General features: G+C 69.5%; 420 protein-coding genes, 3 tRNA genes and 6 pseudogenes (2 of these 429 cut by a window edge). 219 read left to right on the top strand and 210 right to left on the bottom strand.

What is annotated here, in order from left to right; all coding sequences use genetic code 11:
• Positions 1–188, bottom strand: partial view of an RNA polymerase sigma-70 factor gene (locus QMG86_RS02655; RefSeq protein ID WP_281877467.1) — the 5' end (the start) only. It extends 709 nt beyond the left edge of the window; only the first 188 of its 897 coding nucleotides appear in the window; its start codon is at positions 186–188; its stop codon lies beyond the left edge, outside the window.
• Between the two features lie 164 nt (positions 189–352).
• A complete protein-coding gene (locus QMG86_RS02660; protein ID WP_281877469.1) occupies positions 353–1,540 on the bottom strand; it encodes an NAD(P)/FAD-dependent oxidoreductase in 1,188 nt (395 codons plus the stop codon).
• 173 nt (positions 1,541–1,713) lie between these two features.
• Here QMG86_RS02660 and QMG86_RS02665 point away from each other — a divergent pair, with 173 nt between their 5' ends.
• Positions 1,714–2,262, top strand: coding sequence for a potassium channel family protein (locus QMG86_RS02665; protein WP_281877471.1), 549 nt, complete (start codon positions 1,714–1,716; stop codon positions 2,260–2,262).
• A 21-nt stretch (positions 2,263–2,283) separates the two neighbouring features.
• On the opposite strand, the gene pgi is transcribed toward QMG86_RS02665, so the two are convergent.
• Positions 2,284–3,921 (bottom strand): glucose-6-phosphate isomerase, encoded by a 1,638-nt coding sequence (gene pgi, locus QMG86_RS02670; RefSeq protein ID WP_281877472.1) that lies wholly within the window; start codon positions 3,919–3,921, stop codon positions 2,284–2,286.
• Between the two features lie 207 nt (positions 3,922–4,128).
• On the opposite strand from pgi, the gene QMG86_RS02675 reads away from it, so the two are divergent.
• On the top strand, positions 4,129–5,586 hold the full coding sequence (locus QMG86_RS02675; RefSeq protein ID WP_281877473.1) for an NAD-dependent succinate-semialdehyde dehydrogenase: 1,458 nt from the start codon (positions 4,129–4,131) through the stop codon (positions 5,584–5,586).
• A gap of 111 nt (positions 5,587–5,697) precedes the next feature.
• Here QMG86_RS02675 and QMG86_RS02680 read toward each other — a convergent pair whose 3' ends face one another.
• Positions 5,698–5,991, bottom strand: coding sequence for a chorismate mutase (locus QMG86_RS02680; RefSeq protein ID WP_159843126.1), 294 nt, complete (start codon positions 5,989–5,991; stop codon positions 5,698–5,700).
• A gap of 383 nt (positions 5,992–6,374) precedes the next feature.
• On the opposite strand from QMG86_RS02680, the gene pcrA reads away from it, so the two are divergent.
• The 4 genes from pcrA (at position 6,375) to QMG86_RS02700 (ending at position 11,704) form a co-directional block, all read left to right on the top strand.
• Positions 6,375–8,960, top strand: a complete 2,586-nt coding sequence (gene pcrA, locus QMG86_RS02685; protein ID WP_281877474.1) for a DNA helicase PcrA — start codon at positions 6,375–6,377, stop codon at positions 8,958–8,960.
• Between the two features lie 57 nt (positions 8,961–9,017).
• Positions 9,018–9,443: a hypothetical protein gene (locus QMG86_RS02690; protein WP_281877475.1), complete on the top strand. Its 426-nt coding sequence runs from the start codon at positions 9,018–9,020 to the stop codon at positions 9,441–9,443.
• A 48-nt stretch (positions 9,444–9,491) separates the two neighbouring features.
• The gene (locus tag QMG86_RS02695) at positions 9,492–9,890 is read left to right on the top strand and encodes a GlcG/HbpS family heme-binding protein (RefSeq protein WP_281877476.1); all 399 of its coding nucleotides are present in this window, start codon (positions 9,492–9,494) and stop codon (positions 9,888–9,890) included.
• A gap of 569 nt (positions 9,891–10,459) precedes the next feature.
• On the top strand, positions 10,460–11,704 hold the full coding sequence (locus QMG86_RS02700; protein WP_281877477.1) for a helix-turn-helix domain-containing protein: 1,245 nt from the start codon (positions 10,460–10,462) through the stop codon (positions 11,702–11,704).
• A gap of 184 nt (positions 11,705–11,888) precedes the next feature.
• Here QMG86_RS02700 and QMG86_RS02705 read toward each other — a convergent pair whose 3' ends face one another.
• From QMG86_RS02705 to QMG86_RS02715, 3 genes are all read right to left on the bottom strand, one after another.
• Positions 11,889–12,335: a hypothetical protein gene (locus tag QMG86_RS02705; protein WP_281877478.1), complete on the bottom strand. Its 447-nt coding sequence runs from the start codon at positions 12,333–12,335 to the stop codon at positions 11,889–11,891.
• 49 nt (positions 12,336–12,384) lie between these two features.
• Entirely contained in the window at positions 12,385–13,767 is a 1,383-nt protein-coding gene (locus QMG86_RS02710; protein ID WP_281877479.1) for a DUF1731 domain-containing protein, read from the bottom strand.
• A 168-nt stretch (positions 13,768–13,935) separates the two neighbouring features.
• Entirely contained in the window at positions 13,936–15,189 is a 1,254-nt protein-coding gene (locus QMG86_RS02715) for a M23 family metallopeptidase (RefSeq protein WP_434086149.1), read from the bottom strand.
• A gap of 538 nt (positions 15,190–15,727) precedes the next feature.
• On the opposite strand from QMG86_RS02715, the gene sucC reads away from it, so the two are divergent.
• The 6 genes from sucC to purH all read left to right on the top strand — a co-directional run bounded on the left by sucC (position 15,728) and on the right by purH (position 23,237).
• Complete coding sequence (sucC, locus tag QMG86_RS02720) at positions 15,728–16,894, top strand: ADP-forming succinate--CoA ligase subunit beta (RefSeq protein WP_281877481.1); 1,167 nt, start codon at positions 15,728–15,730, stop codon at positions 16,892–16,894.
• A gap of 25 nt (positions 16,895–16,919) precedes the next feature.
• Entirely contained in the window at positions 16,920–17,834 is a 915-nt protein-coding gene (gene sucD, locus QMG86_RS02725) for a succinate--CoA ligase subunit alpha (RefSeq protein WP_063021449.1), read from the top strand.
• A 438-nt stretch (positions 17,835–18,272) separates the two neighbouring features.
• Entirely contained in the window at positions 18,273–19,355 is a 1,083-nt protein-coding gene (locus QMG86_RS02730; RefSeq protein ID WP_281877483.1) for a DUF5336 domain-containing protein, read from the top strand.
• Positions 19,356–19,446: 91 nt separating this feature from the next.
• Positions 19,447–20,955 (top strand): cell division protein PerM, encoded by a 1,509-nt coding sequence (locus tag QMG86_RS02735; protein WP_281877485.1) that lies wholly within the window; start codon positions 19,447–19,449, stop codon positions 20,953–20,955.
• 57 nt (positions 20,956–21,012) lie between these two features.
• Positions 21,013–21,669, top strand: a complete 657-nt coding sequence (gene purN / locus QMG86_RS02740; protein ID WP_281880735.1) for a phosphoribosylglycinamide formyltransferase — start codon at positions 21,013–21,015, stop codon at positions 21,667–21,669.
• A complete protein-coding gene (purH, locus tag QMG86_RS02745; protein ID WP_281877487.1) occupies positions 21,666–23,237 on the top strand; it encodes a bifunctional phosphoribosylaminoimidazolecarboxamide formyltransferase/IMP cyclohydrolase in 1,572 nt (523 codons plus the stop codon). The genes purN and purH overlap by 4 nt, the downstream gene beginning before the upstream one ends.
• A gap of 203 nt (positions 23,238–23,440) precedes the next feature.
• Here the strand turns inward: purH and QMG86_RS02750 are convergent, their stop codons facing one another.
• Entirely contained in the window at positions 23,441–23,902 is a 462-nt protein-coding gene (locus QMG86_RS02750) for a hypothetical protein (protein ID WP_281877489.1), read from the bottom strand.
• A gap of 212 nt (positions 23,903–24,114) precedes the next feature.
• Between QMG86_RS02750 and QMG86_RS02755 the strand changes: the two genes are divergently transcribed.
• Entirely contained in the window at positions 24,115–24,699 is a 585-nt protein-coding gene (locus QMG86_RS02755; RefSeq protein WP_281877493.1) for a LysM peptidoglycan-binding domain-containing protein, read from the top strand.
• A gap of 80 nt (positions 24,700–24,779) precedes the next feature.
• On the opposite strand, the gene rpsR is transcribed toward QMG86_RS02755, so the two are convergent.
• The 4 genes from rpsR to rpmB are packed head-to-tail and all read right to left on the bottom strand — an operon-like array spanning position 24,780 to position 25,793.
• A complete protein-coding gene (rpsR, locus tag QMG86_RS02760; RefSeq protein WP_011211513.1) occupies positions 24,780–25,034 on the bottom strand; it encodes a 30S ribosomal protein S18 in 255 nt (84 codons plus the stop codon).
• Positions 25,035–25,068: 34 nt separating this feature from the next.
• The gene (gene rpsN / locus QMG86_RS02765; RefSeq protein ID WP_281877495.1) at positions 25,069–25,374 is read right to left on the bottom strand and encodes a 30S ribosomal protein S14; all 306 of its coding nucleotides are present in this window, start codon (positions 25,372–25,374) and stop codon (positions 25,069–25,071) included.
• Between the two features lies 1 nt (position 25,375).
• Positions 25,376–25,546, bottom strand: coding sequence for a 50S ribosomal protein L33 (gene rpmG, locus QMG86_RS02770; protein WP_019049259.1), 171 nt, complete (start codon positions 25,544–25,546; stop codon positions 25,376–25,378).
• 10 nt (positions 25,547–25,556) lie between these two features.
• Entirely contained in the window at positions 25,557–25,793 is a 237-nt protein-coding gene (gene rpmB / locus QMG86_RS02775; RefSeq protein WP_043697994.1) for a 50S ribosomal protein L28, read from the bottom strand.
• Positions 25,794–25,895: 102 nt separating this feature from the next.
• Here rpmB and mrf point away from each other — a divergent pair, with 102 nt between their 5' ends.
• The 3 genes from mrf to rpmF are packed head-to-tail and all read left to right on the top strand — an operon-like array spanning position 25,896 to position 27,680.
• Positions 25,896–27,248 carry a ribosome hibernation factor-recruiting GTPase MRF gene (gene mrf / locus QMG86_RS02780; protein ID WP_281877498.1) on the top strand — a complete coding sequence of 451 codons (1,353 nt, stop codon included), beginning with the start codon at positions 25,896–25,898 and terminating at the stop codon, positions 27,246–27,248.
• Positions 27,245–27,505: a type B 50S ribosomal protein L31 gene (locus tag QMG86_RS02785; protein WP_281877499.1), complete on the top strand. Its 261-nt coding sequence runs from the start codon at positions 27,245–27,247 to the stop codon at positions 27,503–27,505. Before mrf ends, QMG86_RS02785 begins: the two co-directional genes overlap by 4 nt.
• A 1-nt stretch (position 27,506) precedes the next feature.
• A complete protein-coding gene (rpmF, locus tag QMG86_RS02790) occupies positions 27,507–27,680 on the top strand; it encodes a 50S ribosomal protein L32 (RefSeq protein WP_281877501.1) in 174 nt (57 codons plus the stop codon).
• Between the two features lie 453 nt (positions 27,681–28,133).
• Here rpmF and QMG86_RS02795 read toward each other — a convergent pair whose 3' ends face one another.
• The 6 genes from QMG86_RS02795 to QMG86_RS02820 form a co-directional block, all read right to left on the bottom strand.
• Positions 28,134–29,183 (bottom strand): DUF1906 domain-containing protein, encoded by a 1,050-nt coding sequence (locus tag QMG86_RS02795; protein ID WP_281877502.1) that lies wholly within the window; start codon positions 29,181–29,183, stop codon positions 28,134–28,136.
• Positions 29,184–29,335: 152 nt separating this feature from the next.
• Positions 29,336–30,136: an MHYT domain-containing protein gene (locus tag QMG86_RS02800; RefSeq protein WP_281877503.1), complete on the bottom strand. Its 801-nt coding sequence runs from the start codon at positions 30,134–30,136 to the stop codon at positions 29,336–29,338.
• On the bottom strand, positions 30,129–30,686 hold the full coding sequence (locus QMG86_RS02805) for a GTP-binding protein (RefSeq protein WP_039801302.1): 558 nt from the start codon (positions 30,684–30,686) through the stop codon (positions 30,129–30,131). The genes QMG86_RS02800 and QMG86_RS02805 overlap by 8 nt, the downstream gene beginning before the upstream one ends.
• A 100-nt stretch (positions 30,687–30,786) precedes the next feature.
• A complete protein-coding gene (locus QMG86_RS02810; protein WP_040782732.1) occupies positions 30,787–31,158 on the bottom strand; it encodes a DUF742 domain-containing protein in 372 nt (123 codons plus the stop codon).
• Between the two features lie 7 nt (positions 31,159–31,165).
• A complete protein-coding gene (locus tag QMG86_RS02815) occupies positions 31,166–31,576 on the bottom strand; it encodes a roadblock/LC7 domain-containing protein (protein WP_039801134.1) in 411 nt (136 codons plus the stop codon).
• Positions 31,573–34,338: a sensor histidine kinase gene (locus QMG86_RS02820; protein ID WP_281877505.1), complete on the bottom strand. Its 2,766-nt coding sequence runs from the start codon at positions 34,336–34,338 to the stop codon at positions 31,573–31,575. The genes QMG86_RS02815 and QMG86_RS02820 overlap by 4 nt, the downstream gene beginning before the upstream one ends.
• Positions 34,339–34,695: 357 nt before the next feature.
• On the opposite strand from QMG86_RS02820, the gene QMG86_RS02825 reads away from it, so the two are divergent.
• The 8 genes from QMG86_RS02825 (at position 34,696) to QMG86_RS02860 (ending at position 42,903) form a co-directional block, all read left to right on the top strand.
• Positions 34,696–35,382, top strand: coding sequence for a response regulator transcription factor (locus QMG86_RS02825; protein WP_281877506.1), 687 nt, complete (start codon positions 34,696–34,698; stop codon positions 35,380–35,382).
• A 10-nt stretch (positions 35,383–35,392) separates the two neighbouring features.
• Entirely contained in the window at positions 35,393–36,847 is a 1,455-nt protein-coding gene (locus QMG86_RS02830) for a sensor histidine kinase (protein ID WP_434085525.1), read from the top strand.
• A 244-nt stretch (positions 36,848–37,091) separates the two neighbouring features.
• Positions 37,092–38,465 (top strand): S1C family serine protease, encoded by a 1,374-nt coding sequence (locus tag QMG86_RS02835; RefSeq protein ID WP_281877508.1) that lies wholly within the window; start codon positions 37,092–37,094, stop codon positions 38,463–38,465.
• A gap of 101 nt (positions 38,466–38,566) precedes the next feature.
• On the top strand, positions 38,567–39,061 hold the full coding sequence (locus QMG86_RS02840; protein ID WP_195044576.1) for a MogA/MoaB family molybdenum cofactor biosynthesis protein: 495 nt from the start codon (positions 38,567–38,569) through the stop codon (positions 39,059–39,061).
• A 693-nt stretch (positions 39,062–39,754) separates the two neighbouring features.
• Entirely contained in the window at positions 39,755–40,429 is a 675-nt protein-coding gene (locus tag QMG86_RS02845; RefSeq protein WP_281880738.1) for an MspA family porin, read from the top strand.
• A 65-nt stretch (positions 40,430–40,494) separates the two neighbouring features.
• Complete coding sequence (locus QMG86_RS02850) at positions 40,495–41,166, top strand: MspA family porin (protein ID WP_281877509.1); 672 nt, start codon at positions 40,495–40,497, stop codon at positions 41,164–41,166.
• 325 nt (positions 41,167–41,491) lie between these two features.
• Positions 41,492–42,166 carry an MspA family porin gene (locus QMG86_RS02855; protein WP_281877511.1) on the top strand — a complete coding sequence of 225 codons (675 nt, stop codon included), beginning with the start codon at positions 41,492–41,494 and terminating at the stop codon, positions 42,164–42,166.
• Between the two features lie 65 nt (positions 42,167–42,231).
• Positions 42,232–42,903, top strand: a complete 672-nt coding sequence (locus QMG86_RS02860) for an MspA family porin (RefSeq protein ID WP_281877512.1) — start codon at positions 42,232–42,234, stop codon at positions 42,901–42,903.
• Between the two features lie 82 nt (positions 42,904–42,985).
• Here the strand turns inward: QMG86_RS02860 and QMG86_RS02865 are convergent, their stop codons facing one another.
• The 3 genes from QMG86_RS02865 to QMG86_RS02875 all read right to left on the bottom strand — a co-directional run bounded on the left by QMG86_RS02865 (position 42,986) and on the right by QMG86_RS02875 (position 44,722).
• The gene (locus tag QMG86_RS02865; RefSeq protein WP_281877513.1) at positions 42,986–43,651 is read right to left on the bottom strand and encodes an SAF domain-containing protein; all 666 of its coding nucleotides are present in this window, start codon (positions 43,649–43,651) and stop codon (positions 42,986–42,988) included.
• An 87-nt stretch (positions 43,652–43,738) separates the two neighbouring features.
• Positions 43,739–44,044: an FmdB family zinc ribbon protein gene (locus QMG86_RS02870; RefSeq protein ID WP_281877514.1), complete on the bottom strand. Its 306-nt coding sequence runs from the start codon at positions 44,042–44,044 to the stop codon at positions 43,739–43,741.
• Between the two features lie 69 nt (positions 44,045–44,113).
• The gene (locus QMG86_RS02875; RefSeq protein WP_281877515.1) at positions 44,114–44,722 is read right to left on the bottom strand and encodes a 5-formyltetrahydrofolate cyclo-ligase; all 609 of its coding nucleotides are present in this window, start codon (positions 44,720–44,722) and stop codon (positions 44,114–44,116) included.
• Between the two features lie 69 nt (positions 44,723–44,791).
• Here QMG86_RS02875 and QMG86_RS02880 point away from each other — a divergent pair, with 69 nt between their 5' ends.
• The 5 genes from QMG86_RS02880 (at position 44,792) to QMG86_RS02900 (ending at position 49,326) form a co-directional block, all read left to right on the top strand.
• Positions 44,792–45,748 (top strand): UTP--glucose-1-phosphate uridylyltransferase, encoded by a 957-nt coding sequence (locus tag QMG86_RS02880; protein WP_281877517.1) that lies wholly within the window; start codon positions 44,792–44,794, stop codon positions 45,746–45,748.
• 152 nt (positions 45,749–45,900) lie between these two features.
• Complete coding sequence (glp, locus tag QMG86_RS02885) at positions 45,901–47,157, top strand: molybdotransferase-like divisome protein Glp (RefSeq protein WP_281877519.1); 1,257 nt, start codon at positions 45,901–45,903, stop codon at positions 47,155–47,157.
• Positions 47,158–47,169: 12 nt separating this feature from the next.
• The gene (locus QMG86_RS02890; RefSeq protein ID WP_281877520.1) at positions 47,170–47,820 is read left to right on the top strand and encodes a GNAT family N-acetyltransferase; all 651 of its coding nucleotides are present in this window, start codon (positions 47,170–47,172) and stop codon (positions 47,818–47,820) included.
• A 262-nt stretch (positions 47,821–48,082) separates the two neighbouring features.
• The gene (gene sepX / locus QMG86_RS02895; protein WP_281877521.1) at positions 48,083–49,162 is read left to right on the top strand and encodes a divisome protein SepX/GlpR; all 1,080 of its coding nucleotides are present in this window, start codon (positions 48,083–48,085) and stop codon (positions 49,160–49,162) included.
• A gap of 91 nt (positions 49,163–49,253) precedes the next feature.
• Positions 49,254–49,326: transfer RNA gene (locus tag QMG86_RS02900), tRNA-Ala, on the top strand.
• Between the two features lie 66 nt (positions 49,327–49,392).
• On the opposite strand, the pseudogene QMG86_RS02905 reads toward QMG86_RS02900, so the two are convergent.
• A pseudogene (locus QMG86_RS02905) lies at positions 49,393–49,572 on the bottom strand (site-specific integrase); the annotation flags it as partial.
• A gap of 483 nt (positions 49,573–50,055) precedes the next feature.
• Positions 50,056–50,649: a hypothetical protein gene (locus QMG86_RS02910; protein ID WP_281877522.1), complete on the bottom strand. Its 594-nt coding sequence runs from the start codon at positions 50,647–50,649 to the stop codon at positions 50,056–50,058.
• A gap of 264 nt (positions 50,650–50,913) precedes the next feature.
• Between QMG86_RS02910 and QMG86_RS02915 the strand changes: the two genes are divergently transcribed.
• The gene (locus QMG86_RS02915) at positions 50,914–51,321 is read left to right on the top strand and encodes a hypothetical protein (protein WP_281877523.1); all 408 of its coding nucleotides are present in this window, start codon (positions 50,914–50,916) and stop codon (positions 51,319–51,321) included.
• On the opposite strand, the gene QMG86_RS02920 is transcribed toward QMG86_RS02915, so the two are convergent.
• The 4 genes from QMG86_RS02920 to QMG86_RS02935 all read right to left on the bottom strand — a co-directional run bounded on the left by QMG86_RS02920 (position 51,310) and on the right by QMG86_RS02935 (position 55,771).
• The gene (locus tag QMG86_RS02920) at positions 51,310–52,128 is read right to left on the bottom strand and encodes an alpha/beta hydrolase (RefSeq protein WP_281877524.1); all 819 of its coding nucleotides are present in this window, start codon (positions 52,126–52,128) and stop codon (positions 51,310–51,312) included. The two genes, QMG86_RS02915 and QMG86_RS02920, sit on opposite strands and share 12 nt — an antisense overlap.
• Before the next feature lie 647 nt (positions 52,129–52,775).
• On the bottom strand, positions 52,776–53,420 hold the full coding sequence (locus tag QMG86_RS02925) for an HAD family hydrolase (protein ID WP_281877526.1): 645 nt from the start codon (positions 53,418–53,420) through the stop codon (positions 52,776–52,778).
• 1,089 nt (positions 53,421–54,509) lie between these two features.
• Positions 54,510–55,046 carry a hypothetical protein gene (locus QMG86_RS02930; RefSeq protein WP_281877527.1) on the bottom strand — a complete coding sequence of 179 codons (537 nt, stop codon included), beginning with the start codon at positions 55,044–55,046 and terminating at the stop codon, positions 54,510–54,512.
• Positions 55,047–55,321: 275 nt separating this feature from the next.
• Complete coding sequence (locus QMG86_RS02935) at positions 55,322–55,771, bottom strand: hypothetical protein (protein ID WP_281877528.1); 450 nt, start codon at positions 55,769–55,771, stop codon at positions 55,322–55,324.
• A 143-nt stretch (positions 55,772–55,914) separates the two neighbouring features.
• On the opposite strand from QMG86_RS02935, the gene QMG86_RS02940 reads away from it, so the two are divergent.
• Positions 55,915–56,541 (top strand): TetR/AcrR family transcriptional regulator, encoded by a 627-nt coding sequence (locus QMG86_RS02940; protein ID WP_281877529.1) that lies wholly within the window; start codon positions 55,915–55,917, stop codon positions 56,539–56,541.
• Here QMG86_RS02940 and QMG86_RS02945 read toward each other — a convergent pair.
• Complete coding sequence (locus QMG86_RS02945) at positions 56,525–57,190, bottom strand: TetR/AcrR family transcriptional regulator (protein WP_159842942.1); 666 nt, start codon at positions 57,188–57,190, stop codon at positions 56,525–56,527. The genes QMG86_RS02940 and QMG86_RS02945 overlap by 17 nt on opposite strands.
• Positions 57,191–57,291: 101 nt before the next feature.
• Here QMG86_RS02945 and QMG86_RS02950 point away from each other — a divergent pair, with 101 nt between their 5' ends.
• From QMG86_RS02950 to QMG86_RS02960, 3 genes are all read left to right on the top strand, one after another.
• Positions 57,292–58,761, top strand: coding sequence for a cytochrome P450 (locus tag QMG86_RS02950; protein WP_281877531.1), 1,470 nt, complete (start codon positions 57,292–57,294; stop codon positions 58,759–58,761).
• Positions 58,758–58,943, top strand: a complete 186-nt coding sequence (locus tag QMG86_RS02955) for a ferredoxin (protein WP_281877532.1) — start codon at positions 58,758–58,760, stop codon at positions 58,941–58,943. Before QMG86_RS02950 ends, QMG86_RS02955 begins: the two co-directional genes overlap by 4 nt.
• Positions 58,944–59,032: 89 nt before the next feature.
• Complete coding sequence (locus QMG86_RS02960; RefSeq protein ID WP_159842948.1) at positions 59,033–59,266, top strand: hypothetical protein; 234 nt, start codon at positions 59,033–59,035, stop codon at positions 59,264–59,266.
• A gap of 30 nt (positions 59,267–59,296) precedes the next feature.
• On the opposite strand, the gene QMG86_RS02965 is transcribed toward QMG86_RS02960, so the two are convergent.
• Positions 59,297–60,034 (bottom strand): uracil-DNA glycosylase, encoded by a 738-nt coding sequence (locus QMG86_RS02965; protein WP_281877533.1) that lies wholly within the window; start codon positions 60,032–60,034, stop codon positions 59,297–59,299.
• 354 nt (positions 60,035–60,388) lie between these two features.
• On the opposite strand from QMG86_RS02965, the gene QMG86_RS02970 reads away from it, so the two are divergent.
• From QMG86_RS02970 to QMG86_RS03000, 7 genes and pseudogenes are all read left to right on the top strand, one after another.
• Entirely contained in the window at positions 60,389–60,832 is a 444-nt protein-coding gene (locus tag QMG86_RS02970; RefSeq protein ID WP_039801088.1) for a GyrI-like domain-containing protein, read from the top strand.
• The gene (locus tag QMG86_RS02975) at positions 60,829–61,263 is read left to right on the top strand and encodes an effector binding domain-containing protein (RefSeq protein WP_281877535.1); all 435 of its coding nucleotides are present in this window, start codon (positions 60,829–60,831) and stop codon (positions 61,261–61,263) included. Before QMG86_RS02970 ends, QMG86_RS02975 begins: the two co-directional genes overlap by 4 nt.
• Before the next feature lie 247 nt (positions 61,264–61,510).
• Positions 61,511–62,284, top strand: a complete 774-nt coding sequence (locus tag QMG86_RS02980; RefSeq protein WP_281877536.1) for a hypothetical protein — start codon at positions 61,511–61,513, stop codon at positions 62,282–62,284.
• Positions 62,274–64,412 (top strand): Rv1355c family protein, encoded by a 2,139-nt coding sequence (locus tag QMG86_RS02985; protein WP_281877537.1) that lies wholly within the window; start codon positions 62,274–62,276, stop codon positions 64,410–64,412. The genes QMG86_RS02980 and QMG86_RS02985 overlap by 11 nt, the downstream gene beginning before the upstream one ends.
• Before the next feature lie 43 nt (positions 64,413–64,455).
• Complete coding sequence (locus QMG86_RS02990) at positions 64,456–66,297, top strand: putative bifunctional diguanylate cyclase/phosphodiesterase (RefSeq protein ID WP_281880739.1); 1,842 nt, start codon at positions 64,456–64,458, stop codon at positions 66,295–66,297.
• Between the two features lie 93 nt (positions 66,298–66,390).
• Positions 66,391–67,519: pseudogene (locus tag QMG86_RS02995) on the top strand (glycosyltransferase).
• 106 nt (positions 67,520–67,625) lie between these two features.
• Positions 67,626–68,465: an SDR family oxidoreductase gene (locus QMG86_RS03000; protein ID WP_281877538.1), complete on the top strand. Its 840-nt coding sequence runs from the start codon at positions 67,626–67,628 to the stop codon at positions 68,463–68,465.
• On the opposite strand, the gene soxR is transcribed toward QMG86_RS03000, so the two are convergent.
• Complete coding sequence (soxR, locus tag QMG86_RS03005) at positions 68,434–68,922, bottom strand: redox-sensitive transcriptional activator SoxR (RefSeq protein WP_281877539.1); 489 nt, start codon at positions 68,920–68,922, stop codon at positions 68,434–68,436. The genes QMG86_RS03000 and soxR overlap by 32 nt on opposite strands.
• Positions 68,923–69,057: 135 nt before the next feature.
• On the opposite strand from soxR, the gene arcA reads away from it, so the two are divergent.
• Positions 69,058–70,314 carry an arginine deiminase gene (gene arcA, locus QMG86_RS03010; RefSeq protein WP_281877541.1) on the top strand — a complete coding sequence of 419 codons (1,257 nt, stop codon included), beginning with the start codon at positions 69,058–69,060 and terminating at the stop codon, positions 70,312–70,314.
• An 8-nt stretch (positions 70,315–70,322) separates the two neighbouring features.
• Positions 70,323–70,682, top strand: a complete 360-nt coding sequence (locus tag QMG86_RS03015) for a GntR family transcriptional regulator (RefSeq protein WP_159842965.1) — start codon at positions 70,323–70,325, stop codon at positions 70,680–70,682.
• Positions 70,683–70,686: 4 nt separating this feature from the next.
• Here QMG86_RS03015 and QMG86_RS03020 read toward each other — a convergent pair whose 3' ends face one another.
• Positions 70,687–72,312: a dolichyl-phosphate-mannose--protein mannosyltransferase gene (locus QMG86_RS03020; RefSeq protein ID WP_434086150.1), complete on the bottom strand. Its 1,626-nt coding sequence runs from the start codon at positions 72,310–72,312 to the stop codon at positions 70,687–70,689.
• 311 nt (positions 72,313–72,623) lie between these two features.
• Here QMG86_RS03020 and rsmI point away from each other — a divergent pair, with 311 nt between their 5' ends.
• Positions 72,624–73,427, top strand: coding sequence for a 16S rRNA (cytidine(1402)-2'-O)-methyltransferase (gene rsmI / locus QMG86_RS03025; RefSeq protein WP_281880742.1), 804 nt, complete (start codon positions 72,624–72,626; stop codon positions 73,425–73,427).
• Positions 73,428–73,494: 67 nt separating this feature from the next.
• Entirely contained in the window at positions 73,495–74,247 is a 753-nt protein-coding gene (locus QMG86_RS03030; RefSeq protein WP_281877542.1) for an isocitrate lyase/PEP mutase family protein, read from the top strand.
• 96 nt (positions 74,248–74,343) lie between these two features.
• Here the strand turns inward: QMG86_RS03030 and QMG86_RS03035 are convergent, their stop codons facing one another.
• Positions 74,344–75,012 (bottom strand): TetR/AcrR family transcriptional regulator, encoded by a 669-nt coding sequence (locus QMG86_RS03035; RefSeq protein WP_281877544.1) that lies wholly within the window; start codon positions 75,010–75,012, stop codon positions 74,344–74,346.
• A gap of 225 nt (positions 75,013–75,237) precedes the next feature.
• Positions 75,238–76,824 (bottom strand): methionine--tRNA ligase, encoded by a 1,587-nt coding sequence (gene metG / locus QMG86_RS03040; RefSeq protein WP_281877546.1) that lies wholly within the window; start codon positions 76,822–76,824, stop codon positions 75,238–75,240.
• Positions 76,825–76,883: 59 nt separating this feature from the next.
• Here metG and QMG86_RS03045 point away from each other — a divergent pair, with 59 nt between their 5' ends.
• From QMG86_RS03045 to rsmA, 3 genes are all read left to right on the top strand, one after another.
• Entirely contained in the window at positions 76,884–77,711 is an 828-nt protein-coding gene (locus QMG86_RS03045; RefSeq protein WP_281877547.1) for a TatD family hydrolase, read from the top strand.
• Positions 77,712–77,908: 197 nt separating this feature from the next.
• Positions 77,909–79,036 (top strand): resuscitation-promoting factor, encoded by a 1,128-nt coding sequence (locus QMG86_RS03050; RefSeq protein ID WP_281877549.1) that lies wholly within the window; start codon positions 77,909–77,911, stop codon positions 79,034–79,036.
• A 46-nt stretch (positions 79,037–79,082) separates the two neighbouring features.
• Positions 79,083–79,964 carry a 16S rRNA (adenine(1518)-N(6)/adenine(1519)-N(6))-dimethyltransferase RsmA gene (rsmA, locus tag QMG86_RS03055; protein ID WP_281877550.1) on the top strand — a complete coding sequence of 294 codons (882 nt, stop codon included), beginning with the start codon at positions 79,083–79,085 and terminating at the stop codon, positions 79,962–79,964.
• Positions 79,965–80,024: 60 nt separating this feature from the next.
• Here rsmA and QMG86_RS03060 read toward each other — a convergent pair whose 3' ends face one another.
• Positions 80,025–80,231 carry a copper ion binding protein gene (locus QMG86_RS03060; RefSeq protein WP_281877552.1) on the bottom strand — a complete coding sequence of 69 codons (207 nt, stop codon included), beginning with the start codon at positions 80,229–80,231 and terminating at the stop codon, positions 80,025–80,027.
• A 219-nt stretch (positions 80,232–80,450) separates the two neighbouring features.
• A complete protein-coding gene (locus QMG86_RS03065) occupies positions 80,451–82,253 on the bottom strand; it encodes an ABC-F family ATP-binding cassette domain-containing protein (protein WP_281877554.1) in 1,803 nt (600 codons plus the stop codon).
• 268 nt (positions 82,254–82,521) lie between these two features.
• On the opposite strand from QMG86_RS03065, the gene QMG86_RS03070 reads away from it, so the two are divergent.
• The gene (locus tag QMG86_RS03070) at positions 82,522–83,370 is read left to right on the top strand and encodes an LLM class flavin-dependent oxidoreductase (RefSeq protein ID WP_281877555.1); all 849 of its coding nucleotides are present in this window, start codon (positions 82,522–82,524) and stop codon (positions 83,368–83,370) included.
• A 691-nt stretch (positions 83,371–84,061) separates the two neighbouring features.
• Here QMG86_RS03070 and QMG86_RS03075 read toward each other — a convergent pair.
• Together QMG86_RS03075 and QMG86_RS03080 are read right to left on the bottom strand one after the other, a co-directional pair.
• Complete coding sequence (locus QMG86_RS03075; RefSeq protein ID WP_281877556.1) at positions 84,062–84,997, bottom strand: 4-(cytidine 5'-diphospho)-2-C-methyl-D-erythritol kinase; 936 nt, start codon at positions 84,995–84,997, stop codon at positions 84,062–84,064.
• Positions 84,998–85,085: 88 nt separating this feature from the next.
• Positions 85,086–85,838: an SDR family oxidoreductase gene (locus QMG86_RS03080; protein WP_281877557.1), complete on the bottom strand. Its 753-nt coding sequence runs from the start codon at positions 85,836–85,838 to the stop codon at positions 85,086–85,088.
• 78 nt (positions 85,839–85,916) lie between these two features.
• Between QMG86_RS03080 and QMG86_RS03085 the strand changes: the two genes are divergently transcribed.
• Positions 85,917–86,510, top strand: a complete 594-nt coding sequence (locus tag QMG86_RS03085; RefSeq protein WP_281877559.1) for a TetR/AcrR family transcriptional regulator — start codon at positions 85,917–85,919, stop codon at positions 86,508–86,510.
• Here the strand turns inward: QMG86_RS03085 and QMG86_RS03090 are convergent.
• Positions 86,507–87,400, bottom strand: coding sequence for an Abi-alpha family protein (locus QMG86_RS03090; RefSeq protein ID WP_281877560.1), 894 nt, complete (start codon positions 87,398–87,400; stop codon positions 86,507–86,509). The two genes, QMG86_RS03085 and QMG86_RS03090, sit on opposite strands and share 4 nt — an antisense overlap.
• Positions 87,391–88,665 carry a DUF445 domain-containing protein gene (locus QMG86_RS03095; RefSeq protein WP_281877561.1) on the bottom strand — a complete coding sequence of 425 codons (1,275 nt, stop codon included), beginning with the start codon at positions 88,663–88,665 and terminating at the stop codon, positions 87,391–87,393. The genes QMG86_RS03090 and QMG86_RS03095 overlap by 10 nt, the downstream gene beginning before the upstream one ends.
• 240 nt (positions 88,666–88,905) lie before the next feature.
• Here QMG86_RS03095 and QMG86_RS03100 point away from each other — a divergent pair, with 240 nt between their 5' ends.
• Positions 88,906–89,787: an Abi-alpha family protein gene (locus tag QMG86_RS03100; protein ID WP_281877563.1), complete on the top strand. Its 882-nt coding sequence runs from the start codon at positions 88,906–88,908 to the stop codon at positions 89,785–89,787.
• A gap of 454 nt (positions 89,788–90,241) precedes the next feature.
• The gene (locus QMG86_RS03105) at positions 90,242–90,769 is read left to right on the top strand and encodes a nuclear transport factor 2 family protein (protein WP_281880744.1); all 528 of its coding nucleotides are present in this window, start codon (positions 90,242–90,244) and stop codon (positions 90,767–90,769) included.
• A 1-nt stretch (position 90,770) separates the two neighbouring features.
• Here the strand turns inward: QMG86_RS03105 and QMG86_RS03110 are convergent, their stop codons facing one another.
• Complete coding sequence (locus QMG86_RS03110; protein WP_281877565.1) at positions 90,771–92,414, bottom strand: peptide chain release factor 3; 1,644 nt, start codon at positions 92,412–92,414, stop codon at positions 90,771–90,773.
• 304 nt (positions 92,415–92,718) lie between these two features.
• Here QMG86_RS03110 and QMG86_RS03115 point away from each other — a divergent pair, with 304 nt between their 5' ends.
• Both QMG86_RS03115 and pth read left to right on the top strand, forming a co-directional pair.
• Positions 92,719–93,321 (top strand): 50S ribosomal protein L25/general stress protein Ctc, encoded by a 603-nt coding sequence (locus tag QMG86_RS03115; RefSeq protein ID WP_195086043.1) that lies wholly within the window; start codon positions 92,719–92,721, stop codon positions 93,319–93,321.
• A gap of 28 nt (positions 93,322–93,349) precedes the next feature.
• Positions 93,350–93,901, top strand: coding sequence for an aminoacyl-tRNA hydrolase (gene pth / locus QMG86_RS03120; protein WP_281877566.1), 552 nt, complete (start codon positions 93,350–93,352; stop codon positions 93,899–93,901).
• A gap of 36 nt (positions 93,902–93,937) precedes the next feature.
• Here pth and QMG86_RS03125 read toward each other — a convergent pair whose 3' ends face one another.
• Positions 93,938–95,590, bottom strand: coding sequence for a fatty acyl-AMP ligase (locus tag QMG86_RS03125; protein ID WP_281877568.1), 1,653 nt, complete (start codon positions 95,588–95,590; stop codon positions 93,938–93,940).
• Between the two features lie 98 nt (positions 95,591–95,688).
• Positions 95,689–96,360, bottom strand: coding sequence for a lysophospholipid acyltransferase family protein (locus QMG86_RS03130; protein ID WP_281877570.1), 672 nt, complete (start codon positions 96,358–96,360; stop codon positions 95,689–95,691).
• A 105-nt stretch (positions 96,361–96,465) separates the two neighbouring features.
• On the opposite strand from QMG86_RS03130, the gene QMG86_RS03135 reads away from it, so the two are divergent.
• Complete coding sequence (locus tag QMG86_RS03135; RefSeq protein WP_281877571.1) at positions 96,466–97,026, top strand: TetR/AcrR family transcriptional regulator; 561 nt, start codon at positions 96,466–96,468, stop codon at positions 97,024–97,026.
• Between the two features lie 25 nt (positions 97,027–97,051).
• Here QMG86_RS03135 and QMG86_RS03140 read toward each other — a convergent pair whose 3' ends face one another.
• On the bottom strand, positions 97,052–98,242 hold the full coding sequence (locus tag QMG86_RS03140; RefSeq protein WP_281877572.1) for an aminotransferase class V-fold PLP-dependent enzyme: 1,191 nt from the start codon (positions 98,240–98,242) through the stop codon (positions 97,052–97,054).
• A gap of 176 nt (positions 98,243–98,418) precedes the next feature.
• On the opposite strand from QMG86_RS03140, the gene egtA reads away from it, so the two are divergent.
• The 4 genes from egtA to egtD all read left to right on the top strand — a co-directional run bounded on the left by egtA (position 98,419) and on the right by egtD (position 103,088).
• Positions 98,419–99,759 carry an ergothioneine biosynthesis glutamate--cysteine ligase EgtA gene (gene egtA, locus QMG86_RS03145; protein WP_281877573.1) on the top strand — a complete coding sequence of 447 codons (1,341 nt, stop codon included), beginning with the start codon at positions 98,419–98,421 and terminating at the stop codon, positions 99,757–99,759.
• Between the two features lie 118 nt (positions 99,760–99,877).
• Complete coding sequence (gene egtB, locus QMG86_RS03150; protein ID WP_281877574.1) at positions 99,878–101,224, top strand: ergothioneine biosynthesis protein EgtB; 1,347 nt, start codon at positions 99,878–99,880, stop codon at positions 101,222–101,224.
• Between the two features lie 66 nt (positions 101,225–101,290).
• Positions 101,291–102,100, top strand: coding sequence for an ergothioneine biosynthesis protein EgtC (gene egtC, locus QMG86_RS03155; RefSeq protein WP_281877575.1), 810 nt, complete (start codon positions 101,291–101,293; stop codon positions 102,098–102,100).
• A 16-nt stretch (positions 102,101–102,116) separates the two neighbouring features.
• The gene (egtD, locus tag QMG86_RS03160; protein ID WP_281877576.1) at positions 102,117–103,088 is read left to right on the top strand and encodes an L-histidine N(alpha)-methyltransferase; all 972 of its coding nucleotides are present in this window, start codon (positions 102,117–102,119) and stop codon (positions 103,086–103,088) included.
• An 18-nt stretch (positions 103,089–103,106) separates the two neighbouring features.
• Here the strand turns inward: egtD and QMG86_RS03165 are convergent, their stop codons facing one another.
• The 6 genes from QMG86_RS03165 to QMG86_RS03190 form a co-directional block, all read right to left on the bottom strand.
• Positions 103,107–103,754 (bottom strand): DUF2461 domain-containing protein, encoded by a 648-nt coding sequence (locus QMG86_RS03165; protein ID WP_281877577.1) that lies wholly within the window; start codon positions 103,752–103,754, stop codon positions 103,107–103,109.
• 50 nt (positions 103,755–103,804) lie between these two features.
• Positions 103,805–104,650, bottom strand: coding sequence for a hypothetical protein (locus tag QMG86_RS03170; RefSeq protein WP_281877579.1), 846 nt, complete (start codon positions 104,648–104,650; stop codon positions 103,805–103,807).
• 95 nt (positions 104,651–104,745) lie between these two features.
• Positions 104,746–105,006, bottom strand: coding sequence for a hypothetical protein (locus tag QMG86_RS03175; protein WP_281877581.1), 261 nt, complete (start codon positions 105,004–105,006; stop codon positions 104,746–104,748).
• 95 nt (positions 105,007–105,101) lie between these two features.
• The gene (locus QMG86_RS03180; RefSeq protein ID WP_281877582.1) at positions 105,102–106,082 is read right to left on the bottom strand and encodes a ribose-phosphate diphosphokinase; all 981 of its coding nucleotides are present in this window, start codon (positions 106,080–106,082) and stop codon (positions 105,102–105,104) included.
• Positions 106,079–107,569 carry a bifunctional UDP-N-acetylglucosamine diphosphorylase/glucosamine-1-phosphate N-acetyltransferase GlmU gene (glmU, locus tag QMG86_RS03185; RefSeq protein WP_281877584.1) on the bottom strand — a complete coding sequence of 497 codons (1,491 nt, stop codon included), beginning with the start codon at positions 107,567–107,569 and terminating at the stop codon, positions 106,079–106,081. Before glmU ends, QMG86_RS03180 begins: the two co-directional genes overlap by 4 nt.
• A 91-nt stretch (positions 107,570–107,660) precedes the next feature.
• Positions 107,661–107,731: transfer RNA gene (locus tag QMG86_RS03190), tRNA-Gln, on the bottom strand.
• Positions 107,732–108,271: 540 nt separating this feature from the next.
• Between QMG86_RS03190 and QMG86_RS03195 the strand changes: the two genes are divergently transcribed.
• From QMG86_RS03195 to QMG86_RS03215, 5 genes are all read left to right on the top strand, one after another.
• Positions 108,272–108,886 carry a TetR/AcrR family transcriptional regulator gene (locus QMG86_RS03195; protein ID WP_281880745.1) on the top strand — a complete coding sequence of 205 codons (615 nt, stop codon included), beginning with the start codon at positions 108,272–108,274 and terminating at the stop codon, positions 108,884–108,886.
• Between the two features lie 182 nt (positions 108,887–109,068).
• Positions 109,069–109,716 carry a TetR/AcrR family transcriptional regulator gene (locus tag QMG86_RS03200; RefSeq protein ID WP_063021525.1) on the top strand — a complete coding sequence of 216 codons (648 nt, stop codon included), beginning with the start codon at positions 109,069–109,071 and terminating at the stop codon, positions 109,714–109,716.
• Between the two features lie 794 nt (positions 109,717–110,510).
• Positions 110,511–114,122, top strand: coding sequence for a transcription-repair coupling factor (mfd, locus tag QMG86_RS03205; RefSeq protein ID WP_281877585.1), 3,612 nt, complete (start codon positions 110,511–110,513; stop codon positions 114,120–114,122).
• A gap of 143 nt (positions 114,123–114,265) precedes the next feature.
• Positions 114,266–114,904 carry a nucleoside triphosphate pyrophosphohydrolase gene (locus QMG86_RS03210; RefSeq protein WP_281880746.1) on the top strand — a complete coding sequence of 213 codons (639 nt, stop codon included), beginning with the start codon at positions 114,266–114,268 and terminating at the stop codon, positions 114,902–114,904.
• Between the two features lie 57 nt (positions 114,905–114,961).
• The gene (locus QMG86_RS03215) at positions 114,962–115,285 is read left to right on the top strand and encodes a hypothetical protein (RefSeq protein WP_281877586.1); all 324 of its coding nucleotides are present in this window, start codon (positions 114,962–114,964) and stop codon (positions 115,283–115,285) included.
• An 85-nt stretch (positions 115,286–115,370) separates the two neighbouring features.
• Here the strand turns inward: QMG86_RS03215 and QMG86_RS03220 are convergent, their stop codons facing one another.
• From QMG86_RS03220 to QMG86_RS03230, 3 genes are all read right to left on the bottom strand, one after another.
• On the bottom strand, positions 115,371–115,946 hold the full coding sequence (locus tag QMG86_RS03220; RefSeq protein ID WP_281877587.1) for a TerD family protein: 576 nt from the start codon (positions 115,944–115,946) through the stop codon (positions 115,371–115,373).
• 66 nt (positions 115,947–116,012) lie between these two features.
• Entirely contained in the window at positions 116,013–116,498 is a 486-nt protein-coding gene (locus QMG86_RS03225; protein WP_281880748.1) for a hypothetical protein, read from the bottom strand.
• 140 nt (positions 116,499–116,638) lie between these two features.
• Entirely contained in the window at positions 116,639–117,094 is a 456-nt protein-coding gene (locus QMG86_RS03230) for a flavodoxin domain-containing protein (protein WP_281877589.1), read from the bottom strand.
• A gap of 503 nt (positions 117,095–117,597) precedes the next feature.
• On the opposite strand from QMG86_RS03230, the gene QMG86_RS03235 reads away from it, so the two are divergent.
• The gene (locus QMG86_RS03235; RefSeq protein WP_434085527.1) at positions 117,598–119,061 is read left to right on the top strand and encodes a stealth family protein; all 1,464 of its coding nucleotides are present in this window, start codon (positions 117,598–117,600) and stop codon (positions 119,059–119,061) included.
• Here the strand turns inward: QMG86_RS03235 and QMG86_RS03240 are convergent.
• From QMG86_RS03240 to QMG86_RS03270, 7 genes are all read right to left on the bottom strand, one after another.
• Positions 119,009–119,962 carry a phosphodiesterase gene (locus tag QMG86_RS03240; RefSeq protein WP_281877591.1) on the bottom strand — a complete coding sequence of 318 codons (954 nt, stop codon included), beginning with the start codon at positions 119,960–119,962 and terminating at the stop codon, positions 119,009–119,011. The genes QMG86_RS03235 and QMG86_RS03240 overlap by 53 nt on opposite strands.
• Positions 119,963–120,125: 163 nt before the next feature.
• On the bottom strand, positions 120,126–121,214 hold the full coding sequence (locus tag QMG86_RS03245; RefSeq protein WP_281877592.1) for a glycerol dehydrogenase: 1,089 nt from the start codon (positions 121,212–121,214) through the stop codon (positions 120,126–120,128).
• 504 nt (positions 121,215–121,718) lie between these two features.
• Positions 121,719–123,122: an MATE family efflux transporter gene (locus QMG86_RS03250; RefSeq protein WP_281877593.1), complete on the bottom strand. Its 1,404-nt coding sequence runs from the start codon at positions 123,120–123,122 to the stop codon at positions 121,719–121,721.
• A 52-nt stretch (positions 123,123–123,174) separates the two neighbouring features.
• Complete coding sequence (locus QMG86_RS03255) at positions 123,175–124,206, bottom strand: PLP-dependent cysteine synthase family protein (RefSeq protein ID WP_281877594.1); 1,032 nt, start codon at positions 124,204–124,206, stop codon at positions 123,175–123,177.
• Positions 124,207–124,239: 33 nt separating this feature from the next.
• On the bottom strand, positions 124,240–125,544 hold the full coding sequence (locus QMG86_RS03260) for an alanine racemase (protein ID WP_281880750.1): 1,305 nt from the start codon (positions 125,542–125,544) through the stop codon (positions 124,240–124,242).
• Between the two features lie 88 nt (positions 125,545–125,632).
• A complete protein-coding gene (locus tag QMG86_RS03265) occupies positions 125,633–126,643 on the bottom strand; it encodes an ornithine cyclodeaminase family protein (RefSeq protein ID WP_281880751.1) in 1,011 nt (336 codons plus the stop codon).
• A complete protein-coding gene (locus QMG86_RS03270) occupies positions 126,615–127,772 on the bottom strand; it encodes a TauD/TfdA family dioxygenase (protein WP_281877595.1) in 1,158 nt (385 codons plus the stop codon). Before QMG86_RS03270 ends, QMG86_RS03265 begins: the two co-directional genes overlap by 29 nt.
• A gap of 322 nt (positions 127,773–128,094) precedes the next feature.
• On the opposite strand from QMG86_RS03270, the gene QMG86_RS03275 reads away from it, so the two are divergent.
• The 9 genes from QMG86_RS03275 to QMG86_RS03315 all read left to right on the top strand — a co-directional run bounded on the left by QMG86_RS03275 (position 128,095) and on the right by QMG86_RS03315 (position 137,710).
• Positions 128,095–129,612: an ABC transporter substrate-binding protein gene (locus QMG86_RS03275; protein ID WP_281877596.1), complete on the top strand. Its 1,518-nt coding sequence runs from the start codon at positions 128,095–128,097 to the stop codon at positions 129,610–129,612.
• Positions 129,609–130,538 carry an ABC transporter permease gene (locus QMG86_RS03280; RefSeq protein WP_281877597.1) on the top strand — a complete coding sequence of 310 codons (930 nt, stop codon included), beginning with the start codon at positions 129,609–129,611 and terminating at the stop codon, positions 130,536–130,538. The genes QMG86_RS03275 and QMG86_RS03280 overlap by 4 nt, the downstream gene beginning before the upstream one ends.
• The gene (locus tag QMG86_RS03285) at positions 130,535–131,353 is read left to right on the top strand and encodes an ABC transporter permease (protein ID WP_281877598.1); all 819 of its coding nucleotides are present in this window, start codon (positions 130,535–130,537) and stop codon (positions 131,351–131,353) included. Before QMG86_RS03280 ends, QMG86_RS03285 begins: the two co-directional genes overlap by 4 nt.
• Positions 131,350–133,344, top strand: a complete 1,995-nt coding sequence (locus QMG86_RS03290; protein WP_281877599.1) for an ATP-binding cassette domain-containing protein — start codon at positions 131,350–131,352, stop codon at positions 133,342–133,344. Before QMG86_RS03285 ends, QMG86_RS03290 begins: the two co-directional genes overlap by 4 nt.
• An 85-nt stretch (positions 133,345–133,429) precedes the next feature.
• On the top strand, positions 133,430–134,158 hold the full coding sequence (locus QMG86_RS03295) for a lytic transglycosylase domain-containing protein (RefSeq protein WP_281880752.1): 729 nt from the start codon (positions 133,430–133,432) through the stop codon (positions 134,156–134,158).
• A 114-nt stretch (positions 134,159–134,272) separates the two neighbouring features.
• Positions 134,273–135,559 (top strand): phosphopyruvate hydratase, encoded by a 1,287-nt coding sequence (gene eno / locus QMG86_RS03300; protein ID WP_281877600.1) that lies wholly within the window; start codon positions 134,273–134,275, stop codon positions 135,557–135,559.
• 72 nt (positions 135,560–135,631) lie between these two features.
• Positions 135,632–136,237 (top strand): FtsB family cell division protein, encoded by a 606-nt coding sequence (locus QMG86_RS03305; protein ID WP_281877601.1) that lies wholly within the window; start codon positions 135,632–135,634, stop codon positions 136,235–136,237.
• Positions 136,234–136,770 (top strand): DUF501 domain-containing protein, encoded by a 537-nt coding sequence (locus tag QMG86_RS03310; RefSeq protein WP_159843062.1) that lies wholly within the window; start codon positions 136,234–136,236, stop codon positions 136,768–136,770. The genes QMG86_RS03305 and QMG86_RS03310 overlap by 4 nt, the downstream gene beginning before the upstream one ends.
• Positions 136,763–137,710 (top strand): Ppx/GppA phosphatase family protein, encoded by a 948-nt coding sequence (locus QMG86_RS03315; protein ID WP_281877602.1) that lies wholly within the window; start codon positions 136,763–136,765, stop codon positions 137,708–137,710. Before QMG86_RS03310 ends, QMG86_RS03315 begins: the two co-directional genes overlap by 8 nt.
• 23 nt (positions 137,711–137,733) lie before the next feature.
• Here QMG86_RS03315 and QMG86_RS03320 read toward each other — a convergent pair whose 3' ends face one another.
• Entirely contained in the window at positions 137,734–138,258 is a 525-nt protein-coding gene (locus QMG86_RS03320; RefSeq protein ID WP_281877603.1) for an SRPBCC family protein, read from the bottom strand.
• Positions 138,259–138,678: 420 nt separating this feature from the next.
• Between QMG86_RS03320 and QMG86_RS03325 the strand changes: the two genes are divergently transcribed.
• From QMG86_RS03325 to QMG86_RS03335, 3 genes are all read left to right on the top strand, one after another.
• Positions 138,679–140,187, top strand: a complete 1,509-nt coding sequence (locus QMG86_RS03325) for an amino acid permease (RefSeq protein WP_281877604.1) — start codon at positions 138,679–138,681, stop codon at positions 140,185–140,187.
• Between the two features lie 46 nt (positions 140,188–140,233).
• Positions 140,234–141,151: a ribonuclease Z gene (locus QMG86_RS03330; RefSeq protein ID WP_281877605.1), complete on the top strand. Its 918-nt coding sequence runs from the start codon at positions 140,234–140,236 to the stop codon at positions 141,149–141,151.
• Between the two features lie 230 nt (positions 141,152–141,381).
• A tRNA-Leu gene (locus tag QMG86_RS03335) sits at positions 141,382–141,455 on the top strand.
• A 313-nt stretch (positions 141,456–141,768) separates the two neighbouring features.
• Here QMG86_RS03335 and QMG86_RS03340 read toward each other — a convergent pair.
• Positions 141,769–142,572 carry an SDR family oxidoreductase gene (locus QMG86_RS03340; RefSeq protein WP_281877606.1) on the bottom strand — a complete coding sequence of 268 codons (804 nt, stop codon included), beginning with the start codon at positions 142,570–142,572 and terminating at the stop codon, positions 141,769–141,771.
• A gap of 448 nt (positions 142,573–143,020) precedes the next feature.
• Here QMG86_RS03340 and QMG86_RS03345 point away from each other — a divergent pair, with 448 nt between their 5' ends.
• Positions 143,021–144,424 carry a three-helix bundle dimerization domain-containing protein gene (locus tag QMG86_RS03345; RefSeq protein ID WP_281877607.1) on the top strand — a complete coding sequence of 468 codons (1,404 nt, stop codon included), beginning with the start codon at positions 143,021–143,023 and terminating at the stop codon, positions 144,422–144,424.
• Positions 144,425–144,540: 116 nt separating this feature from the next.
• Positions 144,541–144,867, top strand: coding sequence for a hypothetical protein (locus QMG86_RS03350; RefSeq protein WP_281877608.1), 327 nt, complete (start codon positions 144,541–144,543; stop codon positions 144,865–144,867).
• Between the two features lie 6 nt (positions 144,868–144,873).
• On the opposite strand, the gene QMG86_RS03355 is transcribed toward QMG86_RS03350, so the two are convergent.
• From QMG86_RS03355 to QMG86_RS03375, 5 genes are all read right to left on the bottom strand, one after another.
• Positions 144,874–151,041, bottom strand: a complete 6,168-nt coding sequence (locus QMG86_RS03355) for a non-ribosomal peptide synthetase (RefSeq protein ID WP_281877609.1) — start codon at positions 151,039–151,041, stop codon at positions 144,874–144,876.
• 172 nt (positions 151,042–151,213) lie between these two features.
• Positions 151,214–151,765 (bottom strand): Rv2240c family protein, encoded by a 552-nt coding sequence (locus QMG86_RS03360; RefSeq protein ID WP_281877610.1) that lies wholly within the window; start codon positions 151,763–151,765, stop codon positions 151,214–151,216.
• A gap of 139 nt (positions 151,766–151,904) precedes the next feature.
• On the bottom strand, positions 151,905–152,507 hold the full coding sequence (locus QMG86_RS03365; RefSeq protein WP_281877611.1) for a DUF305 domain-containing protein: 603 nt from the start codon (positions 152,505–152,507) through the stop codon (positions 151,905–151,907).
• Between the two features lie 86 nt (positions 152,508–152,593).
• The gene (locus QMG86_RS03370; RefSeq protein ID WP_281877612.1) at positions 152,594–153,325 is read right to left on the bottom strand and encodes a hypothetical protein; all 732 of its coding nucleotides are present in this window, start codon (positions 153,323–153,325) and stop codon (positions 152,594–152,596) included.
• 47 nt (positions 153,326–153,372) lie between these two features.
• Positions 153,373–153,948: an AMIN-like domain-containing (lipo)protein gene (locus QMG86_RS03375; protein WP_281877613.1), complete on the bottom strand. Its 576-nt coding sequence runs from the start codon at positions 153,946–153,948 to the stop codon at positions 153,373–153,375.
• A 646-nt stretch (positions 153,949–154,594) separates the two neighbouring features.
• Between QMG86_RS03375 and QMG86_RS03380 the strand changes: the two genes are divergently transcribed.
• Complete coding sequence (locus tag QMG86_RS03380) at positions 154,595–155,746, top strand: class I SAM-dependent methyltransferase (RefSeq protein ID WP_281877614.1); 1,152 nt, start codon at positions 154,595–154,597, stop codon at positions 155,744–155,746.
• Between the two features lie 132 nt (positions 155,747–155,878).
• Complete coding sequence (locus QMG86_RS03385) at positions 155,879–156,742, top strand: Bax inhibitor-1/YccA family protein (RefSeq protein WP_281877616.1); 864 nt, start codon at positions 155,879–155,881, stop codon at positions 156,740–156,742.
• Positions 156,743–156,799: 57 nt separating this feature from the next.
• Here QMG86_RS03385 and QMG86_RS03390 read toward each other — a convergent pair whose 3' ends face one another.
• From QMG86_RS03390 to QMG86_RS03400, 3 genes are all read right to left on the bottom strand, one after another.
• A complete protein-coding gene (locus QMG86_RS03390) occupies positions 156,800–158,020 on the bottom strand; it encodes an acetyl-CoA C-acetyltransferase (protein WP_281877617.1) in 1,221 nt (406 codons plus the stop codon).
• Positions 158,021–158,060: 40 nt separating this feature from the next.
• Positions 158,061–158,894 (bottom strand): SGNH/GDSL hydrolase family protein, encoded by an 834-nt coding sequence (locus tag QMG86_RS03395; protein WP_281880753.1) that lies wholly within the window; start codon positions 158,892–158,894, stop codon positions 158,061–158,063.
• Between the two features lie 304 nt (positions 158,895–159,198).
• Positions 159,199–159,660 (bottom strand): hypothetical protein, encoded by a 462-nt coding sequence (locus tag QMG86_RS03400; protein WP_281877618.1) that lies wholly within the window; start codon positions 159,658–159,660, stop codon positions 159,199–159,201.
• Positions 159,661–159,763: 103 nt separating this feature from the next.
• Between QMG86_RS03400 and QMG86_RS03405 the strand changes: the two genes are divergently transcribed.
• Positions 159,764–161,152, top strand: a complete 1,389-nt coding sequence (locus QMG86_RS03405) for a cystathionine beta-synthase (protein ID WP_063021560.1) — start codon at positions 159,764–159,766, stop codon at positions 161,150–161,152.
• A 63-nt stretch (positions 161,153–161,215) separates the two neighbouring features.
• Here the strand turns inward: QMG86_RS03405 and QMG86_RS03410 are convergent, their stop codons facing one another.
• From QMG86_RS03410 to QMG86_RS03420, 3 genes are all read right to left on the bottom strand, one after another.
• Complete coding sequence (locus QMG86_RS03410) at positions 161,216–161,695, bottom strand: DUF4254 domain-containing protein (RefSeq protein WP_281877620.1); 480 nt, start codon at positions 161,693–161,695, stop codon at positions 161,216–161,218.
• A 290-nt stretch (positions 161,696–161,985) separates the two neighbouring features.
• Positions 161,986–163,593 carry an HD domain-containing phosphohydrolase gene (locus tag QMG86_RS03415; RefSeq protein ID WP_281877621.1) on the bottom strand — a complete coding sequence of 536 codons (1,608 nt, stop codon included), beginning with the start codon at positions 163,591–163,593 and terminating at the stop codon, positions 161,986–161,988.
• A 509-nt stretch (positions 163,594–164,102) separates the two neighbouring features.
• A complete protein-coding gene (locus QMG86_RS03420) occupies positions 164,103–165,278 on the bottom strand; it encodes an acyl-CoA dehydrogenase family protein (protein WP_281877622.1) in 1,176 nt (391 codons plus the stop codon).
• A gap of 229 nt (positions 165,279–165,507) precedes the next feature.
• On the opposite strand from QMG86_RS03420, the gene QMG86_RS03425 reads away from it, so the two are divergent.
• Positions 165,508–166,650: a cystathionine gamma-synthase gene (locus QMG86_RS03425; protein ID WP_281877623.1), complete on the top strand. Its 1,143-nt coding sequence runs from the start codon at positions 165,508–165,510 to the stop codon at positions 166,648–166,650.
• 97 nt (positions 166,651–166,747) lie between these two features.
• Here the strand turns inward: QMG86_RS03425 and greA are convergent, their stop codons facing one another.
• Together greA and QMG86_RS03435 are read right to left on the bottom strand one after the other, a co-directional pair.
• The gene (greA, locus tag QMG86_RS03430; RefSeq protein WP_043731660.1) at positions 166,748–167,242 is read right to left on the bottom strand and encodes a transcription elongation factor GreA; all 495 of its coding nucleotides are present in this window, start codon (positions 167,240–167,242) and stop codon (positions 166,748–166,750) included.
• A 297-nt stretch (positions 167,243–167,539) separates the two neighbouring features.
• Entirely contained in the window at positions 167,540–168,010 is a 471-nt protein-coding gene (locus tag QMG86_RS03435) for a DUF4307 domain-containing protein (RefSeq protein ID WP_281877626.1), read from the bottom strand.
• A 102-nt stretch (positions 168,011–168,112) separates the two neighbouring features.
• Between QMG86_RS03435 and mca the strand changes: the two genes are divergently transcribed.
• The 3 genes from mca to QMG86_RS03450 all read left to right on the top strand — a co-directional run bounded on the left by mca (position 168,113) and on the right by QMG86_RS03450 (position 170,741).
• Complete coding sequence (gene mca / locus QMG86_RS03440) at positions 168,113–168,997, top strand: mycothiol conjugate amidase Mca (protein WP_236566950.1); 885 nt, start codon at positions 168,113–168,115, stop codon at positions 168,995–168,997.
• Positions 168,994–169,272: a hypothetical protein gene (locus tag QMG86_RS03445; RefSeq protein ID WP_195085991.1), complete on the top strand. Its 279-nt coding sequence runs from the start codon at positions 168,994–168,996 to the stop codon at positions 169,270–169,272. The genes mca and QMG86_RS03445 overlap by 4 nt, the downstream gene beginning before the upstream one ends.
• Before the next feature lie 158 nt (positions 169,273–169,430).
• Positions 169,431–170,741 carry an FAD-binding oxidoreductase gene (locus tag QMG86_RS03450; protein ID WP_281877627.1) on the top strand — a complete coding sequence of 437 codons (1,311 nt, stop codon included), beginning with the start codon at positions 169,431–169,433 and terminating at the stop codon, positions 170,739–170,741.
• A 48-nt stretch (positions 170,742–170,789) separates the two neighbouring features.
• Here QMG86_RS03450 and QMG86_RS03455 read toward each other — a convergent pair whose 3' ends face one another.
• Positions 170,790–172,394, bottom strand: coding sequence for a TROVE domain-containing protein (locus tag QMG86_RS03455; protein WP_281877629.1), 1,605 nt, complete (start codon positions 172,392–172,394; stop codon positions 170,790–170,792).
• Between the two features lie 884 nt (positions 172,395–173,278).
• Between QMG86_RS03455 and QMG86_RS03460 the strand changes: the two genes are divergently transcribed.
• Positions 173,279–173,857, top strand: a complete 579-nt coding sequence (locus QMG86_RS03460; protein ID WP_281877631.1) for a TIGR03086 family metal-binding protein — start codon at positions 173,279–173,281, stop codon at positions 173,855–173,857.
• A 634-nt stretch (positions 173,858–174,491) separates the two neighbouring features.
• On the opposite strand, the gene QMG86_RS03470 is transcribed toward QMG86_RS03460, so the two are convergent.
• Entirely contained in the window at positions 174,492–175,334 is an 843-nt protein-coding gene (locus tag QMG86_RS03470) for an NAD(P)H-binding protein (RefSeq protein WP_281877632.1), read from the bottom strand.
• A gap of 94 nt (positions 175,335–175,428) precedes the next feature.
• Here QMG86_RS03470 and QMG86_RS03475 point away from each other — a divergent pair, with 94 nt between their 5' ends.
• Together QMG86_RS03475 and QMG86_RS03480 are read left to right on the top strand one after the other, a co-directional pair.
• Positions 175,429–175,914, top strand: a complete 486-nt coding sequence (locus QMG86_RS03475) for a MarR family winged helix-turn-helix transcriptional regulator (RefSeq protein WP_281877635.1) — start codon at positions 175,429–175,431, stop codon at positions 175,912–175,914.
• A gap of 101 nt (positions 175,915–176,015) precedes the next feature.
• Entirely contained in the window at positions 176,016–178,070 is a 2,055-nt protein-coding gene (locus QMG86_RS03480) for a thioredoxin domain-containing protein (RefSeq protein ID WP_281877636.1), read from the top strand.
• A gap of 105 nt (positions 178,071–178,175) precedes the next feature.
• Here the strand turns inward: QMG86_RS03480 and QMG86_RS03485 are convergent, their stop codons facing one another.
• Together QMG86_RS03485 and trhA are read right to left on the bottom strand one after the other, a co-directional pair.
• On the bottom strand, positions 178,176–179,798 hold the full coding sequence (locus tag QMG86_RS03485) for an adenylate/guanylate cyclase domain-containing protein (RefSeq protein WP_281877637.1): 1,623 nt from the start codon (positions 179,796–179,798) through the stop codon (positions 178,176–178,178).
• A 672-nt stretch (positions 179,799–180,470) separates the two neighbouring features.
• Positions 180,471–181,094: a PAQR family membrane homeostasis protein TrhA gene (trhA, locus tag QMG86_RS03490; protein ID WP_281880754.1), complete on the bottom strand. Its 624-nt coding sequence runs from the start codon at positions 181,092–181,094 to the stop codon at positions 180,471–180,473.
• Between the two features lie 274 nt (positions 181,095–181,368).
• Between trhA and QMG86_RS03495 the strand changes: the two genes are divergently transcribed.
• Positions 181,369–182,148 (top strand): isoprenyl transferase, encoded by a 780-nt coding sequence (locus tag QMG86_RS03495; RefSeq protein ID WP_159843174.1) that lies wholly within the window; start codon positions 181,369–181,371, stop codon positions 182,146–182,148.
• Between the two features lie 229 nt (positions 182,149–182,377).
• Here the strand turns inward: QMG86_RS03495 and coaA are convergent, their stop codons facing one another.
• On the bottom strand, positions 182,378–183,310 hold the full coding sequence (gene coaA, locus QMG86_RS03500) for a type I pantothenate kinase (protein ID WP_039800785.1): 933 nt from the start codon (positions 183,308–183,310) through the stop codon (positions 182,378–182,380).
• A 181-nt stretch (positions 183,311–183,491) separates the two neighbouring features.
• On the opposite strand from coaA, the gene QMG86_RS03505 reads away from it, so the two are divergent.
• Positions 183,492–184,691 (top strand): DUF885 domain-containing protein, encoded by a 1,200-nt coding sequence (locus tag QMG86_RS03505; RefSeq protein WP_281877640.1) that lies wholly within the window; start codon positions 183,492–183,494, stop codon positions 184,689–184,691.
• Between the two features lie 300 nt (positions 184,692–184,991).
• Here the strand turns inward: QMG86_RS03505 and QMG86_RS03510 are convergent, their stop codons facing one another.
• Positions 184,992–185,441, bottom strand: a complete 450-nt coding sequence (locus QMG86_RS03510) for a nitroreductase family deazaflavin-dependent oxidoreductase (RefSeq protein ID WP_281877642.1) — start codon at positions 185,439–185,441, stop codon at positions 184,992–184,994.
• An 11-nt stretch (positions 185,442–185,452) separates the two neighbouring features.
• Complete coding sequence (locus tag QMG86_RS03515; protein WP_281877643.1) at positions 185,453–185,917, bottom strand: PaaI family thioesterase; 465 nt, start codon at positions 185,915–185,917, stop codon at positions 185,453–185,455.
• 93 nt (positions 185,918–186,010) lie between these two features.
• Between QMG86_RS03515 and QMG86_RS03520 the strand changes: the two genes are divergently transcribed.
• Together QMG86_RS03520 and glyA are read left to right on the top strand one after the other, a co-directional pair.
• Positions 186,011–186,589: a TetR/AcrR family transcriptional regulator gene (locus QMG86_RS03520; RefSeq protein ID WP_281877644.1), complete on the top strand. Its 579-nt coding sequence runs from the start codon at positions 186,011–186,013 to the stop codon at positions 186,587–186,589.
• Between the two features lie 134 nt (positions 186,590–186,723).
• Positions 186,724–188,019: a serine hydroxymethyltransferase gene (gene glyA / locus QMG86_RS03525; RefSeq protein WP_281877645.1), complete on the top strand. Its 1,296-nt coding sequence runs from the start codon at positions 186,724–186,726 to the stop codon at positions 188,017–188,019.
• Positions 188,020–188,040: 21 nt separating this feature from the next.
• Here glyA and QMG86_RS03530 read toward each other — a convergent pair whose 3' ends face one another.
• From QMG86_RS03530 to QMG86_RS03550, 5 genes are all read right to left on the bottom strand, one after another.
• Positions 188,041–188,781, bottom strand: a complete 741-nt coding sequence (locus tag QMG86_RS03530) for an ESX secretion-associated protein EspG (protein ID WP_281877646.1) — start codon at positions 188,779–188,781, stop codon at positions 188,041–188,043.
• Positions 188,778–189,968: a hypothetical protein gene (locus tag QMG86_RS03535; RefSeq protein ID WP_281877647.1), complete on the bottom strand. Its 1,191-nt coding sequence runs from the start codon at positions 189,966–189,968 to the stop codon at positions 188,778–188,780. Before QMG86_RS03535 ends, QMG86_RS03530 begins: the two co-directional genes overlap by 4 nt.
• Positions 189,969–189,988: 20 nt before the next feature.
• Positions 189,989–190,543 (bottom strand): DUF3558 domain-containing protein, encoded by a 555-nt coding sequence (locus QMG86_RS03540; RefSeq protein WP_281877649.1) that lies wholly within the window; start codon positions 190,541–190,543, stop codon positions 189,989–189,991.
• A gap of 41 nt (positions 190,544–190,584) precedes the next feature.
• A complete protein-coding gene (locus tag QMG86_RS03545; protein ID WP_281877651.1) occupies positions 190,585–190,971 on the bottom strand; it encodes a hypothetical protein in 387 nt (128 codons plus the stop codon).
• Positions 190,972–191,160: 189 nt separating this feature from the next.
• The gene (locus QMG86_RS03550; RefSeq protein WP_281877652.1) at positions 191,161–192,357 is read right to left on the bottom strand and encodes an FAD-dependent monooxygenase; all 1,197 of its coding nucleotides are present in this window, start codon (positions 192,355–192,357) and stop codon (positions 191,161–191,163) included.
• Between the two features lie 112 nt (positions 192,358–192,469).
• Here QMG86_RS03550 and QMG86_RS03555 point away from each other — a divergent pair, with 112 nt between their 5' ends.
• Both QMG86_RS03555 and QMG86_RS03560 read left to right on the top strand, forming a co-directional pair.
• On the top strand, positions 192,470–193,186 hold the full coding sequence (locus QMG86_RS03555) for a TetR/AcrR family transcriptional regulator (protein ID WP_281877653.1): 717 nt from the start codon (positions 192,470–192,472) through the stop codon (positions 193,184–193,186).
• A 23-nt stretch (positions 193,187–193,209) separates the two neighbouring features.
• Positions 193,210–193,632: a limonene-1,2-epoxide hydrolase family protein gene (locus QMG86_RS03560; RefSeq protein WP_281877654.1), complete on the top strand. Its 423-nt coding sequence runs from the start codon at positions 193,210–193,212 to the stop codon at positions 193,630–193,632.
• 3 nt (positions 193,633–193,635) lie between these two features.
• On the opposite strand, the gene QMG86_RS03565 is transcribed toward QMG86_RS03560, so the two are convergent.
• Positions 193,636–193,908, bottom strand: coding sequence for a hypothetical protein (locus tag QMG86_RS03565; RefSeq protein WP_159843202.1), 273 nt, complete (start codon positions 193,906–193,908; stop codon positions 193,636–193,638).
• Between the two features lie 86 nt (positions 193,909–193,994).
• Between QMG86_RS03565 and QMG86_RS03570 the strand changes: the two genes are divergently transcribed.
• The 4 genes from QMG86_RS03570 to QMG86_RS03585 all read left to right on the top strand — a co-directional run bounded on the left by QMG86_RS03570 (position 193,995) and on the right by QMG86_RS03585 (position 197,766).
• On the top strand, positions 193,995–194,363 hold the full coding sequence (locus tag QMG86_RS03570) for a DUF488 domain-containing protein (RefSeq protein ID WP_281877655.1): 369 nt from the start codon (positions 193,995–193,997) through the stop codon (positions 194,361–194,363).
• A gap of 266 nt (positions 194,364–194,629) precedes the next feature.
• Positions 194,630–196,015: an RNA 5'-3' helicase PhoH2 gene (phoH2, locus tag QMG86_RS03575; RefSeq protein WP_281877656.1), complete on the top strand. Its 1,386-nt coding sequence runs from the start codon at positions 194,630–194,632 to the stop codon at positions 196,013–196,015.
• A 189-nt stretch (positions 196,016–196,204) separates the two neighbouring features.
• Positions 196,205–196,807, top strand: a complete 603-nt coding sequence (locus QMG86_RS03580) for an LGFP repeat-containing protein (protein ID WP_281877657.1) — start codon at positions 196,205–196,207, stop codon at positions 196,805–196,807.
• A 101-nt stretch (positions 196,808–196,908) separates the two neighbouring features.
• The gene (locus QMG86_RS03585; protein WP_281877658.1) at positions 196,909–197,766 is read left to right on the top strand and encodes an acyl-ACP desaturase; all 858 of its coding nucleotides are present in this window, start codon (positions 196,909–196,911) and stop codon (positions 197,764–197,766) included.
• 155 nt (positions 197,767–197,921) lie between these two features.
• Here QMG86_RS03585 and QMG86_RS03590 read toward each other — a convergent pair whose 3' ends face one another.
• Both QMG86_RS03590 and glpX read right to left on the bottom strand, forming a co-directional pair.
• Positions 197,922–199,325: a class II fumarate hydratase gene (locus QMG86_RS03590; protein WP_281877659.1), complete on the bottom strand. Its 1,404-nt coding sequence runs from the start codon at positions 199,323–199,325 to the stop codon at positions 197,922–197,924.
• 912 nt (positions 199,326–200,237) lie between these two features.
• On the bottom strand, positions 200,238–201,281 hold the full coding sequence (glpX, locus tag QMG86_RS03595; RefSeq protein ID WP_043731608.1) for a class II fructose-bisphosphatase: 1,044 nt from the start codon (positions 201,279–201,281) through the stop codon (positions 200,238–200,240).
• A 129-nt stretch (positions 201,282–201,410) separates the two neighbouring features.
• On the opposite strand from glpX, the gene QMG86_RS03600 reads away from it, so the two are divergent.
• On the top strand, positions 201,411–201,977 hold the full coding sequence (locus QMG86_RS03600; RefSeq protein ID WP_281877660.1) for a DUF4245 domain-containing protein: 567 nt from the start codon (positions 201,411–201,413) through the stop codon (positions 201,975–201,977).
• A 200-nt stretch (positions 201,978–202,177) separates the two neighbouring features.
• Positions 202,178–202,669: a GNAT family N-acetyltransferase gene (locus QMG86_RS03605; protein WP_281877661.1), complete on the top strand. Its 492-nt coding sequence runs from the start codon at positions 202,178–202,180 to the stop codon at positions 202,667–202,669.
• Between the two features lie 21 nt (positions 202,670–202,690).
• Here QMG86_RS03605 and QMG86_RS03610 read toward each other — a convergent pair whose 3' ends face one another.
• The 4 genes from QMG86_RS03610 to QMG86_RS03625 are packed head-to-tail and all read right to left on the bottom strand — an operon-like array spanning position 202,691 to position 205,291.
• Positions 202,691–203,035, bottom strand: coding sequence for a VOC family protein (locus tag QMG86_RS03610; RefSeq protein WP_281877663.1), 345 nt, complete (start codon positions 203,033–203,035; stop codon positions 202,691–202,693).
• Positions 203,032–203,307 (bottom strand): exodeoxyribonuclease VII small subunit, encoded by a 276-nt coding sequence (locus tag QMG86_RS03615; RefSeq protein ID WP_434086151.1) that lies wholly within the window; start codon positions 203,305–203,307, stop codon positions 203,032–203,034. The genes QMG86_RS03610 and QMG86_RS03615 overlap by 4 nt, the downstream gene beginning before the upstream one ends.
• 2 nt (positions 203,308–203,309) lie before the next feature.
• The gene (xseA, locus tag QMG86_RS03620) at positions 203,310–204,626 is read right to left on the bottom strand and encodes an exodeoxyribonuclease VII large subunit (protein WP_281877664.1); all 1,317 of its coding nucleotides are present in this window, start codon (positions 204,624–204,626) and stop codon (positions 203,310–203,312) included.
• Positions 204,623–205,291 carry a lipid droplet-associated protein gene (locus tag QMG86_RS03625; protein WP_281877665.1) on the bottom strand — a complete coding sequence of 223 codons (669 nt, stop codon included), beginning with the start codon at positions 205,289–205,291 and terminating at the stop codon, positions 204,623–204,625. Before QMG86_RS03625 ends, xseA begins: the two co-directional genes overlap by 4 nt.
• Positions 205,292–205,587: 296 nt before the next feature.
• On the opposite strand from QMG86_RS03625, the gene QMG86_RS03630 reads away from it, so the two are divergent.
• Positions 205,588–206,598, top strand: a complete 1,011-nt coding sequence (locus tag QMG86_RS03630; protein WP_281877666.1) for a 4-hydroxy-3-methylbut-2-enyl diphosphate reductase — start codon at positions 205,588–205,590, stop codon at positions 206,596–206,598.
• 469 nt (positions 206,599–207,067) lie between these two features.
• Here the strand turns inward: QMG86_RS03630 and QMG86_RS03635 are convergent, their stop codons facing one another.
• Together QMG86_RS03635 and QMG86_RS03640 are read right to left on the bottom strand one after the other, a co-directional pair.
• Complete coding sequence (locus QMG86_RS03635) at positions 207,068–207,934, bottom strand: DUF6542 domain-containing protein (RefSeq protein ID WP_281877667.1); 867 nt, start codon at positions 207,932–207,934, stop codon at positions 207,068–207,070.
• Positions 207,935–207,992: 58 nt separating this feature from the next.
• Positions 207,993–209,138: a DNA recombination protein RmuC gene (locus QMG86_RS03640; RefSeq protein ID WP_281877668.1), complete on the bottom strand. Its 1,146-nt coding sequence runs from the start codon at positions 209,136–209,138 to the stop codon at positions 207,993–207,995.
• 307 nt (positions 209,139–209,445) lie between these two features.
• Between QMG86_RS03640 and QMG86_RS03645 the strand changes: the two genes are divergently transcribed.
• Positions 209,446–210,621, top strand: a complete 1,176-nt coding sequence (locus QMG86_RS03645) for an exonuclease SbcCD subunit D (protein WP_281877669.1) — start codon at positions 209,446–209,448, stop codon at positions 210,619–210,621.
• A 34-nt stretch (positions 210,622–210,655) separates the two neighbouring features.
• Entirely contained in the window at positions 210,656–213,856 is a 3,201-nt protein-coding gene (locus tag QMG86_RS03650; RefSeq protein WP_281877670.1) for an AAA family ATPase, read from the top strand.
• A gap of 26 nt (positions 213,857–213,882) precedes the next feature.
• On the opposite strand, the gene QMG86_RS03655 is transcribed toward QMG86_RS03650, so the two are convergent.
• The 4 genes from QMG86_RS03655 to QMG86_RS03670 form a co-directional block, all read right to left on the bottom strand.
• Positions 213,883–214,425 (bottom strand): methylated-DNA--[protein]-cysteine S-methyltransferase, encoded by a 543-nt coding sequence (locus QMG86_RS03655; protein ID WP_281877671.1) that lies wholly within the window; start codon positions 214,423–214,425, stop codon positions 213,883–213,885.
• Positions 214,422–216,041, bottom strand: coding sequence for a DNA-3-methyladenine glycosylase 2 family protein (locus QMG86_RS03660; RefSeq protein WP_434086152.1), 1,620 nt, complete (start codon positions 216,039–216,041; stop codon positions 214,422–214,424). Before QMG86_RS03660 ends, QMG86_RS03655 begins: the two co-directional genes overlap by 4 nt.
• Before the next feature lie 167 nt (positions 216,042–216,208).
• Entirely contained in the window at positions 216,209–216,394 is a 186-nt protein-coding gene (locus tag QMG86_RS03665) for a YbdD/YjiX family protein (protein ID WP_281880756.1), read from the bottom strand.
• Positions 216,395–216,465: 71 nt separating this feature from the next.
• A complete protein-coding gene (locus QMG86_RS03670; RefSeq protein WP_281877673.1) occupies positions 216,466–218,724 on the bottom strand; it encodes a carbon starvation CstA family protein in 2,259 nt (752 codons plus the stop codon).
• Between the two features lie 203 nt (positions 218,725–218,927).
• Here QMG86_RS03670 and QMG86_RS03675 point away from each other — a divergent pair, with 203 nt between their 5' ends.
• From QMG86_RS03675 to QMG86_RS03685, 3 genes are all read left to right on the top strand, one after another.
• Positions 218,928–220,241, top strand: coding sequence for an ABC transporter substrate-binding protein (locus tag QMG86_RS03675; protein ID WP_281877674.1), 1,314 nt, complete (start codon positions 218,928–218,930; stop codon positions 220,239–220,241).
• 56 nt (positions 220,242–220,297) lie between these two features.
• On the top strand, positions 220,298–221,173 hold the full coding sequence (locus QMG86_RS03680; RefSeq protein ID WP_281880757.1) for a carbohydrate ABC transporter permease: 876 nt from the start codon (positions 220,298–220,300) through the stop codon (positions 221,171–221,173).
• 80 nt (positions 221,174–221,253) lie between these two features.
• Positions 221,254–222,078: a carbohydrate ABC transporter permease gene (locus QMG86_RS03685; protein WP_434086190.1), complete on the top strand. Its 825-nt coding sequence runs from the start codon at positions 221,254–221,256 to the stop codon at positions 222,076–222,078.
• A gap of 681 nt (positions 222,079–222,759) precedes the next feature.
• Here the strand turns inward: QMG86_RS03685 and QMG86_RS03690 are convergent.
• Together QMG86_RS03690 and QMG86_RS03695 are read right to left on the bottom strand one after the other, a co-directional pair.
• Positions 222,760–223,176 (bottom strand): VOC family protein, encoded by a 417-nt coding sequence (locus tag QMG86_RS03690; protein WP_281877675.1) that lies wholly within the window; start codon positions 223,174–223,176, stop codon positions 222,760–222,762.
• 10 nt (positions 223,177–223,186) lie between these two features.
• Complete coding sequence (locus QMG86_RS03695; protein ID WP_281877676.1) at positions 223,187–224,023, bottom strand: helix-turn-helix domain-containing protein; 837 nt, start codon at positions 224,021–224,023, stop codon at positions 223,187–223,189.
• A gap of 408 nt (positions 224,024–224,431) precedes the next feature.
• Here QMG86_RS03695 and QMG86_RS03700 point away from each other — a divergent pair, with 408 nt between their 5' ends.
• From QMG86_RS03700 to QMG86_RS03720, 5 genes are all read left to right on the top strand, one after another.
• Positions 224,432–225,355 (top strand): quinone oxidoreductase family protein, encoded by a 924-nt coding sequence (locus tag QMG86_RS03700; RefSeq protein WP_281877678.1) that lies wholly within the window; start codon positions 224,432–224,434, stop codon positions 225,353–225,355.
• Positions 225,356–225,445: 90 nt separating this feature from the next.
• The gene (gene ychF / locus QMG86_RS03705) at positions 225,446–226,540 is read left to right on the top strand and encodes a redox-regulated ATPase YchF (RefSeq protein WP_281877679.1); all 1,095 of its coding nucleotides are present in this window, start codon (positions 225,446–225,448) and stop codon (positions 226,538–226,540) included.
• 337 nt (positions 226,541–226,877) lie between these two features.
• Positions 226,878–228,389, top strand: a complete 1,512-nt coding sequence (locus tag QMG86_RS03710) for a RelA/SpoT-related domain-containing protein (protein ID WP_281877680.1) — start codon at positions 226,878–226,880, stop codon at positions 228,387–228,389.
• A gap of 330 nt (positions 228,390–228,719) precedes the next feature.
• Positions 228,720–229,520, top strand: coding sequence for a hypothetical protein (locus QMG86_RS03715; RefSeq protein WP_281877681.1), 801 nt, complete (start codon positions 228,720–228,722; stop codon positions 229,518–229,520).
• Positions 229,517–230,065: an HD domain-containing protein gene (locus QMG86_RS03720; protein ID WP_281877682.1), complete on the top strand. Its 549-nt coding sequence runs from the start codon at positions 229,517–229,519 to the stop codon at positions 230,063–230,065. The genes QMG86_RS03715 and QMG86_RS03720 overlap by 4 nt, the downstream gene beginning before the upstream one ends.
• Here QMG86_RS03720 and QMG86_RS03725 read toward each other — a convergent pair.
• Positions 230,058–230,528: an NUDIX hydrolase gene (locus QMG86_RS03725; protein ID WP_281877683.1), complete on the bottom strand. Its 471-nt coding sequence runs from the start codon at positions 230,526–230,528 to the stop codon at positions 230,058–230,060. The genes QMG86_RS03720 and QMG86_RS03725 overlap by 8 nt on opposite strands.
• A complete protein-coding gene (locus tag QMG86_RS03730) occupies positions 230,525–231,280 on the bottom strand; it encodes an XRE family transcriptional regulator (RefSeq protein ID WP_281877684.1) in 756 nt (251 codons plus the stop codon). Before QMG86_RS03730 ends, QMG86_RS03725 begins: the two co-directional genes overlap by 4 nt.
• 231 nt (positions 231,281–231,511) lie before the next feature.
• On the opposite strand from QMG86_RS03730, the gene QMG86_RS03735 reads away from it, so the two are divergent.
• From QMG86_RS03735 to QMG86_RS03745, 3 genes are all read left to right on the top strand, one after another.
• Positions 231,512–231,763, top strand: a complete 252-nt coding sequence (locus QMG86_RS03735) for a hypothetical protein (protein ID WP_281877685.1) — start codon at positions 231,512–231,514, stop codon at positions 231,761–231,763.
• A gap of 89 nt (positions 231,764–231,852) precedes the next feature.
• Positions 231,853–232,098, top strand: a complete 246-nt coding sequence (locus QMG86_RS03740) for a hypothetical protein (protein ID WP_281877686.1) — start codon at positions 231,853–231,855, stop codon at positions 232,096–232,098.
• Positions 232,099–232,279: 181 nt separating this feature from the next.
• Positions 232,280–233,482: a glycoside hydrolase family 76 protein gene (locus QMG86_RS03745; RefSeq protein WP_281877687.1), complete on the top strand. Its 1,203-nt coding sequence runs from the start codon at positions 232,280–232,282 to the stop codon at positions 233,480–233,482.
• A 26-nt stretch (positions 233,483–233,508) separates the two neighbouring features.
• On the opposite strand, the gene QMG86_RS03750 is transcribed toward QMG86_RS03745, so the two are convergent.
• Positions 233,509–234,726 (bottom strand): erythromycin esterase family protein, encoded by a 1,218-nt coding sequence (locus QMG86_RS03750; protein ID WP_281877688.1) that lies wholly within the window; start codon positions 234,724–234,726, stop codon positions 233,509–233,511.
• Between the two features lie 113 nt (positions 234,727–234,839).
• Between QMG86_RS03750 and QMG86_RS03755 the strand changes: the two genes are divergently transcribed.
• From QMG86_RS03755 to QMG86_RS03810, 12 genes are all read left to right on the top strand, one after another.
• Positions 234,840–235,538, top strand: coding sequence for a MerR family transcriptional regulator (locus tag QMG86_RS03755; RefSeq protein WP_281880759.1), 699 nt, complete (start codon positions 234,840–234,842; stop codon positions 235,536–235,538).
• Positions 235,539–235,923: 385 nt separating this feature from the next.
• Positions 235,924–236,967 (top strand): transglycosylase SLT domain-containing protein, encoded by a 1,044-nt coding sequence (locus QMG86_RS03760; protein WP_281877689.1) that lies wholly within the window; start codon positions 235,924–235,926, stop codon positions 236,965–236,967.
• A gap of 243 nt (positions 236,968–237,210) precedes the next feature.
• Positions 237,211–238,833 (top strand): hypothetical protein, encoded by a 1,623-nt coding sequence (locus QMG86_RS03765; protein ID WP_281877690.1) that lies wholly within the window; start codon positions 237,211–237,213, stop codon positions 238,831–238,833.
• Positions 238,834–238,965: 132 nt separating this feature from the next.
• Positions 238,966–240,360 carry a sigma 54-interacting transcriptional regulator gene (locus QMG86_RS03770; protein WP_281877691.1) on the top strand — a complete coding sequence of 465 codons (1,395 nt, stop codon included), beginning with the start codon at positions 238,966–238,968 and terminating at the stop codon, positions 240,358–240,360.
• Between the two features lie 25 nt (positions 240,361–240,385).
• Positions 240,386–242,335 carry a vWA domain-containing protein gene (locus QMG86_RS03775; protein ID WP_281877692.1) on the top strand — a complete coding sequence of 650 codons (1,950 nt, stop codon included), beginning with the start codon at positions 240,386–240,388 and terminating at the stop codon, positions 242,333–242,335.
• A gap of 176 nt (positions 242,336–242,511) precedes the next feature.
• Positions 242,512–242,733, top strand: coding sequence for a hypothetical protein (locus QMG86_RS03780; RefSeq protein ID WP_281877693.1), 222 nt, complete (start codon positions 242,512–242,514; stop codon positions 242,731–242,733).
• 491 nt (positions 242,734–243,224) lie between these two features.
• Positions 243,225–243,560, top strand: coding sequence for a hypothetical protein (locus QMG86_RS03785; RefSeq protein ID WP_281877695.1), 336 nt, complete (start codon positions 243,225–243,227; stop codon positions 243,558–243,560).
• Positions 243,550–244,380: a hypothetical protein gene (locus QMG86_RS03790; RefSeq protein ID WP_281877697.1), complete on the top strand. Its 831-nt coding sequence runs from the start codon at positions 243,550–243,552 to the stop codon at positions 244,378–244,380. Before QMG86_RS03785 ends, QMG86_RS03790 begins: the two co-directional genes overlap by 11 nt.
• A complete protein-coding gene (locus QMG86_RS03795) occupies positions 244,377–244,853 on the top strand; it encodes a roadblock/LC7 domain-containing protein (RefSeq protein ID WP_281877698.1) in 477 nt (158 codons plus the stop codon). Before QMG86_RS03790 ends, QMG86_RS03795 begins: the two co-directional genes overlap by 4 nt.
• 11 nt (positions 244,854–244,864) lie before the next feature.
• Entirely contained in the window at positions 244,865–245,236 is a 372-nt protein-coding gene (locus tag QMG86_RS03800) for a hypothetical protein (protein ID WP_281877699.1), read from the top strand.
• A gap of 81 nt (positions 245,237–245,317) precedes the next feature.
• The gene (locus QMG86_RS03805) at positions 245,318–245,902 is read left to right on the top strand and encodes an NADPH-dependent FMN reductase (protein ID WP_281877701.1); all 585 of its coding nucleotides are present in this window, start codon (positions 245,318–245,320) and stop codon (positions 245,900–245,902) included.
• A gap of 176 nt (positions 245,903–246,078) precedes the next feature.
• Positions 246,079–246,297 carry a hypothetical protein gene (locus tag QMG86_RS03810; protein ID WP_281877703.1) on the top strand — a complete coding sequence of 73 codons (219 nt, stop codon included), beginning with the start codon at positions 246,079–246,081 and terminating at the stop codon, positions 246,295–246,297.
• A 3-nt stretch (positions 246,298–246,300) separates the two neighbouring features.
• Here the strand turns inward: QMG86_RS03810 and QMG86_RS03815 are convergent, their stop codons facing one another.
• Complete coding sequence (locus QMG86_RS03815; RefSeq protein ID WP_281877705.1) at positions 246,301–246,606, bottom strand: hypothetical protein; 306 nt, start codon at positions 246,604–246,606, stop codon at positions 246,301–246,303.
• Between the two features lie 9 nt (positions 246,607–246,615).
• On the bottom strand, positions 246,616–247,542 hold the full coding sequence (locus tag QMG86_RS03820) for a DMT family transporter (protein ID WP_281877706.1): 927 nt from the start codon (positions 247,540–247,542) through the stop codon (positions 246,616–246,618).
• Positions 247,543–247,607: 65 nt separating this feature from the next.
• Here QMG86_RS03820 and QMG86_RS03825 point away from each other — a divergent pair, with 65 nt between their 5' ends.
• Positions 247,608–248,423, top strand: a complete 816-nt coding sequence (locus QMG86_RS03825) for an AraC family transcriptional regulator (RefSeq protein ID WP_281877707.1) — start codon at positions 247,608–247,610, stop codon at positions 248,421–248,423.
• 7 nt (positions 248,424–248,430) lie between these two features.
• Here QMG86_RS03825 and QMG86_RS03830 read toward each other — a convergent pair whose 3' ends face one another.
• Positions 248,431–248,916 carry a MarR family winged helix-turn-helix transcriptional regulator gene (locus QMG86_RS03830; RefSeq protein ID WP_281877708.1) on the bottom strand — a complete coding sequence of 162 codons (486 nt, stop codon included), beginning with the start codon at positions 248,914–248,916 and terminating at the stop codon, positions 248,431–248,433.
• Positions 248,917–248,987: 71 nt separating this feature from the next.
• Here QMG86_RS03830 and QMG86_RS03835 point away from each other — a divergent pair, with 71 nt between their 5' ends.
• Complete coding sequence (locus QMG86_RS03835) at positions 248,988–250,445, top strand: MFS transporter (RefSeq protein ID WP_281877710.1); 1,458 nt, start codon at positions 248,988–248,990, stop codon at positions 250,443–250,445.
• 123 nt (positions 250,446–250,568) lie between these two features.
• On the opposite strand, the gene QMG86_RS03840 is transcribed toward QMG86_RS03835, so the two are convergent.
• Positions 250,569–251,540 carry a helix-turn-helix transcriptional regulator gene (locus QMG86_RS03840; RefSeq protein WP_281877712.1) on the bottom strand — a complete coding sequence of 324 codons (972 nt, stop codon included), beginning with the start codon at positions 251,538–251,540 and terminating at the stop codon, positions 250,569–250,571.
• Positions 251,541–251,629: 89 nt separating this feature from the next.
• On the opposite strand from QMG86_RS03840, the gene QMG86_RS03845 reads away from it, so the two are divergent.
• Positions 251,630–252,271, top strand: coding sequence for a TIGR03086 family metal-binding protein (locus tag QMG86_RS03845; RefSeq protein WP_281877714.1), 642 nt, complete (start codon positions 251,630–251,632; stop codon positions 252,269–252,271).
• 126 nt (positions 252,272–252,397) lie between these two features.
• On the opposite strand, the gene QMG86_RS03850 is transcribed toward QMG86_RS03845, so the two are convergent.
• Genes QMG86_RS03850 through QMG86_RS03865 form a run of 4 tightly spaced genes read right to left on the bottom strand, consistent with a single transcriptional unit; the run spans position 252,398 to position 255,969 of the window.
• Positions 252,398–253,372 carry a glycine betaine ABC transporter substrate-binding protein gene (locus QMG86_RS03850; RefSeq protein ID WP_281877716.1) on the bottom strand — a complete coding sequence of 325 codons (975 nt, stop codon included), beginning with the start codon at positions 253,370–253,372 and terminating at the stop codon, positions 252,398–252,400.
• A complete protein-coding gene (locus tag QMG86_RS03855) occupies positions 253,369–254,133 on the bottom strand; it encodes an ABC transporter permease (protein ID WP_281877718.1) in 765 nt (254 codons plus the stop codon). Before QMG86_RS03855 ends, QMG86_RS03850 begins: the two co-directional genes overlap by 4 nt.
• Entirely contained in the window at positions 254,130–255,326 is a 1,197-nt protein-coding gene (locus QMG86_RS03860) for an ABC transporter ATP-binding protein (RefSeq protein ID WP_281877720.1), read from the bottom strand. Before QMG86_RS03860 ends, QMG86_RS03855 begins: the two co-directional genes overlap by 4 nt.
• The gene (locus tag QMG86_RS03865) at positions 255,319–255,969 is read right to left on the bottom strand and encodes an ABC transporter permease (RefSeq protein ID WP_195086094.1); all 651 of its coding nucleotides are present in this window, start codon (positions 255,967–255,969) and stop codon (positions 255,319–255,321) included. Before QMG86_RS03865 ends, QMG86_RS03860 begins: the two co-directional genes overlap by 8 nt.
• Before the next feature lie 199 nt (positions 255,970–256,168).
• Here QMG86_RS03865 and QMG86_RS03870 point away from each other — a divergent pair, with 199 nt between their 5' ends.
• The 3 genes from QMG86_RS03870 (at position 256,169) to QMG86_RS03880 (ending at position 259,028) form a co-directional block, all read left to right on the top strand.
• Entirely contained in the window at positions 256,169–256,771 is a 603-nt protein-coding gene (locus QMG86_RS03870; RefSeq protein ID WP_281877721.1) for a CHAP domain-containing protein, read from the top strand.
• Between the two features lie 234 nt (positions 256,772–257,005).
• A complete protein-coding gene (locus QMG86_RS03875) occupies positions 257,006–258,133 on the top strand; it encodes a hypothetical protein (RefSeq protein WP_281877723.1) in 1,128 nt (375 codons plus the stop codon).
• Between the two features lie 181 nt (positions 258,134–258,314).
• Positions 258,315–259,028: a DUF1906 domain-containing protein gene (locus QMG86_RS03880; RefSeq protein WP_281877725.1), complete on the top strand. Its 714-nt coding sequence runs from the start codon at positions 258,315–258,317 to the stop codon at positions 259,026–259,028.
• Between the two features lie 274 nt (positions 259,029–259,302).
• Here the strand turns inward: QMG86_RS03880 and QMG86_RS03885 are convergent, their stop codons facing one another.
• Positions 259,303–259,662, bottom strand: a complete 360-nt coding sequence (locus QMG86_RS03885) for a hypothetical protein (RefSeq protein ID WP_281877727.1) — start codon at positions 259,660–259,662, stop codon at positions 259,303–259,305.
• 128 nt (positions 259,663–259,790) lie between these two features.
• Complete coding sequence (locus tag QMG86_RS03890) at positions 259,791–260,591, bottom strand: Rv1157c family protein (protein WP_159848285.1); 801 nt, start codon at positions 260,589–260,591, stop codon at positions 259,791–259,793.
• A gap of 321 nt (positions 260,592–260,912) precedes the next feature.
• On the opposite strand from QMG86_RS03890, the gene QMG86_RS03895 reads away from it, so the two are divergent.
• Positions 260,913–262,142 carry a mannosyltransferase gene (locus QMG86_RS03895; RefSeq protein WP_281877730.1) on the top strand — a complete coding sequence of 410 codons (1,230 nt, stop codon included), beginning with the start codon at positions 260,913–260,915 and terminating at the stop codon, positions 262,140–262,142.
• Positions 262,143–262,597: 455 nt separating this feature from the next.
• Here the strand turns inward: QMG86_RS03895 and QMG86_RS03900 are convergent, their stop codons facing one another.
• Together QMG86_RS03900 and QMG86_RS03905 are read right to left on the bottom strand one after the other, a co-directional pair.
• Positions 262,598–262,885: a 4a-hydroxytetrahydrobiopterin dehydratase gene (locus QMG86_RS03900; RefSeq protein ID WP_281877731.1), complete on the bottom strand. Its 288-nt coding sequence runs from the start codon at positions 262,883–262,885 to the stop codon at positions 262,598–262,600.
• Between the two features lie 52 nt (positions 262,886–262,937).
• On the bottom strand, positions 262,938–263,114 hold the full coding sequence (locus QMG86_RS03905) for a hypothetical protein (protein WP_085994939.1): 177 nt from the start codon (positions 263,112–263,114) through the stop codon (positions 262,938–262,940).
• 230 nt (positions 263,115–263,344) lie between these two features.
• Here QMG86_RS03905 and typA point away from each other — a divergent pair, with 230 nt between their 5' ends.
• The 6 genes and pseudogenes from typA (at position 263,345) to QMG86_RS03935 (ending at position 269,698) form a co-directional block, all read left to right on the top strand.
• Positions 263,345–265,243: a translational GTPase TypA gene (typA, locus tag QMG86_RS03910; protein ID WP_281877733.1), complete on the top strand. Its 1,899-nt coding sequence runs from the start codon at positions 263,345–263,347 to the stop codon at positions 265,241–265,243.
• A gap of 800 nt (positions 265,244–266,043) precedes the next feature.
• Entirely contained in the window at positions 266,044–267,822 is a 1,779-nt protein-coding gene (locus QMG86_RS03915) for an ABC transporter family substrate-binding protein (protein ID WP_434085532.1), read from the top strand.
• A complete protein-coding gene (gene mshB, locus QMG86_RS03920) occupies positions 267,819–268,703 on the top strand; it encodes an N-acetyl-1-D-myo-inositol-2-amino-2-deoxy-alpha-D-glucopyranoside deacetylase (protein WP_281877735.1) in 885 nt (294 codons plus the stop codon). Before QMG86_RS03915 ends, mshB begins: the two co-directional genes overlap by 4 nt.
• A 5-nt stretch (positions 268,704–268,708) precedes the next feature.
• Positions 268,709–268,966 (top strand): annotated as a pseudogene (locus QMG86_RS03925) (amino acid permease); the annotation flags it as partial.
• Positions 268,967–269,105: 139 nt separating this feature from the next.
• Positions 269,106–269,264, top strand: a complete 159-nt coding sequence (locus QMG86_RS03930; RefSeq protein ID WP_195085919.1) for a hypothetical protein — start codon at positions 269,106–269,108, stop codon at positions 269,262–269,264.
• Positions 269,261–269,698, top strand: coding sequence for a hypothetical protein (locus QMG86_RS03935; RefSeq protein ID WP_281877736.1), 438 nt, complete (start codon positions 269,261–269,263; stop codon positions 269,696–269,698). Before QMG86_RS03930 ends, QMG86_RS03935 begins: the two co-directional genes overlap by 4 nt.
• 9 nt (positions 269,699–269,707) lie before the next feature.
• Here QMG86_RS03935 and QMG86_RS03945 read toward each other — a convergent pair.
• From QMG86_RS03945 to QMG86_RS03955, 3 genes and pseudogenes are all read right to left on the bottom strand, one after another.
• Positions 269,708–271,551: pseudogene (locus tag QMG86_RS03945) on the bottom strand (APC family permease).
• A 44-nt stretch (positions 271,552–271,595) separates the two neighbouring features.
• Positions 271,596–273,194, bottom strand: coding sequence for a PH domain-containing protein (locus tag QMG86_RS03950; RefSeq protein ID WP_281877740.1), 1,599 nt, complete (start codon positions 273,192–273,194; stop codon positions 271,596–271,598).
• The gene (locus QMG86_RS03955; protein WP_281877742.1) at positions 273,191–273,688 is read right to left on the bottom strand and encodes a PH domain-containing protein; all 498 of its coding nucleotides are present in this window, start codon (positions 273,686–273,688) and stop codon (positions 273,191–273,193) included. The genes QMG86_RS03950 and QMG86_RS03955 overlap by 4 nt, the downstream gene beginning before the upstream one ends.
• Before the next feature lie 270 nt (positions 273,689–273,958).
• Here QMG86_RS03955 and QMG86_RS03960 point away from each other — a divergent pair, with 270 nt between their 5' ends.
• The 4 genes from QMG86_RS03960 to pruA all read left to right on the top strand — a co-directional run bounded on the left by QMG86_RS03960 (position 273,959) and on the right by pruA (position 280,061).
• Entirely contained in the window at positions 273,959–276,574 is a 2,616-nt protein-coding gene (locus QMG86_RS03960; RefSeq protein WP_281877743.1) for a bifunctional FO biosynthesis protein CofGH, read from the top strand.
• A gap of 313 nt (positions 276,575–276,887) precedes the next feature.
• Positions 276,888–277,211, top strand: coding sequence for a ferredoxin (gene fdxA / locus QMG86_RS03965; RefSeq protein ID WP_014987978.1), 324 nt, complete (start codon positions 276,888–276,890; stop codon positions 277,209–277,211).
• Between the two features lie 26 nt (positions 277,212–277,237).
• Positions 277,238–278,326, top strand: a complete 1,089-nt coding sequence (dapC, locus tag QMG86_RS03970) for a succinyldiaminopimelate transaminase (protein ID WP_434085533.1) — start codon at positions 277,238–277,240, stop codon at positions 278,324–278,326.
• Between the two features lie 103 nt (positions 278,327–278,429).
• Positions 278,430–280,061, top strand: a complete 1,632-nt coding sequence (pruA, locus tag QMG86_RS03975) for an L-glutamate gamma-semialdehyde dehydrogenase (protein WP_281877746.1) — start codon at positions 278,430–278,432, stop codon at positions 280,059–280,061.
• On the opposite strand, the gene QMG86_RS03980 is transcribed toward pruA, so the two are convergent.
• The gene (locus QMG86_RS03980) at positions 280,062–280,925 is read right to left on the bottom strand and encodes an oxygenase MpaB family protein (RefSeq protein WP_281877747.1); all 864 of its coding nucleotides are present in this window, start codon (positions 280,923–280,925) and stop codon (positions 280,062–280,064) included. It abuts the gene before it with no gap.
• Between the two features lie 167 nt (positions 280,926–281,092).
• Between QMG86_RS03980 and QMG86_RS03985 the strand changes: the two genes are divergently transcribed.
• Positions 281,093–281,725 (top strand): TetR/AcrR family transcriptional regulator, encoded by a 633-nt coding sequence (locus QMG86_RS03985; protein ID WP_281877748.1) that lies wholly within the window; start codon positions 281,093–281,095, stop codon positions 281,723–281,725.
• A gap of 9 nt (positions 281,726–281,734) precedes the next feature.
• Here the strand turns inward: QMG86_RS03985 and QMG86_RS03990 are convergent, their stop codons facing one another.
• Positions 281,735–282,442, bottom strand: coding sequence for a hypothetical protein (locus QMG86_RS03990; protein ID WP_281877749.1), 708 nt, complete (start codon positions 282,440–282,442; stop codon positions 281,735–281,737).
• A gap of 111 nt (positions 282,443–282,553) precedes the next feature.
• On the bottom strand, positions 282,554–283,405 hold the full coding sequence (locus QMG86_RS03995; RefSeq protein WP_281877750.1) for an oxygenase MpaB family protein: 852 nt from the start codon (positions 283,403–283,405) through the stop codon (positions 282,554–282,556).
• A 136-nt stretch (positions 283,406–283,541) separates the two neighbouring features.
• Here QMG86_RS03995 and QMG86_RS04000 point away from each other — a divergent pair, with 136 nt between their 5' ends.
• On the top strand, positions 283,542–284,960 hold the full coding sequence (locus QMG86_RS04000) for an acyl-CoA synthetase (RefSeq protein WP_281877751.1): 1,419 nt from the start codon (positions 283,542–283,544) through the stop codon (positions 284,958–284,960).
• Positions 284,961–285,005: 45 nt separating this feature from the next.
• Complete coding sequence (locus QMG86_RS04005; protein WP_281877753.1) at positions 285,006–285,389, top strand: PPOX class F420-dependent oxidoreductase; 384 nt, start codon at positions 285,006–285,008, stop codon at positions 285,387–285,389.
• Between the two features lie 81 nt (positions 285,390–285,470).
• Here the strand turns inward: QMG86_RS04005 and dapD are convergent, their stop codons facing one another.
• The gene (gene dapD, locus QMG86_RS04010) at positions 285,471–286,418 is read right to left on the bottom strand and encodes a 2,3,4,5-tetrahydropyridine-2,6-dicarboxylate N-succinyltransferase (protein WP_281877754.1); all 948 of its coding nucleotides are present in this window, start codon (positions 286,416–286,418) and stop codon (positions 285,471–285,473) included.
• Between the two features lie 184 nt (positions 286,419–286,602).
• Between dapD and dapE the strand changes: the two genes are divergently transcribed.
• The 6 genes from dapE to QMG86_RS04040 all read left to right on the top strand — a co-directional run bounded on the left by dapE (position 286,603) and on the right by QMG86_RS04040 (position 293,031).
• Positions 286,603–287,706, top strand: a complete 1,104-nt coding sequence (dapE, locus tag QMG86_RS04015) for a succinyl-diaminopimelate desuccinylase (protein ID WP_281877755.1) — start codon at positions 286,603–286,605, stop codon at positions 287,704–287,706.
• A 202-nt stretch (positions 287,707–287,908) separates the two neighbouring features.
• Positions 287,909–288,718 (top strand): LOG family protein, encoded by an 810-nt coding sequence (locus tag QMG86_RS04020; protein WP_281877756.1) that lies wholly within the window; start codon positions 287,909–287,911, stop codon positions 288,716–288,718.
• Positions 288,712–289,272, top strand: a complete 561-nt coding sequence (locus QMG86_RS04025) for an LOG family protein (protein ID WP_063024025.1) — start codon at positions 288,712–288,714, stop codon at positions 289,270–289,272. Before QMG86_RS04020 ends, QMG86_RS04025 begins: the two co-directional genes overlap by 7 nt.
• A 14-nt stretch (positions 289,273–289,286) precedes the next feature.
• Complete coding sequence (locus QMG86_RS04030; protein ID WP_281877758.1) at positions 289,287–291,056, top strand: long-chain-acyl-CoA synthetase; 1,770 nt, start codon at positions 289,287–289,289, stop codon at positions 291,054–291,056.
• A 155-nt stretch (positions 291,057–291,211) separates the two neighbouring features.
• Positions 291,212–292,096, top strand: coding sequence for a dihydropteroate synthase (gene folP / locus QMG86_RS04035; RefSeq protein ID WP_281877759.1), 885 nt, complete (start codon positions 291,212–291,214; stop codon positions 292,094–292,096).
• Positions 292,093–293,031, top strand: a complete 939-nt coding sequence (locus QMG86_RS04040) for a glucosyl-3-phosphoglycerate synthase (RefSeq protein ID WP_281877761.1) — start codon at positions 292,093–292,095, stop codon at positions 293,029–293,031. The genes folP and QMG86_RS04040 overlap by 4 nt, the downstream gene beginning before the upstream one ends.
• 21 nt (positions 293,032–293,052) lie before the next feature.
• On the opposite strand, the gene QMG86_RS04045 is transcribed toward QMG86_RS04040, so the two are convergent.
• The 9 genes from QMG86_RS04045 to sigE all read right to left on the bottom strand — a co-directional run bounded on the left by QMG86_RS04045 (position 293,053) and on the right by sigE (position 300,190).
• A complete protein-coding gene (locus tag QMG86_RS04045) occupies positions 293,053–293,388 on the bottom strand; it encodes a hypothetical protein (RefSeq protein WP_281877763.1) in 336 nt (111 codons plus the stop codon).
• A gap of 224 nt (positions 293,389–293,612) precedes the next feature.
• Positions 293,613–294,689: an XdhC family protein gene (locus QMG86_RS04050; protein WP_281877765.1), complete on the bottom strand. Its 1,077-nt coding sequence runs from the start codon at positions 294,687–294,689 to the stop codon at positions 293,613–293,615.
• Between the two features lie 84 nt (positions 294,690–294,773).
• A complete protein-coding gene (locus QMG86_RS04055; protein WP_281877766.1) occupies positions 294,774–295,109 on the bottom strand; it encodes a hypothetical protein in 336 nt (111 codons plus the stop codon).
• 22 nt (positions 295,110–295,131) lie between these two features.
• Positions 295,132–295,659, bottom strand: coding sequence for a hypothetical protein (locus tag QMG86_RS04060; protein ID WP_281877767.1), 528 nt, complete (start codon positions 295,657–295,659; stop codon positions 295,132–295,134).
• A 502-nt stretch (positions 295,660–296,161) separates the two neighbouring features.
• Positions 296,162–297,019, bottom strand: coding sequence for a hypothetical protein (locus QMG86_RS04065; protein ID WP_281877768.1), 858 nt, complete (start codon positions 297,017–297,019; stop codon positions 296,162–296,164).
• Between the two features lie 52 nt (positions 297,020–297,071).
• On the bottom strand, positions 297,072–297,488 hold the full coding sequence (gene tatB / locus QMG86_RS04070; RefSeq protein WP_159848381.1) for a Sec-independent protein translocase protein TatB: 417 nt from the start codon (positions 297,486–297,488) through the stop codon (positions 297,072–297,074).
• 33 nt (positions 297,489–297,521) lie between these two features.
• A complete protein-coding gene (locus QMG86_RS04075; protein WP_281877769.1) occupies positions 297,522–299,060 on the bottom strand; it encodes a trypsin-like peptidase domain-containing protein in 1,539 nt (512 codons plus the stop codon).
• 10 nt (positions 299,061–299,070) lie between these two features.
• A complete protein-coding gene (locus QMG86_RS04080; protein WP_281877771.1) occupies positions 299,071–299,469 on the bottom strand; it encodes a hypothetical protein in 399 nt (132 codons plus the stop codon).
• Between the two features lie 61 nt (positions 299,470–299,530).
• Positions 299,531–300,190, bottom strand: a complete 660-nt coding sequence (sigE, locus tag QMG86_RS04085) for an RNA polymerase sigma factor SigE (protein ID WP_281877772.1) — start codon at positions 300,188–300,190, stop codon at positions 299,531–299,533.
• A gap of 284 nt (positions 300,191–300,474) precedes the next feature.
• Here sigE and QMG86_RS04090 point away from each other — a divergent pair, with 284 nt between their 5' ends.
• The 3 genes from QMG86_RS04090 to QMG86_RS04100 all read left to right on the top strand — a co-directional run bounded on the left by QMG86_RS04090 (position 300,475) and on the right by QMG86_RS04100 (position 301,882).
• On the top strand, positions 300,475–301,107 hold the full coding sequence (locus QMG86_RS04090) for an O-methyltransferase (protein WP_434085535.1): 633 nt from the start codon (positions 300,475–300,477) through the stop codon (positions 301,105–301,107).
• Between the two features lie 77 nt (positions 301,108–301,184).
• Positions 301,185–301,418 carry a hypothetical protein gene (locus tag QMG86_RS04095; RefSeq protein ID WP_159848390.1) on the top strand — a complete coding sequence of 78 codons (234 nt, stop codon included), beginning with the start codon at positions 301,185–301,187 and terminating at the stop codon, positions 301,416–301,418.
• Between the two features lie 233 nt (positions 301,419–301,651).
• Positions 301,652–301,882: a hypothetical protein gene (locus tag QMG86_RS04100; RefSeq protein WP_281877773.1), complete on the top strand. Its 231-nt coding sequence runs from the start codon at positions 301,652–301,654 to the stop codon at positions 301,880–301,882.
• Between the two features lie 11 nt (positions 301,883–301,893).
• On the opposite strand, the gene glgC is transcribed toward QMG86_RS04100, so the two are convergent.
• Entirely contained in the window at positions 301,894–303,108 is a 1,215-nt protein-coding gene (glgC, locus tag QMG86_RS04105) for a glucose-1-phosphate adenylyltransferase (RefSeq protein WP_281877774.1), read from the bottom strand.
• Positions 303,109–303,245: 137 nt separating this feature from the next.
• Between glgC and glgA the strand changes: the two genes are divergently transcribed.
• On the top strand, positions 303,246–304,400 hold the full coding sequence (gene glgA / locus QMG86_RS04110) for a glycogen synthase (RefSeq protein ID WP_281880764.1): 1,155 nt from the start codon (positions 303,246–303,248) through the stop codon (positions 304,398–304,400).
• A gap of 9 nt (positions 304,401–304,409) precedes the next feature.
• Here the strand turns inward: glgA and QMG86_RS04115 are convergent, their stop codons facing one another.
• From QMG86_RS04115 to QMG86_RS04155, 9 genes are all read right to left on the bottom strand, one after another.
• Positions 304,410–305,243, bottom strand: a complete 834-nt coding sequence (locus tag QMG86_RS04115) for a putative RNA methyltransferase (RefSeq protein WP_434085666.1) — start codon at positions 305,241–305,243, stop codon at positions 304,410–304,412.
• A gap of 42 nt (positions 305,244–305,285) precedes the next feature.
• Positions 305,286–305,453 (bottom strand): DUF3117 domain-containing protein, encoded by a 168-nt coding sequence (locus QMG86_RS04120; RefSeq protein WP_011211259.1) that lies wholly within the window; start codon positions 305,451–305,453, stop codon positions 305,286–305,288.
• Between the two features lie 141 nt (positions 305,454–305,594).
• Positions 305,595–306,188: a DNA-3-methyladenine glycosylase I gene (locus tag QMG86_RS04125; protein WP_281877776.1), complete on the bottom strand. Its 594-nt coding sequence runs from the start codon at positions 306,186–306,188 to the stop codon at positions 305,595–305,597.
• The gene (locus QMG86_RS04130) at positions 306,185–306,505 is read right to left on the bottom strand and encodes a DivIVA domain-containing protein (RefSeq protein ID WP_063024054.1); all 321 of its coding nucleotides are present in this window, start codon (positions 306,503–306,505) and stop codon (positions 306,185–306,187) included. Before QMG86_RS04130 ends, QMG86_RS04125 begins: the two co-directional genes overlap by 4 nt.
• Before the next feature lie 19 nt (positions 306,506–306,524).
• Positions 306,525–307,661, bottom strand: coding sequence for an Mrp/NBP35 family ATP-binding protein (locus QMG86_RS04135; RefSeq protein ID WP_281877777.1), 1,137 nt, complete (start codon positions 307,659–307,661; stop codon positions 306,525–306,527).
• A 19-nt stretch (positions 307,662–307,680) separates the two neighbouring features.
• Entirely contained in the window at positions 307,681–308,544 is an 864-nt protein-coding gene (locus tag QMG86_RS04140) for a lytic transglycosylase domain-containing protein (protein WP_159848399.1), read from the bottom strand.
• A 113-nt stretch (positions 308,545–308,657) separates the two neighbouring features.
• Positions 308,658–310,088 (bottom strand): lytic transglycosylase domain-containing protein, encoded by a 1,431-nt coding sequence (locus QMG86_RS04145; RefSeq protein WP_434086153.1) that lies wholly within the window; start codon positions 310,086–310,088, stop codon positions 308,658–308,660.
• 84 nt (positions 310,089–310,172) lie between these two features.
• Positions 310,173–310,823 carry a DUF1003 domain-containing protein gene (locus QMG86_RS04150; protein WP_434085536.1) on the bottom strand — a complete coding sequence of 217 codons (651 nt, stop codon included), beginning with the start codon at positions 310,821–310,823 and terminating at the stop codon, positions 310,173–310,175.
• 37 nt (positions 310,824–310,860) lie between these two features.
• Entirely contained in the window at positions 310,861–312,141 is a 1,281-nt protein-coding gene (locus tag QMG86_RS04155; protein ID WP_281877781.1) for a magnesium transporter MgtE N-terminal domain-containing protein, read from the bottom strand.
• 62 nt (positions 312,142–312,203) lie between these two features.
• Here QMG86_RS04155 and QMG86_RS04160 point away from each other — a divergent pair, with 62 nt between their 5' ends.
• From QMG86_RS04160 to QMG86_RS04170, 3 genes are read left to right on the top strand one after another with little or no spacing between them, the layout of a single operon-like run.
• Complete coding sequence (locus tag QMG86_RS04160) at positions 312,204–313,160, top strand: HpcH/HpaI aldolase/citrate lyase family protein (protein ID WP_281877782.1); 957 nt, start codon at positions 312,204–312,206, stop codon at positions 313,158–313,160.
• Positions 313,161–313,172: 12 nt separating this feature from the next.
• Positions 313,173–313,664, top strand: a complete 492-nt coding sequence (locus tag QMG86_RS04165) for a YflT domain-containing protein (protein WP_159847049.1) — start codon at positions 313,173–313,175, stop codon at positions 313,662–313,664.
• A gap of 3 nt (positions 313,665–313,667) precedes the next feature.
• Positions 313,668–314,249 carry a suppressor of fused domain protein gene (locus QMG86_RS04170; RefSeq protein WP_281877784.1) on the top strand — a complete coding sequence of 194 codons (582 nt, stop codon included), beginning with the start codon at positions 313,668–313,670 and terminating at the stop codon, positions 314,247–314,249.
• Between the two features lie 12 nt (positions 314,250–314,261).
• Here the strand turns inward: QMG86_RS04170 and QMG86_RS04175 are convergent, their stop codons facing one another.
• A complete protein-coding gene (locus QMG86_RS04175; RefSeq protein ID WP_434086191.1) occupies positions 314,262–315,353 on the bottom strand; it encodes a magnesium and cobalt transport protein CorA in 1,092 nt (363 codons plus the stop codon).
• A 75-nt stretch (positions 315,354–315,428) separates the two neighbouring features.
• Here QMG86_RS04175 and QMG86_RS04180 point away from each other — a divergent pair, with 75 nt between their 5' ends.
• From QMG86_RS04180 to QMG86_RS04195, 4 genes are all read left to right on the top strand, one after another.
• On the top strand, positions 315,429–316,283 hold the full coding sequence (locus QMG86_RS04180) for a PHP domain-containing protein (protein WP_281877788.1): 855 nt from the start codon (positions 315,429–315,431) through the stop codon (positions 316,281–316,283).
• On the top strand, positions 316,280–316,546 hold the full coding sequence (locus QMG86_RS04185; RefSeq protein WP_281877790.1) for a hypothetical protein: 267 nt from the start codon (positions 316,280–316,282) through the stop codon (positions 316,544–316,546). Before QMG86_RS04180 ends, QMG86_RS04185 begins: the two co-directional genes overlap by 4 nt.
• A 50-nt stretch (positions 316,547–316,596) precedes the next feature.
• Positions 316,597–318,138: an FAD-binding protein gene (locus QMG86_RS04190; protein ID WP_281877791.1), complete on the top strand. Its 1,542-nt coding sequence runs from the start codon at positions 316,597–316,599 to the stop codon at positions 318,136–318,138.
• A 519-nt stretch (positions 318,139–318,657) separates the two neighbouring features.
• On the top strand, positions 318,658–319,854 hold the full coding sequence (locus QMG86_RS04195) for an NAD(P)-dependent malic enzyme (protein ID WP_434085538.1): 1,197 nt from the start codon (positions 318,658–318,660) through the stop codon (positions 319,852–319,854).
• A gap of 70 nt (positions 319,855–319,924) precedes the next feature.
• Here QMG86_RS04195 and QMG86_RS04200 read toward each other — a convergent pair whose 3' ends face one another.
• The 4 genes from QMG86_RS04200 to QMG86_RS04215 are packed head-to-tail and all read right to left on the bottom strand — an operon-like array spanning position 319,925 to position 323,355.
• Positions 319,925–320,641, bottom strand: coding sequence for an ABC transporter permease (locus tag QMG86_RS04200; protein ID WP_281877795.1), 717 nt, complete (start codon positions 320,639–320,641; stop codon positions 319,925–319,927).
• Positions 320,638–321,303: an ABC transporter permease gene (locus tag QMG86_RS04205; protein ID WP_281877796.1), complete on the bottom strand. Its 666-nt coding sequence runs from the start codon at positions 321,301–321,303 to the stop codon at positions 320,638–320,640. The genes QMG86_RS04200 and QMG86_RS04205 overlap by 4 nt, the downstream gene beginning before the upstream one ends.
• A 6-nt stretch (positions 321,304–321,309) precedes the next feature.
• Complete coding sequence (locus QMG86_RS04210) at positions 321,310–322,458, bottom strand: ABC transporter ATP-binding protein (RefSeq protein ID WP_281877797.1); 1,149 nt, start codon at positions 322,456–322,458, stop codon at positions 321,310–321,312.
• Positions 322,459–322,470: 12 nt separating this feature from the next.
• Positions 322,471–323,355 carry an ABC transporter substrate-binding protein gene (locus QMG86_RS04215; RefSeq protein WP_281880766.1) on the bottom strand — a complete coding sequence of 295 codons (885 nt, stop codon included), beginning with the start codon at positions 323,353–323,355 and terminating at the stop codon, positions 322,471–322,473.
• A 239-nt stretch (positions 323,356–323,594) separates the two neighbouring features.
• On the opposite strand from QMG86_RS04215, the gene QMG86_RS04220 reads away from it, so the two are divergent.
• The 3 genes from QMG86_RS04220 (at position 323,595) to QMG86_RS04230 (ending at position 327,156) form a co-directional block, all read left to right on the top strand.
• Entirely contained in the window at positions 323,595–324,485 is an 891-nt protein-coding gene (locus QMG86_RS04220; protein ID WP_281877798.1) for a glycine betaine ABC transporter substrate-binding protein, read from the top strand.
• Positions 324,486–324,964: 479 nt separating this feature from the next.
• The gene (locus QMG86_RS04225; protein ID WP_281877799.1) at positions 324,965–325,663 is read left to right on the top strand and encodes a PadR family transcriptional regulator; all 699 of its coding nucleotides are present in this window, start codon (positions 324,965–324,967) and stop codon (positions 325,661–325,663) included.
• An 11-nt stretch (positions 325,664–325,674) separates the two neighbouring features.
• On the top strand, positions 325,675–327,156 hold the full coding sequence (locus QMG86_RS04230; RefSeq protein ID WP_281877800.1) for a DHA2 family efflux MFS transporter permease subunit: 1,482 nt from the start codon (positions 325,675–325,677) through the stop codon (positions 327,154–327,156).
• A gap of 107 nt (positions 327,157–327,263) precedes the next feature.
• Here QMG86_RS04230 and QMG86_RS04235 read toward each other — a convergent pair whose 3' ends face one another.
• The 5 genes from QMG86_RS04235 to QMG86_RS04255 form a co-directional block, all read right to left on the bottom strand.
• Positions 327,264–329,069, bottom strand: a complete 1,806-nt coding sequence (locus tag QMG86_RS04235; protein ID WP_281877801.1) for a molybdopterin-dependent oxidoreductase — start codon at positions 329,067–329,069, stop codon at positions 327,264–327,266.
• Between the two features lie 129 nt (positions 329,070–329,198).
• Entirely contained in the window at positions 329,199–330,992 is a 1,794-nt protein-coding gene (locus QMG86_RS04240; protein WP_281877802.1) for an AMP-dependent synthetase/ligase, read from the bottom strand.
• A 119-nt stretch (positions 330,993–331,111) separates the two neighbouring features.
• Positions 331,112–332,029, bottom strand: coding sequence for an alpha/beta hydrolase (locus QMG86_RS04245; protein ID WP_281877803.1), 918 nt, complete (start codon positions 332,027–332,029; stop codon positions 331,112–331,114).
• A gap of 15 nt (positions 332,030–332,044) precedes the next feature.
• Positions 332,045–332,875 carry an SDR family NAD(P)-dependent oxidoreductase gene (locus QMG86_RS04250; protein ID WP_281877804.1) on the bottom strand — a complete coding sequence of 277 codons (831 nt, stop codon included), beginning with the start codon at positions 332,873–332,875 and terminating at the stop codon, positions 332,045–332,047.
• Positions 332,872–334,401 carry a flavin-containing monooxygenase gene (locus QMG86_RS04255; protein ID WP_281877805.1) on the bottom strand — a complete coding sequence of 510 codons (1,530 nt, stop codon included), beginning with the start codon at positions 334,399–334,401 and terminating at the stop codon, positions 332,872–332,874. The genes QMG86_RS04250 and QMG86_RS04255 overlap by 4 nt, the downstream gene beginning before the upstream one ends.
• 70 nt (positions 334,402–334,471) lie before the next feature.
• Here QMG86_RS04255 and QMG86_RS04260 point away from each other — a divergent pair, with 70 nt between their 5' ends.
• Positions 334,472–335,104 carry a TetR/AcrR family transcriptional regulator gene (locus QMG86_RS04260; RefSeq protein ID WP_281877806.1) on the top strand — a complete coding sequence of 211 codons (633 nt, stop codon included), beginning with the start codon at positions 334,472–334,474 and terminating at the stop codon, positions 335,102–335,104.
• A 40-nt stretch (positions 335,105–335,144) separates the two neighbouring features.
• Positions 335,145–337,493 carry a nuclease-related domain-containing protein gene (locus QMG86_RS04265; RefSeq protein ID WP_281877807.1) on the top strand — a complete coding sequence of 783 codons (2,349 nt, stop codon included), beginning with the start codon at positions 335,145–335,147 and terminating at the stop codon, positions 337,491–337,493.
• A 201-nt stretch (positions 337,494–337,694) separates the two neighbouring features.
• On the opposite strand, the gene QMG86_RS04270 is transcribed toward QMG86_RS04265, so the two are convergent.
• From QMG86_RS04270 to QMG86_RS04285, 5 genes and pseudogenes are all read right to left on the bottom strand, one after another.
• A complete protein-coding gene (locus QMG86_RS04270) occupies positions 337,695–338,036 on the bottom strand; it encodes a 3'-5' exonuclease family protein (protein ID WP_281877808.1) in 342 nt (113 codons plus the stop codon).
• Positions 338,015–338,269: an ADP-ribosylglycohydrolase family protein gene (locus QMG86_RS33520; protein ID WP_350356365.1), complete on the bottom strand. Its 255-nt coding sequence runs from the start codon at positions 338,267–338,269 to the stop codon at positions 338,015–338,017. The genes QMG86_RS04270 and QMG86_RS33520 overlap by 22 nt, the downstream gene beginning before the upstream one ends.
• Positions 338,270–338,284: 15 nt before the next feature.
• Positions 338,285–338,515: a hypothetical protein gene (locus tag QMG86_RS04275; protein ID WP_281877809.1), complete on the bottom strand. Its 231-nt coding sequence runs from the start codon at positions 338,513–338,515 to the stop codon at positions 338,285–338,287.
• A pseudogene (locus tag QMG86_RS04280) lies at positions 338,506–338,943 on the bottom strand (ADP-ribosylglycohydrolase family protein). Before QMG86_RS04280 ends, QMG86_RS04275 begins: the two are co-directional and overlap by 10 nt.
• 164 nt (positions 338,944–339,107) lie before the next feature.
• Complete coding sequence (locus QMG86_RS04285; protein WP_281877810.1) at positions 339,108–339,566, bottom strand: MarR family winged helix-turn-helix transcriptional regulator; 459 nt, start codon at positions 339,564–339,566, stop codon at positions 339,108–339,110.
• Positions 339,567–339,629: 63 nt separating this feature from the next.
• Here QMG86_RS04285 and QMG86_RS04290 point away from each other — a divergent pair, with 63 nt between their 5' ends.
• The 3 genes from QMG86_RS04290 (at position 339,630) to QMG86_RS04300 (ending at position 341,310) form a co-directional block, all read left to right on the top strand.
• Complete coding sequence (locus QMG86_RS04290; protein WP_281877811.1) at positions 339,630–339,998, top strand: VOC family protein; 369 nt, start codon at positions 339,630–339,632, stop codon at positions 339,996–339,998.
• 662 nt (positions 339,999–340,660) lie between these two features.
• A complete protein-coding gene (locus QMG86_RS04295) occupies positions 340,661–340,918 on the top strand; it encodes a hypothetical protein (RefSeq protein ID WP_174185008.1) in 258 nt (85 codons plus the stop codon).
• Positions 340,918–341,310 (top strand): type II toxin-antitoxin system VapC family toxin, encoded by a 393-nt coding sequence (locus tag QMG86_RS04300; RefSeq protein ID WP_281877812.1) that lies wholly within the window; start codon positions 340,918–340,920, stop codon positions 341,308–341,310. Before QMG86_RS04295 ends, QMG86_RS04300 begins: the two co-directional genes overlap by 1 nt.
• 156 nt (positions 341,311–341,466) lie before the next feature.
• Here the strand turns inward: QMG86_RS04300 and QMG86_RS04305 are convergent, their stop codons facing one another.
• The 6 genes from QMG86_RS04305 to QMG86_RS04330 all read right to left on the bottom strand — a co-directional run bounded on the left by QMG86_RS04305 (position 341,467) and on the right by QMG86_RS04330 (position 352,902).
• Positions 341,467–345,192, bottom strand: a complete 3,726-nt coding sequence (locus QMG86_RS04305; protein WP_434085668.1) for a multifunctional oxoglutarate decarboxylase/oxoglutarate dehydrogenase thiamine pyrophosphate-binding subunit/dihydrolipoyllysine-residue succinyltransferase subunit — start codon at positions 345,190–345,192, stop codon at positions 341,467–341,469.
• A gap of 175 nt (positions 345,193–345,367) precedes the next feature.
• Positions 345,368–349,198, bottom strand: a complete 3,831-nt coding sequence (locus QMG86_RS04310) for an ABC transporter ATP-binding protein (RefSeq protein WP_281877814.1) — start codon at positions 349,196–349,198, stop codon at positions 345,368–345,370.
• 50 nt (positions 349,199–349,248) lie between these two features.
• Complete coding sequence (locus tag QMG86_RS04315; RefSeq protein ID WP_281877815.1) at positions 349,249–350,031, bottom strand: ABC transporter permease; 783 nt, start codon at positions 350,029–350,031, stop codon at positions 349,249–349,251.
• Positions 350,028–351,017, bottom strand: a complete 990-nt coding sequence (locus QMG86_RS04320) for an ABC transporter ATP-binding protein (RefSeq protein ID WP_281877816.1) — start codon at positions 351,015–351,017, stop codon at positions 350,028–350,030. Before QMG86_RS04320 ends, QMG86_RS04315 begins: the two co-directional genes overlap by 4 nt.
• Positions 351,014–351,739 carry a hypothetical protein gene (locus QMG86_RS04325; RefSeq protein WP_281877817.1) on the bottom strand — a complete coding sequence of 242 codons (726 nt, stop codon included), beginning with the start codon at positions 351,737–351,739 and terminating at the stop codon, positions 351,014–351,016. The genes QMG86_RS04320 and QMG86_RS04325 overlap by 4 nt, the downstream gene beginning before the upstream one ends.
• 137 nt (positions 351,740–351,876) lie before the next feature.
• Positions 351,877–352,902 carry a glutathione S-transferase family protein gene (locus tag QMG86_RS04330; RefSeq protein WP_281877818.1) on the bottom strand — a complete coding sequence of 342 codons (1,026 nt, stop codon included), beginning with the start codon at positions 352,900–352,902 and terminating at the stop codon, positions 351,877–351,879.
• Positions 352,903–352,940: 38 nt separating this feature from the next.
• Between QMG86_RS04330 and QMG86_RS04335 the strand changes: the two genes are divergently transcribed.
• Positions 352,941–353,735: an enoyl-CoA hydratase/isomerase family protein gene (locus QMG86_RS04335; RefSeq protein WP_281877819.1), complete on the top strand. Its 795-nt coding sequence runs from the start codon at positions 352,941–352,943 to the stop codon at positions 353,733–353,735.
• A gap of 92 nt (positions 353,736–353,827) precedes the next feature.
• Positions 353,828–355,081 (top strand): class I adenylate-forming enzyme family protein, encoded by a 1,254-nt coding sequence (locus QMG86_RS04340; protein ID WP_281877820.1) that lies wholly within the window; start codon positions 353,828–353,830, stop codon positions 355,079–355,081.
• A gap of 7 nt (positions 355,082–355,088) precedes the next feature.
• On the opposite strand, the gene QMG86_RS04345 is transcribed toward QMG86_RS04340, so the two are convergent.
• On the bottom strand, positions 355,089–355,835 hold the full coding sequence (locus QMG86_RS04345; protein ID WP_281877821.1) for a tyrosine-protein phosphatase: 747 nt from the start codon (positions 355,833–355,835) through the stop codon (positions 355,089–355,091).
• 414 nt (positions 355,836–356,249) lie between these two features.
• Here QMG86_RS04345 and QMG86_RS04350 point away from each other — a divergent pair, with 414 nt between their 5' ends.
• Together QMG86_RS04350 and QMG86_RS04355 are read left to right on the top strand one after the other, a co-directional pair.
• Entirely contained in the window at positions 356,250–356,732 is a 483-nt protein-coding gene (locus tag QMG86_RS04350; RefSeq protein ID WP_281877822.1) for a TetR family transcriptional regulator, read from the top strand.
• 43 nt (positions 356,733–356,775) lie between these two features.
• Positions 356,776–357,954: an alanine racemase gene (locus tag QMG86_RS04355; RefSeq protein WP_281877823.1), complete on the top strand. Its 1,179-nt coding sequence runs from the start codon at positions 356,776–356,778 to the stop codon at positions 357,952–357,954.
• Here QMG86_RS04355 and QMG86_RS04360 read toward each other — a convergent pair.
• Together QMG86_RS04360 and QMG86_RS04365 are read right to left on the bottom strand one after the other, a co-directional pair.
• Positions 357,924–361,301 carry an AAA domain-containing protein gene (locus QMG86_RS04360; RefSeq protein WP_281880767.1) on the bottom strand — a complete coding sequence of 1,126 codons (3,378 nt, stop codon included), beginning with the start codon at positions 361,299–361,301 and terminating at the stop codon, positions 357,924–357,926. The genes QMG86_RS04355 and QMG86_RS04360 overlap by 31 nt on opposite strands.
• Positions 361,302–361,417: 116 nt before the next feature.
• Complete coding sequence (locus QMG86_RS04365) at positions 361,418–363,205, bottom strand: DEAD/DEAH box helicase (protein ID WP_281877824.1); 1,788 nt, start codon at positions 363,203–363,205, stop codon at positions 361,418–361,420.
• A gap of 62 nt (positions 363,206–363,267) precedes the next feature.
• Between QMG86_RS04365 and QMG86_RS04370 the strand changes: the two genes are divergently transcribed.
• Positions 363,268–364,122, top strand: a complete 855-nt coding sequence (locus QMG86_RS04370; RefSeq protein ID WP_281877825.1) for a carbon-nitrogen hydrolase family protein — start codon at positions 363,268–363,270, stop codon at positions 364,120–364,122.
• A 12-nt stretch (positions 364,123–364,134) separates the two neighbouring features.
• Positions 364,135–364,758: a phosphoribosyltransferase gene (locus tag QMG86_RS04375; protein ID WP_281877826.1), complete on the top strand. Its 624-nt coding sequence runs from the start codon at positions 364,135–364,137 to the stop codon at positions 364,756–364,758.
• 6 nt (positions 364,759–364,764) lie between these two features.
• Here the strand turns inward: QMG86_RS04375 and QMG86_RS04380 are convergent, their stop codons facing one another.
• The 5 genes from QMG86_RS04380 to QMG86_RS04400 form a co-directional block, all read right to left on the bottom strand.
• A complete protein-coding gene (locus QMG86_RS04380) occupies positions 364,765–365,289 on the bottom strand; it encodes a gamma carbonic anhydrase family protein (protein ID WP_043731092.1) in 525 nt (174 codons plus the stop codon).
• Between the two features lie 400 nt (positions 365,290–365,689).
• The gene (locus tag QMG86_RS04385) at positions 365,690–366,490 is read right to left on the bottom strand and encodes an ESX secretion-associated protein EspG (RefSeq protein WP_281877827.1); all 801 of its coding nucleotides are present in this window, start codon (positions 366,488–366,490) and stop codon (positions 365,690–365,692) included.
• Positions 366,487–367,800: a WXG100 family type VII secretion target gene (locus tag QMG86_RS04390; protein ID WP_281877829.1), complete on the bottom strand. Its 1,314-nt coding sequence runs from the start codon at positions 367,798–367,800 to the stop codon at positions 366,487–366,489. The genes QMG86_RS04385 and QMG86_RS04390 overlap by 4 nt, the downstream gene beginning before the upstream one ends.
• Entirely contained in the window at positions 367,793–368,227 is a 435-nt protein-coding gene (locus tag QMG86_RS04395) for a hypothetical protein (protein WP_281877830.1), read from the bottom strand. The genes QMG86_RS04390 and QMG86_RS04395 overlap by 8 nt, the downstream gene beginning before the upstream one ends.
• A 34-nt stretch (positions 368,228–368,261) precedes the next feature.
• Positions 368,262–368,978: an alpha/beta hydrolase gene (locus QMG86_RS04400; protein WP_281877831.1), complete on the bottom strand. Its 717-nt coding sequence runs from the start codon at positions 368,976–368,978 to the stop codon at positions 368,262–368,264.
• 108 nt (positions 368,979–369,086) lie between these two features.
• Between QMG86_RS04400 and QMG86_RS04405 the strand changes: the two genes are divergently transcribed.
• The gene (locus tag QMG86_RS04405) at positions 369,087–369,998 is read left to right on the top strand and encodes an NHL repeat-containing protein (protein ID WP_281877832.1); all 912 of its coding nucleotides are present in this window, start codon (positions 369,087–369,089) and stop codon (positions 369,996–369,998) included.
• 280 nt (positions 369,999–370,278) lie between these two features.
• Here QMG86_RS04405 and QMG86_RS04410 read toward each other — a convergent pair whose 3' ends face one another.
• Positions 370,279–371,253 (bottom strand): helix-turn-helix transcriptional regulator, encoded by a 975-nt coding sequence (locus QMG86_RS04410; RefSeq protein WP_281877833.1) that lies wholly within the window; start codon positions 371,251–371,253, stop codon positions 370,279–370,281.
• A gap of 97 nt (positions 371,254–371,350) precedes the next feature.
• Between QMG86_RS04410 and QMG86_RS04415 the strand changes: the two genes are divergently transcribed.
• Positions 371,351–372,487 carry an epoxide hydrolase family protein gene (locus QMG86_RS04415; protein ID WP_281877834.1) on the top strand — a complete coding sequence of 379 codons (1,137 nt, stop codon included), beginning with the start codon at positions 371,351–371,353 and terminating at the stop codon, positions 372,485–372,487.
• Between the two features lie 166 nt (positions 372,488–372,653).
• On the opposite strand, the gene QMG86_RS04420 is transcribed toward QMG86_RS04415, so the two are convergent.
• On the bottom strand, positions 372,654–373,358 hold the full coding sequence (locus tag QMG86_RS04420) for a hypothetical protein (protein ID WP_281877835.1): 705 nt from the start codon (positions 373,356–373,358) through the stop codon (positions 372,654–372,656).
• A 205-nt stretch (positions 373,359–373,563) separates the two neighbouring features.
• Here QMG86_RS04420 and QMG86_RS04425 point away from each other — a divergent pair, with 205 nt between their 5' ends.
• Both QMG86_RS04425 and QMG86_RS04430 read left to right on the top strand, forming a co-directional pair.
• Positions 373,564–374,736, top strand: a complete 1,173-nt coding sequence (locus QMG86_RS04425) for an acyl-CoA dehydrogenase family protein (RefSeq protein ID WP_281877836.1) — start codon at positions 373,564–373,566, stop codon at positions 374,734–374,736.
• Positions 374,737–374,745: 9 nt separating this feature from the next.
• The gene (locus tag QMG86_RS04430) at positions 374,746–375,870 is read left to right on the top strand and encodes an acyl-CoA dehydrogenase family protein (RefSeq protein ID WP_281877837.1); all 1,125 of its coding nucleotides are present in this window, start codon (positions 374,746–374,748) and stop codon (positions 375,868–375,870) included.
• A 39-nt stretch (positions 375,871–375,909) separates the two neighbouring features.
• Here the strand turns inward: QMG86_RS04430 and QMG86_RS04435 are convergent, their stop codons facing one another.
• Entirely contained in the window at positions 375,910–376,341 is a 432-nt protein-coding gene (locus QMG86_RS04435) for a hypothetical protein (RefSeq protein WP_281877838.1), read from the bottom strand.
• Between the two features lie 348 nt (positions 376,342–376,689).
• Between QMG86_RS04435 and QMG86_RS04440 the strand changes: the two genes are divergently transcribed.
• A complete protein-coding gene (locus QMG86_RS04440; RefSeq protein ID WP_281877839.1) occupies positions 376,690–376,908 on the top strand; it encodes a hypothetical protein in 219 nt (72 codons plus the stop codon).
• Positions 376,909–376,997: 89 nt separating this feature from the next.
• Entirely contained in the window at positions 376,998–377,828 is an 831-nt protein-coding gene (locus QMG86_RS04445) for a GNAT family N-acetyltransferase (protein ID WP_281877840.1), read from the top strand.
• Positions 377,829–378,053: 225 nt separating this feature from the next.
• On the opposite strand, the gene QMG86_RS04450 is transcribed toward QMG86_RS04445, so the two are convergent.
• The 3 genes from QMG86_RS04450 to QMG86_RS04460 form a co-directional block, all read right to left on the bottom strand.
• Entirely contained in the window at positions 378,054–379,670 is a 1,617-nt protein-coding gene (locus tag QMG86_RS04450; RefSeq protein ID WP_281877841.1) for a serine/threonine-protein kinase, read from the bottom strand.
• A gap of 3 nt (positions 379,671–379,673) precedes the next feature.
• Complete coding sequence (locus tag QMG86_RS04455; protein ID WP_281877842.1) at positions 379,674–381,491, bottom strand: serine/threonine-protein kinase; 1,818 nt, start codon at positions 381,489–381,491, stop codon at positions 379,674–379,676.
• 126 nt (positions 381,492–381,617) lie between these two features.
• A complete protein-coding gene (locus tag QMG86_RS04460; protein WP_281877843.1) occupies positions 381,618–381,863 on the bottom strand; it encodes a hypothetical protein in 246 nt (81 codons plus the stop codon).
• A gap of 123 nt (positions 381,864–381,986) precedes the next feature.
• On the opposite strand from QMG86_RS04460, the gene QMG86_RS04465 reads away from it, so the two are divergent.
• Positions 381,987–382,757 (top strand): deoxyribonuclease IV, encoded by a 771-nt coding sequence (locus QMG86_RS04465; protein ID WP_159847215.1) that lies wholly within the window; start codon positions 381,987–381,989, stop codon positions 382,755–382,757.
• Positions 382,758–383,054: 297 nt separating this feature from the next.
• Here QMG86_RS04465 and QMG86_RS04470 read toward each other — a convergent pair whose 3' ends face one another.
• Positions 383,055–383,984 (bottom strand): TauD/TfdA dioxygenase family protein, encoded by a 930-nt coding sequence (locus QMG86_RS04470; protein ID WP_281877844.1) that lies wholly within the window; start codon positions 383,982–383,984, stop codon positions 383,055–383,057.
• A 336-nt stretch (positions 383,985–384,320) separates the two neighbouring features.
• On the opposite strand from QMG86_RS04470, the gene QMG86_RS04475 reads away from it, so the two are divergent.
• From QMG86_RS04475 to QMG86_RS04500, 6 genes are all read left to right on the top strand, one after another.
• Complete coding sequence (locus QMG86_RS04475; RefSeq protein ID WP_281877845.1) at positions 384,321–385,541, top strand: CaiB/BaiF CoA transferase family protein; 1,221 nt, start codon at positions 384,321–384,323, stop codon at positions 385,539–385,541.
• Entirely contained in the window at positions 385,538–385,705 is a 168-nt protein-coding gene (locus tag QMG86_RS04480; protein ID WP_195085818.1) for a hypothetical protein, read from the top strand. The genes QMG86_RS04475 and QMG86_RS04480 overlap by 4 nt, the downstream gene beginning before the upstream one ends.
• Positions 385,702–386,628 (top strand): hydroxymethylglutaryl-CoA lyase-like TIM-barrel protein, encoded by a 927-nt coding sequence (locus QMG86_RS04485; RefSeq protein WP_281877847.1) that lies wholly within the window; start codon positions 385,702–385,704, stop codon positions 386,626–386,628. The genes QMG86_RS04480 and QMG86_RS04485 overlap by 4 nt, the downstream gene beginning before the upstream one ends.
• A 239-nt stretch (positions 386,629–386,867) precedes the next feature.
• Complete coding sequence (locus tag QMG86_RS04490) at positions 386,868–387,644, top strand: ABC transporter ATP-binding protein (RefSeq protein WP_159847230.1); 777 nt, start codon at positions 386,868–386,870, stop codon at positions 387,642–387,644.
• Positions 387,645–387,678: 34 nt separating this feature from the next.
• Positions 387,679–390,207 (top strand): ABC transporter permease, encoded by a 2,529-nt coding sequence (locus QMG86_RS04495; RefSeq protein ID WP_281877849.1) that lies wholly within the window; start codon positions 387,679–387,681, stop codon positions 390,205–390,207.
• A gap of 557 nt (positions 390,208–390,764) precedes the next feature.
• A complete protein-coding gene (locus QMG86_RS04500) occupies positions 390,765–391,583 on the top strand; it encodes a phosphatase PAP2 family protein (RefSeq protein ID WP_281877851.1) in 819 nt (272 codons plus the stop codon).
• 389 nt (positions 391,584–391,972) lie between these two features.
• Here the strand turns inward: QMG86_RS04500 and QMG86_RS04505 are convergent, their stop codons facing one another.
• The 4 genes from QMG86_RS04505 to QMG86_RS04520 all read right to left on the bottom strand — a co-directional run bounded on the left by QMG86_RS04505 (position 391,973) and on the right by QMG86_RS04520 (position 400,040).
• The gene (locus QMG86_RS04505) at positions 391,973–393,130 is read right to left on the bottom strand and encodes a VWA domain-containing protein (RefSeq protein WP_281877854.1); all 1,158 of its coding nucleotides are present in this window, start codon (positions 393,128–393,130) and stop codon (positions 391,973–391,975) included.
• Between the two features lie 342 nt (positions 393,131–393,472).
• Positions 393,473–396,103, bottom strand: a complete 2,631-nt coding sequence (locus tag QMG86_RS04510; protein WP_434086154.1) for a DUF5682 family protein — start codon at positions 396,101–396,103, stop codon at positions 393,473–393,475.
• The gene (locus tag QMG86_RS04515; protein WP_281877857.1) at positions 396,082–397,182 is read right to left on the bottom strand and encodes an ATP-binding protein; all 1,101 of its coding nucleotides are present in this window, start codon (positions 397,180–397,182) and stop codon (positions 396,082–396,084) included. The genes QMG86_RS04510 and QMG86_RS04515 overlap by 22 nt, the downstream gene beginning before the upstream one ends.
• On the bottom strand, positions 397,179–400,040 hold the full coding sequence (locus tag QMG86_RS04520) for an SWIM zinc finger family protein (RefSeq protein ID WP_281877858.1): 2,862 nt from the start codon (positions 400,038–400,040) through the stop codon (positions 397,179–397,181). The genes QMG86_RS04515 and QMG86_RS04520 overlap by 4 nt, the downstream gene beginning before the upstream one ends.
• 434 nt (positions 400,041–400,474) lie before the next feature.
• Here QMG86_RS04520 and QMG86_RS04525 point away from each other — a divergent pair, with 434 nt between their 5' ends.
• The 4 genes from QMG86_RS04525 to QMG86_RS04540 all read left to right on the top strand — a co-directional run bounded on the left by QMG86_RS04525 (position 400,475) and on the right by QMG86_RS04540 (position 404,235).
• Positions 400,475–402,919 carry an AAA family ATPase gene (locus QMG86_RS04525; protein WP_281877859.1) on the top strand — a complete coding sequence of 815 codons (2,445 nt, stop codon included), beginning with the start codon at positions 400,475–400,477 and terminating at the stop codon, positions 402,917–402,919.
• 7 nt (positions 402,920–402,926) lie between these two features.
• Positions 402,927–403,415, top strand: a complete 489-nt coding sequence (locus QMG86_RS04530; protein WP_281877860.1) for a hypothetical protein — start codon at positions 402,927–402,929, stop codon at positions 403,413–403,415.
• Positions 403,416–403,551: 136 nt separating this feature from the next.
• Complete coding sequence (locus QMG86_RS04535; RefSeq protein WP_281877861.1) at positions 403,552–403,941, top strand: YchJ family protein; 390 nt, start codon at positions 403,552–403,554, stop codon at positions 403,939–403,941.
• An 18-nt stretch (positions 403,942–403,959) separates the two neighbouring features.
• A complete protein-coding gene (locus tag QMG86_RS04540; RefSeq protein WP_159847259.1) occupies positions 403,960–404,235 on the top strand; it encodes an Rdx family protein in 276 nt (91 codons plus the stop codon).
• A 9-nt stretch (positions 404,236–404,244) separates the two neighbouring features.
• On the opposite strand, the gene QMG86_RS04545 is transcribed toward QMG86_RS04540, so the two are convergent.
• Entirely contained in the window at positions 404,245–404,472 is a 228-nt protein-coding gene (locus QMG86_RS04545; protein ID WP_281877862.1) for an FmdB family zinc ribbon protein, read from the bottom strand.
• A gap of 200 nt (positions 404,473–404,672) precedes the next feature.
• On the opposite strand from QMG86_RS04545, the gene QMG86_RS04550 reads away from it, so the two are divergent.
• Positions 404,673–406,268 carry a carboxylesterase/lipase family protein gene (locus QMG86_RS04550; RefSeq protein WP_281877863.1) on the top strand — a complete coding sequence of 532 codons (1,596 nt, stop codon included), beginning with the start codon at positions 404,673–404,675 and terminating at the stop codon, positions 406,266–406,268.
• Between the two features lie 117 nt (positions 406,269–406,385).
• On the opposite strand, the gene manB is transcribed toward QMG86_RS04550, so the two are convergent.
• The 3 genes from manB to rfbD form a co-directional block, all read right to left on the bottom strand.
• Positions 406,386–407,465, bottom strand: a complete 1,080-nt coding sequence (manB, locus tag QMG86_RS04555) for a mannose-1-phosphate guanylyltransferase (RefSeq protein ID WP_281877864.1) — start codon at positions 407,463–407,465, stop codon at positions 406,386–406,388.
• 44 nt (positions 407,466–407,509) lie between these two features.
• Positions 407,510–408,406 carry a glycosyltransferase family 2 protein gene (locus QMG86_RS04560; protein ID WP_281877865.1) on the bottom strand — a complete coding sequence of 299 codons (897 nt, stop codon included), beginning with the start codon at positions 408,404–408,406 and terminating at the stop codon, positions 407,510–407,512.
• 80 nt (positions 408,407–408,486) lie between these two features.
• Positions 408,487–409,356 carry a dTDP-4-dehydrorhamnose reductase gene (gene rfbD, locus QMG86_RS04565; RefSeq protein ID WP_281877866.1) on the bottom strand — a complete coding sequence of 290 codons (870 nt, stop codon included), beginning with the start codon at positions 409,354–409,356 and terminating at the stop codon, positions 408,487–408,489.
• A 272-nt stretch (positions 409,357–409,628) separates the two neighbouring features.
• On the opposite strand from rfbD, the gene QMG86_RS04570 reads away from it, so the two are divergent.
• The 3 genes from QMG86_RS04570 (at position 409,629) to QMG86_RS04580 (ending at position 413,189) form a co-directional block, all read left to right on the top strand.
• On the top strand, positions 409,629–411,038 hold the full coding sequence (locus tag QMG86_RS04570; RefSeq protein WP_281880768.1) for an LCP family protein: 1,410 nt from the start codon (positions 409,629–409,631) through the stop codon (positions 411,036–411,038).
• A 3-nt stretch (positions 411,039–411,041) separates the two neighbouring features.
• Entirely contained in the window at positions 411,042–411,764 is a 723-nt protein-coding gene (locus tag QMG86_RS04575; protein WP_281877867.1) for a TIGR03089 family protein, read from the top strand.
• A gap of 123 nt (positions 411,765–411,887) precedes the next feature.
• Positions 411,888–413,189 carry a cytochrome P450 gene (locus tag QMG86_RS04580; protein ID WP_281880770.1) on the top strand — a complete coding sequence of 434 codons (1,302 nt, stop codon included), beginning with the start codon at positions 411,888–411,890 and terminating at the stop codon, positions 413,187–413,189.
• Here QMG86_RS04580 and QMG86_RS04585 read toward each other — a convergent pair whose 3' ends face one another.
• Complete coding sequence (locus tag QMG86_RS04585) at positions 413,190–413,891, bottom strand: response regulator (RefSeq protein WP_281877868.1); 702 nt, start codon at positions 413,889–413,891, stop codon at positions 413,190–413,192.
• Positions 413,888–415,390, bottom strand: coding sequence for a sensor histidine kinase (locus QMG86_RS04590; protein ID WP_281880772.1), 1,503 nt, complete (start codon positions 415,388–415,390; stop codon positions 413,888–413,890). Before QMG86_RS04590 ends, QMG86_RS04585 begins: the two co-directional genes overlap by 4 nt.
• A 188-nt stretch (positions 415,391–415,578) precedes the next feature.
• Here QMG86_RS04590 and QMG86_RS04595 point away from each other — a divergent pair, with 188 nt between their 5' ends.
• Complete coding sequence (locus QMG86_RS04595; protein WP_281877869.1) at positions 415,579–416,937, top strand: cation:dicarboxylate symporter family transporter; 1,359 nt, start codon at positions 415,579–415,581, stop codon at positions 416,935–416,937.
• Between the two features lie 54 nt (positions 416,938–416,991).
• Here QMG86_RS04595 and QMG86_RS04600 read toward each other — a convergent pair whose 3' ends face one another.
• Positions 416,992–417,207, bottom strand: a complete 216-nt coding sequence (locus QMG86_RS04600) for a DUF4287 domain-containing protein (RefSeq protein WP_281877870.1) — start codon at positions 417,205–417,207, stop codon at positions 416,992–416,994.
• Between the two features lie 452 nt (positions 417,208–417,659).
• Between QMG86_RS04600 and QMG86_RS04605 the strand changes: the two genes are divergently transcribed.
• On the top strand, positions 417,660–419,129 hold the full coding sequence (locus tag QMG86_RS04605; RefSeq protein ID WP_281877871.1) for a phytoene desaturase family protein: 1,470 nt from the start codon (positions 417,660–417,662) through the stop codon (positions 419,127–419,129).
• A gap of 34 nt (positions 419,130–419,163) precedes the next feature.
• Here QMG86_RS04605 and QMG86_RS04610 read toward each other — a convergent pair whose 3' ends face one another.
• From QMG86_RS04610 to QMG86_RS04640, 7 genes are all read right to left on the bottom strand, one after another.
• Positions 419,164–420,090: a cation diffusion facilitator family transporter gene (locus QMG86_RS04610; RefSeq protein WP_281877872.1), complete on the bottom strand. Its 927-nt coding sequence runs from the start codon at positions 420,088–420,090 to the stop codon at positions 419,164–419,166.
• A gap of 73 nt (positions 420,091–420,163) precedes the next feature.
• Positions 420,164–421,384 (bottom strand): mannose-6-phosphate isomerase, class I, encoded by a 1,221-nt coding sequence (manA, locus tag QMG86_RS04615; RefSeq protein ID WP_281877873.1) that lies wholly within the window; start codon positions 421,382–421,384, stop codon positions 420,164–420,166.
• Positions 421,384–422,586, bottom strand: coding sequence for a serine/threonine-protein kinase (locus tag QMG86_RS04620; RefSeq protein ID WP_281877875.1), 1,203 nt, complete (start codon positions 422,584–422,586; stop codon positions 421,384–421,386). The genes manA and QMG86_RS04620 overlap by 1 nt, the downstream gene beginning before the upstream one ends.
• Positions 422,587–422,704: 118 nt before the next feature.
• Positions 422,705–424,081, bottom strand: a complete 1,377-nt coding sequence (locus QMG86_RS04625) for a phosphomannomutase/phosphoglucomutase (protein WP_281877876.1) — start codon at positions 424,079–424,081, stop codon at positions 422,705–422,707.
• 52 nt (positions 424,082–424,133) lie between these two features.
• Positions 424,134–424,514, bottom strand: coding sequence for a DUF3499 domain-containing protein (locus QMG86_RS04630; protein WP_039800382.1), 381 nt, complete (start codon positions 424,512–424,514; stop codon positions 424,134–424,136).
• Between the two features lie 296 nt (positions 424,515–424,810).
• Entirely contained in the window at positions 424,811–425,290 is a 480-nt protein-coding gene (locus tag QMG86_RS04635) for a metallopeptidase family protein (RefSeq protein ID WP_168434228.1), read from the bottom strand.
• A 123-nt stretch (positions 425,291–425,413) separates the two neighbouring features.
• Positions 425,414–425,647 carry a WhiB family transcriptional regulator gene (locus QMG86_RS04640; RefSeq protein WP_029901515.1) on the bottom strand — a complete coding sequence of 78 codons (234 nt, stop codon included), beginning with the start codon at positions 425,645–425,647 and terminating at the stop codon, positions 425,414–425,416.
• Between the two features lie 536 nt (positions 425,648–426,183).
• On the opposite strand from QMG86_RS04640, the gene cofD reads away from it, so the two are divergent.
• The 15 genes and pseudogenes from cofD to hpf all read left to right on the top strand — a co-directional run bounded on the left by cofD (position 426,184) and on the right by hpf (position 441,661).
• Positions 426,184–427,137 (top strand): 2-phospho-L-lactate transferase, encoded by a 954-nt coding sequence (cofD, locus tag QMG86_RS04645; protein ID WP_281880774.1) that lies wholly within the window; start codon positions 426,184–426,186, stop codon positions 427,135–427,137.
• On the top strand, positions 427,134–428,480 hold the full coding sequence (locus QMG86_RS04650) for a coenzyme F420-0:L-glutamate ligase (RefSeq protein ID WP_281877878.1): 1,347 nt from the start codon (positions 427,134–427,136) through the stop codon (positions 428,478–428,480). Before cofD ends, QMG86_RS04650 begins: the two co-directional genes overlap by 4 nt.
• 34 nt (positions 428,481–428,514) lie before the next feature.
• Entirely contained in the window at positions 428,515–429,033 is a 519-nt protein-coding gene (locus QMG86_RS04655; RefSeq protein ID WP_281877879.1) for an NUDIX hydrolase, read from the top strand.
• A gap of 185 nt (positions 429,034–429,218) precedes the next feature.
• Positions 429,219–430,475, top strand: a complete 1,257-nt coding sequence (locus QMG86_RS04660) for an alkane 1-monooxygenase (protein WP_281877880.1) — start codon at positions 429,219–429,221, stop codon at positions 430,473–430,475.
• On the top strand, positions 430,472–430,639 hold the full coding sequence (locus QMG86_RS04665; RefSeq protein ID WP_281877881.1) for a rubredoxin: 168 nt from the start codon (positions 430,472–430,474) through the stop codon (positions 430,637–430,639). The genes QMG86_RS04660 and QMG86_RS04665 overlap by 4 nt, the downstream gene beginning before the upstream one ends.
• Positions 430,640–430,648: 9 nt before the next feature.
• Positions 430,649–430,831, top strand: a complete 183-nt coding sequence (locus QMG86_RS04670; RefSeq protein ID WP_043730863.1) for a rubredoxin — start codon at positions 430,649–430,651, stop codon at positions 430,829–430,831.
• A gap of 40 nt (positions 430,832–430,871) precedes the next feature.
• Positions 430,872–431,492 (top strand): TetR/AcrR family transcriptional regulator, encoded by a 621-nt coding sequence (locus QMG86_RS04675; protein ID WP_281877882.1) that lies wholly within the window; start codon positions 430,872–430,874, stop codon positions 431,490–431,492.
• Positions 431,493–431,681: 189 nt separating this feature from the next.
• Complete coding sequence (locus tag QMG86_RS04680; RefSeq protein ID WP_281877883.1) at positions 431,682–432,818, top strand: alkane 1-monooxygenase; 1,137 nt, start codon at positions 431,682–431,684, stop codon at positions 432,816–432,818.
• Positions 432,819–432,933: 115 nt separating this feature from the next.
• On the top strand, positions 432,934–434,418 hold the full coding sequence (gene ahcY, locus QMG86_RS04685) for an adenosylhomocysteinase (RefSeq protein ID WP_281877884.1): 1,485 nt from the start codon (positions 432,934–432,936) through the stop codon (positions 434,416–434,418).
• 130 nt (positions 434,419–434,548) lie between these two features.
• Entirely contained in the window at positions 434,549–435,196 is a 648-nt protein-coding gene (locus QMG86_RS04690) for a dTMP kinase (RefSeq protein WP_281877885.1), read from the top strand.
• Positions 435,197–435,274: 78 nt separating this feature from the next.
• Positions 435,275–435,952 (top strand): MtrAB system response regulator MtrA, encoded by a 678-nt coding sequence (gene mtrA, locus QMG86_RS04695; RefSeq protein ID WP_039800350.1) that lies wholly within the window; start codon positions 435,275–435,277, stop codon positions 435,950–435,952.
• A pseudogene (gene mtrB / locus QMG86_RS04700) lies at positions 435,952–437,634 on the top strand (MtrAB system histidine kinase MtrB); the annotation flags it as partial. The gene mtrA and the pseudogene mtrB, both read left to right, overlap by 1 nt.
• Before the next feature lie 395 nt (positions 437,635–438,029).
• A complete protein-coding gene (lpqB, locus tag QMG86_RS04705) occupies positions 438,030–439,853 on the top strand; it encodes an MtrAB system accessory lipoprotein LpqB (RefSeq protein WP_281877886.1) in 1,824 nt (607 codons plus the stop codon).
• Between the two features lie 248 nt (positions 439,854–440,101).
• On the top strand, positions 440,102–440,746 hold the full coding sequence (locus tag QMG86_RS04710; protein WP_281877887.1) for a ComF family protein: 645 nt from the start codon (positions 440,102–440,104) through the stop codon (positions 440,744–440,746).
• Positions 440,747–441,046: 300 nt separating this feature from the next.
• Entirely contained in the window at positions 441,047–441,661 is a 615-nt protein-coding gene (gene hpf / locus QMG86_RS04715; protein WP_434085669.1) for a ribosome hibernation-promoting factor, HPF/YfiA family, read from the top strand.
• Here hpf and QMG86_RS04720 read toward each other — a convergent pair.
• From QMG86_RS04720 to QMG86_RS04735, 4 genes are read right to left on the bottom strand one after another with little or no spacing between them, the layout of a single operon-like run.
• The gene (locus QMG86_RS04720) at positions 441,637–442,797 is read right to left on the bottom strand and encodes an MAB_1171c family putative transporter (RefSeq protein ID WP_281877888.1); all 1,161 of its coding nucleotides are present in this window, start codon (positions 442,795–442,797) and stop codon (positions 441,637–441,639) included. The genes hpf and QMG86_RS04720 overlap by 25 nt on opposite strands.
• Complete coding sequence (locus QMG86_RS04725; RefSeq protein ID WP_281877890.1) at positions 442,794–443,318, bottom strand: hypothetical protein; 525 nt, start codon at positions 443,316–443,318, stop codon at positions 442,794–442,796. The genes QMG86_RS04720 and QMG86_RS04725 overlap by 4 nt, the downstream gene beginning before the upstream one ends.
• Positions 443,319–443,365: 47 nt before the next feature.
• Entirely contained in the window at positions 443,366–443,803 is a 438-nt protein-coding gene (locus QMG86_RS04730) for a hypothetical protein (protein WP_281877891.1), read from the bottom strand.
• 10 nt (positions 443,804–443,813) lie between these two features.
• The gene (locus QMG86_RS04735; RefSeq protein ID WP_281877893.1) at positions 443,814–444,515 is read right to left on the bottom strand and encodes a helix-turn-helix domain-containing protein; all 702 of its coding nucleotides are present in this window, start codon (positions 444,513–444,515) and stop codon (positions 443,814–443,816) included.
• A gap of 311 nt (positions 444,516–444,826) precedes the next feature.
• Between QMG86_RS04735 and QMG86_RS04740 the strand changes: the two genes are divergently transcribed.
• On the top strand, positions 444,827–446,119 hold the full coding sequence (locus QMG86_RS04740) for an acetyl-CoA C-acyltransferase (protein ID WP_281877895.1): 1,293 nt from the start codon (positions 444,827–444,829) through the stop codon (positions 446,117–446,119).
• An 81-nt stretch (positions 446,120–446,200) separates the two neighbouring features.
• On the opposite strand, the gene QMG86_RS04745 is transcribed toward QMG86_RS04740, so the two are convergent.
• From QMG86_RS04745 to QMG86_RS04775, 7 genes are all read right to left on the bottom strand, one after another.
• Positions 446,201–446,371, bottom strand: coding sequence for a hypothetical protein (locus QMG86_RS04745; protein WP_159847352.1), 171 nt, complete (start codon positions 446,369–446,371; stop codon positions 446,201–446,203).
• 140 nt (positions 446,372–446,511) lie between these two features.
• On the bottom strand, positions 446,512–447,132 hold the full coding sequence (bluB, locus tag QMG86_RS04750; RefSeq protein ID WP_281880776.1) for a 5,6-dimethylbenzimidazole synthase: 621 nt from the start codon (positions 447,130–447,132) through the stop codon (positions 446,512–446,514).
• A 103-nt stretch (positions 447,133–447,235) separates the two neighbouring features.
• Positions 447,236–448,492, bottom strand: coding sequence for a fatty acid desaturase family protein (locus QMG86_RS04755; RefSeq protein ID WP_281877898.1), 1,257 nt, complete (start codon positions 448,490–448,492; stop codon positions 447,236–447,238).
• Between the two features lie 100 nt (positions 448,493–448,592).
• Positions 448,593–450,029, bottom strand: coding sequence for a fatty acid desaturase family protein (locus QMG86_RS04760; RefSeq protein ID WP_281877899.1), 1,437 nt, complete (start codon positions 450,027–450,029; stop codon positions 448,593–448,595).
• A gap of 45 nt (positions 450,030–450,074) precedes the next feature.
• Entirely contained in the window at positions 450,075–451,232 is a 1,158-nt protein-coding gene (locus QMG86_RS04765; protein ID WP_281877900.1) for a ferredoxin reductase, read from the bottom strand.
• 123 nt (positions 451,233–451,355) lie between these two features.
• Complete coding sequence (locus QMG86_RS04770) at positions 451,356–451,904, bottom strand: DUF6912 family protein (RefSeq protein WP_281880778.1); 549 nt, start codon at positions 451,902–451,904, stop codon at positions 451,356–451,358.
• A gap of 10 nt (positions 451,905–451,914) precedes the next feature.
• Positions 451,915–453,336, bottom strand: coding sequence for a WS/DGAT/MGAT family O-acyltransferase (locus tag QMG86_RS04775; protein WP_281877901.1), 1,422 nt, complete (start codon positions 453,334–453,336; stop codon positions 451,915–451,917).
• Between the two features lie 331 nt (positions 453,337–453,667).
• Between QMG86_RS04775 and secA the strand changes: the two genes are divergently transcribed.
• Positions 453,668–456,526, top strand: a complete 2,859-nt coding sequence (gene secA, locus QMG86_RS04780) for a preprotein translocase subunit SecA (RefSeq protein ID WP_281877902.1) — start codon at positions 453,668–453,670, stop codon at positions 456,524–456,526.
• A 162-nt stretch (positions 456,527–456,688) separates the two neighbouring features.
• Positions 456,689–457,066 carry a YybH family protein gene (locus QMG86_RS04785; protein ID WP_281877903.1) on the top strand — a complete coding sequence of 126 codons (378 nt, stop codon included), beginning with the start codon at positions 456,689–456,691 and terminating at the stop codon, positions 457,064–457,066.
• Positions 457,067–457,072: 6 nt separating this feature from the next.
• On the opposite strand, the gene rsgA is transcribed toward QMG86_RS04785, so the two are convergent.
• The 3 genes from rsgA to QMG86_RS04800 all read right to left on the bottom strand — a co-directional run.
• On the bottom strand, positions 457,073–458,074 hold the full coding sequence (gene rsgA / locus QMG86_RS04790) for a ribosome small subunit-dependent GTPase A (RefSeq protein WP_281880780.1): 1,002 nt from the start codon (positions 458,072–458,074) through the stop codon (positions 457,073–457,075).
• Complete coding sequence (aroA, locus tag QMG86_RS04795) at positions 458,071–459,363, bottom strand: 3-phosphoshikimate 1-carboxyvinyltransferase (protein WP_281877905.1); 1,293 nt, start codon at positions 459,361–459,363, stop codon at positions 458,071–458,073. The genes rsgA and aroA overlap by 4 nt, the downstream gene beginning before the upstream one ends.
• Positions 459,364–459,957: 594 nt before the next feature.
• Positions 459,958–461,373 carry the 3' portion of an aldehyde dehydrogenase family protein gene (locus tag QMG86_RS04800; RefSeq protein ID WP_281877906.1) on the bottom strand. Its footprint extends 93 nt past the window's final position, so 1,416 of the gene's 1,509 nt are visible here — the last part of the coding sequence; its start codon lies off the right edge, out of view; it ends in the stop codon at positions 459,958–459,960.

Here is a 461,373-nt window from a genome sequence, read left to right on the forward strand (position 1 = left end):
ATCCGGACCAGATACGCGCGCTCGTCGCGCACCTGGTCGGAGTCGACCTCGACCCACCGCAGCCAGGTCTCCTGCAGGACGTCCTCGGCGTCGGCCGCGGACCCCAGCATCTCGTAGGCGACGGTGAACAGCAGGTTTCGGTGCGCGACGAAAGCCTCGGTCGCCGGGTCGGTGGCATGGCCGCTCATCGTCCGGCCCTCTCCGGGCCGGCCGGGCACGGTTGCCGTCCGCCTGCACGCGTCGCATCCACCGGCAAGGTCCCTTTCGTTGCGAGTCATTCCATCCGATCCACCGGATCGGCGCGGTCGAGCGTAGGACACCGCCCGGCGCAGGACGGTGGTGCATGACCCGTTCAGGTGGAGGCCAGCGCGTCGCCGCGCTCGGCTTCCAGCAGCCGCCCGCGCTTGTCGTTCTCGAATCCCCAAGTGAAAGAACCCGGTTCACGCGCCTCGTCCGCCAATTCCTTGACAACGTTCCGGCAGGCGAACTCCTTGATCTTCGCCGCGAGCCTGCCGCCGAGGTAGAACCGGTTCGCGATGTCGTCCCGGGAGGCGAACTGTACGGTGGCGGCGCGCCGGCCCAGGCCGATGCACTGGCCGAAGTAACCCACGTCGATGGCCCCGGGCCGGGCTCCCGCGATCCGGGCCAGCACCGTGTCGGCAGCGTGCGCGCCGAGCGGGCGCGCGGTCTGGCAGCTCATCCGCAACGGCAGGTCCGACGGCGCCGCCGAATCCCCGGCGGCGACGATGCGCTCGTCGTCCACGCTCGTCAACGTCTCGTCGGTGCGCAGGCGGCCCGTGACGTCGGTGCTCAGTCCACTGCGCGCGGCAAGATCCGGCACGCCGAATCCGGCGGTCCAGATGGTCACCGCGCTCGACAGTGTGTGGCCGCCGCTGAGCCGCACGGTCTCGCGGGTCACCGACGTCACCCTCGACTCGGGACCTTCGAGCACGGTCACACCGAGTTTCGCCAGCCGCTTGGCCACCGAGCGCCGACCCCTGGGATGCAGATACGGGCCGAGCGCGCCGCCGCACAGCAACGTCACCCGGCGGCCTTGCTCCGCCAGCTCGGCGGCCGTCTCCATGCCCGTGGCACCGGCTCCCACGACCGTCAGCGAGGCGGTCGCGGGCGTGGCGTCGAGCACCGGCCGCAGCCGCTGGGCCTCCTCCAGGGTGGTGATCGGGTAGGCGAACTCGGCCGCTCCGGGCACACTCGGGTCGGCGCTGCCACTGCCCACCGCGTAGATCAGGAAGTCGTAGCCGACCGGGCCGCCGGACGCCAACCACACGCGACGCTCGGCCGCGTCGATCCGGATCGCGGTGTCGACCACCAGCCGGACGCGTTCGGCCAAGACCTCCCCGTAGTCGACCATCGCCTCGTGCGACCCGCCCACCAGTTGGTGCAGGCGAATCCGCTCGACGAAACGCGGCCGCGGGTTGACCAGGGTGACTGTCACGTCGTCCCGCCGCGTCAGGCGATTGGCTGCCATGACGCCGGCGTATCCGCCGCCGACCACGACCACCTCGGTGTTGCCAGTCATGGTGTCTCCTTCGCTTCGAGGGTTCGAGCACAAGACACCGGGTGCGCGATCGGCGTGACGTCATGTGATAGGGATCACTTGGCGGGCGTTGGATCCACGACATTCGAAGGCGACCTCGCGTCCTCCGGCGCGTGCCCCGGCTCAGGTGCTCTACCTGGGCCGATGATGAGGGGATGACGGAGAATCGCGCAGTCGGCAGATTTTCGCGGGCCCTGCACAATTTGCTGGCCGTGGTGTGCGCTCTGCTCTTCTATTACTTCTTGCCGCTGGAGGCGGTGTCTTTCGATCGACTGTCCGGCGTGCCGGCGTTGCTCGCGTTCGTCGTCGGCGTCGCCGGGCTGATCTGGCTGGCCCGGTGGCGCATCCGGCGGTACGTCAGGGATCCCCGCGCGACCGTCGGACGGATCAACGACGTGCTGCTGGTGGTCTGCGTCGTCGTGACGTTCTTCGCCCTCTACTACTACGTGCTGGAACTGCGCGCCCCCGGTCAGTTCGAGGGCCTGCACACGCGGACCGACGCGCTCTACTACACGATGGTCACGCTGGGCACGATCGGCTACGGCGACGTGCACGCGGTCGGTACCGCCGCGAAAGTGGCCACCATGGTGCAGGTCGCTTTCGACCTCGGCGTCATCGGCATCCTGATCGCGATCTCGACCTCGCACATCATTCAGCAGTTGGACGAAGCTCAACGCAACCGCCCGGCCGGCGGCGCCGACTGACGCCGCGGACGCGGGCCGGGCTCAGCGGTGCGCGCGGTACCAGCGAATCAGTGAGTCGGTCGACGAATCGTCCTGCGCCTGCGGGTCTTCCGGCGCCGTGAGCAGCGGGGCCAGGGCGAGCGCCTGCTGCTTGCCGAGTTCGACACCCCACTGGTCGAAGCTGTCGATGCCCCAGATGGTGCCCTCCACGAAGACTTGGTGCTCGTAGAGCGCGATGAGCTGGCCTACGACGGACGGGGTGAGCCGCGGCGCGAGGATGGTTGTAGAGGGACGGTTGCCCGGCATCACCTTGTGCGGCACGATCGCCGGATCGGTGCCCTCCGCGGCGATCTCCTCGGCGGTCTTGCCGAACGCGAGCACCTTGGTCTGCGCGAACAGGTTGCTCATCAGGATGTCGTGCATGCTGCCGGTGCCGTCGCTGGTCGCCAGATCGTCGGTGGGCTGCGCGAATCCGATGAAGTCCGCCGGGACGAGCCGGGTGCCCTGGTGCAGCAACTGGTAGAAGGCGTGCTGACCGTTGGTGCCCGGTTCGCCCCAGAAGATCTCGCCGGTGGCGGTGGTGACCGGGGTGCCGTCGGCCCGGACCGACTTCCCGTTGGACTCCATGGTCAACTGCTGCAGGTAGGCGGGGAAACGGGCGAGATCGTTCGAATACGGCAGCACGGCGTGCGATTCCGCGCCGAAGAAATTCGAATACCAGACGCCGAGCAGCCCGAGCAGCACCGGGGCGTTCGCCTCCAGCGGCGCCTCGGCGAAATGCCGGTCCACCGCGTGCATGCCGGCGAGGAACTCGGCGAAGCGCTCCTTGCCGATGGTCGCCATCACCGACAGGCCGATCGCCGAGGCCACCGAGTACCGGCCGCCGACCCAATCCCAGAACCCGAACATGTTGTCGGTGTCGATCCCGAACTTCGCGACCCGTTCGGCATTGGTGGACACCGCGACGAAGTGCTTGGCCACGGCGTCCTCGCCGAGCGCGGCGACCAGCCAGCGCCGGGCCGCGGTCGCGTTGGTGAGCGTCTCCAGGGTGGAGAAGGTCTTGGACGCGACGATGAACAGCGTGGTGGCCGGATCCAGCCCGTCCAGCTTCGCGACCAGGTCGGCGGGATCGACGTTGGAGACGAACCGCGCGCCGATGCCCGCGTCCTCGTAGTGCCGCAGCGCCTGGTGCACCATGACCGGACCCAGGTCCGACCCGCCGATGCCGATGTTGACCACCGTCGTGATGCGCTCGCCGGTCGCCCCGCGCCACGCCCCGGAGCGCAGCGCGTCGGTGAACTCGCCCATCCGCCGCAGCACCCGGTGCACCTCGGCGCCCGCGTCGACGCCGTCGATGATCATGGTCGAGCCTTCGGGCAGTCGCAGCGCGACGTGGCCGACCGCGCGGTCCTCGGAGGTGTTGATGTGCTCGCCCCGGAACATCGCGTCGCGCCGCTCGACCACGCCCGCCTCGCGGGCCAATTCGACCAGCAGGTGCAGGGTTTCCCGGTTCACGCGGTGCTTGCTGTAGTCGATGTGCAGGTCCGCCACCTGGACGGTCAGCTCGCCGCCTCGGGCCGGATCGTCGGCGAAGAACTCCCTGAGGTGTCGTCCCGCGACGGTGCCGTGGTGATCGTGCAGTTTCCGCCATGCCGCCGTCGCGGTGATGTCGCTGCTCACGTTCGCCGAGAGTACAAGCAGGCATCGCCGCGCGCACGGGCGCGTATGCGGAGAGTCGCCCGGACCTGCGCCGATGCCGAGGTGAAAATCCTCTGTGCCACACCGGACTCGCCGGGTGGCGGCCGCCCGCGACACGCCGTGTCTGCCCCGGGTCGCGGTGGTGCGCGTTCCCGCTGCGCTGGCGCCGGGGAGGCATAGGCTGGCGTCATGGTGTCCGAACGTGAACTTCTCGAATCCGTGCCGACGCAGTTGTGGATCGGTGGACGGCCGGTCGACGCCACCGGGGCGGGTACTTTCCCGGTGCACAATCCCGCGACCGGTGAAGTGCTGACGAATGTCGCGGACGCGACGCCGGAAGACGCGCTGCGCGCGCTCGACGCCGCCGTCGCGGCGCAGGATTCGTGGGCGGCCACGCCCGCCAGGGAGCGCGGGGAGATCCTGCGCGCGGTGTTCGAGCGGATCACCGCCCGCGCGGAGGAGTTCGCCCTGCTGATGACCCTGGAGATGGGCAAAGCGCTGCCGGAGAGCCGCAACGAGGTGCGCTACGGCGCGGAATTCTTCCGCTGGTTCAGTGAGGAGGCCGCCCGGGTGCACGGGCGCTACCTGCACGCGCCTTCCGGCACCGGCCGGATCATGGTGCACAAGCAGCCGGTCGGCCCCTGCCTGGCCATCACGCCGTGGAACTTCCCGCTCGCCATGGGCACGCGCAAGATCGGCCCGGCTCTGGCCGCGGGCTGCACGATGATCGTCAAGCCCGCCTCGGCGACGCCGCTGACCATGCTGCTGCTGGCGCAGCTGTGCAGCGAGGCGGGATTGCCCGACGGCGTGCTGTCGGTGCTCACCTCCAGCCGCTCCGGCGCGGTGACCCAACCGCTGCTCGACGATTCCCGGCTGCGCAAGCTCACCTTCACCGGCTCCACCGAGGTGGGCAAGAAACTGGTGGAGAAATCCGCGAACCGGTTGCTGCGCACCTCGATGGAACTCGGCGGCAACGCGCCGTTCGTCGTGTTCGGCGACGCCGACGTCGACGCCGCCGTGCAGGGCGCGATGCTGGCCAAACTGCGCAACGGCGGGGAGGCGTGCACCGCCGCCAACCGTTTCCACGTGCACAACAGCGTGCTCGAGGAGTTCACCACCAAGCTGGTCGAGGCGATGGAGAGCAGCGTGCGGCTCGGGCCGGGCGCCGATCCGGACACCACGCTGGGCCCGCTGATCAACGAGGAGCAACTGCGCACGGTCGGCGAGCTGGTGGACGACGCCGTGGCGAAGGGCGCGCGGGTGCTGATCGGCGGCAAGGCGCCCGACGGCCCCGGCTGGTTCTACCCGGCGACGGTTCTGAGCGACGTCCCGCCGCAGGCCAGGATCCTGCGCGAGGAGGTCTTCGGCCCGGTCGCCCCGATCGTCGGCTTCGACACCGAGGAGCAGGGGCTCGCCGCCGCCAACGACACGGAATTCGGACTGGTCAGCTACGTCTACACTCGCGACCTCGACCGCGCCCTGCGGATCGCCGAGGGCCTGGAATCCGGCATGGTGGGCGTCAACCGCGGCGTCATCTCCGACCCCGCCGCCCCCTTCGGCGGCGTCAAGGAGTCCGGCTTCGGCCGGGAGGGCGGCACGGAGGGGATCGAGGAGTACCTGTCCACCAAGTACATCGCGCTCACGTGAGCGAAGGCGGCCGCATCCGGCCGTGGACATGAAACGACCGCCCCGGGGCCTTCACACCCGGGGCGGCCTGTTCGGAAGCGACGGTCTCGCGAGCGCCGCGTGGCTCTCAGTTCAGTGGCCGAGCCGGCCGCGGCCGAGGCGAAGCAGCAGCATGGCGAGCGTGTGGCCTTCCTGGCCGAGCTCGCTGAAACGCTCCAGCACCTTCATCTCGCGGCTGTGCACCAGGCGCGGCCCGCCCGACGCCATGCGCGTCCGGCCGATGATCCGGGAGACTTCCGTCCGGCGCTTGATCGCGGCCAGGATCTCCGCGTCGAGACGGTCGATCTCCTTGCGGAGTTTGTCGATCTCGGCCTCGGTCTGCGGCAGCGCGGATTCGGATCCGGTCGTCGTGGCAGGGGTGCTCATCATTCATCTCCTCGTGTCAGAACATCGATCGGCGCGTGCTCGCGGCTCGTTACCGACCAGTTCTTTCACCGTGAAACAGACCTGGTGGGGCCTTGATTGTCCCCCCAGAAGGTGCGCTCAGGTACAGGCTCCGCGAACCCGGCGTCCGGCTGGCAGCCGAATCGGATGTCTTGCGAAAACGCTGAGCATGTCGCCAGTGTGCCACGGGCTGGGGGGTATGCAAAACGTATACGTTTGGGAATCGCGCGAGAAACGCAGGTCGTTTCGCCGGTGCTTCCCACCAGGGGGAGTTCATCCGCCGTTCAGTCCTCCGGCGCCGAACCGATACCGATGTCACCCGGGGCTTCATCTCTGTCGGTGGCCGCCGGTAGCGTGGATGGGCGATGGACATCACGGTGGCTCCCAAGACGCAGGCCGGTCGGGTCGTGCACCCGGATCCGACATCGAAACCGCAGTTCGCCGGCGGTAACGCAGCGGAGGGGTCGCAGCCTGCCGCCATTCCGGAGGCGCCGCCGACGGACGCCGAGCGCGAGCGGCAGCGCGTCGAGCGCGAGCAGCGTCGCGCCGAGGAGGCCGAACGCCTGCTCGACGGCCTGAATCCGCAGCAGCGCGCGGCGGTCGTGCACACCGGGTCGCCGCTGCTCATCGTGGCGGGCGCGGGCTCGGGCAAGACGGCCGTGCTCACCCGCCGCATCGCCTATCTGCTGGCCGCCCGCGGCGTCACCCCGGGCCAGGTGCTCGCGATCACGTTCACCAACAAAGCCGCCGCCGAGATGCGAGAGCGGGTGACCGGGCTGGTCGGTCCGCGCGCGAACAGCATGTGGGTGTCGACCTTCCACTCCAGTTGCGTGCGCATCCTGCGCACCCAGGCCGCGCTGCTGCCCGGGCTGAACTCCAACTTCTCGATCTACGACGCGGACGATTCGCGGCGCCTGCTCACCATGATCAGCCGCGACCTGGACATCGACACCAAGAAGTACTCGGCACGCCTGCTCGCGACCGCGATTTCGAATCTGAAGAACGAACTCATCGATCCCGCCCGTGCCACCGCGGACGCGGAATCGGACGACACGGAGCTGCCCGGCCTGGTGGCCAAGGTCTACACCGAGTATCAGCGCAGGCTGCGCTCGGCGAACGCGCTGGACTTCGACGACCTCATCGGCGAGACGGTGGCGCTGCTGCAGAACCACCCGCAGGTCGCCGAGTACTACCGCCGCCGGTTCCGGCACGTGCTCGTGGACGAGTACCAGGACACCAACCACGCGCAGTACGTCCTGGTCCGCGAACTGGTCGGCCACCACGTGGACGACGGGGCCGAGGACCGGGTGCCGCCGAGTGAACTGTGCGTGGTTGGCGACGCCGACCAGTCCATCTACGCCTTCCGCGGCGCGACCATCCGCAATATCGAGGAGTTCGAGCGCGACTTCCCCGACGCCGAAACCATCCTGCTGGAGCAGAACTACCGCTCCACCCAGCACATCCTCTCCGCCGCCAACGCGGTGATCTCGCGCAACGAGAACCGGCGGGACAAGAAGCTGTGGACCGATTCCGGCGAGGGCGATCTGATCACCGGTTACGTCGCCGACAACGAGCACGACGAGGCGTCGTTCGTCGCCCGCGAGATCGACCGGCTGGTCGACCAGGGCGAGGCCAACTACGGCGACGTCGCGGTGTTCTATCGCACCAACAACAACTCCCGCGCGCTGGAAGAGATATTCATCCGGATGGGCCTGCCCTACAAGGTGGTCGGCGGCGTCCGCTTCTACGAGCGCAAAGAGGTGCGCGACATCGTCGCCTACTTGCGGGTGCTGGAGAACCCGGAGGACGCGGTGAGCATGCGCCGCATCCTGAACACGCCGCGCCGCGGCATCGGCGACCGGGCCGAAGCCTGTGTGGCGGTCCATGCCGAGCAGCGCGGGATCGGTTTCGCCGCCGCGCTGCGCGACGCCGCCGAAGGCAAAGTGGCGCTGCTGAACACGCGCGCGCAGCGGGCCATCGCCGGCTTCCTCGATCTGCTCGACGATATCCGGGCGGCGGGCGAGCGAGACGACTCCGACTTCCCCGACGTGGGCAACGTCGTGGAGGCGGTGCTCGAGCGCACCGGTTATCGCGCCGAACTGGAAGCGTCCGACGACCCGCAGGACGGCGCCCGGCTGGACAACCTCAACGAGTTGGTCAGTGTCGCGCGGGAGTTCAGCTCCGAGGCGCACAACAACGCGGAGGCGGCCCGCCAGGAGGGGCTGCTGCCCGAGGTGGGCGAAGGGGAGCCGGATCCCGGTTCGCTCGCCGCGTTCCTCGAGCGGGTCTCCCTGGTGGCGGATACCGATCAGATTCCGGACGAGGGCTCCGGCGTGGTCACGATGATGACGCTGCACACCGCCAAGGGCCTGGAATTCCCCGTGGTGTTCGTGACGGGCTGGGAGGACGGGCAGTTCCCGCACATGCGGGCGCTCGGCGATCCGACCGAGCTGGCCGAGGAACGCCGCCTCGCCTACGTCGGCATCACCAGGGCCCGGCGGCGCCTGTATCTGACGCGTGCGGTGGTGCGGTCCGGCTGGGGGCAGCCGGTGTCGAACCCGGAATCGCGATTCTTGCAGGAAATTCCGGGTCATCTCATCGATTGGCGGCGGCTGGAGCCCGCCGGCTCGCCCGGGACGCGCGGCATCCGGCGGCGTGGCGGGGACGACGACGGGTTGGAGCGGGACTGGACGCGCGGCGACGGATGGTCGGAGCCGCGGCCCGGCCTGCGGGATCGCGGGCCGCGCAGGCCCGCTCCCGGCGGCGCGACCCGCAACAACACGAACCTGGTGCTCGCGGTGGGCGATCGGGTCAGCGACGACAAGTACGGTCTCGGCCGTGTGATCGCCGCGGAGGGCTTCGGGCCGCTGGCCACGGTGACCATCGATTTCGGCACCGCGGGCAAGATCCGGTTGATTCCGCAGTACAGCCGGACCTTGGTCAAGCTTTGACCCGCGCGGGCCTTCGGCCCCTGCCCGCGTCCGGCTCGCGCCGGTAGGGTCCGCGACGTGGATACGATCGCGCAGCACATCCTGTGGTTCCTGCCCATGCTCTGGCTCGGCATGGTGCTGGCCATCTCGTTCCTGGAAGCGCCGCTGAAGTTCCGGGCCCCCGGCGTCACGCTGGCGCTGGGGCTCGGCATCGGCCGCTTGGTGTTCCGCGCGCTGAACATCGCCGAGGCCGTGCTCGCCGCGCTACTGGTGCTCGCGGCACTGATCGTCGGCCCCGGTGCAGCGACGTGGGTGTGGTTGGGCGTGGCCGCGGTCGTGCTGGCCGTTCAGATCGTGGTGGTTCGCCCGCCGCTGACCCGCCGGTCCGATCGCGTACTCGCGGGCGAGGAACTGCCGCGCTCGCACGCGCACTACTGGTACATCGGCCTGGAGGTCGCCAAGGTCGTCGCGTTGGTCGGCCTCGCGATCGCCGCGGCGCCGTAGGCGCGGTCGCCGCGGCCGGTTCCGTCGGTGGTACGTCATTCTGGATCCATGACGATCTCGCTCGACCGAGCCGAATCCCTGGTCGCCGCCGCCCGCCGAGCCGCGACCGACCGGGGGGAAACGGTCACGATCGCGGTGGTCGACGCCGACGGCAATCTGATGGCCTTCGCACGCATGCCCGGCGCGTCGCTGCCCACCATCGACGCCGCCCAGCACAAAGCTGCCGCCGCGATCGCACTCGGCTTCGACACCCTTCAGATGGCCCCCCTCAACGACCCGGGGCACCTGCTGCCCGGGGCGGTGTCCTCGGGGGAACCGTTCGTGCCGCACGGCGGCGGTGTCCTGATCAAAACGGGCGGAGTCCTGATCGGTGCGCTCGGAGTGTCCGGCGCGACAAACCCGATCGTCGATCACAAGATCGCGTCGGCGGCCGCCCGGTCGGGCTGAGTACTCATCCGGTCACCTGCCGATACCGCTCCCAGCTGTTCAGCGTGGCTCACGCGAAGTGTCCGGCCTCATCCGCCCCGCTTCGATGAGCGTCTGCCGGGCCGCCGCCTTGCGTGGGCATTGATCGGTTCGGCATGCCCTGTGTCGTTGCATGGCCAGGTGCGCTTCGGTAACGCTCAATGGAGTGTCGGGCGCTTCGTGCGGCCACCCGGTAGGCCACATTCCGGCGTCGGGTTGCTCGGCGCGAAGCCGTTGGCGTTCCCGTGCGGCACGCCACTCGGCCGCCACCCGATCGATGATCGCTTGCGCCGACATGTCGTCTTGCTCGCCGTCTCGCCACCAGTCGAACCCCATCGCGTTTCACCCCTGCTGTGCTCGCTTGTCGTTTGGCGCACGCCACCCGGCGGGGTGATGGTCACCGCAGGCCGCTCACGGCTTGCGATGCGTCCGTTCCGGGCGGGAGGGACGCGCCCGCCGGGTGGGTGCGGCTGCAAGCGTCGCTCGGAAATCTCCGCTCTGGACTGGGAAAACGGCTACAACGCGTCTACTGATCCGCCTACGATGCACGCATGGGGACGGACGGGGGGTTTCCTCCTGACATCGGGGAACGTCTGCGAGCCGCCAGACAGGCAGCGGGGCTCTCACTCGCCGAGCTAGCGGCGCGGATCCCGTTTTCGCGCAGCTACTTGGGCCATGTCGAGACGGGGACACGCGCCGCCTCGCCCGACGTGGTCGCGGCCTATGCCCGCGCATGCGGCGAAGTGACCTGCGATCCTGTCACACTGGTCAGTATGTTGGGCCGAGCCGATGTCGATCGCCGCTCGTTCCTGCGCACGTCCGTCTACAGCGCGGCGCTTTCCGCGACAGCGCTGGTGTCGCAGTCGGATATGGCCCGGTTGGCGCGAGTCGATGAATCGGCGCGTGTCGGCATGCCGGAAGTGCGTGCTGTGCAGAGGATCACGGACGCGTTCCTCGGCCTGGACGAGGTCAAGGGTGGCGGTATCGGCCGGACCGCTGTCGCCGAGTTCCTGAGCACGGATGTCGCCTCATTGCTGCGATCGCGCTTCGCCGATTCGACGGTCCGTTCCGCCGCGTTCAGCTCTGCGGCCGAACTGGCCTACCTGGCGGGTTTCAAAGCGCACGATGCCGGTGAGGACGGCATTGCGCAGCGGTATTTCCTCTCGGCATTGCGGCTGGCGGAGGAAAGCCAGTTGCCCGGCCAAGACGCTTGGGTGCTGCGCATTCTCGCGATGCAGGGAGCAGACATCGGCCAACCGAAATTCAGTCCTGCCCTCGCTGAAGCAGCCGTGGCGCGCGGCCGAGGCCAACTCGGACCGGATACAACGGCGTTGCTAATTGTCGTCGTGGCTCGCTGTCGTGCCGAAACCGGCGACCACGCAGGGGCACTGGCGGCCCTGCGAACCGCCGAACCACACCTGACTCCGGATCTGCACGCCGAACAACCCCGCTGGGTGTCGATGTGGTGCCCGAACAAGGGCACGGTCGTGGACCAGGCGGCGAAGACCTTCCTTGCTCTGGGTGACCTCGCCAATACCGAACGCTATTACGAACTGGGCACGAGTATCTGGAATCCCCAGACCCATGCCCGTGTGTGGGCCCTCAGCGCTGCCGAAACCGGCCTATTGCGCTGGAGACTCGGCAAGCACACTGACGCCCTCAACATGTGGCGGGCTGCCTTACCTGTGCTGCGCTCCGTCAACTCTGCGCGTACCACCGCTGCGCTGGGCAAGATTCGCCGCGCCGCCCCGGAACTTTTCGAGGACACTGCCGCCACCGACATCCCCGCCTTGTGAAGTCGTGTCCGCCCAGTGGGTCACGTCAGATACACGATGGTGCAAAACGTCGCGCCAGATTTATTCGTCGGCAGAATGGCATACCTGCCGCTGTGTAAATCGGATTCAGTTTGAATCAGCGTCGGGCAACCCTCAACGGGTTCGATGGCATGAGGTCGGCAGATCTCAGCGACGAGTATGGCCGCTAGCGAGTATCCAGCACCATCGCGATGGGAACGCGGATCTCCCCACCCGGGTCGAAACGCAGGACAACCATGTCCGGGGTCCAGTCGATCCGTGGTTCGGTACTCCAGCCGAGCGGAATCGTGATGACGTGACCGCGTGACACCCCGCTTTCGAACAGCGGTCCGAGCCATACCTCGTACGCGTCGATGTCCATCCGGCTGTGTGTCCGCTTTACGGCGGCGGCATACGTGTCGTTCAGTGCCGGATATATGCGGACCGTGTCGGTGCGATGCATGAATAGGCCGACTGCCGTCACGACTGTCACGAGCGTGCCCACACTGATACCGAGCGCGAGTCCCCACGCGAACGGCCAACTGAGTATGCGTCTTCGGGGCCTGGCTCGCGGCGGGCGCCGCAACTGCTCTACGGGCCGCATCGGTTCCAGAGGGGGCTGCGAAACTGTCATGGCCCCATCATGCTCGGCGGGGCAGGCCCTTCTACGCACCTGGAATTGGTCAGTGGGGCAGCAGGTCCCCCAACGCCTTGTCGAGGGTGGGATAGCGGAAGGTGAAGCCCGCCTTCGGCAATACCTCCGAGGTGGCGTGGCGGCCGGTGAGGCCGAGGGCCGGATCGGAGCGGAGGAGGATCGCGCCGAGGGTCAGTAGGGGTGCGGGCGTGGGTGGGGCGGGTGGCCGGTGCAGGTGTTTGCGCAGGAGGCGCATCAGCTCGCGGTTGCGGACCGGTGCGTCGGTGGCGGCCACCAGAACTCCGCTGGGCAGTTCGATCGCAGGATCGAGGCCGAGTGCGGCGCGGACGATCGCGAGCCAGTCGTCGATGTGGATCCAGCTGAACCACTGGTTGCCGGAGCCGACTCGACCGCCGAGGCCCGCCCGGGTGAGCTGGGTGAGGCGTCGCAAGGCGGGCGCTTGCGGGTCGAGCACGATCGAGGTGCGCAGAATGGTCCAGTGTGCGGCGTGGGCGGGGTCGAAGGACCGCTCCCACGGTTCGGCGACGCCGGTCATCTGCGGTAGCCCGACGGGTAGGGGAGTGCTTTCGGTGCAGCGGGTTTCGTCCGCGTCCGACCATATGGCGGTAGTGCTCGCCTGCACCCAATAGTCGATCGGCGCGTCGCGTGTCGCGGCGGCGGCGACCAGGGCGCGGGTGGAATCGACTCGGCTGTCGCGTAATTCGGCGATGTTCCGCGCCGTCGGACGGCAGTCCACCAGTTTCCCGGCGAGGTTGACGATTGCCGTGCGACCCGGATTACGCAGCGTCGCAACCCATGCACCGACCGATCTGCCGTCCCACTCCGCTTGGTCGAAAGGCAGCTCGGGATCGCGACGACGAGTGAGGATGACAGCGCGATGGCCGCGACAGGTCAGGTCTGCGGCGACGTGCCTGCCGAGTCCGCCGGTGCCGCCGGGGATGACCACCGTGAGCGCGTCGGCACCGGGCTGGAGGCCGGCCGCGAAGGCCAAGCGGGCGAATCCCACCCGCACATCGGATTCGAGCAAGCCGGTGGCGAGCAGCCGAGCCATACCGGCTGACAGGCCTAGAAAGGTCAATCGCTGGGTGATTTCGGTGCCGCCGTCGCGCGGCGTCAGCGTCCAGCTCAGCCGCATCCGCCCGAGCGGTTCGGACTGTTCGATGCGCAGCTCCCGCTCCGGGCGCACGGCGGCGACGACGAACGGCAGCGCGGTGCGCACGTGCAGACCGCGATGCGCCCGCCCTCGTGGCACGTAGGTTCCCGTACTGCCTACCGCGACCGGTCCGTCCAGCCGCGCAGCGGCGACGCCCGGGTTCCACTCCGGCCATCGCGTCGGATCGCCGAGCACACTCCAAATCCGTTCGGCAGGCATCGCGATGAATTGCGTGTACGTCGTTGTACGTCGTGCCATGAGCCCGACGCTAATCCGTCGGCGGGCGCGGGGGAATCGTGCGCATCGTCATGTACCGAATCCGCGGTGCGGGGACGAGAATGCCCGGCCGACGCGAACCCGATGGCCGTAAGGCACCCGAACTCCGTGCGCCGGAGCCACCGCTAGCGCGTGGCCACGGCGCGCCGTTCAGTCGCGCTGCGGGCCGAGGCTGATGCCGCGGGTCGCCAGCCAGGGCAGCGGGTCGACCTTGTCGGTGCCGTTCAGCCAGACCTCGAAGTGGCAGTGCGGACCGGTGGAGAATCCGCGGTTGCCGATCGTGGCGATCTGGTCGCCGGCGAGCACGCGCTGGCCCTGGGACACCGTGGCGGTGTCGATGTGGCCGTAGATGGTGACGGTGCCGTCGTCGTGCAGCAGGCGGACCCACATGCCGAAGCCAGAGGCGGGCCCGGCTTCGATCACGGTGCCGTCGGCGACGGCGTAGATCGGGGTACCGATCGGGCCCGCGATGTCGATGCCCAGATGCTGTACGCCCCAGCGCATGCCGAAGCCGGAGGTGAAGGTGCCCGCGGCGAACTTGCTGAAGAGCGGGCGAAGCTTCGCGGCCTCCTGGGCAGCGAGGTCTTCCGCGTACTTCTGGCCCTTCTGCAGGATGTCGTTGAACTGATCGAGGTGCGCGGGCGAGGAGACGTTCAGCACCTGCGGGGAGTCCGGCGCCGCCGTCGGATCGGCCACGTTCATCGACTGCGCGGCGATCTCATGGATCTGGCCGGCGGCTTCGTAGTCCACCGCCTGCGACGGCTGCTCGGGCGAGGCGAACGCGGCCTGTCCGGCCGCGACGACCGCACCCGCGGCGACGGCGGCGACCGCGGCGCGTCCCTTCAGAGCGGCGGGCGGCGCCGCCACCCGATGCGCGCCGCCGCGCTTGTTCGCGGCACGGCGCCCGGGGATGACGGTCGGGAGGGCGGGTGTGCGCGGCTCCTCGGGAGCCTCGGGCTCGGCGGTCTCGGTGGCCCAGGACTCCTCGGGCGCCCAGCAGCCGGTGTCGGACACCCAGGATCGCTCGTCGGGCGCCCACGCCTCCTGTTCGGCCCACGCGTCGCCGGAGTTCCATGCGCCGCCGTCGGACCAGGTCTCCTGCCGCGCCCAATTCTGTTGCGCCCACGCGTTGTTCGTGGCCCAGGAGTCGTCGGAGGCCGCGTTCTGATAGGCCGGCTGCTCGTAGCCCGCGTCGTGGACGGGCTGTTCGGCGTCGTAGCCGTAGCCGGCGCCGGTGGCCTGGAAGTAGTCGTACTGCGCCTGCGGCGCGGCTTCGTACCCGGCGTGGTGCTGGTCGAACGAGGGTTCGGCGTGTGCGCTCGGGGCGAAGGGCTCGTCGTCGGGGCGGTAACGATGTCCCGTCCGCGAGCGATCAGTGAGAGCGAAGGTGGAGCTGTGGTTCATCGGCGGTGCCACATCGTGAAGCTGGTGGAACTCGGAAGCCGCCTGACCAGCGGCGTCGATCGGTCGAATACGGAGCGGCTCTCCATCTGCGGAGCGCTGTGCTGCGTCAAAGCTTGCCGTCCTCCTAGTCGTGACCGTGTTGTGACATCGACCGCATTGACGGTAACGAAATGATTGAGCGGCGACAAGCGGTGCGGCTGGTCCGTAACAAACATGTGAGATTGATCACGCTTAGCCCGTGGAATAACTCACTGCTGTATGGGCACCCCGGAGAGGTTGTTCAACGACAATTCGTAGTAGATCCGGCTCCGCCCATGGGTTCGCCCGCTCTACCTGGCGCGGTGCCAGCAACCTACTCGCCAGTAGCGTTGGCCAGGGGTTTTGCCGGTCCGGGCGACGCCGGGTGACCTGCGCCACTTAGGATGAACGTGGCCGATTGGCCCTCCATGTGACTGGTTAGAGTCCGACCCGACCCGCTTCCGACGTCGGGCCGCCAACAAAGACGTTGTCATCGCAACGCAGACGAGACGGTGAGTACATGGATCTCTTCGAATATCAGGCGAAGGAGCTCTTCGTTAAGCACGGAGTGCCTTCGTCCGAGGGCCGCGTCACGGACACGGCCGAGGACGCCCGCGCCATCGCGGCGGAAATCGGCAAGCCGGTGATGATCAAGGCCCAGGTGAAGGCCGGTGGCCGTGGTAAGGCCGGTGGCGTCAAGTACGCCGCGACCCCGGAGGACGCGCTCACGCACGCGCAGAACATCATCGGCCTGGACATCAAGGGCCACATCACCAAGAAGATCCTTGTCGCCGAGGCCAAGGACATCGCGGAGGAGTACTACATCTCCTTCCTGCTGGACCGGGCCAACCGGACCTACCTGGCCATGTGCTCCGTCGAGGGCGGCATGGAGATCGAAGAGGTCGCCGCGACCAAGCCGGAGCGGCTGGCGAAGGTCCCGGTCGACGCGGTCAAGGGCGTCGATCTGGCGTTCGCGCGCTCGATCGCCGAGCAGGGCCACCTGCCCGCCGACGTGCTGGACGCCGCCGCCGTGACCATTCAGAAGCTGTGGGAGGTGTTCGTCGCGGAGGACGCCACCCTGGTGGAGGTCAACCCGCTGGTGCGCACCCCGCAGGACGAGATCCTCGCGCTGGACGGCAAGGTCACCCTCGATGAGAACGCCGGATTCCGCCACCCGGAGCACGAGGCGTTCGCGGACAAGGACGCGACCGACCCGCTGGAGCTCAAGGCCAAGGAGAACGACCTCAACTACGTCAAGCTCGACGGCGAGGTCGGCATCATCGGCAACGGCGCCGGTCTGGTTATGTCCACCTTGGACGTCGTCGCCTACGCGGGCGAGGGCCACGGCGGCGTGAAGCCGGCCAACTTCCTGGACATCGGTGGCGGCGCCTCGGCCGAGGTGATGGCCGCCGGTCTGGACGTCATCCTGAACGACAGCCAGGTCAAGAGCGTGTTCGTGAACGTGTTCGGCGGCATCACCGCGTGTGACGCGGTCGCCAACGGCATCGTGAAGGCGCTGGAGATCCTCGGCGACGAGGCCAACAAGCCGCTGGTCGTCCGCCTGGACGGCAACCGCGTCGACGAGGGTCGCAAGATTCTGGCCGACGCCGCGCACCCGCTGGTGACGCTGGCGCAGACAATGGACGAAGGCGCCGACAAGGCCGCCGAACTGGCAGCCGCCCGATAACGACGGCCGAGTAAGGACGAAAAGAATGTCTATCTTCCTGAACAAGGACTCCAAGGTCATCGTCCAGGGCATCACCGGCGGCGAGGGCACCAAGCACACCGCGCTGATGCTGAAGGCGGGCACCCAGATCGTGGGCGGTGTGAACGCGCGCAAGGCGGGCACCACCGTCGCGCACACCGACAAGGACGGCAACGCGGTCGAACTGCCGGTGTTCGGCACCGTCGCCGAGGCCATCAAGGAGACCGGCGCCGACGTGTCCATCGCGTTCGTGCCGCCGAAGTTCGCCAAGGACGCCATCATCGAGGCCATCGACGCGGAGATCCCGCTGCTGGTGGTCATCACCGAGGGCATCCCGGTGCAGGACACCGCCTACGCGTGGGCCTACAACGTGGAGAAGGGCAGCAAGACCCGGATCATCGGCCCGAACTGCCCCGGCATCATCACCCCGGGCGAGTCGCTGGTCGGCATCACCCCGGCCAACATCACCGGCAAGGGCCCGATCGGCCTGGTCTCCAAGTCCGGCACGCTGACCTACCAGATGATGTACGAGCTGCGCGACTTCGGCTTCTCGACCTCCATCGGCATCGGCGGCGACCCGGTCATCGGCACCACCCACATCGACGCCATCGAGGCGTTCGAGAAGGACCCGGAGACCAAACTGATCGTGATGATCGGCGAGATCGGCGGCGACGCCGAGGAGCGGGCCGCGGCCTACATCAAGGCCAACGTCACCAAGCCGGTCGTCGGCTACGTGGCGGGCTTCACCGCCCCCGAGGGCAAGACCATGGGCCACGCGGGCGCCATCGTGTCCGGTTCGTCGGGCACCGCCCAGGCGAAGAAGGACGCGCTGGAGGCCGCGGGCGTGAAGGTCGGCAAGACGCCGTCCGAGACCGCCGCGCTGGCTCGCGAGATCCTCGAGAAGGCCAGCATCAGCGCCTGATCTCTCCTCCGCGCACGAAGGCCGCCTCCGAATTCGGGGGGCGGCCTTCGTCATGTGTGGCGGTGGGCTCAGGCTTGGGCAGCAGCCGAGCGTCCTGACCAGCCACGTGCGGAACTGGGCGCGCTGCCGGGGATCCGTGATCCCCTTCGCTTGTTGATACGAGGCAACGCGGCGGATGGTTCATCGACTTTCGCCGGGAATTCCCCGCTATTGAGAATCCGTGGGTGTGAAAATCGCCATCGCGGGAAACAGTTCTGAGGAGCGGTAGGTGGTCTCGCTGAAGACTCCGCGCCGGACACCTGCCGCGACCTGCCGGGATACGGGCGGATCCGCTCATCCCGGCCGTCGCGGCGGGGTGACCTGGGCGAGGGAGTGCAGTAGCGTCAGAAGTAATCCAGCCGTGAAGACCATGTACGACTCGATTTAGGAGACGACGACATGTCCTACCCGACCGGGGGCTCCGGGTACAACACACCCTCGCCCTCAGCGCCATCCAGCCAGAGCCCGGCCACGGGTGGTGCCACTTCAGGTTCGAGCGCTACCGGTTCCGATGCCAAAGGTCTGCCGTTCTTCCTGGTGGTCGGCGTAGCGGCGCTCGGCGTGATCAACTTCCTGCTCGGCTTCCTGCCGTTCCTCGGCAGCAAGCCGGTCGATATCGGCGGCCGCCGGGTCAGCGCGCCCGAGACGGCCAACCTCTTCGAGGTGGCCTCCGGTACTCCGCTGCTCGGCCTGCTGCTGCTCGGCGGTCTGCTCGCCGGGCTGTCGCTGCTGCCGAAGCAGAACTGGATCGGCGCGGCCGCCGCGGCTTCGACCGCTGGTTTCATCGCGCTGCTGTTCCAGTCGTTCAACTTCGGCGAGGGCAGTGAGCTGAAAGCGGGAGCGTTCGTCCTGCTCGTGCTGGCCTTCGTGCAGGCGGCCGTGGCGATCGCCGCGACGCTGTTCGAGACGGGCATCCTCAAGGCGCCCGCACCGCGCCCGGCCACCGCGCCGAGCGGTTTCGGCCAGGGCGGCTACGGCCAGCAGCAACCGTCGTACGGACCGGGCCAGCAGCAGTCCTACGGCCAGGGGCAGCCCGGTTACGGCGCGAGCCCGTACGGCCAGTCCGGGTACGGCGCGCAGGCCGCGCCGCCGCAGTTCCCGTCCCAGGCGGGGCAGCCGTCGCCCTACGGGCAGAGCCAGCCCGGATACGGTCAAGCGCAGCAGGGCCAGTCCTACGGCCAGCAGCAGTCCCCTTACGGCCAGAGCCAGCCGACCACGGCTTACGGTGCGTCCCAGCAGCCGGGTTCGCCCTACGGCGCGCAGCCGCGCCCGGACGAGAGCGTGACCCAGCACTTCGGCGGCCAGCAGCAGTCCGGCCAGCAGCAGTCCGGCCAGCAGTCGCCCTACGGTTCCCCGGGCTACGGCCAGCAGCAGGCCCAGCCGAGCCAGCAGAACAAGCCGTTCGGCGGCGAACAGAGCGGTGACCCCTCTTCGGACGCCACCCAGGCTTTCCGTCCCTCGAACGACGACAACAACAAGTAGGAATTCAGCGGCATCCTCCCCGCGGCGGCGGTCGCGTGCCTGCGGCGCGCCTGACCCGTTCGTGCCGGGGAGGATGCCACGCTGAAATGCCATGAGCTCCTCCAGAAACTCCTCGACCCGCCGGATCGGCGGGTCGCGCGCGTCGCAGCCGGACCCCGACGCGGAGGAAGCCGGGTTTCTGTCGCTCACCCCGGAGCGGTCCAGGGTGCTCATCGCCGTCGCGGGCCGCCCGTCGGCCTTCGGGCTGACCACCCTCGTCGTGCTCGTGCTCGGCACGCTGCTGGCGGCGGGCAGCGATCTGGATGGCGCGTCCGGCGCGGTCGCCGCGTCCTGGCTGGCCGTGCATCAGGTGCCGCTGGTGATCGGCAAGACCTCGCTCGGGCTGCTTCCGCTGTTGCCGACCGCCCTGCTGGTCTGGCTGGCCGCGCGGGAATCCGCGCGCGCCGTCGAACCGCAGTGCACCCGGGCGGATCTCGGGTGGATCGTCGGCGCCGCGGTAGGCGGTCCGCTGCTGGTCACTTCCGTCTGCCTCGCGGTCACCGAAGACGCCTCCGGGGTCATCGCGCTGCAACCGCCGAACACCCTCGCCGCGTTCGCGTGGGTCGCGGCGCTGTATCTGCTGGCCGCCGCCATCGGTATCGCGGTCCGCCTGCGGCAGCAACTGTTCGCGCTGCTGCGAATGCCCGATTGGGTGGTCTCCGGCCTCTACGGCGCAGGCCGCTCCACGCTGCGCCTGCTGGTCTGCGCGACGGCGGTGGCGGTGATCTCGTTCCTCGCGCACATTCCGCGCCTCGGCGAGATGTACCGATCGGCGGGCGATTTCGGTGGCGTCGTCGGGCTGACCGTGCTCTCGCTGGCCTACCTGCCGAACTTGGTGATCCAGACCGTCGGCGTGCTGGTCGGTTCGAGCGCGCAGATCGGCGTCGCGTCCTTCGGGGTGTTCTCGGTGGTCGGCGGCCCCATCCCGGCGTTTCCGTTGCTCGCCGCGGTGCCGACCGGGCCCGCGGCGGGATGGTGGCCGGTATTGCTGCTGATCCCCGCGGCAGTCGGCGTGCTCGGGGGGCTCGACCTCGCGCGCACCTCCACCGACCGGATCACCGCGCCGTGGGCCACGCTCACCTCCGCCGCGCTCGCCGCGCTCGCGCTGACGGTGGCCGGGATGGTCGCGGGCGGCGACCTCGGCGAGGTCGGACGGGTCGGCCTGGACCTGCCGATCTTCACCCTCGTCGCGTTCGCCTGGCTGGCGATTCCCGGCTACGCGGGGCTGGCTTTCGCGCGCTGGTTCCTGGTGCCGGTCGGCGTCCCGCCGGGCGGCTACGCCGATCCCTACGACGACTACTCCGACGAGGACGACGCGGACTACGACGACTACTACGACTACTACGAGGACGACGACTACCACGACGACGACGGCTACGACGACGACCACTACGACTACGACCAGCCGGAGCTGGAGGGCCCGCTGGATGCCGAACTCGTCGACGAGCCGCCCGCGATCGAGACCCGCGTCCGCTACCACGACCACGCCGGGGCCGACATCGTCGACGCCGAGGTGGTCGAGGCGGACCTGCCGGACAGTGACCGGGTGGACGGTCGTTAGGCTCTAACCCGGCGGTGCCGCATCCATCCGCCATCCGAACGATCAGGGAGTAGAGCGCTGACGTCCTCGCACGCCTCGTGGAAGCCCGCAGCTACGCCGGCCACCGTCGTCGTGCTGGCATCGGGCACCGGCTCGCTGCTGCGCGCCCTGCTGGACGCTACGGCCGCCCCCGGTTACCCGGCGAAAGTCGTCGCGGTCGGTGTCGACCGGCTCTGCGCGGCCACCACACACGCCGACGCCGCGGGCGTGCCGCATTTCCGGGTGGCGGTGAAGGACTTCCCGGATCGCGCCGCCTGGGACGCCGAGCTCACCGAAGCGGTCGCCGCGCACAACCCGGATCTGGTGGTGTCGGCGGGCTTCATGCGATTGCTCGGCCCAGCCTTCCTGGACCGTTTCGGCGGCCGCATCATCAACACCCATCCCGCCCTGCTCCCCGCCTTCCCCGGCGCGCACGGTGTGCGTGACGCGCTCGCCTACGGCGCGCGGGTCACCGGCTGCACCGTGCACCTGGTCGACGAGGGCGTGGACACCGGACCGATCCTCGCGCAGGAGGCGGTGCCGGTGCTGCCGGGTGACGACGAGTCCGCCCTGCACGAACGCATCAAAGTTGTCGAGCGACGGTTGCTGGCGGAGGTCGTCGCCGCCGTCGCGACGCGAGGCATTGTCTCCGACGGACGAAAGGCAGTTATCCCAGATGAGCGAGTTCTCCGGTGAGTGAACGCAAGCCGATCAGCAGGGCGCTGGTGAGCGTCTACGACAAGACGGGTCTCGTGGAGCTCGCGACCGGTCTGCACGCCGCCGGCATCGAGCTGGTCTCGACCGGGTCCACCGCGGGCCGGATCGCGGACGCGGGCATCCCGGTGACCAAGGTCGAGGACCTGACCGGGTTCCCGGAGACCCTCGACGGCCGGGTCAAGACGCTGCATCCCCGGGTGCACGCGGGCATCCTGGCGGACTCGCGCAAGCAAGAGCACGTCGACCAGCTGGCCGAGCTCGGCGTCGAAGCGTTCCAGCTGGTGGTGGTCAACCTCTACCCGTTCACACAGACCGTGGCGAGCGGCGCGACCCCCGACGAGTGCGTGGAGCAGATCGATATCGGCGGGCCGTCCATGGTGCGCGCCGCGGCGAAGAACCACCCGTCGGTGGCGGTGGTCGTGGACAGCGGCGATTACGACGACGTGCTGGCCGCGGTGCAGTCCGGCGGCTTCACGCTGGCCGAGCGTACGGCGTTGGCGGCCAAGGCGTTCCAGCACACCGCGAGTTACGACGTGGCTGTCGCGAGCTGGATGACCAACGTGTTGAGCGCCGGTGACGCGGCGGAGGACACGGAGACCCGCTTCCCCGGATGGCTCGGCGGCACCTGGGAGCGGTCGGCGGTGCTGCGCTACGGCGAGAATCCGCATCAGTCCGCCGCCCTGTACGCCAACGCCGACGGCAACCCCGGTCTGGCGCAGGCGCGGCAGTTGCACGGCAAGGAGATGTCGTACAACAACTACGTCGACGCCGACGCGGCCTGGCGCGCCGCCTACGACCACGAGGCCCCGGCCGTCGCGATCATCAAGCACGCCAACCCGTGCGGCATCGCGCTCGGCGGCGACATCGCCGAGGCGCACCGCAAGGCGCACGCCTGCGACCCGGTGAGCGCGTACGGCGGGGTGATCGCGGCGAACCGCGAGGTCACCGTGGAGCTGGCCGAGCAGGTCGCCGAGATCTTCACCGAGGTGATCGTCGCGCCGTCCTACGCCGACGGCGCCGTGGAAGTGTTGCAGCGCAAGAAGAACGTGCGCATCCTCGTCGCCGAGGCACCGGTGCGCGCGGGCGCCGAACTGCGCCCGATCAGCGGCGGGGCGCTGCTGCAACAGCGTGACGTGCTGGACGCGCCGGGCGACGACCCGGCGCACTGGACGCTGGCCGCGGGCGAGCCCGCCGACGCGGAGACGCTCGCCGATCTGGCCTTCGCCTGGCGCGCTTGCCGGGCCGTGAAGTCCAACGCCATTCTGCTCGCGCACGACGGCGCTTCGGTCGGGGTCGGCATGGGGCAGGTCAACCGCGTGGACGCGGTCGGCCTGGCGGTCCAGCGGGCGGGAGACCGCGCCAAAGGTTCGGTGGCGGCCTCCGACGCCTACTTCCCGTTCCCGGACGGTCCGCAGACCTTGATCCAGGCCGGTGTCCGCGCCATCGTCCAGCCCGGCGGCTCGGTGCGCGACCGGGAGACGATCGACGTCGCTCGTGAGGCGGGCGTCACCCTCTATCTCACCGGGGCCCGTCACTTCGCCCACTGAGATCGGTAGTACTGGAACGCCGCGTCGGATCGAAGGTCCGACGCGGCGTTTCGTTCCGGCGGCGATGACGCGGCCGCGGATTGCTCACCGGAAGGCGCTTCGGCTGAACATCGGCGCAAGCCGGTAGCTACCTGGCCTCCCGGATGGGGAAGGCGGAGGCGAATCCGTGCGGCGCGGAGGCCCCGGCCATGCGGTACGGCGTCCTAGACGGCGCTGAGCACGGTGCGGTTGCCGAGCGGTTCTTTCAGCGGCACCGCCAAGGTGCCGAACACCGCGATCATGGTGCACATCCGGCCGACCGCCTCGGCGCGGCTGCCCGAGCGCAGTTCGACGGTGACCGTCGACGCGGTCTCGGTGACCGTGGCGTCCACGCCGTAGCACTCCGGCGATCCGGTCTCGAAGTTCACCGCTATCTTGTTGTCGCCCAATCGAGTCCACGATTGGAACGGGATCGGATGCGCCCCCACGATGGTCGGATCGGCGGTGAACTCGTTGCCTTGGTTCCCGCGTGGGTCCTCGCTCGGCGTGCGCGGCGCGGCGCTCGGGGTCGCGCTCGTGCTCGGCGGTTTCGCCTCGTCGTCCGAGCCGCCGCAGCCCGCGGCGGCGAGACAGGCGAGCACTACGGCGACAGCTGTGGCGGCGCGTCCGGCCTGGATCCGATCCATACCGACACCCTAGTCCGGGCGCTCGTTCGCGTATCGCCACGGCGGGGGCGTGGTGCACTGGGACGAACCCCACAGTGAACTTTCCGCGAACCGTGCGCGTAATGGCTCCGAAAAACGTTCGAGGGCAGTAAGTTCTGCGGGGATGCGCGCCAGAGCTGTTGCGGCGCAAATCATGTCGGATGCTCTACCAGCTTTTCCGGAAAGGAAGTATCGTGGCCGACACGCTGCGCGTAGGGGAAGAACTCGGGCGGGGTCAATCCCTCCAGGGCGGGGCTTACACCCTCACCCTGCAGGACGACGGCAATCTAGTGCTGTCCGAGCCGGGCGGAAATGTAGTGTGGGCCACCCAGACGCATGACCAGGGTGTGGAGCGGGCCGTGCTGCAGGACGACGGCAACTTCGTGCTCTACAAGAGTGACGGCGCTGCCTGGGCGACCGAGACCAACGGCCGGGCGGCCGAGCGGCTGGTCGTACAGGCCGATCGCAATGTCGTGCTGTACGGCGCGGACGGCGGCGCGCTGTGGGCTTCGGGCACCAACACCGACACTCCGCTGCCCGCCCCGGAGCCGGCGGCGGAACCGGTGCACGAGCAGGTCGCGGCCCCGGCCGCGGAGGAGGTGCCGCCTCCGCCGCCCGCCCCCGAACCGCGCACCTACACCGTCGAGCCGGGCGACACCCTGTGGGCGATCGCCGAGCGCTTCTACGGCGACGGCAACCGCTACCAGGAGATCGCCGACGCCAGCGGCATTCCCGACCCGGACGCGATCAACCCGGGACAGGTGCTGACCATCCCGTGATCCGGATTCGGTAGCGACGACGAAGACCCCCGGCGCAGGCGCATCGGGGGTCTTTCGGCTCGCTCGTGGGCGGAGTACGCCTACCGGCTGGTGAACGGCAGCAGCGCCATCTCACGGGCGTTCTTCACCGCGACAGCGACCTGGCGCTGCTGCTGCGGGGTGAGCCCGGTGACCCGGCGGCTGCGGATCTTGCCGCGATCGGAGATGAACGTACGCAGCAGGTTCACGTCTTTGTAGTCGACCGTCTCGATGCCGGCGGCGATGAGCGGGTTCTTCTTCGGACGGCGGGCCTGCTCGGCGCGAACCTTCTTCGACGGTGCTCGCTTGACTGCCATATGACGAGTTCCTTCTCACGAGATCAGTGGTTGTCTACCAGCTCGATTTGTGCACACCGGGCAACTCGCCCCGGTGGGCCATCTCGCGCACACGCACACGGGAGAGTCCGAACTTCCGGAGATGACCGCGCGGTCGTCCGTCGGCGGCGTCCCGATTGCGCAATCGTACCGGACTGGCGTCGCGCGGCTGCCGCCGCAGTTCGGCCTCGGCGGCCGCGCGTTCGGCCTCGGGGGTGCCCGGCTTCCGGATGAGCTCCTTCAGCTCCGCGCGACGTTCGGCGTAGCGCGCCACGATCGCCCGGCGCTGCTGATCGCGGGCGATCTTCGACTTCTTGGCCATCTCAGCGCTCCTCGCGGAAGTCGACGTGCTTGCGCACCACCGGATCGTATTTGCGCAGCACGAGCCGGTCCGGATCGTTGCGGCGATTCTTGCGGGTCACGTAGGTGTACCCGGTGCCTGCCGTGGACTTCAGCTTCACGATCGGGCGGATGTCGGTGGATTTCGACGCCATGGGTCGCTCCTCAGATCTTGTCGCCGCGTGCCCGGATCCGGGCCACCACGGCCTCGATTCCGTCCCGGTCGATGGTCTTGATGCCCTTGGCGGAGACGGTCAGCGTGACGCGCCGGCCTTCGCTGGGCAGGTAGTAGGTCTTGCGCTGGACGTTCGGGTTCCAGCGGCGGCTGGTCCGCTTGTGCGAGTGCGACACGGACTTGCCGAATCCGGGCTTGCGCCCGGTGACCTGGCAATGGGCCGACATCCGGACTCCCTCCAGTAGATGACAATCGTTTTCGACAATGCTTGCCCGGCAATGTACCGTGACGTGACAGCAAATGAAAATCGTTACCGAAAGGGGTTGCCGGTGGCTGCGGCAGATTCCACCCTGGGACCACCCGAGTCCGACCGCAGAACGCCCGTGGTGGTGCTCACCGGTTTCGCCGGACTCGCCGCGGCGGGCGTGGATCGCGCGGCCGCGGTGCTGGGCATGGCGCCGGGTACCGTCGTGGTCCGCCACGACCTGACGCAACTGCGGGAAGGCATCGTGCACCGCACGGTGCGCACCGCCACCCGGGAGACTTCGGCCGTGCTGGAACTCGCACACGGCTGCGTCTCCTGCACCCTGCGGACGGATCTGCTTCCGCTGCTGTGCACCCTCGCCCGGCGCGACTCGGTGGAGCGCATCGTGCTCGCGCTGGACCCGGCGTTCGAGGCAGAAGCGGTGTGTCAAGCCGTCGAGCACGTCGTGGTCGCCGGTGTGCACGGCCGTGTCGACGGCCCCGCTGGGCGCGACGTGCGGGTGGAGGCAGTTCTGACCTGCCTGGACGCCGGCGCCTGGCTCGCCGACGCGACCGGCGACGAGACGCTCGCCGAACGCGGTCTCGCCGCCGCCGACGACGACCGCACGGTGGCGCAGGTCGCGGTCGGGCAGGTCGATTTCGCCGACGCCGTGATCGCCCTCGGCGCCGTCACCGCGCACACCGCGCTGCTCGGCGAGGCCGCGGCCGAGCGTGGCAAGCTCGCGGCCGTACTGGCCAGGCTGATCCCCGGCGCGCCCGTCGCCTGGCTGGGGGAACCGAGCTCGATCACACCCGCCCTGGTGGAAACGCTGATCACGCGCGTGCCCGCCGATTCGCGACGCGGCCGCGTGTTCGACGCGCACGCACCGCTGCTGCGCGGCCGTCCGCCCTTGACCAGTGATTACGGCGTGGAACTCGTGGAGTTCGCCGCGGCGCGGCCGTTCCATCCCGCGCGCCTGCACGAGGCGCTCGACGTGTTGCTGGACGGCGTCGTGACCGCGCGCGGGCGGGTATGGCTGGCCACCCAGCCCGATGAGGTGGTGTGGCTCGAATCCGCCGGTGGTGGCCTGCGGGTGGGCGGCGCGGGGCGCTGGCTGGCCGCGATGCCGGAAGCGGAACTGTCCACGGTGGACCCGGAGCGGCGCGCGATGGCCGCCCTGCGCTGGGACGAGCGGTTCGGGGATCGGGACATCTCGCTGTCGATCCTGGTGCACGACGCCGATCCGGCGGAGATCCGCGAGGCGCTGCACTGGGCGTTGGTGGAGGACGACGAGTTGCGCCTGGTCGAACGCGCCCCCGAGCGGGTCGCCCTATGGGAGGACCCGTTCGGCGAATGGCACGCCGATCCGTGCGCGGCCGACGAGGAGGCGGGGCAACCCGCGCAGGAAGCGAAAAGCCCGAGAGGAGAGACGAAGTGAAGAAGGGTATCCATCCGGACTACCACCCGGTGGTCTTCGAGGACGTGAGCACCGGCAAGCGATTCCTCACCCGGTCCACGGCCACCAGCGCCCGCACGGTGGAGTGGACCGACGGCAACACCTACCCGTTGCTGACGGTGGACGTCACCGCGGACTCGCACCCGTTCTGGACCGGCGCGCACCGCGTGCTGGACACCCAGGGCCGTGTGGAGAAGTTCGAACGCAAATACGGCAAGCGCGCGCGAAAGGAATCCTGAGATGGCGGTACCGAAGCGGAGGATGTCGCGGTCGAACACCCGCAGCCGCCGGTCGAATTGGAAGGCGGCGCCGGTGGACTTGGTGCCGGTGACCGTCGGGGGCGTTGTGCGTCAGGTGCCGCGCCGGTTGGTGGCGGCCGTGCGGCGCGGCCTGATCGACATCGAGAAACTCTGAGCGCCGAGGTCACGAGCAGGGGCGCGCCGACTGCGTGATTGCTCGGGTGGTGCTGCCGAGTCTCCGGACGATGTGGATGCTGGTCAATCGTCCGGAAAAGGGCACTTCGGCGACCTCTGGCGAAAATTTTCAGGTGACCACAGAGCGTGTCAGCTATTTATCAGCTACCGATGTGTCCTGCATCACGTCGCACTATTGCGTGCTGGACGATTGCGATCGAGTAGCCAGGTGGTGAAATCCGGATGGGCGGTAGGTTTTTGGCCGACGAAAAGTTCGCCGAAAATGATGCGCTCGCGGCCGGATACCGGTACCCTCGTCGTCGAGGGCGGGTTCTCTTGGTTTCCAAGAGAACCCGTCCATCGCCAATTTCGGGCCCTGTCTCGCCGGGTTCCACTCTCCCCGAGGCGCTTCCGCCGCCGACCGCGCGGATGCGGCCGTGGCGCGGTGTGTGACTCAGTTCTTCGAGGTCAGCGCCGCCGGCCCGTCCTCGCCGCCCGGTGTCCGGCGCGCGTCACCATCGTGTCCCGGCAGTCCCGGAAGGTCCGGCAGCAACGCCTCCAACCGCGCCAGTTGTTCGCCGACCAGCGCGGCGGGGCCCTCGATCAGCGACAGCGGCCACGGCCAGTGCCGCCCGTTCCAGCGCTGCACCTGCTCGGTCAACTCGGCCGTCGTCGCCTCCAGTTCGCTGATCTCGGTACGCAATTCGCCAACTTGCGTTCGCAACTCGGCGGATTCGCGCTCCAGAGCAGCGATTCGGGCCAGCGCAGCGGCCAGTCCGTCCACCAGCGTCCGATTCCGGCCGTCGGCATCGGCGCCCAGCTGCGGCCAGCCCGACAAGTCGGGTCCGCGCAATTGGATCTGGATGTCGCGCAGCACTGCCTCTTGTTCCGGCGTCACGTCCGGATCCTCCCGTTCGACGAAATCCCACTGGCCGAAATCGATCGTCTCGGCCTCGTTGACGTCACAGCGCACGCCGCCGACGGTCACCTGGCGTCGCGTCTGATGAATGGCCCTTCTGCTCTCCACATTCGTGCCGGACCAGGCGTCGGTCTGCCAAGCCCACGTCGCGTATCCGGCGTCCAGGGCGCGACTGACCGTCCAGTACCCGCCGTAGATACCGACATCGGCGCGGCCGAGCACGGTCGCCGCACCGTCCAGATAGGCGTTGATGCGCAACTGATCCTGCTCGGTGGCATCGAAATCCGCGGAGAAATAGATGGGCCGGTCCACCCGGCCGCCGCAGCGCAGCACCTGGGCCAGGGCCGCGCGCGCGTCCACGATGCCTGCGCCGTACCCGTCGAGCATCCGCGCGGCCGTGGTCTCCCAATTGGAGACGATCGAGACACCGTGCGTCCGCAGATCGTTCGCCTCGGCCGGGGTGAGCAGCTTGCCGGGCAGGCTAGGGCCGCCGTCGGACAGATACCGCACCACGAAGTCGTACCCCGCCGCCCGAATCGCCGCGCCCCCCGGACGTCCCGCGGCGTAGTCGAGACCGAAACGCATGGCTTCCACTGTAAGTGGGCCCGGTGGGTGAATCCGCGGCATCACCGAATCCGGGCCGTCCACCGGGGGCGGATCAGCGACAAACGGCCGAGCAGCCCGGTAGCGCGCCGCGAATCAGGACCGGAAGTCGCGAAGGAGTCCGCGCGTCCGGATCAGCGAGCGGGCTCCAGCTTCGGCCGTCGCGGCTTCGGCGGGGCGGCCAGCTCGCGGCGATCCGGCGCGATCAGCACCGCGGAGATCGGCACGGTCAGGGCCAGCAGGCCGATGACGAACATCGGGAACACGAAGTCGAACAACTCCATGCCGCCGGGCACCTTCGCCGTCCGGTCGACGTCGAAATGCAACGCGGCCAGCGCCAAGTAGTAGGTGGCGGACACGCCGACGCCGAACAGCAGCACGGTCGCCGCGCGGGCCAGCGGGAAGCGCATGGTCTGGAACAGCCACAGCGTCGCGGACGCGGTGATCACCCCGATCACGGCGGAGACGACGGTCAGCCAGGCCGTCACGCCGACCGATCCCTGGATCTCGAGCGAGCCGATGCCGAGATAATGCGTGACGCCGATGCCGAGGCCAAGCACCGCGCCGCCGGGCAACAGCAGCGCGAGCCGCGGTGTGCGCCCGATGATCAGCAGCGCCGCGAAGACGGCCACGATGGACACCACCAGGGCCGCGACCAGCCGGCCCGGGTCGTAGCGCATCGCGCTACCCGGCACCTTCAGGCCGAGCATGGCCACCGACGTGGCCAGCCACACCCCCACACCGCCCAGCGAGATCGCCGCCGAGACCAGCCACACGAGCCGGAACTGGACCGAGCGCGCGCCGTGCACGATGCAGGCGAGGCCGACCACCGCGCCGAGCACCGAGATGCCCAGCGACAGCGCGACCAGCCAGTAGCCGAGGGCGAACTGGTCGACGGACGCACCGCCTGCGGCCAGCACCGCGACCTCACGCATGGCGGGCGGTTCCTTCCAGTTCACTGGCCTTCAGCTGCGCGATCGCGTACTCGGTGACCGCGGCCAGCGCCTGGCGCACCTCGATCGCGTTGCGCGCGTCGATGTCCACGATCGGCACGCCCTCGCGCACCGAGAGCGCTTCGCGCAGTTCCGCGATGGGGAAGCGCGGCGCGTCCGGGAAGCGGTTGACCGCGATCAGGAACGGTAGCTTGCGCGCCTCGAAGAAGTCGACCGCGGCGAAGCTGTCCTCCAGCCGCCGGGTGTCGATCAGCACCACCGCGCCGATCGCGCCGCGGATCAGGTCGTCCCACATGAACCAGAACCGGCGCTGACCGGGCGTGCCGAACAGATAGAGCACCAGGTTGCCCGGCAGGATGATCCGGCCGAAGTCCATGGCGACCGTGGTGGTCTCCTTCTCCGGCGTCTCGGCGAGATCGTCTATGCCGTCGGAGTAGCGGGTCACCATCGCCTCGGTGCGCAGCGGAACGATCTCCGACACCGCGCCGACGAACGTGGTCTTGCCCGCGCCGAAACCGCCCGCGACGACGATCTTCGTCGAAGCAACCCGATTCTCGAAGCCGTCCGGCCCGGGGGCACTTCCCGGTCCGAGATTCCCACTTGGCCCGGGATGTCCACTGGGCCCCGAATTCCTATAGGGCGCGGAGTCCACGCAATGTCCTCTCCATCAACGAACGTCGCTCGTCATAGCTCGCCTCTTCGGTCAAAGTCGAATGCACGCGCATGGTGCCGTCGACGACCAGGTCGCCGATCACCACTCGGACCATGCCGAGCGGCCGGTCCAGATGTGCCGCGATCTCCGCGACCGACAGCCGATGCGTGCCGAGTCGCAATATCTCGGTGCGGATGTCGCCGGTCGGCCAGTCGAGATGTGCAGTGTACGACAAGGTTTCGATGACCGCCTCCAAAGGCAGGTCGATCGCGGGTTCGGTGCGCCCCGAGGTCAGGGCGTAGGGCCGGACGCGCGTTGTCGGCCGTGGTCCGGGGCCGTATGGATTGGACATCGCACACTCAGACAGCGGTGCGCGCGGTCGCGGTGACCACCGAACCCACCCGATCGACCAGCAGTGCCATCTCGTAACCGATGCGGCCGATATCGTGCGACTTGTTCGCCAGCACGGCCAGATGCGAGCCGTTGCCGACGCTCATCACCAGCAGGTAGCCGCGCTGCATCTCCACGATCGATTGCATCACCTTGCCGCCGTCGAACAGCGAGGCCGCGCCCATGGACAGACTGGCGAGTCCGGCGGTGACGGCGGAGAGCTGTTCGGCGCGGTCGCTGGGCAGATGCGGACTGGTGGCCTGCAACAAGCCGTCCGCCGATACCAGCACCGCATGGGACACGCCGGGCACATCTCGGGTGAAGCGGGCGACCAGCCAGTTCAGATTCTCGTCCGTGGTGCTGTTGTTCGCGTTGGTCATGCAAGCCCTCCGTCGTTGTACTGCGCATTGGCCCGCCCGCTGCGGACCCCACTGAGATGCCTGGTCAGGTTGTTGCGAATTTCTTCCGGATCGCGCGTGCCCGCGTCCTCCGCCGGTGCCAGGCCGCCGGGCACCAGCTGGGCGCCCGGCCTGCGGATCGGCAGCCCGCCGACGGTGCGCGCGGTGGTGGTCGGATGGCTGGCGTCTTCGGCGGCCAGCCAGCCCGCGTCACCAGGCGAGGACCACGAGCTTTCCGGCGATGGCGAGGTCGAGGGCTCGACCAGCCATTCCGAGACCATGCGCTGATAGATGGGGGTGGGGGAGGAACCGGCGACCGGCTGCAGCCGGGAGGAGGTCACCGTCGCGGGATCCGGCGCCGCCTCCTGCGGTGGTTCGGCGGGGGCGACCGGCTTCCGGATCGGAAGACCGGATCGCGCGGTGGTCTGCGGCGCGGGCGCCTGGCTCGGCACGGCAGGCGTGGGACCGGTGGTCGGCTCGTCGTCCTTGACCTCGGTCCACAGATCGGTGCGCGCGGGCTGCTGCTCCCGCTCGACGGCCTGCTCGCCGGTGGCGGGCGTCACCGGGGCGAACGGGCCGGTCGGGGTGCGGTCGTCCGAGCGCGGGGTGAGCACCGGCCACGGCTGGGTGGCAGGCTGGTCCGCCGGGCTGACCGACCGGCCGACCGGCGTGGAGACCGAGGGCTGGTCCGGGGCGTCGGCGACGCGGATGGCGGGACGGCGCTGCGGCAGGCCGGAACTCGTCACGCCGAAACGCGCGGTGTCGCGCTGCGGCAGGCTCGGGACGGGGACCAGGTTGCGCGGCTGCGCCCCGGTGGGCGGGGTGGCGAGCGAGGGCAGCTGGTGCTCGGCGGTGAGGTCGAGCGGCTTGCCCGCCGGGTCGGTGGCGTCCATCGGCGGCGCGACCAGCGCACCGGGCAGGTGCACGCTGGCGGTGATGCCCGGCTGCTGCGCCATCGTCGACGTGCGGCGCAGGCTCACCGTGATGGTGTGGCGCTTGGCCAGGCGGCCGACGACGAACAGGCCCATGCGGCGCGCGGTCTCGACGGTGACCTCACCACCGGAGGCCAGCCGGTCGTTGGTGGTCTGCAGGTCTTCCAGGGACATGCCGAGGCCGCGGTCGGTGATCTCGATCAGGTAGCCGCCGTCGACGGCGCGCGACACCATCACGGTGACCGGCGTGGTCGGCGGCGAATAACGCAGCGCGTTGTCGATCAGCTCGGCGAGCAGGTGCTCGATGTCGACGGCGGGCTCGCCCGCGACGATGCCGTCGGGCACCGCGCCGATCTCGACGCGCTGGTAGTCCTCGACCTGGGAGACCGCGCTCCACAGCATGTCCGACAGCGGCACCGGGTGCAGCTGTCCGCGGCGCAGCGCGGTACCGGCGAGCACCAGCAGGTTGTCGCCGTTGCGGCGCATGCGGGTGGCCAGGTGGTCGAGGCGGAACAGGCTCTGCAGCCGGTCGGTGTCGTCCTCGTCGTGTTCGAGGTCCTCGATCAGCGCCAACTGCTGTTCGACCAGCGATTGGCTGCGGCGCGACAGCGTCTCGAACATGTTGCCGATCTGCAGGCGCAGGCGGGCCTGGTCGGCGGCGAGGTTGAGCGCCTGCTCGTGGATCTCGTCCACGGCGCGGGCCAGCTGGCCGATCTCGTCGGTGGTGTGCACGGCGACCGGGGTGATCTCCGGGGTGGTGCCGCCCGCGCGCACCACGGCGAGTTCGTCGGGCAGCTTGATGTGCGCCACCTCGAGCGCGTCCCGCCGCAGGCGGCGGACCGGGACGACCAGGGTGCGCGCCACCGACAGGGCCAAGGCCAGGCCCGCGAGCAGCATGCCGATGACGATCGTCGTCTCCCGCAGCGCACCGGCCTGAGCTTCGGTGGTGCGGGCGGCGAGCGCGCCGTCGATGGTGTCGATCAGCTGCGCGGTGGTCTTCTCGTAGGTGTCCGAGCTGACCAGCAGCGAGTCGATGACGGCCGGATTCGATGCCGGGTCGGCCACGTTCTGGCTGAAGGTGCCCAGACGGGTCTGCACCGCGTCCAGCAGCGGGCGCATGTTGCCCGCGTAGTCCGGCAGGATCTGCGCGTACTGGTAGATCATGGTGATCTCGGCGCCCGCGGCGACCAGCACGCGGGGCCGCACGCTCGGGTTGCGGCCCGCGTCCGGCGAACCGATCAGCATGCGCTGCTGGGTGAGCACGCGCCGGGCGGTCTGCACCGACGCCAGCTGCAGGAAGTACCGCTGGATGACCAGGTCGTCCACCGACGGCGACAGCGCGAGCGCGTTGCCGATGCGGACCATGATCTCGTCGGACTGCTCGCCGACCATGGCGGGCGAGCCGTTGCGCAAGCTGTTGCGCATCGTGGTGCCGGTGGCGATGGCCGAGGCGAGTTCGGAGGTGACCCGGCCGCTGACCTTGGTGGTCTGCAGGGCGGCTTCCAATTCGGCCAGCGCCTGGTCGAACTTCGTCAGCGCGGCGTCGGTCTGCGGGTCCGCGGTGTTGCCCCAGGTGGCGGTCGCGGTGACGCCCAGTTGCTCGGTGGCCGAACCGAACTTGACGATCGGCCGGATGATGATGGCTTGTTCGGTCGCCGCGTCCAACTGCGCCATGGTGCGCAGTTCGTTGTTGATGCGGAGCACGGCGAAGACGGTGGCCAGCAGCACCGGAAGCACCAGCACCACGCCAACCTTGCGGGTGACCGACCAGTTCGACAGGCTGAATTGCCAGGACCGCGGTGCAGCTTCCATCCGCTTCCGTCGCCTCCGCTTCACCAGTGACCTCGGGCGCGCGTGGCTGTTCGGTATTGATTCAACCCGCAAAGAACCAACTAGAGGTCTTCTTTTTACCGCACGGAACATACCGTGCAGAGGGGGCATCGGCAATCCGGGGGAGCCGCTCCGCAATTTACCGAATATGGCTATAGAGAACGTGTTTCGCGGTGGAAATGCGTAAGGGACGCGTCAACTTCTCGGCAGGGCCGTGGAAGGCCCTGGTCACCCGGGGTTGACGAGTGCGACGCGCCGAGGGTTGCCGCGGGTCCGCGCCTCGGCGTGTCGAGAGCGCCCTCTCAGTTACCTCTCAGTCGGTGCGGTCAAACTGGTGGCATGCGCATTCTGGTGGTCGACGACGACCGGGCGGTCCGGGAATCGCTGCGCCGGTCGCTCACCTTCAACGGCTACTCCGTCGACCTCGCGGTGGACGGTGTGGACGCGCTGGAGAAGGCAACCGTCCAGCGACCCGACGCGCTCGTGTTGGACGTCATGATGCCCCGGCTCGACGGGCTCGAGGTCTGCCGTCGGCTCCGCAGCACCGGCGATGATTTGCCGATTCTGGTTCTCACCGCGCGAGATTCGGTATCGGAGCGGGTCGCGGGCCTCGACGCCGGGGCGGACGACTATTTGCCGAAGCCTTTCGCACTGGAGGAACTGCTGGCCAGGTTGCGCGCGCTGCTGCGCCGCACGTCCGCGGCTCCGGGTGACGCCTCCGAGGCAATGAAGTTCGCCGACTTGTCGCTGGACCCGGTGACTCGCGAGGTGTCCCGCGGCGCGCGGCAGATCAGTCTCACCCGCACCGAGTTCTCATTGCTGGAAATGCTGATGGCGAACCCGCGCCGGGTGCTCACCCGCAGCCGCATTCTCGAGGAAGTCTGGGGCTACGATTTCCCGACCTCGGGAAACGCGCTCGAGGTCTACATCGGTTATCTGCGTCGCAAAACCGAGGCCGAGGGCGAGCCGCGGCTGATCCACACAGTGCGCGGCGTCGGCTATGTGCTGCGTGAAACGCCGCCGTAGGTCCGCGGTCATGGCACGAACCCCGCCCAGGCGCCCCGTCGTCGCCGCCCTCGGACAGCGCCCGCCCGAGCCCTCGGATATGCGCCCGCCCATGCCGCTGACGCGGACGGTCTCGCTGCGGTGGCGGGTGACCCTGCTGGCCGCGTCCGTCGTGGCGATCGCGGTGGCGGTCACCTCGATCGCGGCCTACGCGCTGGTGGCGCGCGCGTTGTACGACGACGTGGACGCCCAGTTGCGCAGCCGGTCCACGGCGGTGATCGCCAGCAACCCGTACGGCTTCAACAACCTGAACCTGATGGTCGCCGCCGCGTTCTACGACGACACCGGCATCGCGCTGATCTACCCCGACCTCCGGCGCTGGCTGCCGCCGCAATCCACCGATCCGCCGGTCGGCCCGCAGGAGTTGGCCGTCGCGCGCGGCGAGCGCAGTTCGTCGCTGCGCACCGACGGCAATCAGCGCGTGCTGGCGGTGTACACCAACACGGGTGCCACGCTGGTGATCTCGCAGCGGCTGGACCGCACCCGGGAGGTGCTCGACCGGCTCGCCTGGCTGTTGTTCGTCGTCGGCGGTTGCGGCGTCGTGCTGGCCGCCGCGGCGGGCACGGCGGTCGGCCGGACCGGGCTGCGGCCCATCGCGCGGCTGACGGCGGCCACCGAGCGGATCGCCCGCACCGACGACCTGACTCCGATCCCGGTCACCGGTGACGACGAACTGGCAAGGCTCACAGAGAGTTTCAACACGATGCTGCGCGCGCTCACCGAGTCGCGCGATCGCCAGCGCAGGCTGGTCGCCGACGCCGGGCACGAACTGCGCACGCCGCTGACCTCGCTGCGGACCAATATGGAGTTGCTCATCGCGTCCAGCCGGCCCGGCGCTCCGCGCATACCGGACGAGGACATGGCCGGACTGCGCGCCGACGTGATGGCCCAGATCGAGGAGTTGTCGACGCTGGTGGGCGATCTTGTCGATCTCGCCAGGGAGGACGCGCCGGAAACCGTCTACGAGCGGGTGGATCTGGGAGAGGTCGTGGAGCGCGCCCTCGAGCGCGCCCGCCGCCGCCGGGCCGGCATCGAATTCGTCGCCGATCTGCGCCCGTGGTTCGTCTACGGGCACGAGGCGGGCTTGGCTCGGGCGGTGCTGAACGTGCTGGACAACGCGGCCAAGTGGAGCCCGGCGGGCGCGCAGGTGCGCATCCTCATGCGGGAGAGCGGTCCGGGCCTGCTCGAGTTGTCCATCGATGACGCCGGTCCCGGTATCCCGCCGGCGGAGCGGGAGTTGGTGTTCGAGCGCTTCTACCGGGTGATGTCGTCGCGGTCGATGCCGGGCTCGGGTCTCGGGCTGGCGATCGTCAAGCAGGTGGTGACCAAACACGGCGGCACCATCGCCATCGATACCTCGCAGCGCGGCGGTACCGTGGTGCGCATCGTGTTGCCGGGCGAGCCGGGCGCGCCGGCGTCGGATTGAGCCAATACCGGGCGACGGAACTTCATTTCCGACACAATGTCGAGTTCTGTGCGGAATATTCATCGCCGGTGGGGTATTTCGGACAATGCTCCGAGTGGTTTGCCGCAGGATTTGAGACATCAAGTTGTCGGTGGTTCTTTTGCGCCCCGGCTGCGCAGCTCTCGGAAAACTGAAAGCACGGTCTCAGTCCGCTCTCAGTCGCCGTGGCCACCCTGGTCGAGACGTGAGCAGAAACGAGGAGTCCATGACCGAGGATTCGAAGGATCGCCGGGAGCCGGGTTCGCCGGACGCGGGCGCGTTCGGGCCAGGAGAGGCGCACGCTCCCGGTTACGGTCCGCGGGAAGCACAGCATCCCACCGCCCAGTTCCCGCCGCAGCACCATCCGGCCGCGCCCTTCCCGGGATATCCGCCGTCCTTCGCTCCCCCGAACGACGCCACGCAACCGCACGGCCTGGCCTTCGGCGCCGCGCCCGCACCGGCCCGGCGTCCGTTCCGCGCCGGCCTGGCCGCGGGCGCCGTCGTGCTCGCACTGGTCAGCGGTGGTGTCGGCGGTGCGGTCGGCGCGCTGGTCACGCATGGTGACGACGGTCGAGCCCCGGTGACCAACGCCCTGGACGCGCCGAAGCCGAACGTGAGCAACGCCGTGAACGCTCCGGCCGGTTCCACCCAGGCGGTCGCGCAGAAGGTGCTGCCCAGCGTGGTGATGATCAAAGTGGCCAGCAGCAAGGTCGAGGGGGAGGGCTCCGGCGTGGTGCTGTCCTCCGACGGCCTGATCCTGACGAACAATCACGTGGCCGCGGGCGGCGGGCCGAACGCCAGGATGGAGGTCGTGTTCTCCGACGGCAGCAGCGCGCCCGCGACGCTGGTCGGCGCCGATCCGGTCTCCGACCTGGCCGTCATCAAGGTCTCCGGAAAGAGCGGCCTGACCCCCATCGAGCTGGGCACCTCGGCGAACCTGCAGGTCGGCCAGCCGGTCGTGGCGATCGGCTCGCCGCTGGGACTGGCGGGCACGGTCACCACGGGCATCGTGTCGGCACTGAACCGTCCCGTCGTGACCAGCGGCGACGGAAACGAGTCCGGCGCCGCGGTCAGCCCGGTGATCGACGCTGTCCAGACCGATGCCGCGATCAACCCGGGGAACTCGGGTGGCGCGCTGGTGGACGGCAGCGGCAAGCTCATCGGCATCAACACCGCCATCGCGACGCTCGGGCCCACCGAGACGACGGGTGGCCAGACCGGGTCGATCGGGCTCGGGTTCGCGATCCCCGTCGACCAGGCGCGCCGGGTGGCCGACGAACTGATCAAGACCGGCAAGGCCACCTACGCGCAAGTCGGGATCACGGTGTCGCGTCAGCAGGACCCGGCCCAGCAGGTTTCCGGCGCGAAAGTCCGCGACGTCACGCCGGACGGTCCCGCCGCGCGCGCGGGCGTGCCGCCGGGGGCGGTCGTGACGAAGCTCGACGACCGCCCGATCGACTCCGGCAACGCGCTCGTCGCCGCGGTCCGCTCCCATCAACCAGGAGACAAGGTGAAGATCACCTACACCGACGATCAAGGCAACAACCCCAAGACCGTCGAGGTGACCCTCTCCGGCGCGCCCGCGGACGGCGGCCGATGATGCGCGCGGTGCCCGGCGGACGGGTCCCGGTGATCGATGTCGACGCCGACGTTCTCGGCGCGGCCGCCGAGTTGCTGGACGCAGGCGCTACGGTGAGCAGCATGGAAATCGATGCTCCTGTGGCGGGGCGTGCTCTGGTGGTGGTCGTCGACGATCGAACGGCGCATGGAGGTGTTGACTCGCTCGGTCCGCTGGTCACCGAGCTGCTCACCGAGGCGGGTTTCCTCGTGGACGCGTCGGTGTCGGTCCAGGCCGACGAGGTGGAGATCCGCAACGCGCTCAACACGGCAGTGATCGGCGGCGTCGATCTGGTGATCTCCGTCGGCGGCACCGGCATGTCCCCGCGCGACGTGACGCCGGAGGCCACCTCGCAGGTGCTCGACCGCGAGTTGCCCGGAATCAGCGAAGCCCTTCGTTCCTCCGGCCGGGTGGCCGGCTCGCTGGACGCGGGACTGTCCCGCGGTGTGGCAGGCGTGTCCGGCAGCACCCTGGTGGTCAACCTGCCCGGCACCCGTTCCGCCATCCGGGACGGCATGGCGACGCTCGGCCCGCTCGCCAGCCGGGTGATCGGTGAGCTCTCCGGATTGGTCGAATAATCCCCGCGCCCACACCTGCTGAGGACCCTCGCCCGGCTGCGCGCCGGGCGAGGGATGCCGCGCGCTTGGCGAAGATCTTCGGCGACACGTTGCCCGACACCACCGCCGACGAGCGCGACGAGCGCGACGACGTCCGGTCGCCGGACGATTGGCTGCGCGCCCAGATACCCCCGCATCACGGCTAGCCCGTTATCTACGTAGTAGCTACGTAATCATGCTCACGGCCTCCGTAATCCACCCGTGATCATTTCCGCTCGGAACCAACCGGGGCGATTCCGCTACGGCCCTGTCCCGTATCCGGCCACTGGCGCTCCTGTGCCGTCATCTCGGCTCATTGTTTCCATCGGCTGTAGCGATCCCGCATTTATGCACGTCAAGCCATATTCAAATGTGCGCAACTGTGATGTAGCTCACCTTGAACTTTACGAAACGTCACGTTGCGGGCGTCGTTATCGAACGTTTAATCTCCCCATCGAGCCACTCGCAATCGGGCCCGCAATCGTGGGAACCCGGCCCGCACCAAACCCGGACGGCGGAACTCGGCTCGGTTCCGTCGCCAGCTGGTTCGTTGCGCCGAAATAACGGCCGGTTACACGTCGGCAACAAAGAGGCGACACACTGAGCTGGGCCTGAGAGGACCACTGTCCAGCCTCGATGGTCGAGGTTGACTGTTTGAACCTGATGAGGGGAAGTATGAGCGAGAACCGCACCAATGGTCTGCGCCGCGGTGCCCGCGTCGCGGGCGTCGGCGCTGCCGCGGCTGTTGCCTTGGGCCTGCTTTCGACCGGTGCCGCCAATGCCGACACCTTCGTGCCGTTGCCGGACGGCCAGAAGGTGGGACCCGGCGTGACGATCACCCGGAACGGAGAGCGGGCCCTGATCTCGCCGTCGCTGGCTGCCAACGGCGCCGGTCGCGTGGTCTGGGTATCGGGCAACGCGGTCGCCGACGTCACCGTGACGCCGGAAGGCGAGATCGGCCCCAACAACGGTCCGACCGGAAACCCCGGAACCAACAATTCCTCGACGCACGGTGCGTCGCAGTTGAGCACCGGTTACATCGTCGGCTGCCAGATCAGCATCGCCGACGACGCGATCTCCGCGGGTGTGTCGGGCAGCGTGAACCTCAGCGGCGCGAGCGCGGGCGGTTCGATCGGTGTCAACCTCGGCCCCGGCGAAGTGAAGTTCGTTCAGATCGATTACAAGGACATCCTCAAGCCGGGTGTGTACTCCGTCGAGTACCAGGATGCCGAGATTCAGATCCAGGGCTGCGCGGGTTACGCGCAGGCGCGTTCGTACACGGTCGTCGAGATCATCGGCGATCACTACTCGAAGACCACCCTCTACGGGATGCCGTTCAGCATCGGCTGACGTCTGTCGAAACCAACGAACCATCTTCCCGCTGAAGCGGACTCAACCCTCGAGGGATATCAACCATGATCAACCGTAAGAACCTGGCGCGGATGGCCGGCGTCGGCGCCGCTGCCACCATCGCCATGGGCCTGTTCTCCACCGGTGCGGCGAACGCCGACACGTTCGTGCCGCTGCCGGGTGGCGAGCTCACCAAGACGTTGTCGGACGGCACCGTCGTGACCATCCGTCTGGTCGGGGAGTCGGCCAACATCAGCCCGTCCATGGGTTCGACGCCTTTGCACCGCAACGCCTGGGTCTCCGGAAGCGCGCAGGTCGAACTCTCCGGCGCGGCCGGCGGCAAGATCTTCCCGGGTTACACCGTCGGCTGCCAGGTGAACATTGCCGGTGGCGGTGCGACCGGTGGTGTGGACGGCAATGTGGACTGGAGCGACGGCCAGAACGTCACCGGTGGTGTGGGTGCCAACTCGGGCGGCAATCTCTCGCTGGGCCCGGGCCAGGCGAAGTCGTTCTATGTGCTGGATTTGGAGCAGGCCGATGACTTCGGCAACGAGACGCACAAGACTCGTAATGCGTTCAGGGGCACGAGCGGTTCGGTGACGTGGGCCGATGAGACCATCGGTCTGAACGGTTGCGCGGGCTACGCCCAGGCGCGCGCCTTTGTCAGTGTCGAGGTCGAGACCGACAATGTCATCACCTGGGTGACGTTGTGGGGACAGCCTTTCAGCCTCGGCTGAGTGAACTGCGGGTGAAAAACCCGTAGCTGCCGATGAAATGGACCCCTCGCATTGCGGCGGGTCCATTTCGTCATGAATTCCATTGGTCCTCAACGGCTATGGGATCCTAGTCGGATCCCTTACTTCGCGAGACGAATTGCCCGAATTTCCGGAAAAGTCTGGTTGATACCGAATAGCATTGTTTCGTCCGAGATCGCTCGATGACGCGATGGTCGGCGGATCGCTTGATGGACAGCACATTCCATCACGCGCCCCGTCGGCTTTGGAGGGACACGTCCCGCCTCGACACCCTGGGGCGGGCGGATGCAACCTGATGAGGAAAAACATGAGCAAGTACCGCATCAACGGTCTGTCTCGAGGCGTCCGCGTCGCGGGCGCCGCCGCCGCGGCGGCCGTAGCCACCGGTCTGTTGTCGACCGGTGCAGCCAATGCCGATGTCTTCGTACCGTTGCCGGACGGTCACAAGGCAGGCCCCGGCGTGAACATCGCTCGTACCGGTGAGCGCGCCCTGATCTCCCCATCCCTTGCCGCGAACGGTGCCGGCCGTGTCGTGTGGGTTTCGGGGAACGCCATCGCCGATGTGGCCGTCACGCCGGAAGGCGAGATCGGCCCCAACAACGGTCCGACCGGAAACCCCGGAACCAACAATTCGTCCACCCACGGTGCTTCGCAGTTGAGCACCGGTTACATCGTCGGCTGCCAGGTCAGCATCGCCGACGACGCCATTTCCGCGGGTGTGTCGGGCAGTGTCAACCTCAGTGGCGCGAGCGCCGGTGGTTCGATCGGCATCAACCTCGGTCCCGGTGAGGTCAAGTTCGTTCAGATCGATTACAAGGACATTCTGAAGCCGGGTGTGTACTCGGTGGAATATCAGGATGCCGAGATTCAGATCCAAGGGTGTGCGGGTTACGCGCAGGCGCGTTCGTACACGGTCGTCGAGATCATCGGCGATCACTACTCGAAGACCACCCTTTACGGGATGCCGTTCAGCATCGGCTGACGCGGGTCGGATCTATCAAATCTCTTTTCGCCGAGGCGAACTCGATTCTTTAGGGGAATACCATCATGTTCGATCGTAAAAAACTGGCGCGCGCGGCCGGGCTGTGCGCGTCCGCGGCCATCGCGGTAGGTCTGCTCTCGACCGGTGCGGCGAACGCCGACACGTTCGTGCCGCTGCCGGGCGGGGAACTCACCAAGACGTTGTCGGATGGCACTGTCGTGACCATCCGTCTGGTCGGGGAGTCGGCCAACATCAGTCCGTCCATGGGTTCGACGCCTTTGCATCGCAACGCCTGGGTCTCCGGAAGCGCGCAAGTGGAGCTTTCGGGTACGGCCGGGGGCAAGATCTTCCCCGGCTATACCGTGGGTTGCCAGGTGAACATTGCCGGCGGCGGTGCGACCGGTGGTGTGGACGGCAATGTGGACTGGAGCGACGGCCAGAACGTCACCGGTGGTGTTGGCGCGAACTCCGGCGGCAATCTCTCGCTGGGCCCGGGCCAGGCGAAGTCGTTCTATGTGCTGGATTTGGAGCAGGCCGATGACTTCGGCAACGAGACCCACAAGACTCGTAATGCGTTCAGGGGCACGAGCGGCTCGGTGACGTGGGCCGATGAGACCATCGGTCTGAACGGTTGCGCGGGCTACGCCCAGGCGCGCGCCTTTGTCAGTGTCGAGGTCGAGACCGACAATGTCATCACCTGGGTGACGTTGTGGGGAGCGCCTTTCAGCCTCGGCTGAGCCGGATCACCACTCGCACAACGCGAACGGGCCCGTCCGATGACGGGCCCGTTTCGCTTGCGGCACGGGCGGGTTCGGCGGGTCAGTGAAAGACGACCGTTAGAGCGGTGCGCAGAGACGCCCCGGCCACGACGGTGGCATGCTCGGCGTCCATCGCGACCAAGACCACGCGTTCGGCGGCTTGGCGTCCGTCACCGGCACGGGAGACCAGGATGACGGCGGCGTCGGTGGCCAGGGTGCGGGCAGGCCGGGTACCGCCTCCGTTCGCGTCCTCCGCACCGATCACGTCGACGCGATCGCCCGCGCGCAGGATGTCGGCGACCGCCGTGTCGGCGAGGCGGATGGGCACGATGCGCGCCTCGCGCGCACCGGTCGCCGCCGCGGCCAGGCGTGGACCGACCACGCGCAGATCGGTGAAGACCTCGCCCCGCCGCATGGCGCCGGTCAGCGTCGCGCCGACGAGTTCGGCGGGATCGGCGACCGCGCCCGCGGGCAGCGTGCCCGCTTCGCGCGGCGCGGAGCGCAGGTCACCTGCTTCGAGCAGGCGTCCGGGCGCGAGATCCCGCTCGGCCACGACGACCGTCGTGCGTTCGGTGTCCGGGTCGCCACGGAGGAAGAGGAGCGCCGCGACTGCGGCGAGCGCGGCGGCCAGCAGTCGTCGAGCGAGAACGGCGTCGGCCCAGCGCGGTCGTTGCCAGCCCGAGGGGTTCCAGCCGCCGCGGCCGAGGTCGACGAGTGCACGAGTCATGGCCGGATCCTATGGCCGGGCGTGCACCCCTCCGGCCCGGATCACGGCGGGCTGTGGACAGATGATCGGTTGGGGAAAACCGTCGGATCAGCCGGCGACGGCCGTGCTGGCGGCGGCTGTGGAGCCGCTCGACGAGCCGGAATCCGAGGACGAACTCGAGCTGCTGTCGGACTTGCCGCTGTCGGACTTGGCGGGCTCGCTCGCGGTGGTGGAGCCGCCGCGGCTGTCGGTGCGGTAGAAGCCGCTGCCCTTGAAGACGATGCCGACCGAGTTGAACAGCTTGCGCAGCTTCCCAGAGCACTCCGAGCACACGGTCAGCGCCTCGTCCGTGAAGGACTGAACGATGTCGAAGCGGTTGTCACACTGGGTGCACGCATACGAGTAAGTAGGCACAGGATCCTCCGCGGTGTTCGTCGATCTGGCACTCTACAGCCGACAGTGCCAACACCGCCAATCGGTGTTTCATTCCCCAGGGTAATCGTCGCCGAGCCGGCGCAGTCCGCCGCGCGGCGTGAGCGCCCAACCCATGCGCAGGTCGTGCGGTTCCTCGGGGAGCCGGTCGAGCAGCTCGTCGTCCCGGACCACCGCGACCAGCCGGGCGTCCGGCCGCGCGGCGGACAGCGTGCGGTCGTAGTAGCCGGCGCCGCGGCCGAGCCGCACGCCGCGCAGGTCCACCGCGAGAGCGGGAACCAGGATCAGGTCGGCCCGGCCGACGGCGCTTGGCGGCAGGACGGCGCCGGAGGGTTCCAGCAACCCGTAGCGGGCTCGGCGCAGACCGTTCGAACCGGTGTACTCGGCCCAGCTCAGCGGCCCCGGCGGCCCGGTGACCGGCAACAGCACCCGCGCGCCACCGGCCCGCAGCGCGTCCAGCATCGCCGGTGATCCCGGTTCCCCGGCCACCGGCACATACGCGCAGACCCACCCATGGGCACCCATCGCGCCGACCGCTGTGGCCAGGGCGAACGCCTCTTTTTCCCGCTCCGTGGCAGGCATCACAGCCCTTCGGGCGAGCAGTTCGATGCGCCATGCATGTTTATCGCGCTCGCCGGGCATCTTCACAGTGATCACCATAGGCTCACCCCGGGACCGGGACGGCGCGACGCCGATCCCGGCGGCGTGATGGATGGATAGGGTATGCGTATGACAGCAAAGGCCGGACAGCCCGGTGCCGCGGCGGCGGAATCGTGCTTCCGCACGGCCGTGGTCCCCGCGGCCGGGCTCGGGACACGGTTCCTGCCCGCGACCAAGACGGTGCCCAAGGAACTTCTTCCGGTGGTGGACACCCCCGGCATCGAGCTGGTCGCCGCCGAGGCGGCCGGATCCGGCGCCGAGCGGCTGGTGATCGTCACGTCCCCGGGTAAGGACGGCGTGGTCGCGCACTTCGTCGAGGACTTGGTGCTGGAGAGCACGCTGGCCGAGCGCGGCAAGTTCAAGCTGCTCGAGAAGGTGCGCAAGGCGCCGGGGCTGCTGGATGTCACGTCGGTGGTGCAAGAGGAGCCGCTCGGGCTCGGGCACGCGGTCGCCCAGGCCGAGCGGGCGCTCGATGACGACGAGGACGTCATCGCCGTCCTCCTGCCCGACGACCTGGTGCTGCCCCGCGGCGTGCTCGACGTGATGTGCCGGGTGCGCCGCAAGCGCGGCGGAACGGTGCTGTGCGCCATCGACGTCCCCAAGGACGAGGTCAGCGCCTACGGCGTGTTCGACGTCGCGCCGGTGCCGGACGCGGTGAACCCGAATGTGCTGCGCGTCAAGGGGATGGTGGAGAAGCCCGCGCTCGCCGACGCGCCGTCGACGTTCGCGGCCGCGGGCCGGTACCTGCTGGACCGCGCAATCTTCGACGCGCTGCGCCGCATCGAGCCCGGCGCGGGCGGCGAACTGCAACTCACCGACGCGGTCGCACTGCTGATCGCCGAGGGACATCCGGTTCATGTCGTGGTGCACCGTGGGTCGCGCCACGACTTGGGCAACCCGGGCGGTTATCTTCGTGCTGCGGTCGATTTCGCACTGGAACGAGAGGAATACGGCCCCGCCCTGCGGGAGTGGCTGCAGCACCGCCTCGGTCCGGACTGGGATCCGCAGCTGACGACCGACGACTGACGGACCCGGCCGGGGGTTTCGCCGAGCGTGGAGCGTCGGGTACGAATGATGGTTCACCGCGGTGCGTGCGCGAATGCGCCTGCGCCGCGGCGGGATCGCACGCCCGTGCAGGCGAGATCGGATGGAGTGCGGAGAGGATCAGGAAGGGCTGGATGCGCTCGGTTGAGGATCAGCAGATCAAGGTGACCGCCGCGGCGGTCGCGCCCCGGCCGGTTCGGGTCGCGATCTCCGAGGCCCAGGGCCTGCTGTGTGCCGAGGACGTCGTCACCGAGCGTCCGTTGCCCGGCTTCGACCAGGCCGCCATCGATGGCTACGCCGTGCGCAGCGTCGACGTGGCCTCGGCCGGGGCCGACATTCGCGACGAAGAGGGCAATCTCGTCGACCTGACCCTCCCGGTGGTCGGCGAGGTGGTCGCCGGTTCGCGTCAGCCGATCCGCTTGCAGCCCCGCCAGACCGTCCGGGTGGACACCGGCGCGCCGATGCCGACCCTCGCCGACGCGGTGCTCCCGCTGGATTTCACCGACGGCGGGCGGGCCAGGATCAAGGTGTACGAGCCGGTGCGCTCCGGCGACTACGTGCGGCGGATCGGGGACGACGTCCAGCCGGGAGATGTCGCGGTGCGCGCGGGAACCATCATCGGCGCGGCGCAAGTAGGTCTGCTCGCCGCTGTCGGTCAGGACAAGGTGCTGGTGCACCCGCGCCCGCGACTATCGGTGCTCTCGGTGGGCGGCGAGCTGATCGACATCGACCGCACACCCGGCCCCGGCCAGGTCTACGACGTGAACTCCTACGCGCTGGCCGCGGCCGCGCGGGATGCCGGCGCGGACGTCAACCGCGTCGGCATCGTCAGTTCCGATCCGCGCCGCTTGCGCGACGCGGTGGAGGGACAGCTGGTGCGCGCCGAGGTGGTCGTCATCGCGGGCGCGGTCGGCGGCTGGGCTTCCGAACAGGTTCAGGAGGCGCTGGAAGGGCTCGGCGAGCTCGAAATCACCCGGGTGGCCATGCATCCCGGCTCCGTGCAGGGCTTCGGCCGGCTCGGCCGCGACGAAGTGCCGACGTTCCTGCTTCCCTCCAACCCGGTGAGCGCGCTGGTGGTGTTCGAGGTGATGGTGCGGCCCTTGATCCGAATCGCGTTGGGCCGCAGGCATCCCATGCGCCGGATCATCAGCGCCCGGACCATCACGCCGATCAGCTCCATGGACGGTCGCAGGGGTTACCTGCGCGCGCAGCTCATGCGGGACGAAGCGACCGGCGAATACCTTGTGCAGCCCCTCGGCAACGGAAACTCCTCTTCCCACCTGCTCGCCACGCTGGCCGAGGCGAACAGCTTGATCGTGATCGACCCGGACGACACCGAGATCCGCACCGGTGACGAAGTCCAGGTCGCCTTTCTCGCGCAGCGCGGCTGAGACGTGGACGCCATGAATGTCTTCCGGGCCACCCAGCATCCGGGGTGGCCCGCGCGACTGGGCCCGGTGCGGGTGGCCGCCGGTCAAGTGACTCTGCGTCCGGTGCGGCTGCGCGACGCGGCGGCCTGGAGCCGGATCCGGTTGCGCGACAGAGCGCATCTCGAGCCGTGGGAGCCGACCGGCCGCGGATCGTGGGAGGCGCGCAACCACGCCTCCAACTGGCCCTCGCTGTGGTCGAGCCTGAAGGCGGAGGCCAGGCGCGGCGCGATGATCCCGCTGGTGATCGAGGTCGACGGTGCGTTCAGCGGGCAGTTGACCGTCGGCAATATCGTGCGGGGCGCACTGCGTTCGGCCTGGATCGGTTATTGGGTGGCCAAGGATCTCAGCGGGCAAGGCGTCGCGACGGCGGCGTTGGCGCTCGGGCTGGACCACTGCTTCGGGCCGGTCGGTCTGCATCGAGTCGAGGCGACCGTGCGACCGGAGAATCTGGCCAGTCAGGCGGTACTGCGCAATGTCGGTTTCCGGGAGGAGGGGCTGCTGCGGCGCTACCTCGACGTGGACGGCGCCTGGCGGGATCACCTGCTGGTCGGCATCACCGTCGAGGAACTGGCCGGAACGGTCCTGGACCGGCTGGTGCGAGAGGGGCGCGTCACCCTCCAGTAGATCCGGCCACCGAGCCGCGGTGACATTGGTAGAAATGTGACAGGTGTGGCGGATGTGCACGGCGCGCCTGCCGGAACTTGGTGCTACCCGGAATTAGCCTACGGACGTCGATGGTGCGTCTTGCGTCATCGGCACAGAGCCTGCGAGGGGACCGGCGTCCGCGCCGCTGCGTCGGACGGGGGCCGGCCGAGCGCGGGGCGTGTCACGCACCGCTCGCGGGCCGAGCCGGACAAAATCCAGGCGGGACGGAGGTGCTGACGCGATGCCGAATTCGATCCTGTGGATCGGGCTGGTCGTGCTCTGGGTCTTCGTCCTTTTCCCGATCCTCGCCGATCGCCACCCGAGAATCCGCCGGACCACCGACGCCGCGCTGGCGACCAGGGTCCTGCACCGCGGCGGCGGCAAACGACGTCTCAGGAAAGGCCCGGCCGCCGGGCACGAAACCGATCCGAACTGGCGGCCCCGCCGCGTACCGAGAAAGTATCCCCACAGCGATGATGCGGAGGACCGGATGACGACACCGGCCGACGAGCCCGTCACCGAGACCGACGAGGAGAACCTGCCCGCGGCCGACGACGCGGCGGCATCCGACATCGCTGAGGCCGAACCGGACGACGCCGTGGGAGACGACTACGAGCCCCCAGCACCCGACGCGGACGAGACGGACGACGAAGCCGGCGAAGTCGCTGCGAAGATCGACGCGGAGACCGATGATGACGGCGTGGGCGCACACCACCCCGAGCCGGTCGCGGCCAGAATCCCGCCTGCGCGCTCTACCGTGCCCGCCCGCGTCGACTACGACGACTACGACGACTACGACGACTACGACGAGACGGACTCGGCCGAACCGGATTTCGTCCCCAACCGCCGTGGCCGCGGCGGCTTCGACCCCGAGGCCGACGCCATCGCCCGCGCGGCCCGCTACACCTTCCGGCAGCGGGCCGTGCTCGGCTTGCTGCTCACCGCCATCCTGTCCGGCGCCCTCGCGCTCGTGGTCACCCCCTTGCTGTGGTGGGCCTGCGGGCTCGCCGTCACCGTGCTGGTGACCTACCTGGCCTACCTGCGCAAGCAGGTGCGGATGGAGGAGGAGATCCGCCGCAGGCGCGCCGCCCGCCTCAACCGCGGCCACCAGGGCGAAGCCGATCCACGGAGCCGCCGCACCCGCGCCCCGCGCGGCGCCATGGACCGCGACACCGCCCGCGCCCTACGCCGCCGCTCCACCCTGATCGAGCCGGACGACGAAGACCCCGCGTTCGCCCACCTCGACCCCTTCGACCCGGCCACGGCCCGCGCCCTGCGCACCCGCACCGGCGGCGACATGCGCCGCGCGGCGGGCGCGTAGACCTGGCTTATCTCCGCAGGTCAGGGTGCCGATTCGGAGTCTGGGGGGCTGGCCTGATACAGTGTCACAGCGCGGTTCCCCGGAACCGCACGGGGCTATAGCGCAGTTGGTAGCGCGTCTCGTTCGCATCGAGAAGGTCAGGGGTTCGATTCCCCTTAGCTCCACAGCTGCGAGAACACCGCTCGACCCGGGAAAGGTCGGGCGGTGTTTTCGTTAGAGCGAAAGCGCGGCTAGCTTGCTGCCCACTTTTTGCCCACACTTGCGCGCGCTGCCCTGTCCAGAGCGTCCGAGACGGCTTCGAGATCATCCGGGAAGAGATCGGCGTAGGTGTCGAGCGTCATCGCGGCCGACTTGTGGCCGAGCATGGTCTGAACTGCCTTCACATTCGCCCCGGCACTGATCGAGAGCGACAGCACTGCCCAACCGGCGGCAAGGAGCCGCCGGCGGGATTGTTCCGCCTCGAACCCGGCTCACGCGGCGATGGCGTCCTAGGGGCCGTCATCCGTGCCCCGAAAGCCGGTGACCGCCCACCAGCCGATTTCTCCATCAACAGGTACCGATCCCGACCGAATCGCCGCCGACACAACCGAACTCAATCGGCTCGACCCACCACCAAAGTCCAGACGTGAAGTGCAAGACCGGCTCGGGTGGGGCAGTAACCGTGCGACGAGGGCGCTGCGCAACTGGCGCGCACAACGTGAGGACTCATGACGCCGCGCATCATCCGCCCCAAGGGGGTTGAAATCTCTGCGTTGTGCGCAGCGGACCACGTCGCGGTGTCGAAAGTTCTGCACGCGCAACTCGAAACACACGGGGTATCCCACAATGACTGTGGCACAGAACCTGCAACAAGCAAAGAAGCGACGGGAGTCGAGACTATCCGAGGCCAGCGCTCATTCGTCAGCGCGGAGGGCACGACGGAAACGTGCTCGAATGGGGTTGATGCGTTGGCCTGGGTTGGACTGGCCAAGTCGGTGCATCTCGGTGTTCGCCACCTGCGCAAATTGCTCGGGTAGTTTCGCCATCGTGTCCAAATAGCCATCGAGCTCACCCCACAGCTCGCCTCGGCTGCTATTTTTTGCCAGGTTTTGGGCCGTGTAGTACATATCGATCACGATGGACTGCATCTCTTTGCATTGCTCAGCTGTTTTACGGGCATTGAGCATATTGAGCACTGCTATGTTGGCGCCGAGTTTGCGTATGCACTCATCAGTCGCTGCTACGAGTTCACCGGCTGCCGCGCTGACCTCGTCACGCCCAGCTTTGATATCGAGCAGGTACAAGTTGTGGTACTCGTCATGTGCAAGTAGAGCAGTCTCGGTCGCCTCAGCGCACTGACGGAGCACCGTCTCCCGCTGCCACTTCCGGTACTCACGCTCGTCGGCAGCGGCAATTGCAGCTCGGTTCGTGCGATTGTTGATCCGGACGCCGACGAGCGTCACGGAGGCGATGACGAGCGAGCTGATTAGCGGGAGCCACGGAGTCACCCGCACAGCATCGCACCGGGAGCCGACACTCCCGCAAGAAGATCCGGACCCCTACAGCCGGACTCGTCGGCGGCAGTCAAGAAGCATTTTGTACGGCCTCGAAAAGCTGGGCGTGCCTGCAGCGATGAGCTCGGCAGCTATGCCCGAAGTGCTCCAGCCAGGGGAGAGGGAAGTTCCTTGACTGCCGCCCCGAGACAGGGTCGGGGTGCACTTTTCCGGCTAAGAAGAGGTCACCAACGCCGACCGAATACGACGCATAGCCGCTTGCGCTTCGCTGGTCAGCTCGCGCATGCCGGACTTGACGGTCGCGCGGATGACTCGCTGGATCTGGTGCGGCAGGCGGTGGTGCTCAGCACGCTGCTCGTACGCTCGGCCTGTTGCTATACCGAAGCGGGCAAGCCGCACCAGGCGGTGCAACTTTTCGGTGATGTGCTGGCGGGCGGCACCCTCTCCAAGCGCTACAGCGGCCTGTTCGGAGCTCGGCAGGCCAAGGCGCTCGCGCTTGGCGGTGAACCCTATGAAGCGGCGACCGTTGCCGCCACAGCGGTCACTGTAGCCAGGAAAACCAGATCCGAGCGCACCATGAACGTTGTGGTCGAAGTTGTTCGGGCGCTTGACCCGTGGCGCAACCGGCCGAGTGTCCGAATGCTAATCGACATCCTAATGCCGTAGCCACTGCGCCACGATGCCGATGACTTCGGCCTGGTACTCCTGGCTCTTGGGGTTGCGATACTGCGGATCATCGTGGACGGCGAAGCCGTGCTGCGAGCCGTCGATCTCCACCAGTTCGACAGGTGGGGTGAACTGAGCGACCGCGGCGCGCGAGCCGTCGATCGGCACCAGTGTGTCGGCATTGCCATGGACGATGAGGGTCGGCGTCTTGATCTCGCCGAGCACCTCGTTCGGCTTTAGCCAGAACACTTCGTTCAGGAGTGGGCGGCCATGCTTGAGCGTCGGTGTGAACTGAATGGCGCTGGTCTCGTTCAGTTCGCGGGCAGCCTCGTCGTTGATGACGTCGTCCGTCCAGTACGGCCGGGTGTCGATGGTTCGCTTCTTGTAGTCGAACTGCGGATTGAGCAGGACCAGCCGCGCCAGTTCGTCCGGACGCTTGGCGGCGTAGTAACCGCAGATGCCACCGCCGAAACTCGCACCGAGGAGGCTCAGCTCGTCCGCGCCGGTGGCGTCTCGGAGGTGCGCCAGACCGACGCGGATGTCGTTCAGGATGGTGGAAAGCGTCAGCTCCTCCTGTCGGCCCTCGCTCTCGCCATGACCACGAAGATCGAAGCGAAGCGAGGCGATGCCGACACCGGACAAGCCCGCGGCCAGGCGAGTGAAGAAGCCACCCTCCTCGCGGGTGACGCCCCCGCCATGCACCAGCAGAACGGCACGCGACGCTGGCTGCTCGGGAGTAACGAGGGTAGCTGCGAGATGGAGACCGTCGAGTGTGCGGATTCGGGTAGTGGCGCTGGCTGAGGGCACCGAATCAGTGAAGCAGAGGTGCGCACCCGCGACCAGGCGGCGCTCAGGATGTAGGACGAGAGCGCAGATCCGCACCACGGCGCGGATTTCGCCCTGTCCGGCCCGACCGGCCACGTGTTGGGGCTTGGCGGCAATTCGGGCGCTTGTCAGCCCGTCAGCCCCCGTTCCGGGCGCAGACGGCGGGCGATGTGGTGCGTTCTACAACAGGAAACCTGGTGCCATGGCCGGTGCCATCTACAGGGTGCAGCCAGCGTTCGGGTACATCGTTTCGGTCATCGCCGCGCCCGACGCGCCGCCCGTCGGACGATTGAGCGCGACACATGGGAACGTAAACACAGGAGACGAGCTGGGACTCTCCCGCTCCGTCCCCGGGTCAGTTAGCCCAACGGCGCTGCTCGTGCCCAATGCCGACATCGGTCGGAGCCACCCGCGAACATCGCTGCGAGTACGGAGTGGAGTAGGAGGCGCCGGATTGCGCAGTAGCTCGGCGGTTGGCTTCTCTCGGCGAGTCCGGTCATGGTGGCTCGAGCGGGCGCCACGTGAACACTCGGCTGGGCTATCCCAGCCGAGCGTCTGATCAGGCTCGTGTCCAGCATTGGTGGCGGTGTTGCCGACGATCCGGAGATCGTGTGACGACGCGCAGTGACCTACGCGGCGACGGTGGTGGGCGGGAGGTATACCTCGATATCGGCGGGTGAGCCGGTGTAGTGGAGGGTGCGTAGGCCGAGGCGGGCGGCGGCTTGGCAGTTGTCGGCACGGTCGTCGACGAACAGGACGCGGCCGGGATCGCGGACTCCGGTTGCGGCGAGCGCGTTTCGGTAGGTGTCGGGGTGGGGTTTGTTCATGCCGAGCCGGGCCGAGTAGAGCGCGTCGGTCAGCACCGTGCGCCAGTCGGAGGCGTCGAGGGCGTCGCTGACCGGGTGGGGTGCGTTGGAGAGCAGCACCATCGGGAGATCTGCGCGCCGGGCGTGGTGGAGGAGAGCGACGACGCGGTCGTCGGTCCGGGTCCACAGCTCGGTGTCGACGGCACGCAACCGGGTGAGCAGTTCCGGGTCCGGGCGACGGCCGAGCACGGCGGTCCAGAAGGCCGCGTCGTCGAATTCACCGGAATCGTAGGGTTCGCGGGCGCTCCAGAAAGCGTTCTGGAAGAGAGCGAGCTGGTCCGCGTGCCATCCAGCGAGTTCGGCGAGCTCGCTCCACATGGGAACGGTGGGTTGCAGGCCGATGACGCCGTTGTAGTCGAAGATGACCGCGTCGAGTTCCGCGGGCTGGTGAGGTAGGGCAGTTACCACCGGTTCTCCAGGGCTCGATGATATAGAACAGCCACGCCCGCAGCGATCGGGGGCGTGCAGCGCGCAACCGCCGATTCGGCCGTCGAGAACGGCGAAAGCGGCTGTGTGGGTATGACGATTCCCGCCTCGTTCCAGACGAAAGAGGCGCACGAACTGTGGATCGAAGGGGATGTTCCGCGAGTCAAAGGCTGATGGTGATGCGCGACGCTGCGCGAACAAGCCGAAACCTACCAAGGGGTACGGCGAGCTACCACTCGGAACGTGGTCTTGGTGATCCGCTCCACAAACTGTCGTTCGAAGGTCTCACCGGCGCCGCAGCCGAGTCCGCTTGCCCAGCGGCCGGACGCGTGCCGCTCGCCAACGCAGCGCATCAGGAAACCTGTTCCGGAAGTGCAGGTTTCAGGTCCAGCCGCGTCAAGGGGAGGAGTCCGGCGGTGAGATCGGTGCCACCATGACGACATCGATGTAGTCGGGTGTAGCGAGTGGTGCCCAGCATGTCGAATCTTGCTGCAATTATCGCCATTTGGCCGAGTCTCGAACGGCTGTCGCGTGAATGTCGCTCCGAATCCAGAACTCTGCACGCTGAAGCATTCGTTCTTCTTCAGCCGACCCGTAGCCGATAGGTAAGGCGTCGGCTGAATAGTGGATATCGGAAATTCTGTGGATCGGGAGATTCGTGGCCGGATGGCTTTGAGGTGGACGAGGCGCTGATCAGGGCTGGAAGGACTCGGGATGGCAGAGGCTCATTCGTCACGGCTCCGGTGGAGCGGCGCGCGGTCCTCCTGTTCGTCATCGAGGCATTCGTCGTTTTGGCGGTGGCTCTGCGCGGCGCGAAGGGAAAACCGCCGCGGCGCCGGGAATCGTCCGGCCTGCCGGTCGACGGCCGAGAGTGAGCAGTGCCGAGGATCGCTTGCTCGCCCGACGACAAGTTACCGACGGCGCCCGGCCTTTTCGGAAGTTGGTCAGCGCCGATCCGGAGCAGGTGTCCACCGCCTCGCGCGAGCGAACTTCATCACTCGTCGGCCGCCGAGGCTCCCATTGCGCCGAGTTGGCGCGGAGGCGCCGATAGGTGGGGCGAAGCCCATTCGGTCAGGCAGTCGCGGTCCGTAGCGCGAACCAGCCCGTTTCCGGATCGGCGAAGCCGTGGTACATGAGGCGGACTCGCTGGTCGACTTCGAAGAGGCGGTAGACCGCTAGCATCGCGCGGGCGGTCGCTTCCTGCTGGAAGTCGTCTATGCGGCGGTAGCCGATGGGGTGTTCTGGGAGTAGGGCCAGGCGGGTGAGTTCGGCGGGGTCGCTGACGTCCAGGCCGATGGGGGCGGCGTCGGTGATGTGATGGTCGTGCAGGATGTCGTGGAGCTGATGCGGGTCGGGGCGTCCGGGCCGGAACTCCTGTAGCTCGGGCCGTAGTTGCGGGCCTGCGGCGGCCGGGCTGCCCTCGACCATGTCGATCACTTCGGCGTCGGGGGTCGGCGTGCCGGTGTCGGCGGTGAGGGGATCCTGTTCGACCACGTGCAGCATGTTGCCGCCGGGGATCAGCGGTTCTGGGGCGAGGAAGAGGGTGACCGTGGGGCAGAGGCAACCTCGGCCGACCAGGCAGACTCGCAGATGGAACGGGTCGGGCATGCGGCCCTCCTGCACGGGAACGGGCCGCCACCGAGCGGCCCTTGCTGGATCGGGACTTCTGGTTTTGCCGACCGCGGACGCGCCGCGGCGCTTCGACGGTCGACCGTGCCGCAATTCCCCAGTCTAGGAGCCGGGCACGGCCCGCGCATTGCCATCACCCGCCGATATCCGCGATCTGCCGAGTGCTCCTCCCTGATTCGCCGTAGCGGTGTGGAAGATGCCGGGCGGCTCGGCGGCCGAAGAACGCGATGATCCGAGGCCGGACCCGCAGACGTTCAGCTGATCCGTATCTCGACCGGCGGGGCCGCCACGTGCGGATAGTCGGTGGTCACGTCGACTTGCACGCGTCCGGAACCGGTGGGCAAGGCGGCGAAGACGGTTGCGGACGGCTGGTTCGAAGCCGTCTTGTCGGTGACGAGGACAGGCACCGTGCCCGTGGCGCCGCTGTCGAGGTTGCGCCAGTTGGCGAACGCGGTGAAGGTGCACGGCGCGTCCGTGGGGGTCTGGTTGACGAAGCTGATGCCGAAGCGGGCCGCGCCGGGAGTCCCGGTGGGCGAGGAGACGCCCGCATGCCCTTCGCCGTAGCAGGTGTCACCGAAGGTGTGGATCACCCCGATGTTCACGAACGCGGGTTCGCCCGCCGTCGCCGGGGCCGTCGCCGTGAACGCGCCGGCGCACAGTGCCGCGACCAGGGCGCTTCGTCTCGCCGGCTGCCTGCCGTCCACTGTCGATCACGCTCCTTCTTTCGAATCGAGCACTCTCGGACGGCCATTGTGCCCCGTTTCGCACCCTTCGCGGTCCGATTCGCGCCCAGAGTCGCCGCCGTATTCGCGGACGGGCGACGGGCGGGTGAACTTAGCATCGGAACGTGGAGCGAGGATCGTTGCTGAAGGCGCGGGCGGGCGGCAAACTGCACGGCGGCAATCACGGCATCGCGCCGGAAGAGGTGGTGGCCGCGCAGCGGGCCCGCATGCTGGTGGCGATGATCGAGGCGGCCGCGGACCGGGGGTACGCGGCGGCGACGGTGGCGGACGTACTGAAGCGGGCCGAGGTGTCGCGAATGACGTTCTACCAGCACTTCGCGAACAAGGAGGCGTGTTTCCTCGCCGCCTACGACATGGCCGTGGAGATCGTGATGACCCGCATCGCGGGAGCGCTCGCGGCCGACGGCACGCCGCTCGAGCGGATAGACCGCGCACTGGAGGCGTACTTCTCCACCCTGGCGCAGGAACCGCAGGTCGCGAAGGTCTTCCTGGTAGAGGCGTACGCGGCGGGGAGGCCGGTGCTGGAGCGGCGGCTGGCGACCCAGGCCGCGTTGGTCGACGGATTCGCCGCGACCCTCGGCGCGACCCATCCGCATCAGCGGCTGGCGGGGGAGGCGGTGATCGGCGCGGTCGTCTCGCTGGCGACCAACCGGGTCGTCGCGGGCGACTTCGCCGCCCTGCCCGCGTTGCGCGAGCCGCTGATGTCGTCGCTGATCAGGAATCTGGTGTGAGGCCGGACAGTCGCCCGGCGACCGCAGGCAGCCGGTCGAGCATGGCCACGGTGAAATCGGCGAGCAGGGCGATGAGCCCGTCCCGGTCGACGTCGAGGCCGCCGTCCAGCCAGACCAGGACCAGCTCGGCGGCGCCGCCGGTGATCAGCTGGGAGGTCGCGGCGATCGCGGTGTCCTGTCCTTCGGGCAGTTCCAGCACCAGACGCGTCTGCTCGATGATGACGTCGGCGACCTGGCGCATCCCGGCGAAGCGGCTGCGCATGAGCGCTTCGTCGCCGTAGGTCTGGGCGAACGCCACCTTCGCGCGCCGCGGGTCGTCGGTGAGTTCGACGATGAGGGCCGCGACCCCGGCGCGGATTCGGTCGGCGGGCTTGCCCGTGGTCTCGGCGATCGCGGCCTTCGCCCGGTCGAGCGCCGCCTGCTGGATCTCGGCCAGCACGCCGGAGGCGAGCGCGTCGCGGTCGGGGAACGCTTCGTAGAAGAAGCGTGGGCCGACCTTGGCCTGCTCGCACACCCCGCGCACGGTCAATGCCGACAATCCCTGAGTGCCCATGATGTCGAGGGCGGCGTCGAGCAACCGCCTGCGCCGGTCCTCGCGGCGCTCGGCCGTGGAGGCTCCGCGGTAGGTGCCGCTGACGGTACGGGTCACCACGTCAGCTTGGCACAGCCAAAATTGGGAAACAAATGTTTACGGAAACGATGGTTTCCTCTATCGTCGGACTATCGCAGTGTCGCGAAGGGAAGACGGTCATGAGTCTGCTTGTGCCCCAGTCGTTCGACGAGGTCTCCGGCACGATCCGCCAGGCGCGGACCACCTGGGCGTGGCACGCGCAGCGCGCGGCCGCGCGGGCGGTCGCGCGTTACCCGGCGCACGTGCGTCCGCTGGCCGATCCACCGCCGGGTAGCGGGCTGAAGCCGGTGCTCGGCGACTTCGGGCTGCCCGGGATCGGGTACAGCGTGCACGCGCTGGCCGACCCGATCGGCTTCGCGCGAGAGCGATTCGATCGCTTCGGCCCCGTGCAGTGGTTCGGCATGCTCGGCCGCAGGATGGTCACCTTCGGCAGCCCCGAGGGGTACGAGGCGGTGATGCTGGATCGGAACAAGGCGCTGTCGGCGCAGCGCGGCTGGGAGTGGCTGATCGGTCCGTTCTTCCGCGGTGGATTGTTGCTGCGCGATTTCGACGACCACCTGTTCCACCGGCGCGTCATGCAGCAGGCATTCACGCGGCCGCGATTGATCGGCTACCTCGATATGACCACGCCGCGCATCACCCGTGGCCTCGCCAACTGGGAGCCCGCCGACGACTTCCGCGTCTACCGCGCGATCAAGAAACTGCTGCTCCAGCAGGCCACCGAAGTCTTCGCGGGCGCCGAACCCAGCGCGGACGCGGCACGGCTGGAGCGCGCCTTCGAGGACGCGGTGCGCGGCGGGGCCGCGCTGATCCGGGCGAACGTGCCGGGCGGGGTGTGGGCCCGGGGCGTGCGCGGCCGCCGAGTGCTCGAGGAACACTTCCGCCGCGAGCTGCCCGCGAAGCGCGCGGGCGGCGGCAACGATTTGTTCAGCGTGCTGTGCCGGGCGAGCACCGCCGACGGCGAGACCTTCACCGACGCGGAAGTGGTCGAGCACATGATCTTCGTGATGATGGCCGCCCACGACACCAGCACCATCGCCGCGTCCATGCTCGTCTACGAACTCGGCAGGCATCCGGAATGGCAGGAACGGCTGCGGGCGGAATCCGTCGCGCTGGGCAAGCCCGCGCTGGACTACGACGATCTCGACCGCCTGCCCTCGCTCGACCTCGCGTTCAAGGAGGCGCTGCGGGTCTACTCGCCGGTGGCGCAACAGGTTCGCGAAACCATCGCCGACACCGACATCCTCGGGTACTACCTGCCGAAGGGAACGTTCATCCTGTGCGGCACGTACGGGCTCATGCGCAACGCGGAGTACTGGCACGACCCCGACACCTTCGACCCGGAGCGCTTCGCCGAGCATCGCCGCGAGGACCGATCGCACCGCTTCGCGTGGGCGCCCTTCGGCGGCGGGGCGCACAAGTGCATCGGCCTCTACTTCGGCGGTATGACGGTGAAAGCCGTTGTCCATCAGATGCTGTTGCGGTACCGCTGGAGCGTGCCGGACGGCTACCAGGTGCCGCTGGTCGCCGGGACCGGGCCGGTGCCCGCCGACGGCCTGCCCATCCGGCTGGAGCGGATCGACCGATGAGAATCGTCGCCGACCGCACCGTGTGCGCGGGGCACGGCATGTGCGAAGCACTGGCTCCCGATCTGTTCCGGGTCGGCGCGGACGGGATCGTCGCGCCGGTCGACACGGTCACCTCGCCCGAGCGGGACCTGCTCCAGCTCGTCGTGGACAGTTGCCCGGTCCAGGCGCTGCGCCTGGCCTGAGGTCCGCCGGTCCGTTTTGCGTGACCGGGGCTGGGTACCGCGAACTGCGACGCTCTAGTCCATCGACGCGAGAGGACCGGTGACACCCCATGGCCACCTGCGACACCTGCGGAAACGAGTACGACAAGACGTTCACCATCACCCGCGACGGTACGTCCGCCACCTTCGACAGTTTCGAATGCGCGATCAACGCCATGGCCCCGACGTGCACGCACTGTTCCTGCCGGATCCTCGGGCACGGCGTCGAGGCGCGCGGGGACTACTTCTGCTGCGCGCACTGCGCCCACGAAGCAGGTCACCCGGCGCTGGTCGATCACGTCTGAACCGGCTACCGAGCGGCGATGGGCGAACGGTCACCCGCGCGGCGCGTGACTTCGCCGCACCTGGAGCCCGGCGGTTTCCGCCGCGTCGGCCAGCACCTCCTCCAGCATGGCCGGAGTGAGTCGTCCGGTGAAGGTGTTCTGCTGGCTGACGTGATAGCAGCCGAACAGATGCAGCGGGTTCCGGCCGGCATCGGCGGCGGCCAGTTCCACGTGCGCGCCGTGGCCGAACCGCGGTCGCGGGCGCGGCACCACCCAGCCCGCACCCGCGAGCACCGGGAGCAAGGCCTGCCAGCCGAACGCGCCGAGGACCACCACCGAGCGCACGGTGGGTGTCAGCAGACGCAGTTCGGTGTCCAGCCAGTGGCCGCAACGGTCCCGTTCCTCGGGCGTCGGCTTGTTGTCCGGCGGCGCACAGTGCACCGGGGCGGTGATCCGCACGCCGTCGAGCCGCAGGCCGTCGTCGCGGTCGACCGCGGTCGGCTGGTTGGCGAGGCCGACCGCGTACAGCGCCGCGTAGAGCACGTCCCCGCTGCGGTCGCCGGTGAACATGCGGCCGGTGCGGTTGCCGCCGTGCGCGGCGGGCGCGAGTCCCACGATCAGCATCCGGGCGTCCGCCGGGCCGAATCCGGGCACCGGACGGCCCCAATAGGTCTGGTCGCGGAAGGCGGCGCGTTTCTGCCGCGCGACGAGTTCGCGCCAGGCGACCAGGCGCGGGCAGGCGAAGCAGTCGGCGACCGCCGCGTCGAGCTCGGCGATGGACCGGCACACGTCAGTTCCCGGTGCCGGGGTCGGCGGCGTGGTCACCGCGTGCGGCCGGGGCGGGCGCGCGGTGGCGGTCGGCGGGCGGTGTCTCGTTCATCAGGACTCCGTTCGGTGGTGCCGCGGAAGGGGCGAACCGGACGATCATGTCCACTATGCCTCAGCGCGACCGGCCGCCGCCGACCGCCGACGGGTCCCCGCCGGACGGCACCGCTTCGGACATCTGTCCAGTTCAGCGTGGTGATCGCGCGGCCGCCGACCGCGCTATGTGATCGGTACCACCCGGTCCGGGTTGGTAGCATGGCGATTCCGACCGACCGGACGCGGTGGTTCACCTCCGGCTTCCTTCGAAAGAGTCTTTCCATGCAGTTTGAGATCGTCGAGCGGGACGAGACGTGGGTTGCCGGGCTGCCGGTACGCAGCCCCAAACGTGCGCTCGGGGAACTGCGTGACCGCGATCTGGAGGCCGCCTGGGCGGCGGTGTTGCACCAGGAGCTCGGCGGCCCGCTGGCCAGCGCCTACACCGATTACACCGGTGAGCTGGGCACGTACAACACCCAGATCGTCGGCTATCAGTGCGCGTCCTTCGACGACGTCACCCGTGGTCACCTGGTCGCGCGCCTGCCGCGCGGCGCCTACGCCCGTTTCTCCTCGGTCGGCAACTTCCCGCAGGTGATGACCGACCTGTGGACGCAGATCGCCTACGCCGAGGAACACAACCAGATCAAACGGACCTATACCGGCGATTTCGAGTGCTATCCGCACGCCTACAAGATCGATCTGTACCTGGCGGTCGACGCGCGATGAGCTATGCGATCGTGGTGCGTGCCGAGGCGGTCTACGGCGGGCTGGTCGTCCCGCGCGTGCGCCCGAGCTTCAAGGTCAGCAACAGCGACCTGATCGAGTTCCTCAAGGACCGGCTGCGCGACCGTCAGGGTGGTGAGGGGCCGATGTACACGGTGTACGTGCCGGATCCGGCCGGGAACTACAACGCCGTGGTCTGCTTCGAGTACCCGTCCCCGGATGCGGTGCCGGTGGGTGACGTCTTGGTGCGGGTGCCGAAAGGCGTCTACGCCCGTTTCGCGCCGAACGGCGACTATCACGATCCGGTAGAGGACGTCTGGGCGCAGGTCGACGACGCGACAGCGTCGGCCGAGGTCACCCGGGCCTACCGTGAAGAAATCGAGATCTGGCACGGCCCGGAGTCGGTCGAGTTGTTCATTTCGATCCTGGTTTAGCTTGCTGAATAGTAACTACGCCAGAACCGACTGGTCTCCATCTTATTTCCGATATCGATTCCGCCGGGGTTGACCTGCGAAAATATCGCATGTACCGCAGAGTTTTCGGGAGATTAGCCGGACGGCTGGTCAATTCCTGTCCGATGACGGATACTGCCCTGGGCAACTTCGTCTCGGCTCGGGCCGTGGGGGGCTGCATCGGGCTGGACTATCGCGCAGGGCAGCGCGGCGATGGAGTAGGAACAACATGACTGTGGATCTGATTGCAGTCGTGCCGAGGAACTCCCGTGGGCGGGGAGTGCGGCGGTATTACGACGCGCAATCCGAGTGTGCGTTCTTTGTCTCCGAACCGGCTGCGCAGCCGGAACTCTGGCGCCGGTATCTGCACGGAGCGCGCGAGGTCTATCGGCGCTTCGGGGTGGAACACGCACTGGAATACGACGCGGTCGCCGACGGCGGTTCGACGGCGCTGTTCTTCGCCGCGCTCGACGCCGACGGCGACGTGGTCGCCGGGGCGCGGATGCAAGGGCCGTACAGCTCGGCGCGGCAGGCGCACGCGCTGGTCGAATGGGCCGGTCACCCCGGCGCGGACGACTTGCGGCGGATGCTCGCCGATCGGATACCGCAAGGCGTGATCGAGGCCAAAGGCGCATGGGTCGCGCGCGATGCGGCCAACCGGGCCGAACTCGGCGCGGCGATCTCGCGCACCGTGCTGCACGGCGCGCGCCTGCTCGGCGCGCGTTACGGCTTCGCGACGGTGGCCTCCTTCACCGTGCCCCGGCACGAGGCGTGCGGTGCCGTTCCAGCCGAGGGCATCCCCGCGGTGCCGTATCCGGACGAGCGCTACCGAACCGTGCCGTTGTGGTGGGACACCCGGAGCTACGCCGCGTTCGCCGAGGAATCGCAACGCACCCTGACGCACGGTGAGCAAGACGCACTGGGGCTGCCCGCCGTGCGTCCGTCCGATACGCGGTGCGGAATCGGCCGCCCGACAGAGGGCCGGCGCGGCCATGGGCGATGACCGGCCGCGTGCGGCCGACCACCGGCCGCTGATCCTCGACCCCGCCGATCCGGAGGACGCGCGGATGCTCGCCGCGCTGCGCGACGACCCGCGCCTCGAATTCCGCGATCTGCGTGCGGCGTTACGCGCCGAACTCGGCAAAATGGTTGCTCCACCGGATATTCCGGAGGGCCCGGAAGCGGACCGCTGGATCTACTACCCGTGGCGGGCGGCGGTGATCGGATTGCCGGGTCCGCGTACTTTCCGGCTGATCCGGCTGGATCGCAATCGGAACAAATTGACCAGAGCCGAACAGGACCGGCTGGCCGAACGCGCGATAGGGGTCGTCGGGCAAAGCGCCGGGAACGCGATCGCGCATCTGCTCGCCATGGAGGGCGTTTGCGGGGAACTGCGCCTGGCCGATCTGGACGAAATCGAATTTTCGAATCTCAACCGCGTCGCGGGAACTCTGTTCGACGTCGGCGTCAACAAATCGGTGGTAACCGCACGCCGTATCGCCGAATTGGATCCTTATCTGCCGGTGCGGATCTTCGAAGCCGGAATCGACGAGAATTCGGTGGACGAGTTCTTGGACGGCCTCGCGATCGTCGTCGAGGAATGCGATTCGCTCGATATGAAGCTGGTGATCCGTGAGGCGGCGGCCCGCCATCGTATTCCGGTGCTGATGGAAACCAGTGACCGCGGTTTGCTGGACGTCGAGCGTTTCGATCTCGAACCGCAGCGCCCGGCGTTCCACGGGTTGCTCGGTGCGGTTCGCGCGGCGGATCTGCGCGGACTGACGTCGAGGGAGAAGGCGCCGTTCGTGGTGCGGCTGCTCGGTGCCGCCGGGTTGTCGCCGCGGCTGGGCGCGAGCCTGGTCGAAGTCGGCGAGACGGTGACCAGCTGGCCGCAGCTGGCCGGTGACGTCGCGCTGGGCGCCGCGAGCGTGGTGGCCGCCGTACGGCGCATCGGCCTGGGGATGAAGCTGGCCTCCGGTCGGGTCCGGATCGACGTGGAACGGCATCTGGACGAACTCGCCGACCCGCCGCCGAACGACGAGCCGGCGTGGGCCGAGGCGCCGCCGGAGTCCGTCGCCGGACCCGTGGAAAGCGTCCTGGCCTGCGCACAGCGAGCGCCGTCCGGGGGAAACATGCAGCCGTGGTCGTTGCGCGCCGAGGCGGAGGACATCGTCGTCGAACTGGCGCCGCAGCACAGCACTGCGATGGACATCGGCTACCGCGGCAGCGCCCTCGCGCTCGGCGCCGCCCTGTACAACGCGCGGGTCGCCGCGGCCGCGCACGGGGTGCTCGGGCCGCACGAGTTCATCGAGGGCGCGCCGGGATCCGGTCGTCTCGTCGCGCGCCTGCGGCTGGGGAACGAGCGGAGCGATGAGCTCGCCGCCGACTATCCCGCCGTTCTGCGCCGCGGAACCAACCGCAGGGTCGGCACCGGGACCAGGCTGGCCGACGGCGTTCTCGACACGCTCACGGCGGTCGCCGAATCGGCCGGAGCCCATGTGCGCGCGGTTGTGGATCGGCAGGGGATCGAAGAAGCCGCACGTTTGCTGGGTGATTCCGACCGCATCCGGTATCTCACGCCCCGGTTATACGAGGAAATGCTCGCCGAAGTCCGCTGGGCGGAGGACGACGATCCGGATACCGGAATCGACGCGCGCAGCCTGGAACTGACCGACGACGAGTGGGCGGCATTTCAGATCACCACTCGCGCCGACGTCATGGCGCAGTTGCGGTCCTGGTCGGGCGGCGCGGCGCTGGGGAAATACACCGGTGACCGGGTGCGCTCCAGCTCCGCCATTCTGGCGGTGACATTCGACGCGACCGACCCTCGATTGACCGGCTACGCGGAGGCGGGCGCCGCGGTCGCGCGGGTTTGGGTGCGCGCCGAACGCCTCGGATTGTCTGTCCAACCGATTTCCCCCGTATACCTCTACGCCCGACGCCGTGGCGAACTTGCTGCGATTTCCCCCGACTTCGCGGATACACTAGCGTCACTTCAGGGCCGTTTCCTGGACCTGCTGGAAGTGCCTGAGCATGAGACCATGGCGTTGGTGCTTCGCCTGAGCTATGCCTCCGCCGCCACCGTACGCAGCAGGCGGCGTCCGGTGCTCGGTGTGGACACCAGTAGTTAGCGCGATCGGAGACAATGTGCCACGGCGGACACTCGACTCGTTGGTGACCCAGGTCGCCTCTGAGCTCATGGGTGTGGACGCCACGACCATGGTCGCCGCTACCGAGCGGGTGCTCGCGCAGTTGGTCGAGTACTTCGACGTGGATTTCAGCTACGTGCGGCACACCGACCGCGAACGGCGGGCAACCGTGCTCATCGCGGAGTGGCCGCACCGGCAGAACATTCCGGATCCCGACCCGCTCGGCGTGATCTACTTCGACGGCGCCGACCCCGTGTTCCGTGCCCTGGAGAACGCGACCGAACCGATGGTCGCGCGCCCGACCCCGGAGTTCGCCGACTATCAGGAAACCGTCCGCCGCGGGTCCGGCATCGTGGGGGTGACCTCGGCTGCCGTGCCGCTGCTGTCGCGGGGCGAGCCGACCGGCGTGCTCGGATTCGTCAAGTCGGGCGATCGCGAGTGGAGCAATCGCGAACTCAACGTGCTCAAAGCCATCGCCGCGCTGTTCGCGCAACTGCAAGCCAGGGTGGTCGCGGAGGAACGTCTCCGATATATCGCGCTGCACGACGACCTGACCGGGCTCGCGAATCGGCGGGCGCTGCTCGAGCACATGGAAGAGCGATTACGCGCGGGCAGTCCCGGCCCGGTGGCGGCCTTCTTCCTCGACTTGGATCGTTTGAAAGCACTCAACGATTTTCTCGGCCACACGGCCGGGGACAACTTCATCCGCACCTTGTCGACGCGGCTGCGGGAGAACCTGGACCCGAACGACATGATCGCCCGCCTCGGCGGCGACGAATTCGTCATCGTGCCCGCCAAGCCGATGGACGCGGTGGCCGCCGAATACGAGGCCAACCGGATCCAGCAGCTGATCGCCCGGCGCGTCACCGTCGGCGGCGAGTCGGTCAGCCGGGGCGCCAGCGTCGGCGTGGCGCTCGGCTTCCCGGGCGAGACCACCGTCGCCGACGTGCTGCGCCGGGCGGATCATGCGCTGCTGTCGGCGAAATCCGGCGGTGGCAACGGCGTCGCGGTGTTCACCGACACCATGCGCGCGCAATTCGAGCTCCAGGACGACGTGGAGCTCAACCTGCGCGGCGCGGTCTCCGACGGCTCGCTGCTGCTGCACTACCAGCCCGAGGTCGACCTGCGCACGGGCCGCATCGTCGCGTTGGAGGCGCTGGTCCGCTGGCTGCATCCGACCAGGGGGCTGTTGCCGCCCGCCGCGTTCGTCACCGTGGCCGAGGCCACCAACCTGGCCGGTGAGCTGGGGCGCTGGGTGATCCGGTCGGCGTGCGCGCAGTTCGCCGAATGGCGCAGGCGCGGCCTGGCGGGCAACGTGGTGATGCGGATCAATGTGTCGCCGGTGCAGCTGGTCAGCCTCGATTTCGTTGAGCGCATCGAAGACATCCTGCGCCTGTTCGGCATCGACGGCAGCTCGGTGTGCCTGGAGATCACCGAGCACGTCGTCGTGCAGGACCTGGCCCGCACCCAGGTGACGCTGCGCGGGCTGAAGCGGATGGGCGTGCAGATCGCCATCGACGACTTCGGCACCGGCTACAGCTCGCTGTCGCATCTGAAGGCGCTGCCGGTGGACGCGGTGAAGATCGACCGGGGATTCGTACAACGGCTCGGGGCCAGCACCGACGATCTGGCCATCGTGAAGTCCATCATCGGCCTGGCAGGCTCGTTCGGGCTCGGCGTGGTCGGCGAGGGCGTCGAGACGGCGGTCGCCGCGCGGACGCTGGTCGGCCTCGGGTGTTACCGCGCGCAGGGCTTCCTGATCGCGAAGCCGATGCCCGCCGAGCAGGTCGAGGCGCACCTCACCACGGGCCGGATTCCGCTCGACCTCGATCTGCCCCGGGCCGGGCGCGGGCTGCCCGCGCACTGAGCGCACTTCCACAGCCGCCGGTTATCCGGTTCTTTCACGGCCGTTCACGCGTCGTTGGGCGCGGGTAACCCCGTCCGCTGCACGATCGGCCACGTGCGCATAGTTCAGCTGGCGAACTTCTACGGCCCGCGTTCGGGTGGGCTGCGCACCGCGCTGCACCATCTGGGCGAGGGGTATGTCGCCGCCGGGCACGAGGTGGTGCTGATCGTGCCGGGTCCGCGCCGCTCGGAGGAGATCCTGCCCACCGGTGTCGCGCGCATCACGCTGCCGGCCTTGGCCATCCCGTGGACCGGGGGTTACCGCGCCGCGGATCCCCGCCGGGTGGCCGACGTCCTGAACGGATTGCGGCCGGACGTGCTCGAAGGTGTCCGACCGGCTGACGCTGCGTGGTTTCGGGCGCTGGGCGCGGCGGCGCGAGGTGACCGGCGTGATGATCTCGCACGAGCGGCTCGACCGCCTGTTGGGCCAGGTGCTGCCCGGCCCGCTGGCGCGGCGCTGCGCCGACGTGGCCAACCGGCACACCGCCACGGACTACGACATGGTCGTGTGCACCACCCGGTTCGCTCGCGAGGAATTCCTGCGCATCGGCGCGCGGAACGTGGAACTGGTCCCGCTCGGGGTGGACCTCGAACTGTTCAACCCGCACCGGCGCGATCGCAGGCTGCGCGCCGATCTCGGCGTGCCTGGTCATCCGCTGCTGGTGCACTGCGGCCGGTTGTCGGTCGAGAAGCGGGTGGATCGCAGCATCGAGGCGGTCGGGGCGTTGCGCGAAGCCGGTATCGAGGCGCGGCTGGTCGTCGCCGGGGACGGTCCGCGCCGGGACGCGCTGCAGCGGCGGGCCCGTGCGCTGGCCCCGCTGCCCGGCGGCGTGCCCGCCGTGCACTTCACCGGATTCATCTCCGAACGCGCGATGGTGGCCAGGTTGCTCGCCACCGCGGACGTCTCGCTGGCGCCGGGGCCGCACGAGACCTTCGGCCTCGCGGCGCTGGAAGCGCTCGCGGCCGGCACGCCGGTGGTGGCCAGCCGCTCCTCGGCGCTGGCGGACATCGTGACCGCCGACTGCGGCGCGGTGGCCGCCGACCATCCCTCCGCGTTCGCGCGGGCGGTCCGCGACGTGCTGGCGATGCCGCAGGCCGGTCGCCGCAGGGCCGCGCGCAGCCGCGCCGAACAGTTCACCTGGCCGCGCGCTGTAGCGGGCATGCTTGCGGTCCTCGGTCGTTAGCGGCCCGCGGCCGTCGGCTGGATTACCCTGCGGGGAACCGATTCGGCGATTCGAGATGGGATGCGCAGTGCTGGGTAGAGGTCGCGGGCGAGCGGGTCGCACGACGATGCGCGAGGCGAAGGTTCTGATCACGGGTGCGGCGAGCGGCATCGGGCGGGCCACCGCGCTGGCCTCCGCCGCCGACGGCGCCGAACTGGTGCTCACCGACATCAATGCCGAGGGCCTGGACGCCACGGTGACCGACATCCGCGCCGCGGGTGGCCGCGTCGCTTTGGCGGAAGCGCTGGACGTCACCGACTACGACGCGGTGCGCGCCTTCGCCGACCGCGTGCACGCCGAACTCGGCAGTCTGGACGTCGTCATGAACATCGCGGGCACCTCGGTGTGGGGGACCGTGGAGAACCTGGAGCACAAGCACTGGCGGCGCATGGTCGAGGTCAACCTGATGGGGCCGATCCACGTCATCGAGACCTTCGTGCCGCCCATGGTGCGCGCGGGCAAGGGCGGTGCGCTGGTGAACGTGTCGTCGGCGGCGGGCCTGCTCGCGCTGCCCTGGCACGCGGCCTACAGCGCGGCCAAGTACGGCATTCGCGGCGTGTCGGAGGTACTGCGCTTCGACCTGGCGCAACACGGGATCACCGTGCATCTGGTCGCGCCCGGCGCGGTGAACACGCCGCTGGTGCAGAGCGTCGAACTGGCCGGGGTGAACAAAGAGCATCCCAAGATCAAGCGGCTCACCGCCGCCTTCGCCGAGCACGCGGTGCCGCCGGAACGGGTTGCCACGGCGATCCTGCGCGGCATCGAGCGCAACCGGTTCCTGGTCTACAACTCGTTCGACATCCGCTTCGGTTACTGGTGGAAGCGCAAGTTCGCCTTTCCGTACGAGTTCGTGATGCGGCGCACCAGCGCGCGGTTCAGCAGGCTGCTGGCTTCGACGGGCAATTGAGCTGCACGTCGAGCACGCGGGCGCCGGGACCGTCGGCGCCGAGCCGGTCGTGCTCGTTGACCAGACGACAGGTGCCCAGCGACAGGCAGCCGCAGCCGATGCAGCCGGTGAGGCTGTCGCGCAACCGGATCAGCTGGGTGATCCGGTCGTCGAGGTCGGCGCGCCACGTGGTGGACAGGCTCTCCCAGTCGCGCCGGGTGGGGGTGCGCCCTTCGGGCAATTGATCGAGGGCGTTGCGGATCTCGCTCAGTGGTATGCCGACGCGCTGGGAGATGCGGATGAACGCCACGCGGCGCAAGGTCTCGCGGGCGTATCTGCGCTGGTTCCCGCTGGTGCGTCTGCTCGTGATGAGCCCTTCGCGTTCGTAGAAGTGCAACGCGGAGACCGCGACTCCACTACGCTCGGAGAGCTGCCCCGGGGTCAGCTCCTTCGCCCGCCAATCGGCTGCTGTCGACATGCACGCTCCTCCCAATCACCTCAACAATACTTGAGGTTAGGGTGTGCCGGGACCGGATTCGGTGATCGCGCGCCGGTCGGCATCCGAAGCCGGGATTTCCGTGCTCTCCGGGCCGCGGCGCACTACGGTTCGATCATGGGAGCAGATGCAGTGTCCGCGCGGGAGGGTGCGCGTTTGGCCGTGACGTCCGAGGTGGGCGCGCTACGTACGGTGCTGCTGCACCGGCCGGGCAACGAGCTGCGCAGGCTGACCCCGCGCAACAACGATCAGCTGTTGTTCGACGGCATCCCGTGGGTCGAGCGCGCGCAGCAGGAGCACGACACGTTCGCCGAAGTGCTGCGCAGCCGCGGCACCGAGGTGCTGTTGTTGTCGGATCTGCTCGCGGAGACCATCGCGGTCAGCGGCGCCGCCCGCATCCAGGGCATCTCCGCCGCGGTGGACGCGCGCAGGCTCGGGCACACGCTGGCCGACGAATTGGCCGGCTTCCTGCGCGGCGTGCCGGCCGAGGAGCTGGCCGAGATCCTGATGGCCGGGATGACCTTCGACGAATTGCCCTTCGGGCCCGACCACACCTCGCTGGTGCGCCGCATGCACCACGGCGGCGACTTCGTCATCGACCCGCTGCCGAATCTGCTGTTCACCAGGGACTCCTCGTTCTGGGTCGGTCCGCGCGTCGCGATCACCTCCCTCGCGCTGCCCGCACGCGGCAGGGAGACCTCGCTGACCGATCTCATCTACGCCTTCCATCCCCGATTCCTCGGGGTGCGCCGCGCCTACGAATCGCACACCGCTCCTATCGAGGGGGGTGACGTCCTGCTGCTGTCGGAAGGCGTGGTCGCGGTGGGCGTCGGCGAGCGCACCTCGCCCGCGGGCGCGGAAGCCCTGGCGCGCAGCCTGTTCGACGACGACCTCGCACACACTGTGCTCGTGGTGCCGATCGCGCAGACTCGCGCGACCATGCACCTGGACACGGTGTGCACCATGGTCGACGCGGACGCCGTCGTGATGTATCCGGCGGTGCGCGAATCACTGTGCGCCTTCACGATCCGCAAGGAGGACGACTACGGCGGACGGCTCGGCAGCGGACGGGTCGGCATCAGCGGCCCCGACCCGTTCCTGCCCGCGGCGGCCGAGGCCATGGGCATCGGCAAGCTGCGAGTGATCGACACCGGACTGGACGGGGTCACCGCCGAACGCGAGCAGTGGGACGACGGCAACAACACTCTCGCCCTCTCGCCCGGCGTTGTCGTCGCCTACGAGCGCAACGAGATGACCAACGCCAGGCTGGAGGACGCGGGTATCGAGGTGCTGCGCATCCCCGGCTCCGAATTGGGCTCCGGCCGCGGCGGACCACGGTGCCTGTCGTGTCCGCTGTCCCGCGACGACCTGTGAGCGCGGGCATGTTCACCGTCACGGTCTCGCACGAATCCGCTGTGCCGCCCTACGAGCAGCTGCGCCTCGGCATCATCGCCCAAGTTCGTTCCGGCGAGCTCACGGCGGGAACCAAGATCCCGACCGTCCGCGCTTTGGCCGCGCAACTCGGTCTGGCCCCCAACACGGTGGCACGCGCCTACCGCGAGCTGGAGGCCGACGGCGTGGTCGAAACCCGCGGCAGGCAAGGGTCGTTCATCGCGTCGTCCGGCGACCCGACCCGCGACGTAGCAGGCCGCGCGGCCACCGCTTACGTCGCGACGGTCCGCAGGTTGGGCCTGGACGACGCCACCGCCCTGCGTTACGTGCAGGCGGCGCTGGAAGGTTGAGCTGCTACCTCCAGCTGGGCAGCCAGAGATGGTCGTGCCAGTTGCCCGGCGTGATCGGCAGGGCGGTGAGGATCGGCCACAGCCAGATGAAATTGGCGATCACCAGGCCGAGGTAGAGGCATACCGCGAGCAGTCCGAGGCTGCGCCGCTCGTTCGGCGGGGCGGGCAGGTAGGTCCCGGCGGGGCTGCGCGGAATGGTGCTCGGGCGCGCCGGGCCCAGCACGTCGCCCAGCACCAGCGCCACGCCCATCGCCAGGAACGGGGCCATCGGGACGGCGTAGAAGTAGTACATCTGCCGATCGAGCGTGGCGAACCAGGGCAGCAGGGCGGCGCCGTAGCCGACCAGCACCACGCCGTAGCGCCAGTCGCGACGGACCACCGCGCGCCACAGCATCCAGGCCAGGACCGGAAACGCGACCCACCAGATGGCGGGCGTCCCGATCAGCATCACGGCCTTCACGCACTGGGCCTGGCCGCACCCGGAGACGCCGCTGTCGGCGTAGTAGTACAGCATCGGCCGCAGGCCCATGGGCCAAGTCCACGGCTTGGACTCCCACGGGTGATGATTACCCGCCGAATTGGTCAGCTCCGTGTGGAATTCCAGCGATCTGGCGTTGAAGTACCACAGCGAGCGCAGCGCACCCGGCACCACACGCGACCAGAATCCGCCGGTACCGATCGGGTCGGTCGGCGCCGAAGGATTGCCCGGCATATACCGGTACACACCGGTCTCGCTCGCGAACCAGGCCCAGTAGCTCGCCAGGTAGACGCCGAGGGGCACCAGCACCAGCGCGTAGAGCGCGGGCCCGATATCGCGCAGCGCGACGCCGAGCCAAGGGCGGCGCACCCCGTACATCCGCCGCGCCGAAAGGTCGAAATAGACGCTCATCAGGCCGAAGGCGGCGATGAAATAGATCCCGGACCATTTGGTTCCGCACGCCAGGCCGAGCAGCACGCCCGCGCCGAAACGCCACCAGCGCACCCCGAGACGCGGTCCGAGATCCGTCACGCCGATCCGGCCCTGCGCGTCCGCGCGCGCGAACCGGGCGCGGATCTCGTCACGGTCGACGATCAGGCAGCCGAAGGCGGCGGTGACGAACAGCGCCATGAAGATGTCGAGCATGCCGATGCGCGAGGAGACGAAGGTGAGGCCGTCGGCGATCAGCAGGATGCCCGCGATCGCGCCGATCAAGGTGGAGCGCGCCAGCCGGCGCACGATCCGGATCACCAGCAGCACCAGCACGGTCCCGGCGAGCGCGGCGGTGAAACGCCAGCCCCAGCCGTTGTAGCCGAACATCGCCTCGCCGATCGCGATGAACTGCTTGCCGACGGGGGGATGCACCACCAGTCCGTAGCCGGGATTGTCCTCCACCCAGCCGCCGGTGAGCATCTGCCAGGCCTGCGGGGCGTAGTGTTTCTCGTCGAACACGGGGGTGCCCGCGTCGGTCGGGTAGTTGAGCATCGTGAAGCGCGTCACCGCGGCGATCGCGGTGAGGAAGGCCGTCACCAGCCAGCCGCGCAGGCGGTCGGTCGGCCCGAAGTCGAGTGGCGGCCGCAGCGGTCCCGGGCTCGACCAGGAGGGCACGGTCCCGAACCGTGCGGTCGCGCGCTGGTCGGTCACCTGGGTCACGCCCCGATCGTATGCTGTGCCGCCTCTCCGGGTATTCAGGCCATACGCGTTGGGTGGTTGTACGAGTTGCGTCCAGGTCCTGCGTCGGGTGCCGCTCGAGGTTCGGGCGTACCCGGGGAGTTACCCATGTACATGCGAGATCAGCTGTCGCGTCGGGTGTAGTTCTCGAGATGAACCCGGCCCAGGACCGGAGACCCGCCCGTGGTCGTCGCCGACAGCGGAATACGCTACGAACGTTGTATGGCCGGAATACCCGGAGAGGCGGGACAGCGACAGTGACGACGGGCAGGCTGGTGCTCGCGGCGACACCGATGGGCGACATCGGGGATGCCTCGCAGCGCCTGCGCGAGGGACTGGCGACCGCCGACGTGGTGGCCGCCGAGGACACGCGCCGTACCAGAGCGCTGGCCAAGGCGCTCGGCGTCGAGATCTCCGGCCGGGTGGTCAGCTTCTACGATCACGTCGAGACCGCACGGATTCCGGCGCTGCTCGACGACATCGCCGACGGCCGCACGGTGCTGCTGGTGACCGACGCGGGCATGCCGTCGGTGAGCGATCCCGGCTACCGCATGGTGGCGGCGTGCGTGGAGCGTGATCTGCCGGTGACCTGCCTGCCCGGCCCGTCGGCGGTGACCACGGCGCTCGCGCTGTCGGCCCTGCCGGTGGAACGGTTCTGCTTCGACGGTTTCGCGCCGCGTAAGTCCGGCCAGCGCCGGGAATGGTTGCGCACGCTGGCGGCGGAATCGCGTGCCTGCGTTTTCTTCGAGGCGCCGCACCGGCTCGCCGACTGCCTGGCCGACGCGGTGGAGATCCTCGGCCCGGACCGCCGCGCCGCCGTCTGCCGGGAGCTGACCAAGACCTACGAGGAAGTGGTCCGCGGCACCCTGGCCGAACTGGCCGAGTGGGCCGTCGAGGGCGCGCGCGGCGAGATCACCGTGGTGCTCGCGGGCGCCCAGCCCACCTCCGCCGACCCCGCGGACCTGGTCGGCGCCGTGGAAACCCTGACCGCAACCGGCGTCCGCCTCAAGGACGCCTGCGGCGAGGTCGCCGCCGCCCACGCCGTCTCCCGTCGCGAGCTCTACGACGCGGTGCTCACCGCGCGCCGCGGCTCCTAGCCCGCTGTGAGCTTTCGCTCCGCGCGGGTGGTCGACCCGGGGTGCGGCGGCGGGCATGATCATCGGTATGACTTCTCTGGAGAGCAAGGCCACGACGTTTCTCGGGTTGCACGTGCCGGGGGATCCGGGGGTCTTCCCGACGGTGTGGGATGCCTGGTCCGCGAAAGTCGCTGTGGCGGCGGGCTTTCCCGCGCTGACGGTGGGCAGCCATCCGCTGGCCGACTCGATCGGACGCGCGGACGGCGAGGGGATGACGTTCGACGAGTCGCTGACCCGGGTCCGGCAGATCACGGCGGCGGTGGACGTTCCGGTGTCGGTGGACATCGAGTCGGGCTACGGGCAGGATCCCGCGCGGCTGGTCGAGGGCCTGCTCGAGGCGGGGGCGATCGGACTGAACATCGAGGACACCGTGCACAGCGAAGGCAAGCGCCTGCGGACGGCGCAGGAGCACGCCGATCTCGTGCACGGCCTCCGCAAGGCCGCAGACGCGACGGGCGTGCACCTGGTGATCAACGCGCGCACCGACCTTCTCCTGCGCCAGGACGGCGACGAGGCCGACCGGCTGGACCGCGCCATCGAGCGGTTGAAGCTGGCCGCCGAGGCGGGCGCGGACGTGCTGTTCCCGGTGGGCCGCCACGCCGACGCCGACATGCGCCGCCTCACCGGTGAACTGCCGCTGCCGATCAGCGCGACCGTCCTCCCGGATCAGGCCGACAAGGCCGCCCTCGCCGATCAGGGCGTCGCGCGGATCACCTTCGGTCCGTTCCTGCAGGCCGCGCTGACCAAGGAGATCGACGCGCTGCTCGGCCGCTGGAAGTGAGAACGCGGTTCGGCGTGCGCGGCATTCGGGCGCCGCGCCGACCGGGCCCCACCGGTGGGCGGCGGCAGCGCACCGGCGAACACGTCGCCCGATGCTTCAGGAGGGAACGGGTAGTCCCAGGGCGCTCATGACGAACTGGACGAACAGTGGCGCCAGCTCCGGCACGCGAGCGGGTCCGTCGGAGACGATGACCCGCCGCGTGCGCTCGCCGATCGCGTCCGGAATCAGGGCGATGAGCCCGTCGGAGAGTTCGGGCAGCGTCGGGTCCGCCGCGCGAGCCTGGTCGTAGAACACCCGGTACAGCTGCGCGAAGCGGTCCACGGCCAGGTCGCGGTAGCCGACGGCCTCCTGGTTCACCTTGAACGACTCCACGAGCACCAGCCGGGCGAAATCCGGCTCGGTGGCGACGGTCCGGCAGAAGGTGACCACGATGGACTCGATCTTCGCGTAGGCGTCGGCGTCCGGCGGCAATTGGGCGAGTTCGTCCGCGATGCGGGTCGCCATGATGTCGACGCCGGTGTGCACCGCCTCGGCGAAGCATTCCTCTTTGTTGGCGAAATGGTCGTAGAAGGTGGTGCGCGAGACCCTGGCCCTGGCGACGATGTCGGTGAGCGTGGTGGCCGGATAGCCCTTGCTGTCCACCGACTCCACCATCGCCTCGACCAGCCTGCCGCGTTGCGACGTGAGCACGGCTTCGCGTGCCGCCCGATGCCGCTCGGCGAAACCGGACCGGTGAACGGATGCCGTCGCATGCTGCTGGCCCATGGGTGCCCTCTCTGTGCCGGAACCGATTCCGAACGGAACGTTGTCGTACCGATCGCACACGGTCCGGGGGCGTCACCAGGCCGCGAACCGGTGTTTCATTATCCGACAACGCATTCCACACCGGGAAGGCAGGTGGATCCACCGGTGGGCAGACCACCGTGGAATGCGGCGAAAGTGTTGTGCGCCTTGCTGTTCCGGCCCGCCGCGGGACGGGCCGGAACCGGGTCAGTCCTTCGGCTCGACGTACTTGGGGAACACCGGTTCCGGTGCGGGCAGCGCCGCCCCGGGTTCGATCGGCGTCGCGATGTCGGCGAACGTCCGGTTCTGCTGGCCCAGCTGGTCGAGGATGCGGCTCGCCGATCCCGGCAGCACCGGCTGCACCAGGATCGCGACGATGCGCAGCACTTCCAGCGTCACGTACAGCACGGTGGCCTCGCGGGCCAGATCCTCCGGCGTGCCGGACTTCGCCAGCGCCCACGGCGCCTGCGCGGAGAAGTACCGGTTCGTCTCGCCGAGGGTCAGCCAGATCGCCTCCAGCGCCAGATGCATCTGCTGCGCGTCGAATTCGGCGCGGCAGCGCTCCAGCAGGCCGCCCGCCAGATCCAGCAAGGCGCGGTCGTCGGCGGTGAACTCGCCGGGCGTCGGCACCACGCCGCCGCAGTCCCTGGCCACCAGCTTGGTGCTGCGCTGCACCAGATTGCCGAACTCGTTGGCCAGGTCGCTGTTGATCCGGCTCACGATGGCGTCGTGGCTGTAGCTGCCGTCCTGACCGTAGGAGATCTCGCGCAGCAGGAAGAAGCGCACCGCGTCCAAGCCGTAGCTCTCGACCAGCTCCAGCGGGTCGACCACGTTGCCGACCGACTTGGACATCTTCTCGCCCTTGTTGTACAGGAAGCCGTGCACGAACACGCGTTTCGGCAGCTCCACGCCGGCCGACATGAGGAACGCGGGCCAGTACACGGTGTGGAACCGCGTGATGTCCTTGCCGATGATGTGCACGTCGGCGGGCCAGAACTTGCCGAACGCGGCCGACTCGGTGTCCGGGAAGCCGACGCCGGTGATGTAGTTGGTGAGTGCGTCCACCCACACGTACATGACGTGGTCGGGATGACCGGGCACCGGCACGCCCCAGTCGAAGGTGGTGCGCGAGATGGACAGGTCCTTCAGACCCGCCTTGACGTAGCTGACGATCTCGTTGCGCCGGGTGGCGGGCGCGATGAATTCCGGGTGCTCTTCGTAGAGCGCGAGCAGCTTGTCCTGGTAGGCCGACAGCCGGAAGAAGTAGTTCGATTCCTCGGTCCAGGTGACCGGCGTCTTGGACTCGGTGGAGATGCGGGTGCCGTCCTCCAGCACCGTGGTCTCCTCGTCGGTGTAGAACGCCTCGTCCCGCACCGAGTACCAGCCCGAGTAGTTGCCCAGGTAGATGTCTCCGTTGGCCAGCATCCGCTCCCAGATGGCGGCGCAGGCCGCCCGGTGGTCCTCGTCGGTGGTGCGGATGAACCGGTCGAAGGAGATGTCGAGCGTCTTGTCCAGCGCCTCGAACACGTCGGAGTTGCGCGCGGCGAGTTCTTTCACCGGGATGCCCTCGGCGACCGCGGCCTGCTGCATCTTCTGCCCGTGCTCGTCGGTGCCGGTCATGAAGAACACGTCGTAGCCGTCGAGGCGCTTGAAGCGGGCGATGGCGTCGGCCGAGATGTACTCGTAGGCGTGCCCGATGTGCGGCGCGCCGTTCGGATAGGCGATGGCCGTGGTGATGTAGAAGGCGGGGCGGTCAGCTTCGCTCATGGTGTGTCTACTGTAATGCGCGTGCATTCTTTCGCTCGCGTGAATATGCCCCTGGTCGATGCGTTCGCGTCGGGCCGGGGACGCCGATGAGCGCCGCTCGGCCCGCGCCGGAGCTGCCCGAGCCGCTGTCGCCGATCGTGGACGCGCACACCCATCTGGACGCCTGCGGCGCGACCGACGCGGTGTCCACCGCGGCGATCCTGGACCGCGCCGCTTCGGTCGGCGTCGGCCGGGTGGTCACCGTCGCCGACGACCTGGCCGCCGCGCGGTGGGCGGTGCGGGCCGCGCACTGGGACGATCGCGTGTTCGCCGCCGTCGCGCTGCACCCGACCAGGGCGAACGCGCTCGACGACGAGGCGAAGGCGGAGCTGGAGCGCCTGGCCGACGACCCGCGGGTGGTCGCCGTGGGGGAGACCGGTCTCGACTACTACTGGCCGGGCAAGCTGGACGGCTGCGCCGACATCGAGACGCAGATCGAGGGTTTCCGCTGGCACATCGACCTGGCCAAACGGGTCCGCAAGCCGCTGATGATCCACAATCGCGAGGCCGATCACGACCTGCTGACCGTGCTGCTGGACGAGGGCGCGCCGGACCGCGTGATCTTCCACTGCTTCTCCTCCGACACCAACATGGCGCTGTCCTGCGTGGCCGAGGGCTACATCCTGAGTTTCTCCGGGACGGTGAGCTTCAAGAACGCGCACGAGTTGCGGGAGGCGGCCAAGGTGGTGCCCGACGACCAGATCCTGGTCGAGACGGACGCGCCGTATCTGACGCCGCACCCGTTCCGGGGAGCGCCGAACGAGCCGTACTGCCTGCCGTACACCGTGCGAGCGCTCGCCGAGCTGCGCGAGCAGGATCCGGTGGAACTGGCGAAGATCACCACCGACAACGCACGCCGCGTCTACCGGATCTGAGCGGCGCGCCCGCGCACCCGAGGGGCGTCACGGATGCCCGGAATGCATCGGTGTATGCGAAATGTGTCCTATGTCACTTTCGGCGTTCCGTTTCGTGATTTACCTGCGGGGTCGATATTCGATCGTGATATTGAAAAGGCGCTGTTCCGGAGCTTGCTGTTGTCGGCGCCCGACCCCCTCGTTATCGTGCTGTGACCATGTCCCCCTTCACGCGGATCAACCAGTCGCGTTCGCCGCTGCTGCACCTCGCGGTCGGCGCGCTGCTGCTGACGCTGATCGTCGGCGCCGGCCTCGCGATCGTGAATCGCAAGACGGTGACCGTGGTCGTGGACGGCGAGAAGCTCTTCCAGACCACCATGTCGCGGGACGTGCGCGGCGTGCTGAAGGCGGCGGGCTTCATCGTGACCGACCGGGACAAGGTGGCTCCCGCGCTGGCCGCGCACATCGGCGACGGCGCGACCATCACCCTCAACCGCGCTCGCGAGGTCGATCTGTCCGTCGACGGCATGACGCAGAAGGTCTGGACCACCGGGGTCACCGCGGGTGAAGCGCTCGAGCAGCTGAGGATCCCGAAAGAGGTGTACGTCTCGCCCGCCCGCGACGAGCGGCTCCCGCTACAGGGCGCCACGCTCATGATCGCGACTCCGCGCATGGTGTCGCTGGTGGACGGCATCGGCAATCCGGTGGACGTGCGCGCCGCCGCGCCCACCGTCGGCAAGTTCCTCGAGGTCGCCGGGATCCCGCTGATCGAGCAGGACTCCGTCGAGCCCGCCGCGTCCACCCCGCTGACGAACGGCCTGCGCGTCACCGTGACGCGCAAGCGAGTCGAACAGCAGACCGAGACGTTGCCGCTGGATCCGCCGGAGAACGTCATCGAAGACCCGACCATGAACATGAGCCGCACGGTGGTGGAGTCCCCCGGCGCTCCCGGGGTGCAGAACGTCACGTTCGCGGTCACCATGGTCAACGGCCAGGAAGTCGACCGTAAGCCGGTCGCTTCGACCGTCACCGTGGCTGCGCAGCCCAAGACCGTCCGCAAGGGTGCCAAGCCGGGCACCGAGGTGCCCCCGGTGCGCGACGGCGCGATCTGGGACGCGCTGGCTCGCTGCGAGTCCACCGGCAACTGGTCGATCAACACCGGCAACGGTTACTACGGCGGCGTGCAGTTCGACCAGGACACCTGGGAGCGGCAGGGCGGGCTGCGGTACGCCCCGCGCGCCGATCTGGCCACCAGGGAAGAACAGATCGCCATCGCCGAGATCACCCGGCAGCGGCAGGGCTGGGGCGCCTGGCCCGCGTGCACCGGCCGGCTCGGCATCAGCTGACCTGCACCGGACCCGGGGGTCGCGGCGCGGTTGATAGATTCTCGAGGTGTCCGAACCTGAAATTTCCGCTCGTGGGAGTGCGGCGCTCCTCGGGCCCGCCGAGGTGCGGGTGCTCGCCGAACGGTTCGGGGTGCGGCCGACCAAGCAACTCGGGCAGAACTTCGTGCACGACGCGAACACGGTGCGGCGGATCGTCGCGGCCGCGGGAGTGGGGCGCGGGGACGTGGTGCTCGAGGTCGGCCCCGGTCTCGGTTCGCTGACCCTCGCGCTGCTGGACGTGGTGGACTCGGTGGTCGCGGTCGAGATCGATCCCGTGCTGGCGCGTCATCTTCCCAAGACTGTCGCCGACCGGGCGCCGGAACTGGCGGCCCGCCTGTCGGTGGTCGAGGCGGACGCGCTGCGCGTCACCGCCGCGGACCTGCCCGCCGCGCCGACGGCGCTGGTGGCCAACCTCCCGTACAACGTGGCGGTGCCGGTGCTGCTGCATCTGCTGGCCGAATTGCCCACCCTCGCGGTCGCTTTGGTGATGGTGCAGGCCGAAGTGGCCGATCGGCTGGCCGCCGAGCCCGGCAACCGCACCTACGGCGTGCCCAGCGTGAAGGCGGGTTTCTTCGGGACGGTCCGGCGTGCCGGAGCGGTGGGCACCCAGGTGTTCTGGCCGGTGCCGCGAGTCGAGTCGGGTCTGGTGCGGATCGATCGCTTCGCCGAGCCGCCGTGGCCGATGGACGCCGAGCATCGCCGCCGCGTCTTCGAAGTCGTCGACGCCGCTTTCGCGCAGCGCCGCAAGACCCTGCGCGCCGCGCTGGCCGCCTGGGCTGGTTCGCCCGCTGAAGCGGAGCGTCGTCTGGTCGCCGCGGGCATCGCCCCTACGGCTCGCGGTGAAACCCTCGACACCGCGGCCTTCGTCCGGTTGGCCGCTCAGGCGTAGCGCGTCGCGAAACAATGGCTCCCCGCGCCGGACTGCCGGTGCGAGGAGCCACGCGGCGGGTCAGACGGCGACTTCGTAGCCCGCTTCGTCCACGGCGGCGACGACGTCGGCGTCGGCGATCGGCGCGGTGCTGTCGACGCGCACCGCGCCGCTGGCGAGGTCCACATCCACGCTGGTCACGCCGTCGATCTTGCCGATCTCGGTCTTGACGGAGCTGACGCAGTGCCCGCAGGTCATCCCCGTGACGGTGTAGGTGGTGGTGGGCATGTCCGACTCCTTCGCATCCAAATTCTCATACGGGCGGGGGGTACCCCGACTCCTGAAACATACCCCCAGCGGGTATGGTCATGCAAGGGTGGCGTCGCACTGAGTGTCCCCCGCGGAGTGCGAAATCGACGCGGTCGGCATTCTCGCGGGCGAACACCGCGGACAGCACCCTCGGCTGATCGGCTCGACCGAGTCGGCCGGGCGCGGTCCGGCCGGGGACTACACACCCTCGGCAAGTTCCAGCCAGCGCTCTTCGGCCGTCTCCTTCTCCGCCAGCACTTGCTTGAGTTCCGCGCCCAGGGTGACCAGTTTGTCCGGCTCGGTGGCCGCGTCGGTCAGCGCGGAGTGCAGACGCTGTTCGCGTTCGGACAGTTTGTCGATGGCGCGTTCCAGCCGGGTCAGCTCCTTGCGGGCCGCGCGGTAGGCGGCCGAGTCGGTGGCGGGCGCGTCGGCGGGTTTGGTCTCCGGCGTGGCGGCGCGGGTCCGGCTCGCCGCGAGGGCCGCGCGCTTGGCGAGGTACTCCTCGATGCCCCCGGGCAAGTTCGTCAGCTTGCCGTCGCCGAACAGCGCCCAGGTGGAGTCGCAGATCCGCTCGATGAGGTACCGGTCGTGGCTGATCACCACCAGGGTGCCCGCCCAGTTGTCGAGCAGGTCCTCCAACTGTTGCAGGGTGTCGATGTCCAGGTCGTTGGTCGGCTCGTCGAGCAGCAGCACGTTCGGTTCGGACATCAGGATGCGGGTCAGTTGCAGGCGCCGCCGCTCGCCGCCGGACAGGTCGCCGACCGGCGTGCGCTGGCGGGCGGGGCTGAACCCGAGCCGCTCGGCCAGCTGGCCCGCCGAGATCTCCTTGTCGCCCAGCATGATTCGCTGTGCGATCTGCTGCACCGCCTCCAGCACGCGCAGGTCGGTCGGCAGGTCGTCGAGTTCCTGGCGCAGCCAGCCGATCTGCACGGTCTGGCCTTGGACGCGCTTGCCCGCGGCCAAGGTCGTGTCGCTGTCGCCTGCCAGGGCGCGCAGCAGCGTCGTCTTGCCCGAGCCGTTGACGCCGACCAGGCCGACACGCTCGCCCGGCGCCAGCCGCCAGGTCAGGTCCCGCACCAGCTCCCGGCCATCCGGCGTGGTGAGCGTGGCGTCCTCCAACTCCACGACGACGCGACCGAGGCGCTTGCGCGCGAAGGCCGCCAGCGAGACGCTGTCGCGCGGCGGCGGCACGTCGGCGATCAGGGCTTCGGCGGCCTCGACCCGATAGCGCGGCTTCGAGGTGCGCGCCTGCGGGCCGCGCCGCAACCAGGCCAGTTCCTTGCGGGCCAGGTTGCGCCGCCGGGCCTCGGAGGCGTCCGCCTGGCGGGCGCGCTCGGCGCGGGCGAAGATCCAGTCGCCGTAGCCGCCCTCGTAGCTCTCGACCTTGCCGCCGACCACTTCCCAGGTGCTGGTGGCCACGGTGTCGAGGAACCAGCGGTCGTGGGTCACCACGACCAATGCGCTGCGTCGGCCGAGCAGATGCGCGGCCAGCCATTGCACGCCCTCCACGTCCAAGTGGTTGGTCGGCTCGTCGAGCACCAGCAGGTCCAGTTCGCGCACCAGCGCGGCGGCGAGCGCGACCCGGCGCCGCTCACCGCCGGACAGATTGTCCACCCGGGTGTCCATGCCGAGATCGGCGATGCCGATGCCTTCCATCACCGAGCGGATGCGCGGGTCGGCGGCCCATTCGTGTTCGGCGACCTCGTCGGTCATGGCGTCGTCGGCCAGCCCGGCCAGCACCACCGAACCGACCGTCGCGCCCGCGGGCAGTAGGCCGCGCTGGGTGACCACGGCCATGCGCAGGCCACCGAGCCGGCTGACCCGGCCGCTGTCGGGTTCCTCGATGCCGGTGAGCACCTCGAGCAGGGTGGTCTTGCCGCCGCCGTTGAGGCCTACGACTCCGATCCGTTCGCCCGCGTGCACGCCGAGCGAGACGTTGTCCAGCAGCGGCTTGATCCCGAAGCTCTTGTGGACCTGTTCGAGGTTGATCAGGTTGGACATGGATCCTTCCGTGTCTTGCGCGGGCGGGCCGATGATCGCCCCGGGCCAGCGTACCGACCTGCGCCGGTCGCCCGTCGGCCCGGCGAAGGGCGGCGCGCTTGCGTGACGAACGATGTTCGTTTAGATTGAGCGCGAACGAACAGTGTTCGTTCAGTGCAACCGAATCGGCGCTCCCCAGAAGTACAGCCGCAGAGTGGGACGCCCGCCTCGGATCGAGGCGTCGGCGGGCGGCACCCATTCCCTTTCGCTCTACCTCTGGAGGATTGCCATGCATGTCGGCCTCGGCCTGCCCATTTCCGATCCCGCCGCGTTGCTCGACTGGGCCCGGCGCGCCGACGCGGGCCCGTTCCGCACCCTCGGCCTGCTCGACCGGCTGGTCTACGACAACCCTGAACCGTTGATCGCGCTGGCCACGCTCGCCGGCGCGACCAGCCGTGTCCAGGTGCAGACCGAAGTGCTGCTCGCGCCGCTGCGCGACCCGGTGCTGCTCGCCAAGCAGGTTGCCACCCTGGACCGGATGTCCGGCGGGCGCCTGGTGCTCGGTCTCGGCGTCGGCGGTCGCGCCGACGACCACCGAGCGTCGGGCACCGAGCTGCGCACGCGCGGCCGCCGCATGGACGAGCAGCTCGCGCTCATGCGCCGCCTGTGGGCGGGCGGGCCGTACGACGCGGAGTGCGGACCCATCGGCCCCGCGCCGCTGCGCCCGGAAGGGCCCGAGATCCTGTTCGGCGGCTTCCAGCCCGCCGCGCTCGACCGTATCGGGCGGTGGGGCGGCGGATTCCTCGCCGCCGTTCCGCCCTCCTGGGCGGGCAAACTCTTCGATACCGCGCGCCGTTCCTGGACCGACCACGGCCGAGCGGGTGAACCGAGGATCGTCGCCCAGGTCAACGTCGCCCTCGGTCCCAATCACGTGATCGAGGACGCCCGCGCGTCGATGGGCGCCTACTACGGGTTCAGCGACTACACCGAGGGCATCCTCGCGGGCCTGCTCACCACGCCCGCGCAGATCCGCACCACCATCGCCGAATTCGGCGACCTCGGCGCGGACGAAGTGATGTTCTATTGCTACGGGCGCGATGCCGACCAGGTCGATCGCCTCGCCGACGCGCTGCCCTGAGCGGCGCGGTGCACGAGTCCCGGAGAACCGGGCGGTCAGCGGAATCCGGTCGCTCCCGGGACCGGTCGCGTATTCCGGTGGTAGCGGCAACGTGCGCATTCGCGCGTTCGTCCCGGTGCCACGCGAACCGGACGCACCTGCCGCTGTGCAGCGTTCGCCCCGTCGCCGTTCGGCGGGATCACCGCGCGGTAGCCACAATCGTGGTCGACTGGGGTGTTTCGACCTTCCCGGCCGCGCCGCACGCCTCGCCCCCGACCGCGGTGTCGGCGACCGCCCGTTTTTGTGTGGGTCGAGCGGTGATCGTCGCTTCTCTGATGAGTCGACGCTGGGCATACGCGGGCACGGGATCGTCGGCTGTTCATGTCCGGCGGCGGGCGCGAGTTCGCCCGCCGCCGTGCCCGGCGTCGGCCTTGTGCGACGGTCGGTGCTAGCCCGACGGTCGGGCTGAGGATGCGCATGCGGCGGGGGTTCGCCAGCCGTCCGCTCGCTGCGGTGGATGGCTGCGCTCGGTGGATGGGGTGTCTGCGACTTGGCCCGGGCTACCGGGGATATGGGGCCGGTCAGTGCTCGCCCGACGGTCGGGCTGAGGATGCGTCTGCGCCGGGGTTCGCCAGCCATCCGCACGCGGCGGTGGACGCCCGAGCCTGGCGGATGCGGTGGCTCGTTCCGGGTCTCGGCGGTATGCGGCCGGTTAGTGCTTGCTCGACGGGTCGGCGCTGAGGATGCGCGCACCCGGCACGGGTCCGCTGGCCGTCCGCACGCTGCGGCAGACGCCGGCGCCGGCGAGTTCGGCGGCCACCGAGATCGCCGATTCCTCGCTCTCGCACAGGAACGCGCAGGTGGGACCGGAGCCGGACACCAGCCCGGCCAGCGCGCCCGCGGTCACGCCCGCGCGCAACGTGCGGCGCAGCTCCGGTTTCAGCGACACCGCGGCCGCCTGGAGATCGTTGCCGAGCAGGGGCGCGAGCTGCCGCGGGTCGCCCGAGGCCAGAGCTTGCATCAGCTCTTGCGGCTCGCCGAGCCGGGGCGGTTCGCCGTGCTCGCGCAACCGGTCCAGCTCGGCGAACACCGCGGGGGTGGACAGGCCGCCCTTGGCGAAGGCGAGCACCCAGTGAAAGGTGTTGCGCGACAGCACCGGCAGCAGGCGCTCGCCGCGGCCGGTGCCCAGCGCGGTGCCGCCGTGCAGGGCGAACGGCACGTCGCTGCCGAGTTCGGCCGCCACCGCCCCCAGTTCATCCCTGGACAACCCCAGGTCCCACAGCTCGTTCAGGCCGACCAGCGCGGCGGCGGCGTCGGCGCTGCCGCCCGCCATGCCCCCGGCCACGGGAATGCCTTTGGCGATGGCGATTTCCACCAGGGGAGCGCGGCCGCCGAGGTGCGCGAGCCGTACGGCCGCCTTCCAGACCAGGTTCGTCCGGTCGGTCGGCACTTCCGCGGCGCCCTCTCCGGTGACCCGGACGGTCAGCGAACCCGACGGCGAGATCTCCAGATCGTCGCTCAGGGACAGTGCTTGGAACACCGTGGTCAGGTCGTGGTAGCCGTCGGCACGCAGGTCGCCCACTCCGAGATGGAGGTTCACCTTCGACGGCGCCCGCACGGTGACGGGACTAGGCACAACTGACAGCACGGTGCTCAAGCCTAATGGGAGCGGCCGGGCGACGCCGGTCCGTAGCTCGCACCGAGGCGGGCAGCCGAAGGCCCGGCTTCCCGGCGCGTCAGAGCAGTGCGCCGCCGGTGGCATCGATCCACTGGCCGGTCACCCACCGCGCCTCGTCGGAGGCGAGGAACCCGACTACATCGGCCACGTCGGCGGGCTGGCCCACGCGATGCAGCGGGGACATCGCCGCCACCGCCGCCTGGGTCTCGGCGTCGCGCAGCCAGTGGGCGTTCATGTCGGTGTCGATGATGCCGGGCGCCACCGCGTTCACGGTGATGCCGCGTGCGCCGACCTCCTTGGCGAGCACGCTGGTGAAGCTGTCGATCGCGGCCTTGGTCATGGTGTAGGCGATCAGTTGGGGCATGTGCGCGCCGTGCGTGAGGCCGGTGGAGATGTTGACGATCCGGCCGCCCGTACGCAACCGGTCCAGCCCGAGGCGGGTGATGAAGAAGGGCGCCTTGGCGTTGATCGCGAAGACCCGGTCGAACGCCGCCTCGTCGGTCCCGGCGATGGGCTCCCGGATGACGTCGGCGCCCGCGTTGTTCACCAGGATGTCCAATCCGTCGGCGTGCGCGTCGAACGCCGCCCACAGCGCCTGCGCGTCACCCGGCACGCCCAGTTCGGCCCGGATGGCGAACGCCGCGCCGCCCGCCGCCTCGATCGCGGCCACGGTCGCCTTCGCCGCCTGCTCGTCGGCGTTGTAGTGGACCGCCACGCGTGCGCCGTCGCGCCCGAGTCGTTCGGCGATCGCCCGGCCGATGCCCCTGCTGCTCCCGGTCACCAGTGCCGTCTTGCCCGTCAGTGCGCCCATCGCGAAATCCTTTTCTCTAGCGGTCGCTACAGAAAGCACGGTAGCACATTGTCTAGTGATCGCTATAGAATTCTCCGCATGAGTACGCCGACGCGGGGACGGCCGCGCTCCTTCGACCGGGACGCGGCGCTGGAACAGGCCATGCGGCTGTTCTGGACGCGCGGGTACGAGGCGACATCGATCGGCGACCTGACCGCGGCCATGGGGATCGGCGCGCCGAGCCTGTACGCGGCGTTCGGCGACAAGAAGACGCTGTTCGCCGAAGTCGTCGCCACCTTCGGCGCGCGCTACGGCGGATTCGTCGCGCGGGCACTCGCCGAGGAGGACACCGCACGGGCGGCGGTCCGGCGCATCCTGCGCGAGGCGGCCAGGGAGTACACCCGGCCGGGCTGCCCGCACGGGTGCCTGGTGATCAGCGCGGGCGTCAACACCACCAGCGCCGAGGTCGCCGAACTCCTGCGCGACATGCGCAACCGGAACATCGACACGTTCGCCGCGCGCATCCAGGCCGACATCGACGCGGGCCTCCTGCCCGACCACCTGGACGCGCGCACGCTGGCCCGCTACGTCGGCACGGTGATGCAAGGCATGTCCCAGGCAGCGCGCGACGGCGCGAGCCGGGCCGAACTCGATGGGGTGGCCGAACTCGCGCTGCGCGGCTGGGGAGCCTAGTGGCCGGAGGCCCGGCCGTCCTGCACCACCACCGGCAGGCAGATGCGCACGAAGTCCGCGCCGAAATCGGTGAGCACCACACTGCGGTAGATCACCTTGGTGCCGAAGCCGGAGCGCTTCAGCATCTCCCGCACCGGTGACTGCGCCTCCAGCAGCTGGTATCGGTTCGGGTTGCCGACCGGCTCACGCGCGTGCTCGATCAAACCCAGTCTGCGCAGGTTGGTCAGGTACTGCTGGATCCGGTTCGGAAAGCGCAATCCGGCGTGCTCGCCGATCAGCGTGAGCATCGAGCCGAGGCGCTCGGAGCCGAGCGCGCGCGGGCGGCCGGTGCGGATGTCGATCGAGGGCTGCGGCCCATCCAGGTGCAGGAAACGCAGGATGCGCGCCTCGTCCGGGGTGAGTTCGGCGAGCATGCCAGCGAAGGCCGGGTGGTTGTCGTCCTCGCCGTGCGGGCTGGCCGACAACCGCAGCAGCGCGGCGCCCTGCTCACGCAGCGTGGGCACGGCTTCCTGCGCGGGCGGCTGTGCGGCGGCGGGCAGGCCGAGCGCTTTGCGCATCGCGTCGCGGACCTCGGATTCCGCCTCGGCCAGGACTTCTCGCGGCGGCGCTCCCTCGATGCTGCGGCGCACCACGGTGGAGGTGACGCCGACCGCGGTGCCGACGCCCCACGACGTCACCCCGGTGACGGCGGTCCACGCGACCCGTGCGACGCCCGTCGCGGCACGCACGGTGGCCACGGGAACCGTTACCCGTCTGGATAACTCGTCGGGATGAGTGAGCTCCGATGCCGGCCGCCGGGCGATCTCCTGCGATGGCGCGGCGTTCGCCGCCGTCGCGTCGAGGTGCTCGACGGCCTCGATATCGCCGTCGTCCGGACCCGCTACAGCCATGATGTCGCCACTCCCGTTCCGAAGATCAGGATATGAGCGTATCCGGCGAACAGCCCCAGCACGCCGCCATGGACGAAAAGAAGCCATTCATCTTGCTTGATGGCCGCGCGGAGCATGTCGACGAAGTCCGGCGGCGACAACATCGCCATCTGCCTGGCGATGTACTCGTTGATCTGCCTGCCCTGGCGGACGTTGAACTCCGGGTCGGCGAACGCGATCGGCGCGATGGCCATGGCTTCGCTGGTGAACGTCGATTGCAGCGAGTCGTATTCGCGGCTGCCGAGCATGAACTTGACCGCGGGACGCGCGGGGCCGAGGGCGCGGTCGGCGGCCGGGCGCAGCGTGTCCTCCAGCATCTGCATGGTGCGATCCGAGCGGGGGCCGTTGAGCAACTCGTCACCGATATTCGCCACCGTGATCACCTGGCTGGAAACCAATTCCGCGTATCCGTCGGTGATTTCGGACTTGCGTTTGATCAGCAGGCCCTGCCGCCACGGAACCCACCACTTCGGATATGCGGGCGCGAAGATCATATTGATGCCGATCCAGTTGACCACCCATCCGATGATCACGCCGCCGATCGGCAGCACCACCAGGCTGGACCAGCCGGTCAGATGCAGGACGACGACCAGCAGCACGCCCATCGGCGCGCCGAAGTAGAAACCGAAGTTCTGCATGAATCGCAGTTCCTTCGCGCCGAGCACCTGGAACAGGGTGTTGAGCAGATGCGGCCGGGCCTGGAAGTAGCGGATCACCATCTGCTTCACATCGAGCAGCTGATCGATATTCGCGCCCAATTCCTCGGTCAGCTCGCGCAGGATCTCCGGCAGCTGCTGGCGCACCCGCGCGTGCACCATGTCGCGCACCTGGGCGGGCAGGTTGTACCAGAGCTGCGGATGCTCGCGGCGCAGGATGTCCTCGACGATGTCCTTGATCTGCGCGTCGGCGATGCTCGCGAGGTGCTCGGCCAGCTTGTCCGGCTCGAGTTCCCGGTAGAAGTCGGCCACGCTGCCGAGTTTGGCCAGGCCCTTGTCGACCGCGATGCTGGCCATCTTGTCCGCACGCGAGGGAACGATGCCCTGCCAGCCGAACCGGCCGTCGTAACTGAGCAACGGGAGGACTTGAATTCGCTTGGGAAGGAAGGGATACAGCGCGCGCAGGCCGGGAACTCGGACGCCGTGGAAGGCGACCGGCTTGAACAGCATGAGCACGCCGGTCCAGTTGGTGATGTAGCCGATCACCCCGGTGAAAAGCGGTATCGTCACGAGCTCGAGGAGGATCGTGGGGTGGATTCCGAATACGCTCTCTAACACGACACCCTCCTGCCGATACACCGGTGATCGCCGCCTCACCGGCACCCAAAACTAGCACCCCCTCGGCGCAGAAACCCTATTGCGCGCCGCGTGCCGGTCGCACTGTCCGAGTCAGGCGGTGCGAATGACCCGCGACACAAGGGGAAGTAATCTGTGGAGCGGATTCGTTCCCCCGGCGATATCGGAGAAAACGTGGCAGACGACAGGACCGGACAGGACGTGGCCCGGCCAGGTTCTCGCGCCGTCGAGCGCAGTTCGGATGTCGAACAGCGGCAGATCAGCAACGAGGCACGGCTGATCCGCGGCGTGTTCCGGGCGGCAGGCGTGGCCGCGGGCACCGTCATGCGCGGAAGCCAATGGGCGGTCGGCACGACCTACGAGGTCACCAGGGAGATCACCCAGGCGGCGCTGGACGGGGAGTCCTCGGCCGAGATCGCCGAGCGGACCGGAAACGCGTTGCGCTCCATCGCCCGCAGCGCGCTCGGTGTCACCGAGGGCTCGGTCCGGGAAATCGTCAGCTACGTCCCGACGTCCAACGGCCCCGCTTCGTCGCAGCAGGCGCTGACCGTCGGCCCCTACCTGCGCTCGGCGAGCACCGAGGAGCTGCGCCGCCGCGGCGACGCGCTGCTGGCCAGGTCCGCCGACGTCTACTTCACCGAGGACGTGCACCCCGCCTACGACCGCATCCTCGACGAGCTCGCGCCCGACGAGGCGCGCATCCTGCGCTTCATGGCGCTCAACGGGCCGCAGCCGTCGGTCGACGTGCGCACCAACCGTCCGCTGGGGATCGGCTCGGAACTGGTGCAGGGCGATCTCACCTCGGTGCCGGAGCAGGCCGGCGTGCGCTACCCGGATCGCGCCCGGTCCTACCTGATCAACCTCAACCGCCTCGGGCTCACGCTGACCTCGGACGATCCGGTGGTGCTGAGCCGGTACATGGTGCTGGAGGTGCAGCCGGTGGTGGAGGCGGCGCTGAAGAAGGCGGGCCGGGCGCCGAAGATCGTCCGCAAGAGTCTCCGGCTGACCGAGTTCGGCGAGGATTTCTGCCGCACCTGCTTCACGATCGGCAGCTGACGCCGCGGAGTTGATCTTCGTCGGAAGATTCTCCTCGCCGTGATAGCAATCTGATACAACTCTCCCAATCCGGCACTCGGGATGGGATTGTGGAGGTATGGATCAGCGAAACGGCGGGCAGGGGCGCGGCGACCCCGGTGTGGGCATCGCTGGGCAAGCGCGTAACGAGTGGGACACGGACTCCGGTGGGCAGGGGCGCGACGATCCGGGATTTCCCCCGGACGAGCGCGGCGGCGTCGACCTCGATCCGGGCGGATCGGAGCAGGACGAGCGGGAGCGTGACATCGACCCGGTCGGCCCCGACCGGCGCGGCGGGCAGCGGGCGACGAGCACGGGTGAGCGGGATCCCGACGACCGGCGCGCCGATGAGCGCCTGCGCTTCGACGCGGGACCGATCGACTTCGGGCAGGTGCGCGACGATCCGCGGCCGCGCGGCCGCGACGCGGAACCCGAACTGGACGACGTCGCGGCGATCGCCCGGCTGAAGTACCGGTACCTGCGCACCCTCGACACCAAATCATGGGATGAATTCGCCGACACCATGATCCCCGAGGCCACCGCGACCTACAGCGAATACCTGCAGTTCGAATCGCGCGAGGCGTTCATCGCGTTCATGCGCAACACGCTCGGGCCGCACGTGATCACCGAGCATCGCTGTGACCACCCGGAGATCGATGTCGACGGCGACAGCGCCACCGGCACCTGGTATCTCGCCGACACGGTCCTCATCCCCGCCCACAACATGCTGCTGCGTGGCGCGGCCTTCTACACCGACCGCTACGTCCGCTGCGACGACCGGCGCTGGCGGATTTCGCACACCGGCTACGAACGCACCTACGAGGTGGTGCTGTCCCTCAGCGACCTGCCCAGCCTGCGCCTGACCTCCAGCCGCTGGGGCCTGATCGCGCGAGAAGACGGGATCGCCTCGATCCAACGCGACCCGGGCACCGCGCCGCTGCGGCCGGAGTCCGAGGCCGGCTGACTCAGTCGGCGGTGGCCACCAGGGGCTCCAAGGTGAGCGCCGGGTGCTCCTTCTCGATGTATTGCAGCCGCCACTTGTCGCTGAACAGCGCGAGCAGCGCACCGTCTGAGCGGGTGAAGACCTCCACCCCGCGCTGCCGCCCGAGTTCCTCCGCCGACGCGGCGTCGGTGCGCCGGGCCAGCGTGTAACCGAGGTGCTCCATCGTGGTCTCCACGTTGAACTCCGTGAGCATGCGCGCGGTCACCACTTCGAACTGCATCGGGCCGACGGCCGCCAGGACCGGCGAGGCGTCGCCGCGGATGTCGTTGCGCAGCACCTGCACGACGCCCTCGGAGTCGAGCTGATCCACGGCCTTGCGGAACTGCTTGTATTTGCCCGCGGTGCGGGCCCGCAGCACGGCGAAATGTTCCGGCGCGAACGACGGGATCGGCGGGAACTCGACCTTCTTGTCCACGAACAGCGTGTGTCCCGGAGCCAGCGCCGTCGCGTTCACCAGGCCCACCACGTCGCCCGGGTATGCGGTGTCGACGGTGGCGCGCTCGCGGCCGAACACGGTCAGGGCGTACTTCGTGGCGAACGGCCGCCCGGTCTGCGCGTGGGTGACCACCATGCCGCGTTCGAACTCGCCGGACACGATCCGCATGAACGCGAGGCGGTCGCGGTGGGCGGCGTCCATGCCCGCCTGCACCTTGAACACCACCGCGCTGAACGGGTCGCCGGTCTCGCGCGGCTTGCCCTCGATGTCGGGCCGCGGCCCCGGGGCGGGCGCGAGCGCCACCAGGGTCTCCAGCAGCTGCCGTACGCCGAAGTTCAGCATCGCGGAGGCGTAGATGACCGGTGAGGTCTGCCCGGCGAGGAACAACTCCTGGTCGTGGTCCTGGCCGGTGGCCGAGAGCAACTCGCTCTCCTCCGCGGCCGTGGTCCACGGCTCGCCTTCGCGCGCCTCGGCGGCCTCGGGGGTGAGCGACTCCTCCGGCGCGATGGTCGCTCCGCCCGCGGTGCGGGTGAAGTGGATGTATTCCAGCGGCGCGCCGTCCGGGCCGCGGCGCAGCAGACCACGGAAGTCTCCCGCGATGCCGACCGGGAGGAACAGCGGAGTGGGGGTGAGGCCGATCCGCTCGTTGATCTCATCGAGCAGTTCCAGGGGCGCCCGGCCCGGCCGGTCCCACTTGTTGATCACGGTGATCACCGGGATGCCCCGGTGGCGGCAGACCTGGAACAACTTCAGAGTCTGCGGCTCCAAGCCCTTGGCCGCGTCGATCAGCATCACCGCCGCGTCGACGGCGGTGAGTACCCGGTAGGTGTCCTCGGAGAAGTCGGAGTGCCCGGGGGTGTCGACCAGGTTGATGACGCTGTCCACGTCCGAGCCCGCGGCGCGGTAGTTGAACTGCAGCGCGGTCGAGCTGACCGAGATGCCGCGCGCCTTCTCCATCTCCATCCAGTCCGAGACCGTGGACTTGCGCCCGGCCTTGCCGTGGATCGCGCCCGCCTCGGAGATCATCCGCGCGTGCAGGGCCAGCGCCTCGGTGAGCGTGGACTTGCCCGCGTCGGGATGGGAGATCACCGCGAACGTGCGCCGGCGGGCTACCTCGGCGGGCAACCCGCGGGATGCGGGCGCGACAACACCCTCAGGGGAGGCGCTCAACGCAAGACAACCTTTCGCAGACGACCGATCGGGCAACCACGCCAGCGTACGCGACGCGCGCGAGCGCGAGCCGAACCGCCGGTGACCACCCGATTCCAAGACGGCCCCGGCGCTGGGGTATGGTGTTCGGGTTGTCTCGGCGAGGGTGTCCGCAGACCAGTTTTGCGACACCGTGATCGACGCGGCGCGGCTTCCGGCCGTCCTCGTTCGGTCTTCGCCCCGACGAATAGACCCTCCCGTCAGGTGTGCGGAACCCCTGACGTGTAACTGACAGCCCGGAAGAGCCGTAGGAGTAGATCCAGTCATGTCCGACGTCAACCTTCTCGAAGCATCCGTACGCACCGAGTTCGGCAAGGGCGCTGCCCGCCGCACCCGTCGTGCGGGCAACGTCCCGGCCGTGCTGTACGGCCACCAGGCCGACCCGCAGCATCTCTCGGTGAACGCCCAGGCCTTCGCCGCCATCCTGCGCGAGCACGGCACCAACGCGGTGCTGAACCTGGTCATCGACGGCAAGAAGCAGCTCGCCCTGACCAAGTCCGTCGTGGTGCACCCGATCCGCCGCTACATCGAGCACGCCGACCTGCTGATCATCAAGCGCGGCGAGAAGGTCACCGCCGACGTGAACGTCACCGTCACCGGCGACGCCGCCCCCGGCACCCTGGTCACCCAGGAGGCCACCACCGTCTCCGTCGAGGCCGACGCGCTGAAGCTGCCGGAGGCCATCGAGGTCTCCGTCGAAGGTGTCGAGGCGGGCACCCAGATCACCGCGGGCGCGCTGCAGCTGCCCGAGGGCGTCGACCTGGCCGCCGACGCGGAGACCCTGATCGTCAACGTGATCGCCGCCCCGGCCGCCGAGCCCGTCGAGGGTGAGGGTGCTGCCGAGGCCGAGGGCGAGAGCGCTGAGTAGTACCGAATCGTCTGCCGGGCCCGCGCTGGTGGTGGGACTGGGCAACCCCGGTCCCGAATACGAGCGCACCCGGCACAATGTCGGTTTCCTGGTCGCCGACGTGCTCGCGGAGCGCGTCGGCGGCCGTTTCGGTGTGCACAAGAAATCCGGCGCCGACCTGCTGCAGGCGCGGCTGGACGGGCGCCAGGTGCTGATCGCCAAGCCGCGATCGTTCATGAACCTGTCCGGGCGGCCGGTGGCCGCGCTGGCGAAGTTCTTCTCCGTGCCGCCGGCCGAGGTGATCGTCGTGCACGACGAGCTCGACCTGCCGTTCGGCGCGATCCGGCTCAAGCGCGGCGGCGGCGAGGGCGGGCACAACGGTCTTCGCTCCGTGTCCTCCGCCCTGACCACCAAGGACTACCTGCGCACCCGGATCGGCATCGGTCGCCCGCCGGGCCGCCAGGATCCGGCCGACTACGTGCTGAAGCCGTTCTCCGCGCCGGAGCGCAAAGAGGTCCCGGTGATCGTCGAGCAGGCCGCCGACGCGGTGGAACTGCTGCTGCGCGTGGGTCTGGAGACCGCGCAGAACCAATTGCACTGAGCGGCAAACTCATTCAGGACGCGAGGCGCCGGGCGGTCAGCCGCGGGGCAGATGCATCGCGGTCGCGGCCCTGCGCAGTTTCCCGGAGGAGGTCTTCGGCAGTGCGCCGGGGCCGAGGACGGTGACGGTGCGCGGGCGGGCGCCGACCTCCGCGAACACCGAGTGCACGATCTCGCGCTCGATCCGCTTGACCTCGTTGGGGTCCTGGTGGCTGCCGCTCTCCACCACCACGGCGAAACTCTCCCGCTGATGACCCGCGTCGAGGCGCACCGCCACCGCGTTGCCGGGCCGGACGCCGCGCACCCGCGTCGCCGCGCGCTCGATGTCGGTGGGGTAGATGTTGCGGCCACCCATGATGATCACGTCTTTGATCCGGCCGCACACCACGATCAGCCCCTCGTCGGTGAAGTAGCCGATGTCGCCGGTGTCCAGCCAGCCATCGGCGTCCTGGGCCGATTGGAATCCGTCCACCGTCACGTAGCCGGACGTGACCGCCGGGCCGCGCAGTTCGATCACGCCCACCGAGCGGGCGGGCAGCGGTTGACGCTCGCTGTCGACGATCCGGCCCTCCAGGTGGTCGACCAGATAGCCGAGCGTGGGCAACCTGCGGATGTTGGCGGGCTGGCCGTGCTCCTCCGGCACGGGCACCGCCTTGCCGATCGCCTCCAGCAGGTCGGCGTCGATCACGTCGACCACCTGTCCGTGCCCGGGGTCGGGAATCGACACGGCCAGCGTGGTCTCGGCCATGCCGTAGACCGGGGTGAGGGCCATCGGGTTGAGCCCGAAGCGTTTGCCCGCCTCGGCCAAGGCGTCCATGGTGTCCGGATCCACCGGTTCGGCGCCGTTCCACATGTAGCGCACGCTGCTGAGGTCGAACGCGCCGTCGTCGGCCTGGCGCAGCCGCCGGGCCAGCAGTGAATAGGCGAAATTCGGCGCGGCGGTGACGGTTCCACGGTACTTGCTGATCAGCTCGGCCCACAGCAGCGGCCTGGTGAGGAAGTCCAGCGGCGTCACGCACACCACTTCCGCGCCGAATTGCATGGGGACGCTGAGGAACCCGACCATGCCCATGTCGTGGAACAGGGGCAGCCAGCTGACCATCACGTCGTCGTCGAGCTGGAATTTCACCCGGTCGAACATGGCGTAGGCGTTGACGTAGAAGTTCTCGTGCGTGATCCGCACCGCCTTGGGCGATCCGGTCGAACCGGAGGTCAACTGCTGCAACGCGATATCGCCCTCGACGGTGGGCACGGGGTCGACGTCGGGGCCGTCGGGCAGCTGGTCGATGCGCACCACGGTGATGCCGCGTTCGCGCAGCAGCGGTTCGGCCGCCTCGAACGGCGCGCCCAGCACGACCGCGCGCGCTTCGATCATCGTCAGCACGGTCTCGGTGTCCCGCGCCCACACCACCAGATCGGTGCGCGGAGTGGGCTGGTGCAGCATGGTGATCGACGCGCCGCGCATCCAGACGGCCTGGCAGGCCGGGGCGATGTCGGCGGGCATGCCCGCGAGCACGCCCACCGCGTCGCCGTGCCCGATGCCCGCTTCGGCCAGCCCGCCCGCCATGCGCCGGGCGAGCCGGTGGATTTCGGCCCAGGTGCGGCGCAGCGGGGCGCCCGGCTCGCCGGTCACCAGTCCGCGTTCGGAGGTCTGTGCGGTTGCGTACATCTCGTCGGTGAACCTGCTCAAAGTCCCAACTCCTCTTCACCAACCGTTGCCGGGATCCGGCCTCCCCCAACTATCACGCCATAGTGGCCCAGCGTTAACCCCATTTCCAGGGGCGCAGGTCAGAGGCGTGAAATGACGGCCGGAAAGGTCGCGGCGTAGCGATCGACGTAGCACCGGCCCGATCGTGCGGCGAGTTCGCGCATCAGCTCGTCGGTCGCGGCGCGCACCAGGTGACGTTGCTCGGCGGGTGGGTAGCGGCGAGGGGCGGCGAACTCGATGCGCACTTTGGCGAAACGCAGCAGGCGGCTGCCGCGCGGGTTCACTCGGTCGGTGCCGGAGAGCGTCACCGGAACCACAGGCGCGCCGGTGGCCATGGCGACCCGCACGGCGCCGGTGCGGCCGCGATAGATCCGCCCGTCCGGTGAACGGGTGCCTTCGGGGTGGATCGCCCAGACCCCGCCGTCCGCCAGGATGCGGGTGGCCGCGGCCAACGCCGCGGCGGCCGCGTCCCCGCCGGTCCGATCGACGGGCACCTGTCCGGACACCGAGTAGAACCAGCGGTTGAATCGTCCGCGCACGCCTTCTCCGGTGAAGTACTCCTGTTTCGCGAGGAACGTGACGTGCCGGGGCACCACCAGCGCCAGGTACAGCGAGTCGATCACGGCGAGGTGGTTGGCCGCGATGATCACCGGCCCGGTTCGCGGAATGTGCTCCAGCCCAACGACCTCGGGTCTGCCGAGCAGCCGCAGCAGTGGGCCGAGCAAGACGTACTTGAACAGTGCGTACCACATGAAGACCTCCGGGAGCCGAGTGTGTAGACATTGTCTACCCGATCTTGTAGACAGTGTCTACGCCCGGGTGTGCCCGCGGCCCGGCCAGGCGTAGACAATGTCCACATGACTGGGAGCGAGTCGTTGCGGGATCGACTGGTCGACGTGGGCGTCGACCTGCTCGAAGAGGTGGGGGCCGCGCATCTTGGTCTGCGCGCGATCACCCGGGCGGCCGGCGTCTCCCACGGCGCGCCGCGGCGATACTTCCCGACGCACCGCGCACTGCTCGCCGCCATCGCCGCGCGCGGGTTCGCCGACCTGGAAGACCGGTTCGCGGCGGTGGAGGCCAAGTCGGCACGTGACCGTCTGACGCGGATGAGCGCCGAATACCTCGAGTTCGCCGTGCGGCGTCCGGAGATGTTCACCCTGATGTTCCGGCACGACCTGCTCGAAGGTTCCGGTGAGAATCTGCGGTCGGTCAGCCTGCCGCTGTTCGCGCGGTTCGCCGAGCTGGTCGGCGCGGCGGCGGCCTCGGACACGATCGATCCGCGCGACCGCGCTGTCGCCCTGTGGACCAACCTGCACGGCATCGCCACGGCGCAGGCCAATCGCAGCCTGCGCCTGGTCGGTCCGGGCGCCGACGCGGACGCGCTGGTGGCCAGGGCGCTCGCGGTGCACTTGGCCTGACTGTTCCGGGGCGGTCCCCGGCGGTTCAGGCTCGCAGGGCCGCCACCGCGGCGACGAAACGATCGAGTTCGTCGAAACCGACGAAGCAGTGCGGCGAGGCGCGCACGACCGAGGCGAGGCCGCGGCCGGTCATGTCCAGCAGGGTCGAACCGGCGTGACTGACCGTGACCGTGATGTCCTGCGCCAGCAGCCGGTCGCGCACCGCGACGGAGTCGACGCCGTCGACGGTGAACGACACGATGCCGCTGTGCCGGATGCCGAGGTCGCGCACGGTCACGCCGGGGATCTCCGGCAGCGCCTTGCGCAGGTGCTCGGCGCGGGCCGCGATCGCGGCGTAGACGTCCTCCGGGCCCAGTTCCAGCAGGTATCGCACGGCCGCGCCCAAGCCGAGCCGGGCCGCGACGTCGCACTCCCAGAACTCGAAGCGGCTCGCGCCGGGCGCGAGCCGGTAGTCCTGCGGTCCGGTCCATTCCGCGCTGTGCAGATCGAGCCGTGCGGGTTCCATCGAGCGCGCCAATTCCGGCCGCAGGTAGAGAAAGCCGGTGCCGCGCGGGCCACGCAACCACTTGCGACCGGTAGCCGACAAAGCGTCGACGCCGAGATCGGCCACGTCCAGGGGCAACTGTCCGGCGGACTGGCAGGCGTCCAGCAGCACCAGCGCGCCGACCGAGTGCGCGATCCGGGTGGCCTCGGCGGCCGGGTTCACCAACCCACCGTTGGTCGGCGCGTGCAGCACCGAGACCAGCTTGACCCGTTCGTCCACCAGCGCCGCCAGCGCGTCGAGGTCGATCTGCCCGCTGCCGTCGCTGGGGATCTTCTCCACCGTGGCGCCGGTGGCGCGGGCGCGCTGCAGGGCGGCGATGGCATTGCTGGCGTAGTCCGCCTCGGAGACCAGGATGCGGTCGCCCGCGGCGAGCGGGACCGAATAGAAGAAGTCCGCCCACGAACGCGTGGCGCTGTCGCTGAGCGCGATGCTCTCGGGTTCGGCGTTGATCAGCGCGCCGATCGCGGTCTTGACGTCGGCGAGATCGTCGAGCCGCTCGTTCGCGGCGCGATAGCCGCCGATCTCCGCCTCCCGCCGCAGATGCTCGATCACGGTCTCGGTGACGACCCGCGGCGGCAGCGAGGATCCGGCGCTGTCGAGGAAGACGGGGCCGGGGCCGGGCCCGTCCACGCATCCGGGAGTGTCGGCTCGTACGCGATCGTCGTCCAGCATGGAGCCGACCTTATCGGGTGGATTGTTCGGCTGCGTGTCGATTTCTTGTCGGTCCGCGTGGCTACGCTGGATGGGTCGCCATACGCGAATTCCGGCGGGGGAGTGGAATACCACCGCGCAGAATGGCGATAACCGAAGAGCAGCGGACTACGTCCCGGAGCCCACTGGAGGTTGGCATGGCGGTCACGCTCGAGAGTCCTGAGTCGGCCGGTTGTGCCACCGAGCAGGGAGAACTGTCCTCCCGCGCGGCGGCGGAGGCATACATCGGCGGGGTGTGCTTCAAACTCGGACCACCAACGCTGATCGGCGCCGAACTCGAATGGCTCACGGTGCAGGGTGAGTGTTCGGCGGCCGGTCCTTCCGCGGCTCCGCGCCCCCAGCTGTCCGCCTTCGCGGACGCCCTCGGACCGTACGCACCACGGTCCATCGCCCCCGATTCGCCGGCACTCGCACTGCCGGGGGGCAGCCGGGTCACTCTCGAACCCGGCGGTCAGATCGAACTCTCCAGCGCTCCCTACGGCGCTGCCGCGCAGTTGTGTGATCGCCTGCGCGACGATGCCCGCCTGTTGCGGGAACTTCTCGAATCCCGGTCCATCCGCATGGTTTCCGTCGCCGCGGACGCGGACCGTCGTCCCAAACGCTTGCTCCAGCTCCCGCGCTACCGCGCGATGGAACGCTCCTTCGGCGGCATCGGTCCGTTCGGCAAGCTGATGATGTGCAACACCGCGGCCACCCAGGTCAGCGTCGACGCGGGCGCCGACCGCGCGGAGGTCACCGCGCGCTGGACCGCCCTGTACGCCGTCGGCCCGGCGCTGCTGGCCGCCTTCGCCTGTTCACCCGTCCTGCGTGGCGCGCCGCCCGGCGGCTGGGCGTCCCAGCGGATGCGGGCCTGGCTGCGGCTGGACAACGCGCGCACCCGCCCGCCGGTGCTGGATTGGTCCGACCCGATCGCCGCGTACGGCAGATGGGCGCTGGACGTGCCGCTGCTGTGCGTGCGCCGACCCGACGGGGCCGCCGAACGCGGCGACGGCGAGGGATGGTCCGCGCCGCCCGGTGCGACCTTCGCCGACTGGCTGTCCGGCGCGTTGGACGACGAGGTCGGCCGCCGCCCGGGCATCGGCGACCTCGACTATCACTTGACCACGCTGTTCCCGCCGGTGCGCGCCTCGGGCCACCTGGAGATCCGCTACCTCGACGCCCAGCCGGGTGACGGGTGGACCGTCCCGGTGCACGTGATCGACGCGCTCATGTCCAGCCCGTCGGTGGTCGCGGAGGCGACTTCGATCGCCGCGCCCCTGGCCGCCCGCTGGGTCGATGCCGCCCGCTACGGATTGGCCGATCCGGACATCCGAGCCGCCGCGGTAGCCCTGCTGCGCCTGGCGGCCGAGCACACCGCGACCGACGACGCGGCACGTGCCGTGGAATCCGCCGCCGAACGATGTCGCCACGGCCGCATCCCGACCGACGGCGACACCGAGCACGGCCCCGACCCGGCGCCGCCGGAGGCTGCCCCGTGACCAGCAACCAGCCGCACTTTCCCTACAGCGCCCAGCCCGACCGGACCTGCGCGCGCCGAAGCGCAGGCAGCCGCGGCCGCACCGACGCCGATCAGCACGAATCTCGGAGACGTTTCCCGTGACCACTTCCCATCCCGCATCCACCGACCACTCCGGCACCGAGCAGCTGCGCGACCGGATCGCCGAGGTGCTCACGCGCGCCCGGCAGCGCACCCGCACCCTCACCGACTGCGTCGACGAGGCAGAACTGGTGGCCCAGCATTCGCGACTGATGAGCCCGCTGGTCTGGGACCTCGCGCACATCGGCAACCAGGAGGAACTCTGGCTCGTACGCGACGTCGGCGGACGCGACCCGGTGCGCTCCGACATCGATGAGCTCTACGACGCCTTCAAACACGCCCGCGCCAACCGGCCCGGCCTGCCGCTGCTCGATCCCGGCCAGGCTCGCGCGTACGTCGGCACCGTGCGCGACAAGGTCTGGGATGTGCTGGAGCGCAGCGAGCTACGGGGTCGTCCCCTGGTCGACGACGGGTTCGCCTTCGGCATGATCGCCCAGCACGAGCAGCAGCACGACGAGACGATGCTGGCCACCCACCAGTTGCGCGCCGGCGCCGCCGTGCTCTCCGCGGCGGCCGCACCGGCCGCGCCGGCGACGGTCACCGGGGAAGTCGTCATCCCCGCGGGCGAGTTCACCATGGGCACCTCCACCGAGGCGTGGGCGCTGGACAACGAGCGCCCTGCCCACCGCGTCCGGGTGCCGGGTTTCGCGATCGACGCGGCGCTGGTGACCAACGAGCAGTATCTGGCCTTCGTCGACGACGGCGGCTACGAGCGGCCCGAGCTCTGGTCCGAACGCGGCTGGGCGCATCGCGTCGAGGCGGGTCTGGTCGCGCCGCAGTTCTGGGAGCGCGACCCGTCCGGGCGCTGGTGGCGACGGGTGTTCGGGGTGATGACGCCGCTGCGGCCGCATCAGCCGGTCGTGCACGTGTGCTGGTTCGAGGCCGAGGCCTACGCCAACTGGGCGGGTAAGCGCCTGCCTACCGAAGCGGAATGGGAGAAGGCGGCGAGGTTCGATCCCGCTACCGGTGTCTCGCGCCGTTTCCCCTGGGGCGACGCCGATCCCGACGCCTCCACCGCGAACCTCGGGCAGCGCCATCTAGAACCCGCCGAAGTCGGCGCGTATCCGGCCGGCGCGTCTCCCGCGGGCGTGCACCAGCTGATCGGCGACGTATGGGAATGGACCGCTTCGGGTTTCGAGCCGTATCCGGGATTCCGCGCGTTCCCGTATCGGGAGTATTCCGAGGTGTTCTTCGGCGGTGACTACCGCGTGCTGCGCGGCGGCTCCTTCGGCACCGATCCGGTGGCCTGCCGCAGCACTTTCCGCAACTGGGACCACCCCATCCGCCGTCAGATCTTCGCCGGGTTCCGCTTGGCGCGGGATCTGCGCCCGGGAGAAGGGGAGTGAGCCACGCCCGTCCGGCCGGGCGGAAGTGTGGTCGCGGTCCGGCGACGGCGGCCCCGGCGGGTGCGGATGTGTAGACACCTGGGTTACGTCGGCCCTCCGGTGCGGGTAGGCGACATGTTGACCCTCGGCTCTCATTCGCTGCGTACCCAGGCGTGGGCGCCGCGCGATATGCGCCACGGCGGCACCATCAACGCCGACGGTTTCGGCGTCGCCTGGTGGCACGTCGGAGTGGACGACACGGTGACCGTCAGCCGTTACCGCAACGCGGCGCCGATCTGGACCGACCCGGCCGTGGAGGAGGTGCTCCCGCAGTTGGAGTCGGTCGCGGTGCTCGGGGCGGTGCGGTCGGCGACGGTGGGCATGCCCGTCGAGCGGTCCGCGTGCGCGCCGTTCACCCGCGACCGCTGGGCGTTCAGCCACAACGGCGTGGTGCCCGACTGGCGGCGCACCCTGACCGGCGTGGCCGCCGAGTTCGCCTTGATCGCGGCCGAACTCGGCGCCGAAGACCTGTTCACCCCGGCGCGGCTGCTGGAGGCCGAGTCGGCCACCGACGCGGCCACGTTGTGGGTGCTGCTGTGCGATCTGCTGGCGACCAGCTCACCGGACGGCGAATGGTCGGCGGCTCCGGCGGCGCTGCGGCTGCTCGTCTCCGCGATCCTCGACCGGGCCCCGGAAGCACGCCTGAATCTCCTGCTCTCCGATGGCGCGCAGTTGTGGGCGACCACCTGCCACCACTCGCTGTCGGTGCTGGTCACCGACGATTTCGCGCTCGTGTCCTCCGAACCCTTCGACGACGACCCCCGCTGGCGGCCGATCCCGGACCGCAGCCTGGTGAGCGCCAGGCCCGGCGCGCTGTCCGTCGACGCCCTCCTGTGACCCGAAAGGCCGTGCCATGACCGCAGCCACGCTGGACATCCACCTCACCGACGACGACCTCGACGCGGCGCTCCGCTCGGACGCCCGCCTCGGCCTGACCGCGGACCCGAAGTGGTTGCCGCCCAAATGGTTCTACGACGCCAGGGGCAGCGAGCTCTTCGAGCGGATCACCGAGCTGCCCGAGTACTACCCGACGCGCACCGAGCGCGCGCTGCTCGAGCAGGTGGTCGGCGAGATCGCCGACGCCGCCCAGACCGAGGTGCTGGTCGAACTGGGCGCGGGGTCGGCAGCCAAGACCCGCCTGCTGCTCACCGCGCTCGGCGCGCGCGGACCGCTGAAGAAGTATGTGCCGCAGGATGTCTCGTCCACGGCGCTGCGGGCGGCGGCCGACGAGGTCGCGGCCGAATTCCCTGGTCTCGCCGTGCACGGCGTGGTCAGCGACTTCACCGACACCCTGGACAACCTCCCGCGCGGCGGCCGCCGGATGATCGCTTTCCTCGGCGGCACCATCGGCAACCTCGTCCCCGACGAACGCGCCGAATTCCTCGCCCGGATCCACGACGTGCTCGAGCCCGGTGAGCAACTGCTGCTCGGGGCGGGACTGGTCACCGACCCGGCGGTGCTCGTCCCCGCATACGATGACGCGGCGGGCGTCACCGCCGAGTTCAACCGCAACGTTCTGCACGTGCTGAACGCTCGTCTGCGCGCCGACTTCGCGCCGGACGAGTTCCGGCACATCGCGATCTGGGACGCGGAGCGCGAGTGGATCGAGATGCGGCTGGAGGCCCGCGAGGACATGACCGTCACGGTCGCCGACCTCGGCCTCACCGTGCGCCTCGGCCGCGGCGAACAGATACGCACCGAGATCTCCGCGAAGTTCCGGGTCGCGGGCCTGGACGCCGAACTCGCGGCCGCAGGCTTCGCCACCGGACACGTGTGGACCGATCCGGACGACCGCTTCGCGCTGGTCCTCGCCGGACGGCGCTGACCACGCGGCGGTCGGCGGTCACCACGACGGTGCGCCGCCGACCACCGCCGCGAGCCACTCGACCAGCGGCCGCATCGTCTCCCACGCGGCGCGGACCTCTTTCGCCGTCCGAGGCGTGTCCAGCCAGGCGGGCGCGCCGAATTCGCGGCCGCAGGTGATGGATTTGTGTCGCAGCAGGTCGATGCGCGGGTGGTCGGCGTCGTAGCCCTTGGGTTTGGTCTTCAGTTTCTCGCCGCCGATGGTGAAACCCGCGTCGGCGAGTTTCGCGAGGATCGCCGCCAGCTCGGGGCCGCGCACCTCGTCGTCGATGGTGGCGCGCAGCTGTGCGAGCTGGTCGGGCGAGCCCTGGTAGAAGCCGCCGCCGACGTACAGGCCCGCGGCGTTGATCTGCACATACCAGCCGACACCCGCACCGGCGCGCACCACCGCGCCCTGCGCGGTCTTGTACGGCGACTTGTCCTTGGCGAACCGCACGTCCCGGTAGGGCCGGAAGATCTTGGCCGTCCCGAAGTCCGGCTCCAACTCGGCCACCAGCGACTTCATCGGCGCGAGCACCGACTCGTCGTAGATCTTCTTGTGCGCGGTCCAGAACGCCTTGGAGTTGTCGGCCTCCAGGTCTTCGTAGAAGTCCAGCCCGGCCAGCGGGAAGCCCGCGAATCCGGTCATGCTCGCGCACCCGCCACGCTGGTGCCACCGAAAAGACGCATACCGAAAATCTACGTGGTGAAGTCTCCGCCGAACACGGCGAATCCCACGATGAAGCCGATCACCATGCCGACGGCCGCGGCGATCGCTGCCCATTTGCCAAGCGATTCGCCCTTGTTGTGTCCGATTATGCCGAGGATTATCCCGGCCGGGCCGAACAGGATCGGGCAGAACAGTACGGCGGTGACCGCGCAGACGAACCCGATGATCGAGTACACCTGACTGCCCGGCTGTCGCGGCGGGGTGGCGTACGGCTCGTACCCTTGCTGCGGATAGGACGGGTAGCCGTACTGTGGCTGCTGCTGTCCGGACGCCGGATAGTCGTACATCCCGCCCGCCGGGTGCTGCGGTTGCCCGCTCGGCGGATACGGCGGCTGAGCGTCGGCGGGTTGCCCCGGCGGGTATGGCGGCTGCCCGCCCGCCCCGTATTGCGTGTGCTCGTCAGGGGTGAACCGCTGCGTCGATTCGTCGCTGGGAGGCTGGGGCGCGGAACCCGACAGCGGTATCCCCGGCGCGGCGGGTTCGGCGCCCCAGGACTGCTGATCACCTCCGCCGTTGGCGCCCCAAGGGCGGGGTTCGGCGGGCTCCCCGCTGGGCTCGGCGCCCCATTGGCCGCCCAGCGGTTCCGCGGGCGGCGCGCCGCTCGACTGCCACCATTGGTCCGCGGGTCCCGGCTCGGCCTCCGGCGGCCGCGCGGCGGCGGGATCGTGCTCGGTGGGTTGTCCGCCGGGTGTCTGGGCCGGAGCGGCGCCGGTCAGCGGCGGGGCGGGCTCGTCGCCGGAGGTCTCCCCGGTCTGCTGCGACGGCGACTCCGCCGGTCGCCGCTCGTCGTGGTCCGGCTCCTTCGGCGTGCTCATCGCAGCCTCCTCGTGTCGTCCCGGGTCACGCAACCATGCCTACCACGACGGACGCTTCGTGATAGTCGATTGCTACTAAGCGGCGCGTCGGGGTGTCAGAGGTCCTCGTCGTCGACGATCTCGATAGCGGCCACTTCGGCGGACCGGGTGTCGTCCTCCTCGTCCTCGAGGCGGCGGTCGCTCGAAGTCCACTCCTGATCCAGCTCGTCGCCGATGCCGAGCCTGCCGTCGTCCTCGTCCTCGTGGTAGCGGATGCGCAGGTCCTCGGGCGGATCCTCGATGTTGCGCTGATACTCGCGGATCTCGTCCTCCTGGTCGTCGTCCCCCATCTCGGTCTCCAACGGGTCACGGTCCATACCCCCAGTATCCCCACCGATCGCCGCGGCTAACGCGAACGCGAAAACGGCGGCCCGGACCGGAGTCCGAACCGCCGTTTCAGGCAGTGCGCAGGCTAGGCGTTGCCGTTGAAAAGACCCGTGACCGAGCCGTTTTCGAAGACCTCGCGGATGGTGCGCGCCAGCAGCGGCGCGATGGACAGCACGGTCAGCTGCGGGAACTTCTTCTCCTCGGTCAGCGGCAGCGTGTTGGTCACCACGACCTCCTTGGCTCCGCAGTTCGCGAGGCGCTCGGCCGCGGGGGAGCTCAGCACGCCGTGGGTCGCGGCGATGACCACGTCACCCGCTCCGGCGTCCTTCAGCACCTTGACCGCGCCCGCGATGGTGCCGCCGGTATCGATCATGTCGTCGATCAGGATGCAGGTGCGGCCCTCGACCTCGCCGACCACGCGGTTGGACTTCACCTGGTTGGGCACCAGCGGGTCGCGGGTCTTGTGGATGAAGGCCAGCGGTGAGCCACCCAGCGAGTCGGCCCACTTCTCGGCGACGCGCACGCGGCCGGAGTCGGGGGAGACGACGGTGATGTGCTCGAGGCTGTAGTTGGTGCGGATGTACTCCGCCAGCTGCACCTGCGCGTGCATGTGGTCGACCGGGCCGTCGAAGAAGCCCTGGATCTGGTCGGTGTGCAGGTCGACGGTGATGATCCGGTTGGCGCCCGCGGTCTTCAGCAGATCGGCGACCAGGCGAGCCGAGATGGGCTCGCGACCGCGGTGCTTCTTGTCCTGGCGGGCGTACGGGTAGAAGGGCAGCACCGCGGTGATCCGCTTGGCCGAGCCGCGCTTGAGCGCGTCGATCATGATGAGCTGCTCCATCAGCCACTGGTTCAGCGGCGCGGGGAAGCTCTGCAGCACGAAGGCGTCGGAACCGCGGACCGACTCCTCGAACCGGACGAAGATCTCGCCGTTGGCGAAGTCCCGCGCGACCTGCGGCGTGACGTGGACGTCGAGTTCCTTGGCGACCTGCTCGGCCAGCTCAGGATGGGCGCGTCCCGAGAAGAGCATCAGGTTCTTCTGGTTATCGATCCATGACGCGGTCACTGCTGATTGCCATCCTTTTGCTCTATTGCCTGACCCGACATCTCCTTGGCCGCGATGGCTTCCGCCGCCGCGCGGGCCGCGTCCGTCCCTGGACGGTGTCGCTGCACCCAGCCCTCGATGTTCTTCTGCGGTCCACCGGACACCGCGAGAGCTCCGGGCGGAACGTTTCTGCGCAGTACAGTACCCGCCGCCGTATAGGCTCCGTCACCCACCGTCACCGGCGCGACGAACATGGTGTCGCTGCCGGTGCGCACGTGCGACCCGACGACGGTGTGGTGCTTGGTCACGCCGTCGTAGTTGACGAAGACGCTGGACGCACCGATGTTGCTGTGCTCGCCGATGGTGGCGTCGCCGACGTAGGTGAGGTGCGGAACCTTCGAATGCGCGCCGATCGAGGCGTTCTTGGTCTCGACGAACGCGCCGAGCTTGCCCGCGTCGCCGACGATGGTGCCGGGACGCAGGTAGGCGAACGGGCCGATGGTGGCCTTCGGGCCGATGGTGGCGCCCTCGCCGTGGGCGCGAATCACCTTCGCTCCGTCGCCGACGACCACGTCGGTGAGCGTGCTGTCCGGGCCCACCTCGGCGTCCTCGCCGACGACCGTGTTGCCGAGCAACTGCACACCGGGGCGCAGCAGCGCGTCCCTTCCGATGCGCACGCTGGCGTCCACCCAGGTGGAGGCCGGATCCAAGATCGTGACGCCCGCCCGCATGTGGCGTTCCAGGATGTAGCGGTTGAGCGTGCGCGCCGCCGAGGCCAGTTGCACCCGGTCGTTGACGCCGGTGACCTTGGCCGCGTCGACCAGCCGGGCGCCGTGCACCGGGTGACCGGCTTCGCGAGCCAGGCGCAGCACGTCGGTCAGGTACAGCTCGTGCTGGGCGTTGGCGGTGGACAGCCGGCTGATCATGGTGCGCAGGATCGCGGCGTCGAACGCGTAGACACCGGAGTTCACCTCGGTGATCGCGGCCTGCTCCGGCGTGGCGTCGGCGTGCTCGACGATCTCGGCCAGCTGGCCCTCCGCGTCGCGCACGATGCGGCCGTAGCCGTTCGGGTCCTCCGGGACGAAGGTCAGCACCGTGACCGCGGGGCGTTCGGCGTAGCTGCGGTGCTCGTCGAGCAGCGCGGACAAGGTGTGCCCGTCCAGCAGGGGCACATCGGCGGAGGTGACCAGCACGTCACCGGTGAATCCGACCGGCAGGGCAGCCAGCGCGCACTGGACCGCGTGCCCGGTGCCGAGCTGCTGTTCCTGGATCGCCGGGGTGATCTCCCGGCCGAGGTCGTCGGCGACCGCGGTCACCGCCGCGCCGACCTGTTCGCGATCGTGCCCCACCACGGTGATGAGGTACGCGGGGTCGATCTCGTTCGCCGCATGCAGCGCGTGCGCGAGCATGCTCCGACCGGCCAGCGAATGCAGTACCTTGGGGGTCTTCGACCGCATTCGTGTCCCGGCACCGGCTGCGAGAACGACGACGGCGGTCTGCTGTGGCATGGATCTCCCTCGGCTGCCTGTCCTCGTGCTGGGCTGTCGTCGTGCTTGGTCAGCGATGTGCGGGCCAACGATAAGTCATCGTGCTCTCGAGCTCCGCCGCCAGGACTCGAACCTGAACTCTCTGAACCAAAATCAGATGTGCTGCCATTACACCACGGCGGATTGCCACACCGGCGGTTGGCGAAACCCCCGCCGCTGTGCCACGGCACGGGATGAATCCTCGCATACTCGCCCGCCTCCCCGCGAATTGTTCTGTCGGTCGCTTCTGGTATTCGTGCCGGACCAGGGGAGGAGCGTGCGATACGCGTCCATCCGCGCAGGCCAGGCCCGCGGTCGCGCGGTGTGCCGCTCCCAGGTGGACGCGAGGTCGGCCGGCGCGTCGACGGCAATGCGACCGTGTGTTCGAGCCGGGTCCCGGACCGTGTTGATTTTTCGCGTGGGGAACACCGGGGCGGTCGGGCGGACCGCCGACCGGTCTGGGACAGTGGTATCCGAATGTCGGTGTCGCGCGCCGGAGCTTCGGTGCGACGGCTGACTCGGCACGCACGCGGGCAACTCGCCGGGCTCGCCCGCGACGCGCCGATGGCATGCGATCGTCGGCTCGGAGGGAACCGTCGAGGCACGCACGACCGGCCACAACGCGGAGAGGGCGGAGGAGCAGGGGTGTCTTCGGGTGAGTCGCATCGAGTGTCCCGGCCACGAATGACCGGCACCCAGCGGCGTCAGCAACTGATCGAGATCGGGCGCGCGCTGTTCGCCGAACGCGGTTACGACGCGACGTCCATCGAGGAGATCGCGCAACGCGCCCAGGTCTCCAAACCCGTGGTGTACGAACACTTCGGCGGCAAGGAGGGGCTGTACGCGGTGGTCGTCGACCGGGAGATGTCGATGCTGCTGGACATGATCACCTCCTCGCTCACCCGCAACCGGTCGCGGATCCGGCTCGAACAGGTCGCGCTGGCGCTGCTGACCTACATCGAAGAACGAACCGACGGGTTTCGAATTCTGGTGCGCGATCAGCCCGCCGCCGCCGCGGAGGGCCGGTACTCCAGTTTGCTCAACGAGGCGACCAATCAGGTGGCGCACATCCTGGCCGGAGATTTCGCGCGCCGCGGGTTCGACACCAGCCTGACCACCCTCTATGCGCAGGCGCTCGTCGGCCAGGTCGCCACCGCCGCCACCTGGTGGCTGGACGAGCGCAAACCGTCGAAAGAGGTTGTGGCGGCCCACTTGGTGAACCTGTGCTGGAACGGGCTCAGCCATCTGGAGGCCGATCCGCAGTTGAGTTCGGAATGGCGCGCGGGCGCCGGTGAGTGACCCGGATTGTTAACCAGCAAATTGCGCGACAGGTCTTGCCGAATGCTCGAATTGGCTGCTGGGCGCGCGCCTGGTGGTACGGTTCACCCATCCTTTGGGTGCTGTTCGGGCGGTAAGTCGGTCAACTTCGGGATGTCGGTCTACTTCAGGATGGCTGGTTTTTAGGATGACAGGCGGATCTGATGGCTAGGCAAGCGCGCGCGGAGATCACCCGCGACTCCGTCCTGGCAGGCGCTGCCGATGTCTTTCTGCGCTTGGGATATGCGAATGCGAGCCTGAGCGAGATCATCGCGCAGTCCAATGTCACCAAGGGCGCCTTGTATTTTCACTTCGGCTCGAAGGAAGAGCTGGCGCGCGCCGTGGTCGACCAGGGCAACGAGCGACTGACCAGCTCGTGTCAGGGCTTCTTCGATCCCCGGGTGCCCGCGTTGGAAGCGTGCATCGGCATCACCTACGTCGTCGCCGATCTATCCATGAACGATCCGATGGTCGGCGCCATGCTGAAGCTGACCCACCAGATCGGCGACTACCGCGGCGCCCAAGGCGACAACATCGCCAAGAACTGGGGCGACACCTACCGGCTGCTCGCCGAGCGCGCCATCGCCCAGGGCGACCTGATCGCCGACCTGGACGCGGAGGTCATCGGCCTGCTGTGGCAGGAGATGGCCGCGGGCGTGCACATCATCGCCGTCGGCACCGAGTCCATCGACCAGATGGCGGTCCGGATGGAGCGCGCCTGGTACTTCCTGCTCCCGGCCATCGTGCCACCCGAAAAGCTTTCGTACTTCAGGGAGTTCGCGGCCAGGAGACTGCGGCGCTACGTGCCGTGATATTCGGCCGCGACTTCGTCGCGGCGTGTTCGCGGCCCCTTGGTGGCTCGCGTTCGAGCGACCGCCGCTTGCTCCTTCGTCGCGTACGCGTCGGCCGCTCGAACGCGAGCCGGGCCGCGAACGCGCATGCTCGGTCTCGCTTCGCTCGGAAGACGTGGTTGCGGTGCGCCGGGCGCGTTGGTATCGCGGCTCGCTAAAGGTGTGCGCGGGTTGTGGTGGCTCGCTGTCGGTCGGAGTCTGCCGCCGGTTGCTTCTTCGTCGCGTACGCGTCGGCCGTTCGAACGCGAGCCGGGCCGCGAACGCACGTGCTCGGTCTCGCTCGGAAGACGTGGTTGCGGTGCGCCGGGCGCGTCGGCGTTCGCACTCGCGCTATGACGCTCTCGGCCCGGAACGGCTGAGCGGGCTCGGGCTCGCCGCGTGCGTGGTTGCCCGGGGACTCGCCTGGTGTGCTGGTCCCTGCGGGTCTGCGGCTTGTGGTGGCTCGGACATGAGCTGTAGTCGGGCCGTGAACCGGTGCAGGCGCTGTCTCGGATCCTCGGGACCCGGTGTCGGGTCGGCGTGGGCGTGGGTCGCCGACGGCTTCCCCGGCTGGGTGCTTCTCGGTGCGGCTCGATCCTGGTTCCGCCGCTATCAGCTGGAACATGCGGCGGGGTGACGGTCGTGAAGTGTGCGGATGGGTGCTCGGGCGCTGGACCGCCGCCGCGTCGCGGTGCGGGCGCTGCGAAAACGAGATGCTCGCTTCACTAGACTCGGTGGGCCGCTCGAAACGTGTCGCCTGCGCTCAGGAGTTGTCGATGTCCACCCACCGTCCGCCGCTGGCGGGACTGGCCGCCGCGGCTGGTGCCGATACCTCGCTACGGACCGTTACGGAGCTGATCGGCACCTCGTCGGTCGAGTTGGTCGCGCCGTCGGCGGTGCGGCCGTTCGTCGCGGCGCGGTTGGCGGGCGAGCGGCCGCTGGTGGTGGTCACGGCCACCGGGCGGGAGGCCGACGATCTGACCGTCGAACTGACGGAGATGCTCGGCCCGGCGGTCGCGCAGTTCCCGTCCTGGGAGACGCTGCCGCACGAGCGGCTCTCACCCGGTGCGGACACGGTGGGGCGCAGGCTGGAGGTGCTGCGCCGGATCGCCCATCCCGACGACCCGCACTTCCCCGCGCCGCTGCGCGTCGTGGTGACCACGGTGCGGTCGCTGATGCAGCCGATGGCGGGCGGGCTCGGCGACATCGAGCCGATCGTGCTGCGCGTCGGTGCCGAGCTGGACTTCGACGAACTGCTCGTGCGGCTGGTCGAGTTCGCCTACACCCGGGTCGACATGGTGGGCAAGCGGGGCGAGTTCGCGGTGCGCGGCGGCATCCTGGACGTCTTCCCGCCCACGGCCGACCACCCGGTGCGTGTGGAGTTCTGGGGCGACGAGGTCACCGAACTGCGGCCGTTCGCCGTCGCCGACCAACGCTCGCTGCCGGACGTCGCGGTGGACGTGGTGGTCGCGCAGCCGTGCCGGGAGCTGTTGCTCACCCCCGAGGTGCGCGAGCGCGCCGCCGAGGTCGCCGTCGCCAACGCGGCGGATGCGGCGCTGGTGGAGATGCTGGAGAAACTGGCGCAGGGCATCCCGGTCGAGGGCATGGAAGCGCTGTTGCCCGTGCTGCGACCGGGACGATTGTGCCTGCTCACCGAGGTGCTGCCGGAGGGAACGCACGTGCTGCTGTGCGATCCGGAGAAGATTCGCACCCGCGCGGCCGACCTGGTGCGCACCGGCGAGGAATTCCTCGAGGCCTCCTGGACGGCCGCCTCGTTCGGCGGCGCCGCGCCGCTCGGCGGCCACGGCCTCGACCTGGCCGCCTCGGCCTACCGCCCGCTGACCGAGATCCACGCCAGCGCCGACCGGCAAGGCCTGCCGTGGTGGACGCTGAGCCCGCTGGCCTCGGGGAATTCGTCCGAGGTGGTGCTGCGGGTGCTGCCCGGCCCCGCCGCGCGCGGGTCCGACGAACTGGTGGCGACCCTGTTCGCCTCGTTGCGCGCCCACGTCACGACCGGCGGCAGAGCCGTGGTGGTGGTCGCCGGTCACGGCACGGCACAGCGCATCCTGGAACGGCTCGCGGATGCCGACGTGCCCGCCGCCGCGCTGGCGACGGGCGGCGAGCCGAACGAGGGCGTGGTGGGCGTGCTGTGCGGCTCGCTGCACGACGGGCTGGTGTTCGAGGACGCCGGACTGGTGGTCGTCGCCGAGTCCGACCTCACCGGCAACCGGGTCACCGCGCCGGCCGAAGGCAAGCGGATGCCGGCCAAGCGCCGCAACCAGGTCGACCCGCTCGCGTTGAGCGCGGGCGACATGGTGGTGCACGACCAGCACGGCATCGGCAAGTTCGTCGAGATGATCGAGCGCACCGTCGGCGGCGCCCGCCGCGAGTACCTGGTGATCGAGTACGCGCCGAGCAAGCGCGGCCAGCCCGGCGACCGGCTGTTCGTCCCGATGGAGTCGCTCGATCAGCTCTCCCGCTACGTCGGCGGCGAGATGCCCGGACTGTCCAAGCTCGGCGGCTCGGATTGGGCCAACACCAAACGCAAGGCGCGCAAGGCCGTGCGCGAGATCGCGGGTGAGCTCGTGCAGTTGTACGCGGCCCGTCAGGCGGCGCCCGGCCACGCCTTCGGCCCGGACACGCCGTGGCAGAAGGAGATGGAGGACGCGTTCGCGTTCACCGAGACCGTCGACCAGATGACCGCCATCGCCGAGGTGAAGTCGGACATGGAGAAGCCGGTCCCGATGGACCGCGTGGTCTGCGGCGACGTCGGCTACGGCAAGACCGAGATCGCGGTGCGCGCGGCGTTCAAGGCGGTGCAGGACGGCAAGCAGGTCGTCGTGCTGGTGCCGACCACGCTGCTGGCGCAGCAGCATCTGCAGACGTTCACCGAGCGCGTCGCGGGCTTCCCGATCACCGTGAAGGGCCTGTCGCGCTTCACCGATCCGGCCGAGGCCCGCGCCGTGCTGGAGGGAATGGCCGACGGCAGCGTCGACATCGTGGTGGGCACCCATCGGCTCCTGCAGACCGGCGTGCGCTGGAAGGACCTCGGTCTGGTCGTGGTCGACGAGGAGCAGCGGTTCGGCGTCGAGCACAAGGAGCACATCAAGGCGCTGCGCACACACGTCGACGTGCTCACCATGTCGGCCACCCCGATCCCGCGCACCCTGGAGATGAGCCTGGCCGGGATCCGCGAGATGTCGACCATCCTGACCCCGCCGGAGGAACGCCACCCGGTGCTCACCTACGTGGGCGCCTACAACGACAAGCAGGTCACCGCCGCCATCCGCCGCGAGCTGCTGCGCGACGGCCAGGTCTTCTACGTGCACAACCGGGTGTCGTCGATCGACAAAGCGGCCAAGCGGATTCGCGATCTGGTGCCGGAGGCGCGGGTGGTGGTCGCGCACGGTCAGATGAACGAGGACGCGCTCGAGTCCACCGTGCAGGGTTTCTGGCAGCGCGAATACGACGTGCTGGTGTGCACCACGATCATCGAGACCGGCCTGGACATCTCCAACGCCAACACGTTGATCGTGGAACGCGCCGATGCGCTGGGCCTCTCGCAGTTGCACCAGTTGCGCGGACGGGTCGGGCGCAGTCGCGAACGCGGTTACGCCTACTTCCTGTACCCGCCGGAGAAGCCGCTCACCGAGACGGCCTACGACCGTCTGGCCACCATCTCGCAGAACTCCGACCTCGGCGCGGGTATGGCGGTCGCGATGAAGGACCTGGAGATCCGCGGCGCGGGCAACGTGCTCGGCGCCGAGCAGTCCGGCCACGTCGCCGGTGTCGGCTTCGATCTCTACGTGCGGCTGGTCGGCGAGGCCGTCGAAGCGTATCGCGCTGCCGCGGACGGCAAGCCGATCACCACCGAGGAGGTCAAGGAGGTCCGCATCGACCTGCCCGTCGACGCGCACATCCCGCCCGACTACATCGCCAGCGACCGGTTGCGCCTGGAGGCGTACCGCAAACTCGCTGCGGCGCAGGATGATTCAGCGCTGGCGCAAGTCGTGGAGGAACTCGTCGACCGCTACGGCCCGCTGCCCGTCGAGGTCGGGCGCCTGGTCTCGGTGGCCAAGCTGCGGTTGCTCGCCCGCGAGTACGAGGTGACCGAGATCGCCGTCACCGGGACCACCTTGAAGATCTCGCCGCTGCACCTGCCCGATTCCAAGCAGTTGCGCCTCGAGCGGCTCTACCCGAGCGCCGGATACCGTGCCGCGTCCGGGGTGGTGCAGCTTCCGTTGCCGCGCGTCGAAGACAGTGTCGGGGCCGAGCGGGTCCGGGATGTGGTGCTGCTGCAGTTCGTCGCCGACCTGCTGCTGGCGTTGGACGGGAAGGCGCAGGGCGCGGTCGACCTCACCGTGGCCGCCGAGATGGCGCCGCGATGAGCTCGACTCGCGACGAGTCCGTCCTGCGGGCCGCCCGGCACCGCGCTTCCGAGACTGTGGATCGTGCCGCGCCGGACGGTGCCGCGGTCGCGCGCACCGACACCGCGGTGGTCGCGGCGGGACTGGCCGGAGCCGTCGAGGTCATGGACCGCCTCTGGCATTTCGGCGGCTGGGAAGTCACCCAGACCCACGACTCGCTGCGACCCTATCTGCTCGAGGAAACCTACGAGCTGCTCGACGCCATCCAGCACGACGATGCCGAGACGATCAAGGAAGAACTCGGCGACCTGCTGCTGCAAGTGCTGTTCCATTCCAGGATCGCCGAGGCGGCAGGCGAATTCACCGTCGACGACGTCGCCGCAGCGCTGGTCGCCAAGCTGGTCAACCGCAGCCCGCACCTCGTGGACTCCGCGATCGATCCCGACGCCTCGGTGGCCGAGAAGATCGCCGCCCAGGAGCGCGCCTGGGAAGAGCGCAAATCCGCCGAGAAGTCCCGTCGTTCCTGCCTGGACGGCATCGCCATGGCTCAGCCCGCCCTGGCCCTCGCCGAGAAGGTCGTCTCCCGTAGCACCAAGGCGGGCCTGCCGCCCGACCTCGTCCCCGAAGCGCTCCTGATCGTGCACCTGGGCGGCCCGGACAGTGCCGAAGAACGTCTCCGCAAGGCGACTCTCACCTTCGCCGCCGCCATCCGCACGGCGGAGGACGCGGCGGAAAAGGAGCGCGGCGAACGTCTTCCGCTCACCGCGGCGGATTGGCGCGCCTTCTGGCCGGACAACGAGTAGGGGCCGCGCCCCGAAGACGCACGGTCTGCCACAGCCCGGATCAGGGACACTGAGAGAATGCCGTACCCCGAACTGAATGCACGCCCGCGATGGCAATCGACCGGAAACGGCAAATTCCCCGTCGCCGCCCATGTCGAGGGCCGGTGGTGGGTCCTCCGAGTGAACGGTTTCCCCGACCACCCGCTGTGGACTTTGTTCATCGACGGCGCACCGCGTTTCGACATCGATGACACACCGCCCGGATGGGATCGACCGAGTGCCCGCTCCGCACCGCCCTTGGATGCCTCCAGCGTCGAGCAGGTCTTGGCTCCGGTGCGGCATTTCGTGGCCTATGGCAGTGAGGTCGGCGACCCGTGCGACGACCCGGTTTGCTGCGGTTGACGTCGGGCAAACGCACAGCCTGCGTACGGGTCTTCCGGGATACCTCTGCGCGTGGAAGACCCGCGCGGCGATGAACCGGAGAATCTCAGACGTTGACGCCGTAATCCCGCGCGATGCCCGCGAGACCGGAGGCGTAGCCCTGGCCGATGGCGCGGAACTTCCACTCGTTGTTGTGGCGGTACAGCTCGCCGAAGATCATGGCCGTTTCGGTGGACGCGTCCTCGGTGAGGTCGTAGCGAGCCAGCTCGACGCCGGTGGTGGCGTCGACGACGCGGATGAAGGCGTTGCGGATCTGGCCGAACGACTGGCCGCGCGCGTCGGCGTCGTGGATGGACACCGGGAAGAAGATGTTGGTGATGGTCGGCGGCGTCGCGGTGAGGTCGACGTTGATCACCTCGTCGTCGCCTTCGCCCGCGCCGGTGAGGTTGTCGCCGGTGTGCTCGATGGAGCCGTCGGGCGAACGCAGGTTGTTGTAGAAGATGAAGTGCTGGTCGGACAGCACTTTCAGGTTCGGTCCGCAGGCGAGCGCGCTGGCGTCGAGGTCGTAGTCGGCGCCGGTGGTGGTGCGCACGTCCCAGCCGAGCCCCACCGACACCTTGGTGAGATTCGCGGCCTGCTTCGACAGCGAGACGTTGCCGCCTTTGGCCAGAGTGACGCTCATGATCCCCTTCCGCGCGGCACGGCCGGTGCCGCCTCTTTCTTGCGCCCGGAAAACGTCGGGCGGATTTCAGTTCTGGTGATCGGCCCAGGATTGCAGGGTGCTGACCCGGCCCTGCAGCGCGCGCAGTTCGCTCTGGTCGTCGAGCACCGTGCGCTGGATGCCTTGCACGACCGCGAAGGCCGACTGGCGATGATCATCGATCACGTCGACGTCGATGCGGACGGCGACGTAATCGTCGGCGCCGGGCATCTGCTCGGCGACCACATGCGCGGTCCCCCGGGCGCACATCGCCACATTGCCGCCGCCGAGGATCAGCAGCGCCACCTCGGGATGGTCGCGCAGCCGGGCCAGCGAACCGCGGTCGTGCTTCAGGCTGAGCAGGATGCGCCGGTCACCGGCCCGCACCGGCCAGGACACCGGAATCGCGTGCGGCGCAGGATCGGTCGTCACCAGCACGCCGATCGTCTCCAGCGGCCACTCGGGGAGCACGTCCAGCTCGGGATGATCTGTCGAGTTGTGCTGACGTTGGGCGGGGCTCGCTCCGGCTGCCATCTTCGTCACCTCATGGATCGTCGAGCGCGGCGGGCTGTCCGCGCTTGATAGCAGTCTAAGGTGCTGTGCGCCTTACGCGCTGGCGCTGTGCGCTTTGTCCGGACCGCACTCCGGGAGCATCGGCCCGCGGCCGCTGCCGGTCAGGCCGAGACCAGCGCGGGGATGTCGAGCGCGGCGGCCCACTGCCGCGCCATGTCCTTGACGCGGACCTCGGTCGACGCGTCATGCCGCGCGTGCTCGCCGACCTGGACGGCGCCGCGGTCGGCGAGCCTCTCGGCGATGATCTCGCCGCCGCGATTGAACGTGTCGCCGTACACCGTGTCACCGAGCCCGAAGACGGCGAACCGCAGTCCGCTCAGGTCCGGCGCGGCGCGGTCGAGCGCGTCGGCGAAGGGCTCGGCGCCGGTCGGCAGGTCGCCGTCGCCATAGGTCGAGCACACGACGATGTGGAAGTCGCGGACGTCCAGTTCCTCGACGCCGAAGTCCGTCATGTCGTGCACCGAGACGTCGTGCGCGCCGCGCAGCTCCTCGGCGATGCTGTCCGCCGCGGACTCCGCGGTGCCCATCTCGGTTCCGAACAGAATGACGACACGCACCGGTACGACCCTTTCTCGCATCAATATGGTGAGCCTACCCTAACTATAGCGAAGGATGTGCTGCGACGTCATCGGATGATCGGTCTCGGCGGGGGAGAGCGGAGCGCAGGCGTTTCAACTGCGCCGATTGACGGAATCTCCGGCGCGTTGCATCATTCCTAGAGGTGCCCGGTGTTTTCCGGGCCGACCTTCCCGCCGGCCGATGACTGTCCGGCTCCGCGGCTGCCGCCCGTGCGGTCGAGTTCCCGCCACGAGTGCAGCGCTTCCATTCATGACGCTTCGCGCGTCCGGCCGTGAGTGAGGTGAAAACGAAATGGTCTACCAGTCGTCTGCATGCCAGGTGGTCAATTCGTACGCCCGCTTCGGCTCCCTTCCCCACGTCTGAATGTCACCGCGCTGGGCGCGGTCGTCTCTCGCCGATGTCTCGCATCGGCGGACTCGCGGCTCGGCGCGGTGCCCCGGACCAGTCGTAAACCGGTGAACAGACGGATGTGGAGGCAGTCATGACGGACAGGGGAGCAGTGGATTCGGGGGCGGTGGAGATGGTGACGCGGGCCATGGCGAGCAACTTCGCCGTGTCCGCGGCGATGATCGAGGATCTCGGCTACCTGCGCGCGGAGCTGGCGGCCGCGGAGGTGCCGTTCCTGCTCGTGCGCGACAGCGGGCACCGGCTGGTGCTGGCGGCCGACGCGGCGCATCGGCCGATGGTGCGCCGGGTGACCGCCGCGGCGATGTCGGCCGGATTCTCCTGTGTGGAATTGCGGCACAACATCTTCCGGCTCGGACGCGACCACGATCCGGCGCATCACGTCGAACTGGAGCTGTGGGAGTACCACGGTGACACGGTGACCTGTCCGCGCCCGAACGCGCTGACCCGGACGGTCTTCGACCTCGCCGACGTCCAGCGCACGCAAGTGCGGCTGTTCGATCGGACCTGGCCCACCCTGGTCGACATGTTCGCGCCGCAGACCGGTGACGTCGGCTTCGACATCGACCTGGTGTTCTCCTGGGTGGACGGCTCCGATCCGGAATTCCGCGCCCGCCGCGCCGGGATGCTCGCCCAGGTCGTGGTCGGTGAGGGCGACGACGCGGAGGCCAGGATCCGGCAGATCGACGAGCTGAAGTACGCGCTGCGGTCGGTGCACAAGAACGCGCCGTGGATCCGCAGGATCTTCATCGCGACCGACTCCACGCCGCCGGACTGGCTGACCGCGCATCCGAAGGTGACCGTGGTGCGGGCGGTGGACCATTTCCGGGACCTCAGCGGTCTGCCGGTGTTCAACTCGCACGCGGTGGAATGCCAGTTGCAGCACATCGACGGGCTCAGCGAACACTTCCTGTACTCCAACGACGACATGTTCTTCGCGCGGCCGGTACGTCCGTCGATGTTCTTCACCCCGGGCGGCGTGAGCCGGTTCATCGAAGCGGATACCAGGATCGGTCCGGGCGGCAACAACGAGCGGCGCAGCGGTTTCGAGAACGCGGCGCGGGTCAACCGGGCCTTGCTGGCCGATCGTTTCGGTTATGTCATCACCCGGCACCTGGAGCACACGCCGGTGCCGCTGCGGCGCAGCGTGCTGCTGGAGATGGAGGAGGAGTTCGCCGCCGACTTCGCGCGCACGAGTGCGAGCCGGTTCCGGGCGGCCACCGACATCTCGGTCACCAACTCGCTGTATCACTACTACGCCCTGCTGACCGGGCGGGCGGTGCCGCAGGAATCGGCGAAGGTGCGGTACGTCGACACCACCAGCTACAGCGGCCTGTCCCTGCTGGACGGTCTGGCGCGCCATCGCGACGTCGACTTCTTCTGCCTCAACGACGGCAGTTTCCCGGAGGTCGCCGAGTCGGAACGGGTGCGGATCGTGTCGGAGTTCCTGGCGGGGTACTACCCCGAGGCGGCGCCGTGGGAGCGGCTCAGCACACCGCCTCGTCATCCGCTTCCGGAGTCGACGCAGGGCGCCGCATGACGTGCGGGATGCGCGCGGCGGGCGGGATCACGATGCCCTCCTGGGTCAACCGCCGCTGCGCCTCCTCCGGCGTGGCGGGCGCGCCGACCGTGCTGCCGCGCTCGATGGGCACCACCGAGTGCACCACGGTGTCCGGGTAGATGTGCACGTAGTTGAAGGCCTGCGCGCCGTCACGACCGCGCAGGCCGCCCTGCGCAACGCCGAGATCCTGGCTGTAGCAGGTGGCCGAGGCCACCGAGACCGGGATGCCCGCGAAGGTCGCGCTGGTGGAGAAGTGCAGGTGCCCGGCGAGGATCGCGCGCACGTCGCTGCCGTCCAGTACGTCGGCCAACCGGCGCTGATCCCGCAGTTCCACGGTGACGGCGAGATCCACCACGCACGGCACCGGCGGGTGGTGCATGGCCAGGATGGTGCCGAACGGGGCGGGTTCGGCCAGCACCGAGCGCAGCCACGCCAACTGGTCGTCGGAGATCTCGCCGTAGTGGTGGCCGGGGACGGAGGTATCCAGGGCGACGATGCGCAGGCCGTCGATCAGATGCACCCGGTCCAGCGGGGAAGTGGTGGGGTACTCGCCGAGCAGGCGGGCGCGCAGAGCGGCGCGGTCATCATGGTTGCCGGTGACCCACACGATCGGAGCCTGCAAACTTCTGGCGAATGGCTCGACGATCGACTTCAGCTTGGCGTACGCGGCGGGCTCGCCCCGATCGGTGAGGTCGCCGGTGAACACTATCGCGGTCGGCCGGATCCGGCTCGCCGCGGCCTGTTCGAGCAGTTGCCGTAACCGCAGGTCGGCGTCGACATCGCCGTACAGGGGGTCGTCGCCCGCGATGAGATGCGTGTCGCTGAAATGGAACAACACGTGATCCGGACGCGGATACTCCGCGACTCTGGTGATGGCCACCGGACCGAATCCCTCCTGGCGGTTTGCCCGCCATTGGCTTGGCTCCGTCGCCACGATAGCGTCGGTTACGGACAGGTTTCCCGACGGTTGGTGAAGACACGCTTGCGGGAAGGTGAGGTTTCGGTGTCGGACGCTGGGAAAACGGCAGCCGGTGTGGGATTCGTCACTGACCGAGGGCATCGGCGGCGCGTAGGGCGTCGACGACCATCGCGGCGTCCACCTCGAAGGGCTCGTTGTGGATGGTCTCGCCCGGCGCGGTCGCCCGGGTCGCGATGGCCGTCAGCGTCTCCTCATCGGCATCGGCCAGCCCGAGCGCGGCGAGCGTGGTCGGCAAGCCCACCGCGGCACAGAAATCGAGCACCGTAGCGATCTCCGCGGCGGGCGCGCCCTCGAGCACCAGTTGGGTGACGGTGCCGAAGGCGACCTTCTCCCCATGCAGGAAGGGACGCGTCCGCGCGGCGGCGGTGAGACCGTTGTGCACGGCGTGCGCCGCGGCCAGCCCCGACGATTCGAAGCCGAGCCCGGACAGCAGGGTGTTGGCCTCCACGACGCGCTCCAGCGCCGGTGTGACGCTGTGCGTGCGGACGGCGCTCAGCGCCTGCGCACCGTCGGCCAGCAGCGTGCGGTAACAGAGTTCGGCCAGCGCGGTGGCGCTGCGCGTGGAGGCCCCGCCGCGCATGTTGCGCACCTGCGCGGCGCTGCACGTGCGTGCCTCGAACCAGGTGGCGAGGGCGTCGCCCATTCCCGCGGCGAGCAGCCGGGCGGGCGCCTGCGCGACCACCGAGGTGTCCACCAGCACCAGCGCCGGATTCCGCCGGACCAGCTGATACGCCTCGAACTCGCCGGCATCGGTGTAGATCACCGACAGCGCGCTGCACGGCGCGTCGCTGGAGGCGGTGCTCGGACAGCTGATCATCGGCAGGTCGAGATCGTCGGCGACCGCGCGCGCCGCGTCGAGCACCTTGCCGCCGCCCGCGCCGAGCACGACCGTGCTGCCGGTCTCCTCGGCGGCGTGGGCGATCCGCGCGATCTCCGCCCGGCTGCATTCGCCGCCGGACAGATGGATCGAATAGGCGATCTTCGCGTCGGTCAGTGAGCGCTCCCAGGTGTCGGCGAGCAGCCGGAAGGCGCTGGATCCGGCCACGATGAGCACCGGACCCCCGATGCCGAGCCGCGTCATCTCCGCGCCGAGCGCGGCGGTGGCGTCCCGGCCCTGCACGTAATGCCCCGGCGAGGAGAACACGCTGAGCATCCGGCACCTCCCGATCCCGGGCCGCGCGCACGCATTCGGCCCGACCGACGACCCTTCAACGCTACGTGACGCCCCGTTTTCCACGGCGGTGATCGACGAACTCGCCGCGCACCCCGTGCGTGCGCGTCGCGTCGTTCGGCAGTGCTGGAGCGGACTCCGACCGAGTTCCGGCGTCCGGGACCGCCGGTGCCGGAACGTGCGATCGCGAACTCCCGCACAACGTCGCCGCCGCGGACCGACCAGGGTCTCGAGCCTCCCATCGGATGGTGCGACGCGCTCGCGGCCGCCCGCCCTCTCGCGGCGGTGTCCGGGGCAGTCTCGGAGACGGGAAAGCGCCCGTCGCGCACGGAGGGGATTCGACCTACCGCCGGTTGCCCGGGGCAGTCTCGAGACGGGAAAGCGCCGTCGCGCACCGAAAGGGATTCGACCTACCGCCGATTGCCCGGGGCCGGGGCGATTGGGAGTGCCCCGGCCCGAGGCGCCGCACCGCGCGATCGGGACCGATCAGCTCTGGGTGGTGAGGGTCTCCGGGAGCAGGCGGGGCCGGTCGCGTTCCCGCTCACCGAGCAACACGAAGTAGCGGCGCAGCATGAGGATCGCGGTGGTGGACAAGCCCGCGGTCAGGCCCCACCAGACGCCGGCCGCGCCGAGCCCGGCCGGGTAGGCCAGCAGCAGGGCGACGGGCAGGCCGACGCCCCAATAGCCGATCAGCGAGAGCCGGAAGCCCGCGTTGGTCGCCTTCAGCCCGCGCAGCAGGCCGGTGCCGATGTTCTGCGCGGCGTCGAAGAACTGCAGCACGATGCCGATCAGCAGCAGGGTGTGCGCGACGCGGATGGTGTCGGCATCCGAGGAATCCAGGAAAGGTCGCAGCACCAGATCGGGCGCGAGCACGTAGACCGTGCCCGTCACCGCCGCGATCACCGCGGCGTGCCGCAGCGCCAGCCAGGCCAGCGCGCGGGCGTGCGCGTGCTCGTCCCGCGCGACCGCGTGGCTGACCAGGATCGACGCACCGTGCGAGAGGCCGATCGCCACTTGGAAGACGATGTAGATGATCTGGTAGACGACGTTGTGCGCCGCCAGCGCCGCCGGGCCGATGCTGCCCATGACCAGCGCGAGCACCGAGAACATGCCGGCCTCGGAGCCGTAGGTGAGCGCGATCGGCGTGCCCAGTCGAAGCTCGGCGCGCACGGTGCTGAGCCGCACCGGCAGCGGTGTCCTGGGCAGGGTGCGGCCGAGTTCGTCGTCGTGCCACACCATCGCCCAGAACACGCCGAAGGTGATCAGGAAGACCAGCGAGGTCGCGACCCCGATGCCGGTCAGCCCGAGCGCGGGCAACCCGCCCTTGCCGTGGATGAGGCCGAAGGCCAGCACCAGGTTGAGCACCACCGAGCCGAGCGTGACCAGCAGCAGCGCCTGCGGGCGCTGCATTCCGACCGTGTACTGGCGCAGGACCTGGAACCATAGGCAGGGCAGCAGGCCCGGAGCGAGCGCCACCAGCAGCGGACGGGCGTCGGCGAGCACGCCCGGGTCCTGCCCGAGCCAGGGCAGCACCCAACCGAGCCCGATCAGCACCGCGCCGCCGAGCAGACCGGCGACCGTGGCGATCGCGAAACTCGAGCGCAGCAGGTCACGGATCTCCGGATCCGGCGAATCACCGCGCTTGCCCGCCGCGCTCACCGCGGTGGCGATCTGGTTGCCGCTGGCGGTGATCAGTCCGACGCACATGGTGCGGATCTGGTTGAACAGCACGATCGCCAGCCCGCCCGCGGCCACCTGGCGCACGCCGAGCGTGCCCATCAGCGCGATGTTGGTGGTCGACACCGCGATCTGGGCCAGCTGGGTCAGCGCGATGGGCGTCGCGAGCGCGGTGAGCCGCCCGCCGTCGCCGCGGAAACTCGTCACGATCACCGGTTCTCCTTCGCAGAGGGCGAGAGCGTCGTCTTGCGCGGGCGACCGGACTTCACCGCGCCTGCACCAGTGCGTTGCGGGCGGCGGGCGCGTAGCGCCGCAGCAGCACGGCGACCTCGCGTTCGGTGCCGGGGTCGAGCAGGCCGCGCTCGGTCATCCAGTCGTCGTCGAACACCGTGTCCAGGTATTTCTCCCCCCCGTCGCACACGATGGTGACCACGGTGGAGCCCGGCGGGAACTCCTCGAGCCGGGTGAGCGCGGCGTGTACCGACCCGCCCGCCGACCCGCCGATCATCAGGCCCAGTTCGGCGGCCACCGCGCGGGCGGTCGCGAAGGCCGCCACATCGGTGACCTTCACGCCCTCGTCCAGCAGCGAGTAGTCGACGGCGGTGCCGATGGTGGCGCCCGGCGGGGTGCCGGTGCCCGACTGCCAGTACGGGCCGCCCGGCCCGCCGAAGGCGATCGAGCCGACCGGCTCCACGCCGATCACGTGGGGAGTGCAACCCAGCTGTCGCAGCCGGGTCGCGGTGCCGAACAGCGAGCCTCCGGTGCCCACAGCGGACAGCAGGATGTCGACCCGCTCGACGTCCTCCAGCAACTCTTCCGCCACCGGGTAGTAGCCCACCGCGTTGGCGTCGTTGTTGTGCTGCTCGGTGAAGTACGCGTCGTCCCGCTCGGCCGCCATCGCCTCGGCCAGGTCCTCCCGTGCCGAGGTGGCGAGGTTGTCGTCGCCCTCGTCGGCGACGTACACCAGTTCCGCACCCATTGCCCGCATCGCGCGCAGTTTGTCCTTACATGCGTGATGGTCGACCACTGCGGTGAAGCGATACCCACGTTCGGCGGCAACTACCGCGAGGCCGAGCCCGGTGTTGCCGGACGTGGATTCGATGATATGTCCGCCACTGCGCAGCAAACCGCGCCGCTCGGCGTCGAGCACCATTTCGCGCGCCATTCTGATCTTGGCCGCGCCGGTGGGGTTGAACTGCTCCAGTTTGAGCAGCAGGCGGGTGCCGGTCGCGGTGGCCGCGAGCTCGAACAGCGGCGTGCGGCCGATCAGATCCGTCACGCGCGTGACGAGCGGCATTGATGTCTCCTGTTTCGGGTCGGGGAAGTCGGGTCAGCTGCCGTCGCGGGTCCAGCGGAAGCGGTCGCCGGGCGCGTCGTGCAGTACGACTTTCGGTGGGATGGGCAGTTCGTGGAAGGCGGACTCGTTCGAATCCATTTGGTAGCCGGCGGTATTCGGGTAGATCAGCAGGTCGCCGACCTCGGCGGCGCGGGGCAGCGGCACCCGCCGCCAGCTCAGCATGTCGGAATCCAGACAGGTGGCCGCGCCGACACTGGTCGGTGTCAGGTCGCCGGGCCGCTCGGGCCACAGCACCGGATCGGGCAGGTACTCGCTGTCGAACCACTGCTCCGAGAGGCTGAGGCTGGTGCCGTCGACGGTGAGCAACCGGTAGGACCGGCCGTGCGCATGCCTGGTCTTGCTGCCCTGGACGCGGAAGACGGTGCATCCCGCGTGCGCGAGCAGCGCGCGTCCCGGTTCGATCGCCAGGCGCACGGCGTTGTCCCGCAGTCGTCCGGCCAGATCGTCGTGGTCGAGAATCTGGGCGAGCATGGCCGCGCCGGGCACGGGAAAGTGGTACGGATAGTACGAATCGAAGGACTTCCCGGAGTGGAACCACTGTCTGTTCACACCCGCGGTGAACTCCAGCGCGGCGTCCGCCGCGACGTAGTCGACCCCGAAGCCCCCGCCGATCGACACCGTGGTGGCCGGATGTCCCAGCGTGCGCGCGTGCAGGCAGCGGGCGATCAGCTCGCCCGCCAGCTCCGCCCGCGCCACCGCGTCGTAGCCGGAGAGGTGAAAACTGAAGCCTTCCAGCCGGACCGAATCGTGCCCGCCGAGGATCGCCAGTGCGTCCTCGATTTCGTCAGGTGTCATGCCGAACCGGCTGGCCGATGCCGCGGGCAGCACGCGGATCAGCACGCGCGCGGGCTCACTCGCGGTGGCCAGCGCGGCGAGCCTGCCGATCTCGCCGAGGTCGTCCACCGCGATCAGCGCGCCGTGCCGGGCGGCCAGCCACAGCAGTTCGTCCGCCTTGGCGGGGCCGGTCACCATGAGTTCGGCGCCGCGCACGCCCTGCGCCAGCGCCGCGGTCAGCTCGCCGACGCTGGCGACGTCGACGCCCGCCCCGTTCTCCGCGCACGCCCGCGCGACGCACCCGGCTTTGTTCGCCTTCTTGCCGTAGTAGATCGTGCCGTGCACCCCGGCGTGCGTGAAAGCGGCGCGAAAGGCCCGGATGTTGTGACCGACTCGCGCCGGATACATGACGTGGAACGGGCCGCCCATCGCGAAAGCCAGGTCTGCGAGAAGGTCCGGATCGGCGAGCAGGCGGCGCTCCCACGGGTCGAGATGCGCGGGCATCGGCGCCGCGCCGATCGACTCGTTCGCCTCGGCCCCCGGCTCCACGGCGACACTCACGTGCTCTAGACCCACCGGGCACCTCCGTGCGCTAATCCCACAGCGGCACCTCCGTACCGCGGCCTTCGGCGATCGCCCGCTCGGCCAGCGCGTGCGCGACCGCGATGTCGGTCAGCACCAGTCCACTGTTGTAGACGAAGACGCGCTCCTCGTCCGAGCGGCGCGCGACCGCACGGCGATTCAGGATCTGCGGCAGCTCGGCGTCCACCGGGCGCAGCGCGCCGTCGGGGCCCGCCATGTCGGTGCCGGTCAGCGCCATCTGCTCGGCGCTGGTCGCGATCACGCGGTCGGCATCGTTGAGCGTGGAGGGCGCGAGCCCGTAACCGACCAGCACCGCCACCGAACCCGGTGCCAGGTCGTCGGATTCGAGCGCTACCTCGGTGGCCGGGCCCGCCGTCGCCAGCACGACGTCGGCCGTCGCCGCGGCGGCGCGCGGATCGGTGACGGTCTCGAGCAGCGCGTGCGGGTGGTGCTCGGCGAGCCCGCGGTGCACGGCTTCCAGCCCCTCGGGATGCGTGCCGTACACCATCAGTTTGCGCAGCTGCGGGTTCGCGGCGAGCAGATGCGGCAGGGCGTTGCGCCCCTGGGTTCCGGTGCCGATCAGCAGCACGCTCTCCGCGCCGCGGCGGATCGTCTCGCGCACCAGCAGGGCCGACACGGCGGGCGTGCGCAGCGCGCCGACCCGCGCGCAGTCCATCATCGCGATCGGCGCACCGGTGCTGTCGTCGTAGAGCGTGATGGTCGTGTAATACCGCTTGGTGCTGCGATCGTGGCCGGGGTCGAACTTGTAGGAGGTCTTCATCGCCACCACGCGCCTGCGGCCGTCCCGGCCGAGCATGGCGTAGGCGACCGACCAGCCGTCCGGATTCGCGACGCTCAGCTTGCGCGGGTTGTCCGAATCACCCGCCGCCAGCGCCAGATACGCCTCTTCCACCGCGCGCACCACCGCGGCCGGTGTGATCGGCACGTCGGCGAGGTCGCTGCGGCTCAACACCCGCAGGGGTGTGCTTCGGTCACGCGTGCTCAAGGGGTCCTCGATCATGTCGTACTGCATCCCGCTCCTGAGTGCCGCTCTCGACCGGCGGGGTGTCCGCCGTCCGGAACGGGGCCACGGTTTGTTGCCCGTAGCCATTCTCGTCGGCTTCCTCGGCCCGGCGCCGACGTTCCGGAAGCCGGATGTTCACTCGCTTGAGCCACCGGTCGGTGCCGTCGTACCGCGCGGTGAACGGCACCCGGCCGTGCACGGCGACGTCGTTGTCCACCAGCAGCAGCTCACCGGGGGAAAGTGCGGCGGTCACGCATACGCGTTCGAGTTCGGCGGCGAGGTGCTCGTAGGCGGCGCGGAATTCCGGACCGGCGTCGGAGAGCGGGGTGTACGCCGGGTCGTAGCGCAGGGTCTGGCCCTCGGTTCCGTCGGCGCTCCACAGCGTCGGAATCGGTGGCGCGGCGTAGTTTTCGTGTCCGTCACCGTAGGAGACGTCCGGCAGGATCGGAAGTGTCGGTGTGCTGAGCAGCTCACGCTGCGCGGTGGACAGCTCGATGCGCCGCACCGACGACACGGTGGTGCCGACCAGATCCGGATTGCGCAGACAGCCGAGCATCAGCAGGTTGGCGCGCCGCGGATGAAAGGCGTCCTCGGTGTGCGGGCTCAGCAGCACCGCGCTGCTGGCGCCGGACTGTTCGTGCTCGTGACCGGCTGCCGGGACGATGTTGTTGACCAGACGTCCGTCCTGCTGGCCTTGCCAGCCGAACGGCTCGCCCGCACTGCGCGCGAGCAGCAGCATGACCACATCGAGTTCGAACGAGTGCGCGCGCCGCGCCGGATCACCGCTCCAGCGCGCCGCTTCCCGCCAGCTCGGCGGCGTGGGACCGAATTCGTTGTCGGCCACGGAAAGACGGCCTACGACGGTCGCGCCGGCCGTGGTGGCGGGCGGACGCATGGCGTGGCGCACCTCGGCGGGAAGCGCCGCGGCGCCGGCATCGATCCGTTCGATGAGCGCCGGGTCCGTGAGGGTGCGCGCGGCGGCGGCGGGATCGGCGAGGGCCAGATCGAGTGTGGCGGAGATCTCCCTGGCGAGCGCGCGCACCGCGCGGCCGGCTCCGGGGGACAACTCCCGTCGTTCGAGATCTTGGGGGTGAAGCGTCTTACGTTCGGAGAGAACGCTTTTCACCGGGTATCCCTTCTTCGCATCGGTTCGAAAAGCAGGGGTCACGAGTTATCATGCGAAGGTAACCCTTCGGACTTAGTGAAGCAAGCCTTACCTAATCGAGTCGAAGAAAATATAGCAGAACCGCATAATTTCGAGCGGTTGAACGCGGCAGTCCCAGGCAGGCGCGCTCGAGGCGAGTGAGAACGTTTGCGGAAAATGCGCCCTAACGCTGCCGTTTCGGTGCCGGTATCGGTGAGTCGCGCAGCGGATTAGGCTAGCCTGTCCTGATCGCACCGTGCGCGCGGTACCGCGATGGGTTCGGTTCAGGAAGAGGGGCAGCGCAATGGTTTTGAATCGACGGCAACTGCTGCGGTCGAGCCTCGGGGCGGGAGCGGTGCTGCTGGCAGCCGCTTGTTCCGACGGCGGCGACACGTCCGGACCGGCACGGCGTGGCGGCACGCTGCGGGTCGGCGCGCTCGGCACCGCGGCTCGCATCGAACGCGACCCGCACGCCAACCTCAGCAACGACAGCGACTTCCTGATCACGTCCCTGGTCTACGACGCGCTCACGGTGCCGGGTGGAAATCCGAATGTCGTGCCGCGCCTGGCAACCCGCTGGGAGCCGGATGCCGATCGACGGCGCTGGAGCTTCACCCTGGTCGAGAACGCGACCTTCCATGACGGCTCACCGGTGACGTCCGAGGACGTCGTATGGTCGCTGCGCAGGCTGCGCACGATCGGCGGCGCGTCGAAGATGCCGGTGGCCGTGGAGGACATCACCGCCGACGGGCCGAACCGGGTGATCCTGGCCGTGCCCGAGCCGAATACCCAGCTGCCGCTGCTGGTCCGGTTGATGACGTTCACCGCCAAGAAGGACACCACCGACTTCACCGGCGCGGTCGGCAGCGGACCGTTCCGGTTGGAGTCCTACCAGGGCGGCAACGCCCGGCTGGTGCGCAACGAGCGGTGGCACGGCGGGCCGCCGCCGCTGGACGCCATCGAGGTCACCATGTTCGAGAGCGTGACCGCGCTGGGCAACGCGGTACTCGGCGGGCAGATCGACCTGGCTTCGAACGTCGGAGCCATCGCGGGCCGCACCGCCGAGGGACGCGGCGACCTGACGGTCGTGCGCCGTCCGAACGACACGGTGGTCGGCGTCGCCATGCGCACCTCCGACGGGCCGTTCGCCGACGCGCGGGTGCGCACCGCCCTCCGGCTCGGCGTCGACCGCAAAGCCCTCGTCAACCAAGTGCATTCCGGATACGGAACGATCGCCAACGACATCCTCGGCACCGGCGATCCGCTCTACGACACCTCCCTCGCCCAGCGCACCCGCGACGTGGACCGCGCGAAGGCGCTGCTGCGCGAGGCGAATTTCGACACCGGACGCGGCTACCCGTTCGTCACCAAGGCCGAGGCGCCCGGCGAGGTCGAATCGGCCAAGGTGATCGCCACCCAGCTCGCCGAGATCGGCATCCGGCTGGAGGTCGTCACCCAGGAGCCGAACGCCTTCTACGACCAGACGTGGCTGAAGGCGCCGCTGTACACGATCTCGTGGGGCACCAACGATTCCACGCTGTTCTTCGCGAGCAAATTGCTGTCGAGCGGTTCGAACCGCAACGAGACCGGCTTCAAGGACGCGGCGTTCGACGCGGCCACGGCCAAGGCGCTCGCCGCGCACAGCGACGACGAATACCGGCAGGCCGCGCGGGAATTGCAACGCATCCAGTACGAACGCGGCGGATACCTGGTGTGGGGCATGGCCGACGGCATCGACATCGCCGCCGCCCGGGTGCGTGACCTGCCCACGCTCGGCGGGTTCGCCCGGGTTCAGCTGGAGAAGGCCTGGCTGGCCGGGTGATCTCGTTCGCGCGACTCCTGCTGCGGCGCGTCATCCTGCTGGTGACGCTGCTGGCCTGTGTCTTCGTCGCCGTGGACCTGCTGCCGGGCAGCACCGCCCACGCGGTCCTCGGCCGGGAGGCCGCGCCGGAGCAGATCGCGGCCAAAGAGCGCGAACTCGGCCTGGACCGGCCGCTGGCGGTGCGATTCTGGCAGTGGATATCGGGCGTCGCCACCGGCGATTTCGGGCGCACCGCGCGCGGACGGCCGGTCAACGACCTGCTGGTCGAGAAGTTCCCGCCGACGCTGCTGCTCGGTGGGCTCGCCCTGGCAGTGACGGTGCTGGCGTCGCTCGCGCTCGGAGCGTGGTGGGCCACGCGTCCGGGCAGCGTTGCCGCGCGCGTGTTGCAGCCGACGACGACCACCGCGGTGGCCGTTCCGGAGTTCGTGATCGCCACCGTGCTGATCCTGGTGTTCGCATTGGCGCTGGGCTGGTTGCCCGCGGTCACCATCACCGGCCGCTCGGGGATGCCCGCCGGACCGGAGATGCTGGTGCTGCCGGTGTTCGCGCTCGCGTTGCCCCAGATCGGGTGGAACACCAGGGTGGTGCGCGCGGCCCTGTCCGACGCCGCGCTCGCTCCTCATGTGGAAAGCGCTGTGCTCGACGGTCTTTCGAGCCGCACGGTGCTGGTGCGGCATGTGCTGCCGTTCGCGTTGCCGACGATCGTCGCCAGCTTCGCCACCACGGTCGGGATGTTGCTCGGCGGGGCACTGGTGGTGGAGACGGTCTTCAACTATCCGGGTCTCGGTGCGGTCCTGGCCGGTTCGGTGGCCGATCGCGACACCTCGGTGGTCGCCGCGGTCGTCGCGCTGTCCGGGGTGGTCATCATGGTCGTGCTCGCGGTCGCCGACGGTATCCGCACCTGGTCGCTGCGGGGGCGCCGATGAACACTTCCACGAAGATCGGGAGCCGGGCGCGTCGGCTCGGACGGCTGACGGTCGTGCCCGCCCTGCTGGTCACGCTGCTGGCTGCGGCGGGGCCGACGCTGGCTCCGCATCCGGCGGAGGAGGCGATCGGCATCCCGTTCGGCGCTCCCGGAGCGGGCGCGCCGCTGGGCACCGATCGGCTCGGCCGCGACGTGCTCAGTCACCTGCTCTACGGCGGGTGGGGATTGCTGCTGGTGGCCGCGATCATCGCGGTGCTGGTGACCGGGTTGTCGTGTGTCCTCGGCGCGGTCGCGGCACTGCGCCCACGGATCGGCGAGTGGATCGAACTGGGCACCGATCTGTTCATCCTGCTGCCCGCGGTGCTGGGGATCCTGCTCGTGCTGACCTCGTGGCCGGACGGGGGCACCGCGGGACTGATCGTGCTGGCGTTGCTGTTCGGCGTCCCATATTGCGCGCGCATCTTCACCGCCGCCGCCGCCGGTGTCGCGGCATCCGGATATGTCGAGAGCGCGCGAGCCGCGGGTGAGTCGCTCGGACATCTCGTGTTCCGTGAGGTGATCCCGAATCTGCGGGCGGTGTCGACGACGCAGCTCGGCCTGCGTTTCGTGGCCGGGGTCTACCTCGTGAGCACGGCGTCGTTCCTGCAACTGCCGACGACGCTGGGCGCGAGCAACTGGGCGGTCATGGTGCGCGAGAACGCCTCCGGCATGCTGCTCAATCCCTGGGCGGTGCTGGCTCCGAGCCTCGCGATCGCGGTCGTCGCGGTGAGCGTGAATCTAGCGGTGTCGGCGTTCGGGCGAGGGGAGCGGGAATGAACGCGCACGTCGTCGAACACGAAAGCCGGACGGGTGCGGCGCACGGCGTCCGGCACGACCTCGTCGCGGTCGCGGGCCTGACCGTGCTGGGCCCGGACGGGCGGGAATTGGCCGGGCCGGCGACATTCCGGATTCCGGCGGGCACGGTCACGGCCCTCACCGGTCCGTCCGGGTCGGGCAAGACCACGGTGATGCGCGCCCTGCTCGGGCAACTGCCGTCGGCCACGGCGCGCGCGACGGGTTCGGTGTCGGTCGCCGGACACGACGTGTTCGCGCTCGATCGTGCGGCGCTGCATCGCTTCCGGCGTCGGCACATCGCCTACGTCGGGCAGGACCCGGGTTCGGCGCTGAACCCGCTGCTGCGCGTGCGCGCCCTGCTGCGCGAGGTCGCGCCGCGGGCGCCCGAGTCCACCCTGACCGACACGCTCGCGCTGGTCGGCCTGTCGCCGGACTATCTGCGCCGCCGCCCCGGTGAATTGTCCGGCGGCCAGCAGCGCCGCGTCGCCCTCGCCAGGGCGCTGATCCGCCGGACCGGCGTGCTGGTGCTCGACGAGCCGCTCGCCGGGCTGCACGGCGCGCTGCGCACCGACATCGCCGGGCAGCTCGCGGCACTGGCCCGCGAGCGGTCGGCGGCGATCCTGCTGTCCGGGCACGACACGGCTCTCGTGCACTCGATCGCCGACGACATCGTCGAACTCGGCGCGATCCTCCCTGCGTCCATCCATCCGGTTCGGGTGAGTGGTTCGCCGGGGAAGTCGTCGGTTGAGCCGGAGCATCCGGTTCGAGCGAATGGTTTGCCGGGGAAGCGGTCGGCTGAGTCGGAGCATCCGGTTCGGATGAGTGGTTCGCCGGGGAAGTCGTCGGGTGTGGCGGCTGAGCAGGAGCGTTCGGTTCAGGTGAGCGGTTTGCCGGGGAGGTCGTCGGGTGTGGCGGGGGCCGAGTCGGAGCATGCGGTTCGGGTGGACGGTTCGCTGGGGCAATCGTCCGGTGCGGCGGCGGAGCCCCGGTATCAGGTTCAGGGAAACGGTTCGCCGGAGAGAACGTTCGGTGCGTCTGCTGAGCCGGGAACGCGCCCGTTGTCCGCCACGTCTGCCGATCCAGCCGCGAGCCGGACGATCGCCGATGTCCCGACAGCCGGTGAACCCGCCGAGCCCGTGGCGGCAGCGAGCGGTGCCAGACAGTCGCGCCCTGACTTCGATCGGGCGCGAAACGGCTCGGCAGGCAGCCTTCCGGCCGCCGACGACCGGCCGCAAGGCGATGTCGTGCTGCGGGCTGCGGGAATCAGCGCCTCGATCGACGGACACCGGGTGCTCACCGATATCGATCTCGCGCTCGCGGCGGGTTCCGCGCTCGCGGTGGTCGGCGCGTCGGGCGCGGGCAAGACCACCTTGGCGCGCGTCATCGCGGGGTTGCATGCTTCGGCGACCGGAGCGCTCGAACTGGGCGGGACCCCGATCACCGTGGGCGCGAACCGGCGAATCCGCTATGGCGCGGGCGGCATTCAGCTGGTCACCCAGAATCCGAGGTCCGCACTCAACCCTCGCCGCACCGTGGCGCAGACGCTCGGCCGCCCGCTGCGGCGGATCGGGCGTGTCGCGCGCCGGGACCTCGCGCGGCGGATCACCGAACTTCTCGCCGCTGTCGAGCTGTCCGCCGACCTGGCGGCCCGCTACCCGCACGAGCTGTCCGGCGGACAACGCCAGCGCGTGGCCTTGGCCCGCGCCCTCGCCGCCGAACCCGCCGTGCTTCTGTGCGACGAGATCACCTCGGCACTGGACCACCACACGGCGGCGGCGATCATGGCGCTGCTGGACCGGATTCGCACCGAACGCGGCACCGCCCTGCTGATCATCACCCACGACATGGCCCTGGTGGCCGAATACTGCCCCACGCTGCTCGTTCTCGATCAGGGTCGCATCGTCGAAACAGGCGACACCGAAACGGTTCTCGCCGCGCCGACGCACAACGCGACCAGCGAACTGCTCGTCTGAACCCCGAATGGCGCGGAGCCATGAGCGCATCCGACACGCAGTGGCTTTCGTCACCGGCTCGCCGCGGCTGCGCGCCGTCATCTGGATGATGGAAGGGGTGTTGCGAAAGACCGGCGTCTCGGCCGCAGTCGTGGTGCTCCTCGGGCTCGCCGGTTGCGGAGTCGACCGCACCCCGATCCCGGAGGGCATTCCGCCCGGGCCGGGCACTCCGCTGCCCGTGATCGACCTGGACGCTCCCGGCCGCACGGCCGTCCAACTGCGCGGCTGGGCCGACGAGCAGGCCGACGGGCTCGGCATCCCGTCGATCGCGCTGGAGGCGTACGGCTACGCGGCGGCCGTGATGACCAGGGCGCGTCCCGACTGCGGCGTCGCGTGGACGACGCTCGCGGGCATCGCGAGCGTGGAGAGCAAGCACGGCACCCACCGCGGGGCGAAGCTGGATGCGGACGGCTCGGTCCGTCCGCCGATCATCGGCGTCCCGCTGGACGGCTCGCCCGGCGTCGCGCTGGTGCAGGACACCGACGACGGCGCGCTCGACGGCGATCCGGTGCACGACCGCGCCGTCGGCCCGCTGCAGTTCATTCCGGAGACCTGGAAGCGCTGGGGCGTCGACGCCAACGGCGACGGCGCCGCCGATCCGCAGAACATCGACGACGCCGCGCTCACCGCCGCCAGATACCTGTGCGCCAGCGGCGGTGACCTCACTTCCGAGCACGGCTGGCAGCGGGCGTTGCTCACCTACAACCAGTCGCACGCCTACCTGCTGACGGTGCGTGATCGGGCCGCCAGCTACAGCATCGGCCGCCGGGTGTGATCCCCCGGTCCCCGGAGTGCCGGTTACCCGCGCCGCCGCCGGGACGATAGGCTCGCAGCGCACGGCCCATCCCGTGAGACCAACCGTGTCAGCAGCCGAAGGAGTGTCGTTTTCGTGGCCATCATCGAACAGGTCGGAGCTCGCGAGATCCTGGATTCCCGCGGTAACCCCACCGTCGAGGTCGAGATCGCTCTCGACGACGGCACCCTGACCCGGGCCGCCGTGCCCTCCGGCGCGTCCACCGGCGAGCACGAGGCCGTGGAACTGCGCGACGGTGGCGAGCGCTACGGCGGCAAGGGCGTGCGCAAGGCGGTCGAGGGTGTGCTCGACGAGATCGCGCCCGCCGTCATCGGCCTCGACGCCGTGGAGCAGCGCACCATCGATCAGGTCCTGCTCGACCTGGACGGCACCCAGGACAAGTCCCGGCTCGGCGCCAACGCCCTGCTCGGCGTCTCGCTGGCCGTGGCCCGCGCCGCCGCCGAGTCCTCGGGGCTCGAGCTGTTCCGCTACCTCGGCGGCCCGAACGCGCACGTGCTGCCCGTCCCGATGATGAACATCCTCAACGGCGGCGCGCACGCCGACACCGGCGTCGACGTGCAGGAATTCATGGTCGCCCCGATCGGCGCGCCGACGTTCAAGGAGTCGCTGCGCTGGGGCGCGGAGGTCTACCACGCCCTCAAGGCGGTGCTGAAGGCCAAGGGCCTGTCCACCGGTCTCGGTGACGAGGGCGGTTTCGCCCCCGACGTGGCCGGCACCAAGGCCGCGCTCGACCTGATCAGCGAGGCCATCGGCAAGACCGGCCTGAAGCTGGGCAGTGACGTGGCGCTCGCGCTGGACGTCGCGGCCACCGAGTTCTACACCTCCGGCAGCGGCTACAAGTTCGAGGGCGTCGTGCGCTCCGCCGAGGAGATGGCGCAGTTCTACGCCGAACTGATCGGCGCCTACCCGCTGGTATCCATCGAGGACCCGCTCTCGGAGGACGACTGGGACGGCTGGGTGACCCTGACCGACCAGATCGGCGAGAAGATCCAGCTCGTCGGCGACGATCTGTTCGTCACCAACCCGGAGCGCCTGGAAGAGGGCATCGCCAAGGGCGCCGCCAACGCGCTGCTGGTGAAGGTGAACCAGATCGGCACGCTCACCGAGACCCTGGACGCGGTGGAGCTGGCGCACCGCAACGGCTACAAGACGATGATGTCGCACCGGTCCGGCGAGACCGAGGACACCACCATCGCCGACCTCGCCGTCGCGGTGGGCAGCGGCCAGATCAAGACCGGCGCTCCCGCCCGCAGCGAGCGCGTCGCCAAGTACAACCAGCTGCTGCGCATCGAGGACGCGCTCGGCGATTCGGCGCGCTACGCCGGCGACGTCGCGTTCCCCCGGTTCGCGTTCGAAGGCTGACCTGCGGTGCCCGGCGGGGGTGGTGTGCCCGACCCACGCAGGGCGCCGGCGAAGTAGAGACCGAGGCGTGAGATGACGGAGCGACGTGCGCGTGGGACCAGTCCGGCCGGACGCGGGGACCGCCGCACGTCGCGTGCCGCCGGATCACGCCCGGCCGATGCCGCGGCCAAACGCGGCCGCAGGCGATCGGAGACCGCGGAGAAACCGAAGCCGCGCACGATCGCGTCCCGTTCGGCAGGCGACAAGCACGACCACACCTTCCTCGGTCTCTCCACCGGCAAGGCGGTGATCCTCGCGATGGTGGTGTGCGGGCTCGCGCTCACCCTCGCCGTGCCCATGCGCACGTACTTCACCCAGCGCGCGGAGGCGGCGCAACTGGCGCAGCAGCGCGCGGAACTCGAGGCGGATCTCGCCCGGTTACGGGATCGTCGCGCGCAGCAACAGGATCCGGCCTACATCCGTACCGAGGCGCGGGACCGCCTGCGCCTGGTGATGCCCGGCGAGACGCCGTACATCGTGCAGGTGCCCGGCATCGAGGCCCCCGCGCCGCCGCCCGCGCCCACCAGAGCCAGAGAACCCGATCCCTGGTACACCGAAGTGTGGCGCAGCATCGCCGAGCCGCAGCCCACGCCCGCGGCCGCCGCGCCACTACCGCAAGCACCGGAAGGACTTAGGTGACCGCACCCACCGACCAGGATCTCGCGATCATCGCCGAGCAGCTGGGCCGCGCGCCGCGCGGCGTGCTCGCCATCGCCTACCGCACCCCGGACGGGATCCCGGCCGTTGTGAAGACCGCGCCCCGGCTGCCGGACGGCACCCCCTTCCCGACGCTCTACTACCTCACCGATCCCCGGCTCACCGCGGAGGCGAGCAGACAGGAATCGGCCGGTGTGATGCGGGAGATGACGGAGCGGCTCGCCGCCGACCAGGAGCTGGCCGCCGCCTATCGCGCCGCGCACGAGAGCTATCTGGCCGAACGCGACGAAATCGAATCGCTCGGTACCGATTTCACCGGCGGCGGGATGCCCGAACGCGTCAAGTGCCTGCACGTCCTGATCGCCCACGCCTTGGCCAAGGGGCCGGGCGTGAATCCGCTCGGTGACGAGGCCGTGGCGCTGGCCGCCGAGCACGGCCTGCGCGGCACCGCGATTCCGGCCGACTGGCCCGCGCATCCGACCGCCCGCGAGAATCTGGAGCACAGCGATGAGTGACCGGGTAGCCGCCGTGGACTGCGGCACGAACTCCATCCGACTGTTGATCGCCGACGTGCTCGGCGACGGACGCTTGGCCGACGTGCACCGGGAGATGCGCATCGTCCGCCTTGGCCAAGGGGTCGACGCGACCGGCTCGCTGGCGCCGGAGGCGATCGAGCGCACCCGCGCCGCCCTGGCCGACTACGCCGCGCTGATGCGCGAGGCGGGGGTCGGACGGGTGCGGATGGTGGCCACGTCCGCCACCCGGGACGCCGCCAATCGGGAGGACTTCTTCGCCATGGCGCGGGCCGAACTCGGCACCGTGGTCGCGGGCGCGGAAGCCGAGGTGATCACCGGCGACGAGGAGGCGCGCCTGTCGTTCGCCGGCGCGATCGGGGAGTTGTCCAGCGCGTCAGGGCCTTTCGTCGTGGTAGACCTGGGCGGCGGTTCCACCGAGCTGGTGTTCGGCGACAGCGCGGGAGTGCGGGCCGCGTTCTCCGCCGACATCGGTTGCGTCCGCATCACCGAGCGGTGCCTGGCGGGTAACCCGCCGACGGCGGAGGAGATCGCCGCCGCCCGCGCCTTCGCCACCGAGCGGTTGACCGAGGCGTTCACGCACGTTCCCGTGCAGGGCGCGCACACCTGGGTCGGCGTGGCGGGCACGATGACCACCCTGGCCGCGGTCGCGCTCGATCTGCCGGAATACGACTCCGAAAGGGTGCACCTCACCCGCTTGACCCTGGATCAGGTTCACCAGGTCTGCGACCGCCTGATCGCCATGGACCACGATCAGCGCGCCGCGCTCGGGCCGATGCATCCCGGCCGGGTCGATGTGATCGGCGGCGGCGCGGTCATCACCGAGGTGCTCGCCGAGGAACTGTCCCGGCGCGCGGGCATCGCCGAACTTGTCGTCAGCGAGCACGACATCCTCGACGGCATCGCCTTGTCGATCGCCTGATTCCGCTCGGCCCGCGCGTCCGGTCAGGTCTGCAGCGGGTGTCCGTCGAGTTTCACCTCGGCGTGCGTCTCGGTTGTTCCGGCCCGAACTCCCAGTTCGGTGCGACTGCGGCGGGATTTGCCGACCGCGATGTCGGCGAGCCGGGAGAGCGACTCCATGTTCCGCGGCACCAACAGGAGCTCTTGCAGCACATTGGGCACCATTCTCCCCAGCCCGCGTTCGGCGTGCTCGTACATCCGGATCTGGGTTTCGCCGGGCACGGTCTCGACGAGTTCCAGACGGATCCACGCGGCGCCGATCGGCGAGAGCTTGGCTTCCAGTTCGAGCATGTGCGGCGGATCCACCGACACGACCTTGGTGGTGTCGTTCACGGTGAGGGGCCACACGCCTGCGCTGTAGTGCAGCTGGGCGCCGACGCCGGGCCACTCGTCGTCGACGTCGCGGATGTGGGTGGCGCCGACCACCCAGGCGCAGAACAGCCATCCGTCGGCCAGGACGGCGAAGACGTCTTCCGGTGTCGTCGGCACGGTGATTTCCACGTGGACCATCAGCTCAACGCTTCCTGGGAGTGGGCGGGGGCTGGTTTGCCTGTCGCTTGCGGGGTGCCCGGTCGTCCGGCGGGCAAACCACGTGCCCCGGTCCGATTCCTCCGCCCGGCTGAACAGAACAAACGAATCCCCCGCGGCGCCGCAGCGGATGCCATCTTCGGGAGATGGTCGAAGCGACAAGTTCGGCACCGGTATCTTCTTCCCGGTTGGTCCCGGAACATCGGTGTCGGGTAGTTTGGCTCGGTTCTATGACCCAGGTCACGGGTTCGCGTACTCCGGTATCACCGGGCGGTCGTGGTGTGTGCGGGGCTGATCGTCACCGCCAACGCGCTAATGGCCAGCAAATTCATGACCGGCGTGCATCGACTCGCCGCATGGGTACAGAACACCAAGCACAGCAGCACGAATTAAGGAGAACGCGTGACTAACCCCGGGCCACAAGCCGATCCGGCGGGTGATGTCTCGTCTCGGTGGGGCGGCCTGTTCCGCACCAAGTCCATCGAACAGTCGATCCGCGACACCGACGAGCCCGACTCGAAACTCCGCAAGGACCTGACCGCCTGGGACCTCACCGTCTTCGGCGTGGCCGTCGTGGTCGGGGCGGGCATCTTCACCCTCACCGCGCGCACCGCGGGCAATGTCGCGGGCCCGTCGGTCTCGCTCGCCTTCGTGTTCGCCGCGATCGCCTGCGGGCTGACCGCCCTCTGCTACGCCGAGTTCGCCTCCACCGTGCCGGTGGCGGGCAGCGCCTACACCTACTCCTACGCCACCTTCGGCGAGCTCGTGGCCTGGATCATCGGCTGGGACCTGATCCTGGAATTCGCGCTCGCCGCGGCGGTGGTGGCCAAGGGCTGGTCGCAGTACCTCGGCGAGGTACTCGGCACCACCTCCCCGATCGTGCACCTGGGCCCGGTGACTTTCGACTGGGGCGCGGTGCTGCTGATCACCGTGCTCGGCGTGCTGCTCGCGACCGGCACCAAGGTGTCCTCGCGAGTCTCGGCGGTGGCGGTCGCCATCAAGCTGGGCGTGATCGCGCTGGTGCTGGTCGTGGGCGCCACCTACTTCAAGTCGTCGAACCTCTCGCCCTACATTCCGCCGTCGCAGGCGGGTGAGCGCGGCGAGGGCCTGCGGCAGTCGCTGTTCTCCTATCTGACCGGCGCCGGGGACAGCAACTTCGGCTGGTACGGCCTGCTCGCCGCGGCCAGCCTGGTGTTCTTCGCGTTCATCGGCTTCGATGTGGTCGCCACGACCGCCGAGGAGACCCGCAACCCGCAGAAGGCGGTGCCGCGCGGCATCCTCGGCTCGCTGCTCATCGTCACGATCCTGTACGTCGCGGTGTCGCTCGTGCTCACCGGCATGGTGCCCTACACCGAGCTGGCCGGGGGCGACGCGACCCTGGCGACCGCGTTCGGCATCCACGGAGTGACCTGGGCGAAGAACATCATCTCCATCGGCGCGCTCGCCGGGCTCACCACGGTGGTGATGGTGATGTACCTCGGGCAGACGCGGGTGCTGTTCGCGATGTCGCGCGACGGGCTGATGCCGCGCAGGCTCGCGCACACCGGCCAGAACGGCACACCGGTGCGCGTCACCGTCATCGTCGGCGTGGCATGCGCGCTGCTGGCCGGGTTCGTGGACTTCGGCACGCTGGAGGAGATGGTCAACATCGGGACGCTGTTCGCGTTCGTGCTGGTGTCGATCGGCGTGCTCATCCTGCGGCGCACACGCCCGGACCTGCCGCGCGGATTCCGGGTCCCGCTCGTGCCGGTCGTCCCCGTCCTGGCGGTGCTGGCGTGCCTGTGGCTGATGCTGAACCTGTCGGTGGAGACCTGGCTGCGGTTCCTGGTGTGGATGGTGATCGGGTTCGTCGTCTACTTCACCTACTCCCGGCGCAACTCCCTGCTCCGGAAGGCTCCTGCTCTCGAGTGACGCGGCCGTGTTCGGCTCCTCGGAGGTGGGCGGCTAGCCTGACGCCGTGTCGCAGCGTGAGTTGGTTGTGCTCGGAACCGCGAGTCAGGTGCCGACGAAACAGCGGAACCACAACGGGTACCTGCTCCGGTGGGACGACGAGGCGATCCTGTTCGACCCCGGTGAGGGAACGCAGCGGCAGATGACCTATGCCGGTGTGACCGCCACCGGGCTGACCCGGATCGCCATCACCCATTTCCACGGCGACCACAGCCTCGGGCTGGCCGGGGTGGTGCAGCGGATCAACCTCGATCGGGTGCCGCATCCGGTCGACGTCTGGTTCCCCGCGTCCGGCGCGGTGTACTACGACCGGCTGGTCAACGCGACGTCCTACTACCACCGCGCCGAACTGCGGCCGCGCCCGGTGGCCGGACCGGGGCCCGTCGACCTGCCCGAGGCGCCGTTCACGGTGACGGCGGTGCCGCTGTCGCATCCGGTGGACACCTTCGGCTATCGGCTCAGCGAGCCGCCCGGTCGCCGCATCCTGCCGGACCGATTGCGCGCCTTGGGATTACGCGGGCCGATCATCTCCGAACTGCAACAGCGCGGCAGCGTCGAGTCCGATGGGCGCACAATCAGTTTGGCGGAGATCAGCGAACCTCGATCCGGTCAGAGCTTCGCCTTCGTGATGGACACCCGGCTGTGCCCCGGCGTCCGGGAACTCGCCGCCGATGTCGACATGCTCGTCATCGAAGCCACATTCCTGGACGCCGACGAACATCTGGCGGTCGAGTACGGTCATCTCACCGCGGGCCAAGCCGCGCGGGTGGCCGCCGACGCGGGCGTTCGCACCCTGGTGCTCACCCACTTCTCCCAGCGCTACCGCGATCTCGACGAGCACCTGGCGGAAGCGGCGAAGTACTTCACCGGCGAGATCCACATCGCCACCGATCTGGCCCGAATCCCGCTACCGCCACGCCGCTGACCCCGCTCCGGACATCCGACACGCCGAGATGATCCGTGGACGCTAACACCAGCCCGCCGTCACCGATCTAGTTCTCTGGGACGCCTGCCGGCCCCGGGCTGGAAACCGCCGTCATCGGCACCGGTCACCCGACCGCGCCGTCCGGCACCCGGCCACGGCCGACGCCCCGCCACCCCGGCGAATTGTCGGAATTCCGGTACAGCCGTACGACTCGGTACGCTGTCCCGGACGCCCCTATAGCCCAATTGGCAGAGGCAGCGGACTTAAAATCCGCCAAGTGTCGGTTCGAGTCCGACTGGGGGCACTGCTGCGACCGCAGGTAGGTCCGTTTCTTGTCGCCAGGGCTGCCGGTGTCGGCGCACCTCGGTCCGCAATGCGTCCGCAGCAGTGGAGGGCGCTCCTCGGGTCGATGAGCTGCTGCCCACCCAACCTCGGTGGCCATACCGTTGGCCAACGCCGACACCCAACCAGGTAAGTCCGCGGAACCGCGCTAGGAACGGCGCCGGGAATCGAGCGCGGCCGGTGAATCGTCTGCGCCCATCGACTCTGTGGTGTGGGGGCTACGCAGCTGCGGTGCGCGATGGAGGTGGGTAGCGGGCCTCACGGGCCGCAATCCGTCAACGCGAAAGGCCGTGGGCGCGGGCGATGATGCGTTCCATGGCGGTGCGGGGGAGGAGGCGGCGGAGGGTGAAGAGGGCGGGGGCGTTGCTGCCTACGGCGTAGAGGGGGTGGGGGCGGTCGGCTTCTATTGCTTTGACGATCGTGGTGGCGACCTTTTCGGGGGTGATGCCTTTGGCTTGGTTTTCGTCGAGTTTCGCCATGAAAGTGGTGAAGTCGGCGGTGTGGGGCGAGCCTTCGGTGAGGTATTTGGTGCGACGTTCGCGGAGGCCGGTGTCGATCTGGCCGGGCTCGACCGCGGTGATCCAGACGCCGAAGGGGGATTCCTCGAAGCGGGCGGCGACCGCGAAGCCGCGCAGTGCCGCCTTGGTGGCGACGTAGGAGGAGCGGTAGGGCATCGGGAAGCTGGCGAGCATCGAGCCGACCATGACGACGCGCCCGTATCGGCGTTCCCGCATGCCGGGCAACACCGCTTTGGTCAACGCGACCGGACCGAGCACGTTGAGCTGGAACAGTCGCTCGACGGCGTCGGTGGGCAGTTCGGCGAGCGGGCCCGCCTGGCTCTCGCCCGCGTTGTTCACCAAGACGTCGACCTGGTCCAGACCGGCCGCGAAGGCATCGATCGAGGCCGTATCGGTGAGGTCGAGCGCCCGGTATTCGACGCCCGGCAGCACGGCGTCGGAGCCGATGGCGTCGGGATTCCGGCTGGTGCCGATCACCCGGTACCCCCGCCCGGCCAGTGCGGCGGCCGTAGCCTTCCCGATTCCGGACGACGCACCGGTGACCACGGCGACCCGAGACATGACGCTCCTTTCGACGGCAAATACGCTGACGATATCGTCAACTTCCCGGTCGGCGCTACCGGAAAGTAACTTCGGTGCCGCACGTGCGGCCGTCGGCTGGGTGCGGAAGCGCGACGACTGCGACGTGAAGCCCTGCGGCGGTGGGAAACGGGAATACAACACGTGGTGGCGGCTCGGAGATTGCCCATTGAATTCTGCATGGCGAGTTCGGGTCCCGGGCCGGTGTAGGCGGGCTGTCGCGTGCACCGCGCTCGAGCGGTTCGCAGGGCCTGTGAGCTGGGCGGACAGACGTGCGAGACGACGTGGGATACGCACCGGCGCAGGCGAAATCGTTCATCGGCGGGAAGTCTGCCCGGATGTCGGCGGCAACATGATGGGGCTAGTGTTGGCCGGCGCGGTGCAGGCCGGAGACGCTGCCGCGTTACCCCCCGACGCCGAGGAGACTGTGGTGGTTGTCGATACCGTCCGAGAGGAACAGGCGATCCGTCAGATGACGGAGCGGCTGGTCGAAAACTACACCGAGACTTATTCTCCGGAGCATATCCAGAGCACGGTAGGGGCGGCGCGAAAGAAGTTCGAGGGCCACCCGGTGCGGCAATTCGTTCCCATTCTGGTCGAGCGGGTGGTGCGACGGGAGTTGGAGAAGTCCCCCGAAGCGGAAGTCCAGCCCACTACGGTCCCGATGGACAAGGCGCAGGCGCCCTCCGCGACCTTTTCGGGAAGAATCTCGGAATTGCGTGCGGTGTGGTCGTCGAAGAAGCGTTTCGCACCGTATGTGGTAGGTGCCGTCGTCATCCTGACGGTGATCGCCGTCGCTCTTGCTGTGCGGCAACCCGCTCCCGAGGCGCCCGCTGCCGCGCCTTCTCCCGCCGCGCCGCTCACCGTCGTCCATGGCGTGGTCGGGTCCGAGAAGATGGGTTTCTTCCAGGACCAGAAGGTGATCGACGCGCTGGCGCGCAACGGCGTCCGGGTCGAGGTCGAGCCCGCCGGGTCGCGCCAGATCGCCACGTCCATCGATCTCGCGAAATTCGATTTCGCTTTCCCGTCCAGTGAACAGGCGGCCGAGCGAATCCAGCGGCAGCGCAACGTCACCGCGAAATACACGCCGTTCTCCTCGCCGATGGCCATCGCGACGTTCACGCCGATCACCGAACTGCTCGCCAAGGCGGGAGCGCTGCGCCCCGGCCCGGTGCCGACGCTGGACCTGCGCCGCTACCTCGAAATCGTCCGCAACGGAACCCGCTGGGACGAGCTGCCCGACAACGCCGCGTACCCGGTGCGCAAGAACATCCTGATCTCCACCACCGATCCGCGCAGCTCGAATTCGGCGGCCATGTATCTGGCCGCCGCCAGCTATGTCGCGAACAACAACACGATCGTGCAGGGACCGGCCGCCGAGCAGGCCGTCCTGCCCGCGGTGTCGCGGCTGTTCGTGGGCCAGGGGTACACCGAGAACACCACCGAGGGCCCGTTCAACAACTACCTCGCCACCGGGATGGGCCCGACGCCGATGGCGTGGATCTACGAGGCGCAGTACGTCGAGGCGATCGTGCGCGGCCAGGTGAAACCCGAGATGACGCTGCTGTACCCGTCTCCGACGGTGCTGTCCCGGCACACGCTGGTGCCGTTCGGCGCGACCGGCGACCGGCTGGGCCGCCTGCTGTCCACGGATCCGGAGTTGCAGCGGCTGGCCGCCGAGCACGGCTTCCGCACCAACGACGGCGCGCAGTTCGCGAAGGTCGCCGCCGAACGCAAAGCCCCGGTGCCCGCGGAGCTGCTGGACGTCGTCGCCACCCCGACCTACGACACCCTGGAGCATCTGCTCGACGGAGTCACCAAGACATACAACTGAAGCCACGTCCCGGTCCGGGGTGTGTCCGCGATCGCGTTTCGGTGGAGACGATCCGGGCATCCTTCCCGCATCAGATACCGCGACAGCGGCCGGTATCGCGGCGGGAGGAAACACCAGTGACAGCGGACGACGGACCATGGGAGATACCTCCCATCGATGACGCTCCGGACATCGCGCGCGACCCCGCGCCGCCGCCGGGATCGACGCTGGCCGACACCAGGAACTGGGCGGGGTTCGGGTTGCTGCTGCTCGCGGCGGCCGGTGCGATAGCCGCCGCGGTGCTCGCGGGCTCCGGGCTGGCCCGTTCGTCCGTCGTCGCCGCGATCATCGCGGCCGTCTTCCTGCTGGCCGGTGTGGGCATGATCGTGCTGGAGCAGGTGCGCGCACGAGCCCAGGCCCGCCGGCGCAGCGAGGAGCCCGCCGCCGCGCCGCCGGGGTACTGAGCATCCTCAGTCCACGGGCAGGAAACCTGACTCGATGAACTCCCGCACGAAGGTGTCCACCACCGTGCGGTCCACCTGCGGGCAATCCACCCCGGTGCCCGCCAACGCGGCGCGGGCATGCTCGTCGCCCCAGTCCAGATGACCGGCGAGCCGGGCGAAGTCATGACTCAGTAGTGCCGCACGCACCAGCGAATCGTCACCGAGCGCGTCGAGCCGCCGCGCTTCCCTGGCCAGGCCCGCACGCACGGTGTCCTCCGGCATCGTCGCCACCGGGAGCCCGTGCGCTCGCAGACTGGCGAGGATCTCGCCGACCGCCACCGGGGCTCGGTTGACCAGGTGATAGACGGTTCGCGCGCGCGGGCGGACGGAGATTTCCACAATCGCGCCCGCCACGTAGCTCACCGGAACCAAGGAGACGGTCGCGTCGCCGACGTCGGGCGCCATGCCGAGCATCGCGGCGGCTCGCACCATGTTCCACAGCGAGTCCTGCGGGCTGTTCACGCCGACCTCGGGGCACCCGCAGATGGTGCCAGGGCGGTAGATGGCGATGGGCACGCCGCGCTCGCCGGCCTGCCGGACCAGCTCCTCGGCGACCCATTTGGACGCGAGGTAGCCGTTGCCGGACACCTGATCGGCGCCCAGCCGGACGTCCTCGGTGACCACCGGCGACTTCGGCGCGGCGGCGACGGCCGCACCCATGGTGGAGACCAAGTGGAACGGCTTGACTCGCCGGGTGGTCGCCAGCCGCAGCAGTTCTCGCGTGCCTTCGACGTTGGCCTGCCGGAGCCGGGCGTAGGGGTCGACGTGATTGACGCGCGCGCCGTTGTGGTAGATCACGTCGATGCTGTCGGCCAAGCACTCGTAGTCGGCGGGGCCGAGGCCGAGGCGCGGCGCGGTGAGGTCTCCCGCGACGACGACGATCCGCTCCGCGGCGGTCGTCCCGGCGAGCCGGTAGCGGCTCAGCGCGGCCAGGATCCGGTCGATGCCTTCCTCGGCGTCGTCGGCGCGCACCACGCACCACACTCGCGCGTCGGTGCGGTCCAGCAATTCTTGCAGCAGGTGGGCGCCGAGGAAGCCGGTCGCGCCGGTCAGCAGCACCTCCTGCGGCGGCCCGGAGTGCGCCGGCCGGCATCCGCCGATGCCGATCTCCGGCTCCAGCACGGCGTCGCGTTCCGGCGTGGGAGCGGTGGGGGCGCACTCGCCGGCCAACCGCGCCGCGAGGCCGCCCACGGTCGGGGCCGCGAGGATCGCCGACATCGGCACGTCGCGCCGCAGCCGGTCCGACAGTCGCTGGTGCAGCGTGAACGCGAGCAGTGACGATCCGCCGAGCTCGAAGAAGTCGTCGCCGACGCCGATCGGCGACACCGCGAGCACCTCGGCGAAGACCTCCGCGATCGCGCGCTCCAGCGGAGTGCCGGGGCGCACCTCGGTGCGTGCGGCGAACACCGGCTGGGGCAGTGCGGCTCGGTCGAGCTTCCCGCTGGTGTTCACCGGGAAGGCGTCCAGCGCCAGCACCGCTGACGGCACCATGTATCCGGGCAGCACCCGAGCGACCGAGTGCCGCACCGCGTCCGGGTCGACCGTGGCTCCCGGCGCGGCGACCACATAGCCGACCAGCCGGTCTCCGGCATCGGAGCCCTTGACCGCCACCGCGGCCCGGCCCACCGCCGGATCGGCCAGCAGTGCGGCTTCGATCTCACCGAGTTCGATGCGATGGCCGCGGACCTTGACCTGGAAGTCGGTGCGACCCAGATAGTCGAGGTTGCCGCCGCGGTTCCATCGCACGAGGTCACCGGTCCGGTACATCCGCTCGCCGGGATGCGACGGATCGGCGACGAACCGGGCCGCGGTCAGGCCGGATGCGCCGTGATAACCCCGGGCCAGCTGAACGCCACCCAGGTACAGTTCGCCCGCCACACCCACCGGAACCGGCCGCAGACGACCGTCCAGGACCTGGCACCGCGAATTCCACTCCGGCACACCGATGGAGACAGTAGGGGAGGTGTGGTCGGCTGCCGAGACGGCGTGCCGGGTGATGCTCACCGCGGCCTCGGTGGGTCCGTACAGGTTGTGCAACCCGGCCCCGCTCACACTCGCGAAGGCCCGCGCGGTCTCCGGGGGCAGTGCCTCGCCGATGACGAAAATATCTCGGAGCGAAGACAATTCGTCGTTTGTCGCGTGCTGGGCGAAGACGGTGAGCATCGCGGGAACGAAATCGGTGAGGGTCACCCGATGCTCGGCGATCAGTCGGCCCAGTGCCGCCGGGTCGCGATGCTCCTCCGGGCCGGCCAGCACCAGCCGTGCACCCGCGCGCAAAGGCAGGAAGTAGCCCCACAGCGACACGTCGAAGGTCGCGGGGGTCTTGTGCAGATAGACGTCGGTGGCGTCGACGCGGTACTCGGCCTGCATCCAGGCGAGCTGGTGCACGATCGCCCGATGGCTGACCGCCACGCCCTTGGGGCGACCGGTCGAGCCGGAGGTGTAGATGAGGTAGGCGGGGTGGTCGGCGTGCCAGCGCGCCCGGCGCTCGGTGTCGCGCACGGGTTCGCAGCCGAAGCGGTCGAGATCCAGGGCATCGATGTCGTACGCCTCGGTGACCGTGAAGTCGTCCGCGGCGGTGGTCAGCACACACCGTGGCGACGCCGACTCGAGCACGTACCGGATGCGTTCGGCCGGATGGCCGGGATCGATCGGCACCCAGGCCGCGCCCGCCGCCACGATCGCCTGCAGCGCGACGACCTGCTGGATCGACCGCCGCATCGCCACCGCCACGACGCTCTCCGGTCCCACGCCCCGCTCGATCAGCCAGCGGGCCAGGCGCGCGGAGCGCTCGCACAGGTGCGCGTAGGTCAGCGTCTCCGGCCCGCACACCACGGCGATCGCGTCCGGCGTCGCCGCGGCATGCCGCGCCGTCGCCGCGGTGAGCGGCTCGGCCGGGACGGCGTGCTCGGCTCCGGCTCCCCACGACCGGATGCGCTTGTGCTCGACCGGGTCCATGATGTCGATGTCCCCGACGACTGCGCCGGGCTCGGCCGCGACCTGCCGCAGAATGCGGATGTAGCCGTCCAGGAAGCGCTGCACGGTGTGCTCGTCGAACAAGTCGGTGCTGTAACCGAATCGGATGATGATCTCGCCGGGCTCGCCGTCGTCGTCGCGGGTGTCCACCACGCCGATGTGCAGGTCGGTCTTCGCCGTGTCGGCGTCCACGTCGAGGAACGACACGCTCGGCCCGGACAGCTCGAGGGTGGCCTGCGTGAAGTTCTGGAACGCGAAGCCGACCTGGTAGAGCGGGTGCCGTCCGGGCGAGCGGGTCGGATCGACCGCGTCGACCACATGCTCGAAGGGCACCTCGGAGTGCGCGAAGTTGACCAGGTCCCGCTCCCTGGTGCGGCGCAGCAGAGCGGTGAAACGCTCCGCGGGCTCGATCCTGGTCCGGGAGACAGTCGTATTGACGAACATGCCGACGACATCCGCGAGCGCGGGCTCGGCTCGATTGGTCATCGGCACGCCGATCGCGATGTCGGTGCCGCCGGACAGGCGGGCCAGCAGCACGGCGAGCGCCGAGCGCATCACCATGAACAGCGTCGCCCGGTGGGCGCGGGCGAGCGTGAGCAGGTCCTGGTGCAGGGTCGCGGGCACCGACCGCTGGGTGGCCGAGCCGCGCAGTGTCGCCACCGGTGGGCGGGGCCGGTCGGCGGGCAGATCGAGTTCGTCCGGCAGGCCGGCCAGCTCTGCGGTCCAGTACGCCAGTTGTCGCGACAGCAGAGAATCCGGGTCGTCGCGGGAACCGAGTAATTCCTTCTGCCACAGGGCGTAGTCGGCGTACTGCACGTCCGGCGGCTGCCAGGCCGGAGCGGCGCCCGCGCTCCGGGCGGCGTAGGCCATGGCCACGTCGCGGGCCAGCGGCGCGAGCGACGACCCGTCCGCGCAGATGTGGTGCAGAGCACAGACCAGGACGTATTCGGTGGGGGTGTGCAGCAGCCGGACGCGCAGCGGCACTTCGGCCGACACGTCGAACCCGTGCCGCAGGATCGCGCGTACCCGGTCGGGTACCGCGTCGTCGGGCAGCTGCTCCACCGCGAAATCGTCCACCACAGCGTCGGTGTCGAGGATCAGCTGCCGCGGTCCGGTCTCGTCGGCCGGGTACTTCGTGCGCAACGCCTCGTGCCGTTCGACGGTGTCGGCGAACGCCGCGCGCAAGGCGGGGACGTCCAGTTCCGACAGCCGTAGCGCGAAGCCGATGTTGTCCACCGAGGACGTCGTGTCGAACTGGTTGCGCAGCCAGAACCGCAGCTGGGCGGGTGACAGCGGGATGCGCTGCGGCCTGGCCTGCGCGCGCAGCACCGGCCGGGCCGTGTCGAACTGCTGCGAGCGAACGGCCTTCGCCAAGGTGGTGACCGTCGGATGGTCGAACACCAGCCGCGGCGGAATGCGCAGCCGCCAGGTTTCGCTCAGGCGCGCGGCGACCTGGGTCGCCAGCAGCGAATTGCCGCCCGCCGCGAAGAAGTCGGCGTCGGCGCTGAACCGCTCGCGGCCGAGCACGTGTGCGAACACCTCGGCGACCGTTTCCTCGCCGAGGTCGGCGGCGGGCCGATGGTCCGGCTCGTCGAGGGCACGCACGCGCAGCGCGGGCCGGTCGGCCTTACCCGTCGGGGTGCGCGGGATCCGGTCCACGACCGTGATCGTGTTCGGCACCATGTATTTCGGCAACAGTGTGGCCAGCGCGTCGGCCAGAGCCGAGGTGTCAGGAGCGTGTCCCGGTTCGGGCTGGACGAACGCGGCCAGCGTGGTCTCGCCCGAGGCGGTCTTGCGGTCGACGGTCACGGCCAGCCGGACGCCGGGCCGAGTCGAGAGGATCGCGTCGATCTCGCCGAGTTCGATCCGGAAGCCCCGGACCTTGACCTGGTCGTCGGCCCGGCCGAAATAGTCGAGAGCGCCGGTGGTGGTGCGGCGGACGAGGTCGCCGGTGCGGTACATCCGGGAGCCGGGCGGTCCGAACGGGTCGGCGAGGAACCGTTGCGCGGTCAGATCGGGTCGCCCGTGATATCCCCTCGCCACCCCGGGCCCCGACACGTACAACTCGCCGACGACGCCGGTGCCGACCGGCCGCAGCCGGTGATCGAGCACCTGGCAGCGCATCCCCGGCACGGCCGACCCGATGGTGACCGGTGCGTCCGGTGCCATCGCGGGGCTGAGCGTCGCCACGATGGTGGACTCGGTCGGGCCGTAGGCATTGTGAAAGAGGCGCCCGCCGGTCGCCCAGTGCCGTGGCAGCATCGGGGCGCAGGGTTCGCCGCCGACCATGACCGAGCGCAGGGCGGGCAGTCCGGCCGGTTCGATGGTGGCCAGTGCGGACGGGGTGAGGAAGGCGTGGGTGATGGCCTGCCGCGCCAGCAGTTCCACCAGGGCGGCGCCGCCGTAGAGGGTCGGCGGGGCGATCACCAGCGTGGCGGCGGCGGAAATCGCGAGCAGCAACTCCAGGATCGAGGCGTCGAAACTCGGTGACGCGAAGTGCAGCACCCGCGCGTCCTTGTCCAGCGCGTGCCGGGTGGCCAGTTCGGCACACAGCGGGGCCAGCCCGGCATGGGTGACGGTGACGCCTTTCGGGCGTCCGGTCGACCCGGACGTGTAGATCACGTAGGCCGCGTGGGCGGGCCGAAGCCGTACCGGGCGTTCGAAATACGCGATCGGACTCGCTGGGTTCGCCGCCACCTGCGCGGCCACCTCGGCATCGTCCAACGCGAGCCAGCGCACCTCGGCGGGCAGCGCGGTCGCATGTTCGGTGCGCGTCAAGCCCAGCACGACGCCACTGTCGGATACCTGGAATCGGATACGGGACAACGGAAGTGCCGGATCGATGGGGACGAACGCCGCGCCGGTCTTCGCGATGGCCCACACCGCCAGCACCGAATCGAGCGAACGCGGCAGTGTCACCGCTACCGCCGATTCCGGCCCCGCGCCCGCCGCCAGCAGCGTGCGAGCCAGGCGGGACGACTGGGCGTCGAGGTCGCGGTAGGTGATCTCGGTGTCGTCGGACAGCACCGCGATGCCGTCCGGATTGTGCTCCGCCGCTGCGGTCAGCAGCGCGGCGAACGTCGGTGTGGCCGAGTCGGTTGACCTGCGGCGTCGGCTGTTCCGGGCGGGGGGACGGGGATTCCGGATACCGCTGGTCATATCTTCGTCCCGTTCCGCGTGGCAGTAAACGCGCCAGATGCTATAGCCGCCTAGGGCGATTCCTCACCGATGAGAAGGAGGCCGCCCACTTCCGCGCTCGGGTCACCCGTCGGCGTGCACGGCGATGCCGTCCAGCACGCAGGTGACGGTTACCGGCCGGAACAGGTGCCGGTCAACGTGTGCCGTGACCGTGGCAGGCCGTCAGCGCGGTGTTCTTGGTGGCGTTGAACCGGTCGATCGCCGTGTTGAGAGTGTCGGTGTCCGCGCGGCGGGCCAGCGTGTCGGCCAGGGCGTTGGTGTCGTCGCGGTAGGCGCGCAGCGGGGTGGCGATCGCGGACGGCACGTCTCTGGTCACGTTCTGGTCGACCGAGCGCGCATTGTTGCGCAGCGTCGAGACAGCGGTGTCGGCCTTGCTGTCGGTATCGGGATCTCCGCGCCCGTTGGAGTTGCTGGCATCGATGTAGTCGTTGAACGCCCGTACCGAGCTCCCGTTCGCGGCCAGGAAGGCGTCACAGGCCGAGCCGGTCGCGCGTTCGACGGCGGCGGCCCGCGACGACGAGGCGGCGGCCGAGGAGGAGGTGACCTCGGAGGCGTACGCGGCCAGGTCGGTCCGGTTCACCTCCGCCGTACCGGAGACTTGCTGTGCGCAGGCGCCGATGAGCAGCACGCCCGCCGTGACGGCCACCGCGGCCGCGAGCAGGCCCGCGCGTTCGAATCGTCGCATGGTCGGTCCCTCACTCCCCTCGGACGTCCGGCCGGGACAGATGGACAGTGCCGGACGATCCGACCGTACGTCGTGCGGGCGGGACACGCGCGCCCGCGCCGATATCGATGGTCAACCGATATCGGCGCGGTCACCGGGTTCAGCTCTGGCCGAGCATGGTCCGCATCTGCTCGATCTCGACCCGCTGGGCGGCGATGATCGCCTGGGCCAGCGCCTTGGCGTCGGCGTTCCGGCCGTCGGCCAGCTCCGTTTCGGCCATGGTGATCGCGCCCTGGTGGTGCTCGATCATCATGGTCAGCCACTGACGGTCGAAATCGGGACCGGAGGCTGCCCGCAGCGCCGCCATCTGTTCGGCGGACATCATGCCGTGGCCGCCGTGTCCCTCGCTCGTGGTGGGCGCGGGCTTGCCGAAGCTCTGCAAGAGGGCGGTGATCTGCTGCATCTCCGGGGCCTGGGCTTGCTCGACCTGCGTCGCGAGCGCCCGCAACTGCTGGTTGTCGGTGTGGCTCGGCACCAACCGCGCCATATCGACGGCCTGGGCGTGATGCGGATACATCATCTGCAGGAATGTCACGTCGGCGTCGTCGTACTCGGCGCGCGCCGGTGCGCTCGTGCTCGCCGAGGTGGTTGCCGAAGTGCCGTGCTCGGTGGTGTGCCCGGTATCGGCGTCGCCGCATCCGGCGAGACCCACCGCGGCGACCGCGGCGAGGACGAGGACCGAGCGGGTACGAGTGATGAACATGGGTGCTCCTTGCGAAGGGCGAAGTCTGGGGATCGGAGTCGACGAGGCCGCGACCGTGGTTCGGACACACGGCCGCGGCGGACCTGTCAGATCCGCAGAATCGCCAGTTCGGCCAAGGTGAGCACGGTCCACGGCGGTGGTCGTTCCCGCCGTGCCCGCCAGTGCCGCGGCCGTGCCGCACCGGCGCCGGGGCGATCGACCGCCATCCGGTACAGCAGCACCAACGCGCCCAGCATGAGCAAAGCGACCAGGATGAAAACGCAGCCGTGCCGCATGTCGTGACCCCCGTCGCACCCGCCGCCCGCGCAGTGGGGAAGCTTCGTCGCGACGAGGACTGGTGCGGTTCCGCTGTGTGATGCGGTGGCGGCGAGTGCTGGCGGGGTTCCGGTCCGCGCTGCGGTGGCGGCGAGCGCTCGCCCGATTTCGGCGTGCGCGGCCGTGTCTACAGCCGCGATCGCTCGCCCGGCGAAGAAATCGCCGGGCGCGACTACCGGTGTATGCGCCGCGCGGAGGAAATCACCGTCCGCAAGGTGAGCGGGGTCCTGCGACCGAAGTCGATCGTGGCCGCTCGACGGGCGTGGCGATGTCGCATGGTGCGAGCTGGTCGCCTCGTGACCGGTGGCGTGGCGAGGAGCGGCAGCCGCCCCAGGGTTGTCGGCCGCGGGGACGAGCGTCGCGGCGACGTGCGCACCGGCGATATGGACGTGTTCCGAGGCTCCGAAGATCACCGAATGCATGGCGACGACCCCGAGCAGGAGCGTCAGCAGCCCGAGCAGCCGGGACGGCCCGGCGGCGCGGAGTCTGCGGTGATCGACCACGAGTACCGAGTCTAGCCGGTGGTTCGCGGCATACGGGGTACCCGTATCTACGGGCTGGTGATGTCCACGACCAGCCGGGTGGGGTTGGCCAGCGCGGTGACGGTGAAAGCGGGCCGGTCGGCCTGCACGCCGATGAACGACTGCGTGACGCCCTCGTACACGGTCGTCCGATAGACACCCGCGATGCCGGGGACGTCCGGATTCACCGCCGGGTCGGGGCCCGCGTACGGTGTCACGCCACTGTCGAACGGATAGGCGGAGCCGAGAATCCGCACTTCCAGGATCGACCGGCCCGCCACGTCCACCGGGTTGCCACTGCCGTCCTGCACGGCGCGGTCGGTGTACCGGACGACCCAGCCGGGCGTGCCGACGCCGCCGAGTTCGTAGACCACGCGATCGAAACCGGCTTGACGCCCCAGGCGAACGTCGGTCACCGTGAGCGCCGCGTCACCGGAGGGCTGGCCCTGCTTCGGCGCGGCGTCGCCCGGGACCGGGGCCTGCGCCGCCGCGGCGGATGTCCGGGTCGTCGAGGCGACCGGGAGGCCCGGCCCCGCCCCGCCGTCACCGCAGCCCGTGAGCAGTGCCGTAGCGGCCGCGGCCAGGAACACCATCCTGTTGCGCATGGGCTGATGCTACTCAGCGGAACGCGTCGAATGGCGTAACCGGAGCGCGTTGCGGCTGATTCGCCCCGGGCCGGTCGATGACGTGCGCACGTGTGCGGGCGATCGCGGAGCCTGCCGGTCCGCCGGTCCGGCAGGTCTGATTGCTATCCGATTGCCCTAGCTTGTATTCGGTGCGTAAGGACCCTGGCCTGACGTGTGCAGCGAGTGTCGGAGCCCGATCGTCCTCTCATCGAGCCGGGCAATCGGCGTCCATCGTGCGCTGCGGCTGCGGTAACCGATGTCGGCGCAGGATCTTTCGGGTGGACCGCATTCTCCGCTTCGCGTAGCGATCGCACTTCGGGGCTGGTACGGCACACTCGGACTGCCGTTCATCTCTTCGAGTCAGCGGTGCTCCCGCTTGGAACTGACGACCACCCGGCGCCGTCACCGTGCCCCGTCGCACACCCGGCGCCGTGCGAGCGCTCGCGCTTTCCGGCTGCCGGGCTCGTGCGCTCGAACTCGTCGCCTCCCGACTGCTGCTCGAAGTTCCGGCCAAAAGCCCTGTCCTGACGCGGTTCAGCGCGCAAGCCGCCATGCCGGGAACGCGACACGATCGATTGGCCGGGGTGGGCGCGGCCTTACGGCAACGATCTAGCACACTTGAGGTGTGGGAGATGTCGAGGACGTACTGAGCCGGCTGCGGCGGTACCCGGACGTGGAGGCGCTGAACCTCTACGCGGTGGATGCCGCCGATCGGCTGATCCTCGACGTCGCGGCCGACGCCCTGTCGACCGTCGATAGCGGCAAAGTAGCCGTTATCGGTGACGCCTATGGTGCGCTGACCCTCGGCGCCATCGCGGGGCACGATCTGCGCGACGTCCGGGTACATCAAGACCTGCTCACCGGCGAACTCGCCCTCGCCAACAACGCGCGTGCGGCGGGACTGTCGGATCGCTACACGGCGCATCCCCTCGGTCCAGGGTTGCTGCGCGACGCCCAGGTGGTCCTGCTTCGCCTGCCCCGTGTACTCGCCGGGCTGGCCGAGGTGGCCGACGCCATCGCCCGCTACGCGGATCCGGCGGTCGAGGTGTACGCGGGCGGGCGAGACAAGTATCTGACCAAGTCGATGAACGAGGTTCTCGCGCAGTCGTTCTCCGAGGTGCGCGCCAGCCGCGGCAGGCAGAAGTCGCGGACGCTGCTGGTCGCCGGACCCAAACCCGTGGCCGAACAGGCGTTTCCGGTGCGCGAGCGGCTGGACGAACTCGGTTTCGAGGTGGTCGCGCACGGTGCGGCGTTCTCCGGTGCCCGCCTGGACATCGGCACCAGATTCCTGCTCGAGCACCTGAGACTGATGAAGCCGGACGCGCGCGACGCCATCGATCTCGGCTGCGGCACCGGCATCCTGGCCGTGGCGCTGGCGACGGCGCGGCCGGGCATCAAGGTGATCGCCACCGATCAATCCGCCGCGGCGGTCGCGTCGGCGCGAGCCACCACCGAGGCGAACGGGGTCGCCGACCGGGTGTGCGTGGTACGCGACGACGCCATGTCCTCGGCCGCGGACAACAGCGCCGACCTCGTGCTGTGCAATCCGCCGTTCCATGTCGGCGCGGCCGTGCACACCGGATCGGCGATCAAGATGTTCGCCGAGACCGGGCGGGTGCTGCGCCCGGGCGGCGAGCTGTGGACGGTGTACAACTCACATCTGAACTATCGGGCCGTGGTCGAACGGATGGTGGGCCGGACCGAGGTGATGGGCCGCAACCGGAAATTCACCGTGACTCGTTCGGTGCGTGGCTTGCACGACCCGCGGCAGCGGTAGAGTCCGAATTGTCCGGCTCCGCGAGACTCCCCGGGAACTCGCGACGGATGACAAACGTTGGACAGGGCAGTTGGATATCGAGTGAAGGAACTCGATGAACAGCGGCAACGACTCCAGAAAGGGACGCCGTTCATGCGTACCACGAGCAATCCGGTTTTCAGGAACCTGCCCAGGCAGGAGGGCGGTGGATACGCCAGCTTCGGTTCCGGCGTGACCTCCGCGGGACAGTTCGGCAACCAGTACGGCCAGTACCCGCAGGGCCAGGGCCAGTACCCGCAGCCCTACCAGCAGGCTCCGCCCACCACGCGCTCGATGACCATCGACGACGTGGTGACCAAGACGGGCATCACCCTGGCGGTGCTGGCCCTGTCCGCGATCGTCTCCTACGGCCTCACCAACGCGAACACCTCGCTCGCGCCGCTGTTCGTGATCGTCGGCGGCCTGGTCGGCCTGGTGCTGGTGCTGGTCGCGACCTTCGCGAACAAGATGGACAACCCGGTGCTCGTGTTGTCCTACGCCGTTGCAGAGGGCTTGTTCCTGGGTGCGCTGTCGTTCATGTTCACCAACGTCGAGTTCGGCGGGGTCGGCGGTAGCGCCCTGATCGGTCAGGCGGTGCTCGGCACCTTCGGTGTCTTCGCGGGCATGCTGGTGGTCTACAAGACCGGCGCCATCCGGGTGACGCCGCGCTTCACCAGGATCATCGTCGGCGCCATGATCGGCATCCTGGTGCTGATGCTGGGCAACCTGGTCGCGAGCTTCTTCATCGACGGCGGCCTCGGCCTGCGCGACGGCGGCCCGCTGGCGATCGTGTTCAGTCTGGTGGTCATCGCCATCGCCGCGTTCAGCTTCCTGCTCGACTTCGACGCCGCCGATCAGCTGATCCGGGCGCAGGCTCCGGAGCGGGCGGCCTGGGGCGTCGCCCTCGGCCTCACCGTCACCCTGGTCTGGCTGTACGTCGAGATCCTGCGGTTGCTGAGCTACTTCCAGAACGACTAGCCATAGCGAGAAGGGCGGTCGCCGGGTTACCCGGCGACCGCCCTTCTCATCTGCGGATCAGCTGAGGCGTTCGATGACCATCGCCATGCCCTGGCCGCCGCCGACGCACATCGTCTCCAGACCGAACTGCTTGTCGTAGGTCTGCAGGTTGTTGATCAGCGTGGTCGTGATCCGGGCGCCGGTCATGCCGAACGGGTGGCCCAGCGCGATCGCGCCGCCGGAGACGTTCAGCTTGTCCTCGTCGATCTTCAACTCCCGGGCCGAGCCGAGCACCTGCACCGCGAACGCCTCGTTGATCTCGACCAGATCGATGTCATCGATGGTCTTGCCCGCCAGCGCCAGCGCGCGCTTACACGCCTCGATCGGGCCCAGGCCCATGATCTCCGGCGACAGGCCGGACACGCCGGTGGACACGACCCGCGCCAGCGGCGTCAGCCCGAGTTCCTTGGCCTTGGTGTCGCTCATGACGACCAGCGCCGCGGCGCCGTCGTTGAGCGGGCAGCAGTTGCCCGCGGTGACGGTGCCGTCCGGGCGGAACACCGGCTTCAGCGCCGAGACCGCCTCGTAGGTGACCCCGGCGCGGGGGCCGTCGTCCTTGCTCACCACGGTGCCGTCCGGCAGCGTGACCGGGGTGATCTCCCGCTCGAAGAAGCCGTTCTTGATCGCTTCCTCGGCGCGGTTCTGCGAGCGCACGCCCCAGCGGTCCTGGTCCTCGCGAGTGATTCCGGTGGAGGTCGCCACGTTCTCGGCGGTCTGCCCCATCGCGATGTAGACATCCGGGATCAGGCCGTCCTCGCGCGGGTCGTGCCAGATGCCCGCGCCGCCCTCGGCGGTCTTCGCGGTGCGCTGCTGCGCCTCGGCGAACAGCGGATTCTGCGTGTTAGGCCAGCTGTCGGCCGAACCGTTCACATACCGCGACACGGTCTCCACGCCCGCGGAGATGAACACGTCGCCCTCGCCCGCCTTGATCGCGTGGAAGGCCATCCGGGTGGACTGCAGCGACGACGCGCAGTAGCGGTGCACGGTGGTACCCGGCACGAAGTCGTAGCCCAGCTGGACGGCGACGACGCGGGCGATGTTGAAGCCCTGCTCACCACCCGGCGAGCCGCAGCCCAGGATCAGGTCGTCGATCTGGGCGGGGTCCAGGGCAGGCACCTTGTCGAGCGCTGCCCGCACAATCTGCGTGGTCAGATCGTCGGGCCGCAGGTCGACCAGCGAACCCTTACGGGCCCGGCCGATCGGGGAGCGTGCGGTCGAAACGATGACGGCCTCAGGCATGAGGACTCCTTGGGTCGGACGGTTCTGACGAACCGGAGCGTTACTCGCGGGTTCGTACCGAATCTACGTCTCGCCGTCGGGTACCGGAAGCGCCTGTCCCGCCCAGTGCCTCCAGCAGCACCGGGAGCAATTGCGCGGCGGCCAGTTCGTAGCCGGCGGCCGACGGGTGGAATCCGTCGGCGGCGAACAGACGCTCTGGTGCGGCGCGGAACTCGGGCGCGAGCAGGTAGCCCATGCGCACCGGGTGCCCGCCCGCGATCGTCGTCGCCACATGCTGCGCCTTGGCCAGTCGCACGCTCCAGTTCTGCACGACGGTGCGCAGCGGCTGGGGAATGGCCGCCACCGTGCCGAGATTCGGACAGGTCCCGACCACCACCACCGCGTCGGCGCGGCGCAGCCGGGCGACGGCGGCGGCGAGCCTGCGCGCGGACGCGCGGATCGAGTGCTTCTTGGTGACGTCGTTGGCGCCGACGAGGATGACCGCGGCATCCGGCGGCGGCCCCGCGACGAACATCGCGTCCACCTGGCCGGCCAGGCCCTTGGACGTGGCGCCGGAGATCGCCTTGGTGCTCAGGCGGACCCGCTGCCCGGTCGCCTCGGCGAGACCACGGGCCAGGCGCACGCCCGGCACCTCGTCGGCCACCGTGCAGCCGAGGCCCGCCGCGGTGGAGTCGCCGAAGATCATCAGGTGCAGGTCGGCGTGCTTGCCGGTGCGCCAGGGCTCGGGCTCCGCGCAGCCCGCGGTGTAGATGCCGTCGGCCTCCGGCGGCTTCGAGGTGTCCCGGCCGATCATCCCGCGCGCGACGCCCGCTTGCGCCATGAGCAGGCGGTAGGTCGCCCACCATGCGGTTCCCGCTCCGGAACCGGCGAGCATGGCCGCCGCACCGGTGATCGCCGCGGCGCGCCGGCGAGACCGAGGTGCGCTCACGCCAGCGATTTTACGAAATCCCGTCCGGACGACCAGTGACGACGAATCGGCGCTCGTCGGGCGCCCGCCTCGCCCGGGCGCCGGCTGCTGGCCGGTGTGACGGGCTCGGGATCACCGGGCATGGCCGCGGGCGTCTGACGTGGGTGTCGGTGCCGAGTCCGGGTGGCCGGGCTGACGTCGGCCGAGGACCATGCGGTGCCACGCCGTGGCGCTGTCACGGTGCGCGCCGAGTCCGTCGAACCGGCCGACGTCAGCCAGGGACCACGAAGCTGCCGCGAGCGGGGATGCTCGCCGCGTCGGTGGAGACGGTGACCTCCACCAGGCCGGGGCCGGTGTCCTGGAACAGCGCGTACTGGATGCTGCCGTAGATGCCGGTGACCACGAGGTTGTCGTAGCTACCCGTCGCGCCGGTGGTGACGTTGCGCCACGCCACGGTGGTGCGGACCTCGCACAGGGGCGCCAGGGGGTAGATGCCGGGCCCGATGCCGCTGACCGGCAGCGCCCGGACGTTCAGGATGGCGCGCCCCGGCCATTCGGGACCGGTGTCGGCCCAGGTGCGGATGCTGGTCCAGCACAGACCACCGCGCGCGAGCGTGGGCACTTGCGGGAATTCGACCGTCGCCGCGTGCGCGTGCGCGCCGGATCCGACCACCAGGGCCACCGCCGATCCAGCCAGAATCGTTGCGGCGCGGGCGATGTTCGGCTGCCTCATGGCAGCGATCCTAAGGCCGCGGGCGGCGGTTCGCCGGTAGTCCGCGCCCACTGCACGTGGCGTGCGCGAACTCACAGTTAGTGCGTCTGCAACTATGGGGTCCATGCGCATCGCGGATCATGTCGTGGATCTCATCGGCAACACGCCGCTGGTCCGGTTGAACTCGGTCGTCGGACCGAACGCGGGACTGGTCGCGGCCAAGGTCGAATACCTGAACCCGGGCGGCAGCTCGAAGGACCGGATCGCGGTGAAGATGATCGATGCCGCCGAGCAGTCCGGGAAGCTGCGCCCCGGCGGCACCATCGTCGAGCCCACCTCCGGCAACACCGGCGTCGGCCTCGCCCTGGTCGCGCAGCAGCGCGGCTACAACTGCGTGTTCGTCTGCCCCGACAAGGTCAGCGAGGACAAGCGCAACGTGCTGCGCGCCTACGGCGCCGAGGTCGTGGTCTGCCCCACCGCGGTGCCGCCGGATCACCCGGACAGCTACTACAGCGTTTCCGACCGCCTGGTGCGGGAGATCGACGGTGCGTGGAAGCCCGACCAGTACTCCAACCCCGGCGGTCCGGCCAGCCACTACGAGACCACCGGCCCGGAGATCTGGCGCGACACCGACGGCAAGGTCACCCACTTCGTGGCGGGCGTCGGCACCGGCGGCACCATCACCGGCACCGGCCGCTACCTCAAGGAGGTCTCCGGCGGGAAGGTGCAGATCATCGGCGCCGACCCGGAGGGGTCGGTGTACTCCGGCGGCACCGGGCGGCCCTACCTGGTCGAGGGCGTCGGCGAGGACTTCTGGCCGTCCGCCTACGACCCCGCCGTGCCGGACGAGATCATCGCGGTCTCCGACGCGGATTCCTTCGACATGACCCGCAGGCTGGCCCGCGAGGAGGGCCTGCTGGTCGGCGGTTCCTGCGGCATGGCCGTCGTCGCCGCCGTCGAGGTGGCGCGGCGCGATCCCGACGCGGTGGTCGTGGTGCTGCTGCCCGACGGCGGCCGCGGCTACCTGTCGAAGATCTTCAACGACGAGTGGATGAGCTCCTACGGCTTCCTGCGCGAGCGGCTGGACGGCACGGCCGAACCACTGGTGGGCGACGTGCTGCGCGGCAAGTCCGGCGAGCTTCCGGACCTGGTGCACACGCACCCGTCGGAGACGCTGCGCGACGCGATCGAGATCCTGCGCGAGTACGGCGTGTCGCAGATGCCCGTGGTCGGCGCCGAGCCGCCGGTCATGGCGGGCGAGGTCGCGGGCAGCGTGTCCGAACGCGATCTGCTGTCGGCGGTCTTCGAGGGCCGGGCGCACCTGACCGACTCGGTGGCCCAGCATATGAGCCCGTCGTTCCCGCTGATCGGTTCGGGCGAGCCCATCTCCGCCGCGACGAAGGCGCTGTCGGACACCGACGCGCTGATGGTCGTCGAGGACGGCAAGCCCGTCGGCGTGATCACCCGCCACGACCTGCTCGGCTTCCTCAGCACGGGCAGCATCGGGAAGTAGCCGGACGCCGATTGCCGGAGCCCACTCGCCGCACCGGGTAGGGCGGCGAGTGCGAGCCGTGGCCTACGCCGGGCGCCTCCCGCGCACCGTCTCGCGCACGCCGCCGGTGATCAGGTCGGTCCATTCGTCGGCCAGCAGGGCAAGCCGGTACCAGGCGGCGTGCACCCGGGCGTCGGACACCTTGTCGGCGGTGTGCAGCAGGTGGCTGGCGTGGACGTGGGCGGCGGCCATGCGGTCGACCGTGGCGCCGACGGATTCGGCGCGCAGGTGGTCGGTCGCCCGCTTCCTCGGCAGCTGGTCGATCACCCACGCGTCGATGGCCGCGACGAGTTCGGATCGGCGGCAATCTATTCCGGCCGCGGCCAGCGGGTCCAGGTGACGCCTTCGGTGCAGCGCCGCCAGGGTCCCGGCCCACACGAGCAGCGGGTGGTCATCCTCCGGCTCGCTCCGATGACCACCGAAGGCGGCCACCAATTCGCGCTGGTCCGGCAGCGGCCGGACGCCGCCGTGCGAGCGCCGGGGCAGATGGTCACGCACGAACATGGCCGGCTCCCAGCGCATCCGGAACCGAACGCAGCGCGTGAGGGTCTATCGTCGACGTGTGCATCTTCGCACCTCCAGTGGTGTGACGGTGGAGGCATCGCCCCAATGCCCGGTTCCCCCAATATCATCCGCGTGCCCCTTGGCCTGACGGTGACACTTATATGGCATGTGAATGACAAGAGGTAACAATCCTCTACCCGCCCCCGCGCCGAGTCGTGTGAGGACGTCTCCGTAGGCCCGCAGGCAGGCGAATCCCCCTCGGCAAGAAGAGGAGTCCGGAGAGAACCGGCTCAGCCGGGCAGCAGGCGGTGCGACATCGCGAAGACGGCGGCGCCCGCCCGGGTGCGGTGGCCGGTCTTGGCACGCAGTTCGGTGAGGTGGTGCGCGACAGTGCGTTCCGGCAGGAGCAGTTCGGCGGCGATCTCCCGGCCGCACTGGCCACGAGCCGACCGGCGCAGCACGTCGATCTCGATCTCCGAGAGGTCGTGCCCCGCGGGGCCGGGGCGGTCCTCGGCGGCCGCGATGACGGCGGCGCAGGCCGCACCGTCGAGTCGGCCCGCGGCGACTTCGGCGCCGAGGTGGGCGGCGGCTTCCGCGGGGCGGGCGGCCGGCCGATAGGGCCGCGCTTCGGTGCAGGCCGCGAAAACGTCCGCCGCCGCCAGTAATCGCGCCCCAGGCGAGGTGTCCCTCCTGCGCCGGGGATAGCCGCTGCCGTCGAGGCGTTCGTGGTGCCCTGCGGCGACATCGGCCAGACTCGCCAGGCCCGGGCAGCGGCGCAGGATGCGTTCGGTCCAATAACTGTGCAGCCGCACATGTTTCCACTCTCGCGGACCGAGTGGGCCGCCGCGGTCCCAGACCGCGCTGGACACCGCGGCGCGGCCCAGGTCGTGCAGCAGGGCGGCGGCGCGCAGTGCCGCCCGGTCGTCGGCGGGCAGGCCCATTCCGGCCGCAGCGGCGTCGGCCAATCCGGCCACGTGCGCCGAGTGCCCCAGCAGGTAACGGCCTTTCAAGTCGACGACCATCGCCAGCGCCAGGCCGGGGCGGTCGAGTTCGGCGGCAGGAAGCGTCGACGGCGTTCCGGGTTCCGCGGCGAGGACGGCGGTGAGCAGGTCGGGGACGTCGAGCGCCGCCCGGATGGCGTCGGCGTCGCAGACGGCGACCAGATCGGGGTCGAGGTGCCCGCCGGACCGTCGCCGCAGCTCCTCGACGACGTCCGGCCGCCTCGCCATGCGGCCCAGGGCGGGACGTGCCTGTTCGTGCTCGGCCTTGTCCGCCGGGTCGCGGTCGCGCGGGGCGACCGGCGCGGGTTCCGGACCGGCTGTCTCGAGCGCGAGTACCGCCTGTTCGGCCACGTGCAGAATCCGGCCCGGGAGCGAGATGGTTTCCCCACGCAGCCGGTTCGGCGCACCGAGCCCGTCCCAGCGTTCCTCCACCTCGGTCAGCGCGCGAACGGCGGCATCCGGCAAGCCCAGTCGCGGTCCGAGCGCCCGGACGATCTCGCCCGAGGACCGCAGCGCCTGCGGCGGCGCGATCTGCGACTGCGCGACGAACCGATTGCGCAGCGCCGATTGGGCGGCGGGCGACCAACTGCCGAATCGGCGCAGCTGCGCGGTGAAGACGGCGGGATCACCCGGGTCGAGCACCCGGCACGCGCGCTGGAACGCGATGTCGTCGGCGTACCACTCCGCGTTCTCCGAGGCGCGGCCGGTACACCCGAGGTCGGCGAGGAGTGCGGCGTGGAAGACCGCGCGGCGCTCGGCGTCCGGCAGCCCGATCCGCTCGGCGAGGCCGGTGGCGACCAGACAGGTGGCCAGCCCTTTCTCGAACGGCATCCCGGTGGCGAGATCGGTGGTCAGCGACAGTGCCGCGAAAACCTCGGCGGCGCGGATCGACGACATGCACCGACAGTAGTGTCCGTCCGTTGCTCGCGCAGGCTCGAATCGGTTCTGCGCGAGCATGATCCGCGCCCGGAACGGACCGGCGTCCGGTCGGCTGCCGGGCGGTCGTCCGGCTCCGGCTGGGCATATCCGGCGGGATGCGGGCATGGGACGGGATTCGGCAATTCATCAGCACCGTTCGTGCCCCTTGCCGGTTCCTCGTCATCCGTCGACGGCCGGATCGCCGCCACGATCGTGGGCCAGGGCGGTCGGCGAGCGGCCCCCCGTGTCCGGCTGCCGGTACGGGCCGCCCGGCCCGCCGCAAGGCGATCGAGCCGACCGTCTCGACGCCGATCAGCCGGGCTGACGCAGGAGTGCGGTGCCGAAAGTGGGGGTGGTGCGCGCCGACCACGAACGGCATCGCACGGCAGGTCGTTACGACAGGCATTATCAATGCCGCCTGTCCGTCGAGGAGGACAGCGAACCTCCGGTGCCCCCGGCGGCTGACCGGCCTGGGCGTGAAAGGCTGGTCAGCGGAAAGCGTTCGCGTCGGTCAAAGCCCGCCCGAGCACCAGCTGGTGCACCTCCGCCGTGCCTTCGTAGGTGAGCACCGACTCCAGGTTGTTCGCGTGCCGCAGCACCGGGTAGTCCAGCGTGATCCCGTTGGCACCGAGGATGGTTCGGCACTCACGGGCGATCGCGATGGCCTCCCGCGTGCTGTTCAGCTTGCCCGCGCTCACCTGCTCCGGCGTGACCACGCCGCGGTCCTTCAGCCGTCCGATGTGCAGCGCGAGCAGCTGACCTTTGCCGAACTCCAGCGCCATGTCGGCCAGCTTGGCCTGGGTGAGCTGGTAGGCGGCCAGCGGCTTGTCGAACACCTCGCGGGTCCTGGCGTACTCGATGGTGGCCGCCAGGCATTCGCGCGCCGCGCCGAGCGCGCCGAAGACGATGCCGAAACGCGCCTCGCTCAGGCACGCCAGCGGCGCGGCCAGTCCCCGCGAACCCGGCAGCACCGCGTCGGCGGGCAGGCGAACGTCGTCGAAGCCCAGCTCTGCGGTGACCGACGCGCGCAGCGACAGTTTGCGGTGCATCTCCCGCGCGGTGAAGCCGGGCGTCCCGGCGGGCACCAGGAACCCGCGGATCACCTGCCTGCCCTCGTCCTCGGTCTGCGCCCAGACCACCGCCACGTCGCTCACCGACCCGTTGGTGATCCACATCTTCGAGCCGTTGAGCACCCAATCGGAGCCGTCGCGCTTCGCCCGGGTCCGCATGCCGCCCGGGTTCGAGCCGAAGTCCGGTTCGGTCAACCCGAAGCAGCCGATCGCGCGCCCGGCGGCGAGTTCCGGCAGCCAGCGCTGCTTCTGGTCCTCCGAGCCGAATTTGTGGATCGCGGTCATCGCCAGCGAACCCTGGACCGAGACCATGCTGCGGATGCCGGAGTCCACCGCCTCCAGCTCCTGGCAGGCCAGGCCGTACGCGGTCGCCGACATGCCCGCGCAGCCGTAGCCCTCCAGATGCATGCCGAGCAGTCCGAGCTCGCCGAGTTCGGGGGCGAGTTCGCGGGCCGGGAATGTGCCCGCCTCGAACCACTCGGCGACATGCGGGCGCAACCGCCGAGCCGCGAAGGCCGCGACGGTGTCCCGGATCTCGCGTTCGTCCTCGGACAGCAGTGCATCGGTGGCGAACAGTTCTTCCACGGTGACCATGAGCTTCAGCCTAGAGGGGGCGGTTTCGGTGAGACTGAACTCACGCACGACGCATCGGCGCATTATTTTCGGCGCGGGCCGGACATCCGCGTAATTCGACCGAATCGCGGGTCGGGATCCCGGTGTGCCGACGCCGTTGTGGGGATTTGCCCGATTCGCCTGCGCGCACCGCCGCGATATGCCCGCACCGGGAAGTTGCCCTGGAATCGCCCCGATTAGGCTGGCCCTCATGAGCGAGCTGGGATTCTCCACACGGGCCGTGCACGCCGGGTACGAACCCGATCCGCAGACCGGCGCGGTGAATGTGCCCATCTACGCGAGTTCGACGTTCGCCCAGGACGGCGTGGGCGGGTTGCGCGGCGGTTTCGAGTACGCGCGTACCGGCAACCCGACGCGGTCGGTCCTGGAGGCGAACCTCGCCGCGCTGGAATCGGGCCGCTACGGCCGGGCGTTCGCGTCCGGCATGGCCGCGACCGACTGTGCGCTGCGCGCCACGCTGCGACCGGGCGATCACATCGTGATCCCCGACGACGCCTACGGCGGCACCTTCCGGCTGATCGACAAGGTCTTCAGCCAGTGGGGTATCGAGCATTCGCCCGCGCACGTATTCAACGTGGACGAGATGCGCGCCGCGATCCGGCCGAACACCAAGCTGGTCTGGATCGAGACCCCGACAAACCCGCTGCTGAGCATCGGCGACATCCCGGCGCTGGCCGACGTCGCGCACGCGGCGGGCGCGAAGCTCGTCGTGGACAACACCTTCGCGACCCCCTACCTGCAGCAGCCCCTGCGGCTCGGCGCGGACATCGTGGTGCACTCCACCACCAAGTACCTCGGCGGCCACTCCGACGTCATCGGCGGTGCGCTGATCACCGACGATCCGGAGCTCGACGCGGCGTTCGCGTTCCTGCAGAACGGTGCGGGCGCGGTGCCCGGCCCGTTCGACGCGTTCCTCACGCTGCGTGGCATCAAGACCCTGGCCCTGCGGATGGACCGGCACTGCGACAACGCCGAGACCATCGCGGAGTTCCTGTCCGGGCACCCGTCGATCTCCCAGGTGATCTATCCCGGCCTGCCGGAGCACCCCGGCCATGCGGTCGCGGCCGGGCAGATGCGGCGTTTCGGCGGGATGATCTCGGTGCGCCTGGGCGGCGACGTGGAGGCGGCGCGCAAGTTCTGCGCGCGGACCGAGGTGTTCACCCTCGCCGAATCCCTGGGCGGTATCGAGTCGCTGATCGAGCATCCGGCCGCGATGACGCACGCCTCCACCGAGGGATCCGAGCTGGAGGTGCCCGCGGATCTGGTGCGGCTGTCGGTCGGGATCGAGGATGTCAGCGACCTGCTCGCGGACATCGAGCAGGCGTTGAGCTAGGTTCACGGACATGAGGAAGCGGCCGCACCCGATGATCGGGCGCGGCCGCTCGTGTCCGCGGGGGTATCGGCCGGGCGCGATGCCGCGGCCTGAACCATCAGCTGTGGTAGGGCTCGGCGCTGATCAGCGTGACCTTCATCGTATTGCCGTTCGGCAGCGTGTACTCCCTGGTCTCGCCCACTTTGGCATCGATGAGCGCGCCACCGAGCGGGGAGTTCGGCGAGTAGGTCTCCAGCTTGGAATCGTTGAGGCCCTCCTCGCGCGTGGCGATCAGGAAGGTCTCGGTGTCCGTCTCGTCGCCGTCGTAGTAGACCTTGACGACCGACCCGGGAAGCGCGACGCCGGACTTGGTCGGTGCGACGCCGACCTTGGCGTTGTTCAGCAGCTCCTGCAGCTGGCGAATGCGCGCCTCCTGCTGACCCTGCTCCTCGCGGGCGGCGTGGTATCCGCCGTTCTCCTTGAGGTCGCCCTCTTCCCGGCGTTCGTTGATCTCGGCGGCGATGACCGGACGATTGGCGATGAGCGCGTCGAGTTCGCTCTTGAGCCTGTCGTGCGACTCCGGGGTCAGCCAGGTCACTTGCGTCTCAGTCATCTCGATCACTCCCTAGTAGTTGTTCCCGGCAGGCCGGGATTCCCTGAGCACCGGCGTGCGCCCACCCGGAGGCGGGCACGCACCAGTCGACGGCTAGAGCGATCCTGGGAAGTTCATCGAACCCCGACAGGCCCTGGTCGCGGGCAAGCTCGCAAGCCCGAACCGTCAGCGCTGGCCGCCAATGCAGCAAACACGGCTCCGAGCCCCGGAACCGTGTATCACGCCATTTTAGCATGATTCACAAATGTGCTGGTCGGAGTTGATTTCCTGGGCAGGTCGCCGGTGGATGCGCGGAAATCAGCCAACCCGTAGGTAGCCGGGTACCCGATCACTGCACGCGTACACGCTGCCCGACGCGGGCCGCGCGGACGAGCGCACCACGGTGGTCAGCTCGACCGTCCCGCTGCTCGACGGTTCGATCAGCACCTCGCGACGGCCGAGTTCGGAGCCGTCGCGCGCCATCGCGCGGACGAAACACACCACGGGCCGCTCCGGATCGGCCCGGGTCACCTTGAGCCTGATCGTCATGGTCGAGTCGTCGACGACGACGTAGCCGAGCTGCTCGGCCTCGATGTCCTCCGGACCGTACTTCTGATACCCGAGGTAGGCCACGCCGAGCCCGGCGAGCACCACCAACACACCGAGCACCGGCACGACCCAGCGGCGCGGCTTGCGTGGCCGCGTGCCGTACCGGTCGGCCGGGGGGCCGCTGGGGGGCGCCGCCGCGGCTTCGGCGTCGCCGCCGCTCTCCGGCGCGGGCTGGCTCATGGTGGTCGCTCCCGGGGGGTACGTCGGAACAAATGCGGGTCGAATGGAACTATAGGTAACGAAGCCCCGACACCCGCGACCGAGAGCGACGGAGAACGAGACGTGAGTGGCCTTCGCCTCATGGCGGTGCACGCCCACCCAGACGACGAATCCAGCAAGGGTGCCGCGACGACCGCCCGTTACGCCGACGAAGGACACGACGTCCTCGTCGTGACGCTGACCGGCGGAGAGCGCGGAAGCATCCTGAACCCCGCCATGGACACCCCAGGCGTCCTGGAGCGCATCCACGAGATCCGCCGCGAGGAGATGGCCGCCGCGGCCCGCGCGCTCGGCGTGCGCCAGCACTGGCTCGGTTTCGTCGACTCGGGTCTGCCGGAGGGCGACCCGCTGCCGCCGCTGCCGGAGGGCAGCTTCGCACTGGTTCCGCTCGAGGAGGCCACCGAGGCCCTGGTCCGCGTGGTGCGCGAGTTCAAGCCGCACGTGATGACCACCTACGACGAGACCGGCGGCTACCCGCACCCCGACCACATCCGCTGCCACGAGGTGTCGATGGCGGCGTTCGAGGCGGCGGGCGACCCCGAGCGTTTCCCGGACGCGGGGGAGCCGTGGACGCCGCTCAAGCTGTACTACGACCACGGCTTCAGCATGAAGCGGATGGAGATCTTCGCCGCGGAGTACGAGCGTCTCGGCGAGCCGTTCCCGCTGCAGGAATGGCTGGACCGGATGCGCAAGTACGCCGCCGAGCGCGGTGACATGTTCGCCCGGATCACCACCCAGATCGACTGTGCCAAGTACTTCCCGCAGCGCGACGACGCCTTGCGCGCGCACGCGACGCAAATCGACCCGAACGGCGCGTTCTTCGCCATTCCGATGGAGATGCAGCAGCGGTTGTGGCCGACCGAGGAGTTCGAGCTGGCCAAGACCCGGGTGCGCACGGAGCTACCGGAGACCGACCTGTTCGCGGGCATCGAGGACGAGCGGTCGTGACGCTGGTCCTGCTCGCCCAGACGCCCGGCACGCCGACCGGGCCCGAGTTCGGTAAGGCGTCGCCGCTGGGTCTGGTCATCGTGCTGCTCCTGCTGGCGGGCACGTTCCTGCTGATTCGATCGATGAACCGGCACATCAAGGGTCTGCCCGCGACCTTCGAGCCCGAGCATCCCGAACCGGACCAGGAGGCCGACGAAGGGACCGAGCACGGCATCACGCGGCGGGCCGAGGAGCCGAAGGGCGCCGACCCCGAAGGGCGCGCCGAATCCGGCTGATGGGGCAAGAGCCCTTCTGACCTGCTATTTGTTACCTTTCCGCCCGCTCTTTCGTCAAAGCGGTAGTCGCGGCACGAACCACGGCTCGTCCTCCCGGACAGCCGCCCAGGACTCGTTGCCCGCGTCTCCTATCGACCGCTGACAGTCAGGAAAGAGCGATGACATTCGACGAACTGCGCGCTGCGCTGCCCGGCCGTGTGCTGGTGGCGGGTGACGAGGGATTCGAGAACGCGGCCCGGCCGTGGACGACGACAGTCGCGCAGCCGGTGGCCGCCGTGGTGCACGCAGGCGATGCGGCTGACGTCGCGACCGTGGTGCGGTACGCGGGCGGCGCGGGCGTACCGGTGGTCACCCAGCCGACCGGGCACGGCGCCTCCGGCGGGGTGCCGGACGCGATTCTGCTGCGCACCGGGCACTTGGACGGCCTCGAGATCGACGCCGAGCGCCGAGTGGCGCGCGTCGGCGCCGGGGTGGCGTGGGGCCGGGTGCAGTCCGCCGCTGCCCGGCACGGGTTGACGGGCCTGGCGGGCAGCAACCCGGTCGTCGGCGTGACCGGATACACCCTCGGCGGCGGCATGAGCTGGTTCGGCCGCAAGCACGGCTGGGCCGGCGACGCGGTGCGCGCGTTCGAGGTCGTCGACGCGGCGGGCGCCCGCCGCCGGGTCACGGCCGAGGACGATCCGGATCTGTTCTGGGCCCTGCGCGGTGGCGGCGGCGACTTCGCGGTGGTCACGGCGCTGGAGTTCGATCTGTTCCCCGCGCCGGAATTGTTCGGCGGCCGCATGCTGTGGCCGGAAGCCCGGATCCGCGAGGTGTTCGACGTCTTCCAGGAGATCACCGCCGACGCGCCCGACGAGCTGAGCGTGTGGTTCCAGCGCCTGCAGATCCCGGACGCGCCGCCGATGGTCGGCATCGACGCCGTCTACCTCGGTGACCCGGATCGAGGACGCGCGATGCTCGCTCGGCTCGACGCCATCGGTGCGCCGATTCTCGACAAGCGCGGCGTTTTCGGGCCCGCCGACATCGGCGCCGTCACCGGCGAACCCACGACGCCGAGCCCGTCGCTCTCGCGCGCCGAGCAGCTGACCGAACTCGGCGATGCCGTGGTCAAGACGCTGATCGACGAACCGGTCGCGCCGCTGGCGAACGTGCAGATCCGCCACCTGGGCGGCGCGCTGGCCGAGACCAGGCCGGACGGGGGCGCCCGGGGTCCGATCGCGCAGCCGTACCTGCTCTACTGCCTGGGGCTCGGGTTGCCGCACCTCGCCGACGCGGTCCACGCGCGGCGCACCGCCATCGTCGACGCGGTGAGCGGGCAGATCAGCGGCGGCAAGCCGTACACCTTCCTCACGCCCGGCGAAGACGCTTCCGCGGCTTTCGACACCGCGACGCTGACCCGGCTGCGCGCGATCAAGCGCGCCCGGGACCCGCACGGTGTCATCCGGGCCAACTATCCGGTGCTGGGGTAGACCGGCGGTGGGGCCGAGAGCAGCGAGTGGTCTCGGCCCCACCGCAGGTCAGAAGGGCCAGTCGGCGTCGCGCCCCGCTTCCAGCAGCGGGATCATCCGGAACGCGGCGTCGGTCAGGCCGCCGAAGGTGTGCCGGTACGGTGTGCCGCCGGGGGCGTGCCCGTAGCGGTATCCCGCCAGGTTCCAGGTGTAGAGCGGTACCCGGCCTGGCAGCGCCCGGCCGACGTCGCCGTCGTGCGCCTGCTCGTCGGTCAGGATCACGACCCGGTCGTGACCCGCGTAGTGCTCACGCACCGCGCCCGCCGTGTCGGTGCCCCAGCCGAGGAAGTAGCCCTCCTCGCGCCACCGCCGCACCGCCGCGAGCACCGGCTCGGCGCGCCGCTGCGGAAACACCAGGCTGGCCGGCCGAGCGTGGCCCTTCCAGCTGCCGCCGGGGCTGGAGTACGACACGACGTCCGCCTGCGCGCAGCGCCGGGCGAGCGCGAGGCCGAACAGCGCCGCGGCGTCCCAGCGCGCCAGCGAGCCGTCCTTGGCGAACCCGGCCTGCATCGAGCCCGAGGTGTCCACCAGCACCAGCGTGCGCCCGGGCAGCGCGGGCACGGCCGCGAGCGAATGACCGAGCGCCTGCTCGAGCGCGTGGCCCCAGCGCAGCGACGGCGCGGCCCGGTACGCCGACAGGAACCGCATCGGCAGCTGCCGCGAGCGGGCCACCTGGTTCGGGTCGGCGAGTTCGGCGGCCACCTCCGCGGCCACGGCGTCGCTCACCCCGGCCTGGTCGAAGTTGCGCAGGTTACGCAGCTTGGCCATGTAGCCCATGCTTGGGATCAACGCCTCCCACACCGGCGCGTCCATCGGACCCTGCAGCCAGCCGGCGACCGCCTCCCAGGTCATGCCCGCCGCGCGCAGCGTGGCACGGGCTCGCTCGGGGTCGTCGAACAGCGCACGGCGGTGCTCGAGCGGACGTGCCATCAGCTCAGCGCGGGCACGCAGCACCGCCAAGGTGGCGGGCAGGTCGGTCTCGCGTCCGTATCGCCGATCCAGCGCATGTGCGAACAACGCTCCCTGCCAGGGCTTTTCGGCCGCGGGTGCGGGATGGGTGAGCTGGAGCACGTCGGCGAAGCGGAACGCGCGCGCGGTGCTGTCCCACTTGAGCACAGCGCGCTCGTCGTACAGACGGCGCACGGCGTCGGCGATGCCGCGCTTGACCGGCTTGGGCACCGCGCGCCCGTGCACGGAGGTCCAGTACGCGAGCAGTTCCCCGGGCTCGTCGGCGCGCTGCAGCACCGAGTCGATCACCTGCCGCGACATTCCCGGCGCGTCCGCGTCCAGCCGCGCCTTGGCGAACTCGGCGGCGCCGACGAGCGCGGCGCTGCGCATGTTCGCCTCGGTACGCAGCCAGCGCAGGAAGCGGGCGGTCCACTCCGGGTCGGCGAGCGTCGTCCGGCGCACCAGCGCGGCGTAGCGGTCGTCGCGCTGACCGGCGGACTCGTAGAAGGTGTGCTCGCCGACCATGTTCGTGACGGCCAACAGGAACAGCTCGCTCTGCGGAGTGCGCGCGTATCCCGCGCCGCCTTCGAAGGTGCGGCCGGTCGGCCGGGTCTCGCTGGTGACCGGTGAAGTCGCGCCGGGGCGCGCCAGGTTGAACTTGCTCATGGATTCCCCCAGTTCTGCACGGGGACAGGCGCGGACTTCAGCCCGAGAGGAATCCTCGGCGGCGCACCGATCAACGCGGGCACGGTCTGCCCGAGTGTGGAAGTCGCCGAGAAGTCGCACCGGGCCGGTGCGCGCGATGCCCCCCGAGATAGTTGTTCGTCGACGGAAATTCCCCGAGGTTTGTGGTGGAGAAGTAGCCGCCGACTTCGCACCGGGAGGTGCGATGGAATTGTGGCGCACCCGGTTTCATCCGGGTGCTCCGAAACTGTAGCGAGACGAATCCGCATGCCGCATCTTATTTTTACGGGGTGTCCGAGAAGAGGCGGCGACGGCATGCTCGCCGTATCGAGCGACCGAAATGGATTCGGCAGGAATCGAACCCGAAGTAGCCGTTGCCTGCGCACCGGACACGCGCCGCGAAGTCGTCCGTGTGAACCGGCCCGAGATCACGGATCATGCCCTCCGTGCTCGCCGTTGAACTACCGCCGCGGGGCGGTCCGGAATCGAACCGGATCTTTCGGGTCCGAAGTAACCGTGGTTCCCGGCACCGGGCTGGTTCACACATGCGTGAGTTGCAGTGCACCCGAGATCGAAATCGGCCACGGAACGTACCGCTCTGCCGTTGAGCTACCGGACCATGAGGTCCGGGCGGGACTCGAACCCGCAACCTGTCCATTAGAAGTGGAAGTATCCGTTGCCTGCGCACCGGGTGCTGCACCGAGGGTAGCGGGACCGTCCGATCCCGCGCATCTCCTTTTCCCGCCGTGGTCACGAGAAGCACATCCCCGGCAACTATTTCGGCGCAAGGTGGAGTTCGCATTGCCGCGCGCTTGTCGGTGTCCTGTGTTACCAATTCAGCCAAACCGCTCGACCGGAGGATGCTCATGGACAACGTGATCGGACAGATCGACCGTGCACTCGATGCGACCGGAGCGATCGTCGCCGCCGTGGGAGGAGCGGGTCTGGCAGCGCCCACGCCGTGCCGGGATTGGGATGTCCGCACCGTCCTCAACCACACCGTGGGCGGGATGCACATCTTCGCGGCGGCCCTGAGCGGCACGGACGCGGGCGCCGAACACGAGTCCGACTGGCTCGGCGGCGATCCACAGGGCGCCTACGCGGCGGCGGCGGAGGTCGACCGCGCCGCTTGGCACCGGCCTGACGCGCTCGACGGCACGGTGGGCATCTCGCTCGGGGAACTGCCCGGCCCCGCGGCGGCGCTGGTCCATCTCACCGAGGTTCTCGTGCACGGTGTCGACATCGCGGTGGCCATCGACCGGCCGGATCTGGCCGACGACCAACTGTGTGGCGAACTGCTCGCCACCATGCAAGCCATGGGCGGCATCGATTCTTTCCGCGCGCCCGGCATTTTCGGGCCAGAGATCGCCGTCGCCGAGGACGAACCGGCGCACCGCCGGTTGTTGGCCTATGTCGGACGCGAAGTGCTGGCCCGGACGGCATAGTCGGCGGAAGAGCCGAAAACGGCGCGGCATGGGACTCACGTAATCAGCTCTGCTGCCGAAACTCTTGTCGAAGCCGCATTCGAGGAACACGTAGCCGGGAGATCGGCGACTCGCCCTCCCGTGCGGGAGCGGCCGAACTGGCGTTGCCGCTCCCACACGGGACGGTGGAGCGCCCGAGATCAGGGCGGCGACGGAATACCGGCTCGACGAATCGAGCCCAACGGGCCCGAAGACCCTGCCTTTGGATAGCTCTGCCAATTGAGCTACCGGATCGCTCGCAACCCGGACGGGATTCGAACCCGCAACCCATCCACCGAAAACAGAAGTAACCGTTGCCTGCGCACCGGACGCGGATAGGACTGTAGCGGCTGATTCGAAGGGTTGCCAATCATTTCGGCCCGCGGTGGCAAGCTCTTATCAAGCGCGCCGAGACAATCTCCGCGCGGGCCAACGGCGTCACGCTGATGGTGCTCGTGGGTTGGCTGACCTACGAGGCCGTGCGCCGCCTGCTGGAACCGCCGGTCTCGTGCTGGCCACCGCGCTGGCCGGTTTCGTGTCGGCGCGGCTGAACGACAATTCACGTGCAGTTGGCGGTGGAGCCGCGTGGACGCCGGGGAGGGACATGACCGGCCTGTCAGCGTGTGAAGGCGACCGTGTGTTCGGCGGCCCAGGCGGCGAAATCGAGGGCGGGGCGGCCGAGCAGCTCGCCGACGGTGCCGGTGGTGGGACCCGGGACGCGGGCGTAATCGGACAGTGAGCCGAGCAGCCGGTCCGGGACCTCTGCGGGCAGGCCCTGTGCCGTCATCCCGGCGCGCACCTGTTCGGGGGTGAGCTCGAGGAACGACAGGTCGCGGCCGGTGATCTCGCCCAGTATGCGGACCTTGTCGTACTGGGTCAGCGACTCGGGGCCGGTGAGCAGGTAGCGGCGGCCCTCGTGGCCGTCCTCGGTCAGTGCGCGCACCGCGACGGCGGCGATATCGCTCTCGTGAATCGGTGAGGTGGCGGCCTTGCCGTATGCGCCGCGTACCACGTCCCCGGTTTGTAATTGCGGTACCCAGGCCAAGGTGTTGGCGTCGAAGTCCGCGCAGCGCAGAGCGGTCCAGGCCAGGCCCGATGCTTCGGCCGCGGCCTCCAGTGCCCGGAAACCGGCCATGAACCGCGGCTCCCCGGCGGGGTATTCCACCGTCGACGCCGAGATCACCACCACGCGCCGCACCCCGTGATCGGAGGCCGCGGAGAGTATGTCCGCGGCCGAGGCGGTGACGGCGCGGGAGCTCAACAGCACCCCCTCGACGCCGTTCCAGGTCTTGGCGGGAATGCTCGGCACCGCGGGATCCGCCTGCACCACAACGGTTCCCGGCGGCATCTGCGCCCGTCCGGCGTCCCGGGTCACGGCGGTGACGGCCGTGTCGGTCGCGCGGAGTTGCGCGACCACTTCCCGGCCGACCGTACCGGTGGCTCCGATGATGACGTACATAGTCGATTCCTTCTTCCCTGGTGAGCGCCCATCTGAATCTGCTGGACGTCGTACGATATGAAAGTCATATTATTTACTTTGAGACGGATATGATATGGATTCAATAGAAAATTACAGTGATGTCCGCCACCGGCGACGCCTGACCACCCGCATCAAGGGCTCGCTGCGCGATGTGCGCAGCCAGTTGGCGCTGCTCAACCGGCAGGTCGGCACCCGCCTCGAACTCAGGGACATCGACTTCGACTGCCTGGACCTGATCAACAGCCATGGCCCGCTGAGCCCCAGCGCATTGGCGAAACAGGCCGGTCTCCATCCCGCGACCCTCACCGGCATCCTGGACCGTCTCGAACGTGCGGGCTGGATCGTGCGCGAACGCGCGACCGGCGACCGCCGCGCGGTACTCGTCCGTGCTCTCCCCGAGCGGCTCGGCGAGGTCTACGACCTGCTGTCCGGGATGAACGCGGCCGTCGAGGACCTGTGCGCCGACTACACCCCCGAGCAACTCGAACTATTGGCCGATTTCCTCCATCGGGTCACCGTTGCCGGCCGCGCGGCCGCCGACCACCTCGTAGCGGGGTGAACTCATCGAGGCGGTGATGTGGTGTTCGTGCTGTCGTGCGGACTCGAGCGGGCAACGCGTGGGTCGTGTCGCCTGCTCGCCGGATGTGGAAGGCTGGCGGTATGAACCAGTTGGTCGGTGCCACATCGCCTTATCTGCGTCAGCACGCCGACAACCCGGTCGATTGGCGGCAGTGGGATGCCGATGCGCTGGCGGAGGCGGCCGCGCGCGACGTGCCGATTCTGCTCTCGGTCGGATACGCGTCCTGTCACTGGTGCCATGTGATGGCGCACGAGTCGTTCGAGGATCAGGCCACCGCCGACCAGATGAACGAGAATTTCGTCTGCGTGAAGGTCGACCGGGAGGAGCGACCGGACCTGGACGCGGTCTACATGAACGCCACGGTCGCCATGACGGGGCAGGGCGGCTGGCCGATGACCTGCTTCTTGACACCCGACGGCGAACCGTTCTACTGCGGCACCTACTACCCGAAACTGCCGCGCGGCGGCATGCCGTCGTTCACCCAGCTGCTCACCGCGATCACCGAGACCTGGCGCACCCGGCGGGACGAGGTGAACCAGGCTTCCGCGCAGGTGGCGGCGGCGCTGCGGGACCAGGCGAGCGGATTGCCCGACGCGGACCTGACGATCAGCCCGGAGTTGCTCGCCCACGCCGTCGCCGCCGTGCTGCGTGACGAGGACGCCGAGCACGGCGGATTCGGCGGCGCCCCGAAGTTCCCGCCGTCGGCGCTGCTGGAGGGCTTGCTGCGGCACTGGGAGCGGACCGGTGACCCGGCGGTGTTCGAGGTGGTGGCCCGCACCGCGGAGGCGATGGCGCGCGGCGGCATCTACGACCAGCTGCGCGGCGGATTCGCGCGGTATTCGGTCGACGCCGCGTGGCTGGTGCCGCATTTCGAGAAGATGCTCTACGACAACGCGCAGCTGCTGCGCGCCTATGCGCACCTGGCCCGGCGCAGCACATCGGTGCTTCCCGAGTCGTTGTCGCACCGGGTCACCCGGGAGGTCGTGCGGTTCCTGCTCGATGACCTGGGGACCGCCGAGGGCGGCTTCGCCTCGGCGCTGGACGCCGACACCCACTTGGAGCCTGGCAAACCCGGCGTCGAAGGCGCGACGTACGTGTGGACGCCCGCCGAATTGGCCGGTGCGCTCGGTCCGATCGAGGGGGCATGGGCGGCCGAATTCTTCGGCGTCTCCACCGCGGGGAACTTCGAACAGGGCACCTCGGTGCTGACCAGGTACACCGAGCCCGCCACGGCGGAGGACGCCGCGCGTTTGGACCGTGTCCGCGCGGCGTTGATCGCCGCGCGCGACCGCCGCCCCCAGCCGGAGCGGGACGACAAAGTGGTGACCGCCTGGAACGGCATGGCGATCACCGCGCTCGCCGAGGCCGCGGCGGCGCTGGACGAGCCGGAGTGGACCGCCGCCGCCGTCCGGTGCGCGCGATTCCTGCTGACCGAGCACGTGGTGGACGGGCGGCTGCGGCGCGCCTCGCTCGGCGGCGTCGCCGGTGCCGCGCCCGGGATCCTGGAGGACCACGCCTGGCTGGTCACCGGGCTGCTCGCGCTGCACCAAGCCACCGGCGAACTGGGCTGGCTGGCGGACGCGCAACGCTTGCTGGACCTCACGATCGAGCATTTCGCCGACCCGGACCAGCCGGGCGGCTGGTTCGACACCGCCGACGACGCCGAAACCCTCGTCGCCCGTCCCCGCGACCCGATCGACGGCGCCACGCCCGCGGGCGCCTCCGCCCTGGCCGAAGCGCTGCTCACCGCCGCGGCCGCGAGCGACCCCGCACGGGCCGTCCGCTACCGCGAACTCGCCGACCGCACCCTCGAGCGCGGCGCGATCGTGCTCGCGCGTGCGCCCCGTTCGGCGGGGCAGTGGCTCGCTGTCGCCGAGGCGGCACTCCGGGGTCCGCTGCAGGTCGCCATCGCCACCACCGAGCCGGCCGCCCACCCGACCGAATTGCTCGCCGCGGCTCGGTCGGCCGCTCCGGGTGGTTCGGTCGTCCTCGCCGCCGCCCCGGACGCCGTCCCCCTTCTGGCCGACCGGCCTTTGGTTCGCGACGCAGCCGCCGCCTACGTCTGCCGCGGCTCCGTCTGCGACCTTCCGGTCTCCACTCCGGACGAGCTCCGGGCGGCACTGCAACGGAACTAGCGGACACGGGCGATCCGCCGCCACGGCCATGGCGTATTGCGCGCCGATACCCGAGTACTTCCTGCCGGACGGCGGCACACTGACTTTCGATCTCGCGGCAGGGGCCTAGCGCCGAGGCGGGGCGTCGACTTCGGCATCCGGCGTCCGGGTGCCATCGGCCGGGGGTTCGGCGGTGTGGATTTCGATGACCGGGTTGGTGTCCGCCGGCAGATCGGGCTGATCGGTGTCGGTGGACTCGGGCTGGGCGCCGGAGGTGTCGATGTCGGTCCAGCAGACCGTCGGTTCCTTCATGCCGCGCAGCACAATGGTGTCGTAACACGTCCATTTGGCGCGTTCGTGCTCCGCACCCGCCTCGATCACGGCTTGGCTCACCAGGATTCGCCGCGGTACCTCCTTGGCCGCCGTGGTGAGCCGGGCGGCCTCGTTGACGGCGTCGCCGATCACCGTGAACTCGAGCCGGGTGTCGGATCCGACGTCGCCTGCGAAGACCGGTCCGCGTGCGACGCCGATCCCGATGTCGAGCTCTCCGGTGGCGATCACCTCGTCCCGAATGCGCCGCGCCGCCCGCAGGGCCGGGGTGGCGTTGTCGCCCAACGCGATCGGCGCTCCGAAGACGCACAGTGCGGCGTCGCCCTCGAACTTGTTGACCAGGCCGTTGTTCTCCTCGGTCGCCGCGACGACGATCGCGAGCAATCGGTTGAGCTTGGCCACGAACTCCTGCGGCGGCAGCCCGGTGGACAGTTCCACCGACCCGGTCACGTCGACGAACAGCGCCGACACCTCGCGCACGTCGCCGGTGAGATCCGCGCCGCGGGCGAGCGCGCGCTCGGCCACCTCGGTGCCGACATGCCTGCCGAACACTTCGCGCATCCGCTCCCGTTCGCGCAGATTCGCCGCCAGCTCGTTGACCGAATGCTCCAACCTGCCGATCTCGCTGGTACTGCCGATCGGCACCCGGGCGCCGAGGTCGCCTTGCGCGATCCGGTCCAGCGCGCGGCGCAGGGTGCGCATCGGCGCGGCGACCGCGCGGGCGAGGAACGCCGTGGCCAGGGCGCCGACGCCGAGACCGACCGCGGACAGGTAGATGGCGGTGCGGACCCGGTCCGGCGCGGCCGCCGCCGGGTCGGCCAGCACGACGATCAGCATGAGCAGCGGAAGCGCCGCCGCGACCGCCCAGGTCAGCACGACCCGGACCAGCACCGAGGCACTCCAGTGCATGGTCCACCCGAGCACCCCGGCGACCACCGGAATGGTCGGCCGGATCAGCCGGTCCACGATCAGGAAGGTGACCGCCGCGGACTCGAAAGCGCCGATCGTGAACAGCGACGCCGTCACGCCGGGGTCGTTGTCCGGGCTCAGCCGCGCGAAGATCACGGTCGCCACGATCACGCCGGGAATCCACAGCGCCAGCGCGCGCATGCTGATCGCGACGGGCAGGTGCAGCAGGCGTCGCGCCTCCACCTCGGTCGGCTTGCGCGCGGCGTCGAGCCAGCCGAAATACAGCTTCCGGTCGCGCACCGCCAGCACGATGCCCGCCAGGAACCCGACCGCCGGATAGATGCCGACGAAGGCCAGCGCCCGCGGCCAATCCGGGCCCAGCCTGCCCAGGAATCCGTTGAGCCACAGCTGGGTGACGATCACCGCGAGACCGCTGAGGTTCGCCGTGGTGACCAAGACGGCCAACCCACCTCGCGCTTTGAGCGCCCAGACGACGAACTTCGAGATCATCGCAGTCGCGATCCCGATGGCCGGCGCTGATCGGTGGCCGCCGGCTCCGATGCGGTCGGCTGTGCCGGGATTCCAACGCCCGCTCGAGCGAGCTCGCGGCTTCCGGAGAGGATGGCGGCAGCGACTCCGGTGGCCGCTCTGGTCCGGGTGTCCGTTCGCGCCGATTCGGGCCTGGAAGGCATGATTCCGAGCGGTCTCTCGCGGCCGCGCGCACGTCCGGGGTGCGGCACGGCGATGCCGCGCGCGGCGGCGAGGAGGAACACGAACGAGCAGCATAGAGCCATGACGAGCGGTACAGGCGGTTTCCCGGTCGGCTCGCCGGGCAGGCGCGGCGACCGGCCGTCCCGGAGCGCCGTGTGGCACTCGCCATCCGGCCGCGTGGAGTAGGCGATGGGATGGACGGGCGGGTACGGCTCGCGGCCAAGGTCGCGTTCACCGGCATCGATCTGCTCCGGTCGTGGCACATCCAGCCGCCGGCGGGCCGTGGACCGTGCTCGGGAGGTCGTGCCGCGTACCGCCGAGGAGACGAGTCCAGCGAGCACCGCCCGGCAGCACTCGGGCCCGCGCGCGCATCGGCGCGCTCGGCCCCGCATCGCCGCGCGGCCCTCGGACGCACGCTGTTGCATCGCCTGCCCCGCCCCTCTCGTCCGACCTCCCTGTCGACTCTATGCGCTAGCGCAAGACGACGAGCCAGACCGCCGCGTAGTGGGTCAATGCCGCGAGCACCGTGGCCGCGTGGAAGAACTCGTGGTGACCGAAGACCGTCGGCCACGGATTCGGCCACTTGGTGGCATAGAGGATCGCGCCGCCGCTGTAGAAGAGGCCGCCGATCAGCAGCAGGATCAACGGTGCGATGCCGATCTGGCCGTTGAGCTGTCCGGCCACCGGAACGATCGCCCAGCCCAGCAGCAGATACAGCGGAACACCGACCCAGCGGGGAGCGCCGGGCCACAGCAGCTTGAGCGCCACTCCGGCCAGCGCGCCCGCCCAGACCACCACCAGCAGCGTCTGCCCGGTGCGTCCGGGCAGGCCGAGCAGGGCGAAGGGGGTATAGCTGCCCGCGATGAACAGGAAGATCATCGAGTGGTCGGCTCGTTTCATCCGGGTGCGGGCGCGCGCGGTGGGCCAGGTCACCCGGTGGTAGACGGCGCTGACGCCGAACAGTCCGCACACGGTGATCCCGTAGACCAGCGTCGACCATCCCGCGGTCGCCGAGACCGTGGCGGCGGTGGCGATCAGCACGACGGCCGCGATCGCCGCGACGCCGACGGCCCAGGTGTGGATCCAGCCCCGCATGCGCGGCTTGACCAGCGCCTCCGCGAGCGCTTCGCCCGCCGAGCGGGGGACCGGTGCAACCGCTCCCGTGTCGGCGGTGCCGACCGATTCGGACACGAGTACCTCCTCGAAGGGCAGCCGAACGATCACCGTGCGCCCCGGAAACGGCGGGTCGGGACCGAGCGACTGAACCCGTCAGTAACCTACGCAGCCGTAACTTGCGTGCTCTCGGCTACTGTACCGGCGTATCGCGGTCGATGCCGAGATCGTGTCCCCGAGGCGTAGGGTTGCCCGCGTGGAACTTCCGAGTCAGGTGCGGGGTCTGCCGTATCGCATCTACGAGGCCCGGCTGTCCAGGCAGCTGGCGGGCAAGCAGCATCCCCGGCACGTCGCGGTGATGTGTGACGGCAATCGCCGGTGGGCGCGGGAGAACGGTTTCACCGATGTCAGTCACGGCCACCGGGTGGGCGCGCTGAAGATCGCCGAGCTGGTCGGCTGGTGCGAGGCCGAGGGCATCGAGATGGTGACCGTCTACCTGCTGTCCACCGAGAACCTCCAGCGCGATCCGGACGAGCTGGAGACGCTGTTCGAGGTGATCACCGACGTGGTAGAGGAGTTGTCGGCGCCGGAGCAGAACTGGAGCGTGCGCATCGTCGGCTCGCTCGACGGCTTTCCCGAGCTGATCGCCAAACGGCTGCGCACCGCGGCCGAACGCACCGACGGCCGCAACGGGGTGCACGTCAACGTCGCGGTCGGCTACGGCGGCAGGCAGGAGATCACCGACGCGGTGCGCTCGCTGGTCCGCCAGGAGATCGCCGCGGGCGAGACCGGCGAGGATCTGGTCCAGTCGATCACCGTGAACGCGATCGGCCAGCACCTCTACACCTCCGGTCAGCCGGACCCCGACCTGGTCATCCGCACCTCCGGCGAGCAGCGGCTGTCCGGGTTCCTGCTCTGGCAGAGCGCATACTCGGAGATATGGTTCACCGAGGCGTACTGGCCGGAGTTCCGCCGGGTGGATTTTCTGCGTGCGTTGCGCGACTTCGCCGCACGTCACCGCCGTTTCGGCGTCTGATTCGATCTTGGTCTGCGGAATCCGGCATTCCCGGTGCCGGTCTCGCGTACCATGCGGTCACCTGAGTTCGTTCGACCACCAGTCCGCCGAAGCCCTACCGCGCGAACCGGATGAGTCGATCAGCTACGCGGAGTTCGGTAGGCGTTTCCTCGACTACGCCGCACATCGCCGCGGTTGCGATATCGACGTCGCCCACCGGCCGGACGAGGCGTGGAAATTGTAAGGGGAATCACAATTTCCGCAGTCGCAGCCGATTGATGCTGTGGTCGGCGTCCTTGCGCAGCACCAGGGTCGCGCGCGGACGGGTCGGCAGAATGTTCTCCACCAGATTCGGCCGGTTGGTGTTGTTCCAGATCTCTTGTGCGGCGGCGGTCGCCTGCTCGTCGGTGAATCCGGAGTAGTGGTGGAAATGCGCGTTCGGGTCGGCGAAAGCGGTCTTGCGCAAGGTGAGAAACCGTTGCACATACCACTTCTCGATGTCCTCGATGCGAGCGTCGACGTAGATCGAGAAGTCGAACAGATCCGAGACCATCAGGCGCGGGCCGGTCTGCAGGACGTTCAAACCTTCCACGATCAGAATGTCGGGCTGGCGTACGCAGTGCAGCTTGCTCGGCACGATGTCGTAGGAGATGTGCGAATACACCGGGGCGCAGACCTCGGCCGCGCCGGATTTCACCTCGGTGACGAATCGCAGCAGCTTGCGGCGGTCGTAACTCTCCGGAAACCCCTTGCGGTGCATGATGCCGCGCCGGGTGAGTTCCGCGGTGGGATAGAGGAATCCGTCGGTGGTGACCAGGTCGACCCGCGGGTGGTGATCCCAGCGGGCCAGCAGCGCTTGCAGCACGCGGGCGGTGGTGGACTTGCCCACCGCGACGCTGCCCGCCACCCCGATCACGAACGGTACCTGCTGGTCGGGATGAGTTTCGCCGAGAAAGGTCGCGGTCGCGGCGAACAGCCGCTGACGCGCGGCCACTTGCAGATGGATGAGACGAGCGAGCGGAAGATAGACCTCCGCGACTTCCTCGAGATCGATCTGTTCCCCGAGACCGCGCAAGCCGATGAGTTCTTCCTCGGTGAGCACCAGAGGAGTCGATTTACGCAGGGTCCGCCACTGTTTCCGGTCGAATTCCACGTATGGACTCGGCTCGCTCATTCGTGCCACTTACCCGACACTCCGTTTCGGCAAACACGCACAGTCAGGGTGCGGATCCGGTGAGATTCGGTCTAGCTGTCGCCGCATAGCCGAATTCTGCTCCGCGTCACACGAGTGGGATGAGCGGGGTACCACTACCCGTTGGTAACCCGCTCGATGAGCCAGGTGCGAGCCGCTAATGTCGGCTGGCATGGAAGCGCATCCGCTCGTGACCGAATACCTGCGGCTCGGCCTCGCCTTCGACCGGCTGGAGGAAGGCTTCGTCGACGCCTACACCGGCGACCCCGCGCTGCGCCGCGAGGTGCAGAACGCGCCCGCGCCGCAGCCGCGCGAGCTGGCTCGTCGCGCCGCCGAGTTGCGCGCCGCGGTGCCGGAGGCCGGGTTGGCGCCGGAGCGCGCCGAGTTCCTCGATGTGCACCTGCGCGCGCTGGAGTGTTCCGGACGGAAGTTCGCCGGCGACGACATCGGGTTCGTCGAGGAGGTCCGCGCCTACTTCGACGTCGACATCGCGCCCGGCGACGTGGACGACTACCGCGACGCGCACCGGCAGATGGACGAGGTGCTCGCCGGAGACGGTCCGCTGGCCGAACGGGTGGCCGCGCATCGCAAGGCCGACGAGATCCCGCCGGAGCGCCTGGCGGTGTGCGTCGAGGCGTTCTCCAGCGCGCTGCGCGAACTGGTCCGCGCCCGGTATCCGCTGCCGGACCACGAGCACGTGACCTACGAGGTGGTCGGCGACAAGCCGTGGTCCGGGTTCAACTACTACCTGGGCAACTACCACTCCCGAGTGGCGATCAATTCCGACCTGAAGCAGCACATGGCGCATCTGCCACAGCTGATCGCGCACGAGTCCTACCCGGGGCACCACACGGAGCACTGCCGCAAGGAGGCCGGGCTGGTCGCCGCCGGGCAGGCCGAGCAGACGCTGTTCCTGGTGAACACGCCGCAGTGCCTGATGGCCGAGGGGCTCGCCGATCTGGCGCTGCGTTCGATCGTCGGGCCCGGTTGGGGCAAGTGGGCGCAGGAGATCTACGCGGATCTGGGCCTGCGCTTCGACGGCGAACGAGCCGAACGTCTTTCGACCGCCTCGGCCAAGCTGCTGAACGTGCGCCAGGACGCCGCGCTGCTGCTGCACGACCGCGGGCGGTCGGCCGACGAGGTGGCGGAGTTCTTGCAGACCTGGAGCCTGACGACGCCGGAGCGGGCGCGCCAGTCGCTGCGATTCCTGTCCTCGCCGCTGTGGCGCGCCTACATCTCCACCTACGTCGAGGGATACCGGCTGCTGGGCGGCTGGCTCGATCGCGCGGTCGACGCCGAGGACCGCGCCGATCGTTTCCGCAGACTGCTCGACGAGCCGCTGACACCGGGCGCGGTGCGCGCCGCGGCGTGAGGGCTACTGGATCACCGCGCAGCCCTGTCCGCCCGCCGAGATGCTGCACAGCAGCAGCGAGAGGGTGCGCAGCAGCGCCTCGACCGGAGAGGCGGGCACCGAGACCAAGCCGACCATGTTCGTTCCTTCGTCAGGTGTTCGTGGACTGTCACCGAGGAAACCGGTCGCCCACCAGCGCTCGTTACCGCTTGTGGAGCCCCATGAATCGGTGGCCCGGTCAGACGCTTCGCCTCGGCGCGCACGGCCGCCGCGTCCGTCGTCGCCGGGACCACGCGGTCGCGGGTTCCCGGGGCGCGGCGGTCAGGCGCCCGCGAAGGTGATGCGCACCGAGATCGGGTCGCTCTCCAGCGCTTTCATGGTGCGCTCGGCGACCGCGGCGGCGACGCGGCCCTTGGCGAACGTGCGTGAGCGAGCCACCACGTCGTCCTGCGGAACGAACGCCGCCGTGCCGGTGCGCCAGTGGCTGCCCTGCCGGAGCCGGACGTGCGGGTCGGCGGCGATGTTGCGGGCCCACCCGGACCGATAGCCGTGCTGCGAGATCAGCCACGCGCCCGTCGCGTCGATCGACGCGGTGACCGGCACCCGCCGCGGCCGGCCCGATCTCGCGCCGATCGTCTCCAGTTCGGCGATCAGCGACGACCGGACGCCGAGCCGGTCGAGCAGGCCGACGGCCGGGTTGACCAGGTAGCGGCCGATCAGGCGTTCGCGCCGGAACTTGCGTACCGCGGCGCTCGGTGTTCGTCCCGCCATGGCAGTGCTCCTCAGGGTCGATGGTGCGGCCGGAAGATGGCGCAGGTGGTGGTGGCGTGCGCGACCAGGCGGCCCTGCTCGTCGACCACGCGTCCCTCGGCGGTCGCGGTGGTGCGTCCGACGTGGATGGTGGTGCCGGTCGCGGTGAGGCGCTGTCCGTCGGTGGGCACGGCGCGGATGTAGTTGATCTTCAGTTCCAGTGTCGTGTACCCGACCCCGGCCTCCAGCGTGGTGTGCACCGCGCAGCCCATCACCGAGTCGAGCAGGGTGGCGCAGATGCCGCCGTGCGTGGTGCCGAGCGGGTTGGCGAAGTCGGGCCTGGTGCGCAGGCTGAAGACCACCTTGCCGTGTTCGAGTTCGCCGACCTCGATGCCGAGCAGGTCGCCGATGAACGGCGGGCGATCCGTCCTGGTCATCGCGGTGCGCAGGAGTTCAAGACCGGACAGCTGAGCCAGGTCCACGGTGGCTTCGGACATTTGTCCATCCTTTCGATGAACCGATCGGTCCACATCTGACATGATTGCAACATGGACCGATCGGTTCACGCAACCCTCGGGCAAGGAGTTCGCATGACGGCAGGGCCGCGCACCAGGCTGATCGAAAGCGCCATCGAACTGGTCCGCGAGCAGGGCGTGCACGCCGCGGGGCTGGCCGCCTTGCTGGAACGCGGCAACGCCTCGCGCAACTCGCTCTACCAGCACTTCCCCGCGGGCAAGGGCGAGCTCGTCGAGACCGCCACCCGGGTCGCGGGCGCGCGGATCGGCGAGGTGATCGACAAGGTCACCGCCGCGCCGCCACGTCGCTGGTTCGACGCGCTGCTCGATTGGTGGGTCACCGCGCTCGAGCGGACCGGCTATCGCGCCGGATGCCCGGTCGTCGGGGCCGCGCTGGCCGAGGGGGAGCCCCGGGTGCAGGCCGCCGCGGGCGAGGTCTTCGCCGCCTGGCACGAGCGGCTCGGCGCGGCGCTGGTGGCCGCGGGCATGTCCGCCGAGGAGGCGCGCTCCTTCAGCAGCTTCGCGTTCAGCGCGATGGAGGGAGCCATCGTGCAGGCGCGGGCCATGAAATCCACGCGGCCGCTGGAAGACGCGCAGCGGCATCTCGCGGCGTTGCTGGCGAACTACCTGCCGGAGGACGGCGAATCCCGCTGAACGTCCGTCGCCGGGGTCGACGTAGGCGCGGAGCGTGTCGCACGTCACGAAAGGACCGTGCGACGCGCCAGCGCCCACCGGGAGGGATGAACCCCCTGCTCGAGGGCCGGGCACACGGCCCATAGACTGAGGTCGTGACGCAGACGACCGCCTCTGTCAATTCCCAGTCTCTCGGTGAGCTCGATCCGGAGCTCGCTGCCGCGATGGCAGGCGAGCTCGCCCGCGAACGCGACACGCTCGAGATGATCGCCTCGGAGAACTTCGTGCCGCGCGCGGTGCTGCAGGCGCAGGGCAGCGTGCTGACCAACAAGTACGCCGAGGGCTACCCGGGGCGGCGCTACTACGGCGGCTGCGAGCACGTCGACGTGGTGGAGACGCTGGCGCGCGACCGCGCCAAGGAGCTGTTCGGCGCCGAATTCGCCAACGTGCAGCCGCATTCCGGCGCGCAGGCCAACGCCGCGGTGCTGATGTCGCTGATGGACCCGGGCGACAAGCTGCTCGGTCTCGACCTCGCGCACGGCGGTCACCTGACCCACGGCATGCGCCTGAACTTCTCCGGCAAGCTCTACGAAGTGCACTCCTACGGGGTGAGCAAGGAAGACCACCGCGTCGACATGGACGAGGTGCGTGACATCGCCCTGCGGGCGCGCCCGAAGGTGATCGTGGCGGGCTGGTCGGCCTACCCGCGCCACCAGGACTTCGCGGCGTTCCGCTCGATCGCCGACGAGGTCGGCGCCTACCTGTGGGTGGACATGGCCCACTTCGCCGGTCTGGTCGCCGCCGGTCTGCACCCCTCGCCGGTGCCCTACGCCGACGTGGTGTCCTCGACCGTGCACAAGACCCTCGGCGGTCCGCGCTCCGGCCTCATCCTGGCCAAGCAGGAGTACGCGAAGAAGCTGAACAGCTCGGTGTTCCCGGGCCAGCAGGGCGGCCCGCTCATGCACGCCATCGCCGCCAAGGCCGTCGCGTTCAAGATCGCCGCGAGCGAGGAGTTCCGCAACCGGCAGGAGCGCACCCTGTCCGGCGCGAAGATCCTGGCCGAGCGGCTCACCGCCGCCGACGTCAAAGACAAGGGCATCAGCGTGCTCACCGGCGGCACCGACGTGCATTTGGTGCTGGTCGACCTGCGCAACTCCGAACTCGACGGCCAGCAGGGCGAGGACTTGCTGCACGAGATCGGTATCACCGTGAACCGCAATGCCGTTCCGTTCGACCCGCGTCCCCCGATGGTCACCTCCGGCCTGCGCATCGGCACCGCCGCCCTGGCCACCCGCGGCTTCGGCGACACCGAGTTCGCCGAGGTCGCCGACATCATCGCGGGCGCGCTGGCCGGTGGCGCCGACCTGGACGCGCTGCGGGCCCGGGTGAGCAAGCTGGCCAAGGACGTCCCGCTGTACGACGGCCTGGAGGACTGGCGCCTGCTGGGCTGACGGGGGGTTTCGCGCGGCGGCTCAACGATCCATGCGCGCCTTGGCTCGCACGATCGACTCGTCCAGGTAGCGAGCGATATCGGCGCTGGTCCCGGGGCGGATCATCAGCGCTCGGTTCGCGGGGACCTCGCAGTAGCGGCCGTCGGGCGTGTCGATCCAGCGGAGGCGGCCGGTGCGCAACGGTTCGGCGTTGCGCGGGCCGAGGAGCACGACCGCGGTGCCGCGGGTGGTGCACGACTGCCGCCAGAAACGCCGGTAGCGTTCCTTGGCCTGGCTGGCCGGCGCGTTCCCGAACAAGTCGGGGCGGTCGTCGTTGAGATCGTCCAGCAGGAAACTCCTCTCGCCGACGGTCCCGGCGGGGGTGTCCGGCAGCGAGCGCACCACTTCGGTGGCGAGCTGGTCGGTTCGACAGCGCCGCAACAGCACTCGCCCGCCGTCGGGTGCGGGCGATTGCACGGCGAGCACACCGGAGCCGCCGCGCGTGCCGCAGGCGACGACGCGCAGTTCGACGCCCTCGCGCGTGTTGTCGTAGCCGAACAGTTCCACGCGCCAGTCGGGACCGGCCAGCGTGGTGATCGCGCCGCGCAGCGGCAGCCGCTCGTCCCGGCCCAGCTCGGCGCGGAACTGTCGTTGATACTCCTGGTACTCGTGCAAACCGGGGAACCGGCTGGTGAACCGGAATGGGAACGGCATGCGATCCTGTCCGGTCCCGAACCACGCCGCGGCGAACTGTTCGGCCGACAGCGACCACTGCGCGGTCATTTCTCGCCCAGTGCGGGCGGCACGGTCGGCTGCACCTCGCCGAGCAACTCCTTCGCGTGTTCCTCGGTGCGCAGGTATTTCGGCGACTTGTGCTCCTCGTCCTCCGCGCGCCTGCCGCGCAGGCCCGGTGGGACCATGCCCGAGTAGCCCGAGCCGACGGGCGTCGACGCGCGTCCCAGCGCGTTGGACTGCGGATTCGCCGCCGCCGGGGCGGTGGGTTGAGCGGGACGCGACGTGCCCGACCGCGCCTGGTTGTCCGCGACGCCGGGGGAGCCGGCCGCCCCGGGCGTGCCCGACCGAGACCGCGTGCCGTTCGGTCTGCCGTCGAACGACGTCGGGACAACGGCGGTGGGTGTGGCGGCGGGTGCCGTCGTAGGGACGAAGGGTGTAGCCGGAGACGTCTGCGTCCTGGTGGTGGACGCCGGCGTGGTCGCCGCGGTGTCCTGACTCTGCGAAACAGCCTGTGACGTGGTTGTTTCCGCGGCGTTTTCCGCCGTCGGCTGTGTCGGCTCGTCCGGCGTGCCTTCCCCCTCCACCTCGCCGGGCGAGGCGGTGCCTTCGGGTGCAGGCTTGTCGTCGGCGGAGGAATTGCCGGAGGCAGGGCGGCCGCTGTCCACCGGTTGCGAACCGGCGCTCGGGTTCACTTCCGTCCCGGTGCTCGTTTCGACACCCGTCGGCGTCGTGGCGGCGGGGCTGACCGGAGGCGGCAGCGTCGGGATGGCCGGGGCGGTGGCTCCGTACGGCTGGATGTACTGGGTGTTCATCTCGTCGCGAGCCTGCTCCTCCCGCGAGTTGCGCTGTTCCGGATTCGCCGCGCCGGCCGACGCGTCCACCAGGTCGGGCACCGACGATTTGAACTTCGACGCCGCGTTCGCCGCCGCCGACAGCGGCAGACTCTGCGCGCTCAGGGCCTCACCGAGTTCGCCCACCCGCCCGGCGTAGTCCCGTACGCCACGGACCGCGCTCTCGGCCGCCGCACCCTCCCAATGTTGTTCCACCGCCTTCTTGACGGCGTCCTCGAAGCGCTGCCCCGCGTTCGTGACCGCCGCCGCGATGGCCGACCATGCGGCGAACGCGCCGTCGAGCCCGGCCGGATTCATGGCGTCGGCCGCCTGCTTGATCTCGGCATGCGAGAAGCTCTGAGCATTCTCCGGATTGGTGATCGCACGGCCGTCGGTTTGTCTCATGATTCGCTTCCCCCGGGTATTCAGCTGCCCGCCGGCAGCAGCGGTGCGACTGCTCGGGCGATATCGGTGGCGTTGTCACACGGCGACAGTTTTCGTGGATGCTTGCCGCTCGGATCATCGACGAGGACGTACAGGGAGCCATCGTGCATCTCGATGTTGACCGTGCAGCCGCCTGGAACGTCCGGGCGAGCTTCGTACTTCAACCCGTTACGGCTGCCGATGGGGACACCTGTGGCCGCGGGAAACCTGTCCTTGACCTGGTCAAGCGTCCCGTTGGTCGTCTGGACCGTGAAACTGTATCCGGCTCGTGCAACGTACCGGCAGCCTTTCCAGCTGATCCCGTCGGTGCTGTTCTGCTTCGGTGCGGGGGGCAGCGCGTCCCATTGGTGCTCGGCCAAGAACTGTGCGGTCAAGGCGGTGCAGGGATCGAACGAGGTCTGCCGACCTGCCTCGACGCTGGTGCTTGCTCCGGTGCGCGAGGTATCCGGCGCTCTGCTCGACGTCGTCGGCTCCGATGACGTGGTCTCCCCACCGCAACCGGTGAACAATACGGCCAGTATCGAGGCTGTGGTCACGAAAAGCGTTTCCTGCCATCGACTTCTGTTTATGCAGCCGGTCATACGCGGAGCTCCCGCATCTTGGCCGCGAACTCGGCGTCGGTGCGCTGATAGGTGTCGCTGATCGCCTTGAACATGGCGCGGATCTCTTCCGCGACTGCGATGTACTCGTTGAGAGTGTCGTAGGCATTGTTCGGACCGCCGAACGCCTTCTCCCGGAACAGCCGGACGAGTTCCACCGCCGACGAGAGGCGCGGTATGTCCTCGCCCAAACCCCACTGCGCTTTCTCGCCGAGCTCACGAGCATCCGCACGGGCGCCGGTGAGCTGGTCGATCAGCTCCCCGCACGCCTGGTCGATCTCCACGAACCCTTGCGGGTCCATCCGCACCCGCAAGGCCCCGGTTTTCGCAGCCTCGATGTACCCGGGAAACGGGCTGTCCGCCATCGCCGCCCCTTCCGTCAGTGCCGTCTGACCTTATAGACGCGCCCCGTCTCGCTCCGGTTCCATCGAAACACAACGGGTTCCACGGGGAATCTCGTCGCGCCGGTCGTCTTCGCCGGTGTGACGGTCCAGAGCTGGGATGATGTGCCGAGTCCCGGCGGTCAGTGGGCTGTCAAGGCGGCTGACGAACGGTCAGCGCGGATCCGTCGCGCCGACCAGCGCGGGGTAGTCCTGCAAATCGATGTCGTTGGCCGCGCTGTCGCCGTATTTCGTCATCAGCGCGAACATCCGGGATTCGAGGAACCAGTTGCGCATCCTGATGCCGCGCGCGGTCTTCGGCGCCAGGAAGCGGCCGGCGTTGCTGTTGCCCGCGATCTTCGAGTAGCGCTTCATCATCGCGTCGTAGCGGGCGAAGGCGACGGTGTGATCCCCGTCGGCCGAGGCCAGTTCGCCCGCGATGACGTACGCGCCGACCACGGCGAGCCCGGTGCCGAAGCCACCCAGCGTGTTCCCGTACCCGGAGTCACCCACCAGCGCGACTCGTCCCTTGGTGTAACCGTCCGGCATCGTGACCTGACTGATCGAGTCCAGGTAGAAATCATCGAATTCGCCGAGTTCGGCGAGCATTCGCGGCACCTCCCACCCGACGCCGGCAAAGGTCTCGGCGACGATGCGCCGCTGTGCCGGGCTGTCGTCGCGGGCGTAGTCCAGCTCGGGGGCGGCGAACATGTACATCTGCTGCGCCTTCGGGCCGCCGCTGATCGCGAGTCGTCCCGGCGCGTTGTGACCGTGCGCGACCACCCGTTCGCGCGGCCCGGCGGTCGAGCCGTTCCACGGGCTGGCGCCCGCGACGGCGTAGTAGTAACCCAGATGTTTCACGAAGTCACGCTCGGGACCGAAGGCCAGCCTGCGGACCCGGGAGTGGATGCCGTCGGCGCCGAAGACGAGATCGAAGGTGCGGGCGGGCGCGTGCTCGAACTCGACGTGCACGCCGGCAGCGGTGTCCGTGAGCGCGGTGATCGAATCGCCGAACAGGTATTCGCAGTGGTCGGCGGTGCGCCGGTAGATGATCTCGGACAAGTCGCCGCGCAGGATCTCGACGTCGCCACCGGTGAATTCCCCCGACATCACCGCCAGTCGTGCGCCCCGCTCGTCCACGAAGACGGTGTCGGTGGTGCCGGTCCTGTGCTGCTCGATGTCATCGAGGATGTTCATCCGCTCCAGCACGGTGCGGTGGGTGCGGCCCTTGAAGTCGACCGCCTGACCGCCGGCGCGCAGTGCCGGAGCGCGCTCCACGACGGTGACCGCGAATCCGTAACGGTGCAGCCAGTAAGCCAGCGCGGGACCGGCGATGCTCGCGCCGGAGATGAGAACGGTGGTGTTGCGCACGGAAATCTCCTCGACATTGATCTGCGTCCGAAGGAAACTGTATCCATCGGACGCAGATCAGCGTATGGTAGACACAGTTTCACGTCAAGACGTTCTCCGGAAGGATGCGGGCATGCCGACACCGACCGCACTCGAGTTGCTCTGGGGCACCGGTCAGCGCCCGAAACGGGGTCCGAAACCAGCGCTGTCACTCGAGCGGATCGTGGGTGAGGCCATCGCCCTCGCCGACGCCGAAGGGCTGGCGCACCTGTCCATGCAGCGGGTGGCCGAGCGGCTGGGTTTCACGAAGATGTCGCTGTACCGCTACGTGCCGGGCAAGGCCGAGCTCGTCGCGCTGATGCTGGACACGGCGCTGGGCGCGCCGCCGGAACTGCGCGCCGGTCGGGAGCGCTCGGAGGACGGCTGGCGCGAGCTGCTGGGCGTGTGGTGCGAGACGATCTACGAACGCTTCTGCGCCCATCCCTGGTCGCTGGAGGTGTCGGTGGGCAGGCGGCCGGTCGGCCCGAACGAACTGGCCTGGATGGAAGCCGCGCTCGGCGCGCTGGCCGGGACCGGGCTCACCACCGCCGAACGCCTGGACACCATCGTCCTGCTGACCGGCCACGCCCGTAGCCTGGCGCAGCAGGTGCGGATGGTGGCCGCCGACGAGTTCGAGCGACAGGTCGCGGGGCAGTTCGCCGAAATGGTGGCCGCCGCGGCCGATCGATACCCGGCTTCGGCGGCGGCCTTCGCGGAGGAAGGCGCGGTCGAGGGAGGGGTGGGTGCGCTGGAATTCGGTATCGAGCGCATTCTCGACGGACTGGCCGTGCTCATCGCGCGCCGCGGGTGACCGGCTCGGCCTACGCTCGGACCATGACCGACGAACCCGACCTGAAACAGGATTCGATCACCACCGTGCGGGAGTTCTTCGCCGCGCTCGGGATGGGCGCCTCCGAGGAGGCGATCGACCTGCTGCACCCGGACATCGTCTGGAAGAACACTTCGCTGCCCGATGTTCGCGGCATCCGGCGGGTCGGCGGCGTGCTGCGCGGGCTGCGTCGTGACTGGCTCGGCTTCGGAGTGGATCTGCACCATATCGCCGCCGACGGCGACGTCGTGCTGACCGATCGCACCGACTACCTGCGCTTCGGGCCGGTGCGCGTCGGGTTCTGGGTGACGGGCACGTTCGAGCTGCGCGACGGCCGAATCATCCTGTGGCACGACCATTTCAGCTGGGAGAACTTCTTGCGCGGCACGGCCGCCGGCCTGTGGCGCGCGGCGCTGACCCGGCGCTGACCCTCAGGAGTGCTTGGCCAGGTAGTCCAGATAGACCGGCCGCAACACCTCGGCGACCGCGCCGTCGCCCGCGTGCACGTAGTCGTCGAGCATGGGCAGCACGTACTTGATGTCCGCCTCGCTTTCGCCGACATTGCCCGCGGCGGCCTCCGCGGCCGGGATCGACGTGAGCAGCCGCCACAGGAACTTCACGTCACCGCGTCGCACGGCCAGCCTCATCGCCCGGTCGTGCAGTTCCTTCGACGACAGCTTCTCCAAATCCTCGTTACCGGACATACCAGCGACTCTATCCGCCGAATCGGCCGACAGCGACGGCGTGGCGAATCCCGTGGCCGCGCGCACGCCGTGCTGCGATGACTGCCATGACCCAGCAACCGCAGTCCGGCTTCCGCGTCAAGCGCGTCTACGACGAACCAGACCCCGACGACGGCACCCGGGTGCTCGTCGACCGGCTCTGGCCGCGGGGCATCACCAAAGCGCAAGCGCGGGTCGATCGCTGGCCCAAAGCGCTCACTCCGTCCACCGAGTTGCGGCGCTGGTTCCACGCCGACCGGGACGCGCGGGGCCCGGAATTCGCCCGGCGCTACCGCGCCGAACTGGCTGTTCCGGAGGTTCAACAAGATTTGCGGGATTTGCGCGCTCTGGCCGCCGAAGGTCCGGTCACATTGCTCACGGCCGTACAGGATCCGGCACACAGCCATGTTCCGGTGTTGCTCGAGCTGCTCCGCTGAGCGTTCGTGACGTGCGGGTTTACCACAAATTCACGGACACGCCTCGCCGTCCCCGAGCGCGGAACCGGGAACCGGAGGTAGCGTCGGGTGTGCGGGCCGCGGCGGTGTGGCTCGTACGGGAGGTCCTGACCGTGACTGAGCTACTCAGTACGAGGGGGCCGGCACCCGGCCCTCGTGGCGCCTGACGGCAACGTCGGGTCCATCAGGACGGACCGGTCCAGCGAGATCGTTCGTGCGACTGCCGCGCGAACACAGAGGAGCCCACCGTGACTGCTGCACGCTCCGTTTCCGCTCCCTCGGCGAACTCCAGCTCCGCGAAAGGCGGAGCCGCCGCGAAGGGGGCCCGCCCCTCGCAATCAGCCGGCAAAACCTTCGTCATCGACACGTCCGTCCTGCTGTCGGATCCCTGGTCCTTCACGCGGTTCGGCGAACACGACGTGGTGTTACCCCTGGTGGTCATCAGTGAACTCGAAGCCAAACGGCACCATCACGAGCTGGGCTGGTTCGCGCGCGAAGCCCTGCGTAACCTGGACGATCTGCGCCTGCAGTACGGCAGGCTGGATCAGCAGGTGCCGATCGGCACCGAGGGCGGAACGTTGCAGGTGGAATTGAACCACACCGATCCCGCGGTCCTTCCGGTCGGCTTCCGCACCGACACCAACGACTCCCGGATCCTGGCCTGTGCGCTCAACCTCGCGGCCGAGGGCCGCGAAGTGGTGTTGGTGTCCAAGGACATTCCGCTGCGGGTCAAGGCGAGCGCGGTGGGCTTGCACGCCGACGAGTACCACGCCCAGGACGTGGTCACCTCGGGCTGGTCCGGCATGGTGGAACTCGATGTCAGCACGGCGCGCATCGATCAGCTCTACGCCGAGTCGGTGATCGATCTCGACGAAGCACGAGAGCTGCCCTGCCACACCGGCATTCGGCTGCTCGGCGTCAGTTCGAGCGCGCTGGGCCGGGTTACCCCGGACAAGCGGGTGCAACTGGTGCGCGAGCGCGAGGCGTTCGGGCTGCACGGCCGTTCCGCCGAGCAGCGCATCGCGCTCGACCTGCTGCTGGACGAGAGCGTCGGCATCGTCTCGCTGGGTGGCCGGGCGGGTACCGGCAAGTCGGCGCTCGCGTTGACCGCGGGCCTGGAGGCGGTGCTGGAACGGCGGACGCAGCGCAAGGTGGTGGTCTTCCGCCCGCTCTACGCGGTGGGCGGCCAGGAGCTGGGCTACCTGCCCGGCACCGAGAGCGAGAAGATGGGCCCGTGGGCCCAGGCGGTCTTCGACACGCTCGACGGGCTGGCCAGCCGCGAGGTGATGGAGGAGGTGCTCAGCCGCGACATGCTCGAGGTGCTGCCGCTGACCCACATTCGCGGGCGGTCGCTGCACGACTCCTTCGTGATCGTGGACGAAGCCCAGTCGTTGGAGCGGAATGTGCTGCTCACGGTGCTCAGCCGGCTGGGAACCGGCTCGCGGGTGGTGCTCACCCACGACGTGGCTCAGCGCGACAATCTGCGCGTCGGCAGGCACGACGGTGTCGCGGCGGTGGTCGAGAAGCTCAAAGGCCACCCGCTTTTCGCGCACATCACGCTGACCCGTAGCGAGCGCTCGCCGATCGCGGCGCTGGTCACCGAGATGCTGGAGGAGTACGGCCCCAACGCCTGATCCCGCGGTGCTGTTCAACGCTGTGTTTCACGGCATGTCCGGTGGGTATCATCCGCCGCGATAGCTGTTCGGTATGACCCGGTGACCGCCCGTCGGTCACCGGGTCATCGCCTGACAATCGGCCGAGGCTACTCGTGGCGCCGTCACGGAGTCCGCGGTGTGCCGGTAGCCCACAGCGAGAGGATGGACATGCACCACTTCGCTCGACGAACGGCTGGATTCACCGCGGTGCTCGTCGCGGCAGGGCTGGTCTCGGCCGGCTGCGGCGGCGATGACAACGCCGGCGACAGCGCCAAAACCGGGATGGCCAGCATGACCGGCATGGTCACCTCGATGATCAGCCCCGGCACCGCCACCGGCAGCCCCACGCGCACCGGGGAAGAGCCGACAGGCACCACGGGCGCCACGGCCACCACGGGGGCGAGCGCGGAGGGCACCAAGATCGCCACGCCGGGCGGCGAGATCAGCGTCGACGGCGACATCTACGAGAAGTACGTGCAGCTCGGTGGCCCGACCGGCACGCTCGGCCTCCCGTTGGAAGCCGAGGAGAAGGGCCCCGACGACGGGGAATATCAGGACTTCGCGGGCGGCACGATCTACGAGGCCAAGGACGGCGACCCGCACGTCGTCTGGGGCGAGATCCGCAAGGCATGGGAAGACAACGGCGGCGCGCAGGGACAGCTCGGCTACCCGATCAGCGACGAGAAGGACATCCCCGGCGGCAAGCAGAGCGACTTCACCGGCGGCACCATCACCTGGGTGAACGGTACTATCACGGTCACGCCGAAGTAGGAGCCAGATATTCGGCGTCCGGGGTCGCGGTGTGGTCCCGGTTGCCTGTGAATCCCATCCATCCGCTCCCGCTCCGCGGGCCAAGCCGCTAGGTTATCTCGGTGCAAACTCTCCTGACCGACCGCGAACTGCTCGAATCGCTCGCGGTGGACGTAGAACTGCTGCTGCGTAAGCACGTCGATGTCGCCGACGGGTGGCAGCCCCACGACTTCGTGCCGTGGGACGACGGACGCAACTTCGCCTTCCTCGGCGGTGACGACTGGACGCCGGAGCAGTCCGAGCTCAGCGACACCGCCAAACTGGCGTTGACCGTCTCGGTGCTGATCGCCGACAACCTGCCCTCGTATCACCGCGAGATCGGCAAATACCTGCGCACCGGCGCGTGGTGGCGCTGGGTGGGCCGCTGGACGGCCGAGGAGAACCGCCACGAGATCACCATCCGCAACTACCTCATGGTCACCAGGGCCGTCGACCCGGTGGAGTTGGAGCGGTTGCGCATGGAGCACATGACCAAGGGCTTCCGTCGCCCGGCGATGCACCTGCTCGACGTACTGGCCAACTGCGCGTTCGAGGAGGCCGCCAGCGCCGTTCGGCATCGCAACACCGCCGCGCTCGGTGAGAATCCCCTGGTCACCGCCATCGCTGAGCGGATCGCGCTGGATGACGAACTGCAGTCGGTGTTCTTCGCCGACCTGATCGCCGCCGCGCTCGATCTGGCGCCCGACCAGGCCGTGCGGGCCATCGCCGACCGGGTCGCCGGCTTCGAGGTCCCCACGGTGACGCTCTCGGACGGCCGCAGCAGCGACGCGGTGCTCGCCGAGGCGGGCATCTACGACCGCGCCAAGGAGGGGGAGCTGGTCTTCGCCCCCTTGCTGCGGCGGTGGAACATCTTCAGTCGGACCGATTTCGGTCCGGACGGGGAGCTGGCGCGCGAGGAGCTCGCGCACTTGCGCGACTGACCTGCCGTCCTCGGGTCCGTCGCGACGGACGCGTCTCGCGAACGCCACCTCGGTAGCCGCACGGTTACCCAGGTGGCGTTCGTTTCGGCACGGCTTGCCGGTGGCCGATGACGCTGTGGTGACGGTCGGGCGTGTGGCGGACGAGGGCGGTCTCGTCAGTCCTGGTCCGCCACCTTCGCCATGGCCAGGACGTCGAGGCGGCGGTCGAGTTCCTCCTCGGTCAGCTTCTCGCCCAGCAGACCGCGGTCGATGACGGTCTGCCGGATGGTCTTCTTCTCCTTCAGCGCTTCCTTCGCCACCGCGGCCGCCTCCTCGTAGCCGATCGCCGAGTTCAGCGGCGTCACGATCGACGGCGAGGACTCGGCGAGCGTGCGCAAATGCTCGACATTGGCGACCAGGCCGCGCACGCACTTGTCGGCGAACAGGCGGGAGACGTTGGCCAGCAGGCGAATCGACTCCAGCAAGTTGCGCGCCATCACCGGGATGTACACGTTCAGTTCGAAGGCGCCGTTCGCGCCCGCGAAGGCGACCGCGGCGTCGTTGCCGATCACCTGCGCGCCGACCTGGGTCACCGCCTCGGGGAGCACCGGGTTCACCTTGCCGGGCATGATCGAGCTGCCCGGCTGCAGATCCGGCAGCTGGATCTCGGCCAGGCCGGTGAGCGGACCCGAGCCCATCCAGCGGATGTCGTTGGCGATCTTGGTCAGGCTCACCGCGATGGTGCGCAGCGCGCCGGACGCCTCGACCAGGCCGTCGCGCGCGGCCTGTGCCTCGAAGTGATCCTCGGCCTCGCGCAGCGCGTCGATGTCGGTGGCCCGCACGAGCTCCGCGACGACCTTCGCGCCGAAGCCCTCCGGTGCGTTCAGGCCGGTGCCGACCGCCGTTCCGCCGATCGGCAGTTCGCCCAGCCGCGGCAGCGTCGCCATGATGCGGTCGATACCGGCGGCGACCTGACGGGTGTAGCCGCCGAATTCCTGGCCCAGCGTCACCGGGACCGCGTCCATCAGGTGGGTGCGGCCGGACTTCACCACGGTCCGCCATTCCACCGACTTGTCCAGCAGCGCCAGCCGCAGATGCTCCAGCGCGGGAACGAGATCGGTGATGACCGCTTCGGTGGCGGCGAGATGCGTTGCGGTGGGGAAGGTGTCGTTGGACGACTGGGACATGTTCACGTCGTCGTTCGGGTGCACGGTGACGCCGTTGGCCTTGGCCAGCGAGGCGATCACCTCGTTGGCGTTCATGTTCGAGCTGGTGCCGGAACCGGTTTGGAAGACGTCGATCGGGAACTGGTCGTCATGCCTGCCGTCGGCGATCTCGTTCGCCGCGGCGATGATGGCATCGGCCTTCGCGGGATCGAGCAGACCCAGGTCGCGGTTCACCGTGGCGCACGCGGCCTTCAGCAGGCCGAGCGCGCGAATCTGCGCCCGCTCCAAGCCGCGTCCGCTGATCGGGAAGTTCTCCACGGCCCGCTGGGTCTGCGCCCGCCACAAAGCGTCCACCGGAACCCGGACCTCGCCCATGGTGTCGTGCTCGATGCGGTACTGCGTCTCCTCGCTCATGATCCCGACCCTATGCCGCACCCGCCTCCCATGGGGCAGCCACGCCTGAGGTCATTCGCACACCTCGGCAGGCCCCGCCGGGGAATACGCACCGTTCGCTCGATGTCGCCGCCATACGGCCCGGAGCCGCGCCGGCCTACCAACCCCGTACGGGGTACATGCGAGAAGCAGACAACCGGTCCGCAAGAGCGGCACACGGCGAGGGGGAGCTTGAAGCGGGTGACAGTCGAGCATGAAGCGCACCGCCTCGACCCGAGTCCGCACTGGCTGAGGAAGCCGCACCTTGCGGCCGACGGTGCACAACGGCGCGCTCAGCACGCCATCGGTGGACGTCGACCGGCGCAGTCGAAGCGGCTCTGCTTACGCGATGTGTCCACGTCGGAGACATGGCTGCTTTGTCAGCCGCGCGGCACGCGATCTCTGAATCGGGCACTGTGGACAAGCCGTTTCCCGTGCGCGGCGGTCCTGGCTCCCGGATCGTCGAGCCCGGGCCGCGCACCCCGCGCGCCAGCGGGTGAACGGTCCCTGCCCCGCTATCCGATCGCCCATCAGTAGAAAAGCGACCGACGCACGATGTGAACGGGTGCACTTCGGGGGCGCGGTCCCCACACTGCGGAACCACTGACCCCAGCTCCCGATTTCGAGCGAAGCGAGACCGAGCATCCGCCGTTCGCGGCCCGGCTCGCGTTTGCGTGGCCGCCGCGTCCGCGACGAAGGAGCAAGCGGTGGTTGCGCAAACGCGAGCCACCAGGGGGCCGCGAACACCCAGCGCCGCAGGCGCTGGAAAAACCAACACAGCCCGGCTCGCGTTTGCGTGGCCGCCGCGTCCGCGACGAAGGAGCAAGCGGTGGTTGCGCAGACGCGAGCCAAAAGGGGGCCGCGAACACGCCGCGACGAAGTCGCGGCCAAATGTCACGGCAGCGGCGGGACCGCGTGTTCGTCGCCGATGAAATCGACCGAGGAGTATTCGCGCAGCTTGGTCAGGCGGTGGTAGGCGTCGATCATGCGGACCGTGCCGGACTTCGAGCGCATGACGATCGACTGCGTGGACGCGCCGCCGCCGTAGTAGCGCACGCCGCGCAGCAGGTCGCCGTCGGTTACGCCGGTGGCGCAGAAGAAGACGTTCTCGCCGGAGACGAGGTCTTCGGTGGTCAGCACGCGGTCGAGGTCGTGGCCCGCGTCGATGGCCTTCTGCCGTTCTTCGTCGTCCTTCGGCGCGAGCATGCCCTGGAGCTCACCGCCCATACAGCGCATCGCGGCGGCGGCGATGATGCCCTCGGGGGTGCCGCCGATGCCGACCAGAATGTCGGTGCCGGAGTCGGGGCGGGCCGCGGCGATCGCGCCCGCGACGTCGCCGTCGGAGATCAGGCGGATGCGGGCGCCCGCGTCGCGCACCTGCTGGATCAGCTCGGCGTGCCGGGGCCGGTCCAGGATGCAGACGGTCAGGTCGGACTTCGCGGAGTTCTTCGCCTTGGCGACCCGGCTGATGTTCTCGCCGATCGGGGCCGAGATATCGATCACGTCGGCGGCGTCGGGGCCGACGGCGATCTTGTGCATGTAGAAGACCGCGGAGGGGTCGAACATGGCGCCGCGCTCGGCGACCGCGAGCACCGAGATCGCGCCGGGCACGCCCTTGGACATCAGCGTGGTGCCGTCGATCGGGTCCACCGCGAAGTCCACTTCGGGGCCGGTTCCGTCACCGACGGCCTCGCCGTTGTACAGCATGGGCGCTTCGTCCTTCTCGCCCTCGCCGATGACGACGATGCCGCGCATGGACACCGAGCTGACCAGCTGCCGCATGGCGTCGACGGCGGCGCCGTCGCCCCCCTCCTTGTCGCCGCGTCCGACCCACCGGCCCGCGGCCATCGCCCCGGCCTCGGTCACGCGGACCAGCTCGAGTGCGAGGTTGCGGTCGGGCGCCTCGCGGCGGCTAGGTGTGGGAGAAGTTGCCGTCATTGCGGGGTGCCTCCTGTGCGTCGGTACGTACCGGTCAATTGTCTCATTCGATGTGGCACGGGCGTACACCCCTGCTCGAGGTGTCGGGGTGCGCGGGGCGGCGTCGCCGCGCGAGTGGATACTGGGAGCGTGTCGTACCAAAAGCCGCGCATCCTGAACGACTACCGGGATCTGTTCTGGTCGCTGATCCCGTTGGTCCTGATCGCGCTGGTGTTCGCGGGGCTGGCCAGCCAGTGCAGTTTCGCCGCGAACGGTCCGACGCAGGGTCAGATCCCGCACTTCGACGCGCGGGCGGCGCTCACCGCCGACGCGCGTTCCCTGCCGTTCCCGATCCGCAACCCGGACCTGCCCGCGGACTGGACGCCGAATTCGGGTAGTCGCGAGTCCATCGGCGGCAACGGCGGCGGACCGGTCAGCACGGTCGGCTACATCACGCCGCAAGGCACCTACATGCGTTTCAGCCAGAGCAACGCGACCGAGGAGGCGCTGGCCCGCTTCGTGCTCGGGTCCCGGTACGCCAGCGGCACCGAGCAGGTCGGCGCGCAGAAGTGGGTCGTCTACGCCGAGCAGGGCTCGGAGACCGCGTGGATCACCGACCTCGGCCAGTCCCGTGTGCTGATCACCGGCGCGGGCAACCAAGCGGCGTTCACCACGCTCGCGCAGGCGATCGCCGCCGCCCAACCACTGAAGCCCTGAAACACGCTTGCCTTCGGCCGCGCGCTGCCGTTAGGTTGGCCGCGGTACGAGACACGTGCCGAACCGGATCTCGGAGGTCGATGAATATGGCTGTCACCAGCTGTATTCCGCATGTCCTTCGCCGGTTCGCGCGCCACTGATTTCTTCCCGCAGACGCGTCGGCGCGAACCGGTCTTTTCCTCGATGACCAGGAGTGTCACGTGTCTGTTTCTCTTTCCGCCGATCTGCTCTCCGACCGCCTGATCCTGCGGTCGTGGACCGCCACAGCGGCCGCCGCCGTGCTCGGCGACGAGCGTCATGCCGCGTGGGCGGCGGATTTCCCCGCCGCGGGCGATCGCGTCATCGCCGGTCTGCTCACCGCCCATCCGGACTGGTTCGGGCCGTTCGGGCACCGGCTCGTCGTGGAGCGAGCCAGTGGGCTCGTCGTCGGATCGATCGGGCTGTTCTGGCCGCCCGCCGACGGTGAGCTGGAGATCGGCTACGGCATCGTCGCCTCGCGTCGCGGCCGCGGCTACGCCACCGAGGCCACCGTCGCGTTGACGGCGCACGCGCGCACCGCGCCCGGCGTCCACGCGGTGCGCGCCGACGTGGAACTGTCCAATCCGTCGTCGGTACGCGTGCTGGAGAAAGCCGGGTTCGAGCAGGTGAGCGACGTGGACGGCGTCGCGCGGTTCCGCATCACACTGCGCTGACGGTGACCATGGGGACTGTCGTCAGCGATGGCTGACCACGTTGACGACGGTCCCGCTCGGGTCGCGCACGAAGAAGCGGCGCACACCCCAGGGCTCGTCGCGCAAGGGGTAGACGACCTCGGCTCCGGCGGCGGTCACCGCCGCGTGCACGGCGTCGACGTCGTCCACCTCCACACTCATGTCCGGCTGGAGTTGTTCGGCGTCGGGACCGACGAGCAGGACCTGGGCGGTCGGGTTGGACGGGGAGGCCATCGCCACGACCCAGCCCAGGTCCATCGCCTCCTGGAAGCCGAGCAGCCGGTAGAACCCACGGCTCGCGGCCAGGTCGGTGGTGCGGATGTCGGGCGTGGCCCGGCGGATCGTCATTCCTGGCGCTCCAGGTCGGTGCGGTGCAGCGCGTCCTCGACGCGCTTGCGGGCGCCCGCCAGGTGCTCTTCGCAGCGAGTGGCCAGCGCCTCGCCGCGCTCCCACAGAGCCAGCGATTCGTCCAGGTCGAGGCCGCCTTGCTCGAGGATCTTGACCACGTTGACCAGTTCGTCGCGCGCGCGTTCGTAGCCGAAACCGGCGATCTCGGCCGCGTCGTCGGCCGGATCGGCTCCTGTCCCGTTCTTGTCCGTGGACTTGCCGGATTCGGCCAAGATCAGTTCCTCCCTGTGTCGGTGTGCCGCGCGCCGAGCGCCTGGGTGCCGAGCGCGGCGGCGGTGACGGCCCCGTCGGCGACCCGGATGCGCAACTGGCTGCCCGCGGGGGCGTCCTCGATCGAGCGCACCACCTGCCGTTCCCGGCCGGTGACGCGCTGTACGACAGCGTAGCCACGGGCCAGCGTGGCGGCGGGGCCCACGGCGGTGAGTTTCTCGCGCAGGTGCCGGGTGGCCGTCGCCTCGGTGCGGATCAGCTGCTCGGTGGAGCGGTGCGCGGCCGTGCGCAGGCGTTCGATCTCTTCTTGACGGCGATCGATCTCGCGCAGAGGGTCGGCCAGGACGGGCCGCGACCGCAGCTGGGCGAGCGCCTTGGTCTCCCGGTCAACCCAGCCGCGCAGCGCGGCGGCGGTGCGTTCGCGCAGTTCGCGGATGCAGGCCAATTCGGCGGCGGCGTCCGGGACGATCCGCTTGGCGGCGTCGGTGGGGGTGGCCGCGCGCAGATCGGCGACGAAGTCGCTGAGCGGGTTGTCCGGCTCGTGGCCGATCGCGCTGACGATCGGCGTGGTGGCGGCCACGATGGCACGGCACAGTGCCTCGTCGGAGAACGGCAGCAGGTCTTCCACGCTGCCGCCGCCGCGCGCCAGCACGATGACCTCGACGGCCGGATGCCGATCGAGCTCGGCGAGCGCCGTGAGCATCTGCGCCACCGCGGTGGGTCCTTGCACGGCTGTGTTGCGAATTTCGAAACGCACAGCGGGCCAACGGTTCCGGGCGACGCTGAGCACGTCGCGCTCCGCGGCGCTCGCGCGTCCGGTGATCAGTCCGATGGTGCCGGGCAGGAACGGGATCGGGCGCTTGAGCCGGGGATCGAACAGGCCCTCGGCGGCCAGCAGCGATTTCAGCCGTTCGATGCGGGCCAGCAGCTCACCGATGCCGACGGGCCGGATCTCCAAGACGCGCAACGAGATCGTGCCGCGTCCGGTGAAGAACGAGAGCTTGCCGTAGACGACCACCCGGCTGCCCTCTTGCAGGGGAACGGGGGAATTGCGGATGAGATCCGGGTCGCAGGTCACCGACAGCGACATGTCGGCGGACGGGTCGCGCAGCACCAGGAACGCGGTGCGGGTGCCCGGACGGAGATTGATCTGGGTGATCTGGCCCTCCACCCAGATGCTGCCGAGCCGGTCGATCCACTGGGCGACCTTCATGGACACCGAGCGCACCGGCCAGGGGTGCTCGGCGGAGTTGGCCGGTGCGGCGGGTTGGCCGGAGGTCTCCCGGCCAGCCGCCGACGAGGGGGTCCGGGGTTCGGTCACTGGGCCTGCACAGTGGCGATCCGGTTCGTGAGCATGGTCACGAACGGCGCCCTGGCGCGGGTGTGCTGCTCGTACTCCAGCAGCGCGGTGAGGTCTTCGATCGTCAGCAGGCGCAGCCGGGCGCGCAGCTGGGCCAGGGTCATGTTGGCGTAGTCGTAGCGGACGGCGACCTCCGGCTCGGCGATGGCGGGCGCGTCGGCGACGGGGTCGGTGTCCGGGTCGGCCGGTTCCGGATCGGCCGGTTCCGGATCTTCGGCCGGCGGCTCGGCGATCGTCGTCACCGACGCGACATGACCGTTGGTCGCACCGGTGCGGGTGTCGTCGGTGAACGATTCCGGCGCGCGGAACGGTTCGGGATCGTCGGCGCTGTAGAGATCGAATCGACTGGCGCGGAGCGTGGTGGGGCTCGGGTCGTCGGCGATGTCCTCGTCGAACGTGGCCCATTCCGGCTGTTCGACCGGGCGGTGGGACAAACGGTCGAAAACCGCGTCGCCCTTCAGGGCCAGACTCGTCACGAACTGCTGGACGTGCATCGTCGTCTGCAGCACCTGACTGATGGCCGTGATCGGGAAACTCATTGCCGCCGTGGGTAGGCGGCGGGATTCCTCGAGGGCGTATACGGCGGCTCCGGCGGCGACCCGGGCCAGAAAGGGTGGTCGAAACATGGTCCTAGCCTGCCCGAAATGGTGTGTTATGCAAAGGAGGGGTGCGCGCGGTTCGGATATTCGCCGGTTCCGGCGCGCGGCCGATCGGCGGGAATTGCGCGGCAGGCGTGCTCATAATGCGGAGAATAAACCCAGGTCCCGGCGGGAGTGTCCGAGACATTCGCCGCGGCCGGTCGGCCACCCGGCCGGGCCGGGCTTTCCACCGCAGTTCGCGGCCGTACGCGGCGGCTCGCGCGGCGATGTGACGGGCAACTCCCGGACGTGGCGTGATCGCGGTCCGCACGTATCCTGTGGGCATGTCTTCGGCCATTCCCTTGAACGTCGGAATCGCCCGCTCGGCAGGCGCCGGAAACGCCGTCGCCGAGGGCGGAAAACGCGTGCTGCTCGCGGAGCCGCGCGGATACTGCGCCGGCGTCGACCGTGCGGTCGAAACCGTCGAGAAGGCGCTGGAGAAGCACGGGGCGCCCATCTACGTGCGCAAGGAGATCGTGCACAACCGGCACGTCGTGGAGACGCTGCGCGATCGCGGCGTGGTCTTCGTCGACGAGACCGACCAGGTCCCCGAGGGCGCGGTCGTGGTGTTCTCCGCGCACGGTGTGGCGCCCACGGTGCACGCGACGGCCGCCGCGCGCAATCTGCACACCATCGACGCCACCTGCCCGCTGGTGACCAAGGTGCACCAGGAGGCGAAGCGGTTCGCCCGCGACGACTACGACATCCTGCTGATCGGTCACGAGGGCCACGAAGAGGTCGAAGGCACCGCCGGTGAGGCGCCCGACCATGTCCAGCTGGTCGACGGGCCCGACGCGGTGGACAAGGTCAGCGTGCGCGACGAGTCGAAGGTGATCTGGCTGTCGCAGACCACGCTGAGCGTGGACGAGACGATGGAGACGGTGCAGCGGCTGCGCGAGCGCTTTCCCGCCCTGCAGGACCCGCCGAGCGACGACATCTGCTACGCCACGCAGAACCGCCAGGTGGCCGTCAAGGCGATGGCGCCGGAATGCGACCTGGTGATCGTGGTCGGCTCGCGCAACTCGTCGAACTCGGTGCGCCTGGTGGAAGTGGCGCTCGGCGCCGGCGCCAAGGCCGCCTACCTGGTGGACTTCGCCCGCGAGGTCGACCCGGCCTGGCTCGATGGCGTCCGCACGATCGGCATCACCTCCGGCGCCTCGGTGCCCGAGATCCTGGTTCGCGGCGTGCTGGACATGCTGGCCGAGCACGGCTACGGCGACGTCCAGCCGGTCACCACGGCCAACGAGACCCTCGTCTTCGCCCTTCCCCGCGAGTTGCGCGACGCCCGTCGCTGACGCCGGGCCGCGCCGGTGGCGCGGGCTCCGGTTACCGGTCGTCGGCCCGAGGATCCGGTGTCACACTGCTGAACGGGCCATGGCCGTAACGGGTCGGTCGTCCAGAGGCTGCGAAGAGGTGCGCTGGGGCTTCGCTGCACCGGTCACTTCGTCGTCGGCTGTCGCCGGTCCGCGTGGACTGCGGTGCAAATCCGGCGGGGTCGCTCGGATCCGTATCCGGGAGGGCGGAACGTGTTCACCCGTCTCCGGGCGATCCGGCAGCGCGGTGCCGGAGAAGTCCAGGGACGCCGAAGGCGGGCGACCGGCCGCCGTGACCCGGTGGTCCTCTCCGCCGTGGGGCGACTCGCGCGAGGTCGCGAACTCCGCCGCGTGGTGATCAGCACGGTTCTCGCCGATCAGGCGGCACGGTGTCGGCATGCTGCGCTCGGACCGGCGGCGCCGCGCAGACTTCGCGGACCGGTGAACGCGCTTACGAGTTCTCCGGCCTGCGCCGTTCCGGACGGCCCGAATCGCGTTCCCGGTAACGCACATTGGGCTGGGGATGCGGCGGCATGTCGCGGCGTCGGTTCGCGCCGCGCGGTGGTTCGCCTTCGGGACGCGGCATGGCCGCCGTCGGGCGCGGGGCGCCCCGTGCGGGAGCTCGTCCTTCCCGCGGACGAGAGGGCGCGACGCGCGGCGGGGTGTCGGCGACCTGCGCGGCGGGTCGGCGAGCCGGGCGCGGAGCGGGCTCGTTCAGGTCGTCCGACTCCGGTTTGTCCGGCTCGTCCTTCGGGCGGCGGGCTTTGCGGCGCGCCGAGTCGGCGGCGCCGGGGGACGAACGGCCGGGCCTGCTCTTCTTCGCCTGCGACTTGCCCCAGCTGTCGCCGCGGCGTGGCGTCCGCGGCCGGTCACTCTCCTCTTCACGGCGGTGCAGATAGATCCGGGCGCCACCGATCAGCAGGACGACGACCGTGGCGAGCACCATGGTCGGGAACCGGTTCACCAGCGGGATCGCCAGGTTGAGCAGGATGTCCTTCAGCGACGTCGTGCCGCGGCCGGTGAGCTGCTGATAGGCCAGCGGCACGGCGACGAAGAGCAGCAGTGGCGGCAGCACCATCGTGCTGAACAAGCCGCGGTAGCGGACGGCGGAGACGGCCGCCACACAGCCGAGGACGTACAGGGCGGCGAACGTGCCGGTCAGCTCGGCACCGCCGCCGACGGCGTCGATCAAGAATCCCAGGAACGTGCAGGCAACCGCGATCGAGATCGCCGCGCCGACCGGGATCCCCGGCACCGACGGCAGGATCGAGCGTTGCGGCGCGGGCACCCGGGATCGCACACGTTCGGAAGCAGCCACGACATGCACACTAGTTGCCGCCGTTCGCGGCGGCGTGGCGGCACGGCCATAGTCCTGGTTACTCGCCCGCGTCGGCGAAGCCCACCGCGCGCGGACGGGAATCCACCCGCCCGATCTCGGGCACTTCCTGCTCGGCTATCTCCAGATCGTGCAATTTGCGCGCGGTGACCAGTACCCGCGACTCCACGGAGGCCACGGTGTAGTTGAAAGCCTCCACGGCCCTGCCGAGTTGCACGCCCAATCGGTCCAGGTGCTTGCCCGTCGTCCCGAGCCGCTGATACAGCTCACGGCCCAGCCGCTGCACGGTGGCCATGTCCCTGGACAGCGCCTCCTGCCGCCACCCGAAGGCGATGGTGCGCAGCAACGCGACGAGGGTGGTCGGAGTAGCGAGGATCACGTTGCGGCCGAACGCGTACTCCAGCAGCTCCGAGTCGGTGGTCACGGCGGCGTCCAGGAACGGATCGCCGGGCACGAACAGCACCACGAACTCCGGTGCGGGATCGAAGGCGGCCCAGTACGCCTTGTCGGCCAGCTGGTCGACATGCGCGCGCAGATGTTTGGCGTGCCGGGCGAGCAGCTCGGCGCGCACGTCGGGGTCGTCGGTGTCGCAGGCGTCCAGATAGGCGGCGAACGGGACCTTCGCGTCCACCACGATGTGCCGTCCGCCCGCCAGTCGCACCACCAGATCCGGTCGGACCGTGCGATCGTCCGCGCCGCGGCCGGTGCGGCTGACCTGGGTCTGGAAATCGCAGTGCCTGGTCATCCCGGCCAGCTCGACCACCCGCTCCAGCTGGATCTCACCCCACCGGCCCCGTACCTGCGGCGCGCGCAGCGCCGCGACCAGCCGGCCGGTCTGCCCGGTGAGCTGATGGGAGGTGCGCTGCATGCTCGCGACCTGTTCGCGCAGGCCGGAATACGCGGTGAGCCGCTGCCGCTCCACCTGCTGGATCTGCTCGTTCAGCGCACCGACGGCCGCGCGCAGCGGTTCCACCATCGCGCCGACGGCGTGCGAATGCCTGCGCGCGGCATCCTCGTTCGCCGCGGTGAGCGACTGCCGCAGCAGCCGTTCGTTGTCCGCGGCCGCCGCCAGCCGCGCCTCCGCCGCCGCGGCGCGCTGCCCGGCCCGCGCCGCGTGGCTCAGCCAGCCGAGGCCGGAACCGGCGGCGAACACCAGCAGCAGTGCGGCGAGCATCGGTGCGGTCATAGCGCAGATAGTGCCGGACGTCACCGACAAGAACGAGCACCGAGCAACTGTCCGGCATCGCGTCGTCCACCGTCCCTGCCAGCGGATCTCCGTCTGTTCCACATACCTGTCCGGCTGCCGGCATCCGTCCTTTCCCAGGTCGGGACGTGGTAGAGGCCAAGGGTTGTGCGATGTTTCGGCTGGTTCGGCCCGGCGCCCCGAACACGTGCGCCCGCTCGGACGGACACGCCGCGCCGGGCTGGGCGAACCCGACACAGCGGGCGGGGCGATTGAAGTCTGTCGGTGGGTTGCCCTACGGTTTCGCGGCATGCGGATGCTGCACACCTCGGACTGGCACATCGGGCGCACGTTCCACGGGGTCGATCTGCTTGCCGACCAGGCTCGTTCACTGACCGCGATCGCGGAGCTGGTGGCCGAGGAGTCGGTCGACGTGGTGGTGCTCCCCGGTGACGTGTACGACCGGTCCATTCCCAGCGCCGACGCGATCGCGGTGTGCAACCGGGGATTCGAGGCGATCCGCGCCGCGGGCGCCCAGATCGTCGCCACCTCCGGCAATCACGATTCGCCCGCCCGTCTGGGCGCGGGAGCGAGTTTCGCCGCCGCGGGCGGGCTGCACCTGCGCACCACCGTGGCCGAGGCCGATCGCCCCGTCCTCCTGGCGGACGCGCACGGTCCGGTGGCGTTCTACGGCATCCCGTACTTGGAACCGGAGATCACCCGCGCCGAACTCGAAGTGCCGCAGGCGCGCTCGCATGCCGAGATCCTGGACGCGGCCATGGCTCGGGTGCGTGCCGACATCGCGCGGCGTCCGGGGGTGCGGACGGTGGTGCTGGCGCACGCCTTCGTGGTCGGCGGGGAGGCCACCGGATCCGAGCGCTCCATTTCGGTCGGCGGTGTGGAGACGGTCCCGCTGGCCGCCTTCGACGGCATCGACTACGTGGCGCTCGGTCACTTGCATTCGCCGCAGACCCTCGCCGAGCAGGTCCGCTACTCCGGCTCGCCGCTGCCGTATTCGTTCGGCGAGAACGCGCATCGGAAAGCGGTGTGGATCGTCGACTTGGACGCGTCCGGCTTACAAACGGTGCGGCGCCGGGATCTGCCGACGGTCCGGGGCCTGAGCAAACTGACCGGCACCCTGGACGAACTGTTGAACGGCGCGGAGTACGGAGCGGCCGAACAGCACTACGTGTCCGCCGTGCTCACCGACGTCGCCCGCCCGGTCGACGCCATGCGCAAACTGCGCGAGCGGTTCCCCTACGCCGTCCACGTCGAATGGGCGCGGCCCGAGGGGAGCCCGGAACTGCGCTACCGTGAGCGGGTGCACGGCCGCCGCGACATCGAAGTAGCCCGCAGTTTCCTCAGCGACGTCCGTGGCGCACCCAGCTCGAGCGAGATGACCTGGCTGGAGCGGGCGCTCTCGGCCGCCGTCGCCGAGCCGGAGCAGGTGTCCGCCGTGGCCGCCGCCGAGGAACTGACCGCATGAGTGTCCCACCGAAGCCGGGCGTAGGCGCGGCGGCATGAGGCTGCACAAGCTGGAGATGACCGCTTTCGGCCCGTACGCGGAGCCCACGGTCGTCGACTTCGACGCGCTCGGCGCCGACGGGTTGTTCCTCCTGCACGGCCAGACCGGGGCGGGAAAGACCACGGTGCTGGACGCCATCGCGTTCGCCCTCTACGGCCGGGTCCCCGGCGCGCGCGGGGAGAGCAAGCGACTGCACTCCGATCATGCCCCGGAGCACACGCCGCCGCAGGTGATGCTGGAGGCGACCCTCGGCGGGCGGCGGCTGCGGCTGACCCGCAGCCCCGAGTTCCAGCGTCCCAAGCGCGACGGCACGGGCATGCGCACCATCAACCCGAAGGCGACGCTGACCTGGCTGGACGGCCGTGGGGAAAACCTGTCCCGGATACCGGATATCGGGGAGGAGGTGTTGCGCCTGCTGGGCATGAGCGCCGATCAGTTCTTCCAGGTGGTGCTGCTGCCGCAGGGCGATTTCGCCCGCTTCCTGCGAGCCGACAACGAAGACCGCGAGAAGTTGCTCGAAAAGCTCTTCGACACCGGGCGTTTCGGCGCCGCCGAACAGTGGCTGGCCGACAAACGCCGCGCCGCCGAAGCGGATCTGGATGCTCGCACCGAGGGGATCAAGCGGCTGATCACCCAGGTGGGCATGGCGGCAGGCGTGGCGGATTCGGTCGGTACCACGGAATGCGTCGCTTGGTCCCAGGACCTGCTGGCCACCGCTCGCACGGATCTGGCCGCCGCCGGCACGGAAATGGAACGTTGCCAGCGGGAGTCGGCGCGCGTCCGGGAGCAGGCCGAACAGCAGCGTCGCCTGCATGAGCTGCGCCGTCGCATGAGCGCGGCACGCGCGCACCTCGACGACTACGCCGCGGGCGCCGATCGCCGGGCCGCACTGCAAGCCGAGCTCGACCTCGCCCGCCGGGCCGCACCGGTCGCCGCGGCGATCGACGAAGCGCGTGCGGCGGTGCAGACCCAGCGTCTGCTCGACAGCGAAAAGCGCACAGCGGCCGAGCATCTCGCTGCGCGGCTGCGCGAGCCGGCGAGCGCCGAACTCGGCGGCGCGGAACTGCTGGATTCCGACGCCGCGCAGGTGCGCGACGACGCCGACCTCGACGCGGCGATCCAGCGCTGGAGCGCGCAGATCGGCGCGCTGGACGAAGTGCGGGCCGACGCCGCGACCGCCACCCGGCTCGGCGGCGAGATCGACGCGCTGCGCACCGAGGACGCGACGCTGGCCCGGCGCGTCACCGCGCTCACCGCCCGGCGCGACGAACTGCCCGCCGCGCGCACCGCGGCGGAGGCCAGGTTGCGAGAAGCGGCCGAAGCCGTGGCGGCCCTGCCGGGCATCACCGCGGAGACCGAACGACTGCAGGCCGCCGCGACGGCCGCGGTCGAACTGGCCGCCCGCCGCACCGCGCTCGACCACGCCCGCGTCGAGTTCGACGCCGCCCGCATCGCGCATCTCGACGCCCGAGAACTCGTCCTGGATCTGCGTGAGCGCAGGTTGAGCGGGATGGCGGCCGAACTGGCAGGCGAGCTGGTCGACGGCAGCCCTTGCGCGGTCTGCGGTTCCGCCGAACACCCCGCACCTGCCCGGCCCACCGCCACCGCAGTGTCCAAGGACGAGGAGGAGGCCGCTGCCGCGGCCGAGCGTGCCGCGGAGGACACCCGCGACCGCGCGCTGGCCCGCATCACCGAGCTCGAGCGCGAGATCGAAGCGCTGGTCGCGCGCGGCGGCGATACCGATCGAGTCGAACTCGCCGCCGCCCTGCGCGCCGCCACCGACCGTTACGAGGACACCTCGGAGCTGGCCGCCGGCGCCGACGGACTGGAAGCCGAAGTGACCCGCTTGCGCGAGGACGAGGCACGCCTGCACGAGGAGTTGCGCGCGTCCGAAGCCCGTCGCGGCGCGGTGGCCGCAACCATCGTCTCCGGCGAGACTCGCCTGGCCGAACTCACCGAACGGCTGCGCACCGCGGCGGGCGCCGACCAGACCATCGACCGCCGCCGCGCCCGGCTGGCCGCGCTGGTCACGGAGGCGACCGCCCTGCGCGATGCCCGCGCCGAAGCGGTGGCGGCCCGTGAGCAGGTGTCGGCGATCGCCGCCCGAGTCGAAAGTCTGGCAGGTGCAGCTGGTTTCGTACCGGAGGGCGAGTTCGGCGGTCCGCTGTCCGCTTCTGCAGCGGCCGGCGTGGCGGACGCGCCCAGTACAGGTTCGATCCCGGGTTCGGGCGACACGGAAGCCGCCGCATCCGGAGCCACCGGCGCGAAGGATCCGGTGCGCCGCACGGCCGACATTCAGGTCACCGCCGCCCGAGACGATGTCGCGCTCTTGACCGCTTACGCGAAGGTGGTCGCCGCCGCGTCGCGCAGCCCGCAGCAGCAGGCCGAGACGGAAGCGGAACTGGTGGCCGCCGACCGTGCCCGTGCCGCGGCCGAAGCGGTGCTGGCGGAACCGGAGATCCGCGCGGCGGCCGAGCAGGAACCCGGCGACCCGGCCGAGCTCGACGCGCTCGTGGCGGCCGCGCAAGCAGCGCTGAACGCGGCGGTGGCCGCCCATGCGGAGGCGAGCAGGCGGGCGAGCCAGCTCGAGGAGCTCGGTGGCCAGCTCTGGGCCGCCGTGGACCGGATCGCCCCCGCACAGCAAGCGTTCGAGGAACTGAACGGTCTCGCCGACGTGGTCGCCGGACGCGGCGCGAACAACCGCCGCATGTCCCTGCACTCCTACGTCCTGGCCGCCCGCCTGGAGGAAGTCGCCCAGGCGGGATCGCTGCGGCTGCGCAGGATGTCCGGCGGACGGTACGAGTTCGTCCACTCGGACAAGGCCGGTCCGCGCGGCCGCCGGGGCGGGCTCGGGCTGGACATCCGGGACGATTACACCGGCGCCATCCGCCCGGCCAAGACGCTCTCCGGTGGCGAAACCTTTATGGCCTCGCTGTCGTTGGCGCTCGGCCTGGCCGACACCGTCGCCGCCGAATCCGGTGGCCTGGTATTGGACACCTTGTTCATCGACGAGGGTTTCGGCGGCCTGGACGCCGACACCTTGGACGCCGTGATGGGCGTGCTGGACGACCTCCGTGCCGGCGGCCGGGTAGTCGGCGTGGTCAGTCACGTGGACGAGATGCGCCAACGCATTCCCAGCCGCCTGCACGTCCTCCGTGGCCGCGACGGCTCCCACCTCCAGGCGACCATCGCCTGAGGGTGGGCCGCTCCGCCGCTGGCGGCTCATCCTTCGTGGTCGAGCAGCCACCGCTTCACCGGCAAACCCCAACGGAAGCCGCCGAGTGCGCCCCCGATGCGGAGTATTCGGTGACAGGGCACGAAGAGGGCGGCGGCGTTGCGGGCGCAGGCGTTGGCCGCGGCGCGCGTGGCATCGGGGCGACCGGCGCGGGCGGCGAATTCGGTGTAGGTGAGCGGGCTGCCCGCCGGGACGGCGCGGAGTACGTCCCAGGCGTGCACGAGGAACTCTCCCGACCGCTGGCGCACCGGAATCGGGTCGATCGCGGTGAGGTCGCCTTCATGATAGGCGGTGACCGCGCCGGTCACCTCGCCCAGCGAATCTCGTCGCCGTAACCCGCCGGGGCGCAGGGCGGGGTGGATCAGACCGCGCAGGTTCTCCGCGTCGGAGGTCCAGCCGGAGGCGAGGACCGCGCCGTCGGAGTCGACGAGCGTGGTGAACGGTCCGAGCGGGGTCTCCGTGACGGCGAAATCCGCTGTGCTGGTCGACGTGCCGACGATCTCGGTGTGGACGGCGATGCTTGCGTTCATGATTCGTCACTGCCTTTCGTGGTGGCGAGCGCGGGGATATCGAAAGGTGTGGCGCGGCTGGCCAGCGCCGCTTTCCACAAGTGCATGGACAGATACGACCGCCACGGCGCCCAGCGAGCGGTGTCCGTGAGATCGATGCCGAGCAGGCTCGCGCCGCGGCGGACGACCAGGTCGGTGCCGAGCAGGACGTCCGGATCGGCGAGCAGGCGCATCGTCACATAGTCCGCTGTCCACGGTCCGACGCCGTCCAGCGCGAGCAGGTCGCGGCGCAGGTCGGCGGCGGTGCGTCCTTGGTGCAGCAGCAGGTCGCCGGACGCGAGTGCCTCGGCGGCCGCGATGACGGAACGGATGCGCCGCGCCGGTCCGGTCAACACCTCGGCGCCCCGCTCGGCGATCACCTCGGGTGCGGGGAACAGCAACGGGATCGGCCCGTCCACCCGCTCGCCGAGCGCCTCCACCAGCCGCGCCGTGTGCGTGGCCGCGGCGGACACCGAGATCTGCTGCCCGATCATCGTGCGCAGCAGGAGTTCCGGTCCGTCCACGCACCCGGGCACCCGGATACCCGGCGTGAACGACGGGCCCGCGTCGAGTGCAGACAGCTCGGCCGAGGGTTCGCTCTCGGGCGGCGAGCCCGCCCCCGCATCCGGCAGGTCCTCGGCGGCACGCTCCGGCAGGCGGTTCCCGGAGGCCCCGCGCGCCGCGGGCCCGGCACCGAGCGCTTCGTCGATCCCGACCGGATCGGCGTCCAGATCCAGCAGGTGCCGCAGTCTGGTCACCGTCGGCGCGAGATCGCGCATGTCGTGCAGGGACAGTTCCGCCCGCACGTGGTCGCGCTGGAAGCTCAGTCGCGCGGTGGCGTGCCCGTGCGGCGTGCGCAGGTTCCTGGTGTAGGCACGGTTCTCCCACAATTCCATGCCCGGTACGGCGTGTGCGGACAGGAACCATTCCAGCCAGGCCCGGTCCAGCGGCTCCCGATAGGGCAGCCGCAGCGTGAGCGACCCGCTGCCGGCCTGCGCCGGGCGCGTGGGGGCGGCGGTTTTCGCGCGCTGTGCCTCGAGCCGCATGGTGGTGGGGCTGACCGCGAACACCTCGCGCACCGTGTCGTTGAACTGACGGATGGAGGCGAAACCCGCCGCGAACGCGATATCGGACATGGGCATCGCGGTGGTCTGGATCAGCAGCCGCGCGGTATGCGCTCGGTGCGCCCGGGCCAGCGCCAGTGGCCCCGCGCCGAGTTCGGTGGTCAGCACCCGGGTGAGCTGCCGCTGCGAGTAGCCGAGCGTGGCGGCCAGCCCCGGTACGCCGGCCCGCTCGACCACGCCGTCACCGATCAATCGCATCGCCCGCGCGGCCAGATCCGCCCTCGTGTTCCACAGCGGCGAACCGGGCGCCGCGTCCGGCAGGCAGCGGCGGCAGGCGCGGTAGCCCGCCTGCTGCGCCGCAGCGGCGGTCGGCAGGAACGTCACGTTGGCCCGCTTCGGCGTAATCGCCGGACACGAAGGGCGGCAATAGATTCCGGTGGTCCGCACCGCGGTGAAGAATTGCCCGTCGAATCGAGAGTCCCGGGTCGACACCGCCCGGTAGCAACGTTCGAAATCAAATGCCGTGATCGTCACGCCCACCACAATGGCAGCTGCGGCGAACCCGTGCTAGCGGAAATCAGCCACTATCGCGGGGGGTGGTCACCACCTCACACAACGGTCATGACATCGCACAGTTGCCGCCTGGTCGGCGGTTGTGGCGACTACCAAAGCGGTGTGTGGCGGCTCGGCCGGAAATCTTTTCAGCAGCACCGGTTGGTCGGATTGCGATCCGCCTCGGCATGCCGCTGCCGCCAGTACTCCCGCTCGGTCGGCACGGGGTGGTCCGGATGCCTGCGCCGCAGGTGCTCGACGTAGCGCTGGTAATCCCGGCCCCCGAGGATCGAGTCGAACCACCAGACGCCCGCCCGGAGGCCGTCGCCACACACGCGGGCCGCGGCGCGCAGCCGGGCGCCGACCGGTCGCGCGGACCGGTCGGCGCCCCGGTTCGAGGAGTCGCTCATTGCGCGTGGACGTGTGCCGCGCCGGAAGCGCGCACCTTTCCGTTCGCGATCAACTCGTCCCACTGCTTCTGGACTTCCCTCTCCGCCGCGGTGGCGACGAATCCGCTGGGCGCGAAGATCTTCGACGGCTGCTCCGGCGTCTCGGTGGTCGTCGCCTCCCCGGAGCGCCAGGCGCGGTAGGCCACCACCGCGCCGACCACCGCCACGATCAGCACCAGCACCGCGAACACGATCGACAGCGTGCCCTGGATGAAGGTGTTGCGCACGATCGCGGTCATGTCGTCCTGGGTCTTCGCCGTCAGGCACAGCTTCCCGGCGTCCTGCGCGGCCTGGCAGATGCTGTGCTGCTTCCAGTAGCCGAGCTTCGGATCGGCGGAGAAGATCTTCTGCCACGACGCGGTCATGGTCACCAGCAGGTCCCAGACCAGCGGAATCCCCGGGATCCAGGCCCATTTCGCAAGGCCCTTCTTCACCACGATCACCAGCACCACGGTCAGCGCGATGGCCGCGAGCAACTGGTTGGCGATGCCGAACAGCGGGAACAGCGTGTTGATGCCGCCCAGCGGGTCGGTGACGCCCATCAGCAGGATCGAGCCCCAGGCCGCGACCACGACGGCCGAGCACAGCCACGCGCCCACCCGCCAGGACGGATCGCGGAACTTCTTCGCCGCGCCGCCGAAGTTGCCCAGCGCGTCCGAGAGCATGAACCGCGCCACGCGGGTGCCCGCGTCGATCGTGGTGAGGATGAACAAGGCCTCGAACATGATCGCGAAGTGGTACCAGAACGACTTCATGCTCGCGCCGCCGAGGAACTGGTGGAATACCTCGGAGATGCCGACCGCCAGCGTCGGCGCGCCGCCCGTGCGCGAGATGATCGACGATTCGCCGACGTCGCTCGCGGCCTGGCTGAAGTCCGCCGGAGTCACCGCGGGCCCGCTCAGCCCGAGGCTGTTGGTGTAGGCCGCGGCTTTCTCCGCGGTGCCGCCGGTGAGACCGACCGGCGCGTTCATCGCGAAGTACAGGTGCTGGTCGATGATCGAGGCGGTGATGATGGCCATGACCGCGACGAACGACTCCATCAGCATGCCGCCGTAGCCGATCATCCGCGCGTGCGATTCCTTCTCCAGCAGCTTCGGCGTGGTGCCGGAGGAGACCAGCGCGTGGAAACCGCTCAGCGCGCCGCAGGCGATGGTGATGAACAGGAACGGGAACAGAGAGCCCGCGAAGGCCGGTCCGGTGCCGCTGGAGGCGAACGACGAGACCGCGGGCGCCTGCAGCACCGGCAGCGTGACCAGGATGCCGACCGCGAGCAGCACGATGGTGCCGACCTTCATGAACGTCGACAGGTAGTCGCGCGGCGCCAGCAGCAGCCACACCGGAAGCACCGAGGCGACGAAGCCGTAGGCGATCAGCAGCCACGAGATGGTCACCGGCGAGAGTGTGAACCAGTCCGCGCCCCAGTCGGTTTCGGAGACCCAGCCGCCGCCCACGATGGCCAATAGCAGCAGCGCGAACCCGATCACGGAGACCTCGCCGACCTTGCCCGGCCGCAGGAACCGCAGGTACACACCCATGAACAGGGCGATCGGAATGGTCATGCCGATCGAGAAGACGCCCCACGGGCTGTGCGCGAGCGCGTTGACGACCACCAGCGCGAGCACCGCCAGCAGGATCATCATGATCACCAGGACGCCCACGATGGCCGACCAGCCGCCGATCACGCCCAGCTCGTCGCGGGCCATCTGCCCGAGGCTGCGCCCGCGCCGCTTCATCGAAACCCACAGCACCAGGTAGTCCTGCACGGCGCCGGCCAGCGCCACGCCGACCACGATCCAGATGGTCCCCGGCAGGTAGCCCATCTGCGCGGCCAGCACCGGTCCGACCAGCGGACCCGCGCCCGCGATGGCGGCGAAGTGGTGCCCGTAGAGCACCCGCCGGTCCATCGGCATGTAGTCCTTGCCGTTCTCCAGGATCTCGGCGGGCGTGGCCAGGTCGTCGCGCGGTTTGACGATCTTGCGTTCGATGAACCTGGCGTAGAACCGATACGCGATGACGTAGGTGCACACCGCCGCGATCACGATCCACACCGCGTTCACCGATTCGCCCCGCGAGATGGCGAGCACCGCCCAAGCTATGGCGCCGAGCGCGGCGATCCCGGCGAAGATCAATTTCTTGGCGGGGGTGATCGGGGACTTGTCGACCACGCCGACGGGCGGCAGATCGGGATCGGTCCGCAGATATTCGATTGTCGCCATCTGCCTACTCTCCTGTAAAACGCGCAGGATCTTGCTGAAACACGTGACAACGTATCCGATCGATGAGCGCCGTCGTGCCGATTCCGGACGCCGGACGGTCACCGTGAAATATTGTTCATGTGTCGGCCGTCACCACGTGATTGCCGAACGTATGCTGCCATGCGGTTCGAAGAGCTCCACATCCGCCCCGGAGGAGGGCTGTGTTGCGTGCGAATCCCGTCGGCCGGGTCCGTCGCCGGACGGTGCTCGGGTCGGCGCTGGCCGCGCCGCTGCTGGCGAGCGGCGGCTGCGGCTCCGATGACGACGCGTTGACCTTCTTCTTCCAGGCCAGGCCGGAAGAGGCCCGGGTCCGGCTGAAGATCATCGACGAATTCCGGAAGCTGCATCCCGACATCAGGATTCGCACGGTCATGTCCGGACCGGACCCGCTGCAGCAGATGCTCACCTACTGCGCGGGCGGGAAATGCCCGGACGTGCTGATGGCCTGGGAGCTGCTCTATTCCGGGCTGGCCGAGCGCGGGGTGTTGCTCGACCTGAATACGCTGCTCGCCCGCGATCCGCAGTACGCCGCCGAGTTGAAAGCCGACAGCTACCCGGCGCTGTACGACACCTTCGCTTACGCGGGCGGGCAGTACGCCTTGCCCGAACAGTGGTCCGGAGTGTTCCTCTACTACAACCGGGAACTGTTCGACGAGGCCGGGATCGTCCCGCCCGCGCGCTGGCGTGACGCCTGGTCGTTCGACGAGTTCCTGTCCGCTGCCGAGGCGTTGACCAGGCACGACTCCTCCGGCCGGACTCGGTGGGGCTTCGCCGACGCATGGGTGCCGTACTTCTCGGCGGCCTGCTTCGGCATGAACAACGGCGCCGAATGGTTCTCGCCCTCGGTGAACCCGACCAGAACCAACCTCGGCGATCCGCGGTTCGCCGCAGGATTCCAGTTCTACGCCGACCTCGCCGTACGCCACCGGGTGGCGCCGAAAGCCGCCGACACGCTCTCCGTTTCGGCACCCGACCTGTTCCGGCGAGGTCGTGCGGCGATGGCACTGGGCGGGCACTGGCTGTATTCCGAATTCGCCGGGCACGACGACCTCCCGATCGACGTCACGGTCCTGCCGGTCGGCCCGCACGGCGGTCCCGGCGCCGTCACCGACGTCGGCAGCACCGGGCTGGCCATCGCCGCGGACAGCCCGCGCGTCGAACAGGCTTGGGAGTTCGTCAAATTCGCGACCGGGCCGGTGGGGCAGGCGATCATCGCCGCGTCCGGGCTGTTCGTGCCGGTGCTCGAGTCGGCGATGAGATCGCCGGGGTTCGCCGCCGCGCACCGTGAGATCCGCAATCTCGCGGTGTTCACCGAGGGCCCGGCCAGCTCCCGCCCCTTACCGGTGACGCCCGCCTGGGGCAAGGTGTCGGCCTTGCTCGAGCGCGGCTCCAACCGGGTGCTGCGCGGCGCCGCCACCGCCGCGTCCTTGGACGGGCGTTTCGCCGCCGACGTCGACGCGCTGCTGGACACGCCATGACTGGAGCGCAGCCGTCGCAAACCTCAGGCAAAGACTCGCGCGGCGTCGCGTCCCGGTTGGCGCGGCGGCGGGAACGCGCCGGATGGGCTTTCGTCGCGCCCAACGTGGCGGCGGTCGCGATTTTCTTGTTGTTCCCGTTGGGATTTTCGCTCTATTTGAGTTTTCATTCGTGGGACTTGTTCGGCCCCATGCGTTTCGTCGGTGTGGACAACTATCGGCGGCTGTTCGCGTCCGATCCGTTGTTTCTCATCGCGGTGCGCAACACGGCCGTTTTCACCGTGTCGACGCTGGTGCCCACGGTGGTGATCGGACTCGCCGTCGCCGCCGCGTTGAATCGAAAATGGCGCGGCATCGGCATATTTCGCACCATCGCGTTTCTGCCGCTGGTCGCCTCGGCGGTCGCCATGGCCGTGGTGTGGCGGTTCCTGTTCACCGACGACGGGCTGCTCAACCTCGCGCTCGGCCGGCTCGGCGTCGATCCGGTGCCCTGGCTGACCCATCCCGACTGGGCGCTGGTCTCGCTCAGCATCGTCACCGTGTGGAAAAGCGTGCCGTTCGCGACGGTCATCCTGCTGGCCGCCATGCAGGGCGTGCCGGAGACGCTCTACGAGGCGGCGAAGATCGACGGGGCCGGGGCGCTGCGGCGGTTCTTCTCTATCACCCTGCCGCTGATCCGGGGCCCGCTGTCGTTCGTCTTCATCATCACCATCATCAATTCGGTGCAAGCGTTCGACCAGGCCTACGCGCTGACCGGCGGCAACGGGGGACCGGAGACGGGTACGTACCTGCTGGGGATCATGCTGTTCCAGAACGCGTTCGGCTTCTACGAGGTCGGTTACGCCTCCGCGCTCGCCTGGGTGATCTTCGCGATGCTGTTCCTGCTGACTCTGGTGCAACTGCGGATGGCCCGGCGCTCGGAGGTGGAACAGTGAATACCTATGAAGCGGCCCGGCGCGCCCTGCCGGTCCGGCGCGACCGCGCGATCGTCGCGCTCGGCCGGGTCGACCGGGCCATCGTGCGACGGGTCGTGCGCGGGACCGCGATCTACGCGGTGCTGGTCGGCATCGCGTGGTGCGCGCTGCTGCCGATCCTGTGGGCGGTGTCGGGCTCGCTGAAGCGGGACGGCGAGATCGCCGACGCGGCGTTGCTTCCCCAGCGGCCGCAGTGGTCGAACTACGGGAAGGTCTTCGAGCTGCTGCCGATGGGGCGGATGCTGCTCAACACCACGGTCTACGCGCTGTGCGTGACAGCGGGGCAGGTCTTCTTCTGCTCGCTGGCCGGATACGCGTTCGCCCGCTTGCGCTTCCGCGGGCGCGACATGCTGTTCCTCGCCTACCTCGCGACGCTCATGGTGCCGCTGACCGTCACGGTGATCCCGCAGTTCCTGCTGATGCGGGCGTTCGGCTGGGTGGACACCCCATGGGCGATGATCGTGCCCGGCCTGTTCGGCAGCGCGTTCGGCACGTATCTGATGCGGCAGTTCTTCCGCACACTGCCCGAGGAACTCGAGGAGGCGGCCATCCTCGACGGCTGCTCCACCTGGCAGGTCTATTGGCGGGTCCTGCTGCCGCACACCCGCCCGGCCTTGATGGTGCTCGCCGTGCTCACCTGGATCACCGTGTGGAACGACTTCCTCTGGCCCCTGGTCATGATCCAGCGCGAGGACGTCGCCACCGCGACCCTGGGGCTGGTCCGGCTGCAAGGCCAGTACCACACCCAGTGGCCGATCCTCATGGCCGCCGCTGTCGTCATCCTGCTTCCGCTGCTGCTCATCTACGCGATCACCCAGCGCGCGTTCATCCGCGGCATCGCGATGTCGGGGCTGGGCGGGCGCTGAGGACATGCGCTCGGGTTCGCCCGGTCCGGGGCGGCTTCGCGCGCCTTCTCCGTTGCCAGTGAGCACGACGGTCGTTCGGCGCGTTCGTCTGCACCATGCCGTTGCGTCCTCGCGCGGCGGGGGCGGTGAACGAGTTTTCCGCACCTGCTCCGGTTGCCGATCTGCGATCGCCCTGCGCGCGCTCATCTGCGGAATCGCGATGTCGGGGCTCGGCGGGCGCCAGTGGGTTCGCCCGGTCCGGGGCGGCTTCGCGTGCGTGCTGCGTTGCCGGTGGCCACGATGATCGTCCAGTGCGTTCGTTCGCGCCCTCGTGACGTTCGGCGGTCGGTGGCCGAGTGAGCTGCCCTCGCGTCGGTTCGACCACGCGCGGTCGGTGGGAACGCGGCCCGCCTGATTCGGCCGGTGATCCATCTGACCGCCCGGCACCGCTCCCGGGCTCGCCCGGTCCCGGATGGGCGGCTTCGTTCGGCTGGTCAGGCGCCGTGAGCACGGGGATCGCCGGCGCGTCGGTCTCCCGCCGACACAGTGTTCGGCGAACGATGACTGGCTGCGCTCCGGTTCACTGCGGCCGGGGTAGTCGCGGCTGAACTTCGCCCGCCTCGTCGGCGCGGTACCGCGGCCGGGCGGAGGTCTTCGCCGGCCGCGGCTGCGCTCTGTGCAGGGGCGTCGCTTCCGCGCCGATCAAGCGCCCCAGTAAGTCCCGAAACTCCAAAGATTGCCCTCTGGGTCGCGCACCGTGAAGCCGCGCGATCCGTAGTCCTCGTCGCGCAGGCCGCGGACCACTTCGGCGCCCGCGGCGGTCGCGCGGGCGAACAAGGCGTCGGGCTCTTCGCAGACCAGGTAGACCGAGTCGGTGCCGGTCGGGCGGCTGCTGAACGGGCTGTCGTCCTTACCGGCCGAGCCGAACATGACGCCGCCGCCCAGCGGCCAGCGCAGTTCCGCGTGCTCGACGATCGACGGATCGTCCTCGCGGGCGTAGAGCGCGGCCTCCCGGAAGCCGAACGCCTCGACCAGGAAGGTGGCCATGGCGCGGGCATCGCGGAAGGTCAGCGTGGGCCAGACGGCGGTGCGGGTGCTGGTTTCTGTGGGATTCGTCATGGATTCATCGTCAATCGGCGGACACGTCGGGGGCTTGGACGGATGGAACCTCCTCGGCCAGCCACGAGGTCGGGCTCGTTCCGGCGAGATCGGCGAAGTCACGATCCAGATGAGCCTGGTCGTAGTACCCGCAGGTGGCGGCCACCTGGGCGATGGTGACGTAGGAGGGCGTGTGCGCGAGCATGCGACGGGCCCGTTCGAAACGGGTGATCCGGGCGGCGAGTTTCGGGCTGAGACCGAACTCCCTGTTGAACCGGCGCGTCAGATGTTGCCTGGTCCACCCGATCTGCTCGGCCAGTGGGCCGATCGCGATGCCGCCCCCGGAACCGACCACACTGCGCCAGGCCCAGGTGAGTTCCGGCCCGACCGAGCGATCCGGATCGGCGAGCGCCGAAAGCACCTGGTCACAGGCGGTGAAACGGTCCGGCCAGGTCGGCGCGTACTGCAACCGTTCCCATAACTCGAGGCCGACGGGCCCGACGACATCGGCGAACTCGACGGACGTATCCCACAGCGCCGCCGCAGGCAAGCCGAACAAAGTGCGACAACCGAGCGGCGTCAGCGCGACGGCCACGCCCTCCTGGTGACCGTCGTGCGCGATCAGCGCCGTGCTCGCCTGTAAGCCGCTCAGCACGCACCGGTAGTTCTGCGGCGACTGGCGCGGATCGGTTTGCTCGATGACGTCGATCGTCGGACCGATGGCGACGATGAACGTCATATGCCGCGACGGCAACCCGCGATGGATCGCGGCCGCGAACCCGGACATGCGATATCCCACGTAGCGGTCGATGAACGCGGCGAGCACGGGCGCCGGACGCGCAGTCACCACCTCGGTGGTCGGCTCCATACGGGCCACGCTACGCCGGGGGACCGACAGGCTCTTGAGTCGATCAGTTCGCGACGTTGACGTGCTTGCGGACCGCCGATTCGTCCGCGGCCGTGTCGAGCAGGCATGCGGCCAAGTCGTCGCGGGTGATGCGGATGCCGAACAGCTCCTTCGCGCTGACGCGGGATCAGTCGTGACCGGCTCCGACGCGCGCAGCGCCCGTCGCAGGCACCACCGGCCTCGGATCGACTCGCGCTCTTCGGTGGGGTGCCCGGTCGAGGTCGTTCCGCTGACTCGGACATGTATGGCACCGGCTTACTCGAAGGCTCTCCACCGGTTCCGGCCGCCGGTGAGATCTACCACTACAGCGTGTAGTGGACTGTGCTCACCGGTTACCGTTGCGCCTCCTAACGATTTCTGGAGGTGTTGATGCGGCGGGTGCAGTACGAGCGCAGCGGTGGTCCCGAGGTGCTCGAGCTCGTCTCGGTCGAGGTTCCGACGCCAGGGCCGGGGGAGCTGCTGGTCCGTGTGGAGGCGGTCGGGGTGACCCTGCCGGTGGTGCGGAAGGTGCGTGAGCAGCGCGAACCGATCGCCCTGGGTGGCGAAGTCGCGGGCGAGGTAGTGGCGGTGGGAGAGGGCGTCGAGCATTACGCGCCCGGGTACCGGGTGACCGGCCTCGTGTTCGGACACGGCTATGCCGACTACGCGCTGCTGTCGGCGGCCATGGCCTCGCCCATCCCCGACGGAGCGTCGGCCGTCGACGCGGTCGCGCTTGTGCGCAGCGGCCTGGTGGCGCTCGGCGCGCTCGATGCCGCGGCTCCGCGGGAAGGCGAGGCCGCCTTGATCACCGCCGCCGCGAGCGGCGTCGGTCATCTCGCGGTCCAGCTCGCACGGGTGCGCGGCGCGGCACGAGTGGTCGGCGCGGTGTCGGATCTCGCCAAAGCGGAGTTCGTCCAGGAGCTCGGCGCGGACGACGTGGTCGAGTACGGCCAGGAGTCCTGGGGCGCTCCGGTCGACTACGTGCTCGACGCGGTCGGCGGCGACCTCCTCACGCCCGCGCTCGCGGCGCTGGCCCCCGGCGGACGCTTGGTCGCCTACAGCTCGGGCGGCGGCACCATCCAGGCATACGACCTGCTGGTCGGCGCGAAATCCGTCATCGGCTTCCAAATGGCCCGCATCGCGCGAAACCAGCCCGACGTGTACGAACACTGGCGCCAAGAGCTCTGGCAGTACTTCGCCTCCGGTCAACTACGCCCCGCCGTACACGCCCAATACCCCCTCGAGGAAGCGGCCACCGCCCACGCCGCCATCGAAGCCCATGCCAACCTCGGCAAAGTCGTCCTCATCCCCTGACCAGCCGCGCGAGTGGCACATGGCTGCGGCAAACGTCGAGAAGACCTCTCCACCATGTGCCACTCGCGGGACGCGTAGACTCTGTTCCTCGTGAGTCTCACCCTCGGAATTGTTGGCCTGCCGAACGTCGGGAAGTCGACGCTGTTCAACGCGTTGACCAAGAACGACGTGCTCGCCGCGAACTACCCGTTCGCGACGATCGAGCCGAACGTCGGCGTGGTTCCGCTGCCCGACCCGCGGCTGAACAAGCTGGCCGAGATCTTCTCCTCCGAGCGGATCGTGCCCGCCACCGTCTCGTTCGTCGACATCGCGGGCATCGTCAAAGGCGCCTCCGAGGGCGCGGGTCTGGGCAACAAGTTCCTCGCCAACATCCGCGAGGCCGACGCCATCTGCCAGGTGGTGCGAGTGTTCGCCGACGACGACGTGGTGCACGTCGACGGCCGCGTCGACCCCGGCGCCGACATCGAGGTGATCGAGACCGAACTCATCCTCGCCGACCTGCAGACCCTGGAGAAGGCGGTCGTGCGGTTGGAGAAGGAAGCCAAGGTCAAGAAGGACCGCAAGCCGGTCGCCGACGCGGCCAAGACCGCGCAGGAGATCCTCAACAGCGGCACCACCCTGTTCGCCGCGGCCGACAAGGTGGACACCGAGCTGCTGAAAGAACTCTCGCTGCTCACCACCAAGCCCTTCCTCTACGTCTTCAACGCCGACGAGTCGGTGCTCACCGACGAGGCGAAGGTCGCCGAGCTGAAAGCGTCCGTCGCTCCGGCCGATTCGGTCTTCCTCGACGCCAAGGTGGAAGCCGAACTCCTCGAACTCGACGAGGAATCCGCGACCGAACTCCTCGAATCCATCGGCCAGACCGAACCCGGCCTGCACGCGCTGGCCCGAGCCGGCTTCCACACTCTCGGCCTGCAGACCTACCTCACCGCGGGCCCGAAAGAGGCCCGCGCCTGGACCATCCACCAGGGCGACACCGCCCCCAAGGCCGCCGGCGTCATCCACACCGACTTCGAACGCGGCTTCATCAAGGCCGAAGTCGTCGCCTTCGACGACCTGGTCGAAGCGGGCTCCATGGCGGCCGCCAAGGCCGCGGGCAAGGTCCGCATGGAAGGCAAGGACTACGTCATGTCCGACGGCGACGTGGTCGAGTTCCGTAGCGGATTAGCGTCTGGGAAGAAGTAGTGCAGCGCGTGTATCGCTGCTGATATACACTCTGCTGAGCCCCCAGCCGTGTCCGGGTGGGGGCTCAGTCGTTTCGCCCGGCACCGCGTGATGTTTGGTTCGGTCAGCGCGGGCGGCATGAGCGGACGTTTGCATGTCGGGAGGACTCGACTCATCAATTCCGATGGTCTTGAACGCCCGAAGGTAGGCATCCCATGCGACAGATCCCGTCTCAAGACGACCGACCGACACCAACCCCGGTCGTGGCGCCTTACGCGCGCCGGACGGCGTTGGCAGTCTGGCTTCGGCCTGAGCGGGTTGTCCTGAATCGTGATCGTTCAGCTGGCACGATTGAGCGGTGACTGGAACCACGGCGCACGACGTGTTCGCGATCCCTGACGACTCCCACCATGCACGGGTCCCTTACTACCTTTGGGAGTACGCCCACGATCATGCCAATCTGGCAGAAGCTGCCGATGAGCTGCAGCGCTTTCTCGCGGACGTAGCCAACGAAGCGTCCATCACAGTTCACACGATTCAGGCGCGTGCCAAGACACTGAGCTCCTACCAAGACAAGTCCTTGAAGAAGCTTGATGACGGAACAGCGAAGTACCCTGACCCGAAGGACCCGGAGACGGGAATCCAGGACTGCATCGCCGCACGGGTGATCCTGTATACCTCGCAGGCCCGGGACGACTTTGCTGACCAAATCACCCGGCGAGCTGCAGCCGGTGACCCGTTCAACCCGGGTGACGAGAAGCACAACGGGTACGACAGCGTTCACGTCATCGTCAAGGAAGTCACCAATGACGCACTAAAGACCCGCTATAAAGCTCTCGCCAAATACCTTGAGACATATCCGGGCCTGGAGATTCAGCTTCGAAGCGTCGCAGCTCACGCCTGGGCGGAGTACGAGCACGACATCCGATACAAGTCCCCGGCATACCAGGCGTTATCGAAGAACGACCGCGAGCAAGTGGACCAGTACTTCGTCGAAGCAGGCGGCCTACGGCGGTTCATGGACGAGTTATTCGACCGGATCGACGGGCTCATGGCGAAGGAAGATGACAGCACATCTCCCGTAGACCCCGATGAACTGACCGACGAAGTCGGGTACTCCAAGGACGAACCTGGCGAAGACCACGACCTCGCCACCGATACACTTCGCAGCTTGATCGAGGAGCGTTTCCCGAAGAACGATGTCGGCGAGAACGCCTCAGTGGCAGAGCTGATCTCGAACCTCGGCCCATTAGGCGTCCGTTCAATCGGACGTCTGAAATCGACGCTCGCACAGATTGAATCCGACGACGTCTTCAGTCTCATGGAGTACCCAGTAACACCAACCGGTACGCGCCGCCTCGACGACGAACTGCTCACGGCATTTACCGAGCGCTATGTGGAGAATGCGCCTAACGATGACCGTCAACAACTCCTTAGGCTCCGGTTGCGTAAAGTCCGAGGCAAGTATGCCATCTACTCGATCCACAACGGCGAAACATTTGGGCCTGCCGTACCTGCGGCACGCGCAGTGCGGGATCTCGCCCATATGGTTGCAACCGCCCACGGCAGAGACGCGGCGCTCATTGATGGCGCAATCGCGCTCGACGCCGACGAGTTGAAAAGTTCCGCCAAACCCGGCGCTGTGCCCACACCCGACGGCGACCTCCAGGTCGCAACCAACCTCTCCCGTCCCTGGGCCGAGGAGATCCTGAAGACACTGATGGAACGTGCAACCGGGTCTGGTTGGAGTGTGACACGTGCAGGAGACGTACTGGTCGAGGCGCCCTCGGCTGTGGTTTCTGGCGAGCCAGCGACGGGTGATATACCTGCCACTGAGGTCACTGAGCCGCACCGCAAGAACGACACGTAATCGGCATGAGTGCCCACTCTTGTCCGCTATAGCCAGCATGGCAAGGTGGCTGGAGGTGCGGTCCTGAGGCCTTCCGCCGGCAGGTGGATCAGTGGGTCGTGTGCACAGGTTATTCGGCTTCGGAACGCGAGCCGACCTCCGCGCACTGCGTTTGACCTGCATCTGTTCGGCGTCAAGGCTGTCGAGTTCCGTAGCGGAGTAGCGTCTGCGAAGAAGTAGAGCCGCGGCGCGCCTGTTCACTGCGCCACCGTCGCCGCAGTTCGCCGCCATGGAACAGTTCGATCCGTCTGGGCTTCCGGACAGCTCCTGTCGGGATGCAACAATGAACAGGTGGCCAACGAGGACGCTGATCGAACTGCCGAGATCGAGCATCTGATTTCTCTCGGAAACAACGTGATTTCCTTCATTACAAATTCGGTCGAGATGCTCAACAGGACTTATTTCGCAATTAGCTTGGGAAACCAGGCCAAGACGCTTGCTTGGGCGACGTCAAGCGCTATAGCCATGATTTCCGGAGCGCCGAAGGAGTACCTAGATATCGTGCAAACGATAAAAACTTACTCCGACGACATAACCCGGCGCACCGAGGAAAATTCCGAATGGCTGGATATTCCACCAGAAGGTTTTCCGCTTCTTCATGCAACGCAGCTGATTGGTGTATGGGGCGCGCTCGAAAGCTTCATCGGCGATGTATTCAAAGCATCGCTCAGGTATCGACCCGAGCTTCTCGCGGGCAAGGATTTCGAGAAGGTTAGCCTGCCTGTGGGCCTAATCGCTAAGGGAACTGACGAGCTGTACTCGACAATCTACCAGCGGGTGCTTCCTCCGGGCAGCGGCCAAATCGGGAAGCTGGAGGGTGTTTTGAATATGGTTGGTCTAGGCGGACCGATTGACGCTGGTCTTAAAAAAAATCTGCATAGCGCCCATCAGATTCGAAACCTTTGGGCTCATAACGCGGGAGAGGTAGATGCGCATTTTATAGAGCAATGCCCCCATCTGGATTATGAAATAGGAGATATCGTCGAAATTTCCGTCAGGCGCTACGAGGAATTAAATCAAGCAATAATCAACTACGTCTCGTTGATTTTGGATCGGATCTATAATCGCGGATTTGATACGGTCGCATCATGACTGACGTGGGGACAGCCGAATGGGCTGAGAAGTTAGCGCGGAAGCACCTAGCGTCCCTAACGCTGAGGCTCGCCCATGTCGAGGGTGTGGTTCGGCAGGCTGAACGTGCCTCACGGGTGGTCGACGATCCAATATTGCTGGTCGCCGCTGCATGGCTCCACGATATCGGCTACGCGCCAAATATCAGGCGTACGGGTTTCCATCCCGTCGACGGTGCTGAGTTCCTGCATCAGATCGGTGTCGATGACCGGCTCTGCGGCTTGGTTGCGAATCATTCCTGCGCATGTGTGGAGGCTCGGCGTCGCGGGGTTCGTATCGTGTGGCCCGACGAGCAGTCCGCGTTGCGGGATGCGCTGTGGTGGGCGGATATGACTACCACACCAATGGGAGATGTGACCGGAGTTCGTGAACGGATTGCCGAGGTGCAGGAGCGGTATGGTCCCGAGCACGTTGTGACGCAGTCGGTCGCAGAGGCCGCGCCGGTTCTGTTTGGGGCGGTCAATCGGACAGAAGGCCGACTGGAGCACTCATCGCCGCTCAGGTGAAGTACGGAACTGCCGTCTCCTCCAGGCCTTTGCATATCCTGAGCCAGATGGACGGATGGATATCCCGGTCGTGCAGCTCTGCCGGAGTTACCCACTCGACCGCTGCTGACTCCTCGCTCGTCCGTGGTGTGCCGCTGATCGGATGGGCGCGAAAACAAATGGAGAACTCTTGGCGGACCTCACCGTCGTCGTAGGCGATGACGTGATCAGGGTCTGAGAAGATGCCGATTAGCTCAGTGACCATGACGTCGATACCTGTCTCCTCGCGCACCTCCCGCACGACTGCTTGTGCCACAGTTTCACCTGCCTCGAGGCCACCGCCAGGGATCGAATACTTGCCATTGTCGGTGCGACGAATGAGCAGTATCCGGCCTTCGTCGTCCTGGACGAGCGCGCTCACCGCCACTTTGATGCTGTTCGCGGGCGGCGCGGTCGGATCGTGGAAGTAATCGGTCCGGCTCATGCGTGGCTCCCAAAGTCGGCTTCGTAACTCTGCGTCCAGACCTGTTCGAAACTAGTTGTGTACGTCTCGAAAAGGTCGGCGGCTGGCAGCAGCTTCAGGTGCATTGCCGGGGCGTACGCGCCCGGCTGCCCGTACACGTGCATGTTGACGATCATCTCGTTGTCAAACCTGAAAATCGAGTTGTAGAGCGTGGTCCGGTGGTAGCGGATTTCGACACCATCGATCGCCGACAGTGGTTCGATGAGGGCCAAGGCGTTGCGGATCCTCGCTGGCACGGTCCCGGCGGCAAGCCGTTCTTCGGTGCTTCGCTTGGTCGCTTCGTCCTCGTCGGGATCGCCGAACAGCAGGCGCACTTTCAGGCCCTCGCGGGTCTTCTGCCGGATTGTCCTTGCGAAGGATGGTTCTTCCGCGAGGAACAGGCCCGCCAGGACGAGAACGTCGACTCGTTCTTTCGCTTGTGAGAGCAGGCGCGTCCACAAGTCGAGGGGGATCGAGTTTCGGTGCGGATACAGCTTGATCACTTCTGAGTGCGCCATCTCGGTCCGGCGCTCCGCGGGCAGCGCGTCCGGCCAGAGATAGTTCTCCGTCTCGCGCACCATCGACGCGACCTTATGGCGGTGGCGGGGATAAGGTGTGCGGCCCTTCGTGATCCATCGCTCGACGGTCTTCTCATCGACGCCGGTCGCTACCGCGACCTCTGCGAGATCCAAACCGTTGCGGAGCAGCGCTTCTCGGAGCCGGTCGTTCGGCATCGCGACCCCCTTTGGGACGACTAGGGACGTCTTAACGGTACATGAGACGTTCTCGCGACGTCCACCGCTGGGGTCGTCAGCTGCTGATTACGTCGATCGATCTCCGGAAAAGTGGCGAACTGCATCGCATTTACCTGCTTTTCATTGCAGTGAATGACCTTGTTGCACAAGTCGTTCGGTGAACTCAGCGGGTCTTGTGCAGCTGACCGAAGTCAACGGGAGGGAACACGGATGGTGGAACAGAGAGTCGGCTTGTCGCGAGTTGCCCGACCGCGAATCACGGTCAGCATGTGCGGCGCGGCATACGCGCGCGGTGTGACCGGCCCGATCGAGCAGGTCATGTGCCTGCTCTGCCAGCGGATGGTGCCGGTGATCGGCGGGCGGATCGGTGAGCACCGGACGGATGGGCCGGATACGTGCGCATGGACCGGAGTCGAGGTCATCGATGACCGGCCTGCCGACCTGCGGGGCGGTGTGCGATGACGCCGACCGGCCGTCCTCGGGCGATCGGGTTCTTACGGACGGACATCGCGGGTTCGCATCAGAAATGGTTGGAGACGACGATGCGTAGCTTGGCCAAGCGGCTCGGCTACGACCTGTGCAAAACAATTGCGCTGTCGGCGAAGACGGAGGACCCGGTCGGCTTATTGCTCGATCAGATCGAGCGCACTGGGGCGGAAGCGGTCATCGTGCCGGGGCGCGCCCATCTGGACGGTCACATCGAGCGGGTGATGCGGCGGGCCGATGTCGTCTTCGATGTCGACGACGTGGAGGCTCGATGGCCGATTACGGCTGTGATCGATAGGTGGTGTCCTTGACCTCGATTCTTCGCCGCGCTACCTGGAGCGCCGATGCCCGAGCTCGGGCAGCAGGAGGCATGCCCGGCAGGTGACTCCTGCAACCGGTCGACGCCGCGCCGTAGCGGTCGTCGCGGGATAGGATCTAGTTGCACGGTTTCCCGCCCGAGTAACAGTCGTTCAGTAAAGGGAGTCCGAGCGGATGGATCGCCGGAACAAGGGGATCAGCCGGCGTGTGCTGTTGACGGCCGGAGCCTCGATCGCAGTCACCGCGATGGCGCCGCCGACGCAGGCGGTGCCGATCACACGGAAGATCTCCGCCGGGCCCGAGGAGCCCGGGAAGCGGGCGGACCTGGCCGAACAGGCGATCGTGCGGCGGCATCTGCGCACGCTGTGGGGTCAGCCGCACATGCGGCTGGGCACGCTCGTCTGGCCTGCGTCGGTGCTGGATCAGTCGTTCCTGCGATGGTGTTACTGGTGGCAAGCCCACCTGCTGGACTGTGCGGTGGACGCCGCGTACCGCGCCCGCACCCCCGCACGCATAGATCGGGTCGTCGCCCTCGCGCGCGGTATCCGGACACGCAACCTCACCGGCTGGACCAACCGGTACTACGACGATATGTCGTGGCTGGCGCTGGCGCTCGAACGCGCCGACCGGCTGCTCGGTGTCCGGTTCGGCGACGCTGTCGGCGAGCTGCGAGCCGGCTTGATCGATGGCTGGAACCCGGTCGTCGGCGCGGTGCCGTGGCGGTCCGGCGACGAGTACTACAACACCCCCGCGATCGGTCCGACGGGTATCGCTCTGGCGCGGTTGGGCGAGCTGTCCCGCGCCCGGCGACTTGCCGATTTCCTGTACACCCGATTGCGTGACGCCGGCAGCGGCCTGATCCTCGACGGTCTGCACGAACCCGGCGGACGGGTGGACCGGACCGTCCACACCTACTGCCAGGGCGTGGCCATCGGGCTGGAAACCGAGCTGGCGGTGCGCACGAATGAATCGACCCATCACCGGCGCGTGGCCGCCCTCGTCGCCGCGGCGGGGGACGGGCTCACGAACGCAGGGGTGATCGCCGCGGCCTCCGGGGACGACTCCGGGCTGTTCATGGGCATCCTCGCCCGATATCTCGCGGAGGCCGCGCTGGCTTTGGGTGACACCACCGCCGCGGATATCGTGCACGCTTCCGCGCGGGCGGCCTGGAAGCACCGCGCCGAAGTGGACGGGTTACCGCTGTTCGGGATCGACTGGTCCCGCCCGGTCGCGGTGCCGGAGCATCCGGGGACCTTCCCGCAGCTCACGCCCTCCTCCGCCGTTTCACCGGCGAACTCGAGCCGCGATCTCTCGGTACAGCTGAGCGGGTGGATGTTGCTCGAAGCGGATCACCAGCTCGGCGCCGCCGGACACTGAGCCCGCAGCGGCGGGAGACCGCCCTGTTACCAGTACTGATGCTGTTTTCCGTCGGTGTCGGCGATGAAGATGACCGCGTCGGCGCCCTCCAGGTCTGCCGGCTCGAGCGGGATGTGACCGCGCACGATCGGTGTGCTGGTGCCGATCGACGGAGGAAGCGCGGCGCGCAGGGCCGGTGCCGGGAACAGGGCGCGGCGGGTGGTCGCCTCGGCCAAGACGCGCTGGAGAGTGTCCGGATCGCTGTCGGGGCTGGCGTCAGTCGCCAGGAACATGTAGCGGTCGCCGAGGGTAAGCCCGACGAGTGCGCCTGCGCCGCACCAGTTCACCTCGTCCTCGCCGACCGACATGTCGGACCGCGCACGTTGCAGATGCGTGTTGTGCGCGAACACCAGGGTGGGCCCGCGTCGCCGCTCCTGGGCGACGATCGCGAGCAGGTTGTCGGCCATCATCTCGGCGCGCAGGCTGAGCAAGGTCGCGATGCGGTCGGGTGCTTGACTCGCCATCGCCGCGTGATAGCGCAGCAGCCCCATGGCGGTGCGCGCGTGAGCGGCGGCCTGGTCGTAGCCGGTCGGGTCCGCCAGACGCAGGCGCGGCGCCGCGCGGCGCAGCGCACTGGCGACGTCGTCGGCGACGATGCGCAGGGCGCGAGCGCGGTCGGAGTCGCCGACGGACGCTGCCGGGTCGAACATGGCCGCCTGGTTCGTCCAGTCCGCGTCCTCGCCGAGCAGCGCGTCGAGGTCGCGGGCCGAGGCGGGCCGCAGCGGCTCGGGGAGGTAGTCGATGGCCGAGGACAGCGCGTATCGCGGACTCGGCGCACCGGAGTACTCCACCGGCGCGTCGAAGCCGTAGAAGCGAACCCGATCCCGCGGCGCGCGGCCGGCATTGTGCGCGCGGAGCCATTCGACGAGTTCGCGGTTGCCCGGCACGGCGCCGAACCCGTGGCTGAATCCGGTCGCGAGCACCGTGTCGATCTGCGCCGGTGCCCCCGCCACGTAGTCGTCGACAATCGACGCGGCGAATACGTCCGTCTCCAGCGCGATCGAACGGTACCCCCGTTCGACGAGATGACGGAGGATTTCGTTGCGCAGCAACGGGAAAGCCTCGATCCCGTGGGTCGGCTCACCGAGGGCGAGCAGCGCAGGCGGCTCCGTCCGTGTGGCGAGCAGTTCATCGAGGGCACGGCCGAGGCTCGCCGGGTCGTCGAGTTGGCGGCCGATGGCACGCGGTGATGCGGCAGTGGACATGAAGATCCCTTCCCGAAAGGCACTGCCCTCGACAGTATCGTTGAACATTCGAGTGAAACTTTTGCGATTACTACCTGCAACCAAGAGAGCAAAGCCTCAATCGGAGGTGCAAGCTGCGGCCCATCGACCTCGCCCGGGAACACGGATTGTCCGCACAGGCGATCCGCAACTATGACGACGCAGGAATCCTCCCGCCGACCGAGCGCAGCGAGACCGGTTACCGGCGCTATACGCCCCTGCACGCACAGGCCCTACGCGCCTTTCTCGCGTTGCGCGGTGGCCACGGGCACCAGCGGGCGATGGAAATCATGCGCGCGGCCAACCGGGGCGACCTCGAGTCCGCCTACCGGCTCATCGACGCCGCGCACGTGGAGCTGCTCGCCGAGCGCGACACCCGCACCGAGGTCGCAACCGCCTTGGCCGGCCTGTCCACCGCGATGCCGGCCCCTGTTCACGGTGGACCGCTGACCGTAGGGGAACTCGCGCGCCGACTCGGCGTGCATCCAGCGACATTGCGCACCTGGGAGACTCAGGGCATTCTGCGCCCCGAGCGCGAACGGGCAACGGGTTACCGCCGATACGGGCCGGATTGCGTACGCGACGCGGAGATCGCACGACAGTTGCGCCGGGGTGGCTACCTGCTGTCCCAGGTCGCGCAGTTCATCGCGTCGCTGCGCGAGGCGGGCGGGGCGGAGGCGTTGAGCGCCTTCCTCGACGTCTGGCAGGACCGGCTGACCGCCCGCAGCCGCAACCTGCTCGCCGGAGCGGCCCAGCTCGATACCTACCTCACCATGCTCGATCAGCGGAAGTAACCGGCGACGCAGGCTGCCGGTGCGCGGCTCGTCACGGATGGGTATTCGGGTCAACCGATATACAGGCTGGCGAATCGGCATATCGGCGGTCGATTCCGAATATTCCGTCGAGTATTGGCCGCAGGCAATTCCTCACGTCTGATCATCGGCAGCCGATCCGTGTCATCGGCGACGAAAAAGGTTGGCGGGAGGCTGCAAGGCCGCGCTCTGGCATGACCGGCGTCGGCCGAGGGTGCCCTCCCAATGTCGGGAATGGGCGATTCTCCGTTGCGCGATACTCGGTGGTGTCGTAGTGGCAGGCCGCGCGTGGCCTGATGAGGGTTGTCAGGCGTGAGGTGATGATGTTGTTCGCAGATCCGCGGCCGGCCCGGGTGGGGGTGCTGCGATGAGTCCCGAGCGCTGGGTGGTGAAGCTCGACCCGCCCGCCGGCGTGCGTCCCGGCTTTCCGGAGTTCCTCGCGGCTGTGCAGGAGGGTATTCAGACCTCCGCGGATCTGTTGGCGACAGGTACGCCGTCGCAGGCTCCGGATCTGCTGAAGCTGCTGCGCGACGAGAAGTTGATCACCGGCGACGAGGACAAGTCCGCCATGGCCGAGGGCTACTCCGGCCGGGTGCGCGAGTTCGACAACCTCAAGGCCGAGATTCACAAGCAGGACGCCAGCGTCGACTTTTCCGCCTACGGCACCTACGACATCTCCAGCGGCGCTTTCGCGGCTGTCAAACAGCATGTCGAAGATCTACAGGAAGCCCTGCGCAACGTTCCGAAGCCGAGTCCGGGTAAAGAATTCATCGACCTGGATCTCCAGACGAGGCTGGAGAACACCGTGCTGAGGACGGTGGACAAGGTGAACGACGAGATCGAGAAAGCGAACGACAAGGTTCAGACTCACGCGAACACCATCAACGGCTCCGCTCCGACGTACACCCCGACGTCCGCGGGTAGCAGCCCTATGCCGAGCAACTACGTGCCGAGCAACTACATGCAGCGCAGCTATTCACCCGGCCCGGGGTTCGTCCCCGCCGCGACGACCGCCGATTACGCCCGCTACCAGGGCAACGTCTCGGTCGACGCCGCCATCGAGGGCGCGCTGGACGCGCTCGGCATCACCGATCCGGTGGCCCGCGAGTACTGGAAGCGCGGCTACCAGGTCCTGATCGAACGGGAATCCAACGGAAACCCCAACGCCGTCAACAACTGGGACAGCAACGCCGCCGCCGGGCGGGCGTCCAGGGGACTTACCCAGACCATTCCCGGCACCTTCCAGGCCTATCACGTGGCGGGAACATCCAGCAACATCCACGATCCGGTGGCCAACGTCGCCGCCAGTATGAACTATGTCATGGAACGGTACGGCGTCTCCCGCGACGGCCACGACCTGCAAGCGAAGGTTCAGCAGGCGGATCCCAACCGTTCGCCGAAAGGCTACTGAGCGCGGAACGCCGGCCGCTGGTCCGCGTCGTGTCCGAGTTCTGTCCTGGGTGGTTCCTCCCGATGTCCGCCGGTGTACTCCGTTCGGTCTCGTTTGCTCGTCGGGTCGAACGGAATTCGATGACGGGTTATCTTTTCGGTCTCAGCCGGGTCGGTCGTCCGGTTCGGCGGAAGTGGTCGACGGCCGGGGCAGCTATGGCGCGCTGCGTCTGGAACACTCGATCGTCGGAAAGGTTCTTTGCTGATGTTCCGTCGTTTCACGACCCACGCGCCCACTGGGGTGCCGCCGGTGGATGATCTGGTGGCCGGTGCGCTGCCGGACCGGGTGCAGATCGCGCATGAGCGGTTGGCCCACCAGGACGATCCGGCACTGCTGGAAGCATTGTCGGAGCGTGAGCTCGCCGCCTCCCGCGAGTTGGCCGAGCTGGTGCGCGATTACGAACGCCACGAGAAGCGGGCGCGGATCCAGGCGGCCGCCGACGCCGCCGAGCGGGTGCGGCGCACAGCCGCCGAGCTGGCCGAACGCGAAGCCGCCGACCTGCTACGGGCCGCGCAGGCGATCGGCGAACAACGCCACAGCAGCAGCCCGCACGCGAAAGTAGCTCGGCTGCATCAGCGCAAGCCGCGGGTGCTGGGGCTGCTCGCCGGTGTTGTCGCGTTCTCGATGCTGTTCTCCGCGGTCACCGTGCAGCAGAACATCGCGCCGACCGGCGGTGCGACCAACCCGATGTTCTGGCTGTCCTACGGCCTGGAAGCCCTGATCAGCGCGGTGCTCGTCGCGCTGATGCTGTCGACAGGGGATACCGCCGAGTGGGGTGTGATCGATCGGCTGTGGCAGGTCTACACCGTCGAGGGCGTCTTGTTGACGGCGAGTATCGCGCTGAACACGTTCCCGTACTTCCGGACAGGCGACATGGCCGGAATCGGAATCCACGCGATCGCGCCGATCATGATCGGCGTCGCGCTCGTCACCCATCGGCTCGTCGCCGAGCGGTACGGGCGCGCGATCGAGCAAGCGACCGCCGCCGTGCCCGACCACGAAGATCTCCAGGAACGACTGGCGGCGCTCACGCAGGTCGGCGGGGCCGGGAACCAGATCCTGCCGAGCATCCTCATGGAGCCGGCGGCGCCCGCACGCCGCGCCGACGAACCGGCCGCGACCGAACCGCCCGCACCGGCGCAGCAGGGCGCGGATGTGGCGGGGCAGGCCGCTGCGCAGGACGACAACAGCGCCGCGGTTGCCGGGCAGCCCGCCGGGGCCGCGATCGCGATGTCTGTTCCGGCTCCGGAGCTCACGGAGTTGTGGTTGGCGACGACGCCACTGCCCGTGATCGAGCGGCCCTCCGAGCCGGGTGCGCAACCCGCTGCCGGAGACAACGCTGACGAGGCCGTTCTCGACGCGCGGTTGGCGGCGGCGGTGCGGCAGACCCTCTACCGGATTCGATTCAGCAAGCAGCCGGAGCCGGGCGAGCAGCCGGTGCCGGGCACCCCCGTTTCCGCGCCCGAATCCGATGCTCCCGAAGTCGCCGAGGCGTCCGCCGAGCACGGCGCACGCGAGGCCGCCGAGGCGCTTCCCGAGGCGAACGGGGCGGACCAGGTCATGGCGCATGGTGCCGATGGGCCGCAGGTCACGGGCCCGGAGCTCGCCGCTGCGCCCCACGAACCGGATGTCCGCACGCTGGAGCCGATCGATGCGGGCATGGCCCAGCATTACGTGCCCGGCACGGGCGGCGACGAGCGCCCGGCGCGGATGCAACAGGTCGCACCGGTCGGTGCCGCGGGTATGTCGCCGATCGGGCACGAACCCGACGACGCCGACGCGACCACACCGCGTGCGGCGGCCCAACCGCAGCTCACCGTTCGCTGATTCGAGCGCGTCACTGTTCGGCGCTGCGCGTGACCGCATCGGCCTCGGTGCGGCGCTTCGGCTACGGCGCTTCGCTTTGGGCGTAGTGCTTTCCGGTCGACCCGATGGCGGAATGGACGTAGCGTCGAATTCGTGAAAGTTCCCGCACACCTGCCCACCACCGCGGGCGAGCTGCGTTCGGCCGGCTACCTGCCGCGTGGGGTGAAGACCGAGATCCGCGAGAACCTGCTCGCGCTGCTGAGTTCCGGCGGCGACCCGTGGCCCGGGATCGTCGGTTTCGACCGGACGGTCGTGCCGCAGCTGGAACGCGCGCTGCTCGCGGGGCACGACGTCGTGCTGCTCGGCGAACGCGGACAGGGCAAGACCCGGCTGCTGCGTTCCCTGGTCGGCCTGCTGGACGAATGGACGCCCGTCATCGCAGGCGCCGAACTGGGCGAACATCCGCTCGACCCGATCAGCCCGGCCGGCAGGCGGCTGGCCGCCGAACTCGGCGACGACCTGCCCGTCGCGTGGCGGCACCGGTCGGAGCGGTACGCCGAGAAGCTCGCCACGCCCGACACCTCCGTCGGCGACCTGATCGGTGACGTCGACCCGGTCAAGGTGGCCGAAGGGCGCAGTCTCGGTGATCCCGAGACCATCCACTTCGGGCTCGTCCCGCGCGCGCATCGCGGCATCGTGGCGATCAACGAACTGCCCGACCTGGCCGAACGCATCCAGGTCGCCCTGCTGAATGTCATGGAGGAGCGCGATATCCAGGTCCGCGGCTACCTGTTGCGGCTGCCGCTGGATGTGTTGCTCGTCGCCACCGCCAACCCGGAGGACTACACCAACCGCGGCCGGATCATCACGCCGCTGAAGGACCGGTTCGGCGCGGAGATCCGCACCCACTACCCGCTCAGCATCGAGGCCGAGGTGGCGCTGGTGCGCCAGGAGGCCGAGCTGGTGGCCGAGGTGGGCGATCCGCTGATCGAGGTGCTCGCTCGGTTCGTCCGGCAACTGCGCGAGTCGTCCGCGATCGACCAGCGCTCGGGGGTGTCGGCGCGCTTCGCCGTCGCCGCGGCCGAGACGGTGGCGGCGGCGGCCTTGCGCAGGTCCGCGGTCACCGGGGAGAGTCCCGCCGTGGCGCGGCCCGTCGACCTCGAATCCGTGCCCGCGGTGTTGCGCGGCAAGCTGGAGTTCGAGTCCGGTGAGGAGGGCCGGGAGCAGGAACATCTCACGCACCTGCTGCGTCGCTCGTTCTCCGAGACCGCGCGGGCGCTGCTCGGCGGCCTGAACCTGCGGCCGCTGGCGGAGGCGGTCGGCGACGGGCATCTGGTCACCACCGGTGAACGCGTGCCCGGCGCGGAAGTCCTCTCGGCACTGCCGGAACTGCCCGTGCTGCACGAAGTGGCCGCACGGCTCGGCGTGGACGCGGCCGACCCGCCGCCCCGGATCGCCTCTGCCGTCGAGTTCGCCTTGGAGGCGCTGTACCTGGCCCGGCAGATCGCGAAGGATTCCGACGACGGTCTGGCGGTGTACGGCCGATGAGCGCCGCTGTTCCCGGCAGGGCATCGTGACGACCCCCGACCGCTACTCCTACGGCCCCTATCACGACGGGCCCGATCCCTTGGCGCCCCCGCTCGACCTGCGGGAAGCGCTGGACAGCATCGGCCGTGACGTGATGGAGGGCAGTTCGCCGCGCAACGCTCTGCAAGAGCTGTTGCGACGCGGCACCCGCTCCATGCCGGGGCTGGAGGAGCTGACTCGCCGGTTGTGGCAGCGTCGCGCGGAGATCGCCCGCACCCACCGGCTCGACGGCACGTTGCAGCAGGTCCGCGAATTGCTGGAAGAGGCATTGGAGGCCGAGCGCGGCGCTCTGTTCCCCGACCCCTCCGACGACGCCAGGTTCGCCGAGGCGCAGCTGGACGCACTGCCGTCGAGCACGGCCGCCGCCGTCACCGAGCTCGCCGAGTACGCCTGGCGCTCGGAGACCGGCCGCGAGAACTACCGGAAGATTCGTGATCTGCTCGGCCGCGAGTTGCTGGAATCGCGCTTCCAGGGCATGAAACAAGCCTTGCGGAACACCACTGCGCAGGACGTCGAGCGGGTCCGGCGGATGATGTCCGACCTGAACGACCTGCTCGCCGCCCACGCCAGGGGCGAGAACACCGAGCAGCGCTTCGCCGGGTTCATGGCCGAGCACGGCGAATTCTTCCCGGAGAACCCGCGCGACACCGAGGAATTGATCGACGCGCTCGCCGCTCGTGCCGCCGCCGCGCAACGCATGATGAATTCGATGTCCGAGCAGCAGCGCGCGGAGCTGTCGGAGCTGATCGGCCAGGCGTTCGGCGATCCGGGCATCGCCCAGCAAGTCGCCGCGCTGGACGCGAACCTGCGCGCGCTGCGTCCCGGCGAGGACTGGAACTCCCGGCAGAGGTTCCGCGGTGAGGATCCGCTCGGGCTCGGCGAAGGCGCGCAAGCCCTGCAGGACCTCGCCGAACTCGACGCGCTCGCGGAACAACTCGGCCAGTCCTATGCCGGCGCCCGGCTGGAGGACATCGACCTGGACGCATTGGCGCGCCATCTCGGCGCGGACGCGCGCGTGGACGCGGCTCGCCTGGCCGAACTGGAGCGCGAATTACGTAGACAGGGCGTCTTCGAACGGGGCCAGGACGGCTCACTGCGGTTGACGCCCAAGGCTTTGCGGCGGCTCGGTGAGACGGCGTTGCGAGACATCGTCGGGCGCTTGCGATCCCGGCGCGGTGAACGGGATACGGCCATGGCCGGTGCGGCGGGCGAGCCGACGGGCGGCTCCCGCGCCTGGCGATTCGGCGACACCGAACCGTGGGACGTGTCGCGGACCGTGCGCAACGCCGTGCTGCGGTCGGCGTCGGCGGGGGATCGCCGGGTGCGGCTGGACGTCGCCGATGTCGAGATCATGGAGACCGAGCAGCGGTCCAGGGCCGCGGTGGCGCTGTGCGTGGACACGTCTTGGTCGATGGTGCAAGACGGCAGGTGGGTGCCGATGAAGCGCACCGCCCTCGCGCTGCACCACTTGATCGGTACCCGGTTCCGCTCCGACGCGCTGAGCGTGATCACCTTCGGCAGGCACGCGACGACCGTCGGCATCGGTGAACTGACCGCGCTGGAAGGCGTCTGGGAGCAGGGCACCAACCTGCATCACGCGCTGCTGCTCGCGGCGGGGCACCTGCGCAGGCATCCGGACGCGGTGCCGGTCGTACTCGTCGTCACCGACGGTGAGCCGACCGCCCACTTGGAGCCGGACGGGGAGACGTACTTCAACTGGCCGCCGGCGCAGCGCACGCTGGCCGTCACGATGGCCCAGGTCGACGCCTTGGCCAAGCTGGGCGCGTCGGTGACGGTCTTCATGCTCGGCGAGGACCCGCGACTGGCCGCGTTCGTCGACCTGATGGCCCGCCGCAGCGGCGGCCGCGTGGTGGCGCCCGATCTGGACGGTCTCGGCGCCGCCGTGGTGAGCGACTACCTGCGCGGCCGGGGCTGAACGCCGGGGCCGTAAAGACGTCCGACGGCGCGGCCGGTCGGCCCTACACTGAGCGTGTGGTTTTTCGTCGGCTCGTCGCAGTGTCCTTGTTCGCCTTGGTGACTCCGCTGGGCGTGGCTGCCTGCACGGCGGAAGGTCCCGGTTCGAAAACCGATTGCGCCGTTAGCGGCTGCACGGTGACCTTCGCCCGGGGCGTGGACGCGAAAGCGAGCATCCTGGGTATCGAAGCGAAACTGATTTCGGTGAACGGCAATCTGGTCACGCTGTCGGTGGGCGGTCAAGAAGTCACGGTCCCGGTGGGGGAGACCCGGTCCGCCGACGGGAGCACCGTCACGGTGCAGGAGGTGACCGGCGACAAGGTCGTGGTCAAGATCTCCACCGGCCTCACCGGCGGCTGATTTTCGTCATCCGGTGCCGCATCCACCGGCGCGGCTTCGCTCCGGTCCGGTAATTGCTGCGAGATCACTGCCGCCCGTGCGGATCTCGCGAATCTCGTGTGTCCTCGTGCACCGCGCACGGCGGAAAAGTCCGTGCGGTGGTGCCGTTCCCGCGACACACGTGCGTGCGTGCGCAGTCGCAGGAGTGTCGCGAAAGTGGCACGGGAGCACTCGAGCGGCCGTATCGAGGATTTATTGTGGCATTCTCGGGGTGTCGGCAACGGAAACCGAAGGGTATTGAATACCAGCAGGTTTGAATACCGGAAGGTATTTATTTCGCGCTGCCAGGGAGAATCATTTTTACCGGAAATTTCTCCCCGATTTGCTGTACACCGCACCGTGCCCGTGTGTAGCGTCTGGAACCCGTAAACCCCTCCCATGACAAGTGGTGGCGCGTGATCGGTATCGACGGCTGTCTGAAACGCATCATGGATATTCCGGGTGCGCGCAGTGTGACGTTGGTGGATGGTGCGAGCGGTCTGGCGATCGCCGCGGACGGCAGGCACGAAGTGGTGGACGAGCACGAAGATGCCGCCGCCACAACGGATGTCGTGCGCGCGGTGCTGGCCTGCCCGGCCTTGTCCAGCGGCGGCGACGGTGACGACGTCACCGAGATCATCGTCTGCGGGACCCGCGGATATCACCTGCTGAACCTGGTGAACGGCGACTTCGACGGGCGGCTTTTCGTGCATGTGCTGTTCGACGAGGACGCCGGAAATCTCGCGATGGCGCGATTCCAGCTGCACGCAATTCTCGACGAATTGGCCGAGGACGCGCATGAGTCCTGAACTCGCGGTCGAATTGCGGCGGCTGGAGAAGGAAGGAAGTACGGGCGTGCTGCGCGCGGGCGACGGTGCGTTTCATCTCGCCGAAGGCGCGATCGTCTCCGCCGACTGCCGCCGCACGACGGGGCTGGACCGGCTGGTCGTCGAGGCGGGCGTGGCGACCGCGGAGGACTGGCGGCGCGCCGATGCGGGGGATCCCGGTCGTGTGCTGGGGCGGCCAAGGCTGGAGACCCTGGCCATGCTGTCGGTTTTCGATGCCGCCTACTTCCTGCTGGCCTCGCCAGCCGTCCCGGAGTTCCGCCCGGCCCCGCCGCACTGGCTGGCCCCGGTCTGCCACATCACGCCCCGGGTGCTCGTGCAGGAGTGTGCGCGGCGCGGCGATCCCGAGTCCGGGCCGTGGCCCGCCGATCTGGTCGATCGCGTCCCGGTGGTGCCGGTCCGCCGGGTGCGGCGCAGACGTCTGGTACTCACCGGCGGGCAGGCCGAAGTGCTGGCCGCCGCCGACGCCCGGCGCAGTGTCGCGGGGATCGGCCGCGAACTCGGCCGCACCACCTACGGATGTCTGGTGGCGGTGCGGGATTTGACCGCGGCGGGGCTGATCGAGCCACCCGCCGCGGCGTCGGTTCCCGTGGCGGCCCGGTCGTCCGCGCTCGCGTCGCTGGTCGCCGAACCCCCGGCGGTCGCGCCCGTGACCGCCGCGCCGGGCCGGCTTCCCAGGCGCCGGGGCAGGCACTCGGCCCCGCCGGCCCCCGCCGGACGTTTGGAGCCGCCGGACCGGGACCTGCTCGTCCGCCTGCAAGCGGCTTTGGAGGAGCTCGCGTGACCGCGCGGAAGAAACTGCTCGGCGATTTGATGGGAAGGTTGACAAAGGTGGGGATGTCCGGACCCGAACCGAACGCGGCGGTGCTCACGGAGTTGAAGGCACTGCGCGATCGCGTCCCGCGGCTCACCGGCGCGCTCGTGGCCTCCAACGACGGGCTGCTCGTCGCCCACGATCTACCCCCGCAGATCGAGCCCAACGGGATGGCCGCCATGGCCGCCTCGCAACTGTCGCTGTCCCATCGGCTGGCCACCACCGCGCACGGCGGCGGGTTCAGCGAAGTGGTGGTGCACGGCACCGGAGGGCACGTGGTCATCTACGCGGCGGGCTGGACCTCACTGACCGTCCTGGCCGCACCCGAGGTGAACATCGGCCGGCTGCATTTGGAATCCCGTCCGGCGGCCCGTGCGATCGCCGATTTGCTGACGCCGGTGACAACCGACGCAGAGAGCCGACAGGCAGCGAAAACCCACTGAAAGGAACACATATGTCCAATATGGATCTGGCCCTCAAAGACATGATGGTGATCGACGGCGCGATCGGCGCCGCCGTGGTCGACTACAACAGCGGCATGGCGCTGGGCATGCTCGGCAGTTCCAAGTCGCTGGACCTCCAGGTCGCGGGGGCGGGCAACACCGAGGTGGTGCGCGCGAAGATGCGGACCATGGACCAGCTGGGGCTCAAGGAGGACATCGAGGACATCCTCATCACGTTGTCAGGGCAGTACCACATCATCCGGCCGATGACCGGCCGCAAGTCCAAGGGGCTGTTCCTCTACCTCGCGTTGGACCGGGGACGAGCGAATCTGGCGATGGCCCGGCACCGCCTGCGGGGGATCGAAGAGGACCTGGAGGTCTGATCGTGCGCGAGCCGATTTGACCTGAACTATGGTTCACGTTCGACGCTGATTCCGTACCGAAAAGCGTCGAAGGGAATTCCCATGCCTGACCACCCGATCCAGCTCGCCGTGATCGTCGGCAGCACCCGCGCCGGTCGCTTCGGCCCGACCGTCGCCGAGTGGTTCGCCGCACATGCCGACCGGCGCGGCGACGTCACCGTCGACGTCGTCGATCTGGCCGAAACGCCCCTGCCGGATCGTCTTTCCCACCGTCCCGAGCCCGAGGGGGCGCGGGCGCTGGCAGCCGTCGGCCCCCGGCTGGCCGCGGCGGACGCCTTCGTCGTGGTGACACCCGAGTACAACCACAGTTATCCGGCGGCGGTCAAGAACGCCATCGACTGGCACTACACCGAATGGCGGGCGAAGCCGGTCGGTTTCGTCTCCTACGGCGGCATCTCGGGCGGGTTGCGTGCCGTGGAGCACCTCAGGCACGTCTTCGCCGAACTGCACGCGGTGACCGTGCGTGACACGGTGAGCTTCCACGACGCGGCCAGGCAGTTCGATGCCGCGGGACAGCCGACGGACCCGGAGATGCCCGCTGTCGCGGCCGACAAACTGCTCGGCCAGTTGGTCTGGTGGGGCCGCGCCCTGCGGTCGGCCCGCGCCGAGTATCCCTATACCGCATAGCGCTTCCGGGCCTGCCGTGCCGACGGCCTCTACGCACGACGGCGCCGGACGGCCGAGTCGATGGGCTCGGCCGTCCGGTGGGCCGGATCTGCGCACCGGGGCATGCGCAAGGGCCGCATTCTGCGGTTTCGTCGTGGCATCCGGCGTACGCTGTGCGGCGACGAAAGGACTCCACGATGCGAACAATGCTCGCGGCGTTGGTGATCGCCGGTTCGTTCATGGCAGCGGGGACGACGATCGCGCAAGCGAATCCGCCGTCGCAGCCGCCTACTCCGCTGTGCCTGGTGGTGGGCGGCGCCATTTGGGTGGTGCGTAACAGCATCGACCCGTACGGCCTGTCACAGGATCCGCTCGCGGTCGCGTTGCGGAACGCGCATCGGCAGGTCTGCGGCTAGCGGCTACGTCAAGCTCCGCCAGCGTTGCTTGCCCCACTCGCGCGACGCAGGGCTGACGATCAGTACCGGCAGGAGCAGGACGAGTCCGATCAGGGTCAGGTAGACCACGACTTCGCCCACGATCTGGACGACGGTGGGGAGTGCGAAGGGAACGGCCAGCACTCCAAGGGCAATCGCCAGCCAATAGGCGCCCGCCTGGGCTGCGGTGACCGCGGCGAAAGCGATGCCGCCCGCGAGAAGTAAACCGGCCAGTGCGACAAGATAATTGTTCCACCACGCGGTGTTCGTCGCACGATGTGGCTCTCGCATGCGGCGAGCCTAACGCCGTGATCCCGGGGAGAGGGGCAAATCGCGGGCATCCGGTTCGATCGGCGGCGGCGTGGCCGCGTTCGGCTTGCCGTCGCGGGTGTTGAGCCACGCTCCGGCGAACATCAGTGCGGCGCCGAGGGCTTGGACCGGGGCGATGGATTCGCCGAGCAGCAGCCACGCGCAGGCGAGGCCGAAAGCGGGGACCAGGAACATGGCGGAGGCGGCTGTCGCCGGGCCCACCTCGCCGACGGCGCGATAGTAGAGAACGTACGCGAGCGCGGTCGGTAGGACGCCGAGATAGGCCTGGTTGAGCCAGAATTCGGCACCGAGGTCGGACCAGGCCACGTCGGCCATGCGTGGCGCCGCGAACACGCCGAGCGCCAAAGCGCCGACGGCCGTGGCGTACACGGTCACCGTGGGGGCCGCCAGACGGGCGAGCACCGGAGCGCCGAGCATGGTGTAGCACGCCCAGCACGCCGCCGCGCCCAGGAAGACGAGGTCGCCGAGCAGGCGATCACCGCCGCCGGAGGGGATGCCGAGGAAGAAGACGACACCGCCGCCGACCGCGACGGCGAGCCCCAGGGCTCGGGTCGCGGTCGGCCGGGTGCGAGTCAGCACCGCGGTGCCGGCGACGGTGATGACCGGCGCCGCCATCGGCACGATCACACTGCCGTCCGCGGCGGGCGCCAGGGCGAGGGCGAGGAAGAACAGGATGTTGTAGCCGAAGACGCCGATCAGCCCGAGCGCCGCCACCCGCCCGGAGTCCCGCGCCGCGAGCCTGGGCAGGCGCAGTACGACGAGCAGGACGACGGCGCCGAGGAGGAAGCGCAGGAACCCCGCCACCTCGTGCGGCACTTCCCGGATCGCGAGTTTCGAGGACGCGAACGCACTACCCCACAACGCCATGACCACAACGAGCAACAATCGGATACGCACGGATTCGATCCTGCTGAGGGGCGGCCTCGCGGTCTTGAACGCTGGTGCGCGCGCACAATGGGGTGGTGGCCGACGGTGAGTGGGTGCGGTACCGGCGAATGCCGAACCGCCCGGTGGAGTTGATGCACGCGCACTTCGAACGGCACGTCTACCACGCGCACAGCCACGAGACCTATTCGTTCGGCTGCACCGAGTTCGGCGCGCAGAGCTTCGATTGCCGCGGCGCCGCGCGGACCAGCGCGGCGGGCATGGTGATGGCGTTCAACCCGGACGAGCCGCACAACGGCCACAGCAGCACCGCGGAGGGCTTCACGTACTCCATCGTGCACATCGGCACCGAGTTGGTCACCGATCTGCTGTCCGATCAGGCCGGTCGTCCGGTCGGGTTGCCGCTGTTCGCGGAGCCGGTGCTGCGCGACCCGGTGCTCACCTCGGCGCTGCGCCGGCTCTGCGCCGCCCTGACCGGCCCGGCCACCGAGCTCGCCGCCGACGAGGCGCTGGCCGCTTCCGTCGCGGCGTTGGCGCGACGCGCGGCGCGCCGTCCGCTCGCGCGCTCGACGGCCGAGCCGGGCGCCGCGATCGCCCACCGCGTCCGCGCCGTGCTCGACGACCGTTATCTCGATCCACTGTCGATGGATGACTTGGTGGAAGCGAGCGGCGCCAGCCGCTTCGCCTTGTACCGCGCTTTCCGTGCCAACTACGGTCTCGCGCCGAGCGATTACCAGCGTCTGCTGCGGCTGCGCGCGGCTCGCCGGTTGATCGCGGCGGGCAGGCCGGTCGCCGAAGCGGCCGCGGCGGCCGGTTTCGCCGACCAAGCACATCTCACCCGCTGGTTCCGCCGGTGCTACGGCATCACCCCCGGCGTCTACTCCGCCGCGTGACCGCTCGTCACGCCGTGCCGGGCGGGCGCGGCCAAGGGTTGTGCTCCTTGTCCTCGACCGACTGGTTGAAGCGCTCGATGAGCTTGCCGAACAGATCGACGTCGGCCTCGGCCCAGTCGGCCACCACCGCGCCGATGCCCTGTCGGCTCTGCCTCCGGTCGGCGGCCAGTGCTTCCAGTCCCTTCGCGCTGGCGCGGACCTTGCGGGCGATGCCCCCGTCCGGGTCGGGCACCCGGTCGACCAACCCCTGCCTGAGCATGGCTCCCACCTGGCGGTTGATGGTGGAAATATCCAGTTGGAACGCTTCGGACAGCTCGCGCAGGCTCAGCGGGTAGTCCAGCTCCAGCCGGGTCAAGATCAGGTACGCCGAGCGGTCGAGCCGGAAGCCGGGACGCCGGAGCAATGCGGCGGGGAAGTGCCTGGACAGCAGCGACAGTTCGAAGGTGAGCCGCTGGAGCGCCGCGCTGTCGTCGCCGGTACCGGAATCGGACATACCTCACTATGTCGCGCGGATCACGTCGATACCAAATTGTGCAGCATACACACCATATGTACCGTGCACATGTGACTGTAGCTGCCGACGCGTCCTCGAGCGTCTCTCATTCCGGCGACCGGCGGCGGCCCACGCCGGCCCTGCTCATCGCGACGCTCGGTATGGTCGGTGTCGTCGTCTCGCTCATGCAGACGCTGGTGATTCCGATCATTCCGTCGCTGCCGGTCCTGTTGCACACCTCCGCGTCCAACGCCTCCTGGGTCGTGACGGCCACGCTGCTGGCGGGCGCGGTGGCGACCCCGATCAGCGGCCGCCTGGGCGACATGTTCGGCAAGCGCCGCGTCTTGTTCGCGAATCTGCTTCTGCTCGTGGCCGGCTCGGTGGTCTGCGCGTCGTTCTCCACGCTGCTGCCGGAGATCGTCGGCCGCTCGCTGCAGGGCGCAGCGGTCGGCGCGATCCCGCTGGGCATCAGCATCATGCGCGACGAACTGCCCGCCGAGCGGGTGGGTTCGGCGATGGCGATCATGAGCGCCACGCTCGGCGTCGGCGGCGCGATCGGCCTGCCCGTCGCGGCGGCCATCGCGCAGAACGCGAACTGGCACGTGCTGTTCTGGACTTCCGCCGCGCTCGGCGTCCTCTGCGCCGCCCTGGTTTTCGTCTTCGTCCCGGAGTCGCCGGTGCGCACGCCCGCCCGCTTCGACTTCGGGGGTGCGATCGGGCTGTCGGCGGCGCTTCTGGCGCTGCTCGTCGCGATTACGAAGGGCGCGGACTGGGGCTGGGGCAGCGCCCCGATCCTGAGTCTGTTCGCGGCATCGGCGGTGGTGTTCGTCGGTTGGGGTGCTTTCGAACTGCGGCAGCGTTCGCCGCTGGTGGATCTGCGGGTTTCGGCGCGGCCGCGGGTGCTGTTCACCAACGCGGCCTCGATCGCCGTCGGATTCGCGCTCTACGGCATGTCGCTGACCTTCCCGCAGCTGCTGATGGCGCCGGAGCGGACCGGGTACGGCTTCGGATTGTCCATGATCAGTGCCGGGTTGGCGCTGGCTCCGACCGGTTTCGTGATGATGCTGCTGTCGCCGGTGTCGGCTCGGCTGTCGGCGAGCCGCGGGCCCAAGGTCACTCTCGCGCTCGGGTCGGCGGTGATCGCCGTCGGTTACCTGTGCGCGGTGGTGTTGATGAACAGCGTCTGGGAGATCATGCTCGCCTCGGTGATCGTCGCGGGCGGTGTCGGCCTGGCCTACGCGGCGATGCCCGCGCTGATCATGGGCGCGGTGCCGATCACCGAAACGGCGGCGGCGAACGGCTTGAACTCGTTGATGCGCTCGATCGGCACCTCGACCTCGGCGGCGGTGATGAGCGTGGTGCTCGCGCATATGACCATCCAGTTCGGTCCCCATCTGCTGCCCTCGCGCGACGGGTTCCACACCACCTTCCTCATCGCGATGGCGGCGGCGCTGGTCGCGATCGGCCTGACCACATTGATCCCGATGCGCAAGAGCGCCGACGCGGCGACTACCACCGGGCATTCCTGACGGCTGCCGTAGTCGGTACCCGCGACTCTGCTTGTCGAGTGCCGAAGGTCGCGCGCTAGGTCTCGTGTGCGTGACCGTGTACCGCGTCGGTGGCCGGCGAATCACGTTCGGACGCCTCCAAAATCAGCTGTCGGCAACTGCCTCGGTGTACCGGCGGCCGAGAGTGCGGATGTGGGCAACGAGTTCGGGCGGGCCGTCGACGCGGAAATCCATCATCAGCATGGACAGGTAGATCGCGATCGTCTCCAGCGCGTCCGCGCCGGTGTACAGCACGCAGGTGTCGGCGTCCACCGCCTCGACCACGCCGACGGCGGGATTGATCCGGGCGACAACGGTTTCGGCGGGCGCGAGCACGGTGACCCGGGCCTGCACCCGCCACCCCGTCGTAGCGATGTGGCGCATGACGAAGGCCACCAGATCGTCGTCGGGGAGCGAGCGGGCGGCGAAACGGCGCGAAGTCGTCTCCGCGCGCAGGACGCGGGCGACCGGAATCGCAACCCAGGTGTGGTCGTCCAGGCGGTAGGCGACCAGGTACCAGCGGCGCTGCCAGTTGATCAGCCGGTACGGCTCGATGTCGGCGGAACACTCGGCATCGGCTTCGGCGATCCGCACCGTCGCACCGTCGCGGATGGCGCCGGCCAGGGTGGTGAGCACAGCGGCGGGAACCGGTGCGTCCGGCTCGCGCGATCCGGTGGTGGCAGGTCCGATCGCCGTCGCCTCGCGCAGTGCGGACACTTTGCGCTGCAATCGTTTCGGCAGGATCTGATCCAGTTTGCCCAGCGCTCTGGTGACGTGCTCGGCGATGTCCGCGATGCCGGTGGAGCCGTCCTCGGCGAGCCCGACCGCGACCGCCACGGCCACCGCTTCGTCGTCGTCCAGCAGCAAGGGCGGCATGGTCGCGCCGCGGCCGAGCCGGTAGCCGCCGATCGCGCCGCGTCCGGCGTGCACCGGATAGCCCAGTTCGCGCAGGCGCTGAATGTCGTGGCGCAGGGTGCGATCGGTGACGCCGAGCCGCTCGGCGAGCTCGCGGCCGGTGTGCGCGCGGTCCTGAAGCAGTGCGAGCAATCGCAACAGCCGGGGTGTGGTCGACGCCACTTTTCTCCTCCTGAGCCATTAGGAAAGAAAGTAGCCTAATACGCCGATAGGCTTGTGTCATCAGCGAGAACGACCGAAAGGCTCCCGACATGAACACCACCACCACCACCGCCGCGACTCTGCTCCCCGTTTGGCGGGACGTGCTCGCCGATTCCCACCACGCGCTCGAGAGCGTCGTCGCTGGGGTGCGCGCGGATCAGTGGCGCCTGCCCACCCCGTGTTCGGAATGGGATGTGACGCAGGTGGTGCAGCACGCCGCCGGTGACCAGCTGGCATACGCGAAGTCCCTCGGCATCGGCGAGGGCCCGGCTTACAACCCGTTCGCGCCCTCCGGCGCGATCGATGGCACTCCTGCGGACTTGGTGCGCGTGGCGGTCGAGCAGACCGCCTTCGCCTGGACCACGGTCGACGACGCCACCGAAACCGTGCCCACCCCGCTGCCGCACGGCGCGCTCCCCACCCCGGTGGCCGCGGTCCTGTGCGCACTGGACGCCGCGGTGCACGCCTGGGACATCGCGATCGCGACCGGTCAGCCGTCCCCGTTGACCGATGAACTCGCCGCCCACCTGCTCACCGCCGCTCGGGCCGGTCACCCCGCGCCCGGCACCGGTGAGACGGCGGAGATCACCGAACCGCTGCGTCAGTGGGGGGCCTACGCCGCGATCGTGGACGGTCCGTCCGACGGCGCCCTGGGAGAACTGCTGCGCTACCTGGGCCGCGATCCGCGCTGAGCAGCCCCGTCGACGCGGGGCTCACCGACCGAGCCCCGCGGACGGTGTGGTGGCGCGCTGCCTCCAGCGGGCGGTTCATCGAACGGCCTCCGGCCACCTCATAGGGTGTCGTTCTCGACTCGACGGTCAGAGCGCGGTGACGAACCCTTGTGCGACCATCCAGTCTCGAGCCACCTCCGCCGGTTCGCGTCCGTCCACGTCGACCTGGCGGTTGAGCTCGGTGATCGCCTCGTTGGTGAGACGCTGCGAGATCGGCGTCAGGATCGTGATCACCTCCGGGTGCTCGTCGGCGAAACTCTTGCGCAGCACCAGAGCGGCGTTGTACTTCGGGAAGAATCCGCGATCGTCCTGCAACAGCACAAGATTCAACGCCGGGATGCGTCCGTCGGTGGCGGCCACCGATCCGAAACGGCACTGTCTGCCGTCGGCGGTCGCCTGGTAGACCACCGGGTCCTGGACGATCTGCTTGCGCACCTTGCCCGCGTCGATCTCGTATTTGCGGGCCAAGCCGGGGAAGCCGTCCTGCCGGACGTTGAATTCGGTGCCGACGCAAATGGCCGCTGCGGCGGGGTCGGCGGCGACGAGCCGCGCGTAGTCCGACAGTGTGCGCACGCCGGTCTCCTGGGCGGTGCGCGCGCTCATGACCAGCGCGTAGGTGTTGTTCATCGGCGCCATGGCGGCCCACACCATGCCGTGCCGGGCCAGATCGGCGTCGCGCACCGCCTCGAACTGGCCGATCTCGTCCGGGACCGGCGTCTCGTTGCCGAGGTAGTTGATCCAGCCGGTGCCGGTGTAGTCGTAGGCGAGATCGATCTGCCCGTGCAGCTGGGCGTCGCGCACGCTGTTGGAGCCCTGGATGTTGGTCAGGTCGCGCACGTCGGCGCCCGCCGCCGTCAAGGCGAACTCGATGAGGTACCCGAGGATGTTCTGCTCGGTGAAATCCTTGGAACCCACCGTGATGCGCACACCGTCGAGTTCGGGGATCGGGCGGATGCTGCCCGGCCCCACCCGCAGCGGCACCGCGCTGCCGGATTGCAACCCGCAGGCGGCCAGCAAAACCATCCCCACCCCCAGGGCGAGCGCGCGCCATGCCCGGCTCATTTCAGCCCCCTCGGCCCGAGGAACGCTTCGGCGACCGCGCCGAGCCAGTCCACCAGCAGGGCCAGTGCCACCGCGAGCACCGCGCCGACCACCAGCGTGACGTTGTCGCGCAGTTTGTAGCCGGTGTCGATCAGGATGCCGAGACCGCCCGCGCTCACCAGGAACGACAGCGTCGCGGTGCCGACCGCGAGCACCAGCGACGTCCGCAACCCCGCGAGGATGTACGGCACCGCGAGGGGAAACTCGATGCGGCGCAATACCGTCAGGGCCGACATGCCCTGACCACGGCCCGCGTCCACGAGCGTGGGGTCCACCTGCTGGTAGCCCAGGATGGTGTTGCGCAGTACGGGGAGCAGCGAGTAGAACGCGATCGGCGCCACGCCGATCCAGAAGCCGGTGGTGCGGGTGGCCAGGTAGAACAGCACGATCAGGCCGATGGCGGGGGCGGCCGCGCCGATGTTCGCGATGCCGACGAACACCGGTGTGAGACGACGGAATCCCGGTCTGGTGAGCAGGGTGCCAAGCGGGACGGCCACCGCGACCACGATCAGCACCACCGTCGCGGTGATCAGCACGTGCTGCCAGGTGACGGTCGCGACATTGCCCGCGTTCAGGCTCGCTCGCTGGGTGGCGGTGAGGTCGCGGGCGAACGCCCATACCAGCACGCCCGCGGTGAGCACCAGGACGAGCAGGGGTTGCGCGACCAGCCGGAGGCGCTCGGCCCGGCGCTGGGCGGGGGGAGTCACGGCGGCCGTGGTCATGGCGCGCCGTCCGTCCCGGAGCGGCCGCCGTGTTCGGCCCGCAGCGCCGACAGGTGCCCGATCAGGGTGTCGATGGTGATCAGCCCGACGTATTCGCCGCGCGTCCCGGTCACCACCGCGGTGGCGCTCTGATGCGTCAGCAAGGCGTCCAGCGCGTCTTGCAGCGTCGACTTCAGCGACAACGTCTCCGGCACCGGTGAGCCGAGATCGTGCAGCGAGTCGGCGTGCGCCAGCTGTTCGGCCGAGACCCAGCGGCGCGGCCGGCGTTGACCGTCCAGCACCAGCGCCCACGGCCAGTCCCGGCCCGCGAGCGTGGCGCGCAGTTCGTCGACCGGGTCCTGCTCGGTGGCGGTGGGGCAGGCGCCGAGGTCGACATCCCCGACGCGGGTGAGGGTGAGCTGTTTGAGCGAGGCGTCCGCGCCGACGAAACCGGCGACCGTCTCGTCCGCCGGATCGGCCAGGATCGCCGCGGGCGTGTCGTACTGCAGGATCCGGGACCGATCGCCGAGCACCGCGATGCGATCGCCGAGCTTGACCGCCTCGGTGAAGTCGTGGGTGACGAAGACGATCGTCTTGCCGAGTTCGCTTTGCAAACGGAGCAACTCGTCCTGCAACAGCCCACGGGTGATCGGATCGACCGCCCCGAACGGCTCGTCCATCAGCAGCACGGGCGGGTCGGCCGCCAGCGCCCTGGCCACGCCGACGCGCTGCTGCTGGCCGCCGGACAACTGCCGGGGATAGCGGCCGCGGAAGGTATCGGGGTCGAGGCCGACCAGCTCCAGCATCTCGTCGACCCGGGCCGCGATGCGCCGCCGGTCCCAGCCGATCAGGCCAGGCACCGTCGCGACGTTCTTCGCGACGGTCAGGTGCGGGAACAGTCCGGCCTGCTGGATCGAGTAGCCGATGCCGCGGCGCAACCGGTCGGGATGGATCGTCGCCGCGTCGCGCCCGTCGATCGTGATGGTGCCGGAGGTGGGCTCGATCAGCCGGTTGATCATCCGCATGGTGGTGGTCTTGCCGCAGCCCGACGGGCCGACCAGCACCACGATCTCACCGGCCGGGATGGTCAGCGAAACGCTGTCCACGGCCGGATCGCGTTGCCCCGGATAGTGTTTGGTCACCGCGTGCAGCACGATCTCGACGCCGGAGACTACGGATTCCGCGGTCCCGTCAGGTGTTTCGGTCTCAGTCACGGATTCCCCTCGAGGTGGTGAGCCGTCCGATCAGCACGTAGATCCCGTCGAGTACGAGCGCGAGCACGACGACGAGGATCGTGCCGACCAGAGCCTGCGGCACCGCGTTCGGACTGCCGAGGCGCGCGAGGCCGGAGAAGATGAGGTTGCCGAGCCCGGGGCCTTTGGCATACGCGGCGAGCGCGAGGATACCCATGATCAACTGGGTGCTCACCCGCATGCCCGCCAGGATCGCGGGCCAGGCCAGCGGCAGTTCGATGCGGGCGAGCACCCGCAGGCGGTTCATCCCCACGCCGCGGGCCGCATCGGTCACGGCCGGGTCCACCGAATCGAGGCCGATGATGGTGTTGCGCAGGATCGGCAGCAGCGCGTACACCACGAGCGCGGTGATCGTCGGTGCGACGCCCAGGCCGAGGATCGGGATCAGCAGGCCGAGCAGCGCGAACGACGGAACGGTGAGCACCGCGCCTGCCAGCGCGGAGGCGATCGAGGAGCCGAACGGACTGCGGTAGACCAGAACTCCGATGAGCACCGAGACCACCGTGGCCAGCAGCACCGATTGCACCACGGCCGAGACGTGCAGGTAGGAGTCGACCAGCAACTGGTGCCGCCGGTGCACGATGAATGTCCACAGCGTGTCCAGGGCCGTACCTCCCCATCGGCTGATCTCTCCCGGAGACTAGCGCGGTTTTCCCGGTGCCGTACGCGATTTCGGCTCCTGCGGGTTGCCCCGCCGCTCGATCGGCGAAACCGATCGTAGGGCGCCGGGAACCCTTCGGCGCGCTCGTGCGTCGAAATCCATAAGCTCGACAACAGCATCACAGGAATGGATCGGGGGAGCGATGGCACAACAGCTGGGATCGCGGGCGGGGCGATGGCTCGCGCTCGTGTTGGCGGGGCTAGGCGTAGCTGGGGCGGCTCTCGGCGGGGCCCTGTGGTGGCAGGACCGAGCCGACCGCGGAGCGGTCGTGGGCGAGCGCCTCACCGAGTTCCCGGCGCTGGACCGGTCGGCGCTCGACGCGGTCCAAGCAGAGATCGTCGCGGTCGTCGAGCGCGAGTTCGCCGAGCCGGGCGCGGGCACGAAATACGCGGAAGGCGCCGAAGAGGCGTGGTGCGCCGACTTCGTCAGCTGGGTGATGCGCGAGGCGGGGGCGCCGCTGGCCAACCCGCACTCGGGCTCCTGGCGGATTCCCGGCGTCTACACCTTGCAGGAGTATTACGAGAGCGTCGGCCGCTTCGTGCCACTCGGCTCCGGGTACCGCCCGCGCACCGGTGACGTGCTGCTGTATCACGACTCCAGCCCGTTCGGCCAGCACACGAATATCGTCTTGCGGGCCGACGCCGGCCAGGTGACCACGATCGGCGGCAACGAGGACGACGAGATCCAGATCAACCGCTTCGCGCTCGACGACGTGCCGGGTGTGGTCGGTGTCGGCCGATTGTGATGAGCACCCCTCCCCGGTGCGCGGAATCTGTCCGATATGCGGGTGAAACGTCGTGCCGGATGGTCCTACGATGGATTCGGCGGCGCCCGGCAGCGCCGCCGCCGATCCCCGCCCTGCTTCCCCCTCATCGGCAGGACGGGGATCTCAGGCTGACCACCGCGTTCCGGGGCGGCGCACGATCGGTCGCGTACCGTGTCGAGTGTCCATCGAGAGGTGAGGGTTCCGGAACTCCTGATGCATCCGACCGACGAATCGAGTAGCGCGCCCGCGTGGATCGACTACGCCGAGTTCGGCGAGCGTTTCGTCACGCACGCGGTGAACGCCGCCCGCATCGAATCCGCCGTCTCCGGAATGACGGGCCGCGGTTTGACTATCGGCCCGGTCTCGATCGGCCCGGCCGGACTCGCCGGTTTCGTGGCCGAGGGCAAAGTCGGCGCCCCGCGCGTGCTGCACAGCGGTCCACGGGTGACATACGAGGTGACCGTCCCCGTCTCGCTCACTTTGAAGGTGCTGCTCGGCGGTCGGAAACTGCGTCTGGAGGCCAGGGTCGAGATCGATCTGACCCTGCACGCCCGCACCGCCGAACCCGTGCTCATCATCATCGACATCCCGCCGATCACCCAGCGGGACATCAGCTTCGTCCTGCGCGCCCAAGCGGTCGAGTCGGCCTGGGAATGGCTGCTCGACCCGATCGCCGGGGTGGTGCAGCGGGAGGTCGCCTCCCGGGTGAATGCCATGCTGGCCGATCCGCAGACCCGCCGGGGGCTGGTGTTCGACGTGGAGGCGATGGTCGCGGGCAAACGGTCGGCGTATCGGGACAAGAGCGCGTTCGACTGGATCGGCTACGACGAGTTCGGGCATCGGTTCTTCTCCCGCATCGTGACGCGCGAGCGGGTACACGACGTGGTGGAACGCTTGGCGGGCAGGCCGATCGAAGTCGGGCCGCTGCGGACGGGCCCGCGCGCCAGCGCCGTGGTCACCGTTCGCGGAGCGGTCCGGATGCCACGGCTGACGGACCGGTCGGCGGATCCGGTCGCCTTCGACCTGACGCTGCCGGTGAGCCTGGACATCACGGTGGCCGTACTGAAAGCCAATTACTACCGCGCCGACGTGGAGGTGCCGTTGGTGCTCACCGCCCGCGCCGCCGACCCCCTGCGCGTGGTGATCGACGTGCCGCCGCCCGACCCGGCCGACATCCGGATGGAGTTCACCGCCCACGGGGCGCGCGCGGCCGCCCTCGGTGCGCTCGCAGGGATAAAGAAGCAGGTCATCGCCCAGGTGGCGGCGGTGATCCGCAAAGAACTCGCCGACCCGGCGATGCGCACCATCGACGTCGCCGCGCGCATCGACGGCATCGCCTGACGTCCGCCACCCGCGCGTACGGTGTGGCGAATGTGAAACATGTTTCTCCTGGGTCTAGCGGTTCCAATGTGAATGTGGTGAAATGAGTTCACGTTCGAGGCTCCCGGCGCGCGGCGAGGTTTTGGGGAAGGTGCGCCGGGCACGCTGCCATCCATGTCGGGGTTGCGCGAAGGAGTCGACGATGCGTTCCATTTCGGTATCCCGGCGTGATCTGTTCGCCTACGCGGCCGCGGCGGCCGTCGTCGGCGTGACCGCCGCTCCAGTTCCCGCCTCAGCGCGGCCCGCGTTCGGCACCTTGGTCGATTACGCCGGCGGCGTCCCTGCGGCCGCGGCGATCCGCGATGCCGGACATATCGGCGTGATCCGTTACGTGTCCGATCGCAGGCCCGGCGCCGAGTGGATGGCGGGAAAACCGCTGCGCTCCCCGGAAGTCGACGACCTCAAAGCAGCCGGTCTGCAGATCGTCTCCTGCTACCAGTTCGGCAAGGGGCCGACCGCGGACTGGCGCGGCGGGCTGGAGGCGGGCAAGCGGCACGCCGAGCGCGGACTCGCGTTGCATCGCGCCGCCGGCGGCCCGGACAACGCCCCGATCTACGCGTCCATCGACGACAATCCCTCACCCGTCGACTTCGCCACCATGATCGCGCCGTACCTGCTGGGCTGGCAGGCCGTGCTCGGCAAGGAGAACACCGGCATCTACGCGAACACCCCGACCATCGAACTGGCCCGCACCGCGGGCCTGTGTTCCTGGTATTGGCAGCACAACTGGGGAACCCCCAAGGGCTTCGTGCACCCGGCCGCCAACCTGCACCAATTCGAGATCGACAAGCGCTCCATCGACGGGGTGGGGATCGATGTGAACAACGTGCTCACACCCGAATACGGGCAGTGGTGAAAGGGCTCGCACCTATCCGCGCTTCCCCGCAGACTCGCTCCATCACCCGCACGCCCGAACGGCCACAGCCCAGCTGACACCCGAATGCCCGCTGTGTCGGGTGAAGGTCCCCCGGCGATCTGTCATCGTGACCGCGGGGACAGCAGGTATCCCATCGACGCGCTCATGGGCGACGCGAGTACCGGCGATGCAGTTCGACTGAGCGCCGCCGCCGTCCCGTTCGCGAGCCACAGAGGGGCCGCGAACACGCACCGCCGCAGGCGGTGCCAAAAACTCAAGTCTGGCAGTGGCTGATCGGTGTGACGCGCAGGTCGGGCTCGTCGTCCGGGACGACGCGCAGGGAGGGGCGGCTGTCCGGGGCTTCGTGGTCGCCGAGCCAGGCGAACAGCGACCACCGGGACAGGCCGGAGAACGCGGAACCGAGGCTGGCGAACGAGAACGAGGAGATCGCCGAGCCGAACGAACCCACGGACCCGATGGACAGCACCGAGCCCACGCTGCCGATGGACAGGATCGAGTAGGCCGACCCGATGGACAGGATCGACCCCTCCGAGCGGATGGACAGGATCGAGCGGTGCGAGCGCCTGCTGCGGATCGAACGAGCCGTGCGTATCGAGTGATCGATGGTCGCCATAGTTAGCGGTCTACCACAGTCCGGACGGCTCGTGGGGCGTCGCGGCGGATCCGTCCGAGGTTTCGGCGCGGACCCGTGGAACGACCGAGGGCGGCGACCCGATGGAGTCGCCGCCCTCGACCGAGAACTCAGCCTACGGTGAAGAACCCGAGCGTCGGCAGGAACGAGCAGGTCCGCGCCTCCCCGTCGGCGGACTGGGTGGTCAGCGAGCCGGAGACGACCGCGACCACGCGGCCGAAGCCCGTGTCGGCGATCGCGGACAGCGTAGCGGGGCCGTCCGGGTTGATCTTGGCCTCGTCGGTCAGCGGCAGAACGCCGGACTGACGGGTGTCCAGGTTCAGCCACTGCACCGTCATCGGCGGGTTCTGCACCGGCGTCGGCGACTTGGTGCCGAGCGCGGTGAAGACGAACCCGGTCTGGCCCGCCTGCGGGCCGGGCGGCGGGAGCGTGGCCGGGCCGGGCACGGCCAGCGCGGTGCCCACCGAGTCGGCGCTCGGGCCGATGCAGCCCTTGCCGATGGTCGGGTAGAGGAACTGCGCGATCGCGGGGCCGTCCTGCGGCACCTCGGGACCACCGCCGCCGCTGCCGTCGAGGAAGGTGATGATCCGTTCCAGCGTCGACTTGATCTGCGGCGGGAGGTTCAGGGTGGCCAGCAGCCTGCGCGCCTGATCCAGGATGGCCGACTGCGGGCCCGCGACGCCCGCGGGGCTCGCGATATCCGCCGGGCCGGCGACGGCGCCGACGATGGCCGGGGCGAGTGCGGCCAGCGCGTCCACCGGAACACCTTCGGGAACCATGGGAACGCTGTTCGTAAGCGCCGCGGGGGCGGGCGCAGGGGCCGCGATTGCTGTCGTCGGCGCGGCAAGCGTGGCACTCGCCGCGATAGCGAGTGCGGACAATGCGATCCGCGATCCTCGGGTGCGAAGCACTGGTCTGGCCGTCCTTACCTCGGGTACATCAGGGTTCGATTGCTAAAAGCCATCGTTTCGGGGGTCACTCTAGGGACATTGCGGCTATGTGTACAGCCGCGGCGTCCCGAAGGCGCCGTGGACGATCAGTGTGAGCCGAACTTACCGCGCCCCGATGTTACTGGTGTGAAAGTTGATGCAAATGTTACCGGTGGTTCGAGGGTGCGACCGCCCGCATTCGCGCTGCGGTTAATCTAATCGTTGCCGTCCGCGCTGTCGCCACAACATCGAAGTCCGGGCGTGCCCCGCCGACGCACCGCACTCGAGCCGAAAGCCAGTGATTTGAATCGTCACCTCCGATGGGCTTTGTCGGCGCTGGGCCTGTCCGTGCTGGCCCGGTTGCTCTGGATGCTGCTGTCCACGAACGGGATGAACCTCGTCGACCTGCACGTCTACGTCGGCGGATCGGCCGCGCTGCTGACCGACCAGCTCTATGACTTCACCTACGCGGAGAAGACGCCCGACTTCCCGCTGCCGTTCACCTATCCGCCGTTCGCGGCGTTGGTGTTCTTCCCGCTGCACTACCTGCCGTTCACCGTGGTCGCGGTGGCTTGGCTGCTGGCTATCGCCGCGGCGTTGTACGCGGTGGTGCATATCAGTCTGGAGCTGATCTTCGGAGCGGAGCGGCTGCGGACGCCGCAGTGGCGGGCCGCGACCGTCGGCTGGACCGCGCTGGGCCTGTGGCTCGAACCGGTGCGAACCACGATGGATTACGGCCAGGTCAACGTCTTCCTGGTGCTCGGCGGGATGCTCGCGGTGCGCAGCTCGCGGTGGTGGATCTCTGGCAGCCTGGTCGGAATCGTCGCAGGCATCAAACTGACGCCCGCGATCACCGGCCTCTATTTCGTCGCGCGCGGGCGCTGGGCGACCGTGGCCTGGTCGGCGGTGGTGTTCGGCGCGACTGTGGGGGTGAGTTTCCTGATCGCGCCGGTCGAGGCGCGCCGGTACTTCGGCACCCTGCTCGGTGACGCCGACCGCATCGGCCCGGTGGGATCGGTGTGGAATCAGTCGCTGCGCGGCACGCTGAGCCGGATTCTCGGCTACGACGTGGAATCCGGTCCGTGGTGGATCGCGGCCGTACTCGTGGTCGCGGTGCTGGCGTTCCTGGCGTGGCGCGCGCTCGGCCCGGAGGACCGGCTCGGCACGCTGATCGTGGTGCAACTGTTCGGGCTGATGATCTCGCCCATCTCGTGGTCGCATCACTGGGTGTGGCTACTGCCCGCGGTGCTGTGGCTGGTCTACGGGCCGCTGCGCCGGGCGCCCGGCGCGCGCGTCGTGGCCGGGTATTGGCTGGTGACCATGTTCGTCGGCGTGCCGTGGGTGCTGTCGTTCTTCCAGGATTCGATCTGGACCATCTCGCGCCCCGGCGTACTGTCCTGGCTCGGCGCCGTCGACGTGCTCGGCGTCGTGGCGTTCTACCTCTGGGTGATCCGCTTCGGCCCCCGGTTCGCGAGCTCGAACCCCGCCGAGTCGACGCGCGAGAGCACCGAGGGCCGCGCCCGCACGGCGTAGTCCTGTCGCGGCCGAAATGCGTCAGGTCCGATCGTCGGACACCGGACCGCAACATCCGCGCTGAGCTCCCGCTTCGAGCGGAGCGAGACCAAGCAGGCTCGTTCGCACTCTGGCCCGCGTTCGTGTGGCAATCGAATGGAACCGATCCCGGCCACCACACCCCGCAGGCCGCCTGACTGGGGACTTTCACGACTGACGCGCCCGGCGCACCTCAACTCCCGTTTCGAGCGAAGCGAGACCGAGCAAGCGCCGCTCGCGGCCCGGCTTGCGTTTGCGCGGGCGCCGCGTAGTTGACGGGCAAGCTGCCACCGATCGGCTCCAAGCGTTAGCAAGTCGCCGAATACATCTGGGCGGCGAGCTTCGATACCGACGTGCTCAGCGCACCGCAACCGCGTCTTTCGAGCGGAGCGAGACCGAGCATTGCCGCGAACACCCAGCGCCGAAGGCGCTGGAATCTAACAGAGCCGATCTATTTCGTGCGCCAGCGCGACGTCCAGCGCCGTGAGCCCGCCCGCGGAGTGGGTGGACAAGGTGAAGGTGACTTTGCGCCAGCGGATGTCGATGTCCGGGTGGTGATCGGCTTCTTCCGCGACTTCGGCGACCCGGCGCACGAGTTCGATGCCCGCGGGGAAGGTGGGCGCCTCGACGGTGCGGACCAAGGCGTTGCCCGATCGTGCCCAGTCCGGCAGTTCGGTGAGGGCCTCGGCGATCTCGGTATCGGAGAGCAGTGTCTGCTGGGCCATAACACTCCTTACTACTCGCCATGGGCCGCCCTGGAAAGGTGGCGGCGGGGGGTCAGGCGGCGCGTGCCTGTTTGAGTGCCTTCTTCAGATCCTTGCCGGTGACTCCGGCCGCTTCGCACTTCTTCATCCGCATGATGACCACGGGGCACTTCAAGCAGCGCGTCTTCTTCCGACAGCACTTCTTCTTGGGTTTCAGGCTGGAAACCTTCTTCGCTTTGACCTTGCCCACGGCGGTTAGCGTACCCTAAGTGCAAAGCCTGAAACGTTGCGCCGACGGACTGCCGGTAGGGTGTAGCTGGCCGCGATGCCCGGTGAGTTTCGATTCTCCACCTGTCTGCAAGGAGCCCGGCGGGAGCGTCAGGACCCGGAGGCGGCAGCCTGCGTAACCACGTAGGGTCCCGTCCAGGCCGGACGCCGAGCACCGTCGGCTCCCACACCGAACAGCAGGAGGATTCAGGCGTGTCGTCTGCACGCGATTTTCGCAACGTCGCCATCGTGGCCCACGTCGACCACGGCAAGACGACCCTGGTCGACGCCATGCTGCGCCAGTCGGGCGCCTTCGCCGAGCGGGCCGAGCCCGTCGACCGCGTGATGGACTCCGGCGACCTGGAACGCGAGAAGGGCATCACCATTCTCGCCAAGAACACGGCGGTGCACCGCCACCACCCGGACGGCTCGGTCACCGTCATCAATGTCATCGACACCCCCGGCCACGCCGACTTCGGTGGCGAGGTCGAGCGCGGCCTGTCCATGGTGGACGGCGTGGTGCTGCTGGTGGACGCGTCGGAGGGGCCGCTGCCGCAGACCCGGTTCGTGCTGCGCAAGGCGTTGGCCGCCTCGCTGCCGGTGATCCTGGTGGTGAACAAGACCGACCGCCCCGACGCCCGCATCGAGGAGGTCGTCGAGGAGAGCCACGATCTGCTGCTCGACCTGGCCTCCGATCTGGACGACGCCGCGGCCGAAGCGGCCGAACTGGCCCTGGATCTGCCGGTGCTGTACGCCTCCGGGCGCGAGGGCAAGGCGTCCAAGGAGCGTCCGGAGAACGGCAACCCCCCGAACGCGGAGAACCTCGACGCGCTGTTCGACGTGCTGCTGGAGTACATTCCCGCGCCGAAGGGCGATCCGGCGGCGCCGCTTCAGGCGCACGTCACCAACCTGGACGCCTCGGCGTTCCTCGGTCGCCTCGCGCTCGTCCGCATCCACAACGGAGAACTGCGCAAGGGCCAGAACGTCGCGTGGATGCACGCCGACGGCGTCAAGCAGGTGAAGATCACCGAGCTGCTGCAGACGATCGGCGTGGAGCGCCAGCCCGGTGAAGTGGCCGTGGCGGGCGACATCGTCGCCATCGCGGGCATCCCGGACATCATGATCGGTGACACCCTCGCCGACATCGACGATCCGGTCGCACTGCCGCGCATCACCGTCGACGAGCCCGCCATCTCGGTCACCATCGGCACCAACACCTCGCCGCTGGTCGGGCGGGTGCAGGGCCACAAGCTGACCGCCCGCATGGTGAAGGCGCGCCTGGATCAGGAGCTGGTCGGCAACGTGTCGCTGCGCGTGCTCGACATCGGCCGCCCGGACGCCTGGGAGGTGCAGGGGCGCGGTGAGCTCGCGCTGGCCATCCTGGTCGAGACCATGCGCCGGGAAGGCTTCGAGCTGACCGTCGGCAAGCCGCAGGTGGTCACCAAGCAGGTCGACGGCAAGGTGCACGAGCCGTACGAAGAGCTGACCATCGACTGCCCCGACGAGTACCTCGGCGCGATCACCCAGCTGCTTGCCGCGCGCAAGGGCAAGATGGTGCAGATGAGCAACCACGCCGCGGGCTGGGTGCGGATGGAGTTCATCGTTCCGTCGCGTGGCCTGATCGGCTTCCGCACCGACTTCCTCACCGAGACCCGCGGCACCGGCATCGCCAACGCCGTCTCGCACGGGTACGCGCCGTGGGCGGGCGAGATCCGGGCCAGGCACACCGGTTCGCTGGTCTCCGACCGGTCGGGCACGGTGACGCCGTTCGCCATGATCCAGCTGGCCGACCGTGGCCAGTTCTTCGTGGAGCCCGGCGCGGACACCTACGAGGGCCACGTCGTCGGCGTCAACCCGCGCGCGGAGGATCTCGACATCAACGTCACGCGCGAGAAGAAGCTGACCAATATGCGCAGCTCGACCGCTGATGTGATCGAGACCCTGGCCAAGCCGTTGCAGCTGGATCTGGAAGGCGCCATGGAGTTCTGCGCCGCCGACGAGTGCGTCGAGGTCACCCCGGAAGTGGTCCGGGTCCGCAAGGTGATCCTCGGGCAGAACGAGCGGGCGCGGGAACTGTCCCGGCGCAAGGCGCGGGACCGCGCGGCGCTGTAATCGCTTGTCGCGAACGGGATTCGATGGCGCTGCGGTCGAATCCCGTTCGCCGGTGGGCGGAAGCCGGAGAAGGCTTCCGTGCGGAGAAATTCCCGCTCGGCGAGAAGATATTCGAAACTGCTTCGTGATGTGGTTCCGGCATAGTCCGGTACCGATCATCCCTTCGAAGCCGATCGATTTCCGGATACTTTTCGGCCTCTGATTATCGGGCGAACGCAATATGAATAAGGATAATTGGCTCCGTTTGCGCGGAATCGCCTCGAAGAGGTGCTTCGATCCGGGGAGCTGGGGAAATCGGCAACCGATACCGCGCTATGGAAGTTGCGCACCTGCGGTGAAGATCGGCAAGGTTTCTTCCCGCTTTATCGCGTATCGCTTTGATGCCCGCGCACACGGTCGACCGGGGTGAGCCACCTCGCCGGCTGGACGGCCTGCGGTACAGCTGTCCCAGGCTTGCGGAGGGCGCGATACCTGCGGATAGCTTCTCGAAGAAGAGAGTTCGCTTTCTGTTCGGCGTGTCGGCGCGAAATCTCACTTTGGCGGGCGAGTGCATTTCGCTCGCGGTCGCGTGAATGCCGGAGAGGCGCGTCCGGATAGTCGCGCAACTCCGCAGGTGTGTCGCCGCGGCTGGGTACGCCGAATATTTGCGGATGTTCCCGCAGGTGTATGTGCGTGCGGTGTCCCGGGCGATGCGGCGAGCTCGTGTTTCCACTCCGTTGATATCCGTGCGATCGTGTCGTTTTTCCGCTCGTCAACGGGAATCTGGGAACAGACTCGACCGTACGGTAGAGTTCCCGAGCGTGAAAGTGGGCGCAGGAAAACGCGCAGCGTGGCGCACGTTGTTGCCGACCGTGGCAGTGCTGACCTTGATCAGCAGCTGTGCGGCGAATCCGCCGCCGCCCATCGAGAGCACCGACAGCCCGAAGACCACACCGGTCAAGCCCGCGGAGACGACCGTGGTGGTCGCGCTGGACACCATCGGTACCGCCTTCAATCCGCATCTGCGCTCGGACCAGTCCGCCGCCACCTCCGCGATCGCGTCACTGGTGCTGCCGAGCCCGTTCCGGCCGGTGCTCGATCCGGCGCGGCCCGGGGCGACGGCCTGGGTGCCGGATTCGTCGTTGCTGGTCTCTGCCGAGGTGACCGCGCCGGAGCCGTTCACGATCACCTACAAGCTGCGCAACGAAGCGTCCTGGTCGGACGGGGCGCCGATCGCGGCCGAGGACTTCCGCTATCTGTGGCAGGAGATGATCTCCGAACCGGGGGTCGTCGACCCGGCCGGGTACCGGATGATTTCGGACGTCAACTCGTCGGCGGGTGGCAAGACGGTCACCGTCGTGATGTCGCAGCCCTACCCCGGCTGGCGCGAATTGTTCACCGATCTGCTGCCGTCGCACCTGCTGAAGGACGCGCCCGGCGGGTTCGCCCGGGGCATGAACGGCCAGGTCAACGGCGTCCGGGTGTCCGGAGGCCCGTTCGGGATCCGTTCGGCGGACCCCGGGCGCGACGAGATGCTGCTGGAACGCAACGACCGCTTCTGGGGCACGCCGGCGATGCCGGGCCAGATCCTGCTGCGCCGCGGCGGCACGCCCGCGCAACTGGCGGGCTCGCTGCGCACCGGCGACGTCCAAACGGCGCTGGTCCACGGCGGCGTGGCGACCCAGGCGCAACTGGGGGCGATTCCCTCCGTGCGGACGGCGATCATGCCGCAGTCGCGGGTGCTGCAGATGGTGCTGAACGGGCGCAAAGGCGAACTGAGCGATCCGCGGGTCCGCTCGGGTGTGCTGGCCCTGCTCGATCCCGCGCTGCTGGCGACCGTGGGCGCGCAGACCGGCAATTGGGTGGAGCCGGCTCGCGCGCAGGTGCTCGCGCCGTCCGATCCCGGCTACGCCCCGACCGCTCCGCCGCGGCCGTCGGCGGAGGAGGCGTTCGCTCTGCTCGCCGCCGCAGGGTACGGCCGCGCGCCGGAACCGCCGCACGCGATCTCCCCGACCTCGCCCGCGCCGCAGCCGCGCACCGTGGGCAAGGACGGCAAGCCGCTGGTCGTGCGCATCGGCGCGGTCGACCGGGACGCCACCGCCCTGGCCGTGGCCAATACCGCCGCCGATCAGCTGCGCAGCGCCGGCATCGACGCGACGGTGCGCAGTGTCGCCGCCGACGAGTTGTACGGCAAGGAACTGCTCGAGGGCACGGTGGACGCGATCGTCGGCTGGGAGGTGGCCGGATCCGATCCCGCGACCGTGCTGGCGTCCCGCTACGGCTGCCCGCCGCCCGCGCTGCCCGGGGTCACCGGCCCGGCGCAGGCCATCGCGGAAGCGGCGCAACGGGCTCCGAGCAACCTGTCCGGTGTGTGCGATCCGGCTCTGCAACCCGCGATCGAGGAGGCCCTGCGCGGCGGTGACGTGGGACGGGTGCTCGCCGAAGCGGAGCCCAAACTGTGGGCCATGGCGACGGTGCTGCCGATCGTGCAGGACAACGCCGTCGCCGCGGCCGGTCCCCGGCTGGACGGCGCCTCGCTCAGCGGCGCGATCCAAGTCGGCATCTTCGGCGACGCGTCCATGTGGCGCAGGATCCCGTGACGGCGGCGACGGGCGGGTTGCTGCTGGTCCACGCCCACCCGGACGACGAGTCCATCACCACCGGAGGCACGATCGCGCACTACCGCAGGCGCGGCGTGCCCGTCACCGTGCTCACCTGCACCCTCGGCGAAGAGGGGGAGGTGATCGGCGAGGAGTGGGCGCTGCTCACCGCGGAGCACGCCGACCAGCTCGGCGGCTACCGCGTGCGCGAGCTGACTCGCGCGCTGGAAGCGCTGGACGCGGGCCCGCCCCGTTTCCTCGGTGGCGCGGGCCGCTGGCGTGACTCCGGCATGGCGGGCACACCCGCCGCGGACAAACCGCGGGTCTTCGTGCGCTCCGGGGACGAGGCGGTGCGGGCGCTCACGGACGTGCTGCTCGAACTGCGGCCGCGCGTCGTGGTCGGCTACGACCCGGACGGCGGCTACGGCCATCCCGACCACATCCGGGCCCACGAGATCACCACGGCCGCGGTGCGGGACGCGGCGGACCGGGGGTGGGACACACCGAAGTTCTATTGGACCGTCACCGACGCCGACATGCTGCGGCTGCACACCGCCGCGTTGGCCCGGCGCACGGCCGCGGGGCTGCCCGGCGCGCTGCCGCCCGGGTGGCGGCTGCCCGCCGAAGGCGAGCTCGCGAGCGTGCCCAGCGACGCGGTGACCACCACGATCGACGTCTCCGAGGTGCTGACGGCCAAGCGCGCCGCGCTGCGCGCGCACGCCACCCAGGTCACCGTCGCCCCCTCCGGCCGCGAATTCGCGCTGTCGAACAACGTCGCTCAGCCGGTGCTGCCCGAAGAGCACTTCATCCTGGTGCGCGGACGGGTCGGCCCGCTCGGGCCGGACGGGCGGGAACACGATCTGTTCGCCGGACTGGAGTGACGCCGAGTCCGCTTTGCCCGAGGATGCCATCGAGCGGTATCGGCGCGGCGGGAACTGTTGCTCGGCATCGCCGGTATCGGCAGCCGGTGCTCATCGCGGCGTTCTCCAGCTCGAACGCCGGGCTGTACTCGACCGGGCGCATCCTGCGCTCTATGTCGATGAACGGCAGCGTGCCGAAGTTCACCGGCGTGATGGGCAGCGGCGGCGTTCCTTATGGCGGCATCCCGCTCACCAGCCTGATCGCGCTGGTCGGCATCGCGCTGATCATGGCTGGTTTGCCGCTCGTAAGCGGGTGCTGACGATCGCGGCGACCCGGCCGGTGAATTCCCAGTGGTCGCCGCCCTGACTGCCGACCCGGAGATTTGATCATGCGCCGGGTAGCGCCGGAATAGACTCGGCAGTATGTACAACTGGGAGCTCCAGAACGCGATCGCGGCGTTCGTCGACAGCATGCGGCCGCATTGGCAGGAGCAGCACGACTTGTATCTGACGGTGCTGTACGCGTTCGCCGACATGCAGAGTCACCTGTTGACCCTCCTCGGCTACCCGCCGGTGCCGTGACGACGAAAATCGACGACCACGCGGGCGACCGCGCTCCCGTGGCAGCCGGCGCCACCCCCCGCCCGATGGGCGTCGTGGGCGTGACGATCCTCGTGCTGCTGGTTCTGAACGCCCTGCTCACTTTGGCGCTCGAGGTGTTGTACCTGCCGACCTACCTGGGCTCCGTCGCCTTCCCGGTGTCGGCCGTAGTGGCGGGCGCGGTCAACGTGCTGCTCGTCGCGGGCGCGCGCTCGATCTCCCGGCGTCCCGCCGTCCTCGGCCTCCCGTTGGTGGCCTGGGCGTTCGGCTTCCTGGTGTGCGCGAGCGCCGGGCCGGGCGGAGACATCCTGCTCGGCAGTGATTGGCGGACGGCGCTGCTGCTGTTCGCCGGACTGCTGCCGCCGCTGGCATACCTCTACATCCAGGCGAACGCGAGCGTCTTCGGTCGCCGCTGAACTCGGCGGTCACGCGAGCCGGACCGCCAAGGTCGCGATCACGGCGTCGGTGCGGGCGCGCAGCGCGGCGGTCAGCACCGGCCCGCGCGGATTGTGCAGCGGGCGTTGCCACCAGTGCCGTGCTTCGACATGCGCGAGCAGCACGGTGACGCCCAGCCCGGCTTCGGTCTGCTTCCGGACGTAGCCGACGAGGGTCGATACCAGACTGCGATGCGGGCACGGCAGCACCGCGAGCGGAATGCCCGGATCCCACTCCTTCCATTGGGCGCTGAGCTTTCTGGTCGTGGCCGGATCGATGTCCGCGGCCACCGCGACGATCTCGCCCCGCATGCGCAAGGCGGCTTGCACCGCGCGATAGGTCACTTCGCTCATCGTCACCACCGGGACGACCACCAGGTCCTTCGACTCGGGCGCCGACCGCGGCCGCGGCGGAATTCGGCGCAACCGCAGCCGGCGCGCGACCTCGGCGTAGTAGTTCTCGATCCGGAAGAAGAGGGTCACCAGCGCGGGGATGATGAGCAGCAGCAGCCATGCTCCCTCGGTGAACTTCTCCGCGAGCAGGACGACGCCCGCGACAGCGGTGAGCGTCGCGCCGACTCCGTTCAGCAACGCGCGCGGTACCCATCCCCGCCCACGCGCGCGCCACCAGTGCAACACCAGACCGGTCTGGCTGACGGTGAAGCCGATGAAGACGCCGATCGCGAAAACCGGCAGCAGACGGTGCGTTTCGGCATCAACGGAAACCAGCACCAGCGCGGCCAGCAGGGCGAGCGCGGTGACTCCGTAGCGGAAGACCGGTCGCTCGGAGCGCAGCGCGAACAGCGACGGCGCCCGGTGGTCCTTGGCCAGCAGCGCCAGCAGCACGGGAGACCGCCGAAACTGGTATTCGCCGCGAGCAACAGCACCGCGGTGACCGCGAGATTGGTGAGATAGAACAGCCAGCCGGTGCCGAAGGCCGCCGCCGAGAGTTGCGCCAGGATGGTCACGTCCCCGCGCGGCGTCACGTGGTGCTCGCGGATCAGCACGGCCAGGCCGAGCAGCATCGCACCGAGCAGGACGCCGAGCGCCACTTCGGTGCGCTGCGCACGGCGCACCGCGGGCGTGCGGAAGGCGGGCACCGCGTTGGCGATCGCTTCCACGCCGGTCAGCGAGGAGCATCCCGCGGCGAATGCCTTGAGCAGCAGCACGATTCCGAGCGCTTCGACCGGCTCGATCGGGCCGCGGTCGGCGCCGATCACCGCGACCGGGTCCGGCCGCAGCAGTCCCACGACGATGACCCCCGTGATCAGCACGACGAACAGGATCGCGGGCCCCATCAGAACCCGCGCCGATTCCGCCACCCCGATCAGGTTGATCACCGTCAGCGCGGCCAGCCCGGCCAGCGTCATCGGCAGCAGTTCGTCGGCCAGCGCGGGAAAGGCGCTGGCCAGGCTGGCCGCGCCCGCGGCGAGGCTCACCGCGACGGTCAGCACATAGTCCACGACCAGGCTGGCGGCCGCCAGCAGGGCGGCGGGCCTGCCGAGCTGCTTCTTGGCGACCGCGTACGCGCCGCCGCCGTCCGGGTGTACCGCGATCACCTGGCGGTAGGAGAGCACCAGCACCAGCAACAGCGCGGCGATCGCGCAGGACACCGGCAGTGTCCAGGCGACTGCCGCCGCGCCCGCCGCGACCAGCACCAGCACGATCGCCTCGGGTCCGTAGGCCACGCTGGACAGCGCGTCCAGGGAGAGCGCGGCGAGCCCGCCCACCGCGGTCAGCCGGAACTTGTCCGCCCGCTGCATCTGCCGGAACCGGCGATCGGCGATCCCCGGCTCCGACGACTGCGGCTGGGTCTTGGTCACCACGGCGTCCATTGAACTCCGCCGTCGCCCGGCAACCGATCAGCGACACCGGGCGGTCAACGCGCGCCAGGCAGCCCCGGCGTGACGGTCTCGATGAGGCGCCACGCCTCGTCGGCAGGTAGGTCGACCACCGTATAACGCTTCTTGCCCGCGGCGGTGGCCGCGACAACTGTGGCGATCCCGGCGCGCCGCTGGAACAAGGTCCGTCGCACCGTCCAGCCGATCACGCCGGGGGCTTCCAGGCAGTCGCGGTCCCGGTCGAGCGACCCGGCGCGGGTGATCAGCCAAGTCGGGCTGGTGGCCGTGCGGGGCAGCACAGCATGCCCGAGGCCACGGTAACGATCCTCCGCGAGGGCGAGGGCCACAGGCAGCGTGAGGCCCGGCACCAGCCACCACCACGGCGAGTAGTGTTCTCCCGCAAGGTGGATGTAGGCCATCAGCGCGGCGATGAGCACCACCGGCGTGAGCGTGCGGGTGTATCTGCGCCGCCGCGCGGCTGGTCCGTGCGCGATAAGTGGAGCGCTGCCCGGCTCCGGGACGGCGTGCGGGTCCGATGCGCCCGCGCCGGTGGGCGTCTGGGCCGGCCGGGCGGCAAGGTCGTTGTCCCGCATCTCCTCCGGGGCGAGCAGGTGCCCGAGGGTGTGCTCGACGGCGCTGCGCGGAGCCTGCGGGAGGATTTTCTGCCGAGGCTTCTCCCCGGTCATGATCGCTTCCAGTTCCGCGCCGCCCGCCAAGCGCAGCAGCAACGGTTCGTTGACCGTGGCTCCGCGCAGCCGGGCCCGATCGAGAGTGATCTGACGGGTGGTGAACAGGCCGTGGCGCAGCTGCAAGGTCTTGCCGTCATCGCGGACCCGCAGTCCGAAATAGGTGGTCAGATAGTGCGCGCACGCGGCAGCGCTGACCACGAGCACGATGACGCACAGTAGTGCGGCCCCGGCCAGCGCCAGGGCGAGCCCGCCGCCGTCTTCGACGTCGTGCACCGCGTCCGACCGGAACACGACCTCGCCGAGCCCGTACTGCAGCCCGAACCCGACGATCGGCGCGATGATCGCGAACCCGGTCAGCGACAGCGGGGCGTAACGCACCCACGCCGGGCTCCAGTGCCCGATCTCGCGCGCGCGGGTACGTGGAGCGGAGACCTCACCGGATGCATTCTCCCGCAACACTTTCCGATCATCGGACGGCTCCGCCGTGTGGGCGAGCAGGGCGGCGCGCAACGGCGGTACCACCCGTGCGTCCAACGCGTCGAGCTTGAACTGCTCGCCCGTATCGGCCTGCTGGCCGGTCCCGATCGCCAGCACCGCGAGTCCCAGCACCCGGTGCAGCGGGTCCGCTTCGATGTCCACCGAGCGGATCCGCGACCGCGGCACCGACAGTTTCTTGCGTTGCAGCAGCCCGGTCCGCAGTTCGACGTGGGTGGGTCCCACCCGATAGGTCGTGGTGAACCAGCGGGTCAGCGCGAACCCGACGATCAGCACGATCGGGATGACGCTCCACATGTGGTTGCCGCTGCTGGTGCCGAGGATCACCGAGCCGATCAGCACCGGGACGAACTTCACCACCTCGGTGATCGGATGCACCAGCAGCATCCGCTTGTCCAGCCGCTGCCACGGCTGTTCGGCCTGCGCCGCGTGCGCCGCGGGCTCGGCGGTCATGTCGCGTCGCCGCGGTGCTGGGCGGCGATGCCGGTCAGCCGCGTCACGGTCGCCTCGGCGACCGGGAGGTCCAGCGCGGTGATCTCGACGGCGCCCGCGGAGGACGCGGTGGTGACGGTGACCGTGGCCAGGCCCAGCAGGCGCTCGAGCGGCCCGCGTTCGGTGTCGACGGTCTGCACCCGGGATATCGGCGCCACCCGGCTCTCCTGGGTGAGCCAGCCGACCCGGGTGTAGACCGCCTCGTCGGTGACCTCCCAGCGGTGCACGGCGTAGCGCCACCACGGCGCCACCCCGATGTTCACCGTGGCAGGCCCGAGCGCGACCAGGAAGAAGCCGAGTTGCCAGCCCCGATGCGCGGCGTCGAGCACCGCCCACACCAGCAGCGCCGCGAACGGAATCACCCAGGCCAGTGCGGCCTGCACGGTCCACAGGAGCTTCGCCTTCGGACTGGGGCGCCAGGCCGGGTCGGCCATGATCGTGCGCGGCTGCGACATGCTGCAATCGTTGCACGACCGAGCGCCGCTGTCCCCGTCGATCGTCGCCGGAGCAGCGCGCATGGGAAACGGTGGATTCGGCGGCGCTCACCGAGGCAGCCATCGAGAGCTGAGCGCGGGCGTCGCCCTGGAATAGCCTCGGCCAGCGCACAGTTGTCAACGCTCAACGGTGCTCCACGTCCCCGCGTGGGCTCCGTGGCGAGCGGAGCCGTGGGGTGTCCGCTTCGCCGCAACCAGCACTGGAGGGAGACAGTTCCGGATGTGTAGCGCATGATCGAGGGCGTGACCGACCTACCGAACCCGAGCGTCCCAACCGCTCCGCCCAGTCCATCGGCCATGCGCCGGGCGTTGCGCAGGGCCCGCGACGGTGTCACGTTGAACGTGGACGAGGCCGCGGTGCTGTTGCACGCGACCGGCGACGATCTCGCCGACCTCTGTCGCAGCGCCGCGCGGGTGCGTGATGCCGGGCTGGCGTCCGCCGGGCGTCCGAACACGATCAGTTATTCCCGCAACGTCTTCATCCCGCTGACCCGGCTGTGCCGGGACAAATGCCATTACTGCACGTTCGTCACGGTGCCGGGCAAATTGCGCGCCGAGGGCAAGGGCATGTTCCTCGAACCCGACGAGGTGCTCGACATCGCACGCCGCGGCGCCGCGCTCGGCTGCAAGGAGGCGCTGTTCACGCTGGGTGACCGGCCGGAGGATCGCTGGCCGGAGGCCGCGCAGTGGCTGGACGAGCGCGGCTACGACTCCACGCTGGACTACCTGCGCGCCGTGTCGATCATGGTGCTGGAGGAAACGGGCCTGCTGCCGCACCTCAACCCCGGCGTGCTGTCCTGGGAGGAGATCGCGCGGCTCAAGCCGGTGGCGCAGTCCATGGGCATGATGCTGGAGACCACGTCCACCCGGCTGTTCACCGAGAAGGGCAACTGCCATTACGGCAGCCCCGACAAGGACCCGGCCGTGCGGCTGCGGGCCATCACCGACGCGGGCCGGCTCTCGGTGCCCTACACCACGGGCATCCTGGTCGGCATCGGCGAGACGATGGCCGAGCGGGCCGAGTCGATCATGGCGATTCGCAAGCAGCACAAGGCGTTCGGGCACATCCAGGAAGTCATCGTGCAGAACTTCCGCGCCAAGGACGACACCGCCATGCGGGACGTCCCCGACGCGGGCCTGGAGGAATTCCTCGCCACCATCGCCGTCACCCGCATCCTGCTCGGGCCGGACGTGCCGGTGCAGGCGCCGCCGAACCTGGTCTCGCACGCCGAGTGCCGCGCGCTGATCGAGGCGGGCATCGATGACTGGGGCGGCGTCTCGCCGGTGACGCCCGACCACGTGAACCCGGAGCGGCCGTGGCCGAACCTGGACACCCTGCGGGAGATCACCGAGGCGGCGGGCTATCGGCTGGTCGAGCGGACCTCCGCGCACCCGAAGTATGTGCGGGCGGGTAACCCGTGGGTCGATCCGCGAATCGGTGCGCACGTCGCGGCGCTCACCGACCCGGCGACGGGGCTGGCGAAGGAGGACGCGATCCCGGCCGGGCTGCCCTGGCAGGAGCCGGAGGAGTCCTGGGAGTCGGCCGGGCGCGTCGACCTGAACACCGCCATCGACACCGAGGGCCGCAACACCGAGGCCCGCAGCGACGCGGCGCTGGGACAGGACATCGTCGGCGCCTTCGGCGACTGGGACACCATTCGCGAACAGGCGCGCGACCTCGCCGTCACGGCGCCGCAGCGGCTGGACGCCGACGTGCTCGCCGCATTGCGCGCCGCCGAACGCGACCCGGCCGGGCTCAGCGACGCCGAATACCTCGCGCTGGCCACGGCGGACGGCGCGGAGCTGGAGGCGGTCGCCGCGCTGGCCGACCGGCTGCGCCGCGACACCGTCGGCGACGACGTGACCTACGTGGTGAACCGGAACATCAACTTCACCAATGTCTGCTACACCGGGTGCCGGTTCTGCGCGTTCGCCCAGCGCAAGGGCGACGCGGACGCGTTCACCCTGAGCACGGAGGAGGTCGCCGACCGCGCCTGGGAGGCGCATGTCGACGGCGCCACCGAAGTCTGCATGCAGGGCGGGATCGACCCCGACCTGCCGGTCACCGGCTATGCGGATCTGGTGCGGGCGGTCAAGCAGCGGGTGCCGTCGATGCATGTGCACGCGTTCAGCCCGATGGAGATCGTGAACGGCGCCTCGCGCGGCGGCCAGAGCGTGCGGGACTGGCTGGTCGCGCTGAAGGAGGCGGGCCTGGACACCATCCCGGGCACTGCCGCGGAGATCCTGGACGACGAGGTGCGCTGGGTGCTCACCAAGGGCAAACTGCCCACCTCGGCGTGGATCGACGTGATCACCACGGCGCACCAGGTCGGCATCCGATCCAGTTCGACCATGATGTACGGCCACGTGGACAATCCGAAGCACTGGGTCGGGCATCTGCGCGTGCTGCGCGGAATCCAGGACGAGACCGGCGGCTTCACCGAATTCGTGCTGCTGCCGTTCGTGCACCAGAGCGCACCGCTGTATCTGGCGGGCGCCGCGCGGCCGGGGCCGACCAACCGGGACAACCGCGCCGCGCACGCCCTGGCCAGGATCATGCTGCACGGCCGGATCCACAACATCCAGACCAGCTGGGTCAAGCTCGGCATCACCGGCACCCGGGTGATGCTCAACAGCGGAGCCAACGATCTGGGCGGCACGTTGATGGAGGAGACCATCTCCCGGATGGCGGGCTCGCAGCACGGCTCGGCCAAGACGGTCGCCGAGCTGGTGGAGATCGCCTCCGGCATCGGACGGCCGGCCCGGGAGCGGACGACGACCTACGGTGTCCCGAAGCACAGCGGATCGTCCGTCTCCCCGGGGCTCCAGGCGGTACTGGTCGACTGATACGCCGATCGCGCCGGGTTCCGGGCTGCCCGGCGACAGCGCAGGTTCCAGCCCGCGGTGCGATCGGTTCTCCGGTCGGCCTCGGGCAGCTCGGACCGGCGTAATTCGGGCCCCGCCACCGCGCGCTCCGGCGCTACCTCCCAGAACGTGGTCCCCGGCGCGTACGGCGGGTGGCGGAGTCCGAATCCTGCCTCGCGTCGGCGTGCGCCGGGCAGGAAGTTAGGGCAGGCTGACCAGTAGTAACGTGGGGTGCCGGGATAGGGTTTCGCCGGGCGGACCATCCCGCAGGCGAGGACAGACTAGGAGAGCGGCAGTGCCGTACATCATCGCTGAACCGTGCGTTGACGTGAAGGACAAGGCATGCATCGAGGAATGCCCCGTGGACTGCATCTACGAGGGCGGCCGCATGCTGTACATCCATCCCGACGAGTGCGTGGACTGTGGTGCATGTGAGCCGGTGTGCCCGGTGGAGGCGATCTTCTACGAAGACGACACCCCGGACCAGTGGAGCGGATACGTGAACGCCAACGTCGATTTCTTCGACGAGCTGGGCTCGCCCGGCGGCGCCACCAAGGTCGGCAAGGTCGACTACGACCCGCCGTTCATCAAGGAACTGCCTCCGATGGCGAGTGAGTGAGACCTGACGTGTCACCGCGTGGCCGGGTGAGCAGTCTGCTACCCGATTTCCCCTGGGACACCATCGCTTCGGTGAAGGTTCGAGCGGCCGCCCATCCCGGCGGGATCGTCGATCTGTCCGTCGGCACCCCGGTCGACCCGGTCGACCCGCTGATCCGTACGGCGCTGAACTCCGTCGCCGAGGTGCCCGGCTACCCGACCACGCACGGCACCCCCGAGCTCCGCTCGGCCGCGGTCGACGCGCTGAAGCGGCGTTACGGGATCACCGGCCTCCAGGCCGCGGCCGTGTTGCCCGCGATCGGCACCAAAGAGCTGATCGCGGGCCTGCCCCGGCTGCTCGGGCTCGGCGCGGGCGACCTCGTCGTCATTCCCGAGGTCGCCTATCCCACCTACGAGGTCGGCGCGCTGCTGGCGGGCGCGCAGGTGTTGCGCGCCGACGGGCTGACCCGGCTCGGTCCGCAGAACCCGGCGTTGATCTACGTCAACTCGCCGTCCAACCCGACCGGCCGGGTGCTCGGCGTCGAGCATCTGCGCAAGGTGGTCGCCTTCGCTCGGGAGCGCGGCGCGATCGTCGCGTCCGACGAGTGCTACCTGGGACTGGCGTGGGAGGGCCGCGCGGTCTCCTTGCTCGACCCCGAGGTGTGCGAGGGCGACCACACCAACCTGCTGGCCGTGCACTCGCTGTCCAAGACCTCCAATCTGGCCAGCTACCGCGCGGGCTTCGTGACGGGCGACCCCGCGCTGATCGCCGAGCTGCTCGAAGTGCGCAAGCACGCGGGCATGATGGTGCCGTTCCCGATCCAGGCCGCGATGACCGCCGCGCTCAGCGACGACGCGCACGAGGCGCGCCAGCGCGAGCGTTACCGCGCCCGCCGCGACGTGTTGCGGAAGGCGCTGGAGGGCGCGGGTTTCCGGATCGATCACTCCGAGGCGGGCCTGTATCTGTGGTCCACGCGCGGAGAGTCCTGCCGGACCACCTTGGACTGGCTGGCCGAGCGCGGCATCCTCGCCGCCCCGGGCGACTTCTACGGCCCTGGCGCGAGCGAGCACGTGCGGATCGCGCTCACCGCGACCGACGAGCGGATCGCGGCGGCGGCCGAACGCCTGGCCGGCTGACCAGCGGCGCTGCGACGTCAGCGACCTCGCTCGATCGGCGGTCCCCCTGATTCCGGGTGTGTCGGCACCCGTGCGCGCCCGCGCCCGCGAGCTAGCCTGAGGTATGGACGCTGTCACGGTTGTCCCCACGCCCGGCAACGAACCGGTGCACTCCTACGCGCCGGGTAGCCCGGAGCGGGAGCTATTGCTTGGCAAACTAGCCGCATTGTCCGCCGAGCCCGTCGAGGTGCCGCTGGTGATCGGCGGCAAGCACCGCCCCGGCATCGGTGAACGGCACGACATCGTCGCACCGCACCGGCGTCGGCACGTGCTGGGGACCTACACCGACACCACGCATTCGGAAGCGCACGCGGCCATCGACGCCGCGATGACGGCCGCCCCGGGATGGCGGGCCCTGCCGTTCGAGGAGCGCGCCGCGGTACTGCTGCGGGCCGCTGACCTGCTGGCCGGGCCGTGGCGGGAGACCGTCGCGGCGGCCACCATGCTCGGGCAGTCGAAATCGGCTCAGCAGGCCGAGATCGACGCGCCGTGCGAGCTGGTCGACTTCTGGCGCTTCAATGTCGCGTTCGCGCGGGGAATTTTGGAACAACAGCCGCAGTCCAGCGCCGGAGTGTGGAACCGGATGGACTATCGGCCGCTGGAAGGATTCGTCTACGCCATCACGCCCTTCAACTTCACCGCGATCGCCGGCAATCTGCCGACCGCGCCCGCGTTGATGGGCAACACCGTGGTGTGGAAGCCCTCGCCGACGCAGACGCTGTCGGCCTTCCACACGATGCGGTTGCTGGAGGCGGCGGGCCTGCCGCCCGGTGTGATCAACATGGTCACCGGTGACGGGGTGCAGCTGTCGGAGGTGGCGCTGGCCGATCCACGGCTGGCCGGTATCCATTTCACCGGTTCCACCAAGACGTTCCAGTATCTCTGGCAGCAGGTCGGCGCGAATGTCGGTCGGTATCATAGCTATCCGCGCCTGGTCGGGGAGACCGGCGGCAAGGACTTCATCGTCGCGCACTCTTCGGCCGACCCTGCCGCGCTGCGCACCGCCTTGATTCGCGGGGCCTACGAGTATCAGGGCCAGAAGTGCTCGGCGGCCTCGCGCGCCTACATCGCGCGGTCGGTCTGGCGCGCGATGGGCGACGAGTTCCTGCACGATACCGGCGAACTGAGTTACGGCGACGTCGCTGATCTGTCGAATTTCGGTGGGGCCCTGATCGATCGGCGCGCCTACGACAAGAACGTTGCGGCCATCCGGCGCGCTGTCGACGCGGGCGTCACCGTCCCGGTCGGCGGCACCTACGACGACAGCGAGGGCTGGTTCGTTCGGCCGACCGTTTTCCTGGCCGACAATCCACACGACGAATCGTTCTCCACCGAATACTTCGGGCCGATTCTGTCGGTGTATGTCTACGACGACAGCGAACCCGGCGCCTATAGCGCGATACTGGCCGAAGTCGAGGCGGCGGCGCCGTACGCGCTGACCGGCGCGGTGTTCGCCCAGGACCGGTACGCGATCGAAGAGGCCGACGCCGCACTGCGATTCGCGGCGGGCAACTTCTACGTCAACGACAAGCCCACGGGCGCGGTGGTGGGGCAGCAGCCGTTCGGCGGGGCACGCGCCTCCGGCACCGACGACAAGGCGGGTTCGCCGTTGAACCTCTTGCGCTGGGTCGCGCCGCGAACGATCAAGGAGACCTTCGTGCCGCCGGTCGAGTACCGCTACCCGCACATGGGGTGACTAGACCAGCGGCTTGCCGTGCCGCAGCCGCCTGCGCAGGTCGAAGTGGTAGGCGTTGAGCGGGAACATCCGGGCCGATTTCGGCAGTCGCCGGTGCACCGCCCCGATGGCGCGCAGCAGCCGATCCAAGCGACGCTGGTCGCGGTCGGTCCAGGTCATGCCCATCTCGTTGCGCAGGTGCTGTGGAAGCAGCCCGGTGACGATGAAGCGCTGCAGTCCGGCGAAGACCACCTGCACCGGGCGCGGCATCATCTTCAGATCGATCAGCCCGTCGAAGTAGTCCCGCAGCTCCGGCTCGATCCCGCGCAACTTCAGGTTCTCGTCCCAGTACCGCTGGAACGACGCGCGATCGGCAGGCCACATCTCCGGCCGCATCTGCAAGGTGGTGCCCAGCCGCGCGGCGTAGGCGTAGAAGGCGTCGGCGGTGGTGGGGTCCATCGGGCCGTGCATGCGGGTGTAGAGGTCATCGATGCCCCAGTACAGGCAGGCGGCGACCCACAGTTGCAGGTTCGGGTCGAAGGCGTTGTACTTCACCGGGCTCGTCGCCGTGGAGCGCACCGACCGGTGCGACACGTTGACGGCCTCGCGGTAGGCGTCGCGTTCGGCGTCGGATCCCAGCAGCGCGACGGCTATGTAGGTCAGCGTGGTGCGCAGCCGCTTGATCGGATGCAGGGTGACCTTGCCGCTGTCGACGGTGCTCTCCAGGACGCCACGGCCGACCGGGCGCAGACTCAGCTGCATGATGACGTTGGCGGCGCCGCCGAGGAAGGCGGCGATGCCGTCCACGTACTCCGTGACGGTCTCCGGGGTGAGAATCGGGCTCGGGTCCGGCTCGTGTTCGGCGGTGCGCAGCGGCGCGGTCATCGTCGACCTCGTCTTTCCTGTCCGCCCGATCCCAGAGAATCGGTCGATGAGAAGATTGTGCCCTAACTTTCTCATCGACTCGCAACACTGTCAACGGCGCGATACCGCGCTGATGGTATGCGATGCTGAAAGTGTCATCGTTTCGCTATCGCGGATAGGGTTGAGCTATGGCCAGGCTGACCAGACTGCTGCCGCTGGTGCGCAGCGCTGCCCCCGAGGATCGCAACCAGGCGCGGGTATTGGACGCGGCGCTGCTGGCGTTCCTCGACTTCGGTATCAAGCGCACCAGCATGGTGGAGGTCGCGCGGCGCGGCGGATTGTCCCTGGCCACGCTCTACCGCCGCTTCGCGAGCAAGTCCGATCTGATCAAGGCCGTCGGTCTGCGGCAGACCCGCGATTTCATCGAGGAGGTCGACGCCGCGCTCCAGCGCCAGGTGGACCGGAACGCGAGCGCGGAGGACCAGATCGTCGAACTGTTCGCCGCGTTCATCAACGGGCTGCGCGGAAATCAGCTGATCCACCGGCTGCTGGCCACCGAGCCCGAATTGGTGCTGCCCTACCTCACCACCCAGGGCGCCCCGGTCATCGAACTCGGCCGCGATTACCTCGCCGAGTTCATCACGCGCTTGCAGCGGGAAGGCAAACTGCCGGAATACGATCCGGAGCCCTTGGCCGAGATGATCGCTCGTACCGCGCTGTCGTTGGCGCTGACGCCGCAGACCGTCATCCCGCTCGGTGACGACGCGTCGATACGGCAGTTCGCGCGCGACCACGTCGTGGTGTCGTTCCGGGTGCGCTGAACCAAGCTCTCAGCGGTGCGGGGCGAATCTCAGGATCATCGCCCCGAGCGCGGCCATGACGTCCGCGGTCTGCTCTGCCGCCGTGCCGCGGGTCTGCGCGGTCACCGCGAAACCGGGGCCATAGGACGCCGAGGCCACCTCCGGCTCCCCGAGATCCGACCAGCCCCACTTGGTGCCCTGCACGAACGGCCACCGGGCGGTGCCCCAGTCCTGTTCGGTGCCGTCCTGGGCTGTCGATCCCGCCGCGGCCATCCATTCGAAGATCGGCGATCCCGGGTCCGTGCGCAGTTTGGCGGCGAGGAAGTCCGACACGTCAGCGGCGCTGGTGGCCCCGGCGCCCCAGTTCGGCCCGGGCACGGTTTCGTGCAGGCCGTATTCGGCGGCGATGGCGGCGATGGCCTGGGGATACTTGGCCTCCATCACGGTCGCCGCTCCGTCGTCGGAGTAGCGGATCATTTGCTCGCCCAGCGCCCGATCCTCCGGCGAGCCGTCGCCGTGGCGCAAGGCGTAATCGGCCAGGAAGAGTTTGGCCAGCGACAGGCTCGCGCGCGGCTCGTGTTCGTTCGCCGTGCCCCAGCCGATGCCGAAAGGGGTGCGGACCGAGAGGGACGTGCGCGGCGGAACGGCGGCTACCTCGGTCTCAGCCGTGGGTTCCGCACAGGCGACCGGCGCGGACAGTGCCAGGACCGCTCCCGCGACGAGGGTGGTCGTCGCCATTCGACAGCGCATCTTCTCCTCCTGGCTCGTGGCGGCTGTGGTCTGTCGATCGGATGGATGAGATCCGATTGCCCAGTGATTGCTCAGCGAAACGACGCGCGTCGCGTTCGCTCACACCAGGCGCAGGCCGAGCAGACGCCGCACGCGCATATCGAGGAGGTAGGCGTTGAGGGGAAAGGTGCGGACCGGCCGTGGGAGCCGGGACTGGGTCGCCCCGACCGCGTGCAGGATGCGGCCGAGTACGCGCTCGTCGTGTTCGGTCCAGGTCATGCCCATCTCCTCGCGCAGATGCGGGGGCAGTAGGCCGGTCACGAAAAAGCGGTGCAAGCGCCCGAGCGCCAGTTGCGCCGGTCGCGGGAGCATGCGCAAATCGATGAGGTCGTCGAAATAGGCGTGGATCGCGGGGTCGATGCTGGTCTTGGCGAGATTCGCGGTCCAGTACTCCTCGAAGGCGCGACGGTCGGCGGGCCACATCGTTTCGGGCATCTGGAGGGTGGTGCCGAGCCGGGCGCTGAGGTGGTAGAACGCGTCGGCTGCGGCCTCGTCCATCGGGCCGTGCATCCGCTCGTACAGATCCCGCGCGCCCCAATGCAGGCAGGCCGCGACCCACAATTGCAGCGCTGGGTCGAAGGCGTTGTAGCGCACCGGACTCGACGCGGTCGATCGGACCGGGCGATGCGAGACGTTCACCGCTTCGCGGTAGGCGGCGCGCTCCTCGTCGGTGCCGAGCATCGCCACGGCGAGGTAGGTCAGGGTGGTGCGCAGCCGTTTGACCGGATGCACCATGACGTTTCCGCTGTGCACCGTACTTTCCAGCACGCCGTAGCCGACCGGGGGAGTGCTCAGCTGCATGATGACATTGGCCACGCCCCCGAACAGGCCGGCGACGCCGTCGATGTACTGCCCGATGTCGAAGGAGTCCGGCGGTTCGGGGCGATGCGTCGCGGGAAGTGGCCTGGTCATCGTCGACCTCGCAGTACTGAGAGAGCTATGCGACAACGGTCTCACCACGTCAGCGGGAGTGTCAACCGTCACATTCGGGCTCGGTTCGGGCGGGACGCCGCTGCTTCGCCGCGGACCCGGCAAGTAGCGTGAGCGAATGCCGTTCGGTCCGCCGCTGCTGCTCAGCTCCCTGAACCCGCTCGCCGTCGCAGGCGGAGCGGACATCCCCGACGCCGTCACCATCGACGGGACCACCCTCTCGCGCAGCGACCTGCTGGGCGCGGCTACTTCGGTGGCCGAACGCGTCGCGCGCGCGGAGCGGGTCGCGGTGCTGGCCGAGCCGACCGTGGAGACCGTGCTCGCGGTGGTCGGCTGCCTCATCGCGGGCGTCACGATCGTGCCGGTGCCCCCGGACTCCGGTACCGCGGAGCGGGCGCACATCCTCGCCGACTCGGGCGCCCAAGCATGGCTGGGCAAGGCGCCGGAGGGCGCCGACCTGCCCGTCGTGCCGGTGCGGCGGCATGCCAGGTCGTGGCACACCTATCCCGAACCCGACCCCGCCGCCACGGCTTTCGTGCTGTACACCTCCGGTACCACGGGCTTGCCCAAGGGCGTGCTGCTCAGCCGGGGCGCGATCGCCGCAGGTCTGGACGCACTCGCCGAGGCATGGGCGTGGACCGCGAACGACACTCTGGTACACGGGCTTCCGCTGTTCCACGTGCACGGTCTGATCCTCGGCCTGCTGGGCCCGCTGCGCGTGGGCAGTCCGCTGATCCACACCGGCAAGCCGACACCGCAGGCGTACGCGGCGGCCAAGGGTTCGCTGTACTTCGGGGTGCCGACCGTCTGGTCTCGGGTGGTCGAGGACCCGGACTCGGCGAAGCAGTTGGCCGACGCGCGGTTGCTGGTCTCCGGGAGCGCGCCGCTTCCCGTGCCGGTGTTCGAACGACTGCGCGAGCTGACCGGGCACGCGCCGGTCGAGCGTTACGGCATGAGCGAGACCATGATCACGCTGTCCACCCGGGCCGACGGCGAGCGCAGGCCGGGCTGGGTCGGCACGCCGGTGCGCGGCGTGCGCACCCGGCTGCGCGACGAGTCCGGCGCGCCGGTCCCGCACGACGGCGAGAGCATCGGCGGCCTCCAGGTCTCCGGGCCCATGCTCTTCGACGGCTACCTGAACCGCCCGGAGGACACCGCGCAGACCTGGACCGCCGACGGGTGGTTCCGGACCGGCGACGTCGCCGTCATCGACGAGGAGGGCTTCCACCGCATCGTCGGCCGGGAATCGGTCGATCTGATCAAGTCCGGCGGCTATCGGGTGGGCGCGGGCGAGGTCGAGACGGTGCTGCTCGGTCATCCCGCGGTCGCGGAGGCCGCGGTGGTCGGCCTGCCCGACGACGACCTCGGTCAGCGCATCACCGCCTTCGTCGTACTGCGCGGCCCCGCGACCGAGCGCGAGCTGATCGACCATGTGGCGGGAGAGCTTGCGGTGCACAAACGCCCGCGCGAGATCCGGGTGGTCGACGCGCTGCCGCGCAACGCCATGGGCAAGGTGCAGAAGAAGAAGCTGAGCTGACCGCGGGGTTGACCTCGAGCTAGGTAGAGGTTCTACGGTCGGCGCATGACTTCCACCCTGACGTCCGAACAGATCGACTACCTGCACACCCAGCGCCTGGGCAGGCTGGCCACCGTGCGCCCCGACGGCACCCCGCAGAACAACCCGGTCGGCTTCCGCTACAACCCCGACCTCGGCACCATCGACATCGCGGGTTGGAACATGGGCGCCTCCCGGAAATTCCGCAACCTCGCCACCAACGACCACGTCGCGTTCGTCGTCGACGACATCGCCTCGGTCCAGCCGTGGCGCGTCCGCTGCCTGGAGATCCGCGGCACCGCCGAAGCGCTCACCGACGTCGACCCCTACATCTCCGGCGTCTCCCGCGAAATGATCCGCATCCACCCCCACCGAGTCATCGCCTTCGGCCTCACCGATGACCTCGCCTGACGTCGTCAGGCTGCGCGAGCGGCACATGGTTGCGGCAAAAAGGCGAGAAGACCTCTCCACCACGTGCCGCTCGCGGAAGCTCTAGTCGTTGGCGTGGAGGTCGGCGTTGAGTTCGATGCCGGTGCCCTTGCGGGGGACGACCTCGACGGCGCCGGTGGTGGAGTTGCGGCGGAACAGGAGGTTGTCGCGTCCGGCCAGTTCGGCTGCCTTGACCAGGGTGCCGTCCGGGGTGGTGACCTTGGTGCCCGCGGTGAGGTAGAGGCCCGCTTCCACCACGCAGTCGTTGCCGAGGGGGATGCCCAGGCCGGAGTTCGCGCCGAGCAGGGACCGCTCGCCGATGGAGATGACCGTCGTGCCGCCGCCGGACAGGGTGCCCATGGTGGACGCGCCACCGCCGACGTCGGAGCCGTCGCCCACCACGACGCCCGCGGAGATGCGGCCCTCGACCATGGACGCGCCGAGCGTGCCCGCGTTGAAGTTCACGAAGCCTTCGTGCATGACGGTGGTGCCGGAGGCCAGGTGCGCGCCGAGCCGGACCCGGTCTGCGTCGCCGATGCGCACGCCGGAGGGCAGCACGTAGTCGACCATGCGCGGGAACTTGTCCACGCTGTACACCGTGACCGGGCCACGGGCGCGCAGCTTCGCGCGGGTGGCCTCGAAGCCGTCCACCGCGGCGGGGCCGTGGTTGGTCCACACCACGTTGGTCAGCAGGCCGAACTGGCCGTCCAGGCTCACCTCGTGCGGCTTGACCAGGCGGTGCGAGAGCAGGTGCAGCCGCAGGTAGACGTCGTGCGCGTCGACCGGGGCGGCGGACAGGTCGGCGATCGTGGTGTGCACCGCGATCACGTCGACCCCGCGCGCGTCGTCGAAGCCGAGCAGCGCCTCGTGCTCGGCGGGCGCGTCGTCCAGGCGCTTGGTGCCGGTCTCGGCGAACTCGCCGAGCTGCGGGTTCGGGTACCACGTGTCCAGCACGGTCCCGTCCGCGGTCACGTTGGCGATGCCGATTGCTGCTGCTCCCTGGATGCTCACGGCCTAGAGGTTACCGACCCGCGCCGGGCAACGGTGCGGCTGCTCCGGAGACCGCGATCACCTCTCCGGCCTGCGCCACTTCAGCAGGGTGGACGCCCCTGTGGCATGCCGGTACCGGTCGGTGGACGCCGCCGCGGCACACCGGTACCGGCCTGCGGGAAGCAGCGGTCGTAGGGTGAAGCGCGTGACCATCGACCTGCATGCCGACCCGATCACACTGACCGCCGCACTCGTCGACATCCCGAGCGTCTCGCGCGACGAGGCGGCCATCACCGACGTGGTGGAGCGGGCGCTGCGGGAGCAGACGACGGGATTCGAGATCCTGCGGCACGGGAACGTGGTGCTGGCCCGCACCCACCGCGGGCTGCCGACCCGGGTGATCCTGGCCGGGCACCTGGACACCGTGCCCATCGCCGACAACGTGCCCGGCCGGTTCGAGGTCGGCGCGGCGGGTGAGCGGGTCCTCTACGGCTGCGGCTCGGTGGACATGAAGTCCGGCGACGCGGTCTTCCTGCACCTGGCCGCGACGATCGCCGACCCGGTGCACGACCTGACCCTGATCTTCTACGACGGCGAGGAGATCGCCGCCGAGTTCAACGGCCTCGGGCACATCGAGCGCGATCTGCCCGACTGGCTCACCGGCGACCTCGCCGTGCTCGGCGAACCGTCCGCGGGCTGGATCGAGGCCGGTTGCCAAGGCGTGCTGCGCATCGGGCTGCGCACCGCGGGCGTGCGCGCGCATTCGGCGCGGGCCTGGCTGGGCGACAACGCGATTCATCGGCTGGCTCCGATGCTGCAGCGGCTGGCCGACTACCGTGCCCGGGAAGTGGACATCGACGGCTGCGTCTATCGCGAGGGCCTGTCCGCGGTCCGGATCGAGGGCGGCGTGGCGGGCAACGTGGTACCGGATGCCGCCGAGTTGGAGGTCAACTTCCGTTTCGCTCCCGACCGCACCATCGACCAGGCCGTGGAGCACGTGCGCGAGGTCTTCGCCGGCCTCGAGCTGTCCTTCGAGGTGATCGACTCGGCGCCGGGCGCGCTGCCCGGGCTGACGGCTCCGGCCGCCAAGGACCTCATCGCCTCGGTGCGCAGCCACGGCGGCGGTGGCGTGCGCGCGAAGTACGGCTGGACCGACGTCTCGCGTTTCGCGGCCCGCGGCATTCCCGCCGTCAACTTCGGGCCCGGCGATCCCAACCTCGCGCACAAGCGCGACGAGCACGTTCCCGTGGACCAGATCACCGCCGTCACCGCCATGCTGCGCAGCTACCTGAGCGGCACTCCGGACTGAGCGGCGCGGATGCGCGCGGGGCAAGGTCGCCGGATGCGATGCGGCCGGATCCAGACCACTCCGCGCCGTCGGCTCGTTCGTCGAGATCGCGGCATCCGCTCAATCGCGACTGCGTCTCGCCCTTCCTTCCCCTGGCTGAACGTCGGACGACTTCTCCCATCCAGCCCGTGAGTCTCTCTTGCCGGGCGGTAGCGTGGAACGCATGTCCACCGACGCCGCGGACCGTGAGGTCACCCACAAGCCGAAGTCGACACCGAAGTTCCGCGGGCCGATCATGTTTCGCCGCGATCGCGCGGACGGTGTGAGCACCGCCGACCGGAACTTGCTGGACAAGCGCGGCGACACCGACTGGGTGCACACCGATCCGTGGCGCGTGCTGCGGATCCAAGCCGAGTTCGTCGAGGGCTTCGGCGCGCTGGCCGAAGTGCCGCGCGCGGTGACCGTCTTCGGTTCCGCGCGCACGTCCACCGACCATCCGGAGTACCAGGCCGGGCGCGCCATCGGCGCCGCGCTGGCGCGGGCGGGTTTCGCGGTCATCACCGGCGGCGGTCCAGGGGCGATGGAGGCGGCCAACCGGGGCGCCTGCGAGGCGGGCGGCTACTCGATCGGCCTCGGTATCGAGCTGCCGTTCGAGCAGAGCCTCAACGACTGGGTGGATCTGGGCATCAATTTCCGGTACTTCTTCGTCCGCAAGACGATGTTCGTGAAGTACTCGCAGGCGTTCATCTGCCTGCCCGGCGGTTTCGGCACGCTCGACGAGCTGTTCGAGGCGCTGACGCTGGTGCAGACGCACAAGATCACCCGATTCCCGATCATCCTGTTCGGTACCAGGTACTGGTCCGGGCTGGTCGATTGGTTGCGCGATTCGCTCGGCGGCTCCGGCAAGATCTCCCCTGGCGACCTCGGCCTGCTGCATGTGACCGACAGCGTGGAGGAGGTCGTGCACATCATCCAGGCCGCCGCGGAGGCGGGCGGCGCCGAGGACGCGATCGGGACGGAGGATCAGTGGTGAGCGATCGGCCGTTCGCCGTCTGCGTGTATTGCTCGGCGAGCACGACCGACCAGGACTACCTCTCGCTGGCCGCCCGGGTGGGCACCGAGATCGCCCGGCGCGGTTGGCAGCTGGTGTCCGGCGGCGGGCACGTCTCGATGATGGGCGCGGTCGCCACGGCGGCGCGCGCGGGCGGTGCGAACACCATCGGCGTGATCCCGAAGCACCTGGTGCACCGGGAGGTCGCCGACGTCGACGCCGACGAGCTGGTCGTCACCGACACGATGCGCCAGCGCAAGCAGGTCATGGAGGACCGCGCCGACGCGTTCCTCACCCTGCCCGGCGGCATCGGCACGCTGGAGGAGTTCTTCGAGACCTGGACCGGCGGCTATCTGGGACAGCACGAGAAACCTGTCGTTGTGCTGGATCCCAACGGCTTCTTCCGTGGTTTGTTCTCCTGGCTGGACGAGTTGTACGAGCGGAAGTTCGTGCCCCAGACAGCCTTGTCCCGCATTACCGTGGTGACCGATCTCCCGTCCGCCTTCGCGGCACTGGAGGCGCCGCCGACCCAGTGAGGAGAGCTGAAGACGTGAGCACCGACGCCCGCTCGACGGTGAGTTTGTTCGACCTCGCCCGTAACCTGCCCGCGATGGCCCTGGACGCGCCCGGCATGCTTCGCAATGCCCTGAGCATGTTGGTGACGCCGGATGCCAAAAGCTCGGTGGGGTTGTACTTCCAGCGCAACGCCCACCGGCACCCGGAGCGCTTGTTCCTGCGCTTCGAGGGCGCGACCTACACCTACGGGGCGGCCAACGCTCGGGTGAACCGGTATGCGAGCGTGCTGGCGGAGCGCGGGGTGCGGCGCGGCGACGTGGTGGGCGTGCTGATGACCAACCGGCCGGAGACGCTGTTCGTCGTGCTGGCGACGGTCAAGCTCGGGGCCACCGTGGGCCTGCTCAATCACCATCAGCGCGACCAAGTGCTGGCGCACAGCCTGGGCTTGCTCGACAGCGTGCTCAACGTGGTCGGCGCCGAATGCTCCGACGCGGTCGGCTCGCTGCCCGAGCCGCCTGCCAACGTCCTCGCCGCCGACGAACTCGATCGGGCGGCCCGCGACGCCGACGACGCCGATCCGCCGAGCTGCGCGGAAGTCACCGCGCGCGAGCGGGCTTTCCTCATCTTCACCTCCGGCACCACCGGATTGCCGAAGGCCAGTGTGATGACCCATCTGCGCTGGACCAAGAGCATGGCCGGACTGGGCGGCCTCGGAATCCGCCTGCGCGGCAACGACACCCTGTATTGCTGCCTGCCGCTGTACCACAACAACGCGCTCACCGTCGCGTTGTCCGCGGTCCTGGCCTCCGGCGGCACGCTCGCCCTCGGCCGGGCCTTCTCCGCGTCCCGGTTCTGGGACGAGGTCATCCGCGAGCAGGCGACGGCGTTCATCTACATCGGCGAATTGTGCCGCTACCTGGTCAACCAGCCGGCCAAGCCGACCGACCGGCAGCACGCGGTCCGGCTCGCCGTCGGCAACGGGCTGCGCCCGGAACTGTGGGACGAGTTCAAGTCCCGGTTCGGCATCGAGCGGATCGTGGAGTTCTACGGTGCGAGCGAGGCGAACATCGCGTTCGTCAACGCCTTCGGCGTGGATCGCACGGCCGGCTTCGGTCCCTTGCCGTATGCCGTCGTGGAGTACGACGAGGAGACCGGAAAGGCCAAGCGTGACAAGAACGGACGCCTGCGCCGCGTCGGCACCGGCGGCGTCGGGCTCCTGCTGGCCAAGGTGACCGACCGCTCGCCGTTCGACGGTTACACCGACAAGGCCGCCTCCGAGGCCAAGCTGGTGCGCGACGGCTTCCAGCGCGGGGACGTCTGGTTCGACACCGGCGATCTGGTCCGTGAGCAGGGCTGGCATCACATCGCGTTCGTGGACCGGCTCGGCGACACGTTCCGCTGGAAGGGGGAGAACGTGGCGACCACGGAGGTGGAGGGCGCGCTGAGCAAGGCGGAGTCGGTTGCCCAAGCGGTGGTCTACGGCGTGGACATCCCCGGCACCGACGGTAAGGCGGGCATGGCCGCGGTGACGCTGCGTCCGGGCGCGGAATTCGACGGGACGGCGGTGGCGAAGCTGGCCTACGAGCAGTTGCCCGGGTATGCCGTTCCGCTGTTCATTCGCATCGTCCACGAACTGGAACAGACCTCGACGTTCAAGAGCCGCAAGGTCGAACTGCGCAAGCAGGGCTACACCCCGGACCCCGACAGCACGCTGTATGTACTCGCGGGCCGCACCGAGGGCTACGTCCCCGCCTACGACGACTATGCCGCCGACGTGGCCGCGGGACGTGCGCCGAAGAGCTGACGGACCATCCGCTGAAAGATTCCGGCGCCGGACTGCGCGCTGATCCCGCGTGACCGGACTGGTACGGTCTGGGAATTAGGAGATGCGGGAAGCCGACGCAAATCCCCGTCTCCTGATCTGTAGGGCCTGAATTCGCGGAGAGGCGGGAGAGCGACATGTTCAGCTCGACCGCGGCGCCGCTTCCCACGCTGTGCGGTCGGCCGGTGGCGACGGATCGAGCGCTGGTCATGGCGATCGTGAATCGCACGCCCGACTCGTTCTACGACCGCGGCGCCACCTTCACCGACGCGGCGGCCATGGACGCGGTGGCGCGCGCGGTGGACGAGGGCGCCGACCTCGTCGACATCGGCGGCGTGAAAGCCGGTCCGGGCGATGCGGTGGACGCGGCCGAGGAGGCGCGCCGAGTGGTGCCGTTCGTGGCGGCCATCCGCGCGAAATACCCGGAGCTATTGATCAGCATCGACACGTGGCGTTCGGAGGTGGCGCGGGCGGCGGTGGGCGAGGGGGCGGATCTGATCAACGACACCTGGGCCGGCGCCGATCCCGCACTCGTCTCGGTGGCCGCCGCGCACGGTGCGGGTGTGGTGTGCAGTCATACCGGTGGCGCGGTGCCGCGCACCAGACCGCATCGCGTCCGCTACGCCGACGTGGTGGGCGAAGTCACCGACACCCTGGTGCGTGCCGCGGAGAACGCCCTCGCGGCCGGGGTGCGGCGGGATTCGATTCTGATCGATCCGACCCACGATTTCGGCAAGAACACTTATCACGGTCTCGAACTGTTGCGCGGAGTCGACGTTCTTGTAAAAACCGGATGGCCAGTCTTGATGGCGCTGAGCAACAAGGATTTCATCGGGGAGACTCTAGGTGTCGGTCTTTCCGAACGGCTGGAGGGCACATTGGCGGCGACAGCGTGGTCGGCGGCGGCAGGCGCCAGAGTCTTCCGTGTCCACGAAGTCGCCGCGACCCGGCGGGTCGTGGACATGATCGCCGCGATCCAGGGCATCCGGCCCCCCGCACGAACCTTGCGAGGTCTGGCATGACATTTCAACACCGTGAGCCCGCCTGGGCGACGACCAATACCTGGGACACCCCGAACTGGCGAGTGGACGAACTCGTCGCCGCCAAAGCCGGGCGCACCGTGTCGGTGGTGCTGCCCGCGCTGAACGAGGAACGGACCGTGGCCGATGTGGTGGCCAGTATCCGGCCGCTGCTCGGGACGTTGGTCGACGAGCTGATCGTCCTCGACTCCGGATCCACCGACGCCACCGCGGAGCGGGCGCGCGCCGCGGGCGCCGAAGTGATCAGTCGCGAGCAGGCGGTGCCGGAGCTGGAACCGGTCCCCGGCAAGGGCGAGGTGCTATGGCGCTCACTCGCGGTGACCAGCGGCGATCTGATCGCCTTCGTCGACTCCGACCTGATCGACCCGGATCCCGCCTTCGTGCCGAAATTGCTCGGGCCGCTGCTCACGGTCGATGACATGCATCTGGCCAAGGCCTACTACCGCAGGCCGCTGCGGCAGGGCGGCGCGGTGGACGCGCACGGCGGCGGCCGGGTCACCGAACTGGTCGCCCGTCCCCTGCTGGCCGCGCTGCGGCCGGAGCTCTCGCAGGTGTTGCAGCCGCTCGGCGGCGAGTACGCGGGCACCCGCGAGCTGCTCACCTCGGTGCCGTTCGCGCCGGGCTACGGCGTGGAGATCGGGCTGCTGCTGGACACCTACGACCGGCTCGGCATGTCCGCGATCGCCCAGGTCAATCTGGGTGTGCGCACGCATCGCAACCGGCCGCTGGCCGACCTCGGGGTGATGAGCCGCCAGATCCTCGGCACCGTACTCGGCCGCAGCGGCATCCAGGACTCCGGTGCGGCGCTGACCCAGTTCCCCTTGATCGGCGACGAGTTCACCGCTCACCGCACCGAGGTGTCCCTGGTGGACCGCCCGCCGATGAGCACCCTGCGGCCCGCGTGCGCGGCGGCCTGAACCGCCGGTGCGCGGCTTCGGTCAGGCCCCTTCCGGATGCGGGTCGCGCATGTAGCCCGCTTCGATAAGTGTGCGGAAGGCCGCGTACTTGTAGACGCACTCGGAGGGTTCGCAGATCCGGTGGCGCTGCATGAGTTCGTGGGCCTCCGCCACGGTCAGCGGCTCGATCGGTACGTGCTGTGGCCTGCCGATCGGGCAGGTCGGCAGCAGGGGCGCGGGCATCCGCTCCACGAGCGCTTGCTGGGCGACGCCGACCCGGCGTCTCCGGTTCGCCGGTCCATACAGCAACCCGATGGTGGCGACCAGGCTCGCCGCGCCGGCGAGCGAGCAGAGGACGGCGATCTGGGTGGCGGTCACGGCGCTTTCTCCTCTCGGTGGTACGGGCCGGGCAGAGCGTGGCGGGGCCGAAGCGCGAACGCACCGTCACCTACTCATAGTTAATTTTCAGCAAATCAAGTGTGGGCCGCGGTAGCACGCCGTGCAAGGGGAAAACTAGGTGCTGCCACCGGATGTGCGGCTCTGTTGGCGGGTATTCCCGTCGGTCGATGGTCCAATCCGCTCGGCAGGATAACTTCTAGCAATCAGCGGTGAATGGGGCCGTCGGTACGGTCGAGCGGGAGACCGGAAGCGCCGCCGCGCTCGGCCAGGATCTGCGCGGCGATGGAGATGGCCGTCTCGTCCGGCGTCCGCGCGTCGAGGTCGAGCCCGACCGGACTGCGCAGCCGGCCGAGCTGGTCGTCGGTGACGCCGGCGGCCCGCAGTCGCTCGACGCGCTCGGCGTGCGTCCGGCGTGATCCGAGGGCTCCGACGAAGCCGATGCGCGGGCACGACAGCGCGGTCAACAAGGCTGGCACGTCGAATTTGGCGTCATGGGTGAGCACGCAGACGACGGTGCGCTGGTCGATCCGGCCCGACCGCTGCTCCTCGGCCAGATACCGGTGCGGCCAATCCACGACGACCTCGTGGGCGGCGGGGAACCGGGCGGGGGTGGCGAAGGTCTCGCGGGCGTCCACGACGGTCACCCGGTAGCCGAGCGAACGGCCGGTGCGGCTGAGCGCACGCACGAAATCGTTCGCGCCCGCCAGGATCATCCGCGCCGGGGCGGCGAAGACCTGGACGAACGTGCGGGGTCGCGGTGAACCGTGCGCCGCACATTCGTCGGCGCCCACCACACCGCAGCGGCCCGCGTCGAGCAGCGCCCGCGCGTCGCGGTCGACGCCGTGCCAAGCTTCACCATCGCCGGGGGTGAGCAGCTTCCATTCGGGTGCGACGTCCAGTGTGGTCGCCACAGCGACGGGAGAGCCTTCCTGGATCCGCTGCCGTAGCGCCGCGAGCAGTGGGAGCCGTTCGCCCGAGACGCGCTCGACGAACACTTCGATTTCGCCGCCACAGGTCAAGCCCACCGCGGGCCCGTCGGAGTCGGCGTATCCGAACCGATCGGTCACCGCGTCGCCGCCGTCCAGCACTTCCCGCGCGGACGCGACGACGGCGGCCTCGACGCACCCGCCGGACAGCGAGCCGTGGACGTCGCCGGACTCGGTGACGATCATCGCCGCTCCCGGTTCCCTGGGCCCGGGGCCGGTCGTGTCCACCACGCGGGCCAGGGCGACCGGTCCGTGCGGCAGCAGGGTGAGCAATTGCCCGAGTATCGCGCGCACCGGAACCGGTCCTTTCCCGAGGGGTCCGGCCGCAGCGCATCGGGCCCGAGACGATCGGCGGATTCCGCCGTACCGTCAGCCTAGTTATTTGAACGCTATTCGGCGCGGCAACGACGACGCAGGGGCCGCGCCACGTTCGGTTCCGTCCTCGTCCCGGGTGTCGTCGCTCTCGGGGTGGGGGTGCTCGACGTCCGAACCCGCGGAATCCGCCGCCTCAGTGCCGTCGGCTTCCGGCTCGTCCGGCTTCGGTTCGTCGTCCGCCTCGGACGAGGTGGCCGATTCTTCGTCGGCGAGCCGGGCCTGCAGGTCGGCGACGGTCAGGTGAGCCTTCGATCCCGCGGGCCGCAGCAGCACGCTGAGGAGCAGTCCGAGTAGACCCAACGCCAGGACGGCGCCGCCGATGAGCAATAGCGGATTCACGATTTCCTCCTTGCCGGACACCTCACGCGTCCGTTTCGCGGAGTTGTAGATGGGACGGGACGGCGTCGGTCTCGAAATACGCCGTGAAGATCTCGGCCGCCTGCTCGGCGGTGAACAGCTCGTCCGGATAGACGCGCGGGGTGGGCACGCAGGACGGGACCGGCACGTCGACCTCGGGCGGGCCGAGCCGGTCGCCGCGCAGGCCCACGGTGAAGCGGTGCGGCCTGCCGTCGACGGCGGTGCGCACCTCCAGGGTCAGCGCGTCCGCCGAGCCGGTGCACTGCAAATACTCCCGACCGGGTGCGGAGCTGAGCGCCGGGTCGATGTCGGCGGGCCGCATCGGCTCGGCGAGCCGGGTCATGTTCACCGAGTAGCGGTGGAAGCCGTCCAGCCTGCCCAGCGGGCGCAGAAAGCTGTCGATGGCCTCGCCGCGGCCGACGAAGACGCGCAAGCGGTCGCTGTAGGTCACCCGGTGGGTGGTCACCGCCGGGTTACCGGTCCGGGCCACGCGGCCGTGCGGCCGGTGCCGGAACACGGAGAGAAGGGACACGGAACTCGCAGACATCGACCTTCGATCACGCATCAGAGTTCACCTATCACATGCGGTTATCGTCCAGCTATTCAATCATCTATGTATGAACGCGCTTGCGCGAGGTGTGGTGATCTGAGACACATAGGCATATGGCCGCGCGACTGACGCTGGGGATCCGTTGTGATCAGGTTGATTGGCCGGGGAGGTGGCTTCCCGTTGGACGGTTCACGCGATACGCGCTGCGCTACCTCTCGCCGGTACGCACACTTCTTACGGTGTCCGATCGTTTGCTGAATCTTGTTGTGCCCGTCTAACTGCCGCGCCCATGAGCACTCGAACGTGGGCGGTCGAATCCCGCTGCCGGATAGGGCGAATGGACCCGAGGGCCCAGGCTGCGAACGAGGTGAAACGCTGAGCCACCGGCTTCGCGTTGCCCCCGCCGCACGGGAACCGGTTGTTCGTCACCCGCGTCACGCGATCCGATGCCGTCGCTTGCGGGCCCCCTCGTATGAGCCGAGGCTCAGCGGCGCACACCCGTTGCCGGAGACCTGTTTTCGGGGTCGTGCCGGTAGACCGGCGTGAGCAGTTCGGCCTCCAGGGGTTCGCCCGTGGCACGGTCGAAGCGACAGGCGATGAGCACCGAGAACAGATGATTGCTCGCCCGCTCGTGCAGCGTGGCCAACCGGGTGGCGAGCAGCCGGATCGCGCCGAGCGAGCCGGGCGGATGCATGCCATCGATCATCAACACGCTGCCCCGCCCGTCGGGCCGGGGAAGCCTGCCCAGATAAGCGATGTCGTGCGGTTCGGGTCCGCCCGGCCGGTACACCCGCCGGGCCGCCCGGTCCTCGATTCCCCGGCGCGCGTCACCCATTCTCGCCACCGCGCGGCGCAATCGCGGATCGGCGGCGACCAGCTGACGCAGACTGGGCGACAATTCCGGGCCGCCGAGCACGATCAGGCCGTCCCGCCGCAGGTCGATCGGGCGGCCCGGTAGGAAATGCTCGACCGCCACATTGAAGCCGAGTTCGCGTAGGAGCTCGGCCAAGCGCTGCGGCGCCGCGGGATCGGGCGCGCCGATCACCCGCCCGGCGCGCACCTCGGGGACGAGCACGGTGAGCGAACCGTGCCCGAAGAACAGTCCTTCCGGCGCTGGTCCCTGGGTACTCACCTGGTGGATGCGGGCGCGGGAAAGGCCCGCCGCCGCACCGATTCTCGCGAACGTCCAGCCTTCGGCGTGGAGCTCCCGGATCACGGCACGCCGAATCCTGGTCAGTTCGTTGATGGTCTGCTGGGCCGCCGCCACCCCGTCGGTGGCCGCTTTCAGTCGCTCGACCTTGTCCTCGATCGCGAACACGCGCGCCACGTCATCGGCCGACATGTGCGAAGTCTAGACAGCTGAACAGCTCTATGCGTCTAGTCTTCTTGACGGCTCAGGTGGCGTCGGTGTCGATCGGGGGACGTTCGTTGCGGTCCAACGGCTTATCCAGCTTGGGCATCGGATAGTCCGGCATCCCGCTGTTCGTGCTGTACAGGTCCTTCGGATCGGGCAGCGCGCTGTCCAAATTCCGGAGCAGTGAATCGTCGCCGTTGAGAAGGTGTTTGGTCACCATCGCCCGTGGGGTCATGCCGCGCAGTTCGTTCAGGTCGGCCAGCGGCTTGCGCAGGTCCTCGAACTCCGGCCCGAGCTCCTCCCGCAGCTGCGAGGTGGCGCCACTCGCGTAATCGCGCACCTGTCGCAGGCTGCGCGTGGTCCAGCGCACGGCACCGGGCAAGCGCTCCGGGCCGAGGATGACGAGGGCGGCGACGAGCAGGATGACCATCTCGCTCCAGCCGATGTTGCTGAACACGTAACCAGGCTACCTGGCGATCCGACCTGCGGTTCAGTCGGATTCCAGGGTCACCGGCACGTCCACCTGCCTGCCATCGCGGATCAACTGCACGTTCACCGTTTCGCCGATCTTGCGCGACTGGACCGCGACGACCAGTTCGTCGGGACCGGTGACTTCGCGATCGCCGACCTTCACGATCACGTCGCCCTCCACGATTCCGGCCCGTGCCGCGGGACCGCCCGCCACGACGTCCGCCACCGCCGCGCCGCTCATCACCTCGTTGGCCACCTGCTTGGTGCGCGCGCTCAGGCCGATGGTCGGGTGGTGCATGACACCGTCCCGGATCAAGGTCTGCGCGACCTCGATCATCTTGTCCACCGGGATAGCGAAGCCGAGGCCGACCGAGCCGCCGGTTTCGCTGCGGATGGCGGTGTTGATGCCGATGACCCGGCCGTCCATGTCCACCAGCGCGCCGCCGGAGTTACCCGGGTTGATCGACGCGTCGGTCTGCACGGCGTCGATCACGGCCTTGGTGTCGCTGCCCTCGCCCTCCAGTTTCACCGGGCGGTGCAGGGCGCTGACGATGCCGGAGGTGACCGTCTTGCTCAGGCCGAGCGGCGAACCGATGGCCAGCACGTCGTCACCGACCTGGACGTTGCCGGATTTGCCGAGCTGGGCGACGGTGAGATTCTTCACATCGACCTTCAGCACGGCCAGGTCGGTCTTCGGGTCGCGGCCGACGATCTGGGCGGGCACCCGGGTGCCGTCGGAGAACTGCACCTGGATCGCGGACCGGTTGGACTTGTCCTGTGCGGCCATCGAGATGACGTGGTTGTTGGTGACCACGTAGCCGCCGCCGTCGATCACCACGCCGGAGCCGGTGGCGCCGTTGTCGCCGACGGTGACCCGGATGGAGACGACCGAGGGCAGCACGGCATTGGCGACCTGCGCGATGAGGCCGTGCGGGCGGGTGCCGTCACCGCTCTGCTCCAGGGTCACCTTGCGCGAGGTGAGCGTCGAGGCGGTTTCCGCGGTCAATCGCCCGACCAGCCCGCCGAGCAGGCCGATGACGACGGCGACGAGCGCCAGCATGGCCAGCGCCTTGGGGGCGACCCGGGAGCCGAACAGCACTTCGCGGGCGCTCAGCTTCGCGGCCTGCGGAAGCGTCTGCTGCTTGGGTGTGGGCACCGCGGGGGCGCCCAGGCGCGCGACCGCCTCGGGATCACGCCACGGATCGGCCGGTCCGGCCACCGGGGCCGGGCCGGATGCGGCGTCGGGGTCGCGCTGGAGCAGTTCGCTGGAGCCTTCCGGGCGGCCGAAGGCCTCGGCCAGCACCGCGTCGGGCGGACGATTCTGCAGTTCGGGACCGGATTGCGACGCCGAACCTGCCTTACGGAGCGGCAGCGGCTCGGCGAACGAACCGGAGAGGCCGGACGGCCTGCGGAAGGCGCGCGCGGTGTGCGTGTCGACATGGGGCCGGTAGACCGGGCGCGGACCGAGCACGGGTGCGTCCGGAGGACGGAGATTCCCGCGGTCGGCCGCCGAATCCGAGGTGTCGGCCGATCCGGAATTCGTCGATTCGGTGGTCACTCGGAAAACTCTACTTGCGCCACCACGTGGTCCACCGGGTCGCGGTGAACGAATCGGTGAGAAATCCGAAAACCGCCTCGTTGCGCCCGGACTGACCGGAGGCCGACGAGGGCGTTGTGCCACTGGAAGCGGCGCCCGGCAGTTCCGCGAGCGGAATTCTGGTCAAGCTGTCGTGCAGCCCCGTCGGAATCGCGACCTGGCCCGCGTGCCGCAGCGCGATGCGCGCCTGTTGCTGGGCATCGACCTCCGCCGCGCACTCGGGACACAGCGAGAGGTGCTGAGCGGCACGCAGATAGGCGTTCATCCGCAGCTCACCGTCCACGTACGCCGCGACCGCCTCACTCGCCAAATGCTCGGTGGGGCGAAAACGGGGCGGACGACGACCGGACGTGCTGGAGTCGCCACTCATTCGGTGCTCACCCTTTCAACCGACATCGACCGAGGTTCGGGCGATGCCGGCGTCCGACGAATCACCCTATGTTCGCGTCAGCGGCGAACCGCTGCTCACTTCCATTATGCGCAAGGTAGTCGCGCAGGGCCTGACGTCCACGGTGGATCCGACTGCGCACAGTGCCCAGTTTCACGCCGAGCGTAGCGCCGATCTCCTCATAGGACAGCCCCTCGATGTCACACAGGACCACGGCCGCGCGGAACTCCGGCGCGAGCGAATCCAGAGCCGATTGCAGGTCCGGATCCAGCCGTGCGTCGTGGTAGGCCTGCTCCGGGCCGGGGCCTTCGGCGGGCACCCGGTCGTAGTCCTCGGGCAGCGCTTCCATCCTGATCCGGTTGCGGCGGCGGACCATGTCCAGGAACAGGTTGGTCGTGATGCGGTGCAGCCACCCCTCGAAGGTGCCCGGCTGGTAGTTCGACAGCGAACGGAAGACCCGGATGAACGTCTCCTGGGTCAGGTCCTCCGCGTCCTGGGCGTCGCCGGACAGGCGGTAGGCCAGGCGATAGACCCGGTCGGCGTGCTCGCGGACGAGTTCGTCCCACGTGGGCATCGCCGACCGGTCACCGGTGGCATCGAAGGCAGCGGTACCGGTCAGCTCGGCCGGGTCCTCGACGGAGTCGGCTTCGACCGGCAGGATCTGCTCGGGCAGGGTGGCGTATTCGCGCGCCGCATCGACCATGTGGATGGGGCTACCTCCTACTAGGGACCGCAAACGTCGGGACTCGCTCGGCCCGGGTCTGCGGACCGTCACGTAGGGATACAACCGACAACTGGTATGTCGTTGTTCCCGCGTCCCGTGTAAACACGGTCGGTGGTCTTGCGTTGCCCATACTCTTTCTGGTCCTGATATGGCCGGGTTATGGAGATCCTGAGGGTCACCTGAGAAAACCGGCGGCGGAAATGGCGGGCGGCGCGTGTTGTCCGGAACGCCGAGATCACCCGCCCGGCGTTAGCCTCATACCCGTGGCATCGAATCTGGAGCGGAATCTCGCCTACGTGGAGGAATCCGTCGTGGAAGACGAAATCCTCGTCAGCGCGCGGGAACGGGCCACCGAACTCGGCGTGGTACCCGTGCCGCCCTCGGTGGGCGCGCTGCTGAGCATGTACGCGCAGCTGCTCGGCGCGCGGGCGGTGGTCGAGGTCGGCACCGGCGCGGGCATCAGCGGGTTGTGGCTGCTCGACGGCATGCGCGAGGACGGCACGCTGACCACCATCGATTCGGAGCCGGAACATCAGCGCGCGGCCAAGGAGGCGTTCCGCGCCGCCGACATCCCGCCGGCCCGCACCCGGCTGATCAACGGACGCGCGCTCGACGTGCTGCCCCGGCTGGCCGACGGCGCCTACGACTTGGTCTTCATCGACGCCGCGCCGCTGGAGCATCCCGAGTACGTCGCCCAAGCGGTGCGTCTGCTGCGCGACGGGGGCGCGATTCTCCTGCACAACGCGCTGCTGGGCGGACGGGTACCCGATCCGGCGCAACGCGATCCGGCCACCCAGGCGGTGCGCGCCGCGACCCGCGCCATCGCGGAGAACCCCGAACTCACCTGTGTGCTGATTCCGGTCGGCGACGGATTGCTCTGCGCCGCACGGGGTTAGGAATTCGCGCGCGAGTCTGATTCCACCCCGGAATCCGGGGTATGCGCTGAGAAAGAAACTCAGTGAGGAAAGCAGTTATGCGTGAATTAACTCCCATCGAAGTAGCGGTCATGGGGGATGTGGTGACCGAACGGCGCACGAGTTGGTTGCGGCCGACGATGTTGGCCCTGCTGTTCGTGATCCTGGGCGCCGTGCTGGTGATGGTGGTGGTGAGCAACACCGATTTCGACACCGGCCCCGAGAAGACCACTCCGCCGCCCGGCCCCTGCGAACCGTTCTGCACCCAGAACGTCGCCCCGCCCGCGCAGTAATCCTGCCGCCGACAGCGGCTCCCGGTCCGGCCGAATAGGCTTGGCGCCGAAGTTTTTCCGGAATTCGAGCCGCCGCGCTCACTTCTCATCGCCCATGCGCCCTCCGAGGGAGGGCGGCCGACTCGCGAAAAAGCCACCGAAAAGCCACGGTTCGGCGCAAGGCGCAGCGAAACGCCGATGATCGCCGATACTGGTGTAGGCATGTTCCGAGTGGATCCGGAAGCGGGTGCGACGTGGTGATGATGATGTTCCTCTGGGACGAAGACGAGCGTCGTCCCAAGCCGCTCCATTGGGGCCGGACCATGATCGCTTTCGCCGGGGTGCTGTTGTTCGCCGTGCTGATGGTCTATTTGGTGAGCACCGCCGATTTCGGCAAAGACTCGAGAACGACCGTGCCGCGCACGCCTGGCCCCTGCGCGCCGTTCTGCATCGGCTCTCCCGCACCCGAGCCGGGCGGGCCCTGAGTACCGCGCGACTACACCCAGACGCCTTTGCCGACCGTGACAACCCCGCCGTTGCTCACGGCGAAGCGGGTGCGGTCGCGCGCCAGGTCCACACCGATGATCTCGCCCTCGCCGACGACCACGTTCTTGTCCAGAATCGCGCGCCGCACCACCGCGCCGCGCCCGATCCGCACCCCGGGCATGAGCACGCATCCTTCCACGGTGGCGCCGTCGTCGACCACGACGTTAGCGCTGAGCACCGAGTTCCGGACGGTCGCGGCGGACAGGATGCTGCCCGCGCCCACGATGCATTCCTGCGCCAGCCCGCCCTGCGCGAACTTCGCGGGAGGCAGGTTCTCGGCCGCCCCGCGGATCGGCCAGTGACGGTTGTAGAGGTTGAACACCGGGTGCACCGAGACCAGGTCCATGTGCGCGTCGTAGAACGCGTCGATGGTCCCGACATCGCGCCAATAGCCGCGGTCGCGGTCGGTGGCGCCGGGCACGTCGTTGTCGGCGAAGTCGTAGACGCCGGCCTGTCCGGACGCGACGAGGGCCGGGATGATGTCGCCGCCCATGTCGTGGTCGGAGTCGGCGTTGTCCGCGTCCGCCCGGATCGAGTCCACCAGCACTTTGGTGGTGAAGACGTAGTTGCCCATGGACGCGAACGTGACGTTCGGGTCGTCCGGGGTGCCGGGCGGATGCGCGGGTTTCTCCAGGAACTGCGTGATGCGGCCGGAATCGTCGCTGTCGATGCAGCCGAACGCGCTCGCCTCGCTGCGCGGCACCCGGATCCCCGCCACGGTCACGCCCGCGCCGGAATCGATGTGGTGGCGCACCATCTGCTCCGGGTCCATGCGGTAGACGTGATCCGCCCCGAAAACCACGATGTAGTCCGGGTCCTCGTCGTAGATCAGGTTCAGCGACTGCATGATCGCGTCCGCGCTGCCGGTGTACCACCGCGGCCCGAGCCGCTGCTGGGCGGGCACCGGGGTGATGTACTCGCCCGCGAAACCGGACAGCCGCCAGGTCTGCGAGATGTGCCGGTCGAGCGAGTGCGACTTGTACTGGGTGAGTACGCACAGCCGCAGGAAGCCCGCGTTGACCAGGTTGCTGAGGACGAAGTCGATGAGGCGGTAGGCGCCGCCGAACGGGACGGCGGGCTTGGCGCGGTCGGCCGTGAGTGGAAAGAGTCGCTTGCCCTCGCCACCGGCGAGCACGATCCCGAGTACGTGCGGCTGGCTCCTCACACCTGCCAAACTACCGGGTGGAACGCCTGTGAGTGGCCGCCGCGGAGCTGAACGTCTAGTTTGAATCGGTGAGTTTCGGCACGGATGGCGGACGTTCGGCGGTGGATTCCGACGAGCGGGACCGGCTTCGCGTCGCGATGCTGACCCGCGAGTATCCCCCCGAGGTGTACGGCGGCGCGGGGGTGCACGTCACACAGCTGACGGCGCATTTGCGTCATTTGTGCGAGGTGACCGTGCACTGCATGGGCGTCGACCGCGCCGACGCCGTGGTCCATCAACCGGATCCGTCGCTCTACGCCGCCAACGCCGCGCTGCAGATGATGTCCGCCCAGCTCCGGATGGCCGACGCGGTGGGCGATGTCGACGTGGTGCACTCGCACACCTGGTACAGCGGCTTGGCCGGGCATCTGGCCGCGACGCTCTACGGTGTCCCGCACGTGCTCACCGCGCATTCCCTGGAGCCGCGCAGGCCGTGGAAGGCCGAGCAGCTCGGCGGCGGCTACCGGCTGTCGTCCTGGTCGGAGCGCAACGCCGTCGAGCACGCCGACGCCGTCATCGCCGTGAGCGAGGGCATGCGCCGCGACGTGCTCGACGCCTATCCCGCGGTGGATCCGGATCGGGTCCACGTGGTGCACAACGGCATCGACGGCACGGTCTGGCATCCCGGCCCGGTGACCGGTGACGAGCCCTCGGTGCTCGACCGGCTCGGTGTGCGCGCGGATCTTCCCATCGTCGCCTTCGTCGGCCGCATCACGCGCCAGAAAGGTGTCGGTCACCTCCTGGCCGCCGCCCGCCACTTCGACCCCGGCATCCAGCTCGTGCTGTGCGCGGGCGCGCCGGACACGCCCGAGTTGGCGCAGGAGGTCACCGCGGCGGTCCAGGAGCTGCGGCAGCGGCGCGGTGACGTGTTCTGGGTGCGCGAGATGCTGCCGACCGAACAGATCCGGCAGATCCTTGCCGCCGCGTCGCTGTTCGTGTGCCCGTCGGTGTACGAACCGCTGGGCATCGTCAACCTGGAGGCGATGGCCTGCGCCACCGCCGTGGTCGCCTCCGACGTGGGCGGCATTCCCGAGGTGGTCGACGCCCGCAACGGACGGCTCGTGCACTACGACGCGGGAGCTGCGGCGGACTACGAACACGGGCTGGCCGCCGCCGTGAACGAGGTGGCCGGCGCTCCGGAACTGGCCGCGCGGCTCGGGGCCGCGGGCAGGCAGCGGGCGATCTCCGAGTTCGACTGGTCGCGCATCGCCGCCCGCACGGTCGCCGTCTACGACGAGGTCAGGAAAGGCTGAATCCGGCGATCAGGCGGCCGGACGGTAGGTGCCGACGACGACCGACGCGGTCACCTCGACGGACTCCGGCAGCCGCGCGAGACGCTCACGTCCCGCGTCCGCGTGATGAGCGGACGGACCCATGCCGACCACGTGCGCGACATCGGTTCCGGCGAGCGTCATCGGGTACTCCACCAACGTCCGGTCGACCGGCTCGAAATGCCCCGCCATCGCGACGTCGAGCCTGCGATCCTTGTCGGGATCGACCCGGACCATGTCCAACGGCTCGATCAGCTCCCCGAGGTGGCGCTCGGTGGGAGTGACCACGACGAAGCAGCCGTCCGCCGCGAGCACCCTGGCGATCTCGCCGGGATTGCGCGGGGCGAAGACGGAGAGCACGCAGGCCAGCGCGCCGTCTCGGATCGGCAACCCGCGCCAGGCGTCGGCCAGCACCGCGGCCGCGCGCGGGTGGGCGCGCGCGCACCGACGGACGGCGGGTTTGGCCACGTCCAGTCCGATGCCGACCGCCGGGGGAGCGGCGTCGAGCGCACGGGCGAGGTAGTAGCCGGTACCCGCGCCGATCTCCAGCACCGGGCCGTCGCAGCGGCGCGCCGTGGCGGCGTGCGTCACCGCGTCGGCGATCGGCGCGAAGTGGCCTTCGTTCTGAAAGGCGGCACGGGCGTCGAGCATGGCCGCGGTGTCGCCCGTCATCTTGGTCGACGCACCGGTCAGCAAGCTGACATAGCCCTGCCGGGCGATGTCGAAGCTGTGACCGCGACCGCAGCGCAGTGCTCGATCTCGCGATTCGAGCGCGAGCGGCGCGGCGTCCTGGTGTGCCCGCAGACATTCGGGGCACGCCAGCACGCCGGCCGCGACGGCGAGAGCCGAGTGGTCAGCCGGGGCCACTCAGCTCGTGACGCTCTTCAGTTCGTCACCGAGCGCCGCTGCCTCGTCCGGCGTGAGTTCGACGACCAGACGCCCGCCACCCTCGAGTGGAACCCGCATCACGATTCCACGCCCTTCTTTGGTTGCCTCGAGGGGACCGTCCCCGGTGCGGGGCTTCATGGCCGCCATCCTCTGCTCCCTCCAGATCTGCGCGGTCTGCTGCGCACTTTCTTGGAACTCCAGTTGTCACCAACCAGTGAGCTCGCCAGCGTTTGGCGAGCTACACCCGTCCCATTCTTCCCTATCGCCGATGTGGACGGATAGCTGAGTTCAAAAAGTGACCGGTCGGCCCGTGTCGAGCGAGTCGCTGCCCACCCAGCAATCGGCCAGGTGGTCGTCGACCATTCCGGTCGCCTGCATCAGGGCATACGCCGTGGTGGGTCCGACGAACCGGAATCCGCGCCGTTTCAATTCTTTTGCCAGCGCGACGGATTCGGGGGTGGTCGCGGGCACGTCGGCGCCGGAGCGCGGGCGCGGGCGCGGCGGCGGGGCGAACGACCAGAGCAACTCGTCCAAGCCGACGTCGAGATCGCGGGCGACACGGGCGTTGGCGATAGCCGCGTCGATCTTGCTGCGGTTGCGGACGATGCCCGCGTCGGCCATCAATCGGGCGACGTCGTCGTCGCCGAACTCCGCGACTCGCTCGATGGAGAACCCGGCGAAAGCCGCGCGGAAGGCGGGACGTTTGCGCAGGATGGTCAGCCACGACAGGCCGGATTGGAAGGCCTCCAGGCACAGGCGCTCGAACAAGGCGTCGTCACCGTGCAGAGGCTTGCCCCACTCGTAGTCGTGGTAGTCCCGATACAGCTGCGAGTCCAGCGGCCAAGCGCAGCGGATCAGCCCGTCGTCCGCGGGGGCGCTCACTTCGACTCCGGCGCGATCGGCGTCTGCCACCGCGCGGCCTGCGCCTCGGCGAGTTGGTGCTGGAGTTCGTCGATCCGCGCGGCCAGCCGGGCCAGCGCCCAATCCACCTCTCCGGCTTTGTAGCCGCGCACGACCTGCTGGAAACGCAACGCGCGCACGTCCGCCCCCGTGATCCCGTCCACCGGCAACACGGTGGCCGTCGTCCCCTCCGGCAGCGGCCCGAGTTCCTCGGACCGCCCGAACACCGCACTGGCGAGCAGGAACAGCACCGCGGCGACCAAGCCGACGATCAGCACGTACAGCAGCATGGTGAGCATGGCACGAGCTTATGCGGGGTTACAGGTGCCGGGTGGTGTCGATGCCGAGCGACATGCCTGCCAGGCCGCGGCGGCGGACGGCGAGCTTGTCGGCGACCTCGAGCAGAGCCTTGGCGGCGGAGTTCTCCGGATCGCGCAGCACGATGGGGGTGCCTTCGTCGCCCGCTTCGCGCAGAGCCTGTTCGATGGGGATCTGGCCGAGCAACGGCACGGTGGCGCCCACGGCGCGGGTGAGCCGGTCGGCGACGGCCTGGCCGCCGCCGGAGCCGTACAGGTCCATCCGGGTGCCGTCCGGCAGGTCGAGCCAGGACATGTTCTCCACCACGCCCGCGATGCGCTGGCGGGTCTGCAGCGCGATCGCGCCCGCCCGCTCGGCGACCTCCGCTGCGGCCGGCTGCGGGGTGGTGACCACCAGGATCTCGGCGTTCGGGATCAGCTGCGCGATGGAGATCGCGACGTCGCCGGTGCCGGGCGGCAGGTCGAGCAGCAGGATGTCCAGGTCGCCCCAGAACACGTCGGCGAGGAACTGCTGCAGCGCCCGGTGCAGCATCGGGCCGCGCCACACCACGGGCGTGTTGCCCTGGGTGAACTGCGCGATGGAGATCATCTTCACGTCGTGCGCGATCGGCGGCATGATCATCCGCTCGACCTGGGTGGGCCTGGCGTCGGTGCCGAGCATCCGCGGGATGGAATGGCCGTAGATGTCGGCGTCCAGCACGCCGACCGACAGCCCCCGCGCGGCCATCGCGGCGGCCAGGTTCACCGTGACGCTGGACTTGCCGACGCCGCCCTTGCCGGAAGCGACCGCGTAGACCCGGGTCAGCGAGCCGGGCTGGGCGAACGGGATGACCGGATCGGCCGAGTCGCCGCGCAGCTGCTTGCGCAGTGCGGTGCGCTGCTCGTCGTCCATCACATCTAGGTCGACGGTGATGGCGCCCACACCGGGCACGTCGGCGACGGCCCTGGAGACCCGCTGCGTGATCTCGGTACGCAGGGGGCATCCCGCCGTCGTCAGATAGATCTCTACGTGGACATCGCTGTCGGCGCCGATCACGACGCTTTTCACCATGCCCAGCTCGGTGATCGGCTTGCGGATCTCCGGGTCGTCGACCTTCGCGAGGGCACCCCGCACATCCGATTCCGTAACGACTGGCATGGCAGGAATTTTAGGCGTGTCAAATTTTGGGCAAGTCCGCGGCCCGGGGTGCGACCCCCGTGCTGTAGGAAGTCTCCCAGGCCATGACGTTCGCGACGTACGCCATGGAGTGGTTGTACCGCAGGATCGCCTTGGACTGTTGGGCCAGGTCGCGCATGTTCAGGCCGCCGTCGCACAGGTACTTCCCGGCCGTCAGAGCGGCGTCGAAGAGATTCTGCGGATCGGCGATGCCGTCGCCGTTGCCGTCGGCCGCGTAGCGCTTCCAGGTGTCGGGCAGGAACTGCATCGGCCCGATCGCGCGGTCGTAGCCGTCCAGGCCGTCGAGCGCGCCGTCGTCGGAGTCCCGGACGACGTGGTTGCCGGTGAGCGAGCCGTCCAGCACCGGGCCGTAGACGGGGCTCAGCGGATTGCCGTCGGCGTCGGCTTTGCCGCCGAACGCGTGGGTGGACTCCACCCGTCCGATGCCGGCCAGCAGCGACCACGGCATGCCGCATACCGGGTTCTCGGCCGCCAAGACGCGTTCCGCGTTCTGGTACGCCGCGACGGCCACGCCGGGAACGCCGAGCGGCCCGGCCGGCATCGCGGCCGGTTGCCGACCATTAGGCAGCGCAACGGTTTTCACCAGCGGTGTCGCGGTGGGCGCGGCCTTGGCCATGGCGTGCGCGACGAATTCGGCCGCGGCGACGGGCTCGGCGGCCGCCTGCGGGCGGGCGCCCTGGACGCTCTGGTCGTCCGGCGTCTGGACCGCGGCCGCGAGGGGTACGGCGTCGCCGACCTCGGAGGCTGCCGTGACGGATACCAGCCCGGCGGGAACCAGTCCGGTCAACGCGATGACGGAACTCCGTCTGGCGGTGGCAGGCGGTTGTTTTCGATGACGCCCCACGGTGTGGTGACCCTCCCATGACTCGCTGTGAGCCGTTTGTTACGGACCAAGGGAGAGGCTACCGCATCCGAGACCTTTTTGTTACTGCTTCGTGATCTGATGTGAGGTTTGAATCACTGCGGGGGAGCCGGTGGCGCGGGAAGGGGGATGACGATGCCGAAGGGCAAGGTTATCCCGGGTTGCGGCGTGGGCGTGGACGCGGCGTCGGGCACCGGTTCGGGTTCCGGCGCGGGCGGTGTGGTGGTGGCCGGCTCGGTATCGCCGCCGCGGGGCGCGGTATCGGGAGCGGGCGGATCGCCCGGGAGGGGTACGGATTCGGTCGTGGCGAGTGTGGTGTCGGGCTGTGCGCATCGGGCGGCTGCCTGGTCCGGGGCGCCGGGCTGACCCATGGTTCCGGTATCGGCGGGCTTGGCTCCGTTGGCGGGTCCAGCCGGGCCGGGGGTTTGGGCCGGTGCGGCGCCATAGGGTTGCTGCGGGGCTAGTGGTACGCGTGCGGTCCCGGGTAGGTCGGGGAACGGCATCGGCGCGGGAACCGACTGTCCCACACATGGATCGACCGGCGGGGGCGGGCAGAAGATCCCGCAAGGGATCGGCGGCAGGCCCGGGATCGTGATCATCACCGTGGTCGGCGCGGGCCGCGGCCGCGGCCTCGGAGCCAGGCCCGCTGCCCGTGCCTGCTCGTCCGGATCGATGGCCGGCGTCTGGGTGCGCACCGCGCTCATGTCCGGACTCGGCGAGAGCGTGCCCGGCGCCACCAGATCCGGCGAGATCCGCACCTGCGTCGGCGAACCACCCGTCCGATACGCCGCCGACCAACTCAGCACATTGGCCGCGTACGCCATCGAGTTGTTGTACCGCAACACCGCCCGCAACTCCTGCGACCCGTCTCGCAGATCCAGACCCCCCGAACACAGGTACTTCCCGGCCGCCAACGCCGCATCGAACACATTGTGCGGATCGGCCACCCCGTCCCCGTTCCCATCCGCCCCGTAGGCACTCCACGTGCCGGGCAGGAACTGCATCGGCCCCAACGCCCGCACATACCCCCCGTCCGCCGCCTTGATCACCTCGTTACCCGGCAGACTCCCATCCAACGCCGGACCGAAGATCGGCGCCACCGTCGTCCCCGCCGCATCCGTGCGCCCACCACGGGCGTGCCCCGACTCGATCCGCCCGATCCCCGCCAGCAAACTCCACGACAACCCGCACCCCGGCGTCGAGGACGCCAACGCCAACTCCGCGTTCCGATACGCCGCCAACACCACCTCGGGAATCCCGAGCGCACCGCCCGCCGAGGGCAACCTCATCTCCTGCAGCGGGACCGAACCCGCGAACGGCGCCCCGGGCGTCACCGCCCGCAATCGCCGCGGACCCTCCGCCGTCGCCGGCAACAACCCCACCACCCGCGACTCCGCGCTCGCCGCCGCCAGCACCTCCGGCGCACGCGGCGCCGGCTCACGCACCGGCGTCTGCACCCCCGAACCACTCACCACCGCACCAGCAACAACCAAAGCCGAGACCGTTATCGGAGCAGATACACGCATTCGGCCACACCCAATCCTCGACGTCGTGGGAGCGGCTGTCCGGGACATCCCCTGCCCTGGCCGCTCTGGACAACGTTGTCCAGGTTACCCACCAGTCAGGTCCTTATTCGGCATTTCTGGTTGATCATCGGTTACCGACGGTGAAACCGATGCCGGAGCGGGCTTTCGGCCGGAGCTTTTCTTGCGGCCGCCCTTTCCTCCGCTTTCCGACCGGATCTCGTGTTCAGGGGATTCCGTGGCCTCGATCCGGTCCAGAATCCCTTTCAGCTCATCCAATTCCCGGCGCAGGTAATCCCGCGTCGCCACTTCGCCGACCGCGAGGCGCAGCGCGGCCAGTTCGCGGGCCAGAAACTCGGTGTCCGCCTTGGTCTGAGCGGCCCGCACCCGGTCCTCCTCCAGAGCGACCCGGTCCCGGTTGTCCTGCCGGTTCTGCGCCAGCAGGATCAGCGGCGCCGCGTAGGCGGCCTGGGTGGAGAACGCCAGGTTCAGCAGGATGAACGGGTACGGATCCCAGCGCAACGCGACTACGAAGACGTTCAACGCGATCCAAACCAGCACCACGATCGTTTGCACCGCGAGATACCGGCCGGTCCCTAGGAATCGCGCCACCCGCTCGCTGCTGCGGGCCAGTGCCTCGGCGTCCCATTCCAATCGGAACCGGCCCTCCACCGGCGTCTCCAGACGCTGGCGGGCCCTGCTGTGACCGAGCCGCACGCCCGGGTCGTTCTCGCTCACGGTCTGTCCTTTCGGGCGGGTGCGGGGCTCCGCGCGGTCACGCTCCGCCCCGCTCGTCGGTCTCTTCCTGGTCGCGCCAGTCCTCGGGCAGCAGATGGTCGAGGACGTCATCGACGCTGACCGCGCCGAGCAAGTGGTTCTCCTCGTCCACCACCGGTCCGCACACCAGGTTGTAAGTCGCGAAATACCGCGTCACGGCGGCCAAGGGGAGTTCGGGGCGCAGCGGCGAGAGATCGGTGTCGAGAATGCCGCCCACCAGGTGGGCGGGGGGTTCACGCAGCAGCTGCTGGATGTGCACCGAACCCAGGTAGCGGCCCGTCGGCGTCGCTGTGGGGGGACGGACCACGAACACCATGGAGGCCAGCGCGGGCGTCAGGTCCGGGTTGCGCACCCGCGCCAAGGCTTCGGCCACCGTCGTGGACGGCGTCAGGATGATCGGTTTCGGCGTCATCAGACCGCCCGCGCTGTAGGGGGAGTGCTCGAGCAGCCTGCGCACCGGCTCGGACTCCTGCGGGTCCATCAGGGCGAGCAGCGATTCGGCCTCGCCCTCGGGCAGCTCGCCCAGCAGGTCGGCGGCGTCGTCGGGGTCCATCGCCTCCAGGACGTCGGCGGCCCTGCGCACCTCCAGATGACCGAGCAGATCGACCTGCTCGTCGTCCGGCAGCTCCTGCACCACGTCGGCCAGACGTTCGTCGTCCAGCGCGACGGCCACCTCGATCCGCCGTTTCTCCGGCAGCTCCCGCAGCTGCTGCGCCACGTCGGCCGCGCGCATGCCCTCGAACCCTTCGAGCAGTTGCGTGACGTCCTGTCCGGGCCTGCCGATCTCGTAGGGCGTCAGGCCGGACACCCTGGTCCAGTCCACGACGTGCACCGTGCGCCTGCGGCCCAGCCTCCGGTGCCCGCGCACCGCGACCCTGCTGACCAGCCAGTCCCTCGAACGGGTCTGCTCGATGCCGAGATCGACCACGTGGACGTCCACGCCCGTCAGATCCGGCAGGTCCGGGTCCTCGACCCGCACCACCGAGTCGACGACCTGCGCCAGCGCGAGCATCTCGCCCGGACGCTGCGTGAACCGCCGCAGGCTGACCGTTCCGGTGTTCAGCGTGACCACGCCGGGTTCGATCGCGGTGATCCGCAGGATCGGCACGAAAATACGCCGCCGGGTGGGCAATTCGACGACCAATCCGTGCACGCGGGGCTGCTGGCGGTCGGAGCGGACGGCCACGACGACGTCACGAATGCGGCCGATAGACTCGCCGTCCGGTCCCAGCACCGCCAAACCGGCCAGCCTGGCGACGTACACCCTGGTAGCTGCCATGCTGCCAGGCTAGATGTTCGCGGGCGGGTGTTCGCACCCCGCCACGATCGACGGGAGTGATCATGAAGCCGCGCCGTTCGGTGCTCGCCTGCCCGGGCAGCAACACGAAGATGATCGAGAAAGCCAAGACCCTGCCCGTCGACGAGGTGTTTCTCGATCTGGAGGACGCGGTCGCCCCGGTCGCGAAGGCCGAGGCGCGGGCGAACATCGTCGCGGCGCTGAACGACTCCGGGTGGGGAACGCAACTGCGTGTGGTCCGGGTCAACGACTGGACCACCGAATGGACCTACGCCGACGTCATTTCCGTGGTCGAGGGCGCGGGCGCCGCGCTGGACGCGATCCTGCTGCCCAAGGTGACCGACGCGGGGCAGGTGCGCGCGCTGGACCTGCTGCTGTCCCAGCTGGAGAAGACCTGTGGCCTGGACGTCGGCCGGATCGGGATCGAGCCGCAGATCGAGAACGCGCTGGGGTTGCGCAACATCGACGCCATCGCCACCGCCAGCCCCCGGGTACAGACCCTGGTCTTCGGCCCGGCGGACTTCATGGCCAGCATCAACATGCGGACCCTGGTGGTCGGTGAACAGCCGGAGGGCTACGACACCGGCGACGCCTACCACCACATCCTGATGACCATCCTGCTCGCCGCCCGCGCCCACGGTCTGCAGGCGATCGACGGCCCGTACCTGCAGATCCGGGATGTCGAGGGCTTCCGGCGGGCCGCCGCGCGCACGGCCGCGCTGGGATTCGACGGCAAGTGGGTGCTGCACCCCGGCCAGATCGAGGCGGCGAACGAGATCTTCAGCCCGCGCCAAGCGGACTACGACCGCGCGGAGGAAATCCTCGACGCCTACGCCTTTCACACCTCGGCGGCCGGCGGCGCGCGCGGTGCGGTGATGCTCGGCGACGAGATGATCGACGAGGCCAGCGCCAAAATGGCCCATGTGATCGCGGAAAAGGGCCGGGCGGCCGGAATGACGCGCACCACGCGTTTCACACCACCGCAGGATGCGCCGGAATAGCAGAATGGAGCTATGACGAATCCCTTGGGGAACTCGAGCCGTGCGCGGCCGGGCCTCCCGACGCCACCGTCGGGCTGGCCGGTCGGCTCGTATCCGACCTATGTCGAGGCGCAGAAGGCGGTCGACTATCTGGCCGACAACCAGTTCCCGGTGCAGGACGTGACCATCGTCGGCGTCGACTTGATGCAGGTGGAGCGGGTTCTCTATCGGCTGACCTGGGGCAAGGTGATCGGCGGCGGCGTGGTGTCGGGCGCCTGGCTCGGCCTGTTCCTCGGCCTGCTGCTCAGCCTGTTCACCACCAGCGGCGCGCTGGGTCCGCTGCTCGTCGGCTTGGTCGGCGGCGTCATCTTCGGCGTCATCTCGACCTCGATCCCGTACGCCGCGACCAGGGGGCAGCGCGATTTCGCGTCCACCATGCAACTGGTGGCGGGCCGCTACGACGTGCTGTGCGATCCGAAGTCGGCCGAGCAGGCGCGGGACATGCTCGCGCGGCTGGCGATCTGACGCATGGAAGTGCTGGAGACGGTCCGCACCGAGGTGCTGGGCCATTTCGGCGTGGACGCCGCGCAGGTGGACGCCGCGTCGGTCACCTTCCTGGGTTTGGAGCCGATCGAGATCCTGCGCATCGTCGAGGGCGATCTGGTGCACTACGTGACGCTGGGCGGCAGCAGGCATCCGATGGGCGATCCCGCGGCGGTGCACGCCGATCCGGTGCGCGGGCCGCGCGCGGAACTGGTGCTGACGTTGCGGTCCGGGGTCGGCGCCAGCTCGGGCCTGGCCAAGTCGCTCGGCGTGCTGGCCGCGGCGCCGGTCGTGGAAGGCGTTGTGCTGCAAGCCGACGCGCTGCTGGATCTGGGTGAGCCGATGTGGCGCGACGCGCCGTTCACCGCCGTTCTGCTCGGCGACAGCGACATCCCGGCGGTGCCGCTGCCCGACCCGGCCGAGCCGGTGCGGTATTTCGCGGTGACGCCGGTGACCGCCACGGAGGCGGCGTGGGTCCGGGTCCGTGGTGCGCAGGCGCTGCGGGAGGCCTGGCAGGAAGCCGGGATCGACGTGCGCGATCCGAGACGCGGCGCCGCCAGTTTGTGATCCGCCGCCCGGTTAGAGCCACTTGTTGCGCCGGAAGGTGAAGAACAGTCCGGTGCAGATGACGATGATGAGCGCCCAGACCATGGGATAACCCCAGACCTGGTGCAGTTCGGGCATATGGTCGAAGTTCATTCCGTAGATGCCCGCGATCATCGTCGGCACGGCCGCGATCGCCACCCACGCCGAGATCTTGCGCATGTCGGTGTTCTGCTGCACGCCGATCCGGGCCAGCGCGGCGCTGATCAGCGCGCTGAGCGCCTCGTCGAAGTCGTTGATCCGTTCCGCCACGGCGGCGTGATGCTCGGCGACGTCGCGCAGATAGCGCCGGACCTCCTTGGGCACCGGCAGATCCGGTTTGTGACTGAGCTGCTCCAGCGGGGCGGCGAGCGGATTCACCGCGCGCCGCAACTCGACCACCTCGCGCTTGAGCTGGTAGATCGACTCCACGGTGACCTTGCTGCGCGGGGTGAAGATCTCCTCTTCCATCTCGTCGATGTCGTTCTCGACGGACTGGGCCACGTCGATGTAGGAGTCCACCACCCGGTCGGCGATCGCGTGCAGGACCGCGCCGGGGCCCAAGGCCAGCTGCGCGGGGGCCTCTTCCAGGGCCTTGCGTACCTCGGCCAGTCCGGAATGCTCACCGTGCCGGACCGCGACCACGAAGTCCGGACCGGTGAACACGATGATCTCGCCGGTCTCCACGATCTCGCTCACGCTGTCGATTTCGTGCGGGACGTAGCTGACCGTGCGCAACACCAGCAGCAGCGAATCGTCGTAGCGTTCCAGCTTCGGCCGCTGATGGCGCTGCAGGGCGTGTTCGGTGGCCAGTTGGTGCAACCCGAACGTCTCGGCGATGTCGGCCATCTGTGTGGCGTCCGGATCGTGCAGGCCTACCCAGACGAATCCGGTGTCCTCCTCGCGGGCCCGGGCGAGTGCCGCCTGGTGGGTGAACCGGCCCGGCAGGCGTTCGCCGTCCACGTACACCGCGCAGTCGACGATCGCCTGCGCCGTGGGCACCGGGATGAATCGCTGCTCGGGCTGCGCTGGTGATCGGCCGGATCCACGAAGTGAGGAAAGCGGAGAAAAGGACGGCACGGTGACGATGCTACGTCGCCGCAGGCCGGCGGATGGTCGCCTGCGCGTGCGGGACGATGCGGCCGCACTGTAAGACTTGAAGGCGTGCGCATCGACCTGCATACCCACTCGACCGCGTCCGACGGCACCGACACACCGGCCGAACTCGTGCGGAACGCGGCCGCGGCGGGCCTGGACGTCGTCGCGATCACCGATCACGACACCACGGCAGGATGGGCGGAAGCGGTCGACGCGCTCCCGAAGGGGATGACGCTGGTCCGCGGCATGGAGATGTCGTGTGTGGGTCTGGGCGAGGATGGCTGGCCGGTGCCCGTGCATTTGCTGGCGTACCTGTTCGACCCGGCCCATCGCGGGTTCGCCGAGGAACGCGAGCGGCTGCGCGCCGAACGGGTGGACCGGCTGCGCGCGATGGCCGAGCGGATGGCCGCCGACGGACTGCCGATCGACCCGGATGCGGTGCTGGCCTCGGCCGGCCCGTCGGCGGGACGCCCGCATCTGGCTCGCGCGCTGGTCGCCGCCGGTGTGGTGCCGAGCGTGGACGCGGCGTTCGACGAATTGCTCGCCCCGCACGGCCGCTACTACGCCGAGAAGGCCGACACTCCGCTGCGTCGTGCGGTGCAGATGATCGCCACGGCCGGTGGGGTCAGCGTCCTGGCGCACACCAGGGCCCGCAAGCGGGGCAGGTTGCTCGCCGTCGACGACATCCGGGAGCTGGCCGTCCTCGGGCTCGGCGGCTTGGAGATCGACCACCCCGACCATTCCGCGGCCGACCGCGCGCTGCTCACCGATCTCGCCGCCGAACTCGGCCTGCTCACCACCGGTTCGTCGGACTACCACGGCGCCAACAAGACCATCCGGCTCGGCGAATTCACCACCGATCCCGCGCAATTCGAGAAGCTGGTGGGCAAGGCTTCCGGCGTGCCGGTGATCGCCTCGTGAGATTCGTGCGTGGCCTCAGCGGCGTGGTCGCCGGGGGGACCGTGGTGGGCATGCTGATCGTGGTCGGCGCCGCCGTCCTCGCCGAGCGGCGCGGGTTCCCGGGGCCCGGCGGCGAATCGGTCGCCTGGCATGTGGCGGCCGCGACGGTCGCCCTCGCGGCGCAGATCTACGCGGATCGGCATCGCGGGATGGCCGCCTCGACCGGATCCATCACGGTTTTCCTGGCTGCTGGATTATTGCTGTGGACCCAATGGTGGAGCTGACCCTTTAGTTTGGTTGCGGGCGAATGAATTGTGCCCGAACATTTTTCATTGTGACCGGATTCGAGACGGATGTACTGGTAGTCGGCGGTGGTCCCGCCGGTGCCTGGGCGGCCGTCTCGGCCGCCGCGGCGGGCGCCACCGTCGTGCTCGTCGACAAGGCGCGCTCCGGGGCCAGCGGCCCGACCGCCTACGGCGCGATCTCGCTGTGGCACCTTCCGCCCGGGCCCGCCCGGGACGAGGCGGTGCGGCGCGGCCACGCGCACGGCGGCGGGCTGGGCGATCCGGACTGGATGCACCGGGTGCTGGAGGAGACCCACCAGCGGGTCGAGCAATCGGCTCGGTGGGGTTATCGCATCGCCGCTGACCCGGCGGGCCCGGCCCGGCGGCGGATCTATCTCGACGGTGCCCGCTACCTGCGGCGGATGCGCCGCGCGATGCGGGAAGCCGGGGTGCGCGTCCTCGATCATCATCCGGCGTTGCAGTTGCTCGTCGACCGTGACGGTGTGGTGGCGGGCGCGACCGGACTACGCCACCACGACGGCTTCCCGCGCTGGAGCGTGCGTGCGGGCGCGGTCGTGGTGGCCACCGGGGGCTGCGCGTTCCTGTCCGGCGCCGCGGGCACCGACGTGGACACCGGCGACGGTCTACTGCTCGCCGCGGAGGCGGGCGCCGAGCTGTCCGGCATGGAGTTCTCCTGCGCCTACAGCCTGATCCCGCCGGGGACGGCGGAGCCGGCCGCGCTCGGGAGTCTCGCCTTGCGGTTCGCCCCGCTCTACGACGAATCCGGCGCCGAACTGCCCGGCCACCGCTCGGCGGCACTCGCGGCCATCGCCGATGGTCAGCGGATCTTCGCCGCCTTGGACCACGTGCCGGTCGCCCTCCGCTCCCGGTCGGCGCGTCATGGCCTTGGCGGCCGTGCCGAGCGCGTGCCGCTGCGCGCCGTACTGGAGGGCACCGTGCGCGGTACCGGGGGCCTGCGCGTCACCGGGCCGGATTGCGCCACGACCGTCCCCGGCCTGTTCGCCGCGGGCGACGTCGTCAGCCGCGAGGCGATCAGCGGCGCGGTGAGCGGATCAGGCGGGCTGGGCGGAGCGTGGGCGATCGCGTCCGGCGTCTGGGCGGGCACGGGCGCGGCGAAGTTCGCCCGCACGGTGGATCGGCGGGCTCCGGTGCGCGAGGTCCCGGGGGCCGGGCTCAACGCCGTGGCGCGGATCGATCCGCGGGCGGTAGTCGGTCTCGTCCAAGAGCACACCTTGCCGTTGCGGCGCAGCTACTGGCGCAGCGCGGGCAGCCTGCGCGACAGCATCGGCGAGCTCGACGGGATGTGGCCCGGCGCGGAATTCGACCTCGGCGGCAGCGGTGCCGACCTGCTGCGCGCTCGGCAGGCCGCGGCGCTGCTCGCGGTCGCGCGCTGGACGAAATACAGTGCGTTGTTGCGTGCGGAGAGTCGCGGCATGCACCGCCGGACCGATCACCCCGGCGCGTCCGACACCTGGCGGATGCGGCTGATGACAGGTGGCATGCGTAGCGTGTGGGTGCGGCCGGACGCGCCGCACGCGATGCCGGAGCAGGCCCGCGATATCGTCGCGTGACCCGCGGCCACGGCGTCTTGCTCGAGCCCTCCGGCCGCCGTGACGGACTCACACCGGCGCAGCCCCCGGCAGTGCGATCACTCACCGGGCCGAGCTCGTGAACGGGGAGTTTCCGCTTACCTGAAGGTAATTCCCGGCCCATACCGTTGGGTGATGGAGCGCGACACGGCCCAGGGGGTTACCGGTTTGGCAACTGGCCTACCGGACTGGCAGAATGTGTCGGATTCCTTACCTCCGCCACCGCCGGGTGAGGGAATCACGGAGGTCTCCGCCTCGCCGACGTACCGTCGCGACCCGCGAGATCGCACCGCATGTTCTGTCCGGGCCCACCCGTCCGGTTCTGTTTCGCGGATCAGTGCCGCGCCCGCCCTCGAGATACCGGCAAGTCGTGTTCGCTCGCTCGCAGCCGCCTCGAAACATACCGGTCAGCGTGCCCGATGAGCCCAGTGAAACGACTTATACCCATTACCCAGTGGTAACCGTCCCCCGGTTTAGCCCGACCCGAGCAGGAGTGAAATCGTGTCACCTGTGACTGACGCACCGAATTCCACCGCAAGCCTGTCCGAAATCACAAACGACGAAATCTTCGCGGGACATCTCGGCGGCAAGCTCTCGGTCGAACTCAGTGCGCCGCTGGAGACCCAGCGTGACCTCTCGATCGCCTACACCCCGGGCGTAGCCCAGGTCAGCCGCGCGATCGCCGAGGACGCGGCGCTGGCCAAGCGCTACACCTGGACCGATCGGCTCGTGGTCGTGGTCAGTGACGGCACCGCCGTGCTCGGCCTCGGTGACATCGGCCCGCGTGCCTCGCTGCCGGTGATGGAGGGCAAGGCGGCGCTGTTCAAGAAGTTCGCCGGGCTGGATTCGATCCCGATCGTGTTGGACACCAAAGATGTCGACGCGATCGTCGAGACGCTGATCCGCCTGCGGCCGAGCTTCGGCGCGGTGAACCTGGAGGACATCTCCGCGCCGCGCTGCTTCGAGATCGAGAAGCGCGTCATCGAGGCGCTCGACTGCCCGGTGATGCACGACGACCAGCACGGCACCGCCATCGTGGTGCTCGCGGCGCTCAACGGCGCGGCCAAGGTGCAGGGCCGTGGCATCGAGGGCCTGAAGGTCGTGGTGTCCGGCGCGGGCGCCGCCGGTGTGGCGTGCACCAACATCCTGCTCGCCGCCGGTGTCCGCGATGTGACCGTGCTCGACTCGAAGGGCATCGTCAACTCCGAGCGCGGCGACCTCAACGAGGTGAAGGCCGAGCTGGCCACCCGCACCAACCCGCGCGGCCTCACCGGCGGCGCGGCCGAGGCGCTGGCCGGCGCCGACGTGTTCCTCGGTTTGTCCGCCGGCCTGATCGCCGAGGAGCTCATCGCGTCGATGGCGCCGGAGTCGATCGTGTTCGCCATGTCCAACCCGGACCCGGAGATCCACCCGGAGGTCGCGCGCAAGTACGCGGCGATCGTAGCCACCGGCCGCAGCGATTTCCCGAACCAGATCAACAACGTGCTGGCGTTCCCCGGCGTCTTCAAGGGCGCCCTGGACGCGGGCGCCCGGCGGATCACCGAGGGCATGAAGATCGCCGCCGCCGACGCCATCCTCAGCGTCGTCGCCGACGAGCTCGGTCCGGACAAGATCGTCCCCAGCCCGCTGGACCCACGGGTCGCACCGGCCGTCGCCGAAGCGGTCGCGGCCGCCGCCCGCGCCGAGGGCGTCGCGTAACGCCGGTTCTCCGCATCGACAGGGCGCTCCGTTCACTGGGAACGGGGCGCCCTTGTCGTGGAAGCGGAGTTCAGTTGGTGGCCTGCAACTCGGCGGTGGGCGTACCCAGGGTGCGAGGCGAACGGCGCAACCGGCCCGTGCCCGGCGCACTGGCCCACACCGCGAAGGCCAGCAGCCCGTCCAGCAGCATTGCCAGCAGTGCTACCAGCAGCGCGCCCACCAGCACCCGGTCATAGCGGTAGAGGCTGATGCCGTCGAAGATGTAGCGGCCCAGACCGCCGAGGTTGACGTAGGCCGCGATCGTCGCGGTGGCCACCACCTGGAGGGTCGCGCCGCGCAGTCCGGTGAGCAGGATGGGTAGTGCGTTGGGCACCTCCGCTCGGAAGAGGATCTGCCGCTCGGTCATGCCCATGGCGCGGGAGGCGTCCACGACGTCGGGGGGCACGTTGGCGATTCCGGCGTACGCACCCGCGAGCAGCGGGGGAACGCCGACGGTGACCAAGGCGAGCAGCGGTGGGATCAGCCCGAGGCCGAGCAGCAGTACCAGGAAGGTCAGCAAGCCGAGGGTCGGCAGGGCGCGCATGGCATTGGCGAAGCCGACCAGCACCGCCGCCCCGCGCCGGGTGTGGCCGATGACCAAACCCAGCGGTATCGCGATCACCGCCGAGACGGCCACGGTCAGAAAGCTGTACCAGAGGTGCTGGCCGATGCGGGTCCCGATGCCGGACGGTCCGCTCCAGTTGCTGCCATCGGTGAAGTAGTGCCAGGCGTCGAGGAACAGGTTCACGGTGTGGTGCCTTTCGCCTTCGCTCGGGCGTCCGCGCGCACCCACGGCGTCGACCAGCGGCCCAGCGCGTACACCGTTCGGTCGGCGATCAGCGCGAGAGCGAGGGTCACGAGGATGCCCGCGATGATCTCGTCCGGATAGTCGCGCTGATAGCCCTGGGTGAACAGCTTGCCGAGCCCGCCGACGCCGATCAGCGCGCCCACCGACACCATCGCGATATTGGTGACCACCACCACCCGCAGGCTGGACATGAAGACCGGCACGGCCAGCGGCATGTCCACGGTGAGCGTGCGGCGCAACGGGCCGTAGCCGACCGCGTCGGCCGCGTCGAGCACGGCGGCGGGCACCGAATCGAGCGCCGCCGGAACCGCGATCACCAGCAGCGCCGTGGAATAGACCGTGAGCGCGATGATCACATTGAGCGGATCGATGGCGGAGATCCCCACCAGCGGAGGAATGATCACGAACAACGCCAGCGACGGCACGGTGTAGGCCAGGCTCGCGGCGGTCACCGTGACCCGGCGCAGCCACGACGCCCGCCGCACCAGCGCGCCGACGGGAATCGCGATCACCGCGGCCAGCAGCAGCGGTACCAGCGCGAGGTAGAGATGGGTGGCGGTGAGACCCATGATGTCCGGGAAGTTGTCGACGAGATAGCGCATAGCCGCTCAGCGCACCTGCTCTTCGAAGAAGTGGCGGTTGCGTTCGGCGTCTTCCCGCGTGCGCTGCCCGGCCAGCTGCTCGAGCACGTCGGTGGCCAGCACGCCGCCGCGCACGGCGCCGGAGTCGTCGACGGCCACGCCGACTCCGGCGGGCGAGGAGATCGCGGCGTCGAGCGCCTGGCGCAGGTCACCGGCCGGGGTGAACAGGGAGCCGCCCGCCGACATGCTGTCGGCCAGCGCGCGGCCCGCGCGGACGCCTTCGACTCCGGTGACGTCCATCCAGCCGACCGGCTTGTTCGCCGCGTCCACCACGAGCACCCACTCGCCCGCGTCCAGCCGCAGCCCCTTGACTTCTTCCGCCACGGCCGTCCGGATCCGGTGCAGCGGAACGTCGTTCGCGGGCCGGAAGGACAACCCGCGGTAACCGCGGTCCCGGCCGACGAAGTCGGCGACGAAATCGGTGGCGGGCTGCGCGAGCACGCGCTGCGGCGGGTCGTACTGCTGGAGCACCCCGCCGCGGCCGAACACCGCCACCCGGTCGCCGAGCGTGATCGCCTCGTCGATGTCGTGCGTCACGAACACGATGGTCTTGTGCAATTCCGCTTGCAGTCTTTGCATTTCGACCTGCAACTCGGCGCGCACCACCGGGTCGACGGCGCTGAACGGTTCGTCCATCAGCAGGATCGGCGGGTCCGCGGCCAGCGCGCGGGCGACACCGACGCGTTGCTGCTGGCCACCCGACAGCTGTGCCGGGTACCGCCGGGCCAGCGAGCGATCGAGGCCGACCCGGTCGAGCACCTCGAGCGCCGCGGCGCGGGCGGCGCGGCGCGAGTCACCGCGCAGCACCGGAACGGTCGCGACATTGTCGAGCACCGTCCGGTGCGGCAGCAGCCCGCCGCTCTGGATGACGTACCCGATCCCGAGGCGTAGCCGGACCGGATCGACGGCCGAGACGTCCTGGCCGCCAACGGTGATCGTCCCCGAACTCGGCACGATCATGCGGTTGATCATCCGCATCGACGTCGTCTTCCCGCAGCCGGAAGGACCGACGAACACGGTGAACGACCCGGATTCGATCCGCAGATCGAGATCGGTGACGGCATGGGTGCCGTCCGGATAGGTCTTGCTGATACCGGAGAATTCGATATCGGACAACGAATCTCTCCTCTAGCCCACCGGCTTGTTCAGCCCCTTGGCGGCGACCCACGCCGCGGCGGCGGCCTTGGGCTCGGTCTTTCCCGCGCCGGAGACGGCCTCGTTCAGCCCGAGCAACTCGGCGGTGGTCAGCTGCGCCGACACCGCGTTCAGCGCCGCGAGCACCTTGTCCGACTTCTTGCTCGCGTTGAGCAGCGGCACCACGTTCTGCGCGGGGAAATTGTGCTTCGGGTCTTCCAGCACCACGAGGTCGTGCTGCGGGATGGCCGGTGCAGTGGTGAAGACGTTGGCCGCGGTCACCTGACCCTCGACCAGCGCGCGCACTGTGGCGGGACCGCCGCCGTCGGCGATCGGCACGAAGTTGTTCGCGGCGATGTCCAGGCCGTAGTTCTTCTTCAGGCCGGGCAGGCCGCCCGGCCGCTCCTGGAATTCGGCGGGCGCACCGAATTTCACCTCGGCGGAGTGCGCGGCCAGGTCCGCGATCGTGCGCAGGTTCCAGCGCTGGGCGGTGGCGCGGGTGACCACGACGGCGTCCGAATCCTCGCCCGGCGCGGGCGTGCCGATCGCGAGCTCGGCGCCGAGTGCCTTGCCGAGCGCGCTCTCCACATCGGCGGCGCTGGTGGCGGTGGCGTTCTTGTCCAGATACTGCAGGAGGTTGCCGGTGTAGTCGGGGATCACCGAGATGGCACACTGCCGCAAGGCGGGAACGTAGGCTTCACGACTGCCGATATTCAGCTTGGTCTCGACGCTGAACCCGTTGGCCCGCAACACTTCCGCGTACACCTCGGCGACGGTCTCGGACTCGGGGAAATTCGCCGATCCCACGATCAGTCCGTCCCCCGAGCAGCTGCCGCCGGTGGCGAGTGGATCGGAATCGCCACAAGCCGACAGAGCCATCGCGACGGCGAGTGCGGTCGCGGCGGCGAGGACGCGGGCCGCGCGCAGCGCGACGCGCACGGCGGGCCGCCGCGCGGCGGCATAGGGGGTGCGGGTGGATTTCACGAGAGTCCTTCCGACAGGACGGCGGGCGCGGTCTCGGCACCGAGCGGCCGCCGGTACATTCTGGGTGTCCATACTGCCCGCTTCCGGATTTTTCCGTTGGCTGTGTCGATTCGTCGGAGAGTTGGTGTCGCCGCATGGTGTTGGCCGCGTCACAGCGGGTGCTGGCTCGGTTGCTGGTCGTCGCTTCCGTCGCCCTGGTCGCTTCCTGCGGGAACAACGAGCCGGGGCCGTCGATCACCGTCGGCGCGGGCGACTCGATCGAGTCCTCGGTGCTGGCCGAAATCTATGCGGGGGCACTGGCTCGCACCGGTGCGCGGACCGCCGTGGCCGCGGGGCTGGGCGGCCGCGCGGACTACCTCGCCGCCCTCGACGCGGACCGGATCCAGGTGGTCGGCGAGCACACCGGCGCGTTGCTGGCCCATTTCGACGAACACGCGACGGATCGGCTGCCGAAGAAGGTGGCGGACGCGGTGAGCGCCGTGCTGCCCGAAGGGCTGGTCGTCTCCGATCTCGCCGACGGCGCCGATCTGCGGCCGCGGGTGCTGCTCACCGAACAGGTGTCAGTGCGGGACAAGCTGCGTTCGGTGCGTGATCTCGCGCCGAGCTGCGGCGGGCTGACCGCCGGCGTGGCTGCCCCGTCCGGCCTGCTGCCCTCGTCCGGGCGCGATCGCGTCGACGGATGCGACTTCGCGGCCGTCGTGGCCTTCCCTGATCCGGCCGCGCTGCGCGTAGCGCTGCTGCAGGGCCGGGTGCAGGCCGGACTCCTCGATGGTCCCCCCGAGCTCGCGCCCGGCGCGACCGACGGGTTGGCCGTGCTGACCGACGACGATTACGCCGTGCGCGCCGAGAACGTGCTGCCGCTGTTCCGCAAGGGCGTGCTCGACCGGCGGCAGGTCAAGAAGCTCAACTACGTCGCGGGCGAACTGACGACGGACGAATTGGCGGCCATGATCCGCAGCGTCCGGGACGAAGGCGCCGCGCCCGGGGAACTGGCGCGTGCCTGGCTGGACAAGCACTCCTTGTAGTCGACCCGCCTGATCCCGACAGAGGCCGGATGGTGTCGGGAATCGAGCGATAGATGTCGCATCCGACACTGCCGCTGCTGTGAGGCGCGTCATAGTGTGGCAACCGGGCCCGTCGAGGGTCCACCGGCGAACGCTACGTCGTCCCGCGGTCCCGCGGCAGCAACGGCGCTGGAGAAGGCCGCCGACGTCGTTGACCTTCGGCGGGACCGACACCGAGAGGCCATCGAGAACGCACGATCTCGATGGCCTCTCGTCGTGTACCGGCCGAGTCCTCGGGAACGCGATACCGGAGTTCGGCAAATGTGTGGGTCATCACCGGTCGTTCCACCTTGTCGGCCAACCGTTCCACGCCGTATATTCCACACGGAATATTTAGTGTGGAGCATGTCGGCGCCCGGCAATACCGTGCCGGTCGGCGAGAGGCTCCCGGCGCTGGCGGCCGAGAGGCCGGGGCGATTCGGCAACGGAGGTGATCAAGCATGGGGCTAGGGCAGGCGCATCCACCGGTGACGCCGTTGGCCATCGCCGTGCTCGCGCTGCTCGAGGAGCGGCCCATGCATCCGTACGAGATGTTCCAAACGCTGATCGCCCGGCGGGAGGACAGGCTGGTCAAAGTGCGGCCCGGCTCGCTGTACCACACCGTGTCCCGGCTGGCGGACCAGGAATTGGTGCACGCGGAGGGCGTCGACCGAGCGGGCAACCGGCCCGAACGCACCACCTACCGGATCACCGGGCGCGGACGGGACGCGTTACGCAACCGGATCGCGGAGATCGTGCGGCGGCCGGTCCCGGAGTATCCCATCTTCCCGGTCGCGCTGGGCGAGTTGCACAACCTGCCGAAGCGAGAGGCGCTCACGCTGCTGCGCGAACGAATCGGCGTACTGGAAACCGAACTGGCCGACGCCGACATGCTGAGCGCGTGGGCCGAAGAGCACGTCGTGCCGCGCCGCTACTGGATCGCCCTGCCCTACTTGCGGGCGCTCCTCGTCGCCGAACTCACCTGGGTCAAGGAGTTCACCGCCGAATTGGCCAGCGGCGCACTCGAGTGGGAGGACTTCGACCCCGAGACCGGCGCACGCGCCGGAGCCGAGCCCGTCGCCGGCTCCGCGGTGTCGCCGCCGGTGCCGCCCGGCACCGCAGCGAAACCCTTCCCGAGTTTTTCGGATAATCCGAGTTAGGAACGAAAGAGATGTCCACTCAACGCAATCCGTGGCCGGCGCTGCTCGCGCTGGTCGTCGGCTTCTTCATGATCCTGCTGGACATGACGATCGTCGCGGTCGCCAATCCCGCGATCATGACCAGCCTGCACGCCGACATCTCGCAGGTGATCTGGGTGACCAGCGCTTACCTGCTCACCTACGCGGTGCCGCTGCTGGTCACCGGACGGCTGGGTGACCGGTTCGGCCCCAAGAACATCTATCTGATCGGCTTGGCGGTCTTCACCGCGGCATCGCTGTGGTGCGGCGTGTCCGGCACCATCGGCATGCTGATCGCGGCGCGCGCCGCGCAGGGCATCGGCGCCGCACTGATGACCCCGCAGACCATGGCCGTGATCACCAGGACCTTCCCGCCGGACCGGCGCGGCGCCGCCATGGGCCTGTGGGGTGGCGTCGCGGGGTTGGCGACGCTGGTCGGCCCGATCCTCGGCGGTGTGCTGGTGGACGGTCTCGGCTGGGAGTGGATCTTCATCGTGAATGTGCCGGTCGGCGTCGTCGCCTTCGCGCTGGCGGTCTGGCTGGTGCCCGCGCTGCCCACCCACGAGCACAAGTTCGACATCCCCGGCGTGCTGCTCAGCGGCATCGGCATGTTCCTGCTGGTGTTCGGCATCCAGGAGGGCAACAGCTACGACTGGTCGTTGCGGATCTGGCTGCTGATCGCCGCGGGCGCGGTGGTGCTGGCGGTGTTCGTGGTCAACCAGGCCAGGAACAAGGGCGAGCCCTTGCTTCCGCTGAGCCTGTTCCGCGACCGCAATTTCGCGCTGTCCAATGCCGCGATCGCCGCGATGGGCGCGGCGGTGACCTCCCTGATGGTGCCGACGTACTTCTACCTGCAGGCCGTGCGGGAAATGTCGCCGACCGAGTCCGCGCTGGTCTTCGCGCCCATGGCGATCGTGACCGGTTTCTCGGCGCCGCTGGTCGGCAAGTTCGCCGACAAACTGCACCCGCGGATCGTGCCCACCATCGGCTTCGGGTTGTTCGCGCTGTCGGTGTTCTGCTTCGCGGCGCTGATGGAGCCGGACTCGTCGCTGATCTGGTTCCTGCTCGCCGCGGCGCTGGCCGGCTTCGCGAACGCCTGCATCTGGGCTCCGCTGGCGGCGACCGCGACCCACAATCTGCCGGTCCAGCAGGCCGGTGCGGGCGCGGGCGTCTACAACACCACCCGTCAAGTCGGCTCCGTCCTCGGTAGCGCCGCGATCAGCGCACTGGTGGCGGCCCGGATGACGGCGAACGGGCTGGGCGGCGGCCCGGTCGCCGAGGGGGGCGCGGGCCAGGGCCCCATCCCGGAGTTCGTCAAGGATTCCTTCAGCACGGCATTGAGCCAGGCCACCGTGCTCCCCGCCGCGATCCTGCTCATCGGCGTCGTCGCCTCGGTGCTGTTCATCCGCCACGGCGCGGGCGCACCGGCACAACCGGAGAAAGAACGGGTCGAAGTCGACTCCGTCGCGAGCTGACCATCCGACACCGTGCCCCGCAGAAGCATCCTTCTGCGGGGCACGTTCGTCGGCGGAACCAGCTCGGCAGCAAGCGGGTGGCCATCGAAGGAACCGGAGGACCGCGCTCAGGCGACCTGCACGGTCACCGAGGGGTAGCCGGTGGCGCCATCGGGGATGACGTCGCGGCGTTCGGCGGTCTGGGTTTCGCCGGCGCCGTCGGTGGCACGGGCGCGGAGGGTGTGCGGACCGGAGGTGGCGTCCCAGTCGAAGACCCATTGGCGCCAGGTGTCGATGGATTGTTCTTCGGAGAGGCGGGCCTGCTGCCAGGGGCCGTTGTCGATCTGGACTTCCACGGCGCGGATACCGCGATGCTGCGCCCAGGCGACTCCGGCGACCGGGATGCGGCCGGGCTGGAGGCGGCCCCGGGCGCGGGGAGTGTCGATACGGGTGCCGGTCTTGATCGGGCCGCGTGCCGACCAGCCGCGGCGGGTCCAGTAGGCGGTGGCGCGGTCGAAGCGGGTGACCTCCAGTTCGGTCACCCATTTGGTCGCCGAGACGTAGCCGTAGAGACCGGGCACGACCAGCCGGGCCGGGTAGCCGTGTTGCACCGGAAGGGGTTCGCCGTTCATGCCGATCGCGAGCAGGGCGTCGCGTCCGTCGGTGAGCACCGTCAGCGGAGTGCCCGCGGTCCACCCGTCGGCGCTGTGCGAGAGCACCATGTCCGCGTCGGGGTGCGGCCCCGCCTCCGCCAGCAGTTGATCCACACGGTAGCCGAGCCAGCGCGCGTTCCCGATCAGGTCGCCGCCCACCGGATTCGACACGCAGGCCAGCGTGACCAGGTGTTCCTCCACCGGGCGGCGCGCCAATTCGGACCAATCGAGCCGGATCTCGCGATCGACCATGCCGTGGATGCGCAGCGACCAGCCGTCCTTGGACACCTGCGGCACGATCAGCGCGGTATCGATCCGGTAGAAGTCGTCGTTCGGAGTCAGGTACGGCGTCAGTCCGGGTACGCGGAGATCCACGCCCGGCGCGACCGGCTCGGCGGGGGCGGTCGGTTCCGGCAATTGCACAGCGGCTCGCTCACCGGAGACATCGCTGCGGCGTGCGCCCAGCACGCGTCCGCCGACGCCGGTGACCACGGCCAATCCGCCTGCCACCAGCAGTCCCTGCAAGACGCGCCTGCGCTCGGGGGCCGAGGATCGGCTGGTGTCGACTACCGCCGACGGCGGCGCTGCCGATGCGGTCGCGTCCGCCGTCCCCGCCGAACCGGTTCGATGCTGTTGTGCGTCAACGTCTTTCGTGTTTCCACCGGCTCCGGGCACGTTCGGGGCCGAACCGGTGCCTGCGCCGACCCCCGCATCGGAGGTATCGCCGATGTCTGATGCACGCCGGCGCCCACCTCCGTTCCCGCCGCCGATGGTGGACGCCGACCCATCGGTCAGCGCTGCGGACTTGCCGGTCGACGGAGTCGCGCCGACCGGCGTGTCAGCGACAGATTCCGTGACCGCCGCGTCGATACGGCGGGTCAGCGCACGCAGCGCGTAGATGCCGACGGCGACGCCGACGACGGTCGGCAACGCGGCGGTCAGACCGGCGCGCGCCACCGCCACCCATGCCGTGCTCACCCCGAACACCGCGAACACCCACGACCCGGCCGCACGGGTGGTCCGTTCGATCGCTCCGGCCACTCCGGCCACAACCAGCGCGAGCACGCCCATGATCAGGTACAGCGCCGCTTTGTCGTTGGTGCCGAAGGTGGTGATGGCCCATTCCCGCAACCCGTCGGGGGTGTGGTCGATGACGGCCGAGCCGAGCAGGTGCAGCGGCGCGCTGTCGGGGCCGAGCAAGGCCGCGAGCAGTTCGGCCACGCCCAGCGTGAGGCCCGCCGAGACGATCCCGGCCACCACGCGCAATCGCAATTCGGCCATGGAAACGAGACTACTGCCGGTCGGCCGCGCCGACCGGGGCGTTCCCGGCAGCGCGGGCACGGAACGAGCCGTGATACGCGAAAGGCGCTGTCCGCGAAGGTCCGCGGACAGCGCCTGGAGGCGATCAGCTCAGTTGTAGATGCTCGCCACGTCGTCGGCGTGCTGCTTCATCACGACCGCGCGCTTGAGCGACATCTTCGGGGTGAGCTCGCCGGTCTCCTGGGTCCAGTCGATGGTCAGCAGACGGATCTTCTTGATCTGCTCGGCGTGCGAGACCTTCTTGTTGGTCTCGGCCACCGCGGCGTTCACTTCGGCCAGCAGGTCCGGGTTCTCGATCAGCTTCTCGATCGGAGTGTCGGCGGGCAGGTTGTTGCGTTCTTTCCAGCCGGGCAGCGACTCCGGATCCAGCGTGATCAGCGCGCCGATGAACGGCCTGCTGTCGCCCACCACCATCACCTGGCTGATCAGCGGGTGCGCCCGCAGCGAGTCCTCCAGCAGTGCGGGGGAGACGTTCTTGCCACCGGCGGTGACGATGATCTCCTTCTTGCGGCCGGTGATGGTGATGAATCCGTCGGCGTCGATGGCGCCGAGGTCACCGGTCTTGAACCAGCCGTCCTCGAAGGCGTCCTCGGTCGCCTCCGTGTTGCCCCAGTAGCCGTTGAACACGACGGAGCCGCGTAGCAGCAGTTCGCCGTCCTCGGCGATCTTGGCGGCGTGGCCCTCGATCGGCCGCCCGACCGAGCCGACCCGGATGTGCTCCGGGGTGTTGACCGAGATGGCCGCGGTGGTCTCGGTGAGGCCGTAACCCTCGTAGATGGTTACGCCGACGCCGCGGAAGAAGTGACCCAACCGCGCCCCGAGCGGACCGCCGCCGGAGACGGCCGCCTCGCACTGGCCGCCGAGCGCGGCCCGCAGCTTGCTGTAGACCAGCTTGTCGAACAACGCGTGCTTCAGCTTCAGCCCGATGCCCGGTCCGCCGTTGTCGAGCGCCTCACTCCACGCGATGGCGGTGTCGGCGGCGGCGTCGAAGATCTTGCCCTTGCCGCCGTCGTGCGCCTTCTGCTTGGCGCTGTTGAACACCTTCTCGAACACCCGGGGCACCGAGAGGATGAAGTGCGGCTGGTAGCTGCCGAACTGCTCGACCAGGGTGGACCAGTCGGCGGTATGCGCGACGACCACCTTCGCGTCGAACGCGGCCAGCGCGACGGCGCGGGCGAACACGTGCGCCAGCGGCAGGAACATGAGGGTCTTCTTGCCCTCGGTGACGTACTTGTGCAGCGCGATCCGGTCGGACTTGGACTCCGCGTACAGGTTCGCGTGGGTCAGCATGACGCCCTTGGGGCGGCCCGTGGTGCCCGAGGTGTAGATCAGAGTGGCGGGCGACTGCGCGCCGACCTGGGCGCGGCGCTCGTGCACGATCTGGTCGTCCAGGTCGGCGCCGGCGGCGATCAGCTCGTCCAGCGCGCCCTTGTCGATCTGCAGGGTCTGCCGCAGATCCGGCAGCGACCCGGTCTCGATCTCGTCGATCACCTTGCGGTGCTTGTCGCTGTCGAGGATCAGCAGCTTGGTGGCCGAGTCCTGCAGGATCCACTTGGCCTGCTCGGCGGCGGAGCTGTCGTAGATCGCGACGGTGCAGCCGCCCGCGGCCCAGATCGCGAAGTCGAGGACGGCCCACTCGTAGCGAGTGGGGGCCATGATGGCGACGCGATCGCCGAGTTCGAGACCCGAAGCGATCAGGCCTTTCGCCACGCCGGTGACGGTTTTCGCGAACTCCGCGGCGGTGACATCCCGCCAGCCGCCACTGCCGTTCGGCACGTTGAACAGCACCGCGTTCGGCGACTGCTCGGCGTGGCGGAAGACGTTGTCGGAATTGTTCGCGTCATCCGGAATGGTGTAGGAAGCCGGGACTTCGAACTCTCGCATCAGTGCCCTTCCACGTGGGTTTACTCGCCAGTAATCTACGACACCTGCGCCAGGGTCGTGAGGTCGACCACCGCCAATCGCCTCCGCACATCACCGCAGGCCGGGGACCCGCTCGGTTTTCATCCTAGTTCGCGCAGGTCCGCCGGTTGAATCGCTTCGCGCAGGAACTCACCGAGTTCGCGCAGCACGGCCGCCGCGGGCGCCGCCAAGGCGGCCTGCAGCTGAGCGACGTGCCACAAGCCCTTGCTCTCGGTGAAGCGCACGTGTACCCCCGCCTCGCGTAGTGCGGTGACCAGCACGACGCACTGCCGGTGCAGCAGCTCGCTGACGTCCACCTGCACGTAGGTGGGCGGTAGACCGCGCAGCTCACCGGTCAGCGGCGCGTAGCCCGGGTCGGCCGGGTCGCCATCGCCCAGGTAGGCGGCCGCGCACGCACGGGACCACGGCTTGTTGATCACCAGATCGCGTTCGCGCTGCGGGATCTCGTTCGGGTCGGCCCATGGCGCGATCAAGCCGAGCGCGGCCGGGGTCTGCCCGTGCCGGGCGAGCAGGCGCTGCGCCAGCGCGAGCGACAGACCGCCGCCCGCGGAATCACCGGAGACGGCGATCTGGTCCGGCCGCAGCCCCGAGTTACCCACGAGTTCCAGGAACGCCGCTTCGGCGTCGTCCAGTGCGGCGGGGAAGGGGTGTTCCGGCGCCAGCCGGTAGTCCAGCACGTAGACCGGGCAGCCGGTGTCCCGGGCCAGTCGAGCCGCCAGCGAGCGGTGTGTCGCGGGCGAACCGACCGCGTACCCGCCCCCGTGCAGATAGAGGACCGCGCCGTGATCGGAGGTGTCCGCGAAGCCGATCCGCTCGGCGGGCCTGCCGCCCAGGTGCACGGGCCGCACGACGGCGCCCGCGGGCAGCAGTTGCGCCCGCGAACTCACGTCGAGCAGCCTGCGTTGCACCGCGAACGGCAGTCGTTTGTTCAGCGTGACCCGGAAGATCGGGTTCAGTACCGCCCGCGCGAGGGGCAGTGGAAGGTCGATGTCCCGCACTCGTCGCTCCTCGGCTCAGGGCAGGAAGCGACGTTCGACGTTCGCCGCGATCCGCTGGTAACCCGACGCCGTGACCCGGACGAACAGGTCGAGCAACTTGGCCTCCCAGCCGATCAGCACGCGGCCCTGCCCCTTGCGCACGCCCTCGACGATGGTCTGCGCCGCCATGTCCGGGGTGTGGATGGCCAGCTTCCGATCGAACATCGACGCGGCGGACTTGGCGTCGATGCCCTCGGCGTAGGTGGCGTTGCGGGCGACAGCGGTCTTGATGCCGCCGGGATGCACGCAGGTGACCTTGACCGGATGCCGCGCGACCAGCATCTCCTGGCGCAGCGACTCGGTGAAGCCGCGCACCGCGAACTTCGCCGCGTTGTAGGCGCTCTGCCCGGGGATCGCGATCAGGCCGAACAGGCTGGACACGTTGACGATGTGGCCGTCGCCGGACTCGATGACCATCGGCAGGAACGCCTTGGTGCCATTGACCACGCCCCAGAAGTCGACGTCCATCACGCGCTCGAAGTCCTTGTACTCCGAGCGGATGACCTCACCGTGGTGGGCGATGCCCGCGTTGTTGTACACCTGGTGCACGGTGCCGAAGTGCGCCTTCACCGCGTCGGCGTAGAGGATCACCGCCTCACGCTCGACCACGTTCAGGCGGTCGGACTTCACCTGCGTGCCGAGTTGCTCGCAGCGGCGCACGGTCTCGGCCAGACCCTCGACATCGATGTCCGACAGTGCCAGCTTGGCGCCGCGCCGGGCCAGATTCACCGCCAGCGCCCGGCCGATCCCGGAACCGGCTCCGGTGATCACACATACCTTGTTCTTGAAGTAAGCGTCACTGCTCACGATGCCACTGCTTTCAGATCTTCTCGGGAGATGGAGATGTCGTACGCCGCCACGTCGAAATTTCTGGTGAGCCTACGGAATTCGAAGGTCCAGTCCGGCCACAGCGTGGTGTTGTTGCCGTGCTTGTCCAGGTACCAGCTCGAGCATCCGCCGGTGAGCCAGACGCTCCCGGCCAGCTTCGCCTGCAGGCCGGCGTTGTAGGCATCCTGCACGTCGCGGCGCACTTCCACGGTACGCAGGTCGAGGCGGTCGATGGTGGCCAGCGCGTCGGCGACGTAGTTGATCTGCGATTCGATCATGTACACCATCGAGGTGTGCCCGAGCCCGACGTTCGGGCCGAGCAGGAAGAACATATTGGGGAAGTTCGCGATCGAGGAGCCCTTGTAGCCCTGCTGGCCGATCTCGTCGAACACCTCCGACAGGGTGCGTCCGTCGCGGCCCGCGATCGTGTCGTAGGTCGGCGAGTCGGTGACGTGGAAGCCGGTCGCCACGATCAGCGCGTCGATCTCGCGCTCGGTGCCGTCCGTGGTGACGATCGAGTGCGCGCGCACCTCGGCGATGCCGTCGGTGACCACGTCGACGTTCGGCCGCGACAGCGCGGGGTAGTAGTCGTTCGAGATCAGCATGCGCTTGCAGCCGATCCGGAAGTTCGGCGTGACCTTGGCGCGCAGCTGCGGATCGCGGATCTCGTAACGCAGCTTGGCCTTCGCGATCGCCTCGAACACCTGCATGAGGGCGGGAACCTTGGCCAGCCCGACCACCTGGGTCTCGCGCGCGGCGTAGATGGCCGCGCGGGATAGTCGCTGCAGGCCGGGCACATGCTTGAAGGCGAGCCGCTCCGCCTTGGTGTACGGACGGTCCAGGCGCGGCAGCAGCCACGGCGCGGTGCGCTGGTAGACGTCCAGGTGACCGACCTTCGGGGCGATGGCGGGCACGATCTGGATGGCCGAGGCGCCGGTGCCGATGATGGCGACCCGCTTGCCGGTCAGGTCGGCGTCGTGGTTCCAGCGCGCGGAGTGGAAGATCTCGCCTTCGAACTCGTTGATGCCTTTGATGTCGGGCAGCGCGGGCTCGCACAGCGCGCCGACCGCCGAAACCACCGTGTTCGCGGTGAAGCTGCCCTTACTCGACTCGATCTCCCACAGGGCGGTCTCGTTGTTCCAGCGGGCGCTGGTCACGTCGCAGTCGAAGATGTGCTTGTCGCGCACGTCGTAGCGCTTCGACACGTCCTGGATGTACCGCTGGATCTCGCCCTGCCGGGAGAACGACCGCGACCAATCCGGGTTCAGCGCGAACGAGTACGAGTACAGGTGCGAGGGGACGTCGCAGGCCGCGCCGGGATAGGTGTTGTCGCGCCAGGTGCCGCCGACGTCGCTGCCGCGCTCCAGCACGAGGAAATCGTTGCGACCCTGCTGGGTCAGCCGGATGGCCAGACCCAGACCCGCGAACCCGCTGCCGATGATGATCGTCCTGGCGTGGCGCGTGGGTCGGCCGGCGACAGCTTTGTCTGTGACCTTGCGACTCATATAACCGAGCCTACGGCCCTATTGAGCGCTAGTCAACAGTGTATTGACTGGCGTTCAGTAGGATTGGCGGGTGACCAGAACCCAGGGAGACGCCCCCAAGCGCACGCGGCTGAGCCCGGACGAGCGCCGCGAGCAACTGATCACCTTGGGCGCGAAGATGCTGGGCGAACGCTCCATCGAGGACATCTCCGTCAGCGAGATCGCCGCGCAGGCCGGCATCTCGCGCGGCCTGTTGTTCCACTACTTCCCGACCAAGCAGGACTTCCAGCTCGCGATCGTGCACCACGCCAACGCGGAACTGCTCGAGCGCGTCACCCCGGACCGCAGCCTCGGCCTGTTCGAGATGCTGCGCGACTCCATCGAGCGCTACATCGAGTACGTCACGGAGAACCGCACGTCCTACCTCGCGCTCCTGCGCGGCCCCACCAGCGTCAGCCCCGAACTTGCCCCGCTGGTCGACCAGACCCGCGACGCCATCATCGGCATCATCCTCGCCGAGACTCCAGTGCCGGTCACCGAAGCCGACCACCCTCGCCTCATGCTCGCGATGCGCGGGTGGATCGCGTTCGTCGAGGAATCCACGCTCACCTGGCTGCGCTCCGAACCCATCCCGCGTGCCGAGCTGATCGACCTGCTGGTCGAATCGCTGATCGCCATAGCGTTCTCGGTGGACCCGGCTCTGGCCGCCGCGCTGCGGGGTTGACCTCGATCCTCCCGTGGCCGGGGATGGACAGGCCACGACTGTGGCGCTGCCCACACGCCGCACTCCGCATGCCCTTGTGCTGCCAATACCGTGCTGTTCCAGTGCCTTTCGATTTTGTGACGGCAATCCCGCCGCATACCGTTGTGTGGTCGATGGTGTGGGACGGCGATGGAGGCCGCCGATGTTGGTCATCAATGAACGAACGACGGCGCCGCGATCCGAACAGCGCGTGCTCGACTGGATGCGGACCTGGACCGGCCAGTACGTCATTGTCGGACTCGCGATCTCGGGGTGCTATCTACCCGACCGCGAACGTACGGACGAGACGCAAGAAGCCGATCTGGTGGTGATCACCCCCAGGGCAGCGGTCGTGGTCGAGGTCAAGGGCACCGTCCCGGAGGCGACGAGCGGTGTCCTGTCGGTGCAGGCCAACGGCCGCTGGCGACTGTCCGGCTACGCGGGCGACCCGATCCACGTGCGCGACCACGACAGCAGCCCGTTCGACCAGGTGACGAACAACGTCTTCAACTTGAAGGCGCTGGTGCGCAAGCACAACGCGGAAGCCTTCGTCGACGGCCTGATCGTCGTCGTGCCGCCGAAGGACTCGAACCTCACGCTGAACATCGAGTCGCGCAGGCGCGGGTGCGCTGTGGTGCTCGGAGCCGGGCAGGCCGACCTGCGCGCCTGGTTCCACCGCACCGCGAGCCGCAAGCTCATCTGGACCGCCGAACGCACGCACGCCCTGCTGACCGACTTGAACCTGGGCGACCAGGTCACCATCGACGACCTGGCGGCGGACGGTTTCCCGCCGGAGCAGAAGTTGCGGGCCGGGACGCTGGCGGCGCTGGAGAGTGTCACGCGAAAGACTACGGAGCTCGCGGACAGGACGTCTACCGAAGCGGTCGACGGGTCCGCTGATACGGACGCATCACCGGTGGGTGCCGTGCCCGAGCCGTCGGACGCCGTTCCGGATGCAGCGCGGGTCACCGCATCGACATCAGCCGCTGGAAAGCCTGACGATGTCGACCACCAGGACTCGGAGGAAGATCGGACTGTCATGCTGTCCGCGCCGGAGCGGACCGACGCCCCGGACGCTGGTTCCGGGGAGCGCGTGGGTTCGGAGGTTGTTTCGCCGACGCGATCGGGTGCTGAAGCTGGTTCCGGGGAGCGCGTGGGTTCGGAGGTTGTTTCGCCGACGCGATCGGGTGCTGAAGCTGGTTCCGGGGAGCGCGTGGGTTCGGAGGTTGTTTCGCCGACGCGATCGGGTGCTGAAGCTGGTTCCGGGGAGTGCGCGGGTTCGGAGGTTGTTTCGCCGACGCAATCGGGTGCTGAAAGAGCATCGCAAGTCTACCTGTCATCGTCGACGGCTCCGCAGCCGCTCGAGACCGCGGCTGTTCCAGACGGTGGCCAGGACGCGTTCGAGTCGCATCCCCCGGAGGTGCCCGCTGCCCCGGCGGGGACGCAACCTGCCGAATCAGATCCTTTTGCACCGGAATTCCTCGCGCCGGAGCCCCCACCGCCCGCCTCGTCGGACGCGACAGCGCATTCATATGCCGGCGAAGGGGAGCATCGGTCGGCATCCGCTCGCGCGGACGCCGAGCCCGATGTGCCAGAAGATCATCATCCGGAGCCGCCTCGCTTCGAAGGCCGCCTCGCGGCGAGGTTCGCGCAGGAAGACGCCGAGCCGAATTCCTCTGTGCGGGAACGCTTCGCGACCGGGTACGTGGCATCGATACCCCCCGCCGCAGCTGAGCCCACTTCACCGGAACGAACTGAACCTGAACTTCTCCCCGCCGACGAGGATTTCGATCCGGCCGCGCGATCGGCCCCCGCATCGTCGTCGTTCACGGACAGTTGGTCGTCGTGGATCGAGCCCGCCCTTGCCCGCCCGGCCCTGGAACCTCAGCCGAGCCGGTCCCGCCCGCTGCGTCCGCGCCCGACCCCCGAACCTCAGCCGAGCCGGTCCCGCCCGCTGCGCCCGCGCCCGGCCCCGGAACCTCAGCCGAGCCCGCCCGCCGCGTGGTCCACACCCACCCCCGAACCGCGGCCACTGCGCCGTCCCACACCGACCGCGGTGCTAGAGCGTCCACGGACAGCGGTTCGCGACCAGATCACCGCACTGTCCGCACGTATCCCCGGCCGCGCCTCCGAGAAATCGAAGCCACGCGGCCACCGCTCACAACAGATCGCCGCGGTGGCACTGATCGTGCTCGTCATCGGGGTGATCTGGATCCTGGCGGCCTCCTGCTCGCCCACGGGCGGCGCTGTGCAACCGACGCAAGCTCCCGCGCCCACCACCGAGGCAGTTCCGCCACCGCCACCGGTCACGGAAACCCCAGGCCGCATGAACCTTTTGCCGTTGTGCACTCCGTTCACGCCCAAGTGCTGACGACATAGGCGCATGCGGCGGGCCGCGACCGGTGGGAGTTGAATTGGGAATCGACATCATTATTCAAAATCAGATCCACGAACGGATCGGCCTGGTATATGGAGACGCGGAAGATACGCTTGTCAAGTATCGAGAGAATGCTCCAGCAGGCTCGATACTCCGGGGTCTTCACGCGCACGCGGACACGATGTTCAACACAACTCAGCTGGCCCTGCTACTAGATGAGATGGCAAATGCTCTGCCGAACAACGAACAAGAAACGAGATGCTTGCCGTATTGCGCGATGCCGCCGAAGCTGCAATCCCCTGCGGTATTGTGCGCAGCCACCGGCAGGTCGCCGATCACGGCGAGCACGTCGGGAAGTCGCTGTGCGAAGCCGGGCTGACCGGCGACGTCGTCTGGCGTGATCTTGTGGACGCGAACGATGTACGACGAGAATTCGTCGATCGGCGACCGGGGACCTGCACAGCCACGTTTGGGTGGCCACCGTATGAGGACCCCCGTGGACAGGACTGGCGTAATCACGACGCGCCGGACAGCCATTTTCGAACGCGAGGGAACGCGGATTTCTTGCGTCGTGTTCGAAGGGGCGGGTTGAACCAGCCGGGCAACGGTTCTCGGGCGGCAAGCCAGGCATGCGGCACCCCGGCGATCGGATCGGGGCGGATTCCGATGCCGGTGTAGGCGCCGACGATGCCGCCGACGATGGCGCTCGTGGTGTCGATATCTCCATCCGCCGCGATACATGTGGCGATCGCGGCCGGGTAATCGGCCAAATGCGTTGCGGCGGCCTAAATCGTGAACGGCACCGTGTTCTGTGCGGTGACCAAAGATCCGTTGCCGAGTTCCTCCGCGGCGTCCTTCGCGGAGGCTCCGAGCAAAGTGCGAGCACGGCGAATCAGTCGGCTGGTCTCACCGTCGTCGAGGCGGTCGATGATGGTGGTGATGAAATCGTCCGATGTCGGCCGCTTCCCGGTCAGGCGGGCATGAGCGGCCTGACCAGCCGCGAGTGCTACCGCCACCGCGCCGCTTCGGCGGCGATCTTGTCCGGATCGTCGGCGTAGAAGGCGCCCAGCGGGGCAACCCGCATGGCCGCACCGTTGCCGCAGGATCCCTGGCCATCGAACGCGGCTCCGGCCGCCTACCGCCAGTGCACGCCGTTGCGAATTCGACGCAACGTGTCGACCGCCAGGAAACCGTAGTCGCGGCGCGGGTCGAACCGTCGCGCGAAGGCGGCGGCAAGCCGATCCTGTTCGATCGCACCGTGACTGGAGAGCTGAGCGACCACCGTGCAGGCCATTTCGGTGTCGTCGGTCCACCCCGACTGTCGCGCAGGGAGATCGCATGCACGAAGATCCGGAATCGACCGGCCCATGATGGGGAACTCCGCACCCAGCGCATCCCCCACAGACAGCCCATCGAGTGAATCGAGCATCAAGTCAACGTGCATCGCGTCCGATGGTAACCATGCCGACCGAGGTCAGCGCACATGTCGCAGTGCTTCACCGGCTCATCGCAGAAGAGGGTGTAGTTGGGTCCGTCATTCGCTCGCACGGATTTCACGCTCGGCTGCGCTCCTATCCGAGCGCGACGAGACGTGCGCCGGCGAACAAGCTATGCGCGGTCGTTGCCATCGCGCAGGGAATGGATCATGCTCCGCAGGATCCGGAACGCGTCTGCCTGCTCGGTCTCGGTCAGGCCGGCCAGCATTCTGACCTCGACGGACCGGACCGCTACGGTCGCCTTCTGGAGACTCCGTCGTCCGCGAGGGGTGAGCCGCGTGGGAAGAACCTTCCCGACAGGTGCCTCCGCGGGCCTGGTCACGTAGCCCTCGCGTTCCAGGGTCTGGAGCAGCACGTTCATCGTCTGCCGGGTCACGAACGCGCCGCGCGCGAGTTCGGAGTTCGACAAACCCGGTCGTTGCGCCAGCAGTTCGAGGCAGGAGTAGTGCGTCACGCTCATCCCGAGCGGCCGCAACACCTCCTCCATGGCCGCGCGGAGGGCGCTCGACGCCTCTTTCAGCAGGTAGCCCAGTGACGTCTCGAGGTCGACGCCGACACCGTCTTGACTCATGTCAGTATCCTGACATAGCTTGATCTGTGTCAGAAAACTGACACATAGGAAAGGAGCATCATAATGCCCGCCACCGGCCCCGACTTCATCTCGCTGCAAGCGCGCGACCTCGACGCCTCGCAGGCGTTCTACGAGCAGTACCTCGGCCTCGTCCGCTCGCAGACCGGACCTCCGCACGCCGTCGTCTTCGAGACGAAGCCGATCGCGTTCGCACTCCGCGACGTCGTTCCCGGCACTGATCTCGCATCCGCCGCTCAGCCCGGCATCGGCGCCGCGATCTGGCTGCACGCCACAGACGTCCAGGCCATTCACGATGCTCTCGTCGCCGACGGTCACACCATCGTCTCCGCGCCGATCGACGGCCCTTTCGGTCGGACATTCACCTTCGCCGACCCCGACGGCTACCAGATCACTCTCCACGACCGGGCCTGACAGGCCGATCGCCACCGGACGATCACCGGCCCCGAAGACGGTTGCGACCGTTGCTCGAGAATCCTCTTCGGACCGGCGGTCTCAGGCCACACCCTCGTCTGTGGAAAGCCGCTTCACCTTGGGATGTTGCGAATCTGCGCTCCTCAGTGCTACGCACGGTGGGTGGCCATCTTTCGGTGAAGATGGGTTCCATCTCGACCGGAGCGCCGACGAACGCCTCGACTTTCGCACGGGTGTCGGCGGTTACGGCGTAAACCCGGTCCCAATCGCCGCCGGTGAGATCGCGGAGCAGGTTCCGTTCTTGGGCTCACCGCGCGTCACCTCCGGGTCGTGACCACCTCGCGCCGGGGGCTCTCTGTCGGTATCCCCGTGTCGCCGAATGGCACCTGGTTGCTGTACTTCAGTTGACCGTCGCGTCCGACGACAACCAATTGGCCGTCTTCTACCGCCTTCTTCACAAGCTCCTCAGCTCGGTGGGCCATCGCCTCCGCGCTCGCGTGTGAAGTCGGACCGTCGATCCGCTCGTGCGCAGTCGTGTACGCGTTCGCCCAGTCCTGGCGCCAGAGGTGAGGTGGGAAATCGCTGCGTGTGGGGCTTCTTCAGCGAGCAGCCAGTCGGCGTCGCTCTGGTACATGGTTGCTACCCTTGGTAGCATAAAGGGCGTGGGTGGTAGTAAGAAGTACTCGATCAGTCTCCCGGAGGAGCTCGCTGAGCAGGCCCGCGCCCATGTCGGTCCCGGCGGCTTCTCCGCCTATGTCGCCGAGGCGTTGGAGCAGCGTGTCGCGATGGACAAACTGGGGGAGTTGGTGGCCGACTTCGAGAAGGACGACGAGCCGTTGACTCGTGCGGAGATCGATCAGGCGCGGGCGGAGTTGGGCTTCGAGCGGCGGCGTCGGGGTTCGCGTGGATCGGCCGCCTGATGCCGGATGTGCTGTTCCTCGACAGCGAGGGGCTGTCCATGCTGTATCGGAAGGATCGCCGCATGCTTGCGTGGGTGCAGGCTGCGAAAGAGGACGGCGTACGAGTGGCCACCACGGCTATGACGACGGTGGAAGCCGACTACAGCAAGGTGCATGCTGCCCGCATCGCATGGACGTTGTCACAGCTCGATGTTCACGCCGTGACGCGAGAGTTGGCCACGCGGGCCGCTGCGCTGTTGCGCGAGCATGGCCTTGGCCGGCACAAACACGCGATCGACGCCGTTCTGGCTGCGTCGGCCCGCTCGGTTCGTGGGTTGGCGACGGTGGTGACGTCGGACCCCGAGGACATGGCGTTGCTGTGCGGTCCGAAGATCGAGATCGTCAAGGTGTGAGCTTGTTCGAGGCGTGAGCAGCGATCGGGAGAGCCAACGACCTGTCCCGCAGCCCTGAAACCTTGTTCGAACGTCCTAGAACTCAATCCCGCAGAACGAAACCGGCCCGGATCGCTCAAAGGATTGAGCGATCCGGGCCGGCGTCACAGCAGGAAACTAACTCGTCGGTTCGAACGACTCCGCGATGATCTCCGCCTGTTCCACCGCGTGGACCTTGCTGGACCCCGAGGACGGGGCCGACATGGCTCGGCGGGAGATGCGGCGCAGCTTCGTGTTGGCGAAGCGGGCGGGGAGGGTTTCGGGGAGGTTGAGGCCGAAGAAGGGCCAGGCGCCCTGGTTGGCCGGTTCCTCCTGGACCCACGCCAGATCGGTGGCGTTGGGGTAGCCCTCCAGGGCCTCGTTCAGGCGGCGGACGGGCAGCGGGTAGAGCTGCTCGATTCGCACGATGGCGATGTCTTCGCGCTTCTGCTTGGCCTTTTCGGCGGCCAGCTCGTAGTAGAGCTTGCCGCTGGTCAGCAGGACGCGCTTGACCTTGCCGCGGTCGCCGACGCCCTGCTCGTAGGCGGGTTCGTCGAAGACGGAGCGGAACTTGCTCTCGGTGAAGTCCTTCAGGTCCGAGACCACGGCCTTGTTGCGCAGCATCGACTTCGGGGTGAAGACGATCAGCGGGCGGCGGATGCCGTCGAGTGCGTGGCGGCGCAGCAGGTGGAAGTAGTTGGCCGGGGTGGACGGCACCGCGACGGTCATCGAGCCCTCCGCGCACAGCTGGAGGAAGCGCTCGATGCGGCCGGAGGTGTGGTCCGGGCCCTGGCCCTCGTGGCCGTGCGGTAGCAGCAGCACGACGTCGGAGAGCTGGCCCCACTTGGCCTCACCGGAGGAGATGAACTCGTCGATGATCGACTGCGCGCCGTTGACGAAGTCACCGAACTGCGCTTCCCACAACACCAGCGCATTGGGGTTGCCCAGCGAGTAGCCGTATTCGAAGCCGACGGCGGCGAACTCGCTCAGCGCCGAGTCGTGCACGGCGAACCAGCCGGGGTTCTCGCTGCCGATGTTGTGCAGCGGGGTGTACTCGTCGGCGGTCTTGCGGTCGATGATCACCGCGTGACGCTGGGTGAAGGTGCCGCGACGGGAGTCCTGACCGGTCAGGCGCACCGCGCGGCCCTCGTCGATCAGCGTGCCGAACGCGAGCAGCTCGGCGAAGGCCCAGTCGACCTTGCCCTCGTAGGCCATCTCGCGGCGCTTCTCCAGCACCGGCTTGACGCGCGGGTGCACGTTGAAGCCGTCGGGCACGTTGAGGAACGCGTCGCCGATGCGCTGCAGGATGGACTTGTCCACAGCCGTCACCACGGAGGCGGGCACCGGCTGGTCGCCTTCGACCGATTCGCTCGGCCCCGGCGAGTATTTCTCCAGCTCGCGGACCTCGTTGAACACCCGCTCCAGCTGGCCCTGGTAGTCGCGCAGGGCGTCCTCGGCCTCTTTCAGCGAGATGTCGCCACGGCCGATCAGGCTCTCGGTGTACGCCTTGCGGACCGAGCGCTTGGTGTCGATGACGTCGTACATGTACGGCTGGGTCATCGACGGGTCGTCGCCCTCGTTGTGGCCGCGACGGCGGTAGCAGATCATGTCGATGACGACGTCCTTGCGGAACTTCTGCCGGAAGTCGACCGCCAGACGCGCCACCCAGTCGCAGGCCTCCGGGTCGTCGCCGTTGACGTGGAAGATCGGCGCGCCGATGAACTTCGCGATGTCGGTGGAGTACTCGGTGGAGCGGCTGTTCTCCGGAGCGGTGGTGAAGCCGATCTGGTTGTTCACCACGATGTGGATCGTGCCGCCGACCCGGTAGCCGCGCAGGCCGCCCAGGTTCAGCGTCTCGGCGACCACGCCCTGACCGGCGAACGCGGCGTCGCCGTGCAGCATGAGCGGCACGACGGAGAAGCCCTCCGGGCCGTCGCCCTTGTCCAGCAGGTCCTGCTTGGCGCGGACCAGGCCCTCGAGGACCGGGTCCACCGCCTCCAGGTGCGAGGGGTTGGCGGTGAGCGAGACCTCGATCTCGTTGTCGCCGAACATCTGCAGGTAGGTGCCCTGCGCGCCGAGGTGGTACTTCACGTCACCGGAGCCGTGGGTGGCGGCCGGGTTCATGTTGCCCTCGAACTCGGTGAAGATCTTCGAGTAGGGCTTGCCGACGATGTTGGCCAGCACGTTGAGCCGGCCGCGGTGCGGCATGCCGATGACGACCTCGTCGAGGCTGTGCTCGGCGCACTGGTCGATGACGGCGTCCATCATCGGGATGACGGCCTCGGCGCCCTCCAGCGAGAAGCGCTTCTGCCCGACGTACTTGGTCTGCAGGAAGGTCTCGAACGCCTCGGCCGCGTTGAGCCGGTTCAGGATGTACTTCTGCTGCGCGACCGTCGGCTTCGCGTGCTTCTGCTCGACCCGGTCCTGGATCCAGCGCAGCTGCTCCACGTCCAGGATGTGCGTGTACTCCACGCCGACGTGGCGGCAGTAGGCGTCGCGCAGAACGGACAGCACGTCGCGCAGCTTCATCCGCTCCTGGCCGTGGAAGCCCGCCACGTTGAACGTGCGGTCCAGATCCCACAGGGTCAGGCCGTGCTGGGTGACGTCCAGGTCCGGGTGGCTGCGGAACTTGTCCTTGACCAGGCGCAGCGGATCGGTGTCGGCCATCAGGTGGCCGCGGTTGCGGTAGGCCGCGATCATCTCCAGCACGCGCGCGCTCTTGTCGACGCCGCGCTCGCGGACGTCCTTGCGCCAGCGGACCGGCTCGTACGGTACGCCGAGACCGTGGAAGATCTCGTCGTAGAACTCGTCGGCGATCAGCAGCTGGTGGATGGTGCGCAGGAAGTCGCCCGACTCCGCGCCCTGGATGATGCGGTGGTCATAGGTGGAGGTGAGCGTCATCAGCTTGCCGACGCCCAGATCGGCGATGCGCTCGTCGCTCATGCCCTGGAACTCGGCGGGGTACTCCATCGCGCCCGCGCCGATGATCGCGCCCTGACCGTTCATCAGGCGCGGCACCGAGTGCACGGTGCCGATGGTGCCCGGGTTGGTCAGCGAGATGGTGACGCCGGAGAAGTCCTCGGCGGTGAGCTTGCCGTCGCGGGCGCGGCGGACGATGTCCTCGTAAGCGGTGTGGAACTGCCCGAAGGTCATCGCCTCGCAACCCTTGATGGCCGCGACGACCAGCGACCGGCTGCCGTCCTTGCCGGGCAGGTCGATGGCCAGGCCGAGGTTGGTGTGCGCGGGGGTGACCGCGTTCGGCTTGCCGTCGATCTCGGCGTAGTGCCGATTCATGTTCGGGAACGCCTTGACCGCCTGCACGATGGCGTAGCCGAGCAGGTGGGTGAAGGAGATCTTGCCGCCCCGGGTGCGGGCGAGGTGGTTGTTGATGACCAAGCGGTTGTCGATCATCAGCTTGGCCGGAATGGCGCGCACGCTGGTGGCGGTGGGGATGCTCAGCGAGGCGGACATGTTCTTCGCCACCGCGGCGGCGGCGCCGCGCAGCACCTTGGACTCGTCGGCGGCGGTGTCGGCCTGCTTCGGGCCGGAGGTCGGCGCGGCGTTCGACGTCGGCGCCGGGGTCGTCTGCGGAGCGCGCGTGGTCACCGCGGCCGGTTTGGCGGCGGCCGGGGCGGGCTTGGCGGCGGCCGGTGCGGGCGCTTTCGGGGCCGCGGGGCTGGCGTCGTTGCGCTTGGCGGCGGGCTTGGCGGCCGCTGGAGCCGGGGCGGGAGCGGCAGCCTGCGCGGGCGCGGGGGCGGGCTGGCTGTTGCCGGTGTCGCCACTCGTGTCAGGCGTGTAGTCGGCCAGGAACTCGTGCCAGCTCTCGTCGACCGAGGATGGATCCTGTTTGAACTTCTGATACATCTCGTCGACTAACCACTGGTTCTGTCCGAACTGGGAAGTTGAGCTGCTCACAGCAGGTGTTCGCCTCATTTCGTTCTTCGCGCTGCGACGTTTGTGACGTGCCCGGCACGGGGATCAGCGGATTGCGCGCCGATGCGCCCTATCTGAGGATAGGCCCAGCAGCAAATCGGCGGATTCACTGACCACCCGACACCCCCGACCCTATTGGTGACGACCCGTCGTCACCCGAGAATATTCCCTCCGACGCCGCTGCCACTGCCCATAGCCGGGCATACGGTCCGCCCGCCGCGAGCAGCTCGGCGTGCGGGCCGAATTCCACGATCCGCCCGTGGTCGACCACGGCGATCCGGTCGGCGCGAGCGGCCGTGCCGAGCCGGTGCGCGACGATCACCGTGGTGCGGTCCCGGGTCAGCGATCGGCTCGCTGCCAGCACCGACGCCTCGGTATCCGGGTCCAGGGTGGCGGTGGCCTCATCGAGCAGCAGCAAGTCCGGAGCGACCAGTTCGGCGCGGGCGAGCGCGATCAGTTGCCGTTGCCCGGCCGACAGGCCGCGGCCGCGCTCGCCGACCGGCTGGTGCATCCCGAGCGGGAGCGCGGCGATCATCTCCGCCGCACCCACCGCCGCGGCTGCCGCGGCGATCTCCTCCGGGGTCGCGGATGGTTTCCCGAATGCAATGTTGCTCGCCACGTCCCCGGTGAACAGGTGAGCTTCCTGGGGGACGATGCCCAGCCGCGCGCGGTAGTCGGCGAGGCGGTAGTCGCGCACATCGGCGCCGTCCACCCGGATCGCGCCGGGGGCCACCGGATCCGCCGAGGCTCCGTTCTTCGCCACGGCGGCGGGCCCGCGCCGCGTGCGACCGCCCGGATCGGGCGGCAGGTCGTACAGCCGGGCCAGCAGCTTGACCACGGTCGACTTTCCGGCCCCGGTCGGCCCGACCAGGGCGAGGGTGGAACCCGCTGGTATGCGCAGCGAGACGCCGTCCAGCGCCGGAATGTGACTGCCCGCGTAGTGGAAGCGAACGTCATCGAACGCCACCTCGCCGCGCAGCCTCGCCCCGATGGGCACCGGGTCGGCCGGATCGGCGGCGATCGAGGAGGGCGTGCGCAGCAGGTCCCCGATCCGGCGCAGGCCGACCCTGGCCTGCTGGTAGCTGTCGAAGACCTGGGACAACTGCAGGATCGGCACGAACAGCAGCTCCAGATACAGCACGAACGCGATCAGGGTTCCCGCGCTGGTCGCACCGGAGGCGACATCACGCGCACCGAAGAACACCACCGCCGCCAACGCGACATCGGCCCATCCCACGACGAACGCGAAGTACAGCGCGATCGCCCGCTGGGCGCGCAACCGGCTGTTGCGGTAGCGCTGCGAGTATTCCGCGAAGCGACGGGCGGCCCGCGGCTCGTGCCGATTGGCCTGCACCGCCCGCAAACCGGTGACGTTCTCCTGGAAGTCGGCGTTGACCGCGGACACGTGCTCGCGCGACACGGTGTAGGCGGTGGAGGAAACCCGGCGGAACAGCACCGTCGCGATCAACAGGGCGGGCACCGTCGCCAGCACGACGAGAGCCAGGGAGACGTCGATGACCAGCAACGCCACCGTGATGCCGACCAGCGTCAGCAGGCCGACCAGGGTGGTGGCGACTCCGGTCTGCAGGAAGGTCGACAGCGCGTCGACGTCGGTGGTCATCCGCGTCATGATCCGCCCGGACAGTTCCCGTTCGTAGTAGTCCAGGCCGAGCCGTTGCAGATGCGCGAAGCTGCGGACGCGCAGGGCGAACAGCACCCGTTCCCCGGTGCGCGCGGTGAGCAGCGTGGTGGCCGCGCCGACCGCCCAGCCCGCCGCGGCCAGAACCGTGCCGAGCAGCGTCGCGCGGACCAGCGCTGCGGCGTCGCCGCCGAGCACGCCGCCGTCGATCGCGTAGCGCACCAGCGGCGGGAAGGCGATCGCGATTGCCGCGTCCGCGGCCAGCAGCGCCATCACGGTCAGCACCAACCGGCGGACGGGGCGCAGCAGGCGGGCGAGCCGGAAACGCGGATCCGGCTCGCGCAGCCGCTGCGCGTCCATGCCCGGCTGCTCGGTGGCGGGTGGCAGGAGTTCGATAGTGCGGCGCAGCTCGGGGGTCTCGCTGATATCGGCCGCCGCGCTGCCGAAGCGGCGACCGGCGGAGCTGTCCGGCGCTCGCCCCTTGGCGGCCGGGGCCGCGTCCACGTGCGGCTCGGGCGCGAGGTGCCCGGCCGGTGCGGGCAACCGGATCACGCGATCGGCGTGGGCCAGCGTGGATTCCCGATGCGCGAGGATCAGCGTGGTCCGTCCGCCGCGGTCGGGTAGCGCGTCGAAGATCGCGGCCTCGGTCACCGCGTCCACGGCGGAGGTTGCGTCGTCGAGCACCAGGATGCGCGGGCGGGCCAACAGCGTCCTGGCCAGCGCGATCCGCTGGCGCTGGCCGCCGGAGAGGGTGAGGCCGCGCTCGCCGACCACCGTGTCGTAGCCGTCGGGCAGCTCGGTGATGAACTCGTCGGCCGCGGCCTGGACGGCGGCCTGCCTGATCTCCTCGTCGGTGGCCTCCGGCCGCCCCAGCGCGATATTGGCCGCGATGGTGTCGGAGAACAGGAACGGATCGTCGAAGACGACGCCGATCGCGGCCCGCAGGTCGGCGGCGCGCACGTCGGCGATGTCGACGCCCGTGGTTTCGGCGGAACTGGTCCCGGCAGGCGAACTTGCGCGCGCGAACGCGTCGCTCGCGCCCGCGTGCGCCGGGGCGCCGGTGAACAGCCGGATGCTGCCCGCGTCCGGTGCGTAGAACCGGGGGAGCAGCAGGGCGAGGGTGGACTTGCCCGAGCCCGCCGGACCGATGACCGCCACCGTCTCGCCGGGCCGCACGCGCAGGTCCAGTTCGCGCAGTACGGGACGGTCGGGATCGAAACCGAACGTCAAGGCGTCGATCTCGATGCCGAGCGGTCCGTCCGGCAGCTCCGCGGGCCGCTCGGGGTCGGCGATGACCGGCGCGGTGTCGATCACTTGGAAGACCCGCTCGGCCGCCGCCCTGGTCAGCTGGGCCATGACGATCACCGAGGAGAGGATCCGCGCGGTGCCGGTCATCACGGCGACATAGGCGGCGAACGCGACGAAGGTGCCGATGCCGATGCTGCCGTGCAGTGCGAGCAGGCCGCCGAGCGCGATCACCGCGACCATCCCCAGCTGCGGGATCGTCGCGACGGTCGGCGCGAATCCGGCGTCGATCCGCGCGGCGCGCATCCGCTCCGCGAACAGCTTGCGACCGTGCCGCTCCAGCAGATCGACCATCCGCGCTTCCTGACCGAAGCCCTTGACCACCCGCACGCCGGTGACCGTCTCCTCGACGTGCTGAGCGAGATCGGCGGCGCGCTGCTGCGCCGACCAGGTCGCCGCGTGCAGGCGCGGCCGCATCCGGTAGACGACCAGGCCGATCGCGGGCACCACCAGCAGCGCGACGGCGGCCAGCGGCGGAGACAGCCAGGTCATGACCGCGGCGGCGAGCCCGAATTCCAGCAGCGCCATACCGGACAGGGGCACCATCGCCAGCAGACCTTGGACCAACTGGAGATCGGTGATCGATCGGGACACCACCTGCCCGGTGCGCAGCGTGTCCTGTCCGACGCCGTCGAGCCGTTGCAATGCGCCGAGCAGGTGCACCCGCAACGAGTGCTGCACGTCCAGGGACAGCCGCCCGGCCAGCCAGCGCCGCCCGAATCCGGCCGCGGATCGGCTGACGGCCAGGACGACGATCAGCCAGGCGACGGCGCTGATCGCCGCCACATCACCGATCCCCGCCGCGTCGACGGCCCGTTTGGTCAGCAGCGGCCCCGCGGTCTCGACGATCGCGCCGCCGAGCACCGCCGCCGCGAGCCCGGCGAGCACCGCGCGGTGCGGTAGGCATTCGGCCCACAGCCTGCGTATCCAGCCCGGTCTGCTTCCCCCGTCCACGTCGTGCGCTCGCCCCCTTTGTCGTACCGCGTTCGTCATCGACGGTACCGACACCGACCGACAAGCCGTTGTTCCCTACCGGCCGTTCATCACAGGTCGCGGGTGCGCAGGCTCCACCAGCTCGCGGCGCCGAGCCCGATGTTCCACAGCAGAAGGACCACGACGGCGGCCGGTGCGGGGGCGAGCACGTCGCTGTCGGGATAGGAGCCGACCGCCACCGTGCCGACGGTGGCGGAGACGGGCAGCACGGTGACGACACCCGGGATGCCGAGACCACGCGCGATCAGCCAGATCAGCGGTTCGGCGAGCACGATCCAGCCCAGCAGCAGCGACACCGCCCTGGTCGAGGACCGCAGCAGGATGCCCGCGCTCGCGCCGATCAGCGACCAGCAGACCGCCGCGAGCAGCCCGCCGCCGAGCACCGCGAAGAACTCCCCGGTGACGGCGAATTTGCTCCGCCCGGCGCCGAACAGCGCGGCGACCGACACCAGTTCGACAGCGACCGCAGCCGCCAGCGCGCAGCATCCGATGACCAGGAACTTCGCGGCCGCGAGCCGATCGCGGTCGCCGCTGAACAGTGTGGTCACGGCCATGCTGTGATACCGGTACTCCGCCCCGGTCGCCACCGCGCCGAAGACGGCGGCCGCCAGCACGACCAGCGCCAGGCCCACGTAGAGCCCGATCGTCGCAGCGCCCGTGGCCGGTTGGCCGCGCGGATCCGGCGGTCCGGCCAGGCTCGCCGACACCAGGCTCGCGAACAGTGCCACGGCGAGCAGCGCGGCGGCGAGCGTCCGTCCGCGCGGCATCGTGACGACCTTGCGCACCTCGGAGTTGACGTTCGGCACCAGGTCCGCGGGCAGGATGGCGATCATCGTGGGATTCCGTAGGGCATCGGCGAGGGTGGCTGGGCGCCGGGCGCGGCGAGGCCCGGATAGTGCGGCGCGGGCGCGGCGGTGGGCTTGGTCAGCGACGCCAGCACGCGGTCGGGGTGGATCGGGTCGGGCACGATGCTATCGATTCGCACCTGCGCCGCGGTGGCCGCCGTTCTGATCTGCGCTTCGGTCGCCTCGGCGACGGCGAGGCGACCGTCCGGCCGGATCACCGCGTCGGTGAATCCGCGAGCCGCGAGCATGGTCGCCAACGCGATCGGGGTGGACGCGGCGACGACCAGCCGGTCCGGATGCCCGCGCCGCAACCGCGCCGGCGTGCCCTGGTACACCACCGCGCCTTCGTTCAGCACGACCAACTGGTCCGCGGCGGGCAGGACGGCGCCGAGACTCTCGCTGGTCAACAGGACGCTGCCGCCGCGACGGGTATGCCTGCGCAGGAAGTCCTGCAGCCAGCCGCGTTCTGCGGTGTCCAGCCCCTCCATCGGCTCATCGAGCACCAGCAGCGGGGGATCGCCGAGCAACGCGGTGGCCAGGGCCAGCCTGGTCTGCTGCCCGATCGACAGAACGCCGATCTTCGTCGAGGCGTGTTCGTCCAGGCCCACCAGCTCGAGCGCCTCGGTCACCCGGCTGTCGGCGACGCGCGCCGCGGCGGCGTAGATCCAGAGGTGATCTCGTGCGGTGTGGGCCGGATGCAGGCCGCGTGGCGCGAGAACGCCGCCGATCACAGCCGCGGAGCCCGCGCCGTCCCGCCGGGAACCGGGCCCGCCGACGGACGCGGTTCCGGCGGTGGGAACGAGCAGCCCGAGCAGCACCCGCAGAATCGTGGTCTTGCCCGCGCCGCGCGGACCCACCAGCGCGGCGACGGTGCCGGAGGGCACGGTGAAGCTGACGTCCGTCAGCGCGGTCGCCAGCTCGTACCGCTTGGTCAGGCCACGGACCGCGAACGCGATCGGCCGCGTCCCGCTCATCGTGGCGTGGCCGGCGGGCGCGGCTTCGCCGGGTCGATCGCGGTGAGCGGTTCGGCATCGATGACCAGGTGCCCGGGCCAGGTGGCGGGCGGAGGCCCGAATGCCTTGCGCGCGTTGGTGATCGTGGCCTTGCCCAGCGCCCGGTTGCCCGCGCCGCCGATCACGGCGCCGATGCCGGCGGGCAGCACCTTGCCCGCCATCAGAGCGGCGCGCTTGGTGATGAACCGGACGATGAACCGCTTCAGCAGCGAGTCGTTCATGCTCGACAGTCCGGGGATGCGGTTGGCGAAGGCCGTGCCCCAGTTCTTCGCGGAGCTGCCGACGCTCTTCTGCACGATCTGCATGCCGCTCTCGCCCAGCACGACCGCCAGCACCAGCGCCCTGCGTTGCTCCTGGTCCTCCGGGGTGATGCCGTGCACCGAGGCCACCGCCAGGGTGAACACCGCGGAGGCCTCCATGAAGAAGGTGGTCTCCGCGCTCACCGCCGCGATGGCCGCGACGGTGCCGACGCCGGGGAAGGCGGCGGTCGCGCCCACCGCGCTGCCGCTGCCGGTCACCGCGAGCAGGTACTGCTTCTCCAGCCGCTCGATGATCTGCGCTGGGCTTTCCTCCGGATGGGAGCGGCGGATTCGGTCCACGTATTTGGCGACCGCGGGGGCCTGCAGGCGGGACCCGGTGTCGAGCAGCTCGACCACCGTCTTCTCGAACGCGCCTTTGAGCATCGGCGGCATCCTCCTCTTCCGGTCTGCTGGGTAGAACTGTATGGCACCGGTTGCCGTCAGCTCGTCATGACAACGAAGTACCCAGCCGCATCGGTTCCACCGGCGGCTGCCGCGCTTTCGACCCGGACGGGGCGCTGCTACTCGGGGGCGTGGATCGCGGGCACGCGTTCGCCCAACGGCGGAGGGGGCGGCGGGGTTCCGTCGCCGAACGGCATGCCGCCCAGCGCCTCCCGGCCGTGCGGGGTCAGCCAGTTCGACAGATCGGGGCCCTTGGGAACTATCCCGGTGGGGTTGATGTCCCGGTGCACGACGTAGTAGTGCGTCTTGATCTGCCCGAAGTCGATGGTGTCGCCGAATCCGGGGGTCTGGTACAGATCGCGCGCGTACGCCCACAGCACCGGCATCTCGGTGAGCTTGGACCGGTTGCACTTGAAGTGGCCGTGGTACACCGCGTCGAACCGGACCAGCGTGGTGAACAGCCGCACGTCGGCCTCGGTGATGGTGTCGCCGACCAGATACCGTTGCGCGGCAAGGCGTTCGGACAGCCAGTCCAAGCGGCGGAAGAGCCGGTCGTAGGCGGCGTCGTAGGCGTCCTGCGCCCCGGCGAACCCGCAGCGGTAGACGCCGTTGTTGACGTCGCGGAACACCGCGAGGTTCACCTCGTCGATCTCGGCGCGCAGCGGCTCGGGGTACAGCTGTGGCGCGCCGGGCCGGTGATGCTCGGTCCATTCGGTGGAGAAGTCGAGGGTGATCTGCGCGTAGTCGTTGGTGACGACCTGCCCGGTTGGCACGTCCACGACGGCGGGCACGGTGATGCCCCGCGGGTAGTCCGGGAACCGGGCCAGATAGGCGTCGCGCAACCGGGGGATGCCGAGCACCGGGTCGACGCCGCCGGGGTCCAGATCGAAGGTCCAGCTGAGCTTGTCGTGCGTGGGTCCGCACAGGCCGAGGGAGAGCACCGGTTCGAGCCCGAGCAGACGGCGCACGATCAGCGTCCGGTTGGCCCACGGGCAGGCGCGGGCCGCGACCAGCCGATAGCGCCCCGGCTCGACCGGGTAGCCGTCGCGGCCGTCGGCCGTGATCCGGGTGGTGATGTAGTTCGTGTCCCTCTTGAACTCGCCGGGCTCGACGTAGGAACCGCTTGCACTGGCCGACTTGGTCACATCGACAGTCTTCCAGATCGACCTCGTACGCTGACCGGATGAGTGAAACGAAGGCCACCCGCCTGGAACGCGACTTCACCGACGGCGGGGCGGAGGTGGCGACCCTCACGCTCGCCCACCCGCCGCTCAACCTCTTCGACCGGTCGATGCTGGACGCGCTGATCGCCGACATCGCCGAGCTGTCGGCGCGGCCGCCGCGCGCCCTGCTGCTGCGCGCGGAGGGCAAGGTGGTGTCCGGCGGCGTCGACGTGCACGTCTTCGACGGCTTGACCCCGGAGCAGGGCGCCGAATTGTGGCGCACGTTGTTCGCGCAGATCATCCATCCGCTGGAGGCGCTGCCGTGCCCGGTGGTGTTCGCCGCGCACGGGCTGACCCTGACCGCCGCCTTCGAGATCGCCCTCGCCTGCGACATCCTGCTCGCGGCGCCGAAGGCGAAGTTCGGGTTGGTGGAGATCGTGGTCGGGCTGACCCCGTCGATGGGCGGCCCGCAGCGTCTGGCCGAACGCGCGGGCTCGGGCCGGGCCCGCGAGTTCGTGATGACCGGCGATCTCTACGACGCGGCGACCATGGCCGAGTGGGGCGTGGTCAACGCCGTGCACGAGGACGTCGACGCCGCGGCGCGCGCACTGACCCACCGGCTGGCCGAGGGACCGACGAAGGCCAACGCGGCGACCAAGAAGATCATCGAGGCGTGGCGTTCCGGCGGTGTGGCACACGCGGATTCGGTGACGCCCGAGGTGTCCGGGGTGTTGTTCGACACCGAGGACCTGAAGGGCGGGGTGCGCAGTTTCCTCGAGCAGGGTCCGGGGAAGGCTCGCTACGCGGGCCGGTGACAGCTGGGACACGTTCATCGCCTATTCCAGCGAAGTTGTGACATGCGTCATATAGTCGCAGTGCCTGATACCTCGAGGCACGCGGAGGACGAATGTCGCAGTTGCTCGTCGAATATCCCCTCACCGGCCCGCACGTCTGGGACAACCCGCTAGCCCGCGGCGCCGACGGAGTGCTGCGCTACGGAAACCTCACGCCCGCGCTGACCGAACTGCTGGATCTGCAAGTGCACGCCTTCGGTACCCGCGAAGCCGTGGTCGAGGTCGGCGGCCCGCGCCTGACCTACCGGGAGCTGTGGCATTCGGCCTCCCGGATCGCGGGCGGCTTGCAGGAGCACGGGATCGGATACGGCGACCGGGTCGCCGTTCACATGCCTTCCGGCGTCCGGTGGGTGCAGGCATTCCTCGGCGCCTTGCTCAGCGGTGCGGTGCCCGTGCTGGTGCACGACGGGCTGCCCGACGCGGTGGCCGAGCGCGTGATCGCCGACAGCCGTGCCGATTTCGTGCTCGGCCACCAGGGCGCCGAGACCGAACTGCCCGACGGGGCCGCCTACATCGATGACGGCGCGGCGCTGGGCGACCTGGCGCTGCTGTCCTACACGAGCGGGACGTGCACGCCCAAAGGGGTGGAGCTGACCAACGAGAATCTGCTCTCCGCCGTGCGCTCGGTGGTCGCGGCGCTCGACCTGCCGACCGACGGCCTGCGCAACCTGGTGCTCCTGCCGTTGGCGCACGCCAGCGGCTGCGTCGACCAGCTGTTGCCGACCTTCGCCGTCGGCGGCACCGTGGTCCTCACCCGGGACACCCGCGGCATGGCCGAGGCCATCACCGCCGAGCGGATCGACATGGTCTCCGCGACTCCGCGGATCTTCGCGGGCCTGCTGCCCGAACTCGCGGAACTGCGCGCCGAGGGGCTGTGCACCGAGGGCATCGCGCGGATCAGCAAGGCCGGTCACCGGGCCGAACGCGCCGCGTCGCCGGTCGCTCCGGTCGACCTGACGGCCGAACTGCGCGGCGTGTTCCCCGCGGCCCGGCAGTGGTCGGTGTGGGGTGCGACCGAGACCAGCGGCATCGGTCTTGCGGTGGACGACGCCGAGCAGGAAGACTCGCCCGACGCGACAGGGGTGCTCGGATTCCCGTTCGGCGGAACGGAATTGGCGCTCTGGGGCCCGCGCGCGCGGGCGGGGCACGGTGAGTTGCTGTGTCGCGGGCCGAACGTCACGCCGCGCTACTGGAACGATCCCACCACGACCGCGGCGCGATTCACCGGAACGTGGTTCCACACCGGCGATCAGGTGACGATCGATGCCGACGGTTTGGTGCGCAGGGGCGCGGTGCCCGCCGAATGACGCGGTCTCACTCCAGCATTCGATCGCGCAGTCGCGCCAGGAGAGCGGGCGTCAGCCCGATGGCGGCGAGATAGCCGTCCAGGTCGCCGTGCAACTCGCGCATCGACGCGGTGGCGATGTCCAGGTATTCGTCGCGCACGCCGAGCAGGTCGATCGAGAGTTCCTCACCGGCCAGCAGTTTCGTCGTCATGAGGGCGCGCAGCGCCGGGACGGCGCCGTTGCTGAGCAGGTAGTCGGCCTGGACGTCGGCCTCGATGACGCCCACCGCGCGCAGCAGCGTCGCGACGGCCCAGCCGGTGCGGTCCTTGCCCGCCGCGCAGTGCACCAGCACGGCGCCTTCGCCACGCAGGATGGACTCGGCGAGCGAGGCGATGGCGGCGTGCGCCTCCGGCAGCGCCGGGAACATCCGGTAGACCTCGAGCATGTGCGCGTAGGCGGTCCGCGCGGTCGCCTCGTGCGGCGGCGCCTCGGCCATCCTGGAGTCGAACGGCGTGATGGTCAGCCGGACGTCCGCGGGCAGCCGGTCGGCGCCGATATGGTCGATCTCGCGCTGTCCGCGCAGGTCGTGGACGACGCTGACGCCCAGTTCGCGCAGCCCGGCATGGCCCGCGTCATCCAGGCCGCTGAGCTGAGCCGAGCGCAGCAGGACGCCGGGGCGGACCTTGGCGCCATCGTGGGTGCGCAGCCCGCCGGTGTCGCGGAAGTTGAACGTGCCGGAGAGGAAGTACTGGTCGGCGGGGGGCGAGAGAGTCACCGATCCAGGCTATCCGCCGGGCGGAGCGAAGAGGTGTCGATAGCGGATCGGACCTCGAACGACAGGCTGACCGATTTGGGCGGTTTCGCTGTGGTATTTGCCACACGATTTGGGTTGCCGCCCACCTGAACCGTACCGTTGTCCATGGTCTGTCGAGCGGCGCAGCGTCGTCGAGATCCACCGTCATAGCGGGATTTCCGGGCGACACGGCTGGATCGCATACCGGTCCCGGTTGGGTAACAAAACATTCTTTCAGTCTGGAATTACCCATCGAACCCGTTCTCAAACCCCGAAAACGCTCTACCATTGATGAACGTTGGACCGGGCAGCCGAGGTGTTTCCCGATGTTGCCCGCCCTGTTCAGCGAGTCGCGCCAACGGAGGTGCGCGAGTTCTTTCGCCGAGGGAGTCGTCGTTGAGCGCACGTGGAGAAGTAATAACAGATATCCGGCTACGACCCGCCGTCACGGATGCGGTCGAAGCGGCGGCCGCCACGCTCGACTACAAGGGCCTGCGCGCGCTGCGGGTGTTGCTGCACGCCGGGGTCAGTGCCTACTGGCCGCTGGTCAAGGCCACTCCGGGTAAGCAGATCAGGTCGTACGAGAGGACCTTGGAGGCGCTGCGCGCGCGCTGGGAGGTCAGGGCCGGTTGCTTCCCTGATCCGATCGCGACGGAGTTCTACCGTGAGAAGGACGCGGAGGTCACCGCGTTCCTGAAACTGTGCGCCGAGCGGTCGGGGACGCAGTGGCTGGAGCCGGTGGAGGCGATCGCCTGCAACGTCGTCTCGATCGTGCAGGGCACGGTCCTGCGCTGGCTGGCGGATTGCAACGACGAGACCATGTTGGTGGTGCTCGACGAGATGGTCAGCGGACTGGCCACCAAGGCCGCGGAGATCTGACAAATACTGGACGTTTGACCAACTTGGTGGTTGAGTTGTCCTGGTGACCGAGACGTCGCCGATCGCGGGGCTGCACGCGGCCACCGCCGACCTGGATCCGCCGCTGGCCGCCCTCGACCTGCCCACTGTGCGCGCGAACGCCGCCGACCTGGTGCGCCGCGCTGCCGGCACCCCGGTGCGTGTGGCCAGCAAATCCGTGCGCTGCCGCGCAGTGCTCGCCGAAGTCCTCGGCGCCGATCTCACCGCTTCGGGCGGTTTCGCGGGCATCATGTCCTATTCCTTGCGGGAAGCCCTCTGGCTCGTGCGCCACGGGGCGCGCGACGTGCTGCTCGGGTATCCCAGCGTGGACCGTGCGGCACTGGCGGAACTGGCCGCCGACGACATCGCGCTGCGATCGATCACGCTGATGATCGACGATGCCGCGCAACTCGACCTGATCCGCGCCGCCGTCGGCACCGACCGGGTCCGGCCACGGGTCTGCCTGGACGTGGACGCGTCGCTGCGCATCGGCCCCCTGCACCTCGGCGTGCGCCGTTCTCCGGTACGCACGCCGCAGCAGGCCGCCGCCCTGGCGGGCGAGGCGCTGCGGCGTGGTTTCGACGTGGTGGGCGTGATGACCTACGAGGCGCAGATCGCGGGACTGCCGGACACCAATCTCGCGGTGCGCTTGGTGAAGCGGGCGTCCGCGGCGGAGATCCGCAAGCGCCGGGCCGAGGTGCTCGACGCGGTCCGGTCCGTGACCGGCGAGCTGGCGATCGTCAACAGCGGCGGCAGCGGATCCATCGAGGTCAGCGTCGCCGATCCGGACGTCACCGAGGTGACCGCCGGGTCCGGTCTGTACGTGCCCACGCTGTTCGACGGGTACCGGTCGTTCACCCCGCGGCCCGCGCTGTATTTCGCGCTTCCCGTGCTGCGCAGACCCGCGTCCGATATCGCCACCGTCTTCGCGGGCGGCTACATCGCGTCCGGCCCCACCGGAGCGTCGCGGGCGCCCAAGCCGGTGTGGCCGCGCGGGATGAAGCTGCTCGGCACCGAGGGCGCGGGCGAAGTGCAGACCCCGCTGTCGGGCGGCGCGTCACTCCGGGTCGGCGACCGGGTGTGGTTTCGGCACGCGAAGGCCGGCGAATTGTGCGAGCGGTTCGACACCGTGCACCTGGTCGACGAGGACGGTTCCCGCGTCGGCGTGCCGACCTATCGCGGCGAGGGCGTCTGCTTCGGCTGACCGGCGTCGGTCAGCCGGAGGAACGCCCCGAGATCGGCGAGTTCGTCCGTGCTCGCGGGCAGATACTCGGTGAGCAGTGGTGAGCGGATGACGATCGCCTTCCACATGGCGCGGCACAGCGCGTGCACCACGCCGCGCGACAGCAGCGACGGCATGCCGTAGGGAGCGTCGGCGGGGCTCGAGGTCGTCATGGACAGCAACACCACCGCCGCCTCCCGGCCGCGGAATCGATCCGGCGTGCCCACCAGCACGTCCTCGATCTTGGCGCGGCCCAGCAGCGTCCGGATGCGCCCCACCTGGGCCGCGTACGGCGCGACCACGAAGATGTCGTGCGGGTGCAGCCTGCGCGTGGTCGCGCCGATCGTCCAGGACATGCCGAGCAGGGCGCGGACCCGGCGCACCACCTCGCGCGCCTCCGCGGGCGACTCGGTGGCGTTGCCGTAATGGTCCACCAGGACGGTGTCCACTCCGGGCTGCTCGCCGTCCAGCCGCCGGGCCAGCGTGACCGTCTCGTTGGCCCGCAGGCGGCCGTCGTAGTACAGCCGGGAGACCGGCTCGCAGACCGCCGGGTGCATCCGCCAGGTGCGGTCCAGGAAGTAGCCGCGTTCGATGGGCAGCGTCTGACGTCCCGCGGCCAGCCAGCCGAGCACCGACTCGCCCACCGGGGCCGGGTGGGCGCCGCGCGCGCTCGACGCCACCGGATCGCCGAGCAGCAGCAGATTGCGCGCGCTCGCCGCGACGGACACGGCCTCGGCCAGCGGGAAACGGCCGGCGTCGGCGATCACGAGCAGGTCCAGGCCCGCGCGCGGCACCGAATTCTCGTCCGCGAAATCGGCCGGGACGCCGCCGAGCACGCACCCGCTGATCGCGTTGTCCAGAAATCGCGGGTAGCGGGCGGCGTCGATCACCAACCACTCCGGGGCGAGCGTCGCCGCGTCCTTCTTGGCGACCAGTTCCGGCAGGACGCCCGCCCGCACCACCGCGTCGAGCAGGTTCTCCACGGTGGCGGATTCCCGCGCGACAACGCCGATGCGCCACTTGTTCCGCGTGATGAGCCGCTCCAGCACGCGGGCGGCGGTCGGGGTCTTCCCGGTGCCCGGCGGGCCCTGCACGGCGACGTAGGAGTGGTCCAGAGCGCACAGCGCGGCTGTGATCGCCGCGGCGTAGTCGCCGTGCACCTCGGGCAACCGGGCGTCGCCGTGCAGCCGGGGCGGGCGCCGCGCCAGGATGTCGAAGACGGCCGCCCGCGGCGTGTCCGGCAAGGTCATCAGCAATTGCTGCGCCGCGAACTCGATGGCCGCTGCGGCGTTCTCGTCCCACTCCGGCAGGCCGGGCGCGATCGCGGACGGCAGTTCGTCGTAGGGTTCGCACCCTTCGGGCAGCGATTCCTCCAGCCGGACGGTGTCGTCGAATTCGGCGTCCACCGAGCAGCCGAGAACCGTGGCCGTCGCGGTGGCCCGCAGGCCCGGAGCGGTGACCATTCCCGCCGGCATCGGCTGGTCGTAGAAGGTGTAGACGGTGGTACCGGGAGTGAGCGCGCTCGCGCCCGGAGCGCCGCTCGGACCGGTGCCGATCCGGCCGGTCAGGGTCAGGTAGCGCCGCATCGCCGGGCGATCGGGGCGGCGATGCCACTTGGTGTCGACCGTGCCCCAGTCGGCGACCAGGACTCCTGGCGCGTCGGCCCATTCGTCCACCGGATGGCTGAGCCGGTCGGCGTGCGCCCACCACAACGGCTGCCGTTCACGGCGATGGTAGCCGAGCGCGGCGGCCGTCAGCGCGGCGGGATGCAGCGAATCACCTTGCGCGGCGGCGTATTCGGCGAGCGCGGCCTCCAGCGACGACGGCCGGGACGACGGCGGCGGTGCGGCCGCGCCGGGGATCGCCGCGGTGTATCCGGCCGCCGCGGGCAGCGTCCGCGCGGCGACGCGCTGCTCGGCCGCGCGATCGAGCAGCCAATCGCGCAGCCGCAGCACGGTACCGCAATCGTGTTCGGCGGAGGTATCGGCAGGGCCGGGAAGCAGTCGGCGCAGCCCGCTGAGCCGGTAGGAGGATTCGCCGACGAGCAGCGCGCCGCGCACGATCGGATACAGATCGACCAGAACGCCTCCGCACAGCAGTTCGTCCACCAGCTCCTCGTTGACGCCGTGCCGTCCGGTGCAGCGCAGCAGCGCCGTGCGCACCGCGGCGGAGTAGTGGTAGACGTGCAGGTCCGGATAGATCCGGCGGCGCTGGGTCAGATAGTCGAGCACCTGCTCGAGCACGCGGCGTTCCGCGGCCGCGGCGTGCCGGGGGTCGCTCGAATCGATCGGCCCGCGCAGCGAGAGATGCACCGTGTCCGGGCCGCCGACCTCCACGACGAGCGGAGCGCGGCCGCCGCCCGCGATGGTGAGCGAGAGGTCACCGGGGGACGGCGCGGGCAGCGCTCCGAGCGCGGCCGCGTCGAGCAGGGCATACGTGGGTGTTCCGGAAAACTCGCGCCGCAGTTGGAGTTCCGCCTGGCGGCGCAGCGCGGAGACCGTCCGCGGCGGCACGCCGGGCACCGCGGCATCGGTGGTGGCCAGCCGGTCGATGGTGGTCACTCCCGCTTCGCGCAACCGGGCGCGGGCGGCGGACGGCATGCCTGCCACGAGCAGGAGGTCGCGCGCGGCGGACAGGGCGTCGGTGCAGGTCCGGCAGCGGCCGCAGGCCAGATAACGGGGGTCGCCCCACTGCACGGGCAGCAGTTCACCGAGCTTCTCGTCCACGATCCGCTCCACCCGCCGCCTACGCGCCCGATACAACGGAAGCAACTCGCTCAGCGCCCGGGCGCTGCTCTGCGGGCCCCGGTGCAGCCGGACCAGCGGTGCGGTGAGCGCGCCCGAGCGGTCGAGGGCCTCGGCGCAGGCGGCGAGTTCGAGCGCGGCGGCGACCCGGTCCGCCGTCGTGGGCGCGATGCCGTGCACGGTGTAGCGGACCCGATGTTCCGCCCGTACCAGGAAGTCGGCGCCACAGTGGAATCGGCCGTCGAAGAAGGACGCGCCGTGCACCACGTGGGCGCCGGAGCGCAAAGCGGTGACCGTTTCGGCGTGCGCGGCGGTCAGTGCCGCGGCATACCGGCCGGGATCGCTCGGATCGTCCGGCGGCCGATCGATCTCGACCACCGCGCCGCCGAACCGCGTGCGGTAATCGTCGAGCAGGCGTCGCCGGACGTCATCGGTTCCCCGCGCGGGCTCGTCTCCCGGTGCGGTGCTGCGGGTTTCGGCCGGGATGGTACCGAGTTCGGCGTCGAGGGCGCGCAACAACGCGAACTCGCAGTGCGCCGCGCGGACGAGATCGACGGTGCTGCAGACGACACGATCACCGAACACGAACAAACGCGGCCCTCCTGTGTCTTCGCGGGACACCCGCTGCCGGCGTGCGCCGAATTACACACGGACCGCAACACTGTAGCTAGCGCGCCTGACCTCGGCCTACCCTCCCCGGCTCAGGACCGTGGCTTACGGCGCTCCGGCCGCTTGCCGCTTTCGCGCTCCCGGCGCTGGCCGCGGCTGAACGTGCGATGCTGCGGCGCGCCCTGATCCAGTTGCAACTGGATGAGCACACCACTGATCCGCGTGCGCCGCAACGCCTCCAGCGTCTCCTCCGGCAGCTGGGCGGGCAGTTCCACCAGGCTGTGGTCGGGACGGATGCTGATGTGCCCGAAGTCGCTGCGGCGCAGGCCGCCTTCGTTGGCGATGGCGCCGACGATCGCGCCGGGCACCACGCGATGGCGCTTGCCCACGCTGATCCGGTAGGTCGCCAGCTCGGTTCCGGTGGCGCGGTGGTGGGAACCGCCGACCGGTTCGTCGAAACGCCGGGCGGGCCGCTCGCGCGGGGTCCGGTCGCGTTGCGGGCGCTCCACCGGCTCCGGCTCGGGCTCCATGAAGAAGTTGTCGCCGTCGTAGGAGCCCACCGCCAGCGCCGCGGCGATGTCGGCCAGCGGGATGTTGTGCTCGCGCTCGTAGTCCTCGATCAGCTTGCGGAACAGCGGCAGGTTCGCCGAGGTGAGGTTCTCGGTGATGGCGTCGCCGAACTTCGTCACGCGCTGGGCGTTGACGTCCTCCACGCTGGGCAGCTGCATCTCGGTCAGCGGGTGGCGGGTGGCCCGCTCGATCGACTTGAGCAGGTGCCGCTCGCGCGGCGCGACGAACAGCAGCGCCTCGCCGCTGCGCCCGGCCCGGCCGGTGCGGCCGATGCGGTGCACGTAGGACTCGGTGTCGTGCGGGATGTCGTAGTTGACCACGTGCGAGATGCGGTCCACGTCCAGCCCGCGCGCGGCCACGTCGGTGGCGACCAAAATGTCCAAGGCGCCGGACTTGAGCTGGCCGATGGTGCGTTCGCGCTGGTTCTGCGCGATGTCGCCGTTGATCGCGGCGGCGGAGAAGCCCCTGGCGCGCAGCTTCTCGGCGAGTTCCTCGGTGGCCTGCTTGGTGCGGACGAAGATGATCATCGCCTCGAACGACTCCACCTCGAGCACCCGGGTGAGCGCGTCCAGCTTGCGCTGATGCGACACCAATACCCAGCGCTGGGAGATGTTGGTGGCCGTCGAGGTCTTGGCCTTGACCGTGATCTCCACCGGATCGTGCAGGTACTGCTTGGAGATCTTGCGGATCGCGGCGGGCATGGTCGCCGAGAACAGCGCCACCTGCTTGTCCGACGGAGTGTCGGCGAGGATGCGCTCGACGTCCTCCTGGAAGCCCATCTTGAGCATCTCGTCGGCCTCGTCCAGCACCAGATACTGCAGCTGCGACAGGTCGAGCGTGCCCTTCTCCAAGTGATCGATCACCCGGCCCGGAGTGCCGACCACGACGTGCGCACCGCGGCGCAGGCCCGACAGCTGCACGCCGTAGCTCTGTCCGCCGTAGATGGGCAGCACATGCAGCCCCGGGATGTGCGCGGCGTAGCGGCCGAACGCCTCGGCGACCTGGATCGCGAGCTCTCGGGTCGGGGCGAGCACGAGGGCGCGCGGAGTGCGGCCGGTGGCTTCGAGCCCCATCAGGATCGGAATGGCGAACGCGGCGGTCTTGCCGGTGCCGGTCTGCGCGAGACCGACGACGTCGGCGCCGGAGAGCAGCGGGGGAATCGTCGCGGCCTGAATAGGCGACGGCGATTCGTAACCGACGTCGGCGATGGCCGCGAGGATGCGGTCATCGATCCCCAGATCGGCGAAAGACGGGCCGTCGGTGTCCCTGTCGTTGTCGCCAGAAACGCTGTCGACCTGATTGGTGCTCATTGACCAGGAGTTTACTGCCTCGTGCTGGTCGTCCCGGCCACCGCCCCAATACCGTGAGACCTATGCAACTGGACAACTCGCCCGCGCATCGCGATGTGACGCCGGATCAGCTGGACGTTGCGGTCGTCCAGTTCGCCCCGTCGACCGACCCCGCGGCGAACCTCGCGACCGTGCGCGAGCACGTCCGCACGGCCCGCGAGCGCGGGGCGCGCGTGGTCGTCGCACCGGAATACTCGATGTTTGCCGTGACCCGGCTCGACGAGCGGGTCGTCGCCGTCGCCGAGCCGCTGACCGGCCCATTCGTCACCGGCCTCGGGGCGATCGCGCGCGAGTTCGGCGTGTTCCTGGTCGCCGGAACGGTGGAGCAGGTCGCTCCCGGTGGCGACCGCATCCGCAACACCCTGGTCGTGCTCGGCCCAGACGGCGCCCTCGTCACGCGCTACCGGAAGGTCCACCTCTACGACGCCTTCGGCCACCTCGAATCCGACGTGGTCGAACCGGGCGTGATCGAAGCCCCGGCGACCTTCACGGTCGGCGATGTGACATTCGGCATGCAGACCTGTTTCGATCTGCGCTTCCCGGAAGGTGCGCGCCGGGTCGCCGCGGCAGGCGCGCAAGTGCTGCTGCTGCCCGCCCAGTGGATACCCGGCCCGGCCAAGGTCGACCAGTGGACCACGCTGGTCCGGGCGCGTGCCATCGAGAACACCGTCTACGTCGCCGCCGCCGATCAGGCCGCTCCCCGGGGCGCGGGCGCGTCGATGATCGTGGACCCGGCAGGCGCGGTACTCGCCGAACTCGGCGACGAGCCCGGTGTGCTGACCGCCGGAATCGACCTGGCCTACCTGAGCAAGGTGCGCACCGCCAACCCGAGCCTCGCGTTGCGTCGATTCTCGATCACCGAGCGCGGACCGGAGTAGCGTTCGGAATCGATGGTCTACACCGATCGGACCTCGGCCGGTCACGCGCTGGGTGCGCATCTCGAACACCTACGCGCGGCGAATCCGCTGGTGCTCGGGCTGCCGCGCGGTGGAGTGCCGGTGGCCGCCGCGGTGCGCGAGGTGATCGGCGGTGACCTCGACATCCTGCTGGTCCGCAAACTGGGCGTGCCCTGGCAACCGGAACTCGCGCTGGGCGCCGTCGGCGAGGACGGGGTTCGGGTGCTGAATCCGGATGTGCTGGCGCACACCGGGCTGACGCCGAAGAAGGTCGACTCGATCGAGGCGCGCGAGCGCGCCGAACTGGAGCGGCGCAGGCAGGTGTTGCGCGGTTCGGCGCGGCCGATTCCGCTGGAAGGGCGCACCGTGGTGATCGTCGACGACGGCATGGCGACCGGCGCCACGGTCGTGGTCGCCTGCCGGGTCGCGCGGCTGCACCGGCCCGCGCGCGTCGTCGTCGCCGTGCCGGTCTCCTCCACGGAGGCGATGCGCCGGGTCGCCGACGAGGCCGACGAGGCGGTCTGCCCGTGGGTGCCGCGCTCGCTCGGCGGCGTCGGCGGCGCGTACCGGGACTTCCATCAGTTGGAGGACGCCGAGGTCACCGCGTTGCTGTGCTGACAGTGCTCAGATCTCGGCGATGCCCTTGCGGTGGCGCTGGGCCAGTTCGGCGTAGAAGCCCGGGTTGAGCTGCACCCACATCTGCGCCTGCGTGCCCTCGATCGGCCGTTTCACCTCGGCGGGGGAACCTGCGGCGAGCACGCCGTCGGGAATCTCGGCCCCGGGCGGCACCAGCGAGTGGGCCGCGATCATGCTGCCCGCGCCGATCTTGGCCAGGTCCAGCACCGTGGTCCCGTTGCCGACGATGGCCTCGGCGCCGACCGCCGCGCCGTGGAAGACCACGCTGTGCGCGATCGTCGCGCCGGGCCCGATCTCCATCGGCACGTCCGGTGGCACGTGCAGCACCGCGTTGTCCTGGATGTTGGCGCGTTCCCGGATCACGATCGGCGCGAGGTCCGCCCGCAGCACCGCGCCGTACCAGATCGAAGCGCCCGCCTCGACCCGGACGTCACCGATCAGGGTCGCCGTCGGCGCGACGAACGCCGTCGGATCGACCTGCGGCCGTTTGCCTTCGAATTCGTAGAGTGGCACTCGTACACCGTAAACGGTGGTGTCGGGTCGTCGCCGGACCGGCGTCGGGAACCGCCGTGCGGCTCAGCCCCGGTCTGGATCCCAGGAGTGTCGAATCCGGGATGGAAGTGGGACTCCCAACGCGGTGCCGCGGTCCATCGGCTGCCGTGTGCCCGGTCCGCGCCTGGCGCGATCGTCCTGCCTCGGATGATGAGCCCGCGCATGCCCGTCGAGTCGGTCTCCGCGTTCGTGTGGACAAGCCGGTCCAACCGACACCGGTGGCTGATCGCCGCGTAACGGTCAGCGGCGCAGCAGCAGGCCGGGCCGAGCGTGCGGTCCGATCGTCGTGTCCGTCACGCGTTCATCCGTTGCGCTGTCGAGTGTCGGCGGGCGCTTGACCCGCGACGGGTAGCCGAGATGTTCAGCGTCCGGCGTAGGCGGTGGACGTGCGCGCGGCCGCGGTGACGAGCGGTCGGAGGTGGGCGGCGAAACGCTCCGCGTTCACCGCGACGATGTCGACGTCCGCGCCGGTGCGCACTGCGTACCGGCCGTCGGCGACCACGTCGATCCAGCACAGCACGCCGAACGGGCGTAGTTCGCCCGCGCCGCGCCGGGCGGAGACGACCATCTGCCCGATGCCTTCGCGCGGCTGCCGGAGCAACTTGCGGATCCGGGATGGGGTGGACGGCCCGGCGACCGGAACGGTGACCAGGTTGCGGCTGTCCTCGCCGACCTGGGTCAGGGGAGCGGTCAGCCGCGGGAGGGTGCCGGGGGTGTTCTCGGGAAGCATCGAAACGATCCGAGCACAGAGGCTTTTCGAGCTGCCCGCGAACAATCGCACCTCACCGCCGCGGTCGGGCGTCGCGCCGGGGCGTTGCGCCGCGACCACCGCGATGTTCCCGGCGGCGGCGCCGAGGATGCGCACCGGCCGCACCGCCGGTTCGGTGTCGGTCGCCGGTCGCGGTCCGCCATCCTCGCGCGGCGCCGCGTCACGTTGACCGAACACCTCGACGCGCAGGTCCGGCTCGGCGAGAACGCGCAGCGCCGCCTCCAGATCCGCGTCCAGGACCTGATCACACCAGCGTTCGAGCGCCGGAAGCTGCGCGGCGCGTTCGCCGATGTCGCGGGCCGACAAGCGCACGGCGAGGGGATAGGGGATGCGATCACCGTCGGTGCGTGACCAGGCCAGCGCGAACTGGTCCGGGGTCAGCGTCCAGTTCACTCGTACTCGGACCATTCCCCGAGCACGGGCGGCGTGGTCGGATCGAGCGATCCGATGAGTTCGCCGCCGTCGTCGGAGGGCTCGAGGAAGGTGGGCAGGTCGTCGAGGTCGAACTCGTCGTCCTCGTCGTCGATCGGAGCCAGGCGTGCGGTCGCCGCGTTCGCGGCCACGCTCGCACCCCCGCGCGGGGTGTCCACCGCGGCCACCGCACCGCCCATCAGGCCGCCCATCGCGCCCGCGCCGAGACCGGTGACGGCCGCGTCACCGCTGTCGTCGTTCCTGCGCCGCTCGTCGCGCTTGCGCTGTTCCTCGGGCGGAACCTGGGGGCCCGCGCCCGGCACGGCGGGCACCGTCATCGGCTCGCCCGTCACCGCGGCGGGGGCGGTCGTCGGCCCCGGTGCGCCCGGGACGGGCGTCGTACGGTGGACGGACGCGGCCGCCATCGCCGGAAGCGCCGCCGCGGCGGCGGGCGCGACACGAGGCGCCGTCGGCGCCGGTGCCTCGCCCGAAGCGGCAGCGGTGGTGGTCGGCGCGGCAGCGGCGGCGGATGTGGATGTGGATGGAGCTTCCGCAGTGGGTTCCGGATCGGCCTGCGGAACAGCGCCCCGCTGCTGTACCGGGTGGCTCGGCTCCTGCGAGGCTGTCGCGAACGATAGGGGTTGCGCGGCAGGGGAGGGCTGGGCGTCTCCGATGATCTTGCTGGACGGTGCGGCACCGGGCGTCGCTGCGGTCGGCGGATCCGTCTCGTCGGGGAACGCGGGCACGTCGGTCCCGGTCTGCACGAACACACCGGCGTAGATGTCGTTCATCGCGCGCACGACGTCCTGACGGGCGTGCTCACTCGCCTTCTGCCCCTCGACATTGCTGGTCGCCTGGGACGGATCCAGCAGTGCTCCCGCCAGATCCGGTGCGTCCGTGGGAGGCTCGGTCACCGCGGCCCGCAGCGCTTCGGCCGCGTCGCTCGCTCGCCCGAGGCGCTGCGAGACCACCGCGAACACGTCGGCCAGGTCCTGGCCGCCCTGTTCGAACACGCGCACCACCGCGTCCGCGCTCTTGGCGGCGGAGCCGCGCCAGCCGTCGGCGATGGCCGCGCGAATCTCGGTGTGCGCCTGGAAGACCGCGTCGGCGAGATGCGCCGCCGCTTCGCTCCACGCCTGCTGGCCGCCCGCGAGCACGGCCGGATCCAGCAGTTGCACCTTGGCGTGGATCTCGCTGTGGGTGAGGTTGTCGAACACTTCGACGTTCGGCGCGTAAGCGGGATCGGTGCGCCGGTGGGTGGCCCGCTCGCCGGCGCGCGGCATCTCACGCATGCGCGGCTCCCGTCACGTCGATCCGTTCCACCGCCAGCGCGAGGGCCTGGTCGGCCTGCTGATAGGTGGCGGCCGCGGCGCGGAATGTCTGCGCGAGTTCCCTTGCAGCGGAAGAATATTGGCGTAGTCGCGTGATCGCGCCGTCGGCTTTGCGCTCGAAACCGGCGCGTAGCGCGTCGCCGGAGGCGAATCCGCCGAATCCGGGCAGGGCGGTGGCGGCGCTCAGCACGCGGATCTGCTCGTCGACCCGATCGGCGAGCAATTCGTACTGGCGCGCGCAGCGTTCGTGCGCGCCGTCGGCGACCAGCAGGCTGTCGATCCACAGCGAGCCGTCGTCGACCGCCCTGTTCAGCGCGGCGATGTCGATACCTGGTGCGGTGACCTCCGCGCGTGGCTCTCCGCCGAACTCGTTCTCCTGCGATGGCATCTGCGCCGTCCCCCTTCCTCGTCCGAAGAGCGGTTCACGGATGTCGTGCCAACCCCACGACGACACCCTGCGTCCAATCCGCGATGTCGGCAGTGACCCGCGCGTGCACCGGCTCGTGCAACAGGTCGTGCCCTGCGTCGATGTACTCCCGTAAATCTACCGATTCGTGGCGGCTAGTCCAGACCCTGACGGCATCGATCGGCGCGCGCCGATCGTCCACGCCGTGCACCGCGAGGATCGGAAGTTCGCGTGGCAGTGGCGTTCCCGGCGCGCCGGGCGCACCGCCGCCGAGCGCGCGCTTCGGGACTCCCGACAGCACCAGGCCCGCGAGCGCGTCGTCGGGGAGGGCCGGCCGCAGCGGGTAGTCTCGTTCCACGGTCACCGGATGCGCTGTCGTGTCAGTGGTTTCCGGCGCCGCCGCGCCGAGCATGCCCAGCGCGGTCACCGCGCCCAGCGAGTGACCCAGCAGGATCAGTGGCCGGTCGTCGCGCGCCAGTTCGACGAGCCGCACGGCGTCCGCTACCAGCTCGGCCAGTGTGCCGGGCCGTTCCGGATCGCCCTCGCTCAACCCGTGTCCCGAGGTGTCCAACGCCCACACCTGCGCCCCGGCGGGTCCCAGGGCGCGCGCGAACCGGTGGTAGTGCCCGCTGTGTTGCCCGATTCCGGGCAGCAGAACGAGGGTGTACCGCGAATTCTCGATCGGCCACCGCCGATAGTGCATCCGCCCGCGCGCGCCGTCGAAAAAAGGCATTCACCGATAGTGCCAAAGATCGTGTCCGGGACGGGACCGCACGATTTCGCGCCGAAAACGGCTAAGATCCGCGGCGACTCACTCCTACCCGAGCCCGAGGTGCCCGCGTTGAGAACCCTCCGCCGTCCCGGCGCCTTCCTCGCCTCCGCAGCGGCGCTCGCCTGCACCGCAGTACTCGCGCCGGTCGCCGAGGCCGCGCCGCCGGTCGCCGCCTGTGACCCCGCGGCGGCGGTCACGGCCGTTCCGGCGCCGGTGCCGGTGCTCGACTGGGCGGAGAATCTGGGCTACGACGCCCAGGGCAATCTGTGGGTCTCGCGGCTCAACCGCAACGAGGTCCAGCGCTACGACGCCGCCGGCACGCTGACCGCGACTGTTCCGGTGGAGTTCCCGGGCGCGGTCCGGCTCGGTCCCGACGGGTTGCTGTACGTCGTCTACGGCGACGCGCCGGTCAGCGTCGTGCGGCCCGGCGGCGTGATCCGGTTCGATCCGGCGGCGGCAGTGCCGGCACCGGAGCTCTACGTCTCCGGGTTCACGATGCCCAACGGCGCCGCGTTCGACCCAGCTGGGAACCTGTACGTCGCGACGTTGTCCGGCGTGGTCAAGGTTCGTCCCGACGCCTCCGTCGACACCGCCTGGGGCGCACCGCTGGCCGGACTGGCCGCCAACGGCGCGGTCGTGCACGACGGCGCGCTGTACATCACCGCCAACGGCGGCCCGCTCGGCCGGATCGTCCGCATCCCGCTCGACGACCCCGCGGCCCGCGCCACCGTCGCGGATGTCGCCGGGCGACTACCCGGCCTGCCGGATTTCGCCGACGACCTGCTCGTCGACCCGAGCGGCATCCTGTACGTCACCACTCTCACCGGCCAGCTGGTCCGGGTCGATCCCCGCACCGGCGCAGGCTGCGCCGTCCTCGCGGGCCAGCCGCTCACCGCGGTGGCCGCTGCCCCCGGCCGTCCGGACGAATTGATCGCGAGCACGGAATCCGGCGCTCTGCTCGGAATCCGCCTCGCCCGCTGAATCGGAGGTCGCGGGCGGGTGCGCGTAGACGCTCGAAGCGGGGTGCGCCCGAGGGGATGCGCTCCCTGATCGCAGACGTCGCGCAGAATGCGCAGAGGACCGGCTGATCAAGGTATTGCCAGGTGCTCAGAAGTGTTCGGCTACGACTTCGTAGAGGGCCGGGTGCGCGCGGCGGTTCGCCTGGGGATGTGCACGGACGCCAGAACTCCCGGGTCGGCTCGTGGCCTCGCAAATTTCGGCGCTGTCCCAGCGCGACGGTGACGAGTTCGAATCGCTCGAGTCATGGGCGCTCCTGCGTGCCTATCGCGCGCTCGGCGCGGTCGGCGATGGCGCGCAGCTGCGCGATGAGTTCCGGTGGCTCGTGGACCTGGAAGTCCGCTCCCAGCCCGAGCAGCCGGTGGGCCAGCCACTCCGGTGCGTCGTCGCGAACGGTGTCGATCCGGCAAGTACGCGCGTCGATCGGGATGATCTCGCCCGGGCCGTCACCCAGCCGTCCCGCGACTCGGTCGGCGGAAGCGTGGATGGTCAGGCGGAGCCGGAAGGCCGGTGTGCCCCAGTCGGTGCGGCGGCCCGTGACGTAGGCGGCGGGATCGGCGGCGGGTAGCGGGCGCGGCGCGAAGCGGGCGGCGGTGGGCTGCGGACGGTCGATCCGGTCGACGCGGTAGACACGCCAGCCTGCGCGGTCGAGGTCGTAGCCGACCAGGTACCAGCGCCGCCGGGCGGGCACGAGGCCCACCGGCTCGGCATTGCGCCGCGTCTCGGCTCCTGTTTCGTCGCGGTAGGCGAATCGCACCCGTTCCCGGTTGGCCACGGTGGCCGCGAGCGTGGCGAGCACCTCGGGGTCGGCAGTTGGCCCGTCACCGGTGGGCGGAGTCAGCGCGGCGGCGAAGACCCGCACTCTGCGCCGCAACTTCGCGGGCAGCACCTGCTCCACTTTGGCCAGCGCCCGGACCGACGCCTCCTCGATCCCGGCCACCGCGGACCCGGCGGCGGCGCGCAACCCGACCGCGATGGCGACGGCCTCGTCGTCCTCCACCAGCAACGGCGGCATCGCCGCGCCCGCCGCCAGGCGGTAGCCGCCCGCCGCGCCGAGCGTCGCGGTCACCGGATAGCCGAGCTCGCGCAGCCGATCGATATCGCGGCGCACCGTGCGGTCGGTGACGCCGAGGCGTTCGGCCAATTCGCTGCCCGGCCATTCGCGCGGCGTCTGCAGCAGCGACAGCAGGCGAAGGAGCCGGGCGGGGGTGTCGTTCATGCTCCGAGCATGCCGGAAATCTAGGACCTGATCAGTCCTAGATCGCTTCTAACGTCGTCGTCGTACTCGCAGGACCGACTGGCAAGGAGCCGACCGAATGACCGATATCCGACCCTTCCGCATCGAGATTCCGCAGGCAGAGGTGGCCGACCTGCACGACCGGCTCGCCCGCACCCGCTGGGCCGCCCAGCTGCCCGGCGTGGGCTGGGATCGCGGCGTCCCGGTCGACTACCTGCGTGAACTGGCCGAGTACTGGCGGACCGGGTTCGACTGGCGCGCACAGGAAGCGGCGCTCAACGCGTTCCCCCAGTTCCGCACGCGGATCGACGGTCTCGACGTGCACTTCGTGCACGTGCGCTCGCCGGAGCCGGACGCGACGCCGCTGATCCTCACCCACGGCTGGCCGAACTCGTTCGCCGAGTTCGCCGAGACCATCGGCCCGCTCGCGGATCCGCGTGCGCACGGACTCGATCCGGCCCAGGCATTCCACGTCGTGGTGCCGTCGGTCCCGGGTTTCGGCTTCTCCGAAGGGCCGCGCGAGCTCGGCATGACACCGGCGAAAGTGGCCCGGATGTGGCTGAGCCTGATGGATCGCCTCGGCTACCGGCGCTTCGGGGCGCAGGGCGGCGATCTCGGCGCGTATGTCGCGCCCGAACTGGCCATCGCCGCGCCGGACCGAGTGATCGGCGTACACCTCGACGGCGGGATCGGGATGCCGACCGAGGCGGACGTACCCACCATGACGCCCGAGGAACGCGCCGAATGGGACGGCATGCAGCAATGGATGACCGGAGGCGTGAACCACCACGTCCTGCTGCACGCCGCCCCGCAGACCTTCGCCCACGCGTGGACCGATTCACCGGTGGGCCTGCTCGCCTGGCTGATGCAGAAGTTCACCGAATTCGCCCCGCTCGCCGACCGCGTCGAGGACGTGATCAGCCGCGATCAGCTGCTCACCAACGCCAGTCTGTACTGGTTCACTTCCACCGCGGCCTCCTCGTCGTGGCCGATGTACAACGGCCTCGGCGATGGCGGATTCGCCTGGCCGAAAGGACAGAAACTGGTGCCGACCGGCACCTACGGCGGCGGATCCGCGCTGATGCGCAGGCTCGCCGAACGCGACAACACCATCGTGCACTGGCCGGAGGGCAACACCGGCAACCACTTCATCGCGATGGAGCAGCCGCAGGCGCACGTCACCGACATCCGCGCCTTCTTCGCCGCCCTGCGGTAGGGAGCGCCGGGGGCGATGCCCCGCCGAGCGATGTCGCCTCGGCCGTGTAGCGATCAGCGGGACCGATGCGACCGCATCCAGGGGGCTGGGCGGGTGCGCCGTTTTCGAGCCTGCCGAGGGCAACCGCTACGTGCCGTAGCCGGTCCGAGCCAGGGTGAAACGGCTCCTAAGGGGTGGGCTCGCCGCCGGAGCCGCTCGGCGCGGGGGCCGCCGGGGCAGGGCCAGGCGCGGGCGCAGGCGGCGGAGCCGGGGCATCGGGGACGGTGAACAACCCGACTGTGGGTGTCATCACACAGTGGGCGAAGGGGTAGTCGATGATGCCCCACATCGAGGCGAGCACCGTGCCCGGTCCGCTCTTGACCGTCTTCGACAGTGTCGGGAGGCGGTACTCGGTCACGTCGTCGAGCGGATCGATGCCGCTGGCGCCGGTGTTCACGTTCACCCAGGCGACGACGAGACCGGACGCCAGGGGAGCGCCGGAGTGCGACGGGGTCGCGCTGAATCGCAGCTCGCCGGGACCGACGTTCAGATCCCGGCCGGTGCCCGTCCCATCGGTCGTGGCGGCCGCGATGATCGTGGTGATCGGCCCGTTGCTGCCGCAGCCGAACGTGGGCGCGGCGTAGGAGAACGGGGTGAACACGCTGGACACCTCGCGCAGGCGCGCGGCGCCGATCAAGTCGGCGTAGCGCCTGAGCGCGCCGACGCCCTCCTGCGCGGACGGGTCGGATCCGGCGATGTCGGTGAGATAGGCCAGGCCGGAGTCCACCGGCGCCTGGGGCTCCGCAGTGGCGGGCGCGGAGAAGGTGAGAACCGCGCCGATGGCGAGAGATGCCGCCGCGGCTGCGGCGCGTGCGATGGTCCTGCCGTTCACTCGTTCTCCTCGATACCGAACCCTGTGGGCCCCCGACCCACCTGCAGCAACGTACCAGCTCGCGGCCGCTGCCGTCCCGGGGAGCGGCGCCTGGGACGGGGGTCGTGACCGGCGTGTGTGTCCCTCCGTTGTGATCCAGTCGACAATGGGGGATTACCGGGAGGTAGGTTTGACTCGGACGTACGAGACACGCAGGGAGATGCGTATGAAACTATCCTTGTCCCCCGACGACGTCGCCTTCCGCGACGAACTGCGCAAGTTCTATCGGACCGAGATCCCGGCCGACATCCGCGAGCGCGTGCGCGACGGCCGCGAGCTGTCCCGCGACGACATCGTCACCACGCACAAGATCCTCAACGACCACGGCCTCGCGGTGCCCAATTGGCCCGTGGAGTGGGGCGGCAAGGATTGGACGCCGATGCAGCGCCACATCTGGCAGGACGAGATGCAGCTGGCCTCGGTGCCCGAGCCGCTGACGTTCAACGCGCAGATGGTCGGCCCGGTGATCGCCCACTTCGGCTCGCAGGAGCTGAAGGAGCGTTTCCTGCCGCCCACCGCGGCGCTGGACATCTGGTGGTGCCAGGGCTTCTCCGAGCCGGACGCCGGCTCCGATCTGGCCTCGCTGCGCACCACCGCGGTCCGCGACGGCGATTCCTACATCGTCAACGGCCAGAAGATCTGGACCACGCTGGCCCAGTACGCGGACTGGATCTTCTGCCTGGTGCGCACCGACCCCAGCGCGCCGAAGAAGCAGGCGGGCATCTCCTTCCTGCTGTTCGACGTGAAATCGCCCGGTGTCACCATTCGCCCGATCAAGCTGATCGACGGCGGGCACGAGGTGAACGAGGTCTTCTTCGAGAACGTCCGGGTGCCGGCCGACCAGCTGGTCGGCGAGGAGAACATGGGCTGGACCTACGCGAAGTTCCTGCTCGGCAACGAGCGCACCGGCATCACCGGCGTCGGCCGCACCAAGGTCAAGATCGGTGTGGCCAAGCAGTACGCGGCGAAGACCAAGTCGGGCAACGGCACGTTGCTGGAGGACCCGGTGTTCGCGGCGCGGGTCGCCGAACTGGAGAACGAGCTGCTCGCGCTGGAACTCACCCAGCTGCGGGTGGTGTCCAACTCCTCGGACGGCAAGCCGAATCCGGCCTCGTCGGTGCTGAAGCTGCGCGGTTCGGAACTCCAGCAGGCGGCCACCGAGCTGCTGCTGGACATCGCGGGACCGGACGCCATCCCGGTGGGTGCGGACGACATCGCCTCGCCCGGCTGGGCGCAGCGCAGCGGCCCTTCCTACCTGAACTACCGCAAGACAACCATCTACGGAGGCTCCAGCGAGGTGCAGCGCACCATCATCGCCTCCACGATCCTCGGATTGTGAGGCGACACCATGGATTTCGATCTCACCGATGAACAGGTCATGCTCCGCGACACGGTCCGTGACCTGCTCGCCCGCACCTACGACGCGGAATCGCGGCTCAAGGTCGTCGACTCCGAGCTCGGCTGGAGCCGGGACGTGTGGCGCCAGCTCGCCGAACTGGGCGTGCTCGGCCTGAGTTTCACCGAGGAGGACGGCGGCGTCGGCGCCGGTCCCGTGGAGACCATGGTCGTGCTCGAGGAGGTGGGCCGCAGGCTCGCTCCGGAACCGATCCTGGACGCGGTGCTGGTGCCCGGCGGGCTGGTCGCCGCGGCGGGCAGTGCCGAACAGCGGCAGCGGATCCTGCCCGAGGTCGCCTCGGGCGCGAAGCTGCTCGCGTTCGCCCATGCCGAGCCCGGGGTGCGCTGGCCGTCGAACGACCTGGCGACCACCGCCGCGGCGCAGGGTGATTCGTACACGCTGACCGGCGTGAAGAACCCCGTTCCGCACGGGGACAGCGCCGACGAACTCGTGGTGAGCGCCACGCTGCCGGAGGGCGGTGTGGGGCTGTTTCTCGTCGCGCCCGACGCGACGGGCGTGGTCCGCAAGTCCTACCGCACGGTGGACGGTCAGCGCGGCGCGCAGCTGGAACTGACCGGCGCGCCCGCCGAGCGGCTCGGCGCGGCGGACGCGGCCGAGGCGATCGCGTCCGTGCTCACGCACGCGCAGACGAGCCTGTGCGCGGAGTCGGTCGGCGCGATGGAAGAAGCGTTGCGGCTGACCGCCGATTACCTCAAGCAGCGCAAGCAGTTCGGCGTCACGCTGTCGAAGTTCCAGACGCTCACGCAGCGGGCGGCCGAGATGTACGTCTCGCTGGAGCTGGCGCGCAGCATGAGCCTGTACGCCACGGCGTCGCTGGCGGACGGGGCCGACGATCCGGTGATCGCCTCGCGCGCCCGGTTGCAGGTCGGTCGCGCGGCCCGGCACATCGGGCAAGAGGCGATCCAGATGCACGGCGGCATCGGCGTCACGGCGGAGTACCCGGTGAGCCACTACGTGGCACGGCTGACCGCGATCGAGCACACTCTCGGCAGCGGACTCGAGCACCTGCGGGTGCTCAGCGACCGGGTCGGCGACTACGAGCTGCCCGAGCTGTAAGGAGTGCCGCGGTGGTGCGTGCTTGCGCACCACCGCGTCTCACTCGTCCTGGCCCTCCGGGGAGGTCCGCAGTTGCGTGGGCGCCTCGTCCGTCGATTCGCCGGTGGGCGTCCGCGCGGTGGGCGGCCTGGGGTCCTCGGGTGGCGCGGCCTGCGAGGTGTCCTCGTGCGGGTTACGCGGGGACGGCTCGGCGGTCGTGCTGCTCATGAAGCCCGCGAACGGGGTCGGGTGCCGCTGGTCGGCCGGTGCGATCCGCCAGCTGGGCGACGGCGGGATGACGACCCTGGGGGTGGTCGATCCCGTAGTGCTTTCGTGGACCACGGGTTCGGCGTACTCGCCCGCCTTCAGCGGCGGCGGCGGCACGTAGGTGTCCTGCTTGCCGACGCCGCAGGCGCCGATCAGGACGAGTCCGATGGAAACCGCTCCCGCGGCGATCGCCGGACCGGCGATCTTGGCCCTGCTGCTTTCCAACGGTGACGCTCCTCGTGTGTATCGAGTGGACTCACCTTACTCGAGGCCGGTCGGTCCGGCGAGGCGAGTGGTCGCTGGGGGTACGCCGGGCGGCGCATATAAAACAGTTCTGATTCAGATATCGAATTGGTCTCTTCGGCGTGTCGTGGGCACGTGTCGCTATCTTCCGGCGTCCCGGGGTCGTAGCGTGTGTGAGCAAAGTTACGCGTGAGACGCCGGTTCAAGGATGAGAGACACGTTGTGTGAGAACGTGATAGTGGTTCTCTGACCGGCGTCATCGAGGAGTAGATGATGGGAGCTTACTCGACAGCGTCGCGGCGTGGTTCATCCCGCGCCGCGGAAGATGCGGTGTCGGCAACGGCACAGCATCCCGCGTCGAACCAGCAGGGCGTGTTCACGATCGTGTCGCGGACGCTCGCCTGGCTGTTCTTCATCGGCGGACTCGTCGGGGCGGTGCTCGGCATCGCCGGCCTGCACGTCGAGATCACCGTCGCCGGACTCATTCTCGCCTGCACCGCGGGGCTGGTGCTGCTCAAACTCCGCGCGGGTGGCGGCGAACCCGACTGACACGAAACCGGCCGGTCGCCCGGTGACCGGACCGGCATCGGCCGTGAGAAACGAAGGCGCGCAACACTTCATGCGCCTACCGTGATTCCATGAGGATCGAGATCACCACCGACGCCGCCGAGTTCCGCTCGGTCGCGGGGTCGTTCCTGCTCCGCGATCCGCTGCGGCACACCGTGCTCACCACGAGCGTCGCCAACCACCTCACGGGCATGGACGCCCCGGCCGAGGCCTCGCGATTCCTGTCGGTCCACGGCGAGGACGCCGCGGTGGTCGGCGCCGCCATGCGCGTGGCGGGTCGCGACGTGTATCTCGGCGCGCTACCGCCCGATGGCATTCCCGCGGTGGCTCGCGCGCTGGCCGACGTCGTCCCCGCGAGCGCGGGCGTCGAGGGCGTCGTCGAAGACGCGACTGCTTTCGCGCAGCACTGGTGCGCACTGCTGGGGAAGAGTTTTCACCAGTCGTACGCCACCCGGCTGCACCGGCTGGGCGCGCTGCGGATCCCCGAGGTGGCCGGAGCGCCGCGCCCCGCCCGGGACTCCGACGTCGCGCTGTGCCTGGACTGGCTGGCGGCCATGCGCGAGGAGTCCGGCATGGCGTCCGGACTGGACCACGCCGCGATCCGCCGGCGGGTGGCGGCGGGCCGCTGGTGGCTGTGGGAACGCGACGGAGAACCGGTCAGTCTTGCCGCGCATCAGATCCCGATCCAGGGTTGGTCCCGGATCGGGCCGGTCTATACCCCGCCGGAGGCACGCGGGCACGGTTATGCCTCCGCGGTGACCGCGCACGTCGCGAAGCTGCTGCGCGCCCAGAGCCTCGAGGTCTGCCTGTTCGCCGACACCGCCAACACCACGGCCAACCGGATCTACCGCACGATCGGCTTCCACCCGACGCACGAGTTCGCGCACTACGTCTTCGAATAACCGGCCAGGACGGTGCGCGAGGCGGTGGTGAACCAGGCGAACACCGCGCCGGAGTCGGCGGCGCGGGCCACCCGTTGCTGACCGCGAGCAACTACCGGTACCGCTCCACGCGTGGGTCGTCGGCCACCATCGGTCGTGTCGGCATCCACTCGCGCGGCGCGGGGCCTGCCGAACGTGGCCGCGGAACGCGCGGCGGGTGGGCATACCCTTGCGTCTCCCCGCAACTCAATTCAGCGGTGCGGATTTCCACCAAGCCATGAACTCGGCGTCGGTGGCGATGAATCCGGCGCTGTACATCAACATGGCCGCGCGGCCCGGATCCGAGGAGAAGGCGGTGACCATCCGCGGGCGCAGGTTGCGACTGTCGTGCAGCGTGTAGTTGGTGTAACTGCGCCCGCTGTCGTTGGTGGCGGTGGCGCGGTCGTTGGCCGGTAGCGCGGCTAGCGCCGCCTGCGCGTCGGCGGGGGAACCGTAGAGGTAGAAGTCGAAGGACGCCTTGTTCGGGCCGCCGAAGCAGCTCCACATCACCAGCCAGGGACCGAAATCCGGATCGTCGTGGTCGCGCGTCGTCGCGGAGTCCGGCGCGTGCGCGAAACAGCCCGCCTTGTTGTACCCGGTTCCGGAGTGCACCAAGCGCTGCGCGGAGGTCTCCGGCAGCATGTCCGGGAACGCGGCGCTCAGCTCCGCCGCGCGGGCGCCGATCGTGGCACGGTCCGCGGTGGTGGACGCGGTCGTGGTGGGCCGCCCGGTCGAGGGCGCGGCGGAGATGGTGTTCTGCGGGCGTGCGGTCGTCGTCGGGGCGGCGGAACCGGGGGAACCGTTGTCGGTGAGGGCCACCGCGACGACGAGACCGAGCAGGGCGACCACCAACAGCAAGCCGATCCAGCCGCCCACCGACGCATGCCATCGGGAACGACGCCTCGGGCCGAGGTAGGCGCGCGCCGGACGCTGGGGGATCGCCGCGTCGGCTCGGGGCGGCGCATTCGGCGCGGGCGGTGGCGACCACGTCGCGGGAGCGGTGAGCGCCTGCCATGCGGCGGCGGCGAACTCACCGCACGAGTCGAAACGATCGGCCGCGTGCTTGGCCATCGCCTTGGCCAGGACGCCGTCCAACGCCACCGGTAATCCGGGCCGCAGCCTGCTGACCGGTGGCGGTGGAGCGCTGAGATGGCCCTGGATCACCGCGACCGGATTGGTCGCGTCGAACGGCACCGTGCCGGTCAGCAACCGGAACAGCGTGCAGGCCAGCGCGTACTGGTCGGCGCGGTGATCCAGCGGCGCACCGGACAGCTGCTCCGGCGCGGCGTAGGCCAGGGTGGCGGTGAAGGTCCCGGTCTGGGTGAGCCTTCCGGTGTCGTCCCGGAACCGGGCGATGCCGAAATCGGAGAGGTAGACGCGTTCCTGCTCGCCGTCGACGCGCTCCAGCAGGATGTTCGCGGGTTTCACGTCACGGTGCAGCACGCCGCGGCTGTGCGCGAAGTCCAGCGCTTTGGCCGTCTCCGCGATGATCTGCACCGCCCGCTGCGGCGGCAACGTCCACGCGTCCAGCGCGGCGGCGTCGGTGCCGTCGATGTAGCGCATGCAGATCCACAGCCGGTCGCCCTCGATGCCCCGGTCGAACACCGTCACGATGTTCGGGTGGTCCAGCCGCGCGACGAGGTCCGCCTCCCGTTCGAAGCGGGCCCGGATCTCCCGGTCGTCGAACAGCTCCGGGTTCAACAGCTTCATCGCCGTCAGCCGGGGCAGCCGCGGATGCCGGGCCAGGTACACCGATCCCATCCCGCCGCGGCCGAGCAGACGCTCGATGGTGTATCCCGCGAAGACCTCGCCGGTGCGCAGCATCGGTCAGTTCAGCGGCGCCGAGCGCCACCAGCGCAGCGCCTCGTCGATGGTGGTGTGGGCGAAGCCGTCGGTGTACATCAGGTACTGGGTTCGATCCGGGTCGCCGGTGAACGCGGTCACCATCTTGGCGCCCTCGTCGACGTATTTGTAATTGGTGTAGGTCTTCCCGCCGTTGGTGTCGGTGGACTTGGTGGCCGACGAGGGCAGGGTCTTCAGCACCGCCTGCACGTCGGCCGGAGTCTTGTAGACGTAGATGCGGTAGTACGGGTCCTCGTTGTTGCCGCCCTTGAAGCAGCGCCACTGCGCGGCCCAGTCGCCGAAGTCCGGGTCGCCCTTGGACGGCGAGGGCGGCGAACTCGGCGAGGCCAGCCAGCACTCGGCGCCGTTGTAGCCGATCTCCTCGGTCTGGGAAGCGGGCACCATCCGCGGGAACTCCGCGCTGATCGACTCCGGCGTCGCGTCGACGAGGTTCGGCTTCACCGCCGATGTGGTCGTGGTGCCGCCGTTGTTCGAGCCCGAATCGGAGACCGCGCCGATGATGCCGAGCGCCACCAGGATCAGCACGACCACGCCCACCGCCAGGCCGACGATCAGCCCGGTGTTCTTCTTGGGCGGCGGCACGGCCGAAGGATGGGCGTGTGCGCCGTGCGGCGGCGCGGGCGGCGCGGCGAAGCCGGAGAACTGCTGCTGGGGATAAGGATTGGCGGCCGTCGGCTGCGGCGCGGGGCCGGTCTGCGGTCGCGAGTTGGCCACCGGCGCCGGCGGTGGAGTCGCGGGCGACGCCGAGGCGGCGAGCGGGTTCGGTCCGCTGGTCTGCGGGGTGTGCATCTGGTGTCCGGGACCGCTGACAAAGTGGCCCTGCGCCGCCGGATACGGCGAGCCGGTGGTCGGGACCTGCGGCCCGGTCGTCGGACGTGGTCCGGCGGTCGGGTGCGGTGGCCCGGTGACCGGGCGTGGGCCGCCCACCACCGGCATCGACGGCACACTCGAACCGGTCAGCGCCTGCTTGGCGGCCGCGGCGAATTCCGCGCAGCTGCCGTATCGGTCGTCGGGCCGCTTGGCCATCGCCCTGGCCAGAACGCCGTCCAGCGCGAAAGGCAGTCCGGGCCGGACGCTGCTCAGCGCGGGCGGCGCGCCCTGCAGATGCCCCTGGATGACCGCGGCGGGATTGGTCGCGGAGAACGGTCCGGTGCCGGTGAACAACCAGAACAGCGAGCAGGCCAGCGAGTACTGGTCGGAACGGTGGTCGAGCGAAGCGCCGGTGAGCTGTTCGGGCGAGGCGTAGGCGAGCGTCGCCGTGAACGTGCCGGTCTGGGTGAGATGACCGGTGTCGTCGCGCAGCCGCGCGATGCCGAAGTCGGTGAGGTACACCCGCTCGCCGCGACCGGCGGTGGAGCGGGCCAGCAGGATGTTGGCGGGCTTCACGTCCCGGTGCAGCACCCCGTTGCCGTGCGCGTAGTCCAGCGCGTCGGCGGTCTCCTTGATGATCTGCACGGCGCGTTCGGGGGGCAGCGACTTCGGTTCCACCGACGCGGCGTCGATGCCGTCGACGTACTGCATCGAGATCCACAGCTGCTCGTCCTCGAGCCCGCGGTCGTAGACCGTGACGATGTTCGGGTGATCGAGCTGGGCGACCAGATCCGCCTCCCGTTCGAACCGCGCCCGCACCTCCTTGTCGAAGAACATCTCCCGATTCAGCAGCTTCAGCGCGGTCATCCGCGGCAGCCGCGGATGTTTCGCCAGATAGACCGAGCCCATGCCACCGCGGCCGAGTTGCCGCTCGATGACATAGCCGGCGAAAACATCACCGCTGGCCAGCATGACTGCTCCACTTCCCGCCGCCCGCCGGGACCCACCGGCGAACAGGCGTACAGCAAAAGAATGCGTGGCCGGAGCAGGGTCCGACCACGGAAAACATCGAAACCATAGCAGTAGTCGCGCCTCGCCTTATCGCTCGTCGAGCGTGGTGACGCGCGGGCGATCGACGGGACCCGGACCGCCCGGCGGGGGCCGGGGGTCCGGAGGTTGCTGGTGCGGCCGCACCCCGGATCCCGGGCGCATGGACAAGTTCGGCAACTCGATCAGGCCGGGGTGCACGGGGCGGCGCCTGGCCAGGGACACGGTCCCCATCCCGCCTCGGCCGAGGGCGCGCTTGACGCGATAGCCCGCGAACACATCGCCGGTCTGCGACACCGTTACACCCCCTTGTCGAGTCGAGCGCGCGGACACTATCCATGTATCTCTGCGAACCATCGGGATGCAACAGTCGCGGCGCAACCTCGATTGTCGTCGGTAGCTGCCAGTACTGTGGCCCGCATGCGCATTGGAGCACACGTCCGGCTCGACAGTGACCCGATCGGCTTCGGGGAGAAACTCGGCGCCGACGTCATCCAGATGTTCGTGGTCGATCCGCAGAGCTGGGACAAACCCACCCCGCACCCGCGGACCGAGGAGATCCTCGCCAGCCCGATCGATGTCGTGGTGCACTCCTCTTATCAGATCAACGTCGCGAGCCTGAACAACCGGCTGCGCATGCCCTCGCGCAACGCGGTGGCCCAGCAAGCGCGGGCGGCCGCCGACCTCGGTGCGTTCGGCTTGGTGGTGCACGGCGGGCATGTGCGATCCGACGCCGAGCTGGAGACCGGAATCGACAACTGGCGCAAACTGTTCGAGCGGCAGCAGGACAAGGGCGGTTTCGCGGTGCCGATCCTGATCGAGAACACCGCCGGCGGCAATCACGCCATGGCCAGGCACTTCGACGCCATCGCCCGGCTGTGGGACGCGGTCGGCGACTACGGCGCGGGTTTCTGCCTGGACACCTGCCACGCCTGGGCGGGCGGCGAAGAACTCGTCGGCGTCGTGGACCGGATCAAGGCGATCACCGGGCGCATCGACCTGGTGCACCTGAACTCCTCCCGCGACGAGTTCAACTCCGGCGCCGACCGGCACGCCAACTTCGCCGACGGCACCATCGACCCGCAACTGCTCGCCGAGGTGTGCCGGACGGCGGGCGCGCCGGTTGTCCTGGAAACTCCGGGGGACGGCCTCGCGGAGGACCTGGCGTACTTGCGCGAGCACTGTGCTTGAGGTGCGGCGCTGGGTTCGATCGCCGCGCGGCATGCCGGGAACCACTGCCATCCGGTCGAGACGGCGTCCGACGGACTGGTCTTGATCGAGACGGGCGCTTTCGGCGATCGGACCAGCGCGTCGGAAGCCAGCCGGCGACCACGGGTGCTTCCCGGCGACGCGCCGCGCTTCGGGCGCACGACGGGCCGATTCGGCTGGTCGGTTCCGTCGCGACAGCGGAGCTGACCTCAGCTCCGACCGAAGACACCGCATGGCCCCTCAACAGCCGGGGTCCGGCAACCATGCGGGGTCCTCGGCTCAGGACGCGAGCAGCTGGGTGTCCTCGATGATCGAGTAGTGCTCGGCGTTGCCCGCGATGGTGGTGCTCGTCGCGCCGTCGACGCCGACCGGGACGTCGCCGGCCAGCGTGATGCGGGTCAGCTTGCGCGGCTGGTCGTCGTAGTCGTCGATGGCGTAGTGCTGGGTGGCGCGGTTGTCCCAGATCGCGACGTCACCGGGGGCCCAATTCCAGCGGGTGGTGTTCTCCAGACGGGTCACCCGGTCCTGGAACAGCCGGAACAGCGCGTGCGACTCGGTGCTGGACAGCCCGACGAAGTGCTTGACGAAGTGGCCGAGCAGCAACGCGCGTTCGCCGGTCTCCGGGTGCACGCGCACCACGGGGTGCTCGGTCTCGTAGTAAGTGGATTCGAACTCGGCGCGGTAGGCGGCCGTGTTCGGACGCGGCGTCTCCTCGACGCGGGCGTAGTCGTAGACGTTGGTGTGCACGGCGCGCAAGGACTCGGCCAACCGCTTGAGCGGCTCCGGCAGCGACTCGTAGGCCGCGACGGTGGAGGCCCAGGTGGTGGCGCCGCCGTAGGACGGCAGGTGAACCGCGCGCAGGATGGACGCCTTCGGGATGCGGTCGACGAAGGTGACGTCGGTGTGCCAGCTGTTGGCGCGGCCGTGTTCCGAATCGATCGCCAGGCTCTTCACGCCGTGCGAGGTGACCGTCGGATGCGGGGTGGTCGGCGCGCCGAGCAGCTGGGCGAATTCGTATTGCCCGTCCTCGGTCAGGTGATCCTGCCCGCGGAAGAAGACGACCTTGTGCTCCAGCAGTGCGCGATGGATCACCTCGACGGTCACCGAATCCAGATCGCCGCCGAGCCGGACGTTGTCGATCCGCGCGCCGATGCGGGCGCCGAGCTTGGTCACCGAGGCGGTGGTCGGTGTTACGGGTGCGACCGTCATGAGATACCTTCGCTGTCGAGATCGGTTGGTGCTCGCTCGAGCACATCACCGAAACCACATCGCTGACCAGGGTTTTCGTCGGGCTGATCGCAAACAGGGCGGAAGAACCGGCAGCGCCCGGCGCACCGTGAACCGGCTCCCGCGGCCCTGATCCTCGCGCGGTGACCGAAGCGGATCCACCGTCGGCGGGTGCACCGCGACCAGCTCCCGCCGCCCTGGACCCCGCGCGGCGACCGAAGCGGAGGGTGCGTGTGCCCCCCGAACTCACCACGGCCGCGAACACGCGGCGCCGCGGGCGGTGCGGAAACCGGCACGGCATGGTCCAGACTGGTTGCCATGAGTATTCGGCCGCTGGACGGGGTGCGCGTCCTGGAACTCGGCAATTACATCGCCGCGCCGACCGCCGGGCGCATCCTCGGTGATTTCGGCGCCGAGGTGATCAAAGTGGAACGCCCGAAGGCAGGCGACGAGCTGCGCAACTGGCGGCTCTACGGCGGCGACACCTCGATGCTGTACCGGACTATCAACCGGAACAAGAAGTCGATCACCCTGGACCTGCGCACCGAGACGGGGCGCGGGATAGTGCTCGATCTGGTGCGGCGCTGTGACGTGCTGCTGGAGAATTTCCGGCCCGGCATGCTGGAGAAGTGGGGCCTGGGGCCGGAGGTGCTGAACGAGGCGAATCCGGATCTGGTGATCACCAGGATCTCCGCCTACGGGCAGACGGGGCCGATGTCGGAGCGTCCCGGGTTCGCGGCGGTGGCCGAGGCGGTGGGTGGCCTTCGCGAACTGGTGGGCGATGCGGACCGTCCCCCCGTGCGCACGGGCGTCTCGATCGGTGACTCCATCGCGGGCATCTACGCCGCGTTCGGCACCGTGATGGCGCTGTTCCAGCGCGAGCGCAGCACCGAGCGGGACGCGCCTGTCCCGCTGCGGGAGAGAGTGATCGACGTGGCGCTCAACGAAGCCATCCTCTCGGTGATGGAGTCGCTGGTGCCGGACTATCTCGCCTACGGCATCCAGCGCGAACGCGTCGGCGGCCGGATGGAGGGCATCGCGCCGAGCAACGCCTACCCGTGCGCGGACGGGACCAGCATCATCATCGGCGGCAACGGCGACGCCATCTTCCAGCGCTACATGGCGGTCATCGAGCGGCCGGACCTGGCCGCGGACCCGGAACTCCAGGACAACGCGGGCCGCTGGCGCCACCGGGAGCGGCTGGACGCGGCGATCGGCGAGTGGACGATCCGGCACACCCGCGCCGAGGCGCTGAAACTGCTGGATGCCGCCGCCATCCCGTGCGGCCCGATCTACACCGCGGCCGACATCGTGGCCGACGAGCAGTACCGGGCACGCAACATGATTCAGCCGTTCGCCGTGGACGTCGGCGCGCCGGAGCCGAAGGTGGTCGGCTTTCCCGGCATCGTCCCGGTGATCGGCGATCAGTCCCTTCCCATCCGTACGGTCGGCCCCGACCTGGGTGAGCACACCCGGGAAGTGCTGTCCGATCTGCTCGGCATGAGCGAGGCCGAGATCGATGCGTTGGAGGCGCGATGAGCACGCGACCGCACGACCGCAGGCGTCCGAAGGGGCGCGGGACCCGGGAACTGCGTTCGCCGGGTACCAGCAGGCCCGCCGTCCAGCCGAATCCCACCGGAGCGGGCGAGAAGCCCTGGGGCGGCGTGATGTGCGGGCACCACCGGGCGCGGGAGCAGCGATGACCGCGCCGGTGCTGCGCGACGTCACCTTGCGCGACGGACTGCAGCTGACCGGCAAGCTGCTGCCCGTGCAGCGCAAGGTGGACATCGTGCGCCGCCTGCTCGCACTCGGCGTGCCCGCGCTGGAGATCGGCTCGATGGCGCGCCCGGACCTGGTCGCGCCGATGGCGAACACCATGGAACTGGTCGCCGCGTTGACGCCCGAGGAACTGAGCCGCTGCTGGGTCTGGGTGGCGACGCCGCGCCATGTGGAGAAGGCCGCCGCGGCGGGAGTGCGCAATTTCCAGTACTGCTTCTCGGTCTCCGACGCGCACAATCGGGCGAACATCGGACGTGACACCGAGGCCAGCGTCGCCGCCATGCCGGACGCGGTGCGCCTGGCCAGCGAGGTGGACGGGTCCATTCAGCTCTGCTTGGCGACGGCATTCACCTGTCCGTTCGACGGCCCGGTCGACCCGGAGCGGGTACTGGCCATCGCCCGCGACCCGCGCACCGAGGGCGCGGACGACATAGTCCTGGCCGACACGCTCGGCCAGGCCCATCCCGGCGAGGTCGCCGCGCTCGTCGCCGCGGTGCGCGACCGGACGCCCGCGCGACGGGTCGTCTTCCACGGTCACGACACCTGGGGCATGGGCGTGGCCAACACCCTCGCCGCGATCGCGGCGGGCGCGGATATGGTCGACGGCGCGCTCGGCGGGCTCGGCGGCTGCCCCTTCGCGCCGGGTGCCAGCGGCAACACCGCTTCCGAGGACATTCTCTTCGCCACCAGGCCGGACTGGTTCACCCCTGCCACCCTGGCCGCGCTGGTCGACCTCTCGGAAGAACTACTGGCCGAACTCGGCGAACCCAACCGCTCCCGCACCCTCGAAGGAGCCAGATCCAAGGCATCGGCTTTCGCGTGGGTGGTAAGTCAGCCGCAGGCATAGTCGCTCCCGAACCGGCCGGGTACCGGGCTTGTGCCGAACGGCGCACACTGCCGTCTGCCCGGCTCACATCGGAGCAGTGCTGGTGCGTCCGAACTGCGAGCCAGTTCCGGAAGGCTCCAACCCGACGCGCTCAGCTCACCTCGACCACTGGTTTCGAGCGAAGCGAGACCGAGCATGCAAATCCAACACAGGGTGTTCCCTGATGGCGTGCGGGGGAGATGCCGGTAAGACTGGACGGCATGACTTCGCAAGCCTTGGGCGCCGACACCGCCGACCTGGCGGCATCCACCGATGTCGCGGCCCACGCTATCGAACTGACCAAGGTCTACGGATCGGGTGATACCCAGGTCAGGGCATTGGACGGGGTGTCGGCCGAGTTCGCGAAGGGCGAGTTCACCGCGATCATGGGTCCGTCCGGGTCGGGCAAATCGACCCTCATGCACTGCCTGGCCGGGCTGGACAGCGCCAGCTCGGGCACCGTCCGCATCGGCGACACCGACCTGACCACGCTGTCCGACAAGCAGATGACGCGCCTGCGCCGGGACCGGATCGGCTTCGTCTTCCAGGCGTTCAACCTGGTGCCGACGCTGACGGCGCTGGAGAACATCACGTTGCCGCTGGACATCGCGGGACGCAAACCAGACCAGGAGTGGCTGGACACGGTGCTGAAGCGGCTCGGGCTGACCGATCGGCTCACGCACCGTCCCAGCGAGCTGTCCGGCGGTCAGCAGCAGCGGGTGGCCTGCGCCCGGGCGCTGGCGGGCAAGCCGGAGATCATCTTCGGTGACGAGCCGACCGGCAACCTGGACTCCCGCGCCTCGGAGGAGGTGCTGTCGATCCTGCGCGCCGCGGTGGACGAATTCGGGCAGACGGTCGTCATCGTCACCCACGAACCGCACGCGGCCGGGTTCGCCGACCGGGTGGTGTTCCTCGCCGACGGACGCATCGTCGACGAGATGCGCGATCCGACCGCCGACACGGTGCTCGACCGGATGAAAGCGTTGGAGCAGGCGTGATCGGGCGCTCGCGGGAGAATCGGGGGCGGGCGTGATGGCCGGAAGTCCGATGCGCAAAGTCGCGCTGCGCAATCTCGCCGCGCACAAAGTGCGGCTCGCGTTGACCCTCTTGTCGGTGGTGCTCGGCACCGCGTTCATCGCGGGTTCGTTCGTCTTCACCGACACGTTGCAGAGCACGTTCGACGGGATCTTCGCCAACGAGGCGAAGGGCGTCGACGTCCGGGTGAGCCCGAAGGAGCGCCAGGCGCAAGGTGTTCCGAACAATGTGGTGGACGAGCTGGTGAAGTATCCGGGCGTCCGCACGGTCGCGCCGAGCGTGAACGGCCCGGTGGTGCTGCTCGATCCGGCGGGCAAGAAGGCCGTCCAGACCGGCGGTGCGCCGACGTTCGGCAAGTCCTACCTGCCGCCGGAGAAGGCCGTCGCGGAGCCGGAGAAATTCCTGCAGGGCGTCCCGCCCGCCCGGCCGGGTGAGATCGCGCTCAACACCGGCGGGGCCGAGCGCGCCGCACTGAAGGTCGGAGACCGGACGAAGATCCTCATCCCATCCCAGCCGGATCCCATCGATGTGACCCTCACCGGCATCTACGAAATACCGTCTGACACGGGCGGTTTGATCGGGGTGCTGTTCGACGACACGCAGGCGCGCAAGCTGTTCACCGACGGCCTGCACGTCGCGTATGTGGACCTGGCGGCCGACGGCATCCCCGGCGACGAACTGCGCGACAACCTGGCCCGAGAACTGCCGGGCTACAAGGTGCAGAACGGCGATCAGGTGCGTGCGGACCTGAAGAAGGAAGTGTCCGACGCGCTCAACTTCATCAACTACTTTCTGCTCGCTTTCGGCGCGATCGCGCTGATCGTCGGCACGTTCATCATCTACAACACCTTCTCGATGATCGTCGCGCAACGCCTGCGGGAGCTGGCGCTGCTGCGCGCGGTCGGCGCGAGCAGGCGGCAGGTCGGCACGTCGGTGGTGGCGGAGGCGTTCGTCATCGGGCTGATCGGCAGCGCCGTCGGTCTCGCGGGCGGCGTCGGTCTGGCGTTCGGATTGTCGGCGGTGCTCAACGCGTTCGACCTCGGGTTGCCGACCGGATCGATGGCGGTGCGGCCGCGGACCATCGTGGTGGGGCTGCTGGTCGGTCTCGCGGTGACGATGGTCAGCGCCTACGCGCCCGCGCGCCGCGCCTCGCGCATTCCGCCCGTGCAGGCCATGCGCGAGGAGTTCGCGTCCACCGGGGAGTCGCTGCGCCTGCGCACGGTCTTCGGTGTGGTGCTCGCCGTGCTCGGCGCGGGTTTCGTCGTGCTGGGGGCGCAGCGCACCGGCGGTACGGCGGCCGCCACGGTCGGCGTCGGCGCGCTCGGGCTGGTCTTCGCGGTGCTGCTCGCCGCGCCCGCGCTGTCGCGGCCGCTGGTCGGTGGGCTCGGAGTGCTGGTGCGCCCGTTCGGGCCGATCGGCCGCATGGCGCGCAACAACGCGGCGCGCAATCCGCGCCGCACCGCCGCGACGGCCTTCGCGCTCACCCTGGGACTGATGCTCGTCTCGGCCATCGGCATGCTGGGCGCTTCGGCGAAGGAGAGCGTCGGTGTGCTGGTCGACAAGGGGGTGCGGGCCGACTACGTGCTGGCGGGACCGCAGTTGCTCGGCGTGCCGTTCGGCGCGGCCGATGCCGCGCGCACCGAGGTGCCGGGAGTGGAGCAGGCGGTGGGGATGCGAGGCGCCGGGTTCAAACTCGGCGACGAGCAGGTGTTCGCCACGTCGCCGGACGGTCCGCTGGCCGGCGTGCTGAACTACGAGATCGTGCGCGGCGGCGACACCCTCGGCGCCAGGGACGTACTCGTGTCGGAGGACGAGGCCACTGATCGCGGATGGAAGGTCGGCGATCAGGTGACCCCGACCAGCGTCGACGGTAAAAAGGTTCCGCTCACCGTGACCGGCGTGTACAAGAAGAACCCGCTGCTCGGTCCGATGGTGGTGTCGCAGACGGTCTACGACGAGGTCGTCCCGCTCAATTTCCGGACCAACTTCCTGGTCCTGATCAAGGCGCGATCGGGCGCGAATCTCACCCAGATGCGCGCCGACCTGGAGAAGGCCACCGAGCAGTTCGTCGTGGTGCAGGTGCAGGACCGCGAGGAGTTCAAGGGAGCACAGGGTAAGCAGATCAACACCCTGCTGGCCATCCTGTACGGCCTGCTCGCCTTGGCGGTGGTGATCGCGATCCTCGGCATCGTCAACACCCTCGCGTTGTCGGTCGTGGAGCGCAGGCGGGAGATCGGCATGCTGCGCGCGGTAGGCATGCAGCGCCCCCAGGTGCGCCGGACCATCTATCTGGAGTCGATGTTGATCGCGGTGTTCGGCGCGGTCGTCGGCATGGCGCTCGGGCTGGGGCTCGGCGTCGGCTTCCTGCGGACCCTGCGCGATTTCGGGCTCGACCAGATCGCCGTCCCGTGGAGCCAGTTGGTCCTGGTCCTGGTCAGCTCGGCGGTTGTCGGGGTGCTCGCCGCGCTCTGGCCCGCGGTGCGGGCGGCGCGCACACCGCCGCTGGCGGCCATCGCGGATCTCTGACGTCCGTGCGGCGCACCTGCGCGGTGCGCCGCACGGGTGACGGATCAGTGCGGTCGTGGATACGACGGAACGTTGTCGGCTCCCGCTATCGGCTGATCCGCCGCGGAACCGCCACGGTGACAAGTTTGTCGGGGTTGCGCACGGCGTAGAAGTTGGTGATCTTCTTGCCGAAGATCGGCCGCGCCGGACACCGACGGTATCGCCGCGTCGTCTGCGGGCTGACAGCGAAAAGTGTCCCGTTCATTGGACCCGCCGACGGAGTCGTCGCCGATTCGTATGCGACCGCTGGTACCCCTGGGTGACTCTCGGCGCGGGCGCCGTGCGCGCACCGAATGGCGGAAGACCGCCGCTGCCGGTGCCTGCCGCCTCGCATGGTGCGGACCGAAGGAATCGCGAATTCACTTGCGACACAAGCGAATTCGATCGTCATCGTGGCGGTGTCTATCCCGTCACATCCTGCTGAAGTTGTCCGGTTCGTAGTGTTAACTCAAACGGAGGTTACCACTCCACTTAATTTCCGGTAAACGGCCTGATTCGACGGGGAAGGAGGCCGCGCGATGGTCGCTGTGGACTTCGGCGAACTGGAGTTCGCGCCGGGCGGAGTCGTCGAACGAATGCGGTCGGCGGTGCGCGGTCGCGGCGGCGAAGCGGTGACCCAGCTCCTTCTGATCACGGTGCTCTATCTCGGCTATCGCGCCGGGCGGCTGATCACCGCCGACGACACCGGGCGCGCCATGGGCAACGCGCACGGCCTGCTCGGCTTCGAGGAACGGCTCGGCCTGCCGGACGAGCGGACGGTTCAGGCATTGTTCCTGCACCGCGAGTTCCTCGCCGTTCCGGCCAACTTCTATTACGCCAGTGCGCATTTCACCGTGGCAGTGGGAGTGCTGCTGTGGCTGTGGATGTTCCGGCCGGAGCACTATCGCTGGACCAGGAATCTCATGGTGGCGCTGACCGCGGGCGCGCTCGCGGTGCACATCCTGGTCCCCCTCGCGCCTCCGCGCATGCTGGCCGATCACGGCTTCGTCGACCTGGCCGCGCGATACGGCCAATCCGTCTACGGCGCGGCGGATTCCGGCGGTCTGTCCAATCAGTTCGCGGCCATGCCGTCGCTGCACGTCGGCTGGGCGCTGCTGCTCGGTGTGGCGGTGGTCGCCGCGACCCGCACGCCGTGGCGCTGGCTCGCCCTGGCTCATCCGGCGCTGACCACGCTCGTGGTAGTCGGCACCGCCAACCACTACTGGCTGGACGTCATCGTCGCGGTCGTATTGCTGGCGCTGTCCGCCGTGCTGCATCCCGTCGTGGTGCCCGCGGCGGCGACGGCGTGGGGCGTGATGGGTCCCGTTCCACCGAAACCCATGCTGACCAGCTCCTAGCGGTCCGCCACGCGCGGCGGCGCTGACCGGAAGAGCGCTCCGTCGCGCGTACGATCGCGGAGTCATCCTGTTCGCCCGTCCGGACAAGGAGTTGCCATGGAACCGATGACCATCATGGATCTGCTGTCTTCGCTTGCCATTCAGGTGTTCTCCCTTTTGGGAGGATTCCCCGGCGGTTACCCCGGCTGACCCGTTCCGGCCGCGGCTTCCGCGCCGCTCTTGCTTGCGGCGAGTGTCTCCCGCATGAGCGCCGACATGGTCCGGCCGACGAATGCCGATACCGGTGGCCGCGACGGGGCCGCGGTGGGCTGGAACGAGTAAGCCCAGGTCACCGCGGTCCGACCGTCCTGATCTCCGGTAGTCGACAACGCCAACCGACAAGGCGGGATCTAGTGGTGGGCGGCGTTCGTATGCGCCCAGGACTGCACATCACCCCGATCGAGGGCGATGGCCAGCAGCTCCGGGAACTTGTCGGGCGTGCAGGCGAAGGCCGGGATGCCCAGGGCGGCAAGAGCAGCGGCGTTGTCGTGATCGAAGGCGGGCGCGCCGTCGTCGGAGAGGGCGAGCAATACGACGACCTGCACGCCGGACTCCTGCATCGAGCGCACGCGGCGCAGCATCTCGTCGCGAATGCCTCCCTCGTACAGGTCGGAGATCAGGACGAACAGCGTGTCGGCCGGGCGGGTGACCAACGACCGGCAGTAGGCGAGGGCCCGGTTGATGTCGGTGCCGCCGCCGAGTTGCGTGCCGAACAGCACGTCCACCGGGTCGTCGAGTTTGTCGGTGAGGTCGACGATTTCGGTGTCGAAGACCACCAGCGAGGTGCGCAGCGACCGCATGGAGGCGAGCACCGCGCCGAACACCGACGCGTACACGACGCTGGCGGCCATCGAACCGGACTGGTCGATGGCCAGCACCACGTCGCGCCGCACCGCCTGCGCCTTGCGGCCGTAGCCGACCAGGCGTTCGGGCACCACAGTGCGATGCTCGGGCAGGTAGGTGGCGAGGTTCTTGCGAATGGTGCGGTCCCAGTCGATATCCCGCAATTTCGGCCGGGAGACGCGGGCAGCGCGGTTCAGCGCGCCGGAGACGGCGGCGACGGTCTGTGCCGCGATGCGCTGCTCGATCTCCCGCACCACCTTCTCCACCACCATGCGGGCGGTGGCCTTGGTGGTCTCGGGCATCACCCGGTTCAGGCTCAGCAGGGTACCGACCAGGTGCACGTCCGGCTCCACCGCCTCGAGCAGTTCCGGCTCCAGCAGAAGCTGGGTGAGATCGAGTCGCTCCACGGCGTCACGCTGCATGACCTCGACGACGGAGGCAGGGAAGTAGCTGCGAATATCGCCGAGCCAGCGGGCCACGCGCGGCGCCGAACCCTGCAAACCGCCGGTGCGCTTGCCGGGGGAGGTCTCGTCATCGGTGTTGTACAGCGCCGACAGCGCCCGGTCCATGGCCGCGTCCGGACCGGAGCCAAGCCCGCCCAATCCTTCCTCCGCGGCCGCGCCGAGCACCAAGCGCCAACGCCGGGACTGTGCTTCGTCGATCATGCCGGGTCCTTCCAGGTAAGGGCGGGAACCTCGCTGCGCTGCCGCCTCCAGGCCTGACCGCTCATGCTGTGTCTGTTGTCGGCATGGGCGGGGCCTTGCGTGGTTACGCTGCGCTGCCGCCTCCAGGCCTGACCGCTCATGCTGTGTCCTTTCCGGCATGCGCGGACGTCACGGGTGGACGCTGAACTGGCGCCGCCGGGCCTGACCCGCTCACACTGTCCCCGCTTTCGGTGCGGGCGATAGTGCTGCGCTGTCGTCTGCGGGCCTGGCGTCTTGTGCTCTGTGCGCTTTCGATATGGACGGCGTGGTGCTGCCGCGAGGCCGACATCCCCGCCTGACTGCTCATATCGTGACCCCCAGAATCTCCGCTGCCGCACGCACCGCGACTGTGGCGCGGTCGGTGTCGATTCCGGCGACAGCCGCCGCGGCGGCCGCGGACCCGCCGTCGCGGACCGCCTGCCCGATCGCGCGGCGCTCACCTGATTCGAACCCGCCGAAGGTGCGGCGTAGCAGCGGCAGCGTCTCGACGAACGTGTCGTCGCCCAGTCCGCGCAGCCAGTCGTCGATGAGCCGCAACAACTCCCGGTCGTGCACCAGCAGCAGGCCGCGTCCGCCGAGGAACCCGTCGATCCACGCCGCTTTGGCCGCGGCCGTTGCGCCTACCGAGAGGGCCGCGGACAGGCGGCGCGCGGATTCGGCGTCATCGATGCGGCCCGCGTCGGCGAGCAAGCGGACGGCGCGCCCCACCAGGGCGCCGTGCACGTCGTCGCGGTCGGCGACGCGGCGCAGCGCGGCCAGCCACTCGCCGGTGGCCCAGCCGTCGTCTCTGGTGTGGATGGCGGTGTGCGCCGCGTCCAGCAGCCCGCGCAGATCGGTGGCAGCGTCGGTGTCCAACCCGGTGACCGCCGCGGGCAGGCCCGCGCAGATGCGCACCAGCAACCCGTCGGCGACGTGGGCCAGCGCTTTGGTGTCGGTGCCGCGCACGTCGCCGTAGCGCAGCGTGCGGATCAGGCCGGGCAACGCGGCCAGCAGGTGGGTCACGTCGTGGTCCAGCGCCGCCGTGGATTCCAGCCGGGCGATCAAACCGTCGGTGGCACCGCCCAGGTCGGCGAGCAGCGCGACTTCCAGCGCGGCGGTCAGTTCGCCCACCGAGCGGTCGGCGCGGCTCGCGGTGTCGAGGATCTTCGCCTCCGCCGCGGTGCGGATGGTGGTACCCCAGCGCGAGGCCTCGATGACCGCTATCGCGTACTCGGGATGCCATTGCAGCGTCCAGGTCTCCCGGAAGGTGCCGGTGCTGCGAACGTCGCTGGTGGTGAGCGTGCCCCACTCGATGCCGAGCACCCGCAGGCGGTGCAGCAGGCGTGACCGCTCGACCTCGCGTGGCTTGCGCAGATCCAGGTCGATGGCGCGGATCGCGGGCTCCTGCTTCATCCGCAGCGAACGGATCGTGGCGCGCAGGTCCGCGTCCAGCGGCACGGTCGGCGTCTCCTCCGGCACGGCGCCGAGCGCCTCACCCACCACGAGTTCGCCGATCACCAACCGCAGCATCGTTTCGTCACCGCCGCACAGCACCGACCGCGTGGCCTCGGTGACCTCCGGCAAACCGGCGAGCGGCCGGCCGCGCAGCGCGGCGAGGGTGTCGGCGAGCCGGACCGCTTCGATGACGTGCGCGCTGGAAACGGGCAGATCGTGGGCGCGCAGCACCCCCGCCACCTTGGTGAGCCAGCGGGTGATCGGCTGCTCGGTGGCGGTGAACAGGTGGTGGTACCAGCCCGGCGAGGTGACGCCTGCGCCGTAGCCGGAGGAGGTGGACAGCCGCGAATGCGTCCACGGCACCCAGGTGAGCCGGGCTTTGGTCTTCGGCAGCCCCTTGAGCAACCGGGCGTCCGGCGCGGCGGGACCCAGCGCGCCGGTGAGCGCGGGCGCATGCCACGCACCGCACACCACCGCCAGCCGCACCGCCCCGTCCTTGAGCGCCTTGCGCATGGTCTGCCGCATGTAGGCCTCGCGCCGCAAGGTGTGCGCGTCGACCACGAGTGGCTCTGGCGGTGATTCGGCAACCGATTCGGAGACCGCCTCTGCGACCGAATCGAATTCCGGCGCAGGGCTCTTCGTGAATCGATCCTGTGCTGGTGGGGCGGTCCGGGGTTGATCGCTCTCGGATCGACCGCGCCCCGATTCGGTGGCCGCTCGGTCCCCATCCGGTTCAGGCGCGCGGTTCGCCGAAGGGTCTTCCGCGGGCGGCGTCGCGTGGTCTGCGGATGCGGGACCGTCCAGGTGCCGGTCTCCCGTGGTTCCGGTGCTCGTGGGTACGCGTTGTGCTGGGTGGTCTGCGGTGGGTTCGACCGCCGGCGTTGTGCCGACGGTTCCGGTGTCCGTGGACTCGCCGCTCGACGGGTTCCCGTTCGCCGGGCCGGTGCCCGAGGCCGGGTCGCCTTGCGCAGGTCGCTCGGCGGTCTCCCGCAGTGCGCCCATCGCCTCGGTGATCGCGTCGAACGCCTCGGCGTCGGGCACGGATTCGACGACGGCGTCCCACCAGCGTTCGGCGTCGTCGTAGCCGCCCGCCTCGGCGAGAGCGGCGAGTGGGTCGAACCGGTCGCCGGGCTCGTCCTCCGTCGCGAGCGTGACGGTCGCGGGCAGGTCGCAGAACCGCACCGGCACGTCGTTGTCCACCGCGTACCGCAGCGCCTGCCACTCGGGCGAGAACACCGCGTACGGCCAGAACGCGGCCTTGGCGGGTGCGTCGGGAACGTACGCCAGCAGCGCGACCGGCGGGGTCATCCCCTCGGCGGCGACGTAGCCAACCAGCGGATCGGCGTCCGCGGGACCTTCGATGAGGATCATGTCGGGCCGGAAGTCCGCCAGGGCCAGCCGCAGCGAGCGCGCGGACCCGGGACCATGGTGGCGGATGCCGAACACCCTGGTCACCGCGGTGGATCCGGTGCCGGAGGTCACCCGGTGACCTCGCGGCAAGCGCGGTAGAAGTCCGCCCAGTCGGGTCGCTCGCGGACCACGGCCTCCAGGTACTCGGTCCACACGACGGCATCGGCCACCGGGTCCTTGATCACCGAGCCGAGCACCGCGCCTGCGATGTCGGAGGCGCGCAGCACACCGTCGCCGAAGTGCGCCGAGAGGGCGATGCCGTTGGTGATCACCGAGATCGCCTCGGCCGTGGACAGCGTTCCGGACGGCGACTTGAGCTTGGTCCGGCCGTCGGCGGTGCTGCCGGAGCGCAGTTCGCGGAAGACCCGCACCACCCGCCGCACCTCCTCGGCCGCCGCGGGCACGGTGGGCAGTTCCAGCGCGGAACCGAGCTGCTCGACGCGCCTGCTGACGATGGCGACCTCTTCGTCCTCGCTCGCGGGCAGCGGCAGCACCACCGTGTTGAACCGGCGGCGCAACGCGGAGGACAACTCGTTCACCCCGCGGTCGCGGTCGTTCGCGGTGGCGATGACGTTGAAGCCCTTGGCGGCCTGCACCTCCATACCGAGCTCGGGCACCGGCAGCGTCTTCTCGGACAGGACGGTGATCAGCGCGTCCTGCACGTCCGAGGGGATGCGGGTGAGTTCCTCGAGCCGGGCGATGGAGCCTGCCCGCATGGCCGTGAGCACCGGCGACGGCACCAGCGCCGCCTCGCTCGGGCCCTCCGCGAGCAACCGCGCGTAGTTCCAGCCGTAGCGGATCGCCTCTTCGGCCGTGCCGGAGGTGCCCTGCACCAGCAGCGTCGAGGAACCGCTGATGGCGGCGGAAAGGTGTTCCGACACCCAGGTCTTCGCGGTCCCCGGCACGCCGAGCAGCAGCAGCGCCCGGTCGGTGGCCAGCGTCGCGACCGCCACTTCCATCAGCCTGCGCGGACCCACGTACTTCGGGGTGATCACGGTGCCGTCGGGGAGGGTGCCGCCGAGCAGGTAGGTGACCACCGCCCACGGTGACAACCGCCAAGACGGTGGGCGGGTGCGGTCGTCGGCGGTGGCGAGGGCGCGCAACTCGTCGGCGTACGCCTGTTCGGCATGGGGGCGCAGCAGGTCCGGCGCCGGGTCGGTGGTGGTCACTGCAACTCCTCGAGCATCATCGAGCGGTGGGTGAGGTCGTGGGCGAGCTGGTCGAAGGCTCGTGCCCAGGCGGGATCGTCGCACCGGCGGGCCACCGCGGACAGCGTGTCCGCGGCGGTGACCGGAAGGTGGACCGCGGCCGCGGCGAGCAGCGACCGATGCGCGTTCGGCGCCGCGCCGTGCGTCTCGGGGCGCCGCGCCGCCGCCCGTGCCCGCTCGAACAGCAGCAGCACCACGTGCTGGGCCAGCGTGTCCGGCCACGGGTGGCCCATCGCGGGCAGCAGCGCTTCTATTTCGGACAGCCACGAGCCGTCCAGCCGCACCAGGTGCGCGGTCCGATCCGCCCGCGGCAGCAGCGCGAACAGTTCCCTCCTGCGCAGCATCGCGAGGTCGGTGGGCACGCCCGCCTCGAACAGCGCCCGCGCCCAGGCCGAATCGCGCTGCGCCAGAGCGGCGTCCACCCAGCCGTCGAAGACCGGCTGCCGGAACCGGTCTTCGATCGTGGCGCGCACCGCCTGCTGCGGCGTGCCGAGCACACCGGCCCAGTGCGTCAGCGGGGTGGCGGCGACCACCTGCCGGAGCCGGGCCGCGAGCACGTCGGGCGCGCCGTTCCAGCGGTAGGCGAATTCCACGGTGCGATCGGTGATCCCGTCGCGCTGCGCGGCGGCGTCGAGCGTATCGGGCAGCGTGAGCACCACATTCGTGTGCAGCATCCGGTGCTCGGCGCGGATCCACGCGCTCGCTCGCTCGCGCATCCGACGCGTGAACGCCGATTCCGGCAGCAGCGCGAGGAGTCCGGCGGCGGTGCGGCGCACGTCGGCGCGCCGGTCGTCCAACGCCGTTTCGAGCAGGGGCTCGTCGTCCGGGCCGAGGCCTTCGGCGAGAACGGCCAGCAGTTCGGCCTTCAACGGGCCCGACTCCTTCGGCCACGCCGCGGTCAACTGCGCCCTCGCCGCGCCTGCGTCGGCGCGCCGGAGGTCGGCGAGCCAGTCGCGCCGCTCGGTGGGTTGGCCGAACAGCCAGGTGTCGGTGGAGCGCTCGGACGTGGTCGACGACCGCCGCACGAGTTCCCGCCAGGCCGGATGCCGGGCCGCCAGCCAGCTGCCGCGGGCACCCGCGAGGCGCAGCAGCGGCTCGCGTAACGAGGCATTGATCTTCGCGTGCTCGAGCAGCTGCTCGCAGAGGGCGTCCGGCGCGCGGTAGTCGTACGGCAGCGCGGCCTCGAACCATTCGGGAAGGAATGCCGAACGTTCCCGCAGCATGCGCGCCAGCCGCGCCGCCGCCGGACGCGGCAGTGACGGCCGTGGGTCGTCCGGTGCGGGCTCCGGCGCCGCCGCGGTGGCCGGTGTGACTCCACCGCGGGTGAAAAGGTCGTGCAACGCGGCCGTTTCGAGCAGACGCGTCGCGGGATCGCTCGGCAACCGGCCGGCCGCGCGTGCGATCGGGGGCGGCAGTGCGGCGGAATCCGGGGCGCGGCGCGCGGTGCCGAGCAACGCGACGGAAGTGAGGTCCGCGTTGCCGGGAGCCGGGCGGTCCGGCTCGGGCCCGAAGGTCTCGGTGGCGGCCAGGTCGACGACCTCACCCGCGGCGAACACCGAAATCGGCTCCAATCCGTCGGCGCTCCATTCGCCTGCCACGGTGACCGGATGACCGCCGGAGACGGCCAGGAGCGTCCACGGTTGCTCCCCGGGCCGGATCGGCAGCGCCGTGCCATCGGATTCGGTGACGAACCAGCCTTGCTCGGTGCGGGTGGGGATCACGTCGGCCAGCAGCATCGGCCACGAGCGCACCCACGGATCGGCGCCGAGCGCCGACGCGTGCGCGGCCAGCGCGGCGGCGATCGTGGCGGGCCGATCGGCGTCGACGGGCAGCGTGGTGAAAGGTTCGGCGGCACTGTGCCGTTCTCCCCACAACGCGCGCAACGGCGCGGCGCCCGGGTAGTAATGCAGCTGCGCGTCGGCCAGCTGCCCGAGCGCGGGAACGTCGGCGGGGAAGCCGGGGGAACCGAAGGAATGGTCGACCACCAGCGCCCAGCGCCCGCTCGTCCGCCCGTACAACCAGGTGCGCCGGGTATAGAGGCGCTCGTCCTCGGTGATCCGCGAGCCGAACACCATCCACCGGTCACGGACCGGAGGTTCGGCGCGCACCGCCTCGGCCGGGTTCGGATAGCCGACGTGGGTCCGGATGCTGGCACGCAGCGGAGCCGGCCACGCGTCGAGTTGCCGGTGCGCGGCGATCAGCAGGTGCATCCGCGCGTACTCGCGCAGCACCACCTCGGGCCAGTCGGTCCTGGTGGCCACGGCGGCCGGGAGCCTGCGCAGGGTGGCGGCGAGGCCGGGAGCCTGCGCGTCGACCATCCGGGCGGCCACGGCTTCGAAGGCGCGATACGAGCGGTCGGCCTGCGCGAGCCCGGTGCGTACCTGGTCACCGAGCCAGACGTCGAGTTCCTCCAGTCCGGCCGTCACCCGCACCCGGCGCTGTTCGGCGGTAGCGGGGTTCGGGGTGCGGGGGCGGTCGGCTGTCGTGGCGGCCCGCGCCGCACGGCCGCCGATCCACGACGCCGCGTAGTCCGCGGTCTCCGGCGCGACGGCGACCTCGCCCGCGGCCCAGCGCAGCAACAGCGACAACGCGTGCTTGCAGGGAAATTTGCGGCTCGGGCAGGAGCACCGGTACGCCGGGCCGGACAGGTCGACGATCGTCTGATACGGCGTGGCGCCGCTGCCCTGGCACCGCCCCCACAGCGCCGTGCCGTGCTGCCCGCACTCGCGCCAGCGATGCACCAGCTTGTGGGCCGCCGACAGCGAATTCGCGTCGGGCGCCAGCGCCGCGACCTGGTCTTCGGTCCACGGCGTCGTCATCGCGCGGCTCCAGCTCGGTGGTGGCTCATCGCCTTCCTTCGTTGCTCGGTTGACCGGATTTCTACCGCAGCGCACCGACATGTGCCGCCACCGGTGCCGCGCCGCGCTCGGAAGCGCTTGTCTCGGCGCCGTATTCGTCATTCGGACAAATCTTGCGCCGATGGGGACGCTCTGGCATTCTGTCCTGTTCGGCTCGACCGAGCCACCCGGAACGGGTGTAGACACCATCGAGCTGCCCGCCGGGGTTGGCGAGGGGTGGACATCGAGACAGGGCGCAGGCGTTTCGATGACCATATCCATCCCCGCGGGCAGATTCGCCTGGGTGCGCTGGGCGATCCCGGCGCGATCGGGTAGCGTTTCGCACAGCTTCGACAAGGCGCCGCGCACGGGGTCGGAGGACGTGTGGCGGCTCGATGGTGGAGGGGATTTTTCGCATGCGCCTGGATCCCGACGCTGTCCAGGCCGTCGGTTCCGCGGACGCGCCGCCCCGGCTCTCGGAGGTGGTGACCCGGCGCCTCGCCGAGGATCCGGCGGTCACGCCCTCGGTCACGCGGACCGTGCTGCGCGCCCTGGGCGCCGCCGAATCGGGTGATGGGGCAACGACATTCGATCATTCCGGCATATTTCTGAGCGCCATCCGGGTACGCGGTTTCCGCGGCATCGGTCCCGAGACGACGCTGCAACTGCCACCCGGTCCGGGTCTCACGCTCGTGGTCGGCCGCAACGGCAGCGGCAAATCCAGTTTCGCCGAAGCCGCCGAAATGGCTCTGACCGGTGGAAACCGTCGGTGGGACGGTCGCTCGGCGGCCTGGCGGGAAGGCTGGCGCAACCTGCACGACGGCGCTGCTGCTCGCATCGAGCTGGAGTTGCTGACCGCCGGTGACGCGCCCCGGCTCACCATCGCCAAGGAATGGGCGGCCGACGCCGACCTGCCCGACGCGCACTGGACCCAGCGCTATCCGCCCGCGCCGCCGTCGGCGTTCGACATGGACCGGTGGGCGGCCCAGCTCGAGCTCTACCGTCCGTTCCTGTCCTACAGCGAACTCGGCGCGCTGGTGGACGGGAAGCCGAGCGACCTGTTCGACGCGCTGCACCAACTGCTGGGTCTCGACGAACTCACCCTGGCGCAGGAACGCATCCGGATGCGCCGCCTGGAACTCGAACGCGCGGTGCGGGATTCGCGTCAGGAGCGGCTGGAGCTGCTGGAACTGCTCGCGTCGGTGGCCGACGACCGGGCGGTCCGGGTCGCCGGATTGCTGCGGCCCGCTCAACCGGACCTCGCCGCGGTGGGTCGCGAAGTGCTGGGCGTGGTGGACGACCCGGCCGGCCCGGACGGCTTGCGCGCGATCGTGCGGCTCGCGCTGCCCGGCGACGCCGAAGTCGATGCGGTGGCCACCCGGCTCGAGACCTGGGGCGCGGCCATCGCCGAGGGCGCCACCGACGACGCCGAAGCCGATCTGCGCCTGCTCGAACTGCTGCGCATGGCGCGTGCGCATCAGGCGGCGAGCGGGCCGTGCCCCTGCCCGGTGTGCGGCCGCGGCGCACTGGACGAGGACTGGGCACGCGAGACCGACACGGCCATCGAGCGGCTCGCTGCCCGGGTGGACGCGCTCACCACCGCCCGCGTCGAACTCGGCGACGCCGTGCGGGCCGCGCGGGCGCTTCCCGAACTCGTTCCCGCCGAATTGGATTTCGACCCGCGCAACCCGCCGTCGGTCGACACCACGGCGGTGCGCGAGGCGTGGGCCGAGTGGGCCGCGCTGACCACCGCCGAATACACCCCGGACCTGCCCGAGCTGCTGCGCAGCGCGCACGCGCGGTTGGTGGACGAGCTCGACCTGCTGCAGCAGGGCACCCGCAAGGAACTCGACCGCTTGGACGAGGTGTGGACCCCGCTGGTGCCGCGGATCGTGACCTGGCTAGAGGGCGCGCGTGAGGTGGCCGCGCACGCGGCGGAACTGCGCACGGTGAAGAAGGCCGAGGACTGGCTGAAAGCGGCCACCGCGGGCCTGCGCGGCGAGCGCATGACGCCGCTGGAGACGACGGCCCGCTGGGTGTGGCGCACGCTGCGGCAGCAGAGCAACGTCGAGCTGGGCGCGATCCGCTTGCAGGGCAACGCGGGCACCGCGCGGCGCGTGCTGCTCGACGTGACCGTCGACGAGGTGGACGGGGCCGCGCTGGGCGTGATGAGCCAGGGCGAGTTGCACGCGCTGGGTCTGTCGTTGTTCCTGCCGCGCGCCACGGTGGAGGAGAGCCCGTTCCGTTTCGTCATGATCGACGACCCGGTGCAGGCGATGGACCCGGCCAAGGTGGACGGCCTGGCGCAGGTGCTGGCCACGGTGGCCTGGACCCGTCAGGTGGTGGTCTTCACCCATGACGAGCGCCTCGCCGAGGCGGTGCGGCGGATGCAGCTCGACGCGACCGTCCTGGAAGTGCAGCGCCGCGACCGCTCGGTGGTCGAGGTGCGGGTGTCCAGCGACCCGATCCGACGCTATCTCGACGACGCCCGCGCCTTGGTCCGCACGCCCCAGTTGCCCGCGGCGATCGCCGACGAACTGGTGGCCACCTGCTGCCGTTCGGCGGTGGAGGCGGCCAGTCTGGCCAGGGCGCGGCGCACCCTGCTCGCCGCGGGTATGAATCACCGCGAGGTGGAACGCCACATCGATGCCGCCCACTCCACCAGGGCGAAGGTGGCGCTGGCGGTCTTCGGGGTGGGTAGCAAGGTCGACGACCTGAACAAGAATCTGATCGAGCGGGAAGGGCGGTGGGTGGTGGACGCACTGCGCGACGCCACGGCGGGCGCGCACGTGCCGATCGGGCGGGACATGCGCGAGTTGATCGGTGAGACCGAGAAATTCGTCGCGTGGCTGGCCAGGTGAAGCGCGGATGACCGGGCGGCGCAAGCCGGTCGGCGCGCGCCGTGGGCCCGCGGGCGGCGGTCGCGCGCCCCGGCACGGACAGCGTGGGCGGAACAACGGCGCGCGTCGGCCGCGCGCCGATCGGCCGTCGATCGCCGAGCGGCTGGAGACCGTCGATCTGCTGCTCGCCGGATCGGTGACCGACGCGGGCGGACTGTGGTCGCGGGCGACAGCCTGGATCCTGCGGATCGCGTTGGAGCAGGCCGTGGACGAACTGTGGCTGCGGCTGGCGCCCGCGCTGGTCCGCTGCCCGATGCGGGCGCAGCTGATCGCGCTGCGCGCCTTCGCGGGACCGGACGTGGCGGCGCGCGTCGCGGTGCTCTGGGCGGCGCTGTCGCGCGCGGCCCACCACCACGACTACGAACTCGCGCCCAGCGTCACCGATCTACGGCGCTGGCGGGAACAGACCGTCGCCTTGGCCGCGGACTTGGCGGCCGTGGAGGCGCGCCGAGATTGACCCCCTGCGATGATGCGGTCAAGTGTGCGCGTGGAGTATGCCGCCCGGCCGGACAGAGGCACGATATGAGCGGATCGGGGCAGACGTTGGCGAGCGTGACCATGCGGTGCCTCACTCGGGCCGGAAAGGACGTGGCATGAGCGAATCACGACGGTGCCCGTGCGGGCGCGGCGAGGCTTTCGACGACTGCTGCGGTCCGGTGCTGCGCGGCGAGCGTCCCGCTGCCACGGCCGAAGCGCTGATGCGCTCGCGCTACACCGCCTTCGCGGTGGGGGATGTCGACTATCTGCTGCGTTCCTGGCATCCGCGCACCCGCCCGCGCGAACTCACGGTGGACCCCGCCCAGCGCTGGCTGTTCCTGGAGATCACCCGCACCGACCGCGGCGGGCTGTTCGACGACACCGGAACGGTGGCGTTCGTCGCGCACTACCGAGATGCGGACGGGCGCGGCGCACTGCGCGAGACCAGTCGATTCGCTCGCTCCGACGGCGCCTGGGTCTACCTGGACGGCACGCACGCCGAGTGACCGGTAGCGTCAGCGGGCATGGCACGCGTCGCGATCGAGTACTGCACCCAATGCCGCTGGCTGCTGCGGGCGAGCTGGATGGCGCAGGAACTGCTCAGCACGTTCGCCACCGACCTGGACGAGGTCGCGCTGCTCCCGGGTTCGGGCGGGATCTTCCGGATCACCGTCGACGGCGAACAGATCTGGGAACGCAAGACCGACGGCGGCTTCCCCGAGATCGCGGTGCTCAAGCAGCGGGTGCGCGACCGGGTGGCACCCGACCGCGACCTCGGTCACGCCGACCGGCGCGACTGACGCCGGAAGTCAGCCGCAGCAGCCGCCACCGCAGCAGCCGCCGCCGGCCGGAGGCGCAGCGGGGCTCGGCGCGGGCGCGCTCACGCCGCCCCGGGAGACGGTGGCGAAAGTGGTCAGCAATTTGACCGTGTCGTCGTGGCCGACCGGGCAGGTCGCCGGCGCCGACGACTCCGCCATCGGGCGGGTCACCTCGAACGTGTCGCCGCAACTGCGGCACCGATAGCTGTAACTCGGCATCCGCTCAGTTTAGGGCCTGCGTCCGCGCATCCTCCAGACGATCGGAAGTGGCGGCGGCCGCCGTGACCGATTCGACACAGCAGCCGACGGCAGGGCCTGAACAGCGGATGAATGGGAGTCGACGCGGCGATGTCCCACATCGCGACGCTGGCGTGCTGATCTTCGACGTACTCTCGAAAAGAAGGATGAGGAGGTCCGCGATGCGCGCTCAGTTCTCCGAGGCGGTGCCCGGTCCCGACGGTTTCGCCGAGCCCATCGCGCGAACGGCGCACGGCGACGTCCGCGGCGTGCGCGAGGGCTCCGTATCCGTCTGGCGCAGCATCCCCTACGCCACGGCCCCCACCGGACCGGCCCGGTTCGCGCCGCCGCAGCCCCCGCAGCCCTGGGAGGGAGTGCGCGACTGCACCTCGTTCGGGCAGATCGCCCCGCAGACGATGGGCACCATGGTCCCCATCGACTCGGGCCTGACCATGGGCGAGGACTGCCTCTGGCTCAACGTCTGGTCACCACGGCCCGAGACCGGCGATCCGCACCGCGTCGCGGACACCGAGCCGCGCCCGGTGCTGGTCTGGCTGCACGGCGGCGCGTACTGCCTCGGCACCGCCGCGCAGCAGATCTACGACGGGCGCAAACTGGCCGCGACCGGTGACGTCGTGGTCGTCGGGGTCAACTATCGCCTCGGTGCGCTGGGCTTCCTCGACCTGTCCTCGCTCGGCGAGGACTTCGCGCCGAACCTCGGCCTGCGCGACCAGATCGCCGCACTGGAGTGGGTGCGCGACAACATCGCCGCGTTCGGCGGCGACCCCGGCAACGTCACGCTCTTCGGCGAGTCCTCCGGCGCGGGCTGCGTCACCGCGCTGCTCACCGCGCCGCGCGCGGCGGGCCTGTTCCACAAGGCGATCGCGCAGAGCCCGCCCGCGACCACGGTGTTCGGTCCGGAGCGGGCGGCGACGGTCGCGCAGCGTTTCCTCGAGCTGATCGAACTGCCCCCGGCCCGGGCGGCGGAGCTGCTGGAATGCCCGATCGAGCGGATCGTGACGGCGGCGGGTGTCCTGCTCGACGAGATACCGCTCAAGGAGCCGGGCAGGCTCGCGGCCGCGCCCGTGGTCGACGGCGATCTCCTGCCGACCTACCCGATCGACCGGTTCCAGCGTGGCGGGTCGCACCGGGTGCCGTTGATCATCGGGACGAACAAGGACGAGGCGTCGTTGTTCCGGCTGCTGCGTTCACCGATCATGCCGGTGACCCCGGACGCGGTGAACGCGATGCTGCGGGACGTCGCGGCGAGCCACCCGGAGATGTCCGCGGAGCGGATCGCCGAGATCACCTCGGCCTACCCGGACCTCGGCAAGGCGCGCGGAGCCCTGGCGATGTCCACCGACGCGGCGTTCCGGATGCCCGCGCACTGGGTGGCCGACGGTCACGCCGAGCATTCGCCCACCTGGATGTACCGGTTCGACTACGCCACCCCGATGCTGCGCGCGGCTCGGGTCGGCGCCGGCCACGCCACCGAATTGCCTTATGTCTTCGGCAATTTCGGCACGCTCAACCTCGACCCGACGTTCTGGCTCGGCGGGCGCAGAGCGGCGATGGAGGTCTCCGGGCGGATGATGCGCCGCTGGCTCGCCTTCGCCGCCCACGGCGTTCCCGCCGCCCTCGACGGCTCCAAACACTGGCCGCCCTACCGCCTGCCCGCCCGCACCACCTTGCTCCTCGACAGCGTCGACCGCGTGGTCGACGACCCGGACCGTGACCTGCACACCGCCTGGGGGCAGCAAGCCGTCGGGTTCTCCTAGCAGGCGTTGTCCGCGCCTGGCGACCGCAGGTGTGGATACCCGAGACCGCATGATCGGCGTTCCGCCCGCGTAGATCGAAGTCCGATACGCCCCGGCGGGAATCTGCGGCCGCGCGCGTCAGACGTCGGTGGAGAAGCGGATGCCGCCGTCCGGGATCTCCACGCCGGGCCACACGCGGGCCCCGCGCAGCAGTTCGCAGCGCGCGCCGATGTTCGCGCCGTCCCCGATGACGCCGTCGCGCACGAGCGCGCGCGGGCCGATGCGCGCCCCGAACCCGATGATCGTGCGTTCGACCGTGGCGCCCGCCTCGATCACAGCGCCGTCGAAGACGACCGCGCCGTCCAAGCGTGCGCCCGCGCCGATCTCGGCGCCGCGGCCCACGACCGTGCCGCCGATGAGCACCGCCCCCGGGGCGACGCCCGCGCCGGGATGGACCAGCGACTCGCCACGCTGACCGGGCAGGGCGGGGGAGGGGGCGATGCCGCGGACCAGGTCGGCGGAACCGCGGACGAAGTCCTCGGGGGTGCCCATGTCGCGCCAGTACGACGCGTCGACGTACCCCTGGAGGCGGGCGCCCTCGGTCAGCAGCGCCGGGAACACCTCGCGCTCCACCGACACCGGGCGCCCGGCCGGGATCTTCTCGATGTACTCGCGACGGAAGACGTAGCACCCGGCGTTGATCTGGTCGGTGGGCGGGTCCTGAGTCTTCTCCAGGAACGCGGTGACCCGGCCGTCCTCGTCGGTGGGCACACAGCCGAACGCGCGCGGGTCGCTGACCCGGACCAGGTGCAGCGTCACGTCGGCGCGGGTCGACTCGTGGGTGTCGAGCACCGCGCCGAGGTCGGTGCCGCCGAGCACGTCGCCGTTGAACACCATGACGTTGTCCGCGCGCAGCTTGGGCAGCACGTTGCGGATCGCGCCGCCGGTGCCGAGTGGCTCGGTCTCGGTGACGTACTCGATCTCCAGGCCGAGGTCGGAGCCGTCGCCGAAGTATTCCTCGAACACTTCGGCCTTGAACGACGTACCCAGCACCACGTGGGTGATCCCGGCCTCCGCGATACGGGCGAGCAGGTGGGTCAGGAACGGCAGCCCGGCCGTCGGCAGCATCGGCTTGGGCGCCGAAAGGGTCAGCGGACGCAGCCGCGTGCCCTGCCCGCCGACCAGGATCACCGCGTCGGTGCCTGTATTTCCTGCCATCAAGCTCCCCTGTTCACAAGGTCGTTTCTCGCCTGCGCCGCCGGTTACCCGGCGTCGCGCGCCTGCTGGCGCAGGGCAGATCGAACCGCAATCCGCGAGCGGATCGCAAGTCCGGCCCGCAACGCCAGCCGCAGCGGAGCCTGCCACCAGTGCGGATGCCGGTCTGCCTGGAACCGGTAGGCGCTCGCGTGGTGGGCGGGCAGCATCTTCTCGGGATGGCGGCCCGCGGCGTGACCCTTCGCATGGGTCACCTCGGCGTCCGGCACGAACACGTTGTGCCAGCCCGCCTTGCCCATCCGGTCGCCGAAGTCGACGTCCTCCATGTACATGAAGTAGCGGGAATCGAAGCCGTCGATCGAGTCGAACGCCGCGCGCCGCACCAGCAGGCACGACCCGGACAGCCAGCCGACGGCGCGTTCGGAGATCTCCTCGTTCTCCTGCCGGTAGCGGCGGGTCCACGGATTGGACTTCCACACCGTGCCCAGGATCGCGTGGCCTGCGCCGTCGAGCAGGCCGGGCACCCGCCGGGCCGACGGGTAGACGCTGCCGTCCGGCTCGAGCACCAGCGGCCCCAGCGCGCCCGCGCGCGGCCAGCGCTTGGCGGCGGCGAGCAGTTTGTCGATGGAATCGGTGCCCCAGCGGATGTCCGGGTTGGCGATCACGATGAACTCGATGCCCGGATCGATCTCCGCGACCGCCCGGTTGATCGCGCCGCCGTAGCCGATGTTGCCGCCGGTGCGCAGCAGCCGCACGTGCGAATTGGCCTCGGCGACCAGCTCCGGCACACCGTCCACCGACCCGTTGTCGGCGAGGATCACCTGCGGTTTCTCCGCGGTGGCCGCGGCCAAGGTGCTGATGAAGTGCTCGAGGTGCTCACCCGGCGAGTAGGTCACCGTGACGACGGCCAGGCCCGCGGGCGCGGCGGAATCGGAATCACTCACGACAGCCAACTCTAATGGGCGCGGCCGGACGCCGTCCGTCGATGGCCCGCGCATGGTGGGAGCACCGGCGCGGGCACCGCCTAGCCGGACCGCCGCGCCAGCGCGTCGCGCAGCGCCGTGCGCCAATCCCGCAGCGGCGTCAGTCCGGCGTCGTTCCAGGCCCGCGGCGAGAGCACCGAATACGCCGGGCGCCGTGCGGGTCTGGGAAACCGGGACGAGTTGCACGGGTGGACCCGCCCGGGATCGGCGCCGACACCCGCGAATACGGCGCGGGCGAGCTCGAATCGACTGGCCCGCCCCGCATTGGTGGCGTGCAGCACCCGCGGGGCGTCCGGCCGGCCCGCCAGTTCCAGCAGCGCGGCGGCCAGGTCGGCGGCGTAGGTGGGCGAGCCGACCTCGTCGTCGACCACGTCGACGGTGTCGCGTTCCCGCTCCAGCCGCAGCATCGTCGCGACGAAATCGCCGCCGCGCCCGCTGTATACCCACGCGGTGCGCACCACGTGCGCGTCCGGGCAGCGGCTGAGCACCGCTTCTTCGCCCGCGAGCTTGGACGCCCCGTACACGGACGTCGGTCCGGTCACATCGGCGGTGTCGTACGGCCGATCCTGGGTACCTGGGAAGACGTAATCGGTGGACAGATGGATCAGCCGGGCGCCGAGGTCGGCGCAGACCTCGGCGAGCACGGCTGGTCCGGTGGCGTTGCCCGCGTACGCGGCTTCGGCTTCGGTTTCGGCCCGGTCCACGGCGGTATAGGCGGCGCAGTTGAGCACCACGTCGCCGGGCGTGAGCACCGCGCGCACGGCGACGGGATCGGTGATGTCGAGGTCGGCGCGCCCGTAGCCGTCGGCGGCCGGGGCGAGACGCCGCAGTTCCCGGCCCACCTGTCCGTGCGCCCCGGTGACGACGAGGCGGGCGGATACGGTGGGTTGGGGGGCGGTGGGGTCGGTCACGGGCGCAAGTCTGGCACGCCGCCGGTCCCTCGGTTGCGGCCGTTCGCGATAACCGTTCGATAGCCTTGAGCTATCGGGGGATCCCGAAATCGGGCGGGGCGAGCGGTAACCATGGTGGCGGATCGGTTGCGCGCGCGTCGCCAGGACACCAATTTTTCGGCGAGAGCGGGTTTTCGGCGAGAGGATGAGACTTGTCGCAGCGGAGGGGCACATCGGCGGCGCGGCGGACCGGAACCCGCGACCCTTCCTTCGGTCCGCTGCGCTCGTTCGCCGTGGCCGCCGCCGTGATCGTGCTGGCGCTCACCGGTTTCGCCTGGCACAGCGTGGACGCGCTGGTCGCCGACATCGAGCGCCTCGGCGATCTCGGCCTCGGCGGCAGCCGCGACGGCGCGGTGGACATTCTGCTGGTCGGGGTGGACAGCCGCACCGACGCGCACGGCAACCCGCTGTCGGAGGCCGAGCGCGCGATGCTGCACGCGGGCGACGAGGTCGGCACCAACACCGACACCATCGTGCTGCTGCGCGTGCCGAACGACGGACGCTCGGCGACCGCGATCTCCATCCCGCGCGACTCCTACGTCAACATCGCCGGCCTGGGCATGGGCAAGATCAATTCGGCCTACGGCGCGACCAAGGCGACGCAGTTGCAGAAGCTCACCGAGCAGGGGGTCGCGCAGGCCGACGCGGAGCGGCAGTCCACCCAGGCGGGCAGGCAGGCGCTGATCAAGACGGTGGCCGGTCTCACCGGCATCACCGTCGACCACTACGCGGAGGTGAGCCTGCTCGGCTTCGCGCTGCTCACCGACGCCGTCGGCGGGGTGGAGGTGTGCCTGAAGAACCCGGTCGACGAATGGATGTCCGGCGCGCGGTTCCCGGCGGGACGTCAGCGCCTGGACGGGCCGCGGGCACTGAGTTTCGTGCGCCAGCGCCACGATCTGCCGCGCGGCGACATCGACCGCATCGTGCGCCAGCAGGTGTTCATGGCACAGCTGGTGCAGCAGGTGCTCAGCGCGAAGACGCTGGCCAATCCGGTCAAGCTGCAGCAGCTCAGCGACGCGGTGGGGCGCACGATCGTGCTGGACGAGGACTGGGACGTGCTGGCGTTCCTGCAGCGGCTCAAGGATTTGTCCGGCGGCCAGGTGAAATTCGAGACCATCCCGGTCGCCGACCTCAACGGGGAAACCGGCAACGGCGAATCCGTCGTCAAGGTCGAGCCGAAGGCGGTCAAGTCCTACGTCGCGTCGCTGGTCGGCGACGCCCCGGCCCCGCGCAACGCCGAGCCGGGCTTCGATCCCGCGACGGTGACCGTGAGCGTCTACAACGCGGGCGGCGTCGGCGGCCTCGCGGCCGACGTGGCGCAGACTCTGAGCGCCAAAGGTTTCCGTCAAGGCACGGTGTCCAACTACGGCGGCGGCCGCGTCACGAGCAGCCGGGTGCTCGCCGCGGACACCGGGAGCCCGAAGGCGCAGGCGGTGGCCAAGACGCTGGGCGGGCTGCCGGTGCTGGCGGATCCGGCGCTGTCCCCGGATTCGGTGAGCGTCGTACTGGCGAGCGACTATTCTGGTCCGGGCTCGTCGGCGAGCCGGATGTTCGACCTGTCCGGATCGTCGGCGGCGGCCACACCAGTCCCGCCCGCTCCACCGATCGACGCAGGCCAGAACGGACCGAAATGCGTGAACTGAACCATGCGTGACATCGACCAGGCAAACACCCTCACCGAAGCGGTACTCGATCCGATCCTCGCCCGCGATCCCGCGGGCCCGCGCGTCACCTACTACGACGACGCCACCGGCGCCCGTATCGAGCTGTCCGGCGCGACCCTGGCGAACTGGGCGGCCAAGACCGCCAACTTGATTCGCGACGAGTTCGGCCTGAGCCCGGGCGCCCGGGTCGCGGTCCTGCTCCCCGCGCACTGGCAGACCGCCGCCGTGCTGCTCGGCTGCTGGTGGGCGGGTACCGAGGTGGTGCTGCGCCCGGACGAGGACGCCGATCTCGCCCTGGTCACCCTGGATCGCCTGGACGACGCCGACGGCGTGGGCGAGGTCGCGGCGCTGTCGCTGGACGCGATGGGGTCCCCGGTGCGCGACGTGCCGGTGGGCGTCACCGACTTCGCCACCTCCGTGCGCGTGCACGGCGATCAGTTCCTGCCTCGCGGCGCGGGGGTCGCGCTGGACGGCATGCCGGTCGCCGAGGTGCTCGCCGAGGCGCGGAAGTCCGCCATGCGGCAGGGCTTCGCCGAAGGGGACCGGGTGCTGTCCAGCACGCCGTGGGACACGCCGGCCGAACTGATCGACGGGTATCTCGCGGTGCTCGCCGCGGGCGCGTCGCTGGTGCAGGTGATCAACCCCGATCCGGCGCAGCGCGAGCGGCGCGTCGCGGCGGAGCGGGTGACCGCGCAGCGCGGATGAGCGCGGCGCACGGCCGGTAGCGGCTCCTACCACGGTATCAGCGCCGAATCCGACCTGAGCACGTTCCACAACCCGGTAGCGTTCCGTACGGTGGAGTCACCGCACGACGAGGGGGTTTGGAGTATGCAGCCGCATTACTGGTTCCGCTGGTTGTCCGTACAGGGCGCGCCGCGCCTCGTCCTGCGCCTGCAGGCGCGCCACGGTGACCCGTTCGCCGAATTGATGGGCGGGCCCGCGGGCTTCGACGACCCGTATCCGCTCATCGAGCGGTTGCGTGGGCAGGGAAGGCTGCTGCGCACCTCCATCGCGTGGGCGACCTTCGACCACGAGCTGTGCCGCGCCATCCTGCGCGACAGCCGTTTCGGTGTGCGCACCACCGAGAGCTTCAACATCCCCAAGCCGCTGCAGAAACTGGCCGAACGCTTCCCGTTGCCGCCGAATCCGGTCGAGCCGCCCTCGATGCTGGTGATCGATCCGCCGGAGCACACGGCCATGCGCAAGCCGGTCGCCTCGGCGTTCACCCCGCGCGCGATCCGCAGGCTCAGCGACCGCGTCGAGACGGTCACCGCGGAGCTGCTGGACGCGCTGCCCGCGCACGGTTCGGCGGACCTGATCCGGTCGTTCGCCGCCCAGGTGCCGATCGCGATCATCTCGGAGATGCTCGGGTTCCCCGACGAGGACAAAGCGCGGTTCCTGCACTGGGGCGATCAGATGACGCCTTTGCTGGACGTCGGCATCCCGTGGCGGGCGTACCGCGACGCGCTGCGCGCCATGGAGGTGATGAACGACTACCTCGACCAGCACATCGAACGATTGCGCCGCGAGCCGGGCGAGGACATCCTCTCCGCGCTGGTCACCGCGGGGGAGCTGGACTCCTACGCGCTCAAGGCCACCGCGAGCCTGCTCATGGGAGCGGGCTTCGAGACGACGGTCAACCTGATCGGCAACGGTGTCGCGCAGCTGCTGGCGCACCCGGATCAGCTGGAGCGGCTGCGCGCGGAACCGGAGCTGTGGCCCAACGCCGTCGAGGAGATCCTGCGCTTCGACTCACCGGTGCAGACCACCGCGCGGACCGCGCTGACCGACGTGGAGATCGATGGGATCACGGTGCGCGAGGGCAACACGGTGGTGCTGTCGCTGGCCGGAGCCAACCGCGACCCGGCGGTCTTCGCCGATCCCGGGCGATTCGACGTCGGGCGCGACAACGCCAAGGAGCACCTGTCGTTCAGCAGCGGCGTGCACGTCTGCCTGGGGGCAAGCCTGGCCAGGATGGAAGGCGTCTACGCGTTGCGAGCCCTCTTCGAGCGGTTCCCCGGACTGCGCCCGGACGGTTCGCCGAAGCGGCGCGCGCTGTTCACCCTGCACGGCTACGAGCGGCTGCCGGTGCGTCTCGGGCAACCCGCGCAGGCGCCGGAGCCGGTCTGATCAACCGGTGGTCTTCCAGACGTAGCGGGTCTTCGGACGCCCGGCCCTGCCGTAGTCCGAGCGCCGGACGACCAGCCCGTCGTCGGCCAGTTTCTCCAGGTAACGCCAGGCGGTGATGCGCGAGACGCCGACCGAGGTCGCGGTGTCCGCGGCGGTCACGCCCTCGCCCTCGGCCGCGCGCACCGTGCGGGAGATCTCGTCGAGGGTCTGCGGCGCGACGCCCTTGGGTGTCGCCGCGCGCTGGTCGGGGGTGCGTAGCGCACTCAGCGCCCGGTCGATGTCGTGCTGGGAGATGGCGCTCTCACCGGCCGGAAGCGCGGTGCGGAACTCGCGGTAACGGTCGAGTTTGTCGCGGAACGCGGCGAAGGTGAACGGCTTCAGCAGATACAGCACGACGCCGTGCGACACGGCGGTGCGCACCATGGCCAGGTCCCGCGCCGAGGTGATGGCGATGACGTCCGGGCGCGGCGCCAGACCGGTCAGCGCGGCGGCGACGTCGAGGCCGCTGGCGTCGGGCAGGCCGATGTCCATCAGCACCAGATCGATCGGCGTGCCCTCGGCCGCCGCGTCGGCCGCCGCGCGCATCGCCTCGCGTCCGGTGTGGGCGACGCCGACGGGCGTGAATCCGGCGATGCGCTCCACGTAGGCGCGGTGCGCCTCGGCGATCAGCGGCTCGTCCTCGACGATCAGCACACGGATCATCGCGCTTCCTTTCGTGGAATCGTCACGGTCACCGCGCTTTCGGGATCCCGTTGGGTGCGGATACTGCCCCCGTGGCGAGCCATCAGCCGGTGGACGAGCGCGAGTCCGAGGCCGTGATGGGCGGCCTTGGTCGAATACCCGCGCTGGGACGCGCGCGCGAACATCTCCGCGGACATGCCGGGACCGCTGTCGGCGACCCGGATGTAGAGCATCGACTCGTCCGCGGCGTCGCGTCGGTGCGCCAGGGTGACCTCCACCCAGCCGGACGTGCTGTCCGCCGCGGCATCGATCGCGTTGTCGACGAGATTACCGACCAGCGTGACGGTTTCGTGGGGGGACAGCGGCTCCACCGAGTCCAGCGCGGTGTCGTCGGTGATGGTCAGCTCGATGCCGCGTTCGGCGGCCTGGTTCACCTTGCCGAGCAGCAACGCGGCCAGGGCGGGCGCGCCCACCGCGGCGAACAGCCGGTCGATCAGCGCCTGGGACAGCTCCAGTTCCGCGGTGGCGAACTCGACGGCCTCGCGATGGCGGCCCAGCTCGACCATGGTGACCACGGTGTGCAACCGGTTGGCCGACTCGTGCGCCTGTGCCTGCAACGACTCCGCGAAGCTGCGCACGGAATCCAATTCGCCCATCACCGCCTGCAGTTCGGTGTGGTCGCGGATGGTCATCACCGTGCCGATCGCCCGGCCTTCCCATTCGACGGTGTCCTGGTTGACCAGCAGGATCCGGTCGGTGGTCACGTGCGTCTCGTCGCGGACGGTGCCCCAGCTCATCCGCTGCAGCGACAGCGGGAGGTCGCTGCGCCGCACCTGGCCCGGCGGCAGATCGAGCAGGCGGCGCGCCTCGTCGTTGACCACCTCGGCGTCCTCGCCGGACGGCCCGAACACCACCAACCCCTCGTGCACCGAATGCAGCACGGCGTCGTGGTGCTCGTACATCACGCGCAGCTCGTCCGGCGCCAGGCCGTGGGTCTGCCGCCGCAGCCTGCGGCTGAGCAGGAATGAACCGCCCGCGGCCAGCACCAGGCCCGCTCCCGCGACGCCCAGGATCACCGGGAGCTGGGTGGCGACCTGGTCGCCGATCTTGGCACGGGTCACGCCCGCGGAGACCAAGGCGACTATCCGCCCGTTGTCGTGCACCGGCGTGACCGCCCGGATCGAGGGGCCGAGCGTGCCGGTGAAGGTCTCGGTGAAGGTCTCGCCGGCCAGCGCGCGATCGATGGTGCCGCTGAACGGCAGCCCGATCATCGCGGGGTTGGTGTGCGTGTAACGGGTCCGGTCCGGCGCCATGACCACGATGAAGTCCATGCCGGTCTCGCGCCGGATCTCCTCGGTCACCGGCTGCAACAGCGCCGTCGGATCCGCGCTGCGCAGCGCGTCGACGGTGGAGGGCGCGTCGGCCACGCTCACCGCGACGTCGGTGACCTCCCTGGTGGTGGTGACGTCGCTGTCGTGCCTGGCGTCCAGGACCGCGAGCACCACACCGATCCCGATCATCACCGCGAGTACGACCAACTGGAAGACGAACGCCTGCCCGGCGAGGGAGAGCCGACCGCGTCTCACAAGCTCTGCCTCCGCTGAACGTAATGCACCAAACAGTGACCGGGATCACCCGGCCGACCATCATTCTGCCTGGAAGGCGTGAGCCACCTCGCGTCGGTACCGTTCGAAGGGAAATCCTCGCTATGAGCGACTCGACTCGCACGCGGCGCGACCGCACTCATTGGCTGTATCTGGCTGTCATCGTGGCGGTGGTTGCGGGCGTCCTGGTCGGCCGGCTGGCGCCCGGCGCCGCGCAGTCGTTCGCCCCGCTGGGGACCATCTTCGTCAACCTCATCGGAATGATGATCGCTCCCGTCATCTTCTGCACCATCGTGCTCGGGATCGGCTCGGTGCGCGCGGCGGCCACCGTCGGCAAGGTCGGCGGGCTGGCCATCGGCTACTTCCTCGTCATGTCGACCATCGCGCTCGGGATCGGCCTGGTCGTCGGCAATCTATTGCAACCCGGCGCGGGACTGAATATCGGCAAGTCGGCCAAAGCCGGTCACGACCTGGCCAACACCGCGCACAGTGCGGGCGGCACCTGGGAATTCATCCAGAACATCGTCCCTTCGACGTTGCTGTCCTCGCTCACCACGGGCAATGTCCTGCAGGCGCTGTTCGTCGCGCTGCTGGTCGGTTTCGCGGTGCAAGCCATGGGCACGGCGGGCGAGCCGATCCTGCGCGGTGTGGCGCTGCTGCAGAAGCTCGTGTTCCGGATCCTGGTGATGATCCTGTGGCTGGCGCCGATCGGCGCGTTCGGGGCGATCGCGAATGTGGTCGGCAAGACCGGCCTGGACGCCGTGGTGAAGCTGGGCACGCTGATGCTGGCGTTCTACCTCACCTGCGTGGTGTTCGTCTTCGGCGTGCTCGGACTGCTGCTGTGGAGCGTCTCGCGGGTATCGATCTTCAAGCTCGTCCGCTACCTCGCGCGGGAGTACCTGCTGATCGTCGCGACCTCGTCGTCGGAATCGGCGCTGCCCCGGCTGATCGCGAAGATGGACCACATGGGCGTGGAACGCACCACCGTGGGCGTCGTCGTGCCGACCGGCTATTCGTTCAACCTGGACGGCACCGCCATCTACCTGACCATGGCGTCGCTGTTCATCGCCGAGGCGATGGGCAAGCCGCTGTCCATCGGCGAGCAACTCGGGCTGCTGCTGTTCATGATCGTCGCGTCCAAGGGCGCGGCCGGTGTGACGGGTGCTGGGCTGGCCACGCTGGCGGGCGGATTGCAGAGTCATCGTCCCGAACTGCTCGACGGCGTCGGCTTGATCGTCGGCATCGACCGCTTCATGTCCGAGGCGCGGGCGCTGACCAACTTCTCCGGCAACGCGGTCGCCACGGTGCTGATCGGTACCTGGACCAAGACCGTGGACGTGGATCGGGTACGCGACGTGCTCGAGCGCAAGGCGCCTTTCGACGAGCGGACCATGGTCGACGACGACCACGGCACGCCCGCGCAGCCGCAGGAGGCCGAGACCAAGGACCTGGTCCAGGCATAGCGCGCGCAGGACGAAGGGCCCGCAGGATCTGCGGGCCCTTCGTGGTGTCCGGGGTCAGGCCGCCCACTTCTCGGGGTGCAGGTGGTGCTGGGTGAGGGCGGTGGCGTGGCCGTGCCCGAAGCCGTGCTCGGTCTTCAGCCATTCGACGAGTTCTTTGTGCGAGGTCAGTCCGGAGTCGCGCATGGCGGTCTTCCACTCCTCGATGGCGCGGCCGTACTTGGCCTCGATGGCGGGGAAGTAGGACGCGGGGCCGTGCGGCTTGGTCGCCATGGTGGTTCTCCTTGCTCGTCGTGCGTTCGTTGGTGCGGACGGCGCGGGCTTCGGAAAGTCGTCGCCGGTCCCGCCCAAGTGTTCGGGATCACCTGAAACAGGATTCGCTATGGCTCGGTGGAGTCCGAAGTGGGCGCGCGCACCGAGGCGGCCCGCGCACGGTCTGGCCACCCTCGAACGCGGCGGCCGTCTTCGACCTGAGCAGCGCGGCCGGCGATCGGACGTCCTGGTGGTGGAGTGGCTCGCCGCGGTCGGCGAGGTCTGGAGGCGGGGCCATGTTCCGGCCTTCGAGAACGAGTCCGGGTCGTCCGGAGCAGGCCTGGCGTCAGGCCATGCTCGAAGCGGTGGGGCGTCCGCACTGACGACGCGCGTCTGGTGCCGTACTGCTGGGTGCGGCGGTGCTGCGGTGTCGGCGACCGCGTCGAGAGCAGGTCGGCCGGTAGCGTGGGGATATGGCTGATGTGGTGGTGGTCGGTTCCGGTCCGAACGGGCTCGCCGCCGCGGTGATCCTGGCCCGGGCGGGACTCGCCGTGGAGGTGTACGAGGCCGAGGCGACGGCTGGGGGTGGATGCCGCACCGCGGAACTGACGTTGCCCGGCTATCGGCACGACCTGTGCGCGGGCGCGCACCCGATGGCGGCGGCCGCGCCGTTCTTCCGCGCGTTCGACCTGACCGCGCACGGCGTCGACCTGCTCGCGCCGGAGGTCTCCTACGCGCATCCGCTCGACGGCGGCGTGGCCGGACTGGCCTGGCGGGACCTGGAACGGACGGTCGACGATCTCGGCGCCGACGGCCCGGCCTGGCACAAACTGTTCGCTCCGCTGGTACGGCACTGGCCGGACGTGGTCGACCTCGCGATGTCGGATCTGCGCCGCGTCCCGTCCGGGCTCGCCACCGCGATGCGTTTCGGCCTGCGCACCCTGGAGCAGGGCTCGCCGCTGTGGGACATCAGGTTTCGCGAACAGGTCGCGCCCGCCCTGTTGACCGGCATCGCGACGCACGCGATCATTCCGCCGCGTGCCATCACGGCCGCGGGCGCGGCGCTGATGCTCGGCGCACTGGCCCATGTCGGGGGCTGGGTGATTCCGCGCGGCGGCAGTCAGGCCATTCCCGACGCGCTCATCGCCGAACTCGAACGTCTCGGCGGCCGGGTGCACACCGGGCACCGGGTCGATTCGCTCGACGAGTTCGCCGACGCGCGCGCTGTCCTGCTCGACCTGGCTCCCGCCGAACTGCTGCGCATCGCCGAGCACCGGTTGCCCGCGCGGTACGCGAAGCGGCTGCGGCGATTCCGGTACGGCGGTGCGGCGTGCAAGATCGACTTCGCGCTCTCCGGACCGGTGCCGTGGCAGGCCGAGGGCTGCGCGCTGGCCGGAACGGTGCACGTGATCGGCACCCGCGCCGAGGCCATGGCCGCCGAGCACGCCGTGGCCATGGGGCGGCACGCCGAACGGCCCTATGTGCTGTCCATTCAGCCGGACGTGGTCGATCCCACTCGCGCACCCGCGGGCGGCCACACGTTCTACACCTACGCCCACGTGCCCAACGGCTCCACCCGCGATGTCAGCGCCGAGGTGATCGCTCAGGTCGAGCGGTTCGCGCCGGGTTTCCGCGATCTGATCGTCGCGAAGAACGTGATCACCGCCGCAGAGATGCCCTCGCACAACGCGAACTACATCGGCGGCGACATCTCCGCCGGGGCGATGACCCTGCGGCAGTTCGCCTTCCGTCCCGCCCCGCGCTGGAACCCCTACGCCACACCGATCCCGGGTGTCTACCTGTGCTCGTCAGCGACCCCGCCCGGCCCGGGAGTCCACGGCATGAGCGGGCTGCACGCCGCGCGCCACGCCCTGCGCGACCGTTTCGGGGTTCGCACCGATCCCCTCGATCTGTTACGCGCTCCCGCTCTCCAGCACCGCTGACCGCGCAGGTCCCCGCGCGAGTGGGATGTCCCGCCTAGCCCTTGGCGAGTTCGGTGCGGTAGAGGTCGGGTTCGAGGTAGATGACGCGCGCCGCGGGCACCGCCGCGCGGACGCGGGACTCGGCGTCGTCGATGGCGTCGGCGATCGCCGCGACGTCGAGCCCGGGCACCACGCCGACCTTCGCGGCCACGAGCAGCTCCTCCGGGCCGAGGTACTGGGTCTTGAGGTGGATCACGCGGTCGATGCGCGTCTCGTCGACCAGGTTCGCGCGGATCCGCCGGTTCTCCTCCGGCGTCGCGCCCTCACCGATCAGCAGGCTTTGCATCTCCACGATCAGCACGATCGCGATGACGCCGAGCAGGCCGCCGATGGCCAGCGTGCCGACGCCGTCCCAGATCGGGTCGTGGGTGAGCATGGTCAGGCCGACACCCGCGAACGCGAAGACCAGACCGATCAGCGCGCCGGTGTCCTCCAGCAGCACCACCGGCAGCTCCGGGCTGCGCGAATTGCGGATGAACCGCCACCAGCTCGCGCCGCCCTTGAGCGGCGCGGACTCGCGCACCGCCGTGGTGAAGCTGTAGGTCTCCAGCGCGATCGCGATCACCAGGATGACGATCGCCACGATCGGCGAACTCAGTTCCTCCGGGTGCTGGATCTTGTGGATGCCCTCGTAGATGGCGTAACCGGAGCCGAGGGTGAACAACACCAGCGCCACGATGAACGAGTAGAAGTAGCGATTGCGCGCGTAGCCGAACGGGTGCAGCTCGTCGGCTTCCTTCGCGGCGCGCTGCTGTCCCAGCAGCAGCAGACCCTGGTTGCCCGTGTCGGCCACGGAATGCACGGCCTCGGCGAGCATCGACCCCGATCCCGTGATCGCCGCACCGACGAACTTCGCCGCGGCGATCCCCGCGTTCGCGGTCAACGCCGCGATGATCGCCTTCTTGCCACCGCCAGCCGACATGGAAGCATGTCCTCTCTGTTTTCCACCTACCGCGAACAGACTAGGGCACCGGGTACCAGGCGTTCCGGATCGGTCAGCCGGCCGCACCGACGCAGGCGCAGAACAGCTGGACCGCACCGTCCACCGCCTGCGCGCGAATGTCGGTGTCGGCGGCGGAGATCCAGGCCGCGGCGCCCCGGGTGAGCTCCAGCGACGAGCCCTCCCGGAACAGCCGCACCGTCCCCGCCGTGCACAGCACGATGCCCGGCCCCGCCGCGGTCAGCGGCACCCGCGCGGAACCGGCGACCAGGTCGAAGCGGCGCAGCGCGAACTCCGGGGCGGGCGTGCGATAGCGCACCGAGCCGTCGCCGGCCGGTTCGGGCAGCACCACCGGCAGGCCGATCGGCTCGAAATCCAGCACGCGCAACAGTTCCGGCACGTCGACGTGCTTGGGGGTGAGGCCGCCGCGCAGGACGTTGTCGGAGTTCGCCATGATCTCCACGCCCACCCCGCGCAGGTAGGCGTGCAGGTTCCCGGCCGCGAGGAACAAGCCCTGCCCGGGCTCCAGCGTCACGCGGTTCAGCAGCAGCGCCGCCAGCACACCCGCGTCGCCGGGATATGCCTCGGCCAGCTCGAGCGTCGTGCGCGCCTCGGCCGTGAACTCGCGGGAGCCCTTGCCGGACAGGTACCGCACACACCCGTCGAGCACCTCGGGCAGCAACGTGGCCAGCACATGCTGCGGCAGCGTGATCCAGGTCGTGAACAGTGTGCGCAGGCCCGCCGAATCCGGCTGGGCGGCAAGGAGTTCGCAATAGGAGCGCAACCCGTCCACCGACAGTGCGCGCAGCAACGCGACGGTGCGGTCCGGATCGCGGAAACCGGCCAGCGCCTCGAATCGCTCCAGCGCGACGACCAGCTCCGGCTTGTGATTGTCGTCGCGGTAGTTGCGCAGCGGGGAATCCAACGGCACCTTCGCCAGATTCTCCCGATCGAAGCCGGCCCGCGCCTGCTCCGTGCTCGGATGCGCCTGCAGCGACAGCGGTTCCTCCGCGGCCAGGACCTTGAGCAGGAACGGCAGCTTCCCGCCGAATCGGTCTGCGGCGAAGCCCAGCTCCCGGTCCGGATCGCCGGCGATCAGGTCCAGCAGCGAGGTGGTGCCGTCGCCGACGCGCACGTGCGCCGGGTCGGCGGGGTGAGCGCCGAACCACAGTTCGGCCTCCGGATGCGCGGACGGCACCGGCCTGCCGCACAGCTGAGCGAGCGCGGTGCGCGAGCCCCAGGCATACGAGCGCAGCGCACCAACGAGTTCGTGCACTAGTAGCTTCCCCCGTACTGCCCCTGGCTGTCGGCGGCGGCGGTGCGCGAGCCGATCAGGCGCAGGTAGGCGGCGGCCATCTCCAGTCGCAGCGCGAGTACCGCGAGCTGTTCGAGCTCGGTGCCGTTCGCGGGCGCGGGCTCCTCGGCGCGGGCCGGTGCGGGGGCGGCGGGGTCGGTCATCTCGGTGTGCAGCAGGTCGACGTCGGCATTCACCAGATCGGCGTCCACCAGGTTCGGTCCCTCCCCGCCGAACACCGCGATGCGGCGGCGCGCGGCCGCGCGATCGCGATCGGCGCTGAGCACGAACACCCGGATGCGCTCCACCGGGGCGGGGCCGTCCAGTTCCTCGTCGTGGAACAGCGGATCGAAGCCGGGCGCGGATTCGCCTGCCGCCTCGGCCATCCGGGTCCGCGCCGCCACGGCCTCGGCCAGATCCACCGCGGTGGCGACCTTGCCCGCGGACTGCAGCAGCACCTCGGCGCCGTGCTCGGCCAGTTCAGCGGCCGCCGGGGAATCGCCCGCGAGCACGATGCCGTGCTGTTGCATGCGGGCGGCCAGCGTCTTGGCCGGGTTGTGGAACACCTCGTTGTGCGGGCCGTCGCGCAGCGCCTCGGCGTCCAGCACGTCGGCCAGTTCGGCGAGTTCCGGGACGACGGGCCCGGTGCGCTGCGGGTCGACCGCGCGCAGCACCGCGATTCCGGCGGCCAGGAAGCGCAACAGGCGGTTGTGCCCGAGTACCTGCACCCGTGGCTCCAGCACGGCGGCGCGTCCGGCCGCGGCGGCGCGCAGCGGCCCCTCGTGCGGCGCGGCGACGACCACCTCGGCGCCGCGGCGCAGCGCCCGGTCGACGGCATCGATCAGGCGAGGATCGCCCGCGTCGTCGCCGGAGACCAGGACGACGTCCAGCGGCCCCACCCACGGCGGAAGAGCGGCGGCGGGCACCACGGGTAGGCCGGCACGATCGCCGAGCGCGGCTACGAGCAGTCCGGCGGCACGCGCGGCCCGTCCGGAACCGGAGACCAGCACCACGCTGCGGGGCCGCAGATCGGCCAGCCGGGCCAGCGCGTCCTCACCCACGGCCGCCGCGGTAGCGCGTACCTGGGCGCCGCCGGAGGCGGCCGAGCGAAGGGCGCCGCCTGCGTCGGCGGCCTCGAGTGATGCGGCATCGTCGAGGTCGAGCACCGGTGTTCCAGCGATCATCGGGCGTCCCACCTCCCCTCATCGCGCTGTGTCTTTTCCGCCCCCACGCCCTCCCGGTCCGGCTGCGACAGCGAGACCGGGGCGGGCGAATCCAAGGCCTGTGATTCCACTATTCCAGTCAGGAGCGCACGATGCTCAGGATCTCGGTCACGAGTGCGTCTACTTCCTCCGCCGATCGGGCCTCGACGTTCAGCCGGAGCAAGGGCTCGGTGTTGGACGCGCGCAGGTTGAACCACGCGTTGTCGGCCAGTTGCACGGTCACCCCGTCCAGCCTGTCCACCGAGTGCGCCCGGTCGGCGAAGGCGTCCACCACGGCCATCGTCCGCTCCTTGGCGTCGGCCACGGTGGAGTTGATCTCACCCGAGGCCGCGTAGGTCGCGTAGGAGGCCATCAGCTCCGACACCGGCCGATCCTTCTCGCCGAGCGCGGCCAGCACGTGCAGCGCCGCGAGCATCCCGGAGTCGGCGCCCCAGAAGTCGCGGAAGTAGTAGTGCGCGGAGTGCTCGCCGCCGAACACCGCTCCGGTGGCGGCCATCTCCTGCTTGATGAACGAGTGGCCGACCCGCGTGCGCACCGGCGTTCCCCCGAGCTCGTGCACCAGCTCCGGCACCGCGCGGGAAGTGATCAGGTTGTGGATGATCACCGCGCCGGGTTCCTTGGCCAGTTCGCGCTCTGCCACCAGGGCGGTGATCGCCGACGGCGACACCGGGTCGCCGTTCTCGTCGACCACGAAGCAGCGGTCGGCGTCGCCGTCGAAGGCCAGCCCGATGTCCGCGCCGGTTTCGCGGACCAGCTTCTGCAGGTCCACCAGGTTCGCCGGGTCCAGCGGGTTGGCCTCGTGGTTCGGGAAGCTGCCGTCCAGCTCGAAGTACAGCGGCACGATCTTCACCTGGGGCAGGGCGCCGAGCACCGCGGGCACCGTGTGGCCGCCCATGCCGTTGCCCGCGTCCACCGCGATGGTGAGCGGGCGGATGCCGCCGAGCTCGACGAGGCCGCGCAGGAATTCCGCGTACTCGGTGAGCAGGTCCAGTTCGGTCGCGGTGCCGCGCTCGCCCGCGTACTCGGGCACGCCGTCGATCAGTTCGCGCTTGATCGTGGCCAGACCGGTGTCCTGTCCGACCGGGAGCGCTTTGGCGCGGCACAGCTTGATGCCGTTGTACCGGGCGGGGTTGTGGCTGGCGGTGAACATGGCGCCCGGGCAGTCCAGCCGGCCGGAGGCGAAGTACAGCTGGTCGGTCGAAGCCAGGCCGATGTGCACGACGTCGAGGCCCTGGCCGAGCGCGCCGTCGGCGAAGGCGGCCGACAGCTCGGGGGAGGAGTCGCGCATATCGTGCCCGATGACGATCCGGTGCGCGCCCTCGGCGCGCATCAGCCGTGCGAAGGACGCGCCGACGTCCCTGACGAAATCCGCGTCGATCTGATCACCGACCACGCCGCGAACGTCGTAGGCCTTGATCACCGCGTTCACGAATTCGGCAGAGCGGGCGACTGTCATGCCCAACACCCTAGTGGTTGCGCCGGACCGGTCCGACATCGTCCTCGTCCGATCAGGACGGCGGGTCCGGAAGGACGCGCAGATGGCCGCGGCGACCCGTGCGTGTGGTGCGCGGCGGCGGGGGAGCGTAGTCGCGATAGCCGCGCTGCTCGCGCTCCGGCGGGCGGCGGCGTAGCCCCGCCTCGCGCACCGCCTCGGCGAGCGCGGTCAGATCGTCGTCATCCGGTGTGCTGGAGGAGAATCCACCTTCGTGGCGAACCAGTTCCCAGCCCTTCGGAGCGGTGATGCGTGAGCCGTGCGTTTCGCAGAGATCCCAGGAGTGCGGTTCGGCGACCGTCGCGAGTGGTCCGACCACTGCCGTCGAGTCCGAGTACACATAGGTGAGCGTCGCGACGGCCGGATTCTTGCAGCCTGGTCGGCAGCAACGACGCATGGGAATCACGCCGATGAGAGTAACCCCCCTGGCGCGTCGATGGGGACAGACACGCTTGAAGAATCTCGGTCCGCGCGTCGCGAAACGAGGACAGCACGGCGCTCCACAGGCCGCGACGCGGCTTGCGGTGATCTGCACGACGTAGCCCGCCGCGCGGACAACGGTGTCCCGATCGGCAACGCGAGTGGTTCGTCGCGGCTGAGAGTGCCGGAGTACCCGAGATCGACCGGCCTACACGCGTGCGCGTCTGCCCCGCAACGGCATTCGAGGGCCGCCGCCACGTGGACGGGTAGGACTCACTCGGCTTCCGGATCGATCACGTCCGGGTCGACGCCGAGGTAGGTCGCGACCTGCTGGACCAGCACTTCCCGCAGCAGATCCACCAGGTCGTCGGGGTCGCTGGCGCGCAGCTCGAGCGGCTTGCGGAACAGCACCACCCGCGCCCGGGTCGCCGCGCCGTGCCGGTCGACGCCGGCCGGGATGAGCCGCGAGAGGGGCACCGGGCCGTCGGCGACCACCTCATCCGGCCAGGTGACCGAATCGGGATGCAGCGGACGGATCTTCGGAACGTCGTCGACCGCGATGTCGAGTTTGGTGAGCCGGTCGTGCCAGCGGGAGTCCAACGGGGCGAACGCCTCCAGGACCAGCCGGTCGAACTTCTGGCCGCGGGTCCGCCAGGCGGGAACCGTGGGTGGCAGCATCGGCCCGCGCACTCCGCGGCCGCGGCGGATCACCGACCGGGCGGTCGGCGGTCGGCGCTTACGGGAACGTGCCATGAGACAAAATCTAGGCCAGCGGGCTCGTGTCGTCCGCACCGAGGCGGTCGGCGAGCTGTCCGGTCGTGTCGCGCGAGCCCGGAGCGCCCGTGGACGGGCGGCTCCGGGCTTCGCGTACGTCTGTCAGCCGATGCCGCGCTTGAGGCGGCGGCGCTCCCGCTCGGAGAGGCCACCCCAGATACCGAAGCGCTCATCGTGCGCGAGCGCGTATTCCAGGCACTCGTCGCGTACCTCGCAGCCCATGCAGATCCTTTTGGCCTCGCGGGTCGAGCCGCCCTTCTCGGGGAAGAACGCCTCTGGATCGGTCTGCGCGCACAGGGCGCGCTCCTGCCACTGCTCTTCGATGGATTCGAACATCTCGTCGAAGCCGGTCACGACCAGGCTGAGCCGGGGCGCCGTGACTCCGTCACCCCCCTCTTGGTCCTTCCAGCCGCCGTTATCTGCGCAGACGCCACGTGCTGCGCCTGCTGTGGAATCGGTCGGCGAGACCATCTCGTTGGCCACGCTCCGCCTCCTCACTGTGTGTTAGCGCAGAATGATTCTTTCCGTCGGACCAACACTCGCACCGACGGCCATACCCCGCGACGTTGTCCCGCGGACGTCCCCGAGCTTGTCATACCGATGCGAACATCTGTTCGAAAAGCGGTTCGCGCGTTGACCTCTCGCGCGAACCCGGAATGACATGACTGTGATTAGACACGCCGGACGCGTCGATGGTCAAGCCGCCGTCGCTATTCCGTTACTATCCGCAGCCGCATTCCGAGTCTGTCTTGTGATCTGCGATAGCAAATGTATAGCAAATTTGCCGCGAACGGGAGGGTTCGCGTCAACGCATAGGCTGTGCGGATGTGACTGGACAACAAGCGGACGTCACGCCCGCGAACGGACCCCGCATCGCCGTGCTGGTCGGCGGCGTCGGTGGCGCGCGTTTCCTTCAGGGCGTCCGGGAACTGCTGCCCGAGGCGGACGTCTCCGCGATCGTGAACGTCGGCGACGACGTCTGGATGCACGGGCTCCGGATCTGCCCCGACCTCGATACCTGCATGTATACGCTGGGTGGAGGCATTGATACCGAGCGTGGCTGGGGCCGGGTCGGCGAGACCTGGCACGCCAAGGAGGAACTCGCGAAATATCACGCGCAGCCGGACTGGTTCGGCTTGGGCGACCGCGATATCGCCACGCATCTGATCCGTACCGAAATGTTGCGCGCCGGGTACCGGCTCTCCGCGGTCACCGAGGCGCTGTGCAACAGGTGGCAGCCCGGCGTGAAACTGATCCCGGCAACCGACGATCGCTGCGAAACGCATGTCGTGGTGACCGATCCGGACAACCCTGGCGAACGGCGCGCGATCCATTTTCAAGAGTGGTGGGTTCGCTACCGCGCGAACATCGACACCCATGGATTCGCCACAATTGGCGCCGATGAAGCCAAACCTGCCCCAAATGTGATCGATATCATAGAATCCGCCGACGTGGTCCTCCTCGCGCCGTCGAACCCCGTCGTGAGCATCGGCGCCATCCTCGCGGTGCCCGGGATCCGCGGCGCGCTGCGCACCACCGCGGCCAAGGTGATCGGCGTTTCCGGCGTGATCGACGGCAAGCCGTTGCGCGGCATGGCCGACGAGTGCCTGTCGGTGATCGGGGTGGAGACCACGGCCGAGGCGATCGGCCGGTACTACGGCGCGCGTTCGGCCACGGGGATCCTGGACGGCTGGCTGATCCACAGCACCGACACCGCCGAGGTGCCCGGGGTCGAGGTGCGCAGCGTGCCTTTGTTGATGACCGACCCGCCCACCACCGCCGAAATGGTGCGTCAGGCCCTGGATCTCGCTGGAGTCGCCCTGTGACCACACCCATCGATCACGCGGCCGGGGAGCTGCGCATCCTGCCCGTCACCGGGCTGCCCGAATTCCGTCCCGGCGACGACCTCGCCGCGCACATCGCCCGCTGCGCGCCCTGGCTGGCCGACGGGGACGTGCTGGTGGTGACCAGCAAGATCGTCGCCAAGGTCGAGGGGCGCATCGTGCAGGCGCCGCTGGACCCCGAGGAGCGCGACGCCGCCCGGCGCAGGCTCGTGGACCAGGAGGCGGTGCGGGTGCTCGCCCGCAAGGGCCGCACCTTGATCACCGAGAACAAGCTGGGGATCGTGCAGGCGGCCTCCGGCGTGGACGGCTCGAACGTCGAGCAGGGCGAACTCGTGCTGCTGCCCGTCGACCCGGACGCCAGCGCCAAGGCGTTGCGCGCCGCGCTCGCCGAGCGGCTGGGCGTGACGGTCGCGGTGGTCGTCACCGACACGATGGGCCGTGCCTGGCGCAACGGGCAGACCGACGCCGCCATCGGCGCGGCGGGCCTGCGGGTGCTGCACGACTACGCCGGCGCGGTCGACGGTCAGGGCAACGAGCTGTTCGTCACCCAGGTGGCCGTGGCGGACGAACTGGCCGCGGCCGCCGACCTGGTCAAAGGCAAACTCGGCGGTGTCCCGGTCGCCGTGGTGCGCGGGTTGCCGATCGTCGACGACGGCTCGGGCGCCGCCGATCTGCTCCGCGGCGGCACCGACGACCTGTTCTGGCTCGGCACCGCGGAGGCGATCGAACGCGGCCGCAGAGAGGCGATCCTGCTGCGTCGCTCGATCCGCCAGTTCTCCGACGCGCCCGTCGATCCCGAGCGCGTCCGCTCGGCGGTGTCGGTCGCGCTGACCGCGCCCGCTCCGCACCACACGCGCCCTGTGCGGTTCGTGTGGCTGCGTACGCCGGAACTGCGCGCTCGGCTGCTCGAGGCGATGGCGGAGAAGTGGCGAGCGGATCTGACCGCGGACGGCCTGCCGCCGGAACGGATCGAGCGCCGGGTCGCCCGCGGGCGCATCCTGTTCGACGCGCCCGAGGTGATCATCCCGTTCTGCGTGCCGGACGGCGCGCACGACTATCCGGACGAGCGCAGGCGGGCGAACGAGCGCACCATGTTCACCGTCGCGGTGGGCGCCGCGGTGCAGGGCCTGCTGGTCGCGTTGGCGACCGAGGGGATCGGCAGTTGCTGGATCGGGTCGACGATCTTCGCGCCGGAGGTCACGCGTGCGGTGCTGGGCCTGGCCGAGGACTGGAGCCCCCTGGGCGCCATCGCCGTCGGTCATCCGCTCGAGGACCTGACTCCGCGGCAGCCGACGGGTGCGGGCGCAGGGCTGGTCGAGCTGTGAAGCGCCTCCTCTCCGCCGCGCGGGAGAAGCGCCGGTGAGCGCGGAGTCGCTGCACGCTTCGGCCACCGAACTGCTCGAAACCTGGTGTCCGGCAACCGGTCCGGAGCGATCGCTGCGTGAGGCGATGCTGGCCTTCCTCGGTTCGGCCCCGCGGGGTTGCCTGCGCGAGCACGCGCCGGGCCATATCACCGCCTCCGCGGTCGTCTTCTCCCACGACGGGCGGGAGGTGCTGCTCACCCTGCACCCGCGGGTGGGACGCTGGATCCAGCTCGGCGGCCACTGCGAGGAGCGGGACGAGACGGTCGCGGGCGCCGCGCTGCGTGAAGCCACCGAGGAGTCCGGCATCGCGGACCTGCGGCTGGCGCCGGGGTTGTACGGCGCGCAGGCGCACCCCATCACCTGCTCGCTGGGCGTGCCCACCAGACATCTGGACCTCCTGTTCCGCATCACCGCCCCCGCCGGTGCGATCCCGGTGCGCAGCCACGAATCGACCGACCTGCGCTGGTGGCCGGTGAACGCGCTGCCCATCGACGCCGACGTCCTGCTGCGGTGAGCTAGCCGCATTCCAACGCGTGAGCCCCGGTCGGATGCCCATCCGGCCGGGGCTCACGTCGTCCGCGCCCGACGACGTTTACAAATTGCCTCATTTGTCTAGACATACGACAAATGTCCCTATATCGTCCATAGGTGAGGTAATGCACGTCACATGTGACGTGCCGTTCGGGAATGGAGACAACGATGTCGACGCACGCCGACACGTCCGCCCAGCCGGTCGAGGTACCGGCCTGGCGGGATCGCAAGCGCTACATGTGGCTGTGGGGTTTGTTCGCCCCGGCCGGCCTGTTCCTCATCGGCCTGCCGCTGATCTGGGGCTTGAACGAGCTGGGCTGGCATCGCCTCGCGCAGGTGCCGTTCTGGCTCGGGCCGATCCTGGTCTACGTGCTGATCCCGATCGCGGACATCTTCTTCGGACCGGACGGCGACAACCCGCCCGACGAGGTGATGGAGTACTTGGAGAACGACAAGTACTACCGCTACCTCACCTACCTGTATCTGCCGCTCCAGTACGCCACGCTGCTCATGGCGGCCTACCTGATCACCGCCGACGAGGTGAGCTGGCTCGGCATCGACGGCGGCCTGCACGTGGTGGACAAGATCGGGCTGGCGATCACCGTCGGCATGATCGGCGGCATCGGCATCAACACCGCGCACGAACTCGGCCACAAGAAGGTCGACCTGGAGCGCTGGCTGTCCCGCATCGCCTTGGCCCAGTCCTGCTACGGGCACTTCTACATCGAGCACAACCGCGGCCACCACGTACGCGTCGCCACGCCCGAGGATCCGGCGAGCTCTCGGGTCGGCGAGACGTTCTGGGCGTTCTGGCCGCGCACCGTGTGGGGCAGCCTGAAGTCGTCCTGGCGCCTGGAGAAGGTCCGGCTGGAACGGCTCGGCAAGAAGCCGTGGAGCCTGCGCAACGAAGTGCTCAGCGCGTGGCTGATGTCGGTGGCGCTGTTCGCGGTCCTGATCGCGGTGTTCGGCATCGAGCTGCTGCCGTACCTGATCCTGCAGGCGGTAGTGGGCTTCAGTCTGCTGGAGGCGGTCAACTACCTCGAGCACTACGGTCTGGTGCGCCAGCGCACGGCCGGCGGCCGCTATGAGCGCCCCGCCCCGGTGCACAGCTGGAACAGCGACCACATCGTCACCAACATCTTCCTGTACCACCTGCAGCGGCACAGCGACCACCACGCCTACCCCACCCGGCGTTACCAGACGCTGCGCAGCTGGGACGGCGCGCCGAACCTGCCGAGCGGCTACGCGAGCATGATCCTGCTCGCCTACTTCCCGCCGCTGTGGCGCCGCGTCATGGACAAGCGGGTGCTCGCGCACTACGACGGCGACATCACCCGCGCCAATATCGATCCGCGCAAGAGGGAGAAGGTGCTGGCGCGCTACGGCTCCGCCGATGCCGGAGGTGCCGAAAGGGAGACAGCGTGAGCGCGTATCGCTGCCCCGTCTGCGACTACGTTTTCGACGAGGCGAAAGGTGCGCCGCACGAGGGCTTTCCGGCGGGCACCCGGTGGGAGGCGGTTCCGGACGACTGGTGCTGCCCGGACTGTGGTGTACGGGAAAAGATCGACTTCGAGCCGATAGGGACATAGGACGACGAAATGACGGAGTACAAGCTCTACCAGTGCATCCAGTGTGGTTTCGAATACGACGAAGCCGAGGGCTGGCCGGAGGACGGCATCGCGCCGGGCACCCGCTGGGACGACATCCCCGACGACTGGACCTGTCCGGACTGCGGCGCCGCCAAGGCGGATTTCTACATGGTCGAAATCGAACGGTCGTGAGATTTTGACTGCGGCAGGCGCCCGTGACAGGGTCGCGGGTATGCCGCGCAACGGAACCAGGATTCCCTACCAGGAGGCCGCGCGGGACCTGCTGCGGACGTCGGTCCTGGACGCGATGCGCGAACTGCTCACCGAGCGGGATTGGTCCAAGATCACGCTCGGTGACGTCGCGGCCAGGGCGGGCGTGAGCAGGCAGACGCTGTACAACGAATTCGGCTCGCGCAGCGGCCTCACCCAGGCCTACGCGCTGCGCCTGGCCGACTTCCTGGTCGATCACGTCGACGCCGCGATCAACGGCAACGTCGGCGACGTCCGCGCCGCGTTCCGCGACGGGATGGCCAACTTCTTCTTCGACGCGGCGTCCGACCCGCTGGTGCAGTCCCTGGTCGCGGGCGAGGTGAAGCTGGATCTGCTGCGCCTGATCACGCTCGACGCGGGACCTTTGCTCGAGCACGCGACCGAACGGCTGTCGCGCGCCTTCCAGCACAGCTGGGTGGCATCGACGGCGGCCGAATCGGACGTGATCGCGCACGCGCTGGTGCGCATCGCCCTCAGCTACATTCCCACTCCGCCCGGTCCTGGCCGCGACGCGCCCGCGGAATTGAGCGCGCTGCTGAGTCCTTACGTCGAAGCGATCCTCGCCGCGCGGGTGCAGAGCTGAGCCGCGCGAGCCACCGCTCGCGACCTGGCGCATATGCAGCACATTAAAAACCGACTGCACGGCTTGTAATAGCGATCACGTTTCAACCGACGGCATCGTTGTAACGGACCACAAGTCACGAAGTATTCTCAGGCGACGGTGTTCGGGTCTTCTCTGAGTGGAGCAAAAGTGCAAACGGTTGGCAAACGGGTGGGATCGCCCGATCCCAAACGCCATCTGTGGGTTCTCGGCTTGCTCGCGCCGTCGTCGGCCTTGCTGCCCTCACAACTGGTGCTGCACACCGGTCTCGAGGTGTTCTGGTGGATCGGCCCGATCATCGTGCTGATCGTCATCCCGGTGCTGGACTGGTCGATCGGCGTGGACGGCAGCAATCCGAAGGACGAGGACTACGAGCTGCTCTCCAACGACCGGTACTACCGGTGGTGCACCTACTTGATGCTCCCGGTGCAGCTGATCGGCCTGGTGATCGCGAGCTACATGTGGGCCGGTGACGACCTGAGCGTGGTCGACAAGCTCGGTCTGGCGACGACCCTCGGATTCGTCAGCGGCATCGGCATCAACGCCGCCCACGAACTCGGGCACCGGGTGGAGCACCTGGAGCGCTGGCTGGCCAAAATCGCGCTGGCCCAGTCCGGATACGGGCACTTCTTCGTCGAGCACAACCGCGGCCATCATGTGCGGGTGGCGACACCGGAGGATCCGGCCAGCGCCCGGCTGGGGGAGTCGCTGTGGGAGTTCCTGCCACGCAGCGTTTCCGGCAGTTTCCGGTCCGCGCTAGCACTCGAGCGGGAGCGGCTCGCGCGCAAGGGCAAGGGCTGGTGGAGCGTGCACAACCACATCCTGCAGGCATGGTCGATGACGCTGGTGCTGTTCGGCGCGCTGATCGCGGCGTTCGGCTACCAGGTGCTGCCGTGGCTGCTGTTGCAGGCCGTGATCGGCATCGGCCTGCTGGAGACGGTGAACTACGTCGAGCACTACGGATTGCTGCGGGCGCGCCGCGCGAACGGCATGTACGCTCGCTGCTCGCCGCGCGACAGCTGGAACAGCGACCACCTGGTCACCAACATCTTCCTGTTCCACCTGCAGCGGCACAGCGACCACCACGCCAATCCGGGCCGCCGCTACCAGACCCTGCGTACCTCCGAGCAGGCCCCGCAACTGCCCGCGGGCTACGCCGCCATGATCGTGCTGGCCGCCATCCCGCCGCTGTGGCGGTGGATGATGGACGACCGCGTCCTCGCCCACTACGGCGGCGACATCACCTTGGCGAACATTCAGCCGCGCAAGCGGGGCCGCATCCTGGCGGCGCGCGGGGCGACGGCGTAACGGGCGCTGCGGTCGCCGGGTCCCGGCCCGGCCGGTGCGAAGAGCGGCCGCGTCGTCCGCCCCCGGTCGTGAGCGACTAGCCTTGCCTCGGTACTTGCCGAACCAGGAGAGGCTGATGACCACCTCAGAACTTCCCGCACGCACGTCGTTGACCGCCGATGTCCGCAACGGCATCGACTACAAGGTGGCGGATCTGTCGCTGGCCGATTTCGGCCGCAAGGAGATCCGCCTCGCCGAACACGAGATGCCCGGTCTGATGGCGCTGCGCCGTGAGTACGCCGAGGTGCGGCCGCTGCAGGGCGCGCGCATCTCCGGCTCGCTGCACATGACCGTGCAGACCGCGGTGCTGATCGAGACCCTGACCAGCCTGGGCGCCGAGGTCCGCTGGGCCTCCTGCAACATCTTCTCCACCCAGGACCACGCGGCGGCCGCCGTGGTCGTCGGCCCGAACGGCACCGTCGATGAGCCCAAGGGCACCCCGGTGTTCGCCTGGAAGGGCGAGACGCTGGAGGAGTACTGGTGGGCGGCCGAGCAGATGCTCACCTGGCCGGGCGAGCCGGCCAACATGATCCTCGACGACGGCGGTGACGCCACCATGCTCGTGCTGCGCGGCGCGCAGTTCGAGAAGGCGGGCGTCGTGCCGCCGGAGGACGAGGACCACTCGGCCGAGTACAAGGTGTTCCTGAACCTGCTGCGCGAGCGCTTCGAGACCGACCGCGGCAAGTGGACGAAGATCGCCGAGTCGGTACGCGGCGTCACCGAGGAGACCACCACCGGCGTGCTGCGGCTCTACCAGTTCGCGGCGGCGGGCGAGCTGGTGTTCCCCGCGATCAACGTCAACGACTCGGTCACCAAGAGCAAGTTCGACAACAAGTACGGCACCCGCCACTCGCTGATCGACGGCATCAACCGCGGCACCGACGTGCTCATCGGCGGCAAGAAGATATTGATCTGCGGCTACGGCGATGTCGGCAAGGGCTGCGCGGAATCGCTTGCCGGACAGGGCGCCCGGGTGCAGGTCACCGAGATCGACCCGATCAACGCGCTGCAGGCGCTGATGGACGGCTACGACGTGGTGACCGTGGAGAAGGCGATCGGCGAGGCCGACATCGTCATCACCGCCACCGGCAACAAGGACATCATCACCCTCGACCACATGAAGGCGATGAAGGACCAGGCCATCCTCGGCAACATCGGCCACTTCGACAACGAGATCGACATGGCGGCGCTGGAGCGTTCCGGCGCAACGAAATTGAACATCAAGCCGCAGGTCGATCTGTGGACGTTCAAGGAGACCGGCCGCTCGATCCTGGTGCTGTCGGAAGGGCGTCTGCTCAACCTCGGCAACGCGACCGGCCACCCGTCCTTCGTGATGTCGAACAGCTTCTCCAACCAGGTGATCGCCCAGATCGAGCTGTGGACCAAGCCGGAGGAGTACGACAACGAGGTCTACCGGCTGCCGAAGCACCTCGACGAGAAGGTCGCCCGCATCCACGTCGAAGCGCTCGGCGGCGAGCTGACCAAGCTCACCAAGGACCAGGCCGAGTACATCGGCGTCGACGTCGAGGGCCCGTACAAGCCGGACCACTACCGCTACTGACCGCCCTGCCGGATGTCCCGTCGATGTTCGGTGGCGGGACACCCGGCCCGGCGAACCCCGCCGGAGCAGGGGATGCCCACCGGTCAGCCGGTGGTGGCATCGGGTAGTAGGCGGGGTATTCTCCCTGGTCATGGGAGTGCTGATAGCGGTCGAGGGGCTCGACGGCGCGGGTAAGCGGACGCTGATCGAGCGGGTGGTCGCCGATCTGCGTGGTCGCGGGCTGCGCGTCGCGACGATGGCCTTCCCCCGCTACCGGGTCTCGGTGCACGCCGACCTGGCCGCGGAGGCGCTGCGCGGCGCGCACGGCGACCTCGCGGGCTCGGTCAGCGGCATGGCCCTGCTGTTCGCGCTGGATCGCGCGGACGCCGCAGACGAGCTGTCGAAGCTGTTGGCCGACAACGACGTTGTGCTCCTGGACCGTTATGTCGCTTCCAACGCCGCCTATTCGGCCGCCCGCCTCGGGCAGTCGGCGGACGGCGAAATCGTGGATTGGGTGGGCGAATTGGAGTTCGGCCGATTCGCTCTGCCGGAGCCCGCGCTCCAGGTGTTGCTGGACGTGCCGACCGAACTCGCCGCCGAGCGTGCCCGCAAGCGTGGCGAACTCGACGCCGAGCGCGCGCTCGACGCGTACGAGCGCGACGGCGGTCTGCAGCACCGGACCGGTGCGGTGTACCGTGAGCTGGCCGAACGCCACTGGCGCGGACCGTGGTGGACCTATCGATCCGAGGACGGCCCGGCTTCGCTGGCCGCGCGCATCGCCGAAATCGTTGGTCGATAAGGTTGGTTGTGCCGCGGGTTCGCACCAGTGTTGGCGTGGCGGCCCGATCCTGGCCTGGGAGATGACAACATAGTAGTTATGAAGCCGAAGATTCTGGTCGTCGACGACGATATGGCACTCGCTGAGATGCTGACGATCGTCTTGCGCGGGGAAGGGTTCGACCCGCACGTGGTCGGCGACGGCACACAGGCCCTGGCGGCGGTTCGCGAGATCCGCCCCGATTTGGTGCTGCTGGACCTGATGCTGCCCGGCATGAACGGCATCGACGTGTGCCGTGTGCTGCGGGCCGATTCCGGGGTTCCGATCGTGATGCTCACGGCGAAGACCGACACGGTCGACGTCGTGCTGGGTCTGGAATCGGGCGCCGACGATTACATCGTCAAGCCCTTCAAGCCGAAGGAACTCGTCGCCCGGGTGCGGGCCCGCCTGCGCCGCACCGAGGAGGAGCCCGCCGAGCTGCTGTCGATCGCCGATATCGTGATCGACGTGCCCGCGCACAAGGTCAGCCGCGGCGGCGCGCAGATCTCGCTGACACCGCTGGAGTTCGACCTGCTCGTCGCTCTGGCTCGTAAGCCGCGTCAGGTGTTCACCCGTGAGGTCCTGCTCGAGCAGGTCTGGGGCTACCGGCATGCCGCCGACACCCGCTTGGTGAACGTCCACGTGCAGCGGCTGCGGGCGAAGGTCGAGAAGGATCCCGAGAACCCGGAGATCGTGCTGACCGTCCGCGGTGTCGGTTACAAGGCCGGACCGCCGTGATCCATGGCGTGATCTCGCGTCTCCAACGATCGCTGGCTCCGGTGGTGGCCTGGTTCCAAGCGGTCGGCATTGCCTTAGGCCACCTGTGGCGGCGTTCGCTGCAATTGCGTGTCATCGTGTCCACGCTGACGCTGTCGCTGATCGTCATCACGATTCTGGGCGTCGTGCTGACCAGTCAGATCACCGACCGGCTGTTGGACGCCAAGATCAACGCCGCGGTCGAGGAGATGGACCGTGCGCGCAACACGGTGGAGAGCCAGCTTGCCGGTGTGCACGACATCGGCGCTCAGCCGCAGCGGCTGGAGGAGGCGCGTAACGCGCTGTCCAACCGGGCCGGTACCGGCCGATCCACCGGCGCGGCAGGGAGTTTCGATTCGGCGCTGAGCGTCATCGGCGGGATGCCGCCGCAGCAGATCCCGTCCGGCCCGATCCAGGAGGTGCCCGACGAACTGCGCCGGTTCGTGCAGCGCAACCAGGTCAGCTACCAGTTCGCCACCGTCGACGACGCGGAGGGTTACCGGGGTCGCGCGCTGATCATCGGCAGCCCGAGCGCCGAGATCCCGACCCTGGAGATCTACCTGATCTTCCCGCTGGCCAACGAGGAGCGCAGCCTGTCGCTGATGCGCGGCACCATGCTGGTCGGCGGCATCGTCCTGCTGGTGTTGCTGGCCGCGATCACCGCCCTGGTGACCAGGCAGGTGGTCCTGCCGATCCGCTCCGCGGCCCGGATCGCGGGCCGTTTCGCCGACGGCAGGCTCAAGGAGCGCATGCTGGTGCGCGGCGAGGACGACATGGCTCGACTGGCCCAGGCGTTCAACGAGATGGCCGAGAGCCTGTCCAACCAGATCACCCAGCTGGAGGAATTCGGCAATCTGCAGCGCCGGTTCACCTCGGATGTCAGCCACGAGCTGCGCACTCCGCTCACCACCGTGCGCATGGCCGCCGACCTCATCCACGGCAGCAGCGACGACCTCGATCCCGCCCTGGCCCGCAGCGCCGAGTTGCTGGTCAACGAGCTGGACCGATTCGAGGGCCTGCTCAACGACCTGCTGGAGATCAGCAGGCACGACGCGGGCGTCGCCGAACTCCAGGTCGAGTCGCTGGACGTGCGGATGTGCGCGCGGGCCGCGATCTCGACCGTGCGGCACCTGGCGAAGGACGCCGGCGTCGAGATCATCAGCGACATGCCGGAGGAGCCGCTGGTCGCCGAGGTCGATCCGCGCCGCGTGGAGCGGGTGCTGCGCAATCTGCTCGCCAACGCGATCGACCACAGCGAGGGCAAGCCGGTGCTGATCCGGATGCGGGGCGACGCCGATGCCAATTCCGTCGCCGTTGTCGTCCGCGATCAAGGCGTCGGCCTGCGGCCGGGCGAGGAGAAGCTGGTCTTCAACCGGTTCTGGCGCTCGGATCCGTCCCGTATGCGCCGCTCCGGCGGCACCGGCCTCGGACTGTCGATCAGCGTGGAGGACGCGAACCTGCACGAAGGCAAGCTCGAAGCGTGGGGTGAGGCCGGGCTCGGCGCCAGCTTCCGCCTGACGTTGCCGCTGGTGCGCGGCAAGAAGCTCGGCCCGAGCCCGCTGCCCTTGGAGCCGGCGCGCAAGTCGATGCGCGTCGTGGAGCCGGAACCGCCGGCCGATCGCGGCGCGGCCGACGCGGGTACGGCGGAACCGGCCGTCGCCGAGCCGGGCGGTGCGAGCGCGCCGCGGCGCGACTCGGCCGATCCAGGTGCCGCGCGAGTGACGAATGCCGTGCGTCATGACGCGGAGGCGGATGCTTCCGATCCGGTCGGCGCGCATCCGGACGGCTCCGAGACCGTGGCGCCGGTGGGCGTGCGGTCGGAGCTCTCGGACGATGCGGCCGCGCCGCACGGCTCGGAGCCGGGTGGCGACGACGGCGACGACACGGGCTCGGGAGGCGGCGAGCCGAGCACGGGTGGGCCGCACGGAGCGGCCAACGGCACGGCGACGCCCGCGGACAGCGTTTCGACCGAAGCGGCGCCCGTGTCCGGAGCGAACGGATCGCCCGCGTCGGAGTCGGCGCAGACCGGTGGGTCACGCGAATCGGGGGACGGACAGCCATGACAATGCGTGTCGGAGCTACGCGGATGCGGCGACTGAGCGTGCTTGTGGCGGCGGTGCTGGCGGTCGTGGTGCCGCTCACGAGCTGCGCCAGCCTGCCGGAGTCCTCCGCGCCGGAGGCGCTGGGCACCATCAACCGGGAGCCCACCTCCGAGGGGCCGCCGCCACCGGTCGCCGACCGCGATCCCGATCTGCTGCTGCGTGACTTCCTCCAGGCCACCGCCGATCCCACCAACCGGCACCTGGCCGCCCGGCAGTACATGACGCCCGCGGCCTCCACCCAGTGGGACGACGCGGCGGGCACGGTCATCGTCGAGAAACCGGACACGTTGCGAGAGTCGCGCTCGGGAGACAAAGCCAACTACCTGATCCGCGCGCGCAAAGTCGGGGAGCTGTCCGCCGACGGCGGGTACCGCCCCAACGACGACATTCCCTTCGTCGAGAACAAGATCGAGCTGACCAAGATCAACGGCCAGTGGCGCATCGACGAATTGCCCGACGGCGTCGTCATGGACTCCACCGCGTTCTTCAAGTCCTACCGCCGCTACGTGCTGTACTTCATCGATCCGACCGGCAACCTGGCCGCCCCGGACCTGCGCTGGATGTCGGTGCCGAAAGCCCAGCTGGCCCAGCGATTGCTCAGCTCGCTGCTCGAGGGGCCGCAGCCCGCGCTGGCGTCGGTGCTGCGCAACGAGCTGACGCCGCCGATCGCGCTGCGCGGGACGATCACCAAGGCCAACGGTGACCCCGACGGCGTCGGCATCGGGCTCGGTGGTGTCAAGATCGACTTCGCCGGCGCGTCGGCGCTGAACCCGCGCGAGCGCGAACTCCTGGCCGCACAGGTGGTGCTCACGCTGTCCAGTGCCGACATCCTCGGCCCGTACATGCTGCTCGCCGACGGCAAGCCGCTGGACGAGCGATTCGCCGCGAACGGCTGGAGCGTGGCGGACGTGCAGCAGTTCAATCCGGTCTCCTCCGCGCGCAACCAGGCCGGGCTGCACGCGCTGCGTGGCGGCGGGCTGGTCCAGATCGCCGCCAACGGCGGCATCACTCCCGCGCCCGGCTACTTCGGCGCGGTGACGAACTTGCAGTCGGCGACGCTCTCGCCGGACGGTCAGCTGGTGGCCGCGGTGGCGGAAGCCGCACGACCGCCTGGCGTGCCGTCGCGCACCCTGATGGTCGGCACATACGGTGGCAACGCCTTTCCGGTGGCCGAAGGCTTCACCATCTCCCGGCCGTCGTGGACCGCGGACGGCAGCGCGGCGTGGGCGGTGGTCGACGGTGAGCGGGTAATCCGCGCGGTCACCGATCGGGGGACGGGGAACGTGTCGGTGCAGAACGTCGACATCTCGGGGCTGACGGCGGCGTCCTCGGCCACGGCACCCCGGCTGCCGATCACGGAACTGCGCGTCTCGCGTTCCGGGGTGCGCGCGGCGATGATCGCGGACGGCAGGGTGTACGTCGCCGTCGTGGTGCCCCAACCCGACGGAAAGCTGGCGCTGACCTCGGCGCTTCCCGTGGGGGTCGGGCTCAGCACGGCCGCGGTGTCGGTCGATTGGCTCGACGCGGACACCATCGTCATCGCCCGCGAGGGCAATGTGGACCCGGTCAGCACGGTCTCGGTCGACGGCTCGGAGCCGACGCCGCTGACGTCGCAGAACCTGACGGCGCCGGTGCGTTCGGTGAGCGCGAGCCCGGATCATCAGTACGTCGCAGACTCGCGCGCGGTGCTGGAGCTGACCTCCGCTCCCGACCAAGGGCAGCCCTATTGGCGCGAGGTGCCGGGGCTGGGCGCGAACGCCGTCCCTGTGCTGCCTGGGTAGTCCCGCCGCGGCCCCACGTTGACCGCCGAAGGCGCACCGGTATCCCGCGTGGGGCAGGTGGTCATGGGCGAGCGCGAGCAGAGGTGCCGTCGTCAGGGCTCGGTGGATTCAAGGGCCAGCGGCCGGGCAAACGGCGACCGGTCGGCAGCTGAACGTCGGTGCCGCAACGGCGTACGTTCTTCCTTCCAGTGGCATCGCGATCGACGTGATCGAGCGAACATGTCGGGGGCCGGGCGCACACTCGGTCGATGCGAACCCTGCTCGATCTGGTGCTGCCCGCCGCCTGCGCGGGCTGCGGACGTCCCGGAGCCGAGTGGTGCGCCGCCTGCGCCGCCACGCTGTCCGGCCCGCCGGTGCGAGTGTGGCCGCGCACCGATCCCGGCGTTCCGTGCTGGGCGCTCGGGCCGTACGCCGGGCCCGCGCGGCGGGCGGTGCTCGCCGCCAAGGAACGGGGGCGGCGGGATCTGGCGACGCCACTCGGCGCGGCGCTGGCGGGCGCGCTCGCCGAGTTGCGTTCGCCACGCCTGCCGTTGGTGCTGGTGCCCGCACCCAGCAGAGGCATGGCGGCGCGCCGCAGGGGTGGTGATCCGGTATCGCGGGCGGCCGCGGTAGCTGTGCGATGGCTGCCGAACAGCCAGCTGATGCCCCTGTTGCGGATGGGGCGAGGGGTGCGTGATTCGGTGGGCTTGACACCCGCCGAGCGGGCTCGCAACCTGAAGGGGCGGGTGACCACGGCCCCCGGTCCTGCTACCGACTGGGGAGTACCGGCGAATGCCGAGGTGGTGCTGGTCGACGACGTTCTGACCACCGGTGCGACGGCCCGCGAGTCGGTGCGTGCGCTGGAGCGCGCCGGATTGCCGACACGTGGCGTTCTGGTTACGTGTGCTGCTTGACTCCGGGAAATTTGCGTGAACACTGGCGATCAGCGCGTCGGCGGACTAGCGTCGCGGACACACACCCGAACCGCAAGTTTGGAGGTGGCGCCTCGGACCACATGTGCCGAGCAATTGTCGATCGGCACGGCTCAATCCCGCCGCACTGGAATCGGTCGGTGCGGCCAGATCCGGGAGGTACGCGTGACGACTTCTTCACGACCTTCAGTGAAAGATCCCGCTCCTTCGGTGCTGGAAGCCGGCACCCAGGAAACATTCGAGCAACCCGCAACGGAACGACCACGGGCGCCGCGCGGCGACATCGTGGTGAAGGGCCGCAACGTCGAGGTGCCCGATCACTTTCGTGTTTACGTCGCGGAAAAACTCTCCCGATTAGAACGCTTCGATCCATCGATCTTCCTCTTCGACGTCGAGCTGTTCCACGAGCGCAACCGCCGTCAGCGCAAGAACTGCCAGCGCGTCGAAATCACCGCGCGCGGAAAGGGTCCCGTCGTGCGGGCGGAGGCGTGCGCCGACAGCTTCTACGCCGCCTTCGAGTCGGTGACCGCGAAGCTGGAGAGCCGGCTGCGCCGCACCAAGGATCGGCGCCGGGTGCACTACGGCGACAAGACGCCGCTGTCGGTCGCCCAGGCCACTGCCGATCTGGTGGACGACTCCCTGTTCGAGCGGCTCGGCGAATCCGGTGCCGCGCACGCGCACGAGGAGGAAGGGCGGGAGCCGGACTACGAAGCGGGTCCCGGGCACATCGTGCGCACGAAGGTGCACTCGGCGACGCCGATGTCCGTGGACGACGCTCTGTACCAGATGGAACTCGTCGGCCACGACTTCTTCCTCTTCCAGGACAAGGAGACCGACCGGCCTTCGGTGGTCTACCGGCGTCACGCCTTCGACTACGGCCTGATCCGCCTGGCCTGACGAAACAGACACCACCCGTCCCCACTTCTCCGGGCATTCGGCTCACCGGCCGGATGCCCGGAGATTTTCGCCGAAACGCCGCTCGCAGGCCACCGGCGTGCCAGCTCGAGCAGCAGTCGCAGATCCGAGTCGATATCGCCGACCGGCAGTCCCGCCGGATCGTGCGACCGCCGCGGTCGCACGGCGGCCCCGCTCGATCTGGCGGCGATGGCCCGCCGGATCTGTGCTACCTGGTCGGCATCGCCCGCGTCGCCCGGCAGGTAGTGCCGCAGGTGCATCAGGGCGTCGCGGATCTCGACCGTCATGCGGAGCAGCCGCGCGTCGGATTCGGCCACGGCATGATCCGGCGCGAGCACGACCTCGGGTACCGCGGCGGTGAGATCGCGCCAGAGCGGCCGCAGGCGGCGGCAGTACCGTCCGGCCCGGTCCCAGCCCGCGCGGGCCCGCAGCGAACCGATCAGCGGCACGGCGAGCAGCGCCGCGCCGAGTGCCGAGGCGGCGAAAGTCGGTGCGGCCCAACGCACCATGGCCGGGTCCGCGCTCGCGCCCGGCCCGGTGAGCTGCACCGCGGAGAAGACCAAGCCGCCGGAACCGACGACCAGGGTCGTCAGCAGGGTGCCGTAGACGATGCGTTCGGCGGTGGAGGATTCGCTCGAGCGCAGTTCGCGCACTGCCGCGCGCCAGGCCAGCCGTCCAACGGCGACCAGCGGAATCCACAAGATCGACCAGACCACCGCCGTCGGCCAGTCCAGGGCTTGCCCCAGCAGCCGGCCGCCCTGCCGCGCCTCGGTGCCGACGGCCAGGATGATCGCGCCTCCGGCCAGCCCGGCCAGGTCGTACACCCGCTGTCGAGCCGCTGCGTGCGTAGGGTCGGCGCCCGACCACAGCCGGGCCGCACCATAGAGACCGGCCACCTCCATCAGCAGTGTCGCCATCGAAAGCTGGTGCAGCAGACTCCCGATCAGCGGCGCGATGCCGCGCTCGAGCAGGATCAGCGTGGCGACACCCCACAGCATGGCCCGATTGAGCAGACGGTCGACCGTGGCTCGGTGCAGCAGGAGGCATCGCCCGAGGACGACCACCGCGACGAAGACGATCAGCGGTATCGCGATGGGCGCCGGGATCGGCGAGGTCACCGCCGCCTGTCGCGGAAGAAGGTGCGGTGCAGCAGCGAATCGCGCCGCGGCGGACGCATCGCGTGCAGCATCACCATGTCGGCGAAGGTCTCGGCGTCGCGCTCCCGGAGGGTGCCGTAGTCGGTGCGGCCGAGCACGTGGGCGATCGACTCGGGCGAGATCGAGGGCAGCAGGTCGGCGACCGCGGCCAGGGTCGGTGTGCTCGCGGGCGGCTCACCGGCTTCGGCTTGCTCCGGACCGTGCCCGAGCAGCATGTGGCCGAGCTCGTGCATGATGATGTGCTCGGCATGCCATTCGGTGGTGTCGGCGCCGTAGACGATGACGTCGCTGTCCTGCTTCGCGATCCACAAGCCGCTGCCCGTGCCGCATCCGGTTCCCGCAAGCAGCGCGGTGTCGATCGGTAACAGGCTGATGCTGCGGCCCCGGTAGGCCGCGACGTCATCCACGTACGTCCGCAGATTCCATGGGTGGGGTATCGGGAGGTCCCGGGTCAAGCTCCGGAACCGGGCCTGGATGGCCATGTGATCGGTCTCCTACAAAAGCTCAGTGGCCCATGTAGGGAAGCATGCTACCGACTCGGCGGCACCGACCCTTCGGTGCTCTGGATGATCTTGGCGAGCATGGCCCGATCGACGTTCGAACCACGCAGCGCGATGCTGGCGACGTTCGCGTCCCGCATGGTGGCGAGCAACTCGAGTTCGCGGTCGATCGCGTCCGCGGTGGAACCGCGGGTGACCAGGTAGTCGGCGGCCACGCCGAAGCCACGCGCCACCGCGGCGAGGATCTCGGCATCGACTGCGGCGCCCGTGTCCGGGTCGTCGAACTCGCCGTCGCGCAGGCGCCTCAGGTAGCCGGGGTGCACCGGTCGGCCGAGGAATTCGCTGACCTGGACGGCGACCGATTCCGTGCTGCGTTCCGGCGCGTCGCGCGGATGCACGACGGCGAACAGTCGATTGATCTTGTGGCTCAGCGCGAGTGCCGCGCCGTCGGGTCCTGTGTCGGTCATGGCTGCCTCGTCACTCGCCGTTTCGCTCCGTTGTCGTCGCCACGTTGGCCGCCAGCCAGCGTGCGCGGAATCGGGCTTCGGTCGCTGCATCGATGTCCTCCGATCGACCGGCCAGCCAGCGGCGGTACCGGCGTTCCTGTAACTCACCGGGGTCACTGGCCTCCGCGGGAACCGCGAGCAGATGCGCGAAGGCCATCTCCACCAGCGGATGCAATTGCCTGCCCGGGCCGCCGTTGCGTTCGAGCATGGCGGTCGCGTACCGCGCGGAGAGCTTGGAGATCACCCGGTTGAGTTCCGCGACCGCCGCGATCACCTGAGGGTCGGTGGTGCGACCGTTCTCGACGGCGTCGTTGAGCCTGCCGGAGGACGCGAGAAGCCCCGTGAGATCGGAGATTTCGAAGCGGATCGCGTCCGGCCCGGCCACGACCGAGTCACCCACGCCGCGCACGGCGTTCGCGGGTTCGTCGGCAGCGGGGACGCCGCCGGCGTAGGTGCGTGCGGCACTGCCCGGCAGCCAGCGCAGCGGGGCGTCGAGCTTGTTCAGCGTCTGCATGCTGATGGCCGCCTCGCCGTCTTCGATCTTCCGGATGGTCGGCGCCGAAGGTCCCCCGAGGTCGCCGATCTGTAGCTGGGTGAGACCGAGCTCGTCCCGGCGTTCTTTGATGATTCGCCCGAATCTCTTCTGCCGCGACAGCTCCGAAGGGCTATGCATAGTGAGTTCATGGTAAGCCGCTGGGAGGTCTTAGGCAAATCAATAGAAACTATTTGGAAAATGATTCGAAAGTTTGGTACCGTACTTTGCGTCGGAAGGCCCAGGGGGAGGGCTGGACGACGGTTCCGGAACGGGCAGGGGCGTTCGCCGGGACGGACGTCCCGGTCTGCCGCTCAACGGTGCGCGGCGGGCCGGTTCAGCGGCGGCGGAGGGGAGTGTCGCTACGTCGGGTTCACCGTCGGCGAAGGGGGTCGACGGTGAACTTACTATAGAGTAAGTTTGGTGGTCCGAGGCTTTCGAAAGGAAATCGCATGGCCACCAAAGCTGCTCGCCGTGCCGTGATCGTGTCCGGTGCGCGCACGCCGTTCGTGCGGGCGTTCACCGGGTACACCACGATGGACTCCATCGCACTGGCCGACGCCGCGGTGCGGGGACTGCTGGAGCGGACGGGGCTGCCCGGCGCGCAAGTGGAGGCGATCGTCTGGGGCGGCGTCATCCTGCCCGGGGCGGCGCCGAACATCGCCCGCGAGATCGCGCTGGACCTGCGGTTGGATCCCGGCTGTGAGGGCTACACCGTGACCAGGGCCTGCGCCTCCGGCTTGCAGGCGGTCACCTCGGCGGCGGCCGCGATCGAGCGCGGCGAATACGACATCATGATCGCGGGCGGTAGCGATTCCACCTCCAATGCCGAGGTCAAGCTGCCGCAGAAGGTGGTGCACGCGGCGGCGCCGCTGGCGCTGGGCAAGCCGAAGCCGAAGGACTACCTGTCCGCGGTCGCGCGGCTGGCGCCTTTCACCGATCTGCTGCCGAGCCGGCCGAAGATCGCCGAGCGCACCACCGGCGAGGTGATGGGCGAGTCGGCCGAGAAGATGGCGCGCATCCACGGCGTGAGCCGCGCGGACCAGGACGAGTTCGCCGCCCGCTCGCACCACCGCGCCGCGGCCGCCATCGACTCGGGCCGCTTCGATGACGAAGTGCTGCGCGTCCGCACCCCCGAAGACGTGGAGATCCAGCGCGACGGATTGGTGCGTGGCGATACCAGCGTCGCGAAACTGGCTGCTCTGAAGCCTGTTTTCGCCGCCGACGGCAGCGTGACCGCGGGCAACGCCAGCCCGCTCACCGACGGGGCCGCCGCGGTGCTGCTGATGAGCGAGGAGAAAGCGTATGCCCTGGGGTACCGGCCGCTGGCGGCGTTCCGGTCCTGGAGCTATGTGAGCGTCGATCCGACCGACCAGGTGCTGATCGGCCCCGCCATCTCCATGCCCCGCGCACTGGAGAAAGCCGGAATGTCGCTGGGCGACGCGGATCTCGTCGATATCCACGAGGCTTTCGCCGCCCAGACCCTGGCGGTGCTCACCGCGCTGGCCAGCGACGAATGGGCCAAGACCCGGTTGGATCGTGACACCGCCGTCGGCGAGGTGGACATCGACAAACTGAACGTGCACGGCGGCTCGATCTCGCTCGGTCACCCGTTCGGCGCGACCGGGGCGCGCATGGTGACCACGATGGCCAGCGAACTTGCCCGCACCGGTAAGGAGACCGCGTTGCTCGGCATCTGCGCCGCGGGCGGAATCGGCGCGTCGGCGGTGCTCGAACGCGTCTGATACGACTGGGGCGGTGTCGCCGGCCGACCGGGAGTTCCGCGTCGGTCGGCGACAGTTCGCTACCGGTGCCGGACGTCGGCGTCAGGGCTTGCCCGGGATGCCCCGCCGCTTGCGTCCCTCGTCCGCGAGGATCCGCAGACAGGTCTGGTGCTTGGTCTCGCCGGGGACGCCTTCCCGACGCAGGCGCAACGTAGCCTGTGCCAGATCGATGCCCAGCTCGCTCGACAGCCGAACAGCATCGACATTGGCCATTGACAAACCTCCTGGAACCGACGAACCACGATGAACAGCACTGCGTAAGACGCAGTTTCGTCCATGTCGTACCCAGTGGGTATTCGATTGAACCCTCAACGATGTGCACAGTTGCGTAACGATGCCCGCGCGGCCGGAAGTCACCCGCGATAGGTCTCGCGGTGCACCGCCTCTGTGAGCGGTCTTCCGGCGCGCCAGCCGAAGCGCTCGAGATCGGGAACGCGCTGGAATTCGCGCACCGGCCCCACGCAGAGCCAGGCAACCGTACGGACGCCCTCCGGGAGTCCGATCAGGCCGGACAGGAAGACAGGATCGTAGAACGACACCCATCCGACGCCGACGCCCTCGGCGGTGGCGGCCAGCCAGAGATTCTGGATGGCCAGAACCGCCGAGTAGATGCCGGTTTCGGGCACCGTCGCCCGACCGAGCACCTGCGGTCCGCCGCGATCGTGGTCGTAGCAGACCACCACCCCGGTGCCGCTCTCCACAATGCCCTCGATCTTGATCGGCTCGAAGGTGGCGGCGCGCTCCGGGGGCAGCGCGTCGCGGAACTCGGCGCGCTTCTGTGCCACGTGCGCGGCGAACTCGCGCAGCGTCGCCGGTTCGCGGACCACCACGAAATCCCAGGGCTGCGAATTCCCCACGCTCGGCGCCCGGTGCGCGGCGTCCAGCAGCCGCCACAATGTCGCATCGTCGACGAGTTCGCCGGTGAACTCCGCGCGCACGTCGCGGCGCCGCCGGATGGCCTCGTAGACGCTCAGAACCTCAGGATGCACCGCCCGAGTCAATCAAACCCGGTGAGCCCGCCGCGCAGGGCGTGGTCTCGCGCGTCGGATTCCGACTGTCGGCCGGTGGCGCCGGAAGTCAGCGTGCCGCGGACTTGCCGCGCCGGGCGAACCGCCGACGCCCCTGGGCGAGCGCGGTGCGCAGCCCGCGGCGCCGTCCGGTCACCGGATCGATGCCTGCCGTGGTGCTGCCTCCGAACTTGCGTTCCGAGGCGGTCTCCGGGGCGTCGTCGGCGGTGGCCCGCAGGTACTTGTTCGGCAGCGAGAGCTTGAGGATGGTGCGCCACGCCTTGAAGTACTGCACCGGCAGCGAGCCGGTGGTGTAGGGCAGGTCGTACTTGTCGGCCAGTTCGCGCACCCGCACGGCGATGTCGGCGTACCGGTTGCTGGGCAGGTCGGGGAACAGGTGGTGCTCGATCTGGTGGCTGAGGTTGCCGGTCATGAAGTGCATGACCGGGCCGCCGGAGATGTTGGCGCTGCCGAGCATCTGGCGCAGATACCACTCGCCGTGGGTCTCGCCGTCGATGTCGGCCTTGGTGAACTTCTCCGCACCATCGGGGAAGTGCCCGCAGAAGATCACGGCGTTGGACCAGACGTTGCGGATCGCGTTGGCGGCCAGGTTCGCCGTCAGCGTGGAGAGGAACGCGCGACCGGTGAGGGCGGGGAAGATCACGTAATCCTTGAGGATCTGCTTGCCCATCTTGGTGAGCGCCTCGTCGCGCCTGCGCTCGAAGTCGGCCCGTTCGGGGGTGCCCGGCTTATACCGGCCCGCCACCAGCTTGCCCAGCTCCAGATGCTGGATGGCCACGCCGTACTCGAAGAACAGCTGCAGCACCAGGTTGTAGATCGGGTTGCCCAGGTTGAACGGTTTCCAGCGCTGGTCGCGCGTCACCCGCAGCAGGCCGTAGCCGATGTCGTCGTCCATGCCCAGCACGTTGGTGTACTTGTGGTGCAGGTAGTTGTGGGTGTGCTTCCAGTGCTTGGCCGCGCCGGTGTTGTCCCACTCCCACGAGCTGGAGTGGATCTCCGGATCGTTCATCCAGTCCCACTGCCCGTGCATGACGTTGTGCCCGATCTCCATGTTCTCGATGATCTTGGCAGTGCTGAGCAGGGCGACGCCGGACAACCAGGCGGCCCGCTTCGGGCTGGCGAACAGCACCGCGCGGCCGCTGATCTCGAGCACGCGCTGCAACCGGATGACGTTGCGGATGTATCTCGCGTCGCGCTCGCCGCGCGAGGCTTCGACTTCTCGCCGGATCGCGTCGAATTCCGCGCCGAGTGCTTCCACGTCGGCCTCGGTGAGGTGCGCGTATTCCTTGACATCCGAGATCGCCATACGGGTTACCTTACCGTAAGTTACGAGAGCGTAGGTTTCCGAGGTGTGGCCCGTGGATGTGTCAAATACCCTATTGCGATACCGGTGACCGAGTGGTAGGTTAGGTCGCCCTTCGCTTGAAGCGGAAACGCTTGTCGCGCATGGCTTTCTCGCGCAGCGCGGCTTGTTCGTGGCGGGCCCGTTCCTGCAGTGCGACCTTGGCCCCGCGTAGCACCTGCCGCTCGTGCTCGGCCTTCTCCTTCAAGGCTGCCTTGGCCTCGCGGAGCATCTCCTTCTCCTGCCGCGCCTTCTCTCGCAGCACGATCTTCGCCTCGTGCAGCGCCGAACGCAGGCCGCGCCGCTTGCCGGTCTCGGGATCGACGCGCAACCAGTGCGTGGACTCCGTGCCGAGCGACGGCAGCGTGATACCGGCGAACTTGCGTTCCGAGGAGGTCTCCGGCGCATTGTCGGCGGTCGCCTTGAGGAACCGGTCCGGCAGCGCCAGCTTGTGGATCGTGCGGAAGGCGAGCAGATACTGCTTGCCCAGCGACCCGGTGGTGTAGGGCAGGTCGTACTTGTCGCACAGCTCGCGCACCCGCACCGCGATCTCCGGGTAGCGGTTGCTCGGCAGATCGGGGAACAGGTGGTGCTCGATCTGGTAGCAGAGGTTGCCGCTCATGAACGCCATGGCGGGCCCGGCCTTGAAGTTCGCGCTGCCGAGCATCTGGCGCAGATACCACTCGCCGCTGGTCTCGTCCTCCAGCTGCTCGATGGTGAACTTCTCCGCGCCGTCGGGGAAGTGGCCGCAGAAGATCACCGCGTACGCCCACAGGTTGCGCACCAGGTTCGCCGTCGCGTTGGCCTTCAGCGTGTGCTTGAACGCCGGGCCCGTGAGCGCGGGATGGATGAGGAAGTCCTTGGCCACCTGGCGGCAGATCTTGCGGGCGAACGCCACGTTCGGCTCCGAGGCGATCTCCCAGCGCGGCGTGTCCGACAGCTCCTTTTCGATGCTCCAGTCGTGCAGCGCGATGCCCCACTCGAAGGTCGCGGCGAGCAGTAGATTCGCCAGCGGCTGCACCAGGTGGATCGGCCGCCACTGCTCGTCGCGGGTCATCCGGAGGATGCCGAACCCGAGGTCCTCGTCCTTGCCGAGCACGTTGGTGTAGGTGTGGTGGGAGTAGTTGTGCGCCCGGCGCCACTGCGCGGAGGGACCTGTCATGTCCCATTCCCACGAGCTGGAGTGGATTTCCGGATCGTTCATCCAGTCCCATTGCCCGTGGCTGACGTTGTGCCCGAGCTCCATGTTCTCGATGATCTTGGCCACCGACAGCAACGCCGTGCCGGCCAGCCAGGCCCAGCGATTGCGGCTGCCGAACAGCACGGCGCGAGCCGCTACCTCGAGACCGCGTTGCGCCGCGATCGCGCGCCGGATGTACTTCGCGTCCCGCTCGCCACGGGACAGCTCCACCGAACGCCGGACGGAATCGAGTTCCTGACCCAGTGTCTCGATATCGGCTGTCGTGAGGTGCGCGAACGCCTTGATGTCGGTGATGGCCACCGGGGTCCTTTCCCTACTCGATCCCCATCGAGGGTACCTGCCGGACTACACGTCCAGGGTGCAGTCGCCCGCCGCGGCCGAGATGCAGGTCTGCACCTTGTCGCCTTCGCGGCGCTCCTCACCGTTGCGCAGGTCGCGCGCGTAGCCGGAACTCAACGTGACCACACAGGTCTGGCAAATGCCCATCCGGCAGCCGAACGGCATCTGCACGCCGGCGGACTCGCCGGCCTCGAGCAGGCTGGTCGCGCCGTCCGCCGCGACGGTGCGTCCGGTCTTGCCGAAGGTGACCGTGCCGCCCTCGCCGATCGCGGAGCGCTCGATCTCGAAGCGTTCCACGTGCAGGCGGTCCGACAGGCCCGCGGCGCGCCAGTGGTTCTCGATCTCGTCGAGCATCCCGGCCGGGCCGCATGCCCACGTGTCGCGTTCGCGCCAATCCGGGAACTGGGTGTCGAGATCGGCGAGCGCGAACTTGCCCCGCTCGGCGGTGAGATGCAGGCGGGTATCGAAGCCCGGGTTGCGCTCGGTCAGCGCCTGCAGTTCCGCACCGAACATCACGTCGTCCGCGGTGCGGGCGGAGTGCAGGTGTGCCACATCGGTGAACAGCTCGCGGCGGTCCAGCGCACGCAGCATGGACATCACCGGGGTGATACCGCTGCCCGCAGTGAGGAACAGCACTTTCCCCGGCGGCGGGTACGGCAGGACGAATCCGCCCTGCGGCGCGGCCAGCCGCACGACGGTGCCGACCGGCACACCGCTGACCAGATGACTGGACAGGAAGCCTTCCGGCATCGCCTTCACGGCGATGGAGATCAGCCGCTTGCCGCCGTGCCCGGGCACCGACCAGTCCGGCGGACAGGTCAGCGAATACGAGCGCCAATGCCAGCGTCCGTCCACCAGGAGGCCGATGCCGATGTACTGGCCGGGCTGGTATTTGAAATCGAAGCCCCACCCCGGCTGGATCACCAGCGTCGCCGAGTCGGCCGTCTCCTTGCGCACCTCCACGACGCGCCCGCGCAGTTCGCGCGCCGACCACAGCGGGTTGGCCAGGTGCAGGTAATCGTCGGGCAGCAACGGCGTGGTCACCCGCGCGACGGCGCCGCGCAGCACGTTCAGCTTCCCGCCGCGCTCGGCTACGCTCGCGGCCGGCGCCTCCAGCCACGCGCGCACGCTTCGCACGGAGAAGCTTCCAAGTTTCGAACCCATCGCTGCCGTTGGTCTCCCTGTCGTCGGATGCGTAGGCCGCCGTCTCGCCGATCGGATGCCTCGCAGCAAGGTTACGGCATCGTAGGTTACGGCGGTGGGCTAGCCCGCGCCCGCCGCCGCGATTCAGAGCAGTTCGAGCAGGAACGGCAGCTCCTGGGCCGCGTACCAGGCCAATTGATGGTCTTCGGCGTCCCCGAGGACGAACTCCGCGTCGGCGTCGCCGAGGTCGGCCGCGTCCACCACGTCGACGGCCTTGGCCACCTGCGGTTCGGCGTCGGCCAGATCGACGTGCACCGAGGCGATCTGCTGGTAGCGGATCGGACCCGCCAGCCGGACCACCGCGTCGTCGAGGTCGGGGCGCAGCTTGGCGCCGGTCACGTCGGCGGCGATCACCGCGCGGCGGTAGACCGGGCTGCCGCCCGCGACCGGCGCGGCCTCGTCGTCGGAGCCCTCCGCCGATCCGATCGCGTCGCGTTCGGCCGCGAGCAGCCGCAGCGACGCGCGGGCGGCTTCGTTCATGGCGACCTCACCCAGCTCCTCGTCGTCGCCGGAGGCGTACGCCTCGCGCAGCGCGGGTGTCACCGCGAACGCGGTCCCGCCGACGGGGGCCAGCTCCCGGCTGTCGACCAGCTCGCGCAGCATCGGCACCGTAGCCGGGATGTAGACCCGCAGCTTCTTCTGATCAGACGCAGGCACCGAGCATCTCCTCCATGGAATCGCGCACCGCCGTGGCGAGCACGCCGATGTCGGCCATCGCGTCGCGGTCGGCGTTGAGACCGTAGAAGACGCGTCCGTCATAGGACGTGATCCCGATACTCGACGCCTGATTGCGCAGCAGTGGCGACACCGGGTACATCTCCAGCATCCGCGCGCCGCCGATGTACATCGGCGCTTGCGGACCCGGCGCGTTGGTGATCACCAGATTGAACGTGTGTTCTGCGAACGTACTCGCCGCGCGCACACTCATCGCATGCAGGCTGGCCGGAGCGAAACCGGCCAGATGCACCAGGGTGCGCGCGCGGACTCCGCGCCGCTGACGCCCGTTGAGTTCGGTGGCGTGCGCGATGTGCGACAGCCGCATCACCGGACTCGGTTCGCCCACCGGCAGATCGATCAGGAACGAGGACACCTCGCTCGCCGAGCGCGCTTGGTCGCCGTCGGTCCCCTCGACGTACACCGACATCGGCACCACCGCCCGCAGCGTGCTGGATTCGGTGAGCGCTTCCCCGCGCGAGAGCAGCCAGTTGCGCAGGGCGCCGGTGACCACCGCGAGGATGGCGTCGTTGATCGAGCAGCCGAACCGAGCGCGGATGGTGCGGTAGTCCGCCAGGTCGGTGCGCACCACGTCGAAGCGGCGGTTGCGCGAGGTGCGGGTGTTCAGGGGGCTGGCGGGCGCGCCGGTCGCCGCGGTGCGCACCGCCGCGACCACCGATTCGACCGCTCTACCCGCCGTCCCGAGCATCGCGAACGCACCCGCGCTCGCGTCCCTGGCCACTTCCAGCGTCCTGCGCGGTTGCGCGGCGAGCTGGGCCAGCGCGCCGACCAGCAGCTCGATGTCGCCGGGTTCGCGTGGCGCGATCCAGTCGTCGCCGGCCAAGTCGCGCGGCGCTGGGCCCGCGTCGAGGATCACGTGGCCGATCTCCAGCGCGGTGTCCCCGTCCACCAGGGCGGAATGGGTCTTGGTGAAAATGGCGCAGCGGCCCTCCGACAGCCGCTCGATCAGGTACATCTCCCACAGCGGCCGGGCCGGATCCAAGGGGTGCGAGGTGAGCCGCGCGACCAGTTCGTGCAGTTGTTCGTCGGTGCCAGGGCCGGGGAGCGCGGAACGGCGGATGTGGTAGGTGATGTCGAACCGGCTGTCCTCGACCCAGACCGGTCGTCCGAGCGACAGCGGGATCTCCCGCACTTTGCGCCGGTACCTCGGCACCAGCGGGAGCCTGCTCTCGACCAGGTCCACCAGCCGGTCGTAGTCCAGAATCGGCCGGCCCGAGCTGTCGCCCGGGTCGGTGTTCCGCACGATCGCGAGAGAGCCGATATGGATCGGGTTGCTACTCGACTCGAGCCGGTAGAAGGCCGTGTCCTGCGGCGTCAGTCTCGTGATCACGCTGACCGGTACTCCTTTTCCCGATGCCGTCCCCGCTTCATTGTGCTGCCGCGGCAACCGTCGCCTCGGCCGTTGTGGCATTTCCGATGAATTCCGTACACGTTTTTTCACGCCGGGGTTCCGTGACACGCTGGTCGATCCGAGTTCGGCGCATAGATTCGATCACAGGGCGGAGCAGTTCGCTGCCCAGCCACGTAGCGCCGCAGGCGCTGCACATCGAGCAGAGCATTACCATGAAGCTTGCAGCGGATTCCGCGCAACCGCGTGGGCCGCACCGGCCCGGGGGCCGACGACACGTTTTGACACACCGACCAGAGGACTGACGAGACCCGTGCCTGCGCTGACACTGACGAGGTTGCTACGGATTGGTGAGGGTCGCGTGGTCAAGCGGCTCTCGCATTTCGCCGACCAGGTCCTCGCCCTCGAACCGGAGTACGAGGATCTCAGCGACGCGGAGCTACGGGCCAAAACGGACGAGTTCCGCGAGCGCTACGCCGAGATGGTCGAGGACGGCGAGACCGATCCGCTCGGCCAGCTGATGGCCGAGGCGTTCGCCGTCGCGCGGGAGGCGTCCTGGCGGGTGCTCAGCCAGAAGCACTACAAGGTGCAGGTCATGGGCGGCGCCGCGCTCCACACCGGCAACATCGCCGAGATGAAGACCGGTGAGGGCAAGACCCTGACCTGTGTGCTGCCCGCCTACCTGAACGCGATCAGCGGCGACGGCGTGCACGTCGTCACGGTGAACGACTACCTGGCCAAGCGCGACGCGGAGTGGATGGGCCGCGTGCACCGCTTCCTCGGCCTCGAGGTGGGCGTGATCCTGGGCGGCATGAGCCCCGCGCAGCGGCGGGTGGCCTACGGCGCCGACATCACCTACGGCACGAACAACGAGTTCGGCTTCGACTACCTGCGCGACAACATGACGCACTCGCTGGACGACCTGGTGCAGCGCGGGCACAACTTCGCGATCGTCGACGAGGTCGACTCCATCCTCATCGACGAGGCGCGCACCCCGCTGATCATCTCCGGGCCCGCCGACGCCTCCTCGAAGTGGTACGCCGAGTTCGCGCGTATCGCGCCGCTGCTGAAGAAGGACTTGCACTACGAGGTCGACATCAAGAAGCGCACGATCGGCGTGCACGAGGCGGGTGTCGAGTTCGTCGAGGACCAGCTCGGCATCGACAACCTCTACGAGGCCGCCAACTCGCCGCTGGTGAGCTACCTGAACAACGCTATCAAGGCCAAGGAGCTCTACACCCGCGACAAGGACTACATCGTCCGCGACGGCGAGGTGATCATCGTCGACGAGTTCACCGGCCGCATCCTGGTCGGCCGGCGCTACAACGAGGGCATGCACCAGGCGATCGAGGCCAAGGAAGGGGTGGAGATCCAGCCGGAGAACCAGACCCTGGCCACGATCACCCTGCAGAACTACTTCCGCCTCTACGACAAGCTCTCCGGCATGACCGGCACCGCCGAGACCGAGGCCGCCGAGCTGCACCAGATCTACAACCTCGGCGTGGTCCCCATCCCGACCAACAAGCCGATGATCCGCGCCGACCAGTCCGACCTGATCTACAAGACGGAGGAGGCCAAGTTCTCCGCCGTGGTCGACGACGTCACCGAGCGGCACGAAAAGGGCCAGCCGGTGCTGATCGGTACCACCAGCGTCGAACGCTCGGAGTACCTGTCCAAGCAGTTCACCAAGCGCGGCATCCCGCACAACGTGCTGAACGCGAAGTACCACGAGAAGGAAGCCGAGATCATCGCCGAGGCGGGCCGCCCGGGCGCGGTGACCGTCGCGACGAACATGGCGGGCCGCGGTACCGACATCGTGCTCGGCGGCAACCCGGACATCATCGCCGACATCCTGCTGCGCAAGCAGGGCTTCGACCCGGTGGAGACGCCGGAGGAGTACGAGCGCGCCTGGCTGCCCACGCTGGACCAGGTCAAAGCCCAGACCGCCGAGGACGCCGAGGCGGTGCGCGACGCGGGCGGCCTCTACGTGCTGGGCACCGAGCGGCACGAGTCGCGCCGCATCGACAACCAGTTGCGCGGCCGCTCCGGCCGGCAGGGCGACCCGGGCGAGTCCCGGTTCTACCTCTCGCTGGGTGACGAGCTGATGCGCCGGTTCAACGGCGCCGCGCTGGAAGCGATCATGACGCGGCTGAACCTGCCCGACGACGTGCCGATCGAGGCCAAGATGGTGTCCAAGGCCATCAAGAGCGCGCAGACGCAGGTCGAGCAGCAGAACTTCGAGATCCGGAAGAACGTCCTCAAGTACGACGAGGTGATGAACCAGCAGCGCACCGTGATCTACGGCGAGCGCGACCGGATCCTGCGCGGTGAGGACATGGAGGGTCAGGTCCAGAACATGATCACCGACGTGATCACCGCGTACGTGGACGGCGCCACCGCGGAGGGCTACGTCGAGGACTGGGATCTGGACAAGCTGTGGACGGCGCTGAAGACGCTGTACCCGGTGGGCCTGGACTACCGGGACCTGACCGGCGAGACCGAGGTCGGCGAGGCGGGCGAGCTGACGCGTGAGGAGTTGCTCGACGCGTTGCTGGACGACGCGCACGCGGCTTACGAGCGCCGCGAGGCCGAGATCGACGGCTTGGCGGGCGAGGGCAGCATGCGCAACCTGGAACGGCAGGTGCTGCTTTCGGTGCTCGACCGCAAGTGGCGTGAGCACCTCTACGAGATGGACTACCTCAAGGAGGGCATCGGCCTGCGCGCGATGGCGCAGCGCGACCCGCTGGTGGAATACCAGCGCGAGGGTTTCGACATGTTCACCGCGATGCTCGAGGGGCTCAAGGAGGAGTCGGTCGGCTTCCTGTTCAACTTGCAGGTCGAGGTGCAGCAGCCGCAGCCGGAAGGCGTCGCCGTCGGCCCCGGCCTGCGTTCGCCGGTCGGAGCCGCCCCCGCACCGCTGCCCACCGAGGAGGCTCGGGTCGCCAACGGGCATGCCGCGCCGGCGGCCTTGCGCGCCAGGGGTATCGATGACACCGCGCCGCGCGGTTTCAGCTACTCCGGCCCGGACGAGGGCGGCCGGGCCGCGGTGCACAGCGACACCGAGGAATACGGCGTGGACGGTGGTCCGCAGCCCACCCGCCGCGAGCGCCGCGAGGCGGCCCGCGCGGAGGCGAAAGGAAGGCGCGGGCCGAAGTCCCGCCGCCGCCACTGATCGAAAGCCGAAGGCGCTCAGGGTTATTCCTGGGCGCCTTCGTCGTTCAGACGATTCGATCGAAGCGATGCGCCGGCCCTCCGCCCGCGGGCATGCTCACATCGAGGCTCGACACGCGACGGTTCGCCGCCGCAGCAGCGCGGATCGGCGTATCTTCCTGACGTGGACCGAGCAGCCGTCGAAACATGGGTGGCCGGATACGAGCGCGCCTGGCGGTCGGCGGGCACGGAACTACTCGCCGACCTGTTCGCCGCGGACGCGGGATACCTCGTCTCGCCATGGGCGCGGCCGCTGACCGGTCTGCACGCGCTCGCCGAATTCTGGGAAAGCGGCCGCGACGGGCCCGGCGAGCCCTTCACCATGCGGTCGAGCGTCGTCGCGGTGGACGGGGACACGGCGGTGGTCCGGGTGGAGGTGGACTACGCGCGGGATACTCCCGCACGGTGGCGTGACCTGTGGATCCTGCGCTTCGACGAGGGTGGCCGCTGTGTGTGGTTCGAAGAGTGGCCGTTCGCGCCCGGGCAGCCGGACGGGCACTGACCCGGCCTACCAGGGGTCGTTGGACGTCAGGGCGACGAGCAGGAGGCGGATGGCGGCAACCCGGCGTTCCTTGCCGGACAACTCGTCCAGCGCGCATTCGGGGTCGGCGGGCGGCCCCAGATGGGTGCAGCCTCGCGGGCAGTCCTCGATGGCATCGGCGAGATCGGTGAAAGCGGCGATGACGTCGTCCGGGGTGATGTGCGCCAGGCCGAACGACCGCACGCCCGGTGTGTCGATGACCCAGCCGCCGCCGGGCAGCGGGAGCGCGACCGACTGCGTGGAGGTGTGCTTGCCCTTGCCCACCCCGGACACCTCGCCGACGGCCCGCTCCGCCTCCGGCACAAGACGATTCACCAGCGTGGATTTGCCCACACCGGAGTGACCGATCAGCGCGGTGAGGTGGTCGGTGAGCAGATCCAGGACGGGCTCGAGCGGATCGTCGATGCCGCCGTAGACGATGGTGAGATCGAGATCGTCGAAAGACTCGGCGAATTCGGAATCTGCGGCCAGATCGTGTTTGGTCAGGCACAGCACCGGTTGCAGCCCACCGGCGTACGCGGCGACCATCGCCCGTTCCACGAAACCGGTGCGCGGCGGCGGGTCGGCGAGCGCGACCACGATGAACAGCCGCTCCGCGTTGCCGACCACGATTCGCTCGTACGGATCGGTGTCGTCGGCGGTGCGGCGCAACACCGTCCGGCGGTCGGCGACCCGGACGATGCGGGCGAGGGTGTCCGGCCGCCCGGACAGGTCGCCGACCACGTCCACCTGGTCGCCGACCACGATCGGGGTGCGGCCCAGCTCCCGGGCCCGCATCGCGACGATGCGGCGCTCCGGATCGCCGTCGAGCACGCATCCCCAGCGGCCGCGGTCGACGGAGACCACCATGGCCGGTTCGGCATCGCTGTGCTGCGGCCGGGTCTTGGTGCGGGGACGGGAGCTACGCCCCGGCCGAACCCGCACGTCGGATTCGTCGTAGCTGGCCGCGGTTCGTCGCCCCCGGCTCAGTGCGCCGCTCCTTCGTCGGATGGCGTGGGCTCGAGCATGCGCTCCCAGAGGGCGACGAAGTTCGGCAGGGTCTTCGCCGTGGTACCGATGTCCTCGATCTCGACGCCGGGCACACGCAGGCCGAGAATGGCTCCCGCCGTGGCCATTCGGTGGTCGGCGTAGGAATGCCACTTGCCGCCGTGCAGGTCGGCGGGCACGATCTCCAGTCCGTCCTCGGTCTCGGTGACCTTGCCGCCGAGGCGGTTGATCTCGGTGGAAAGCGCCGCCAGCCGGTCGGTCTCGTGACCGCGCAGATGGGAGATGCCGCGCAGCACGGACGGGGAGTCGGCCAGCGCGGCCAGCGCGGCGACAGTGGGCGTCAGCTCGCCCACGTCGTGCAGGTCGATATCGATGCCCGCGAGCCGGTCGGGCCCGTGCACGGTGAGCACGCCGTCGAAGATGCGCGCTTCCGCGCCCATGCGCACGAGGATCTCGCGGATCACGTCACCCGGCTGGGTGGTCAGGCGCGGCCAGTGCGGGATGCTGACCGTGCCGGCGGTGACCGCGGCCGCGGCCAGGAACGGGGTGGCGTTGGACAGGTCCGGCTCCACCTCCCAGTCCACCGCGCGGATCGGCCCGTGCTCCACGGTCCAGGTCTGTGCCTTGAAGCTGTCGGCGGGTGCGTGCACCCGTACGTCGGCGCGGCGCAACATCTCCACCGTCATCTCGATGTGCGGCATCGAGGGCAGCGCCTTGCCGTCGTGGTGCACCACCAGCCCTTCGTCGAAGTGCGCGGCCGACAGCAGCAGACCCGAGACGAACTGCGAGGACCCGGACGCGTCGATCGTCACGGTGCCGCCGCGCAGCGCGCCCTTGCCGCGCACCGTGAACGGCAGCGTGTCGCCGTCGATGTCGGCGCCGAGCGCGCGCAGCGCCTCCAGGATGGTGCGCAGCGGACGGATCCTGGCCTGTTCGTCACCGTCGAACGCGACCTCGCCCGCCGCCAGCGCGGCGACCGGCGGCAGGAAGCGCATCACTGTGCCGGCGAGCCCGCAGTCGACCGTGCCGCCGCCCAGCGGCGCCGGGGTGACGGTCAGCGTGTCCTTTGCGCCCTCGATGCCCGTGCCGAGCGCGCGCAGCGCGGCGATCATCAGATTCGTGTCCCGGCTGCGCAGCGCCCCGGTGATCGTGGAAGGGCCGTCGGCCAGAGCGGCCAGGATGAGCGCCCGGTTCGTGATCGATTTCGATCCGGGCAGGGTCACGGTCGCGTGTACGGGGACCTCGACATGGGGCGCTGGCCAGAAGTTCACTCCTCCATCATCACACGGTGTTGGTTTGCCAGCGCCTGCGGCGCTGGGTGTTCGCGGCCCTCTTGTGGCTCGCGTTTGCGCGGCCGCCGCTTGCTCCTTCGTCGCGGACGCGGCGGCCGCGCAAACGCGAGCCGGGCCGCGAACGGGTGATGCTCGGTCTCGCTTCGCTCGGAAGACGTGGTTGCGGTGCGCTGGGCGCGTCAGGGACGAATGCTGCGGCTCGCGGCACGCCGTTTCGGGAGGCGCCTCTGCTGTGGCCGTCGCTTGCTCTCGTCGCGTACGCGGCGGGCAATCGGTTGCGAGCGAGGCCGCGAACCGCGCATGCTCGGTCTCGCTCGCTCGGACCGGGGTTCGGCCGAAGTAGTTGCGTGGGGGAAGCTTCGCCGAATCGGGGATGCGGCACGTGGCTGTGCCGATCGAATGCCCCGGTTGCGGAGGTATCCGCCGCGCGGACGATGCCCGGCGGACTTCGTCCGGTGTCACAGCGCGTCGCTGTCGCCATTCGCGGCGCGTTCGCGTGGCGGATTGCCGCTGGTGCCACCTATGGCCCTGGGCCGGGTGCTCGACGACGTCGAGCACCCGCCCGTGGGTTTCCTACTTGTGCCGGCCGTGCAGGAACGGAACGAGCTTGCGCAGCAGCTTCATCGTGGAGTCGGTGCGGCTGTAGCTCAGCAGCGCCATGCCCGGAACGGTGAAGCGCTGCACCGCGATCGAGTGCGGGCGGGCGAACTCGCGCAGACCCGGTTCGCCGTGGATGCGGCCGATGCCGGAATCGCCGACGCCGCCGAAGGGCAGGCCGGGGATGGCGGCGAAGGCGAGCACGGAGTTCACCGAGGTGGCGCCGACGCGCAGCCTGCGCGCGATGTCCAGGCCGTTCTTCTTCGAATAGACCGCCGAGGACAGGCCGTACTTGGAGTTGTTGGCCAGTTGCACCGCCTCGTCGACGCCGTCGACGGTGCGGATGGTGATGGTCGGGCCGAAGGTCTCCTCGGCCACCGCCTCGGAGTTCTCGTCCACGTCCACCAGCACGACGGGCTCGATGAACGGCGCCTTGACCGACTCGGGACCGCCGAGCACCGCGGTGCCGCCGTTCTTCAGCGCGTCCTCGATGTGGCGGCGCACGATGTCGATCTGACTCGGCATGGTCATCGGGCCGTAGGACGCCTTGTCGCCGGAACCGGGCTTGACGTCGGCGAGGATGCGCTTGACCTCCGCGACGAACTCCTCGCGCACCGAGCGGTCCACGTAGACCCGCTCGACACCGGCGCAGGTCTGGCCGCTGTTGGCGGTGGCCCCCCAGGCGACCGCGTCCGCCGCGGCCTTGATGTCGGCGTCGGCGGCGACGATCACCGCGTCCTTGCCGCCACACTCCAGCAGCACGGGGGTGAGCCGCTCCGCGGCGGCCGCCATGATCCGCTTGCCGGTGGCGGTGGAGCCGGTGAACGCGATCTTGTCGACCTCGGAGCGGACCAGCGCCGCGCCCGTCGCGCCGTAGCCGTTGATCGTGATGAAGACGCCTTCGGGCAGTTCGGGATTGGCCGCGGCGAACGCCTCGGCGAGGAAATTGCCGATGCCGGTGGAGTATTCGCTCGGCTTGAACACGACGGTGTTGCCCGCGGCCAGCGCGTAGGCGATGGAACCGTTCGGCGTGTAGACCGGGTAGTTCCACGGGCCGATCACGCCGACCACGCCGAGCGGGCGCTGCTCGAGCCGTGCGCTGAAGTTGGACATCAGCGCGCCCGGGGACACCCGCTTGGGGCCGAGCACCTTCTTGGCGTTCTTGGCCGCCCAGGCGATGTGCTCGAGCGCGAGCATCAGCTCCAGGAAGGCGTCGTCGAGCGGTTTGCCGTTCTCGGCGTGGATCAACGCGCAGAACTTCTCCGAGTCCTGCACCAGCTTGCTCGACCAGCGCAGCAGATGGGTGCGCCGCTGGTCGAAACTCAGCGCGCCCCAGGTGGCGGCCGCTGCGCGGGCCTTGGCGACGGCGGCGGCAACCGCGTCGTCGTCGGC

The organism is Nocardia sputorum (genome assembly GCF_027924405.1).
Taxonomy (GTDB): domain Bacteria; phylum Actinomycetota; class Actinomycetes; order Mycobacteriales; family Mycobacteriaceae; genus Nocardia; species Nocardia sputorum.

Bases quoted from the DNA above. Each gene is read 5' to 3' on its own strand.
- QMG86_RS04625 (WP_281877876.1), bottom strand. From the start codon at position 424,081: ATGACAGTCGCCCGCTCTGCCGAATTCGTGAACGCGGTGATCAAGGCC.
- QMG86_RS02985 (WP_281877537.1), top strand. From the start codon at position 62,274: ATGGGCGATGACCGGCCGCGTGCGGCCGACCACCGGCCGCTGATCCTC.
- QMG86_RS02835 (WP_281877508.1), top strand. From the start codon at position 37,092: ATGACCGAGGATTCGAAGGATCGCCGGGAGCCGGGTTCGCCGGACGCG.
- QMG86_RS03130 (WP_281877570.1), bottom strand. From the start codon at position 96,360: ATGTGGTACGCACTGTTCAAGTACGTCTTGCTCGGCCCACTGCTGCGG.
- QMG86_RS02680 (WP_159843126.1), bottom strand. From the start codon at position 5,991: ATGAGCACCCCTGCCACGACGACCGGATCCGAATCCGCGCTGCCGCAG.
- QMG86_RS03950 (WP_281877740.1), bottom strand. From the start codon at position 273,194: ATGACCGCCGAGCCCGCGGCGCACGCGGCGCAGGCCGAACAGCCGTGG.
- QMG86_RS04320 (WP_281877816.1), bottom strand. From the start codon at position 351,017: ATGAGCGGGACGCGGCCGATCGCGTTCGCGGTCCGTGGCCTGACCAAG.
- mfd (WP_281877585.1), top strand. From the start codon at position 110,511: ATGTCCACCCACCGTCCGCCGCTGGCGGGACTGGCCGCCGCGGCTGGT.
- QMG86_RS04725 (WP_281877890.1), bottom strand. From the start codon at position 443,318: ATGGCCATCCAGGCCCGGTTCCGGAGCTTGACCCGGGACCTCCCGATA.
- QMG86_RS03510 (WP_281877642.1), bottom strand. From the start codon at position 185,441: ATGGCGGGACGAACACCGAGCGCCGCGGTACGCAAGTTCCGGCGCGAA.
- QMG86_RS04230 (WP_281877800.1), top strand. From the start codon at position 325,675: ATGTCCACTCAACGCAATCCGTGGCCGGCGCTGCTCGCGCTGGTCGTC.
- QMG86_RS04225 (WP_281877799.1), top strand. From the start codon at position 324,965: ATGGGGCTAGGGCAGGCGCATCCACCGGTGACGCCGTTGGCCATCGCC.
- QMG86_RS03050 (WP_281877549.1), top strand. From the start codon at position 77,909: ATGTCCCCCTTCACGCGGATCAACCAGTCGCGTTCGCCGCTGCTGCAC.
- QMG86_RS03385 (WP_281877616.1), top strand. From the start codon at position 155,879: ATGCGTACCACGAGCAATCCGGTTTTCAGGAACCTGCCCAGGCAGGAG.
- QMG86_RS03265 (WP_281880751.1), bottom strand. From the start codon at position 126,643: ATGATCGAGGACCCCTTGAGCACGCGTGACCGAAGCACACCCCTGCGG.
- QMG86_RS04065 (WP_281877768.1), bottom strand. From the start codon at position 297,019: ATGTCGGCCGATGACGTGGCGCGCGTGTTCGCGATCGAGGACAAGGTC.
- rpsN (WP_281877495.1), bottom strand. From the start codon at position 25,374: ATGGCCAAGAAGTCGAAGATCGCCCGCGATCAGCAGCGCCGGGCGATC.
- QMG86_RS04205 (WP_281877796.1), bottom strand. From the start codon at position 321,303: ATGCGCTATCTCGTCGACAACTTCCCGGACATCATGGGTCTCACCGCC.
- QMG86_RS04485 (WP_281877847.1), top strand. From the start codon at position 385,702: ATGACCGCGCCGGTGCTGCGCGACGTCACCTTGCGCGACGGACTGCAG.
- QMG86_RS03985 (WP_281877748.1), top strand. From the start codon at position 281,093: ATGGCCAGGCTGACCAGACTGCTGCCGCTGGTGCGCAGCGCTGCCCCC.
- QMG86_RS04580 (WP_281880770.1), top strand. From the start codon at position 411,888: ATGCAGCCGCATTACTGGTTCCGCTGGTTGTCCGTACAGGGCGCGCCG.
- metG (WP_281877546.1), bottom strand. From the start codon at position 76,824: ATGCACGCGCATTACAGTAGACACACCATGAGCGAAGCTGACCGCCCC.
- QMG86_RS02735 (WP_281877485.1), top strand. From the start codon at position 19,447: ATGAGCTCCTCCAGAAACTCCTCGACCCGCCGGATCGGCGGGTCGCGC.
- QMG86_RS03960 (WP_281877743.1), top strand. From the start codon at position 273,959: ATGATCGAGGGCGTGACCGACCTACCGAACCCGAGCGTCCCAACCGCT.
- QMG86_RS04425 (WP_281877836.1), top strand. From the start codon at position 373,564: ATGAAACTATCCTTGTCCCCCGACGACGTCGCCTTCCGCGACGAACTG.
- QMG86_RS03590 (WP_281877659.1), bottom strand. From the start codon at position 199,325: ATGAGCGAGGAGACGCAGTACCGCATCGAGCACGACACCATGGGCGAG.
- QMG86_RS04605 (WP_281877871.1), top strand. From the start codon at position 417,660: ATGGCTGATGTGGTGGTGGTCGGTTCCGGTCCGAACGGGCTCGCCGCC.
- QMG86_RS03845 (WP_281877714.1), top strand. From the start codon at position 251,630: ATGAACACCACCACCACCACCGCCGCGACTCTGCTCCCCGTTTGGCGG.
- QMG86_RS04215 (WP_281880766.1), bottom strand. From the start codon at position 323,355: ATGGCTCTGTCGGCTTGTGGCGATTCCGATCCACTCGCCACCGGCGGC.
- greA (WP_043731660.1), bottom strand. From the start codon at position 167,242: ATGACTGAGACGCAAGTGACCTGGCTGACCCCGGAGTCGCACGACAGG.
- QMG86_RS03690 (WP_281877675.1), bottom strand. From the start codon at position 223,176: ATGACGAATCCCACAGAAACCAGCACCCGCACCGCCGTCTGGCCCACG.
- QMG86_RS02665 (WP_281877471.1), top strand. From the start codon at position 1,714: ATGACGGAGAATCGCGCAGTCGGCAGATTTTCGCGGGCCCTGCACAAT.
- QMG86_RS02810 (WP_040782732.1), bottom strand. From the start codon at position 31,158: ATGTCCAATCCATACGGCCCCGGACCACGGCCGACAACGCGCGTCCGG.
- QMG86_RS03450 (WP_281877627.1), top strand. From the start codon at position 169,431: ATGACATTCGACGAACTGCGCGCTGCGCTGCCCGGCCGTGTGCTGGTG.
- QMG86_RS03375 (WP_281877613.1), bottom strand. From the start codon at position 153,948: ATGCGCAACAGGATGGTGTTCCTGGCCGCGGCCGCTACGGCACTGCTC.
- trhA (WP_281880754.1), bottom strand. From the start codon at position 181,094: ATGCGGGGCTGGATCCACACCTGGGCCGTCGGCGTCGCGGCGATCGCG.
- QMG86_RS03640 (WP_281877668.1), bottom strand. From the start codon at position 209,138: ATGACCGCACCGATGCTCGCCGCACTGCTGCTGGTGTTCGCCGCCGGT.
- QMG86_RS04155 (WP_281877781.1), bottom strand. From the start codon at position 312,141: ATGGCAGCTACCAGGGTGTACGTCGCCAGGCTGGCCGGTTTGGCGGTG.
- egtD (WP_281877576.1), top strand. From the start codon at position 102,117: ATGACCGCAGCCACGCTGGACATCCACCTCACCGACGACGACCTCGAC.
- QMG86_RS03195 (WP_281880745.1), top strand. From the start codon at position 108,272: ATGACCGGCACCCAGCGGCGTCAGCAACTGATCGAGATCGGGCGCGCG.
- QMG86_RS03630 (WP_281877666.1), top strand. From the start codon at position 205,588: ATGTCTTCGGCCATTCCCTTGAACGTCGGAATCGCCCGCTCGGCAGGC.
- QMG86_RS04395 (WP_281877830.1), bottom strand. From the start codon at position 368,227: ATGCCATCGCAGGAGAACGAGTTCGGCGGAGAGCCACGCGCGGAGGTC.
- QMG86_RS04505 (WP_281877854.1), bottom strand. From the start codon at position 393,130: ATGATCGACGAAGCACAGTCCCGGCGTTGGCGCTTGGTGCTCGGCGCG.
- QMG86_RS04365 (WP_281877824.1), bottom strand. From the start codon at position 363,205: ATGAGCACCAATCAGGTCGACAGCGTTTCTGGCGACAACGACAGGGAC.
- QMG86_RS03555 (WP_281877653.1), top strand. From the start codon at position 192,470: ATGCCGACACCGACCGCACTCGAGTTGCTCTGGGGCACCGGTCAGCGC.
- mtrA (WP_039800350.1), top strand. From the start codon at position 435,275: ATGAAGCCGAAGATTCTGGTCGTCGACGACGATATGGCACTCGCTGAG.
- QMG86_RS04735 (WP_281877893.1), bottom strand. From the start codon at position 444,515: ATGCATAGCCCTTCGGAGCTGTCGCGGCAGAAGAGATTCGGGCGAATC.
- QMG86_RS03030 (WP_281877542.1), top strand. From the start codon at position 73,495: ATGACTTCTCTGGAGAGCAAGGCCACGACGTTTCTCGGGTTGCACGTG.
- QMG86_RS02730 (WP_281877483.1), top strand. From the start codon at position 18,273: ATGTCCTACCCGACCGGGGGCTCCGGGTACAACACACCCTCGCCCTCA.
- QMG86_RS03220 (WP_281877587.1), bottom strand. From the start codon at position 115,946: ATGAGCGTCACTCTGGCCAAAGGCGGCAACGTCTCGCTGTCGAAGCAG.
- QMG86_RS04730 (WP_281877891.1), bottom strand. From the start codon at position 443,803: ATGACCGACACAGGACCCGACGGCGCGGCACTCGCGCTGAGCCACAAG.
- QMG86_RS04335 (WP_281877819.1), top strand. From the start codon at position 352,941: ATGAGTGAAACGAAGGCCACCCGCCTGGAACGCGACTTCACCGACGGC.
- QMG86_RS03625 (WP_281877665.1), bottom strand. From the start codon at position 205,291: ATGTTTCGACCACCCTTTCTGGCCCGGGTCGCCGCCGGAGCCGCCGTA.
- QMG86_RS04240 (WP_281877802.1), bottom strand. From the start codon at position 330,992: ATGCGAGAGTTCGAAGTCCCGGCTTCCTACACCATTCCGGATGACGCG.
- QMG86_RS04255 (WP_281877805.1), bottom strand. From the start codon at position 334,401: ATGAGTCGCAAGGTCACAGACAAAGCTGTCGCCGGCCGACCCACGCGC.
- QMG86_RS04535 (WP_281877861.1), top strand. From the start codon at position 403,552: ATGAGCGAATCACGACGGTGCCCGTGCGGGCGCGGCGAGGCTTTCGAC.
- QMG86_RS02795 (WP_281877502.1), bottom strand. From the start codon at position 29,183: ATGCGTTTCGGTCTCGACTACGCCGCGGGACGTCCGGGGGGCGCGGCG.
- QMG86_RS03285 (WP_281877598.1), top strand. From the start codon at position 130,535: ATGAACACTTCCACGAAGATCGGGAGCCGGGCGCGTCGGCTCGGACGG.
- QMG86_RS03070 (WP_281877555.1), top strand. From the start codon at position 82,522: ATGCATGTCGGCCTCGGCCTGCCCATTTCCGATCCCGCCGCGTTGCTC.
- QMG86_RS03530 (WP_281877646.1), bottom strand. From the start codon at position 188,781: ATGACCGCGCAGTGGTCGCTGTCGGCCGAACAGTTCGCCGCGGCGTGG.
- QMG86_RS03650 (WP_281877670.1), top strand. From the start codon at position 210,656: ATGAGGCTGCACAAGCTGGAGATGACCGCTTTCGGCCCGTACGCGGAG.
- QMG86_RS03520 (WP_281877644.1), top strand. From the start codon at position 186,011: ATGACGGCAGGGCCGCGCACCAGGCTGATCGAAAGCGCCATCGAACTG.
- QMG86_RS03165 (WP_281877577.1), bottom strand. From the start codon at position 103,754: ATGACCGGATTCGCGGGCTTCCCGCTGGCCGGGCTGGACTTCTACGAA.
- QMG86_RS04465 (WP_159847215.1), top strand. From the start codon at position 381,987: ATGCGCATTGGAGCACACGTCCGGCTCGACAGTGACCCGATCGGCTTC.
- QMG86_RS04005 (WP_281877753.1), top strand. From the start codon at position 285,006: ATGACTTCCACCCTGACGTCCGAACAGATCGACTACCTGCACACCCAG.
- QMG86_RS03655 (WP_281877671.1), bottom strand. From the start codon at position 214,425: ATGAACGCAAGCATCGCCGTCCACACCGAGATCGTCGGCACGTCGACC.
- QMG86_RS04470 (WP_281877844.1), bottom strand. From the start codon at position 383,984: ATGACGGTCGCACCCGTAACACCGACCACCGCCTCGGTGACCAAGCTC.
- QMG86_RS03425 (WP_281877623.1), top strand. From the start codon at position 165,508: ATGAGCGAGCTGGGATTCTCCACACGGGCCGTGCACGCCGGGTACGAA.
- QMG86_RS03765 (WP_281877690.1), top strand. From the start codon at position 237,211: ATGTTCCGTCGTTTCACGACCCACGCGCCCACTGGGGTGCCGCCGGTG.
- QMG86_RS04305 (WP_434085668.1), bottom strand. From the start codon at position 345,192: ATGTATCAGAAGTTCAAACAGGATCCATCCTCGGTCGACGAGAGCTGG.
- QMG86_RS04080 (WP_281877771.1), bottom strand. From the start codon at position 299,469: ATGAGTGGCGACTCCAGCACGTCCGGTCGTCGTCCGCCCCGTTTTCGC.
- QMG86_RS03420 (WP_281877622.1), bottom strand. From the start codon at position 165,278: ATGGTCACCGTGGAAGAACTGTTCGCCACCGATGCACTGCTGTCCGAG.
- QMG86_RS02875 (WP_281877515.1), bottom strand. From the start codon at position 44,722: ATGGTGATCACTGTGAAGATGCCCGGCGAGCGCGATAAACATGCATGG.
- QMG86_RS03815 (WP_281877705.1), bottom strand. From the start codon at position 246,606: ATGCGAGAGCCACATCGTGCGACGAACACCGCGTGGTGGAACAATTAT.
- QMG86_RS04530 (WP_281877860.1), top strand. From the start codon at position 402,927: ATGACCGGGCGGCGCAAGCCGGTCGGCGCGCGCCGTGGGCCCGCGGGC.
- QMG86_RS03175 (WP_281877581.1), bottom strand. From the start codon at position 105,006: ATGGACCGTGACCCGTTGGAGACCGAGATGGGGGACGACGACCAGGAG.
- QMG86_RS03515 (WP_281877643.1), bottom strand. From the start codon at position 185,917: ATGTCCGAAGCCACCGTGGACCTGGCTCAGCTGTCCGGTCTTGAACTC.
- QMG86_RS04415 (WP_281877834.1), top strand. From the start codon at position 371,351: ATGACCGATATCCGACCCTTCCGCATCGAGATTCCGCAGGCAGAGGTG.
- QMG86_RS04370 (WP_281877825.1), top strand. From the start codon at position 363,268: ATGCAACTGGACAACTCGCCCGCGCATCGCGATGTGACGCCGGATCAG.
- QMG86_RS03810 (WP_281877703.1), top strand. From the start codon at position 246,079: ATGCGAACAATGCTCGCGGCGTTGGTGATCGCCGGTTCGTTCATGGCA.
- QMG86_RS04235 (WP_281877801.1), bottom strand. From the start codon at position 329,069: ATGGCCGAATTGCGATTGCGCGTGGTGGCCGGGATCGTCTCGGCGGGC.
- QMG86_RS03340 (WP_281877606.1), bottom strand. From the start codon at position 142,572: ATGTCTCGGGTCGCCGTGGTCACCGGTGCGTCGTCCGGAATCGGGAAG.
- arcA (WP_281877541.1), top strand. From the start codon at position 69,058: ATGGGAGCAGATGCAGTGTCCGCGCGGGAGGGTGCGCGTTTGGCCGTG.
- QMG86_RS04670 (WP_043730863.1), top strand. From the start codon at position 430,649: ATGACGGAGTACAAGCTCTACCAGTGCATCCAGTGTGGTTTCGAATAC.
- QMG86_RS03990 (WP_281877749.1), bottom strand. From the start codon at position 282,442: ATGGCGACGACCACCCTCGTCGCGGGAGCGGTCCTGGCACTGTCCGCG.
- QMG86_RS03745 (WP_281877687.1), top strand. From the start codon at position 232,280: ATGGATCGCCGGAACAAGGGGATCAGCCGGCGTGTGCTGTTGACGGCC.
- QMG86_RS03460 (WP_281877631.1), top strand. From the start codon at position 173,279: ATGGACAACGTGATCGGACAGATCGACCGTGCACTCGATGCGACCGGA.
- QMG86_RS02675 (WP_281877473.1), top strand. From the start codon at position 4,129: ATGGTGTCCGAACGTGAACTTCTCGAATCCGTGCCGACGCAGTTGTGG.
- QMG86_RS04430 (WP_281877837.1), top strand. From the start codon at position 374,746: ATGGATTTCGATCTCACCGATGAACAGGTCATGCTCCGCGACACGGTC.
- QMG86_RS03360 (WP_281877610.1), bottom strand. From the start codon at position 151,765: ATGCGACGATTCGAACGCGCGGGCCTGCTCGCGGCCGCGGTGGCCGTC.
- glmU (WP_281877584.1), bottom strand. From the start codon at position 107,569: ATGCCACAGCAGACCGCCGTCGTCGTTCTCGCAGCCGGTGCCGGGACA.
- QMG86_RS03115 (WP_195086043.1), top strand. From the start codon at position 92,719: ATGTCCGACGTCAACCTTCTCGAAGCATCCGTACGCACCGAGTTCGGC.
- QMG86_RS03235 (WP_434085527.1), top strand. From the start codon at position 117,598: ATGACGGACAGGGGAGCAGTGGATTCGGGGGCGGTGGAGATGGTGACG.
- QMG86_RS04040 (WP_281877761.1), top strand. From the start codon at position 292,093: ATGACATTTCAACACCGTGAGCCCGCCTGGGCGACGACCAATACCTGG.
- QMG86_RS02860 (WP_281877512.1), top strand. From the start codon at position 42,232: ATGTTCGATCGTAAAAAACTGGCGCGCGCGGCCGGGCTGTGCGCGTCC.
- sepX (WP_281877521.1), top strand. From the start codon at position 48,083: ATGCCGAATTCGATCCTGTGGATCGGGCTGGTCGTGCTCTGGGTCTTC.
- QMG86_RS03570 (WP_281877655.1), top strand. From the start codon at position 193,995: ATGACCCAGCAACCGCAGTCCGGCTTCCGCGTCAAGCGCGTCTACGAC.
- glp (WP_281877519.1), top strand. From the start codon at position 45,901: ATGCGCTCGGTTGAGGATCAGCAGATCAAGGTGACCGCCGCGGCGGTC.
- QMG86_RS03135 (WP_281877571.1), top strand. From the start codon at position 96,466: ATGACTGGGAGCGAGTCGTTGCGGGATCGACTGGTCGACGTGGGCGTC.
- QMG86_RS03410 (WP_281877620.1), bottom strand. From the start codon at position 161,695: ATGTTCGTGCGTGACCATCTGCCCCGGCGCTCGCACGGCGGCGTCCGG.
- folP (WP_281877759.1), top strand. From the start codon at position 291,212: ATGTTCAGCTCGACCGCGGCGCCGCTTCCCACGCTGTGCGGTCGGCCG.
- QMG86_RS03470 (WP_281877632.1), bottom strand. From the start codon at position 175,334: ATGTACGTCATCATCGGAGCCACCGGTACGGTCGGCCGGGAAGTGGTC.
- sucD (WP_063021449.1), top strand. From the start codon at position 16,920: ATGTCTATCTTCCTGAACAAGGACTCCAAGGTCATCGTCCAGGGCATC.
- QMG86_RS03545 (WP_281877651.1), bottom strand. From the start codon at position 190,971: ATGGCGGACAGCCCGTTTCCCGGGTACATCGAGGCTGCGAAAACCGGG.
- QMG86_RS02840 (WP_195044576.1), top strand. From the start codon at position 38,567: ATGGAAATCGATGCTCCTGTGGCGGGGCGTGCTCTGGTGGTGGTCGTC.
- pruA (WP_281877746.1), top strand. From the start codon at position 278,430: ATGGACGCTGTCACGGTTGTCCCCACGCCCGGCAACGAACCGGTGCAC.
- QMG86_RS03015 (WP_159842965.1), top strand. From the start codon at position 70,323: ATGTTCACCGTCACGGTCTCGCACGAATCCGCTGTGCCGCCCTACGAG.
- rpmF (WP_281877501.1), top strand. From the start codon at position 27,507: ATGGCGGTACCGAAGCGGAGGATGTCGCGGTCGAACACCCGCAGCCGC.
- QMG86_RS03805 (WP_281877701.1), top strand. From the start codon at position 245,318: ATGCCTGACCACCCGATCCAGCTCGCCGTGATCGTCGGCAGCACCCGC.
- QMG86_RS03995 (WP_281877750.1), bottom strand. From the start codon at position 283,405: ATGACCAGGCCACTTCCCGCGACGCATCGCCCCGAACCGCCGGACTCC.
- egtC (WP_281877575.1), top strand. From the start codon at position 101,291: ATGTGTAGACACCTGGGTTACGTCGGCCCTCCGGTGCGGGTAGGCGAC.
- QMG86_RS02825 (WP_281877506.1), top strand. From the start codon at position 34,696: ATGCGCATTCTGGTGGTCGACGACGACCGGGCGGTCCGGGAATCGCTG.
- QMG86_RS03900 (WP_281877731.1), bottom strand. From the start codon at position 262,885: ATGGCCCAGCAGACACTGCTCTCCGATACCGAGATCGCCGAGGCCCTC.
- soxR (WP_281877539.1), bottom strand. From the start codon at position 68,922: ATGTCGACAGCAGCCGATTGGCGGGCGAAGGAGCTGACCCCGGGGCAG.
- QMG86_RS04575 (WP_281877867.1), top strand. From the start codon at position 411,042: ATGCGTGACATCGACCAGGCAAACACCCTCACCGAAGCGGTACTCGAT.
- QMG86_RS03400 (WP_281877618.1), bottom strand. From the start codon at position 159,660: ATGAGGCAGCCGAACATCGCCCGCGCCGCAACGATTCTGGCTGGATCG.
- QMG86_RS04600 (WP_281877870.1), bottom strand. From the start codon at position 417,207: ATGGCGACCAAGCCGCACGGCCCCGCGTCCTACTTCCCCGCCATCGAG.
- QMG86_RS04400 (WP_281877831.1), bottom strand. From the start codon at position 368,978: ATGCCTTTTTTCGACGGCGCGCGCGGGCGGATGCACTATCGGCGGTGG.
- QMG86_RS03735 (WP_281877685.1), top strand. From the start codon at position 231,512: ATGGTGGAACAGAGAGTCGGCTTGTCGCGAGTTGCCCGACCGCGAATC.
- QMG86_RS02830 (WP_434085525.1), top strand. From the start codon at position 35,393: ATGGCACGAACCCCGCCCAGGCGCCCCGTCGTCGCCGCCCTCGGACAG.
- QMG86_RS04660 (WP_281877880.1), top strand. From the start codon at position 429,219: ATGTCGACGCACGCCGACACGTCCGCCCAGCCGGTCGAGGTACCGGCC.
- QMG86_RS02800 (WP_281877503.1), bottom strand. From the start codon at position 30,136: ATGCGTGAGGTCGCGGTGCTGGCCGCAGGCGGTGCGTCCGTCGACCAG.
- ahcY (WP_281877884.1), top strand. From the start codon at position 432,934: ATGACCACCTCAGAACTTCCCGCACGCACGTCGTTGACCGCCGATGTC.
- QMG86_RS02855 (WP_281877511.1), top strand. From the start codon at position 41,492: ATGAGCAAGTACCGCATCAACGGTCTGTCTCGAGGCGTCCGCGTCGCG.
- QMG86_RS03315 (WP_281877602.1), top strand. From the start codon at position 136,763: ATGAGTGACCGGGTAGCCGCCGTGGACTGCGGCACGAACTCCATCCGA.
- QMG86_RS02880 (WP_281877517.1), top strand. From the start codon at position 44,792: ATGACAGCAAAGGCCGGACAGCCCGGTGCCGCGGCGGCGGAATCGTGC.
- rpmG (WP_019049259.1), bottom strand. From the start codon at position 25,546: ATGGCGTCGAAATCCACCGACATCCGCCCGATCGTGAAGCTGAAGTCC.
- QMG86_RS04640 (WP_029901515.1), bottom strand. From the start codon at position 425,647: ATGTTCGAATCCATCGAAGAGCAGTGGCAGGAGCGCGCCCTGTGCGCG.
- QMG86_RS03080 (WP_281877557.1), bottom strand. From the start codon at position 85,838: ATGGGCGCACTGACGGGCAAGACGGCACTGGTGACCGGGAGCAGCAGG.
- QMG86_RS02705 (WP_281877478.1), bottom strand. From the start codon at position 12,335: ATGACAGTTTCGCAGCCCCCTCTGGAACCGATGCGGCCCGTAGAGCAG.
- QMG86_RS03505 (WP_281877640.1), top strand. From the start codon at position 183,492: ATGGAAGCGCATCCGCTCGTGACCGAATACCTGCGGCTCGGCCTCGCC.
- QMG86_RS04310 (WP_281877814.1), bottom strand. From the start codon at position 349,198: ATGACGAACGCGGTACGACAAAGGGGGCGAGCGCACGACGTGGACGGG.
- QMG86_RS04455 (WP_281877842.1), bottom strand. From the start codon at position 381,491: ATGCTGGCCAGCGGTGATGTTTTCGCCGGCTATGTCATCGAGCGGCAA.
- QMG86_RS04480 (WP_195085818.1), top strand. From the start codon at position 385,538: ATGAGCACGCGACCGCACGACCGCAGGCGTCCGAAGGGGCGCGGGACC.
- QMG86_RS03390 (WP_281877617.1), bottom strand. From the start codon at position 158,020: ATGCCTGAGGCCGTCATCGTTTCGACCGCACGCTCCCCGATCGGCCGG.
- QMG86_RS02950 (WP_281877531.1), top strand. From the start codon at position 57,292: ATGAGTCTGCTTGTGCCCCAGTCGTTCGACGAGGTCTCCGGCACGATC.
- QMG86_RS03850 (WP_281877716.1), bottom strand. From the start codon at position 253,372: ATGAGCCGGGCATGGCGCGCGCTCGCCCTGGGGGTGGGGATGGTTTTG.
- QMG86_RS02975 (WP_281877535.1), top strand. From the start codon at position 60,829: ATGAGCTATGCGATCGTGGTGCGTGCCGAGGCGGTCTACGGCGGGCTG.
- QMG86_RS02960 (WP_159842948.1), top strand. From the start codon at position 59,033: ATGGCCACCTGCGACACCTGCGGAAACGAGTACGACAAGACGTTCACC.
- QMG86_RS03140 (WP_281877572.1), bottom strand. From the start codon at position 98,242: ATGCTGGACGACGATCGCGTACGAGCCGACACTCCCGGATGCGTGGAC.
- QMG86_RS03800 (WP_281877699.1), top strand. From the start codon at position 244,865: ATGTCCAATATGGATCTGGCCCTCAAAGACATGATGGTGATCGACGGC.
- QMG86_RS04490 (WP_159847230.1), top strand. From the start codon at position 386,868: ATGACTTCGCAAGCCTTGGGCGCCGACACCGCCGACCTGGCGGCATCC.
- QMG86_RS02930 (WP_281877527.1), bottom strand. From the start codon at position 55,046: ATGCCCGACCCGTTCCATCTGCGAGTCTGCCTGGTCGGCCGAGGTTGC.
- QMG86_RS03580 (WP_281877657.1), top strand. From the start codon at position 196,205: ATGCACCACTTCGCTCGACGAACGGCTGGATTCACCGCGGTGCTCGTC.
- QMG86_RS03320 (WP_281877603.1), bottom strand. From the start codon at position 138,258: ATGGTCCACGTGGAAATCACCGTGCCGACGACACCGGAAGACGTCTTC.
- QMG86_RS03170 (WP_281877579.1), bottom strand. From the start codon at position 104,650: ATGAGCACGCCGAAGGAGCCGGACCACGACGAGCGGCGACCGGCGGAG.
- QMG86_RS04120 (WP_011211259.1), bottom strand. From the start codon at position 305,453: ATGGCGGCCATGAAGCCCCGCACCGGGGACGGTCCCCTCGAGGCAACC.
- QMG86_RS04520 (WP_281877858.1), bottom strand. From the start codon at position 400,040: ATGACGACGCCGTGGACCGAAGACCAGGTCGCGGCGCTGGCGCCCGAC.
- lpqB (WP_281877886.1), top strand. From the start codon at position 438,030: ATGACAATGCGTGTCGGAGCTACGCGGATGCGGCGACTGAGCGTGCTT.
- QMG86_RS03455 (WP_281877629.1), bottom strand. From the start codon at position 172,394: ATGAGCAAGTTCAACCTGGCGCGCCCCGGCGCGACTTCACCGGTCACC.
- QMG86_RS04585 (WP_281877868.1), bottom strand. From the start codon at position 413,891: ATGATCCGTGTGCTGATCGTCGAGGACGAGCCGCTGATCGCCGAGGCG.
- QMG86_RS03305 (WP_281877601.1), top strand. From the start codon at position 135,632: ATGACGGAGCGACGTGCGCGTGGGACCAGTCCGGCCGGACGCGGGGAC.
- QMG86_RS03295 (WP_281880752.1), top strand. From the start codon at position 133,430: ATGATGGAAGGGGTGTTGCGAAAGACCGGCGTCTCGGCCGCAGTCGTG.
- QMG86_RS02700 (WP_281877477.1), top strand. From the start codon at position 10,460: ATGGGGACGGACGGGGGGTTTCCTCCTGACATCGGGGAACGTCTGCGA.
- QMG86_RS04220 (WP_281877798.1), top strand. From the start codon at position 323,595: ATGGTGTTGGCCGCGTCACAGCGGGTGCTGGCTCGGTTGCTGGTCGTC.
- QMG86_RS03930 (WP_195085919.1), top strand. From the start codon at position 269,106: ATGTACAACTGGGAGCTCCAGAACGCGATCGCGGCGTTCGTCGACAGC.
- rsmI (WP_281880742.1), top strand. From the start codon at position 72,624: ATGGGCGACATCGGGGATGCCTCGCAGCGCCTGCGCGAGGGACTGGCG.
- QMG86_RS03730 (WP_281877684.1), bottom strand. From the start codon at position 231,280: ATGCCGAACGACCGGCTCCGAGAAGCGCTGCTCCGCAACGGTTTGGAT.
- QMG86_RS02980 (WP_281877536.1), top strand. From the start codon at position 61,511: ATGACTGTGGATCTGATTGCAGTCGTGCCGAGGAACTCCCGTGGGCGG.
- manB (WP_281877864.1), bottom strand. From the start codon at position 407,465: ATGGCAGGAAATACAGGCACCGACGCGGTGATCCTGGTCGGCGGGCAG.
- QMG86_RS03720 (WP_281877682.1), top strand. From the start codon at position 229,517: ATGACTGACGTGGGGACAGCCGAATGGGCTGAGAAGTTAGCGCGGAAG.
- QMG86_RS02660 (WP_281877469.1), bottom strand. From the start codon at position 1,540: ATGACTGGCAACACCGAGGTGGTCGTGGTCGGCGGCGGATACGCCGGC.
- QMG86_RS04525 (WP_281877859.1), top strand. From the start codon at position 400,475: ATGCGCCTGGATCCCGACGCTGTCCAGGCCGTCGGTTCCGCGGACGCG.
- QMG86_RS02695 (WP_281877476.1), top strand. From the start codon at position 9,492: ATGACGATCTCGCTCGACCGAGCCGAATCCCTGGTCGCCGCCGCCCGC.
- QMG86_RS04595 (WP_281877869.1), top strand. From the start codon at position 415,579: ATGAGCGACTCGACTCGCACGCGGCGCGACCGCACTCATTGGCTGTAT.
- QMG86_RS02970 (WP_039801088.1), top strand. From the start codon at position 60,389: ATGCAGTTTGAGATCGTCGAGCGGGACGAGACGTGGGTTGCCGGGCTG.
- QMG86_RS04290 (WP_281877811.1), top strand. From the start codon at position 339,630: ATGCCCGCCACCGGCCCCGACTTCATCTCGCTGCAAGCGCGCGACCTC.
- QMG86_RS03750 (WP_281877688.1), bottom strand. From the start codon at position 234,726: ATGTCCACTGCCGCATCACCGCGTGCCATCGGCCGCCAACTCGACGAC.
- QMG86_RS03880 (WP_281877725.1), top strand. From the start codon at position 258,315: ATGCGTTCCATTTCGGTATCCCGGCGTGATCTGTTCGCCTACGCGGCC.
- QMG86_RS03885 (WP_281877727.1), bottom strand. From the start codon at position 259,662: ATGGCGACCATCGATCACTCGATACGCACGGCTCGTTCGATCCGCAGC.
- rpmB (WP_043697994.1), bottom strand. From the start codon at position 25,793: ATGTCGGCCCATTGCCAGGTCACCGGGCGCAAGCCCGGATTCGGCAAG.
- QMG86_RS03035 (WP_281877544.1), bottom strand. From the start codon at position 75,012: ATGGGCCAGCAGCATGCGACGGCATCCGTTCACCGGTCCGGTTTCGCC.
- QMG86_RS03565 (WP_159843202.1), bottom strand. From the start codon at position 193,908: ATGTCCGGTAACGAGGATTTGGAGAAGCTGTCGTCGAAGGAACTGCAC.
- QMG86_RS03760 (WP_281877689.1), top strand. From the start codon at position 235,924: ATGAGTCCCGAGCGCTGGGTGGTGAAGCTCGACCCGCCCGCCGGCGTG.
- QMG86_RS04145 (WP_434086153.1), bottom strand. From the start codon at position 310,088: ATGCGTGTATCTGCTCCGATAACGGTCTCGGCTTTGGTTGTTGCTGGT.
- QMG86_RS03275 (WP_281877596.1), top strand. From the start codon at position 128,095: ATGGTTTTGAATCGACGGCAACTGCTGCGGTCGAGCCTCGGGGCGGGA.
- QMG86_RS03405 (WP_063021560.1), top strand. From the start codon at position 159,764: ATGCGCATCGCGGATCATGTCGTGGATCTCATCGGCAACACGCCGCTG.
- QMG86_RS03645 (WP_281877669.1), top strand. From the start codon at position 209,446: ATGCGGATGCTGCACACCTCGGACTGGCACATCGGGCGCACGTTCCAC.
- QMG86_RS04315 (WP_281877815.1), bottom strand. From the start codon at position 350,031: ATGATCGCCATCCTGCCCGCGGACCTGGTGCCGAACGTCAACTCCGAG.
- QMG86_RS03435 (WP_281877626.1), bottom strand. From the start codon at position 168,010: ATGAGCCAGCCCGCGCCGGAGAGCGGCGGCGACGCCGAAGCCGCGGCG.
- glgA (WP_281880764.1), top strand. From the start codon at position 303,246: ATGCTGACCCGCGAGTATCCCCCCGAGGTGTACGGCGGCGCGGGGGTG.
- QMG86_RS04165 (WP_159847049.1), top strand. From the start codon at position 313,173: ATGACGAATCCCTTGGGGAACTCGAGCCGTGCGCGGCCGGGCCTCCCG.
- QMG86_RS02955 (WP_281877532.1), top strand. From the start codon at position 58,758: ATGAGAATCGTCGCCGACCGCACCGTGTGCGCGGGGCACGGCATGTGC.
- rpsR (WP_011211513.1), bottom strand. From the start codon at position 25,034: ATGGCAGTCAAGCGAGCACCGTCGAAGAAGGTTCGCGCCGAGCAGGCC.
- QMG86_RS03365 (WP_281877611.1), bottom strand. From the start codon at position 152,507: ATGTTCATCACTCGTACCCGCTCGGTCCTCGTCCTCGCCGCGGTCGCC.
- QMG86_RS04095 (WP_159848390.1), top strand. From the start codon at position 301,185: ATGCGTGAATTAACTCCCATCGAAGTAGCGGTCATGGGGGATGTGGTG.
- QMG86_RS04170 (WP_281877784.1), top strand. From the start codon at position 313,668: ATGGAAGTGCTGGAGACGGTCCGCACCGAGGTGCTGGGCCATTTCGGC.
- QMG86_RS04160 (WP_281877782.1), top strand. From the start codon at position 312,204: ATGAAGCCGCGCCGTTCGGTGCTCGCCTGCCCGGGCAGCAACACGAAG.
- QMG86_RS02820 (WP_281877505.1), bottom strand. From the start codon at position 34,338: ATGGAAGCTGCACCGCGGTCCTGGCAATTCAGCCTGTCGAACTGGTCG.
- QMG86_RS03980 (WP_281877747.1), bottom strand. From the start codon at position 280,925: ATGACCGCGCCGCTGCGCACCGCCGAACACGAGCCGGACCCGAGCCCG.
- QMG86_RS04300 (WP_281877812.1), top strand. From the start codon at position 340,918: ATGCCGGATGTGCTGTTCCTCGACAGCGAGGGGCTGTCCATGCTGTAT.
- QMG86_RS03210 (WP_281880746.1), top strand. From the start codon at position 114,266: ATGGACCGCCTCTGGCATTTCGGCGGCTGGGAAGTCACCCAGACCCAC.
- QMG86_RS04620 (WP_281877875.1), bottom strand. From the start codon at position 422,586: ATGATCGCTGGAACACCGGTGCTCGACCTCGACGATGCCGCATCACTC.
- QMG86_RS04630 (WP_039800382.1), bottom strand. From the start codon at position 424,514: ATGCGTCGTTGCTGCCGACCAGGCTGCAAGAATCCGGCCGTCGCGACG.
- QMG86_RS04135 (WP_281877777.1), bottom strand. From the start codon at position 307,661: ATGCCAGTCGTTACGGAATCGGATGTGCGGGGTGCCCTCGCGAAGGTC.
- QMG86_RS04020 (WP_281877756.1), top strand. From the start codon at position 287,909: ATGTCCACCGACGCCGCGGACCGTGAGGTCACCCACAAGCCGAAGTCG.
- QMG86_RS04690 (WP_281877885.1), top strand. From the start codon at position 434,549: ATGGGAGTGCTGATAGCGGTCGAGGGGCTCGACGGCGCGGGTAAGCGG.
- QMG86_RS03790 (WP_281877697.1), top strand. From the start codon at position 243,550: ATGAGTCCTGAACTCGCGGTCGAATTGCGGCGGCTGGAGAAGGAAGGA.
- QMG86_RS04495 (WP_281877849.1), top strand. From the start codon at position 387,679: ATGGCCGGAAGTCCGATGCGCAAAGTCGCGCTGCGCAATCTCGCCGCG.
- QMG86_RS03855 (WP_281877718.1), bottom strand. From the start codon at position 254,133: ATGACCACGGCCGCCGTGACTCCCCCCGCCCAGCGCCGGGCCGAGCGC.
- QMG86_RS04610 (WP_281877872.1), bottom strand. From the start codon at position 420,090: ATGTCGGCTGGCGGTGGCAAGAAGGCGATCATCGCGGCGTTGACCGCG.
- QMG86_RS03480 (WP_281877636.1), top strand. From the start codon at position 176,016: ATGAACCAGTTGGTCGGTGCCACATCGCCTTATCTGCGTCAGCACGCC.
- QMG86_RS03695 (WP_281877676.1), bottom strand. From the start codon at position 224,023: ATGGAGCCGACCACCGAGGTGGTGACTGCGCGTCCGGCGCCCGTGCTC.
- QMG86_RS03700 (WP_281877678.1), top strand. From the start codon at position 224,432: ATGCGGCGGGTGCAGTACGAGCGCAGCGGTGGTCCCGAGGTGCTCGAG.
- QMG86_RS04325 (WP_281877817.1), bottom strand. From the start codon at position 351,739: ATGCTCAAAGGCGCGTTCGAGAAGACGGTGGTCGAGCTGCTCGACACC.
- QMG86_RS02815 (WP_039801134.1), bottom strand. From the start codon at position 31,576: ATGACCAACGCGAACAACAGCACCACGGACGAGAATCTGAACTGGCTG.
- QMG86_RS04130 (WP_063024054.1), bottom strand. From the start codon at position 306,505: ATGCTCACCATGCTGCTGTACGTGCTGATCGTCGGCTTGGTCGCCGCG.
- QMG86_RS02750 (WP_281877489.1), bottom strand. From the start codon at position 23,902: ATGGATCGGATCCAGGCCGGACGCGCCGCCACAGCTGTCGCCGTAGTG.
- QMG86_RS03045 (WP_281877547.1), top strand. From the start codon at position 76,884: ATGAGCGCCGCTCGGCCCGCGCCGGAGCTGCCCGAGCCGCTGTCGCCG.
- QMG86_RS03085 (WP_281877559.1), top strand. From the start codon at position 85,917: ATGAGTACGCCGACGCGGGGACGGCCGCGCTCCTTCGACCGGGACGCG.
- QMG86_RS04710 (WP_281877887.1), top strand. From the start codon at position 440,102: ATGCGAACCCTGCTCGATCTGGTGCTGCCCGCCGCCTGCGCGGGCTGC.
- QMG86_RS04765 (WP_281877900.1), bottom strand. From the start codon at position 451,232: ATGGGTTCGAAACTTGGAAGCTTCTCCGTGCGAAGCGTGCGCGCGTGG.
- QMG86_RS03485 (WP_281877637.1), bottom strand. From the start codon at position 179,798: ATGATCTCGAAGTTCGTCGTCTGGGCGCTCAAAGCGCGAGGTGGGTTG.
- QMG86_RS04540 (WP_159847259.1), top strand. From the start codon at position 403,960: ATGGCACGCGTCGCGATCGAGTACTGCACCCAATGCCGCTGGCTGCTG.
- QMG86_RS04745 (WP_159847352.1), bottom strand. From the start codon at position 446,371: ATGGCCAATGTCGATGCTGTTCGGCTGTCGAGCGAGCTGGGCATCGAT.
- QMG86_RS03875 (WP_281877723.1), top strand. From the start codon at position 257,006: ATGCATCCGACCGACGAATCGAGTAGCGCGCCCGCGTGGATCGACTAC.
- QMG86_RS03475 (WP_281877635.1), top strand. From the start codon at position 175,429: ATGGATTCAATAGAAAATTACAGTGATGTCCGCCACCGGCGACGCCTG.
- QMG86_RS03955 (WP_281877742.1), bottom strand. From the start codon at position 273,688: ATGTCGCAGCCGCGCACGATCATGGCCGACCCGGCCTGGCGCCCCAGT.
- QMG86_RS03290 (WP_281877599.1), top strand. From the start codon at position 131,350: ATGAACGCGCACGTCGTCGAACACGAAAGCCGGACGGGTGCGGCGCAC.
- QMG86_RS02845 (WP_281880738.1), top strand. From the start codon at position 39,755: ATGAGCGAGAACCGCACCAATGGTCTGCGCCGCGGTGCCCGCGTCGCG.
- QMG86_RS03535 (WP_281877647.1), bottom strand. From the start codon at position 189,968: ATGAGACAAACCGACGGCCGTGCGATCACCAATCCGGAGAATGCTCAG.
- QMG86_RS04590 (WP_281880772.1), bottom strand. From the start codon at position 415,390: ATGATCGGGATCGGTGTGGTGCTCGCGGTCCTGGACGCCAGGCACGAC.
- QMG86_RS02715 (WP_434086149.1), bottom strand. From the start codon at position 15,189: ATGAACCACAGCTCCACCTTCGCTCTCACTGATCGCTCGCGGACGGGA.
- QMG86_RS04545 (WP_281877862.1), bottom strand. From the start codon at position 404,472: ATGCCGAGTTACAGCTATCGGTGCCGCAGTTGCGGCGACACGTTCGAG.
- QMG86_RS03255 (WP_281877594.1), bottom strand. From the start codon at position 124,206: ATGCCGCTCGTCACGCGCGTGACGGATCTGATCGGCCGCACGCCGCTG.
- glpX (WP_043731608.1), bottom strand. From the start codon at position 201,281: ATGACGGCAACTTCTCCCACACCTAGCCGCCGCGAGGCGCCCGACCGC.
- QMG86_RS04740 (WP_281877895.1), top strand. From the start codon at position 444,827: ATGGCCACCAAAGCTGCTCGCCGTGCCGTGATCGTGTCCGGTGCGCGC.
- QMG86_RS02710 (WP_281877479.1), bottom strand. From the start codon at position 13,767: ATGGCACGACGTACAACGACGTACACGCAATTCATCGCGATGCCTGCC.
- QMG86_RS03415 (WP_281877621.1), bottom strand. From the start codon at position 163,593: ATGTCGTCGATCCGCGCCGCCGAGGTTTTCGCGGCACTGTCGCTGACC.
- QMG86_RS03725 (WP_281877683.1), bottom strand. From the start codon at position 230,528: ATGAGCCGGACCGATTACTTCCACGATCCGACCGCGCCGCCCGCGAAC.
- QMG86_RS04375 (WP_281877826.1), top strand. From the start codon at position 364,135: ATGGTCTACACCGATCGGACCTCGGCCGGTCACGCGCTGGGTGCGCAT.
- QMG86_RS02865 (WP_281877513.1), bottom strand. From the start codon at position 43,651: ATGACTCGTGCACTCGTCGACCTCGGCCGCGGCGGCTGGAACCCCTCG.
- QMG86_RS04445 (WP_281877840.1), top strand. From the start codon at position 376,998: ATGAGGATCGAGATCACCACCGACGCCGCCGAGTTCCGCTCGGTCGCG.
- QMG86_RS03225 (WP_281880748.1), bottom strand. From the start codon at position 116,498: ATGGCAGCCGGAGCGAGCCCCGCCCAACGTCAGCACAACTCGACAGAT.
- QMG86_RS03200 (WP_063021525.1), top strand. From the start codon at position 109,069: ATGGCTAGGCAAGCGCGCGCGGAGATCACCCGCGACTCCGTCCTGGCA.
- sucC (WP_281877481.1), top strand. From the start codon at position 15,728: ATGGATCTCTTCGAATATCAGGCGAAGGAGCTCTTCGTTAAGCACGGA.
- QMG86_RS04285 (WP_281877810.1), bottom strand. From the start codon at position 339,566: ATGAGTCAAGACGGTGTCGGCGTCGACCTCGAGACGTCACTGGGCTAC.
- QMG86_RS03870 (WP_281877721.1), top strand. From the start codon at position 256,169: ATGGCACAACAGCTGGGATCGCGGGCGGGGCGATGGCTCGCGCTCGTG.
- QMG86_RS03355 (WP_281877609.1), bottom strand. From the start codon at position 151,041: ATGACCAGCGGTATCCGGAATCCCCGTCCCCCCGCCCGGAACAGCCGA.
- QMG86_RS04410 (WP_281877833.1), bottom strand. From the start codon at position 371,253: ATGAACGACACCCCCGCCCGGCTCCTTCGCCTGCTGTCGCTGCTGCAG.
- QMG86_RS03215 (WP_281877586.1), top strand. From the start codon at position 114,962: ATGCCGTACCCCGAACTGAATGCACGCCCGCGATGGCAATCGACCGGA.
- QMG86_RS03090 (WP_281877560.1), bottom strand. From the start codon at position 87,400: ATGGCTGTAGCGGGTCCGGACGACGGCGATATCGAGGCCGTCGAGCAC.
- QMG86_RS03260 (WP_281880750.1), bottom strand. From the start codon at position 125,544: ATGCCCGCGCATCTCGACCCGTGGGAGCGCCGCCTGCTCGCCGATCCG.
- QMG86_RS04270 (WP_281877808.1), bottom strand. From the start codon at position 338,036: ATGGCTGTCCGGCGCGTCGTGATTACGCCAGTCCTGTCCACGGGGGTC.
- QMG86_RS02850 (WP_281877509.1), top strand. From the start codon at position 40,495: ATGATCAACCGTAAGAACCTGGCGCGGATGGCCGGCGTCGGCGCCGCT.
- QMG86_RS03000 (WP_281877538.1), top strand. From the start codon at position 67,626: ATGCGCGAGGCGAAGGTTCTGATCACGGGTGCGGCGAGCGGCATCGGG.
- QMG86_RS04450 (WP_281877841.1), bottom strand. From the start codon at position 379,670: ATGCTGCGCACCGGCGAGGTCTTCGCGGGATACACCATCGAGCGTCTG.
- QMG86_RS02890 (WP_281877520.1), top strand. From the start codon at position 47,170: ATGAATGTCTTCCGGGCCACCCAGCATCCGGGGTGGCCCGCGCGACTG.
- QMG86_RS03245 (WP_281877592.1), bottom strand. From the start codon at position 121,214: ATGCTCAGCGTGTTCTCCTCGCCGGGGCATTACGTGCAGGGCCGGGAC.
- QMG86_RS04635 (WP_168434228.1), bottom strand. From the start codon at position 425,290: ATGGCACGTTCCCGTAAGCGCCGACCGCCGACCGCCCGGTCGGTGATC.
- egtA (WP_281877573.1), top strand. From the start codon at position 98,419: ATGGCGGTCACGCTCGAGAGTCCTGAGTCGGCCGGTTGTGCCACCGAG.
- sigE (WP_281877772.1), bottom strand. From the start codon at position 300,190: ATGGTCGATGCGGCGCGCGAATACGCCACCCTGCCCGAGCAGATCCTG.
- QMG86_RS04000 (WP_281877751.1), top strand. From the start codon at position 283,542: ATGCCGTTCGGTCCGCCGCTGCTGCTCAGCTCCCTGAACCCGCTCGCC.
- QMG86_RS03610 (WP_281877663.1), bottom strand. From the start codon at position 203,035: ATGACGATCCGCCGGGCCACGCCCGACATCCGCACCACCGACCTGGCC.
- QMG86_RS04340 (WP_281877820.1), top strand. From the start codon at position 353,828: ATGTCGCAGTTGCTCGTCGAATATCCCCTCACCGGCCCGCACGTCTGG.
- QMG86_RS03060 (WP_281877552.1), bottom strand. From the start codon at position 80,231: ATGCCCACCACCACCTACACCGTCACGGGGATGACCTGCGGGCACTGC.
- QMG86_RS04755 (WP_281877898.1), bottom strand. From the start codon at position 448,492: ATGGCGATCTCGGATGTCAAGGAATACGCGCACCTCACCGAGGCCGAC.
- pcrA (WP_281877474.1), top strand. From the start codon at position 6,375: ATGGACATCACGGTGGCTCCCAAGACGCAGGCCGGTCGGGTCGTGCAC.
- QMG86_RS04390 (WP_281877829.1), bottom strand. From the start codon at position 367,800: ATGCGTGAGATGCCGCGCGCCGGCGAGCGGGCCACCCACCGGCGCACC.
- QMG86_RS04500 (WP_281877851.1), top strand. From the start codon at position 390,765: ATGGTCGCTGTGGACTTCGGCGAACTGGAGTTCGCGCCGGGCGGAGTC.
- QMG86_RS04475 (WP_281877845.1), top strand. From the start codon at position 384,321: ATGAGTATTCGGCCGCTGGACGGGGTGCGCGTCCTGGAACTCGGCAAT.
- QMG86_RS03560 (WP_281877654.1), top strand. From the start codon at position 193,210: ATGACCGACGAACCCGACCTGAAACAGGATTCGATCACCACCGTGCGG.
- QMG86_RS03065 (WP_281877554.1), bottom strand. From the start codon at position 82,253: ATGTCCAACCTGATCAACCTCGAACAGGTCCACAAGAGCTTCGGGATC.
- QMG86_RS04675 (WP_281877882.1), top strand. From the start codon at position 430,872: ATGCCGCGCAACGGAACCAGGATTCCCTACCAGGAGGCCGCGCGGGAC.
- QMG86_RS03670 (WP_281877673.1), bottom strand. From the start codon at position 218,724: ATGGCGACAATCGAATATCTGCGGACCGATCCCGATCTGCCGCCCGTC.
- QMG86_RS03830 (WP_281877708.1), bottom strand. From the start codon at position 248,916: ATGTCCGATTCCGGTACCGGCGACGACAGCGCGGCGCTCCAGCGGCTC.
- QMG86_RS04550 (WP_281877863.1), top strand. From the start codon at position 404,673: ATGCGCGCTCAGTTCTCCGAGGCGGTGCCCGGTCCCGACGGTTTCGCC.
- QMG86_RS03395 (WP_281880753.1), bottom strand. From the start codon at position 158,894: ATGCTCGCCGGTTCCGGAGCGGGAACCGCATGGTGGGCGACCTACCGC.